This window comes from Nitrospira sp. Ecomares 2.1 (assembly GCF_965152585.1).
The window spans coordinates 172,335-633,707 of sequence record NZ_OZ224219.1; the positions used below are offsets into that span (position 1 = coordinate 172,335).

At 49.2% G+C, this 461,373-nt stretch carries 425 protein-coding genes, 9 tRNA genes and 2 pseudogenes (2 of these 436 running past the window's edge); 275 read left to right on the forward strand and 161 right to left on the reverse strand.

Annotation, left to right across the window (positions count from 1 at the left end; all coding sequences use genetic code 11):
* Window positions 1–780, forward strand: partial view of an SLC13 family permease gene (locus tag ACWHYD_RS00785; RefSeq protein ID WP_447964042.1) — the final stretch only. 1,041 nt of this gene lie to the left of the window's left edge; the window shows 780 of its 1,821 coding nt (coding positions 1,042–1,821); the start codon falls outside the window, past its left edge; the stop codon is at window positions 778–780.
* Window positions 781–813: 33 nt separating this feature from the next.
* A complete protein-coding gene (locus ACWHYD_RS00790; RefSeq protein WP_447964043.1) occupies window positions 814–1,887 on the forward strand; it encodes a potassium channel family protein in 1,074 nt (357 codons plus the stop codon).
* A 17-nt stretch (window positions 1,888–1,904) separates the two neighbouring features.
* Here the strand turns inward: ACWHYD_RS00790 and ACWHYD_RS00795 are convergent, their stop codons facing one another.
* From ACWHYD_RS00795 to ACWHYD_RS00875, 17 genes are all read right to left on the reverse strand, one after another.
* Entirely contained in the window at window positions 1,905–2,693 is a 789-nt protein-coding gene (locus ACWHYD_RS00795; RefSeq protein ID WP_447964044.1) for a sulfite exporter TauE/SafE family protein, read from the reverse strand.
* 881 nt (window positions 2,694–3,574) lie between these two features.
* A complete protein-coding gene (locus ACWHYD_RS00800) occupies window positions 3,575–5,185 on the reverse strand; it encodes a PAS domain S-box protein (RefSeq protein WP_447964045.1) in 1,611 nt (536 codons plus the stop codon).
* A 101-nt stretch (window positions 5,186–5,286) separates the two neighbouring features.
* A complete protein-coding gene (locus tag ACWHYD_RS00805) occupies window positions 5,287–6,720 on the reverse strand; it encodes a c-type cytochrome (protein WP_447964046.1) in 1,434 nt (477 codons plus the stop codon).
* Between the two features lie 284 nt (window positions 6,721–7,004).
* Entirely contained in the window at window positions 7,005–7,451 is a 447-nt protein-coding gene (locus tag ACWHYD_RS00810) for a response regulator (protein WP_447964047.1), read from the reverse strand.
* 260 nt (window positions 7,452–7,711) lie between these two features.
* The gene (locus ACWHYD_RS00815) at window positions 7,712–9,364 is read right to left on the reverse strand and encodes an FAD-dependent oxidoreductase (RefSeq protein WP_447964048.1); all 1,653 of its coding nucleotides are present in this window, start codon (window positions 9,362–9,364) and stop codon (window positions 7,712–7,714) included.
* A 24-nt stretch (window positions 9,365–9,388) separates the two neighbouring features.
* The gene (pyk, locus tag ACWHYD_RS00820; protein ID WP_447964049.1) at window positions 9,389–10,819 is read right to left on the reverse strand and encodes a pyruvate kinase; all 1,431 of its coding nucleotides are present in this window, start codon (window positions 10,817–10,819) and stop codon (window positions 9,389–9,391) included.
* A gap of 214 nt (window positions 10,820–11,033) precedes the next feature.
* Entirely contained in the window at window positions 11,034–11,699 is a 666-nt protein-coding gene (locus ACWHYD_RS00825) for a c-type cytochrome (RefSeq protein WP_447964050.1), read from the reverse strand.
* A 12-nt stretch (window positions 11,700–11,711) separates the two neighbouring features.
* Window positions 11,712–12,944: a molybdopterin-dependent oxidoreductase gene (locus tag ACWHYD_RS00830; RefSeq protein WP_447964051.1), complete on the reverse strand. Its 1,233-nt coding sequence runs from the start codon at window positions 12,942–12,944 to the stop codon at window positions 11,712–11,714.
* A gap of 297 nt (window positions 12,945–13,241) precedes the next feature.
* A complete protein-coding gene (locus tag ACWHYD_RS00835) occupies window positions 13,242–13,649 on the reverse strand; it encodes a hypothetical protein (protein ID WP_447964052.1) in 408 nt (135 codons plus the stop codon).
* Between the two features lie 332 nt (window positions 13,650–13,981).
* Window positions 13,982–14,449 carry a c-type cytochrome gene (locus ACWHYD_RS00840; protein ID WP_447964053.1) on the reverse strand — a complete coding sequence of 156 codons (468 nt, stop codon included), beginning with the start codon at window positions 14,447–14,449 and terminating at the stop codon, window positions 13,982–13,984.
* 72 nt (window positions 14,450–14,521) lie between these two features.
* Window positions 14,522–15,040: a DUF1264 domain-containing protein gene (locus ACWHYD_RS00845; protein WP_447964054.1), complete on the reverse strand. Its 519-nt coding sequence runs from the start codon at window positions 15,038–15,040 to the stop codon at window positions 14,522–14,524.
* 76 nt (window positions 15,041–15,116) lie between these two features.
* Window positions 15,117–15,341, reverse strand: a complete 225-nt coding sequence (locus ACWHYD_RS00850; RefSeq protein WP_447964055.1) for a hypothetical protein — start codon at window positions 15,339–15,341, stop codon at window positions 15,117–15,119.
* Window positions 15,338–15,925: a rhodanese-like domain-containing protein gene (locus tag ACWHYD_RS00855; protein WP_447964056.1), complete on the reverse strand. Its 588-nt coding sequence runs from the start codon at window positions 15,923–15,925 to the stop codon at window positions 15,338–15,340. Before ACWHYD_RS00855 ends, ACWHYD_RS00850 begins: the two co-directional genes overlap by 4 nt.
* Window positions 15,926–15,944: 19 nt before the next feature.
* Window positions 15,945–17,375 (reverse strand): MBL fold metallo-hydrolase, encoded by a 1,431-nt coding sequence (locus tag ACWHYD_RS00860; protein ID WP_447964057.1) that lies wholly within the window; start codon window positions 17,373–17,375, stop codon window positions 15,945–15,947.
* A 268-nt stretch (window positions 17,376–17,643) separates the two neighbouring features.
* Window positions 17,644–19,029 (reverse strand): sigma-54 interaction domain-containing protein, encoded by a 1,386-nt coding sequence (locus ACWHYD_RS00865; RefSeq protein ID WP_447964058.1) that lies wholly within the window; start codon window positions 19,027–19,029, stop codon window positions 17,644–17,646.
* A gap of 175 nt (window positions 19,030–19,204) precedes the next feature.
* Window positions 19,205–20,968: a hypothetical protein gene (locus tag ACWHYD_RS00870; RefSeq protein ID WP_447964059.1), complete on the reverse strand. Its 1,764-nt coding sequence runs from the start codon at window positions 20,966–20,968 to the stop codon at window positions 19,205–19,207.
* An 84-nt stretch (window positions 20,969–21,052) separates the two neighbouring features.
* Window positions 21,053–21,472, reverse strand: coding sequence for a cupredoxin domain-containing protein (locus tag ACWHYD_RS00875; protein ID WP_447964060.1), 420 nt, complete (start codon window positions 21,470–21,472; stop codon window positions 21,053–21,055).
* 503 nt (window positions 21,473–21,975) lie between these two features.
* Between ACWHYD_RS00875 and ACWHYD_RS00880 the strand changes: the two genes are divergently transcribed.
* Window positions 21,976–22,164, forward strand: coding sequence for a hypothetical protein (locus tag ACWHYD_RS00880; RefSeq protein WP_447964061.1), 189 nt, complete (start codon window positions 21,976–21,978; stop codon window positions 22,162–22,164).
* A gap of 390 nt (window positions 22,165–22,554) precedes the next feature.
* On the opposite strand, the gene ACWHYD_RS00885 is transcribed toward ACWHYD_RS00880, so the two are convergent.
* Window positions 22,555–22,761, reverse strand: coding sequence for a hypothetical protein (locus ACWHYD_RS00885; protein ID WP_447964062.1), 207 nt, complete (start codon window positions 22,759–22,761; stop codon window positions 22,555–22,557).
* 379 nt (window positions 22,762–23,140) lie between these two features.
* Between ACWHYD_RS00885 and ACWHYD_RS00890 the strand changes: the two genes are divergently transcribed.
* The 6 genes from ACWHYD_RS00890 to ACWHYD_RS00915 all read left to right on the forward strand — a co-directional run bounded on the left by ACWHYD_RS00890 (window position 23,141) and on the right by ACWHYD_RS00915 (window position 28,792).
* Window positions 23,141–24,610: a protein adenylyltransferase SelO gene (locus ACWHYD_RS00890; protein ID WP_447964063.1), complete on the forward strand. Its 1,470-nt coding sequence runs from the start codon at window positions 23,141–23,143 to the stop codon at window positions 24,608–24,610.
* 73 nt (window positions 24,611–24,683) lie between these two features.
* Window positions 24,684–25,472, forward strand: coding sequence for an SDR family NAD(P)-dependent oxidoreductase (locus ACWHYD_RS00895; RefSeq protein ID WP_447964064.1), 789 nt, complete (start codon window positions 24,684–24,686; stop codon window positions 25,470–25,472).
* Window positions 25,473–25,591: 119 nt separating this feature from the next.
* A complete protein-coding gene (locus ACWHYD_RS00900) occupies window positions 25,592–26,275 on the forward strand; it encodes a zinc metallopeptidase (protein ID WP_447964065.1) in 684 nt (227 codons plus the stop codon).
* Between the two features lie 318 nt (window positions 26,276–26,593).
* Window positions 26,594–27,727, forward strand: coding sequence for a Fic family protein (locus ACWHYD_RS00905; protein ID WP_447964066.1), 1,134 nt, complete (start codon window positions 26,594–26,596; stop codon window positions 27,725–27,727).
* A gap of 192 nt (window positions 27,728–27,919) precedes the next feature.
* Window positions 27,920–28,093: a zinc metallopeptidase gene (locus ACWHYD_RS00910; protein WP_447964067.1), complete on the forward strand. Its 174-nt coding sequence runs from the start codon at window positions 27,920–27,922 to the stop codon at window positions 28,091–28,093.
* A gap of 447 nt (window positions 28,094–28,540) precedes the next feature.
* Window positions 28,541–28,792, forward strand: coding sequence for a hypothetical protein (locus tag ACWHYD_RS00915; RefSeq protein WP_447964068.1), 252 nt, complete (start codon window positions 28,541–28,543; stop codon window positions 28,790–28,792).
* 752 nt (window positions 28,793–29,544) lie between these two features.
* On the opposite strand, the gene ACWHYD_RS00920 is transcribed toward ACWHYD_RS00915, so the two are convergent.
* Window positions 29,545–29,778, reverse strand: coding sequence for a FitA-like ribbon-helix-helix domain-containing protein (locus ACWHYD_RS00920; RefSeq protein WP_447964069.1), 234 nt, complete (start codon window positions 29,776–29,778; stop codon window positions 29,545–29,547).
* Between the two features lie 447 nt (window positions 29,779–30,225).
* On the opposite strand from ACWHYD_RS00920, the gene ACWHYD_RS00925 reads away from it, so the two are divergent.
* The 3 genes from ACWHYD_RS00925 to ACWHYD_RS00935 all read left to right on the forward strand — a co-directional run bounded on the left by ACWHYD_RS00925 (window position 30,226) and on the right by ACWHYD_RS00935 (window position 33,811).
* Window positions 30,226–30,498, forward strand: coding sequence for a hypothetical protein (locus ACWHYD_RS00925; protein ID WP_447964070.1), 273 nt, complete (start codon window positions 30,226–30,228; stop codon window positions 30,496–30,498).
* Window positions 30,499–31,024: 526 nt separating this feature from the next.
* A complete protein-coding gene (locus tag ACWHYD_RS00930; RefSeq protein ID WP_447964071.1) occupies window positions 31,025–32,659 on the forward strand; it encodes an ATP-binding protein in 1,635 nt (544 codons plus the stop codon).
* 600 nt (window positions 32,660–33,259) lie between these two features.
* Window positions 33,260–33,811 carry a DUF488 domain-containing protein gene (locus ACWHYD_RS00935; RefSeq protein WP_447964072.1) on the forward strand — a complete coding sequence of 184 codons (552 nt, stop codon included), beginning with the start codon at window positions 33,260–33,262 and terminating at the stop codon, window positions 33,809–33,811.
* Window positions 33,812–34,054: 243 nt separating this feature from the next.
* On the opposite strand, the gene ACWHYD_RS00940 is transcribed toward ACWHYD_RS00935, so the two are convergent.
* The 6 genes from ACWHYD_RS00940 to ACWHYD_RS00965 form a co-directional block, all read right to left on the reverse strand.
* Complete coding sequence (locus ACWHYD_RS00940; RefSeq protein WP_447964073.1) at window positions 34,055–34,339, reverse strand: DUF2442 domain-containing protein; 285 nt, start codon at window positions 34,337–34,339, stop codon at window positions 34,055–34,057.
* Window positions 34,340–34,404: 65 nt separating this feature from the next.
* Window positions 34,405–34,614: a DUF4160 domain-containing protein gene (locus tag ACWHYD_RS00945; protein WP_447964074.1), complete on the reverse strand. Its 210-nt coding sequence runs from the start codon at window positions 34,612–34,614 to the stop codon at window positions 34,405–34,407.
* 190 nt (window positions 34,615–34,804) lie between these two features.
* Window positions 34,805–35,170 (reverse strand): BON domain-containing protein, encoded by a 366-nt coding sequence (locus ACWHYD_RS00950; protein ID WP_447964075.1) that lies wholly within the window; start codon window positions 35,168–35,170, stop codon window positions 34,805–34,807.
* Window positions 35,171–35,451: 281 nt separating this feature from the next.
* Complete coding sequence (locus ACWHYD_RS00955; protein WP_447964076.1) at window positions 35,452–35,769, reverse strand: HNH endonuclease; 318 nt, start codon at window positions 35,767–35,769, stop codon at window positions 35,452–35,454.
* 226 nt (window positions 35,770–35,995) lie between these two features.
* Window positions 35,996–36,796: a dimethylarginine dimethylaminohydrolase family protein gene (locus tag ACWHYD_RS00960; RefSeq protein WP_447964077.1), complete on the reverse strand. Its 801-nt coding sequence runs from the start codon at window positions 36,794–36,796 to the stop codon at window positions 35,996–35,998.
* Window positions 36,797–36,811: 15 nt separating this feature from the next.
* Window positions 36,812–38,050 (reverse strand): ornithine cyclodeaminase, encoded by a 1,239-nt coding sequence (locus ACWHYD_RS00965; RefSeq protein ID WP_447964078.1) that lies wholly within the window; start codon window positions 38,048–38,050, stop codon window positions 36,812–36,814.
* Window positions 38,051–38,272: 222 nt separating this feature from the next.
* On the opposite strand from ACWHYD_RS00965, the gene ACWHYD_RS00970 reads away from it, so the two are divergent.
* Complete coding sequence (locus tag ACWHYD_RS00970) at window positions 38,273–38,902, forward strand: hypothetical protein (RefSeq protein ID WP_447964079.1); 630 nt, start codon at window positions 38,273–38,275, stop codon at window positions 38,900–38,902.
* 22 nt (window positions 38,903–38,924) lie between these two features.
* Here ACWHYD_RS00970 and ACWHYD_RS00975 read toward each other — a convergent pair whose 3' ends face one another.
* A complete protein-coding gene (locus ACWHYD_RS00975) occupies window positions 38,925–39,560 on the reverse strand; it encodes a HEAT repeat domain-containing protein (protein WP_447964080.1) in 636 nt (211 codons plus the stop codon).
* A 48-nt stretch (window positions 39,561–39,608) separates the two neighbouring features.
* On the opposite strand from ACWHYD_RS00975, the gene ACWHYD_RS00980 reads away from it, so the two are divergent.
* Together ACWHYD_RS00980 and ACWHYD_RS00985 are read left to right on the forward strand one after the other, a co-directional pair.
* A complete protein-coding gene (locus ACWHYD_RS00980; protein ID WP_447964081.1) occupies window positions 39,609–40,382 on the forward strand; it encodes an MBL fold metallo-hydrolase in 774 nt (257 codons plus the stop codon).
* A gap of 263 nt (window positions 40,383–40,645) precedes the next feature.
* The gene (locus ACWHYD_RS00985; RefSeq protein WP_447964082.1) at window positions 40,646–41,359 is read left to right on the forward strand and encodes a hypothetical protein; all 714 of its coding nucleotides are present in this window, start codon (window positions 40,646–40,648) and stop codon (window positions 41,357–41,359) included.
* Between the two features lie 358 nt (window positions 41,360–41,717).
* Here the strand turns inward: ACWHYD_RS00985 and ACWHYD_RS00990 are convergent, their stop codons facing one another.
* The 4 genes from ACWHYD_RS00990 to ACWHYD_RS01005 form a co-directional block, all read right to left on the reverse strand.
* Entirely contained in the window at window positions 41,718–42,590 is an 873-nt protein-coding gene (locus ACWHYD_RS00990; RefSeq protein WP_447964083.1) for a SirB1 family protein, read from the reverse strand.
* Window positions 42,591–42,677: 87 nt separating this feature from the next.
* Window positions 42,678–43,457 carry an ABC transporter permease gene (locus ACWHYD_RS00995; RefSeq protein ID WP_447964084.1) on the reverse strand — a complete coding sequence of 260 codons (780 nt, stop codon included), beginning with the start codon at window positions 43,455–43,457 and terminating at the stop codon, window positions 42,678–42,680.
* Between the two features lie 43 nt (window positions 43,458–43,500).
* Window positions 43,501–44,475 carry an ATP-binding cassette domain-containing protein gene (locus ACWHYD_RS01000; RefSeq protein ID WP_447964085.1) on the reverse strand — a complete coding sequence of 325 codons (975 nt, stop codon included), beginning with the start codon at window positions 44,473–44,475 and terminating at the stop codon, window positions 43,501–43,503.
* A gap of 6 nt (window positions 44,476–44,481) precedes the next feature.
* Entirely contained in the window at window positions 44,482–45,141 is a 660-nt protein-coding gene (locus tag ACWHYD_RS01005) for an LON peptidase substrate-binding domain-containing protein (protein ID WP_447964086.1), read from the reverse strand.
* Between the two features lie 136 nt (window positions 45,142–45,277).
* Between ACWHYD_RS01005 and ACWHYD_RS01010 the strand changes: the two genes are divergently transcribed.
* Together ACWHYD_RS01010 and ACWHYD_RS01015 are read left to right on the forward strand one after the other, a co-directional pair.
* On the forward strand, window positions 45,278–46,465 hold the full coding sequence (locus tag ACWHYD_RS01010) for a lipocalin-like domain-containing protein (RefSeq protein ID WP_447964087.1): 1,188 nt from the start codon (window positions 45,278–45,280) through the stop codon (window positions 46,463–46,465).
* A gap of 257 nt (window positions 46,466–46,722) precedes the next feature.
* Complete coding sequence (locus tag ACWHYD_RS01015) at window positions 46,723–47,751, forward strand: WD40/YVTN/BNR-like repeat-containing protein (RefSeq protein WP_447964088.1); 1,029 nt, start codon at window positions 46,723–46,725, stop codon at window positions 47,749–47,751.
* Window positions 47,752–47,808: 57 nt separating this feature from the next.
* Here ACWHYD_RS01015 and ACWHYD_RS01020 read toward each other — a convergent pair whose 3' ends face one another.
* The 3 genes from ACWHYD_RS01020 to ACWHYD_RS01030 form a co-directional block, all read right to left on the reverse strand.
* On the reverse strand, window positions 47,809–47,976 hold the full coding sequence (locus ACWHYD_RS01020) for a hypothetical protein (RefSeq protein WP_447964089.1): 168 nt from the start codon (window positions 47,974–47,976) through the stop codon (window positions 47,809–47,811).
* A 392-nt stretch (window positions 47,977–48,368) separates the two neighbouring features.
* Window positions 48,369–48,761, reverse strand: a complete 393-nt coding sequence (locus ACWHYD_RS01025) for a response regulator (protein WP_447964090.1) — start codon at window positions 48,759–48,761, stop codon at window positions 48,369–48,371.
* A gap of 292 nt (window positions 48,762–49,053) precedes the next feature.
* Window positions 49,054–49,539, reverse strand: a complete 486-nt coding sequence (locus tag ACWHYD_RS01030) for a hypothetical protein (protein WP_447964091.1) — start codon at window positions 49,537–49,539, stop codon at window positions 49,054–49,056.
* Window positions 49,540–50,061: 522 nt separating this feature from the next.
* Between ACWHYD_RS01030 and ACWHYD_RS01035 the strand changes: the two genes are divergently transcribed.
* Window positions 50,062–51,249: a hypothetical protein gene (locus ACWHYD_RS01035; protein WP_447964092.1), complete on the forward strand. Its 1,188-nt coding sequence runs from the start codon at window positions 50,062–50,064 to the stop codon at window positions 51,247–51,249.
* Here the strand turns inward: ACWHYD_RS01035 and ACWHYD_RS01040 are convergent.
* Window positions 51,246–51,932 (reverse strand): 4'-phosphopantetheinyl transferase family protein, encoded by a 687-nt coding sequence (locus tag ACWHYD_RS01040; protein WP_447964093.1) that lies wholly within the window; start codon window positions 51,930–51,932, stop codon window positions 51,246–51,248. The two genes, ACWHYD_RS01035 and ACWHYD_RS01040, sit on opposite strands and share 4 nt — an antisense overlap.
* 398 nt (window positions 51,933–52,330) lie before the next feature.
* Here ACWHYD_RS01040 and ACWHYD_RS01045 point away from each other — a divergent pair, with 398 nt between their 5' ends.
* Window positions 52,331–52,660: a rhodanese-like domain-containing protein gene (locus ACWHYD_RS01045; RefSeq protein ID WP_447964094.1), complete on the forward strand. Its 330-nt coding sequence runs from the start codon at window positions 52,331–52,333 to the stop codon at window positions 52,658–52,660.
* Between the two features lie 171 nt (window positions 52,661–52,831).
* Here the strand turns inward: ACWHYD_RS01045 and ACWHYD_RS01050 are convergent, their stop codons facing one another.
* On the reverse strand, window positions 52,832–53,689 hold the full coding sequence (locus ACWHYD_RS01050) for an oxygenase MpaB family protein (RefSeq protein WP_447964095.1): 858 nt from the start codon (window positions 53,687–53,689) through the stop codon (window positions 52,832–52,834).
* A 468-nt stretch (window positions 53,690–54,157) separates the two neighbouring features.
* Between ACWHYD_RS01050 and ACWHYD_RS01055 the strand changes: the two genes are divergently transcribed.
* Window positions 54,158–55,231, forward strand: a complete 1,074-nt coding sequence (locus tag ACWHYD_RS01055) for a gamma-glutamyl-gamma-aminobutyrate hydrolase family protein (RefSeq protein ID WP_447964096.1) — start codon at window positions 54,158–54,160, stop codon at window positions 55,229–55,231.
* 282 nt (window positions 55,232–55,513) lie between these two features.
* Here ACWHYD_RS01055 and ACWHYD_RS01060 read toward each other — a convergent pair whose 3' ends face one another.
* Window positions 55,514–57,118: an amidase gene (locus ACWHYD_RS01060; RefSeq protein ID WP_447964097.1), complete on the reverse strand. Its 1,605-nt coding sequence runs from the start codon at window positions 57,116–57,118 to the stop codon at window positions 55,514–55,516.
* A gap of 315 nt (window positions 57,119–57,433) precedes the next feature.
* On the opposite strand from ACWHYD_RS01060, the gene ACWHYD_RS01065 reads away from it, so the two are divergent.
* A complete protein-coding gene (locus tag ACWHYD_RS01065; RefSeq protein ID WP_447964098.1) occupies window positions 57,434–58,531 on the forward strand; it encodes an SMP-30/gluconolactonase/LRE family protein in 1,098 nt (365 codons plus the stop codon).
* A 27-nt stretch (window positions 58,532–58,558) separates the two neighbouring features.
* Here ACWHYD_RS01065 and ACWHYD_RS01070 read toward each other — a convergent pair whose 3' ends face one another.
* Together ACWHYD_RS01070 and ACWHYD_RS01075 are read right to left on the reverse strand one after the other, a co-directional pair.
* Complete coding sequence (locus ACWHYD_RS01070) at window positions 58,559–59,821, reverse strand: MFS transporter (protein ID WP_447964099.1); 1,263 nt, start codon at window positions 59,819–59,821, stop codon at window positions 58,559–58,561.
* Window positions 59,822–59,956: 135 nt separating this feature from the next.
* Window positions 59,957–60,784 (reverse strand): lipase family protein, encoded by an 828-nt coding sequence (locus ACWHYD_RS01075; protein WP_447964100.1) that lies wholly within the window; start codon window positions 60,782–60,784, stop codon window positions 59,957–59,959.
* Between the two features lie 71 nt (window positions 60,785–60,855).
* On the opposite strand from ACWHYD_RS01075, the gene ACWHYD_RS01080 reads away from it, so the two are divergent.
* A complete protein-coding gene (locus ACWHYD_RS01080) occupies window positions 60,856–61,095 on the forward strand; it encodes a YpsA SLOG family protein (RefSeq protein WP_447964101.1) in 240 nt (79 codons plus the stop codon).
* Window positions 61,096–61,238: 143 nt separating this feature from the next.
* Here the strand turns inward: ACWHYD_RS01080 and ACWHYD_RS01085 are convergent, their stop codons facing one another.
* On the reverse strand, window positions 61,239–62,132 hold the full coding sequence (locus tag ACWHYD_RS01085) for a universal stress protein (RefSeq protein ID WP_447964102.1): 894 nt from the start codon (window positions 62,130–62,132) through the stop codon (window positions 61,239–61,241).
* 259 nt (window positions 62,133–62,391) lie between these two features.
* Between ACWHYD_RS01085 and ACWHYD_RS01090 the strand changes: the two genes are divergently transcribed.
* The 4 genes from ACWHYD_RS01090 to ACWHYD_RS01105 all read left to right on the forward strand — a co-directional run bounded on the left by ACWHYD_RS01090 (window position 62,392) and on the right by ACWHYD_RS01105 (window position 65,919).
* Window positions 62,392–63,258 (forward strand): MliC family protein, encoded by an 867-nt coding sequence (locus ACWHYD_RS01090; protein ID WP_447964103.1) that lies wholly within the window; start codon window positions 62,392–62,394, stop codon window positions 63,256–63,258.
* Between the two features lie 365 nt (window positions 63,259–63,623).
* Entirely contained in the window at window positions 63,624–64,139 is a 516-nt protein-coding gene (locus ACWHYD_RS01095) for a HEPN family nuclease (protein WP_447964104.1), read from the forward strand.
* A 284-nt stretch (window positions 64,140–64,423) separates the two neighbouring features.
* The gene (locus ACWHYD_RS01100) at window positions 64,424–64,876 is read left to right on the forward strand and encodes a VOC family protein (RefSeq protein WP_447964105.1); all 453 of its coding nucleotides are present in this window, start codon (window positions 64,424–64,426) and stop codon (window positions 64,874–64,876) included.
* 92 nt (window positions 64,877–64,968) lie between these two features.
* The gene (locus ACWHYD_RS01105; RefSeq protein ID WP_447964106.1) at window positions 64,969–65,919 is read left to right on the forward strand and encodes an alpha/beta hydrolase; all 951 of its coding nucleotides are present in this window, start codon (window positions 64,969–64,971) and stop codon (window positions 65,917–65,919) included.
* Between the two features lie 425 nt (window positions 65,920–66,344).
* On the opposite strand, the gene ACWHYD_RS01110 is transcribed toward ACWHYD_RS01105, so the two are convergent.
* Both ACWHYD_RS01110 and ACWHYD_RS01115 read right to left on the reverse strand, forming a co-directional pair.
* A complete protein-coding gene (locus tag ACWHYD_RS01110; RefSeq protein WP_447964107.1) occupies window positions 66,345–67,118 on the reverse strand; it encodes a class I SAM-dependent methyltransferase in 774 nt (257 codons plus the stop codon).
* A gap of 529 nt (window positions 67,119–67,647) precedes the next feature.
* On the reverse strand, window positions 67,648–69,240 hold the full coding sequence (locus ACWHYD_RS01115; protein ID WP_447964108.1) for a multicopper oxidase family protein: 1,593 nt from the start codon (window positions 69,238–69,240) through the stop codon (window positions 67,648–67,650).
* A gap of 205 nt (window positions 69,241–69,445) precedes the next feature.
* Between ACWHYD_RS01115 and ACWHYD_RS01120 the strand changes: the two genes are divergently transcribed.
* Window positions 69,446–71,044 carry a phytoene desaturase family protein gene (locus ACWHYD_RS01120; protein ID WP_447964109.1) on the forward strand — a complete coding sequence of 533 codons (1,599 nt, stop codon included), beginning with the start codon at window positions 69,446–69,448 and terminating at the stop codon, window positions 71,042–71,044.
* An 11-nt stretch (window positions 71,045–71,055) separates the two neighbouring features.
* On the opposite strand, the gene ACWHYD_RS01125 is transcribed toward ACWHYD_RS01120, so the two are convergent.
* The 4 genes from ACWHYD_RS01125 to ACWHYD_RS01140 form a co-directional block, all read right to left on the reverse strand.
* Window positions 71,056–71,358, reverse strand: coding sequence for a methyltransferase (locus ACWHYD_RS01125; RefSeq protein WP_447964110.1), 303 nt, complete (start codon window positions 71,356–71,358; stop codon window positions 71,056–71,058).
* Between the two features lie 72 nt (window positions 71,359–71,430).
* Window positions 71,431–72,426: a M28 family peptidase gene (locus ACWHYD_RS01130; RefSeq protein ID WP_447964111.1), complete on the reverse strand. Its 996-nt coding sequence runs from the start codon at window positions 72,424–72,426 to the stop codon at window positions 71,431–71,433.
* Between the two features lie 201 nt (window positions 72,427–72,627).
* Window positions 72,628–73,455 carry a class I SAM-dependent methyltransferase gene (locus tag ACWHYD_RS01135; protein WP_447964112.1) on the reverse strand — a complete coding sequence of 276 codons (828 nt, stop codon included), beginning with the start codon at window positions 73,453–73,455 and terminating at the stop codon, window positions 72,628–72,630.
* 199 nt (window positions 73,456–73,654) lie between these two features.
* Window positions 73,655–74,983, reverse strand: coding sequence for an alkaline phosphatase D family protein (locus ACWHYD_RS01140; RefSeq protein ID WP_447964113.1), 1,329 nt, complete (start codon window positions 74,981–74,983; stop codon window positions 73,655–73,657).
* Between the two features lie 239 nt (window positions 74,984–75,222).
* Between ACWHYD_RS01140 and ACWHYD_RS01145 the strand changes: the two genes are divergently transcribed.
* Complete coding sequence (locus ACWHYD_RS01145; RefSeq protein ID WP_447964114.1) at window positions 75,223–75,789, forward strand: hypothetical protein; 567 nt, start codon at window positions 75,223–75,225, stop codon at window positions 75,787–75,789.
* A 41-nt stretch (window positions 75,790–75,830) separates the two neighbouring features.
* Here ACWHYD_RS01145 and ACWHYD_RS01150 read toward each other — a convergent pair whose 3' ends face one another.
* The 4 genes from ACWHYD_RS01150 to ACWHYD_RS01165 form a co-directional block, all read right to left on the reverse strand.
* Window positions 75,831–76,640: a hypothetical protein gene (locus ACWHYD_RS01150; protein ID WP_447964115.1), complete on the reverse strand. Its 810-nt coding sequence runs from the start codon at window positions 76,638–76,640 to the stop codon at window positions 75,831–75,833.
* Window positions 76,641–76,700: 60 nt separating this feature from the next.
* Window positions 76,701–77,843, reverse strand: coding sequence for a transporter (locus ACWHYD_RS01155; RefSeq protein ID WP_447964116.1), 1,143 nt, complete (start codon window positions 77,841–77,843; stop codon window positions 76,701–76,703).
* A gap of 215 nt (window positions 77,844–78,058) precedes the next feature.
* Window positions 78,059–78,358, reverse strand: a complete 300-nt coding sequence (locus ACWHYD_RS01160; RefSeq protein WP_447964117.1) for a hypothetical protein — start codon at window positions 78,356–78,358, stop codon at window positions 78,059–78,061.
* Between the two features lie 343 nt (window positions 78,359–78,701).
* Window positions 78,702–79,097, reverse strand: a complete 396-nt coding sequence (locus ACWHYD_RS01165) for a CBS domain-containing protein (protein WP_447964118.1) — start codon at window positions 79,095–79,097, stop codon at window positions 78,702–78,704.
* Between the two features lie 1,377 nt (window positions 79,098–80,474).
* Here ACWHYD_RS01165 and ACWHYD_RS01170 point away from each other — a divergent pair.
* The 14 genes from ACWHYD_RS01170 (at window position 80,475) to arsS (ending at window position 97,492) form a co-directional block, all read left to right on the forward strand.
* A complete protein-coding gene (locus tag ACWHYD_RS01170) occupies window positions 80,475–80,858 on the forward strand; it encodes an NADH-quinone oxidoreductase subunit A (RefSeq protein ID WP_447964119.1) in 384 nt (127 codons plus the stop codon).
* Complete coding sequence (locus ACWHYD_RS01175) at window positions 80,849–81,364, forward strand: NADH-quinone oxidoreductase subunit B (RefSeq protein ID WP_447964120.1); 516 nt, start codon at window positions 80,849–80,851, stop codon at window positions 81,362–81,364. Before ACWHYD_RS01170 ends, ACWHYD_RS01175 begins: the two co-directional genes overlap by 10 nt.
* 19 nt (window positions 81,365–81,383) lie before the next feature.
* Window positions 81,384–81,878, forward strand: coding sequence for an NADH-quinone oxidoreductase subunit C (locus ACWHYD_RS01180; protein ID WP_447964121.1), 495 nt, complete (start codon window positions 81,384–81,386; stop codon window positions 81,876–81,878).
* A gap of 45 nt (window positions 81,879–81,923) precedes the next feature.
* Window positions 81,924–83,171, forward strand: coding sequence for an NADH dehydrogenase (quinone) subunit D (gene nuoD, locus ACWHYD_RS01185; protein ID WP_447965801.1), 1,248 nt, complete (start codon window positions 81,924–81,926; stop codon window positions 83,169–83,171).
* Between the two features lie 61 nt (window positions 83,172–83,232).
* Window positions 83,233–85,923 carry a molybdopterin-dependent oxidoreductase gene (locus ACWHYD_RS01190; RefSeq protein ID WP_447964122.1) on the forward strand — a complete coding sequence of 897 codons (2,691 nt, stop codon included), beginning with the start codon at window positions 83,233–83,235 and terminating at the stop codon, window positions 85,921–85,923.
* A 23-nt stretch (window positions 85,924–85,946) separates the two neighbouring features.
* The gene (gene nuoI, locus ACWHYD_RS01195) at window positions 85,947–86,516 is read left to right on the forward strand and encodes an NADH-quinone oxidoreductase subunit NuoI (RefSeq protein ID WP_447964123.1); all 570 of its coding nucleotides are present in this window, start codon (window positions 85,947–85,949) and stop codon (window positions 86,514–86,516) included.
* A 7-nt stretch (window positions 86,517–86,523) separates the two neighbouring features.
* Window positions 86,524–87,066: an NADH-quinone oxidoreductase subunit J family protein gene (locus ACWHYD_RS01200; protein WP_447964124.1), complete on the forward strand. Its 543-nt coding sequence runs from the start codon at window positions 86,524–86,526 to the stop codon at window positions 87,064–87,066.
* A gap of 12 nt (window positions 87,067–87,078) precedes the next feature.
* Window positions 87,079–87,381 carry an NADH-quinone oxidoreductase subunit NuoK gene (gene nuoK / locus ACWHYD_RS01205; protein ID WP_312645914.1) on the forward strand — a complete coding sequence of 101 codons (303 nt, stop codon included), beginning with the start codon at window positions 87,079–87,081 and terminating at the stop codon, window positions 87,379–87,381.
* Window position 87,382: 1 nt separating this feature from the next.
* Complete coding sequence (gene nuoL / locus ACWHYD_RS01210; protein ID WP_447964125.1) at window positions 87,383–89,380, forward strand: NADH-quinone oxidoreductase subunit L; 1,998 nt, start codon at window positions 87,383–87,385, stop codon at window positions 89,378–89,380.
* Between the two features lie 9 nt (window positions 89,381–89,389).
* Window positions 89,390–90,943 carry a complex I subunit 4 family protein gene (locus ACWHYD_RS01215; RefSeq protein ID WP_447964126.1) on the forward strand — a complete coding sequence of 518 codons (1,554 nt, stop codon included), beginning with the start codon at window positions 89,390–89,392 and terminating at the stop codon, window positions 90,941–90,943.
* A 5-nt stretch (window positions 90,944–90,948) separates the two neighbouring features.
* Window positions 90,949–92,544: a complex I subunit 4 family protein gene (locus tag ACWHYD_RS01220; protein WP_447964127.1), complete on the forward strand. Its 1,596-nt coding sequence runs from the start codon at window positions 90,949–90,951 to the stop codon at window positions 92,542–92,544.
* Window positions 92,545–92,588: 44 nt separating this feature from the next.
* A complete protein-coding gene (locus ACWHYD_RS01225) occupies window positions 92,589–94,076 on the forward strand; it encodes an NADH-quinone oxidoreductase subunit N (protein WP_447964128.1) in 1,488 nt (495 codons plus the stop codon).
* Window positions 94,077–95,224: 1,148 nt separating this feature from the next.
* Window positions 95,225–96,430 (forward strand): methyltransferase domain-containing protein, encoded by a 1,206-nt coding sequence (locus ACWHYD_RS01230; RefSeq protein ID WP_447964129.1) that lies wholly within the window; start codon window positions 95,225–95,227, stop codon window positions 96,428–96,430.
* 51 nt (window positions 96,431–96,481) lie between these two features.
* Complete coding sequence (gene arsS / locus ACWHYD_RS01235) at window positions 96,482–97,492, forward strand: arsenosugar biosynthesis radical SAM (seleno)protein ArsS (protein ID WP_447965802.1); 1,011 nt, start codon at window positions 96,482–96,484, stop codon at window positions 97,490–97,492.
* Window positions 97,493–97,535: 43 nt separating this feature from the next.
* On the opposite strand, the gene ACWHYD_RS01240 is transcribed toward arsS, so the two are convergent.
* Window positions 97,536–97,784: a YHS domain-containing protein gene (locus tag ACWHYD_RS01240; protein WP_447964130.1), complete on the reverse strand. Its 249-nt coding sequence runs from the start codon at window positions 97,782–97,784 to the stop codon at window positions 97,536–97,538.
* A 246-nt stretch (window positions 97,785–98,030) separates the two neighbouring features.
* Here ACWHYD_RS01240 and ACWHYD_RS01245 point away from each other — a divergent pair, with 246 nt between their 5' ends.
* Together ACWHYD_RS01245 and ACWHYD_RS01250 are read left to right on the forward strand one after the other, a co-directional pair.
* Entirely contained in the window at window positions 98,031–98,753 is a 723-nt protein-coding gene (locus ACWHYD_RS01245) for a cyclase family protein (protein ID WP_447964131.1), read from the forward strand.
* Between the two features lie 85 nt (window positions 98,754–98,838).
* Complete coding sequence (locus ACWHYD_RS01250; protein WP_447964132.1) at window positions 98,839–99,114, forward strand: MoaD/ThiS family protein; 276 nt, start codon at window positions 98,839–98,841, stop codon at window positions 99,112–99,114.
* A gap of 213 nt (window positions 99,115–99,327) precedes the next feature.
* On the opposite strand, the gene ACWHYD_RS01255 is transcribed toward ACWHYD_RS01250, so the two are convergent.
* Complete coding sequence (locus ACWHYD_RS01255) at window positions 99,328–99,735, reverse strand: Hsp20/alpha crystallin family protein (protein WP_447964133.1); 408 nt, start codon at window positions 99,733–99,735, stop codon at window positions 99,328–99,330.
* Window positions 99,736–99,795: 60 nt separating this feature from the next.
* Window positions 99,796–100,257, reverse strand: coding sequence for an Hsp20/alpha crystallin family protein (locus tag ACWHYD_RS01260; protein ID WP_447964134.1), 462 nt, complete (start codon window positions 100,255–100,257; stop codon window positions 99,796–99,798).
* 610 nt (window positions 100,258–100,867) lie between these two features.
* On the opposite strand from ACWHYD_RS01260, the gene ACWHYD_RS01265 reads away from it, so the two are divergent.
* Window positions 100,868–101,317: a tetratricopeptide repeat protein gene (locus ACWHYD_RS01265; RefSeq protein ID WP_447964135.1), complete on the forward strand. Its 450-nt coding sequence runs from the start codon at window positions 100,868–100,870 to the stop codon at window positions 101,315–101,317.
* A gap of 269 nt (window positions 101,318–101,586) precedes the next feature.
* On the forward strand, window positions 101,587–102,249 hold the full coding sequence (locus ACWHYD_RS01270; protein ID WP_447964136.1) for a hypothetical protein: 663 nt from the start codon (window positions 101,587–101,589) through the stop codon (window positions 102,247–102,249).
* 183 nt (window positions 102,250–102,432) lie between these two features.
* On the opposite strand, the gene ACWHYD_RS01275 is transcribed toward ACWHYD_RS01270, so the two are convergent.
* The 3 genes from ACWHYD_RS01275 to ACWHYD_RS01285 all read right to left on the reverse strand — a co-directional run bounded on the left by ACWHYD_RS01275 (window position 102,433) and on the right by ACWHYD_RS01285 (window position 105,816).
* The gene (locus ACWHYD_RS01275; RefSeq protein ID WP_447964137.1) at window positions 102,433–103,356 is read right to left on the reverse strand and encodes a DNA ligase; all 924 of its coding nucleotides are present in this window, start codon (window positions 103,354–103,356) and stop codon (window positions 102,433–102,435) included.
* A 27-nt stretch (window positions 103,357–103,383) separates the two neighbouring features.
* Entirely contained in the window at window positions 103,384–104,223 is an 840-nt protein-coding gene (locus tag ACWHYD_RS01280; protein ID WP_447964138.1) for an aldo/keto reductase family protein, read from the reverse strand.
* Between the two features lie 651 nt (window positions 104,224–104,874).
* Window positions 104,875–105,816 (reverse strand): glutathione S-transferase family protein, encoded by a 942-nt coding sequence (locus tag ACWHYD_RS01285; protein WP_447965803.1) that lies wholly within the window; start codon window positions 105,814–105,816, stop codon window positions 104,875–104,877.
* 550 nt (window positions 105,817–106,366) lie between these two features.
* On the opposite strand from ACWHYD_RS01285, the gene ACWHYD_RS01290 reads away from it, so the two are divergent.
* Complete coding sequence (locus ACWHYD_RS01290) at window positions 106,367–107,110, forward strand: hypothetical protein (RefSeq protein ID WP_447964139.1); 744 nt, start codon at window positions 106,367–106,369, stop codon at window positions 107,108–107,110.
* Window positions 107,111–107,512: 402 nt separating this feature from the next.
* Here the strand turns inward: ACWHYD_RS01290 and ACWHYD_RS01295 are convergent, their stop codons facing one another.
* Window positions 107,513–107,734 carry a hypothetical protein gene (locus ACWHYD_RS01295; RefSeq protein ID WP_447964140.1) on the reverse strand — a complete coding sequence of 74 codons (222 nt, stop codon included), beginning with the start codon at window positions 107,732–107,734 and terminating at the stop codon, window positions 107,513–107,515.
* Between the two features lie 753 nt (window positions 107,735–108,487).
* Here ACWHYD_RS01295 and ACWHYD_RS01300 point away from each other — a divergent pair.
* Together ACWHYD_RS01300 and ACWHYD_RS01305 are read left to right on the forward strand one after the other, a co-directional pair.
* Window positions 108,488–108,889, forward strand: coding sequence for a response regulator (locus tag ACWHYD_RS01300; RefSeq protein WP_447964141.1), 402 nt, complete (start codon window positions 108,488–108,490; stop codon window positions 108,887–108,889).
* Window positions 108,890–109,141: 252 nt separating this feature from the next.
* Complete coding sequence (locus tag ACWHYD_RS01305) at window positions 109,142–109,576, forward strand: hypothetical protein (protein WP_447964142.1); 435 nt, start codon at window positions 109,142–109,144, stop codon at window positions 109,574–109,576.
* Between the two features lie 35 nt (window positions 109,577–109,611).
* Here the strand turns inward: ACWHYD_RS01305 and ACWHYD_RS01310 are convergent, their stop codons facing one another.
* From ACWHYD_RS01310 to ACWHYD_RS01320, 3 genes are all read right to left on the reverse strand, one after another.
* Window positions 109,612–110,901, reverse strand: a complete 1,290-nt coding sequence (locus ACWHYD_RS01310; RefSeq protein ID WP_447964143.1) for an ATP-grasp domain-containing protein — start codon at window positions 110,899–110,901, stop codon at window positions 109,612–109,614.
* A gap of 142 nt (window positions 110,902–111,043) precedes the next feature.
* The gene (locus ACWHYD_RS01315) at window positions 111,044–111,742 is read right to left on the reverse strand and encodes a DUF169 domain-containing protein (protein ID WP_447964144.1); all 699 of its coding nucleotides are present in this window, start codon (window positions 111,740–111,742) and stop codon (window positions 111,044–111,046) included.
* 301 nt (window positions 111,743–112,043) lie between these two features.
* Complete coding sequence (locus tag ACWHYD_RS01320) at window positions 112,044–113,561, reverse strand: CUAEP/CCAEP-tail radical SAM (seleno)protein (RefSeq protein ID WP_447964145.1); 1,518 nt, start codon at window positions 113,559–113,561, stop codon at window positions 112,044–112,046.
* 805 nt (window positions 113,562–114,366) lie between these two features.
* Here ACWHYD_RS01320 and ACWHYD_RS01325 point away from each other — a divergent pair.
* Window positions 114,367–115,398, forward strand: a complete 1,032-nt coding sequence (locus tag ACWHYD_RS01325; protein ID WP_447964146.1) for a response regulator — start codon at window positions 114,367–114,369, stop codon at window positions 115,396–115,398.
* Between the two features lie 87 nt (window positions 115,399–115,485).
* Here ACWHYD_RS01325 and ACWHYD_RS01330 read toward each other — a convergent pair whose 3' ends face one another.
* The gene (locus ACWHYD_RS01330) at window positions 115,486–116,610 is read right to left on the reverse strand and encodes a Rieske 2Fe-2S domain-containing protein (protein WP_447964147.1); all 1,125 of its coding nucleotides are present in this window, start codon (window positions 116,608–116,610) and stop codon (window positions 115,486–115,488) included.
* A gap of 363 nt (window positions 116,611–116,973) precedes the next feature.
* Between ACWHYD_RS01330 and ACWHYD_RS01335 the strand changes: the two genes are divergently transcribed.
* The 7 genes from ACWHYD_RS01335 (at window position 116,974) to ACWHYD_RS01365 (ending at window position 123,741) form a co-directional block, all read left to right on the forward strand.
* Window positions 116,974–118,947, forward strand: coding sequence for an ATP-binding protein (locus ACWHYD_RS01335; protein WP_447964148.1), 1,974 nt, complete (start codon window positions 116,974–116,976; stop codon window positions 118,945–118,947).
* A gap of 11 nt (window positions 118,948–118,958) precedes the next feature.
* On the forward strand, window positions 118,959–119,672 hold the full coding sequence (locus tag ACWHYD_RS01340) for a response regulator transcription factor (RefSeq protein ID WP_447964149.1): 714 nt from the start codon (window positions 118,959–118,961) through the stop codon (window positions 119,670–119,672).
* Window positions 119,673–120,107: 435 nt separating this feature from the next.
* Window positions 120,108–120,557: a cupredoxin domain-containing protein gene (locus tag ACWHYD_RS01345; protein ID WP_447964150.1), complete on the forward strand. Its 450-nt coding sequence runs from the start codon at window positions 120,108–120,110 to the stop codon at window positions 120,555–120,557.
* 93 nt (window positions 120,558–120,650) lie between these two features.
* Window positions 120,651–121,016: a response regulator gene (locus ACWHYD_RS01350; protein WP_447964151.1), complete on the forward strand. Its 366-nt coding sequence runs from the start codon at window positions 120,651–120,653 to the stop codon at window positions 121,014–121,016.
* Between the two features lie 43 nt (window positions 121,017–121,059).
* Window positions 121,060–121,959: a response regulator gene (locus tag ACWHYD_RS01355; RefSeq protein WP_447964152.1), complete on the forward strand. Its 900-nt coding sequence runs from the start codon at window positions 121,060–121,062 to the stop codon at window positions 121,957–121,959.
* Between the two features lie 609 nt (window positions 121,960–122,568).
* Window positions 122,569–122,886 (forward strand): tetratricopeptide repeat protein, encoded by a 318-nt coding sequence (locus ACWHYD_RS01360; protein WP_447964153.1) that lies wholly within the window; start codon window positions 122,569–122,571, stop codon window positions 122,884–122,886.
* 396 nt (window positions 122,887–123,282) lie between these two features.
* Window positions 123,283–123,741 (forward strand): hypothetical protein, encoded by a 459-nt coding sequence (locus ACWHYD_RS01365; RefSeq protein WP_447964154.1) that lies wholly within the window; start codon window positions 123,283–123,285, stop codon window positions 123,739–123,741.
* Window positions 123,742–124,091: 350 nt separating this feature from the next.
* Here the strand turns inward: ACWHYD_RS01365 and ACWHYD_RS01370 are convergent, their stop codons facing one another.
* The 3 genes from ACWHYD_RS01370 to ACWHYD_RS01380 all read right to left on the reverse strand — a co-directional run bounded on the left by ACWHYD_RS01370 (window position 124,092) and on the right by ACWHYD_RS01380 (window position 126,962).
* Window positions 124,092–124,655, reverse strand: a complete 564-nt coding sequence (locus ACWHYD_RS01370; RefSeq protein WP_447964155.1) for a hypothetical protein — start codon at window positions 124,653–124,655, stop codon at window positions 124,092–124,094.
* Window positions 124,656–124,898: 243 nt separating this feature from the next.
* Window positions 124,899–125,723 (reverse strand): hypothetical protein, encoded by an 825-nt coding sequence (locus ACWHYD_RS01375; RefSeq protein WP_447964156.1) that lies wholly within the window; start codon window positions 125,721–125,723, stop codon window positions 124,899–124,901.
* A 375-nt stretch (window positions 125,724–126,098) separates the two neighbouring features.
* The gene (locus tag ACWHYD_RS01380; protein WP_447964157.1) at window positions 126,099–126,962 is read right to left on the reverse strand and encodes a universal stress protein; all 864 of its coding nucleotides are present in this window, start codon (window positions 126,960–126,962) and stop codon (window positions 126,099–126,101) included.
* Window positions 126,963–127,293: 331 nt separating this feature from the next.
* Here ACWHYD_RS01380 and ACWHYD_RS01385 point away from each other — a divergent pair, with 331 nt between their 5' ends.
* Window positions 127,294–127,752, forward strand: coding sequence for a hypothetical protein (locus tag ACWHYD_RS01385; RefSeq protein ID WP_447964158.1), 459 nt, complete (start codon window positions 127,294–127,296; stop codon window positions 127,750–127,752).
* A 54-nt stretch (window positions 127,753–127,806) separates the two neighbouring features.
* On the opposite strand, the gene ACWHYD_RS01390 is transcribed toward ACWHYD_RS01385, so the two are convergent.
* The 7 genes from ACWHYD_RS01390 to ACWHYD_RS01420 all read right to left on the reverse strand — a co-directional run bounded on the left by ACWHYD_RS01390 (window position 127,807) and on the right by ACWHYD_RS01420 (window position 136,140).
* Window positions 127,807–128,256, reverse strand: coding sequence for a CBS domain-containing protein (locus tag ACWHYD_RS01390; RefSeq protein WP_447964159.1), 450 nt, complete (start codon window positions 128,254–128,256; stop codon window positions 127,807–127,809).
* Window positions 128,253–129,608, reverse strand: a complete 1,356-nt coding sequence (locus ACWHYD_RS01395) for an SLC13 family permease (protein WP_447965804.1) — start codon at window positions 129,606–129,608, stop codon at window positions 128,253–128,255. Before ACWHYD_RS01395 ends, ACWHYD_RS01390 begins: the two co-directional genes overlap by 4 nt.
* Window positions 129,609–129,643: 35 nt before the next feature.
* The gene (locus ACWHYD_RS01400; protein WP_447964160.1) at window positions 129,644–131,335 is read right to left on the reverse strand and encodes a SulP family inorganic anion transporter; all 1,692 of its coding nucleotides are present in this window, start codon (window positions 131,333–131,335) and stop codon (window positions 129,644–129,646) included.
* 128 nt (window positions 131,336–131,463) lie between these two features.
* Window positions 131,464–132,620 (reverse strand): IS3 family transposase gene (locus ACWHYD_RS01405; protein WP_447963071.1). Its coding sequence is split into 2 segments (ribosomal slippage): window positions 131,464–132,353 and window positions 132,353–132,620, totalling 1,158 coding nucleotides; the frame shifts between segments, so codons are not numbered across the junction.
* Window positions 132,621–132,771: 151 nt separating this feature from the next.
* On the reverse strand, window positions 132,772–133,347 hold the full coding sequence (locus ACWHYD_RS01410) for a Tll0287-like domain-containing protein (RefSeq protein ID WP_447964161.1): 576 nt from the start codon (window positions 133,345–133,347) through the stop codon (window positions 132,772–132,774).
* An 867-nt stretch (window positions 133,348–134,214) separates the two neighbouring features.
* Entirely contained in the window at window positions 134,215–135,603 is a 1,389-nt protein-coding gene (locus ACWHYD_RS01415; protein ID WP_447964162.1) for a sigma-54-dependent transcriptional regulator, read from the reverse strand.
* Window positions 135,604–135,888: 285 nt separating this feature from the next.
* Window positions 135,889–136,140 (reverse strand): hypothetical protein, encoded by a 252-nt coding sequence (locus ACWHYD_RS01420; RefSeq protein ID WP_447964163.1) that lies wholly within the window; start codon window positions 136,138–136,140, stop codon window positions 135,889–135,891.
* 282 nt (window positions 136,141–136,422) lie between these two features.
* Here ACWHYD_RS01420 and ACWHYD_RS01425 point away from each other — a divergent pair, with 282 nt between their 5' ends.
* The 6 genes from ACWHYD_RS01425 to priA all read left to right on the forward strand — a co-directional run bounded on the left by ACWHYD_RS01425 (window position 136,423) and on the right by priA (window position 145,818).
* Window positions 136,423–136,803 carry a hypothetical protein gene (locus tag ACWHYD_RS01425; RefSeq protein WP_447964164.1) on the forward strand — a complete coding sequence of 127 codons (381 nt, stop codon included), beginning with the start codon at window positions 136,423–136,425 and terminating at the stop codon, window positions 136,801–136,803.
* A gap of 24 nt (window positions 136,804–136,827) precedes the next feature.
* Window positions 136,828–137,211 carry a hypothetical protein gene (locus ACWHYD_RS01430; protein ID WP_447964165.1) on the forward strand — a complete coding sequence of 128 codons (384 nt, stop codon included), beginning with the start codon at window positions 136,828–136,830 and terminating at the stop codon, window positions 137,209–137,211.
* Window positions 137,212–137,359: 148 nt separating this feature from the next.
* Window positions 137,360–139,159 (forward strand): SulP family inorganic anion transporter, encoded by a 1,800-nt coding sequence (locus ACWHYD_RS01435; protein WP_447964166.1) that lies wholly within the window; start codon window positions 137,360–137,362, stop codon window positions 139,157–139,159.
* A 416-nt stretch (window positions 139,160–139,575) separates the two neighbouring features.
* The gene (locus tag ACWHYD_RS01440; RefSeq protein ID WP_447964167.1) at window positions 139,576–141,501 is read left to right on the forward strand and encodes an ATP-binding protein; all 1,926 of its coding nucleotides are present in this window, start codon (window positions 139,576–139,578) and stop codon (window positions 141,499–141,501) included.
* A gap of 3 nt (window positions 141,502–141,504) precedes the next feature.
* The gene (locus ACWHYD_RS01445; RefSeq protein WP_447964168.1) at window positions 141,505–142,893 is read left to right on the forward strand and encodes a sigma-54-dependent transcriptional regulator; all 1,389 of its coding nucleotides are present in this window, start codon (window positions 141,505–141,507) and stop codon (window positions 142,891–142,893) included.
* Window positions 142,894–143,496: 603 nt separating this feature from the next.
* On the forward strand, window positions 143,497–145,818 hold the full coding sequence (gene priA, locus ACWHYD_RS01450) for a replication restart helicase PriA (protein WP_447964169.1): 2,322 nt from the start codon (window positions 143,497–143,499) through the stop codon (window positions 145,816–145,818).
* A 13-nt stretch (window positions 145,819–145,831) separates the two neighbouring features.
* Here the strand turns inward: priA and ACWHYD_RS01455 are convergent, their stop codons facing one another.
* Window positions 145,832–146,278 (reverse strand): hypothetical protein, encoded by a 447-nt coding sequence (locus ACWHYD_RS01455; RefSeq protein ID WP_447964170.1) that lies wholly within the window; start codon window positions 146,276–146,278, stop codon window positions 145,832–145,834.
* A 109-nt stretch (window positions 146,279–146,387) separates the two neighbouring features.
* Window positions 146,388–147,194, reverse strand: a complete 807-nt coding sequence (locus ACWHYD_RS01460; RefSeq protein WP_447964171.1) for a right-handed parallel beta-helix repeat-containing protein — start codon at window positions 147,192–147,194, stop codon at window positions 146,388–146,390.
* A gap of 444 nt (window positions 147,195–147,638) precedes the next feature.
* On the opposite strand from ACWHYD_RS01460, the gene ACWHYD_RS01465 reads away from it, so the two are divergent.
* Window positions 147,639–149,213, forward strand: coding sequence for a di-heme oxidoredictase family protein (locus ACWHYD_RS01465; protein WP_447964172.1), 1,575 nt, complete (start codon window positions 147,639–147,641; stop codon window positions 149,211–149,213).
* A 346-nt stretch (window positions 149,214–149,559) separates the two neighbouring features.
* Here the strand turns inward: ACWHYD_RS01465 and ACWHYD_RS01470 are convergent, their stop codons facing one another.
* On the reverse strand, window positions 149,560–150,228 hold the full coding sequence (locus tag ACWHYD_RS01470; RefSeq protein WP_447964173.1) for a hypothetical protein: 669 nt from the start codon (window positions 150,226–150,228) through the stop codon (window positions 149,560–149,562).
* Between the two features lie 169 nt (window positions 150,229–150,397).
* Complete coding sequence (locus ACWHYD_RS01475; protein ID WP_447964174.1) at window positions 150,398–150,769, reverse strand: DUF2294 domain-containing protein; 372 nt, start codon at window positions 150,767–150,769, stop codon at window positions 150,398–150,400.
* A gap of 518 nt (window positions 150,770–151,287) precedes the next feature.
* Between ACWHYD_RS01475 and ACWHYD_RS01480 the strand changes: the two genes are divergently transcribed.
* From ACWHYD_RS01480 to ACWHYD_RS01530, 11 genes are all read left to right on the forward strand, one after another.
* Complete coding sequence (locus ACWHYD_RS01480) at window positions 151,288–154,314, forward strand: DUF2309 domain-containing protein (protein WP_447964175.1); 3,027 nt, start codon at window positions 151,288–151,290, stop codon at window positions 154,312–154,314.
* Between the two features lie 477 nt (window positions 154,315–154,791).
* Window positions 154,792–155,283 (forward strand): Na+/H+ antiporter subunit E, encoded by a 492-nt coding sequence (locus ACWHYD_RS01485; protein ID WP_447964176.1) that lies wholly within the window; start codon window positions 154,792–154,794, stop codon window positions 155,281–155,283.
* On the forward strand, window positions 155,283–155,549 hold the full coding sequence (locus tag ACWHYD_RS01490) for a monovalent cation/H+ antiporter complex subunit F (protein ID WP_447964177.1): 267 nt from the start codon (window positions 155,283–155,285) through the stop codon (window positions 155,547–155,549). Before ACWHYD_RS01485 ends, ACWHYD_RS01490 begins: the two co-directional genes overlap by 1 nt.
* The gene (gene mnhG, locus ACWHYD_RS01495; protein WP_447964178.1) at window positions 155,550–155,849 is read left to right on the forward strand and encodes a monovalent cation/H(+) antiporter subunit G; all 300 of its coding nucleotides are present in this window, start codon (window positions 155,550–155,552) and stop codon (window positions 155,847–155,849) included.
* A complete protein-coding gene (locus ACWHYD_RS01500; protein WP_447964179.1) occupies window positions 155,846–156,379 on the forward strand; it encodes a DUF4040 domain-containing protein in 534 nt (177 codons plus the stop codon). Before mnhG ends, ACWHYD_RS01500 begins: the two co-directional genes overlap by 4 nt.
* On the forward strand, window positions 156,376–156,825 hold the full coding sequence (locus ACWHYD_RS01505; protein WP_447964180.1) for an MnhB domain-containing protein: 450 nt from the start codon (window positions 156,376–156,378) through the stop codon (window positions 156,823–156,825). Before ACWHYD_RS01500 ends, ACWHYD_RS01505 begins: the two co-directional genes overlap by 4 nt.
* Window positions 156,815–157,195, forward strand: a complete 381-nt coding sequence (locus ACWHYD_RS01510) for a cation:proton antiporter subunit C (protein WP_447964181.1) — start codon at window positions 156,815–156,817, stop codon at window positions 157,193–157,195. Before ACWHYD_RS01505 ends, ACWHYD_RS01510 begins: the two co-directional genes overlap by 11 nt.
* On the forward strand, window positions 157,192–158,661 hold the full coding sequence (locus ACWHYD_RS01515) for a complex I subunit 5 family protein (RefSeq protein WP_447964182.1): 1,470 nt from the start codon (window positions 157,192–157,194) through the stop codon (window positions 158,659–158,661). Before ACWHYD_RS01510 ends, ACWHYD_RS01515 begins: the two co-directional genes overlap by 4 nt.
* Before the next feature lie 29 nt (window positions 158,662–158,690).
* Window positions 158,691–160,868: an NADH-quinone oxidoreductase subunit 5 family protein gene (locus ACWHYD_RS01520; RefSeq protein ID WP_447964183.1), complete on the forward strand. Its 2,178-nt coding sequence runs from the start codon at window positions 158,691–158,693 to the stop codon at window positions 160,866–160,868.
* 137 nt (window positions 160,869–161,005) lie between these two features.
* Window positions 161,006–162,514 (forward strand): complex I subunit 4 family protein, encoded by a 1,509-nt coding sequence (locus tag ACWHYD_RS01525; protein ID WP_447964184.1) that lies wholly within the window; start codon window positions 161,006–161,008, stop codon window positions 162,512–162,514.
* Window positions 162,515–162,983: 469 nt separating this feature from the next.
* Window positions 162,984–164,063, forward strand: coding sequence for an OmpA family protein (locus ACWHYD_RS01530; protein ID WP_447964185.1), 1,080 nt, complete (start codon window positions 162,984–162,986; stop codon window positions 164,061–164,063).
* Between the two features lie 151 nt (window positions 164,064–164,214).
* On the opposite strand, the gene nhaB is transcribed toward ACWHYD_RS01530, so the two are convergent.
* The 3 genes from nhaB to ACWHYD_RS01545 form a co-directional block, all read right to left on the reverse strand.
* Window positions 164,215–165,807: a sodium/proton antiporter NhaB gene (gene nhaB, locus ACWHYD_RS01535; protein WP_447964186.1), complete on the reverse strand. Its 1,593-nt coding sequence runs from the start codon at window positions 165,805–165,807 to the stop codon at window positions 164,215–164,217.
* Between the two features lie 197 nt (window positions 165,808–166,004).
* Window positions 166,005–167,714 carry a SulP family inorganic anion transporter gene (locus ACWHYD_RS01540; protein WP_447964187.1) on the reverse strand — a complete coding sequence of 570 codons (1,710 nt, stop codon included), beginning with the start codon at window positions 167,712–167,714 and terminating at the stop codon, window positions 166,005–166,007.
* A 123-nt stretch (window positions 167,715–167,837) separates the two neighbouring features.
* On the reverse strand, window positions 167,838–169,559 hold the full coding sequence (locus tag ACWHYD_RS01545) for a GAF domain-containing protein (protein WP_447964188.1): 1,722 nt from the start codon (window positions 169,557–169,559) through the stop codon (window positions 167,838–167,840).
* 295 nt (window positions 169,560–169,854) lie between these two features.
* On the opposite strand from ACWHYD_RS01545, the gene ACWHYD_RS01550 reads away from it, so the two are divergent.
* Window positions 169,855–170,226: a hypothetical protein gene (locus ACWHYD_RS01550; RefSeq protein ID WP_447964189.1), complete on the forward strand. Its 372-nt coding sequence runs from the start codon at window positions 169,855–169,857 to the stop codon at window positions 170,224–170,226.
* A gap of 80 nt (window positions 170,227–170,306) precedes the next feature.
* Here the strand turns inward: ACWHYD_RS01550 and ACWHYD_RS01555 are convergent, their stop codons facing one another.
* The 17 genes from ACWHYD_RS01555 to ACWHYD_RS01635 all read right to left on the reverse strand — a co-directional run bounded on the left by ACWHYD_RS01555 (window position 170,307) and on the right by ACWHYD_RS01635 (window position 187,746).
* Window positions 170,307–171,683 (reverse strand): HD-GYP domain-containing protein, encoded by a 1,377-nt coding sequence (locus tag ACWHYD_RS01555; protein ID WP_447964190.1) that lies wholly within the window; start codon window positions 171,681–171,683, stop codon window positions 170,307–170,309.
* Window positions 171,684–172,151: 468 nt separating this feature from the next.
* Window positions 172,152–173,570, reverse strand: a complete 1,419-nt coding sequence (locus tag ACWHYD_RS01560) for a tetratricopeptide repeat protein (protein WP_447964191.1) — start codon at window positions 173,568–173,570, stop codon at window positions 172,152–172,154.
* Window positions 173,571–173,598: 28 nt separating this feature from the next.
* A complete protein-coding gene (locus ACWHYD_RS01565) occupies window positions 173,599–174,423 on the reverse strand; it encodes an ExeA family protein (protein WP_447964192.1) in 825 nt (274 codons plus the stop codon).
* The gene (locus ACWHYD_RS01570; protein WP_447964193.1) at window positions 174,423–176,036 is read right to left on the reverse strand and encodes a type II secretion system protein GspD; all 1,614 of its coding nucleotides are present in this window, start codon (window positions 176,034–176,036) and stop codon (window positions 174,423–174,425) included. The genes ACWHYD_RS01565 and ACWHYD_RS01570 overlap by 1 nt, the downstream gene beginning before the upstream one ends.
* 28 nt (window positions 176,037–176,064) lie before the next feature.
* Complete coding sequence (locus ACWHYD_RS01575; protein WP_447964194.1) at window positions 176,065–176,580, reverse strand: hypothetical protein; 516 nt, start codon at window positions 176,578–176,580, stop codon at window positions 176,065–176,067.
* Window positions 176,547–177,134: a hypothetical protein gene (locus ACWHYD_RS01580; RefSeq protein ID WP_447964195.1), complete on the reverse strand. Its 588-nt coding sequence runs from the start codon at window positions 177,132–177,134 to the stop codon at window positions 176,547–176,549. Before ACWHYD_RS01580 ends, ACWHYD_RS01575 begins: the two co-directional genes overlap by 34 nt.
* Window positions 177,131–178,627: a hypothetical protein gene (locus tag ACWHYD_RS01585; RefSeq protein WP_447964196.1), complete on the reverse strand. Its 1,497-nt coding sequence runs from the start codon at window positions 178,625–178,627 to the stop codon at window positions 177,131–177,133. The genes ACWHYD_RS01580 and ACWHYD_RS01585 overlap by 4 nt, the downstream gene beginning before the upstream one ends.
* Window positions 178,617–179,537, reverse strand: coding sequence for a type II secretion system protein (locus ACWHYD_RS01590; RefSeq protein ID WP_447964197.1), 921 nt, complete (start codon window positions 179,535–179,537; stop codon window positions 178,617–178,619). The genes ACWHYD_RS01585 and ACWHYD_RS01590 overlap by 11 nt, the downstream gene beginning before the upstream one ends.
* A gap of 278 nt (window positions 179,538–179,815) precedes the next feature.
* Window positions 179,816–180,541 (reverse strand): hypothetical protein, encoded by a 726-nt coding sequence (locus ACWHYD_RS01595; protein WP_447964198.1) that lies wholly within the window; start codon window positions 180,539–180,541, stop codon window positions 179,816–179,818.
* A gap of 77 nt (window positions 180,542–180,618) precedes the next feature.
* Window positions 180,619–181,830: a type II secretion system F family protein gene (locus ACWHYD_RS01600; protein WP_447964199.1), complete on the reverse strand. Its 1,212-nt coding sequence runs from the start codon at window positions 181,828–181,830 to the stop codon at window positions 180,619–180,621.
* Window positions 181,823–183,514 (reverse strand): GspE/PulE family protein, encoded by a 1,692-nt coding sequence (locus ACWHYD_RS01605; protein WP_447964200.1) that lies wholly within the window; start codon window positions 183,512–183,514, stop codon window positions 181,823–181,825. The genes ACWHYD_RS01600 and ACWHYD_RS01605 overlap by 8 nt, the downstream gene beginning before the upstream one ends.
* A gap of 130 nt (window positions 183,515–183,644) precedes the next feature.
* Complete coding sequence (locus ACWHYD_RS01610; protein WP_447964201.1) at window positions 183,645–184,328, reverse strand: prepilin-type N-terminal cleavage/methylation domain-containing protein; 684 nt, start codon at window positions 184,326–184,328, stop codon at window positions 183,645–183,647.
* Window positions 184,329–184,466: 138 nt separating this feature from the next.
* Window positions 184,467–185,246: a tetratricopeptide repeat protein gene (locus tag ACWHYD_RS01615; RefSeq protein ID WP_447964202.1), complete on the reverse strand. Its 780-nt coding sequence runs from the start codon at window positions 185,244–185,246 to the stop codon at window positions 184,467–184,469.
* Window positions 185,247–185,849: 603 nt separating this feature from the next.
* Window positions 185,850–186,182 (reverse strand): glutaredoxin family protein, encoded by a 333-nt coding sequence (locus ACWHYD_RS01620; RefSeq protein WP_447964203.1) that lies wholly within the window; start codon window positions 186,180–186,182, stop codon window positions 185,850–185,852.
* A gap of 4 nt (window positions 186,183–186,186) precedes the next feature.
* On the reverse strand, window positions 186,187–186,435 hold the full coding sequence (locus ACWHYD_RS01625; RefSeq protein ID WP_447964204.1) for a BolA/IbaG family iron-sulfur metabolism protein: 249 nt from the start codon (window positions 186,433–186,435) through the stop codon (window positions 186,187–186,189).
* 296 nt (window positions 186,436–186,731) lie between these two features.
* The gene (locus ACWHYD_RS01630) at window positions 186,732–187,457 is read right to left on the reverse strand and encodes an alpha/beta hydrolase (RefSeq protein ID WP_447964205.1); all 726 of its coding nucleotides are present in this window, start codon (window positions 187,455–187,457) and stop codon (window positions 186,732–186,734) included.
* Between the two features lie 109 nt (window positions 187,458–187,566).
* The gene (locus ACWHYD_RS01635) at window positions 187,567–187,746 is read right to left on the reverse strand and encodes a hypothetical protein (RefSeq protein ID WP_342347014.1); all 180 of its coding nucleotides are present in this window, start codon (window positions 187,744–187,746) and stop codon (window positions 187,567–187,569) included.
* Window positions 187,747–187,820: 74 nt separating this feature from the next.
* Here ACWHYD_RS01635 and ACWHYD_RS01640 point away from each other — a divergent pair, with 74 nt between their 5' ends.
* The 3 genes from ACWHYD_RS01640 (at window position 187,821) to ACWHYD_RS01650 (ending at window position 190,075) form a co-directional block, all read left to right on the forward strand.
* Window positions 187,821–188,252, forward strand: coding sequence for a GNAT family N-acetyltransferase (locus tag ACWHYD_RS01640; RefSeq protein WP_447964206.1), 432 nt, complete (start codon window positions 187,821–187,823; stop codon window positions 188,250–188,252).
* Window positions 188,253–188,329: 77 nt separating this feature from the next.
* On the forward strand, window positions 188,330–189,490 hold the full coding sequence (locus ACWHYD_RS01645) for an anhydro-N-acetylmuramic acid kinase (protein ID WP_447964207.1): 1,161 nt from the start codon (window positions 188,330–188,332) through the stop codon (window positions 189,488–189,490).
* Between the two features lie 39 nt (window positions 189,491–189,529).
* A complete protein-coding gene (locus ACWHYD_RS01650; protein WP_447964208.1) occupies window positions 189,530–190,075 on the forward strand; it encodes a DUF2726 domain-containing protein in 546 nt (181 codons plus the stop codon).
* Window positions 190,076–190,132: 57 nt separating this feature from the next.
* Here the strand turns inward: ACWHYD_RS01650 and ACWHYD_RS01655 are convergent, their stop codons facing one another.
* Window positions 190,133–190,753 (reverse strand): hypothetical protein, encoded by a 621-nt coding sequence (locus ACWHYD_RS01655; protein WP_447964209.1) that lies wholly within the window; start codon window positions 190,751–190,753, stop codon window positions 190,133–190,135.
* A gap of 110 nt (window positions 190,754–190,863) precedes the next feature.
* Here ACWHYD_RS01655 and xth point away from each other — a divergent pair, with 110 nt between their 5' ends.
* Window positions 190,864–191,640 (forward strand): exodeoxyribonuclease III, encoded by a 777-nt coding sequence (gene xth, locus ACWHYD_RS01660; protein ID WP_447964210.1) that lies wholly within the window; start codon window positions 190,864–190,866, stop codon window positions 191,638–191,640.
* A 153-nt stretch (window positions 191,641–191,793) separates the two neighbouring features.
* On the opposite strand, the gene ACWHYD_RS01665 is transcribed toward xth, so the two are convergent.
* The 11 genes from ACWHYD_RS01665 to ACWHYD_RS01715 all read right to left on the reverse strand — a co-directional run bounded on the left by ACWHYD_RS01665 (window position 191,794) and on the right by ACWHYD_RS01715 (window position 201,495).
* Window positions 191,794–192,384, reverse strand: coding sequence for a pyruvoyl-dependent arginine decarboxylase (locus ACWHYD_RS01665; protein ID WP_447964211.1), 591 nt, complete (start codon window positions 192,382–192,384; stop codon window positions 191,794–191,796).
* Between the two features lie 239 nt (window positions 192,385–192,623).
* Window positions 192,624–194,057, reverse strand: a complete 1,434-nt coding sequence (locus tag ACWHYD_RS01670; RefSeq protein WP_447964212.1) for an aldehyde dehydrogenase family protein — start codon at window positions 194,055–194,057, stop codon at window positions 192,624–192,626.
* Between the two features lie 32 nt (window positions 194,058–194,089).
* Window positions 194,090–194,350, reverse strand: a complete 261-nt coding sequence (locus ACWHYD_RS01675; RefSeq protein ID WP_447964213.1) for a hypothetical protein — start codon at window positions 194,348–194,350, stop codon at window positions 194,090–194,092.
* A 172-nt stretch (window positions 194,351–194,522) separates the two neighbouring features.
* Window positions 194,523–195,173, reverse strand: a complete 651-nt coding sequence (locus tag ACWHYD_RS01680; protein ID WP_447964214.1) for a DsbA family protein — start codon at window positions 195,171–195,173, stop codon at window positions 194,523–194,525.
* A 76-nt stretch (window positions 195,174–195,249) separates the two neighbouring features.
* Window positions 195,250–196,341: a deoxyhypusine synthase family protein gene (locus tag ACWHYD_RS01685; RefSeq protein WP_447964215.1), complete on the reverse strand. Its 1,092-nt coding sequence runs from the start codon at window positions 196,339–196,341 to the stop codon at window positions 195,250–195,252.
* A gap of 118 nt (window positions 196,342–196,459) precedes the next feature.
* Window positions 196,460–196,537 (reverse strand) — tRNA-Glu (locus ACWHYD_RS01690).
* 180 nt (window positions 196,538–196,717) lie between these two features.
* Window positions 196,718–197,086 (reverse strand): cupredoxin domain-containing protein, encoded by a 369-nt coding sequence (locus tag ACWHYD_RS01695; RefSeq protein ID WP_447964216.1) that lies wholly within the window; start codon window positions 197,084–197,086, stop codon window positions 196,718–196,720.
* 92 nt (window positions 197,087–197,178) lie between these two features.
* Complete coding sequence (locus ACWHYD_RS01700) at window positions 197,179–198,735, reverse strand: DegQ family serine endoprotease (protein WP_447964217.1); 1,557 nt, start codon at window positions 198,733–198,735, stop codon at window positions 197,179–197,181.
* A gap of 158 nt (window positions 198,736–198,893) precedes the next feature.
* A complete protein-coding gene (gene rpiA, locus ACWHYD_RS01705; protein WP_447964218.1) occupies window positions 198,894–199,595 on the reverse strand; it encodes a ribose-5-phosphate isomerase RpiA in 702 nt (233 codons plus the stop codon).
* Between the two features lie 207 nt (window positions 199,596–199,802).
* Entirely contained in the window at window positions 199,803–200,864 is a 1,062-nt protein-coding gene (gene glk / locus ACWHYD_RS01710; protein WP_447964219.1) for a glucokinase, read from the reverse strand.
* 166 nt (window positions 200,865–201,030) lie between these two features.
* Window positions 201,031–201,495: an MEKHLA domain-containing protein gene (locus ACWHYD_RS01715; RefSeq protein ID WP_447964220.1), complete on the reverse strand. Its 465-nt coding sequence runs from the start codon at window positions 201,493–201,495 to the stop codon at window positions 201,031–201,033.
* A 255-nt stretch (window positions 201,496–201,750) separates the two neighbouring features.
* Between ACWHYD_RS01715 and ACWHYD_RS01720 the strand changes: the two genes are divergently transcribed.
* Complete coding sequence (locus ACWHYD_RS01720) at window positions 201,751–202,335, forward strand: hypothetical protein (protein ID WP_447964221.1); 585 nt, start codon at window positions 201,751–201,753, stop codon at window positions 202,333–202,335.
* 312 nt (window positions 202,336–202,647) lie between these two features.
* Here the strand turns inward: ACWHYD_RS01720 and ACWHYD_RS01725 are convergent, their stop codons facing one another.
* From ACWHYD_RS01725 to ACWHYD_RS01750, 6 genes are all read right to left on the reverse strand, one after another.
* Window positions 202,648–202,854: a hypothetical protein gene (locus ACWHYD_RS01725; RefSeq protein ID WP_447964222.1), complete on the reverse strand. Its 207-nt coding sequence runs from the start codon at window positions 202,852–202,854 to the stop codon at window positions 202,648–202,650.
* Window positions 202,855–202,898: 44 nt separating this feature from the next.
* Window positions 202,899–203,156 (reverse strand): hypothetical protein, encoded by a 258-nt coding sequence (locus ACWHYD_RS01730; RefSeq protein ID WP_447964223.1) that lies wholly within the window; start codon window positions 203,154–203,156, stop codon window positions 202,899–202,901.
* A 179-nt stretch (window positions 203,157–203,335) separates the two neighbouring features.
* Window positions 203,336–203,842 carry a shikimate kinase gene (locus ACWHYD_RS01735; protein ID WP_447964224.1) on the reverse strand — a complete coding sequence of 169 codons (507 nt, stop codon included), beginning with the start codon at window positions 203,840–203,842 and terminating at the stop codon, window positions 203,336–203,338.
* Window positions 203,843–204,088: 246 nt separating this feature from the next.
* Window positions 204,089–204,943 carry a shikimate dehydrogenase gene (locus ACWHYD_RS01740; RefSeq protein ID WP_447964225.1) on the reverse strand — a complete coding sequence of 285 codons (855 nt, stop codon included), beginning with the start codon at window positions 204,941–204,943 and terminating at the stop codon, window positions 204,089–204,091.
* Between the two features lie 458 nt (window positions 204,944–205,401).
* Window positions 205,402–207,762 (reverse strand): ATP-binding protein, encoded by a 2,361-nt coding sequence (locus ACWHYD_RS01745; protein ID WP_447964226.1) that lies wholly within the window; start codon window positions 207,760–207,762, stop codon window positions 205,402–205,404.
* 93 nt (window positions 207,763–207,855) lie between these two features.
* Window positions 207,856–209,232: an OmpP1/FadL family transporter gene (locus tag ACWHYD_RS01750; protein WP_447964227.1), complete on the reverse strand. Its 1,377-nt coding sequence runs from the start codon at window positions 209,230–209,232 to the stop codon at window positions 207,856–207,858.
* Window positions 209,233–209,457: 225 nt separating this feature from the next.
* On the opposite strand from ACWHYD_RS01750, the gene ACWHYD_RS01755 reads away from it, so the two are divergent.
* The 10 genes from ACWHYD_RS01755 to holA all read left to right on the forward strand — a co-directional run bounded on the left by ACWHYD_RS01755 (window position 209,458) and on the right by holA (window position 219,397).
* Window positions 209,458–209,856, forward strand: coding sequence for a VOC family protein (locus ACWHYD_RS01755; protein WP_447964228.1), 399 nt, complete (start codon window positions 209,458–209,460; stop codon window positions 209,854–209,856).
* 27 nt (window positions 209,857–209,883) lie between these two features.
* Window positions 209,884–211,626, forward strand: a complete 1,743-nt coding sequence (gene uvrC, locus ACWHYD_RS01760; protein ID WP_447964229.1) for an excinuclease ABC subunit UvrC — start codon at window positions 209,884–209,886, stop codon at window positions 211,624–211,626.
* A gap of 205 nt (window positions 211,627–211,831) precedes the next feature.
* Window positions 211,832–212,059: a type II toxin-antitoxin system MazE family antitoxin gene (gene mazE, locus ACWHYD_RS01765; RefSeq protein ID WP_447964230.1), complete on the forward strand. Its 228-nt coding sequence runs from the start codon at window positions 211,832–211,834 to the stop codon at window positions 212,057–212,059.
* Window positions 212,056–212,403: a type II toxin-antitoxin system PemK/MazF family toxin gene (locus tag ACWHYD_RS01770; RefSeq protein ID WP_447964231.1), complete on the forward strand. Its 348-nt coding sequence runs from the start codon at window positions 212,056–212,058 to the stop codon at window positions 212,401–212,403. Before mazE ends, ACWHYD_RS01770 begins: the two co-directional genes overlap by 4 nt.
* An 82-nt stretch (window positions 212,404–212,485) precedes the next feature.
* Window positions 212,486–213,217 (forward strand): hypothetical protein, encoded by a 732-nt coding sequence (locus ACWHYD_RS01775; RefSeq protein WP_447964232.1) that lies wholly within the window; start codon window positions 212,486–212,488, stop codon window positions 213,215–213,217.
* Window positions 213,218–213,219: 2 nt separating this feature from the next.
* The gene (locus ACWHYD_RS01780) at window positions 213,220–213,774 is read left to right on the forward strand and encodes a hypothetical protein (protein WP_447964233.1); all 555 of its coding nucleotides are present in this window, start codon (window positions 213,220–213,222) and stop codon (window positions 213,772–213,774) included.
* A 575-nt stretch (window positions 213,775–214,349) separates the two neighbouring features.
* On the forward strand, window positions 214,350–214,598 hold the full coding sequence (locus tag ACWHYD_RS01785) for a hypothetical protein (RefSeq protein ID WP_447964234.1): 249 nt from the start codon (window positions 214,350–214,352) through the stop codon (window positions 214,596–214,598).
* Window positions 214,599–214,907: 309 nt separating this feature from the next.
* Entirely contained in the window at window positions 214,908–217,538 is a 2,631-nt protein-coding gene (leuS, locus tag ACWHYD_RS01790; protein ID WP_447964235.1) for a leucine--tRNA ligase, read from the forward strand.
* Window positions 217,528–218,256 carry an LPS assembly lipoprotein LptE gene (lptE, locus tag ACWHYD_RS01795; RefSeq protein WP_447964236.1) on the forward strand — a complete coding sequence of 243 codons (729 nt, stop codon included), beginning with the start codon at window positions 217,528–217,530 and terminating at the stop codon, window positions 218,254–218,256. Before leuS ends, lptE begins: the two co-directional genes overlap by 11 nt.
* Before the next feature lie 49 nt (window positions 218,257–218,305).
* Complete coding sequence (gene holA, locus ACWHYD_RS01800) at window positions 218,306–219,397, forward strand: DNA polymerase III subunit delta (protein WP_447964237.1); 1,092 nt, start codon at window positions 218,306–218,308, stop codon at window positions 219,395–219,397.
* 24 nt (window positions 219,398–219,421) lie between these two features.
* Here holA and rpsT read toward each other — a convergent pair whose 3' ends face one another.
* On the reverse strand, window positions 219,422–219,694 hold the full coding sequence (gene rpsT, locus ACWHYD_RS01805; RefSeq protein ID WP_447964238.1) for a 30S ribosomal protein S20: 273 nt from the start codon (window positions 219,692–219,694) through the stop codon (window positions 219,422–219,424).
* Between the two features lie 238 nt (window positions 219,695–219,932).
* Here rpsT and ACWHYD_RS01810 point away from each other — a divergent pair.
* Window positions 219,933–220,009: transfer RNA gene (locus ACWHYD_RS01810), tRNA-His, on the forward strand.
* A 279-nt stretch (window positions 220,010–220,288) separates the two neighbouring features.
* On the opposite strand, the gene ACWHYD_RS01815 is transcribed toward ACWHYD_RS01810, so the two are convergent.
* The gene (locus ACWHYD_RS01815; protein ID WP_447964239.1) at window positions 220,289–221,854 is read right to left on the reverse strand and encodes a glucan biosynthesis protein; all 1,566 of its coding nucleotides are present in this window, start codon (window positions 221,852–221,854) and stop codon (window positions 220,289–220,291) included.
* A 757-nt stretch (window positions 221,855–222,611) separates the two neighbouring features.
* On the opposite strand from ACWHYD_RS01815, the gene ACWHYD_RS01820 reads away from it, so the two are divergent.
* Both ACWHYD_RS01820 and ACWHYD_RS01825 read left to right on the forward strand, forming a co-directional pair.
* Window positions 222,612–225,980, forward strand: coding sequence for an InlB B-repeat-containing protein (locus ACWHYD_RS01820; RefSeq protein WP_447964240.1), 3,369 nt, complete (start codon window positions 222,612–222,614; stop codon window positions 225,978–225,980).
* Window positions 225,981–227,261: 1,281 nt separating this feature from the next.
* A complete protein-coding gene (locus ACWHYD_RS01825; RefSeq protein ID WP_447964241.1) occupies window positions 227,262–228,782 on the forward strand; it encodes an FG-GAP repeat domain-containing protein in 1,521 nt (506 codons plus the stop codon).
* Window positions 228,783–229,230: 448 nt separating this feature from the next.
* On the opposite strand, the gene ACWHYD_RS01830 is transcribed toward ACWHYD_RS01825, so the two are convergent.
* The 5 genes from ACWHYD_RS01830 to ACWHYD_RS01850 form a co-directional block, all read right to left on the reverse strand.
* Entirely contained in the window at window positions 229,231–230,367 is a 1,137-nt protein-coding gene (locus ACWHYD_RS01830) for a glycosyltransferase (protein WP_447964242.1), read from the reverse strand.
* Window positions 230,368–230,373: 6 nt separating this feature from the next.
* A complete protein-coding gene (locus tag ACWHYD_RS01835; protein ID WP_447963843.1) occupies window positions 230,374–231,342 on the reverse strand; it encodes a glycosyltransferase family 2 protein in 969 nt (322 codons plus the stop codon).
* A 125-nt stretch (window positions 231,343–231,467) separates the two neighbouring features.
* Entirely contained in the window at window positions 231,468–232,613 is a 1,146-nt protein-coding gene (locus tag ACWHYD_RS01840; protein WP_447964243.1) for a glycosyltransferase family 4 protein, read from the reverse strand.
* Between the two features lie 294 nt (window positions 232,614–232,907).
* Window positions 232,908–234,413 (reverse strand): alkaline phosphatase family protein, encoded by a 1,506-nt coding sequence (locus ACWHYD_RS01845; protein ID WP_447964244.1) that lies wholly within the window; start codon window positions 234,411–234,413, stop codon window positions 232,908–232,910.
* A 629-nt stretch (window positions 234,414–235,042) separates the two neighbouring features.
* Window positions 235,043–235,624 carry an acyloxyacyl hydrolase gene (locus tag ACWHYD_RS01850; RefSeq protein WP_447964245.1) on the reverse strand — a complete coding sequence of 194 codons (582 nt, stop codon included), beginning with the start codon at window positions 235,622–235,624 and terminating at the stop codon, window positions 235,043–235,045.
* A gap of 260 nt (window positions 235,625–235,884) precedes the next feature.
* Between ACWHYD_RS01850 and ACWHYD_RS01855 the strand changes: the two genes are divergently transcribed.
* Window positions 235,885–236,076, forward strand: a complete 192-nt coding sequence (locus tag ACWHYD_RS01855) for a hypothetical protein (protein ID WP_447964246.1) — start codon at window positions 235,885–235,887, stop codon at window positions 236,074–236,076.
* Window positions 236,077–236,563: 487 nt separating this feature from the next.
* Here ACWHYD_RS01855 and ACWHYD_RS01860 read toward each other — a convergent pair whose 3' ends face one another.
* A complete protein-coding gene (locus ACWHYD_RS01860; protein ID WP_447964247.1) occupies window positions 236,564–236,731 on the reverse strand; it encodes a hypothetical protein in 168 nt (55 codons plus the stop codon).
* A 126-nt stretch (window positions 236,732–236,857) separates the two neighbouring features.
* Window positions 236,858–238,222, reverse strand: coding sequence for a sodium-dependent transporter (locus tag ACWHYD_RS01865; RefSeq protein ID WP_447964248.1), 1,365 nt, complete (start codon window positions 238,220–238,222; stop codon window positions 236,858–236,860).
* 186 nt (window positions 238,223–238,408) lie between these two features.
* Here ACWHYD_RS01865 and ACWHYD_RS01870 point away from each other — a divergent pair, with 186 nt between their 5' ends.
* Both ACWHYD_RS01870 and ACWHYD_RS01875 read left to right on the forward strand, forming a co-directional pair.
* A complete protein-coding gene (locus ACWHYD_RS01870; RefSeq protein WP_447964249.1) occupies window positions 238,409–239,899 on the forward strand; it encodes an FAD-dependent thymidylate synthase in 1,491 nt (496 codons plus the stop codon).
* A 37-nt stretch (window positions 239,900–239,936) separates the two neighbouring features.
* A complete protein-coding gene (locus ACWHYD_RS01875) occupies window positions 239,937–240,956 on the forward strand; it encodes a tetratricopeptide repeat protein (RefSeq protein ID WP_447964250.1) in 1,020 nt (339 codons plus the stop codon).
* Window positions 240,957–241,011: 55 nt separating this feature from the next.
* Here ACWHYD_RS01875 and ACWHYD_RS01880 read toward each other — a convergent pair whose 3' ends face one another.
* Window positions 241,012–241,290: a hypothetical protein gene (locus tag ACWHYD_RS01880; RefSeq protein ID WP_447964251.1), complete on the reverse strand. Its 279-nt coding sequence runs from the start codon at window positions 241,288–241,290 to the stop codon at window positions 241,012–241,014.
* Window positions 241,291–241,489: 199 nt separating this feature from the next.
* Between ACWHYD_RS01880 and serC the strand changes: the two genes are divergently transcribed.
* From serC to ACWHYD_RS02035, 31 genes are all read left to right on the forward strand, one after another.
* Complete coding sequence (gene serC / locus ACWHYD_RS01885) at window positions 241,490–242,572, forward strand: 3-phosphoserine/phosphohydroxythreonine transaminase (RefSeq protein ID WP_447964252.1); 1,083 nt, start codon at window positions 241,490–241,492, stop codon at window positions 242,570–242,572.
* A 204-nt stretch (window positions 242,573–242,776) separates the two neighbouring features.
* The gene (serA, locus tag ACWHYD_RS01890) at window positions 242,777–244,360 is read left to right on the forward strand and encodes a phosphoglycerate dehydrogenase (protein ID WP_447964253.1); all 1,584 of its coding nucleotides are present in this window, start codon (window positions 242,777–242,779) and stop codon (window positions 244,358–244,360) included.
* Between the two features lie 71 nt (window positions 244,361–244,431).
* A complete protein-coding gene (hisZ, locus tag ACWHYD_RS01895) occupies window positions 244,432–245,757 on the forward strand; it encodes an ATP phosphoribosyltransferase regulatory subunit (protein ID WP_447964254.1) in 1,326 nt (441 codons plus the stop codon).
* The gene (dnaB, locus tag ACWHYD_RS01900; RefSeq protein ID WP_447964255.1) at window positions 245,744–247,099 is read left to right on the forward strand and encodes a replicative DNA helicase; all 1,356 of its coding nucleotides are present in this window, start codon (window positions 245,744–245,746) and stop codon (window positions 247,097–247,099) included. Before hisZ ends, dnaB begins: the two co-directional genes overlap by 14 nt.
* Window positions 247,100–247,120: 21 nt before the next feature.
* Window positions 247,121–248,926, forward strand: coding sequence for a tetratricopeptide repeat protein (locus ACWHYD_RS01905; protein ID WP_447964256.1), 1,806 nt, complete (start codon window positions 247,121–247,123; stop codon window positions 248,924–248,926).
* A gap of 398 nt (window positions 248,927–249,324) precedes the next feature.
* On the forward strand, window positions 249,325–249,771 hold the full coding sequence (locus ACWHYD_RS01910) for a type IV pilin protein (RefSeq protein WP_447964257.1): 447 nt from the start codon (window positions 249,325–249,327) through the stop codon (window positions 249,769–249,771).
* Window positions 249,772–249,889: 118 nt separating this feature from the next.
* Window positions 249,890–251,191, forward strand: coding sequence for a nucleotide sugar dehydrogenase (locus ACWHYD_RS01915; protein WP_447964258.1), 1,302 nt, complete (start codon window positions 249,890–249,892; stop codon window positions 251,189–251,191).
* A 180-nt stretch (window positions 251,192–251,371) separates the two neighbouring features.
* Entirely contained in the window at window positions 251,372–253,540 is a 2,169-nt protein-coding gene (gene shc / locus ACWHYD_RS01920) for a squalene--hopene cyclase (RefSeq protein ID WP_447964259.1), read from the forward strand.
* 44 nt (window positions 253,541–253,584) lie between these two features.
* Window positions 253,585–254,412: a phosphorylase family protein gene (locus ACWHYD_RS01925; RefSeq protein WP_447964260.1), complete on the forward strand. Its 828-nt coding sequence runs from the start codon at window positions 253,585–253,587 to the stop codon at window positions 254,410–254,412.
* Between the two features lie 56 nt (window positions 254,413–254,468).
* On the forward strand, window positions 254,469–255,176 hold the full coding sequence (locus ACWHYD_RS01930) for an MlaE family ABC transporter permease (protein WP_447964261.1): 708 nt from the start codon (window positions 254,469–254,471) through the stop codon (window positions 255,174–255,176).
* A gap of 27 nt (window positions 255,177–255,203) precedes the next feature.
* Entirely contained in the window at window positions 255,204–255,950 is a 747-nt protein-coding gene (locus ACWHYD_RS01935) for an ABC transporter ATP-binding protein (RefSeq protein ID WP_447965805.1), read from the forward strand.
* A 123-nt stretch (window positions 255,951–256,073) separates the two neighbouring features.
* Complete coding sequence (gene mlaD / locus ACWHYD_RS01940) at window positions 256,074–256,517, forward strand: outer membrane lipid asymmetry maintenance protein MlaD (RefSeq protein WP_447965806.1); 444 nt, start codon at window positions 256,074–256,076, stop codon at window positions 256,515–256,517.
* Window positions 256,518–256,642: 125 nt separating this feature from the next.
* The gene (locus tag ACWHYD_RS01945) at window positions 256,643–257,242 is read left to right on the forward strand and encodes an MlaC/ttg2D family ABC transporter substrate-binding protein (RefSeq protein WP_447964262.1); all 600 of its coding nucleotides are present in this window, start codon (window positions 256,643–256,645) and stop codon (window positions 257,240–257,242) included.
* A gap of 12 nt (window positions 257,243–257,254) precedes the next feature.
* Window positions 257,255–258,463 carry a BamA/TamA family outer membrane protein gene (locus ACWHYD_RS01950; protein ID WP_447964263.1) on the forward strand — a complete coding sequence of 403 codons (1,209 nt, stop codon included), beginning with the start codon at window positions 257,255–257,257 and terminating at the stop codon, window positions 258,461–258,463.
* 34 nt (window positions 258,464–258,497) lie between these two features.
* Entirely contained in the window at window positions 258,498–259,274 is a 777-nt protein-coding gene (locus ACWHYD_RS01955) for a TRAP transporter TatT component family protein (RefSeq protein WP_447964264.1), read from the forward strand.
* A 126-nt stretch (window positions 259,275–259,400) separates the two neighbouring features.
* Window positions 259,401–261,296 carry a 1-deoxy-D-xylulose-5-phosphate synthase gene (dxs, locus tag ACWHYD_RS01960; protein WP_447964265.1) on the forward strand — a complete coding sequence of 632 codons (1,896 nt, stop codon included), beginning with the start codon at window positions 259,401–259,403 and terminating at the stop codon, window positions 261,294–261,296.
* A 9-nt stretch (window positions 261,297–261,305) separates the two neighbouring features.
* Window positions 261,306–262,502, forward strand: a complete 1,197-nt coding sequence (ispG, locus tag ACWHYD_RS01965; RefSeq protein ID WP_447964266.1) for a flavodoxin-dependent (E)-4-hydroxy-3-methylbut-2-enyl-diphosphate synthase — start codon at window positions 261,306–261,308, stop codon at window positions 262,500–262,502.
* 89 nt (window positions 262,503–262,591) lie between these two features.
* A tRNA-Cys gene (locus ACWHYD_RS01970) sits at window positions 262,592–262,667 on the forward strand.
* Window positions 262,668–262,766: 99 nt separating this feature from the next.
* Window positions 262,767–263,783 carry an adenosyl-hopene transferase HpnH gene (gene hpnH, locus ACWHYD_RS01975; RefSeq protein ID WP_447964267.1) on the forward strand — a complete coding sequence of 339 codons (1,017 nt, stop codon included), beginning with the start codon at window positions 262,767–262,769 and terminating at the stop codon, window positions 263,781–263,783.
* Between the two features lie 87 nt (window positions 263,784–263,870).
* Window positions 263,871–264,218, forward strand: coding sequence for a hypothetical protein (locus ACWHYD_RS01980; protein ID WP_447964268.1), 348 nt, complete (start codon window positions 263,871–263,873; stop codon window positions 264,216–264,218).
* Between the two features lie 601 nt (window positions 264,219–264,819).
* Window positions 264,820–265,368, forward strand: a complete 549-nt coding sequence (locus ACWHYD_RS01985; protein ID WP_447964269.1) for a c-type cytochrome — start codon at window positions 264,820–264,822, stop codon at window positions 265,366–265,368.
* A 38-nt stretch (window positions 265,369–265,406) separates the two neighbouring features.
* Window positions 265,407–267,122, forward strand: coding sequence for a cytochrome ubiquinol oxidase subunit I (locus tag ACWHYD_RS01990; protein WP_447964270.1), 1,716 nt, complete (start codon window positions 265,407–265,409; stop codon window positions 267,120–267,122).
* Window positions 267,123–267,146: 24 nt separating this feature from the next.
* Window positions 267,147–267,959 carry a c-type cytochrome gene (locus tag ACWHYD_RS01995; protein WP_447964271.1) on the forward strand — a complete coding sequence of 271 codons (813 nt, stop codon included), beginning with the start codon at window positions 267,147–267,149 and terminating at the stop codon, window positions 267,957–267,959.
* A gap of 25 nt (window positions 267,960–267,984) precedes the next feature.
* The gene (locus ACWHYD_RS02000; RefSeq protein WP_447964272.1) at window positions 267,985–268,929 is read left to right on the forward strand and encodes a Rieske 2Fe-2S domain-containing protein; all 945 of its coding nucleotides are present in this window, start codon (window positions 267,985–267,987) and stop codon (window positions 268,927–268,929) included.
* Window positions 268,930–268,957: 28 nt separating this feature from the next.
* Window positions 268,958–270,070: a cytochrome b gene (locus ACWHYD_RS02005; RefSeq protein WP_447964273.1), complete on the forward strand. Its 1,113-nt coding sequence runs from the start codon at window positions 268,958–268,960 to the stop codon at window positions 270,068–270,070.
* 79 nt (window positions 270,071–270,149) lie between these two features.
* Entirely contained in the window at window positions 270,150–270,980 is an 831-nt protein-coding gene (locus tag ACWHYD_RS02010; RefSeq protein WP_447964274.1) for a hypothetical protein, read from the forward strand.
* 66 nt (window positions 270,981–271,046) lie between these two features.
* Entirely contained in the window at window positions 271,047–272,909 is a 1,863-nt protein-coding gene (locus ACWHYD_RS02015; RefSeq protein ID WP_447964275.1) for a cytochrome ubiquinol oxidase subunit I, read from the forward strand.
* A 60-nt stretch (window positions 272,910–272,969) separates the two neighbouring features.
* Window positions 272,970–273,608: a c-type cytochrome gene (locus ACWHYD_RS02020; RefSeq protein ID WP_447964276.1), complete on the forward strand. Its 639-nt coding sequence runs from the start codon at window positions 272,970–272,972 to the stop codon at window positions 273,606–273,608.
* A 28-nt stretch (window positions 273,609–273,636) separates the two neighbouring features.
* A complete protein-coding gene (locus tag ACWHYD_RS02025; RefSeq protein ID WP_447964277.1) occupies window positions 273,637–274,362 on the forward strand; it encodes a c-type cytochrome in 726 nt (241 codons plus the stop codon).
* A gap of 44 nt (window positions 274,363–274,406) precedes the next feature.
* Window positions 274,407–275,243 (forward strand): ethylbenzene dehydrogenase-related protein, encoded by an 837-nt coding sequence (locus ACWHYD_RS02030; RefSeq protein ID WP_447964278.1) that lies wholly within the window; start codon window positions 274,407–274,409, stop codon window positions 275,241–275,243.
* Window positions 275,240–276,277: a c-type cytochrome gene (locus ACWHYD_RS02035; protein ID WP_447964279.1), complete on the forward strand. Its 1,038-nt coding sequence runs from the start codon at window positions 275,240–275,242 to the stop codon at window positions 276,275–276,277. The genes ACWHYD_RS02030 and ACWHYD_RS02035 overlap by 4 nt, the downstream gene beginning before the upstream one ends.
* A 257-nt stretch (window positions 276,278–276,534) precedes the next feature.
* Here the strand turns inward: ACWHYD_RS02035 and ubiA are convergent, their stop codons facing one another.
* Together ubiA and ACWHYD_RS02045 are read right to left on the reverse strand one after the other, a co-directional pair.
* Entirely contained in the window at window positions 276,535–277,386 is an 852-nt protein-coding gene (gene ubiA / locus ACWHYD_RS02040) for a 4-hydroxybenzoate octaprenyltransferase (protein WP_447964280.1), read from the reverse strand.
* A gap of 146 nt (window positions 277,387–277,532) precedes the next feature.
* Window positions 277,533–278,006, reverse strand: coding sequence for a DUF2914 domain-containing protein (locus ACWHYD_RS02045; RefSeq protein WP_447964281.1), 474 nt, complete (start codon window positions 278,004–278,006; stop codon window positions 277,533–277,535).
* Window positions 278,007–278,272: 266 nt separating this feature from the next.
* Here ACWHYD_RS02045 and ACWHYD_RS02050 point away from each other — a divergent pair.
* Window positions 278,273–278,347, forward strand: a tRNA-Thr gene (locus tag ACWHYD_RS02050).
* Between the two features lie 5 nt (window positions 278,348–278,352).
* Here the strand turns inward: ACWHYD_RS02050 and ACWHYD_RS02055 are convergent.
* The 5 genes from ACWHYD_RS02055 to ACWHYD_RS02075 are packed head-to-tail and all read right to left on the reverse strand — an operon-like array spanning window position 278,353 to window position 282,244.
* A complete protein-coding gene (locus ACWHYD_RS02055; RefSeq protein ID WP_447964282.1) occupies window positions 278,353–279,468 on the reverse strand; it encodes a tyrosine-type recombinase/integrase in 1,116 nt (371 codons plus the stop codon).
* Window positions 279,443–279,676, reverse strand: a complete 234-nt coding sequence (locus ACWHYD_RS02060) for a helix-turn-helix domain-containing protein (protein WP_447964283.1) — start codon at window positions 279,674–279,676, stop codon at window positions 279,443–279,445. The genes ACWHYD_RS02055 and ACWHYD_RS02060 overlap by 26 nt, the downstream gene beginning before the upstream one ends.
* 34 nt (window positions 279,677–279,710) lie before the next feature.
* Entirely contained in the window at window positions 279,711–279,923 is a 213-nt protein-coding gene (locus ACWHYD_RS02065) for a helix-turn-helix domain-containing protein (RefSeq protein WP_447964284.1), read from the reverse strand.
* Window positions 279,924–279,963: 40 nt separating this feature from the next.
* Window positions 279,964–280,209: an excisionase family DNA-binding protein gene (locus tag ACWHYD_RS02070; RefSeq protein ID WP_447964285.1), complete on the reverse strand. Its 246-nt coding sequence runs from the start codon at window positions 280,207–280,209 to the stop codon at window positions 279,964–279,966.
* 37 nt (window positions 280,210–280,246) lie between these two features.
* Window positions 280,247–282,244 carry a hypothetical protein gene (locus ACWHYD_RS02075; RefSeq protein ID WP_447964286.1) on the reverse strand — a complete coding sequence of 666 codons (1,998 nt, stop codon included), beginning with the start codon at window positions 282,242–282,244 and terminating at the stop codon, window positions 280,247–280,249.
* 305 nt (window positions 282,245–282,549) lie between these two features.
* On the opposite strand from ACWHYD_RS02075, the gene ACWHYD_RS02080 reads away from it, so the two are divergent.
* Both ACWHYD_RS02080 and ACWHYD_RS02085 read left to right on the forward strand, forming a co-directional pair.
* Complete coding sequence (locus ACWHYD_RS02080; protein ID WP_447964287.1) at window positions 282,550–283,050, forward strand: CGNR zinc finger domain-containing protein; 501 nt, start codon at window positions 282,550–282,552, stop codon at window positions 283,048–283,050.
* Window positions 283,051–283,448: 398 nt separating this feature from the next.
* On the forward strand, window positions 283,449–284,171 hold the full coding sequence (locus ACWHYD_RS02085; protein WP_447964288.1) for a hypothetical protein: 723 nt from the start codon (window positions 283,449–283,451) through the stop codon (window positions 284,169–284,171).
* Window positions 284,172–284,880: 709 nt separating this feature from the next.
* On the opposite strand, the gene ACWHYD_RS02090 is transcribed toward ACWHYD_RS02085, so the two are convergent.
* Complete coding sequence (locus tag ACWHYD_RS02090; RefSeq protein WP_447964289.1) at window positions 284,881–285,879, reverse strand: peptidoglycan-binding domain-containing protein; 999 nt, start codon at window positions 285,877–285,879, stop codon at window positions 284,881–284,883.
* Between the two features lie 2,363 nt (window positions 285,880–288,242).
* The gene (locus ACWHYD_RS02095; RefSeq protein WP_447964290.1) at window positions 288,243–291,704 is read right to left on the reverse strand and encodes an acyl-[ACP]--phospholipid O-acyltransferase; all 3,462 of its coding nucleotides are present in this window, start codon (window positions 291,702–291,704) and stop codon (window positions 288,243–288,245) included.
* 642 nt (window positions 291,705–292,346) lie between these two features.
* On the opposite strand from ACWHYD_RS02095, the gene ACWHYD_RS02100 reads away from it, so the two are divergent.
* The 15 genes from ACWHYD_RS02100 (at window position 292,347) to ACWHYD_RS02170 (ending at window position 309,624) form a co-directional block, all read left to right on the forward strand.
* On the forward strand, window positions 292,347–293,207 hold the full coding sequence (locus tag ACWHYD_RS02100) for an ATP-binding protein (protein ID WP_447964291.1): 861 nt from the start codon (window positions 292,347–292,349) through the stop codon (window positions 293,205–293,207).
* Entirely contained in the window at window positions 293,207–293,770 is a 564-nt protein-coding gene (locus ACWHYD_RS02105) for a response regulator (protein WP_447964292.1), read from the forward strand. Before ACWHYD_RS02100 ends, ACWHYD_RS02105 begins: the two co-directional genes overlap by 1 nt.
* A gap of 267 nt (window positions 293,771–294,037) precedes the next feature.
* Window positions 294,038–295,330: an ATP-binding protein gene (locus ACWHYD_RS02110; RefSeq protein ID WP_447964293.1), complete on the forward strand. Its 1,293-nt coding sequence runs from the start codon at window positions 294,038–294,040 to the stop codon at window positions 295,328–295,330.
* Window positions 295,327–296,787 carry an ATP-binding protein gene (locus ACWHYD_RS02115; RefSeq protein WP_447964294.1) on the forward strand — a complete coding sequence of 487 codons (1,461 nt, stop codon included), beginning with the start codon at window positions 295,327–295,329 and terminating at the stop codon, window positions 296,785–296,787. The genes ACWHYD_RS02110 and ACWHYD_RS02115 overlap by 4 nt, the downstream gene beginning before the upstream one ends.
* A 94-nt stretch (window positions 296,788–296,881) precedes the next feature.
* On the forward strand, window positions 296,882–298,735 hold the full coding sequence (locus tag ACWHYD_RS02120) for a PAS domain S-box protein (RefSeq protein ID WP_447964295.1): 1,854 nt from the start codon (window positions 296,882–296,884) through the stop codon (window positions 298,733–298,735).
* 214 nt (window positions 298,736–298,949) lie between these two features.
* The gene (locus ACWHYD_RS02125) at window positions 298,950–299,798 is read left to right on the forward strand and encodes an HDOD domain-containing protein (protein ID WP_447964296.1); all 849 of its coding nucleotides are present in this window, start codon (window positions 298,950–298,952) and stop codon (window positions 299,796–299,798) included.
* A 358-nt stretch (window positions 299,799–300,156) separates the two neighbouring features.
* Window positions 300,157–302,409, forward strand: a complete 2,253-nt coding sequence (locus tag ACWHYD_RS02130; protein WP_447964297.1) for a lytic transglycosylase domain-containing protein — start codon at window positions 300,157–300,159, stop codon at window positions 302,407–302,409.
* A 49-nt stretch (window positions 302,410–302,458) separates the two neighbouring features.
* Window positions 302,459–302,692 (forward strand): cell division protein ZapB, encoded by a 234-nt coding sequence (zapB, locus tag ACWHYD_RS02135; protein WP_342347991.1) that lies wholly within the window; start codon window positions 302,459–302,461, stop codon window positions 302,690–302,692.
* A 16-nt stretch (window positions 302,693–302,708) separates the two neighbouring features.
* On the forward strand, window positions 302,709–303,002 hold the full coding sequence (locus ACWHYD_RS02140) for a cell division protein ZapA (RefSeq protein ID WP_342347990.1): 294 nt from the start codon (window positions 302,709–302,711) through the stop codon (window positions 303,000–303,002).
* Between the two features lie 703 nt (window positions 303,003–303,705).
* Window positions 303,706–305,268, forward strand: coding sequence for a ribonuclease Y (rny, locus tag ACWHYD_RS02145; RefSeq protein WP_447964298.1), 1,563 nt, complete (start codon window positions 303,706–303,708; stop codon window positions 305,266–305,268).
* Between the two features lie 20 nt (window positions 305,269–305,288).
* Window positions 305,289–306,068 carry a TIGR00282 family metallophosphoesterase gene (locus ACWHYD_RS02150; RefSeq protein ID WP_447964299.1) on the forward strand — a complete coding sequence of 260 codons (780 nt, stop codon included), beginning with the start codon at window positions 305,289–305,291 and terminating at the stop codon, window positions 306,066–306,068.
* Window positions 306,069–306,078: 10 nt separating this feature from the next.
* Window positions 306,079–307,422: an exodeoxyribonuclease VII large subunit gene (gene xseA, locus ACWHYD_RS02155; protein ID WP_447964300.1), complete on the forward strand. Its 1,344-nt coding sequence runs from the start codon at window positions 306,079–306,081 to the stop codon at window positions 307,420–307,422.
* Window positions 307,423–307,533: 111 nt separating this feature from the next.
* The gene (xseB, locus tag ACWHYD_RS02160; RefSeq protein ID WP_447964301.1) at window positions 307,534–307,779 is read left to right on the forward strand and encodes an exodeoxyribonuclease VII small subunit; all 246 of its coding nucleotides are present in this window, start codon (window positions 307,534–307,536) and stop codon (window positions 307,777–307,779) included.
* Window positions 307,780–307,845: 66 nt separating this feature from the next.
* Entirely contained in the window at window positions 307,846–308,670 is an 825-nt protein-coding gene (locus ACWHYD_RS02165) for a TlyA family RNA methyltransferase (protein ID WP_447964302.1), read from the forward strand.
* 24 nt (window positions 308,671–308,694) lie between these two features.
* Window positions 308,695–309,624, forward strand: a complete 930-nt coding sequence (locus ACWHYD_RS02170; RefSeq protein WP_447964303.1) for an NAD-dependent epimerase/dehydratase family protein — start codon at window positions 308,695–308,697, stop codon at window positions 309,622–309,624.
* A gap of 50 nt (window positions 309,625–309,674) precedes the next feature.
* Here ACWHYD_RS02170 and ACWHYD_RS02175 read toward each other — a convergent pair whose 3' ends face one another.
* Window positions 309,675–309,995 carry a rhodanese-like domain-containing protein gene (locus tag ACWHYD_RS02175; protein WP_447964304.1) on the reverse strand — a complete coding sequence of 107 codons (321 nt, stop codon included), beginning with the start codon at window positions 309,993–309,995 and terminating at the stop codon, window positions 309,675–309,677.
* Window positions 309,996–310,105: 110 nt separating this feature from the next.
* Between ACWHYD_RS02175 and asnS the strand changes: the two genes are divergently transcribed.
* The 21 genes from asnS to ACWHYD_RS02280 all read left to right on the forward strand — a co-directional run bounded on the left by asnS (window position 310,106) and on the right by ACWHYD_RS02280 (window position 333,321).
* Window positions 310,106–311,407, forward strand: coding sequence for an asparagine--tRNA ligase (gene asnS, locus ACWHYD_RS02180; RefSeq protein WP_447964305.1), 1,302 nt, complete (start codon window positions 310,106–310,108; stop codon window positions 311,405–311,407).
* 192 nt (window positions 311,408–311,599) lie between these two features.
* The gene (gene rsmH, locus ACWHYD_RS02185) at window positions 311,600–312,514 is read left to right on the forward strand and encodes a 16S rRNA (cytosine(1402)-N(4))-methyltransferase RsmH (protein WP_447964306.1); all 915 of its coding nucleotides are present in this window, start codon (window positions 311,600–311,602) and stop codon (window positions 312,512–312,514) included.
* Entirely contained in the window at window positions 312,511–312,858 is a 348-nt protein-coding gene (locus tag ACWHYD_RS02190; protein ID WP_447964307.1) for a hypothetical protein, read from the forward strand. The genes rsmH and ACWHYD_RS02190 overlap by 4 nt, the downstream gene beginning before the upstream one ends.
* Window positions 312,855–314,624, forward strand: coding sequence for a peptidoglycan D,D-transpeptidase FtsI family protein (locus ACWHYD_RS02195; protein ID WP_447964308.1), 1,770 nt, complete (start codon window positions 312,855–312,857; stop codon window positions 314,622–314,624). Before ACWHYD_RS02190 ends, ACWHYD_RS02195 begins: the two co-directional genes overlap by 4 nt.
* A gap of 3 nt (window positions 314,625–314,627) precedes the next feature.
* Window positions 314,628–316,139 carry a UDP-N-acetylmuramoyl-L-alanyl-D-glutamate--2,6-diaminopimelate ligase gene (locus ACWHYD_RS02200; RefSeq protein WP_447964309.1) on the forward strand — a complete coding sequence of 504 codons (1,512 nt, stop codon included), beginning with the start codon at window positions 314,628–314,630 and terminating at the stop codon, window positions 316,137–316,139.
* Between the two features lie 15 nt (window positions 316,140–316,154).
* A complete protein-coding gene (locus ACWHYD_RS02205) occupies window positions 316,155–317,570 on the forward strand; it encodes a UDP-N-acetylmuramoyl-tripeptide--D-alanyl-D-alanine ligase (RefSeq protein ID WP_447964310.1) in 1,416 nt (471 codons plus the stop codon).
* 129 nt (window positions 317,571–317,699) lie between these two features.
* Window positions 317,700–318,776 carry a phospho-N-acetylmuramoyl-pentapeptide-transferase gene (mraY, locus tag ACWHYD_RS02210; protein WP_447964311.1) on the forward strand — a complete coding sequence of 359 codons (1,077 nt, stop codon included), beginning with the start codon at window positions 317,700–317,702 and terminating at the stop codon, window positions 318,774–318,776.
* 31 nt (window positions 318,777–318,807) lie between these two features.
* Window positions 318,808–320,214 carry a UDP-N-acetylmuramoyl-L-alanine--D-glutamate ligase gene (murD, locus tag ACWHYD_RS02215; protein ID WP_447964312.1) on the forward strand — a complete coding sequence of 469 codons (1,407 nt, stop codon included), beginning with the start codon at window positions 318,808–318,810 and terminating at the stop codon, window positions 320,212–320,214.
* Window positions 320,215–321,393: a putative lipid II flippase FtsW gene (ftsW, locus tag ACWHYD_RS02220; protein ID WP_447964313.1), complete on the forward strand. Its 1,179-nt coding sequence runs from the start codon at window positions 320,215–320,217 to the stop codon at window positions 321,391–321,393.
* 17 nt (window positions 321,394–321,410) lie between these two features.
* Window positions 321,411–322,499, forward strand: coding sequence for an undecaprenyldiphospho-muramoylpentapeptide beta-N-acetylglucosaminyltransferase (murG, locus tag ACWHYD_RS02225; RefSeq protein ID WP_447964314.1), 1,089 nt, complete (start codon window positions 321,411–321,413; stop codon window positions 322,497–322,499).
* 322 nt (window positions 322,500–322,821) lie between these two features.
* Window positions 322,822–324,201, forward strand: coding sequence for a UDP-N-acetylmuramate--L-alanine ligase (murC, locus tag ACWHYD_RS02230; RefSeq protein WP_447964315.1), 1,380 nt, complete (start codon window positions 322,822–322,824; stop codon window positions 324,199–324,201).
* A gap of 38 nt (window positions 324,202–324,239) precedes the next feature.
* Window positions 324,240–325,160 carry a UDP-N-acetylmuramate dehydrogenase gene (murB, locus tag ACWHYD_RS02235; RefSeq protein ID WP_447964316.1) on the forward strand — a complete coding sequence of 307 codons (921 nt, stop codon included), beginning with the start codon at window positions 324,240–324,242 and terminating at the stop codon, window positions 325,158–325,160.
* The gene (locus ACWHYD_RS02240; protein ID WP_447964317.1) at window positions 325,147–326,208 is read left to right on the forward strand and encodes a D-alanine--D-alanine ligase family protein; all 1,062 of its coding nucleotides are present in this window, start codon (window positions 325,147–325,149) and stop codon (window positions 326,206–326,208) included. The genes murB and ACWHYD_RS02240 overlap by 14 nt, the downstream gene beginning before the upstream one ends.
* 68 nt (window positions 326,209–326,276) lie before the next feature.
* Window positions 326,277–327,026, forward strand: coding sequence for a cell division protein FtsQ/DivIB (locus ACWHYD_RS02245; protein ID WP_447964318.1), 750 nt, complete (start codon window positions 326,277–326,279; stop codon window positions 327,024–327,026).
* Between the two features lie 3 nt (window positions 327,027–327,029).
* A complete protein-coding gene (gene ftsA, locus ACWHYD_RS02250) occupies window positions 327,030–328,283 on the forward strand; it encodes a cell division protein FtsA (RefSeq protein WP_447964319.1) in 1,254 nt (417 codons plus the stop codon).
* A gap of 112 nt (window positions 328,284–328,395) precedes the next feature.
* The gene (gene ftsZ, locus ACWHYD_RS02255) at window positions 328,396–329,601 is read left to right on the forward strand and encodes a cell division protein FtsZ (RefSeq protein ID WP_447964320.1); all 1,206 of its coding nucleotides are present in this window, start codon (window positions 328,396–328,398) and stop codon (window positions 329,599–329,601) included.
* A 4-nt stretch (window positions 329,602–329,605) separates the two neighbouring features.
* Entirely contained in the window at window positions 329,606–330,361 is a 756-nt protein-coding gene (gene pgeF, locus ACWHYD_RS02260) for a peptidoglycan editing factor PgeF (protein WP_447964321.1), read from the forward strand.
* Window positions 330,362–330,584: 223 nt separating this feature from the next.
* Window positions 330,585–331,325 carry a YggS family pyridoxal phosphate-dependent enzyme gene (locus ACWHYD_RS02265; RefSeq protein ID WP_447964322.1) on the forward strand — a complete coding sequence of 247 codons (741 nt, stop codon included), beginning with the start codon at window positions 330,585–330,587 and terminating at the stop codon, window positions 331,323–331,325.
* 29 nt (window positions 331,326–331,354) lie between these two features.
* Entirely contained in the window at window positions 331,355–331,654 is a 300-nt protein-coding gene (locus ACWHYD_RS02270; RefSeq protein ID WP_447964323.1) for a YggT family protein, read from the forward strand.
* A 23-nt stretch (window positions 331,655–331,677) separates the two neighbouring features.
* Complete coding sequence (locus ACWHYD_RS02275) at window positions 331,678–332,196, forward strand: DivIVA domain-containing protein (RefSeq protein WP_447964324.1); 519 nt, start codon at window positions 331,678–331,680, stop codon at window positions 332,194–332,196.
* 24 nt (window positions 332,197–332,220) lie between these two features.
* A complete protein-coding gene (locus ACWHYD_RS02280) occupies window positions 332,221–333,321 on the forward strand; it encodes a serine hydrolase domain-containing protein (protein ID WP_447964325.1) in 1,101 nt (366 codons plus the stop codon).
* Between the two features lie 616 nt (window positions 333,322–333,937).
* On the opposite strand, the gene ACWHYD_RS02285 is transcribed toward ACWHYD_RS02280, so the two are convergent.
* From ACWHYD_RS02285 to ACWHYD_RS02300, 4 genes are all read right to left on the reverse strand, one after another.
* The gene (locus ACWHYD_RS02285) at window positions 333,938–334,858 is read right to left on the reverse strand and encodes a restriction endonuclease (RefSeq protein WP_447964326.1); all 921 of its coding nucleotides are present in this window, start codon (window positions 334,856–334,858) and stop codon (window positions 333,938–333,940) included.
* Between the two features lie 1,037 nt (window positions 334,859–335,895).
* A complete protein-coding gene (locus ACWHYD_RS02290; RefSeq protein WP_447964327.1) occupies window positions 335,896–336,582 on the reverse strand; it encodes an HNH endonuclease in 687 nt (228 codons plus the stop codon).
* Window positions 336,583–337,336: 754 nt separating this feature from the next.
* On the reverse strand, window positions 337,337–338,032 hold the full coding sequence (locus tag ACWHYD_RS02295; RefSeq protein WP_447964328.1) for an AbiV family abortive infection protein: 696 nt from the start codon (window positions 338,030–338,032) through the stop codon (window positions 337,337–337,339).
* Window positions 338,033–338,323: 291 nt separating this feature from the next.
* On the reverse strand, window positions 338,324–338,569 hold the full coding sequence (locus tag ACWHYD_RS02300) for a hypothetical protein (RefSeq protein ID WP_447964329.1): 246 nt from the start codon (window positions 338,567–338,569) through the stop codon (window positions 338,324–338,326).
* 662 nt (window positions 338,570–339,231) lie between these two features.
* Between ACWHYD_RS02300 and ACWHYD_RS02305 the strand changes: the two genes are divergently transcribed.
* On the forward strand, window positions 339,232–340,053 hold the full coding sequence (locus ACWHYD_RS02305) for a DNA-3-methyladenine glycosylase family protein (RefSeq protein WP_447964330.1): 822 nt from the start codon (window positions 339,232–339,234) through the stop codon (window positions 340,051–340,053).
* A 219-nt stretch (window positions 340,054–340,272) separates the two neighbouring features.
* Here ACWHYD_RS02305 and ACWHYD_RS02310 read toward each other — a convergent pair whose 3' ends face one another.
* Window positions 340,273–345,336 (reverse strand): hypothetical protein, encoded by a 5,064-nt coding sequence (locus ACWHYD_RS02310; RefSeq protein ID WP_447964331.1) that lies wholly within the window; start codon window positions 345,334–345,336, stop codon window positions 340,273–340,275.
* A 13-nt stretch (window positions 345,337–345,349) separates the two neighbouring features.
* Window positions 345,350–346,417, reverse strand: a complete 1,068-nt coding sequence (locus tag ACWHYD_RS02315; protein ID WP_447964332.1) for a T3SS effector HopA1 family protein — start codon at window positions 346,415–346,417, stop codon at window positions 345,350–345,352.
* 332 nt (window positions 346,418–346,749) lie between these two features.
* Here ACWHYD_RS02315 and ACWHYD_RS02320 point away from each other — a divergent pair, with 332 nt between their 5' ends.
* The 4 genes and pseudogenes from ACWHYD_RS02320 (at window position 346,750) to ACWHYD_RS02335 (ending at window position 348,683) form a co-directional block, all read left to right on the forward strand.
* Complete coding sequence (locus ACWHYD_RS02320; protein WP_447964333.1) at window positions 346,750–346,995, forward strand: YybH family protein; 246 nt, start codon at window positions 346,750–346,752, stop codon at window positions 346,993–346,995.
* Between the two features lie 170 nt (window positions 346,996–347,165).
* Window positions 347,166–347,309: pseudogene (locus ACWHYD_RS02325) on the forward strand (steroid delta-isomerase); the annotation flags it as partial.
* Window positions 347,310–347,424: 115 nt separating this feature from the next.
* Window positions 347,425–348,003, forward strand: a complete 579-nt coding sequence (locus tag ACWHYD_RS02330; protein WP_447964334.1) for an antibiotic biosynthesis monooxygenase — start codon at window positions 347,425–347,427, stop codon at window positions 348,001–348,003.
* Window positions 348,004–348,212: 209 nt separating this feature from the next.
* On the forward strand, window positions 348,213–348,683 hold the full coding sequence (locus ACWHYD_RS02335; protein WP_447964335.1) for a carbohydrate-binding protein: 471 nt from the start codon (window positions 348,213–348,215) through the stop codon (window positions 348,681–348,683).
* Window positions 348,684–349,332: 649 nt separating this feature from the next.
* On the opposite strand, the gene ACWHYD_RS02340 is transcribed toward ACWHYD_RS02335, so the two are convergent.
* From ACWHYD_RS02340 to ACWHYD_RS02385, 10 genes are all read right to left on the reverse strand, one after another.
* Entirely contained in the window at window positions 349,333–352,467 is a 3,135-nt protein-coding gene (locus tag ACWHYD_RS02340) for an efflux RND transporter permease subunit (protein WP_447964336.1), read from the reverse strand.
* Window positions 352,464–353,681: an efflux RND transporter periplasmic adaptor subunit gene (locus tag ACWHYD_RS02345; protein WP_447964337.1), complete on the reverse strand. Its 1,218-nt coding sequence runs from the start codon at window positions 353,679–353,681 to the stop codon at window positions 352,464–352,466. Before ACWHYD_RS02345 ends, ACWHYD_RS02340 begins: the two co-directional genes overlap by 4 nt.
* Entirely contained in the window at window positions 353,678–354,991 is a 1,314-nt protein-coding gene (locus ACWHYD_RS02350) for a TolC family protein (protein ID WP_447964338.1), read from the reverse strand. The genes ACWHYD_RS02345 and ACWHYD_RS02350 overlap by 4 nt, the downstream gene beginning before the upstream one ends.
* A 608-nt stretch (window positions 354,992–355,599) precedes the next feature.
* Window positions 355,600–356,739, reverse strand: a complete 1,140-nt coding sequence (locus ACWHYD_RS02355) for a hypothetical protein (protein WP_447964339.1) — start codon at window positions 356,737–356,739, stop codon at window positions 355,600–355,602.
* 407 nt (window positions 356,740–357,146) lie between these two features.
* Window positions 357,147–358,451: a magnesium transporter gene (mgtE, locus tag ACWHYD_RS02360; protein WP_447964340.1), complete on the reverse strand. Its 1,305-nt coding sequence runs from the start codon at window positions 358,449–358,451 to the stop codon at window positions 357,147–357,149.
* A complete protein-coding gene (locus ACWHYD_RS02365) occupies window positions 358,448–359,311 on the reverse strand; it encodes a CBS domain-containing protein (RefSeq protein WP_447964341.1) in 864 nt (287 codons plus the stop codon). Before ACWHYD_RS02365 ends, mgtE begins: the two co-directional genes overlap by 4 nt.
* Window positions 359,312–359,315: 4 nt before the next feature.
* Window positions 359,316–360,149, reverse strand: coding sequence for a mechanosensitive ion channel family protein (locus ACWHYD_RS02370; protein WP_447964342.1), 834 nt, complete (start codon window positions 360,147–360,149; stop codon window positions 359,316–359,318).
* A 224-nt stretch (window positions 360,150–360,373) separates the two neighbouring features.
* On the reverse strand, window positions 360,374–360,850 hold the full coding sequence (locus ACWHYD_RS02375) for a hypothetical protein (protein WP_447964343.1): 477 nt from the start codon (window positions 360,848–360,850) through the stop codon (window positions 360,374–360,376).
* A gap of 453 nt (window positions 360,851–361,303) precedes the next feature.
* Window positions 361,304–362,185, reverse strand: coding sequence for a mechanosensitive ion channel family protein (locus ACWHYD_RS02380; protein ID WP_447964344.1), 882 nt, complete (start codon window positions 362,183–362,185; stop codon window positions 361,304–361,306).
* A gap of 576 nt (window positions 362,186–362,761) precedes the next feature.
* The gene (locus tag ACWHYD_RS02385; protein WP_447964345.1) at window positions 362,762–363,079 is read right to left on the reverse strand and encodes a hypothetical protein; all 318 of its coding nucleotides are present in this window, start codon (window positions 363,077–363,079) and stop codon (window positions 362,762–362,764) included.
* A gap of 170 nt (window positions 363,080–363,249) precedes the next feature.
* Between ACWHYD_RS02385 and ACWHYD_RS02390 the strand changes: the two genes are divergently transcribed.
* The 22 genes from ACWHYD_RS02390 (at window position 363,250) to ACWHYD_RS02495 (ending at window position 381,543) form a co-directional block, all read left to right on the forward strand.
* Window positions 363,250–363,822, forward strand: a complete 573-nt coding sequence (locus ACWHYD_RS02390) for a CDP-alcohol phosphatidyltransferase family protein (protein ID WP_447964346.1) — start codon at window positions 363,250–363,252, stop codon at window positions 363,820–363,822.
* Between the two features lie 20 nt (window positions 363,823–363,842).
* Window positions 363,843–365,660 carry a GspE/PulE family protein gene (locus tag ACWHYD_RS02395; protein WP_447964347.1) on the forward strand — a complete coding sequence of 606 codons (1,818 nt, stop codon included), beginning with the start codon at window positions 363,843–363,845 and terminating at the stop codon, window positions 365,658–365,660.
* A gap of 24 nt (window positions 365,661–365,684) precedes the next feature.
* Entirely contained in the window at window positions 365,685–366,797 is a 1,113-nt protein-coding gene (locus ACWHYD_RS02400) for a type IV pilus twitching motility protein PilT (RefSeq protein WP_447964348.1), read from the forward strand.
* 54 nt (window positions 366,798–366,851) lie between these two features.
* The gene (locus ACWHYD_RS02405) at window positions 366,852–368,084 is read left to right on the forward strand and encodes a type II secretion system F family protein (protein ID WP_447964349.1); all 1,233 of its coding nucleotides are present in this window, start codon (window positions 366,852–366,854) and stop codon (window positions 368,082–368,084) included.
* 33 nt (window positions 368,085–368,117) lie between these two features.
* Window positions 368,118–369,050 carry a 4-(cytidine 5'-diphospho)-2-C-methyl-D-erythritol kinase gene (gene ispE, locus ACWHYD_RS02410; protein WP_447964350.1) on the forward strand — a complete coding sequence of 311 codons (933 nt, stop codon included), beginning with the start codon at window positions 368,118–368,120 and terminating at the stop codon, window positions 369,048–369,050.
* Between the two features lie 111 nt (window positions 369,051–369,161).
* On the forward strand, window positions 369,162–370,103 hold the full coding sequence (locus ACWHYD_RS02415) for a ribose-phosphate diphosphokinase (protein ID WP_447964351.1): 942 nt from the start codon (window positions 369,162–369,164) through the stop codon (window positions 370,101–370,103).
* A gap of 48 nt (window positions 370,104–370,151) precedes the next feature.
* On the forward strand, window positions 370,152–370,850 hold the full coding sequence (locus tag ACWHYD_RS02420) for a 50S ribosomal protein L25 (protein WP_447964352.1): 699 nt from the start codon (window positions 370,152–370,154) through the stop codon (window positions 370,848–370,850).
* 12 nt (window positions 370,851–370,862) lie between these two features.
* Window positions 370,863–371,432: an aminoacyl-tRNA hydrolase gene (pth, locus tag ACWHYD_RS02425; protein WP_447965807.1), complete on the forward strand. Its 570-nt coding sequence runs from the start codon at window positions 370,863–370,865 to the stop codon at window positions 371,430–371,432.
* Between the two features lie 210 nt (window positions 371,433–371,642).
* Window positions 371,643–372,002: a 30S ribosomal protein S6 gene (rpsF, locus tag ACWHYD_RS02430; RefSeq protein ID WP_447964353.1), complete on the forward strand. Its 360-nt coding sequence runs from the start codon at window positions 371,643–371,645 to the stop codon at window positions 372,000–372,002.
* The gene (locus tag ACWHYD_RS02435; protein WP_447964354.1) at window positions 371,986–372,396 is read left to right on the forward strand and encodes a single-stranded DNA-binding protein; all 411 of its coding nucleotides are present in this window, start codon (window positions 371,986–371,988) and stop codon (window positions 372,394–372,396) included. Before rpsF ends, ACWHYD_RS02435 begins: the two co-directional genes overlap by 17 nt.
* The gene (rpsR, locus tag ACWHYD_RS02440) at window positions 372,396–372,647 is read left to right on the forward strand and encodes a 30S ribosomal protein S18 (protein ID WP_447965808.1); all 252 of its coding nucleotides are present in this window, start codon (window positions 372,396–372,398) and stop codon (window positions 372,645–372,647) included. The genes ACWHYD_RS02435 and rpsR overlap by 1 nt, the downstream gene beginning before the upstream one ends.
* Before the next feature lie 56 nt (window positions 372,648–372,703).
* Entirely contained in the window at window positions 372,704–373,324 is a 621-nt protein-coding gene (locus tag ACWHYD_RS02445; RefSeq protein ID WP_447964355.1) for a YceD family protein, read from the forward strand.
* A gap of 38 nt (window positions 373,325–373,362) precedes the next feature.
* The gene (gene rpmF / locus ACWHYD_RS02450; protein WP_312646209.1) at window positions 373,363–373,545 is read left to right on the forward strand and encodes a 50S ribosomal protein L32; all 183 of its coding nucleotides are present in this window, start codon (window positions 373,363–373,365) and stop codon (window positions 373,543–373,545) included.
* Between the two features lie 45 nt (window positions 373,546–373,590).
* Window positions 373,591–374,586, forward strand: coding sequence for a phosphate acyltransferase PlsX (plsX, locus tag ACWHYD_RS02455; RefSeq protein ID WP_447964356.1), 996 nt, complete (start codon window positions 373,591–373,593; stop codon window positions 374,584–374,586).
* 21 nt (window positions 374,587–374,607) lie between these two features.
* Window positions 374,608–375,582: a beta-ketoacyl-ACP synthase III gene (locus tag ACWHYD_RS02460; protein ID WP_447964357.1), complete on the forward strand. Its 975-nt coding sequence runs from the start codon at window positions 374,608–374,610 to the stop codon at window positions 375,580–375,582.
* A 122-nt stretch (window positions 375,583–375,704) separates the two neighbouring features.
* Window positions 375,705–376,520 (forward strand): SDR family oxidoreductase, encoded by an 816-nt coding sequence (locus ACWHYD_RS02465; RefSeq protein WP_447964358.1) that lies wholly within the window; start codon window positions 375,705–375,707, stop codon window positions 376,518–376,520.
* Between the two features lie 77 nt (window positions 376,521–376,597).
* Window positions 376,598–377,530 (forward strand): ACP S-malonyltransferase, encoded by a 933-nt coding sequence (gene fabD / locus ACWHYD_RS02470; RefSeq protein WP_447965809.1) that lies wholly within the window; start codon window positions 376,598–376,600, stop codon window positions 377,528–377,530.
* A 40-nt stretch (window positions 377,531–377,570) separates the two neighbouring features.
* Window positions 377,571–378,314 (forward strand): 3-oxoacyl-[acyl-carrier-protein] reductase, encoded by a 744-nt coding sequence (gene fabG / locus ACWHYD_RS02475; protein ID WP_447965810.1) that lies wholly within the window; start codon window positions 377,571–377,573, stop codon window positions 378,312–378,314.
* A gap of 59 nt (window positions 378,315–378,373) precedes the next feature.
* The gene (acpP, locus tag ACWHYD_RS02480) at window positions 378,374–378,604 is read left to right on the forward strand and encodes an acyl carrier protein (protein WP_447964359.1); all 231 of its coding nucleotides are present in this window, start codon (window positions 378,374–378,376) and stop codon (window positions 378,602–378,604) included.
* A gap of 121 nt (window positions 378,605–378,725) precedes the next feature.
* Complete coding sequence (gene fabF / locus ACWHYD_RS02485) at window positions 378,726–379,979, forward strand: beta-ketoacyl-ACP synthase II (RefSeq protein ID WP_447964360.1); 1,254 nt, start codon at window positions 378,726–378,728, stop codon at window positions 379,977–379,979.
* A 170-nt stretch (window positions 379,980–380,149) separates the two neighbouring features.
* Window positions 380,150–380,920, forward strand: coding sequence for a ribonuclease III (gene rnc, locus ACWHYD_RS02490; RefSeq protein WP_447964361.1), 771 nt, complete (start codon window positions 380,150–380,152; stop codon window positions 380,918–380,920).
* Between the two features lie 47 nt (window positions 380,921–380,967).
* A complete protein-coding gene (locus tag ACWHYD_RS02495; RefSeq protein ID WP_447965811.1) occupies window positions 380,968–381,543 on the forward strand; it encodes a peptidylprolyl isomerase in 576 nt (191 codons plus the stop codon).
* 41 nt (window positions 381,544–381,584) lie between these two features.
* Here the strand turns inward: ACWHYD_RS02495 and ACWHYD_RS02500 are convergent, their stop codons facing one another.
* Window positions 381,585–382,256, reverse strand: a complete 672-nt coding sequence (locus ACWHYD_RS02500) for a hypothetical protein (RefSeq protein ID WP_447964362.1) — start codon at window positions 382,254–382,256, stop codon at window positions 381,585–381,587.
* Window positions 382,249–383,226, reverse strand: coding sequence for a hypothetical protein (locus tag ACWHYD_RS02505; RefSeq protein WP_447964363.1), 978 nt, complete (start codon window positions 383,224–383,226; stop codon window positions 382,249–382,251). The genes ACWHYD_RS02500 and ACWHYD_RS02505 overlap by 8 nt, the downstream gene beginning before the upstream one ends.
* Window positions 383,227–383,436: 210 nt before the next feature.
* On the opposite strand from ACWHYD_RS02505, the gene folD reads away from it, so the two are divergent.
* Window positions 383,437–384,294, forward strand: a complete 858-nt coding sequence (gene folD / locus ACWHYD_RS02510; protein ID WP_447964364.1) for a bifunctional methylenetetrahydrofolate dehydrogenase/methenyltetrahydrofolate cyclohydrolase FolD — start codon at window positions 383,437–383,439, stop codon at window positions 384,292–384,294.
* A 31-nt stretch (window positions 384,295–384,325) separates the two neighbouring features.
* Window positions 384,326–385,114 carry a 3-methyl-2-oxobutanoate hydroxymethyltransferase gene (gene panB, locus ACWHYD_RS02515; RefSeq protein ID WP_447964365.1) on the forward strand — a complete coding sequence of 263 codons (789 nt, stop codon included), beginning with the start codon at window positions 384,326–384,328 and terminating at the stop codon, window positions 385,112–385,114.
* 1,063 nt (window positions 385,115–386,177) lie between these two features.
* Here panB and ACWHYD_RS02520 read toward each other — a convergent pair.
* Together ACWHYD_RS02520 and ACWHYD_RS02525 are read right to left on the reverse strand one after the other, a co-directional pair.
* Window positions 386,178–386,348, reverse strand: coding sequence for a hypothetical protein (locus tag ACWHYD_RS02520; RefSeq protein WP_447964366.1), 171 nt, complete (start codon window positions 386,346–386,348; stop codon window positions 386,178–386,180).
* Window positions 386,349–386,646: 298 nt separating this feature from the next.
* Window positions 386,647–386,871: a hypothetical protein gene (locus tag ACWHYD_RS02525; RefSeq protein WP_447964367.1), complete on the reverse strand. Its 225-nt coding sequence runs from the start codon at window positions 386,869–386,871 to the stop codon at window positions 386,647–386,649.
* 233 nt (window positions 386,872–387,104) lie between these two features.
* On the opposite strand from ACWHYD_RS02525, the gene ACWHYD_RS02530 reads away from it, so the two are divergent.
* From ACWHYD_RS02530 to ACWHYD_RS02590, 13 genes are all read left to right on the forward strand, one after another.
* The gene (locus ACWHYD_RS02530; protein WP_447964368.1) at window positions 387,105–387,818 is read left to right on the forward strand and encodes a hypothetical protein; all 714 of its coding nucleotides are present in this window, start codon (window positions 387,105–387,107) and stop codon (window positions 387,816–387,818) included.
* Window positions 387,819–388,338: 520 nt separating this feature from the next.
* A complete protein-coding gene (locus tag ACWHYD_RS02535; RefSeq protein ID WP_447964369.1) occupies window positions 388,339–389,298 on the forward strand; it encodes a class I SAM-dependent methyltransferase in 960 nt (319 codons plus the stop codon).
* 155 nt (window positions 389,299–389,453) lie between these two features.
* Complete coding sequence (gene pheA, locus ACWHYD_RS02540) at window positions 389,454–390,536, forward strand: prephenate dehydratase (RefSeq protein WP_447964370.1); 1,083 nt, start codon at window positions 389,454–389,456, stop codon at window positions 390,534–390,536.
* 136 nt (window positions 390,537–390,672) lie between these two features.
* On the forward strand, window positions 390,673–391,758 hold the full coding sequence (gene hisC, locus ACWHYD_RS02545) for a histidinol-phosphate transaminase (protein ID WP_447964371.1): 1,086 nt from the start codon (window positions 390,673–390,675) through the stop codon (window positions 391,756–391,758).
* A 21-nt stretch (window positions 391,759–391,779) separates the two neighbouring features.
* The gene (aroF, locus tag ACWHYD_RS02550) at window positions 391,780–392,793 is read left to right on the forward strand and encodes a 3-deoxy-7-phosphoheptulonate synthase (protein ID WP_447964372.1); all 1,014 of its coding nucleotides are present in this window, start codon (window positions 391,780–391,782) and stop codon (window positions 392,791–392,793) included.
* Entirely contained in the window at window positions 392,783–393,718 is a 936-nt protein-coding gene (locus ACWHYD_RS02555; RefSeq protein ID WP_447964373.1) for a prephenate dehydrogenase, read from the forward strand. The genes aroF and ACWHYD_RS02555 overlap by 11 nt, the downstream gene beginning before the upstream one ends.
* Entirely contained in the window at window positions 393,715–395,010 is a 1,296-nt protein-coding gene (gene aroA / locus ACWHYD_RS02560; protein WP_447964374.1) for a 3-phosphoshikimate 1-carboxyvinyltransferase, read from the forward strand. The genes ACWHYD_RS02555 and aroA overlap by 4 nt, the downstream gene beginning before the upstream one ends.
* Window positions 395,011–395,077: 67 nt before the next feature.
* Complete coding sequence (gene cmk, locus ACWHYD_RS02565) at window positions 395,078–395,737, forward strand: (d)CMP kinase (protein ID WP_447964375.1); 660 nt, start codon at window positions 395,078–395,080, stop codon at window positions 395,735–395,737.
* Window positions 395,734–396,399 (forward strand): lysophospholipid acyltransferase family protein, encoded by a 666-nt coding sequence (locus ACWHYD_RS02570; protein WP_447964376.1) that lies wholly within the window; start codon window positions 395,734–395,736, stop codon window positions 396,397–396,399. The genes cmk and ACWHYD_RS02570 overlap by 4 nt, the downstream gene beginning before the upstream one ends.
* Window positions 396,400–396,459: 60 nt before the next feature.
* On the forward strand, window positions 396,460–398,163 hold the full coding sequence (locus ACWHYD_RS02575) for a 30S ribosomal protein S1 (protein WP_447964377.1): 1,704 nt from the start codon (window positions 396,460–396,462) through the stop codon (window positions 398,161–398,163).
* Window positions 398,164–398,265: 102 nt separating this feature from the next.
* Window positions 398,266–399,105 (forward strand): signal peptide peptidase SppA, encoded by an 840-nt coding sequence (sppA, locus tag ACWHYD_RS02580; RefSeq protein WP_447964378.1) that lies wholly within the window; start codon window positions 398,266–398,268, stop codon window positions 399,103–399,105.
* Between the two features lie 100 nt (window positions 399,106–399,205).
* The gene (locus ACWHYD_RS02585; protein ID WP_342346599.1) at window positions 399,206–399,499 is read left to right on the forward strand and encodes an integration host factor subunit beta; all 294 of its coding nucleotides are present in this window, start codon (window positions 399,206–399,208) and stop codon (window positions 399,497–399,499) included.
* Window positions 399,500–399,502: 3 nt separating this feature from the next.
* A complete protein-coding gene (locus tag ACWHYD_RS02590) occupies window positions 399,503–400,489 on the forward strand; it encodes a hypothetical protein (RefSeq protein ID WP_447964379.1) in 987 nt (328 codons plus the stop codon).
* 63 nt (window positions 400,490–400,552) lie between these two features.
* Here ACWHYD_RS02590 and ACWHYD_RS02595 read toward each other — a convergent pair whose 3' ends face one another.
* The 3 genes from ACWHYD_RS02595 to ACWHYD_RS02605 form a co-directional block, all read right to left on the reverse strand.
* Complete coding sequence (locus ACWHYD_RS02595) at window positions 400,553–401,176, reverse strand: ribonuclease H1 domain-containing protein (protein WP_447964380.1); 624 nt, start codon at window positions 401,174–401,176, stop codon at window positions 400,553–400,555.
* Window positions 401,177–401,269: 93 nt separating this feature from the next.
* Window positions 401,270–402,451 (reverse strand): tetratricopeptide repeat protein, encoded by a 1,182-nt coding sequence (locus tag ACWHYD_RS02600; protein ID WP_447964381.1) that lies wholly within the window; start codon window positions 402,449–402,451, stop codon window positions 401,270–401,272.
* A 179-nt stretch (window positions 402,452–402,630) separates the two neighbouring features.
* Window positions 402,631–402,705, reverse strand: a tRNA-Val gene (locus ACWHYD_RS02605).
* 137 nt (window positions 402,706–402,842) lie between these two features.
* On the opposite strand from ACWHYD_RS02605, the gene ACWHYD_RS02610 reads away from it, so the two are divergent.
* Both ACWHYD_RS02610 and ACWHYD_RS02615 read left to right on the forward strand, forming a co-directional pair.
* Window positions 402,843–403,046 carry a ubiquitin-like protein Pup gene (locus ACWHYD_RS02610; protein WP_447964382.1) on the forward strand — a complete coding sequence of 68 codons (204 nt, stop codon included), beginning with the start codon at window positions 402,843–402,845 and terminating at the stop codon, window positions 403,044–403,046.
* A 331-nt stretch (window positions 403,047–403,377) separates the two neighbouring features.
* A complete protein-coding gene (locus tag ACWHYD_RS02615; RefSeq protein WP_447964383.1) occupies window positions 403,378–405,552 on the forward strand; it encodes a RelA/SpoT family protein in 2,175 nt (724 codons plus the stop codon).
* A gap of 17 nt (window positions 405,553–405,569) precedes the next feature.
* On the opposite strand, the gene ACWHYD_RS02620 is transcribed toward ACWHYD_RS02615, so the two are convergent.
* A complete protein-coding gene (locus ACWHYD_RS02620; protein ID WP_447964384.1) occupies window positions 405,570–406,115 on the reverse strand; it encodes a DUF192 domain-containing protein in 546 nt (181 codons plus the stop codon).
* Between the two features lie 312 nt (window positions 406,116–406,427).
* Here ACWHYD_RS02620 and ACWHYD_RS02625 point away from each other — a divergent pair.
* From ACWHYD_RS02625 to pilO, 57 genes and pseudogenes are all read left to right on the forward strand, one after another.
* A tRNA-Tyr gene (locus ACWHYD_RS02625) sits at window positions 406,428–406,512 on the forward strand.
* A 91-nt stretch (window positions 406,513–406,603) separates the two neighbouring features.
* A tRNA-Gly gene (locus tag ACWHYD_RS02630) sits at window positions 406,604–406,678 on the forward strand.
* Between the two features lie 69 nt (window positions 406,679–406,747).
* Window positions 406,748–406,823 (forward strand) — tRNA-Thr (locus ACWHYD_RS02635).
* Window positions 406,824–406,875: 52 nt separating this feature from the next.
* Window positions 406,876–408,081 (forward strand): elongation factor Tu, encoded by a 1,206-nt coding sequence (gene tuf, locus ACWHYD_RS02640; RefSeq protein WP_447964385.1) that lies wholly within the window; start codon window positions 406,876–406,878, stop codon window positions 408,079–408,081.
* Window positions 408,082–408,099: 18 nt separating this feature from the next.
* Entirely contained in the window at window positions 408,100–408,249 is a 150-nt protein-coding gene (gene rpmG / locus ACWHYD_RS02645) for a 50S ribosomal protein L33 (protein WP_447964386.1), read from the forward strand.
* A gap of 35 nt (window positions 408,250–408,284) precedes the next feature.
* Window positions 408,285–408,360 (forward strand) — tRNA-Trp (locus tag ACWHYD_RS02650).
* 113 nt (window positions 408,361–408,473) lie between these two features.
* On the forward strand, window positions 408,474–408,632 hold the full coding sequence (gene secE, locus ACWHYD_RS02655; RefSeq protein WP_342346657.1) for a preprotein translocase subunit SecE: 159 nt from the start codon (window positions 408,474–408,476) through the stop codon (window positions 408,630–408,632).
* A 24-nt stretch (window positions 408,633–408,656) separates the two neighbouring features.
* The gene (nusG, locus tag ACWHYD_RS02660) at window positions 408,657–409,193 is read left to right on the forward strand and encodes a transcription termination/antitermination protein NusG (protein ID WP_447964387.1); all 537 of its coding nucleotides are present in this window, start codon (window positions 408,657–408,659) and stop codon (window positions 409,191–409,193) included.
* 65 nt (window positions 409,194–409,258) lie between these two features.
* Window positions 409,259–409,684 (forward strand): 50S ribosomal protein L11, encoded by a 426-nt coding sequence (gene rplK / locus ACWHYD_RS02665; RefSeq protein WP_447964388.1) that lies wholly within the window; start codon window positions 409,259–409,261, stop codon window positions 409,682–409,684.
* Between the two features lie 36 nt (window positions 409,685–409,720).
* Window positions 409,721–410,413, forward strand: coding sequence for a 50S ribosomal protein L1 (gene rplA / locus ACWHYD_RS02670; protein WP_447964389.1), 693 nt, complete (start codon window positions 409,721–409,723; stop codon window positions 410,411–410,413).
* 30 nt (window positions 410,414–410,443) lie between these two features.
* Window positions 410,444–410,950 (forward strand): annotated as a pseudogene (gene rplJ, locus ACWHYD_RS02675) (50S ribosomal protein L10); the annotation flags it as partial.
* Window positions 410,951–411,004: 54 nt separating this feature from the next.
* A complete protein-coding gene (gene rplL, locus ACWHYD_RS02680; RefSeq protein WP_447965812.1) occupies window positions 411,005–411,379 on the forward strand; it encodes a 50S ribosomal protein L7/L12 in 375 nt (124 codons plus the stop codon).
* A 101-nt stretch (window positions 411,380–411,480) separates the two neighbouring features.
* Complete coding sequence (gene rpoB / locus ACWHYD_RS02685; RefSeq protein ID WP_447964390.1) at window positions 411,481–415,446, forward strand: DNA-directed RNA polymerase subunit beta; 3,966 nt, start codon at window positions 411,481–411,483, stop codon at window positions 415,444–415,446.
* 53 nt (window positions 415,447–415,499) lie between these two features.
* Window positions 415,500–419,654: a DNA-directed RNA polymerase subunit beta' gene (rpoC, locus tag ACWHYD_RS02690; RefSeq protein ID WP_447964391.1), complete on the forward strand. Its 4,155-nt coding sequence runs from the start codon at window positions 415,500–415,502 to the stop codon at window positions 419,652–419,654.
* A 129-nt stretch (window positions 419,655–419,783) separates the two neighbouring features.
* The gene (gene rpsL / locus ACWHYD_RS02695; protein ID WP_447964392.1) at window positions 419,784–420,155 is read left to right on the forward strand and encodes a 30S ribosomal protein S12; all 372 of its coding nucleotides are present in this window, start codon (window positions 419,784–419,786) and stop codon (window positions 420,153–420,155) included.
* Window positions 420,156–420,218: 63 nt separating this feature from the next.
* The gene (gene rpsG, locus ACWHYD_RS02700; protein ID WP_312646252.1) at window positions 420,219–420,689 is read left to right on the forward strand and encodes a 30S ribosomal protein S7; all 471 of its coding nucleotides are present in this window, start codon (window positions 420,219–420,221) and stop codon (window positions 420,687–420,689) included.
* A gap of 97 nt (window positions 420,690–420,786) precedes the next feature.
* On the forward strand, window positions 420,787–422,868 hold the full coding sequence (gene fusA / locus ACWHYD_RS02705; RefSeq protein ID WP_447964393.1) for an elongation factor G: 2,082 nt from the start codon (window positions 420,787–420,789) through the stop codon (window positions 422,866–422,868).
* A gap of 55 nt (window positions 422,869–422,923) precedes the next feature.
* Window positions 422,924–424,129: an elongation factor Tu gene (gene tuf / locus ACWHYD_RS02710; RefSeq protein ID WP_447964385.1), complete on the forward strand. Its 1,206-nt coding sequence runs from the start codon at window positions 422,924–422,926 to the stop codon at window positions 424,127–424,129.
* A gap of 35 nt (window positions 424,130–424,164) precedes the next feature.
* Window positions 424,165–424,476 (forward strand): 30S ribosomal protein S10, encoded by a 312-nt coding sequence (gene rpsJ / locus ACWHYD_RS02715; RefSeq protein WP_312646254.1) that lies wholly within the window; start codon window positions 424,165–424,167, stop codon window positions 424,474–424,476.
* 59 nt (window positions 424,477–424,535) lie between these two features.
* Window positions 424,536–425,153 (forward strand): 50S ribosomal protein L3, encoded by a 618-nt coding sequence (rplC, locus tag ACWHYD_RS02720; RefSeq protein WP_447964394.1) that lies wholly within the window; start codon window positions 424,536–424,538, stop codon window positions 425,151–425,153.
* Window positions 425,153–425,782, forward strand: a complete 630-nt coding sequence (gene rplD / locus ACWHYD_RS02725) for a 50S ribosomal protein L4 (protein ID WP_447964395.1) — start codon at window positions 425,153–425,155, stop codon at window positions 425,780–425,782. Before rplC ends, rplD begins: the two co-directional genes overlap by 1 nt.
* Window position 425,783: 1 nt before the next feature.
* Window positions 425,784–426,071: a 50S ribosomal protein L23 gene (locus tag ACWHYD_RS02730; protein WP_447964396.1), complete on the forward strand. Its 288-nt coding sequence runs from the start codon at window positions 425,784–425,786 to the stop codon at window positions 426,069–426,071.
* A 43-nt stretch (window positions 426,072–426,114) separates the two neighbouring features.
* Window positions 426,115–426,954 carry a 50S ribosomal protein L2 gene (rplB, locus tag ACWHYD_RS02735; RefSeq protein ID WP_447964397.1) on the forward strand — a complete coding sequence of 280 codons (840 nt, stop codon included), beginning with the start codon at window positions 426,115–426,117 and terminating at the stop codon, window positions 426,952–426,954.
* Between the two features lie 15 nt (window positions 426,955–426,969).
* Window positions 426,970–427,257: a 30S ribosomal protein S19 gene (gene rpsS / locus ACWHYD_RS02740; protein WP_312646260.1), complete on the forward strand. Its 288-nt coding sequence runs from the start codon at window positions 426,970–426,972 to the stop codon at window positions 427,255–427,257.
* 53 nt (window positions 427,258–427,310) lie between these two features.
* Window positions 427,311–427,649, forward strand: coding sequence for a 50S ribosomal protein L22 (gene rplV / locus ACWHYD_RS02745; protein ID WP_447964398.1), 339 nt, complete (start codon window positions 427,311–427,313; stop codon window positions 427,647–427,649).
* Window positions 427,650–427,698: 49 nt separating this feature from the next.
* A complete protein-coding gene (gene rpsC, locus ACWHYD_RS02750) occupies window positions 427,699–428,364 on the forward strand; it encodes a 30S ribosomal protein S3 (RefSeq protein WP_447964399.1) in 666 nt (221 codons plus the stop codon).
* Window positions 428,365–428,401: 37 nt separating this feature from the next.
* Window positions 428,402–428,824: a 50S ribosomal protein L16 gene (rplP, locus tag ACWHYD_RS02755; protein WP_447964400.1), complete on the forward strand. Its 423-nt coding sequence runs from the start codon at window positions 428,402–428,404 to the stop codon at window positions 428,822–428,824.
* A gap of 9 nt (window positions 428,825–428,833) precedes the next feature.
* Entirely contained in the window at window positions 428,834–429,022 is a 189-nt protein-coding gene (gene rpmC / locus ACWHYD_RS02760; protein WP_447964401.1) for a 50S ribosomal protein L29, read from the forward strand.
* A 33-nt stretch (window positions 429,023–429,055) separates the two neighbouring features.
* A complete protein-coding gene (gene rpsQ, locus ACWHYD_RS02765; protein ID WP_447964402.1) occupies window positions 429,056–429,322 on the forward strand; it encodes a 30S ribosomal protein S17 in 267 nt (88 codons plus the stop codon).
* 59 nt (window positions 429,323–429,381) lie between these two features.
* Window positions 429,382–429,750, forward strand: coding sequence for a 50S ribosomal protein L14 (rplN, locus tag ACWHYD_RS02770; RefSeq protein ID WP_312646266.1), 369 nt, complete (start codon window positions 429,382–429,384; stop codon window positions 429,748–429,750).
* Between the two features lie 10 nt (window positions 429,751–429,760).
* Window positions 429,761–430,093: a 50S ribosomal protein L24 gene (gene rplX, locus ACWHYD_RS02775; RefSeq protein WP_447964403.1), complete on the forward strand. Its 333-nt coding sequence runs from the start codon at window positions 429,761–429,763 to the stop codon at window positions 430,091–430,093.
* Window positions 430,090–430,719, forward strand: a complete 630-nt coding sequence (gene rplE / locus ACWHYD_RS02780) for a 50S ribosomal protein L5 (protein WP_447965813.1) — start codon at window positions 430,090–430,092, stop codon at window positions 430,717–430,719. The genes rplX and rplE overlap by 4 nt, the downstream gene beginning before the upstream one ends.
* 18 nt (window positions 430,720–430,737) lie before the next feature.
* Entirely contained in the window at window positions 430,738–430,923 is a 186-nt protein-coding gene (locus ACWHYD_RS02785; protein ID WP_447964404.1) for a type Z 30S ribosomal protein S14, read from the forward strand.
* 63 nt (window positions 430,924–430,986) lie between these two features.
* Window positions 430,987–431,394, forward strand: coding sequence for a 30S ribosomal protein S8 (gene rpsH, locus ACWHYD_RS02790; protein WP_447964405.1), 408 nt, complete (start codon window positions 430,987–430,989; stop codon window positions 431,392–431,394).
* 45 nt (window positions 431,395–431,439) lie between these two features.
* Window positions 431,440–431,979 carry a 50S ribosomal protein L6 gene (rplF, locus tag ACWHYD_RS02795; protein WP_447964406.1) on the forward strand — a complete coding sequence of 180 codons (540 nt, stop codon included), beginning with the start codon at window positions 431,440–431,442 and terminating at the stop codon, window positions 431,977–431,979.
* Between the two features lie 9 nt (window positions 431,980–431,988).
* Complete coding sequence (gene rplR, locus ACWHYD_RS02800; protein ID WP_447964407.1) at window positions 431,989–432,354, forward strand: 50S ribosomal protein L18; 366 nt, start codon at window positions 431,989–431,991, stop codon at window positions 432,352–432,354.
* 44 nt (window positions 432,355–432,398) lie between these two features.
* Window positions 432,399–432,893 (forward strand): 30S ribosomal protein S5, encoded by a 495-nt coding sequence (gene rpsE / locus ACWHYD_RS02805; RefSeq protein WP_447964408.1) that lies wholly within the window; start codon window positions 432,399–432,401, stop codon window positions 432,891–432,893.
* 37 nt (window positions 432,894–432,930) lie between these two features.
* A complete protein-coding gene (rpmD, locus tag ACWHYD_RS02810; RefSeq protein ID WP_447964409.1) occupies window positions 432,931–433,119 on the forward strand; it encodes a 50S ribosomal protein L30 in 189 nt (62 codons plus the stop codon).
* Window positions 433,116–433,565, forward strand: a complete 450-nt coding sequence (rplO, locus tag ACWHYD_RS02815; RefSeq protein WP_447964410.1) for a 50S ribosomal protein L15 — start codon at window positions 433,116–433,118, stop codon at window positions 433,563–433,565. The genes rpmD and rplO overlap by 4 nt, the downstream gene beginning before the upstream one ends.
* A complete protein-coding gene (gene secY, locus ACWHYD_RS02820) occupies window positions 433,558–434,871 on the forward strand; it encodes a preprotein translocase subunit SecY (protein ID WP_447964411.1) in 1,314 nt (437 codons plus the stop codon). The genes rplO and secY overlap by 8 nt, the downstream gene beginning before the upstream one ends.
* Before the next feature lie 4 nt (window positions 434,872–434,875).
* The gene (locus ACWHYD_RS02825; protein WP_447964412.1) at window positions 434,876–435,526 is read left to right on the forward strand and encodes an adenylate kinase; all 651 of its coding nucleotides are present in this window, start codon (window positions 434,876–434,878) and stop codon (window positions 435,524–435,526) included.
* A gap of 1 nt (window position 435,527) precedes the next feature.
* Entirely contained in the window at window positions 435,528–436,274 is a 747-nt protein-coding gene (map, locus tag ACWHYD_RS02830) for a type I methionyl aminopeptidase (protein ID WP_447964413.1), read from the forward strand.
* Window positions 436,275–436,304: 30 nt separating this feature from the next.
* On the forward strand, window positions 436,305–436,523 hold the full coding sequence (gene infA / locus ACWHYD_RS02835; protein ID WP_447964414.1) for a translation initiation factor IF-1: 219 nt from the start codon (window positions 436,305–436,307) through the stop codon (window positions 436,521–436,523).
* An 11-nt stretch (window positions 436,524–436,534) separates the two neighbouring features.
* Entirely contained in the window at window positions 436,535–436,648 is a 114-nt protein-coding gene (gene rpmJ, locus ACWHYD_RS02840; RefSeq protein WP_312646280.1) for a 50S ribosomal protein L36, read from the forward strand.
* 60 nt (window positions 436,649–436,708) lie between these two features.
* Window positions 436,709–437,080, forward strand: coding sequence for a 30S ribosomal protein S13 (gene rpsM, locus ACWHYD_RS02845; protein ID WP_447964415.1), 372 nt, complete (start codon window positions 436,709–436,711; stop codon window positions 437,078–437,080).
* Between the two features lie 20 nt (window positions 437,081–437,100).
* Window positions 437,101–437,484 (forward strand): 30S ribosomal protein S11, encoded by a 384-nt coding sequence (gene rpsK / locus ACWHYD_RS02850; protein ID WP_342346637.1) that lies wholly within the window; start codon window positions 437,101–437,103, stop codon window positions 437,482–437,484.
* A gap of 64 nt (window positions 437,485–437,548) precedes the next feature.
* Entirely contained in the window at window positions 437,549–438,178 is a 630-nt protein-coding gene (gene rpsD, locus ACWHYD_RS02855) for a 30S ribosomal protein S4 (RefSeq protein ID WP_447964416.1), read from the forward strand.
* An 82-nt stretch (window positions 438,179–438,260) separates the two neighbouring features.
* On the forward strand, window positions 438,261–439,247 hold the full coding sequence (locus tag ACWHYD_RS02860) for a DNA-directed RNA polymerase subunit alpha (RefSeq protein ID WP_447964417.1): 987 nt from the start codon (window positions 438,261–438,263) through the stop codon (window positions 439,245–439,247).
* A 23-nt stretch (window positions 439,248–439,270) separates the two neighbouring features.
* The gene (gene rplQ, locus ACWHYD_RS02865; RefSeq protein WP_447964418.1) at window positions 439,271–439,669 is read left to right on the forward strand and encodes a 50S ribosomal protein L17; all 399 of its coding nucleotides are present in this window, start codon (window positions 439,271–439,273) and stop codon (window positions 439,667–439,669) included.
* Window positions 439,670–439,856: 187 nt separating this feature from the next.
* A complete protein-coding gene (gene lptC, locus ACWHYD_RS02870) occupies window positions 439,857–440,435 on the forward strand; it encodes an LPS export ABC transporter periplasmic protein LptC (protein ID WP_447964419.1) in 579 nt (192 codons plus the stop codon).
* Window positions 440,436–440,443: 8 nt separating this feature from the next.
* The gene (locus ACWHYD_RS02875) at window positions 440,444–440,959 is read left to right on the forward strand and encodes an LptA/OstA family protein (RefSeq protein WP_447964420.1); all 516 of its coding nucleotides are present in this window, start codon (window positions 440,444–440,446) and stop codon (window positions 440,957–440,959) included.
* Window positions 440,960–441,164: 205 nt separating this feature from the next.
* Window positions 441,165–441,917, forward strand: coding sequence for an LPS export ABC transporter ATP-binding protein (lptB, locus tag ACWHYD_RS02880; protein WP_447964421.1), 753 nt, complete (start codon window positions 441,165–441,167; stop codon window positions 441,915–441,917).
* Between the two features lie 20 nt (window positions 441,918–441,937).
* A complete protein-coding gene (rpoN, locus tag ACWHYD_RS02885) occupies window positions 441,938–443,455 on the forward strand; it encodes an RNA polymerase factor sigma-54 (RefSeq protein WP_447964422.1) in 1,518 nt (505 codons plus the stop codon).
* 132 nt (window positions 443,456–443,587) lie between these two features.
* Complete coding sequence (rapZ, locus tag ACWHYD_RS02890) at window positions 443,588–444,505, forward strand: RNase adapter RapZ (protein WP_447964423.1); 918 nt, start codon at window positions 443,588–443,590, stop codon at window positions 444,503–444,505.
* 349 nt (window positions 444,506–444,854) lie between these two features.
* Complete coding sequence (gene pilM / locus ACWHYD_RS02895) at window positions 444,855–445,925, forward strand: type IV pilus biogenesis protein PilM (RefSeq protein ID WP_447964424.1); 1,071 nt, start codon at window positions 444,855–444,857, stop codon at window positions 445,923–445,925.
* Complete coding sequence (locus tag ACWHYD_RS02900) at window positions 445,918–446,481, forward strand: PilN domain-containing protein (protein WP_447964425.1); 564 nt, start codon at window positions 445,918–445,920, stop codon at window positions 446,479–446,481. The genes pilM and ACWHYD_RS02900 overlap by 8 nt, the downstream gene beginning before the upstream one ends.
* Window positions 446,478–447,071 (forward strand): type 4a pilus biogenesis protein PilO, encoded by a 594-nt coding sequence (pilO, locus tag ACWHYD_RS02905; RefSeq protein WP_447964426.1) that lies wholly within the window; start codon window positions 446,478–446,480, stop codon window positions 447,069–447,071. Before ACWHYD_RS02900 ends, pilO begins: the two co-directional genes overlap by 4 nt.
* Window positions 447,072–447,473: 402 nt before the next feature.
* Here pilO and ACWHYD_RS02910 read toward each other — a convergent pair whose 3' ends face one another.
* Entirely contained in the window at window positions 447,474–447,629 is a 156-nt protein-coding gene (locus tag ACWHYD_RS02910) for a hypothetical protein (protein ID WP_447964427.1), read from the reverse strand.
* A 251-nt stretch (window positions 447,630–447,880) separates the two neighbouring features.
* On the opposite strand from ACWHYD_RS02910, the gene aroC reads away from it, so the two are divergent.
* The 5 genes from aroC to glnD all read left to right on the forward strand — a co-directional run bounded on the left by aroC (window position 447,881) and on the right by glnD (window position 456,258).
* Window positions 447,881–449,041 carry a chorismate synthase gene (gene aroC / locus ACWHYD_RS02915; protein ID WP_447964428.1) on the forward strand — a complete coding sequence of 387 codons (1,161 nt, stop codon included), beginning with the start codon at window positions 447,881–447,883 and terminating at the stop codon, window positions 449,039–449,041.
* Window positions 449,042–449,120: 79 nt separating this feature from the next.
* On the forward strand, window positions 449,121–450,290 hold the full coding sequence (gene aroB / locus ACWHYD_RS02920) for a 3-dehydroquinate synthase (protein ID WP_447964429.1): 1,170 nt from the start codon (window positions 449,121–449,123) through the stop codon (window positions 450,288–450,290).
* A gap of 1 nt (window position 450,291) precedes the next feature.
* Window positions 450,292–451,545, forward strand: coding sequence for a GAF domain-containing protein (locus tag ACWHYD_RS02925; RefSeq protein ID WP_447964430.1), 1,254 nt, complete (start codon window positions 450,292–450,294; stop codon window positions 451,543–451,545).
* A gap of 174 nt (window positions 451,546–451,719) precedes the next feature.
* On the forward strand, window positions 451,720–453,510 hold the full coding sequence (locus ACWHYD_RS02930) for an NAD+ synthase (RefSeq protein WP_447964431.1): 1,791 nt from the start codon (window positions 451,720–451,722) through the stop codon (window positions 453,508–453,510).
* A 42-nt stretch (window positions 453,511–453,552) separates the two neighbouring features.
* Window positions 453,553–456,258, forward strand: coding sequence for a [protein-PII] uridylyltransferase (gene glnD, locus ACWHYD_RS02935; protein ID WP_447964432.1), 2,706 nt, complete (start codon window positions 453,553–453,555; stop codon window positions 456,256–456,258).
* Window positions 456,259–457,237: 979 nt separating this feature from the next.
* Here glnD and ACWHYD_RS02940 read toward each other — a convergent pair.
* The 4 genes from ACWHYD_RS02940 to ACWHYD_RS02955 all read right to left on the reverse strand — a co-directional run bounded on the left by ACWHYD_RS02940 (window position 457,238) and on the right by ACWHYD_RS02955 (window position 460,667).
* Window positions 457,238–458,410: a PIN domain-containing protein gene (locus tag ACWHYD_RS02940; RefSeq protein WP_447964433.1), complete on the reverse strand. Its 1,173-nt coding sequence runs from the start codon at window positions 458,408–458,410 to the stop codon at window positions 457,238–457,240.
* Window positions 458,411–458,461: 51 nt separating this feature from the next.
* Window positions 458,462–458,992 carry a hypothetical protein gene (locus ACWHYD_RS02945; RefSeq protein ID WP_447964434.1) on the reverse strand — a complete coding sequence of 177 codons (531 nt, stop codon included), beginning with the start codon at window positions 458,990–458,992 and terminating at the stop codon, window positions 458,462–458,464.
* Window positions 458,993–460,038: 1,046 nt separating this feature from the next.
* Window positions 460,039–460,518, reverse strand: a complete 480-nt coding sequence (locus tag ACWHYD_RS02950) for a hypothetical protein (protein ID WP_447964435.1) — start codon at window positions 460,516–460,518, stop codon at window positions 460,039–460,041.
* 14 nt (window positions 460,519–460,532) lie between these two features.
* Window positions 460,533–460,667, reverse strand: a complete 135-nt coding sequence (locus ACWHYD_RS02955) for a hypothetical protein (RefSeq protein ID WP_447964436.1) — start codon at window positions 460,665–460,667, stop codon at window positions 460,533–460,535.
* A gap of 543 nt (window positions 460,668–461,210) precedes the next feature.
* On the opposite strand from ACWHYD_RS02955, the gene bfr reads away from it, so the two are divergent.
* Window positions 461,211–461,373: the 5' portion of a bacterioferritin gene (gene bfr / locus ACWHYD_RS02960; protein ID WP_447964437.1), read on the forward strand. It continues 314 nt past the right edge of the window; only the first 163 of its 477 coding nucleotides appear in the window; it begins with the start codon at window positions 461,211–461,213; the stop codon falls past the right edge of the window.

Consider the following 461,373-nt stretch of genomic DNA (forward strand, 5'->3'; position numbering starts at 1 on the left):
GGGATTAACTTGTTAGGGGCCTCTCGTCAAGGTACACCTTACCGTGGGCGGCTGAGGGAATTTCGGTTTAAAGCGGGGGATGTGCTTCTGCTGCAGGGAGAAAAGGAAAGGGTTTTGGAAGTGATTGGCCAGCTCGGATGTCTCCCTTTGGCAGAACGGGGACTTCAATTAGGAAAACCGGGACAGGCGTGGCTGGCAGGCGGGCTATTCGCTCTTGCATTGGGCAGCGCCATGTCCGGATTGGCGTCACTCCCCATTGCCTTAATCTGTTCGGCCTTAGGAATGGTGCTTCTCAACATTGTTTCACCGAGGGATGTGTATCAATCCGTGGATTGGCCGGTCCTAGTATTGTTGGGGGCCATGATTCCTATTGGGCAAGCGTTGGAACGGAGTGGAGCAACGACCGTGTTAGCTCAATTCTTGGTCAATATGATGGAGGGGTTTCCCCCAATTATGCTCTTAGGCATCATCATGGTATTAACGATGACGTTATCAGATGTCATGAATAATGCCGCGACGGCGGTCGTGATGGCACCATTGAGCGTGGCGGTGGCGCAGAATCTTGGGGTGAATACCGATCCCTTTCTCATGGCAGTGGCGATTGGAGCCTCTTGTGCCTTTTTGACTCCAATTGGCCATCAAAATAATTTGTTGGTCATGGGGCCGGGGGGGTATCGATTTGGGGACTACTGGCGTATGGGGTTACCTTTGGAACTCTTAATTCTCCTGGTCTCAATCCCCCTGCTTGTCTTTATGTGGCCCTTAACGGGGCAAAGTTAACGCTTCTTTGAATAGGGACGAGAAGAAGACAACATGGCATTTTTATTCCGCACCCCTGCTTCCCGAAAAGCCTCCAGGCTCTTTTTTCGACGGGTGGTGTACATGCCCACCGACCTTGATCCCTTTCGCACGCTTCTGAGCCGGATTATATTGGTAGCCATGTTATTTTGTTTTTTGACAGGGATCCTGTGGTTGGATCGCAACGGTCTCAAGGATCAAATTGATGGAGAGATAACTTTTTCAGATGTGATCTATTTCACGATGGTCACCGTGACGACTGTCGGTTATGGGGACATTGTGCCGGTTACCACACGGGCACGCATGATTGATGCATTCGTCGTCACACCGGTCCGCATCTTTCTTTGGGTCATTTTTTTAGGGACGGCCTATCAACTGGCGTTCAGACAATTTACTGAGGTATTTCGCATGGCAAAACTCCAACGGTCTCTTGATCAGCATGTCGTCATTTGCGGATTCGGTCATACTGGCTATTCGACCGTCAAGGAACTGCTCGCCAAGGGGACGAACCCAGACCATATTTTGGTCATTGATCCAGGAGAAGAACGGGTACGCGTCGCTGGAGAATTGGGAGTCGTGGCACTCAGAGGGGATGCGACGCAGGAGGGAATCTTAAAGTATGGGGCGTTTCTCAATGAGGCCAAGGCCGTCATTATTGCCGCCGGACGAGATGATACGAATGCCCTTATCTTGTTAACCGTCAGGAATTTGAATTCACGTTGTCGGGTGGTTGTCAGTGCCAAGGAAGAAGAAAACGTCAAACTCTTTCGCCAGGGAGGGGCACAGACCATTATTTCGCCGGCGACGTATGGTGGATATATGTTAGCCGCCGCAGTGGATCAACATTTTTTGGTGGATTATTTGGAAGATTTCTTAACGGCAGGCGGGAAGGTCCGTATCGAAGAACGAACGGCCGACCAGCAGGATGTTGGAAAGTCCGCAATGGATTTGCGGCCGGATTTGCTGCTTCGGGTGTATCGGCAAGGTACGATACTTTCACACTGGGAGTTTGAAAAGAACCACACACTGGAGCTGGGGGATGTGATGCTATTGTTTAAACCGGTTTCGGAGGATGCAGCTTCTTCTTGAAGGCACTCCATCCCATTTTAAAAGAGGAGAGGTCTGGCATTGGCCACGATTAACAATATGCCGATTACACCTATGAGGATGGCCACTCCCCGTCTCAGATGATGTGCTGGAATAGATCGCGTCACTTGTGAAGCAAACATCAACCCGAGAAGACTGCCGAGTAACACCAATCCCGTTAACACAATATCCAGGTGGGCCTCCCTGAAATGGCCGATCACTCCACCAATGGAAATAAGAGCAATAATGAGAAGCGAGGTGCCAATAGCTAACCGAATAGGAAATCCCATGAGAAACATCAAAGCAGGAACAATGAGAAATCCGCCTCCGACCCCAAAAAACCCTGTCAACAGGCCAACCCCCCATCCGAGCGTGAGGGCTTTCAGCGCACAACGCCCGGAAAATTCTTTTGCGCATCCGCTCGGGACATCGTTCTGTTCCCCCTCATAATTTTTCCAAAAGGTCCACATGCTAATAAACAAAAGTAGGTTGCCAAACGAAAAAAGCACCAGGGAGTCTGGAACGAGCTGGTGGCCATGAGCGCCCACCCAAGCGCCGACCATTCCGGTCAGGCTGAATAAAAGGGCAGAGATGAAGTGAACCCGCTGCTGTCGGCTCTCATGCCATGCCCCAAAGAGAGCCGAATAGCCAACCACGATAAGTGACATGGCTGTGGCATTTTGAACAGGTATGCCAACCACATAGACCAATAAGGGAATGGCCACTAACGATCCTCCCCCTCCTGTGGCCCCTAATAACAGGCCGATCACGCCACCAGAGAGGAGTGCTAACAAATAATGAAAGTCCATGAGAACCTAAGATGCAAGAGGAAAAAGTGAAAGGGTAGGGCCTGAGATGTCAGAATCGTGGTACATACCTTTAAAAGCCAAACGGACTAAGGAAGAAATTATGAACCACAATGATATTCATCGCCTCCAGTTCCAGGAGCTTCACCACTTCATGCGCTGAGGCCAGGATGCCCAGAGGTATTCATGCAGGCCGTAAGATTTATCGAGGCGGTGCGGACAATACCCCATAGATTACTTTCAGGAAATCTCCCAGGGATGAACAAATGAAACGTTTGAAGGTGAGTAGAAGTTAATTGTATGGGGAGAAAGCGAATGAGACAAGAGTCTGCTCTGATCAGGGCAACCGGCTCTTAGATTCTTGTTTTTATGGATTGGTCGAACCATTAGGAAATTCTTTTTTCTACCGGTGGCTACAGGGGCACCAGTTATGGGTAACAGCCCGTCTATATTACAAAACGAAGTCTTGTCCGATGGGATTCCCCAGACATAAGTGGGTGGGTAATTGACGTGAGTGGGAACCAATAATTGTTTTTCCCTGGATCAACCCCGTTTTTATGTCATGTATCCAGACTAAGCAATATTTGATCAGGTTACGAATGATATATGGTGATTTATGGTTGCCTGAAAAGGATTAACAGGCTAGCGCGGACAGAAGATGTGGTTTCGGGGGTGACCATGGACCTAAAGGAAAGGAGAAAGGTATTTCTTCCAAGGATGGGCAGGTCAGGATCACTACTCAATGAGTGGTTCCGCGCAGTGGACACCATCCTCCAAAGATATTTCGATACAACCGACAGTTACCAGTTGGGGAATGTATGGTTTTGTCTAAGAGGGATTCAATTTGTGCAAGGAATGAATCTTCCTTGTATCGCATGATCATGTCATGTGTTGCCAGGCTTGGCCTGGGATGAAACGACTTGAGATACGGGAAGGACAAGACGAAAGATCGTTCCGTGGCCTTCTTCACTTTCAACCGTAATGTGGCCATGATGGAGATCAATGGCATCTTTGATAATTTTGGTTCCGAGCCCTGTTCCTTCCTTTTTGGTGCTAATGGCCTGAGCGGTAAAGAGCCGATCCCGAACTTCTGCGGGCATTCCTTTTCCGGTATCGGCTACCGTCAATTCTACGGTGTCTGGACGCGGTCCTGGAGATCCGCCGACCGTGACTGATCCTCCACGGGGCACTTCCGGGATGGCATTATTGATGAGATTGTAAAAGGCATTAAACAGTCGACGTTCATCGGCATCAATAACCGGCAGGGCATCAAGGCCATCGGTCAGAAGGGTAATGCCTTTTTCTCCAGCGTACGTGCGAAGAGTGTCGAGCACTCCATCCACGACGTCTCGTATCCGACAGGGTGTGAAATGTGGAGGACTGGTGACACCTTTCACGGCATCCGCAATTTCCCGCACACGGTCCTGAATCCGCTTGGCATTGGTGACGATCATTCTGATTAGATCCAGGCTGTTGGCATAACTGGTCTCTGCCCCTTTCGCCTTTTCCCGAATTAAGGTGGGGAACTGTTCATCCAATTCATCCTTTAATAAATCTGCACCTGACAACACAGGCATCAACATATTTTTAATATCGTGGCCGATATCCCCAAGAACTCTGGTCACTTCTGCAAGTTTGGCTTCTTCTAATAATTGGGCAGCCATCCGTTTCTTTTCGGTGATATCCTGAAACGTGACCACGGCTCCCGCCAATCCCCCTTGCTCATCCCAGATCGGGGTGCTTGTATACCGGGCAGGGAAGCTCGTCCCATCTTTTTTCCAGAACACCTCTTCCTCACCCTGGTGAACCAACCCATCCTTATAGGCTCCATAGATGGGGCATTCCTCTGCAGGATAAGGAGAGCCATCTGATTTCGTGTGGTGCCAGGTGGTGTGACTGGGTTTTCCAAATAACTCGCCCGGTTCATAGCCGAGTAAGATGTTGGCGGCAGGATTGACAAAGGTGTGATGTCCTTGGAGGTCCAACCCGAAAATGCCTTCGCCAGCGGCCTGTAAAATCATATCGTTGTGTCGACGAAATTGTTCAAGAGATTTTTCACATTGCCGGCGATAGGTAATATCTTGAAAAACCACAACGGCACCGACCAGAACCCCTTCATGGCGAATAGGGGTGCTGGAATATTCGACGGGGAAACTGGTGCCATTCTTTCGCCAGAACACTTCGTTGTCCCCTCGATGCACTTGGCCATCCTTGTAAGTCGCATAGTTGGGACATTGTTCCTGGGGGTAGGGAGTGCCATCGGCTTTGGTGTGGTGCCAGAGGGAGTGGCTGGGTTGGCCGATCAGTTCTTGGGGCTCGTAGCCCAACATTTTCGCGGCTGCCTGGTTCACAAAGGTATGCCGGCCCTCCAAATCCAGCCCGAATATGCCTTCACCGGCAGCCTGTAAGATGAGGGCGTGGTGTTGTTCAAGATGTTTCAACATTCGGGGAAGGTCGGAATTGTCCTGCTGTACATTTTCGGGTACTGGTGGCATGGCGCTCTTCCTACTCGTTAGGTTCAGGGACTGGAGAAGGTGTCTCCAGTCCCTGAAATGAAATTTCAGGTTACCCAGAAGGGTTTGAACCGAATTTCCGGTTATTTGGCCAAAGTCCGGATGTACTGGATCACTTGCCAGATTTGGTTATCTGGCATCCCGGAAAACGCCATCATGCCTGTCCCCGGCGATCCGTTTTTGATAATCCAATACAGTTGCCCGTCAGAAATATCTTTCATCGTTTCTCCACATGTAAAGTTTCGGGGATGTGGATTCAACGCTGCGCCCATTGCCCCCTGCCCGTCCCCCTTGTCGCCATGACATTGTGTGCAGGCCAAGGGTTGAGCGGTTTCGTGATACAGCTTTTCTCCCGCTGTGATGTGCTCTTGAGAGTTGGGTAACGGACTGGTCATATTGCGAAACATGCCAGGTGCCCGTTTGGTGTTGCGCGGTTGTGGACAGACTCCTGATGGTCCTCCGGATGGTGAAGCCGTGCCGGCCATTTCCGGGGCACCCTTAAACGTGGTCTTCAAATAGGCAATGACATCGGATAGGCCTTCTGTCCCGCCAATGGTCAGTCCCCAATACGGCATCAGGGGAGATTTCCCAACAGCTTTCCCCCCATAGTAAATCACGTTATACAGATAATCGAGAGGAATTTTTTCAAAGGGAATATTGGCATGCACCGCCGGTTTGAGTTCTAAGCCTGAAGCCGCCGGACCATCACCTTTGCCTTCCGCTCCGTGACATTGGGCGCAGTATTCTTGATAAATTTTTGCACCGTTTTCCATATTCGGGTGGTCGAAATCGGCACTCTTCCATGGTTCATAATAGGGGAAATCCTCATTCCCTCGGGTCGCAATAAACCCCGTGACATATCGCAGCCCGAGTGCACTGACATCCCCGACAAACTCTCCACTGTGTGGCACAAAGTCGGGGGGATCGGAGTTGAAGCGATAAATCCAATCAGCCTTCAGCCTTTTGCCGGAGTTAAAGAACGAGGCGCTTTGTGGACCGCCGGTCTTTTTCCCATCCACCATAATCTGATGACAGCCAATGCAGGAATGTTGGGTAAAGATTTCCTCTCCAAACTTCGCTTCCTGTTTGCTGAAGGTGGACATATCAATGGACCCCGGCTTTACTCTCGGATCCTGAAGGTGTGTCTCGAAATAGTCGGCAAGGCCTTCAGCTTCCGGTTCAGAGACGGTCATGTGCTGCTCAGGTTGTTGAGACTGATCCCACCGGTAGCTTTTGGCGTATAACATTGGTTCTTTTCCTGTCAGCCATTTAATCAGCCAATCCCGCTGAAACTTGCTGCCCCCCCACATGAGATCCGGAGCCTTTAAATTAAAGCGGCTCTCCCCCTCGCCCTGAAACTTATGACAGGTCGAACACGTGGTGTTGATCAGGGCTTCTGCATCTTTTCCGTCGGCGGCAAAAAGAAGACCGGGAAAAAGGAGAAAGAGAAGGACGCCCACCGTGAGTACGAGAGCATGGCCTTGAGTTCTGAAGTGGACAATCCTCGTGTGAGCCATTGGGAACACCTCCATTAATAATTGGTTAAGAAAAACAAGACATTCTCATCATGTTCGAGGTTTTTTGATTTAAAAGATCTTTTTTGAATATGCTATGGGGAAAAATTCCCCATCCCAAGCTTATCTTAAATGGGGCATTTTGACTCATAAAACCCATGTTCAGCACTTTCCTAATAGTTAGAGCAAAATCAACACCAAAATGAAAAGCTAGAAGTTTCCTCATAGGTTTTCAGAAAGAATTTTTCGTCAAAAAGAGGGAGGTAGTACCCCTCTCTTCTAACTTCTTATAGATGGTTGAGCTCCCGTTGTTCCATGGCCTTCGCAACTGCAGTCAGAAGTTTCTCCTTTTCAACCGGTTTGACCAAATAGTCAATAACCCCATTCTTCATCAAGGACGTGGCCATAGTTAAATCCGGAAATCCCGTCAGCACAATCAACGAGACACGTGGGAATTCTTTCTGAAAAAACTGAATGGCCTCAAGTCCGTTCAGTTTGGGCATTCGGATATCAGTGAGGATCACGTCCAGTAAAAGAGGGTTTTCTCCACTTTTGATTTCTTGCACGGCCTGTTGACCGTCTTCGGCTTCAATCACCTCGTAGCCGGCTTTTTCCAATGACAATTTCACAACTTTGCGTACATCCGGCTCGTCGTCAACGACCAGGATCCGGCCCAATGTGGCTTGACCACTGAACATCGCTGCAGTTCGAGATTTACTTGTCGTTTGTTCCATGAGCGCTCTCCTTTGGTGAAAATTGTTAAGGGACCTTTGGATTTCTTCTCTTCATGTCATAAACATCAGCAAACCAAATGCCAAATGACATAAATGATATAAAAATAAGGAATATCAATTGCTTATGACGTATGAAAAAATATCCAGCAACGAAAAAAGCGGTGAAGCGTTAAGCTTGATTTAACGAATTGAGTTAACGAGTTAACAGCTCAAGGTTTCGAAGATTTATGGGTTTGCTTGAATGGTAGGGGGATCCAATTTTATTGAGGGAAACTTAAAAAGCCGCCCGTGAGGTTGAAGACCTTGGTGAAGCCATGCTGAAGGAGAATGCGCGCAGCAAGGTATCCGCGTAATCCGACTCGACAATAGACGACGGTTTCCTGGGAGGGATCCAGTTGCTGAAGATGGTCTCTCAGCTCATCCACGGGAATGAGGCGGGAATGAGGGATATGCGCTTCTTGATATTCGTCCGTGGTTCGGACATCTAACAATTGGAGAGAAGGATTCGTCTTTTTTTTCTGTTGTAATTCTTCTCCCGTGAGCGTGTTGACCTCACCACGTAGCGTATTGGCGGCGACGAAACCTGCCATAATGACCGGCCCTTTGGCCGAGTTAAATTGGGGGGCATAGGCCAAATCCAATTGTTCCAAATCCTGGACATTTAAATTTCCATGTATCGCAGTGGCCAATACATCAATGCGTTTATCCACTCCCTGATCCCCCACAATTTGAGCACCTAACAATCTTCCCGTCTGTTGCTCTACGACTAATTTCATGTGAAGCGCTACTGCTCCAGGATAATATTCTGCATGATCCAGGGGGTGGGTGAGGGAGACAAAGTAATTCAAGCCGTGGGCCTTGGCTTCGTGTTCGCTTAATCCCGTTTTGGCAGCGGTGATGCCCATGCTCTCGACAATTGCCGTTCCGAGGGCACCGTGAAACCGTAAGTCTCCGCCCGCAGCATTGGCTCCGGCGACCCTCCCCTGCTTATTGGCGGGGCCGGCTAAAGGAATTCTGGCATATTTGCCAGTCACGAGATGGAGCGTTTCGACCGCGTCACCGGCTGCATAGATATCGGGGTCAGAGGTTTGCTGTCGTGTATCCACGGCAATGCCTCCTGCTGCACCAATTTCAAGTCCTGCCTCTCTGGCAAGCTTGAGTTCCGGTCTGACGCCGATCGAGAGAATGGCCAGGTCCACCGGCAGCCGGGTTCCACTTTCTAATTCGGCTTCTTTGGCGAGATCGCCGTCCTGCCGAAATCCGTTGATACCGTCACCCGCAATAATCTTCACCCCCTTTTCTTGGAGATGATGAGCCACCAGGGTGGCCATGTCCTGATCAAAAGCAGGAAGTATTTGAGGAGCTTTTTCGACAATCGTCACGGTCAATCCAAGGCCTATCAGGGCCTCAGCCGTTTCCAGTCCAATAAATCCCCCTCCAATCACCAAGGCGTGCTGAGAAGGTTGGCCAGCGAGAAAGGTTTTGATGGCATCAGAGTCAGGAACGGTTTTGACCGTAAAGATATTCCTGGCGTGAATGCCGGGTATGTCGGGCATGATGGCCCCGGCACCGGGTGCCAGAATGAGTGTGTCATAGGGGTGCGTGGTGATTGCCTGAGTCATCAGGTTTTTCACCTGTACGCATTTCGCCGTTCGGTCTATGTGAAGGACTTCGTGTAACACGTAGGCTTGCACCCTGAAACGTTTCCAAAACCGTTCCGGGGTTTGAAGGAGAAGGTCATCACGATCCTGAATAATCTCTCCGACATAGTACGGGAGGCCACAGTTGGCGAAGGAGACATAAGGTCCTTTTTCAAACATCTCAATGTTTGCGGCTTCGTTGGTCCGACGCGCCTTGGCGGCCGCGCTCGCCCCGCCTGCCACGCCGCCGATAATGATGATGTTGAGGGACATGTTTCCTATTCTCCTTGCTCGACTTTAGACGACCACATGGGCTTTGATGATATTGGTTCCAAAGGCATTTCCCAATTGTTCTCCGGTGACGATGACAATGAGCCGGCTTTCCTGAAGTAGGCCGAGCCTTTTGAGGTGATCCTGGGCGGCATGAATTCGGTCATCGGTTTTATTGATTTGAGGAAATACACTTGAAGTCATGCCCCATACTAAAGCTAATTGACGGGTGACGGTTGGGGAGGGAGTCAATGCGAAAATCTTGACCGTCGGTCGATGGCGGGCCAATAGCATGGCTGTATGGCCGGACTCGGTGAAGACCACGATAGCTTGGGCATTAATGGATTTTGCAAGAGAGACGGCAGCTTCACAGACTGCTTCCGGAGTAGAACGCACGACTCCTTTGGGCGAATGGAGGTTTTGGCTTTTGCGGAACATTTCTTTTTCTGCTTGTCGAATAATCCGATCCATGACCTGGACCGCTTCCAAAGGAAAATTTCCCATTGAAGTTTCGGCCGACAACATGACGGCATCAGTCCCGTCCAGTACGGCGTTGGCCACATCCGAGGCTTCCGCGCGAGTGGGAAAAGCATTGCGAGTCATCGATTCCAGCATTTGTGTGGCGGTGATCACGGGCTTTCCCATACGATTGGCCTGTGCGATGATCTGCTTTTGCAGAAGCGGAACTTCTTCCGGGCTCATTTCCAGGGCCAGGTCTCCCCTAGCGACCATCACCCCGTCTGACGCATCCAGGATTTCATCAAGACATGTCAGGGCTTCAGGCCTTTCAATTTTGGCAATGAGAGGAATCACCGCTGATCGATCAGCCAAAGCCCTTTGGAGTGTGAGAATATCCTGCGGACTTCGAACAAACGAGAGGGCGATATAATCGGCTTCAATGTCGATGGCTACTTGAAGATCGTCGGCGTCTTTCTGCGTAAACCCCGGAATGTCGAGGGGGAGACCAGGGAAATTGACCCCTTTATGTGAGGTGACCTTGCCTCCCACCAGGACTTTGCAGATCAGTCTATTGGGTTCTTGCTTTTCCAGGGTGAGGGCCAGGTTTCCGTCATCAATGAGGACGATTTGACCTGGCTCCATTCGATCCGAGAAATGAGAAAGATTGACCGGCAGCGTTTCCTCCGATTCGTTTTGCCTTGAGCTTTGATCCGACTTCGCAACCAGTATAATATCCCGGCCTTTCTGCAAGAGGGTTCCTTCGTCCGGGAGTTTCCCCAGGCGGATTTTTGGACCTGCCAAATCTACAAGGATGGCCAGTGGCGTCTTTTCCTCAAGAGCAAGGCATCGCAGTCGTTGGATCGTGGTTTTGTGCCATTCCGCGGTTCCATGAGACATATTGAACCTGGCGACATTGATCCCGGCATGCAGGAGTTGTTTCAAGCATTCTTGGGAGGCAGTGGCAGGGCCAATCGTGGCTACAATTTTTACATGGCGCATGGGTATGGGATCTCCAAATTGGCTAAGGTGACGCTAACAGACATTGGCGAGAGAAGCGGAAGATTTTATGGGAACAACCGTCAATATTCCCCGGAGGTTTTCGGGCCTCACGGAGCTACGAACGGGAAGCACCCGCATGAAAAGAGAAATCCAAGGAATGGATTTGGTTGCTGATGGAATGGCCTCTGAGTCAGGCTCGAAGGATTCATCGGTGTTATGGTGTTAAGGTTCGAAGAAATGATAGGAGATGATTCAGCTCTTGTGGATTCAGATCGTGTTCCCAGGCTGGCATGGCCGTACCCGGGCGTCCTTTTCGGAGCGTATCAAGGATGGTTTTGTCCGATTGCTTACCTAATAAGGTGAGGTTGGCTGCTGGAGGAACCAAGACCGGTCCGATGGGGCCGTCTCCCTTGCCACCTGGTCCATGGCAGGTGACGCAATGTCGTTCATAAAGGGATTTTCCTTTTTGGGAATCGCCAGATTGAATGGAGGATTGACCGGGTGTGTCTGTCTGGTCGTCCCGCTGAGCGGGAGGCGCAGAAGGTGAAGGCTGGAGTGAATTTTGCGTCACCAAATAGTCGACCAATTGAGCCATGTCCTCATTCGGGATTGGACAGCCAAATGATTCTTTCATTTTGTTGACGATTTCCATCCATTGCCCATGGGGATGAGGTGGTTGCATATACACATACTCTGCCGAATGGCACATCAAACAGTACCGGCTGGCGAGTTCACTCCCGGAACCGGGTTGAAACGATATCGGATCAGGAGGAAGATTAAGAATGGATACCTGCTGATCCCTGTTTTCGCCATTGGCCGGAAGCTCCCACGCTAGTCCTGAAATCCACAGAAACACTACAACGACCATGCAAACACGCATCACGGGTTGTCCTCAGCTGGCTTGAATGTTCACTGTTTCGATCACATTACGAAGATATCCGTTTGGATTCCATCGGGCACCAAATCGCTGTGATTCTCCAATCCGATTGATGGCCAATGATTGAAGTGCATACGCCTGTCCAGGTTTCGGAATAAATTTCGCTTCCCAGGGACGGAAGCTGAAATCTCCATAATCCTTTCCTAATCGCGCTGATAGCCATTGTTGTCCTCCATCCACAGAGACTAATACGCGATCAATGCCATAGCCCTGGTCAAAGGCGATGCCTTTAATGGTGCAAGATTCCCCTCCCGGAATGGTTCGACCCTCTTCCAGATTCGTGATAAAGGAGCGAACGGGCATTTTGCCAATGGGCACGGTATCGGTTAAGGCCTCTCCTGGTTTCACGCAATGACAAGGATTAGCCGGCAGGCGATAGGCTTGGGTCGTCCAAAAATTTTGATCGGCCTCATTGAGCACTTCAATATCATTCAGCATCTTCACCCAATAAGTGGCATACCATCCAGGCGCCACGAGGCGAAGGGGAAAGCCGTTCAGCATGGGGAGTGCCTCCCCGTTCATGGAGTGAGCGATCAACACCTCTTCCTGCAGGGCATCATCAAGCCTCAGCGATTTTCGTAAGTCAGGCGTGGCTTGTGCGACCGGTTGGTCCAGCCCATCGAACCTCACCTGTACTGCATCACCTTCTATTCCTGCCTTGAGAAGGAGATCACGAAGTCTGATTCCCTTCCAGTTGGCATTTCCCATCGCCCCATTTCCCCATTGTCCGCCGGGTACCCGTGGTTGAAAAAACCCGCGACTATTTCCGGCACATTGGGCGACGGCCGCAATTTCAACTTGTTCAAATTGGGTTTGTAATTCATGAAGGCTTAAGGATAGTGGGTGATTGACTCGACCGCGAATAGTCAGCCGGAAGCCGTTCATGTCAATTTTCTGAGGGATATTGGCAAGATGCCAGCGAACAAAAAACGCATCATTTGGCGTAAAGATGTCCTCATTAAAAATATGAAATGGAGTTTCCAATTGGGGAGGTCTTGTGGTCATCACCATGAGTGGCCGCTTCTGTGGAAAAGCGACCAAGGGCCGGCGACCTCGCTCGAAAGGAAGGGTGACGGTCGGGGAATCCTTGGCCCAAAGGCCTTTGGGAGTCAGTAGGCCTGTCAATCCAAGAGCCAGGCTTCCCTGCAATAATTGGCGACGGCCTATTCCCGGTTTTTTCTCATTCATAGGTCAATCTACCTTGTCATTTTCCAATAGAAACCAGAATGCCTGCCCTTCTAGAGGCCAGGCCTTTATCTGAATGTACGGATAGAATAAATACCTACCCTCTCCGCTCCTCAGAATATTCCAGAAAGCGCTATAAGGTCCGTTCCTGGTTTTCCATTTTAATAATCCCATGCCGTTGATTCTTATGCAGAATATTCATCTGAAATGGAATTGTTTTGGGGGGCTAAAGCCCTAGATGACCTATCGACGAACCGATGGATAGTTGAGGGAGAAGACCCTGCTGCCATCGCCGTTTGGCTAGCAAGTTTGCCCGTTAAAGACACAAGGCTTATAACGGCTCACATCAAAATCGGTTTCCTCTTGATAGACCTGTTCGTTTCCGTTGACACCATCGACAAACGGGTCATTCCACATCGTATGGTTCCACCAATAAAAAACGGGAAATTCTAACGTGTAGTACACCGGATTTCCGTAGGTGCTTCGGACATGTCGTTCGACCGTTCGTCCCGTAATGTAATCGGCTTTCCCATTCCCTTTTAAGGAATACAGGGACAGCAGCATGAGGGCTTCCTGATCGTAGATTTCATCGATGCGCGTACTTTCGTCGGGTTCTATGGGCAAGGCTAAGGTCGTTGAGGGGGAGGGAGATTCGACTGAGGTGAACGCTAACCAGGTTGCAAGAACAACTAGAGGCATAACCGTCATAAGCCAAGTCCTCCTTCCTAGATGTGGTTCGGAATATGGCCTCAGGAAAAGGCCATGCTCGCGTACGGAACAAATTAGGGTTGAACAACCGCAAGGCCATGCGGATCCGCTGTTTCACTTCCCTCCGCGATATTGGTGAGAGGGGTAATATCTATCAACTCACCGGCTTATCCGGCATGTAACACTTTGATCATCGCCACTCCAGGCGTGGCCTCTTATCGCATATTGACATTCTTAAGATGTCCGGTCAACGGATTCGGAACCTAAATGGCCACAAACGCCTCGTGGTGAGCGATAGAAAACTTACTGAGGTCGATGGCCGTATCATTGTTTTATTCTTTTCTCGATTCTACCCCATTGCCAAATGATCTCACATACAATATCACATACCAAGCCTCTTCTTCAGTCAACACCAGGGGGATGAAGGAGGCCATAGCAGTCCCCTGGCTGCCGTTTTGCAATATCCAAAAGAGTTCCCCATCGGTGCGAGCTGCCTGCCAGGTTTTATCCGTAAAATTCCGGGGAAGTTTTCCTCTTAATCCAGGTATATCTCCCAGGCCTTTTCCGTCTGGTCCATGACAGGTGACACAAAAGGCTTTGCCGTGAAAAATGTGTTTGCCCTTCTCAATATTCTCAGGAGTGGAGGGAAATGGATTTTCCCACGATCGCGCTTCGGCTATCTGATCCTGAGGTACCCGAGGCTTTAACACTTCAAGATCAGCCGCCTCACTTGGAAAAGCCCAGAGAATTTGAAAAATGAAAAACCCCACCAGGAGCCTTCCCAATTTCCGACGTATCACAAGCGCTCCTTAAAATAATGAGTTTGTAAAAATACAGGGAGAGCAACAGACCGCTCTCCCTGTGAGGTTAGATTATTCTGTTCGGAAGACGTGACCAAGCGAGGTTGGTATCGAGACGGCCCCATCTGGAACCACCTGATGCTTGCCCCAGAGGTGGAAGATGACTCCATCAGTTTTCCCAGCCGCTTCTGCCAGTGCTTTGACTTTGGCAGGGTCTTCAACATCGAGAATTTGCACGCGACCGGTATCGATTTCGACTTGATGATCATGAAAGGCCCGATTCCACTGAATCAGGGGGACATTTTTGCGTGCGAGGTCTTTGGCAATAAAATATTCAATGGCCACCAGTTTGGCATTAGGATCGGTGGACTCATATAACTGACATTGCAACAGTTCATCCGAAATGCCCTTACAGTAATGATGGTACGGTCCTCCCACTGTCCCATCCGCCATCATATGCGGGGCCTGGATGTGAATATCATAGCCATCTGTCGGGCTTTTTCCCTCACTCATGGCTGGAGTGGTCATCCACCCCATGGCCAAAAGGCTAAAACCCCCCAACATCAAAACGGAACGAATTAAATGGTGCATAGCAACCTCCTTGTGATTAAGGTGTGACAGACCTGACTGAATTCCAGGTTAGGGCCTGGGCAAAACTATAGACGTCCTATCGTGTAATAGCTAATGGGGTTCTATTGTTTGTCCAACTTGTGGATTTTGAATGTTGCATGATCCCTTTCGCTTTTTGTGTCGTCCGGTTTTGGAGAATCATGGGATCAAACGATTCGCCGCAATTAACGCATCGCCATATGGGCAACACATATACAGCTTCTTCCGGGTTATAGACTTGATCACTCATCAATAATCCTTCACATCGTGGACAATTCATCATGAATCTCCTTTCTTGCCTATATTTTTCGAGGAATTTCCAATTCGGTTCATGGGTAGCTTGGCTAACAGCATACCCATTAAACACGAATCGGTTAATCCCGCGTGCAGGAGCCCGGCTCCAACCAAGGCGGGGATGAAAAAGAATCCACTGTGAACCGTGAAGCCAAAGGCTACCCCTGCCAGAATCACCCCACCTGCAATGGCTCGAACCTGTCCTTCAAGTGAAATTCGTTGTTGTCCCCGGACAACAGGCTTGCCCTGATTAACCCAGGCGGTAATGCCTCCTTGCAGAATTTCACAATTCGTCAGACCATGGTTGGTCAAATATTCGTAGGCAATCTTCACACGGTTCTGTGTTCGGCACAGTAACCTGATGGGGTGTTCACGAGAGAGAGTCTGTAGTTCCTCTACATAGGTATGGAGGTCTGGCAGAGGAATATTTCGAGAACCTGAAATGTGCATACCTTCAAATTCTTGCGGAGTCCTGACATCAATATAAATAGGGTCGTTCAACGAAAGAGGCGATACCTGATTTTTGTGATCCATTCCCGATTTTGGTTTTTGATCTAAGAGCATCATATTCATCTTGTATTGTCCTTTACGGCTATTTCGCGCATGCGGCGGTATTTTCGTGTTGAACTTTGTGGCGTGGATGCCCCCATGTGGTGAGCCAGGCGTCATGCCCGCCGATAAGATCCATCGCCTGGGTTCGTCCGGCTTGTTCCAAAATCCCTATGGCGGTGGATGATCGATAACCACTGGCACAGTGGACCACTACAGGGGTATCCGCAGAGATGTCCTGAAGATGTTCGGCCAGGTGAGGTAAGGGGATATTGATGCTTCGATCAATATGCCCTGCCTGCCACTCTTTTTCCGATCTGACGTCGACAACCATTGGTGGTTGGGAGGTGGGCAATAGTTCTGCAAGTCCCTGAGCAGAGATGCGTTGGACTTTTTGGATAATATCGGGGTTTACCTCAAGGGATTGCATTCCACCCTTCAGATAGCCCAGGACCCGGTCAAACCCAATGCGGCCTAATCGTTGAATCGCCTCCTTTTCATGTCCAGGCTCGGCAATGATGACGATGGAGCGTTTGGGGTCCAGGACCGTCCCGGCCCATGTCGCAAATTTTCCTCCTAATCCAATATTGAGACTCCCCTTCAGGTGGCCTCCGGCATATTCAACGGCATTTCGGACATCAAGGACTTGAGTCCCACTTTTCTGGTGATCCAACACCGTTTGAAGAGAAAGTGGCGTAAGGCTGTTCCGTACCACATCATCCAGAACGGGGTGCTGTTCCCTATTCAGCTTGGCATCATATCCAAAGTACGAAGGGGCTTCAGGTTGGTCGGCCGTGACCAATTCCACAAATTTTTCTTTTGTCATAGGTTGAAGCGCATAGTTTTCCCAACGTTGTCTGCCCAATGTGGACACCGTGTCACTGCTTAAATTTTTCCCGCACATAGATCCCGCTCCGTGTGCCGGATAGACCAGCGTTTCATCCGGAAGGCGCATGAGAGTATTTCGGAGCGAATCGAATAATTGGCCCCCTAATTCTTCGGCAGTCACGCCAATGGAGGCCATAAGATCCGGCCTACCGACATCGCCAATAAACAGGGTATCTCCTGTCAGCACACAGTGTGGATGATCGGCGCTCCTGCTCAGGTCGTAGACGGCAAGTGAAATACTTTCAGGGGTATGTCCTGGGGTTTCCAGCACCTGAATGCGCACCGATCCAAACTCAAGCACCTCTTTGTCCCGAAAATTTCGAATGGGGAAGTCGGTTTTGGCTTTGGCGCCAAGACAGATCTCAGCACCCGTTTGTCGTTGCAGTTCAAGGTGCCCGGCTAGAAAGTCCGCATGAAAGTGAGTAAGAAACACATACCGAATCTTCCAATCGTGACGTCGGGCCTCCTGAAGATATTGCTCGACGTCCCTTTGAGGATCTACGACCACAGCGGTTGAGGTTTTGTGATCGCCAATCATGTAAGACGCATGAGCTAAACAACTCAAATAAAATTGTTTCACAATCATGATTGATACCCTCCCCTCCTTCTTGAAAAGGAGCATTGGTCGAAAGCGACTGAGCTCGTTTCGAAATATTCTTTTAAGGTTCTGTCCATGCAACATAGTTAAGCATGGATTGTGCCAGATTGTTTTTCTGTAGCCGTATTTGAAAATTTCAAACAAAAACAATGGATAATGGAAAGACTACGACAGGTCAAATCCGAGTGATGGTCTTAAAATTAATATGGACTGAACAGAATGTGTTAACTGTTAAGTTAACATGTTAACGGATGGGTTATGCGTGTGGAGGGGACTGAAGCTGTTTGATTTTCTTCCAAAGGGTGACCCGGCTCACTCCCAGTAGCTTGGCGGCCTCCGTTTTATTGCCCTTGGTCTGTTGGAGGGCTCCAGCAATGCGAGCTTCCTCATCGGGTGGAAGGGAAGGCTCTACTTGGGAAGAGAGAGGTTTGAGACTTTTAGATCGTGGGGGACGTTGGACTTCGGAAGGAAGATCCCACAGGGTGAGGCAATCACCATTGACGGTGACGAAGGCATGTTCGATCGCATTTTTTAATTCGCGGACATTGCCGGGCCAGTTATAGTCAATTAATCGTTGAAGAGCATCCTGGGCTATATCTCCTATTTCGCGACGAAACGTCTTAGAACTGGCCGACATGAAATGGTGAACCAGTAGAGGAATATCTTCTCGTCTGGCTCGCAAAGGCGGGAGGGTAATCTCGAACACATGAATCCGATAATAAAAATCTTCCCGAACCGTGCCTTCCGCCATAAGGACTTTCAAGTCTCTATTGGTGGCCGTAATGAGTCGAACATCGACCTGCATGCCCCGATCATCTCCAACCCGGCGAATCTCGTTTTCCTGCAGGACTCTGAGTAATTTCAACTGCAGGAGAGGGCTGGTATCTCCGATTTCATCTAAGAATAATGTGCCACCGCCGGCGGCTTGAAAGACGCCGATTTTATCGCGTATGGCCCCGGTAAATGCCCCCTTCACATGCCCGAAAAGTTCGCTTTCAAGCAAGGTTTCAGGAATGGCTGAGCAATTAATGGCGAAGAACGGTTTATCTTTTCGATCACTCAGGGTGTGAATGGCTCGGGCCGCCAGTTCTTTTCCGGTCCCGGATTCCCCGGTGAGCAGCACCGTGACATCGCTTTGTGCGGCCAGGCGGAGGCGGCGAAACACTTCTTGCATTGCAGGGCTTTTGCCGATGAGCTGTTGAAAGGACTCACGGGATTTCGCCTGTTCCTCAAGCACGGCAATTTTTTGATTATTTAAAATAAATGAAGTGAGGTCGGTAAAGGTCCCCACAGCACCTCCGACCTGACCTTGTTCATCTCGGATGATCGAGACATTGCCGAAGAGGTAGAGTTCTCGTCCGTCTTTCCCCAGAACTTTGCATTCCTGATTACAGATGCCCCAAGGATACGGGGTCGGGTTCTCCAGGAATTCCGTTAGGACGCGAAAGCCCTTACAATTTTGACCTTCTAATATATGACAGGATTTCCCCAGGATATCCTGACTGGAATATCCCGTAATCCGAGCAGCCCCGGTGCTCCAGGCGACAATGTGACCCTTGGCATCGACGGTGAACAGGCCATCGGCCATGACGTCGAGCATGTTATTCAAGATAGCGGGATTTTTTCGGAAATCTAGCTCCATGGGAAGTGATTTAAAGAAGAGGTTCCCGGGAGAGAGGGACCGTGTTGAAAAGAAGAGGGAAGGTGAACCAATAAGGCTGGAGAACGTTCATTGAGGCAATGCGATTCTCCAGCCTATTGTGGTCGTCAGTTTGTCCGGGACACCGCATGTGAAAATTTCATGAGGCCGCTCTCACCTATTTTGCAGGATCTAGTTGTGCGGCCAGCAATGATTTGAAGGCGGGATCATTCTCGACTAGCCCCTTCAGCGTATCATTGTGCAACATATACGCCCAGCTTTGAGGGCTTGAGCCGGGAGTTTTTTCAAACCAGTCACGGGCTTGTTGTAGTAGACCCAACATCGCCTGATTGTCACGAGGTACGTGAAACGCCAGGCTATAGGCCATCGCATAGACTGCCGTAAATTTGTTGAGCGGATCTTCCGTGAGTTCGAACGCTTTTTGAGCTGCCTCATAGCCTTTCTGAATGTCTGGATCGTCAAAGTGCCGGTTCCAGGCCACTTTCCCAATCCGGGCCCACGCCAATTCCAAGAGCACCTGGGCGCGAAGTTCGTCCTGGTCGGCTGGGATTTCACTCAGTAATTCCTGTGGAGCGGACAGGGCCGCCATTTGGTCGTTCGTCCATCGGTAGGTAGAGGACAGGCGAATGCGGTTGTTGAAATCACCGGGCTCCAGGGAGGCTAAGGCCTCCATCACGGGAATCATTCGATAGAGAAAATCGGCAGGCATCGGCTCAGCCTTCCCGCCCATTTCCATTCCCAGGGACATATCAAACCGGTCGGTTTGGGATTGCACTGTCCAATAGAGTTCGTTAAACCGTTGGGCCAGTCGCTCGTCACCCAATTGAAGGCCGTTCAAACGACTTCCATAATCGAGAAACCCTTTGTACAGTTGATCTGAAAAAACTTCGAGGGTAGGGATGTGAGTTGGACCAATCATCAAAATCCGGTTCAACCTCATGATGGATTCGAGTCTGGTGAGGGCTGCCTGTGCCTGCTGAATCCCTTTTTGTATGGTCTCCATGCTTTCCGGGAGGCCAAACCATTCTGCTGAGCGAGGCATAAATCCACCTGGATCCACCACAAATGGAATGGTTGTGCCATGCGGGCCATCAAGAATCAAATCCAGCACGGCACGGTCCGTGGGAAATCCCAATCGCTTAAGATCTGAAAGCACGACCCATTTCACGTTGACGGATTTCACCACCCGCTGAGCCTTTTTATAAGGCACTGCCCAATCCTCGGCTCCCGGGGCATTGGCAATGGGTGCCGTCAAGGCATTCGGGTAGGACACTCTTGTGGTCAGAAAGGCGGTGGGTGTGGCGAGGACTCCGGTTTCATCCGGCGAAGGAAACGAGGCATGGGGCAAGGCACCCGATTCCACGGTCTCAATGACAAATGGCGTAGTTGGTTCCTGAACTGCAATGGCCTGCATGACAAAAAACGACGGAGCCAATTGTTGGTGGAGAGTCTCCGCAATATAGAATCGTTCGAAGTCTGAAAAATCAACTAATTTCCCCAGTCCAGGCCACACATTATCCAATGCCCGGTCGTGTTGTTGAATGACTCGTTGGTGGGCCTCCTGCCGACGCTGTTCACACCATTCATAGATAGGGTTTGACGGGTCTGGAAAGTTCCCGTCTGAGAACAACTGCTGTTGGGCCATCTGATGTAAGCACACAAAATCCCGTTGGCCTGCTGCGACTCGATCGCCGTTTCCTACCGCATTGGCAAATTCCCGAACGGTGGTGAGCAGGGCCTCGTCATCGACGGATGTTGGTTCGGCCGCCCACACAGGAGTGAAGGCTAACAGCGAGGAACAGCACAGGAGGCCTGCCCATTTGAGCCTAGACCACATCCGGCGAACAGGGGACCCGGGGCGATGATCTGCCGCAGGTTGCAGGGTATCTGTCATAATTGGTTGAAGGCGAACAATATTCATGGAACCAAACTCCTCCTCACAAACATGCTTGGTTAATGATTTTGTGTACGAGTAGAAAGGGGAATGTCCCTCATGCCCAGGTGGCTAATCTACCATACTCTCGTTCTTGTGTACCACGATGGTACCCCGCATCACATGGCCCGGTAAATCGCAAAAATATGGGAACGTACCGGGATGAGATGGGATAAAGACAATGTCTGTTTGGCCTCGGGTGGGAAGCAAAACGCGGCTGAGTCCTTCTTTGGAAAACTGTGGGGCACCACTTCCGCTGACATTCAAGTGGATATCTGTCAGTAGGCCGACCGGCAGAAATGCATGCAGTTCCGTATCCGAATTTTTGAGGACCAGCCGGGTTTTTTGCCCCACGGTGAGTGAAAGGCTGTTGGGGTTGAATTCCCGAGATTTAATATTGATAGTCACAACTGTTTCTTCGGTATCATCGGCAGGAGCGAGACCGACCGGCGTGGCTCCCCTCACTAGGGCCAAGTCTAGGGGTGCAAACACCGTGAGACTCAGCATCAGAAGACAGGTCTGAAAAAATCTGAACGAGGGCAGGGGGAACATCATAATGAAGGCATTATACCGGCTAGGGGGCTGTTGAAAAAAGCCGCCAGCGGCGTTCTCGCCATTTTTCCGCACTCACGTACTCGAAGTACGCTCTGCGCGAAAAAATGCCTGCGGCCTTCCGTCTGACATGACTCAGGGCAGGCCTGAAGGAACCCTTCGAAAGGCTCAGCGCAGGTTTTTTGGGACCGCCCCGAGGTCTTACATAGGCACCGTGCCTGTGGGTTAATAGGCCCTTGGAAATTATTATTATTTACCACTCAGGTTAGCGATTCCGGCGCGAAACGAGCAGAATGAATGGTTAGGCAATCCCTGGGAAAAATTTGGTACAGCCGTAAGTGGAAATATGTATAAAAGGAATAAAATTCGGAAGGTGAGAGAAAATATCAAGATCCTGCGGGAACTACCGAAAAAATGAGAATACATCTGGAGAACGATCCACTGTGCATCTCATTGAGTTTTTTATCGGTTCCGACCCCCTTTCGATAGGCATAGCGCTCGTGTTGGTCCTGAGCGTGTTGGCGTATGGATGGTATGAGGTCCGTCGAACCGCCCGCCTCCCTCATATCGGGACGGTCCTGATCAAAAATCGATTAAAGACGACCAGCAAATTCCCAACTCCTCGCCGATAAGCAACTTTCCCCGGTTTTCTCGATCCCCGTCCGCAAGACGGCACTCCGACAAAGCGCAGCTGTTGAGATTCCCATGTGCTGGCTGTTGAAAAAAAGGCGCCAGCGGCGTTCTCGCCATGTTTCCGTGCTCACGTACTGGAAGTACGCTCTGCGCGCAAAAATGACCGCGGCTTTGCTGGAGGAACCCTTCGAAGGCTCAGGGCATGCTTTTTGAACCGCCTCCGAGGGCTCTGATATGCAACGTGCCTGTGGGTCAATAGGCCCTTGGAAAATATTATTATTCAACACTCCCATATTGGCAGCCGTGAGGCATATCTGTTCCCCGGCTGGAGAACACACTCCTGGCATCCTGCCCACCCGGGTCTCAGCATCAGGAAGAGTGAACGCTGGTTAGAAGGAGGCTGATGAGGAGGAGAGAGTGGCGGTTGAAAGAGGGCGATGAGCAAGGTTTCGCGTGAAAGCCTGACGCAGGAGGAGCCCATGGTCGTGGCAGATCCCGTGGGATTCCGGCTCATTCATCTCCCCGGACTCTCCCGGGTTCCTTCCAAGTATTCCAGTTTTGCCTTCCTGTCGACACCATGCACAGATCAGAATCATGCCATCTCCTTTTCTTTTTCGTGGGTCTAACAAAAAATTTGCGCACCCAATAATCATAAGCTTCTCAGCTTTGAGACTTCTGCACTCTGACAAAAGCAATAATTGAACCTAAAAAGGCATTAGCTTTAATGTATTGTATATATTGATGTTTTTCGATTTCCACTGAAATCAAAAAAATGGTTGTTGAGAATATAACACACACAGTTGAATCGAAAGAGATACGGAGTTGAGCCACACGTTTGGAGCTCACACCGATGTGGCATTTCATGCCGAGTGGTCTATAGGTTTTCGCGGTCAGCGGTGAATTTTCAAATGGCTCAAATGGATAAAAGGATGTTTGTGGTTGCTCGACCTCGCCTAGGTCACGGATAATGAAGTTATGGCTAAATTAGAACATCTCAATTTTCAGAACACCTATGCGGGCCTGCCTGACGTGTTTCATGAGCGGGTCAAGCCAACGCCTTTTCCAAATCCTTACCTTGTGAGCGTGAATCCGGCAGCAGCCGAATTACTCGAAATTGATCCCACGGAATGGACCCGTCCGGAGTTTGCAGAATACTTCTGCGGGGCCAAGCTGTTGCCTGGGAGCGATCCCATTGCCATGTTGTATTCGGGGCATCAATTCGGACATTACGTGCCGCAGCTCGGCGACGGGCGGGCCATCATGCTGGGCGAGGTGCGCAATCAAAAAGGGGAGCGGTGGGAGTTGCAATTAAAGGGCGCAGGGCTGACGCGATTCTCACGTGATGGCGATGGTCGTGCAGTGATGCGTTCGACTATTCGGGAATATCTCTGTGGCGAAGCCATGCATGGGTTAGGGATTCCCACAACTCGCAGTTTATGTATTGTGGCCGGGGAAGAAGTGGTTTGGCGGGAAACACCAGAACCGGGGGCGATGCTGCTCCGGATGGCGCCGACCCATGTGCGGTTTGGCAGTTTTGAGGTGTTTTACTATCGCCGTCAATTCGAATATCTGAAAACGCTGGCAGACTATGTCATCGAATATCATTATCCGCATTTGGAAGAAGCAGAGAATCCCTATGCCAGGCTGGTGCATGAAGTCGCGGTTCGCACCGGACATCTCGTGGCTCAATGGCAAGCCGTGGGGTGGGCCCATGGTGTCCTGAATACCGATAACATGTCCATACTCGGGTTGACGATGGATTACGGCCCCTTCGGGTTCATGGAAGGCTTTGATCCAACGTTTATCTGCAATCATTCAGACCATCATGGGCGGTATTCATTCCAGAACCAACCCGACATCGGCTATTGGAATATTCGGGCGCTGGCGCGGGCCTTGTCACCGTTCGTGGAAGAAGCCGACGTCAATGCCACTCCGGCAGTCTATGAAAAGGCGATGACGGGAAAATATGCCGAACTGATGCGGGCTAAACTCGGTCTGGTCGAATCGCATGCGGGAGACGACAAACTCGTGACCGATCTGTTGAACCTCATGGATTCGAGCCGGGCGGATTACACGACCCTGTTCCGTACCTTGGGTACCGTTCGCCAGGAGAGTCCCACGGTACCCTCCGAACTACGGGACCAGTTCCTCCACCGAGAACCCTTTGATGATTGGACCGCACGGTATCGGGAACGGCTTCGAGCTGAAAAAAGCGACGATGAGAAACGCCAAGTCAGAATGGATCAGCTGAACCCCAAGTACATCCTCCGAAACCATCTCGCGCAAAGGGCCATTACCCAAGCCGTTCAGCAGAAGGACTATTCGGAAATAGACCGGTTGTTGAAACTCCTGAGTGATCCCTTTACCGAACAACCCGGCATGGAAGTCTATGCCCTGCCTCCGCCTCCCGGCGAACCATCGATTATCGTCTCGTGCTCTTCGTAAACAATTTAGCGAAAAACAGTAGAAAACCTGATCGGGGAGTTCCACTCGTCCGTCATGGGAAGGGAGTGTCATCATGAATCTGAATCTAAATGGGAAAACGGCGTTGGTGACGGCGTCCTCAGGGGGCATAGGGCTGGAAATCGCGCGTGCTCTCGCCGCTGAGGGCGCTAAAGTGATAATCAACGGTCGTACGCAGGCCAGCGTGGAGCAAGCGATGGCGGAGATCCAGGCCGATCTTCCCCATGTAGAGATGATCCCTCTTGTGGCTGACAATGGAACTGCTGCCGGGTGCAACCACACCATCTCCCAAGTGCCCGAGGTTGATATTCTGGTCAACAATCTTGGCATCTACGAGGCCGTCGGATTTTTTGAGGAAACGGATCAGGCGTGGCAGGAGATGTTCGAAATCAATATCATGAGCGGCGTGCGTCTCGCCCGTCATTACCTCCAGAGCATGCTCGGGCGTGGTCACGGACGGATCGTATTCATTTCAAGCGAATCAGGCGTCTCCCCGGCTCCCGAAATGGCGCATTACAGCGCAACCAAAACCATGCAGTTAGGCATTGCCCGTTCACTGGCCGAACTCACCAAAGGGACGGAGGTGACGGTCAATTCAGTGCTCCCCGGCCCCACACGCACGGAAAGTGTTGAGAAGTTCATCCGGGACATCTTTCCCGACCTTCCGCCAGCGGAAGCCGGGCGCCGTTTTATGTCAGAAAACCGCCCGACCTCCCTGATCGGTCGTCTGATTGACCCCAAAGAAATCGGAGAGATCGTGGCGTTCGTCTGCAGTTCCCGCGCCTCAGTGATTAATGGATCGTGCATCCGGGCCGAAGGCGGTCTCGTGCGGACGGTCTTTTGATGGAACAGGCCAATAAGCAAAAAGACCTCTCCGGAAAATCCTTGAATGTAATCAGGAAATCAACAGAAGGAGCAATCCCTTGCTTGGTAAGGAGCGGCCTGAGGAGATAGAGTAATTCCATGCGCATGATTCTTCTTTTTCTCCTGCTCATGATTGTCGTGTTGGGACCCCAACTGTGGGTGTGGTGGGTCTTCCGCCAATATCGTAAACACCGTGAGGATCTTGGGGGAACGGGCGGGGAATTAGCCCGTCATTTGCTCAATCGGTTTGGTCTGCAAAAGGTGCGTGTGGAACCCACGCCGATGGGGGACCATTACAATCCCGAAACCAAAGTCGTCGGTTTGAACCCGAAACATTACAATGGCAGATCCCTCACCGCGGCAGTCATCGCGGCGCATGAAGTGGGGCATGCTCTGCAAGATCATGAAGGTTATTCACTTTTGAAAGATCGAACCCATCTGATCAAATTTGCGCAGAAAGCCGAAAAGGCCGGGTCCTACTTGATGCTGGGCATTCCTGTCCTGGCTGGAGTGACCCGGATTCCTGCCGTGGGCCTTGCTGTCTTAGTCGTGGCGATCGGAACCATGAGCGTCTCCGCCATGGTGCACCTCATCACCTTACCCGTGGAATGGAATGCCAGCTTTCGCCGAGCTCTGCCGATCCTCAGAGAAGGCGGGTACCTGGCACCTCCGGATTTGCATGGCGCCAAACGTATCCTCACCGCTGCCGCCCTCACCTATGTCGCTTCCTCGCTCTTCAGCCTGGTGAACATGTGGCGGTGGATTCGCCTCGTCAGGCGATAATCCTGTTAGAGACCTCCTGCTGCATCGGTATATGATCATCAAAAAGGATGATGTCGACCATATCACGCAAACACAAACACCCAATCCAAGAAATGCCATGGCAGGAAAACATCGAATCAGGTATCTTTTGGAATTAACCTATCCGTTTCACCAGTGCGTTGAATCTGTATTTACAATTAGAATTAACTATATTTCTCTTGCAAGTATATTAAAAGGAGTACGGTTCAATTATCGGTTGTCATTGTCTCCCCGAGATTTGGAATCCAAAAGTCCAATTTAGAAGATGCATGGCTCTTTCCTGGAAATTAAACATTGTTTATGAATATCAAACAATATAAAGCCGGGCGATATGTACAACAGTACCAGTATAAGAGCTTTTTGCCCTCCACAATTAATCACGATTGGATATGGGAAGACCCTAAGATCAATACTCTTCTTGAAAAAGCTACCAAGGCTCTAGGAGAACTGAATGCATTTTCTTTAATTGTTCCCGATGTGGATTTATTTATCCATATGCACATATTTAAAGAGGCCAGCACCTCAAGCCGAATTGAGGGTACTCAAACACACATTGATGAAGCCTTGCGTTCAAAAGAACAAATTGAGCCCGAGCGGCGTGATGATTGGCAAGAAGTTCAGAACTATGTCCAAGCCATGAAAAAGGCTATTGAAGCCCTTGAAACCCTTCCTTTATCTAATCGATTGCTTTGCGACACCCACCGGATTCTCCTTCAGGGAGTGCGGGGTGAGCAGAAGCTTCCCGGGGAGTTTCGCCTGAGTCAAAATTGGATTGGGGGAACGAGTATTGTAGATGCTGCCTTTATCCCACCAAGTCATGAAGAAATTCCAAATCTCATGAGTGATTTGGAAAAATTTTGGCACAATGAAACGATCGAAGTCCCCCATTTGGTTCGTATAGCTATTAGTCATTATCAATTTGAAACCATTCATCCATTTTTAGATGGGAATGGGCGCATTGGAAGGCTTCTTATTACCCTATATCTGGTCGGTCAAGGTTTGTTGGCAAAGCCTTCGCTGTACCTGTCGAGCTATATTGAGAAACGAAAGATTGCGTATTACGAAGGGTTAACGACGGTGAGAGCCACGCATGATATCGGACATTGGATCCGGTTTTTCCTGCTAGCTGTTTTGGAAACTGCCAATCAGGGTGTTGCGACCTTCCGAAAGATATTAGATTTGCGGAGCAGTGTAGAACCGGAAATTCTTCGATTGGGGAAAAAGGCTGTGCGAGCAAAAGACTTGTTAAACTTCTTGTACAAAAAACCCGTGGTGAGTCCCAATGAAGTGGCCCAGACCCTCTCGGTTACTCACCAAACTGCCAATCGGCTTATCAATGATTTTGTGGAATTGGAGATTCTTCAAGAGAGAACCGGGTTCCAGCGAAATCGAGTCTTTCAATTTGATCGCTATCTTCGATTGTTTCTGGATTAATCTCCTTTGGCAATACTTTCCCCGTCTGACTGTAAATTTACATATGAAAATCAGTATGTAAAGTAAATCGTTTTTGTTTACATATGAAAAACCATATGATGAATTCGGCAATGGCGCGGTTGAGTTATTGTAATTAGGTGTTTTTGTGTAATTTTAGAGAAATGACGTCATACCTTGCATGCCTTCCGTTGAATGGAATGCCAACTTTCGTCGGGCGCTGCCGATCCTCCGAGAGAGGGATATCTGGCCCCTCCCGATTTGCACGCCGCGAATTACATCCTACCAGCCGCCGCCCTCACCTATGTCGCCTCCTCCCTTTTCAGCCTGGTGAACATGAGGCGATGGATTCAATTGGTCCGGTATTAATTGAAAGCTCCTACCCCACACATCGTAATATGTAACCTTGAATTGACCTTCTGAGTCATCCTACATTGCCGTCCAATTCATCTGAGCACTTTGGAACCCCTGACCATCAATCTTTCAGTACCTGTCATGATTTAGACATTTTCAGATGTTTTGATACATCCTGCTACACCAAGATACATCCCTTTTGATGGGTGCTCAGGCCTTTCTTTCCCTCAAGCTTCCTGTTTTTTTCAATAAATCAACCAGTTGGTAGCATGAAAGTGGGGCAGTCCGAGGCGAGTGAGGAAATGGCATTAAGGTTGCTCTTTTAGAACCCAAAAGCTGGAAGGGAACGACTCAAAAACAAGGAGAAAGCCATTATGGACTTGACCCAATTGACCCTCGGAACTCTGACAGCTTGTTGAGGAGCCCTCGCCTTTCATTGTTAAGAACAAAAGGAGGACGGTCATGGAACAACCCAATCGACCTTTAACTTATGATGAAAAAAAAGCTGCAGACGCCGCCTTCAAGGGATTTCCATGTGACCCTAAGTGGTCCGAAGCGGCGCGAAACGTCTATGAAGGCCTTTCTTTGGCAATGGCGAACCAACGGAATGAAACCTTCCAAGAAGTTCGTCTTTTGGAGGTGGCGACTATTGCAAAGCAGGCAGTGCCCGAGTCCAATCAGATGTCAGGAATGATTTGCAGAGAGCAACCGTAACCTTCACGTTGCCGGTGGAATGGAATGCCCGTTTCCACTAAGCATTGCCGATTATGGCGGAAGGGAATAGTTGGCGCCGACGGAAATGGAGGGCGCCAGACGGACTTTTAAAGCCGCCTAGTTCCTATGTCGCCTCCTCACTCTTCAGGTTGGGGAATATGTGGCGGTGGATTCGGTTAGTCCGGCGAGATAATCCTTCTGCCCTGCAAAGCAACATTTCTTCTTTGGAAACTGGGTTGAGAAGGGTGAGAAAAATAAGATTTTTACCCTGGATACGTCGCGCACCTGGTAAAAGGTTTGGGTAGGTGCAATGCGCCGTTCCCTCCCCGCTATCTCATTTGAATAAGATCCTCGATCCAAAAGGTTCCAGAGCTATAAGGCCCATTGGAAAGTGCCTGGAAAAACATACGATCGGCGGTGATCACTGTGCCCTCAATCGTCTCGACCAGTGACAAATAGAGACAATCGTACAAACTTTGCTCAGTCGCAAGGGCCAGTGCATACCCCGCGGGAAAGAGTCGTTCATTGGGATGGTATTGGAGCAGGAGCTGTCTGAATTTTTTGAGTATGACATTGCCTTTGTCCCTCGTGAGTTCTTCTCGTCAGATCTTTTAGGGAAGAGCACTCCCCAACTTCAACTGGATAAAAGCCGATACGTGAAGTCTGTAACCGGCTGACATCCAGCGCGACATCCGAATAAATTTTAGTATCTAACCGCTTGATCGCCAAACTCGCATCAATCACACAGCCCTTCACCGATTTCTATCTTCCCTTATCAGCTCTGCGCTATCGCTGAACGTCCGGCGGTACTTCTTTAACCGCTTGTGGAACTGTTCGATCCGTTCCCATGCTCCCTCATAATCGAGCACCGCTTCTTCCAAAATCGTTCTGACCTCCGATTCAAGGGAGCGACCATGTTCCTGTGCCCGCTTCTTGAGCCGATCCACGACTTTCTCATCAAGTTGTCGAACCAGAACCTGTGCCATAACCTTCTCCAATTTTTTCCAAAAGTGCTATCATACTGAGCACTTCACTTGACATCCATCTACACACTTATTCATTTAACACATCGGTCGGAAGGGGATACTGGGATCTTGGTATCGTTGAGGGAAAATAAAATCCAATGAGAAGAAAAACAACATCTTGCTCTTGGTGTGAGGGCATTACCGACGAGCGGAATAAGATTTGTCGGTTTCTTGAAGCTATGGTGTTGAATTCCCATCGTCCGGAGATAATAGATTTCCAGAAAAAAATTTCCCTGGAATCGTCCGGAACCCTCGTGAGACTTACATTTTCTGGCTAAAGAAATAGATCGCAAAACTCTAATGAATGGGACTGCCCAACCTTGATCTTGATTGACTCTCTCTTAAATTTAAATTATTTTCATCCCATTATCGGTTAATGATAATATAGATAATTTTTAGGAGGGTGCTATGGATGACTCTTCCGTAGTGGAAAGAGGGCGCAATCTGATTAAAGATCTCAAGTCCCATGTTATCGATACTTTTTCCAAAGATCCTAGAGGGCGTCTGCAGGGTGAAGGGCTGGGCAATTCGGAAATTGAGAAACTAGCTGGTCTAGAAATCCCTTTGGACCGACCACCTTCCAAGAAGCAAGAACATTGGCTAACTTGGACGATTGTTCAGCGACTTGTAGCCGATGGTTTTGTTGAACCAGTCTTTACAAAAAAACAAAATATAGACTAACCGGCATGTCCGACCACCACACTTAAAAAATAGCTACATCTTTTCCCTTTCCCATATCCGACAGAGCCCTTGCAACTCACAAATCTCTGGAAAGGCCTATCTCCTTTTCGCATCAACACGAAGAAGAAATTTCAGGAAAATTTTCTATGCATCAACTTGAGCTCGATGTTCTTTGTCCGAATTTATGAAGGGCACCTCACCTTTTCCATCCGCACCTTCTGCAGCTGATCCCCCTTACACATGTTATTTCATTGGAAAGGCTACCAGGCATGGTTGATCCATGTGGCCTAACAGCAATATGGGACTCTGCTCAGGATATCATTTTGTTGGGCTATGAGGGGGATGTGACTTTGTTTGAAACAAGTCGAACATGAACATATTTCATAACAATTCTTGAACTCGTCCCTGGCCACGCTTTTAGTACTTACAGCTCGTGATGTGTCGCTATAGGCGCGTCTAGTCGAATCGGCTATACTTGCCACGTCGAAAAGATCAGTAATCAAATGTAATGTAGGCTAAGTCAGGAATGACACCCGAACAACTACAACATCTAATGGATAGCTGCGAAAATGAGCACTTGGAATTCAAGGAGGCAAAATCTTCTTATGAATTTGAGGATTTAGTGAATTACTCTGTGGCGCTGGCCAATGAAGGGGGCGGCAGAATGGTGCTCGGCGTAACCAATAAGCGACCTCGGAAGGTAGTTGGGAGTCAGGCTTTCCAAGATCTTGAACGAACGAAACATAGTTTAATGGAACGCCTCCGTCTTCGTATCGATGCCGAGACTCTTAATCCTCCTGAAGGACGAGTTGTTGTGTTTCAGGTGCCACCACGACCTATCGGTATGCCGATTCAATACAGGGGGGCCTATTGGATGCGAAGTGGGGAAAGCCTCGTCCCCATGACGCCTGACCAACTCAAGCGCATCTTCGAAGAATCCGGGCCAGACTTCTCGGCTGAAATTGCAAAGAATGCTACTTTAGAGGATCTCGATCCTGAGGCAATAGCCCGATTTCGTGAAATGTGGAAAAGGAAATCAGATAATAGTGCTTTGGAGAGTGTGACTGATGTTCAGCTTTTAATTGATACAGAATTATTAGTAGATGGTGCTGTTACATATGGCGCACTCATTCTCTTTGGCTCCGGGAAAGCTCTTGGCCGTCACCTTGCACAATCGGAAGTTGTTTTCGAATATCGATCAAGCGAAGCATCCGTATCATTTCAACAGAGGAAGGAACTCAGAGAAGGGTTCTTCCTGATCGACGATGAACTATGGAAAACAATCAATCTTCGCAATGAGGTTCAGCATTATCAAGAAGGGCTGTTTGTTTGGGATATACAGACTTTTAATGAAAAGGTTGTTAGGGAAGCCATTCTCAATGCCGTTTGTCATCGTGACTATCGTCTTAATGGATCGGTATTTGTTCGTCAGTTTCCAAAGAAGATCGAAATTGTCAGTCCCGGAGGGTTTCCTCCTGGAATCACGCCAGATAATATTTTATTCAGGCAGTCTCCACGTAATCGGCGTATTGCTGAAGTGTTTGCACGATGCGGATTGGTCGAACGATCTGGTCAAGGGGTAGACCGGATGTTTGAAGAGTGCATCAAGGAAAGCAAACCTCGCCCGGATTTTACTGCAACTGATGACTTTCAGGTAAGCCTCACTCTGAAAGGCGAAGTGCAAAACCCTCGCTTTTTGAGGTTCCTCCAGCAAGTGACTCAAGAGGGTTTGGGTTCATTTACGACACAAGACTTCCTGGTGTTGGACTCTGTCCAAAGGGAGGAGCCAGTTCCGCACGCTCTCAAAGATCGTCTTGGGTTCCTCAAGGACCGTGGCATCATCGAAATGACGGGGTCTGGACGTGGAGCCAAACCCATTCTCTCAAGGCGCTTTTATTCTTTTCTTGGCAAGAAGGGTGTCTATACGCGTAAGCGGGGGCTGGACCGTGAGACGAATAAGGCACTCCTTCTCCAGCACATTGAAAATTATAGGCAAGAAGGAAGTCAACTGCAGGATCTGCTGCAAGTGCTTCATCAATTGACTCGTGATCAAGTTCAAAAGCTCCTTGGACAGTTGAAGAAAGAGGGGCGAATTCACTTAAAAGGATGGGGCAGTGCCGCGCGATGGTATCCAAAGGTTTCCCCTATCGTTAAATCTTGAAGTTGCGCCAAATCCCAAGAGTTAAGCAGCAATCGGCGCAATACCTCGGTTAAAGTAGCCGGTTTTCTTAAGGATTCTAGGATATTTCATTTGAAGATCCGGCGCCATTTCGGCGCCATTTCGGCGCCATTCAGTATATGGTAGTTCCCTGACAGAGGGATCTGCGCTGATCATCTTAAGCTTTCTATCTTTTGATACATTATTGTTTTGGAGTAGAAATGGTTACGTTCAAAAATGGCTGGATTTCTCTGGCGATCTAGGTGATTACACGCAGGGTTGTTTTCAAGGAACTTTCGACAAAATGGGAGACTAGTCGCTGCAATCGGAAGAGAATTAGGCTGAGGAGGCATTCATCACTGCAAATGTTCAAAGTCTTGAATGACTCGAATCTCTCATCTCGGACGGATTCCCTTTAGCTTGCCGCTCGCTGAGTATTGCACAGGAGGGATGAAATATATGTGTGACTGGTTTGTTTGTCCTCTTATGATAACCAGATTTTTAAAACTTAGGAAGAAGTGCTGATGGATATTTTTTAAGATGCTAAACAACTTGTCCTGTTCGTCCAACAAATCCGCTGAAACTTACCCTCCTGAGCCATCCATGTCCCCGGAGTTGTGGACCATCGGTCATTCGACACGGCCTATCGAGGAATTCGTCGGGCTTCTTGAATCCCATGGCATTCAATTACTGGTCGACGTCAGAACGATTCCGTTTTCACGGCGCAATCCGCAGTTTCACCAAGAGGCTCTAGCTCAGAGTCTCCTGGAAGCAGGGATTCAATATCGGCACATGCCGGCGTTGGGAGGCCGGAGGAAAAGTCGGCCGGATTCTGTGAATGTGGGATGGAGAAATCAAGGCTTCCGGGGTTACGCGGATTATATGCAAACTCAAGATTTTTGGAATGCGGTGGAAGATCTCGTGGCTATTGGCCAAAGTCTACGAGTGGCCATCATGTGTGCCGAAGCGGTGCCATGGCGCTGCCACCGGTCCCTGATTGCAGATGCGTTGGTCATTCGAGGATGGACGGTGCACGACATCATCTCGGCAAGTTCTCTCAAAATCCACACACTCACACCGTTTGCCAAACCTGACGCAGGTCGCCTCACCTACCCGTCAGAAAAACCCTCTGACTCCACCCTACCTCTTTTTTAACAAGAGGCTGATAAGACGAGTCTGGATTTTAATGATTTGAAGAATGGAGCCGTTAAGGAAGAGTAGCGTCTGGTAATCTTTAGTATGGAAATTTAAAGCGCTTGCAACAACCCGCGGTGATTGTGTCAGACTCGACCTTCGTGCGAATTGGCGGATTTGAACAACGGGAAGTGCCCATCCATTTGCATTGCGGGCCAACACCGACCCGTTGGATCGGCAGTTCTGTAGGGAGGGTTGTGAGGTTTAGCGCTGGGCAACCAATTCTTTGGGAGGATGCGCGGCATGCTCAGGAGGTGAGCCGCCCCAGATCACTGTGTCCGGGCACAGATCGGCTCCATTCGGCCAGACAACTGTGCCATTTTCAACTCTGACTTGTTTAAAGAGTTTTTCATCAGCCTTGAGCGGTTCAAAGATGGGCCCCATCAGAAGGTTTGAGATGTCCCGCTCAATGACAGAATCGTCAGTAAGTGTGAGTCGTAATTTCCATCTTTCGAGTGGGGTCGCCTGTCGAATTCTCAGAAGTGCCATAAGGTCTGCCTGTTCTAATCCAGGGGAGCAATAGGTCTCGGCAACTGCCCAGCCTTTGCAAGCTGTCAATCCTGTCTCAACTCTTCACGGTGGAGGGCTGCCCATTCCAAGGTCAAAGCCAATGCGCGTCGGGGAAGTTCACCATGATAGATTGCCAAAGTCTTTACTTCGATTAACGCTTCAAACTCCCCATAGCTAACATGAAAATGCGCTGGCTCATGATTATTGAAAAAGATCCGAACCACGATACCGAAAAATCGACTGATCTCTAGCACGTTCCGGCTTTATCACAATCATCCGTTTCTATGAAGAAAGGTAATCTAGATTGAGGAGTTCCCTTTAAATATGGTTTGCCGGCCTCCGCCAACGTCTATAGGAATAATCGATATGCTTCTGGATTTTTAGACCTGGTGGCTGCCCCATCCCCGGAAGTGATGCCGGGGATGGGCCCAGACCAAAAGCTTCTTAACTTCTTGGGTTTCTTTGGGAAAGCGCTTTCGGTTTTAGCGCTAATTTATTGACGACCTTCTGCACTCCCTCCGTCTTTTTGGCGATTTCCACCGCTCTATCGATCTGATTTTGTGTTTCAACGAATCCACTCAACATGACAGTGCTTCTGTACGTATCAACTTCAATTTCAAACGCATCTACGAGATCATCGGCAATCAAGGACGACTTCACCGATGAGGTAAGCACCGCGTCATCGACCGTGGTTCCCACGGTCCTCCCATGCGGATCATTGGCACAGGCTGACAAAGCAAACGCACAAACCACACTTAACACGACTAAGATGGCTTTAGATTTCAGTTTGTTTGTGAAGGTGTTAGACATAACAATTCTCCCTTTTTTTGAAATTAATTTTGTTGGACACAGTTTTGGACACAGCCCTGATGCCATTCAATAGACTGAGTCAGTATGATTCAAAGAGGGGAGAAGCAGAATTGATAAAAACCCTTGATTTTTGACTTGAAGTACCTGGGTTCTTGGGGGATCGTCAGGGCAAAAAAAATTATTGTTAGGAGGCCTGAGAAAAGCTTTGGAATGCAAATAGGAAGTGAGTACTAACAGGTCGAGGGGATTTTAAAAGGACGTAATTTTATAAATCGGGTTGTTTAATCTCCTTCTGCTTTTATCTGATCCAGGAGAGTTTCAACGGGAGTGGTGAGACTTTTGCTGCGGTTGCAGACCTGACAGGCCGGGACGACATTGCCTCTATTACTTTTTCCTTTCCTGGCCAAGGGCACCACATGGTCCATGGTCAGGTTTTCCGCTCCCACCTGCTGATGACAAAAGTGGCACTCCCCTTTTTGGATCTGGGCTTTCCACCATGGGGTTTTCCGTAATTTTTTCCCGCTTTCGCGCTCAATCCGTATATGCCTTCGGATCGCGTCATCGTCACCTAGTGAGTAGAATTGTTCTGGTTGGGTCATAAGGGAAGGGAGCCTCTGTTCATATTAATTGATTCGGACTGGTGATCACGGAAATCAGGTGCCGGGTCAACCTGGTTTGGAAGATTGTAGCGCTTGGGTCGGCGCTTTTTAAAGACAAGGAGGTTTTTAGGCCTGGGCACAGATCCTTCGCGGGGCCTCAGGATCACAATGTAGGAGAGGTCTACTGCAGTTTGCAGGATTGATGTGGGAATTGAAGGTTGTGTGATTAATCCAGCGCGAGGGTCAGGCATTTGGCGGAGCCACCGGCCTTGAGGAATTCATCCAGTTCCACAGGATGGGTGATATAGCCCCGTTTGTGTAACCATGCCATCGTTTCCGGACATCCGGTCGGCAGAACGACATGGCGGTCGATACAGACCGCATTGCAGGCAAATCGCTCGCCTTCCTGGGATGGGACTGCAAATCGTTTGTCCGGTTCTATACGAGAAGCCAGCACAGTTTGGGCGTACGTATCGAAACAGGGGGGATAGTAGAGAAGCTCTCCTCCGCTGAGGGGACAAAAGCAGGTATCCAGATGATAAAACCGTTGGTCCACCAATTCCACAGGCATGATTTCTTTCTGGAAAATTTCCGACAACTGGACATAGGCGCTGATATCACTCCGTTGCCGGTAGCCGCCGATCCAGAAATCCGGAAATCCCAATAAGTCCCCGGCCCCTTCAAAGTTTATGTCGGGGTCAAGGTTGATGACTTCATAGCCCTTTTTGGTGAACCAATCAATGAAATGCCGCTCCTCACCCTGCCGTTCCGGGTGGCGGAATTGGCTGGGAACAGCCTTGCCCCCATGGAGGACACCCGCATTGGCGGTAAACACCAAATCAGGTAGTTTTGGTATCGGTTCCATAAATTCGAGTTTGACTCCAACCTCGTTCTCCAGTACCTGGGTCAGCGTTTTCCATTGGGTTCTGGCGCGATCTCCATTGGATTGATTCGACACTCTCATCCATGGATTAATCTCATATTCGATACCAAAATAATCCGGGGGGCACATCAATAAACGGCTCATGGTATGGGTACCCTGCTATCCTTTCCAGCCGAGTTCACGGGCCAATTCCCATAAAAAAGAAGAAGAATCCATCACCAGTCCGACGGCTTGGAAGCTTCCACGGTCACTCAGTTTTGTGGGAACGGCAGGATTGATATCGACACAGACGGTTGGTGATGACGCCGGTAGCAAATTTCCAGTCGCCACGGCATGCAGGGTGGAGGCCACCAACAGGGCCAACCCCACGCCGGGAATGGCAGCGCGCATGGCCTCTTGGGCTTTGATGGAATCGGTGATGACGTCAGGCAAAGGGCCATCGTCCCGAATCGTCCCGGCCAGCACCATCTGGACCCCCTGTCGTATGCAGGCGGCCATGATTCCATCTTTGATTAATCCGCTTTCGATGGCTTTTCGGATGCTTCCCAGGGCCCGCACACGATTGATGGTGCGAAGGTGGTGCTCATGTCCGTGAGGCATGGAACGGCCAATACCCAGATTGTATCCTAAGGACGTTCCATATAGGCTGGCTTCCATGTCGTGAGCGGCCAGGGCGTTTCCGCAAAACAGAACATGGATGTATCCCGCTTCGATGATCCATGCCAGGGCTTCCCGGCCTCCCGCATGGATGATGGCCGGACCACCCGCAAACAACACCTTACCGGACCCTTTTCCCTCTTTTCGTTGTTGTTGAATGGCCTTCATCCGTTTGGCCACGTCGGCGATGATATGGTGGTGAGGACGTTCGGAAGAAACCTGGGCGTCCATGAATCCGAACACATCCCGTTCTTTTGGTCGTTCCAGCGGGAATACCCGAACTCCTTTTCTCCCCGTGACGACCAGGTCGCCTTTTTTCACCGAGCCCATGGGAAGCATCTGTGCGGAAAGTGGAGAGGGCTTGAGTCTAATCGCCACATCCATTTCGGGTTGCGGGACATCGATCCAGCTTCCTTGCCACCGTATTTGAGTGGCTAGATGAGATGTCGCGTAAAAATCCTCCGGTAAAATCCCATCAGCCGGTGCTGGCTCGACCGTGCAGTCCTCTTCGGTTTCAACCACTGCCCCATGCGGCTGAATGGTTTTCAGGATTTCCTGTAATAACTCCATGGTGGGAGCTTCAATCAGGATGGTGGCATGGGATGTGTCCTCCCGCCGGGTTCCCACCGTCACTTCCGAGAGGGTAAAGGTTCCCCCCAACATGACAATCGCATCCAGGACCTTTGCTAAGATCAATGAATCAATGATATGCCCTTGGATGGTGATGGGTTGAACGATCATTTTTTTATTTTACCATGAAATTCTGCAAAGGCGTGAAGTGAAAATCGATTGGGGTTTATTAGCCTCGCATGATGTTGAAAAGGTGTTTGGATAGTGTTCGCTCAAGACGACATGGCAATGTCTATCTGCCCAACATAAAGGAAATCGCAGAAGTATCATTCTCATGCGTTTCCTTACAGTGCTATACTATGACCATCTATCATTTGCCAGGGGGAACCAAGTTTGAATCATCATCTTTGTACTGTTCTTCTCATTGCTGGACTCGCGGGGGGCTATGGAGAGCAGATCCTTCAGACTACGGCCTGGGCTTCTTCCGGCACGGATGTCTTTCAATCTTTCACTCAACACATCGGCGCACAAATCGGAAAAGATAAACAGGAATTTGCCATCGCTGATTCCTGTACGGTCTATTTTTATCAACATTTGAAAAAGAAACCACGCCCAGAAGTTGAGCGCATTCATTTCTCCCCCATCTCCTCAAAAACAGGGCTTGATTATGATTGTGGGAAGCTCTTTCCCGAGGGACTGGAGCAGGCCCGGCAGGCCTTTGGGAACATGCAACAGCGGCTCTCCCTCAGCCTCACCTTTTATCAAATGGCTTTAGTGGGAGACGGGGATGATAATCAGGAATATAGTGCGCAGGAAATTCAGGATGTGCTGGCAGCCTTCGGGCTACCGTACCTGGATGGACTTCCTCATGGAGGGTATGTCATAGCCCTGACGGGTCTGTTCGATACCATTCGCCAGGACCTTCAATTCAAAATCCTGATGGAGGGGATGCAGGAGTTGATGAACAAGGGGTATCGCTTTACCAAAGCTGATCAGGCGGCATTGAATCGGAAGCTGAATTGATGGTCATGGAGGGGGAAGCGTTCTATCGTATTCGTTCTAACGCTTCTTGGGAGCGGCTGCGGACAGTCTGGTCCCAGTCTTCTTTCATCTTTTCTTCCAATTTCGCCTTCGCGTCTTGAGCCCGCATGCGACCCAGAGCTAATGCGGCGCAGGCTCGCACATGGGCATGGTCATCTTCCAACGCCCGGATCAATAAAGGGATCGAGGGTTGATGTTTCAAGATTCCCAGGTAACTGGCTGACATTCCCCGTATGCGATGTTGTTTGTCACCTATAGCCGTCTTCAACGTCCAAATAAAGAGTTCCGCCATCGGTTCGGAAACGGTTTCCAATCCTTCTACTTCAAATTGGTTCACTTCAATAAGGGTAAAGGCGAGATCTCGTCGTTTTTGGGCTGAGGGTTCTTTTTGAAAGCGTTGGAGGAGCCGATCGCGAAGCTGAAGGCGCTCTTTGCGAGCCTGCCATTTTTTTGTGCCAACCCATATGCTTACTCCCAATACGAGAAGGCCTCCGAGTATCGGGAGGATCTCCTCGGTGATGTAATCCTGAGTGTCGAAAGTCAGATGATGCCATGTCCAAATGCCTGCTACGATGAGCCCCAGAACTAACAGGCCGAAAAACAGGTTGATGGAACGGGTTGCTTCGGGTTGGGTTGCCATACGGGGGGTAGTCATCAGGGAGTGTTTATTTACCGGCAAGGTCGAACAATGAAGGTCACCATACTAGGTTCAGGAACGAATATTCATCCTACCCGCGCTGCCGCCGGGTATGTAGTCGAGACGGACCGGCCTATTCTACTGGATTTTGGTCCGAGAACGCTCTCAAATTTATTACAAACCGGCATAGATCGCCATACGATCCAATACTTACTCTTTACCCATTACCATTCGGACCATTTTTCTGATTTTATTCCATTTTTCTTTGATGCGGTGTGCCATTCAAAGTTTGCGGCCGTTCGACCGGACCTCACCATTTATGGTCCACCTGGAACGAAACGACTCTTTCGGACGATTTTCCGGACATTCCCTAATTTTTCAGATCCACCTTTTCAGGTGATCCTCAAAGAGGTCAAGGATCGGTCGTTTTTGATTGGCCATACGCAGATCACGCCCTTGCCCATGACCCATTCTGAGCAACAGACCTGTCTCGGCTATCGTCTTGAATATCAGGGCCGGTCAGCGGCCTTTTCGGGAGATGCGATGGTTTCACCGAATCTAGTGAGGCTCTGTCAGGATACTGATCTGGCAGTCTTGGACTGCTCTTTTTCTTCTCATCAGCCAGGTGGATCACATATGCATGCCGAAGAATGTGGAAAAATAGCAGAACAGGCCAATGCTAAAAAACTTGTGCTTTCGCATTTTTATGAGGCAGCCGACCGGTCGAATGTCGTGGCCCAAGCCCGCCGATTTTTCTCAGGCCCCATCATTAAAGGAAAAGACCTCCTGACCTTCCAGATAGCAAAGGCCTCCAAGGTGGCCTAGACTTGAGGGCGATCCTATAACCCTCGCCTGCAGGTCGGCCAAACGGGCTGAGGCTCAAAGCAAAAAGCGGACCTTGTCCGATCCGCGAGTTGGTCCGCCCCTCCGTGGCTTGCGTCAGCACGATTCCATGTGCCGACCTGGGCGAAAATGGTTTTGGGTCCTTTTGCTCCACAACAAAGGTTGCGCCTTTCGGGAGGCGCTAGTGAAAACTCGGCTGCCGCTCCGCCCCCCCCCTTCCAAGTGCCATGGGCAAACCCCAACACATGAAGGAGAAGAAAAATGTCAGGCGGAGAAAACTACCAAAAACAGACCGCAATTTTAAACTGATGCTAAGAGCGACATTTCTCCTGTACCAGATTGAGGGTTTTTGCGGCACTTCCTCATGCAAGGAAAAATTTTTCTGGAAAATCAAATTGATTCCTTCTAGGTATTTTGGCACAGGTCTTGAGTATTTCAAGTTGTGCAATGTTTCAATAACCGAATTAATCTTTTACAAAGGAGTCTTTATGATTCACATTTCTAAAAGCCTAACTTCCATTTTGGGCACAATGTTTTTAGTAATGTTTGGATCCACGCTGGCTGTTGCAGGCTCCACGATTAATGTCACGATTAAGGACAACGGCTACCATGTTTTAGGTAGCTCCTCCGGGACCCGGGCTCCCGGTTTTTCGATGGCGGCTGGTGAGGAAAACGTGATCATTTTAAAAAACGAAAACCATACTAATCATTCCTTTGTCTCGAAAGCATTTAAGGCAATGGATGTAGTGGTCACTGGAGAAGCGGAGGGGGTAAAAGATGGAGATGCCACCGGGTGGATAGTGGAGCCAGGCAAGAGCATCCAGCTCAAATTTATCCCTCCGGTGGGGAAAGATTTTTCAGGCAGCTGGGATGTTTTCTATTGCACCATTCACGGGAAAGACAAAATGATGGGTGAAATAGTCGTTGCCGATACCAGAGGAGGAGCTGGCGCTTTTTGATCTTCAATCAGGATGTTGAAACCAATCGGGTCGCTGGAATAATAAATTTCAGCGACCCTTTTTTATTTACACCAATGTATTGCAAATGGGGGGTACCCAGTAGCAAGTTCTGACAAGTGAGCACACCACTCCTCTCTCGTTTGTTCTTTTGCTAAAGCCGTCTGCTTTTCTCTGCCGTGCGGGCTCCGATTCGGGTCTGGGTCTTCATGGATGAGGCGCGCCGAAATCCGGCCCTTCCAAGTGCCAAGGGCAAATTCCACAATGGATGAGAGGCTCAATATCAGGCGGAGGAAAAATCTCAACAAAGGATTAGAACCCGTTAGTGAGGTAAAGGACTAACGGATATGACCTGTCGTGGCTAGAGGGAAGGATCCTCATCTGTGGAAGATTCGTCCAGAACTTGAAGCAGAGTTTGTATCCGCCCCGTCATGGGATTCCGTTCTTCCCGCTCATAAATACTCAACAGATTCCGGAGCATGCGGGCAAGAATCAGACGCGTCGAACTCTTTTCTAAAAACTCAGGAGTATAGTCCAAACCGGATGCCGTAATAAATTGCTCACAGTCCTGTTCCCGTAAGAATGCCCCACCGTTAAAACAATCCACAAATTGCGGGATAGGCTCTCCTTCAATCTTCACCAGGAAATGTCCCGGCATACCGACTCCGGAGAGGGGCAAATTTAAACGATTTCCCACAAACACATAGATGGCCGAGAGTGAAATTGGGATCCCTTGCCGGGATTCGATGACCCGATGCAGATAGCTATTATCGGGATCATGGTAATGGATGCGGTTGCCGGAAAATCCCTTGTCTTTAAAGAGGAACGCGCTGAGGAGTCTGGCCACTTTCCCTGGAGGAGCCTCTTCGGAATGCCATTTTTTTCGAAATTCTTCCGTGAGGAGATCTAGGCACTCCTGATAGTGGGGGATATCGACATCCGGATAGGCGATCTTGGCGATAAGGAATGCTCCCTGCTCCCAATCAATCTGCCGGGAGCAATGGGCAACGAACGTGCTGAATTCCTCTTTGAGTTGCTCAAAACGAATTTCATCTTTCACAAAAGCAACACGGGATTCCAATGCCGTATCATCTGCGCGGGCTTTTTCCAGAAACGGTAAGGCCGAGGGACCGATTCGGACGAATTCCTGTTGAATCGTTTTGGCGACCTGTTCGTTGGGATCGGACAGCAAACGAAGCAGGGCTTGAATTTTTGTCTCTGAAGGTGAGTGCAAGAAGTTTTGTCCCGGGTAGATACGACAACGCCTCCCCAAAGAGGAAGAAACGTCTTATTGAGGAGTTGATAATTTGGGGAAAGGCCGTTAGCCGACGGAGCGCTTGAACGCGCGGGCTCCCCCATAGAGACACAGCCCGTCGAAGACGGCGAGAACGACCAGTGCGATGGCCACATGAGGGAGCGCTTCGCTCCAGCCGGTAAGAATCAATGGCCGTATGGCATCAATGACCCAGGTCATCGGATTAAAGAAAGCCAGTGATTTCATCCAACCCGGCATCGCCGCTAATGGGACGAGTGCGGAGCTGAGAAAGATCATCGGGAGCGAGAGGAAGCCAAGCACCGAGAAGAAATCTCCGTGACTTTTCACGGAAAACGCCATGGCCATGGAAATGGCGGTGAGCCCGACACCAAATAGCATGCCGATGACTAAAATGAGGGCGATTCCTAAAATCCCGGTTTCCGCACTCACGCCAAACAAAAAGGCCACTCCCAGAATAACCAGTATTTGCATGGCGGTGATGGCCATCACAAAGAGAAACCGACTGAGGATGACGGACGATCGTCGGATGGGAGTTGCCATCAATCGCTCCAGAAACCCGTTTTCTTTATCAAACAGGAGGTCTACACCCCCTGCCAGCCCGTTATTGAGGACGGTCATCACGACGACGCCGGCTGCAAGGAAACTCATGTAATTCGGGGCTTGGACGACCTGTACGTCGGCAGCACGTTGAAAAAGGTTGCCGAAAAAGATGAGCCAAAACAGCATGGGCTGAATTAGGGTAAACAGCATACTGAATTTTTCCCGGCTCAAACGCTTGACCCATCGATTGGTCAGGGCAAGCACCTCTTGAATTTGCTCATTCATGGAGAAACCTTTCCAGAACAGTGAGAATCTATAGGATATGATTTTAGGTCGTGGGTTCAGGGGGTTGGTCTGTGAGGGACCGGCCTGTGTGAGCCACAAACACATCGTCTAGTCGCGGCCGATGATATTCGATTCCGTCGAGGCGACATCCTACTCGATTGGTCGTCTCGAGGATAGCAGGCAATGCCTTCTCGGGAGCATCGACACGGATATCAAGACCCTGTGGAGTAGGACGGATCGCACGCACGAAGGGTAAAGCTTTCAGTGCGGTTGAGAGGGTTTCAACGACCTGAGGCGCAGGATCTCCAAGAGTGAGCCAGACACCATCTCCACCCAGGCTGGCCTTGAGATCCTTTGGAGAGCCAATGGCGCGAATTTCTCCCCGATCAATGATGGCGATTCGATCACAAAGCTGATCGGCTTCATCCAGGTAATTGGTGGTCATGACAATGGTCATGCCCTGCTCGCGCAATTGCCGGAGGTATTGCCAAATATTGAGGCGGCTCTGAACGTCAAGCCCAAGCGTGGGTTCGTCCAGAAAAAGTACTTTGGGATTCGGCAACAAGCCGCAGGCGATATCTAATTTTCGTTTCATCCCGCCGGAATAGCCTTTAGCCACGCGATCGGCATGTTCCTCCAGATCGACCAGCTTCAAAAGCGATGCAATCCGGGTGAGGGCTTCATTCTTTGGGAGATGATAGAGATCCGCGAGCAACAGCAGATGTTCCCGTCCGGTAAGAAAGCGGTCGATGGCCCGTTCCTGAGGCACGTAGCCGATCAGCCGTCGAATGGTATCGGCTTCTTTGACGACATCATGTCCGAAGATCGTTGCGGTTCCGGATGTTGGGCTCAGGGTCGTAATTAAAATTCGAAGCGTGGTGCTTTTCCCTGCCCCGTTGGGTCCCAGGAGGCCAAAAATTTCCCCTTGCGTGACGGACAGGGAGAGATCCTTCACCGCGGTCACGGTGTCGTAGGTTTTCCCCAGCCCTTTAACCTCAATGGCAACGGCATCAGACATGGTGTGTTATCCTTGTGCCGTTCGAAGATCGGCAAGTTTAAAGCGGATCAGGTCAATCAGGCGGCGAGCTTGCTGGACGAGATGGCCGGATTCAAGTAAAAATTGTTTTTCCACGGGTGACAGATCAAGACCGGCTGAAAGGTTATGAACAAGAATGGAATCCGTGAGTTTGCCAGAAGCGATCACCTGACACAACTCATGAGCTTTTTTCCAGGTGAGATATTCTTGGGTGACCTGCTCCAGATTGATGCGGGTCTCAATGTCCAGGGAGGCCGCGCCCCTTTGGGCATAGGGAATAATTTGTGCTTGTCGGTAGGGCGTCGAGACCTCTTGTTCCTCAAAGGTGCATCGCTGAAGACCTTGCAAGACAATGTTAAACCGGCCGTCAGGGAGTTTGTGTGAGCTGATAATTCGCCCCACACATCCGATAGGGTAAATCGGGGGACTTTCCTCATACTCGTCTTCCCAGCCCTCTTTGAGCAGGGCCATCCCGATGCAATCCCCCTGAGCGGATGCCTGTCGAACCATTTCACGGTATCGGGGTTCAAAGATGTGTAATGGCAAATAGGTTTCAGGGAAAAAAACCGTGGTGGGTAGTGGGAAAATCGGCACGATGTCCGGTATCGGAAAGGTGTCGGATTCGGCCGATGGGAAATCTGAAGACATGCGGTACGATAGCGGAGAATTTTCGAGAAAGTCAACGTAAAATAGTGGCTCCACGTGTTTCAATAAAATGAGAAAATCCTTGCGGGGAAAGGGATTTGTACGCAATGAAAGGTCGTGGTATAACCGGAAGCATGAAGTGGACGAAGGCCTTCACCCACGCGATGGTTATACAGGTCAGGAGGTGAGAGCGAGATCCTGGTGGTTCGAGATTTCGTTCCTGATCATATTCCCGCTACTGGGGATTTCGTCGGTTTTTGCAGAGACCTCCAACGTTGGACTTCACGAATTTGCTCCTGCCCGCCCTGGATACGCTTATGTATTCCCGCGGGATCATGGCAGTCATAAGCAGTTTCAGACAGAGTGGTGGTATTTTACCGGACATCTGTCGAGCACGAATGGTCGACGGTTTGGTTACGAACTGACATTTTTTCGTCGCGGAATCGACTCACCTGATGCCTGGAGCAATCCTTCTGCATGGGCCATGCGACATTTGTACTTTGCCCATTTCGCCTTGACCGACGAAGCGAACGAGCAATTCGGGTTTTCCGAAAAGCTCAGTCGTGCCGGAATCAAGAAGGCCGGAGCCGAAGCGGATCGGTTGAATGTGTGGATCGATCGGTGGTCGGTGAAGACGGTGGCCCCCGATCATCGACAATTTCATCTTCAGGCGAAGGCCGAGGATTTTTCCATTGATTTGACGCTCGAATCAAGTAAACCTCCCGTTACTCATGGCACAGATGGCGTAAGCCGGAAAGGCCAGCATCCAGAAGATACCTCCCATTATTATTCATTGACCCGTCTCCAGACGGCAGGATCGGTGGTGGTACAGGGGACACCGCTGGCAGTCAACGGCGTGAGTTGGATGGACCACGAGTTTGGATCTGCTGACCTTTCGGAAGGTCTCGTTGGATGGGATTGGTTCAGCCTGCAACTTGAGAATGACTATGACATTATGGCCTATGGGCTTCGCCGTGCGGATGGAACGTTTGATCCTGCCTCCAGTGGAACGCTGGTGAGACCAAATGGATCGTCGACATCCCTTTCCCTTGAAGAGATTAAGGTAAGCGTACATGGCTATTGGACGAGTCCGCTCAGTGGGGCGCGGTATCCCAATCAATGGACGTTGTCCATTCCTTCTGAAAAGGTCGAGTTGAACATTTCCCCCAGAATGGCCAATCAAGAACTCGTAACCAGGCGTAGTACCGATGTGACGTATTGGGAAGGAGCTGTGGATGTCACTGGGCTTTGGAAGGGAGAGGAAATTCATGGCCAGGGCTATGTTGAACTGACCGGATATGCCGAACCATACCGCCCTGGACAATAAGGGGGCTGTTGAAAAAAGCCGCCAGCGGCGTTCTCGTCATTTTTCCGTGCTCACGTACTGGAAATACGCTCTGCGCGCAAAAATGACTGCGGCCTTGCTGGACGAACCCTTCGAAAGGCTCAGGGTATGCTTTTTTGAACCGCCCCGATGCCTCGTGCACCGTGCTTGTGGGTCAATATGCTCTTGGAAATTATTATTATTGAACACTCCCATAAGGTGTGAGCTCTTGCCATTTAATAATGAAGGATGGTTCTAAGATGTTCCGCGCTCATTGGATTTTCGTTGTTTTTTTGATGTTCGGACTGGCGGCCTGTGGGCAACGAAGCGATACCATTGTGTCCATTGCCTTACATCCCACGAAACCCAACATTGTGTATGTTGCGACGGATGAAGCGGTCTATAAATCTTCGGATACGGGAGCCACATGGACCAGATTTGCCGGCGAACTAGCCCGGACGCGAGTGCTTTGTCTTGCCCTTGATCCCCAGTTGTCCGCCACCGTGTTTGCCGGAACGATGGGCGATGGAACCTATAAAAGCCCCGATGGGGGAAGAACGTGGCATCCCTATAACTCCGGGATTCAGAAAGGCACGATCTCGGCTATTGTCAATCAGATTGTATTTAATCCTCTGGGAACGGAGATGGTATATGCGGGAACGACCGTTGGGGTGTTTCGAAGTTTGGATGGCGGTCGACATTGGACCGAACGGATGCAGGGAATGACGGAGGTGAGTTTTGTGGTGACCCTGGCCATCGATCCTCAGCGTCCAAACGTCTTGTATGCGGGGACTACCGGAGGCGTCTATCGCACCATCAATGCCACGGAAAGTTGGGAGAAATCATCAAGGGGAATGGTGGCTTCAGATGCCAAAATGGCCTCAATGGCGTTGGGAGTCAATGGAATCGTGGTTGACCCAACGAATAGTGACGTGGTGTATGCAGGGACCACGGACGGGTTATATAAATCAACGGACCAGGCCGAGCATTGGACAAAAATCGGAGGAAGTATTCAACACGCCTATATTAGTGCCATCCAACTGGATCCCACCAACCCTTCCATTCTGTATATGGCGACGAGTGATCGGGTTCAAAAAAGTGAGGACGGAGGAGAGACCTGGCAACCGAAAATTAAGGGATTGGAGGCAGCCAGTATTCGTAGTCTTCAGATGAGCCCCATGGATCCACGCATTCTGTACGTTGGCACCAATGGAGGAGGGCTGTACCGAAGCATGGATGCCGGAGAGTCCTGGATCCGATTACCTCTGGTTCCTGCCTCAAGTGAGTAGTCGCCAGGATTAGATGCTTTTTCCTCTACCGTGCTCGGATGCGTATTCGAGGGCGTCTTATCGCTCTCTCCAGGATTCAGGAAGTAGAAACGAGAGGTCCATCATGACTTTGGCTCCATAGGTTGGGCCGAAGTGTGAGGTTGGTGCTCCATCCTTCGTATTGGACCAGTGGCGAGTCCAACTGGCGGTAATCAGATCTAATCCGATGGTTTCACGGGATGCCATTGAACCGCTCCCCTTCCCCATTAAATTCAGTAAAGCGAAATATGGAGAATCCGGTAGCAAAGACCGGTTCCTGATCGGGGAAGTTCAGCGCTCCCTAATGCATACCTGGTGCGGAAATTTCGGCCCTGGCCGGTTGTGGAGATATCCACCAACTCAAACAGGTGATCAGGATGATGAACAAAGTCAAAGATGAATGAAATCGGCAAGCCATAGTCAAGGAGATGAGGCGTTCAATATCAGCGAGGGGTAGTTGGATGATTTCCAGAACAACGGCAATGTCTTGGAGCATCTGCCCTATAGTGGGGGATTACCCTATGACAGGCTTACTCTTGAGATGTCCGGACTTTACGAGATATACCCAATATGGGATGAATCAGTGAGGAGGGAGGAAATCAGAAATCGAGAGCCTCGTTTACTTTTTCGACAAGCTCACGGAAATTACAGGGCTTGTCAATAATCGCATAGGCGCCAAGTCCCATGGCTTTGTGCTTGTGTATTTCGTCAATGACTCCGCTGAGTAGGATTACCCGAGGGGTTCTGCCGTTCAAGGTCCGGTTGACTCGTTCCAACAGAGTCAGTCCACTCATAATAGGCATGTGATAGTCAGCAAGGACGAGATCTACATGGTTTTCTTCCAACCATGCGAGTGCAGCCGCGCCATTTTCCGACTCAGCGCATTCAATTCCCGAGGATTCTAATGCCCCCCGCACAGTTCTGCGGACAGCAGGTTCATCATCCACAATCAGCACATGTTTTTTGAGAGAGGGAGACCGTTTGTTCACCACGATGTGTTCCTCTGAAACACCATAAGAACATTCAACTTTTTCTCGGGACAAGTCGGCCGTTTGTTTTGGGAAAGTTTATTCTATTTTTGCATACGTAATGTGACTTGGGGAATACCCTCACCATATATCTTGTGTAGATTTTTATCAACTACACAATGATTAAATATTCGGCAAAATGATGAAGGTGTAGTGAATGATGCTGGATCACAAATAATCAATAACTTACGCACAGGATTGTCCACAATTTTGGTGGATGGGATAAGTTGAAATAATTGGCTAAAAAGCGGGAGAGTTACACTTGGGTTTTTTGAAGGCAGGATCCGGACAAGTGCGATTTGACTGATTCATAAATTTTACTTCCTGGCAGAAGTTCAATCCCAGGTATCCCGGACGCAATCGCCTGCTGGACAGCTAAACGGGCGACTCTCATGCGAGGGATTGTCTGAGAGGGGAGCGCTTCTTGAAGAGCGATGAAAGTCACAGGAGGAATCTTGACAGAAAAGAGATCCCCGTCAGGTGAGGAAAAGATAAAGCATTCGATGTTTGAAGACCCGACACGATAGGTCAATTTAAATGTGATGTTGTGGGGCTGGAGGGAGTCATCATCAGAGGGAAATTGCTGAAAGGTGTTTTCGACAATATCCGGGGATACGCCAGAGGGAATACCAGGGATCCACTCGGGAATGGTTGAAAGGCCACGGTGGCAATAGCCCGTGGGGGTTTTCGCCACTCGCCAGGTGACGCCTTCGATGAAAAATGACAAAATTCGTAAAGCCATTACAATTTTAGGAAGTGAGAGTAGATCGTTCCTCCAAGCCTTACGGCCGAATCAGTCAATCCACTAGCATACTAGGGAAGCGGGGGCTCAAGCAATTCCAGCCACTTTAGATACGATGGAAAGATAAAGTGAGAAATGGGTTGGCCTTGTTTTATTTGACCTGTTTTGTAAGATTAAGGAGAAAAAGTCAGGGGATTTACTCCGTGAAGGCACCATTTGTGGTATTTTAAGAGCTCCGGTTCTCTGTAGCTTGCTTCGGCGTTACCGTATGAGAACTGTAATTGATTGATCCCCTGAATACCCTGCTGCTTGAGGGATCTTCTAATTTTACATAAGATCTTCATTTGTAAATTTTCCCCCACCATATGGAAGGTATCTCCAATTTCTTGCCTTATTCTAATGTGACTATTTGGCAAGTAAACCTGGTCCGGACCTTTTTTGAGCGGGGTTCAGGAAAAAATTCTTATCTGGTCTACACATGCGTATTTTTACAAAAGAATTGATAACGAAGGGAACATTGCTATGTCGGGTTTAGGTTGTCGTCACTATAGAAACCTGATCGGTCTGCTTGGAGTTTTTGGACTGGTATTGGGATGTGTTAGTGGTCCCGGCGGGAATGAAGCCTATAAAAAAGAAGGGTTTCAGGTTACTCAACCAACCCCGGGAACCAGGGTGGTGGTGAGGGGAAATCATGTTGCGGCCGTCAACCAGGCTTTGGATTGGTTGAATGATCATCAATTATTGGTGGTCAATCGGCAAGTTGTGCAGGAGGAGATCGTTCCTGAACTTGCTGCTCGAAATGGGACGGAAGAACATGCTCAGGCTCTAGGGGGAGCTCGTAAGGTTGGGGCGACCATGGTGGTCTTTGTGCAAGTAGACGAAACTCCGTTGAAATCCACAATTGAGCCTGTAAGTGATGGATCTCAACCTATGAACCAGGTCCTCGTTGATATTCTTGGGATGAAAACCGGAGCCGGCGAGGTGGCTTTTGAAGGCAAGGCCTGGAATTCCGACCCACTGGTGGTATCTGATCAAGTAATACAAGATTTGACCATCCTTGCCCTTGAACAGGCTTGGCAGAAATCAGCGGTCCAGCCTTCCTCGCAACAAGAGGTGAAATCAGAGGATACGACCGAGCCTCCGGCACTTCAGGTAGCGCCGGTATCGGCTGACTCTTCCAGTTCACCCACCACAACTCAGTCGGCGAAGGTATATTCAGAGCCGCCTGGATCAGCCACTGTGGCCCAGTCAGAGCCGGTGGAATCAAGCGCGACTTCTCCCGAGCAGACTCCGGTCATTGCAGACCCGGTTTCTGAGGAAAGGTCTCCCGAGTCTGTTGAGACACCGGCATCGGCTGAGCCATCTTCCGATACACCTATGACAACTCAGCCAGAACCGGCAGATTTGGAGCCGTCTGCTGAGCCAGCTGTGGATCAGCCGGAGGATGCCGAAAATTCAGGGAACTCAGACGATTCGTCCTTGGGACTTCAAGTCGCGAGTGGAGCCTTGTCGATTTTATATACGCCCGTCAAAGTAGTCTATGCCGGCGTGGGTGGGATATTTGGAGGGTTTGTTTATCTGGTGACCGCAGGGAATGAACAGGCGGCTCAATCAGTTTGGGACGCTAGTCTTAAAGGGGATTATTGGCTTACCCCGGACCATTTACAAGGGAACGAACCTGTTCGCTTCAAGGGAGAAACGACGCGTTAATCCTTCCAATCCCAAAACAATACTTCAACCGAAGGGCATGCCACGGCTAGCGCTCCGATGTGGGCCTGGCCTGCATTGATGCGAAAGAGTGAAGAGTCGTTCCTCCGATCCGGTTTATGTGTTGACAGCACAGTAGCTTTCCATCCGTCCTGGTCGAGTGCAATCTCACATTGAGCCATTCCACCCGATAATCCAATTCCCTGCATTTTGAGATACGCTTCCTTGCAGGTCCAATAGGTCAAAAACTCTTGGGTCCGCTTGTCAGGTGGAAGGGTGGCAAGGTACGCCGCCTCCCGTGGAGAAAAATACCTTGTGGCAATATCCTGATCGCTGACATTCCGATTGACCTCTTCCACATCAATCCCCACAGCATGTTTAACCGTGAAGGCCAGCAATGCCATTCCACTCGTATGAGAGACATTGAATTGTAATGACGGATGGGATGGTTCAGTCAGAGAGGGTTTCCCTTGTAAGTTGTTCCCAAGTCCGAGAGTACCAGGGAGAATTCCCACATAGTCACCGATCAAATTTCGAAGTATACCTCTGGTTGAAATAAATTGGTATTGGTGGTGAGGAAGCCGATACCGTTCTGCCCGTGCCCGTTCTTCCTCAGATAGGTCGGCACGGTAAAGAGCAGCCTGCCTGGGTGACATATCCAGATGAACCCGCCACACATGGACCACGCCTGGGGACAGGCTCCTAAAAATGTCAGGAGAGGAGGGGCAAGCCCAGTGGGTGGAAGGCAGCATTGATTTCAGAGGGATTGTATCGGAAGGGCGGCTTGGCTGAAACCCTTTGAGCCTTCTATAAAGAGTCGATGACCGGTGTGTTCCACGTTCCTATTTTTCATCAACTTTCCTATACTGCCGACTTCTGCAAGAATATGAGGGTAGGAACCAGGTATCCTTGCAGAGTTCTCGAGAGGGCAACCACCGACCACACCTGAAAGGCTTTCCCAGATGACAGCTCGGATCATATGTTTTATTTAAAATCCCGGGGTGCCACAACTACATTACATTGGTTCTTCGGTTTCGTCGTGTTTACTCTTCTTGTCTCATGTTCGGAGAAAGGCCTGTCTGATATGACCCCCGAGCAACTGTTAGCCTCAATCGAAATAGGCAGGGCGCCAGTGATCGTGGATGTCCGCTCGCAAAGTGAATACGATGCCGGGCATGTGCCCGGCGCTGTGCATCTGCCTTTTTACGCCATGTGGAGCCGTCATAAGGAGGCGAATGCCACACCGAAGGACCCGATTGTCGTATATTGCGAGCATGGCCCGAGAGCGTGGATAGGCAAATTCGCTCTCCGGACGATGGGGTATAAAAATATTGTGTATCTGGACGGGCACATGTCAGGCTGGAAACAGCGAGGCCTCCCCATGGAAAACCGCGCCGATAAATCGAATAAGTAAGTACTAAGCCGCCGCCTCCACCTTATACTTAACCCTCTCGCAGGACTCTATGTTCATGATTGAATCTCCAATTTGTGGATAAATAGGTCTATGAGAAGAACTGCTATTTTTTCGCCTTTGCGTGGTCCTGTTTTACGTGGATAAGAGATAGCCAGCCTACCTTCCCTACCCTCATTTTCCTTTTGTTTCCTCTGGGGGACCTAGTTTCTCGATCACATAGCCGTGAGGATGTGAGGGATGGCTTATCTCCGTCCGGAGCCGGGGATACCGTCGAGGGGGAAGCCACCGCAACGCACTGGCTCGAAGCTTCAGAAGTGAGGGTACCGCCCATCGCATAAATGGAGACGGTTGAGGAAAGCCAAACGCCTTAAGTAGGGGCGGCTCCAAAAGGGAATAGATAGCGGACTGGACAGAAGGTGCCAACACGTTTGGAAACCATCCTGAAAACATATTCACGGTCGCCATGCCTGTACGGTAATTTGATGGCGCGTACTGAAAGTGGTGGCGTTCATACTCTACATTGAAACGCTCAAAGGTCTGGTAATCCTCTGGAATTTCCTGGATGTGCATGCGTTGTCCGACGGCTTGCCAGAAGTAAAACAGGCCGAGACGTTCCTGCTCGCACATGATTCGCCAGCCGAACCGACTGTTCCACCGAATGGGTTCGAAGAGAAACGTGGACAGAACATAGAGAAAGTCTTCGTTGTTTATCGAGAATCGTCCGTGTAGCTTGTTTATGCGTTGGATGGCCCGCAGGCCTCGCTCGCTGCTGTATCCCCATTCCAATAATTCGCTGATCAGAATGTCGGTGTCGTCATAGCGTTTTTGAGTTCGTTGCCGGAATTCTCCTGTCCGATCCAGCAGCCTGGAAATACTCGGAACACAAAAGGTGCGAAACAAGGCCAATTCCAGAGCGCGGGTCGTGTCGAAGGAAAAATCGTAACAGGTGGACAAAAAGACAATACGTTCATGATCCTTTTGTGGATCGAGCGTTTGGATTTCCTTGAGTATGCGGTCTCGCGCCATCATCACAATCTCTCACTTTTCTTACATCCGGTCATATCCCACCATAAACTTCTTAACGGATCAATATAAGAAGTGTGACTTGGAAAGGGTTTTCAGGACTCTCATTAGGACTCGTTTTTGGATAATGCCATATTAGGGAGGACTCTCCCTCGGCGAAAGCTCGGGGAACTGCTGGCGAGGGCTTTGCTTGTGATTCGAAAATTTTTCATTTTTGGTTAGAATAACTGCGGGGCTGTTCCTCTTTTTAAACCGTGGGAAACCAGGGCAATCTCTAAAGCAAATTGGCACAGCAGGAGGATCCGTCATGCATTCCGGTCATAGTCATTACCGGAACTTTATGGTTGTGATGGCAGATCGAAATACGACCCTGTCCCGGGTTCGTTGAACCATACCGTTTGAGAGACGGGAAAACTGCACAGTCCATTGTATATATTAAGGTAGCCTAAAAATTTTTAACGAGGAGATCATCATATGTCAGCACATCGCAACATCATGGTTCTTCTGGCCGCGCTTCTGTTTGTCATGGCCTTGTCCGGTGCTGTTGCCCGTGCAGAGGTCGACTTCCATTCCCACGATGAACAGAATCTTCGCCCCGTGATCGGCGTCTTCAGCCAAGAGACTGAGACGATCACCGGATCGAGCACAATCGACCCCGCAGTGAAAGCGGAGCTCTCGCGGTATCGGTATATGATTCCCGCCAGTTACGTGAAATGGGTTGGACAGGCAGGTGGGCGGGTGCTGCCTATTCTCCTGAATCAGCCAGAGAGGTACTACGATGAAATCTTCGAAAAGACGAACGGGATTCTTTTCCCTGGTGGGAATCAGGGGATCGATCCGTCGGACATTTATACGGAGGAGGGGGAAATCCTTTGGAACTTAGCCAAGCAGGCGAATGATCGTGGCGATTACTACCCGATATGGGGGACATGTCTGGGGTTCGAAGAGCTTTCGGTGTTGGAGACGGGCAACGGCAATGTGATCAACCTCAATGTGGTGGCGACGAATCTGGCCCTGTCCCTGCGGTTCACTCGTGATGCGAGACAGAGCAGGCTCTTTACGTCGTTTCCCCCAAAGCTCCTAAGGGCGATTCGAACCCAGAGGCTGACCTTCAACTCCCACGACCACGGGCTGCTGGTCAGCGAATACCGGTCGAACCCATCGCTGTATTCGTTTTTTGACATGCTGTCGTTTAATGAAGCGCCTGCGGGTCAGGTGTTTGTGAGCACCATGGAGGCACGAGATTATCCATTCTACGGCACGCAGTGGCATCCGGAGAAGAATAATTTCGAATGGAGCCAGAACGCTGACTATTCAAACATCCCCCATTCGCCGAACGCCATACTGGTTTCCGAAGCCACGGCCCGGTTTTTCCTTAGTGAAGCGAGAAAGTCAGGGCACATCTTTCCCGAAGCCCGACGCGACGAACTGATCTACTCCGCCCCGATCATCTACACGGGTAAGGGCGACTGGATCTACGAGCAGGTCTACGTCTTTTGTCCAACGGACGCGAGGTCTTGTTCACTGAGTAAAAAATTAGCAGAGTGATCGAGGGCACCGTGCGAGTGGATTGTGGCAACTGAAGGATTTGTTGTAGATACCATCACGATTATTCAGTAAGTAATTTGGTGCTGTCTCAAAGGGGAAGGCTTCGATGAATCGTGGTGCTGGTCCATAGCACCGTTGGTTGTTCGGTTACATTTGACGCAACATCAGCTTCTCACAATATTTTTGCTCTGCGTGTCACGCGATCAGAGGGGAGCACAAAATCAGATTTTTTTGTGTCTCTCGACTGATCCTTTTTTTAGACCCTCCCATCATTTTAGACAGTCACCGGGCCAAATCTTGTGCAAGAAACTGGGGTGGTTTGCGATATTTGGTGGCCTCTTCAAACGCATAGGCTATTTTAATCAGGGTTGGTTCGCTGTAGGCCCCCCCGATAAAGGAAATGCCGACCGGAACCCCGAAGATATATCCGGCGGGAACAGAGATATGCGGATAACCGGCCACAGCCGGAGCCGAGGGAGTCCACTCTTGGCTCTTCCAAGGTGGAACGAGATGATCGCCTAGAATGAGGTCAATCGGCATAACCGGCCCGTAGGTGGGAGCCACGATCGCGTCCAGCCCATATTTCTTTAAGGTGGCATCAATCCCTTCTGTGGCGGCAAGCCGACGGTTTCGATCCAAGGCATCCAAATAGGCTTTTTCTGTTAACGGACCTGCCTTGTCAGCCATCTCAAAAATTTCGTGTTCAAAGTACGGCATCTCAAGGCTTCGGTGGTTCTCATTGAAGGCCATAAGATCCTTGATCGTTTGAGGCCCGGTAGAGGAACGTGTGCGGAGATATTTTTCAAGAGAGGCCTTAAATTCATAGAGCAACACGGTCAATTCGGAGTTACCAAATTGTCCTGCCGTTTCCACATTAGCGGGATCGATAATAAGAGCCCCCTGTTGTTTCATGACCTCGATGGACCTGTTGATGAGCGCGTCAACTTTTTCGTGATACCCAAAATAATTTCTGGCAATCCCGATACGTGCTCCATGTAATCCCTTGGGGTCCAAAAATTGGGTATAGTTCGAATAGGATTCTCCACGAGACTCTTCAGTACGGGGGTCACGGGGATCTATCCCTGTCAACGCGCCGAGTACGATGGCTGCATCAGCCACCGTTCGAGTCAGGGGACCTGCCGTATCCTGGGTCGGTGCAGCAGGAATCATGCCGGCGCGGCTCACAAGACCCACCGTAGGCTTGATACCCACGATGGAATTGGCTGATGCCGGACAGACAATCGACCCATCCACTTCGGCCCCGATGGCCACAGCTACTAAGTTTGCGGCCACGGCTGCCCCGGATCCCGAGCTGGACCCGCAAGGATTCCGTGTCAAGATATAGGGATTCTTGGTTTGACCTCCCCGGGCGCTCCATCCGCTGCTGGCGCGAGTGGACCGCATGTAACCCCACTCCGACATATTGGCTTTGCCGATAATCACGGCTCCGGCTTTCCGGAGTTGTTTGGCCACAAAAGAATCCCTGGGCACAGGAATGCCTTCCAACGCATAGGAACCGCCCGTGGTACTCAGTTTGTCCGCCGTATCAATACTATCCTTCAACAGAACAGGAATTCCGTGTAATGGACCACGAATCTGTTCGTCACGACGTTCTTGATCCAGTTGATCCGCGATGGCCAACGCATCAGGATTGATTTCCAGATATGATCGAATTGCCGGACCCCTTTTGTCGATTTCTTCTACCCGTTTCAAATACATTTCGACAATTGATCGCGACGTGTACGTTCCCATCCGCATCCCTTCTTGCAGGTCGGTGATGGTCGCCTCTTCCAGTTCGAAGGCCCATGCATTCGACGAAATGAAAAGGATGCAAATCAAGCCTAAGGTGTTAACTAGGAGACGGTACGGTACTTGACCAATTTTCATCCGGGTTACCTCTCTCATGGCGTTTGTTTGTGACCCCTCATTTTCAAATTGTTAGGCAGCCGGTCCGACGATAACTATATAGAACAAAAAAGCCAAGCCATCCGTGGGATCCATACCTACTCGAAACCCTCTCCATAATGTCGAATCTCCCGAAATTATTCCGGTAGAATAGTTACAACGGCAAGGTGAAATTTTGACTCTTCTCCCTTTTTCCCTCTTACTTTTCTCTTGATTTTGGTCGATCAATCGGCGTGGGTTTATTCAGGTGATCACAGACTCACCCAAATAGCCTGGGACAGCTTTAAGAAAGGACGAATGATGTACCCTCACACGATCTCTCGTTTCATATTGGTTGTGTTAGTCATGAGTGTTTGTAGTGTTGAGGAAGTTCAATCATCCTCTCTATGCCAATCTCCTGGTTTTCCACGATGGACATTCGACCAATCGCATATTTTTCCTCAAGATAGACCGTTAGCCCGACCTGAAGACGGGAAAGCCTTACCTGATGGTCGCCTGGTCGTGGCGGATGAAAGATTTGGCCTCTACCTTATTGAGCCAAACAATTCCCATCGCCCTTTTGGTCGATTCATCGAGGTGGGATACGTTCATACTCCCCCGGATCCTGCCGGAGGGGTCCAAGCTGTGTTTCTGGAGCATGACACCCGTCACCTGCTTGTAGGGGATATTTATTCAGGAAAAATTTACAGAGTAGATACTCAAACCGAAGAGACGCGGCTTATTTATGATCATCCATATGGGGTCAACAGTGTGTATCGAGACCGCAACGGGACGATCTGGTTCACTCAGTCGACCAACAATATAGAAGCCCGTGGGAAAGAAGATCTCTGGGCCAGCGTAAACCTACCTGTCCCTACGGGAGCTGTTTTTAAATTGCAGGGGTCGGGGGAGGATTTTGCTGAGAAAGCCGAAGAAGTTGCCAACAATCTTTACTTCGCGAACGGAATCACGTTCGACAAGACAGAGAAGTATATGTACGTGTCGGAATCGATGATGGATCGCGTGCTTCGCTTCCGTGTTGATGTTGAGAGCGGCTCGGTCTCGGAGAGCGAGGTCTACCAGAACGTGTATGTACCGGACAATCTAGCCGTCGACAGTGACAACAATCTATGGATCGCTTCATTTGTAGGGAATAAAGTCATGGTAGTCGATAATACTTGTCGCGCGGTGCACACGGTCTTTCAGGCGACGTCGACAAGCCACTCTGACTTTTTGAAGGAATGGACCAAGCGTAGTCATCTTGGTCAGCCTCGTAATGAAGTGTTGACCCCGGAGGCTTTCAACCCATTACCGAATTTTCTCACGGGGCTGTTCTTTTCTCCTAATTTCGACACCGTCTACTTTACAGGCCTGGGCAACGCCATCCTTACATATGCCATGTCGACAGGCCGATAACGGAGAAAGTCGTGGGCCACGCTCAAATCAGTCAAGTTCGATGAACGCCGTTTCGCGAATAAGGAAGATTGATGTCAGCAAGGTGACCGCTCCACCCATGGCGATCCAATACGCCGGCATGATCGGATTGCCTGAAGCTGAAATCAGCCAGGCGGCCATCAGCGGCGTAGTGCCGCCAAACACGCCGATCGAAAGGTTATACGCAAACGCGAGGCCGGTGCATCGGACGGGAGCCGGAATCAATTCCACATTGGCGGCAACAATCCCTCCGGCTAACATTCCGATGATCAACGCGAACCCCAATTCCCCAAGGAGAATAGTTATCGGATGAGTCGTGTGGATCAAGTGGAAAAGCGGAATGGCCCCGAAGGTCAACAGCGTACCGGCAGCGATCAATACAGGCTTACGCCCGATTCTGTCCGATAGCCAGGCGCCCATCGGAAGGAACAATAACAACAGGGCCATGCTTAACGTGTTCAGATTAAAGGCCACGCCCTCAGGCAAATGATCGATTTCCTTGATGTAGGTGACGGCATAGACAAAAGCCGCGTAAAAAGAAATGCCATACCCAACATTAAGGAGTGCGACCTTCATGACTGATGAGCGGTGTTTCCCAAAGGAATCGAGGACCGGGCTTGTCGTTTCACCGACAGGCCTTTCAGTGTGGATATTACGCCGGACAAAATATCCAGTGCCGGCTACCAGCGCACCCAGGATAAATGGAAGACGCCAACCCCAACTGACTACTTGTGCCTCATCAAGCCCATTCGTCAGGAGTGCCCCGACACCGGAGCCTAAGAGGATCCCAGCTCCTGCCCCCCAGACACCCCAAATGGCACTGAAGGCTCTTCGATTGTGCGGAGAATTTTCTACCAAAAAGACCAAGGAACTCGTGTACTCCCCGCCCACCGATAATCCCTGAATCATTCGAAAAGCGACCAGCAAAACAGGGGCCGCCAATCCGATTTCCGCGTGAGTAGGTAAAAGACCAATCAACACTGTGGGAACAGCCATGGTGATGACTGAAAGCGTCAGCGCGCGGGTGCGTCCGATGGAATCACCGATCCGGCCAAATAACAAACCTCCCAAGGGCCGAACCAAAAAGCCTGCGGCGAACGCACCGAAGGCCGTGATCAATGAAACGGCTGGATTATCGGACGGAAAAAATTGGCGTCCAATGATGGCGGCAAAATAGCCGTACACGGCAAAGTCATACCACTCCATCACGTTGCCGATGAGCCCGGCTAGGATAATGCGTTGCCGGGACGAAGTTAGCGCTTCACTCTCCAATGAATTGAAATCCCTTCACTCCCACGCGAACCTCGCAGGAGGCTATTCATTCACTCTAAACCGTTTTGTATGAGCAACCATGTCGACTTTCTGGTTTTGGTGTTGATGCAAGGGCTCTACCCTTCCATGACTGGTTTATACCGTGCCTTGAGGTTGTTGGGAATTTTTTAACGCGTAATTGTAACTGGTGTGATGAGCATGGTTACCGGGGACATCCCCGTATTGCGCGGTGAAGGTCACAGGGTAGCCCACATGTTCATACAGGACCTTTTCCGTAATACCAAGGTATACCGACGGGGGCACTTCCGGCACCAGATCGCAACTATTCACAATCCGATAAATGTGAGCATGACCGGTATTAAGAAAGGTGGCCAACTTTGGATCGCAAGCACGGGGACCCGCTAAATTGTATTGGAAGACGTTTGGAGTATGTTGCGTCAACGCGTTGGCCATTAAGTCCGGTGTAGATACCATGGCCAAGGCTGCACCCAGGCTGTGGCCGGTGATGTACAACGTGCGAATGCCTTGCAGCGCATTGAGTTGCGATAAGAGGGGGAGACGAAGGGATTTATACAGGTCAAAGAATCCTTCATGCACGAGACCAACATTGGAAATATGTGGCAGCTCATAAGGAACTTGTTTGACTTCCGCATCCTTGTACCAATCCTCCAGGGTTTCCGTCCCGCGGAAAATGGCATAAGCCTTGTCGTCCCGCTGGGCTACCAAGGCAAAGGGTTCCAAATCCCAAAACACAAGTACCTCGGAATTGCCCCAGATCGGTTCGCCGAAGCGATACGGCGAGTTATGAGGAAGTTGCCAACGTAAATCATTTGGCGTGTGGGGTTTACCCTGCTGTACCCATTGGTAGTACATACCATAGGCCATATCCACCAGATCGGAACATTCCACCGCCTCGGCTAAATCGAATGGGGCCGGTGGGAAATACATGGGTTTGCTCGACATGACTGCTCCTACCATCCATCACCACTCAGACTGGCGGCATCGGACGCTTAGGAAGAAAAGGGGCGAGACCTATGGAGGTTTGGCTCGGGGCCGGTCGAAAACCTGTAACCGAGATGACCTCCCCAGAGTATTTTTCCAGGACTCAAGCCAATGTGATTGATCCAGATGCCACCATCATCTTTACCTATGGGCTGTCGGCGGGTGGTTCGTTGAAGATCGCCATGGAGGTCCACCATCCGGAAAAGCCCTATCATCACGTGGATCTGAAGAAGACGACTCGCAAGCAAACGGTTGACGAAATTGTGCGGTAGCTGACAGGAGATGAGGAATTGAGTGACCATGATGCGAATAAACCGACACCACCAAAAAGTGGGGTATGCTGACAATACCAACAGGGCTGTTAGGCGCAGCTCGTTACGCGGTATTTAAAGAATCAACTGAAAATAAGTTTGGGCTAAGTGTCTCCATCCGTTTCGGTCTCCAGTAAAGAGGCCATCCATCCTCCAGCCGGAATCGTCAAGACCGGGCAGGATGCTTTTCTAAGAACTTGTTCCGTCTGACTGCCCCGCAACGCATCCAAGAATCCGCGACGCCCTGCCGTTGTCATGATTAAGAGATCTGCTTTATGGTCCTTGACGGTCTTCAGAATAATCTTTGAAATGTCGCCGTCTTCTGTGACCTTGGTCCAACTCCACCCTGGTACTGACGGAAATCGTACGGTCGGCATTTGGCCGTTCTCGCCGACGTGGAGGACGGTGAACCGACCGGACGGGCAATTGAGTTGTTGCACAAGACGGGCGGCTGCCTGGATCGCAGGTTGGGGGTTAGGATCAGCTGCCACCGGGATTACAATATGCTTCAATGAGACGGCACCATCTTGCTTAGACACAAAACCCATGATTCCCTTCGGTATCAAGAGGGTCATCAAGCGTGATTTCCTCGTAATCGGCTTGGCCACCGACCTGCTCATCCAGAAAACCCGGTTGTTGTCCTGTTGAGTCGCTAGAACAAGGAGATCGGTTGGGTGATGTTCTAACCACTCCACGACGGATTTAACGGGATCCTTATGTTGGATCGTTAACTTTCTAACATTTATCCCCAATTCCGGTACTGCTGACCGTGGGCTATTCCTCGGTAACAGTTCCCATCGTTCAAGTATATTTCTGACTCCAGGAAACTCTGTCCAATTCGCCTCCATATCGTCGGCGACGTGCAAAATCGAAAGCTTTGCTTTGGCAGTTAAGGCTGCTTTAAGAGCATGGGCGAAAGCCGTATGACTGCCTGGGCTAAAATCGGAACAATGAACCACAGATCGGAGAAGCGGTTGTCGTAAACGATGGTTGGGCATGAAACTTCTTTCACGATAGACCTGCAACACTTCGGTCCACGATCATAAGCGGCACAATTGTTCCTCAAATGATCGTTGAAGAATAATAACGGTTCAACGTGTATTGTCAAATTGACGACATGAGGGCACAATGAAGCAACTTTTCAAAGTCGTTGAGGCACACCTTATGCCTACACGATGTCCTGCCAAACTTCGAACGCCAGAGTACGTAACAGACGATGGTTGACCGCTAGTATGAGATGGCGACAGGACAATTTTCATGAGCAAGTGGGTAGCAATCGTCCTCTTCATTGTGGCAGCGATCGCCCAGTCCATTGGCGGTCTGGCGTCGGGTAAGGCGGCAAAGACGCTTTGTTCCGACTCATGGTATCGATTCATCGAGGAGAACGTTCCGACGAGCGACGGCCAAGGGCATGGCCCGGACATCGGTTCAGACGAATGGAAGTCGGTGATCGAGTTCAAGCTTGGTATTCGGGACAAGCCGGATGTTCCGAGTCGTGACACCGAAGCCTGGTGCCGACACATCGATCAAATGGTTCTGGAGAACCGCACGTCATCGAAAAGTGTTGGGAATCCCGGCGGAGCTGCCAAGGCGCAAGGCCCCTCGTTCGCTTGTATCAATGTTATTGGCGGTAGCATCGAGGCGATGATTTGCAAGGATGAGGAATTATCTGCGCTCGATCGCAAGCTGTCCGATGTCTACGCTTCTGCATCGAAAAAAGCGAGCAACGAGCATCCTTCTGTCCTCAAGACAGAGCAACGCGGGTGGATCAAAGGGCGCGACGACTGTTGGAAAAGCGGAGACACACGCGGATGTGTCCGGGATGAGTACACACGCCGCATCGCCGAACTGCAGGCCAGGTATCGGCTGGTACCCCACAGTGGGCCGATCAGTTTCCTGTGCGGGGACACCTCCGCCAATGAGGTCGTCGCCATGTTTTTCCAGACCCAGCCTCCAACGTTGATTGCCGAACGCGGGGATAGCGTCTCGCTGATGTTCTTACAGCCGAGCGGCAGTGGGACTAAGTACCACGGTCGCAACGAGACCTTTTGGGAACATCAAGGGGAAGCGTTAATTACCTGGGGTTTCGGTGCGCCGTCGATGCATTGCAAAAAGACATCGTAATGCAAGCCCATACAGCTTAAACACCGACACGGGATATCTCAAACTGCCCACAGCGTTGTTTTTGGTCGGTAAATAGCAGGAGCAGACTGTCTCCGCGCCAGCTACATGGTCAACGGCGGCATCAACACCGACCCCATTTCCTGATATGACCAACCATTTTTTCTTCTCGTCACTCTCCCTCCCTTAATCGTCGGTTTTTAAAAACGGTTTGACTATGCATTTCGAAAATGTCAGGACATCCTACTTAATTGCCTGTTGTTTGATTTGGTCGATCGAGATTTCTTGCTCTTATAATCCCAAATTACTAAACTCCTACCGTTGATTGAAGAAATATATAAATCAATGTTAGCCCCCACTAAACAGTCATGGGAGAAGCGGAAGAAATACTCGATACTACAACGATTGGGCGTAACGATGCGATTCGTTTCGCGTCGCTCACTCTGGCGAACCTAGAATTCCTCGAGCAAGCCTGGCGCGCCGACCACAGTCGCAGCGACGGGTCCGGGATTCATCTTGTTACTCAGACCGTGAATTCTCTTCTCGGGCTCGTGGTGTTCACTTGTGAAAAGAAATACGTCCGGTGCACGTTGAGCGAACGGCTCGTCGATTTGGCCGAAAAGGGTTGGCCGTCATGGACTTTCACATTGGGTGGCGCCCCAAATCACACACTCGGCGAACTTATTTATCACCTCCGGAACGGCGCAGCTCATGCCAGACTAGCCTTCTCATCTGACAGCTCCCTTCCCGCTGACGTTCGGATTACGGTCGAGGATGCCTTGTCCAAGACAAGCCCGGTTTATTGGCGGGCATCGATCACCGCGGCCGATCTCTTGAAGTTCTGTCATCTTTACGGAAAGCATGTTGACGAAGTCATCGGCTAGTAGTGCGCGGGCTAACACGGAAATGGAGTGGACGGGCGGTGGCTCTAGGACGTGCGCGGCTCATTTGGAATGTCCAGCCAGCCGCAGGTGGCAACAGGGACATGAAACATAGCTGGATGGGTAGCTGACAGTCCGCAATCTCACTGCAGCTCAACCCCAACGTTCGGCTGCCATGGTACAGGAGCACTTGGCAGATGCTGAGGGCAGAGGGAGGTTCTCTCTAGTGCTTGATGACCGTTTGGGGAAGATGGGCTGAGTGACGACCAGTGACAGGAGGAGGAGCCATGATCAAACACTTCGACCACGTCACCATTGTGGTCAGAAATGTCGAGAAGGCCAAGCAGTTTTTCGGCCTGTTGGGGTTCAAGGAAGACAAGTCCGTCGTGATCGCAGGCCCGCAGTTCTCGAACTATATGGGAGTGGACGGTATCGAGGCTGAACACATCACGCTCGTGCTCCCCAATGTCTCACCACGAACGGAGGTGCAACTACTCAACTATCGTTCCCCGGATCCTCTCCCGGACCCGGCTATTCGCAATCTCACCAAACTGGGATTCAACCACGTCTGTTTTGCCGTGGACGATCTGGAGGCCGAGGTGGCAAAACTTCAAGCCCACGGCGTTCAACTCCGGAACGAGGTCATGGACTTCCATGACCGCAAGCTGGTCTTTCTTTCCGGACCGGAGGGCATCACTGTGGAACTGGCGGAATGGAATCAAAGCCGAAGGAAACGCTGAACCAGCCGCTGCAGCCGACGGTCGGCCGCCATGAGGGTCGCTGCGGCTGAGCTTGATCCATATGCGGTCTCGACTTTTCGGAAGGAATTGACATGAAGCGTGTATATGACCCAACGATTGAAAAGGTGGCACAGGCGTTCCCCCGCGTCGATGTCACAGACGTCCTGGGCGCGCGAAAGGTCGTAGCCGAATTCTGTGAGGCATTGCAGAAGTCAACGGGACGCCCCAGGCACGACCAAATTGAAGAAGTCGAAAAGACGATTCCAGGTCCCAAGGGTGCACCACCCCTGCCGATCCGCCTCTACGTTCCTAAGGATCGCACCGAGGCGGGACCGGCCTTCGTCAACTTCCATGGAGGGGCGTTCATTATGGGCGATTTGGAGAGTGAACATCCGCGTTGCCTCGCGATGACGGCCGATGGAGGAGCCGTCTCAGTAGGCGTTGATTACCGACTCGCTCCAGAGCATCCCTTCCCTGCAGGGGTGGAAGACTGCTATGCCGCTTTGAGATGGGTCGCCGCCAACGCAGAGGAACTCCAGGTTGATCCCAACCGTATCGCAATCGGAGGCGGTAGTGCAGGAGGTAATCTGTCTGCGGCTGTTGCGCTAATGGCCCGAGATCGCGGCGGGCCGAAAATTGCTTATCAGATGCTATTCTACCCGGTGGTTGACGACCGTTCTGAGACAGACTCCATGAAGCCCGGAACCGACCTGTACATCTGGGATTATTGGAACAATCTCCGCATGTGGGACCACTATATCGGGCGTGACCGCGATGAGGTGTCTCCGTATGCGGCACCGGCGCGGGCGGATAACCTCTCCGGCCTGCCGCCCGCTTACGTAATGACCTGTGAGCATGACCCTCTGCGTGACGAAGGCATCCTCTACGCGATGAGGTTGATGGCAGCCGGCGTCCCGGTGGAACTCCACCACTACCCGGGCACGGTCCACGGCTTTGACTTTCTGGCGCAGTCCGATATTTCCACGCTCGCCATAAGGGAAGGTGTCGAAGCGTTCAAGCGCGCCATGGGTAGGGCCTCATAACGTAGATAACTACAATAGGAACGCCGTGCCCAGGATCGTCGCCACAGTCCAGGTCGAAGATTTGCCGAAATGGGAGGAGAGTTTTAGAACGCATGAAGGGTTGTTCCGCCGACAAACGATCAATGGCCGGCACGATACAATTTTTTGTGCTGGACCAACGGTTCAAGTTCTAAGGTACTTGAACGGCATCGGGGGATCCATTGAAAAACCCCAAAACGGATACTTGATCCCGGTTTATTCGATGTTACTTTGGATCAACAGTAGACATACGAGACCGAATCATATGGATATGCCTCCTAACCACAGGTCGGAGTAGACGCCCTACATCGTGCGTTTTAGGCGTTCCTTGCGTTGGAAAGCTGTGAACTGTTACTCAAACTCGACATTGGAGGGAATCGAAAGGCAAGGAACAGGGTGAAGCTCCTTTATGTCTTAATTCCGTCGATCATAATAGCTGGCGGATACCTGAGGATATCCTCCCAATAGTTTCCCTCTTCACCCGCTTGTGGATCAGGGGCAATGGTCAGGTTATGGAACGTGACGTCGCGAAACCCCGCGTCGTAAAGCGCCGACTCATGAGCCCCCATCGGCATATAATAGTTCTCGATCTCAATCGTTGAGTCGTCTAAGTAAATTGTCCAGACGAGCGGGGCACCTTCATACGCTGATTCAGGCAACCGGGCCTGGAAACCATATTTTCGGTAGTCCGGCGGGTTGGCCTGCATTGAGTACAAATCCGGATTGACGATTAAGGTCACGAATCGTCCGCCGGATTTGATGCACCGCGCCAGCCCGCCACACATCATACTCAGTTCCTCATGATTGTACGCATAGACGAGTAAGCAAGTGGAAGTTGAGATATCAAACTTTTGTGCCGAGGTTGGCGCTCGTGCGTCCTCTACACGATATTCAATGCCGAGCGGTTCATAGGCCTCCTGCCGGCGAGCCAGCTCGATCATTTCTTCAGAAATGTCGACGCCGACCACCTCAGACGCACCGGCCTTGCGGAGCTCTCGTGTCAGCCATCCTTCCCCGCAAGCCACATCGACCACCGATTTATCGGCAAGATCCCCGATCAAGTTCATCATTGAATACAGCACGCTCCTGGTCCACCACGGTTGCTCTTTCGCTTTCTTGTATTGATTGGCAATCTGATTGTAGTCCGTCGTCATATGCGCCTCCGTCGTTGATGTCTGCACGAACCCTCTTCGTCGCGCCAGTGATCCGACTTTCCCCCTTTTACCGCATTGGTTTCCGCCATGCCAATTCTCTCGTCTCTTCTTCGATGTGTCATGGCAACACTCCAAGCTGTTGCGTCTGAAAGGAATAATAATCCGTCACCCATTTCAGGTAAAAAGGTATATCCTTGAGCTGTATGGGTGCACGCTGGATAAGGTGGGGTTCATAAGGAACGTGCATAACCCTTTTTCGGGTACTGGTTGAGCGCGTCCACAATCGATGAGAGCGGGAAGAGGGTCAACCTGCTGGCAGTCATCCGGGTCACACGGGTTTTTCACCGACCGGGTCTGGATTAAGTTCCAAAATTTGTTCCGTCACCTGTGCTTTACCTGTTGTTCAGTTCATAGGCTTTTTTCCCTTATGAAATAGGGTGGTTCATTCCCATCGTTTTGGTTTGCGCAATGAATGTGGTGGAGGAATGTCTGCGCCGTCCTGAAAAAAATTGGTGATATTGTTTTCTTTTTAGACAAAGAGAAATGCCTCTGCCATTCATGAGGACAAAATTTCGATTAATTGCATCATGCCTCGATCCTCATGGACCAGATTGTGGCAATGCAAGACATACTTGCCGGTAAACACCTCGTACCGGGTTCGCATGGTCACCGTCACAGGGGGATTGCTTCTGATAAGGATGGTGTCGCGCCAGACCGGGTCCACTGGTTTCCCGTTGATTTTGATCACTTGGAATGGATTGACGTGAATGTGAAACGGATGGCTGCCGTTCTTCGAGGATAACGTCCACTCCTGGACCCCATTGAGTGTCATTGTCCGATCCACACGAGTATGGTCGAACTCTTGCCCGTCAATCATGAACTGACCGTTGGCGATGTCAAATACCAATTCCGGCTGCTTAGGCGGGTCAGTGAGTTCTTGGTCTGTAATCGGGCGAAATGGAGCCAAAGGCCGAAGCTCGCGGTTGCTGGGGAGACTCATATTGATTCGTGGGCCCATTACCTGAATATTCGCCAAGAGTTGCTCGGATTCTGGATTTCCGTCCAGCCCGACTTCTTCCATCTTTTTTTTTAATCTGTATATGCCTTTGGGCCCCGCTTTGATCAACACGTCGGCGCGATTGCCGGGGGCCAGAAAAACCTCCTTACTCGTATCGATCTTTCCTAGGGTAATCCCATCAATGGCAATGACATAGAGATCTTGAGGAACGCCTTCTTCATTCACAAGTTCGATTGTGAGCAATTCATCGATGCCGGCATGGATCAAGCGCCAACGTTGAACCTCACCCGGCTGAAGGGTTAGCACCGGTTCCAATAATCCATTGATTGTGGTTGGCAACTGGTTTTCGGGCTTGTCGAACGGAATCCTGAGCTGCTGAAAAAGAAACACTTGATCGCGAGCCACCTTGATTTCCGGCACTTGATCAATATCGCCTTCAATAATCAACGCGCCGGCCATGCCTTCTCGCAATTGAGATGCTGTCGATCCATGCCGGTGCGCGTGATACCAGAAGGTTCCGGCATGATGATGGTCAGGAATATCAAACTGGAATTGAAGATCGTTTCCGGGAGGAATTTCGAGCAGGACATTGTCACTATTGCCCGTCGGTGAGATATGAAGCCCATGCGTGTGTAAATTGGTGGTGTTCGGGCAATTCTCGGTGTTGGGTGGGCCACATTCTCCTTGTTCCTGAGGGAGTTGGTTGAACAAGTAGACTTTCATGCGATCTCCGGCTTTGATTCGAAAAGTCGGACCAGTGAGCCCACCATCATAGGATCGATTCGGTGGGAGAGGTTCTCCGTTGAGTGTGTTGTTGGCAAAGGCCACACGCAATTGGGTATTAAGGAGCCCGTGCTTCGATCGACGCACTTCCGGCTGTGTAAAGTGTGCAATGCCTGACGAATTTGCGGTGAGCCCTGCTTCATCTATCACAGGGGTTGAAGTGGCTAGCCCCATGCCGTTCGATCCTGCAGCGGACAGTCTCTGAGGCCCTTCAGCACATGCAGCAAGACCGGATGCCAGAAGTCCACCACCCACACCGACTGCTGCCCGTAACAACTGACGTCGAGTTAAGGGAGATTCCTCTGAGGAGATTTTTTCGTGTGATAATGCCCTATGGTCCTCGGTCATTGCGTTCCTCCTTTTCAATAGGTGATCAGGATTTCACATACATGATATCTAGAAAAAAACGGAACAGCGGTACTTCTTCTATGGTCCATTGACGACTTCGAGGCGAGTCTGGTGGATCCGCGGGGCATCGCTTTGTATACTATCGCCTTGTGGATTTTCAATAAAGAGATATTGGCAAATATCTGAGAGTTTGTGGAGAAAAATTATGCCAGCCAAATATGACGCGATTGTGATTGGAAGTGGTCATAACGGACTGACATGCGCCTGCTATCTTGCGAAAGCCGGACTCAAGGTTCTTGTGCTGGAACAGTATCATTCAATCGGTGGCATGACCAACACGGAAGAGCTCATCCTACCCGGTTTTCAGTCAGACACACATGCGTTCTGCGTTCAGGTTGGAAGCTTTTCCCCGGCGCTCCATGAGCTGCAGTTAGCCCGATACGGTTTCGAGCTGATCTATTCCGATCCTTGCTTTTCCCACGTCTTCCCGAACGGTCGCTCGATCTCTGTCCGCCGGAATGTCGATGAGACGTGTCAGAGTATCGCTCAATTTTCAAAAATGGACTCTGCCACGTGGCGTGCGCTATTCGAACGATTTCTCACGGTGAAGGACCAGATTGCCGCCTCATTCAATACTCCACCACCTTCTTTTGCGGATCAAGCATCCACATTGCAGAATTTACCGGGTGGCCTGGACGAATACCGCTTTCAACTGCAAACCTTCCGGTCATGGTGTAACGAGATGTTCGAGGTGGATGAAACAAAGGCTCTATTCGGGTCCTGGGATTTGCATGTGGGGACTTCTCCGGATGATGTGGGCGGCGCGAGTATGGCATGGCTCTTCACGATGGTGATTCAGCACTTTGGAAACAACGTGGTGAAAGGGGGTATGCGTAATTTACCCCTGGCACTTGCTGGTTTCCTGGAAGCACACGGGGGAGAAATAAAAACGGAAGCCCGAGTCAATGACATCATCGTGGAGAATGGGAAGGCGATTGCCGTACGGCTTGCTGGAGGGGAAGAGGTGGAGGTTGGCACACTGGTCGCTTCAAATGTTGATCCTCAACAACTCGTTCTCCACCTGCTCGGCGAAGACCGGGTAGGGACGAACCTTGCCAAGAAGATGCGGCAGTATGAGTTGGGGGAATCGGTTATGGTCGTCTACCTTGCGCTTGATAGCCCTGTCGAGTACAAAGCGGGACCGCTGGCCGGGCAATCTGTCTATGTCCATCCCACCCCGGCGTCCCTGGATTACTTTTCTCGTCTTTTCCATGAAGTTCGTGGTGGTCGTTTACCAGCAGAGCCATTTTGTCTTGTGTGTAACGACTCTGCCGGAGACTCCACGCGCGTGCCTTCCGGCAGGGGTTTAATGAAACTCGTCGTGCAACCTGTTCCATATGCCCTGAAGGACGATGCCACCGGCAAGATTAGGGGGAGAACTTGGAACGAAGCTAAAGAACCCTTTGCGGATTATGTCATCGATAGGTTAACGAGGGATTATATCCCCGATCTTCGAAACAAAATTTTGAAAAGAGTTGTCCATAGTCCCAAGGATCTCGAGGAGTTGATGCCGAGTGCCCCTCAAGGGACGATTACGCATGGCGCCTTCGTGCCCTATCAGATGGGCTCCATGCGTCCGATACCTGAGTTGGGACATTATCGGTCTCCGGTTCGCAACGTTTATTTGTGCGGGTCCGGCAGCCATCCGGGGGCGGGCGTGACCATGGCGCCGGGACGAAATGCCGCACAAATTATCTACCAGGATCTCAATCTCGATTTTGCAAAAACCCTCGCCACGCATTAATTCCTAGACTCTCATCCGTTCTCGGGCTTTCTACCGAGCAAGAGGCCATTGGCTCCGGGAGAACGAATTGGAATACGGCGCACGTCTGTGAATCCCACTTCCTTCAACCAGGCCGTGTACTCACTCCAGGTATAGTTCCTGCTTTTCGTATTGATTAACATGCACAGTGACATCATGGCAGCCGCGAGTGGCCCTGTCTTATCGTCGTCCATCATCAGTTCGCTGACAATGATAGAACCACCTGGCTCAAGAGCGTCTAAATATTTCCGCAGAGCAAGTCGAACAGTGATAAGGAATTTTGTGTAGTGGTACAATTTGAAAAGGAGACTGACGTAAGGGTGAAACGAGAGGATAAATGAGAGGTCAGTTTCTCCCCATACCTTTTGTCATGGTTGGTTGGCCATATCCCTGATGACATGTTGCAGTCCCGTGACCACACGTGCGAGGTGGCCGAAGTGAATGTGATCAGGGGTATCGTTCGAGGTGTGGTAATTCGGATCTCGAAATAGAGCGGTATCCGTGACCATAAGGGCAGGGAATCCTTCCTGCCAGAATGCCCAATGATCCGACCAGCCCACTCCGGGCAACAATTCAGGTAACGCGGCCCCTTCTGAGGGAAATTGGGTGTGCTGCCGAAAGAATCCTACCGCCTTCTGCACCCAATCCCTGTTCCCAATGTTACTCACAAAACCGATGAAATTTCCCTTTGATGGGTAAATGAGACTGAGCGGTGGTGGGTATCTTTGGCTGTTCGGTGCCTCAGAATAGTAGCCAATTGTTTCAAGGCTGAGCATGAGGATAATGCGTTCATTCTTCTGGCGACTGCGTTGGGCATATACGCGGCTCCCCATACTTGTGGTTTGAAAGAAGGGGGGTTCCTCGTTGGAGAAGGCTACAAACCTGAGGGTGCGAGAAACAGGGGATTGGGCGAACTGCCGGGCCAGGACCAACATTGCTGCGATTCCGGTCCCGTTATCATTCGCGCCGGGACTCCCCTTGACCGAATCATAATGCGCGCCAATGACCAGGATGTCTTCACGTCGATCCGTGCCGGGTACTTCCGCTTCGATGTTTTCACAGATGTTTCCGGAAACGTCGAATTTTTGGTCGAGGACATCATATCCGGCTGCTTTGAATTCATCGCGAATATATTCGGCTGCAAGCAGGAGTTTGTCGTAGTGAAAGAGATTGCGTTCTCCTATTTGAATGCTCAGCATGTGGACATGGGTGTGGAGTTTTTGCTCCAGGTCACGTGTTTCGTCGGTCGCTAATGGCAAGGCTCCTTGATAACTACTCCCCGGCATCCAAATCATTCCGTACCATCCTCCTGCACACACAACGAACAACGTTCCCGCCATGACGACCCACCGTGAGGTGTTCATCTTTCTTCTCCGACCTTTCAGAATCAGGGTCGATCCATTCCTGCACGTGAATTCGCCCACAGAGGTGCGGTGTTATTTGGCATTCTTCAGTAGGATAGGCTTATGTGATGAAATAGCAATGGGATCGCCATTAGGCACAGATGCTTCGCTTTCGGCTGGGGATGACATATTGGAAATAATCCATCGTTATTTAAGATTCCATTACTTTTCGGGCAACCAACCAGCCATGACACAGCGTTGTGCGAAGAGCGGCACGAAGCTTTGTGTGTCGAGGGAAATCGTATACATGAATTGGTCTGCCAATGTTTGATCGGCGAAGCATTCATAGACATCATCCAAAAATCCCCCACGGAGCAACGGGTGATACAGAAACTCTTGGCCTGGACCGGTCTGCACTTCCAGGGGATATTCGGTCACGTCAATGTTGATCAACCCGCAGGTTTCCAGCCATGTTCTGGCATCCAACGCAGAAGGCCGTTCGGCGAGATAGTCCGCAAATTTCTCTCGCTCTTTTGTGAGCCCTTGTTGGGTCATTTCCCGGTCCACGCGTTTCCATAAAGAATCAAAGGTTCCAAGGGAGGGGAAGGTGAGAACCAATTGCCCTCCAGGCTTGAGAAAACGAGCCAATTGCTGAAGGGCTTCCAGGCGGTGAGGCCGAAAAAACATGAATGACAGGTTGCCCGTGATGCGATCAAATTGGCCGAGTTCGGGTGGCAACGTTCGGACATCCCCATGCCCAAATTTCAGCCAGGGGAAATACGGTCCCTGAACGGCGCGGGCGCGAATGAGTTGGGCGTGATTGGCATCAATTCCGACGACTCGGCCACCTGGTCCAACATGATGAGCGAGATAAAAAGCAGGAATCCCATCCCCACAGGCCACATCCAGTATTGTGGCGCCTTCAAAGAGGTCCAAATGGGTCAAGAGGCTTTCGGCAAACGGTCTCGACCAGGGGTCTTTTTTCGGCAGTTCACAGAGCCATGCCGGCGGGGTCTTCAGCGAGGACGAATGAGAAGGATTAGGCATCATGAGTTATCAGAGTTAAACACCTCGGAAACCCTAACATGTTGGGGACGGTCTGGACGAGTGTGCCTGCCTACCAACACATTCTTAATGGTCTGTTGTGCGGAACAGATTTTTTTAACGGCCGCAATGGCACCTTTCCATATTCCCATTTAGAAGGGCAGAGATTTAAAGTCAGTCCAACAGCTTTTAAGGATTTCCTCATTTACCGGGAGGTCAACGAATGGTCCCGATCATCCTCAATGATGACTTCGTGAAGCAATGTTCTGTTCGCATCGAACCACTCTATGTGGACCGACGGATTGAATTGATCGGATTGAACCGTAATTTTTCCGAAATTGGGTGAAGTGTTATTCAAGTACTCAAATCTTGGGTCCTCACTAGAAACATCCAGGTGCATCGGGGCAGCCAGTGGGCCGAAAATATATTCCTTGAGATTAATTATCCCAGGCATCGGACTTACCGCAGCATAATGCACATCTCCGGCAAGAAATAGCAGGCCCGTGATGCCATTTTTTCTTAAAAATTCCAGAATCTCATCACGCTCTTCGGGATATTCTCCCCATTTATCGACGCGGGGATCTGAAAACGGTACTGAAGAGATAATAAACTTAAATTTGGCGGAAGAAGCCGCGAGCTGTGCAAACAGCCATTGTTTTTGATCTTCTCCCAACATGGAATTGGTTGCCGGATTTCGATATTGGCGGGTGTCCAAGAGAAAGAGTTCCACGGCCTTTCCCCAGCGAAAATTTCGATAGAGGCGCGTTGAGTCTTGCCTCTGTCGAAGAATTGGCCAATAATCAAAAAAGGCCTGGCGACCAATAGGTAGGAGGAGATGCGTTGAGGTGAAGTCATTGTCCACCTCGTGATCGTCCCACATCACATAGACACCCGTTTCGGCGAAAAGCCGTTTGGCAAATCCATCCCGGTTTTCTCGATACTTATTCCAATAGGCTGATAATTCCCTCGCGGGCGGATCTTTATCTGCGTAAATGGTGTCGCCCAAAAACACAAAAAAATCGGGATTCACCTGACGCACGCTTTCCAGTATCGAAAACGGCTGAAAACTATGTCGCGTATCGCCGCTAATGACAAAAGTAACCGTTGTGGAATCCTCTGCGAGGGGTGCCGTAAGGAATTGGCATGGCTGACTGGGATTTTTCCCTTGCATCAGGCTCCGATACCAATACCGGGTTTTTGGTTTCAGAGCTCCGAGGGGAATCTGTGCGGTGAAATCGGTTTCCGGAGTCGTTGAGACCATCTCGGTTTCTTGAAAGGAAGACCACTGTGGGTCGGTGGAATATTGAATTGTCAGGGTTTGAGCGTCGGAGGTTTTGATCCAGACGATGGCTTCATCTGGTGTCACATCTCCCACGGCGCAATTGAATTCGATGCTCTCTTGCTCTGCACTATCCGGAAATTCTACGGAGGCACACCCTCCCAGCGCTCCGCAAAGCCCGAAGAGCAATGCCCATTCTTTTCTGTCAGTCGGGGCAAGTCCCCAACGCCTTAGCCAGTGGGATTTCTGCTTCATTGTTATGGTGAATCCTTTTAAATTTTTCCAGCCGGTGGGAATCCCCAGTGAGTCATAGAGATAGGAGTCGGAAGGGGATGAAGCCGATTTCGAATAATTTCCTGAAACCTTTTAGCGCGCGACAAGCACTCCAGATAAAATGAAAGAGTGAAGGTCTCTCGTCAAAATTTGCGCCTTTGCGCTTGCAACGAATACAATTTTGCTAGTCTCCCTGAAAGACGAAGAAAAGAGCAACATCCATGACGCCGTCTCCCTTTCTCTATATTGCCTTGCTTGGGGCATTCTATCTCACTTTCCAGGAGGAGGCTGTCTTCGCTCATCAAGCTGATCACCAACCTTCTTACCGGGTTCAGCCTGTGGCGATGAATGCCACGCCGTTTTCTTCCATTCAACCACGGACAAAGCTTCCGATTGAGCCGGATGAATTCGACCCTCGGGAAATCAATGCCTACTATGATTGGCGCAACGATATGTTTTTCAGGGAATTCGACCTGACCGGTTCCGGGTCCGTGAATTTCATGACGGCACGTCGGACCTATAAGGTCTGGCTTGACGAGTTTGGCACTCCGGTTGTCCTGACGGTTGGCGACCCGGTATTTTTTTGGATTGATTTAAACGGAAACGGGAAGTTTGAGCAGGAGTTGGGTGAAATGTTCAAAGATTCCTATGAGGATGGGGTTACCGGGAACGAAGAGCCCTATGATAATAGCGATCTTCAAGAGCCTGCCGGTCCTGGCCCCCAATGGAATCCTCCACCACAGGGAGGCTTTAAGCAACCGCCCTGTGACCCCCGGTTCGGGTGTTGAAGGCTATCAGATCCCGTGACCATCCAGGCTTCAGGTCCCTTTCATTTATCCGCGAACTGAAATACCACCTGCAAATTTGCTTGGGCGTCTATGGTGACCACCTGGCGCTGTTCACCCAACACCGGATGCCGGACCAATAAGGTGTACGTTCCCGGAGGAATTTCCTTAATTGTGAACCGACCCTCCTGATCGGAAATGGCGAAATACGGATTGTCCACTACATACAGCCAATTCTGCATGAAGTCATGGCGATTACAAATGATCCGCACCACGACACCGTCTTCCATTTTGTCTGGGGGAAATACCCGTTCGATTGCATCATGGGGCTGAAGGTCCTGATTATGGACCGTACGCAGAATTTTTCCCTTGGTATCCTTGGATACAAAGGAGTGCAGGACATGCTTGACCGAATCCTGGTTTTGAAATCGCACGGCTTCATTGGCTGTGATAACACCCGTGAAGGGACCAAAATTACATCCTTTGGTTTTGACTTGAAGCCCGAGGGACTCCCCTCCCAGGTATCGAAATGCACCCTCGCCCGGTAAATTCCCCGTGAAGGTTTTTGGGGAGAAAGATTTTCCCGTATTGACGCCCTCCAGCACGACCACAGCACCAGTCAAGAATCCATCTCGAGATTCAACTTTCATGAGGCTTCGTTCCTGGCCACAAACCTCAGGATTTTTTTCTACCTTAAAGTGTAAAGGCTCTGGCGGGGAGCCTAGGAAAGAAACCCTTCCATGGATGGATCCACCAGCCTGGACATTCCCCACTTCATACGCATGGGACGCACCGAGCCCCATGACCAGGGATAGACTAGCCAGTAATATCCACAACACATTGTTGTTCTTCATGGTCCATCTCCTTTTTCCTAGGCTCTCCAGAATCTGAGCCATCCCTATCCAATCTTTTTCCTACATGACCATTTGCCATCCAACCCAAAAAGACCAGGCTTGCCTCAATTGCGGACCGTCGAGATATTGATAAATTGGCGCGCCAGCTTCAACATTCAAATGATTCTCGAGGCCCATAAACTCCGGAAACAGAATATTCACACCTCCCATAAGGTCCAACCGCTGTCCCCCTTGTCGATCAGGATCCGCAGTTGGGACAAGAGGGATTTGTGCCGGTCCGACTGTGGTTTGGAGTTGGCCGTCTTCTCTCTTGATGTTGTACCATTGTTGCCAGTTCAATCGCGCAGACGTGCTGATCCAATCAGCCCAACGGTAGGCCCCCCAGGTGTTCACCTTATATCGATTGCCCTCCTTATAACCCTGATTATTGTGTCCAATACGAACGGTTCCAAGTGCCTGAAATCCCCACGAAACATCGTTCCGGACCCCCGTATAGGTCAGCCCGGGTAACAGATCGACGGTTCCGGAACCCAAGCGCATCGGATAGGGCAGCAATGAGTTATTCCCTAACGGTGTGTTATCCGTTGGAGTGATATCTCCGGTCGGCAGAGATATACCGGTATTCAAATGAAACCGATGGGAACCGATACTGGGCGTTTCAAAGGCATATAATCGCCAAAGGGCCGCCAACTTGGTATCCCCGAATCCACTGGAGTTGGTCGAAAAATTTGCCCCGGCTCTGTTTTGATGCTCCATATCTTTCATGAGATACGGAAGCATGGCCATCAGGGTAACCGTATCATTCAAGCCATACATCGCACTGAACATGTGCATCTGTGTCGTCATGTTTTTGGGAGTCACCGCAAAATCTTTTAACACGTCATTGTTGGACAGGTTGTCGGTACCATTCCGCATCTTGTCCATATACATGTACATATACCGGTAGGTGAACATGAATTCACCCTTGTTATGGGTATGGTCCTGCATCACTCCGACCGGAGCGTGGGAATCGGGTCTTTCGGCCTGATAAAAATTCCCGATGACGACCCGTTCCCCTTTTTCTTCGGCCTTCTTCCCTAAGGATTCTTCTACGCCCCCCATGAAACCATCCAATAAGGCGGCTTCAGTAGGTGCAAGGGCACAGAGCATTCCAAAAATTCCAACGATGAGTCCATTAAATAGATATCGAATATTCCCAGTCATATTTTTTGCCGATCCTTTTTGGATTAAAATTTTCAATTAATCCAGTCACAATAAATAAATGATGTTGAAATATTTTTAAATTAATCGGTATCGGGTAACGGGTTTTTCCAAAGAGCAAATTTCCGCTCGCAAACAATTCTCGCGAACGCATACAAAAATAAAAAACGCGTAACACCGAATGTGTTTGAAACCCAAGATATGCGTAATGATAAAAACTACAGGCAGGGAGGAGGAGCTCGGGAAGCTGGAATAATAACGAGAATGACTTGAGGGGCGATAGGACGCCAATCTTCGATTCGAAGAAGAGACTTAACCGGCCCATCCACCAGCACCCGGTTGGTCTCTAGTGTTTGCCCTGCAGCACAAAACCAGGTACACAGAAATGTGGAATGAGTCCCTTGATGGTGTTGGGAATGGTGTTGACTGTGTTCAACTGCCTGAGCGGTGAGGACGGCACTCAGGACCATTAAACAAAAAACCAGACAGGCAACAAATAGGGGTGAAATGCGCTTCATTTTGAGAGTGCATAAAGTTTTAAGGCCTTTAATTTCACTAACAGATATGGAGCCCTCACTTCAACCCTATGAGGATGGGGCATTTTTCTACAATGGCCGTATTAACAAGGCTTTAGAAGGCCTAAGGGAGGGTTTGAGGCGTTGGAATTGTATCGAACGATCCAGCCATTGCCGATTTGCGAGTCCTGCACCCAAAGGGATACTTTTTCAAGATACGGTTGGGTAACGACTCAAAGAGCATGAAAAGCTCGTGGGCAACCTCACTAAAATAACCTCGATTGCCCGCGAGGCTCTCACTTTATCGGAGTATGAAAAGGAATTTTCTGAAAATTTATCCGCTGAATTAATCCACCCCGATTCTGGGTTCAGAGACACTTCCAAAATAGACCAGAAGATCCCGTGCAGAAATTAATCCAACAATTTCCGGTCCATCACATACAACGAGATGGCGAACGCCTAAGTCACCCATCAAATCCAACGCATCGTGCGAAGTTTGGGCCAACTGAATAATAGGGAGAGGGGAGGTCATGAGACTCTCTACTTTGGTCGCATCCAGGTTTTTCTTGAGGCCAACGGCCTTATGGACAATAGCTGTATCAGTAATGATTCCAACTGGAATTCCTTTCCGTTCAACCAGCAAGCTCCCGATTCCTTCTGTCTGCATTTTTTCCGCCGCGTGAGTGATTGAAGAACCTTCAGGGATTGTTTTCAATTTCTTCTGCATAATTTGGACAATCATGTATTGTTCCCTTCTAAATGAAGTTTGTGATATTTTTGATTATACCAGTTTTCCCCATACCGTCACCGTACTTTATTCTTTCCAATCAAATGCCTATCAAGGAGGCAGGACGGGTCAACCTTGCAACGAAATTCAATTTCCAGACCCCAAAAAGCCTCGGAAGCGCTCAAGGTAAGACAAACCTCTTTCGATGATAATGGGCGAAATTTTTGGAAAAGCGTTTTTTAATTCGAAGCGGCTTCTTTAGCAATGACTCCATGCCCGGTATTTTACTCCACAATAACCCTCTTTTGAATCCCCCAAGACCCATGGTCTTGTAAATGCAGCTTTTGAGAGTCTCCAGATGTTACCCTATTTCTATGCATTCCGAACTCTCACAAAAAGCCCAAAGTGATCCAGAAGGGGAATCCAGGCCTTCACCCAAAAAAAGGATCCAAACCCAAATTCACCGACGTCAGAAAGCGAAGGCAGTTTCTCCATTGGAAGACGAGTGGAATGACCAATCTGATAACCCTCCTAATCTTCGAACTCCTTCGTCGGAGATGAAAAAATAGTAGTTATTCCGGTGTTTGTTGGATGATCGCCAGGGGGGCTGGCTTCCTTGACCATGATGTATGTGCGTAGTTCGAATTCAAGTCAGGCGTGGGATGAAAACCCGCCCCTAAATTTATATCTTTGGGTCTGTACCTCCACCGCTTCAAATTGTCCATTGTCCCCTGATTCTATCCGTGGCTTTTTCCACTAATTGGGCATTGGTCGGTCATAAAAACATTGCTCCTCCCACATTCCAGTTTCTGCGCCCAGCATACTAAACAGGATGAAATTTCTCCTCCTAGATTTCTTGTGATGATTGGAGAAGGAGTTTCGTTAAGAATGGGAATTTATAGCAAAAAAGATGAAATAGGCATATAATAACCAATAGGCATTTTTCTTAAGCAAAGTAACTTATGTTTGTAGCCATGGCTAATATAACCCAAAATTAAACTTAAGAAAGAAGGCCACGATAGTCTTACCTTTTTCTGAATTTAACAGAGGATAGATTGTGAATAAATGTATTGAACCCTGACTGAAGCAATAGAGGCCCAACGCCATTCTCGCTATAGTGGGAAGGAATTTGTCTCTTTTCACTTCGGTTCATCAGCATAGTAATGCTAATAAAACATTTTCAGAGCCATTCCCCGAATTTTTTTATGGCCTAAATTGGGATGAAATCTTATGAAAAGTTTCCATTCAATCTCGACTTTGAGTCCAGTTGGTCTAAATGGTCCATCAGTCCGTGGGTCTTTCGTTCCATTGATTCACAAAAAAATAGGGTGTTACGATGCCGGCCTCGGTAGAAGGCTTTGAATTGTAAACTATTTTTAGGGGAGTCCCCAGATGTCTGGCTCAGACCTTCTCCTTGAGTATCTGACTAAATACCTTCCTATCCTTATCTTCGTCGGCCTTGCTATGGGGTTTGGCGTGGTCACTCTTGTTCTTTCCCATCTGGTTCAACCTAAATATCCCGAACCGGAAAAACTTTCGACTTACGAATGTGGATCTGAACCATTTTCAGATTCACGAATGCCATTTCCGATTCGGTATTATGTTATTGCAATGCTGTTTGTGATTTTTGATATCGAGGTGATCTTCCTTTATCCTTGGGCCATTACGTTCAATCAGTTGGGCGTGATCGGTTTTATCGAAATGATGATATTCATTGGATTATTTGTCGTTGCGTATGTGTACGCTTGGCGCAAAGGGGCCTTGGAATGGGATTAATTCAAATTGGAAAGCCGCCAAAGGACGGGGAATTGGGAGTCATGACCCTTTCCCTGGAAAAAGTGGTGAACTGGGCGCGGAAAGGTTCTCTCTGGCCTATGACGTTCGGCCTCGCCTGCTGCGCCATTGAGATGATTGCGGCGGTTTCATCCCGTTATGATATTGACCGGTATGGTGCAGGAGTGTTCCGCGCCTCTCCCCGTCAATCTGATTTGATGATTGTGGCCGGAACCGTCTGTCGCAGGATGGCGCCGGTTATTCGCAAAATTTATGACCAGATGCCTGAGCCAAAATACGTGATATCTATGGGATCATGTGCCACATCCGGCAATATCTATGATAGTTATAGCGTGGTTCAAGGAGTCGACCGGTTCGTTCCCGTTGATATTTATGTGCCTGGTTGTCCTCCAACCCCGGAAGCATTGTTTGATGGGATTTTGAAATTGCAGGATCGAATCATGCAGAAACGGGTGTTCACCAAACAACCCGAACAGGTCAAAGTCTAAGGAAACCCACGAAACATTCATGCATCCGATCGCAGAAAAAATCCAAAGCCGATTTCCTGAAGGGTTTGTGGGGGCCAATGAATGGCGGGGAGACCTGACGGTTACCGTGAGGCGGGAAGCTTTGCATGATGTCTGTTCATATATTCGAAAAGATCCTGACCTGGACTACGATTACATGGTACATGTTAGTTCAGTGGATTGGCCTGATGACGAAGAACGATTTGAAGTGGTCTATGAAGTGTACTCAATCCGGAAACGCCACCGTATCCGAATCAAAACCCGGGTTCCCGAACACGACTGTCTGGTTGATTCCATGACGGATCTTTGGATGGGAGCGGATTTCATGGAACGGGAAGTGTTTGACATGATGGGCATCCGGTTTAATCATCATCCTGACCTTCGCCGCATTTTGATGCCTGATGATTACACAGAAGGATATCCGCTTCGAAAAGATTTCCCCGTTCAGGGGAAAGGTTGGCGTGATACCTTTGATTTTTTAAACGACCCGACATAGTTACCTGGTCCCTTGTCGGGAAAAGACCAAAAGGTTTAGGTAGATATCATGAAGCTGGAAGATCAACGTACGACCGTCTACAAAGTCGATCCGAATAACCCGGAAACGGAGTCTTTGCCGACGCTTCGGACGGAAGAACTGCTATTAAACATGGGGCCACAACACCCGAGTACACACGGGGTATTAAAGGTCATTTTAGAGCTTGAGGGTGAGCGGATTGTGAAATCTACCCCGGTATTAGGCTTTCTTCATCGAGGAGTCGAAAAACTGGCTGAAGATGGGACATATCACCAGTTTATCCCTCATACGGATCGGCTGGATTATGTCTGCGCGATGTATAACAATTTCGCCTACTGTCGGGCAGTGGAAAAACTCATGGATATTACTGTTCCCGACCGGGCGGAGTATCTCCGGACTCTCGTGGCTGAGGTGCAGCGTATTATCGGCCATCTGTTCTGGTTGGGCACTCAGGCGCTGGATATCGGGGCGATGACCGTGTTCTTTTATACGTTTCGTGACCGGGAGATTCTGTTGGATTGGTTTGACGAATTATGTGGTGCCAGATTGACTACCAGCTGGTATCGGATTGGTGGCGTCGAACGGGACTTCACCCCTTCGTTGATAGACAAAGTCCAAAAGTTCCTGGACTACTTTCCTCCCAAGATTGAAGAATATGTAGTGTTTTTGGAAAAAAACCGCATCTGGTTAGCCCGGACACGCGGTGTGGCGGTAATCTCCGCAGAAGATGCCCTGAGTTTTGGATTGAGCGGTCCGACCTTGCGAGGATCCGGGGTTGATTATGATCTGCGGAAATATGAACCCTATAGTGCCTATCCTAAATGTGAATTTAGCGTTCCTGTGGGAAAAAATGGAGACACCTATGATCGGTACTGGATTCGGATTGAGGAAATGCGTGAAAGCGTCAAAATTGTTCAACAATGTTTGAATCAAATGGAACCGGGCCCGATCATGGCGGATGTGCCGAGTGTGACCTTGCCTCCTAAGGATAGGGTGTTCACGAATCTTGAGTCCATGATCCAGCAATTCAAGCTTTTTTCGCAGGGATTTGATGCGCCGGCCGGGGAAATCTATTGCGGAACGGAAGCCCATAAAGGCGAACTGGGATTTTATATCGTGAGTACGGGTGGGGGTCGGCCTTACCGTCTGAAAATTCGTGCTCCCTCCTTTATTCATATGGGCGCCTTCGATTATATGGCCAAAGGCTATATGATTGCCGATGCGGTCACGATTTTTGGCACGTACGATATTGTCATGGGGGAGTGTGATCGGTAGTGTTGTCTGCTGTACCATTCTTTGAAGCTATGTTGTTGGTTTTTTCTAGAAAAGGACATCAATGGGATTAAAGCCTGTCACCACGCCTGACGTCGAGGCGGCGACGATTGAACTCACCTTGGATGGCGAAGTCGTCCAGGCCAAGGAAGGAGTCTCCCTCTATGACGTCATTTCCAGCACGGGTAAAATTGTGCCCGCGATGTGTTACCACTATACTTTCGACCCTTTCGGATCCTGTGGAATGTGCCTTGTTCTTCAGGAGGGAAAGAAAGCACCTGTCCGGTCATGCACTGCGAAGGCCGCGGCCGGGATGGTCATCCAGACCGAAGGAGAAGATCTGTTTCTCGCCAGGAAAAAAGCGGTGGAGAAACATCTTTCCGTCCATCCGCTGGATTGTCCGGTGTGCGATGCCGATGGTCATTGCGAACTGCAGGACATGGCCTTTCAACATGGCGTAACCAACTTAGCCAACGCGAAGCAAAAAAATATTCCGGAAGATACACGCAGCCTGGTTCTTGATTTTAACATGAACCGCTGCATCGCCTGTGGAGAATGCATCAATATTTGCAAGGACGTACTACGAATTGATGCTTTGCAATTTATGAAAAAGGGCGGTTTTACTCAGGTGGTGGCGAAGGGTGATCAAGCCTTGGACTGTGAATTCTGCGGTGATTGCCTGGCGGTGTGTCCAGTTGGGGCCATCACCAATAAATTCTCAAAATATGCCTATAAACCCTGGCAGCTCAAAAAAACGACCACGACGTGCAATTATTGCGGCGACGGTTGCCAAATTTATGTGGAAACCAAAGATACGGAAGTTGTTCGGGTGACTTCCCCTCTTTCCTGGAAGAACAAATGGGGAGATCGGACAGATACGATAAATGGGCACGACGGAATCTGTGTGCGTGGCCGCTTTGGGTTTCAATTCATCGATAGTGCCACTCGCCTCAAAACCCCGTTGGTTCGTACCGAATCCGGATTGCAGCCATCCCCCTGGCTTGATGCCTTGGATATGGCCTCAGGGCGCTTAGCCCATGTCAAAGCGCAATATGGGGCGCAGGCAATTGCCGGGCTCATTACAGCCCGGTGTACCAACGAAGATCTGTATGTATTTCAAAAATTTATGCGATCGGTTATTGGCACGAATCATTTGGACAGCAGTGCCAGATATGGGCATCTGAATTTTGTCAGGGCCATAAAACATGCTTTGGGCCTTCATCGTATGATGAATACCTCGGAAGAGATTAATAAAGCGAAGGCAGTCCTCATCATTGGAGCCAACATTACAGAGACCAATCCGGTCGCGAGTTTGCGGGTGAAGTCGGCTATGGGGCTGTATAAGGCTCAAACTATTGTTGTGGATTCAATGCAAACCAATATCGCGAAACTGGCCTCTCACCCTATGATGGTGAAGCCAGGGACCGAGGGTCTGTTTATTCAAGGTCTAGTGAAGTCGGTCATGGATCAGGATTTGATCGACGAAGAAGCCACGTCGGCATTTCCCGAAGCCTTGAATTCACTAAGACAGGCTGTTGGTGTGCTCTCCCTTGAGGATGTTGCCAACCAGACCGGTGTGAATCCTGACCAAATCCATGAGGCTGCTCGAATTTTTGCAGAGGCGCCCCGGTCGATCATCATTTGCGGGGAGGGCATTCTCCGACATGCCGGAGGCTATCAACATATGTTGAATCTTATCGATCTGGCCTGGGTAACAGGAAAGCTCGGTCGAAAGGGATGCGGCATAAACACCTATACCGAGGAAGCCAATGAACAAGGAGCGGTTGATATGGGCGTCGCACCGGAGTTTCTGCCCGGTCCGGTTTCCTTCACTGATTCTCAAGCCCGGGAGACATTTGCTCGTATCTGGGGCAACAATCTTCCGGATGTTGACCGTGGAGCCAATCTCACGGAAATCCTTGACCGCTGTCAAAATGGTGAAATTAAGGCGCTCTATCTGGTTGGCGAAAATCCATTGGAGACCCTTCCCGCCTCCTATGATGTTACAAGTGCATTAGCGAAGTTGGAAGTTCTCATTTGCCAGGACCCCTTCATGACGGAAATCGCCAAAATGGCCCATGTCGTTTTTCCTGCTTCAACATTTGCGGAAAAAGACGGCACAGTGACCAATCAGGAGGGAAAGGTCCAATTTCTCCGTCCGGCTCTAGATTCTCTTGGCGAAAGTACTTTGGATTGGCACATTATGGTCGGAATGGCCAACGGGTTGGGCTCGCCCATGGAATACGAAACGACCCAGGATATTCAAAATGAAATCCGAAAAGTCCTACCGGGTTATTATAATCTGGGGAAGGTTGCCCACGAAGCTCCAGACCTTTCGGGATATTTCTTGAAGGCTTTTCCAGAGGAGGTTGCCTCGCGGTATTCCGTAGTGAGGAAGAGTCCCACTCAACGGACTTTTGCCTTACGCATGATTCAATTAATTTATCATTCGGGAAAACTTTCCACCCGGGCATCCGGCCTCATGGAAATTTCACCAAATTCGTCACGTCTTCGAATGAGCGCCCAGGACTTCAATGATCTTGGTCTGAGTGCTCATGATCGGGTGCGGATCACTTCAGAGCAGGGCGAAGTGGAGATGGGAGTGGAGGTGGATATGTCTATGATGTCAGGGACTTGTGCGGTTCCCGAACATTTCAATGATCCACCGGTGAAAGACCTGATGTCGCATCAGGTCGATCCTGTCACAGGGGTTCCCTATTTCAAGTTGACCTATGTTTCTATTGAAAAGGCCTGATCAGAAAGACCAGTCACCAGACAATGAGTAGTTCTAGCGAGACAAAAAAGTTTTTCGACGCCGTGCTGTTCAAAGAAATCTGGACTGCCATGAAGGTGACGTTTAAGCATATGCTGCATCGCCCTATCACCTTTCAATATCCACGTGAGAAACGAACGATTCCTGACGCCCATCGTGGGGCACTTTGCCTGCTACGCTATGAAGATGCGACAGAACGCTGTGTGGGTTGCGATTTGTGTGAAGCGGCTTGTCCTTCACGCTGCATTAAGGTTATCAGCGAAGAAGACAAAACTCTCCCCCTTCAACGGTATGCCTCCGAATTTTACATCGACATTACGAAGTGCGTGTTTTGTGGATACTGTGTCGAAGCCTGTCCGGTAAATGCCCTGGCGATGACGAAGGTCTATGAATTTTCGACTCATGATAAGAGGACCCTCCTCTTTGACAAGGCGCGGCTCTACCAAATTGGAGAGCGTCATATAGATGATGCCAAAAAGTACCTCTATGCTCATAACCAAGAGAAGGAAGGGGAGGAAGGCCGCGCCTACCGCTACCATTTCCCTGTTTCAATAAAAAGCACCCAGGAACCGTAGTTTCATCATGATGTGGCTTCTTTTTGGATATTTTGCCACGGTAAGTGTCGTGGCAGGGGTTTTGACTGTGGCCTTGCGAAATGCCGTGCATTGCGCTATGGCCTTGCTGACGCTCCTGCTCCATGTGGCGGGTCTGTTTGTCCTATTGAATGCGGAATTCCTTTTTGCGGTGCAAATCATCGTGTATGCCGGAGCGATTCTTATTTTGTATCTTTTCGTGTTGATGTTGATGAATTTAAAAACGGAGGACCAGCATCTTCATAAAAAATATGCCCTCCTGTTGTTTGCCGGAATGGCAATTTTTGGAGAACTTCTGATTCTTCTGGTGCAATCTCCCTATGGAGGTGTGATTGGAACGGCGACGCCTGACCTCATCCTGCAAACGGGGCCCAGCCATGCCATTGGAATCACGATGTTTAGTGATTATTTGTTGCTTTTTGAAGTGATTGGGATTTTCCTGTTAGGGGCCGTGATTGGCGCAATCGTCCTTGCTAAAACACCGGCGAAGACTGACCCCCAAGAAGAACCCGTCATTTCTTCCATGCCCTAAAGCCCGGTAACGATGATTCCCCTTTCTGCCTATGTGGCACTCAGCGCAATTTTGTTTATGACCGGACTCGTCGGCGTCCTGATCCGGAGGAATTTCATTGTCGTCCTGATGTCCGTGGAGATTATGTTGAACGCTGCCAATATCAATTTGGTGGCTTTTTCTCATTACCTTCATTCCATGTCAGGGCAAATGGCCGCACTCTTTATCATTGCCGTGGCCGCAGCGGAAGCCGCGGTAGGATTAGCGATTATCATTGTGGTGTTTCGTGGAAAAATGGCTACGAACGTCGATCAAATTAATATTTTGAAGTGGTAACGTGTTCGATCTGCTCGTTCTCCTGATTCCTCTTTTTCCTTTGCTGGCCGTATTGGCCAATGGGCTTTTGGGCTCTCGCTATTCCTCCGATCTGGCGGGGCGGCTGGCTTTTGGGTCTGTAGGCCTGTCGTTTCTGTGTGTACTCGGCGTCTTTGTTTCGTTTCTCGGAGATTCAACACCGCGCGAAGTCATCGCCTACTCCTGGATTTTCGGAGGCGATCTCTCCGTAAATCTTGCCTTTCTCATCGATCCGCTGACCGTCATTATGCTGTTAGTGGTGACCGGAGTCGGATTCCTCATCCATGTCTATTCTGTGGGCTATATGCATGGGGAAGAAGGCTTTACCCGCTTTTTCACCTATATGAACCTCTTCATGGTTTCCATGCTCTTGCTCGTCATGGGAAATAATTATGTGGTGTTGTTCATCGGGTGGGAGGGCGTGGGCCTCTGCTCCTACCTGTTGATCGGGTATTACTATGAAAAAGTCTCAGCGGGGAAGGCAGCGACCAAAGCCTTTGTCGTGAACCGGATTGGGGACGCCGGGTTTTTACTGGCAATATTTTTGATCTTTACCCATTTCGGCACACTCGATTACACGGCGGTTATGGCCCAGGCAGCCACTCTTTCAACTGAAATGGCCACCGCAATCTCATTCTGTTTGTTGGTCGGCGCGATTGGCAAATCGGCGCAATTACCGTTGTACACATGGTTGCCGGATGCGATGGAAGGCCCAACTCCGGTGAGTGCGCTTATCCATGCAGCCACCATGGTCACAGCGGGCGTCTATATGGTGGTGAGAAACCATGCGATATTTGACATGGCGCCGATGGCTTTGGCCGCCGTGGGCATTGTTGGAGGCGTCACGGCATTGTTTGCGGCCACTATTGGATTGGTGCAAAACGATATTAAACGGGTGTTGGCCTATTCAACCGTCAGCCAGTTGGGCTATATGTTCCTGGCCTGTGGGGTGGGTGCCTATACTGCCGCGATTTTTCACCTGATGACCCATGCGTTTTTTAAGGCACTTTTATTCTTGTCGGCCGGTTCGGTGATTCATGCGTTGGGTGGGGAGCAAGACATCCGGAAAATGGGTGGACTGCATGACAAGATCCCGACGACCTATCGGGTGTTTCTGATCGGAACTCTCGCCATTGCGGGAATTCCTCCTCTTGCGGGGTTTTGGAGTAAAGATGAAATTATGGCCCATGCCTTTGTCCATGGCTATTATCACTTGTATCTTCTGGCGGCCGTTGGAGCGTTCTTGACCAGTTTTTATATGTTTAGGCTCACCTACCTCACATTCTATGGGTCCTCCCGGGTGGACCCACATGTGGCCCATCATATTCATGAATCCCCATCCATTATGACCGTTCCGCTCATGGTTTTGGCTGGCTTGGCTCTTTTGGGAGGCTTTCTTGGGGTACCGCCCGAACATGGCTGGTTCCATGGTTTTTTGCATGATGTGGCGACTCCGCTTGGTGCTGAGGCTCATGAGGTGGGATGGGGCATGCTGTTGGGCTTGATGAGTGTCGCCATTGCTATCGCATTGGGCGGTTGGGGTTTAGCTCATTACATGTATAGCATTCGTCCACAGATGGCCAACGAATGGGCCGGAAAATTTCCGCGAGCCTACACCACTATTTTGAATAAATATTACGTCGATGAGATCTATGACTTCCTGATTGTGGAACCCTGTAAAAAGTTGGGGTTGCTATGGGACTGGCTTGATCGCCAGGTTCTCGACCGGTTTGTTGTCGGTATTGGCAAAGGAACCGACCTTAGCGCAGCAGCCATTACCTGGACAGAAAAGCATGTGATCTACGCCGGTTTGAATGTGGTGGGATATTCCAATCACCTTCTCTCGTGGTCGTGGCGAAAAATGCAAAGCGGTATGGTCCATCATTATGCGGCCATTATTGTCATTGGGCTGGCGCTGCTGATTCATCTTGTCCTGGTATGGTTTGTGGGATCTTCTGCCGCCGACATGTCCATCCGGTAACTGAACATCATGCAAGAAGAATTACAATTTGGTTTCCCCATTCTGACCTTTCTAACCTTTTTCCCACTCGTGGGAGCATTGGTGATCTGGGCGCTGAAAGACCAGGATTTGATCCGCAAAGCTACGCTCGGTATTGCCAGCCTGGAAATGGTTGTTGCGTCGTTGATGTTATGGCGATTCATTCCTGAGACGGCAGCCATGCAGTTTGCCGAACGACATGAATGGATTCCCTTCCTAGGTATTAGCTACCACATGGCTGTCGACGGGATCAGCGTCCTATTCGTAGGCCTGACCGCCTTCCTTATCCTGCTTCTGGTCCTTTACGCCTGGGATACGGTTAAGACGCGTCCAAAAGCGTTTTACATGTGCCTGCTGGGAATGGAAGCCACGGTGATGGGGATTTTCGTCTCCATTGATTTGATCCTCTTTTTTGTGTTTTGGGAACTCATGCTTATTCCCAGTTATTTCTTGATTAAACTCTGGGGCCCTGGAGAACAGCGCCACTATGCGGCGCTGAAGTACGTGCTCTATACCCTTTTAGGGAGCGTGTTCATGCTCGTCGGGTTTTGTCTGATGAGTTTGAACTATTTCGAAGCAAAACAGTTGTATAGTTTTGATTTACTTGACTTGCTGGCGGTTCAGATTCCTCTTAGTCAGCAACTGCTGATTTTTTGGTTGGTATTTATGGGGCTGGCCTTTAAGGCTCCGATCTTTCCTTTTCATTCCTGGTTACCCGATGCCCTGGTGCAAGGGCCGATCCCCATGTCGGTCATGCTGGCCGGGATCAAACTTGGCACATACGGCTTTCTCCGTTTTTCCTTCCCTCTACTCCCCGATGCCTCTCAGCACAGCACAGTGGTGGCTATCCTCATGACTATGGGGTTGGCGGCCATTGTCTATGGAGCCATTGTCGCCATCATCCAGCCTGACTTCCGACGCCTGCTGGTGTTTAGCAGCATCAGCCATTTGGGCTTTGTGGTCGTTGGCATGTTTGCCCTGAATTTCCAAGGAATACAAGGCAGCCTGATAACCATGATTAATTTGGGATTTAGTACGGCGGGATTATTCTTCCTGGCCGGCTTTATCTATGAACGTCTGGGTCATAATGACGTACGACGATACAGTGGGTTGGCGAAAAAGATGCCGCTTCTCGCCACCTTTATGCTCATCATTGGGATGGCCTCAATTGGGTTGCCGGGAACCAACGGGTTTATAGGGGAATTCTTGATTTTATTGGGAGTCTTTCAAGCCTGGTGGCTCTATGGAGCCATTGCGGTCACCGGGATCATTTTTGCTGCAGCATACTTTTTGTGGTTTTATGAGCGGTCTATCTTTGGACCACTGAAAGACAGCGTGCCGGCAGCCATTAAAGATTTAAATAGCCGTGAATGGGCGATTGGGGTGGCATTGTCGGTTATGATTTTTTGGATCGGAATTTATCCTTCCCCGTTCCTGCGGATGGTCAATGGATCGGTGCAGGAAGTGGTTGATCGGTTGCATCCTGGAATGGCGACGGCTCATCATCGTGATGCTCTTTTATCCGCTGAGTTTACCGGGAACTAAATATTATGGGTGAATATTCCTTACTCATCATACTCTTTGCGCCTTTTTTCGGCGCCATTGCATTGATGTTCGTTCCTCGGCAGGAAGCCATCCTGGTGCGAATGACGGCGGCGATTTCTGCGGGTATTTCCCTTCTGGCCTCATTCTATATCTTTTTAGCCTACGACACGACGAAGGGTGGATTTCAATTTGTTCAACGGTATGTCTGGTCTGAAGAATTAGGAATTGCCTTTTACCTCGGGGTGGATGGAATCGGCGGCCCACTGGTCTTTGCCTCCGCAATCTTGTTGTTTGCGGGCATCTTTGTTTCGTGGCACATCAAGGACCGGACCAAAGAGTTCTACATGTTCCTCCTGATCCTTGCGGCCGCGACCATTGGGGTTTTCATGTCGTTGGACCTCTTTTTCCTCTATTTCTTCTATGAAATGTCGGTGTTGCCCATGTATTTATTACTGGGCCTGTGGGGAAGTCATACCAAGGGGTATCTCGCCATGACCAATCCCGAAGAGCGAAAGCTTCGGGATTCCATAGGATTTATTTTCAACTTTGGATCCAACAGCAAAGAATACGCAGCCATGAAACTGGTCCTGTTCCTGTCTGCGGGGGCGGTGATGGCCTTGATGGGGATCCTGCTCATTTACCATCTTTCCGGTCTCCACACCTTTGACATTGTGGTGTTGCGTGAACAGGCTCATTTTTCTGACAACGTCGCCACGCTAATTTGGTTTCTGATCTTTTTTGGATTTGCCTCTATCGCCCCGATATGGCCCTTGCATTCCTGGTCCCCCGTCGGGCATGCCGCTGCACCGGCAGCAACCAGCATGCTGCATGCTGGTGTGTTAATGAAACTCGGGCATTTTTCGATTATTCGTGTGGCCTTTGAAATCTTGCCCGATGCGACGCGCGAGTGGATGTGGGTGGCGGCTGTCCTTTGTGTTTTTTCCATCGTCTATGGGGGACTGGTGTCTTATTTCGCCAAAGACACCAAATACGTCATTGGTTATTCCAGCTCCAGCCATATGGGTTATATATTTCTGGGCATGGCCGCATTGAGTTACATCAGTCTATCCGGAGCCGTTATTTATATGTTTGCCCATGCCCTGGCCACCAGCATGTTGTTTGCCATGGCTGGCTGGGTGTACGACCAAACCCATTCACGAGACATTCCCTCTTTGGGCGGTCTCGTTGAGAAGATGCCGTTTATTGCCGGAGCCTTTATTGTCGGCTGTATGGCCTCCATCGGCATGCCGGGCACGATAAATTTCATTGCTGAAATTATGATTATTGTGGGGAGTTGGGATAAATATCCTTTCCAGGTTCTCGTGGCTGTGCTCGGCATCGTTCTGACCCTTGCGTATATGTTCAAAATGATGCGAGGGCTGTTTTACGGAAAATTAGATCCTGAATATGCCCATGCCAGTGATGCCAGACATTGGGTGGATCGCATGCCCTTGCTTCTTTTAATAGTCTGTAGCATTACCCTTGGGATTTTCCCCGGGCATTTTTATGAAGTGGTACGGTCAACGGTTGAACCCATGGTAGACCGCATTAATCATGTGGCCCCACTCATAACCCAAAGCACCAAAGGCTTTTTGCCCTAAGCACTATACCATTGAACCTTCTGATGACTTTCTAAATACTTGCAATGACCTTTCAACTTGACCTTTCCGTCGCTGATCTGCTCCTGCTTCTGCCTGAGATCTTTCTCACGTTGTGGTTGAGCCTCCTTCTTGCCATGGATTTTTCGCTGAAACGCTTGACCCACCAACAATTGGCCTATCTGAGTATTGCGGGGATGGCGGTCACCGGTTTGATCCTTTTGGGATTTGATCAAGCCGGAACCACAGGCGCCTTGTTTAAAAACATGTTCGTGCTGGATCAGATGGCCATTGTCTTTAAGCTCATTATTGTGGGCGCCACGGTCCTTGTTCTATTTATGTCGATGGATTCTGTGCAGGACTTCAAGTTTTTCCGAGGCGAGTATTATGTCATGGTCGTCATGTCGGCCCTCGGCATGATGTTCATGGTTTCGTCCAATGATCTTCTCTCCGTCTTTGTCACCCTGGAATTTTCAACTTTTGGATTTTATGTGCTGGTCGCCTATCTCAGAGATGACCAACGCTCATCGGAAGCCGGACTCAAGTTTTTCATTTTAGGGATATTTGCGGCGGGATTATTGGCCTATGGCATCAGTTTGGTCTATGGCGAAACCGGGACCTTGATTTTCTCTGAAATGACCAGCACTCCTGGAAGTTATGGGTTAGCGATTGGCTACATTTTGATTTTTGCCGCTCTGGGATTCAAAATCGGCGCAGTCCCTTTTCATGCCTGGATTCCTGACACCTATCAAGGTGCGCCGACTCCTGTCACGGCCTTTCTCTCCATTGCGCCGAAGGCTGCAGCATTGGCTATCCTTATCCGGATGTTTTATGTGTCTTTGGCTTCATTCAAGCCGATGTGGGCGTTGTTATTTGTTGTCGCATCCATTTTCTCGATGACCTACGGCAATATCGTGGCCATTGCCCAAAAGAATATTAAGCGACTGTTGGCCTATTCCGGCATTGCCCAAATCGGAAATATCATGATCGGATTAGCCGCAGGGACGAAACAAGGCAGCGATGCGATCATGTTTTTTCTCCTGACATATCTTTTTGCGAATTTGGGAGCATTTGCGGTCATCATTGCCGTCAGTCAGGTCATGAAAAGCGACGAAATAGAAGATTACAATGGTCTGAATCGACGCTCCCCATTCTTGGCTGCGGCCATGTTGCTCTTCCTGTTATCGCTGGCTGGAGTTCCTCCGCTTGCCGGGTTTATCGGTAAAATCTATTTATTTATTGCGGCAATGAAGGAAGAGCTGTATACGCTCCTGGTTGTGGGACTGATCAATATCGTCATCTCCATGTACTACTATCTGATTGTCGTTAAAAAAATGTACATCAACGAACCCACTGATCCTTCGCCAATTCATGCGTCCATGCCGATCAAAGTTGCGGTGTACGTCGGTATTGCCGGAACTGTGCTGTTGGGTGTGTACCCCGGCCCGTTTATTGACTGGGTCGTCGGTGCCTCCCTCATGTTCTCCAATATTGCAGGCCCCACCGCGGCCGCCTCTCTTCTTCCCGGCGGATAATCGCTAGCGTGTTGTTTTCGCCTTCCTCCTTCCCTGATTGACGAGCGCAATCACTTTTCCAATATTTCCCCATGACCTCCTTGAGAGGAAATAATGTGAGTCGGGGGTGAGGATATTGATGAAGTATTGCGAAAATGGAAATCCGGTGGAGTTACATTCGCCAGGAAAGGATGGTTTCCAGGGGATTGAGTCCATTGAGTTGCCAAATGGCCCCGAACACAACGGATAAGGTCACAATCACCAGGAGGATTAGACCTATGAGGATCGAATTTCTTTTGCTACGCGGAAAACGGGGGGGAGCGACTTTCTGTGAACCCGATGGGTCTTGCCACAATGCAGAGGGTCTTCGGGGTCCTAGAAGTGCTGTGGTTTTTCGGAGAGGTTCCACTTGACGTTCTCGTGGGTCTTTTGGGGCTACCGGTTTCCTTGGTGTGAATGAGGGTGTCTTAGCTTGTGACTTGTCATCTGTCTTTACCGATGTGGGAACTTTTCTGGTATGGATATAGGATGCTCGGCAGTGCGGACAGACCAGTGTTTCCTGGATTGATTCCCCATTGTCCTCCTGGTGCACCTGTCCTCCCGTTAGTGCCACCCGGCAATATGGGCAAGCGGGGGCGTCCGGCGAGACCAAACCGTGACATTGTGGACAGGTATGTAGGCCGGCTGCACGCTCCTCCTCCAATGCGTGTTTCCCAGGAGAAGGGAAAGCGCATTGAGGACATGCCCGAGCTTCGGTCGAGACCTCTTTGTGACATTCAGGGCAGGGAACAAGGGCCATGGAGTGAATTTCCGTTCTCGCTATATCACACGTTTTTCGAACATACTTCGTAAAGACACAGTCAATCCCTAGAAACTTTGCCTAATTTTATGAGTAAATGCAGGGGAGTCCTTCTCCTCCTTGAACCAATTCAGAGATAAAGTGGTGGGTCCAACTTTCAGCTATTCTCTCTTATCTGATTTGGTCTTCTCAAGGGAGGGGGATTTTTTTTAAATCCGGTCTCCTCATCTCATTCTGTGTTCTCTTTCCTGGCTAAAATGTGTAACATTTATCGGCATGTCAGGACAGGATAATCAGAGTGTGAGCTCTTGTCCCAGGATGAGAGGATGCAAGGAACGAACAGGATTACTCAAATTTTCATGAGGGTACTATGGCCAATGAAACAGAAGAGCAAAATCATTCTATCACGCAGACTGTCAGTCAACGCTATGCCAAAGCGGTGACCAACGGTGAGCAGCTGTGTTGCCCGACCGGGTATAATCATGAGGATTTGGGCCAATTTATTCCGGAACCGGTCTTGAAGGTGTCCTATGGCTGCGGAACGCCGGTTGGCCTTTCCACTGTTCAACAGGGAGAAGTTGTTTTGGACATTGGTTCGGGGGGGGGGATCGACTGCTTTGAAGCGTCCCGGAAAGTCGGGGCCCAAGGCCGTGTCATTGGAATTGATATGACCGATGAAATGTTGGCGTTGGCCCGTACGCATGCCCCAATGGTTGCCAAAAATCTGGGTTATCCGGAGCCGAATGTGGATTTTCGAAAGGGCTTTGCCGACGCCATGCCGGTGGATGACGATCAGGTGGATCTCATTGTCTCGAATTGTGTCATTAATCTCGCTCCGGATAAGGGGAAGGTCTTTCAGGAAATGTATCGCGTGCTTCGACCTGGTGGGCGGTTCACCATTTCCGATATTGTTGCCGACCAACCCATTCCGAATTACTTAATCTATGACAAGGCCAAATGGGGCGATTGTTTGTCCGGCGCCCTCACCATCAAAGACTATTGGGGCGGGCTTTGGGACGCCGGCTTCAAAGGAGTTCATCTGGTTAATCACATTCCATGGAGAGTGATTGACGGGATCCAGTTCCTCTCTGTGACGCTTACCGGATATAAACTGGCTTCGGCATCGACAACGCCCTTTTCAACCTTTGCGACCCTCACCGGACCGTTCTCTCAAGTGGTCGATGACCTGGGTTCAACATTTACCCGAGGCCATCCTCAGCAAATCAACGAACGGACGGCTGCATTATTGGCGTTAGCTCCCTATCAAGACCTGTTCATTATTGACGAGAAACCGGTGGCTCTGGCGGTTCAAGATCCCCGCATGCGGGCCGTCTATCCCGACGAAGCGCCTTGTGTCTGGGAGGGACAGTTTGCCGTATTGACCGGACCGTTCCTAGCGGTCTGTGACGACGACCACCATACGTATCAATGTGGTGAGCCGATAGAAATTTGTTCGAAAACATACAAGGTCCTCCAGACCGATTCTTATCAACCCTATTTTGCAACTATCAATCGATCCAGGGATGGGGTGCATTCCGAACCTGTCATTTGCGGAACTTCGGAGGGGTGTTGTTAAGAACGGTGTGAAGTCGCCATTTGTGTGTAAGGAATTAAGACCATCATGACGATGAAAACTTCAGCTCTCCCCATGGTCGCCCCGGTTCAACCTTCATGGATAGCTCCGTCGTTCGAGCAAGCGTTGGCCCTCCATCATTCGCTTCCCCTCAAGGCCCAAGTAATTTCCACGCTTCAGGTCAATGTCGGGAAGGTCTGTAACCAAACCTGCCACCACTGCCATGTTGATGCCGGCCCTCAACGGACGGAAAGCATGAGCCGAACCACCATAGATCAAATCTTGGACGTGCTCGATCGAACTCCTCAGATCAGGACGGTCGATATCACCGGTGGGGCGCCTGAGATGAATCCACACTTTGAGTATCTGGTTGAGCAATGCCGAGCTCGAGACTGCAGGGTGATCGACCGCTGTAATTTGACCGTGTTTTATGTCAAGGGGAAAACACATCTTCCCCGATTTCTTGCAGACCATCGTGTTGACATCGTCGCCTCCCTCCCTTGTTATGAAGCAGACAATGTTGATCAGCAACGTGGAAAAGGCGTGTTTGATCGGAGTATAACCGCACTGCAAACTCTCAATGGCTTAGGGTATGGAGCAGACGGTTCGGGTCTCATGCTTGATTTGGTTTATAATCCCTTGGGACCTGTCCTTCCCCCGCCTCAAGTCGAACTTGAGCAAGATTTCAAAGATGAATTGGGGCAGCAATTTGGGATTCAGTTTAACCGGCTCTATACCATTACCAATATGCCGATCAGTCGTTTCTGGGATGAATTACACGATGCCGGACAACTGGAACATTACTACACGCTCTTGTTGAATAATTTTAATCCATTGGCGGTCGAGGGGCTGATGTGTCGGTCTCTGCTGAGTGTCGGGTGGGACGGGCGCCTCTATGACTGTGATTTCAATCAAATGTTGGATTTGCCGATCCAGCCGGATTCCCAGGCCTGGATAGGCCGGTTTAATCTGTCGGAATGGGAACATCGTTCAATTGTGGTCGGGCCCCATTGTCTTGGGTGCACCGCCGGATCCGGATCATCCTGTGGGGGAGCCTTGACCTAGATTCCGGCCTGGCACCCCCACATGGATTTTTCAAATACCTTTTTTACGTGACATCTTCCGGCTTGAAATGCCTGGCGCAATCCTGGCTACAGAAATAATAATTTTTCCCTTTTCGCTCCTGCACAATGGCCGTACCGGCAGCCACGTACACTTTACAGACGGGATCTTGAATCATCACGTCTTTGCCTGGGGTGGCGGGGTCTAGTTTGGGCTGGCTCCATTCACGTGCCGCCCGGCGAATCATAAAGAAGAGAACAGCTAATAAAATCAGAATGATTATAATTTTATACATAGTGTGATCAGCCTTTTGAGATGGATAGCATTTTGTACCATGTTTCCAGGTTTGATTCCACATAGTCCGTTAGCGGATTTTTGGACTAAGTGTGTTGATTCGCATGGCATTCTTCCATTGCTGTGCCCTTTCTCAACTTGTTAGGATTTTCTTGGTGTTGCTGTCCACTTTATTTGGGGCCAATAGGTTTCGCAGTCCATGCTGATTCGAGCCATACTCATAATTCTCGCAACGGGTGGTTGCACCATGAACCCTCCCTTTACGGGCACAATCCTTGATCTGACCTATCCCTTTAATGAGCAGACCGTGTACTGGCCTACGAATGAGCCATTTCATTGGAAGAAAACAAGTTGGGGGCCTACCCAACAAGGCTATTGGTATGCATCTGCGGTGTACTCAGCCTCTGAACATGGAGGGACGCATATGGATGCGCCGATCCATTTTTCGGAATCAGGCTGGAGCCTGGATGAAATTCCCGTCGGCCAGTTAACAGGTGAAGCTGTGCTGCTGGATATTCGAGCGCAAGTGGATTCAAACCCGGATTATACTCTACAGGTTGACGATATCGCCCAATGGGAAATTTCCTACGGACCAATCCCTCCAAAAGCCATTGTGTTACTCTTTACGGGATTTGGACAATATTGGCCGGACAAAGTCCGATATCTTGGCAGCTCCACCCCGGAAGATCCCACCACACTCCATTTCCCAGGGTTCTCTGCAGGCGCGGTAACCTTTCTGCTGACGAAACGGGAAATATTAGGAATTGGCATAGATACAGCCAGCATAGATGCCGGGCAGTCACGAGACTTTCCGGTTCATCAAATTCTTGGTCGAGCGAATCTTTATGCGTTGGAGAATGTGGCGCAACTCGGACGGTTACCACCTCGAGGCGCTCGCGTGACGGCCCTCCCGATGAAGATTCAAGGCGGTTCAGGAGGACCGGTTCGAATTATCGCAACCGTGCCGTAGGGGCTGTGTATTTCAGGTCCTGAACGAAAGATGTTCTCGATCTCTCAAATACACAGGCATTATTGATGATGAACAAAAGGAAACTATGGTTACAATTACATTAATGGGTGATTTGCAAACCGTTGATGGAGAGCGAGCCCTTGGATGCGAGATTGCTGACTCCATCTCCGTAAAGCAACTGATTAGGAAACAAGGGAAACCCCTTCGGGAAATCTTTCAGTTGTTAAAAGAAAAAAAAGTCATGGTGACCGTGAATAAACGAATTGCCAGTGAAGAAACTAAAGTCTACGATGGAGATGCCGTCTATATTGTCGCTCACGATGGAATGGGACAAAGCGGACTCACGCTCTCGCATTACTAATTCTAGATGACCATGTTGATGGGCTTGGGCAAACCGAAGTCTCCAGTGGTTCCCCCATGGGCTTCAGTCTTCTGGCAGGGACTTCTGACCTTAGGCGGACCTCCTGTCAGCGTGTCAAAGGGCTCAAAATCGTCCATCCCCGGTGAGCGATCACGTACGCAAAAAAAGGGAGCCGCCTTATTCGAACGGCTCCCCTCAAATGTTGGAATCTGATTACTCTTCAGTGATTTGAATCTTGCGAGGTTTGGCAGGCCCCACCTTTGGCAGAGTTACTCGCAATACTCCATTATTCAGTTTGGCTTCAATATGTTCCTGATCAATCACTTCAGAAAGAGTAAATTGGCGGAAATATTTCCCGGTCTCGTACTCGCGTAAAACATGTTCCTCTTTCTCAGGAACAGAAACTGACGGCACCCCGCTTAATGAAAGCACATCGTTACGCAGATCAATTGAGACATTTTCGGATGGTACTCCGGGCATATCCGCCACAATTGTCAGGGCCTGATCGTCTTCAAATATGTCAACATTGGGTGAAAATACCCGACCAGGGATTGTTTGTTCCGCATCCGATTTGACTTCCCGTTTATCCCGCACTTGTATATCTTGCGTCTGTGTTGTCATGTGTTCATCCTCCTTTGAATTGGATGGGGTCTTCCCCATCCCTCACTTCCATTTCAATCTTTATCCAGTAATGGCGATTTTTTTCGGTTTAGCCTTTTCAGATTTAGGCAAGACCACCATTAAAATACCGTGTTGATATTTTGCTTGCACTCGCTCACTGTCCACATCTGTGGGTAAAGTTAACTGTCGTCGGATTTTCCCGGCTTCCCGTTCTCGACGATGATATCGCACATTAGATTGCTCATCCGGAATTGCCCGCTCACCTGTGACGGTAAGATTTCGACCTGTCACCGACACCTCCAGTTGATCCAGCGTCATGCCTGGAACTTCCGAGCGAACATAAACATTTTCGCTATCCTGTGACACATTCATAAGCGGATAGACACCTGCTGGAGAATCCCAACCATTCACCCTGGATAGTCCATTGAACAAGTGCCCGAGATCTCTCCGTAGCCGGTCCAGCTCTGAGACTCCGCCCGAAAATCCATTGATCGGCCAATTTTCCAATCTTCGAATGACCATAGCTTACCCCTCCTCTTTGAACTTCTCGTACTCCATTCTTCCAAATGTTGTTAATTCGTCGGGATACCTTCGAAGGTCAAACATGCATCGATGTTACTTATAAAATAATTTCAAAATTCCGGGAGTCAAGTAGGACGATAATTTTCTGGGGAAATGCGTAAAAGGAGTGGGAGATTGTTCGGTACACAAGATTGAGCTAGGAACAAGAATGAAAGCGGAAAAAATGAGAAACACACAGGGCGCCCAATCGGCGTAATTGACCTGAAGAAAGCCATGACCGCAACCCTCTCGCTTCAACCGTCCTGCCTTTTAGTGAATCCGAAGAGAAATAACAAAACTATGTAATGGCGTGACTGTTTGTCTGAAAAAGAAAAGACTTGTCCTGATCGTAGGGGGAATTATTCGCCGACATAGGGAGAATGTTTTTGGAAAACGTCTTTGCGTAAACCGAATTTGTGTTGGTGCATGGGCGTTCGGGCCATGACGACCATGCGGGTGAACAATATGGCCGCTATTGACATTGTTCAATCCAAATCGTGAATGTATTCCTTTCTCAGGAGTGTTTCGCGGTCTGCGGGAGGGCCGCTCACCATTTCATAAGGAGGATACGATGAATCAGCGGTCTTTCGGTCTCGGATTACTGTTCCTCATGATGTTGGTTTGGAGTGGATGCGATTCCGGCGAATACGGAAAAGAAACGAAACCGGAACCCAAAGCGGAAAGTACAACCATGTCGCCGGCCGAAGCTCCGAGCATGGCGGAAACTCCACAGGTTGAAGGCGCTCTGATGGCAATGGCCGGTGTCGCCGGTGCAGCAGAAAATGAGGAAGGGGTCAACCATTTTCAGCAGGGGCATTGGGACGTGGCCCAAGAACATTTTTCGAAGGCCATAGCCGCGAATGCTGACCTTCCGGAAGCTCATTACAATCTTGCGCTCGCATTGGATAAGTTGGGGAACCACGGTGATGCCACGAACCATTTTAAAAAGGCATTGAAACTGGCTCCGGCTGATCCGTTGATTGCCGGATCTCAAATTCTTCAGGCTCATGTGGGCGGGTGAAATCCTCACGGCTAGAGAGGTCCAGCAAGACATGGGAGTTGTCATAGTTTACGGACATCCCTGTTGCTCCCGTATTGAAGTCCGACGTTGTGCTGAGGCCCGGTAGAATGTTTTCCACCGGTGGGAAGAATACCATGTCTTAACTGTTCCTAGCTTTTCTTAAAACCGGAATTGCGCCGTGAATGGTTGTCCTACTTCCACGCCACCTCCTAGGACAGGTTTCAAGTCACCTCAAAATCCCTGAGGGAAATTTGCGAGGCTCTCTTCCCATGGATGCGCTGTATTATCCCTTTCACCTTTGTCATGAAAAGACTCTCCATCAGCTTTTGGAGAACTATTCCCATGTCCATTTTCTGGATTTTATGGCCTTGCAATTAACCCCGTTCATGGGAGCAACAGGGTTTCCGGACCTGATGGGGGATTATTATCCGGATCTTTTAGAGAGCGGTAGAATCATCCAAGGGCATAATGTCAGTGGGCCGCTGAATGGGGCGATGGTTGCGGCGGTCAATCAAGATCTCGCCGATCCTCTTTGGCGATCGATTTTTCATGAGGCTTTGAAGGATGATCGACGGTTTCAGCGAGGGTTGGTGGCATTTTCCCAGGATAGCCAAGGTCGAAGTTCCGTCCCGACTGACTCTGCACTCTTGGTCGCATTTCAACAGCCAGAAAGGGAGTTCGTGCCTTACACCGTTGAAACCCTTCAAGCCATGAGCCGAAGACGGTTGCCTGAACAGGAGAGCCTGGCGTTTGAGTATGGGTTTGGGTTGATTAAAACGGCTGCCGCAGTGATCTACAGTATTCGGCGATGCCAACAATTGGGCTCGGTCGCCGTCACCGATTCACCTGGGCATCATCAGCTCCTGACAAGAGCATGTCAGCGGGATAGCGTGGAGTTAAGCAAATTCTGTGTAAAGCGGGAAGGGTACTGAGGGGGACTGTTGAAAAAGTCCACCAGCGGCGTTCTCATTGCTCGAAGGGCTCAACGTACTTCCCGGTACGCCTCCCTCTCCTCCCTGCTTGCGGCCTTGATGGACGGCCATTTTGAACAGCCCATGAATCTATGAAGAGCCAAGCCATGAATATCGAAAACCCTAAGGTGCAAAACACTTTGGCTACCGGGGTTCCTCGTCGCGGATCCGTAGAAAAACCGGAAAGCGAGGGATGCCGTTTTCGGTCAATCCCTGGTGACGAAAGGTGACCCGGCTCTGTAACGGTGGCGGGCGACGCCGCTGCTCATGACTGAGCCCGCTTCCGATAAAGAAGATGCCCCCATCATCGGTGCGTACTTTGAGTGAACCAATCTGACCGGCAAACTGCCCCTTGCCTGGCCGATATCCAATGACTGTCGCTTCCGCATCAGTGAATAATTTCAACTTCAGCAAATCCTGACTACGGCCACTGGCGTACAACGCAGTTTCCCGGTGAAGCATCAACCCCTCACCACCTTCATCGGTCACCGTGTGCAACCATTTCAACAAGTCTTCTTCGCTCCCAATCCGCTGTTGTTCAATGATTCCCAAATAGGGAGCGCTGCCTTCGATCTTGAGGCGATTCATCTCGAGCACACGTTGGGCAAATGTTCCGCCATGTGCCGGAAGATCAAAGACCATCAAGCGCACATTTCGCCATCCATCATGGGGTTGTTGTGTCCGGACAATGGACGATACTTCTTCATATCGGCTTCGCCCTATCCATAACTCTCCATCCAAGGACACGGCTGGAAACCCTTTGGTAAACCATGCCGGTGCCGCAAACACATTGCCGCCTCGCGAAATCAAATGTGTTCCATCCCAACGAGCGCGGACGCCGTCGAGTTTTTCGCTGACCCGGTATTGGCTGAGAGTAAGACCCTGCCGATAGATGTCAGCCAACATCAGTTCGGGTATCGTGCCGGCTTGTGTGACAGAGAGGGGAAGGAAAATGATCAGGAGGATGGCCGGCAACAGGCAGTTCTGTAGCTTGCGGACTGCCTCCGATATGCCCAAGCGATCATGCGCATGTTCGGTGGGGATGATCCAGAAACAGGGTTGCCTCATTCCTCCTCTCGGGGAAGGGTGATTTGTTTATTCGCCGATCGTGTCAATCAGTTCGATCTCTTCAGGCAATAATGAGAACGATTCGGCCTGAAGATCCTCTTCCATATGTTGTTGGCTGGTCGTTCCCGTCAATGGGAGCATCCCAATTTGCAGGGCAAAGCAAAAAATCACTTGCGCGGGATTCGTCCCCAATCGTTTAGCGATGGTCCGAATATCGGGGTCGGCCATCACCCCTCTGTTGGCCGTCAGGAGCGAAAAGCCCTGGTAAATGATGCCATGGGTTTGGCAAATCCCCCTCACTTCTCTATCCCAACCATGGGAGGCATAACACCGGTTCTGCACGACCATGGGTTTGATCCTTGCCTCTTCACACAGTTGGGTGAGTTGTCCGGCCGTGACATTGCTGATACCAATCATTTTGGTCTTCCCGGATTGATAGAGGTCCTCCATGGCCGCCCACACCTCACGGTCAGAATCTCCCAACCCAAATCGTGAGTACGGACCATGCAAAACATACGAGTTCACATAGTCGGTATGGAGGTGGGTGAGCGAGCTGGCAAATGATTGCTGCACCTGAGTGGTGAGATCGGCCGAGGCATCATAGGGAGTGCGATGGTCCTGTCCGTTCACCGGGGTAAATTTCGTTTGCAAAAACAGGGTTTCCCGCTTAACTCCCAGCTTGTCGAGTGCCAGCAGAGCTTCACCCACCAGGTCTTCCCGGTAATGAATGAGCTGGTTGGCCGTGTCGATGGCTGTGAACCCCGACCCCACCGCCAATTGCACCAGATGGGTTGTGGCGCCTTCTTTCCACGCCGTGCCATACATCAATGAGGGAAGTGGGACATTATTATAGGCTGTTAAAGTCATAAAGATTCCTCCAGATTGAATTCAGAATTTATGGTTCTTGCCTTACAGCTTGACGACCTGTATCGGAAATCCATCTTGGGGTTTCCTTAAAAACAAGCGCTGGTGGGGAAAACCTCGCACATGTGTCCCCAACTCTCGTGTCAATCTGCTTTTCAGTGTTGCCGGGTTTCGCCCCGGCAGGCGAGGCCCTTTTGTTTCGGCAAAAGGCCCCAAAACCAGTGACGCCCCGTCTGCCCTCATGGGAAGGCCCGGACGCCAACCTGAGAAGGGCGGACCAACTCGCTCCGCTCATACAAGGCCCGCCAGCGGATGAGAGCGTCCCGCCCTTGAGCCAGACGGCAGGCGTCGGATCGTGGGAAACGAACCTTTCAGAGAACGCTTGAACGAGCGAGCCACCATATATTTTGTATGATCCGATTTAATCACGTATTCGCTTTGGATTCACCTTGTTCAGTGGCCATAAGTGCCACTTAAAATTTTGGGCACTATTCTAGCTACTTCGCTTGTATTTTTCAGGTATTCAGGCAGTATTTGGGGAGAAATGAAAGGGGCGGTGGAATTTGCCTCCGTTGGTGTTGGGGTATTGGCCTGCCTGGGCACCAAATATTCCGGGAGACGCACTATCACTTACCACGGTTACCGGCCGGCTTTCTACAGATGTTCCCGGCCATGGGGAGAGCGAAGATCCTGGTCGGGGCCGAGGGGAACGATACCCGTGGGGTTAATGTCATCGTGAGTGATGTAGTAATGTCGTTTGATGTGATCCATATTGACGGTCTCCGCCACGTCGTCGTATTGATAGAGATCTTTGAGGTAGCCAAATAAATTTGGATAATCAATGATGCGCCGGATATTACATTTGAAATGTCCGTGGTACACCGCGTCGAACCGGATGAGCGTCACGAACAACCGCCAGTCTGTCTCCACCGGGACCTTCCAAAAAAGATATCGTTGCATGGCTAACCGCAATTCCAATGCATCCAGCATCTCAAATAGACGCCGGACTGCATGTTCGTAGGCCGGTTGAGACGTCGCAAATCCGGCGCGATAGACCCCGTCATTGACCTGTTCATAAATATCGTCATTCAGTTGGTCGATCTCCTGCCGGAGGTCAACCGGATACAGGTCTAATTTGCTGGCGGTAAACTGATTGAAGGCCGTATTCAACATCCGCATGATGTCGTCATCGGAATTACTCACGATACGTTTGGTTTCACGATCCCACAATGCGGGCACTGTCACGCGTCCGCGATAGGCCGGATCATTCGTACGATAAGCCTCACTCAGAAACTGAAACCCGTTGACGGGGTCAGTCGAATGACCCGGCCCGTCTCGAAATGCCCAACCTCGGTCATCCCGAATCGGATCAACAACCGTCATGCCAATCACGTCTTCCAGCCGTTTCAGCTTTCGCACAATAATCGTGCGATGAGCCCAGGGACAGGCCAGCGACACATAGAGATGATATCGTCCGCTCGCGGCGGGGTGTCTCGAACTGCCGTCCGTCGTCACCCATTCCCGAAACGCATCACCCTGACGCAAAAAGGCGCCCTCGCTGGATTGTTCGTCTGGAAATTGTGGTTGTTTGCTCATCATATTCTCATTTCTTTCGACATGATTATTGAAAAGTCTAACCGACCGGGTTGTTCTATTCTTGAAAGCTCTATCGGAAGGAATAACATCCGGTGGTCTAAAAATATCCTGCACTCTATCATGGATGAGAATGTCGTTCATCTGGCTTTGGTCTGCCTTCCCTCCAGATATTCTTTCGCTGCTGTTGGGATATGGGATTAACCTGGATTTTCCAACGGAACTCATCTATTTCTAAATCTGAGAGACTTTCTCCATTAGATCTGAAAAATTGAGTGGCTTGGCTAAGATCGCAATCACGTCTGTGTCTCGATTCTCCTGTTAAATGGGATAATATGCCTGTTCGGAAGAAAGAATATTGGGCAAATCACCCTACGGCTCCTGGTCAGCGTTTAAAGGATCAGCCTCCTTTGGGGGTCCTTTTCAGCATTCTATTTCAGCCATTAAGCTTATTGTTGGATACAATTGATAACTTGCCACTATTGGACTTTTTAAGAATCTATGTAGCAGTATTCCTGGCAGGTTTGGGGACATATGTAGATTGAGGTCGTATATGGCCGGATTTGAAAAATACAGGAATATGTTAACTTGTCAGATCAATCAATTTCTCGATGAAGAAGGGTTGATAAATAATCCTGAATACCAGAAGGCTTTCAAAAACCATTGTTTTGGATTGAATGGTCAAAAATATTTTCCTACAAAACAGACTTCATCCGAGAAATTCCTTTCAAAAATGGTTTATGGGTTTCGCGAAATATCGGATTCTTACTACTTCCTTAAAGATATAGAAACTTATATTGGAAGATTTCCATACCGAAACACTAAGATTTCTCAAACTAGGTATTTGGCCTATCATTTTGAAAACTATTTAAATGAAATATATCTTCTCAAAGAACGGCTGGCTTGCTATTTTACTGTCATTGGAAGGCTATATAAAAAAGACAGTCGACATGGATTAATATTGAAAAAAACAAGCTCTCTTTCTAACTTCGTCGATGATTCCCTTAAAGGAATTATTAAGACAAGAGGCACACATGTACACCAAACAAGGTTTACTGACGAAGACTTGGATAGACTGAAGACTCAAGAATTTTTAACAGAACATAGTGGGAAAAAATTGAAAAGTTTAGGGAATCTTTTCAAAGAACATTATGGAATTACAAGGAGAAAATATAAGCAAATAATTAAAGCTAACAACGGACAAGTAAAAAAAATGCTCGATATATGCTTCGATACTCTTTTTGAAATTATTGCTAATAATGAAGGGCAAATCAAACATCCTAAAATGGACACTTAAGTTTACTCATATGAGGATAATTAAAGGAGTCAGAAGCCTTTTTGTGACATTCCGAATTAGGCAGATGCCACAGCGTATGAGATTGTTTATAGTCGATCGTGCGTCGCCAAGTTGGCCTTATGTATTTCGTTGATCTTGGTTGTCTCCTTTTAAGTTTGGAGTATTCAGGCTCCCATTTTTTTCCTCATACTTCCATTTCAGCCCACTTCCCAGCACGAAATCGGTATGAGAAGCGCCGTTAAACAGTCCCGCCGAGGTTAAGGTGACACAGACCATGATGAAGGCCCATGGATTTTCAGATCCGAGGATGCCCCTGCCATTGATTCCCAGAAGACCGGTCACAAAGGTAATTGAAGGCTGCACTGTGAGGCAATGGTTTCAGAAAATGCTGAGGTCGGTGTGTCAGCGTAATTGATAGGTGAATTCCGGCCATGTGGCCTCACCGTGTATGGCTCCTGATTCGGTTACCCCGATTTCCATACGGGACTGAAACGGTGTGGTGCCGGAAATTCCGCTGAACCGGCAGGTCCCCCACATCCAGGTGAATTCTCCGTTGCAAGTCTCCGCCAGGCTCTTGCAGGCCCACCGGGAATGTATGACTGCGTGTGTGTCGGGGATCGTCATCGTGCACGTTCCAAAGGAATCACGGGCTTTGGTTTGGGTCGATATTCATCGACACCTGGCAACAGATCTGTGCCTGATTGAAGAGCCCTTGCGATGCTCGCAAAGGAGCCCGCTCTTCAAGAATGCCGTTTACCTCTCCATGAAAAAATTTTCCGGTAGTTTTCCATTTCAAACATGTTGCCTTTGCCGGACCAGTGAGCAATCACATCCCTTTCGACAATCGTCGCGCTCCAACCCGCCTCAGCGGAACTGAGCCACAAGAGCAGACTGACGCCACCAAATTTTAAGAATAGCATGCTTAATTCCAATCCTATTTTCAGCCTAAAACCGGCAGACAGTTTTTGTAGTCCAGAGATCCTTCAATTGGAGCTGAAACAGACTATGATGAGAGTGCACGGTTAAGAGACACTAAAATGTAAGACATATATTTTTCTTAGGCACACCAGGATATTTTGGCCCCTCAAATTGACTAGATCTACGAGGCTGCCCTTGAGGTCTTTTAGAAGAAAGAGATGGCATTGAACATGATTTTGAAAAACCCAGGGTTTTATAGAGTACCACTTTCTGAAATTTACCCTTATTAGTACGTTAACAAGTGCCGGGTTTAATTTCGAAACTCTTTGGAAAGCGAGGCTACTCATGGAGCAATTTTCCTTTTGTCCCACACTGGCAGCCCCTCGGATTAAATCGGAAATCGCATCTTCGAGGAAGTCTAAATCTCAATGGAATACAAAAGAAAATTGTCAATGTTTAATGATTGTGGGGAATGATTCTGCGGCAACGGAAATGTTGAAAGAGGCGCTGGGTGAATGGGGATACGAAATCGTTACGGCAAGGAATGGATGGGAAGCTTTGGTTCTGGCGGGTCGGCGTCCGGTGGATGGAATGCTTGTAGATATGAACATGCCCATTATGGATGGGAGGACCATGCTTAGTGAATTACGCTGGTTGGGGTATCGGATGCCAGTGCTAATGATGTTAGGTGAGTCGGACGAACGAATCCAATCTCAATTGTTGATGGAAGGCGCCCAGGGCTTCATTTTAAAGCCACCTCATCTCCAATCTCTCCAGCAAACTTGTAGACAGGTATTTTTAAAGTATGCAGTTGAGGAATATGCCGCCTCTTATATCCCCGCTGGTACTAACAAGAAATGAAATAGGCTGGTTGGGGGGCTTATTCGTTTAAATCTTCCTTGCCCGGTGCCCACCATATCTGAGTTTGCCCTTCCCCATTCGTACCTTGCCAAGTAGCTCCGGTTTATTCCTTTAATTCAATTTTTCGCATCGCAGGCAGCCTATCTGCAGTCACCAATTGGCCTTCGTCTTGCCCTGTTTCAGAATTGTCTGGTAGGTTCAAGACTGGTGTTTTGCCATCAGGCTTAAACCCTTGCAGGAAGGAATACGACTATGGGAGAAGTTGATACGTCGCCAGCAGTTGCCGCCAAGGTCATGGAGGATCTCACGGCGTTAGATGTGGATCCGGACAAATGTCAGCGTCTCTATAAGGCCGCGCTTATTCAGTCGAGTACGGGCGTGACCTATCGGATGTTGTCCAGGATCCTTGAGACCGGAAAGGTGGATATCGTCCACTATGCCTGTGACTTGGATGCAGAAGGTAAGCCGACCACGAAGTGGAAAATCAGGCGTATTCTTGAGCAAGCCCCCGAACGGTTCGACAAGGAGGTTGAGGCCATCAAGAAGTCCATGGCCGACGAGAGTGAGACCGTGAAGGGCGCATGGGTGCACGATATGACCGGGCTCCCTGACGTGCCGGCACAAGGGAAGAGCCTGGATGAATGGTCGCGGAGCATGACCTCAGAGGTGAAGAAGAAGCCAACCTAGAGAACGCTAGGTTGGCGGATCCTGGTTGGTTGCATTCAAAATCTCATGGCTTTTGAGTGAGGTGATGAAGGTGATCTGTCGGTTGTCGGTGGTGAGGCGCTTATGACGACCGTCAATCGTTGGTGGGCCTTACGAAGCGAACGCTCCACATCCTCCGGTGTCTTGCCACGTGCTAAAAGGAAGCCCAAGTAGCGTGTGCCTTCCGGAAGGGGAATGAGTAATTCTCCTGGCTCTGCCGTTATCGTCAGTTCGATAATTCCTGGTACCGCCCTGGCTTCAGCCTGCCCTCTCACTTCATGCAGCATCCCGCTATACGGAATTGGAAGCATCATCACGCCTGCCGCCTGCTGTTGCCGGAGAAGAGGAGGAATCGGCATCCGGAGTGCATGACGAAGGATCAGTTCTTCGAGCGATATCCCTGCCGAAAAGTCCAGCGTTCTGGAACATCGCCCGCCAATGGCTCGTGCCGCCATCTCAATGACCCATACCCCGTTTTCATTCAAGCGGAACTCCCCATGCACCGGCCCTTCCCATAGTCCGAGTGCCTTTGCCGTTCGATCTGCGCAGTCCACAACTTGTTGTTGTCGATCGGAGGAGAGACGGGAAGGTGTGATATAGAGTGTCTCTTCAAAATAGGGTCCATCGAGCGGATCAGGCTTATCGAACATCGCCAGGGGCTGGAAGACTCCCTTTGTGAGCAAACCTTCCAACGCCACTTCGATTCCCGGCACAAAATCTTCCACGAGGATCCAACGGGCCTGCTCGTCCACTGCTGCCAGATTCAAATTGGTCAGGAGGGTGCCCACCCGACGGAATGCATTCTCAAAATCCTGTTCGTCATTGGCACGAATTACCCCACAACTGGCCGAAAGAATGAGAGGTTTTACGACGCAGGGATAGACCACTTCCTTTGCGAAAACTCCTGAATCACCGTCGAGGGGGAATACCTTATGGGAAGGAACAGGAATGCCCTGTCGGGACAATAATTCCCGCATCTGCCGTTTGTTTCTGGCGGCGGTGACGGACGCGACAGAGTTATGGGGTAATCCGACTGCTTCCGCGATGGCAGCAGCGGTGACAGCGGTGACGTCGTCGACTCCAATCACTGCATCGATCGGGTGATGTTGGACGAATTCAATCACGGTCCTGGCGGCTGCCTGTGGATGGCGAACATCGAGTAGCAACACGTTCTCCGACGCGACCAGAAGGCTTTCCGGAGCCCGCTCTGTCCCAATGGTTACAGATACCTGCACCCGCCGGGCGGCTTCGAGAAACGCCTCTGCTCGATAAGTGGTGGTCGGCAAGAGCAGGAGGAGTCTTGGCATCGTGACTTCTTAAAAGGAGGGTGCAAAGTTTCGCGAGCTTCGTGCTTGCATCGTCAAATCCTCAACATATCAGGAGAGAGGGTAGGATTAAGCGGTTCTAAGGTTTTGCCACTTCCTGTTGGTGGGCAGTTTGAGGGTCTCTTTACAAGCGTGATCGATGAAATGCTTCCAACTGACGATTGGCCTCGGTGATGACTGCCAACTTACTCACGACGTCGGGCACCCTGGCACCGGGAATGGCGTAATAGCCCTCGTCATCCCCGAGTCCGGTATAGACGCGGTTTCCAATACAACCAAAACTGGTTGCCGCATGTCCCGATTGCAGTGATTCCGGCAGCACGGCGCAGGTCGGCCTTCCCATGGTCGCACTTCCGCCGGGTACACCCGCTGCCTGTGTCGCTTCTGCCAGAAGCATCAGCTGCTTGACGGTCCCTCGAACCAGCACCACGTCCGGAGTGAACGTGGCCTGGGTGAGTGGCGCATAAACGGCCACGTGAAAGGTCTCCTCTCGATGCGGGATCATCGGAATTTCTTTCATCGTCAGGTACTGCATGTCTACCATCGTCTTGACCAGACCATTCAGCTCCGTTGCGACCTGGGGTGGCAGCTCCACACCGTGGGTATGGGCTCCGACCGGACAACCAAAGTGATCGGATCCTTCCGTATAGAAGGTCCGGCCCTCAGCCGCGAGCTTCCAATAGCCGCATCCTGCGGGTGCAGGAGTGGTGACCCGTGGAATGCCCGCAGGTGCCGTGTCCCGAAATGCGATGGCCACTGCCGGGACCTTCAATCCTAAAAGTTCCTGAATCTTCGTGCCTTGTGTTTTGAGTTCAGCTTCCACGTCTCATCCCCTTCTCAACTCTATATGTGACTCTACCCAGCCATTGTTGCAGGATGCTGAAAAATCCGCCAGCGTCGATCCCTGCCTCCGCTGGAACAGCTTCGCGCAGGCAGGTCGCTTCGTTCAGACCCTCAACGTAGAGGGTCTGCCTCGGGCCTTCATTTGCTGCGGCTTTCCTTTCGAGGGCCTCAGGACAGGACTTGACGGCTATTTTGATTATCCTGCGGGAGCATTTTTCTATTGTGCCACATTCGCGGACTACCGAGGTTTCAGCGAGCCCACATCGTTTTCTCACAGGCTGCTAGATTTCCCCATGCCCCTTTGTCAGTAACGGTTTAAATTGCTGGGTCGTCGGCTCAGCGCAGCAGAACCATGATTCCGTTAACCGGGGCGGCTTCGGACGATCAGGCCTGCTCACCCGTGTCCGAGTTGAGGTCTCAACGGGCCACCCGGCTAGCTTATCAGCATTCGCTCGAATACGATCAAAGGTGACCATCGCATCTTCCTCTTCCTTGGCACTCGCTTCCACGATTGCACTTACCGCCTGATGTAGTTGATCCATCCGGTCATCCGAATGCGTCCATGGATACTGAAAGCTGGCCTGATCCAGTGGACCGAGAAACCTCTGAATGTCAGACTTGGCGAGAAGAGCCGAGCCGGGAGGCACCAAGAGACGAATGCTCAACTGCACCGGGTCGGTCGCGTCGATAAGATCGTGGTCTTCCACCATGTCCAACATATGGAGGTAATCGTCCAGGCTGGTCCAGGGCGTGAAAGCCACGAGCGACGGGCGAAGCGTGATGCCGGCTTCGCGCAGAATGGCGAGCGCTGTGATGATATCAGCTCCTGTATGCCCCTTATGCAATTGTTCCAAAACATGGTCACTGAACGACTCCACAGCGGAGATGATGAACAGGCACCCCTGTGCTTCAAAATCCGGCATCAGAGCACGGTGCTTCAAGAGGTGTTCGATCTTCGCGGTGAAATCAAAGGTCAGTTGCGGAAACTCCTCATGCATCCTACGAACAATGCTGAGGGAATGCCCCGGTCCGTTTAAAAAATCAGGATCGCCGAAAGTGATATGCGTGGCGCCTGCATGTACTTGATGCCGAATGTCCTCGAGGACGACGGCCTCCGGGACAAGGAAGAATCGCCCTTCATAGACCGGCACGATGGGGCAATGAAGACAGAGATGGAGGCATCCACGACTGGTCTCGACGTATCCGACTAATCGTTCTGTCCCGTTCTCTTCGAGCTGGGCATATTGGTCCAACATCGGGAGTCCTGTCCGACTTGGGATTGGTTGGGATGTCGTTGAAGTGGTTGAGTAGGGTCGCTTCAAATAGGGAGCAACGACCCGATTCGGAGAGCTCACTCCCTCGAGATGGTTAATCGTCTGATCTCGATCGAGTGCCTCAATGAGTGATCGGAGCGGGATCTCATATTCTCCGCCCACCACAGTATCGGCCAACTCCTGGAGTAAATATTCCGCATTAATCGAGGCGTACAGGCCATAGAAACAGATGTGGCAGTCTGGATTTTTTTCGCGAATCAGCTCGGCTACGCGCACCCCAAGCCTGAGGGCGGTGTGCATGGGTACGGAAATACCGACAAATTTGGCGAGCCTGAGAGCCGGTTCATCAATGGTTTCAATGGCGATGTCCAGGCCAACCGGCGAAAATCCGACTTGCTCCAGAAATCCCATCGGCTGGGCGATGCCAAGAGGTTGGTGACCCAATTCATAACATGAGACAAACATGATCGCGCCCGGGGGCCTGAGCAACAATCGTTCTTTTGTAGGTTCGGTAACGGGTTCCATGTTCCATTGCTGCCTTCCGTGGTGAGATGTCACTGGTAGCACACGCCTGGGAGTTGGCGCAAATGAGGTCTCTGTGGGCACTGGGGATAAAATCTAAAGGCCAAAACCGTGCCTTGGCTCGGTCATGTCCTGAGGCCAAACTTGTTGAGTGTTGTGATCGAACAAAAAGGTGTGGAGACTTTCTCTGCCAGTCCAGAGCAACAAAGGGGCCGCGTCCTCTATTGGGAGCCGCGGTTTTCGTTTTTGGAATGGAGGTGGACTCGGCATAAAGGATTCTCTAACTGCCAACCTTAAGGGTTTGGTGTTGTTCCCTCAGATACCAACAACGCAAGTAGTGGGTGATCGTTTGTTCTGGAGATTCTCACTAACGGATTTGCTAGCTATAAACAGGATGGAGTTATGAATTGGTTTTATAACTTTCTACTTGGTTCCCACCGGCTATAAATCAATTATTCAGCAAATTCTTGTTCTGGGTTGATGTTTGCAGGAGTTTTTTTAGTCCATCGGATAGTTCCAATCTTCAGATTGTATGATTTTCCCTAACGTTTGTGAGTATTTCATAGTTCCAACCTCCATGGAGGACAGTGGGTAGGGATAACGTCTCTCATTTATCTTATGAAATCTAAGGGGTTTTTCCGCTAAGTCTCATCCCAATTAATTGGTCTGCATTTTGCTTTTAATTAAATTAGGTTTGTCGTTTTTTCATATAGTTCTTTTTAGTTAGTCCGATCATTTGTATCGGTTCTTTCCACCCCCTTCACCCATGGTTTCCTGGTTGAAACCGGTTTGAAAGAGAGGCCATCTTATGAACCACCAGCCTTCGTCCCCCCTATTGGCAAAAGACTTAATGGATTCCGAAGCCTTACCACTATGCCGTGGGAAATTCGAAAACGATTTGGCGCTGCAATTCCTCTCCGGTCAATATTGCGGATGGCCGGTCGTTGATTCCGAACAAAAAATTCTTGGGATCGTGTCAGATGCCCGTCTGTTCGAGGCGGTTTCACGGTTGTATTCACTTGATGATCTTAAAGTCGAAGACACGATGACCCCACCTATATATGTGCATGAGGATGAATCTCTTGATAAGGTCCTGGATGTGATGACGCACCAACACGTTCAGAGAATGCCTGTCGTGCGCAACCATAATCTTGTCGGAGTCATCTCCCGGGCAAGGGTGTTGCAGCATTGTCTTTCGTCACCCTCGGCTTCTTCCCGATCAGTTCCTAGGTGTGCGTGGTGTGAACGGGAGCAGGATTCCTCTGCCGCGATGGTTAGCACCAAAGAGGGACGGAATTTGGCTTGGTTTTTATCTATAGACCAACTCAAATTTTCTGAGATCGATCTCGCGCATACCTATTGCCCTACTTGTGTCAAAACTCTTCGGGCAGTCAACACCACATCCGGGAATCTGTCCTCCGATAAGAGGGAGATTCGGGAAATCCGGCCATGCTTGTTGGTGGTTGATGATGATCCAACAGTGACCGGACTATTAACCCATGCGCTTCAGGAATGGGGATATGAGGTGCTTGTTGCGAGAAATGGATGGGAGGGGCTGGCCGTTGTGAGCCGCCAAACGGTGGATGGAATTTTATTAGATATGGATATGCCCATTATGGATGGGAGAACCATGCTGGATGAATTACGATGGTTGGGCCATCAGGTGCCAGTGTTAATGATGTCTGGGGCAACGGACGAACGAGCTCTCCGGCAATTGTTACATGAAGGCGCTCAAGGGTTTTTTGTGAAACCGTTTCATCTGAAATCTCTCAAGGAAGCCTGTCGGAAGATCCTTCAAAAGAATGAGTCCCAGGCATCCTCTCCTTCCCATGTGGCCTGATCCAGGTCTGGATACCTAAGGCACCAATTAAAGATGCAATCCGGCTGCCGTGGTAGAAACCATTTTCAGCAGGAATGAGAGAGCTCCTCATAAGGCAATGCCTTCGCGACCCAACAAGCTTCTTAAGCTCTGAATCACAGGGAAAACCTCCTGGTTCCAGTCAGCGCCCTGGCGATCAAAGGCTTTCTGTTCTTCCTCAACAATCCAACGATCTTGTGCAAAAATTCCATCGGTAAACCACACAATAAACGGCCACAAGAGGTGGATGAGGCCTGGAATTGAAGGTTTCCTGATCATCATCAACCCATAGGTGTGATTGATTCGTTGCGCAGGATCAATGGGAACATACACATTCCAGAGATTTAATGCCGGGTAAGTACTCCCGGCTGTCCAAAACTTGAGCGTTTGGTAGGGGTAGTTTGTACAGATGGTCATCAGATCATGTTTTGGGCCATCTGCTGATGGCTTGGTACTCCCCAGAATGAGTTTTTCTCCAAGTGGTTGTTTGCCTTTTATTCGAGAGAAGGTGTAGTCGACTTCCACCGCATGCGGCCCCTCTCGTAGTTCCAGGAAGACCGTTCGAATCCCGCCCATCAGTCGACGGTGCAAAAACTGATGGTTCATATCCATAAGGTTCTCATGCATGAATGAGTAATGGCAGCCCACCTGACGGTCAAGGTATCGCGTTTTATATTGCGGATCGGCTGCTAAAGACACCTTTGGGAATTCAACTTCCTCCACTCTGCCCACCGAGCCCGGAAATACAAACACCAGGCCATAGGCTTCCCGACAGGGATAACTTCTGACTCCTGACGGTCGTGCTTGGTTTTTTTCTAAATATGGTACACCCACGCATCGCCCCGTCTGATCAAAAGTCCAGGAATGATATCCACACTGGACATGTTCTCCATGCACCACTCCGCAATGGAGCGGTACTTGTCGATGGGCGCATCGGTCTTCGAGTGCATAGACCATTCCGGTTACGGTTCTCACCAGCACAATCGGATAACCGGCAAAGGACACTCCAAGCATTTTTCCCTTTTTCAGGTCTCTGGAGCGGGCGAGGGGATACCAATTGTCCGGGTGAAGACCGGTTTTCCTTAAATCGGATGTGAGAGGCGATTGCCCAGACCGGGACGCAGAACATTCCAGGATAATGGGAGCGCCGTTTTCCTTCTGTCTGTCTATGGGTGTTTGCGATTGTTCAATCATGAAATTCTCCAAAAATGAAGACAACCGTGATAGGAAACGCCTGGGGGTCTTTAGCGATATAGAGAAATAACTGGAAGTGTATGAGGTTTGGGTCAGGCATTAAGCGAGCTGAGGAAAAAGGGGATAGGGACTCGAATAATTCCTTACTGGGGCAGAGTATAAATCGTGTGATCAAAAATATCGAGTCGGAGCGAATCTTTTTCGAAAGCCTCCCGGGTCACCGGCAATTGCCATTCCCACCCGCCATGTGTTTGGGGAAAGATTGAATCGTTTAAGATATGATGAGAAAATCAGGAAATTCAGTTGAAATTCATTTATGGTATGGATTGAACTGCCGGAGTCGCCATCAAAGGATGAAGTGTCGTGAAACCACAAGAACGTTCATGGTTAGGAACAGGATCAATCGGACGAGCATTAATGGTTCTCACCACGGTCTTTATTTTAGCCTTGTTCGGCATCCTGCTCTATACGATCACCACAATTCAGAATCAAAGACTCGACAGTGTGACGGTGGATCTGGCTGGACGACAGCGGATGTTGTCTCAACGACTCATGAATGAAATTTTATTGACGTCCCAAGGAATTCCTGCTGATTACCGGTTCACCCAACAGATGTTGACCCAAACGCTGGATGCGTTACTTGTCGGTGGACAAGCCGTAATAAACCCGAAAAATGGCGAAAAGGTGGCCCTCACTTCCCCCCCATCCCAGGAAATATTACAGGCATTAGGGGAGCAACAAACACTCTTGGCGGAATTCATGCATCGGGCCGATACCTTTTTGAAAACGCACTCCGATCATCCCCGATATTCTTTTGAATTAGACGGGCTTCTGGCTGTCAATGTCCGGTTGATTGAGGCAGCCAACAAGGCCGTAAAGTTATACAGCAGAAATTCCCAAGAAAAGATCTCGACCATGATCGTTTGGGAATCTCTTATCGGTATCTTGGTGATCCCATTTGGAATTCTCATGACGAGACAGGTCAAACTGGCTAATCAGGAGCTTGAACATGAAATTCAGGAACGCTCCAGGATAGAAACGGCTCTGCGTTATCGAATCGAAATTGAAAACCTCGTGACGAATCTTTCAACTCAATTTATCAGTCTTGAAACACAAGATTTGGATGCGGGGATTAATCGAGCCCTGGAAGCCATTGGCACTTTCGGAGGTGTGGATCGAAGTTATGTGTTTGTCATTGTGGACGACGGAAAGACGATGAACAATACCCATGAATGGTGCCAGACGGGTATCGAGCCTCAAATCACAAGACTTCAGGGGCTTCAAATGCATGATTTACCCTGGTTTGCTTACCGTCTGACCTCCGGCCCGTTTTTTCAAATATCAAGTGTGGCAAATCTTCCGCTTGAGGCGAGTGCCGAAAAAGAGGTGTTTGAAAGGCAGCAAATTCAATCCCTGGTGATTGTGCCCATGGTTTTACGGGGGAAATTGTTCGGGTTTCTTGGGCTTGATTCAGTGAGGCATGAAAAAACCTGGTCGGAAGAGGACATCAGGCTCCTCCAAATGGCAGGAGAAATATTTGTGAATGGGTTTGAACGACAAGAGGTAGAAGAAAATTTAAGGAAAAGTGAAGCCGCCAAAGTTGAAGCCTTTCGTCAAAGCGATGCCCTGAAAACAGCTCTGCTGTCCTTGGTTTCGCACGAGCTACGAACTCCCCTTACTGCCATCAAGGCTTCCATTGCTGGATTGATTGAGCTTTCCAGGCAGGACGCGTCCAAGATGCAGCAGGAATTTCTCCAGGGCATCAATCAGGAAATCGATTTTTTAAATGGATTGGTTGAAAATCTTCTGGACATGTCAAAGGTTGAAGCGGGAACGCTGGTTCCCCATCGTGAATGGCATTTATTGGAAGATTTGGTCGAAGGTGCAATCAGGCGAGTGGAAATGTCATTGGAAAGCCGATCTCTTGAAGTGAACCTTGGGGAAAAAATCTCTCCTATTTTTGTGGATGGGATAGAAATTCAGCAAGTCCTGATCAACCTGTTAGATAATGCCACTAAATATTCTCCTGCAGGATCCTTGGTCAGCATTGTTGGGCGAATGATGCCGAACCAGGTGGAGGTACGGGTCTCCAGCGAAGGAGAAGGAATCCCTCAGGAAGAATTAGTCAGTATTTTCGATCGATTTTACCGACTAAAGGGTCCGCGGACACGACTCATTCGTGGTACAGGTTTGGGATTGGCGATCTGTAAAGGTATGATCGAAGCACATGGTGGTCGCATTTGGGCCGAATCTCAGAATCGAGTCGTGACGATTTGCTTTACGGTGCCGACTCCTGAGGCACCCACGATGACCATTTTTGACCGAGAAGAGGAGTAAGCGCCCTACCTATGGCTCCTGGATCCCGAATTTTAGCTGTTGACGATGAGCGGCAAATACGTCGTTCCTTGCAGATCAATCTTGAGGCAAAGGGATATGAGGTCTTGACGGCTGAAACCGGAGAAGAGGCCCTCCAAATTATGAGCCACCGCCTTCCGGACCTGGCTCTGGTTGATTTGCTGCTTCCCGGAATGGATGGAATCGAATTAACCCGGCATTTGTGTGAAACCTATCAAATCCCGATCATTATTCTTTCCGCGATTGGGGAAGAAGCGAAAAAAATTGAAGCTCTTGAAGTAGGTGCCGATGACTATGTGACCAAACCGTTTAGTATGGAAGAGCTGACGGCGAGAATCCGGTCAGTCCTGCGACGTTCTTCCTCAATTTCTGGTAACGATCCTGTGTTCACATTTGGGAATTTACAGATCAACTTTGAAAGTCGTAATGTCTGCATTCGAAACGCGCCCGTCAAGTTAACCCCGACGGAATATGATCTGTTGAAGTTCCTCATTCAGAATTCCGGAAAAGTTTTGACGCATGGAACCATTCTCCGGGCGATTTGGGGGGCTGGATATAGTGAACAGGCCCAATATTTACGTGTCTTCATTGGAAACTTAAGAAAAAAATTGGAAAAAAACACGGCCCGTCCTCAGTATATTCTCACGGATCCCGGAGTCGGCTATCGATTTGCCACCGAATTTGTGGAAGATCAGAAACCCGTCTGACTTTCCGTTTTCATGTGCGGTGTTCCTTATCCGACATGGTCCCTTGCTATTCCATCTCCTTTAACAGCCATCCCTTCTTTTCGTTCCTCTTGTAATTCTCCACCTTTTTCCACGTCGTCTTTTTTGACTTTCCTTTGTACCAGTTCCCTTCAAGGGAGCGGGTTTGCAGACCTTGAATTGCTCGTGCTGATGGGGATCATGGCAGTTTGACTCTCTCCGGTCATGGTTTTTGCAATTTTCGTCAAGCGTCATTAGAAGGAATCCTAATTCTCCCAACGACCGGATGGTCTCTCCAGGTGTCTGAAAGAGAGGCCATGAAATCTTTATAAAATCTTTATTGGAACGGAATGCAAATCAAATAGATTCTTTATGGTTTTGGAAATTACCATTTAAATGAAGGCTTTCGAGGAGATTGAGAAATCGCGAGGTGAACAGATGAAAATTTTGAACGGAACCACCTTCGCTACGACACTAATTATGGTTGGATGCCCTCTTCTATTGTTTTCGACCTTGAATTCCGTTTGGGCTTCCACGCAGCCTCCAGAGGTGAAGGTCTCAATGGATTATTGGGCGCCGTATTATAGCCCCGCTTTGGCCATTGTCCCTGATGGAGCTTCGATTCACGTCGTGAATCCTACTTCCTCTCCTCACAGTTTGACGCACGACGGTTGTCGAGGAACTGGGTCCTGCGCATTCGATACCGGTGCCATTCAACCCGGGCAGGAATTCACCATTCATTCACTTCCGCCCGGTCGGTATTCCTATTATTGCGTACTCCATCCCATTATGAAGGGGGAAATTATCGTCATTCCTGATCACACGGTTATTAATCAAGGTGCGACTGACGATTATCGGACGGCCACTCACGCCAAGAAAACTCAGTAAGGGATTGGTGGTGGTCAATCATTCCATACTCACCCGTTTATTCGGGCCGCGGGACGCCAATGAATGAATGATTTCTCAAGCTGTTCATTACCGATGAAAAGCCAAAAATGCGTTCTTATTGTCGACGATGATGCGGACGTCCGTTTATTTCTTAGGGATCGCTTGAATGCCATGGGTTTTGAGGTTCTCACTGCGGCTAATGGGAAGGAAGGGGTTGAGACTCTTCGCCATCACTCCGTAGATGGCGTCTTGCTCGATTTATATATGCCCGTCATGGGAGGCATTCTTATGCTGGAACAGTTAGCACAGTTTTCAGTTTTTCCGCCGGTGATCGTGATGTCGAGCACCACACACCGATCGGAACTGCAGTTCGCTATTATTAAGGGAGCGATGGACTTTCTCATCAAACCGATAGCTCCTGAGGAATTAACGGATAAATGCATGCGACTCTTTTACTAGTCCTGTAAAGCCAAGAAGGAATCTTATCCTCGGAAAGGAAACGATGAAGAAAGGTAAATTAAACATTGCTCCGGGACTTCCCACTGCTGATATATCACGGATCCAAGAAAGTTTTGGGATGTTAGCCGCTCACGCCGAGCAGATGGTTTCTCGATTTTATTACGTGTTGTTTGATAAATTTCCCGAATTTCAGACCTTTTTCCCTCAGAGTCAGTTATCGCAACAACATGCGGCATTTCTAAGGGGATTGCACACTCTCGTTTTGGGCATAGAAAACCCTCAGGAATTACGTTCTACGCTCGTTCAGTTAGGGGAACGCCATCAAAGATATGGAATTAAAAACAAACATTACCCTCCTGTTGTTTATGCCCTGATGCATGTGCTGACGGAATTCGGGGGGGATGGCATAGATGGAAGAACATATGACGCTTGGGAAAATTTCCTTCACCTGATGAGAGCTATTATGCTTGAAAGCTACTCTCGGGAGAGGGTGACTCCGGAAGATCAGAAAGAGAAGTCCCTCACCACTGTAGCTGGAGGTCACACAAAGCGAATCTTGCTCATTGATGATGACCACCAACTTTTGGAACTTTATCAATCATATTTGGAGCTTGAAGGGTATTTATGCAGTCGGGTTTCGGAAGTGGCTTGGGCATTTACCCATATTCAAATGAGTCAGTATGACCTCGTCCTGACGGATTTCCAAATGCCGGTGATGAACGGGATCCAGTTACGGAGAAATCTTGAATATGTGGGGAATGGGTGCTGTCCGCCATTTGTCTTGGTAACAGGGAGTCTCAATCAGGAGATTCGAAGACAAGCGTTGGACTCCGGATTCGAGGCGGTGCTTAAAAAACCACATGACCTTAGTGAATTGGGTTCTCTCATAGGAAAAGTCTTAAAGAAATCTAACGGGTATCAAGGAAATGGACAGAATCTGTGAAGCGGGATGTAGGAAAATGCGGAAGTGGTGTTTGTTGAAATTAACCAGCTAAATAAGCTGTCTGGACGGAAATTTTTTTAGAGGGATTTGTTCTCCATGTTCCCCTGTCATATCGGATTTCGTGGTGCCGTGATTACTCGTTTTTCTATGTGCAGTCCATTACACTCATCCGTCCATAGTGGTATCGTCTTTGCCGAATAGAAATGCAGATGCAAAAACAGTTCTGGCAGGTATCCTGACAAGGCCCTTCCATGACCCCTACCCGGTGCATATTGTCCTAATATTCTTAACGCAGATTCCTTTATCCTGGAAGAAAGCTGCATCTCTCTAATGGTTCAGCCTATGAGTTAAGGGACAGGTCAAGGGGTGTGGAACCTGAGAAAGTTTTTGACAATTCAGTGCGAGTGGAATGGGCGTTTAATATTTTTTTCATATCAAGTTATTGTATTAGGGATCCTGGGATGAGATTCCTGTGCCTGCTTCTTTTATTCTGGTCTTTTTGAAAGCAGGTGTTGATGTGCATCGAATGTGGTCCCGAGTCTGGTTGATACCTAAAGGGGGATGGTAAGATTCTCGGCTTAATCAAAATTTTGTGGAGGGTGTCAACGCATGGACATTGATACATTTCGGCAGATGGTGGCCAAAAAACCAGATGGGTTTCTAGGACGATATGGACTTGGAGACAAGCTCCTCAAGGAAGGCGAACATCTTGCAGAGGCTGTGGAGCACCTGAGTGTTGCTGTCAAATTGGATCCTATCCACGTCGCCTCCCATTTGGCCTTAGGTCGCGCATTAGCTGGCCTGAAGCGGAATGACGAAGCCAAGACTGTGCTGACGGCGGGTATCGATGCGGCTTTGTCAGGCCGTTCAAGCGGGGGAGGGGATCTCGTCCCGGAGATGCGTGCCCTGATTCAGACATTGGGATAAGTGTCGTCCCTTATCAGTACTCTCGGGATTGGCTGTCATCATTTTTCGCATAATGTGTTGTGCAATGGGTTGGGTTAATTTCTTCGCCGAGGGTGAAATCGGATGCTGATGTTCATGGCCATGTTTTTCCCTGACATAGATCTAAGTCTACTCAATGGTCTTGTCCCGGTGATGGAGGGTCTCTCGGCCACCCCGGAGAGACTCCGAGCGCCCGGGTGTAGCTGAGTCATCAGATTCCAGGGGTCTCCCGAAAAGACACGGATTTTCATGTGATTGACGATGGGTTCGCCCCAGGAATCTAATAAGAGAAATAAGACCCATGAATCGATCCATGTTGCCTTGACTGAAGAGTATAGAAAAACGATCTTCCTAACAATTTAACTTGGGAGGTTGCTCATGTTGGTTAGGATTTCCTGCATATTTGGACCACTTTTTATTTTTGCCATTGGCCTGATCGGGTCGGTGAGTTTCTGGGGGCAGGGAGCATCGGCTCAAGCAGTGGAAGCGCCAGTTGATTTTGTGATTCCGGAATCGATTAAGGGGTTTGATGAGGAAAAGGTCAAAAAAGATCCCATCTGTGATTCCAGCGTCCGTCCTCAAATGGATCATGTGAAACCGGACGAAATGAAACCCGGTGATACCGTTGTGGTGGAAGGCAAGAGTTTCGGGAAGAAAAAAGAATGCCTTTTCGGTGTGACTTTCGGGGCAGAACCGGCGAAGGCATTTACGTTAGTGGATGATGAACACATACAAGTGGTCGTGCCGGAAGGGTTACGATCGGGAGTTACATTTCTAAATATCGAGACGGGTGGTGGAACGGCACGAAAGGGGGTTCTGGTTCGCTCCAAAGATTAACTGCATTCCGTAATCGACGGAAATAACTCTTTTACATTTCAACCCATTCCGGGTTTTTCAGTCTTGAGTTATTTAAGGACTGTTCTCAATTTTCGCTTCCAGTAAAAAGCTTGTGTCTATCCGCATCTTCGCTCATCTGCAATAGGGTTGACTGGATCCAATCGGTTTCGACTGGCCTTTGAGCCTATTTAACCGCTAACCTATACCGGTTCAGCACGTGCTTGCTCCTCCCACTTGAGCGAATCCGTAATGGATCTTGCAGGGGAGACCGAAGGGTTTTCCCCGGAACGCTGCGCGGGCAGTTCCTTTTGTCCCGTCCCCATATTCAATTCTTAAAAAGATAAGAATATTTATTGCACAAATTGCTCGCGTTTAAAATTCGCCAAGGCTTGGCTCTCACATTCCGGGCATATGCCATGTGTAAAGGTCAAATTGGAGTGAGCGGTAAGGTACGTTTCCAGTTGATGCCAGGTGTCCCTCTGATCACGAATTTTTTTGCATTCCGCGCAGATCGGTAAAAGGTTTTCCAGTAATTGGATTCGCGCGAGAGCTTCCTCTTTTCGGCCGATGAGCGCATTGCGATGATACAACAGGATCGCAATGATCCATATCGCAAAAAGGGCTAATCCCCGATTCGTTAAAACTTTCCAAAATGGGACAACCAGAGGTTCGGGTGAGTAGAAAATCCCGACAATGGTTAGTAGAGAACAGACAAGGACTATTATGGGCATGGCCCATGCGGGTTGCAGGAACGACGCGATCAAAACGGCTAAGATATAGGGGATGGCGCAAGCAACTCCTAATGGTGTGTGAAGGTCTACATAAAATGTCCCGACAATTAAGAGAGGGGAAATAGCCCAAGCCATCGGTTGTTGATTCTGGAGGCTGCGGTTTCCTTCCTTCCCGTTCTGCAAGGATTTTCTCCAAGTGGGGGAACGTGAGAATCGAAAAGCCTTTCTGAGATCCGGCATTGAGCCGCCAGCAAATATCGCGGCATTATAAATGAGTGAAGGACGTTATGATAGTTTCCATCCGAGGGCGAGTATTAGCAGAAACTTTGGAGATTTTGTCGTAAGGGCAACAAGAGATGGGGAATCGTGCGATCGAGTCCCAAGGGAGTTCCCTGTGCCAAGCAATTACTAACCAGCGAATTCCAATTACCCATGATGCCAGATGGTTAGCACGGGGTCTGCTATGCGCGGGCGGAGATGAGCTTCGTGAAGGTAGTGGGCGTTACAAACGAGACCGACTCCTTCCGCAATGCCTCGCGCGACCTCTGCTTCAGCGGCACTGTGATTGACCATAATGAAGGTACCGCCAATCACGAGATTATTGGCCACTTGGGCGAATACAGCGGCTGGATGGAATAGGCTGAGCGGTAATCGCCAGGCCAGTAAGGGCTTCGGAGTGACGAACGGATACCAGGCCGTAATGATTTCGGCTTGGCTGGTGAACCGGCGATAGTCGGCGATCACATACTCGGTCTGCGGCAAATCTTGAATATGCCCGCGGGCGTAATCGATGCGGCTTCGCCCGTTACAATACAGACGATGGCCATCTACCTCCACGCCTGCGAGGCGGTTCGGGTGAAAGAAGGTGTGTAGAGCCGCAGCATATGCGAAATTGGCACTTCCGAGATCACAGACCCGTTGGTTGGTGGGAACCCGCCACCCAAGAGCATGTTTGGCACGATCCAATATGTCCAGATATGAATAATTCAGAAGAGCAGTTTCAGGAGGAAAGGAATTCTCGAAGCGCGAACGATATGACCTCGCCAGTTCATCAGTTCTTTGTTGTTGGGTCTGGGTAAGATTGGTCAGTGGCCCCTTGGAGCTTTCGCGGAATGGTCCCCATGACCATCGCATGGCTTGTGAGGCTTCATACCAGAATCGGTGATAGCCCGATCGTAGGCGGTCGGCCAGGGATATGCCGTTCGAGCGTTGGCCATTAATCCAACCGTTGGCTTGTGCAGTAGTTTTCACTTCTGAGGTACCTGTTGAAGATGAACTGATGTCTTGATCGCTCTTTTATGTTTTTCGGTAGGGGGGAGAGTGGTCTTAAATGGTCATGCGAGAATTGTCAGCATGGATCGTTTGGCGTCTCGCACAATGGTAGTTTTTCTTTTGTAGGACAAAGGGACCATGGGACCTGACTTATGGAAGCAAGACCATTGAATCTGAGAAGTTCAGCAGTGTGGTTCTACCAAATCTTATGACAGGAGTGCGGGATTGTATTGGAAGGATGTCAAGTTGCTTATTGAAAAGCAACCGGGATTTCTCGATTTCGTGTATGTCTATTCCACCTACCATCCAGGAGTCGAAACCAAAGAACTCTTAGTCCGATGGCAGCATATCTTGTTATCGAATGACGAGAACGGATCGCGTGGCCTGGTGGAGTACGGTATGTGACACGGTGCCCAACACAAACCGTGTAATGGTCGAAGGATGGTGCATTCCCATCGCCAGGAGATCCGGTTCCGTGATTGATGCCTGTTCCAATATCGTATTCGCCGGGGCTCCTAACCCTACATATCCCTTAACTGAATCGTAAGAGTTCTTGAGTTGACTGACAGCTTGGTCGAGGAAATCTTCCGTGCTCTTCAGGGCCTGTTCAATTTTTTCCTCCGGTGCAGAGACGCCGCCTCGAAAGAGGGAACGAGGAATAGGTACTACCGACAAGAGGGTAATCTCTGTCTGTGGTTGAAAGGGGTGTTTCGTTAAAAACTGTCCAACCTTCTGAACATCATCGGGGCTTTGGATGGCAATCAGAATTTTCTTGATTTCCGTTAATGGCCCGTTGATGATCAGGACTGGACATGCTGCATGGGTCAGAACCCGTTGCGAGACACTTCCCAGAAAAAGTTCCTCGACCTGTCCTCTTCCCCGGGCGCCCATGAGAATAAGATCAGGATGTTCCTCTTGGGACACGGACAAAATATGCTCGGCCGGCGAACCTTCTTCCAATCGGATTTCCACATGTTTCACCTTGTCTGAGAGGAGAGCGTTTGTATGTGTTAAAGCCTGTTCGCCGTCTTTGCGGAGTGCCTCTTCTGCAACTTTTGAGAGGTCATAGGCAATTTCAGGCCCGAGCATTGAAAAGGTTAATCGGGGGAGATCAATGACGTGTAAAATGGTCAGTGTGCTAACTGAGGCCAAACTCATGACTGCCTTTGCGGCGTGAAAGGATTGTTCCGATCCATCAGTGGCTAGGAGTACTCGCATGTGTTAATTCTCCTCTTGTAATTTTTATGCTGATCTTGCATGGTCCTGTCTTCTCACACAGTCTGTGTATGGGGCGTGTGTGTTCTTGGGGATGAGCCTTTTTCTCTGGGTGACTCCAGGCGCATCTGTGAACGGTACCATTTCGAGAAGACCCCATGCTTTTATTTACCAAATTTCGTGGCACTCTCGATTCCAACAATGAGATCTGTGGAAGGCGTGGTAATGACCATGGAACCTTTATGTTTTCCCCTGGACCTTACTCGTATAGTATATTGAAAGAGCAAGGACCTATTGAGGTATCAGATCTAAGTCAAATGAATGGGATTCTAACATGAAGGCAAAAGGAAAAGGGCGATGGGGGGTATGGTATACAGTGATCTGCTTAGCGATTGCCATCTGTGTGGCGGGTGGGGGGAACGCGGTTTCCCAGGAGCCTGCTTCCTCCACACCCCGCCAGGTGGTGGAGCAGTGGGTTGAAGTATTCCCGGGGAGCATTGAACTGGCTGCGGAGCTGACTACAACGGCATTCCGGGAAGGTTTGTCAAAAGAAGAATGGATTGCCACCCGAGGCCCCTACCTTCGGAACTTACAGTTAAAATATGTGCGCACCAATATAGCCCACGAAAAGATGGTCGGAGATGAAGCCCATGTAATCGTTCATGCTCACATTGTCACGGTGATGGGGGATCAGCCGCAGGATGAGTTGTACGTCCTGCTGAAGAATCCTGAGGGCAGGTGGGTGATCGATCAAGTGGAGGTGTATACGGAAACGTTTAATTCGAGTCCCTGAAACGGAAGGAGTTAGAACCAAATCGAATGATGCAGGTATGTCCCGCCTTGTTTTCTACCCTGCGATTTCTTTTATGAGATCCCAGGCAGAAATAATTCCTACCAGTTGACGATCTCCTTCCACCACGGGCAGTAAATAGACCGTTTTCGGAGTTTTCATGATCAAAGCCGCGCAGGCCAGTACGGAATCATCCGGCCGGGCACATGGAGGATGGGGGTTCATCACCTGAGTGACGGGGTTTGGTTTAAGTTCTCCGAGGCGTTCATGGAATCGTACAAGGTTCGGAGCAAAACGAACATCGGGAAGATCCCCTTGGGAAATGTAGGGAGGCATGGCCAATTCAAGAATCTGCCAGAAATTCAATGTTCCCAGTAACATCTTTTTCTCATCCATGACCGGAAAGTCCTGGAGGCGCAGATCCGCCATTTGGCGAAGGGCTTCCCCGATCGTCAATTGTGGAGGGATGGTATGTGGCTGGCGGATCATGATGTCCCTGGCGTTCATAAATACCTCATCCAAATGTAGAGGGTACTGATCAGCACTTGTAGGATCATGAGCGGAAAAGCGATTTTCAAGAAGGGTAAAAATCGAAATGGTACGCCATTTCGTTCCGCAATCCCCGCTACAATCAAATTCGCCGAGGCCCCTACCAGCGTCCCATTGCCTCCTAAACAAGCGCCCAACGCTAATGCCCACCAGAGGGTCTCGGCCTGTTCAAGCGGAATCCCAGCTTGCTGAAAGACCGGGAGCATGCTTTTGACCATGGGGATCATCGTGGCGACAAAGGGAATATTATCCACAATAGCGGAAAGTATTGCCGAAACCCAAAGAATGGCCAATGCCGTCACGGTGAAATTTCCAGCGGTCATACTCAACGTCCAATCTGCCACGGATTGTAAAAGGCCGGTATGTTCCACGCCGGTGACGATAATGAATAGGCCACAGAAAAAGAAAATGGTAATCCATTCCACTTGCCCGAATAATGCATGGACTTTATGCCCTGCCTGTTCGTTGTCTAAGGAAAATGTGACGAGTAACAGGAGCAGGGCGGCGCCACCCAGTGCAATAGTGGCGGGTTCCATGCCTATCGAATGGGCTGAGGTAAATCCGAGAATGACCAGGCTAAAGACCAGGAGACATCGTTTCATGAGGCTAACATCACGAATGGCTTCATATTCGTTAAAGGCCATAATGCGGGCCCGGGCTTCTGGTGATGCGAACATGGTTTTTCCAAACATAAACCAAAGAGGGATGAGTGTGGCACTAAAGGCCACAATGGCGACGGGAGCCAGGTGAATCACAAAATCATTAAATGTTAAATTGGTAGCGGAGCCGATCATAATATTGGGCGGATCACCAATCAGCGTAGCGGTGCCACCTGTATTTGAGGCATTAATTTCTGCGAAGAGCAGAGGATACGGATTGATTTTCAGCTCGTCAGCAATGAGCAAAGTCACTGGAGCGACCAACAGCACCGTCGTGACATTATCTAAAAATGCCGAGAGCACTGCGGTGACCATTGAGAGCATAACCAGGATGCCCCACGGACTACCCTTGGCGGCCTTCGCGGCTTTGATCGCAAGAAACTGAAAGATGCCGCATTCTTTGGTAATCCCAACCAGGATCATCATGCCGGTTAAGAGGCCGATGGTATTGAAATCGATGCCTTGAATCGCTTGATCCTGCGTAAGGACTCCTGTCCCAATGACGACAGCGGCTCCAAGAAGCGCCACGATGGCTCGGTTAAACCGCTCAGAGATTATGACGGCATAGGTCAGGATTAGTATGGCTGTAGCCAGCCAAAGTGGGGATAATCCAAAGATTGTATGATTGGAGATTTCGTCCACGCTCCTGATGTCTCACCTTTTTGTTATCAGAAAATCAGGCCTGTTCAGGGAGTCGCAGGAAGATGCTGGTTTGGTGTCGAGGGTCCTGATGTGTCCTTTGAGAGGGTTCCTTCCGCCAAGGACGCTTTTTGCAAGGCCTCCAACCGGCTGGCAAAGCGGTGGCCAGGCCGTATTTGCACCAAGACCCCCAAGCCATCCAACGCCTTGGTCACGTGAGGCTGCATGCCCACGAAAAAGAGATGTTGGTGGTGCGCCTTGACGATATTCAACATATCTTCCACGGCCAAGGCTGCTGTGCCGTCAATGGCAGGGACCTTGGACAAATCCAACACCACACTGGTGAAGGTATTAAACCCCTTGAAGGTTTCCAAGCGGCGGACCATGGTTTTGGCCGATCCAAAGCTCATGGGGCCATCGACATGAATCAAGAGAATTTTCCCGTTGGCTTGTTCCAGGATCCTGGCTTCTTCCGGTAAAAGAGGGGTGCTGGGAGTGGGATTGGTCACGATGTGGAGATTCGCCAGTTCCAAATCCGCCATGCGTTTGACAAAGAATAGGCTGGCAAAGACCATTCCCACAGCCACGGCCGTGATGAGATCCACGAGCACGGTGGTCAGCAACACCACGGTCATGATGACCACATCGATGCGGGGGGCTTTCAGGATATGTCGCAGGAAGCGCCAGTCAATAATATCGATGCCAACTTTGAAAAGGATGCCGCCGAGAACCGCTAGGGGAATTTTCTCTGCCAACGGGCCAAGTCCCAATAGAATCGCCAATAAAATAACCGCGTGAAGCGCGCCGGAAATCGGTGTCCGGCCTCCGGATCGGATATTGGCCACCGACCGCATGGTGGCTCCCGCTCCTGGGATTCCTCCAAATACCCCTGCGACCATATTCCCAATGCCCTGGCCAATAAGCTCGCGATCCGGGTCATGTTGAGTCCGGGTCATGTTATCGCAAACCAGGCTGGTTAGCAGACTGTCGATCGCTCCCAATAATGCCAGGGTGATGGCTGATTCCAATACGATTTGCAAGGTGTCCCATGTGAGTGTTGGAAGGAGGGGAGTGGGAAATCCCTGGGGGACTTCTCCGATGATAGGGGCATCAGGAAGGAAAACATAAGCGAGCGGGGAAACCACGAGGAGGGCCAATAACGAAGGAGGCACTAGTTTTGCCATCCGAGTGGGAGTGAAATATACAATGGCCAGGACGAGGGCGCTTGTCATGGCAGCATCCCACACCGGGTTTCCAAAAAATCCCGGGATAGCCTTGAGCGTCGCGACGACACCCTCAGGGTTTGCCGCATGGCCTACCATGGGACCCAATTGCAAAATGAGAATAATGCAGCCGATGCCGCTCATGAACCCGGAAACGACCGGATACGGGACCAGCGCGATATACTGCCCCACCTTGGAAAGTCCCAACAGGACTTGAAAGCCTCCGCCAAGAATCACCGCCATCAAGGCCAAACCAGGATTGCCCATGAAGAGTGTGACAATTCCTGCCATCACCACGGTCATAGGGCCCGTGGGACCGGAAACTTGAGCGGGGGTGCCTCCGAAGAACGCAGCAAAAAATCCGACGAATATGGCCCCGTATATACCGGCAATGGCTCCTAATCCCGAGGCGACGCCAAAAGCGAGTGCCAACGGTAGAGCTACGACAGCGGCTACCATTCCTCCGTAAATATCACCACGGAGGTTATTGAAATGTAACCCGTGAACAAGCCCCATAGGGCATATCCTTGAGGAGTAATAAATGATGAAGGCTGGCTGGGAGGAGATTTCACTCTATCTCAAGGTTCTTCGTCAAGGGGCGTAAGCAAGGGGTTTGATCTTCCCCTAGTTTCGTGGACACCTAGTTAAGCCGCGAGAGCCATTTCTTCAAACTCAGCTGGCGTCCGATAGCCAAGAACAGAATGGCGTCGCTGCCGGTTGTAAAAGACTTCGATATAGTTAAAAATCTCCGCTCTGGCCTCCTGACGTGTGTGATACTGTCGAGCATGAATGAGTTCCACCTTCAGTGTGTGGAAGAAACTTTCCGCGACCGCGTTATCCCAACAATTCCCCTTCCGACTCATACTGCACTGAATCCTCGAGGCTGTTAAGACAGCCTGAAACGCATTGCTGGCATACTGCACGCCCTGATCAGAATGGTGGCTGAGGCCAGGCCCCGGCTTCCCATTCTTAAGCGCCATCGTGAGCGCGTCAATCACTAATTGTTGAGTCATCCACCGATCCATGGCCCAGCCGACCACTTTCCGATGGTAGAGATCGAGCGTGATCGCCAGATACAACCATCCTTCGCGAGTGGGGATATACGTGATGTCGGACACCCACCAGCAGTTGGGCGTGGCCACCGCAAACTGCCGTGCCAATACGTTTTCCGCGACCGGATGGGTATGACAAGAATTTGTCGTGGCCTTGAACTTCCGTTTGTGCCGGGAGACAATCCCGTGCGTGCGCATCAACTGGGCAACCCGGTGTTTTCCGCAGGCCTGACCAGTGGCTTGCAAATCCGCATGAATACGGGGACTGCCGTAGGTCTGCCGACTGCGTTGATGGATGGCTTTGATCTCCACCAGTAAACGGCGGTTCGCTCGGCTTCGTGGGCTTTCAGCACGTTGCAGCCATGCATAGAACCCGCTTCTGCCCACTCCCAGTACTTGACACATCAGGCCGACTGGAAAGACTTCTCGATAATTTCGGATAAACGCATATCTCATAGCGAATCCTTCGAGAAGATGGCTGCTGCTTTTTTTAAGATATCTCGTTCCATCTGTAATCGTGCATTCTCGCGCCGCAGCCGCCGGAGTTCCTCGGCTTCCGGGCTGCCTGGTCCATGGCCGGGAAACGCGCCCTCCGGGCTTTCGACTAACTCCTGTTTCCACCGGCCTAACACGGTATCCCGGATGCCCAGATCCCGAGCCACTTGAGCCAGGCTCCTTCCACCCTCCGTCAGAAGCCGAACGGCTTCAACTTTGAACTCTTTGGTAAAACTCCTCCGTGATCGTCCCATCGACACCTCCTTCAGAACATTATCCATACTTATGGACGTGTCCACAAAACCGGGGGAAGATCAGTTTTCCTAGAAAAGACAAGGGGGAAATAAGGAGGATTGGGGGAAAGGCTGATGCCGGAATGGGCTCTAAACTTTGGTACAGGAAAGGTTAGTCAAGGGAAATTAGAATTTCCAATCCCCCCATGACATCATTTAATTTAAAGTCCCGTTTGGGACTTTCCTGGTGGGCATTATGGCAGTTGACGCAGGCTCGGCTTACGGCTCGATCAGGAAAAATAACTTGATAATAAGACTGGTTGTCCACCTGGATTTCTTGCTCGGTCACTTCTCCATATTTAACAACTTGTTCCAGGGCTTTACGCTCCCGGTCATTGTGAGGTGAATTCTCCGGATTCAAAGGCCAAAGACCCATCAACCGGTAACGAAACGGTTTCCCGGGGGCCTGTAATCCACGAGAGGCCTCCTTGAAAAATTGTGCGGGCAACGGCAATGTCCGTTCCTCTCGCCAATTTTCTGTTGCTGTGACAATCAGCATGTCTTCCATCCGTTCCACGATATGTTGGGTATAAAAGGTCCGGTCTGCTTGAAGGACGGCATGTAAATAGTCTGCGACCACACGGATAGGAATGCCATCCCGTGGTGTAATTTTTCCCCCGATGCCCACACCAATTCCCAAGGAAATGAGAATGGAGAAAAGGAGTATGAAAAAGAACTGACGAGTCATAAGTCTATTATTACCTTGTTGGTCTACAATCCTCTCTGTCCTGCCCATTCTTCGCTTGAGGGTGAATTATGCAAAACTATAACAGGAGATCTACAAGACCTCATACTTTTACATACATGAAATTGTAGCTATGGCAATCGGATGAGGGGCAACGGCGTAGGAAGGCAATCAACCGTGGAGAATTAAAAAAATCGGAAGGGGTTCGGACTTAATCCAAACCCAGCCGATTTATTAATTGGATAACAATGATGGTGAAAATTACTATGAGAGGGACATGTTCCATGTTAGAACCTCGAGAGTACCGCCCAAGTGATGAGTAAAATTAGAGTAAAGCCTTCCATTCTGTTCATTCTCCTGATATTTCTGGATATTGTTTGAATAAATATGCAAGGTAAATGCCAATAGATGTTATCTTGATTGTTATTGAAAAATTCAAAAATATCATTGACTTATATGTTTTAAGATGTAGTTCGTCTATTACTATCATTGGAAGTGAGCGAATTTATTAAGTAAGCGCTGTGCGTTATCGCTCGATTTTTGAAGTTAGTAGAGTCTAGAGTCAAATGAGTGAGAGGTACTAAACACACGTTGGTTATCTCATGGGAGTTGGTCGAGCAGGGTTTGGCGGATTAGAGGAAACGCATCATTCGTGAATGAAAAAGCACAAAAGTGGGAGGATTAAGTAGCGATTCAGAAAGTTACTCAAAAAGTGGGTTACACAATCGGGGGAGGGAGGACCATGCCTGTCAAAGGCTTGAGCCCTGAGTTTAAGCCTAGGGAGTTAATGGAGGAATTTTTTCCCCGTATCTAGAGAAGAATGTGTCGAAAGGGAAAGGCGAATGAATGAGGAGATCCCCGGCTCATGCCTTAGGACCTTTTTGGCGTATGAGAAAAATTTTTTCGTAATTGGATGTAATCGTCCAGTGTCTGTTTAGAAATCTGAAGATAGCGAGCCGCCCGTTCTCTGTCCTGCTTGGTGAATCGCAGGACTTCATCAATCACCATGACTTGTATGTCTTGTAGGTCGTGTTGGCCAATCTCAAAAAGCACCCGACCAATATTTGGGGAGAGTCCGTCTCCCCCGCCAGGATGTTGAGAGTAAAAGTCCAGAGAAGTAAGAACTGGTCCTTGGGAGCACAATACCGCCCTGCGAATCATGGCCTCCAATTCTCGGATGTTCCCAGGGAATGGGTAAGTATCCAATAGCGGGGGGATGGAAGAATCAATGTCGAGTTTGGGACGGCCGATTTCTTCACCATAGACCTGAATGGTTTTGATCACCAAGGGGACGATGTCTTCTTTGCGTTCACGAAGGGGAGGAATAAAGAGTTGCCGTTTTTGGAGAAGAGACAGTAATTCTGGATGAAATATGTCCTTGTAGCCTGTCTGATCCTGTGGGGTCGCACTGGTCACCACAAGTCGATTGTTGATGGGGAGACGGTCAAACCCTCCCATTCGACAAAATGAACGGGTACGAATGGCCTCGGCCAATGATCCTTGAACTGGAATGGATAAATGTTCTATCTCATCAACAAATAGTGTTCCTCCATCGGAATGTTCAAGTGCTCCGGGCATGCTTTGGCTTGCACCACTGAATGCTCCGCGTTCATATCCAAATATTTGTGGCTCAAGGAGGGATCCACTCCGTTCATTGCAACTGACCGTGACAAACGGGCCGAGGTGTTTGCGGCTATTATAATGAAGAATGCGTGCCAAGAATTCCTTTCCCGTCCCTACCTCCCCTTGAAGGAACACTAAGGGGGCGTCCTGAGCGTCGAGAATTTTGAGTTGTTCAATGACCTTGGTCATGGCTGGACTCCTGGCGATTACATGTTCCCAGGAATATTGCCGTTGTTTCTCGGAAGCAGAGAACTCAATTCGACGCCTTAACTCCAGGAAGGTAATGGCTCGATGTAAGGCTGGCTCAACCGTTGAGAAATCAATCGATTTAATTAAGAAATCATACGCTCCGAGCCGCATTGCCTCTACCGCATCCTCGACGCTCCCATAAGCTGTCAACATGAAAATCAGGGTTTTAGGAATTGTTTGTCGAATCTGTCGTAAGGTTTCGAGTCCATCCATTTCTGGCATTTTAAGATCCAGGAACAGCAAATCAGGAATTTCATGTTCCAATGCCTCAATGAGCGAGGCTCCTGAATGGAAGCTTCTCACGAGGTGCCCTTTTTTCACTAACCGACGACTTAATGCAGAACATACATTTTGATCATCGTCGGTCACAAAAATTGTTGCACGCATAGCAGTCCTTGTTTAGGAGATCAATTTAGAAGTTGTACCGCCATTTTATTGTACTTTCCCATCTTTGGTCATTGATATCAACCGCAGAGGAGTTCTGGAAGAAGTGATTTTTTTAGGTATGGGGTCTTTTGTAATAATTGGAAAGAGAGCCCCAGCCATCGTCCTGAATTCAAGGGCATTGGATAACTATCAGGACTGACTTTCAGAAGATCTCGACCTCAATGAACCATGAATGGGGTTGAGGCAATGTGTTTGGATGTCGTATATCCTCTTTCGTAGCCGCACTCACCACGGCTCCCAGCCATAGCGCAGAGGTTCAACCATTTCAATGTAGTTGTACGTTTCGGCCAGGTAGATGCCGATCGCCAACCCGAGAATAGCAATAAACAGCCATGCTTTCGTTAAGGCGTTCATTGGCGTGTCCTCCGAAAGGCTATTTACGCAAAGTCTATACCCATAGGGTACCTCTGGAATTTTGGTGTTCAACTGTTGAGTCCCACTAATGGTATCCGTTGGTTCCACACAATTATCAGTCATGTCGGTATCAATAATGTTTGCGCCTTATTGCTGAACACAATCAGCCAGCGTGCGATGATGCACAGGGGATTATGTGTGAAATGGCACCAGTTTTCAAATTTTGGTCACTATGCATGAAGGCAGAAGCTAGGGGAAATTTGATAGGCACGTAAGGCAAATTGTGAAAATGAAAATTATTATGACCGGCTTCTGTCTTGTATGGATATTCGATGAAAAATAGTAGAGTGGTATGTTTAGGCCTCCATTTCTTGCTTGGAGGCCTGTTAGAGGAAAATCTTGCACATGGGACTGAAAATGGATCGCTTGAAAACTGTTTTGCAACAGCTCAATAGGCTTTCTGCTTTGAGGTCGGAATGGCTGGATTTGAGTGTTGAACATCGAACGCGTTATGAAACGTTTAATCAAAGTTTTACGAAAGGCACAGCAGAAAGTGATCAGATGGTTGCGCAGCGGACGAGAATTTTGTTGGGAATTGAGGATATTTGGAACCCTATCCGATTCACACTGAACTCGCAGCTTTTCGGGCTCCTGTGGCTGTTCGTGGGCAGGATCACATTCCCAATTTTGTCGATCATCTGGATATTTTTCAACTCCATCTTGATCTGGTGTACCAGGATTTTTTGTGAACAGGAAGCTCAAGCAGCCTTGAAGTCGGCCGTTTAGTCATGGATTCTGGAGAAGGGTCTCGTGGCTGGGCACCGTTTTGGGAGCTTCACTCCATCATTTGATGGTGTGCAATTGACCCTTGGTGGGGATGAAAGCTCTGGTTGGGGACTTCGGGCTTTTGTCACGCAATCGGTTCAACGTCATACGGTTAGACCGGATTGGACTAGCCCCATTAACTACTTTTCCGGTGCGGCGATCTCAAGCCCCCATGTCCCGTGGGCTAATGGTGAGTTATATTTGAATGAGTTCCATTATCCTTCCAAAGGGAAAGAGGCCTCTTTCTCCTGGTCCTGCCGGAACAAGATTGAATTTCGCACAGGGCACACCGTACGAAATCGCACAGAGGAGCTTGCCGGGAAAAGGGTTGCTAAGTCGGCCAGGAAAAACCTTGGCAAAATAATTTGAAATGTAAAGGAAAGTCAGAAAGTTTTCTTTGGGACGGACCTTTTTGTTTAATGGCATGTAAGTTGCCGATGATGCTTGTGGGGTAATGGAAAAGCATGTCATTGTGATTTTTGGATAGTCAATGAGGGACTAGGCGGAGGCAAGAGGAATGGACCACGTGACTGCGGGTATTCGTGAATATTTCAAAGATTTTAATTTCAAAGAAAACTTCAAAGGGATTACCAGCAATGTGAGAGGGGATGTGTTGGCGGGGATCACGGTGGCGATGGTGGTGTTGCCCATGGCCCTGGCATTCGGTGTGGCTTCCGGGCTCGGGGCGATTGCTGGCATGTGGTCGGCAGTGGCGGCTGGTCTTATTGCGGGTCCATTAAGTGGGTCAGCATGGTCTGTAGGTGGGCCGACGGGGCCGCTGACGATCCAAATCCTTTCCATGACTCAAACCAATAAGTTGGCTGATGGGAGTCCAGATTTGGTTTTCGTTTTCACGACCGTTGCATTAGCGGGGTTTCTTTTAATTGTGATGGGCTTGTTGAAGCTCGGGCAGTTTATCAAGTTTACCCCCTATTCAGTCATTTCGGGATTTATGACGGGTTTAGGTGTGTTGTACATGTTACTTCAGCTTAACCCCTTTTTGGGACTTCCCGGCGTCAAAAGTATCACGTCCGCCATTACGGAATTACCATCCAGTTTGGCCCATGCATCGCCTGTGGCGATGGGAGTCGGGGTGTTGACCTTACTCATCGTGGTTTATTGGCCAAAAATTTCTCCCGTGACCTGGTTGCCTGGTCCATTGATTGGATTATTGGCAGGTACGGTCACAACCGTCGTGTTCGGGTTGGACATCCCGAAAATAGGAGATATCCCCACCGGCTTACCTGAACTGTATATTCCTGATCTCACGCTACTGGAAAAAGCTTTTGTCCCGGCTGCGGCTTTGGCTGGATTATGTGTATTCGATAGTCTCCTGACCTGTCTCATCGTAGATAATATGACTGGCACTCATCACAACAGTGACCGGGAGTTGGTTGCTCAGGGATCAGCCAATCTCTTCTCAGGTTTGGTTGGAGGATTAGGTGGAGCCACGAATACCATGCCTTGTGTCGTGAATATCCAGAGCGGGGCACGAACCAGGTTGTCCTCTGTCACAATGGGACTTGTCCTGCTTTCCTTTATTCTCGGTTTGGGTTCTCTGGCTGCCTCCATCCCTCTTTCCGCTTTGGCGGGGATCCTCCTCAAAGCCGGCTATGACATTCTGGATATGCGAGTGCTCCCTGTCGTCAGAAGATTGCCCACGTCTGATTTGATGGTGTTTGGACTCGTGGTCTTAATGACCGTATTTTGGAATCTGCTGTCCGCCATGGCAATGGGACTCGCAGTGGCCTTTTTCCGTTTCGTGAAGGATCAGTCCGATCGCTATAAGGCGGATCTCAGCCAACGCGATGAGGATGTAAAACAGGAAGAAGAAGACCTCATTTTTTCCTTCGCCAGGGACTATGCCAGGAAGATCAGTCAGAATGGGGTCAATATAGGCGAGCTTAGCGGTCGTTTTGAACATATCGTTCGTGATCGGCTTATCATCGTACGTCCCCACGGTCCCTTATTTTTCGGTGCGATTGATTGGCTGAATGAGACGGTGGAACATCTTGACGGCAAAGATGTGCTCATTATTCGTTGCAAATGGTTGGATGAATTGGATTTATCCGGTGCCTATGCATTAGGAGATTTAATTGAAGCGGCCAACTGTCGCGGGGTGGCGGTATTGACCGCTGGCATGTCCCCTCGAACCCGACAGGTTCTTGCCGATTTAAATGAGCTTTCCAGGTTGAAAGACGATTATATTTGCACACATTTCAATGAGGCCTTGGATATCGCAATGCAGATCGTGGAAAAGAAGGCAGTTGACGCTGGGCCACAGGCCCACAAAGAACCAGTACTGGCATTCAGTTAGAAAACGGTTATGTTCTCTCCCCAACAAACCGGGCGAGATTTGTAAATATGACATTCCGCTTCCTTCGTGTATTTGAACAAAGTTTTCTCGACCATGCTGCGAAGTGGTATAAGGGGATTTTTTTGAAAGTGTCTCATCGGGTTCATCGTACGGCTTTTCCCGCCATTTATTTTCGTTTGTGATCACAGACTGTTCCAATCCGACCATGCCATTTTTATTCGTTAGTTGGAGTCCGCCGATTTGTCAACTTGTTCAGAAACTAGACTCTGCATACGGGAATTATCCTGAGCTGGACAGATCTCATAATGAGATTAGACAGGCTATTGGGGTATAGTGGATTGGGCTCGATGAGGTAGGACAGGTCTGTTAGGGGAGAAGGCTTGAAGGGACCGCAAGACGGGTTTTGAGGATTACCAATGTCTCTCAATAAATTATTTTTAAATCTTCCGATTGCCAAGAAACTCCTTTTAGTCTCGGGTGTCCCGGTTTTGGCCGTCTTAATTTTGAGCCTGGTGACCTATAGGAGTGTGCAGACTTTTTCGCTGGATGAAGACCGCCTCAATGATGTGTATCATGTGCAAAGCGCGTCATCTGAATATATGCGATTGGTTGTGGATCTCGAAACCGGATTTCGCGGTTTTATTCTGACCCAACAAACTCCGTTTTTACAGCCCTATCTGGCAGCCAGACAACGGGTGATGTTACTGGGGAATTCCTTGAGACAAATGGTGGAGCCGATTGAGGACCAACGACAGTTAATAGAATCTGTTCAAAAAATGATCGGCCAATTAATGAACGACAAAGATCGGATTATTGAACGGGTCAAAGCGGGGCACCCGGAGGAGGCCATGAACTATGTGGAGAGCGAGAAAGGTCGTACGCTCATGCTCGCGATTCGTGAAGAGATGGCTCGCTTTGATCGGCGGGAAGTCATGCAACTGCAAAAGGCACTTGGGAGTAGCGCCGCAGACCGGGCCGCCCTGATGGGAGTGGTCGTGTGGGGAGGGTCGTTGGCGTTGATTTTATTGTTGGTCCCTCTTCATCTCATTGCGCGTTCTATTACCGGTCCTTTAACCACGTTGGTCAAGGCCGTGGAAAATGTTTCAGGTGGGACCATCCCGAGTATTCCAGTTTTCCAAAGAGACGATGAAATTGGTGAATTGACGAAAGTCATGCAGACAATGGGCACTCAAATCCGAAATCATATCCGCCGTATCGAACAGTCGGAACAGGAACTCCGAACGCTGAACCATGATTTAACCTCTTCGGAGGCCAAATATCGAGGAATAGTGGATTATGCGCCTATCGGGATATTCACGGCAAAAGAAGTCCACCTGATTTTTAGCAACCGGCAGAATTGGATTCTAGCCGGCAGGAGTTCCGATGAGGTGTTGGATCCCGAACACATGTGGGAGGCCATTCATCCGGATGATCGGGAGGGTGTGCGCGAGACGTTTCAAGATGCCTGTCATCAGGGGGAGCCTTTTGAACGGGTCTTTCGCTTTCTGCATCCGGATGGAACTGTTCGAAAGGTCTTATGTCGGGCGGTACCGATTCAGGACGAAGGTGGTCAGACGATGGTATACCAAGGGTTTAACGTGGATATCACGGCTTTAGAGCATATGCGTGCAAAGCTGAACCGATCTGAACGATTGGCGACGTTGGGCCAAATGGCTGCAGGTATTGCCCATGAGATTCGGAATCCGCTTGTGGGTATTGGGTCAACCACGACGTTGCTGATGGATGATTTTCCTGAGGGTGATTCACGGCATGATGATCTTGTGACGATTCTCAAGGAAACCCGTCGATTGGACCGCATTGTAAATCAAATCGTTGACTTTGCGCGGCCAAGAGATTTGCTTCCCGTGACCTTTCAACTGAAAGATCTGGTTCTGGAATCTTTGCAGGTGCTCAATGAACCAATAAAACAAAAGAACATTCAGGTCGAATTTCATCCGTCAGCCAATTTGGACACCATCCAGGCTGATCGAGATCAACTCAAGCAAGTGTTGCTCAATGTGATTCAAAATGCCGTTGAGGCAATGTCGGATGGGGGAAGTCTTTGTCTTTCCATTGAAGAGGAAAGCATCGAACGGAAACCTGGGCTTCGTCTTAAAGTTAAAGATAATGGAACGGGAATCAGTCCAGGCGCCCTTCCTCGAATTTTCGAGCCATTTTTCACAATTGGCAAAAATCGCGGTACCGGACTGGGATTGCCTATTTGTCGGAATATCATCGAAGCCCATGGAGGCGAAATTCATGCAGAAAGTCAGTCAGGACTGGGGACCACTATGACATGGTGGCTTCCTTGCGTTTGCCAACCCCAACTCCCAACGGTGTAACCAATGCGCGCCAATATTTTTGTCACGGATGATGATGATGTAGTTCGCCAAGCCATCAGCCGACGGCTCGCGAAGCGACATCATCAAGTTCGGAGTTTTGCGTCGGGAGAAGCCTTATTGGAAGCTCTTGACCATGATATCCCTGATCTGATTTTGTTGGACTTGAAAATGGCCGGATTAAGCGGGCTGGAGACTCTCAAGAATATTCGTGCCAAATCTCAGCAAGCCTTGGTCATTCTCCTTACAGCCTATGGCACGGTTGAAGAGGCAGTGGAAGCCATTAAACTCGGGGCCTATGATTTTCTGATTAAAAGCGTCGATCTCTCCAGCGTGGAGCCCGTGATCGATCGAGCATTGGACTATCTGAGTCTCCGTCGCCGTATCGACTTTGAAACGCAGGATAGGCCAGGTCGATATGCCTTAAACGGTTTGATTTCCAATAGCCCCAGTATGAAAGAATTGGTTGGACAAATTCAGGAAATGGCCAAAAATCTGAAAACGACCGTGCTCCTCTTTGGAGAAACCGGAACAGGTAAAGAATTTGTCGCACGAGTGCTCCACCATAATGGTCCTCGGGACAAAGGTCCGTTTGTGGGAGTGAACTGTACAGCCATTCCTCAGGAATTATTTGAAAGTGAGTTGTTTGGCTATGAACGCGGGGCTTTCACGGGGGCAAACCAGCGCAAACTCGGCCTCTGTGAGCAGGCCGAAGGCGGGACTCTCTTTTTAGATGAGATTGGAGACCTCAATCCCTCAATGCAAGCCAAATTGCTTCGAGTTTTACAGGAACGTTCGTTTAAGCGGTTGGGGGGGCAAGAAGATATTGATGTGGATTTTCGTCTGATTGCGGCCACCAATCGGGATTTGCGCAAAGATGTGACGCAAGGCAGATTTCGGGAGGACTTGTTTTTTCGGCTGAATGTGGTGTCAATGACTCTCCCACCATTACGGAACCGAACAGAGGATATTATCCCGCTGGCTCTAGCGACGTTAATTCGACAAAGCAGCGAACTTGGTAAAGAGGTCACGGCGATTGAGCCAGAGGCTCAACGGCTGTTGGAACGCTATCCGTATCCGGGAAATATTCGTGAACTCGAAAATATTATGGAGCGTGCGACTATTTTTTGTCGTGGGAAAAGCTTGACGGAAGGCGATCTGCCTCGTGAAGTTCATGAAGAGGCACGTTCCTCAGTCAATGCGGTCGCTCGAGGGGATCAGCAGGTTGTTCGCATGGAAATGATTCTTGGGGAACAAACCCTTGCGGCCATTGAAAGTGATTTAATTGAGGAAGTCATGCGATTGTCTGATTATAATAAAAGTCTCGCTGCCAAATATCTTGGCATTACCCGCTTTGCTTTGGACCGCCGCCTCAAAAAAATTCCCGAGTCTTGATCCCCCCTGTTGTTACCTGAGGTAGCCCTTCCATGATGATGGTCGAGTGTTTGTCTTCCAAGAACGTGTAGCTGTCCTGAAGTGTTTCTTCAGGACAATTGGATACCATCTTTATTCACAGAGAAAAGGGGCCATCCCTAAGATGATTTTTTTCGATTTTTTAGAAGAACAACGATGCCAATGATTCCAATCAACAGAGCCAATCCTCCCATCTTGCTATTCTCCTTTTCTGATTCCGTTGCTTCTCTGTTTTTTTGCTCGCTATCTGTGTCTTGTCGGGCAAAGAACTGTGTCCCGACCAATTCTTAACTAACTTGTTCCTATCCTTCCTGTTTTTATGGGAATCGTTAAGGTGTCTTTTTAAGCAAGTATGCTGGATGCCATGAGCGATGGAATCCGGCAGCCATATTTATTGCTAAGGAACATGCGTCACAGTATTCAGATGATGAGCGCGCAAGGCGGTTGAAAAAACTTTGGAGACCAAGTGTATCCTTGCTCGTGGTCCATATGTTGTTTATTAGTCTGAAGGCTTGAGGTTGAAAAGCGTTGTGGCTAAAGCAAACCGCTGGTAGAATTGGGTGCTCATGAAAATCGCCATCACTCATGCTTGCTGACGTGGTCCTGCCGGGCAGGCGTTTCCAGGTCTTCACTTATCAAGTCCCCCCCCATCTGCTTTCCCTGCTTCATGTGGGAAGCTCCGTGGTCGTGCCTTTAGGCTCTGCTGTCGTTTCTGGAGTGGTGGTCACCATCTTTGAGGCCAAAAGCTCTTCTTCCCTCCAATCTCAATTCCGTCATAAACCCCTTCGCGACATTCTTTCGTTGGAGGGCGATGTCGGGAGCAGTCCTTTGGAACACAACCTTATTCGGTTGGTTGAAAAAATTTCAGATTATTATCTGGCTCCTTTTTCCGCATGTTTGCGGCTGATTGTTCCCCCACATTCGATACAAGTGATGAGGCGTTTAATCCTAACCGACGATGGTCGTCAGGCTTTGTTGGACAGGTCGTTGCCATCTGATGTCCAGTTGGTCCTTCGAAAGTTAGAGCGGGCTCCCAGGGGATTACTCCGATCCTCTCTTATACGAACAATGAACAATGTTCCAGCTTTTCTGACTCGTGCGAAAAAGAATGGATGGATTACTGAACAGACGATCATGTCCTCGGGGTCCAAGGGGCCAAGTCCGGTCCGGGGAATCAGTGCCGGAAGAAAGCCGGTGCCTTCTATTATCCGAGGGTTATTTGATTCTCCTGAAGAAGAAGCTAGGGAACTGCCGGAATCTGCCCGACGAATGGAGTCCAGTTCCTTTCACGACATCCGGATATGGAAGGATCTGGTGTCTGCCGTGCAGTCCGGTAGTTTTCAGGAGGTGCCTGTTGTGGGATCGGAATCCGTCCGACAGGATCTGTTATTGAAATTGATTCAGACCATTATAGATCAGGGCCGTCGAGTGCTCATTCTCGCTCCCGAAGTGCAGGAAGTCGAAATCCTTGGGGAACAGGTTCGATTCCGGGGGAGGATTCAGGTTGAGATTTATCATGGCCATCTTTCGACAATGGTTCGTGCTGCTCGATGGGAACGGATTCGACAGGGTGATGTACAGGTCGTGGTGGGGACTCGATCTGCGCTATTCCTGCCTATTCCAAATTTGGGGCTCATTTGGGTCAATCAAGAGGAGAGTTCGTCCTTTAAGGATGAGCATCTTCCGTATTTTCATGCTCGGGACGTTGCGCGAATGCGAGGCGATTGTGAGCAGGCGCTCGTGGTCTATAGTTCGACGCGGCCTTCTTTGGAACTATATGGACGTTTCCCCGAGCAGGTCGGTGAGGCACTGGAAGGCCCATCACAGCAGATTCCTCAGGTGGAAATGGTCGATTTACGCACTTTACCTTATGAGACCATTCTATCTCCGGTTTTACTTTCCAGGATGACTCAGACCTTGAAGGAGGGCGAGCAACTTATTTTACTTCTCAATCGCAAGGGGTTTTCCGGTGCCCTGGTGTGCCGAGATTGTGGGAAGACTCCGATCTGTCCCACTTGCGGAGTTCCAATGAAACTCTATCAGCGTCCTTCACGTTTGGTGTGTACCTACTGTGATGGAATCGGACCAACTCCTGAAATCTGTCCCACTTGCCATGGCAGGGTGTTTCGATTTTCTGGCACGGGAACCCAGCGATTGGAGGATGAGGTGACTCGTCTTTTTCCGGATGTTTCTGTCGCCCGATTCGATCGGGAGAATGTGAAAACTCCCGAAGTGGCCGATGCGATCCTGCGCCAATTCCGGCAACGAAAGATTGGAGTATTGATTGGGACGGAATTTTTGGCTCATCAGTCAAATCCACCCATCGCTCCGGTGATTGGGTTCCCTCAAGCCGATCTTGGGCTCCATATTCCTGACTTTCGATCAGCCGAACGAACGTTTCAGATGCTGTCGAGGGCTTTCACCTTGGCCCGGAATGGGCAGGAGCCAGGGGAAGTGATTCTACAAACCAGAATCCCGGATCATCATGTACATACTGCTATTGGGCACCATCGTCCCAGAATGTTTTATGACCACGAACTGCAGTTGCGTAACCTACTAGGATATCCCCCGGCTACCCATGTGATCTTGGTGGTTGTAACTGGGGAACAGAAGCCACGCGTTCAAAGGGTTGTGGATTTTCTGCATCAACGATTGAAAGCTTTTGAAGCGAGAAGAGTTCCTTGTGCAGAGGGGAAGGGGATCATCGGAGCATCAATGATTTTGGGGCCGATGGTATCTAAGAAACCCGGGCGGATTAAAAAAAATCGCGTACTTTTTTTGATCAAAACGGATGATTTATCGGAAGCACAGCGAGGCCTTCGAGCCATACAGCTGGAGTATGAAGCGGAATTTCACAAAGATCCTGTGATCGTTGAATTCAATGTTGACCCCATGGACATCCAGTAGCAACGGGTTGGTCTCATACGCGTGATGATTGCCTCCTTGACTGTTTCTTCTGGTTTTTTGTTTTGGGAACGGTGTTTGAAGGGGCGGGCGGGGAGTTTTTATCTCGAGTGCGTTTGAAAATACCATAGGCGAAGGTCATCCAGAACACGCCGGAAAACAGGCCAAACAACACGGCGGTAAAAATTCGTTCCAATTCTTCTAATGGAGGTTCCGGTCCCAGCTTTTGAAGGTCGGCCATCTGCATGATGGGCCATGCCAGACTTTCTACTCCTAAGAGGAGCGTGGAGGTCGCCCAGATTAATCCAATAGACGGACATTTCCAGACCAACAGGATAGCCAGCCCGATGGCCAGAGCAATTCCGATGGGTATCGGTAAAGCCCCCACTAATAACCAGAGTCCCACCGTAACCGTGAGGCTACCCAAAACAGCGTTCAGTTGATGCCACAAATGATCATTCATCTCGAATCGTCCTAGAAATTCCTGTCAACGTTGCCCACCTTACCATAGACTTTCGTTGCCCAGCATCTTGTATTGTCCTGGTGGATGATCATGCATGCGGCGATTGGATCTAGCGACCAATATCATTCAACGGTTCAGTGGTGAGGGAATAGGCCCCGCGAGGGTTATTTTCCAGGTGGTTGGATTGGTGGAGCTCTCCAGGTGTTGGCGTGGTTTCACAGTCCGGAGTAAGCACGATTCCCCAATGCGCATTGTCTGCACAGGTATTGTCGAGGATAAGCGCTTTGGCGAGGTGAAAGAGGAGAATGCCACTGAGCATATTTCCGCGACAGATGTTTTTAATTATATCGGGTCGAGTGCCCTCGTCCCGTGCGGCTATTCCAAAATGATGATTTCCAAAACACGCATTTTCGCGCAAATAAGGCTGAGCTCCGGCAAAAGAAAAAATACCGGACTCCCGATTATGAGAAACCTCGTTGGCGAGCAAGGTCGGGCGGCAATCCGGTCCATAAATCACGACTCCGGATAACAGTCCTTCCGTGGCCCTGCAGTGAGATATCGTGCATACCGAATCTAAAATATTCAGTGCGGAATGTTGGTCGCTGCCCACATACCGAAACGTTATGCCGGTAATGTTTCCTCCAGAGACTCGCTGAAGGTAGCAAGGGCCGCTTCGTCGATTGAATATCGTGACCAGGTCCCGGCCGGCGCCGACAAGATGGATGGTTCGCTCAGTCATTACCAACCGATCTTCATATACCCCCGGTCGAATGAATATTTGATCATCTTCTTGGGCTTGAGCGAGAGCTTCGCTGGGTAAAGTGAAGCTACCTGGGCGCTTCGCGTCCACAATTAACGTTTTTCCCCCGAATGGATTGGGCGGTGGTTCGTGAAAGGATGATGGTTCGGCGGACAAGGCTTTCTCCTCTTTCAAAAGAATTCTGGCAAATGGCGACCCTGGTATCTACGGGACCAAAAATGTATCGACTGTTCATCAAGTATGCGAATGGAAACCGAAGGGTGAACCATACGGAATTTCGAAGAATGACATTTCACAATCTTAAATCCAATCCAATTCACCGACGTAAAGTTCTGTAATGTTGGTATTTTATGTCCTGGTATTGAATTTGCTTCCGATCTTTTCCGTTGTACAAAAAATAAACAGTAAAGTCTTTTTTGTCTAAATTTATTTTTTAAGGGGTGAAAATTTTTTTCCACATGTTAGGGAGCAGTCCGCTGACGCCCTGATTAACTTTAATTGTGTCTGTCAGAGAAGTCCGCCTCCCCCTCCCCCGCATTAATTTCAACAGTTTCCCCCAGGAAAGAGAGTTTCGTTATGTCAAAGAATGGGAGAAGTGGTATGTCTCTGTTCTTTTTGTTCCTAGTGCTGGGCACACTGTCGTTTGTAAAAGGTTTATCTGGAGCGCAGGCACAGGAAACCGACATCTTTCAACATCCTAATTCTGAACAGGCAGGGATTAAGAAATCTTTGGAGCAGCAAATTGGGGCTGGCCGGGGAGATATCAACACTCCTGATTCCTCGCTATATATTATTAACAGGGATCCGTTCCGCTCGATTCGTCGTGGTCGAAATCTTTTTCAACGCAAATTCACCATATCCCAAGGGATGGGCCCACGCAATGGGGACGGGTTTGGAGATATAAGCGCCGATGCCTCGCTGGGCGCAGGTTTAGCGGATAGTTGTGCAGCCTGCCACGGACGTCCACGTAGCTCGGCAGGATTTGGTGGGGACGTGTTTACCCGTCCGGATAGTCGGGATGCCCCGCATTTATTCGGGTTAGGGCTTATCGAAATGCTTGCAGATGAAATTACCCAAGATCTTCGGAAAATCCGGGATCAGGCCATTGCCAGAGCCAAGGGTGGACGAGGCGTGGAGGTGTCGTTGAAGAGTAAAGGCATTTCCTATGGAAAAATCAGAGTCAATCCTGACGGTTCGGTCGATCCCTCACACCTGGAAGGTGTCGATCCGGATTTGCGGGTACGGCCATTTTTTCATCACGGTGGCACCATTTCCATCAGGGAATTTGTGGTGGGGGCATTGAATGGGGAAATGGGTATGGAGGCTTTTGATCCCGATCTGGCGAAGGCTGCTGACGGTGAGGAAGTGGTCACACCATCGGGAATGGTGTTAAACGGAAAGACCGATACCATCGAAACGCCTCCGGCTTTCAGTGAAAGTGATGATTCGGATCGAGATGGGGTTGCCAATGAAGTGCCCGTGAGCCTGGTGGACCATCTTGAGTTCTATTTATTGAATTATTTTAAGCCCGCCATTGGGCGTGAGACGAAAGATAGCCAGAGGGGGCAGAGGCTCTTTAAAGACATTCAATGCACCAGCTGTCATATCCAAAATTTAGTCATTGAGAAAGATCGTCGTGTGGCTGATGTGGAAACCACTTATGACCGTCGACGAGGGATTTTCAATGATCTTTTCGCCGTGGCCACTCCTTTGTTCCAAGAAGTCCAGGGTTCGGGTTCTCCTTCGGTGAAAAAACCCAAAGGTCAGCGCTTTGTCGTCAAAAATATCTATGCGGATTTCAAACGCCATGATTTAGGCTCAACCTATTGGGAGCGCAATTTTGATGGTTCTTTGACTAAGGAGTTTATGACCGAACCACTATGGGGAGTAGGTACAACTGCTCCTTACGGTCATGACGGGCGGAGTATCGATCTATGGTCGGTCATTATGCGGCATGGAGGAGAGGCGAAAGATGCACGGGATCGCTTTGCCCGATTATCGGAGGAGCAGCAAGGGCAGATTATCGATTTTCTACAGACTCTGGTTTTGTTTCCACCGGACGATACCGCTTCCAATTTAAATCCTGGCGATTCTCAAGCCCAGAATTTTCCGCAATATGGACATGGTAATATAGCCCTGCCCGCGTTATTCAACAATCCTAGCGATGTGGAATAAATGAAGTTTTCTTTATTCTTATCTGCCTAATGGAATCAAGCCCGTGATCCGTAAGGTCACGGGCTTGAACCCTCTCTCGCAATTGGGGATGTTTCCCATTGTCTTTCTCTTTTTTGTGCGATCCAACATCAAGCGGGAAAAGAAAACCATCTGGATTTCAACCAGGTGGCTTCTCACGCCTCCCTTGTCTCTCGCCGCATCTCTCGTTGCTGTGCGTTCTAGCCCTATCCTGATGGACTATTTTTAGAATTATCGGGTGGCGAAAATCACGTCACGTATCGATTTGAAATTAAAAGAAGACATTTCTTGTCTTCAAGAATGTTCAGAGACCTGGGAGGAAAACGGGTTAATTATTCTCAAATGCTTGGCGGGTTGCGAAGACCTCGCCTGGATGAATCAGGAGCAAGCAATCGCCATCAACCGGATCCTTATGAAAGAGTGCGAAGGTGAGGCAGAGCTGAGGGGTCGGTTCAGGAGAAAACTGTAACAAGATGGGAACATCCACCAGGGGAGTTGGTGTTTTCAGGATGGCCAACCGGAGGCGGACAGCCACCAGCGTATCGCGTAGGCGTGTTTGAATAAGTTCTTTAGGATAATCTGGAGAAGGTGTAATGTATTTGTCCCAGAGCGGATTGGTCATGCCCACACAGAAATCCAGCCCTACGCTTTGTGCAATAGTCGTAACATCTCTGAGTATCCCAGATTCAATGGCTTCTTTGCGGGATCCAATCGGGAGTGATTCAAATTCTGAAGGGATATCTCCTGAGCCCAGGGAAAGAGCTAACTGGGATGATTCAGAGAGGTTTGAAGGTAAAAGGTTAGATCTATCCTGGGAGTCGGTGTCGTCTTTTTCTAAAGGAGCAAGATCGCTCAAAGGTGTCTTCCCTAATGCTTGAAGAAGACCTTCATAGACGGCTTTGGCGGAATCCGTCCATGAATCATTCATCGGCAGTCCCCGAAAGGCCGCCTCGGAGGCTTTTTTCTCATCATGGGTTAACATGCGTTCTGGATTCATACCTTCAAAGATAAGCTAAATTCCTGAGAAGTCAAGAGTAAAACATTTCTGTCTCCAAATAAGCCAGGAATGGAAACGCAGAAAGAGTCGTGAATTCAGTCAAGAAAGCGGTCCAATTAGCCCAGCCATTTACAGATAGCAAGGTGGTTGATCTCTCAATCGATGGTTTTCAGCGAAAGGTTGCCTCCAAATCCCGATCTAAAGTAAGGACGATGATGCGTTCTTCGATTCGGGTATCGATATCTGTAAATAAAGCAGTCGTTTCCGCTCCGGTGATTTCCAACATTTCCCGACACAGTTGCTCTCTTCCTTGGGAAATGAGATTTTGGCGCATCTGCTTGACCATTCCAATGCCTTCTTCACTCTTGGCCAGCTGGCGTTCAGCTGGCGTAAGAACGCCCTTGAGCCGAATGAGAATGGTGTCACGGAGTATAGAAGCTCGAACATCGGTGGGGCCGCGGCCCATGAATTCCTGCTCAAATTTAATAATGGCATTTCGAATTGCCGATTCCATTTCCCCTCGTGTGACAGTGTGTTTCATGCGGTCATGCTTTCTGGCAAGAGCGATCTTCCCCTTCAAAATCGGGTGTTTGCGCATTCCCGAAGAAAATCACGGAAACTTGAGGAACAACCTGTCCCCCTGATATAAGCGTAAAACTGATGTGAGGTCAAGAAGAGGAAGGGCTTCTTCTCGAATGTTCAAGCAGAGTGGTCTCTGTGCTGTTTTTGAATTTGACCGTAGAACGGGTTTGTCGGATCGCCTGCATCATTCACCATGTGATAGTGAAAAGCGTTAGAATAAGCCAATCGGGTGAACTCCTGAAGACAGTAAAAGGGGGCGTCCTTCGGTTGGCTTTTTTATTGTCAATTGAGTTAATCGAGTACTGCACAATTGACTGACATCTCTCATGAGTTGGGTGTATGGTCCTGTCAGGTTTTCCCCTCTGCCAATTCACCCTGATTCCCGTTATCTTATCCGGTGAGAGCACAAATGGTTTCTCTATGACTTGATTTGAGGATGGTAGGCATCCGTGCTCTAAAAAAAGTGGAAATGGGGCAATGAACAAGGTTGAGCAAGATCCTTTATCCGTGAAGAGTTGGAAATGGCTTCGAGACATCGTTGATGAGGCGTGTCAGCCCATCGGTCCATATTGGCCGATGAAATCATTTGCCTATTATAATCCCATTCGAGACCTTGAGCATTTACCATTTGCCCGTGCGATCGAGGCCGCAAATCAGTTGTTGGGTGCCAAGGGGTTTCTGCCTGTTGGAGAGTATCGCCAACTTTTTCATCAAGGTCGAATCACTCTTTCGGCCATTGACCAGGCTCTTCGGCGCGTAGGACCTCCCCTGCCGTCTCGAACCACTGTGCAGGTTGGTGACCGTAGCATTCATGTCCAAGATGTCTGGCGCATTCATGCTATATACGGGATTGAAATTTTACCTGCTGTGCTGCTGACGTGGACACTGGAACTAGAAGGTCTGAACACACGATTTCGATCTGATCTTCCGGAGAATTCTCGAACATCCATTATTAACCGAACTATTCGAGAGTGCGAGAAGTGCCGACATGATCCGGAATCGGCCTATCTGCACAACCTCTGGAAAAGTTCGTTGGCGGCCTGCCAATTGTTCGACCCTGTGTCGGGTGAGGGTTCTTTCCATGCATCGGACCTTGGTCGGAGCTCCCATCTATCAGGAAAAGAGGCCCATTCTGTCACAGTTGACTTACCTAAAGACCGAACGCTGAGTGATTGGCTGGACAGTGAGACGGGGAGCGCGCTGGTTGAGACCATTAATACGCACATGATCAAATGGATTGCGGCATTTGTAGACGAAGGTGTTGCGGGATGGAGTATGCCTTCAAGAGATAAGGGGTTTTTTGCTGCATGGCGAGAATTGGCCGAAGGGGACCTCTCAGGCAAATTTCTCGGGATTCCCGATCTTCGACAAAAGTTTCGCGAATTATCCGACGTACCGGAAGAGATGTTGTGCAAACATCTGCAGAATCTCAATATCCCGAAGGAACGTTGGCAAGAGTATCTCTGCCGTCATCTGGCTCAATTGCCAGGTTGGGCAGGGTTTATTCGCTGGCGTGGAGACCATCCTGGGTATCCCGCCCAGCAACATTACCCCATTGATCCTCTGCAATATCTGGCCGTCCGGCTCTTTTATGAATCGGGAATGGTGGAGGGCCTTTGCCAACGGGAATGGGGCATCAAGGGGACGTTACCTGGACTCCTTGCCTATTGGAACAAACAGGGTACGCATGAACAGGCGTTGAGTCTCTCTTCTTCTCACGCCACTGTTGCTAATGATCAGGCGGTGTGCCATCAAGCTTGGCGTCTTTTTCACCTGGCTCAGTTTTTGGAACTGACCCCAATTGAGGTACACGAATTGTCTTATAGCGACACGTCAACCTTATTGGAATGGTTGGATCTCTTTCCCCAATCTTCACATGGACCGGTATGGCTTGAAGCGTATGAGGACGTCTATCGTGAGTCATTGCTGAGGAACATCAGCGGACATCAGGCTGTGGCTCCCGTTAGCAATCAACGGCCTCGGGCGCAAGGGATTTTTTGTATTGATGCCCGCTCAGAATCGTTTCGTCGTCATCTTGAAGCTCAGGGACCGTATGAAACATTTGGGTATGCGGGATTTTTTGGGGTGCCCATGAGTCATGTGGCATTTGATAGCCACGACCACTTAGCATTGTGTCCAATTCTGTTGACACCGAAAGCGGAAGTGATCGAAGTTCCCCGAATGGGGCAGCATGAAAGGGTGAAGAGCTATCTTTCCGGAACCAGATGGCATCAATTCAGTCATCACCTCTTTCACGATCTGAAACACAATCCATTTGCCTCCTTTATGCTGATTGATGTGTTAGGAATCTTTTTTAGTGTTGGATTGGTCGGAAAAACACTCTTTCGAACCTCCTTCGATGCCATCAAACAGTGGTTGCACCAGTGGTTGGGGAGCACCGTTGTCACGCACATTCCTGTTGAGCCTTCAGGTGATGACGAACATAAAAATCCCCCTGTGGGAGAACTGGCACAAGGTTTTACCACATTGGAGCAAGCGGCCTTTGTGGAGGGTGGATTGCGTGTGATCGGGCTCACGAAAAATTTTGGACGGTTTGTGATGGTTTGCGGTCATGGAAGCCAATCCGATAATAATCCCTATTACGCGGCCCTGGACTGTGGGGCATGTGGGGGCAGTCATGGTGACCCGAATGCTCGTGCCTTTTCGGCCATGGCCAATAATCCAGAGGTCCGACAGATTCTGAACGATCATGGGCTGGTTATTCCGGAGGACACCTGGTTTCTTCCCGCCAAACATAACACCACCACAGATCAAGTGATGTTGTATGACCTTGTCGATGTTCCTGCTATCCATTTAGAGGAATTAGGACTGTTGGTGAGAGACTTGGAGCAGGCTGGCACACATCAGGCATTGGAACGATGTGGACGAATTCCCGGCGCTCCGACAGCCGTGTCTCCCAATGAAGCGTTTAAACATGTCAGGCAACGGAGCATGGATTGGGCGAATTCTCGTCCTGAATGGGGATTGTCAGGGAACGCTGCCTTTTTGATTGGAAGGCGGGCCCTTACCAAGGGGCTGGATTTGGAAGGGAGAGTTTTTTTGCATTCCTACGATCCCGGATCCGATCTTGATGGAAGCCTTCTTGAAAAAATCATGACCGCACCCCTCATCGTGGGTGAATTGATTAGCTTAACGTATTACTTTTCCGGGGTGGATCCTTGGGCCTATGGGAGTGGAAGCAAGGTCATTCACAATATGGTTGGCGGAGTTGGGGTGATGTTGGGGAGTCAAAGTGATCTGCAAAAAGGCCTTCCCCTTCAATCAGTAAATGATGGGGCGCGGCATTATCATGAACCCATGCGCTTGCTCGCCATCATTGAGGCACCGCCGGATCGAATCCGGTCCATCATTCAGAAGCATACATTGCTTCAACATGTCTTCCATAACCAATGGATGAATGTCATAGCGTTTGATCCAGATTCCAAAGGATTTTCACGATATCTCTCGGATTCAACCTGGGAACCCGTCACGACTACTATATGATTTTGCAATGGGAAGGGAATTCATTTTTACTTTTGCCCTGTTTGGAATGGCTGAGCAATCACGCATCATCTCTGATGCGAGATGTTTGTTTCGTAGGAATTTCGGATCCACCTACAGGATCCAGTTGTCCTAAGTAGGCTGGGTAAAAGACTTCAATCGAACCTTTCCCTTGATTCGCAGTTGTGGATGGAAGAGGGTGCCTGGTATAAGGTCAGAGGCTTGTGGGTTGTTGAAAAGGATGAGGCTCCTCTTTGTATTTGGCGCAGACCAAGTAGGGAGAGTGGGAGCATCCCGTTTTCCGGAATGTCAGTTGCATCATGGTCGTAGGGTTCCCAGCATTTTGTTTGTTACGATAGGCTGGAGACAGTACATGCCAACCAGGTTTTTTGAATACCTCATTCGAAAAACATATGGTTGGCTTTTTTTTTACCGAATCGGATTCATTGAGTTCAGATTTTGGTCTGAGAATACCGCAGGATGAAGTCTTCTTATCCGAAACAATTTATCGCTAACACCTTGGCCCTTTTTAGTGTCTGGCTTGTGTTATCGGGCAAGTACGACAATTTTCACCTCGTACTTGGATTCATGGCATCTTGTGGAGTGGCGTGGTTAAACACGGGATTCCCTCATTCTCCCTTCCATAATTTTCCATGGGCTCGTGTCGTCCTGTATAGCCCCTGGCTCTTTCTTCGTATTGTTGAGAGTAGTCTGCACTTGACGAAACTCATTCTCAATCCCTCATTACCCATTAATCCCAGACTCATTACCTATCAGTCTCATTTAAAGCATAGGGGTGCCATTGTCTTGCTTGGAAATTCTGTGACCTTGACGCCTGGCACCATTACCGTTGAAGCCAACGGCAATACGCTTCTGGTGCATGCGATAGATGAGACAGCAGCAAAGGACCTCACGACAGGTCGGATGGAGCGTAAACTCGCCTGGGTCTTTCAGGAAGATACGAATCACTGATGCGTGATTTTTTTCTGTTTTTATTAATCACGTTGTCTTTTCTGATTCTCGTGTATCTATACCGGGTGATTCAGGGTCCCACCGTGTTTGATCGGGTATTAGGGTTAGCGGGAATTTCGACCAAAGCCATCATTCTGGGTGTTGTGATGGGAACAGTCTATGACCGTGTAGAGATGTTCGTGGATATCTCCACGGGGTATGCACTTCTCAATTTAGTTGGAGCATTTGCTATTGCCAAATTTCTTGAGCAACGAGGGACACCCTAAATGGTCGTTCTTGCCATCGGGTTAATTCTAGTAGGGGTATTTTTTTTAGTTGTAGCTGCAATTGGCACGCTACGCCTTCCCGACGTGTTTACGCGATCCCATGCGGTCTCCCTGACTGATTCCCTTGGTGCCATTTGCGTCCTCGCGGGCCTTGCTTTGTACCAGGGATTCGGGATCAATATGCTGAAGATCCTTGTCGTCCTGGTCTTGCTCATCCTGTTAAATCCCGTCATTGCTCATGCCACCATTCGAGCGGCCAATCGGGCAGGCCTCAAACCTCAGACGAAGGAAGACCCATGATATATTCAGTGAATATTGCTTTGCTGTTACTCCTGGTCCTGACGGCCGCCAGCGCAACATTTTTGGTCAAGGAATTGATGAGTTCAGTGTTTATTCTCGGGTCGTATAGTTTTTTCCTATCTCTGGTTTGGGCTTGGCTGGGTGCGGTGGATGTGGCATTTGTGGAAGCGGTTATTGGAGCTGGGTTGGGCACCGTGTTGTTCCTCATCACCCTGTTTGATACCGCTCCAAAAGATAGCCGCCTTCGTCGTCCCCCTCCTCCTCTGGCAGGAGTGCTGGGGTTGCCCTTGTTGGGCCTGTTGTTGTTACTCGCGGCTAATGATCTTCCTCAGTTTGGCGACCCGACCTCACCGCCCAACGTGCATATTTCTCCTGTGTACTTACAGAATAGCTATGCGGACACGCTCACGCCGAATGTGGTCACCTCGGTGCTGATGGACTATCGGGCATTTGATACGTTGATTGAGACCGTGGTGATTTTTACGGCTGGCATTGCCTGTGCGTTGTTATTAAGGGAGCCAGGCTCATGAAACAGATCCATGACAGCATCATTGTTCAGAGCATGAGTCGATTGCTCATTCCTCTGGCACAGTTATTTGCCTTTTATGTCTTGTTCTTCGGCCAGTACGGCCCGGGAGGAGGATTTGTAGCTGGCGTCATTTGGACGACCAGTATGATCCTGGCCTTTTTGGTGTTTGGGCTGAAGTCCCCTCAGGGGCGTCTGGTAGAAAAGGTGTTGCATGGCGATGGGATCGGATTGATTATTTTTGTGGGAGTGGGTGGTTTATGTCTCATCGGAGGTGGGGAATTTCTCAACTATGCCAATTTGGAAATTCCGGGTTTGGATGCTCCGGCACGTCGGTACATGGGGATTCTATTAGCACAAATCGGGGTGGCCGTGGACGTGGCGGTGACCGGAATCTCTATTGTTCTCAGCTTGGCCTATCACGATACTGAGCAGGAGTATGATGTTTGAGTTGATTGGGGGGTGGCTCCAGCGCCCCAACTATATTGCCTTTGTTCTTCTGTTTCTGTGGGGCATCTATATTATGGTGACCCGGTACAATCTGGTGAAAAAACTCATCGGGATGTATCTCATGCAAACAAGTGTGATTTTTTTTCTCGTCACGACAAGTGCCAAGCGAGACGCTACGGTGCCTATTTTGCTCTCCACTACGGAGATTATTCAGCCGGAAGTCTATGCCAATCCTCTCCCTCATGTTCTGACATTAACGGCGATTGTCGTGGGCGTTGCCACCCTGGGAGTATCTTTGGCCCTGGCCGATGCCATTTATAAAAAATACGGCAGCCTGGACGAAGAAGAAATTCTCAAAAGGATGGAATGACGCGACACCTTCCCGTAATCCTTTTCCTCTTACCTCTCGGTTTGGCCATTTGTCTACCATTAATCGGTGTCAGGCGTCGGGAGTGGTGCCGGCCATTAGCGATTGGTGTGCTGGCTGCCATGGTCCCGGTCTCATTCGCCAGTCTGGCAGGAGTTCTTCAAAACGGGACCATTCATTATGACTTTGGGGGATGGGCGGCCCCGGTTGGGATTGAGTGGGTGGCGGACGGATTGGCCAGCATCATGACTGTGGCTTTAAGTCTCGTCGGGTTGGTATGTATCACCTTCCTCAGCTCGGTATTATTTCCCTATCTCGGCAGCCGGATTGTCCCTTTTTATACCCTGGTCCTGTTATTGATCGCCAGTCTGATCGGCATGGTGTTTGCCGGAGATCTGTTCAATCTTTTCGTTTTTTTAGAAGTATCCGCCTTGTGTGCCTATGCCTTGGTTGGATTGGCTGGTGGGAAAGCTCTTGTCGCAGGATTCCGGTATTTAATTCTAGGCACGTTCGGAGCTTCCCTGTATCTCCTGGGGGTAGGGTACTTATATGCTGAAACGGGGACGCTCAATATGGCGGATCTGGCGCAGCGGGTGCCACCCTTGGTGGGCTCTAAGGCCATCGCTGTCGGAGTGTTATTTATGTTTATCGGTCTGGGGATCAAGATGGCGTTGGTACCGCTCCACGGGTGGTTGCCGGATGCCTACACATATGCTCCGGACCGCGTATCACCCATGCTGGCTTCGCTAGTGACCAAGGTCGCCCTCTATGGATGGATCCGTATCATGTTTTGGGTGCTCGGAGCTCATGCGGTAGTCTACCGGATTCCCGTTCTGTTTTTAGTGGGAGTGTTGGGCGCTCTTGCTGCTTTGGTTGGCGCATTCCTGGCTTTGTCCCAGACAGAAATTAAACGCATGTTTGCCTATGGAGGGCTTTCGCATATCGGATTGATTCTGGTGGGTATTAGTCTTGGGAATCAAACCGGTTTTGTCGGAGGAGTGTTTTATCTCTTGAATGATGCTGTGATGCAGGCGGGTTTGTTTTTCTGGGCAGGGGCGATTATTCACCTGTATGGGGTTCGCACAATTGAGGATCTTGGGCGATTGCAAGGAGGAGCGGGATGGATGTCGGTTGCTCTGGTGGTCATAGCCCTGTCGATGATCGGAATTCCTCCAACAGGGGGATTTTTTGGAAAATGGTATATTATTCTTGGCGCCGTGGAAGCGCAGAACTACCTAGCCATTGTCGCGGTGCTGATTGCGACTCTGTTAACTCTTGCCTACTTCGCTAAATTGTTTGAACGGCTGTTTCGGGACCGGTCCGCCCAGCAGCCTCTTCCCATACGTGAGATTCCGTTGGCGGTGCGAATTGGTCTCGGCGCAACCTCAGTAGGGGTCATTGTGTTGGGAGTGATGAGCGATCACATTGTCAGCTTTCTCCTCAAGAATGCGCTTCCGCCTGGGCTTTAGGAGAATTGGGCATATGGTGTATTTCTGATATGGAATTCCTCATCCTTATTCCCCTCCTTCCTCTGATGGCCGTTCTGATTCTCGTGCTGGGGAAACCCTGGCTAGGCGAGCAAGGTCATAAAATCGGGATCCCGGCGATGGCCCTCTCCTTCGCTTGTTCCATCATCGCGTTTGCTCAAGTGGCAACCGACGGGGCCTTTTCCATCCCTCTCTATCGCCTGATCCATTCTGGCGACCTGGTTGTTGATTTGGGGTTGTATGTCGACCAACTCACCGTGTTGCTTCTGCTCTTGGTGACCGGTGTGAGCAGCGTGGTGCATGTGTACGCGTCCCGCTATATGATCGGCGATCCCCGGTATAACCGATTCTTTGCTGTCATCGCGTTGTTTACGTTTTCGATGATCATGCTGGTCATGAGCAATAACCTGCTCATGATGTTTGTGTTCTGGGAAATCATGGGTATCTGTTCCTATTTGTTGATTTCTCATTGGGGTGAGCGGCAGCCATCTGCTCAGGCGGCAACCAAGGCCTTTCTCGTGAATTCGGTTGCGGATGTGGGGTTTGGTTTCGGGGTCATTCTGACCTATTCCACTTTTGGAACATTGGATATCCAGACGATTTTAGCGGAAGCCCCATCCATACAGGGAAACACCATCAACCTGTTCGGCTGGATCGGGTTGGACTTCCCGATTCATATCATCACGCTCATTACACTCTTTTTATTCTTGGGTGCCATGGGAAAATCCGCACAAATGCCATTTCACGTCTGGCTACCCTTTGCCATGGAAGCGCCTACGCCAGTTTCGGCTTTGATTCACGCCGCGACCATGGTGAATGCGGGGCCCTTCTTGTTGGTTCGCATGAGTCCCCTCGTGATACTTTCGCCTGATGCCATGACTGTCATTGCGGTAATTGGGGGCCTCACGGCCATTTTTGCGACTCTGGTCTCCCTGACTCAGGTGGACATTAAACGCATGCTGGCGTTTTCCACGATTGGTCAAATCGGTTTTATGATCATGACCTGTGGAGTCGGGGCTTTTGTGTTATCTATTTTCCATATGCTGGCCCATGGCTGTTTGAAGGGATTTTTATTTTTATCGACGGGAAATGCGCTTCGTGTGGTTGGTTCTCATGGACATGAACCAACTTCATTTTCCCCACATGTGTCCTCGAACCATTCCTTGTGGCCAATCGTATCAGGGGCATTGGTGTTAGCCTGTTTCCCCCCCTTCCTTATTTTTTTCGGACCATATGAGCAATTGTGGATGATTCAATCGGGGTCCTCAGGCCAATGGACCTTTTGGATACTGGGGCTTTTGACGGTATTTTTTTCCGCCATGTATGTCATGCGCGGTGCTCTGTTGTTGTTTAATCAACCTCTATCCACCGCACGTGAAGATGGAATGGGAAGCCAGGCCATGAAGCCTCGTTTCTTTTCCCCCATTCATCTTCTGGGAATCTTGGCGATCATTGGAATTGTCGGGAGCCTATTACTGATCTTATGGAGTTGGTTTGCCGAATTTCTATCCCCGGTCGTGGGACATCGGATGCCGTATATACCAGAAAAATCTTCGAGTGGGCCTGGCTTGCAAGGTATTCTAGCTTTTGCCGTTGCTGTATGCGGTATCGTGGTTGGGTTCTTTTCCATGACAAAATTTTCCGGATCCTGGTTTCAACAATCAGAAATGGGCAAGCGCTGGTATGTCCATTTCCTGAATAAATTGTATTTTGACGAAATGTATGAAGCCTTTGTTGTGGCGCCCACTATCTGGTTTGCCCGATGGCTATGGCGGGTTGTCGACCGGAAAGTGTTTGACGCCCTGATCATGGGAATCGCGAATGTGTCGGTGTTGGCGGCGAAGTGGATGTGGCGGGTGGTGGACCTTCGCGGAATTGACGGGCTGGTGGTGGGTTTAGGTCGAAACAGCGTAGGAATTGCCGGGTGGCTTTGGCGGGTGGTGGATCTTCGAGGTGTCGATCGGGTCGTGGTAGGTATCGGTCAACGTAGCCTTGGTATCGCCGACTGGCTATGGAAAAGTATCGAGATCAAAGTTCTCGACAAGAATGTAAATCGTGCCGGGAATCAAGCAGAGACTACTGGGAATTTGATGCGGGAATTGGAACCCCGCACATTACAGCACCACTTACTGGTCATGATTTTCTGGCTCATTTTAGGCATTGGGCTATTATTTTGGCTTGTTGTGTGATTCAACAGGGGGTTTTTCAGCAATGTGGGGAAGACGCGTTCGGCATGAACAAACAAGGACTCTGGGTTTAAAAAAAGCGATAGGACGTCTTTCATGTTTTGGTGGTGTCATGATCGGCATTTCATGAAGGGGAGACTATGAACACAATCTTTATTGAACATCTTTTGAGTGTCATGATTGCCGTCCCGTTTGTGGGCATTGCGATTATCGCCTGTATTCAGAATCAGGAATGGATTCGGCGCGTGGCTCTCGGGTGTACCATGGGGGATGGTGCTCTCTCATTGGTGCTATTAAAAGAGTTCGATTTTTCCATTCAAGGCATGCAATTCGTGGAGCGGATGGCATGGATGCCGACCTTTAATATTCAATATGCTGTCGGTGTGGATGGGATTAGTCTTCTCCTGGTTTTACTCACGACTTTGCTCTGCCCGTTTTGCGTGCTCTGTTCCTGGCAATCGATCACTACCCGTGTACGCTCCTTTATGGCGATGATTCTGTTGGTCGAAGGGGCCATGATCGTCGTCTTTACCGCTCTGGATCTGTTTTTGTTCTTCATGTTGTGGGAAGTCACCATGATTCCCATGTATTTCATGATCATTCTATGGGGTGGCCCCCAGCGCATAGCCGCCGGCATCAAATTCGTCTTGTACAGTTTGTCGGGAAGCCTGATTTTACTCTTGGCGATACTCGGGTTGTATGTGGAAGGAGGGCGGACATTCGATATTTTAGCGTTGGCGGAGAAGACCTATTCCCCCGACGCCCAGTTTTGGATATTTTTGGCGTTCTTCCTGGCCTTTGCCATTAAATTACCCATGCTGCCTTTTCACACATGGCTACCGGATGCCCATTCCGAAGCTCCCACCGCCGGAAGCGTCCTGCTGGCTGGGGTGCTCTTGAAAATGGGTGGATATGGCTTTTTACGATTTTGTCTCCCTATGTTTCCTGAAGCCTCAGTGACCTTTGCCCCGTTTATCCTGTGGTTATCCGTGGCGGCTATTGTGTATGGGGGGTATATGGCCTTGGCCCAATCGGACCTGAAAAAGCTGGTGGCGTATTCGTCCATTTCGCATATGGGATTCGTGACATTGGGAATTTTCGTGTTCAATAACCATGGTATTCAAGGAGCCATCTTGCAGATGGTGAACCATGGAATAACCACAGGAGCCCTCTTTTTGGCTGTCGGTCAATTGTATGATCGGACCCATAGCCGTTCGATTCAGGATTACGGAGGATTGCAAAAATCGATGCCTAGATTTGTGGCACTTTTTTGCCTGTTTTCAGTGGCATCTTTCGGACTGCCTGGCACATGTAATTTTATTGGTGAATTTTTGGTCTTGGTCGGAACGTCTTTTGAAAGCTATGTCATGGTGTTGTTGTCCATGGGGGGCATTGTCCTCGCGGCGGCGTATATGCTCTGGATGCTCCAGCGGGTGGTGTTGGGACAACCAAAAAATTCCACCATCGCACAACTACCGGATCTCAGTATGCGTGAGCTGGCCACGGTGATCCCTCTTGCGGTATTAATCTTGGGGATCGGTTTGTACCCGTCACCACTTATGGAAATGATGGATTCGAGCGTCACGCACTTGGCTCAGCATATGGCACAGTATCAGGTGGGGATGATCCATGAGGTGGCCATTCGGTAAAAGACTTAACTGGCAGCAGGCGCGACAGAGATTATTCCTCCGAAAAGCCCCTGTTGGTAGATTTCTCGGTTGGTGACCCCGAGGGATGACCATCAGACTTCTTTTATCCCCGAATCCCTTCTTGCCAATATTTTTCCCCTTCATCTTTCCTCCTAAATCCCCTGGGAATTGACGCAGACTCAGTTGTGGACCTTGATGTTGACAGGCCATTCTGACGTTTTTGCCAAAATTTCACAGTGTTCTTGCCGTTTTCTCAAGTGGCCTGTCAAAAATGCCGAGAATAATCTTCTCTGCTCTCTTGGGGGGTGGAGGCACCTTCCAGTCACTAGAGGAAGGATGAGTGTCGTACCCAGAAAAGTAGATCGAATCAATTTAGACCAATGCGTACCAATCAGTCTTGAATCCTCAGGTTTCATTGATTGCAGAGAAATTGAGGTGAGGAGGGGCGGTAAACGTGGAGGAGCAGATCATGAAACTGATCAATGTTTTACTTGTGGCAGTGGCGTGTACGGGTGTGGTCGGGTGTGTGAGTCAGCAATCACATGAACGTGCTCTTCAAGAATACGAAAAGAGCCAAGAGTCCACCGCCGTGGAACTTGAACGGTTGCAGCAGGCTGTTGAAGAGAAGCAAACTGAAGTCATGCAGCTTCAAGAAACCAAGATGGCCCTCGAGCATACCGTTGAGGTGCAAGATCAAATAAAAGAAGAACAACTAGCCGCGGTTCAACAAGAAGTCGAAGCGCTGTATACCCAAATCCGGAAACTCGGAAACACGGAAGGAGTCGGTTCTCTCCCGGATCATCTTTTCGGGGGAGAGCCGGTGGATTTCCAAGATTTGAGGGCAGCACTTTCAAGGATCAGGTCGGGTTTGGATGGGCAAATTGGCCAGGTGTCTCACCTTCGTGAAGAGAATAGTCTGTTGGAGAAGGAGCTTTCGGCTTTGGAAGCTAGGCTCAAGGAAGTGGAACGGTTAAAACATGAGTTGGAATTGGTCAAAAAAGCTCGAGAGGCTCAGGAAGCGCAACTGGCGAAGGTCAAGTATGAAGTGCTCACAGTAGGAGAAGAGATCGATCGCATTACCAAAGCGCTTGAGGACAAATTTGGCAAAAGTCTTGTGGTGACTCAACACCATGATCGGTTGGTGTTGACCATGCTGGGTCAAGTCCTCTTTGAATCCGGTGAGGCGGATTTGACTCCTCTGGGGCTTACAATCATGAAACAGGTGGGCCAGGTGTTAGCGACCTTGCCAGGGAAAAACATCCAAGTTGAAGGCCACACGGACAACCACCGCATTTATGGACAGCTGCAAAAACAATATCCCACGAATTGGGAACTTTCAACCGCCCGGGCTACCACGGTATTGCGGTATCTGATTGAGCAAACCGGCATGGATCCCAACCAATTCTCAGCGACGGGCTATGCGGATAGGCGACCGGTGATGACCAATGAGACCGAGGAGGGGAGAGCGCAAAATCGTCGTGTGGAAATTGTTCTGTACCCGGAACGGGTCGTTCAGGGTAATGAAACTGTTGCAACGCTGGCCCGGTAATACAAGCCGGGAACCACAATAGTCGATATGGCTTCAGAAGTGGTGCTTCTGAGCCTTCACATCCCTTTTCTCCTCCCTGCGGAGTCGTTGGTCAGCCTTGCAGCAGAGATGGAGCTTCTTCTCCCCTGCCACTATCGGATCTTTCCAACAATTAATGCACTGCCGGTTCTGTGGGATTGCCGGAGCTACTCGGGCTATGATGTTGGAGGAGTCCGGTGTCGTAGAGATATGCTGTCGCCGGATCTAATAAAAAATACACGGCAAACAGACCGACGCTCGCCATGGTCAACGTATAGGGAAGCGCCATCCAGACCATTTTCCCATATGATAAACGGATAACCGGAGCGAGTGAAGAGGTTAATAAAAATAAAAATGCGGCCTGTCCGTTTGGCGTCGCCACACTGGGAATATTCGTGCCGGTATTGATGGCAACGGCCAAAAGGTCAAATTGGTCACGGGTAATGGTGCCCGCCTGGTAGGCGCGGAGCACTTCCTGGACATAAACCGTCGCAACAAAGACATTGTCGCTGATGGCCGAAAGAATGCCATTGGCCAGATAAAACATGCCGATTTGATGCGATCCCTCCAAGCTTAATCCATAGCCGATAATGCCCGAAAACAGGTTCTGGTCCTGGATCACGGCCACAATGGCGAAAAAAACCACGAGGAGCGCCGTGAAGGGAAGCGCTTCCTTGAACGCTTCTCCAAGTTGATGCTCATCGATAATCCCGTTAAAGGCGGTAATGAACACGATCACCGTGAGACCGATGATTCCGACCTCTGCCAGATGAAAGGCTAAGGCAAAAATCAACCAAATGCCCGCAATCGCTTGAATAATAAGCTTCGCCGTGTCCGCGGAATCTCGTCGTTTCTGTTGCTCGGTTTCGAATTCCACCAAAATGAGGCGAACGGGATCCGGGAGTTGAAAGCCATAATCAAACCATCGTAATTTTTCCACCATGATGCAGGTAAACAATCCCGTGGCCAGGACCGGGAGCGTCACGGGGGCCATGCGCAAAAAGAACTCCAGAAATTCCCAGCCCGCTTTGTCCGCGATTAATAAATTTTGGGGTTCCCCTACAAGAGTACAGACTCCACCTAATGCGGTACCAACTGCTCCGTGCATTAATAAATTGCGAAGGAAGCCTCGGAAATTGTCTAAATTTTCCCTGTGAAGAGAGTCGATCTCATGATCGCTTGTGGAATCATGAGAGGTCTGCGACGATTTGCCGGAGGCCACCCGGTGGTAAATGTTATAGAACCCCAACGCGACGGCAATGATGACTGCTGTGACCGTCAAGGCATCGAGGAATGCCGAAAGAAAGGCACCCATGATGGAAAACAAGAGTCCCAACAAAACTTTTGAGCGGACGCCCAATAAAATTTTGGTAAACAGAAACAGGAGTAAATCTTTCATGAAGTAGATCCCGGCCACCATGAAAATCAATAGCAGGATCACTTGAAAATTATTGAGTGCTTCATGATAGACCGTTGCCGGAGTGGTCATCCCCAATAAGACAGCTTCAAGTGCGAGCAAGCCACCGGGTTGTAGCGGATAACTTTTGAGAGCCAGGGCTAAGGTAAAGATAAATTCCAGTATGAGCACCCACCCGGTGTAAAAGGAACCAATGCTCATCAATAAGATGGGATTGAGAATTAAAAATCCCAGGATAGTCAACTTGTACCAGGTTGGAGTGTGGTTCAAGAAATTCTGTATGAGCGCCTGAGGAACTGTCGTTTTCATTTCAGTTAGGTGACCTTTCGGACCGGTGGTCCCGGATGGAGTCTGACTCATTAATCCAATATCACTATGGTCAATTCGTTGGGTAGTGATCTCTTTCGTATCCAGGCCTTTAATAGGGCGGATGGAGTGAGGAGTTCAGCATATACAATGAAGGCTTTTTCAGAAACAGGGAAGGCGACATTGTTAAAAAACCTACCTTAGGAGGGTTCCGGATTTTTAGACAGAACTTCCGTGGGAGGGGTATCGAACGGATGGGTGGATCCGCCGATATGAGCTGCGTGGCGTAATGCATCCAACCGAAGAGGGTATCGATGCTCGGGTGGGACCTGATCCAGCACCCCGAGTCCTTTGAGGACTCGAGCCACTCCTGGACGCATACCCACGAAAAAAACATGCTGCTGATGAGTTTTCACCATCAGGAGCATATCTTCGATGGCTAATGCAGCGGTTCCGTCAATAGACGGCACCGATGTGAGATCAAGAACCACGCTGGAAAAAGAATTGAACCCTTTCACAGATTCTAACCGACGAACCATGTCCTTTGCCGATCCGAAACTCATCGGCCCATTCACATGAATCATGATAATGCGCTCGCAGTTTCGATCGAGGATGCGTTGCTCCTCTTTTAACAGTGGTGTTTCGTTCGAGGCACCAGTGATCACACTGAGATTTTCAAGTTCCAGGTCGGCCATGCGCTTCACGAACATTACACTGGCCAAGACCACGCCAATTCCCACAGCGGTGATGAGGTCTACTAAAACAGTAACCAACAAGACCACGATCATCACCAGAACTTCGGTTCGTGGAGCTTGCACCATATGTTTCAGAAATCGCCAATCGATAATATCGAATCCGACTTTGATAAGCAGGCCGGCGAGGACTGCAAGTGGAATTTTTTCGGCCAGAGGACCCAAGCCAAGCAACGTACCTAGGAGGACGACCGCCATAAACATGCCAGAGATAGGCGTACGGCCTCCAGTGCGAATGTTCGCCACAGATCTCATGGTGGCGCCGGCTCCAGGAAGGCCTCCGAAAAATCCCGCAGCCATATTCCCAATGCCTTGGCCGATCAATTCCCGATTGGAGTCATGTTGGGTCCGCGTCATGTTGTCACAGACGAGAGAAGTCAGCAGGCTATCAATTGTTCCCAATAATGCCAGGACAAGGGCTTCCTCAACCATGAGTAAGAGTGTACTGGTATGCATGGTTGGCCAAATTAGCGTGGGAAATCCTGAAGGAATGTCTCCGATTACCGGAAGGGTCGGGAAGAACATCTCACCGACAGTCGTTCCAACGATGAGAGCCAGCAACACCGGAGGAAGACGTTTGCCGATAGAGGCAGGAGTGAGATACACAATGGCTAGTGTGAGAGAACCCACCAACATGGCGGGAAGAGAAAAAGATGCGAGGTACTCGGGCATCGCCATGAGGTTGGCCACGACTTTGGACTTCGCTTCCAGTCCGAGAAAGGGTGCAACCTGAAGAATGAGAATAATTCCTCCGATGCCGCTCATGAATCCTGAAATAACAGGATAAGGGACCAAGGTGATATAACGACCAAACCCCATCAATCCAAATAAGACTTGAAATCCACCTCCGAGAATGACGGCCGTAAATGCCACTGCCGGTTCATCGGCAAAGTTCAAGATGATGCCGGCCATTACCACGGTCATCGGACCGGTCGGTCCTGAGGCCTGTGCAGGCGTCCCGCCGAAGAGCGCTGCGAAAAACCCCACAAAGATAGCCCCATAGAGGCCGGCTATGGCACCGAGTCCGGATGTCACTCCAAAGGCCAGGGCTAGGGGTAGAGCCACGACCGCTGCCACTAATCCACCATACAGGTCTCCCCGTATGTTATTGAAATGAAGGCCGTGAACCCAGGAAAGTATTGGAAAGGTAGCTGCCATTTTTTAGGAGGGAGGCCGTAGGGTTCGATGATGGGTCACAAATGCTACCAGGAAAAGAAATGTTACGTGTATGTCGTTGGGTATCAAGGAATCAGGCCGAAAAGTGATTCTTGTGAACCTCGATTATCCATTGAGACCTGGCTTGGTGGTCCGTTGGATGAATTGGCCAATTTGAAGACCAATGGATGCAAACATGGCCAACAGTTCTTTGTCGGGTTTTTGGATATCCCGGTGAAAAAATTCGATGACTCCAAGAATTTCGTTTCCCGATTTAATGGGAAAGGCGAATCCGGAATGGAGACCTTCATGTGCGGCAGCGTCAGCGCGCGGAAAATTCGGGTCGGACACTACATCTGTGACCCAGGATGGTTCGCCGCCTTTCCAAACCCGGCCGGGTAATCCCACCCCTCGTGCAAGCGTGATTGCATGGGATGCCTGCCGAAAGGCTTCCAGATTTAAGTGAGGGGAATGCCAGACATTGAGGCAACGTAAGACCTGTTGTGAGGAATCGAGTATCCAAATAGCTCCGAGATCCCATCCTAAATTTTCACCAATGGCTTCCAGAATAAGGGAAGCAGCCTGAGTCATTCCAGCCGATTCGGCGAGAACATTGGTTAAGCCGTGATGGGTGGCCAGTCGACGTTCTTTATGCTCCCGTTCGATACCCTGGCCAATTTGAAATCCGATATTCGCAAGTCTTTGAAGCAACATATCATCTGCTTCCTCAGGGAATGGCGAGAAAAATTCGAGAACCGCTCTCGTATTCCCAGCTAGGCAAATGGGAATGGCGAATCCGGCGTGAAGTCCCACTGCCAGCGCTGCCTGGTTTCTAGGGTCTTTGGGATAGTCGGCAAGGTCCTTGATCCACAGGGGGCTTCGATTGTCCCACACCTGCCCAGCCAATCCTACAGCTGGCGTGAGCGCCCAACCGGAGTTTGATGATGACATCGCTTGGGCTTGAGGAGAGTCCTGTGGCCAAATGACGGCGGCTCCCAGAGCCTGCCGTTGATAGTCCATTCGCCAGAGGATGCCCACCCTCCAATCCAGCGTGTGGCAAATGGCTTTGAGAATTTGAGGATATGTCTCTGAAATGCTGGACGCGGTCGTCAAGATGTCTGCGATGGCATCGTGCAAGGCCAAGCGTCGCTCCGCACGCTTACGGTCAGTGATATCAATGCCAAATCCAATGAGGCCAGGTTGGTCGCCTTCCAATTTGCACAGACAATTTAAAAACCACCAGGGCTTCCCCTGCAAAATGCCATTGCTCTCATAAAATACCGAATTGGCAAGAGTTCCTTCCTTGATTTCGCTTTTTATCCGATCAGGTGGTTCTAATGGAATTCGTCCAATGGCGGTAAGTTCCTTTAATCCGAAACGAGTCAGGCCGCGACCGAAGGAATCATGCATGACCCCTTCCTGATCGATTCGAAATGCCACGGCCGGCATATTTGATAAAATGCCTGTTAGCATGGAACTTTGATCGCGAGTTGCCGCATCAGCCTCTCTTACCTGCATGGCTAATAGAGCGGTGGACCAAATGGCAAATAAGGCTATGGAGCGATTGATCATGCCAATCCAAGGTTCTGTCCCGGCTGGGGATAAACCGTAACCCACGATTGTTAAGACCGTACACAAGCCGGCAAGACGCAAAGAGTCATTTTTTTCTGGTGACCGAAGGCCAATTAATACCACGGCAACATAGGGGACACCTTCCGCAATTCCAGTAGGAAGGAAAAAGTCCACGACGAAAACTACACTGGCCACCATGAGGGCAAGCGATAAGATTTGTCCCCGATTATTTTGAGGACGTTCCCCCGAGCTTTGAAGAGTCAGCGGACTTGGCATAGAGTAATGGTAGTATTCATGAAAATACGGAAAATTAGAGAAATTATCCCCAGCATTCAGTCTCAATACCTCGACCCTACGATACGAAAAGGACGCCACAGAGTGCAAGAGGAATCAGCGGGAATTGATTGCCCGGGCCGTCCGTGGGGAGAGCATCCTATTGATTGGAGGCATTCTCTGATCTGCAGAGGATCTGTTCGGGAATAGGCAAAGTCTAGAAGTGGATCCCAAGGCTCGACGGCTTTTTTCCTCTTATGCGAAGAGGACAAACTGAGGTAGGATAATTTTTACGCGTATGAGTTCCACATCTCCTCAGGTCCATATCTATCACGTTGCCGGGTTGGATGACCGTGATCGCGGGTTTAGTCGACAAATCCAGGTTCTTCCCCGTGAAGGAGGATTTCAGGCCAGACTCCGCTATGAATCGCTTCAGATAGATGTCGACCCCGTGCCTACCGAAGACCAGGTCCTGCTAGGTCTCATTCACCTGTTGCATGATAGAGGCTATCGGCAATTACGAACCCAACGTATCTTTATTGGTGAACAGTATCTTGGGAATCAGGAGATGTGGGTGGAATATCCCGATCCCGAAGCTCCTCCTGAAACGAGGAACACCTGGGTGGCCTGGCTTCGCCGAATCCTTGGTCGTTCTTCTTCACCATCGTAGGGCTCCTTGAATCACATAATATCGCAAGATCAGGTTTTGTGAGTGAGGACGGGATCGCGAGACATACCTTGGAGTGATTATCAGGATCCGGCCAGAGAGTTCAGGGCTCCGACTCGGGATTCTGCGGGAGAAGCTGAGGGAAAGTAGCTGATAATTCGACGAGGATTGAGGCATTCCCTAATTCTGGGAGAAAGGTCAACCGGTCGAATGGCACTGACAATAGAGAGGGATTCATCCTCTTCGGACAGATTCAGAATAATCGGTTCATTTGAAGAGTTTGATTCATCATAGACGAGGATGACGGGCCTTAGCCGATTCGCGAGATTCACGCTGGTGACAATCCCAATCTTCTGATTACTCAAGTTGACCAGTGAGCCTGGAGGGTAGACACCCAGTTGGCTGATTAATGAGACGACCGCGTCTTGCCATAGTGTGTGTCGACATTTCACGTATAAATAGGAGAGGGCCTCTGAGGGAACGAGGGATTTGGTTGGATCCGGGTGATGACATAGTTCATCGTATTCATCCACCACCATGACAATTTTGGCGAACATGCTGATTTGCGGGTCTTTTTTCCCTGCTGGGAATCCAGACCCATTGAGGCGTTCATGGTGCCGGCAAATCACGTCAATTGCTTCATAGGGGAAATTAGGCAATTTCTCGACCATCTCTACCCCGAATTTCGGATGAGTACTCAAAAAGTTTTTCCGTTCGAAAGCAGACATCGACCCTTTTCGTAATAATTGCTCTGCAGAAAACCTGAGTTCGCCTATATCATGAAACAGAGCCCCAAGCGCCAGTTTTTCAGCGTCTTCACGCGAAAATCCTAAGTCCTGCCCGACCATGAGAGACAATGAACACACGTTGAGGGCATGAAGAAAAAATTCCTCGTTCGGTTCGTTGGAACCGATCAGATTCAGTAGCGCTCTTGAGTTGTCAGCTATATCAAGAATCTCATAAAGCTCCCCCACAATTTTCTCTGCTGTCCGGAGTCCGCGAGGTCGGCCGGAGATCACGTCCTGCATGACCTGTTTGGCTTCTTGCACCACCTCCTGGAATTGTCCACCAACTGCTTGCAAATGTTCCTGGTAAACTTGGAAAGCTTCATGTTGTGCAATCTTCCGTTGAATAGGATTTTCAGGAACCGCATCTTCTTCTGAGGAATTGGTAGTGAGGTCGGCCTCAGATTCGTCCGAGGATTCTTCCCCCGGTTTCCTTATGTTGTTGACCTGAACCCGGTCTGGTTTTTCCGTGCAATTGGAATGAGCCATTTCCGGGTCTGAGCGGTCCGGATCGAAATACAATTTGACATTTGTGAGTTCACGAATGGTTTCAAGATCTTTCGTCAATTCGATTTTAAATGAATTGGTTGGGAATGGATGACTGAACCAGGATCCCTCGATCTTGATGTACAATCCCAGTCGAAGAGCGGTTGTATGAAGTGGAACGAAGGCCATGGTAGCTCCTTATTTCAGTCATTTGTCATGACTGGGCTGGTCTCACAGTTGATCCCCGGTTTTGTCCGTGGGCATGAGAAATCGCATGTGCGGGTTATTTGCGCCGTTGTAGGCCGTTTCCCTATTGAAATTGTGGCCACTGATATTTGTCGGAAGGAATGAGCCAGGAATTAAGGGGAAGTTCGGAAAATGTGTGGGAAATAGAGGAAAGGGGAGTGCAATCGAAGATGTTGGGTGAGTCAGTATGGGTGTCCCCTCTATGAGGCGGTAGTGCCGATCAATCACTCTGGGCTGCTAGAGAATTTTGAGCGATGCCCTGATTGCTTTATTCCTGTTCCCGACCACGTTACAACGGAATCCCATTCGCTCCGGTATAAAAACCTCAAAATGTAAAGAAAGTCTGGAAAAAACTCATTGCCAGTCCCGTGGATGAAAACGTCATCACGCGCTTCACAATGATGAGGGGTATTATCGTTCTCCCCGAAGACTTAAAGGTTTGTCCGGGGTGGAGATCTGCGTTTTGGTCATGGACGTTAAGCTGGCAAATAATTTTTTTCTGATAGGAAAGAACTCCGGCTGGCCTTCTGTTAATTGTAAGAATCTACCAAAATATTTATTCGCTAACCGATTATTCCCCATTCGCTCATAGACATAGCCCATGTTCAAATGGATATGGGGCAAATCCGGTTGGAGTGCTTCGGCTTGCCGAAGTTCATGTACCGCAAGTTGGAAACTTCCCTGTTGTTGTGCCACCAGAGCTCGTTGAATCCATAATTGTGGGACTTTGTCGTTTCGTGCGAGGCCGCTCAGAAAATACTGATCGGCCTGATCGAGCTGACCTGTTCCCAAATACGCCGTTCCCATCCAAAACCATGGTTCCCAAGTGACGGGGGGATCATGGAAGAGTGGGGAGAGTATCGCCTGTGCCTCTTCGTATTTCCCGGTTTGAATGAGTTCTTGGACGTGATGAAGCCTATTGGCTGGAGATCGCTGAGCCGGGTCTGTGACCTGACCATTCTCCTGAGTCCCCTCATTTTTCAGAGGAAGGGCTATCGTATTACTAGGGATAGAAGGCTCGTCGTTAACAGGAGCTGTGGTGTTTGCAAACTCACCTAGGATGATTTTTTCTTCTTCTAAATCGACTTCCAACGGAATGGCAATATCTGTCTCATTGACGGATGTGGATTCGGCCAGGTCCGAATCTGATTGTTCTGTCTGGGCAACGATTGGGATAGGAGAGCTGGTCCCGGTTTTCTTCGGATCAGTGCTCTGGTGTTTCGGTGATGGGTCTGGTGTTTGTGGTGGCATCGAAAGGGACGTGGGCACGGTTTTCTGCTGTGGGTCATTGAATGTGGGGGTGACTACTGGTGTTTCAGGTGTGGAGGAGGCCGGAATTTCTCCTACGGGTGGTGTGAGGAGAGCATGTTTGACATTCAATGGAGAGGGCAGTTGCGATGAAATACTCTCTTGAGATGTGGGCGATTCCCCATCCGGTTCCTGGGTAGCTGATATTGGAAGGCTCTCAACTGGGTCAGCAGTTGGTATCTGCGAGGTTTCAAAAGAAACTGAATCAGCAGGCGGAGTCTCCGCTAGTGGAGAGAAGTTCGAAAGAGCCACATGCTGACTGGGAAAAGGGGAGGCCTCCGTTGGCATACCAAAGTCCAAATGCAAGCCGATCCAGTAGGCACCCAGACCTAGACTGCTCAATCCGATTGCCATGCCGATCCCGATCAACCAAAACTTTAATGGAGAGGGCCGGCGGTGCCAACCCGGCTCTCTTCTCACTCTAGCTGGAAGGACAAGGGTGGCGGCCTGTTGGGTCGTCTCAGTCCCTTCCCTTTTGGTCTGGGTCTGAAGTCGCTGGAGGGTGTCTGCAATGATACTCATGGTCCGTTGGTTTTCCGTGATCCTCTCACTAAGGGAGAAATTCCTTGGTTGCGCGCCAGATCATCATGGGAGTCACCGTATGTCGGCCTTGAGCATAAGCGGCTAACAGGGCACGGTCGCACAGTTGATTGATGCGGCGTGGGACTCCACGACTCCAAGCATAAATGAGCCAGAGAACTCCCACACCAAGATGAAATCGGTGTCCGGAATCGGCGATGTGCAGTCGGTGTCGGATGTACGCACGAGTCTCCTGCCAGGTAAATGACTCCAGGCGATAGCGTACGCTAATGCGCTGCCGCAATGGTCGAAAGGCCCGAGTCGCCAACTTTTGTTCCAGCTCCGGTTGTCCAACCAGCAGGAGACACATCAATTTATCTTTTTCGGTATCCAGATTGGAGAGAAGCCGAAGTCCTTCCAGGACTTTTCCACTGAGCCGGTGCGCTTCGTCCACCAACACGACGACCCGTTCTCCTTCCACGGCCAAACGGAGCAACAGCTTAGGCAGTTCCCGTTGTAAGGCCCCAAGGGACTGATCCTCAGGCAGTGTTCCGGTCAAATCTTCATAAATGGATACAAGTAAATCAGAATAGGACTGATCCGGATTCATGAGGTATGCAAACCGGACCCCGGTCGGCGGATGGCGAAGCAGGTGCCGGCACAACAGGGTTTTGCCGAGACCAACTTCTCCAGTCAGCATGGTGACTCCACCACTGGCGATACCAAATCTGAGGTGGTCCAGCGCTTCCAGATGGTGGCTGCCGGGGAAAAAGTAATCGGTATCCGGTGTCAGGCGAAATGGGGGTTCAGAAAACCCCAATTCCTGATAGCACAAGCTGAGATCTAACGTCGTCATTATGAGGCTCGAATAATTTTAGGGGAGAGAAAGATGACCAGCTCACTTTTCTTTTTAGCTGTGTACGTTCCCTTAAATAAGCGACCAAGATAGGGAATGTCACCTAAGAGAGGAACCTTGCGCTCGGTTTCTGAGCTTTCTTCTTGGATGAGTCCACCGATGATGACCATTTCTCCATCTTTCAATCGAACCAAACCGGAGGATTGCTTGACATCCAAAACCGGAGCAGTGGCTCCTCCGCCATCCCCCCTTTTAGCACCTGGCGATTCCCTAATTTCACGGAGTCGGGAAAGAATAGGAGTCACATCCAGCATAATCCATCCATCTTCGGAGATTTGGGGTGTAACGGAAAGGACCAAGCCTACCGTCACGGATCGCACCTGCTCAGTGACAATATTGCCACTCCCGGCAGTTCCTTGAGCAACGGTTGAGGAAAAAAAAGGTTCATCGGTGGCGACTTTAATTAAGGCCGGTTGGTTATTCATGGTGACCACGCGAGGTTGAGAGATCACACGAATGTCGCCCTGTTCTTGCAGGGCTTCGAGAACACCATCAAAACTCCCATCCTCGAAGGAAATAGTGGTCGTGGCAGCTTTCGCCATGAATCCTCCGAAGGGCGCGGTAATTATATTTGCGAGAGCAATGGCCCCATTTGTGCCATCAAAATTAATCCTGCTCCAATCAATGCCCAGACTGTACTGATCATCCAGGGCGACTTCATAAATCCGCACCTCGATCTCTACCTGTCGGTATAGGGCCTGGTGAACGCTTTTAAGGAAATCGTCAATTTCATCGACCCGTTTATACCGATCGGATATCTGAATAGTGCCTGAAAGACGATTGACCACGAGTCGTCCTTCTTCGGACATTAGAGTTTTAATTTGCATTTCCAATTCTTCCCAGAATTTTATTTCGTCCTCCTGGTTCACCGTGATTTGTCCGGTGTCTTGTGATGCGCCGCCTCCGCTCCCCCCGCTAGAACCGGAGCTGAGCTGCGCGCGGTTTTGTCCTGTTCCACTCCGAACGAGACGGATGTAATCGACGTTCAATGTTTTCGTTTTGAATTGCCTGACCTGGATCAGGTTCTGGTGGTGTTCCCAGTAATAGCCATGGGCTTCCAAAATGGCTGACATCGCCTGTTCCAAAGGCAGATGATGAAAATCCACCGTAATGGTGCCGGTGATGTCTGGCCCGGTCACAATATTTAAATGGTTGCTCCGAGCAAACAACGCCAACGCGTCGATGACAGGAAGATCTTGTGCGCGAAACGAATACAAGGGGCCCAAAGAAGGGGCAGGTGGGGGTGTCGGAGGCTTGGGGAGATCGCTGGTGAGCAACATACGATCCTCCAGGGAAAATGTGGCCCGAAGGTTGTTCACGGATGATGCCGCCAAATCTGAACTCAGGGAAAGGCTCTGTGAAGTCTGTGTGGTGTTGGCATCTGAGATTGACCGGTCTGCATCTGGATTGGCGATGGTGCATCCCCACAGGCTGAGCATGCCCAAAAGAGCCAGACTTTGAAAAACTCGTACGCCATAGGTGATGGATGCTCCGTTGGACGGTCGATTGGAAATAATGATCGTCTGAGGATTCACTATGGTGTTGTGTCGCATGTCGTCTTTCATAGAGTGATGAGGAAAATTATGACGTGGCTTTTTGGGGAAAGGTTAACCATTGGTTTTTGCCACGATGTTTGAGCCACACGCCTTTGGGCAGAATGGACAGGACTTGATACCCGTTAATCATTTCTCCTTCATACACCACGGTCCGGTTGATCACCGCACTCCGTTGTTCACCTTCGACGGCAATGGCTTTAAGAGTGAACGTATTCGTCACCTGCTTCTCCTCTGTTTGGTCCGCTCCCATCGAAGCTGGGGCCGATTGCACCTGAGAGGCCGCAACGATGGGGGCAAAAGGATCACGACTGGAGTATTCGATCCATTGACCAGCTTCATCGTCATGGGGTTGCCCCGTAGGGGTAAGGGGAGGGAGTGTCGGGGCAGAAAGCAGTCGATTCAGTCCCACGGAGAGGATGCCCGGTGCATCGGATGCCGTGTCCACGATATTGGTATAGACCGCGAATCCTGCAAGAAGGCACAGACCAATCGCGACAAACGGATTTTTTAAAGCTCGACGGAATCGTTGGTTTTCATCCATACCGACAATCCAATGGTTAAATGAGTGGCTTGTTGACCATCACCCATGACCGTCACATTCTGAATGTCGACTCTTGGTCCGGATCGTGTCAGGGCTTTTAGGAACTGAAGATAGGAATGATACGCATGGGGGGTTCCCTGCGAGTTGACTTGAATTTCCAACGGAACCAATGTCACTCCCTGGATTGGAGTGGTGGTTCGGTCTGTGCTCAGAATCCGATATTGCATGAGGAGATTCCGCTGTTTGCCGTCGAATTGAAGCGTTTGCGCCCATTGCGCCAAATGGGTGAAGTTGTGGAGTAAGCGTTGCTCAGCCAGTTGAAGATGGGTGTCAAGCGCATCTGGACGAGCCTGAAGGTATTGAGAGCGAAGCTCCGACACCTGTTGTTCAAGGCCGATCGTATCTTGAGTTAACGATTGACGCTTTTGAATGGTGAAAAGTTTATCCAGACTCACCCAGCCCACAATGGATAACGTTCCAAACAGGAGCACCACGAGTGCCGTGTTTTTGAGCTGTTGGGGCTTGGGCCACTCAAAGCGGGGAAGCCACTTCATGATATGGTTCCCTTCAAAGTGAATCGATAGAGTGGGCGTTCATTGGTTGGAGTGGCGGTTTGTGTCATGAGTTGATCTCGCCAATCCTTATGAAGGGACACATGAAATGGTCCATCCGCCAGCTGTTGCACGAATTGATCCACCACAAGCAATGTGGCAGCAAGATTGGTAGAAGTGCTGCCGTCCAACTCCACGTTCCATCCGTCCGGGGTTCGCTCCACAAAGGCTTTGCGCAAAATGACCTGGGTGGGAATAATGGATCCCAAATAGCTGAGAAACGGGCCTTCTAATTCCGGCGTGGTTGTTTCGCTGACGGAATGAGCCCATTGCCGTTTCGTGTCTAACGACATGAGACGACTTTCCCATTGCGCGTAATCCTGCTGGAGGGCGGTGACCTGGTCGGTCATGGTCTGCATCGCTGTGCGATGTCTGGCTAAATACCCTTCGATGACGCTGGTTGTCCCGACTCCAAAAAGAATAAAAACCGCAAGCATGGAGACGAAAGCCTTGGTGAGGGTCTTTCGTAGCGGGGCTTGGAGAACCTGCGTGGGCGTGAAATTGCTGGACAGATTGACCGGAAGCATCGCGCCGACCCACAGCCAGTAATTCCAGTCGGGTTTAATGGGGAATGGCACAAGGGGAGTGCTCAAATGTGGCTGAATTTCACCAGCCGTCAATCGTTCTTCATCGTCCCAAAACCAGATGCAGGGAAATTTTAAATTGGTTTGTTGTGTGATAAACATTATCGTTCGATTGGCCTCGGTTCCGACCCGCTCCCCAAGTGGAACCCAGTCTTGGGCCGGGAACAGATGTCGAGTCCAGATCAGGGTTCCATCATCATTTCCTGCGACGATCATGATTTTGCCTTCGATCATGGTTATCAGCATCGAACCTTTTCCCGGTTCGACGGGCAAGGCGCTGAGTTGACTCTCAGAAAGAGTGGAAAGAGGAGCCAACTGACGAAGAGACAAATTCAACTCTTGGCAGATGTGCACGATCTTGTCGATATAGTCCTGTGGCCATATATCAAGGTGAATATGTAATTTCCCTCGCGCTTCCAGGCCAACCCGATATCGCCAAGCCGCCGGTCCTTCCCAAGGTTTTTCCTGTTGGACCTTTCGTTCTAGAAAGGGAAGGAGGTCGGTGGGGAGCATCGGAGGGATTTGAATGGTCCGCGTGGCAAGCCGCGGATGGTCCACGAGCATGGCGAGGTGCGTACCTGGAAATTGGGTGTGATGGATCGCTTCTTCCAATGCGTCGCGAAGAGTGTGTAGGGACACGAGCCGTCCCGGTTGTTCCCAACTCTGTCCAATCGTGTTTTTCACGATCGATAAGGCTTTCAATCGCCCATTGGAAAGGCTAACGCTTAAAATCGTCTGTTTTTTCCTCTGCAGAGTCTTTCGGAGGTTTGGTGGGATCTCCAGAATGGGTGTCTGAACCTCTGAATACGATGTGGGATGTTGAAGAGTGTCGAGCATGGTCTTAGGGGCCATAACACCCGCTACTATTGAGTCGCCATTGGGATCCTGCCGGGCAGTCGGGGTCGAATTGAAATCCGGCTTCGGCGGTCAGGGTGAATTGCGTTTTTTGACCAGTAAATGAATTCGTTTCATCCAAACTGATTGGGGTTCCAGTGAGATGATAGCGAATATGCGGCACAAGCGTGCCGACACCTGCTACGGTTTGGCTCCCATCGATTGCGTAGCTGCCTCCGGCGCCATTGGCAGAAAGACTGAGGAGATGAAACAAATGGCTAACGTGTCCACGGTGAATTTTAAGATCGGGCGTACCGGTTTCATCGGTGCTCCACCAGGTTTCAAAATGTGCATCGGTCGTAATGGAGGGGTTCACATTTTGTGCGAGATGGGTGATGACCATAAACCGCGCATCCGCCAAAGCCGTCGTTGGGAGACCGGTGGAGTTGGTGAATCCACTGATGTTGGGTTGCACGAAATAATAGCGGAGGAATCCATTGGGATTCGTCGTCAGTTGCCCTAAAGCCATTGCGACATAATCCGGACTCAGCGCTGTAAGGGTTGTTGGAAAGGAATGGGTTTGCCGCACGTAGAGTTCAACTCCTTGGGCAATGGTCGTTAAGTGTCCATCCTCCGAATCCCGCCTCACGGACGCCAGTTGATTGATCACATTTGGTGCGATGAAGCTGGCAAGAATGGCGATAATGGCCATGACGCCAATCATTTCCACAAGCGTAAATCCGCTTGTGGCTAGGCATCGTGAGGTGCGAATGAATGCGGACAGACTCCGGCCAATAATTTTAACTGCATTCCGGTTATTGCATTGACTGGACCGGAGCGTTGTGCCGGGACGCCAGTCTGTTTCGAAGGAGATTGAGTCCGTATGGAGTCCTATGGCCTGCGTAAAAAAGTGATCGCGTCTTTTCATGAATCCGATCCTGTCTTGCTCCTTCTTAGAGAGGCTCCTGCCTGGGGGGGCGTGTGAGTATTCTTCCCTCCAACGGGCATATCCAGCCTGGTAGTCCACCAACTATTCTTTCGGTGTTTGAAAAGCCAATCTTAATTTTCTTAAACTTTTCAAATGGTCATGGTGGGTTTGCCTGGATCACAGGAGGCAGGAGGATCGGGCGGAAGTCAGGTTATGGAGATGGGAAATGCCGTCATTTTTTCCCGGTCATGGGGCGGGGGTCCCGACGATGTTTCGACTTAACAGGGCGGTGACAGAGGATTCCATCGTTTGGTGAAGACGCACAAGGGGTGGAACCAATAGCTGGTATTGGTGGTGAGAGCGAACTGCACGTCAGGGGGGGGGGTGTAGCTATCGTCCTCGTCCATACCGATTTCGGTGCCTATAAGGTGAAATCTGCTATGCGTGGGAAGAAGGTCGCCGTTGGAATGCGTTGGTTGGTGGTCAATAGAAAAACTTCCCCCATTGCCTTTGGGAATCAGGCTCACGGTATAAAAAAGATGGCTAATCGTCCCACGATGAATAGTGAGGGCGGGAGTTATGCTGTCATTCGTGTTCCACCAGGTTTCAAAAGAGACGGGGGTCGTGATGGATGGGGCGGCATCTTGTGAGAGATTGGAAAGGAGAAGAAAACGGGCATTGATGATTTCCGCGCCAGTCAGTCCAGTCGAGTTCTGAAATCCGGCTATCGAGGGGTGCACCGAATAATAGCGTGGGAACCCCCGTGCATTTCGCGTCAGTTGGGCTAGAGGCAATGGCACATAGTCAGGGGAAAGGGCGAGTAACGAAGGGGGGAACGTGTGGTGCTGTCGAAGATAGGCGATCACACCGGTTGCGATCATCTGAAGGTCACGGGTCTCACGGTCTTCACTATTCTGATCCCAGACCCTGACCATAGAGGGCGATACAACAGCCAGCCCTATAGATATCATGGCCAACAAGCCGATGAGGATAATGAGGGTCATTCCGGCTTCCGGGTCAGAGGGAACCTGGTGGTGAGTTGAGGACCGTGCAGAGACGCCAGGAGAGTTCATGAGGCTTGTCAATGAATTCCACCCATTAAACTCATCATGGGCAAAAAGAGGGCTAGCGCGACGATTCCCACGATTCCGATTAATCCCAGGGTGATCACGGGCTCGAGAATGCCAAAGACTTTTTTGATTCGGCGCGGAATTTCCCGATTATAATAATTAGCCACGTTCATCAGTGTGTTGGGTAATGTCCCGGTGGCTTCCCCGACCGAAATCATTTGAATCACCATTGGCGGAAAGATCGGATGACGGTTTAAGGATTCATTGATGGTGGAGCCTTCGGACACAGCGCGTTGCGTGTCCTGTAGCGCCCGTTCCATCACGGAATTGCCAACGAGGCTCTGGCACAGTTGCAGGCTTTGCAGGACAGGGATTCCGGCTCGATACAAGACCGAAAAGTTTTGAACAAACTTCGATATCGTGAGCATCCGGATGAGTTCGCCCAGTACGGGGAGTTGTAAGATCATGCGGTCGCGCCAGTGAGCAAATTCTGGGAGGTATTTTTGACCCAGGACCCACACCATTGGGCCGAGCAGGAGGAATGAACTCCAGAGCCACCAACTCCCGACGAAGAGTTCGCTGAGGGTGATGATGATAAGGGTGATAGTAGGAAGGGGCACATGCAGACCTTCCAGGATAGGGACAAATCGCGGAATGACGAAGGTAAAGAGCAAGACCACTAATCCGATCACGGCTATGATGACGATGCTCGGATAAATGGTGGCCTGACGCACATCTCCACGAATTTGATCAAGCCAATCCAGATATCGTTCTAATTCTTTGAAGGTATCGGTCAAGGTGCCACTGTCTTCTCCGGCATGCACCAGATTGGTGATTTGCGGAGGAAAAATCCTGGGGTGTTGCTTCATGGCATCATGCAAGGTATTCCCGGCTTCGACTTGTTGGAAAATGGCTTGTAAGGTTGCGCGTAAATGAAGATTGGGTGTCTCGATCGACAAACTTTTTAACGCCTGGGTTAGGGGAATGCCTGCCTCGAGGAGTGTAAACATGTGTGTGGAAAATTCCATGAGATCGCGGGGTTTGACTCTCCCTCTTTTTTGAGTGGTTCGTGCGAGGGATTTCGGTTTGGATTCGAATGTCCGCACCAGCCAGAGCCCCATGTCCTGGAGCTGGCGTTCCAGGTGGAAAAGATCCGGCGCTGTCATCTCTCCCTCAACCGGCTTCCCATGGTCGTCGATGGCGCGGTATTGAAAATTAACCACCGGTGACCCTCAACACTTCCTCAATGGTGGTAATTCCTTGAAGGGCTTTCAGAAGTCCGTCATCAAACATGGTTGGCATCTGATCTCTCCGGATGATGGCCCGAATCCCTGCCATATCCGGTCCGTGCACGATAGGCGCATGGAGTTCCTCTGAAATCGGGATAATTTCGTAAATACCTGCTCGGCCTTTATACCCTGTCTGGCTACATGCGTGGCATCCTCTTCCTGTCCAAAGGCTAGGGAGTGGACCTTCCGGTAATTCTACTCGAAGATCCGCAAGGATGGCGGAGGCATCTGTCCGTTCAACCTTGCATTCCGGACAAATACACCGAACGAGGCGTTGTCCAATAATGGCCGTCAGGGCGGAGGCGAGGAGGAAGGCTTCCACACCCATGTCGATTAAACGAGGAATGGCTCCCAGTGCATCGTTGGTGTGAAGAGTGGAAAAAACCAAATGTCCGGTTAAGGCCGCACGCATGGCCAGATCGGCCGTTTCCTGGTCACGAATTTCACCAACAAGTATGACGTCGGGATCTTGCCGAAGGAGTGCACGAAGCCCGGCCGCAAAGGTCATCCCGATGTCCGGATTGACCTGCGTTTGGCGAATCAGAGGCATCTGATATTCGATCGGATCTTCCAACGTAAACACACTTTTTTCTTTCGCATCGACATGGCGGAGCGCCGTATACAATGTCGTGGTCTTTCCACTCCCTGTGGGACCGGTCACGAGGATAATGCCATGGGGACGTTGGATCAGTGCTTGGACGCGCGATTGGTCGTTGGGTGTAAATCCTAACGCCAGGAATTCTAGCTTTAATGCCCCTTTATCCAGAATTCGGAGGACAATGCTTTCTCCAAAATTTGTTGGAAGGGTCGACACGCGAAGGTCAATCCGGCGGGTGCCTAAGGTAAAGGGGATACGGCCGTCCTGAGGAGTTCGCTTTTCCGTCAGATCGAGATTGGCCATAAGTTTAAACCGGGCGGTAATAGGCGCTTGAAGGGGTTTCGGAATGAGAATTTCTTGTGTGAGTATGCCGTCAATGCGCATCCGAACCCGTAAATAGTACTCATCCGGCTCGACATGGATGTCGGTCACCCGGGATTGAATGGCGGCGGTAATGAGTTGATTGCACAAGCGAATCATTGGGGCCACCCGGCTTCCATCTTCTCCAAGATCGGAGATGCCTTTAGCCATTAATTCATCAAGCAGTTGCTTGATGGACTCCCGGTGCGCATAGTGCCGCTCGATCGCTTCGATCAGTTCCTGGGCAGGGGCGGTGTGAGTATGTACATTGAGCCCGATGCGACTTTCGATGCTATCCACCGCGACAATATTCAACGGATCTGCCATGGCCAGGTTCAACACATTCCCCTGTTTGCTAAGAGGGAGGACTTGAAACTGGGTGGCGATATCGTAGGGGATGAGATTGATAATTTCCGGTGGGATGAAAATAGTGGAGAGGTCGACTACGCCGGTTTGGGTGCCCTCGGCCAGATAATGGGCCAGGATTTTTTCGGTAATGAATCCCAGGCCAATGAGCGTTTGGCCTAACATCACGCCTTTTCTCTTAGTCTCTCGGACCGCCAGGTCCAATTGCTCTTGAGTGATCCAGCCGTCTTGAAGGAGAGACGTTCCGAGGAGAGGCCGTGCGGCTGTGGTAGGTGTGATTGGTGTGGTTGGCATAGACCAGGCTGTCAGGAGAAATTTATGGGCGCAAGGAAATGGGTGTTGTCCTGTGAGGGATACCTTGGAGGGAGGAGCACAGTCATCGTTGTAATTTCCTCACTCTTTCCTCATTGAGGGAGGACACGACTTATTGGTGCGTCAGGTAAATATACAGGCGATCATTGGCCGCCGCATACTTCACGCGTCCGCGGAGTTGGCGTTCGGCCAAGCTTGATCCTATACCCGCATCAATGATGCCATCGATTTCATTGAATTCAGTATCAGACACTCCATCGACCCTGAGATAGGCGACTCGGGCTCCGGTAGGGAGATCGCTGTTTCCGTCATCGCCCTTCAAGTCCCATCCCACATTTGTTGCGGTGGTCGCTGTTCCGAGTGCGATTGCCGCTTGTGCTGGAATGTACATGGTTGTTCCTAATCCCGGAGGCGTATTCGTATTAAATTTTTCCAGATAGGGTCCTCGGAATCGGCTCCATTGATTGGTGCCGGTATTCAATGGGTCCGAGGCGTCGAGCGTTAACCGGGCGGCAAGGGAAGTGACAGTGGCACTGTTTCCTCCGGTCTCTTGTGCTGGAGTTCCAGCCGCATTGAGAGGCCAGATGGTTCCGATGTCTCCATAATATTTGGCGACGGCGGTCTCGTACGTTCTTACTGCGGCAGCCAGGGAACTTGCCTTAGACGACGCAATCAGGGTGAAAATCTTTGGCAATAACAGGGCAATCAGTATGGCAATGATGGCCAAGACCCCGATCATTTCCACCAAGGTAAACCCCTGGGAATGATGAAGTGGCCGAAAAATTTTTCTTGGCATCTGTCAGTTCTCCTTTACGAAGGGTGCTTCATTTGGCCGTGTTTCAGGTGAAATAGGGAAAATGGTATGGATGACACGTCCATAAAAAATCCATCGGCATATGATATGGCCTTCTTAAGGCCAGGCGTTCCCCGGAAATTAGGATTGCGGTCGTGAGCGGGATTGCAGGTCTAGAAGTGCGATGGAGGCAAATGGATCACCGAGTTGGGATGCTTGATGGAAAAGCCGGTGGGCGGCCTTGGGATCGGAAGGTCCGATCTGGCCATCCGCATAGAGGTATCCCAGATGAACGAGTGCGGAAGAGAGTTGAGGGTTGATGGCAAGAGCGTGGTGTATGGCGTCTTTGGCATCTTCAATAAAGCCCAGACTTTTAAGTGCGATGCCCATTCCGATATAGGCATCGGCTGATTTGGGATGGGTTTTGAGGGATTCTCGATACGCAGTTATCGCGTCTTCCGGCCGACCATTAAGCAATGACCGCCATCCCGAATTTGAAAGGTCTTGTGTGGCATTGTTGTGAAATAGGACTGTTGTGTGAATGGGTTTCTTTGTGGGAGTGAAATGGGATTGTTGAGATCCCACAGCTTTGAGTTCGATGGCTGACGGGTGAAGGGGATTGGTTGGAAGAGCGGAATGCTCAATTCGTGATGAGGTGATGTTTTCGAGATCCGCCTGAGCGTGGGGGGGAATATAGTTGTTAATCTTTTCTAGTTGCCGGATGAAAGGTTGAGGGTCAGATTCATCTCCATGACTCAAGTCTTGGGAGCCCGGTAGGGTCAAATGGTTTCCCAAGGCAGAAGACCAGGTCAACATTCCCAGACCAATGATCATACTGAAAATAAAGGTGACTGAGGATGCTTTTGGCGCTCTTGATGTTCCTTTGGCTTTTGCCCTTGGTTTTGAGATGGGTTGTCTCATGGTTGCTCATTGCCTCAGTGGTTCCAGATTGAACATATCGGACAATAGGCAACATGCTTAAGGAATTAGGCGTGAAGTGTTGAACCAATTCAAAAAAACACAGATCAAAAGGTTCGCAACGGCCAACAAGAGAACATATGTGCCTGAGAGTTGATGGAGAGCTTAGAGATGAATGAACCCATGCGATGGTTCAACCTCTGCGTCAGGCAGAAGTAACAATGGGTCTGTTGAAAAAAGCCGCCAGCGGCGTTCTCGTCATTTTGCCGTGCTCACGTACTGGAGGTATGCTCTGCGCGCAAAAATGACTGCGGCCTTGCTGGACGAACCCTTCGAAAGGCTCAGGGCATGCTTTTTTGAACCGCCCCCGAAACCTCTAATATGCAACATGCCATTGGAAATTATTATTCGACACTCCCTCAATGTCCTAAGGCATCAATGCACTGAAGAGTCTGGGCTATGTATGTGAAGGTGCGTGATCGACAATGGGAAAAGTCTAGGCTTGGTGGCAGAGTGTGCCGACGCAGGTAAGGTCTAAAACAAGTAACAAGACCCACCCTTTATTGAGGTGGGCCTTGCAGGACCGAAGGCCTTTTGGCTCAATGCCTATTTGGCTTGATCGGGAAAGGCGGCCTTTAACAGTGGCTGCAATTCCCCTTTTTCTTCCATCGGACCCAAGACATCCGTATCACCATAAAACTGGCCATTGATGAAGACTTTTGGCAAAGTCGGCCAGTTGGTCATTTTTGAAAGGGCCTCCCGTTTTTCAGGGTTTGGCAAGGCGTTGATCAATTCATAGGGGTAGCCGAATTTGTTAAAAAATTCCATGGTCTCCACCGTAAATCCGCATTGAGGGGCAGTCTTCGTGCCTTTCCCGTAAATGAGAATTTTGTGTTGGGCGATTTCTTTGTTGATTTCGTCTTCAATGGGTGTACTCATTGGCTTATCCTCCTTGGGCTTCATTGCGGGTTTTGGCCTGAATTTCTAGGGCATGAATGCGTCCGTCTTTCATGGGCGCGTCGAGGGCTTGATAGATCATTCGATGACGGTCTAATAAATTCTTTCCTTCAAAGGCATTGGAAATGACTTTGACCGTAAAATGGTCCATGGTACCTGTTCGATCGAGAACCGAGACTTCGGCATCGCCTAAGGCTTGCTGAAGTTGAGTGCTGAGATCCTCAAATGTCATCATAGAAAATTTTGATCCTGGTGAAAAATGATGGAATATTCTGTCCCCACTATACCGGAGAAAGAATTTTCTACGCAATGTGGTTCTGGGGCCTTCCCAGAATAAATGGTTCCTTGTGGGGTTCCGATGTTTTGACTTGTTTATTCTGGGCGACGAGTGTTCCTGGTCCGAGTTGGGGTAAGGCGTGAAACGTCAGGGAGAAAAATGGCGGAAGCAAGAGGATAGATGAGAAGAGAAGCGGGAGGAGGGAACCCTGGTTTTGCCTCCTGTCCTAACTGTTTACCGAATTTATTTTTTTATTAATGCGGATAAGGATAGAGACTTGCTTGCAGAAAGGCTTCGAGGCCCTTCAACACTTGAATGGGAATTTCATGACCCCCACGGAACTCTACCCAACTGACAGGTAATCCGGCTGTTTGGATATGTTCACGAAGTTGCTCTGCCATGGAAAACGATAAAATGGGGTCGTCAGTGCCATGGCTTTGAAATACCCGAAGACCTTGGCGAGTGGGCAGGCGGGTAAGCCATTCTTGCTTGGCAATGAGTGTACCGGATAGCAGTGCCAAGCCTGCCAAAGGTAAATCGGTATGAAGGGCCAGGTCAGTCGCCAGCATGGCCCCTTGGGAAAACCCTCCAAGGATCAGTGATCGAGTCGGTACCGACAAGGTTTCTAGGGCGAGAGAGAGGACGTCCTGCATTTGTGTGCGGGCCGGGGGCAGGCCACGAGGAATTTCTAGTGACAACGCATCCCACTGCCCTTGGGCTCTGGCCTGTGTGAGGCGTTCCATGTCCAGCATCCACCAGGCTCGAGCGTTCCCAAAGCCCATGCCCAGTTCGAGTGGAGCAGCAGGAAAAAGGAAGCGGACTTCATCCGGGACATTGAGATAGCGCCATAATGCGACTAAATCATCCCCTGGCGCACCGAATCCATGCAAGAGAACTACAAGTGGTCCGTCGCCGCTTCCTTGGCGATCCACTCCACCTGTAATACATACATCTAAACCGGCTAAATGTTCGTGTCGCATACAGTCAGAAGTCTAGTGGAATAGACGAGAGAAGGAGGAAATTTTTGATTGGTTTTGTAGTATTGGTAAATCCGTGAATGCGATACTGGAAGGCGAATTATTTAAAATCCTAATGGCCCATTTTCGGGGCGCCGGCATTGGCGCCTTCTGTGATGAGCGGAATCCGCAAGACCTGGTGGCAGTGATTGCAGACGACTTTCAAGGTATTCTCGTCGGCATATTGGATCTCTTCTTCTTTTTTCCAAAATAGCTTACTGCATTTTGGGCATTTTCTGACTAACATCGACATCGGCACGACTCCGGTTTTTGTCAGTTAATTCTAGTAGACTTAGTGTAATACATCTTGCCACAATCTGCCAACGCATGATCAATTTTTTGGATTCCAACGATATTCAGGCGCAAGAGCTTTTGGCATTGTTCTGCCAAACGGATTGGGCTTGTGCTCGTTCATTGGATGATACTCAACGGATGCTGGCACATACGGATGTGGCCATTTCCGCCTGGGATGGTCCCAGGCTCGTCGGATTTGGGAGGGTGTTGACGGATTTCATCTATCGCGCCTCGATTTGGGATGTGATCGTGGATCGTGCCTATCAGGATCGGGATATCGGTAAAGGCATTATCCAACGAATATTAAGGCATCCCAAGCTGGAACGGGTGGAGTTGTTTTGGCTTTGCACCAGGCGCTATCAGGGGTTTTACGCCTCTTTGGGATTTTCTGATAAAGAGCAGACTGGTATGGTCTGGGACCGGGGCAAGCATATCGTTCCTCCCACGGAACCATTCAATAGGTAGAGATGAGGTCTGGAGAAATTGGAACCTGTCCATGGTTATGCTATTGCGGCATCCAGATCAGGAAAACGAGGTGACCAGTGATAGTTGTGGGATTAATGTCAGGGACGTCGGCGGATGGGGTCGACGCGGCGGTCGTGGATATTCGGGGAAGCGGACATCGTCTCAAGAGTTCACTACTCAAACATGTTGGCCGTTCTTATTCTCCCAGGCTTCGTCAACTCATTTTACAAGCGTGTGAGCATGGGACCGTAGGGCAAATCTGTCACCTCAATGTGGTCCTGGGCGAAGTGTTTGCCAAAACCGCATTGTTGGCCATAAAACATTCCGGCATTTCTCCTCAACGAGTGGCGTTGATTGGTTCGCATGGCCAAACGATTCATCATCGGCCGGCCGCAATTTATGAGCCTGGTATCGGGCAGATCCGTTCGACCCTGCAAATTGGAGATCCCAATGTGATTGCGGAACGTACCGGAGTCCCGACTGTATCGGATTTTCGAGCTAGAGATCTGGCTGTGGGGGGGGAGGGGGCTCCATTGGCGCCTTATGTCCATGCTCTTCTTTTTGCTCAGAAACGTGCGACACGAATGGTGGTCAATCTCGGAGGGATTGCCAATGTGACCGTACTATCCGGCGGGGGAAACTTGGCGGCGGTTCGAGCGTTTGATACAGGCCCCTGCAATATGTTGTTGGATGGATTGGTGGCTATGGAGACACAGGGGCAAGCCAGATTTGACCGGGGAGGTCGTCTTGCCCTGAAGGGTCAGGTGGATAAGGGTCTGCTTCGATGGCTGCTTGCGCATCCCTATGTGTCTCGATGTCCTCCAAAATCCACCGGGCGTGAGATGTTTGGGGAAGGCTATATCCAGCGAGTGTGGGCTCAGGCGCAGCGTCGCCATTTGGCCTTTTCCGACCTTTTAGCGACGAGCTGTCGGTTTATTGCTCAGGTAATTCACGATTCGCAAAAATGGACGAAGGAGATCCCTGATGAGTTGGTGTTTGGCGGTGGTGGAGTGCGGAATACTCGACTCTGGTCAGAACTGTCCGGTGTGTTCGATCCAATTCCCGTGAGGTGTATGGACGAATGTGGGGTCTCCAGCCAAGCCTTTGAAGCGCAGGCCTTTGCGGTGCTGGCGTATCAAACCATTCATGGTGTCTGTGCCAATCTTCCTAAGGTCACAGGGGCTCGCCATCCGGTTATTTTGGGGACCGTCACTCCCGGTATTCACGGACTTCCTTAGAGTGCTTCCCATTGTTAAGGGATTGTTCCCGCTGGCGAAATGACTGACGAATTGATGTCTCAAAACAGCTTTTCACTGATTCTCCTGGCCGGCTTCATACTCGGAGCCGTGTTTTTGTTGCGATGGATCTGGCGCCGTCCCCTTCCAGCGGGGGCTCTTCCACCGTTGACTCCTGAATCTGCTGAGAGCGTGGTGACTGCTCGACCCCTCATGTCGCCGGGAGAAGCGACCTTGTACAATCTGATTACCCTAGCGGCACGTGACCATATGTTGATTTTGGCTAAAATCCCCCTCCTCAGTGTCCTGTCTGTTGTCGATAAAGATGAAGAAGCTCGAAAAGCGGTTATGCGAACGATTCAGTCTGTTCGCTGCGATGTCGTTCTTGCCCATCCTGGTTCTCTTAAAGTCATGACGGTGGTTAACTTGGAGAAGGAGGTTCCTTCTGCGGTCGGACGCGAGGACCGGGATCGATTTGTGGAGACCCTGTTGAAGGCAGCGGGAATTCAATCGATTACTCTTCAGGTCACACAGTCCTATTCCGTGGATCAACTGACCGAATTGCTTGGCCTTGCTGAAGAAGAATAAAGATAGGACAGGAAGTCATGTTGTGGGAACGACCAATGAGGGAAATGGCGTCTGAGATTATGTTCTTATGACCGGTAGGATGGCCTGGAAGGCTTTCAACCCTTCATCGACGATGGTGCCGGTTTCCACTGCCGAATCATCGATTGGAAGAAACCGCGCAATTTTAAAGAACGTGCGATGGTCGAGTGTTGCGGCGATTTCAGATCGTCGACTGCGTGTGATGGGAAGAGTGAGGCCTGGTCCGTATTTCCACTCCCAGAGAGACGGGCTGAGACAGAGGCAGAGATCTTGGTCTGCTACCTCTAAGTATCGATTAAACAGGTTGCGTCGATATTGTTTGATCAGCGGGCCTTCAATCATGAGGGCGAAGACGATGTGGTGCCCCCACCAGATCAAGGATCGGAAGGCAAACTTGTTCTCACGTGTATACAATCTGGGGAAATCCACATATTGATAGGGGAAATCTTCAAGATGCTCGCCTTTGACAAATTGCCTGGCTTGAGAATCGAATCCTTCTGGAGCGAGAAGGGGCTGGAACGCGATTTCAGCCTCAAGGCGTTCCTGGAGCTCCTCCAGGATCTGTTTGATTTTAAGGGAAACCTTGGCTTTCTTACGGAAAAAATCGCGATCGGCCAAGAGGGTTAATTCATCAGGAGTGAAGGAATGACTAGTGGTCATAAATACATATACCTCACATACTTAAGGATGGGTTGTGGAAGAGAATCGGCCTTTGTCTTTTTTGAGGAATGTCTGCGGCGTGAATGGTGAATGGGGGAGAATCGGGACTAATGAAAATTGCGACCTACAATGTCAATTCTATACGAAAACGGATCGGTATTCTTCACAAGTGGTTATGGCAACACAATCCGGATGTCATGTGTCTTCAAGAGACCAAAGTGCAAGATCATGAATTTCCCCTGCAAGCGTTTGCCGATTTACCCTATCACATCAATTTTTGTGGTGAGAAATCCTACAATGGGGTCGCCATTTTTACCCGCACACCACCGGAACTGGTGTCATTCGGTTTAGATGACGGGGAGCCACAAGAAGATCCCGCACGCCTGGCTCGGGTGGTGATCAACGGCATCACTATTATTAATACTTACATTCCGCAGGGCTTTTTGATTGATTCCCCGAAATATGCCTATAAATTAGAGTGGTTTCAGAGATTGAGAAGGTATTTTTCGCGTGTGGGCTCAACAGGTCAACCTGTGATTTGGTGTGGAGATATGAATGTCGCTCCTGAGCCGATTGACGTGCATAGCCCCGAAAAACATCTTAAGCATGTGTGTTTCCATGAAGATGTGCGTCGGGCATATCAGGAGACGGTGTCCTGGGGATTCGTTGATGTGTTTCGACATCATTTTCCGCATCAACAGCAATTTACGTTTTGGGATTATCGACGACCAGAAGCTCTGGAGGCGAACCGTGGATGGCGAATCGACCATATTCTGGTCACTCCTCCACTCCTTTCCCATTCCCATACGGTGAAGGTGGATGTTCAGCCTCGACGGGAGGAGTCACCATCTGACCATACGGTTTTATGGGCGGAATTTTCACTGTAAGGAAAAAGGTCGGTTCTTGTTCAGAACCGACCCTTGGTAAATAAGGCCTAAGCCTATTGCGTGGAAATGATGTTCGGATTGGATCTTGTTTTGTGGCTAAAGATCTAAGGGCAGAAGTAAGCATTCACCCGAATGGTTACCCTATCAACGAACCTATTTCGATTTTTTGTGTCGAGGCTTTGGATCTTCAGTAATGTTTTCAAGAGGAATGAAGACCGCACAGGCAACCACCGTAGTCCAGAGGTTCGGTTTTCCGATGGCGGATTGGGTAATGTTCTGAGTTCGAACAATATCCTTTCCCATTTTAAACACCTGCTCACGTTCCTTCCAGGCGACATTTGGATCGAATTTGATGCCAAGAGTGGTTGCGAGCATTTGGGCTGCGAGGTCCTCTGTATATTCTCCAGCCTCTTCGTCCGTTTCCCCATAGCCATGATGTTCCGACAAGTAGCCATAATTGACTTTCCTGCCAGAGGGAATGGCTAGCCCGATTGAGGCCGAAATCAAGCGATTCCGCTCATCCGTGTCCGATCTGGCCATGACGCAAAAGGTAATTTCGCCTGGATTGAGTAACTGTTCACCGCGTTTTCTCGGGATGATTTTACAATCTGGAGGAAAAATGGATGAGACGGTCACCAGGTTGCAATACGCAATTCCTGCGCTCCGGAGGGCTTCTTCGAAAGAGGTCAGTTTTTCCTTGTGGACGCCCACACCTCTGGTAAGAAACATTTGCGTTGGGACCATCTCTACTCCTTCATTAATCAGTTAGTGGTGGAATGGGTTAGGCAGTACATGCCTGTTTGATCGTCGAATCTGATTCCCAACCTCGCTTTCCAATTTGTGTATGAAAATGCGAAATCCTGGACGATTCGGACGGCCACGGGAAAGAACAACCTTGTCACCTAGCCGGATATTTTTACCAAGAGTGATTGGCAAGGTGCAAGATCGTGAGGACTCAACGTTCAAGAAAAAACAAGAAGGCCTCAAGAAGATCTTTTGATCACCAACAATTTAGGCTCGGTCAGTTCCTGAATAGCATATCGAACACCTTCTCGCCCTAATCCTGACTGTTTGATTCCTCCATAGGGCATGTGATCGGCTCGAAAAGTCGGAATTTCATTCACCAGAAGCGCACCGACTTCTAATCGTGAGTATGCCTGATACATCGCATCGATGTTGCTGGTGAATATTCCCGTTTGGAGGCCGAAATCAGAATCATTGTGAAGGGCAAATGCTTCTTCGAGGTTTGCATAGGGCGTGACGGTGACCACTGGACCGAAAATTTCTTCGCAACAGACCTTCATGTTGTTGCTGACGTGAGTCAGAACTGCAGGTTCAATGAATGAATCCTTCCGCGTTCCGCCGGTCATGACTCTTGCCCCTTGCGAAACGGCTTCTTGGATCCATGCCTCCACTCGGCGTGCGGCTTGTTCGCTAATGAGGGGACCGACGACAATGTTCTCGAGCGAGGGATCGCCCATCGGCAATAATCGAACGCGGTCGACAAAGGCCTTAAGAAAGTCGTCGTACCGCGATTCATGAACGAAAATTCGTTGCACAGAAATGCAGGTTTGTCCGGCATATCCGTACCCTCCCGCCACGCAACGGTCTATGGCTACATCGAGATTGGCGTCCGGTTCTATGATCACCCCGGCATTGCCTCCGAGTTCCAGTAGAACCCGTTTGTATCCGGCTTTTCCTTTCAGCATCCATCCAATCGTCATAGAGCCGGTAAAACTCAAGGCTTGAAAGTTGGGATGGATCACCATCTGTTCTGCCAGGGTATTGGAACAGGGGATGATCGTCAGCATTTCCGGAGGCAGTTCCGTCGTCAAAAAAACTTCTCCCAACATGAGCGAAGTTAATGGGGTTTGCGGGGCTGGTTTCAATACCATCGCGTTCCCCGCCGCTAGGCAAGGGGCCACTTTGTGGGCTACCAGATTGAGAGGGAAATTAAATGGGGTAATGCCAAGAACCGTTCCGATCGGGAAGCGTGTGACAGATCCTGAGTATGCCTCCCCTCCTGGGGTGAGATCCATCGGCAGGATTTCTCCCGGGATGCGAGTACTTTCCTCTGCGGCCAGGCGAAAAGTCTGAATGGCTCGGTCGACTTCACGCCGTGCGTCGGAAATTGGCTTGCCAGCCTCCTGACAAATTGTGGACGCAAATTCTTCCCGTCTAGTGGATAGGCCGGTCGCGATGTGCAGGAGCGCCTTTGCTCTGGCATGTGCCGGTATTCTGGCACATTCGGATGAGACCTGTTTGGCGGAGTTGGTGACCTGGTGTATATGCTCAGGCTCAGCCTGGCAGACCATGGCTAACACCTCATTGGAGTAGGGATTACGTACCGGCTCCGCAGATGGGGTCTTGACCCATTGGCCGCCTATAAGGATTGGCTTTGCCGTGGCCACAGTCATGAGTAGGTGAGAACCTCGTGAAATAGAGGTGATTAGATTGATGAAGGTGGCTGGTCAGAACCGGGATCAGACGAGGAAGGCAAATGTTCGGCTTTCTGAATGAGATTTTCCGTTCCCCATTCCTTGATCGCGTCTAAACTAAACGGTTCGAATGCGGCAATGGCTCCGCAACTCGGACACCCGTCGACCGGCATCTTGGCTTTGAATACTTCATCAAAACAGGTTAAGCACACAAATAAGTCCGGTTCACCTTGTGCGCATTCAACAGGCCAGAAAGATTGGGATTCAGTCATGACATCAAACCCGTCCTCTGAGTTAAAACATGAATGTCAAAATTACCTGTGCAAATGTACACCTAATCACGCTGTCAGATCAATGAGGAATTGCGTGGAGAGCGAATGAATGAAGGATTTATGTCTCTTCGATGTGAGTAGAGGACGGTACCGGTAAAAAAATCGAGGAGGTTCAGGCTCCATGAAGCGTGAGCAACTTATCAATTTCTTCCTTGAATGTCTCATAGGGAAAGGCCCCTGGAATTAAAATGAGATGAGGATCTTCCGGAAGGGTTGTGGGAAAGAGGACGAATGCCGGCGTGCCACGAATTCCTAAGGATCCGGCATCCTGTAAATCCTTCTCAATATCTTTCAAATAGCGATGGGAAGCCAGGCATTCAGAAAATTGCTCGACGTGGAGGTTGAGGTCCTTGGCATATTGCTTGAGATTATCCGGAGCCAACTGGCCATCACTGTTAAAAAGACGATCATGCATTGGCCAATAGGCATTCTGCTCTCCTGCGCATCGGGCCGCATCGGCTGCCCGGAGTGGGCTTCCCATGCCTCGAGGGAAGTCCCGATAGACAAACCGCACTTTTCCGGTCTCAATATACTCTGAAAGCAATTTGGGAAAGGTCTCATGAAAAAACTTTTCGCAAAACCCACAAGTAAAATCCGAGTATTCCAGCAGGGTGATCGGAGCCTTAGGATCCCCTCGCACCACATCATCATCCTGGATCAAAAAATCCGTAGTTTTCCCATGAGTCATGGGACTGATGAGCAGGGTGCCGAGAAGGATCGCGAAGGCTATGGTGGATTTGAGGGACTTGCCAATATTCATCATCACTCCCTTACCAATGTTGTTGCATTCCTGACGGACCATGTCGAGATAAGAAGTTGGTCGTCTGCCAGGTGTTGAATTACCTGCGACGGGCACTTTCCAGAAGTCCCATCATCAGAAGTGGCCAGACCACTGTGGCATCACTCAAAACCTCAGCAAACATCCCGCCCTCTTTTCTTGGCACAAATTTTCCCCATGATACACCCTCCTCATACGTGCATCCGCTGAGGCCACCCCAGTAGTCGGGCTCCGGGCAAATGCGAACACCATACTGGTATCGCGGAGGGGTTAATTGTGTACCCATCCGGAGATTGAGAATCTCGATGTAGGGGGGCGTTTGTTGCGCCCAATTCCGGGGAACGCCGCCACCAATGGTGAAAATCCCTAGCCGTTTGGCAGACAGCAGCTTTTCCGTATAACTATTGAGGTCCAAGAATGGATTAAACGCCGGACGAGATTGCTGTAAAAGCTGCCAGGTTTCCTGATCGGAGAGATCGGGTGGAGGTTGGGCTTGAGATTGTCGTTTTTCCCTCATCGCCCAAATGGAGACATCCAGCCCCATTTCAGAATCGGTAAATGCAGGGATATAGACCGGGACACCCTGCTCATAGGCACTTTTTAAAATACCTGGGCCTTCGTAATCGTCGTGGAGGGTTTTCCCGATTTCTCGAGTCAGGATTTCCGAGGAGATGGGGGTTTCCGGAGTCATCCGCTTTAAGGTTTGACTGACGACCCGTTCGACGTGGTTGAGATTTGTTTCCATCTCCAGCGTGTCGTAGACCCGGTTATAACCTTTTTCATAGAGCTCGGTATCCGTCATGGATGGGTGATACTTGTAGTGCGTTTTACCTACGGCTTCGCTCAGGCCATGAGCAATCAATGCCCCTGTGGATACAACGGCCTGCACCATGTTTCGGTCGATCATGCTGCAGATAATCTTTCCCATTTTTGCAATGGTCATGGCCCCGGACAAGGTCAAGATCACAGTACAATCAGGATCCTCGACCATTTTTTTTAAAATCTCAAAGGCATCGCCAAGACGGCGCCCGCCAAAGGCCGTTTTTTTCATGGCCGCCAGAAGATCGGAAAAAGATTCAATTGTTTCCGGGTCCAGCGCCTCCAGGGCTTCCAGCCCGTCGCTTTCGCCATCGTGAAAAGTTCTCGGCGTCATCACAGATCCTTACGGCATAGATTAAAGAAAAAACCAGACGGGAGTACGAGGAGTCTGATTCTAACGGGTGCGAATGCGAACAACCAGGAAGGGGGCGAACGTCCGTTCCTATGGTAATTGGTGATCCCAACGGGATTTGAACCCGTGTCTGCACCTTGAGAGGGTGCCGTCCTAGACCAGCCTAGACGATGGGACCAGTCTGAGTCTGTTCGTTAATTGATATTTGTTTTTTCTGCCCTTACCAGGGATGCCCGAAATGTACCATTAGGGACTTATTGCATGCAATGAAAAAAGGGCGGATGCATGGGCCAAGAATGTAAATCACCAGTGTTGACTAGGGAGAACACGGTTGCAAGAACAAAAAATGTCCATTAAATCAGATATCAGAGGAGGGGGAGGCCGTTGTTTGAACGGTTAATAGGCCCCGCATGAAAGGATGGAGTCCACAATGGTAAGGATAGCGGCCGGGGGCTAACCGGGTTAAGACATACTGATGGTCGGGACGAATGACTCCTGAGTCAAATGAGCATCGTGAACGGGATTGACAGTCGTCTGCGACAATGGAATGCGCTTCACCTGTGTTATTTTTCCACGTGAGGGAGGTATCCAAGCGGATCATCAGGTGGTTGGGAGAAAAAAATGGCGGTGCTGATTGAATGGCAATCTGTGGAGAAGAGGCCCACAACATTGGTTGCGTGGAAACGGGGAATAGCAGAAGGACCAGGAAGCAGAGCAGTTGACTCATTTGAAGGAATGTTCTGAATGAACACAGTGTTGTCATGATTGTTCGGCCATCAAGTGGTCAGGTCTGGCGAAGGTGAGGCTCCGGCCCTTTCGCTATGGTTTGATGGTCAGGAAAATGGCCCCTTTTCCGCGCTGCAAGAGCACTAAGACGGAGGTTCCAGTTTCCAATCGCTTCACAAGCTGTTCGAAATCCCTCACGGACCCAATGGGAGAGCGATTCAGTTCCAATATCACATCACCCGGTTGAACGCCGGCCCGTTCAGCCGGAGAGTTCGGGGCAATTTGGGTCACGACTACACCCTGACCATCTCGTGTTTGTCCGGGCTGGACGGGTTCTACAGAAAGCCCTGAAAGGGCGTGGTTACCTGAGACCGAACTAGGAGACTCTCCTGTCAATCCTGCAGTATCTTTAGGCATTTCAGTGATGGAAACCGAGAGATTGACAATTTTTCCGTTTCGCCACACTTCAAGGGGAATGGAGCTCTCCGGTGTCGTTTCGGCTACAAGTGTGCGCAAATGGTTCGGATCTTTCACGGTGACATCATTGTAGGTGCGGATGATATCGCCACGTTTCAATCCGGCTTGTCCTGCAGGGCTTTCGCTAAACACATCACCCACCAAGGCGCCCTGGGTATCAGGCACATCAAATTGGGTGGCGAGGTCTTGGGATAATTCCTGAATCGACACGCCCAGCCACCCACGAATGACTTTCCCATGCCCGATCAGGCTTTGCATCACACTTTTTACCATTTGGCTGGGGATGGCAAAGCCAATGCCCATGTAGCCGCCTGTTCTGGAAAAAATGGCGGTATTTATACCAATGAGTTGGCCCTGCAGATTGACGAGAGCACCTCCGGAATTGCCTGGATTAATGGCGGCATCGGTTTGAATGAAATTTTCATAGTCGACAATGCCGACATTGGCCCGGCCCACGGCGCTAATAATTCCCATCGTAACGGTTTGATTCAACCCAAAGGGGTTGCCGACCGCCAGGACCAATTCTCCAACTTCCAGTGCCACAGAGTTTCCCCAAGGTAAGGTAGATAATCCGGTGGCTTCAATCTTGATCACCGCTAAATCGGTTTTGGGATCCGTGCCAATCAGTGTCGCCGGAAGTTTCCGTTTATCTCCTAAAAGGACCATTAAGTCATCGGCCTGTTCCACGACGTGATTATTGGTGATGATGTATCCGTCATCGCTGACAATCACTCCGGAGCCTAAGCCTTGCTCCTGCCGTTCGCGTGGTTGTTTAAACCGCCGCTCAAATTCCTCTCCAAAAAACCTCCGGAAAAATGGATCTTCAAGCAGGGGATTCGTGCCTTGAGATTGGACGGTGCGTTTGGTCGCGGAGATATTCACGACCGAGGCCATAGCCTCTTTGGCGATTTTAACAAAGGTTTCGTTGGAAGCTAGAAGAGGGGTGGAGGCTTTAACCACGGGAGACGAATCAGCTGCATGGACGACCGCAACAGGCGCATCGGTTCCACTTGGGGCTGCGGTTATGGATGGGGGAGGCTCAGCAGGGGTGGAGGATGGAGCCTGGGAGCATTGAATCTGGGTGACTCCAAGGAAGCCCACCGCAATCGCGACCACCCAAATATGGTACCTGTTTCTCCCAGGGGATGTTTTCCCCGGATATTGTCCACTCATGCAGAATACCTTTTCCTTATGTTGGTGAGGAGAGTCATCAAACGCAAATTTTTCGTGAGCCTTGTCCTTGCTCAGAATTGTATCAAGTTTGCATGCAAGGGTGCTGGCATTTAACGGCCACCAACATTCCGTTTATTTTACCAAAAAAGCCCCCTGACTCAAGATGCGCGATGGAGCATTGGACCACTATTCGTGCCTGTAATCACCAAGGATGTCATCATCAGGAAGAGCCCGCATTCAACTACCCCCGGAATTTGCCTGATGGATGAATCGAGTGCGGAGGGGTCGGTAATTTCAGGAATATGGAGATCCGCTATATAATTGCCATTGTCTGTGAGAAAAGGCTGGCCGTCTTTGTAACGCAAAGGTGAAGGCCATCCCAGATTCTCAAGATGCCGTTGAGTTGTTCGCCAGCCGAAGGGCACAATTTCAACTGGTAAGGGAAAAGGAAGTCCAAGATGGGGCACCTGTTTAGCCTGATCCACAATAACAATGAATTGCCGAGCAGCGTTCGCCACAATTTTTTCCCGCATTAACGCCCCTCCTCCTCCTTTTATCAGATTCAGTTGAGGGTCGACCTGATCGGCGCCATCCACCGCCACATCAATGTCCCAGGGTTCTTCATCGTTCAGTAAAGGAATACCCAATTGTTTGGCATAGACCGCTGTGGCTTCTGAGGTTGGCACGCCACGGACTCGTAATCCTTGTTGGACCCGCTGGCCTAAGGCCGCCAAAAAATGATGGACCGTGGAACCGGTGCCGAGTCCCAAGATCTGCTCATCATGTATAAATTCCAGGGCTTTCAGTGCGGCTTGGGCTTTTTGTTGATCGGGTGTGAATGGTGTCGATGAAGATGACATAGAGGGTCTCACTCACGAGAATTATTCAATGGCAAACGACCGAATACGATTGGTTATCGAAATTAGCAGACATTCTTTCTCAAAGCCTGGTGCTTGGCGAATCTTATGAGGCAAAACGGCAGAGACGAGAGTGAAAAAAACAGATGAAGAGAGGAGGGAGGTTGTGAGTCCTGACGAATGCCCAGGAGAGGTTTTGAATCCATGCTATTAGCCAGCCATGCGGGCAGCGAGGGAGGCCGCTCCGAGCAACGCGGTATGTGGATTCAAAATCACCCGAACGGGTACCTTGGCCAGTAATCGTTTGTACCGGCCTTTTGCCAAAAAGGCTTTCATAAACGTGTCTTCTCGTAACGCGGATATGATTTTTGGGGCAATGCCCCCGCCAAGATAGACGCCGCCCATTGCCAGGGTTTTGAGTGCCATATTGCCGGCTTCGGCCCCGTAAATAGAGACGAAGAGCTGGAGGGCTTCTTTACAAATATCCGGTTTACCCGTCAATCCGGCTTCCGTAATCAATGCTGCGGGATCGCCGGTGGGAAGCTTTTCGGCAAACCAGGTGGGCTCGTTTTTCTTGGTGTCCCGGAAAAATTGATAAATGCTATGGAGCCCGGGCCCGGAAAGAACCCGTTCGTAACTCACATGTAAATAGCTGGTGCGCAGATATCGCAGCAGATCGATTTCCAAATCGTTATTGGGTGCGAAATCCGAATGTCCCCCCTCAGACGGACAGATGTGATAATCCTTCCCTGTCCACAGCAACAGCGATTCTCCCAGACCTGTTCCAGCGGCCAATAACACCTTTGTGCCGTCAGGTGGGGGAGAAGGAGCGTTGGGGTTGAGATCCTCAAGTTCATCCGGTCGAAGAAGCTGGAGTCCGTAGCCGGTGGCTTCCAAATCATTTAACAAACGGACATGTGGAATATTCAGGAACTCCGCGAGTTTGTCGCCTTCAATGATCCACGGAATATTTGTGGTTTTGCAGGTATTATTCAAGACCGGTCCCGGCACCCCAAAACAAGCGGCGGTAAGGGGTCCCAGTGGAGAAGGAGTAGTGGGTTCAGACGAAAGGGCATCGCTGTCGTCCGGGATTTCCTCCGATTCGGTGTCGGTAGAAGTCGGTTCTTCCAGAAATTCGGTCAACACTTCTTCGAAAGACTCGTAATCAGCGGTCCAAACCGTATCTTCCCGAATAGGGTCGACCCGTTCCTTATCCCAGTCAAACAGGGCCAGGTTGATTTTTGTCCCACCAACATCAGCTGCTAAAATCATGACTTGTTTCCCGTAAATATTACTTAAAGCATCAATTATCAGTCTTGCGGCACCATAGCCCAGGTAAAATACTCAGGGCAAGCCAGAGTCTGGATAGCCTCTCCTGGCAGAGCGGTATGCCAAGGAAAAGGTCAGAAAATGAGGTGAGAAGGAGACGTTCGCCTACCTATAGGAACGTCCAGGTTGAAAAGGTGGCCGCCTGTCCGAGCGGGGTTCCATCGGGTTTGCGAATGTTCCAAACCGTGGCGCGTTCCACTAAAAACCGTTTTCCGGATCGGGAGATCCGGACTCCACGATAATCGGCAATGAACCCCTTGGTTTTGGCCTGATGCAGCATGTGGGCACGTTCTTCACGATTCACAGGCTCGGCCGTGTGCCGGGAGGGCGTATGGGTCAGTTGGTCCCAATCCATTTCCCACAAGGTTAACGCGGTCCGGTTTCCATAATTGAGGATAGGGTCATCCTCCAATCCGTGAGAGACGACCACAAATGTGGAGTTAAACAAGCCTTCCGCCTGTTCCAGTGAGTTCCCCTGACGGGGAATCAGTTCCTTGTTTAGCCAATAGGCATAACTGTCTAACAGATATTGGGTCCATTCGACGGTTCGAGGCTGATGCCAGATGTCTTCCATTAACATTTCCTAGTCATTAGTATGTTACATGAGGTGATTCCATGCCAAAATCAGGGCTTCTGCCGCTATTACCTTCCGCTTTTTTCGTGTTTCTTTTTCTAGCCTATGAACTACCCTAAAAAAATGAATTTGGTCCTAATGCCTGGTCTGGATGGAACCGGAATTCTTTTTCAACCACTAGTCGAACAATTAAAGGATATCTTCCATGTTACGGTTATTGCCTATCCAAAAGATCGGTTCTCTTCCTTGCAGGAAATGGCGGAAATAGTAAAAGACCAGTTGAGCGCTCCTGAAGACACGATTGTATTAGCGGAATCTTTTTCAGGATTAGTGGCACTCACCCTTTTGGAGCAATATGCTATTCCTCTTCGTGGAATTATTTTTTGCGCAACCTTTGCTGAATCTCCCCGCCCTTTTTTACTCAAATGGCTAACAATGCTATCTGGAGGCTTGTCGTTGCTTTCTTGGATGCCTGGAATTTTTTACCGTGTGCTTTGTCTGGGATTTTCTGCTAACTCTTTTCAAGTGGAAAATCTGCAGGGGGTTTTAGCCAAAGTGCCTTCTCATGTTCTTGTGCATCGGTTACGGTTAATAACTAGGTGTTCCTTCTCTCAATGTTCAAACGTTTGGTCAACGCCCTGTGGGTATCTTCAGGCAACCCAAGATAAATTTGTGCCCGACCAAAGTGCTGTTTGGTTTGCTCATCACTTCCAATCATTTAATTTGAAGAAAGTTGATGGCCCTCATTTTCTTCTACAAATGAAAGCCCAAGAATGCGCGAAGTATATCTTAGAATTCAATCGGTATTTTCAGGTTGCCAAAGGCAGCATTCAAAATTGATTTGAAAAAGGGAAATCAAAAACTAAGTGGGAACTCAATATTCTCTAAAATTTGCTTGGCGATTTATTAGGGGGGTCATTATCGGTGCATTCGGTGTCAGGTCTTGGAATCATGTATCTTTCAAGTGGAGATCATCTGAGCTGGTCCGGCCGTGGTGGATTTCATGTCTGTTTCCCTGAGCAAGGATGATTTTATCCAAAAAAAGAACCGGCGCCTTCTTGATGGATTTTAGTGCCAGGTTTCGCCCCGGCGAACGAGGTCCTTTTGTTTCGGCAAAAGGACCCAAAACCATGGTGGCCGTGGCGTGGCCCTTCAGGGGCCCTGCGCCGTGTAGCCCACTCCGGCGGCGCGCAAACTCGCTGCGCTCAAACAATGCGCGCCTTCTTCCGCAGTCGGCAACACGGCTTGGCCTTGCCACAAGGCCACGGGATTCCAATGATGCTCTGATATTTTGGCACGATTCTCGGCATCACAGAAACCGCTCGTGCTGCTTTGGAACGTGGTATGTAAAAAAACCACTTCGCCTTTCCCTTTTTGCTTTATTCGACGCCTGCTGACAGGCTCTAGGGACAGACGCTCTGAGCATTCAGCAGACCTTGTTTGAGCGCAGCGAGTTGGTCTGCTCCCCTAAGGTTCGCGTCTGTCCCGTCCAATGAAGCCTGTCTGGGCGTCACTGGTTTTGGCCACTTTTGCCGAAACAAAAGTGGCTCGGCTGCCGGGACGAAACTCGGCATTACCAACTGAGTCGCATTTGTCGAGCTTTTGGTCAAAATCGTCCACGACTTTATTCCGCCCTTCTCTACTGTTTGGCGTTGCCTCATCACCCTCCTCCCCTCCCCCAATGGGGCGAGGATTGAAAGAGAACCTGGTCTGTGGCGTGGCGAAGCCGTACAGCCGACACCGGAGAAATGGCGGACAAGTATGTAAGCTCAGCGCAGTTTCTTACGCTCTTTTTTTAGTACTGACCGATCCCTGCTGTCCAGTCCCCTGAGTGAACGTTCTAGATCGAAATGTGGGAAAGAATGGCATCAGCAATGTGTTCCGGAGAAATTTGGTCGGTTTGAATCACATGGTCGGCGGCGGCTTGGTAATGCGGTGTGCGAATTTCAAGAATTTCTTCTATTTCTTCCACGAAGGACTTAGTTCCTGACAGCGAGGGCCGCTGCGTATCGCCGGATATCCGGCTGGCAATCGTTGAAACTTCGGCAGTCAACCAGAAAATCTTTCCATTCTCTTTCAGCATTCTGACGTTTTCTTCCTTCAGGATGAGTCCCCCGCCCGTGTCGATGACCAGATTTTCCTGACCGGTAAGCTTTTGACATACTCCCGTTTCAAGATTGCGGAAATGATCCCACCCGAATTGCTCGATAAGCTGTGGAATGGATTGCTTCGCCTCCTTGACGATTTCCTCATCAGTGGAGGTGACCGTTCGTCCGAGACGTTGTCCCAAAATTGTTGCCACAGTGCTTTTTCCCGTTCCTCTGTACCCTATTAAGACAATATTCATACATCTCCTGTTTTGAAGTGTTGGTTGAAAAGATGTTCGGACAGGTTGGACCGTAACGGGAGAGTAATTTCTCTTTAAAGCTGTTGGGAATAGCGGAGAGAACGCCAGGGAACTTTTTGTTCCGGCCTTCGGGCAGGGGACATCTTTGCGAGAATGTCGCCACGGCCATTCTTTCTCCTATTGAAATCTCCCTGGAAAAGTCTCTCGTTGACGCTGGGAACCATATCCAAACTCGATATTCTTTATTCAAGTGAAGTGGGAGGTGAGCACGTTACGCATTATCTCGGTCGGTGCGGATTTGCCAGTCCAAAGTTCAAACTGCCCGACAGCCTGATAGAGAAACATGTTGATCCCTTGGATGGTGCGGCATCCGGCGGCCTGCGCCTCTTGTAATAAACGCGTATTGAGCGGGTTGTAGACAATATCCATCACCGTCAGATCACGGTGTAACAGATGCTTGGGGACACAGCTTTCATCAATCTTTGGGTGCATGCCAATGGGGGTGCAATGAATGAGTAGTTGGGCTTGCCCCAAGGCGGAATGCAAGGTTTCGGGTGTTAGGGAGGCGTCATGCAAGTGGATGGGAGTTTTGGCTTTGAGGTCTCTCGCCAAGGTTGTCCGTTCCTGATCATCAACACCAAGGAGGGTGAGATGTTCAATTTTGCCTTCCACGCAGAGACTGAAGGCAATGGCGCGAGCGGCTCCACCGGATCCTAGAATGACGACCCGCTGTCCGGTGCGTTCCACTCCACCTTGCTTTAAGGCTTGGAGGGCGCCGGATGCGTCAGTGTTGGAGCCCACTAACAGGCCTCGGTCTTTGATGATGGTATTCACCGAGCCGATGTGTTTAGCGGTGGTTTCGACGGTATCCAACAAAGGTAGAATGGTGACCTTATGCGGAATGGTCACGCTGAGTCCCCGGATATTGCCTAATGCCGAGATGCCTAGAACGGCTCGTTCAAGATCCTGGACGGGAAAGGCCAAATAGACAAAATTTAATCCCAATTCACGAAAGGCCGCATTATGAATAGCGGGAGAAAGGGAGTGATCGACAGGATTGCCTATCAGGCCGCAGAGTTGGGTTTGTGCATTAATGTCCATAACAGGTGCTCTCGAAATAGATGAGAAATAGTGATCGAGAGTTATCACATAACCTGGCTGGAAACTCAACTTGTGTAAATGCGAACGTTGTCTGGGAGGTCGAGATGAATGAGGAAGTGAAATTAGGGTTGAGAGAAGGGAGCGTGTAATCCGGGGAGTAGATTCGACTCCCCGGATCTACACAGTGTGATGTCCGGGGGCGTTATCGTGACGCCTTTTTTTTTGCCGGAGATTTTTTCATTCGCACGGCGGCTTTTTTTGCCGGTTTCTTTTTTGCAACTTTTTTCATGGTTCCACCTCCCTTCCAATAATGTCGTAAGCAATACTATCCACGTTTATCGGTAGGACGATAAAAATCCTGAGGGATTGGAAGGACTTTTTTGCTGACCGGTGCCCGGTCGATTAGAAGATAGAGGTTTGAGGGAATGGTCTAGAGGTATGCAGTTTTGAGCGCATTCTTATATTGAAGGTTTATGGAGGGTTTGAGTGGAAGGTGGGAGTGGTGAAGGACAGACGGCTGGAAGACGAAGGTGAAACGCGGAGCCCTCTCCAGGCCGACTTTCCACAGAGATCGTCCCACCATGCAGTTCCACCAATTGTTTCACGATTGAGAGTCCCAACCCCAGGCCCTGTGTGCCGATTTCCGGTATCCGGTGAGCCTGGAAAAATGGTTGAAAGAGGCTGGCTTGAGCTTCCTGAGGAATCCCCGGGCCGGTATCGGAGATGGTAAGGAAGATGTGATCCGGAGGAGCGGGAGAGGCTCTTACCAGGATGCGCCCATCTGGTGGCGAAAATTTATGGGCGTTGTGGACGAGATTGGTGACGATTTGGTGGAGGCGGTCCTGATCGCCCCAGGCGGTCAAATTGTTTTCTGTGAGTTCGACCGTCAGGTGTTGAGCCTTGGTCTGGGTGAGCGGGAGTAATTCCTGCGTCACGTCCTCAAGGAGTTCGGACAGTGACACCGATGCATGCGCTAACCGGACGGTTCCTGCCTCAATACGAGACAAGTCGAGGAGGTCGGCAATCATACGGGTAAGTCGATTGGCGTTCGCACTGATTCTGGTGAGGTAGAGGTGTTGGCGTTCGGCTAGAGGGCCCACCATTCCATGAAGCAGATTTTCCGTGAATCCTTTAATCGAGGTTAAGGGTGTGCGCAATTCATGAGAGCAATGCGAGAGGAATTGGGATTTCATCCGGTCAAGTTCCTTGAGCCGGTGGTTGGCGGATTCCAAGTCTGTGTTGGCCTGTTGTAATGCCAGTGTTCGCTCCTGCACTTTGCTTTCTAACCCGATATTCAAGGCTTCAATTTCGTCATAGGCCAACGCCGTATCAAGGGCAATCGCCATTTCGTGCGCGACCGTGGATAATAAGTTTTGTTCGGTGATGGGTATGGCTTTCCGGTGGGTACTACCGATGATCAGCACACCAAGTGGTTGATTCTGACTAATCAGGGGAACCGAGAATCCGCTTTTCGTCCCGGCTTGCGCCAATATCTGTCGAGTGATGGGATGGCACTGACTCAGAATATCCGTGATGTCTTCAATGACGATGGGTTCTTTCGTGTGGAGGGTTCTGTGAAGGAGATCCTGTGGTGCTGAGGGAATGTGGGTGTTGTGAGTCAAGGTATTCCACTGTGCCGACATGCCTTCTGATTGAATCTTGTGAAAGAGTTGATGTGGTGCGTCCCATACGGCCGCCCAGGCATGCTCAAAGGAGAGGGAGCCTACAATGGCTTTAAGTCCTGATCCAATAATGGTTTCCCGGTCCAGGGTTGAGCCGATGTGGAGGGTGAGTTGATGCAGCATGGTTAATTCATCGACTCGTCGTCGGATCTCGATCAAGGTATGCTCTTGTGCGAGATAGGCCTCCCGTAATTCTTCGTGCCGTTGTTCAGCCGACTCCAATTGTTCTTGAATGATTTTCCCGCGCTCTTGAAGCTCTAGTCGGTCATCCCATAGCCGTTTTGCCAAGGGAAGGGTGAGCAAGGGGAGCAGGGAGAGTCCGGCACTGATCCACCAGGACTGCTCGGGAGCAAACACCCTCAAGAGCGCGACCGTGGCAAGCCCCAATGCGAGGCCTCCCACAATCCATCCCCGCATGGTCCGGCGCTCGGGGTCCCAGGTAAAGGCCCATTCGCAATAGGGGGCACCCTCGGCGATACAGCTCCGATCCTGGATGGTGGCAGCCCGTTTTCCAAACATGCGGGCCGGGACTTCTGCAACAGTTGCCTTTGTGGTGTGGCATATTCGTTCAGCACAGCCCTGCAGATACGGTCCGAACTGTTTGATCGTGGATTCGGACAATTGTAGCCGCATCACGGCATGGCCATTGGTGACCGATACGACCTCCGGCTTGAGCGAACCTTTGGTGAATTTTTCCACAAAGTGGGGGAAGAGGCGGTAGATCTGGGCTATGCCAAAGGGTCGCCCGAGGATTTGAATAATAGGTGAGAGAAATTTTTCCCGTCCCAGATTAAAGTGGAAATTCTCCTCATGCGAGAGCTGAACAGAAAATTCGGCCAAAAACATGGCAAACTCATAGGAATAGCTGTTCCAGTGGTTCTTGAGGAAATCGACGGTCACATGATAGGTCCGGTCGGGAATTCGCTCGTTCAGCAAGGCGACAAGAGTACCCAACGCCGCCTCTGCCGCCTCGGGTCCCTGACGTTGCTTTATAGCCTCTTCAAGATATTCAAGATTGGCGCGAATAGCGATCCCGCTCACATCCTGAATGGTTGCGCCCTGAGTATCCTTCCCGAATGGACGAAACTCCATGAGTGGACGTTCCAGAATGCGATGGGATTTTGGCAAGAGCGGCATAAGCATCCCTTATAAAGGAGGTAAACCGGTAGAGGGACTGTAATGGAATCGGAGAAAATGGTGAAGGGGGGACAAAAATTCAGAGAAGAGGCATTAGAAATTCATTCGCAGGGACACGGCTCCGACGTGGAGGGTGGTATCCCATTTACCGTTTAAGAGAGGTTGTTGGTTATTTTGAACGTTTCGTTCATCATACAGTAACGCTTGATAGGCTAAATCCACCCCGATGGCTTTCGCCCCAAAAATGTCACAGGGGAGTATCCCCAAAAATTTCCCTGGACCATGGCAGAGAAATCCCATCCCGGCTGAAAAGGCATTGAAGTCGGAATCTGGAACCGCAGGCTCGAATGTCCGGTCGGGAATAGGACTTTCCGATCTGACGTATCCCGTTCGAAAGGCCACATCCCAATGGGGGAGCGCAGAGGGGGAGAGGGCTTTGAATTCCGTTCCCACCATAAGGACCCAGGCATCTCCATAGTCGCGGGGATTTTGGATGGCAGCTCCATTAGAGAGTTGCAGATTGAGGTCTTTGAACCCTGACCAATCCGCATAGTCGAGATCGACTTCGACCTTCCACTCATGTTGCGCGTTCCGAATAGGCCATGCGGCGATGGCCCACGTGTAAATATCGGGGAGCTCAATGTTTGTGGCGGCACCGGCGAGTCGGGTTCCTCCGGCTAAAAAATCTCCTTTGAGGTCCAAATTGGGTCCGTTGCGATAGACAAATGCGAGATTGACGAGTGGATGACCGTCCTGATTACGAAAAGGTGTCCAAAGAACACTGGCGTTAAATCCCAAGGCGGTGTCGGACCCGTTCGCTTCCAGGCCTGTTCCGGCGGGTATACCAAACGCATTGCCTGGTGCCGCATTTTGTTGGAGTTCTGCCTGACCTTCTCCAATAAAGCTGGCAAATGTATAAATATCCAGCCCGCCTCCAACAGCGATATAGTCGTTGACCTTGTAGGCCAGAGTGGGCTTGATATCGATAAGGGGAAGGGACGCACTCGTGAGTATGGGAGAAATCAGGCTATCATCGGGATATTCGACTTTCAGGGCATACGGGGTGGTCACCCCGATTCCTACGGTCCAATTCTGGAGATTATCGAAGCCTAATGCAGGGAGGTTCGCGGTGAGAAACAAGGTGCTGGGTGGGGGATTGGCGATGGTCCCACCAACTCCACCCTTCACGTTTGGTCCCAGGTCGCTTTTAAATCGAACCGTACCTCCGATCAAGAGGGTCCCCGCATAAAATTGGATGCCTTTCAATTGGGTCATGCCCGCTGGGTTATAGTGAAGGGCAGACGCATCATCGGCTTGGGCAGTGAAGGCAGCCCCCTGGCCCGTAGCGGAAGCGCTATGATCGAGGATACGAAATCCTTCAGCATGTATGGTTTGGGGAATGGTGAAAGTATTGAGGAGCCCAAGGAAGAGGCAAAAAACCACAAGCCGGCAATAGATCAATGTCGTCACGTCTCCTCCTTGAGAACGGAAACCGATCAGAAATTCCGGGAAGTCTATGAAAAACAAGAGAAGATAGCAATCTTGATCAGGGATGAGCAACGAGTAAAATAGCGAAAAGTGTTGCCTCCTGACCGGTAATCATGGATTTCCTCTCTATTTTGAGAAGATGTTCGATGCATGCAGGGGGTTTTTGTTCACGAAGTCGGGTGGATAAATGTTGAAAAGGAGAATGGCATGCGGGTAAAAAAACTGTTGCATACGCGAATGCGGGTGAGTGACATGGAGCAGACGCTGGGCTTTTATCGAGACGTCCTAGGACTGGAAGTTGTGGAGCAGAAGGTGTCGCCACGGGGATCGCATCTGGCATTTTTGGCTGTCCCCAATAGCGAGGAACTGATTGAGTTGTGCAGTTTTCCGAGTAGCGGGGCTGTTAAGGTTCAGGAGGATCTTGTGCATTTGGCCTTTGAGGTAGAGGATTTGGAACAGACGATTCAGGAACTCCAAGTTAAAGGGGTACCGATCACGGATGGCCCCACTCGATCCTCATCCGGCAGCCGGTTTATTTTTATCGATGCGCCGGATGGCTATGAAATTGAGTTGATAGAACGACCAGCGGGAGTTGCCATCGTCTGACCATCAGGGGGCAAGGTAAGATAAGTAATGATAAATGCAGACACACGTACTCCTCAGATCCTCTCTGACCAACCAGGTCGCTTGAGCGGAATATTAAATAATCTTCCCAAGCAACCAGGGGTCTATCTCTTTAAGGATCGTCGGGGCGACATTATCTATATTGGAAAAGCCGCCGTGTTATCCGACCGGGTGCGATCGTATTTTCAGCATGGGGCCGATCTGACACCTAAAAGCCGGGTGTTGTATTCGCAGATCGCGGATTTGGAAACCATCATCACTCACTCGGAATTCGAAGCCCTTCTGTTAGAAAGCAATCTGATCAAGCGTCATCGTCCCCGGTTCAATGTGGTCCTTCGGGATGATAAACAATATCCCTATCTCCGGTTGCCGATTCAGGACGATTTCCCGAGGCTGTCAATCGTCCGTCGGGTCAAACAGGACAAGGCGTTATATTTCGGCCCGTATGTTCCTACAGGGGCCATGCGTGACACTCTGAAAGTGATTCGCAAGGTGTTCCCCCTGGCCACCTGCAAAATCGACATAAATGGGACCGCTGAGCGGGCCTGCCTGGAATTTGAAATCAAGCGATGCATGGCCCCCTGCACGGGAAATCAGACGAAGGAGGACTATCATCAGATTGTGAAGCAGGTACGTTGGTTTTTAGAGGGACGGGACACCGAATTGCTTGAGTCATTGCGGTCAGGCATGCAGGAAGCGGCAGAGCGGGAAGAGTATGAAGAAGCCGCGCGTCTACGTGATCAGATAGGGAACATTGAACGGATGTTGGCCAAACAACGGGTGGCGCAAATTACCGCACGGGAGCAGGATATCATGGGATTGGCTAGACTTGGTGGAGCAGCGGATGTGCAGATACTGTTTGTGCGAGGCGGCTTGTTAATCGGCCGTCGGGATTTCTTCTGGTCCGACGCTCACGGCGTCACTGATGAAGAACTGGTACGGTCGACGCTTGAACAGTTTTATGCCAAATCCGTCCTTCCCCCCAAAGAAATTTTACTTCCCGTGGGCTTTGATGATCTATCGCTAATCCAGCGCTGGTTGTCCGAGAAAAAAGAGAAAACCGTTCGCGTCCTGGTTCCGGAACGGGGAGCGAAATATGATTTGCTCCAGCTCGCACAGGAAAATGCCGCAGTGGCTCTCAAGGAACATCTTCGGGTGCAAACCGAATCCAGTGAGGCGGTGGAAGAGCTTCAGACGATCCTGGGGGTACCTCAGATTCCAACTCGCATTGAATGTTTTGATATTTCCAATACCATGGGAACCCATTCAGTTGCCTCCATGGTGGTCTGGGAACAAGGAAGAATGAAGAAGTCAGACTACCGGCGATTTCGCATTAAAACGGTAGAAGGCGCCAACGACTTCGCCAGTATGCATGAAGTGGTGAAACGCCGATACGGCGGATCGTTGGCTACCAAGCCAGGAAAAACGTTGCCGGAGCCCAACCTGGTCGTGATTGATGGTGGAGCCGGACAATTGGCCGCGGCCATGGAAGCCATGGCGGAAGTTGGGCTTTCACATGTCTCCATCTGCGGCCTCGCCAAAGCGAAGGGTGAAAAAGACGAACGGATTTTTTTGCCAGGTCACAAGACTCCCATCATCCTGCCCCTCAAATCCCCCGCCACGCGGCTGGTCCAAACCATACGAGATGAAGCGCATAGGTTTGCGATCACCTTTCACCGCAAATTGCGTGGCGACGCGATGATTCCCATCACACCCCTCCGTTCGACCAAATCTTCAAAAGTCGTATCCTAACGACGGTCGTTGCGATCATTTTTGTTGGGGTTGGTCGATAATCCCAAAAACGACAATCCTGATCTCACCAAAATTCCACGACATGCCACCATTTCTCCACAACATTTGGGAAATCATTTAACGGGAAGAGAAAAACCAGGTGAAAGAACATACTTTTATCATACGAAAGAGTATGATATTATCGTATGATAAAGGAGTATGATATATGACCAATCGTGCCACATTTACCTTAGAAGATGATGCGCTGGCCTATTTAAAACAAGTTGGTGGCGAGAATAAGAGCGCCTTTGTGAATCATTTGTTATTAGAGGATAAGAAGCGGTCGCTCAAAAAAGCCATCCTCCAAGCCAATCAGGAAGAGGCTGAAGATACCGCCTATCAGGAAGAGTTGTCCGAATGGGATGATACACTTGCTGATGGGTTGGAGACATGAACGAGTCAGCGTATCGCCAATTAGAAATCCGGTGGGTTGACCTTGATCCCACCCGAGGGGCCGAAACCAAGAAAAAACGACCCTGTTTAATCCTTCAAGGCGATGTGGTGAACCAAGGTTCCCGAACGGTGATTGTTGCACCGATACTACCTGGCCATAAGGACTGGCCGTTTGTCGTCAATCTCAAACCCACGAAAATCAATGGTCTGGATCAAGACCGTCACGTCAATTTAAAACAACTTCGAGTGGTCGATGTCTCACGGATAAGCAATAAACAAGGCACACTAGAAAAACGCTATCTGGACCCGATCAAAGCCGCGCTTGGTATTGTGTTCGACCTCTAGCAACCATCCATAATGTGCCATAAGTAATCTTATCACTCAATGAAAAATAGCAAAATTACATTTTCGAATTTGGACACACAAAGTGGATAAAGAACGAATAATCAATGCTCTTGCAATAGAGTTTCCTCATTCAATTAAAGAGCAGAAAGGGGGCACGTCATCAACTCCAGATTGGTCAGGGCAGGATTTCGATCGCCTGCGTCCGCTCATACATGAATTGGCAGCAATACTTAAAGAACAAGAAGAATTTTCTAGATATACCAATCTTATGATTACCCAAGGGTCTCGATTTATGCCGGATAGTGCCGCGTCTTTTTTATGTCAGAGGGCCAGTAAGGTAGGAAGAGAAATAGCCGTTGATAATTTGGCGAAAGTATTATCAACAAAAGAAGCTGATTTACTATGTATACTGGTCCTTAGAGGAATACGTTGTGAGCAGGAGGTGCAATTAAGAAAAGACGTAAGGCTTTTACCTATTCCCTTTTTACCCCCATCGAGACAACGAGATTCTTCCCTTGCACCATCAGGTCAACATGATTATGCACGACGGGAAGAAATTTCTGCTTTTAATCCAAGCGCAATAATAATGCAGGAAGCTATAGAGAGAGCTGCCCTAGTTGTGCTTGTTCGTGTTCAGCATTTTTGTACGATATTGGAAACGCTGAAATCCAAAATCGTAATGCAAATGTTATTATTGATACTTATAAAACCATGGATGAAATACGGCTCTGTCTTACATCTACAGGGCTTGGCTATCCACTTGCGGATTTACATTGGCAGCAATATTCAGATGATGTGCTGGAAGATGCCGTAGGGATGAAATCAAGATCGTATTGTGTATTAGAGCTTTTACCTCTTAATCAATGCGTTTCCGGAACGATTACCGAGGAAATTGCCAGGCCACTTGTTGAGGGATATTTCAAACTGCCTGATAATTTTAGAGGAAGGATGAAGACAGCTCTTAAGCACTTAAACCAAGCTATGTGTCATTCAATTGTTGGAGACAAGGCACTTGATCTATCCGTCGCACTTGAATGTTTGTTGCTAGGGACAGAAAAGGGAAATAATACTTTTAAGGTAGCTTTGCGCGCGGCTTTGACAGCTTATCCCAAATTAGAACAACGAGCGGCTTGCAGGAGTATTATTCAATCTATGTATGGGATTAGGAGTAAGCTGGTTCACAATGGAGAGGGCAGTAGCAATAATGAGACCGTGAAAGTGAAAGGGCAAGACCCAATGCCCGCACAAGAAGTTGTGAAGAAAGCAACCGATCTCACCGTATTGATAATACAAAATCTTATGAAAAATGAGGAAGAACCCGACTGGTTGAATCTAGAAATGTCAGGCAAACCGTTGCTGCCCGCTGAGTAGGTAAGCGATCTGCTTGTTGCTTCCAATAAATTTCGCTTATCAATCCCCTTTTCTGTTTATTAATTCCTATGAAATCCATTATTACTCAACCTCGTAGGTTTTATTGATCCTCCCCCACGATCCGGCCACATGTTGAGGAAGATCAAGGTGATCTAAACGCTGTCATTCGCAAAGGCTCTCCTTGCGGTCGTCCACGAATTTTTTTTCCTTTCCCATCCTTTTCAAACGTTTCTGGAGCAGTAATTTTATATTGAATGTTGCCAGCCGTGGTTATGGATGTCCCACTGGCTTTGAAAGCTGTGAGGATGTATTTCTTCGAAAAAATGCACGGTCGGATTACCAGCAGTTTTTATGGGAAAATCGTATGAAGCGAGGTGGTTTCCACTTCATGAAAAAATTGGGGGATGGCTGGGATGATGGGAAGAGGTGAATGTGAATTTTTTCTGGAGATTGTATTCTCCTTTTGTCCGTTTTTCGACCAACCCAAGGCTTCTTACTCCGGAGTGAGAGATTTAAGGTCTTCGAGGGCTCCACCGAAGGATACACACATCACGTATGAAGAGGAGGTGTGACGGATGCAATGCCCTCGATGTCAGGGAACCATGATAGTTGATCACTTTGTAGATATGGCTACGAGTGGCGAGATATGGATGCCTGGTTGGCGGTGTCTGATGTGTGGAGAAATCGTTGATCCGCTCATTGAGCATCATCGTCAACTGCAGCGTGAACATCAGGAAGTGGTTGGTGCCATTTCCGGATCAACCGCTCGCCCTCCCTCACCTGTTTTCGTGAAGTCGCGCAAGGCGAATAAGCGGTCCTTCTAACCTTTCTGTTTTTCCCCTTTTCCCTGTGCATTTATTCGCGATCCTGTGGTCTGCATGGCCTCCTTGCGAGTTGCTTGTCGGGTGGGTTTCTCTATGCTAGATTCCTCAGGATGCTGCGGAAAAATCAGCGTTTCCCAACGTCAAATCTAGAGGCAATGATCCTCTCAGTTTCCAAATTTCTTTATCCAATTTGACGAGGAAATATTTTTACCCATTCCGACATTCCTTAACAAATGTGACGAGGAAGCAGGGATGTATTTGTGGCGCATCATCGAGGCGGCCAACGAATCTTTTTTATAAGGCATAAGCATGGCACATACCTACGATCATCAGACCGTTGAAGCAAAGTGGCAGGCATATTGGGATCACTCCGGGACTTTTCAAGTTCAGGAAGATTCGGATAAGCCCAAATATTATTGCTTGGAAATGTTTCCTTATCCCTCTGGTCGCATTCATATGGGCCATGTGCGTGTGTATGCCATCGGGGATGTCGTGGCCCGCTATAAGACAATGCGGGGATATAACGTGTTGCACCCAATGGGGTGGGATGCATTCGGGTTGCCGGCCGAAAATGCCGCGATTGAGAAAGGGGTGCACCCCAACGTCTGGACTCAAGAGAATGTGGCCTATATGAAAAGGCAACTCCAACGGATGGGTCTGTCCTATGATTGGGATCGGGAGGTGAACACCTCCCAGCCCGAGTATTACCGCTGGAATCAATGGATCTTTGTGAAAATGGTTGAGCGTGGATTGGCGTATCGGAAACGCTCGGCAGTGAATTGGTGTCTTTCTTGTGAAACGGTCTTGGCGAATGAGCAGGTCCTGGAGAAAGAAGGAAAAGACGGGGGCGTGTGCTGGCGATGCGAGTCGGTCGTCATTCAAAAAGAATTGGAGCAGTGGTTTTTCCGGATTACGTCCTATGCTCAGGAATTATTGGATGGCTGTGAGCGGTTAGCGACCTGGCCTACTCGTGTGCTGGCCATGCAGCGGCATTGGATTGGGCGGAGCGAAGGGGTGGAGCTGGATTTTCCCTTAGCGGAGACCGTAGCCGGGCTACAGGCGATCCGGGTGTTTACCACGAGACCGGATACCATTTATGGCGCCACCTTCATGAGCCTGGCCCCGGAATCGCCCCTGGTCGAACAATTGATAACCGGGAGACCTGAGGCCGCAGGAGTGCGAGAGTTTGTGACTCGTGTGTCTCGGGTGGATAAAGCGACCCGTACGGCTGCTGATCGGGAGAAAGAAGGGGTGTTTACCGGCGCCTACGCCATCAATCCGTTTACCAAGGAACGCATTCCGATTTGGGTGGCGAATTTTGTGTTGTATGAATATGGCACGGGGGCGATTATGGCTGTTCCCGCGCATGACCAGCGAGATTTTGAATTCGCACAAACCTATCACATCCCGATTCGGCTGGTAATCCAAGACCCGGAAGGCAAGTTGGCCTCTGAAACCCTGGAGGCCGCCTATGTAGAACAGGATGACGCAGGCCTTTTGGTGAATTCAGGGAATTTTTCCAGCTTGTCCGTGTCGCAAGCCAAACAGGCCATCGGCGAATATGTGGAAACACAGGGATGGGGGAAACGAACCATCAATTTTCGGTTAAGAGATTGGGGGATCTCCAGACAACGCTATTGGGGCACGCCCATTCCGATGCTGTATTGTGATCGGTGTGGCATTGTTCCGGTCCCTGAAGGCGACTTGCCGGTGCTGTTGCCTGACGATGTGCCGTTCACGGGGAAGGGTGGGTCTCCACTTAAGGAATCTCCTTCGTTTGCACAAGCCACGTGTCCCACATGTGGCGGTCCGGCACGCCGTGAAACCGATACCATGGATACCTTTGTGGATTCGTCATGGTATTTCCTTCGCTATTGCTCGCCTAAAGACACCACACAAGCGGTGAATCCCCAGGCCGCACAACATTGGATGGCGGTGGACCAATATGTCGGTGGAATCGAGCATGCCGTGTTGCATCTGTTGTATGCACGCTTCTTTACCAAGGTATTACGTGACCTGGGTCTCACGACGGCTGATGAACCCTTCACCCATTTGCTCACGCAAGGCATGGTGACCAAGGACACCTATTGGTGTGAAGAGCATCGATGGCTGCTTCCCACTGAAATCAAAAAAAATGGTGAACAGCGCGTCTGTATTCATTGTGAGCAGGCCATTGTGACAGGCCGCACTGAGAAAATGTCCAAGTCTAAAAAGAATATTGCCTCCCCTGAGGACTTGTGTGACCGATATGGGGCGGACACGGCCAGAATGTTTTCGTTATTTGCCGCACCACCGGAAAAGGATTTGGAATGGAGCGATACGGGAGTGGAAGGATGCTACCGTTTTCTCAACCGGGTCTGGCGGCTGGTGCAGGATCTCCTTCCGGTCATGAATGGGACGGCTTCAAATCAGGGATCCGGCGAGTCCGTGCTTCTCCCTCAACTACAGCGGGCCACGCATCAGACGATAAAGAAGGTGACGGAGGATCTTGAGCGGGGTTTTCAGTTTAATACGGCCATTGCGGCTCTGATGGAATTTGTGAATGAGTTGTATAAGTTCTGGAAAGAACATCCGGGGGAGACGTTAACCCCTGCCGAACGAGCCGAGTGGCGAACAACGATGGAAACCTTGGTGATGTTGCTTGCACCCTTTGCTCCACATGTGACGGAGGAGTTGTGGGAAATCCTGGGGAAGCGGCCAGGGATGAGCCGGCAGGCCTGGCCCAAATTTGATCCCGTTCTAGTGGCCAGCGCCGAATGGACGATTCCTTTACAGGTGAATGGAAAACTCCGGAGTAAGATCGTGGTTCCAGCCGGATCGACAAAGGAGCAAATCATTACAGGGGCTCAGGCGGATCCCAAATTGGTGGAATGGTTGCAGGGCAAGGTCGCCCGCAAAATTATTTACGTGGAACAGAAGCTGGTGAATTTTGTCATTTAACGCCCTCCCACGAGGTAGGCTTCTTAAGCGGGTGAGATGGCTGCTGAGCGGATGGGGTGTCGTTCTCCTGTGTCTGAGTGCCGGATGTGGGTACCAATTCACGGTTGAGGGGCCGGGTCCGGTGGTCGGGGATAGTGCCGACCATGTTTCGCAAGGACCGCCGGTCCGTTTGGTCTTTCCTGTTCTAAAAAATAACAGCTTTGAACCAAACCTGGAATTCAAATACACCAGGTACCTTCGTCAGGCGTTTCAATCGGTCGGAAGCGCCGAATTTGTCGATGATGCCTCCGCCGATTTTATTATGGAAGGCGCGATCCTATCGGTCTCGCTTCCTTCGTTGGCCTTTACCCGCACGCAGACACAAGAAAGCCGAGTGATGGTGAGGGTGGTGGTGAGGGTGAAGGATCGGAAAACGGGAAGAGTCCGATGGTCTCAAGCCGGAACCAGTACGGCAGAGTTCTTTGTGGGGGCCAAATCAACCTCAGATTCCGAGACTGGATTGCAATTTAACCGGGTCTTGCAGGACCGGGCCGTTGAACAAGCGGGGATACAGGTGGCTGCCGACTTAGCCGATCAATTTTTGGGGGCCAGGGATCAGGGGGTTTTTGACAGGAATAGAAATGACGCTGTCCCGGATCCGGAATCCAGTGAGGACGAATCCCTCGATATCTCAGCGCCTCAGGGAGACTTTTTGCCCCCAGGTTCCCAGATGCCTTGATTAACGGAATGGTTTGGCAGGTTTCTCTCCTGCTTTGGGCGCATTCACCATGAAAGTTCATGAACTTCAAAGTCAGATCAACCGGCAAGGGTTATCCCCTCTGTATTTGGTGATTGGGGAAGAGCCCTATTTTCGCGATCAGGCCTTGAGCATTCTTCGTGCGGCAGGTCAGGAAACGGATGTTTCAAAGTTATCGGACCATTCAACGACCAATGATTCCTCCCAGATGTTTCATGTCGATGTCGTCTATGGTGATGAAACCGACGCGTCGGAAATATTAGCCATTTCTGAAGAAACCTCGTTTTTTTCTCTGAGGCGACTGCTCATCATTAAATGGGCAGACAAGCTGTCTGCCCGGGATGGTGAAGCCCTCATGCCCTATTTTCAGGCTCCCAATGAAACGACCACGCTGGTCATCACTGCGGCGAAATTGGATGGGCGAACGAAGTGGGTGCAAGACCTGAAAAAACGGGCGACGGTGGTGGAATGCTCTCCGGTATTTGAGGGGCAGCGAGCAGGGTGGGTCACGCAGCGAGCCCGAGAGTTAGGCTTGCAGTTGGAGGACAGTGCTTTGGAGATATTGAAGGATCAGATTGCCGAAGGGTTGTATGGGACGGCTGGTGAATTAGAGAAATTGGTGGCGTTTATGCCGGAAGGACATCGTGTCAGCGCCACGGATGTGGAAACGGTTAGGGGAAAACCGCCTGGTATTTCGGTCTTTGACTGGTCTGAAGCCGTCGCCCGAGGGGATCAGGGGCGAGCCCTGGATATCGTGGCAAAAAATTTGGAAACGGGCGAAGCACCCTTACGTATGTTAGGTGCCTTTTTGTGGCAGATGCGGAAGATTTGGAAAACGCACGCGTTGATGCAGGAAGGGCATGATGCGGGACAGGCCGCACGCCAGGCAGGAGTTCCCCCATTTCGTGCTCGTGAATTTGTCCAACAGGTGCAGCGGTGGAACGAGCCACTCCTCCGCAGGGCATGGGAACTATTCGCTCAAGCTGATTCGGCTCTCAAAGGAGGGCAGGCATCACGTCCGAAGCTTATTTTGGATGATCTGGTCATCCAACTGTGCCAGGCCACAAAAGCAGGTCAAGGCAACAAGGTCTTAGCTGGTCGCACGAAACCTCACAAGGTGTGAGATTCCGTGACCATTTTAACCGAATTATTTGGTCGAGAGAGTGTTGACGCGGGAGGCGAGGCGGGAAACCCAACGAGAGGCGGTGTTCCGATGAAGCGTGCCTTTGGTGACCGCTTTATGCAGCTCAGAGGTGGCTTCCCGCAAAGAAGCCTTGGCCTCGTCGCCCTTGTTATCTTTGACTGCCCCATTCACCTTCTTGATAAAGGTCCTTACCCGTCGCAGGATAGACCGGTTACGTTCCTGGCGCTTCAGAGTTTGACGAGCTGCTTTGATTGCTGAATGATGTCGATTAGCCATATTTTCCTCCAGAGAAAAAAACCGAATCGATTTTTTATCACAATTGCATGAAAGTGGTCAAATGAACGCGTCGTAAACTGTTGTGGTGTTCAAAAAACCTTATGACCCTTGAGAGATGAGTTTATCTTGAAAAATTAGGTCAAATATCGTTGGTGGGCGCGAGTGGTATTTGGCTTGCGACCCTTACGGCCCTCTGATAAGATTGCCCTCTTCTTCTGCGTGAAAATTCCATGTGATGGTGGGTGTAGCTCAGTTGGTTAGAGCGCCGGATTGTGGATCCGGAGGTCGCGGGTTCAATTCCCGTCACTCACCCCATTTATTTTCATAATCCACGTAAGCCCGTTTGTAGGTATGTTGTTGATGCCGCAAACTCCCATCGTGTTTTCTGCATTATCTCCGCCGGGTATTTTTTTCGAATAGACTAATATGACGGAATGATACGTTCTATTCCGCTAGTGCTGCTTCGCTTCCTTACTCCCAGACAACTTTGATGTACACATGAGTTGCTTTGGAGGCGAGTCATCATTTGGCCTGCCTCATTTTTGTTGGAATCAGATCTAGGGCACGATGACTTTTTGAGAAGAACCAAGTCCGCTAGTCATAGGTAAAGGGCAGGTATTGGTAGAGCCAGGTTTCGGTCAGGGTTCGATCCCCAAGCTTCAGGAAGAGGCGGAGATTGACCGGCTCCTTGCCTTCGACATAGAGATCGAAAGCTGCCCGCCAATTCCTGGTGCCGACCACTTGCAGGGCGTATTCGTTGTCGATTCGACCCTTGGACGTGCTGATGACCGGTTTAACTTTGTCCAGCTTGGCGATCTCATTGAGTGGCCCACCCTCGAAGTCAATCACGAATTTCCGGCCGCCTTTCGGGCGTGGCTGACCGGGAACGCCGGCATTGCCCAGTCGGGTGTGAATGACCCGGGCGACCGTATCGGACGGATAGGGTTCGGTCGCGACCCAATGAAGTCGATAGGTGTAATGCCACTCGGAGCCGGCCTTAACCGGTTCTTTCGGCAGCCAATAGATGACGATATTGTCATGGATTTCGTCGTCGGTTGGAATTTCGATCAATTGGATTGCGCCTTCGCCCCACTCACCTGCCGGCTCGATCCAGACGCTTGGCCTCCGGTCATAGAATACTCCGTCATCTTCATAGTGGTAGAAGGCGCGATCCCTCTGCAGCAAGCCAAAACCCCTGGGGTTGGTATCGGCGAAGCTATTGGTCATGACCGATGACGGGTTGTTGAGGGGACGCCAGATACGCTCGCCTGCCCCGGTCCACATTGTCAGACCGTCGTTATCATGGATTTCTGGCCGCCAGTCCCTGATCTGATGGCGATTATTTTCGGCATACCAGAACATGCTGGTCAGCGGTGCGATCCCCAGGCGTTTGATGTCCTGGCGCGGGTAGAGATTGGCGTCGATATCCATGAGGATCTGCTGGTTTTTGATGCAGACCATGCGGAACGCACCGGTGACGCTCGGGCCGTCGAGCAGGGCATAGACCACAAATTCCTTGCTGTCCGGGGTGCCCGGCTCCAACCAGAATTCGGTGAATCGGGGAAATTCCTCCGGGGTGGGCAGGGCCGGATCGATTGCCACGCCTCGCGCCGAGAGGCCGTATTGATTGAGTTCTCCGGAACTGCGGAAATAAGAAGCACCGAGAAACGCCATCCAATCGGTGGTTGCTCCTGGTCCATCCTGGAGGCGAAAGCCGGAGAAGCCAAGATCATCCGGAAAGACCTTGCCGAGACTGGTTCCGCCAAAGGTGTAGTACTCGGAACGGTAAAGAATTTCTCGGGACCGGCCATCATCAAGAGCATGAATCTTTACGGGCACTTTGAAATAGCGGCCAAGATGGAAGAACTGAGCCGGAAAATTCACGCTGCCGTCTTCGCCCAGCCCTCGCTCGCGTTTGAATACGATCTCCTGAAAGGCGTCGTAGTCGATTGATTCCAAGACCGCGTCATGACGGACCACAGGCTCCTCATAGGGCAACGTGGCCATTGCCTTGGCGCGTTGCTTCAGCTCATCAAATGAGAAAGGTTTGGCGGTATCGAACTGGATTCCGGAGGTCCCGGCTCCACTTCGCGCCTTGGGGAGGGCAGTCAAGGCACCGAGAGCGCCCATTACAACGAGAAATTGTCGGCGATTCAACATATTGGGACCACCTGCGAGGTGAAAGAAACCTGTGAAGACAGCATAGGATTTTGCCCTAACCCTTGTGGCGCATTGTCAGCCAATGCCAAAACACGGGGACTCATGAAAGAATTACCATCCACAGCCATATTTTGGTTTCCGTAGAGGGCTTCCGATTCTGGCCCTCGGCTCGACGTTTGGTGATAAGAATAGTAAATGGATTTGGGGAGGGTCAGATAAATACCAAAGAAGTCACCGGAGGGTCAATCAGCGCGGCCCCGGATCGGAGGGGAATACGCTTAAAACTCATATGTGTGTGTGAATTTTTGATAATTTTGAGGGGGATTGAAACACACTACCCTGGATTGTCAGACGAAGAAATTATCGGAATGGTGTTTTGGAGATGATCATGAATAGTTCGATCAATGGAGTGTTTTCTCAAAGCGAATTTTTTTGTTCCATTAATATGTAGAATGATGTAGACTACGATATCTTTCTTCATAATTAAGCTGAGTTATCGTGGACCAGGATAGTGTCATGCCCCCAACGTCCTTTCCTGACATGCCTACCTGCCTGCTCCAGGCAATTTCCAAACTCTTTCCATATATTCATCAGGATCATGGCTTCCCTGATCCGAATCACGACGCCTTGAAAATTAATTGAAAACCCATATACGGTGGACAGAAATGCCTTTTTGTTAACCAGACAGCCTGAAGAGATGTAGAAGCCATAAGCGGTTTAGAGAATATTGATGAAACGAAATGAGAAAGGACGCACAATGCGGAAAGCTCACGGGAAGGTATTGCCTTTAGGGGCTCTCGTTTTTGTCCTGGTAATGCTAGGGGGAGTGTTTCCGTCCATGGCTCAAGCCACTGTCCTCACAATCAACTTTGCAGGATCAGGCACTGGAAGGGTAGAAGCCAATTCTCCGGGGACTGATACGTTGAACATTTTTGCGAGTAACACGCTAGACTATGATCAAAATTCCTCTGTCACGCTTACCGCCGCTCCGACCGGGATCGGGGCATCACAGTCAGTCTTCAGCGGTTGGGCAGGTTGTACAAACACATCCGGAAATGAGTGCACCGTGCTTATGGATGGTGCTAGATCGGTAACCGTGACCTTTAATCTCGTCCCGGTCAGTCCACCGGTCACCCCTCCCGTTAATCTTTCTCTCAATTTTGCGGGAACGGGAACGGGACAGGTTGCTGGAAGTGGTGCGGGGACAGCGCCGTTCACTATATTTAATAGCCAAACAATATCCTATGACGTAGTGCAACCACCTTCTTCGGTTACCCTGACGGCTACTCCGACCGGTTTAGGGGCATCCCAGTCAACCTTTGCTGGTTGGAGCGGGGGCGGCTGTTCGGGCACGGGCACTTGTACGGTGAGTATGTCGGCCGCACGGACGGTGACGGCCACGTTTACTCTCGTGCAACGGACGCTGACGGTCACGAAGAGCGGGACGGGCAGTGGGACGGTCACCAGTAATCCTGCGGGCATCTCCTGCGGGAACGACTGTACCGAGGACTATGCCAATGGGACGTCAGTGACGCTGGCTGCGGTGGCGACTGCAGGCTCGACCTTTGCGGGATGGAGCGGGGGCGGCTGTTCGGGTACGGGCACCTGTATCGTGCCCATGTCGGCGGCGCGGGCGGTGACGGCCACATTTACGACCGTGCAACGGACGCTGACGGTCACGAAGGGTGGGACGGGCAGTGGGTCGGTCACCAGCACCCCTGGGGGCATCTCCTGCGGGAATGACTGTACCGAGGGCTATGCCAATGGGACCTCGGTGACGCTGATGGCGGTGGCGACTGCAGACTCGACATTTGCGGGTTGGAATGGGAGCGGGTGTACGGGCACGGGCACGTGTATCGTGAGTATGACGGCCGCGCGGGCGGTGACGGCCACATTTACGGTCGTGCAACAGACCCTGGCGGTGACGAAGTCCGGGGCGGGCAGTGGGACGGTCAGCAGTAATCCCGGGGGCATCTCCTGCGGGAATGACTGTACCGAGGGCTATGCCAATGGGACCTCGGTGACGCTGACGGCCGTGGCGAACGCAGGCTCGACGTTTGGGGGTTGGAGTGGCAGCGGGTGTACGGGCACGGGCACGTGTACCGTGAGTATGACGGCCGCGCGGGCGGTGGTCGCTACATTTGCGACCGTGCAAGAGACCCTAATGGTTACGAAGGGCGGGACGGGCAGTGGGACGGTCACCAGTAATCCCGCGGGCATCTCTTGCGGGAACGATTGTACCCAGGGCTATGCCAATGGGACGTCGGTGACGCTGACGGCCGTGGCGAACGCAGGCTCGACGTTTGCGGGCTGGAGCGGGAGCGGGTGTGATGGCACGGGCACGGGCACGTGTACCGTGAGTATGACGGCGGCGCGAACGGTGACGGCCACGTTTACTCAGAATCCCGGGAATAAACCGCCGTCGGTAAATGCGGGGCCCTCAGTTACGATTGTGCTACCGAATTCTGCGTCGCTGACTGGCACGGTGACCGATGATGGTCTGCCGGCCACGCCAGGGACGGTGACAACCACGTGGAGCAAAGTGAGCGGGCCGGGGACGGTGACCTTTGCTAATGCGTCAGCTCTGAGTACGACAGCCAGTTTCAGCGAAGCGGGCACATACGTCTTGCGGTTGACCGCGACGGACGGTGAGTTCGGACCAAGTTCAGATCTGACCATTACTGCGAATAATGCCCTGCAATTGACGGTCACGAAAGCCGGGACGGGCAGTGGGACAGTCAGTAGTACCCCTGGGGGCATCTCCTGCGGGAACGATTGTACCCAGGGCTATGCCAATGGGACGTCGGTGACGCTGACGGCGGTGGCGACTGCAGGCTCGACCTTTGGGGGTTGGAGTGGGAGCGGGTGTACGGGCACGGGCACGTGTACCGTGAGTATGACGGCGGCGCGAACGGTGACGGCGACGTTTACTCAGAATCCGGGGAATCAACCGCCGTCGGTAAATGCGGGGCCCTCAATTACGATTGCGTTACCGAATACGGCCACGCTGAACGGCACGGTGACGGATGATGGTCTGCCGGCCACGCCGGGGACGGTGACGAGCACGTGGAGCAAAGTGAGCGGGCCGGGGACGGTGACCTTTGCTAATGCGTCGGATCTAAGTACGACAGCCAGTTTCAGCGAAGCGGGCACATACGTCTTGCGGTTGACCGCGACGGACGGTCAGTTCGAACAAAATTCCGAGCTGACCATTACTGCGAATAATGCCGGTGCAAGAAGATTATCCAACGATTTGAACGCTGACGGAACGGCAGATCTGCTTTGGCGAAATAGTCTCAATGGCCTTGTGGTGGGCTGGCTCATGAAGGATGCTGCGGTGACCACGACCGGTGTGTTGGGTGGAGTCCCATCGAATTGGCAGATTATGGGGATGGGCGATGTGAATGCGGATGGCCAGGCCGACGTGGTTTGGCGAAACACGAGCACCGGTGTTGTGGCGGTGTGGTTCATGGATGGGTTAACCCACACCTCGACTAGTTTCCCTGGGAGTGCGTCCCTCAATTATGCGATCAAAGGAATCGGTGATGTGGATGGCAATGGAACCGCAGACCTTATCTGGCACAATAAGGTCAACGGTTCATTGGCTATCTGGCTTATGAATGGGTCGACTATTGCCCGTTCGGGCTTCCCTGGGAGTGCGCCTGTACAATGGGAAATCGTCGGTGTCGGTGATGTGGATGCCGATGAAAAAGACGATGTCGTTTGGCGAAATACGACGACCGGGGCGGTGGCGGTGTGGTTTATGGACGGCTTGACCCACACGTCGACTGGATTTCCAGGGAGTGCGCCTCTCAATTATGTCATCAAGGAAATCGGTGATGTGGATGGCAATGGTACTGCCGATATCGTCTGGCACCATAAACTCAATGGTTCGGTGGCCATCTGGATTATGAACGGGCCCACAGTGGCCTTTGTCGGATTTCCTGGTGGCGTGCCCCTGAACTGGCAGATCACCGGTATGGGTGATGTGAATGCGGACGGGCAGGATGACGTTATTTGGCAGAATCGGGCGAGTGGCGCAGTGGCGCTGTGGCTCATGAACGGGAAAGATGTCATGGATACTAAATTCCCGCGCGGCACTTCCACTGACTGGGAAATACAATAGGATGATCTGATGTGACATTGTTTGATGCTGAAGGCCAAACCGTCGTCGCAAAAATGAGAGTGATAGTTTCATTGTAGGTCCGCCGGGGACAGTTGTTTTAGTAAACTCAGAGCAAGGCGGGCTGGCAGTCCGGCAGTTTCAACAAAAGGCGATCCCTCAGGTATAGGCGGTAGGACAATATTTTGCCTCTTGATAAAAGCCTCACATCTTCTGGTGTGAGGCTTTTGTTATGAAAAAGCCTTTCCTCACATTTCATGTGGAAATATTGTGTGCAATAGAAGGCAATGAAGCATGTGAAATGTGGGGTCATGCCGTAAATAAATGAGTGTTGGATGGAGGCTCAGTTGCTCCATCTTATTATTGAGAATAGGGCAAGAGGTCTGCCCTTGGTCATGAGGAGGTTCTCGCACTACTCTTCAATGTTAAGTCTATTTCTATTGTCGATTTTGTCTTTCGAGATGCATCCGTTTTTTTATTGTTTTGTTGCGTTTCCTCTTCTGCGTGAATGGTTTGTCCTTTCTCTTCCTGACAATTTATAAAAATGTTTTCGTCCGGGTTATGTACCCTCCTTCGAGATAAAACTATTCCGGGTAGGATGACGCCATACCTCTTTTAGCTCAAGCCTAATTTCTCTTCTCCCGCTCGAAGAAACAAACAGCGGTGTTGATCCCTCCTTTTTTTAACCAGGAATTTCCATAACATTCGGTTGAGGTTTTGTAGAAGAGAGGCCTGAGCTTCGAGAACGATTGGCTCTTGTTGGTGATTCTTGAATGGGGCTGTTGAAAAAAGCCGCCAGCGGCGTTCTCGCCATTTTCCCGTGCTCACGCACTGGAAGTACGCTCTGCGCGCAAAAATGCCTGCGGCCTTGCTGTACGAACCCTTCGAAAGGCTCAGGGCATGCTTTTTTGAACCGCCCCGACCCTCTGTTATGCCACGTGCCTGTGGGTCAATGTGCCCATGGATATTATTATTCAACACTCCCTGAATTTGATCACCGCATAGGAAATGGCCTTTGGAAAATAATAGGGGAATGCCTCTATTGGTGTTCTATGCGAGGGAGAAATTCCAACGTTTTTAAGGAGTCTTGAGAGAATACAGAAATGGCGAGGGAGGGAATATCTGGAATGTGCCACCTGAGTTTTAAGAATGGAGTTGTCTATCCGATAAGGGTAGTCAGCGTTGCTCATGTAATCACTTATGTCAAATCAACCGATGTCCAAGCACAAAATAACCTTCGTAACTGGTCTGACCAGGACCCTCAGGGCTCTCATCCTGGTAGGAATGGTTTGCATATTTCTTCCGTCACAAGGTCTCGCTTATAAAATCGAGATTGGTGTATCAGGGCCGATTGGGGGGGATTCAGTTGCCGAGGAAAATGGACGTACTGAAATCCAATTAGACACGGGTCCGGTGATCGGACCGGATGGTGAAGCCGGCTCTGCGTTTGCCACAGCCAATTTAGCGACTGGAACCCTCGCACTTAAAGTGACCTCGACGACTCCCGATGCCAGCTCGCAATCGGGAATGGGACTGGCCTCCATTCATATTGATGATCATTTAACATTTAAGCTGGATCCCACCGTCTCGGTTGCGAATATTAAGTTTTCCATGAGCGTCGATGGGTTTCCCTCTTGTCAGGATTTGTCGTCCAATTGCTTTACCAATGCGATCATTCGTCTGGGAGATGTGAGTGATCAGGCCCTCGGCCTTCCTTTACCGGAGCCAAAGGTGTTGGAGGTGAGGGTCAAAGTTGTTGATGGGCAGGAGCTACCCATTGAGGCATTTTTGTCGGCCAGGGTGGAGATGAATAATCTCATTGATGTCAGCGATCCAAGTGCGACGATCAGATTGATTCTGCCAAAGGGGGTCAGCTTTACCTCAGAATCTGGGGTGTTTCTCGGTCTTCAGGCTCCTTCGGAGGAACCCTCTCCCCGTGCCCCTGTGAATTCCGATCTCAATGGAGATGGCAAGGCGGATATCGTCTGGCGCAATGTGAGAACAGGTGAGGTGGCGGTGTGGTTGATGAATGGCGGTCTGATTGGTTCGTCCGGATTCCTGGGTGGGGTTTCATCCGATTGGCAGATCGTTGGAGTGGGTGATGTGGATAATGACGGCATGTCTGATATTGTCTGGCGCAATTCACTCAATGGTGCGGTGGCTGTCTGGTTTTTGAACGGGTTGACGATTACGTCGGCCAGTTTCCCTGGGAGCGCTTCTTTGGATTGGGTCATTAAGGGAGTGGGCGATATGGACGGCAATGGCAGTGCCGATCTCATCTGGCACAATACGCAAAACGGAGCGGTTGCGGTCTGGCTCATGGACGGGACCTCAATTAGCCGATTCCGTTCCTTGCCCGGCGTGCCATTAGCGTGGCAGATCGTCGGGATAGGTGATATGAATGCGGATGGTCTTGCGGACATCATTTGGCGCCATACCGGCGGGGTATCCGCCGTGTGGGTGATGGATGAGTCGACGATTGCCTCAGTGGGCTTCCTCGGAGGGACCGCACCGGAATGGGAGAAAGCGGGTTTTGGTGATTTGAACGGCGATGGGACGACTGATATGGTCTGGCGTCATACCCGTACCGGGAAGGTGGGGATCTGGTTGATGAACGGAGGGGCGATTGAAATGTCGGGCTTCTTGGCAGGTATGCCTTCGGGGTGGCGTATTGCGCAGGTGGGTGACGCAGACGGCGATGGAAAGTCCGATGTGATCTGGCATAATCGCAGCACGGGACAAGTGGCTGTCTGGCTCATGGATGGACTGACCGTGTCCTCGACAGAGTTCCCCGGCAGCATTTAGACCGAATGGGGCGTTTACGCTACGCGTAGTCCTCCTTCACAACCGATCTTATTCAACCCAATCCCCTTGAGCTCGAATCACCAGGATCTGTCTATACAGTTCTTTGTCTCGCTCTTCTGCAAGTTCCCACTCACCTCATTGTCCTTTTCAACAAAAATAATTGTGAAAGAGGAAAATCTCGCAAGCTTTTCCTAATCGGCTGTCCCTTAAACAAATCAATTTTTTAAAAAGGGCTATTGCTCAAGGTTCTTCGTACTTGTGGTGGATCATATTCCAAGTTTTTATTGCTTCCCTAGTGAACATGGGGGTAATCGGTTTTTTGTATGGAGTGTGAGAAAGAGGACAGGTGATAGATCCCAACAAATCAGGTTGGATCTGTGAGGGTCGTGCCATGGGAAAAACGGGTTTTGCCCATACGATTTGTCATGTGTCCATAGTCGAATCAGAATCATAGTTTTGCGGACTGATCTTGGTTACTCAGCCCATCAACGACCACCTCTAGTATGAAGTTATTCAACTTCTCCCTATACTGGTCGACAGCGAATTGTTGGCTTAGTGCCTCTGATGGGACTTGAGTGGCAAGTCGTTCAGCTTCGGACGAATTCAAGAAGGTCACCCATTCCTCAGCACTATCGATGGTCACCAGCCCCGATCCGGATGAGCATGTGAGGCCACGTACAGCCTGGTTGGTCGCAAGAACGGGCATTCGATTGTACAGACTCTCCGCAAGTTTGATGTTTACACCGGCTCCTTCGCGTATGGGGCAGATCATGATATCCACCTGTTCCCATACCTCTCGAAGATCTTTGACAAAGCCATGGGAGATCACGCTGTCACAAGTGGGTATCTGGTCACTCTGTCGCCCAAAGACGTGAACGGTGATTGGGCGGCGTACCTTGGGAAGGATATTCTCCATCACCCACTTCCAACTTTGGCGATTGGGCCACCATGCGAAATCGGCAAGGAATCCAAGCCGCAGAGGGCCGTTGAGTTGCGGCTGACGAATCACGGGAGGATTAGTAAATAAGGGCGGAATATGAAGCGTTCGCAACCCTGGGACCTGGTCGCAACTCCAAGCCATTTCAGTTGACGAAAGAAATATCACCCCTCGCGAACGACGGAACCCCTCGATCTCATACTGACGTTGTTTGCTAATTTCCCGTTTGAGGACATGTGAAAGGAAGGGGTAATTGGCCAGTTTCTGAGTCAGCACCTGGTGCTCCAGATTATGTGCGATGAGCACGGTCGGCATTTCTGGCGGGAGTTCGGTGATCGCCCACAACATGTCCCCGCCGTTGATCACGGCGGCATCGAAGGGCTGAGAGCGGGCGATGGCGCGGATTCGCCGCGTCAACTCCGGCTGCCGGGTAAACAACGGCAAGGCGGGCAGGGGGGAGAGGCAGGACCGGGCCAACGCCACGAGCTGGCGTGACCGATACCAGGGGCCTGGAGGCGGGTGCCGGGGGGCCACCACCTGGACGGCGTGCCTCGTTTCCAGGGCCGCCAGCAAGCCGCGCGTGTACGTCCCGGCTCCCCCCGGGTGTGTCGTAGGGTCCACCAGCGACGCCATCAAGAGCTTGGCCATAAGCAGTCAGCGATATTTTGTGTGGTCGACGCGCTGGTGCCGGAAGGCCAGCCGCATGCCGGTGATTTCGAGAAAATGAACCCACAGGGTCAGTCCCAGGGCGACGGGATAGTCCGTCAGCCGCAGCCCGTATTGATGGCCCACCCGGAGACACGTCCCCACGCTCTCCACCACCCGCCCTATGTAAAACAACGGAATGGACGCCGGCCCGAGCCGGAGCAGCCAGCTGAATCGCAACCCGGGATCAATCTGCCGGATTCGGATCGTGGCCCAGCCGATATGGCACCGAATATCCCGCTCCATGGTCCAGCCCTCGAAGTCGTGGATCACGGTCATGGTGGGCTGAAAGAGAAAACGGCCGCCGTCCCGCCTCATGGCCGCCGATTGGAGCTGCGCGGCGTAGGGGCCTTCTCCCTCCGGCAGGGGAAACCGTGCGTACACCTCCCGGCGAAACCCGGAGTTGTTATTGGAAATGAAGCGGGTCGGGCCTTCTTTGCCGGGATCGAGAAAGCCGCGGGAGAGGACCGAAAGACAGCGCTCGCTGGTGGTTTTGCCCTCATACCTGGTGCGGCCGCTCACCGCCACGTAGTCGGGATGGGCCCGGAACGTGGTGATCAGGGCCTGCAGCCAGCCGGCCACGGGAATGCAGTCAACATCCAAGAGCGCGATGATGTCCCCCTGCGCCGCCTGTGCGCCCGCATTCTTTTGTTCGTAGGTCGCATTATGAGGCACGCCGATCACCCGTAACCCCGGTAACAGGGCGAGCACCTCCGCCGGCAGGCTTCGGGCCCGCTCTTGTGTCTCGACGAGCAGAAATTCCACGGGGGCATCCACCTCCTGGGCGGCGAGGGCGTGCAGACAACTGCGCAGATCCGCCAGTTCGGCGTGGCGCTCGGTGTCATGGTCCGCCACAATCAGCACGCTTACCACCGGCCTGGCAGTGGGGCCGGGCTCCGGCTGCTCCTTCTCACGCATGGGGCTTCCTCCAGTTGCTGTGTTTGCGCGCGCCTGTTTTTACAGGCGGCGCCGGTCTTGACTCTACCCGCCACTCACTCGACGGGAATGGAATTATTCCTGACGGGAGGCCGTTTGGCAATGTGTCACGAAGACGTGTGGGTTAACCGGCAATACAGTTCCGCATGGTGTCGGGCGCTGTCCTCTTTCGTGTAGCGCGGGAGCACGGTGGCGCGAGCCGCCCGCAGTTTGGCCAAGGCCGGGGCCGGGTTCGCGATGATCGCGAGGGCCGCGTCGGCCAACGCGGCAGGATCGGAGGGGGCGACCAAGGTCCCGTATTTTCCGTGTTCCAGAATTTCAGGAAAGGCCCCGCTCCGGCTTCCCACTAACGGAACCCCGGCGGCAATCGACTCCAATACTACCTTCCCGAAGGCTTCGTTGTAGGACGGGATCAGCAACAGGTCCATATGGGTCATGATCTCGCAAATCTGCGGTTGGTGCCCCATGAACTCGACATATGCCGAGAGGCCGAGGGCTACCACTTGCTCCCGGAGGGCTTGTGCCAAGCTGCCGGTCCCGACGATCTGGAGGCGAGCCCCGGGGATGGCCTCGACGATGGTCCGCATGGCCGCGATCGCCACCCGATGGCCTTTTTCGTATTCGAGCCGACCGACAAGACCGAGGACTGGCCGCACGGGATCGGTGAGCGCGCGGATGGCCGGTAAATCGGCACGGCCTGACAGAAAGCGTGGGAGATCGAAAAAGCTGTGGATGATTTCGGCACGGTCCCTTTCGTCGGGATGTAACTGGTTCTGTCGCACATGCTCGGCCACACAGACGTAGGCGGTGGTGCTCGTGGCCAACCAGCTCTGCATGGCACGCATCACCGGCCTTAGGAACCAGGGAGGCGGTGGTTCATCAAAATTAATCGTTGCGATGACGATTGGCACGCGCGCCAGTTTGGCCGCCAGACGGGCCCACACATTACAAAATGGTGATTGGGTCTGCACGATGTCCGGTTTGATGCGGCGGAAGGTCTGATAAAAGGCCTTGAGAACCTTGAGCATGCCGATCGGGTTAGTAAGCCGCGGGATACCCAGCCTCAGCTCATGCACGGGGCACCCCGTTGCCTGGACCGCAGCGCCAATTCTGGAGGTAGTGGGCATCAAGGTGACGATTTCAAAGCTAAAGCGCTCGCGGTCAAGTTCCTCGGCCAGGCCCAACGGGGCATGTTCCCCGCCAGCATCGCGGTAAAAGCCAAGATAGGCATACAAGACCGTTATTCGTTTCATGGGTCCCGCGCAGGATCCTCTCCTCAGCTTGCTGAGAAATGTGCCACGGTGCTGAGACAGCACATTTGAATGAGGCCTTTTCGCTTGTTAGGGAGCGGTATGCTAGAGGAATTGTCCCGGATGGGGCCGCTCAATCTTCCAACTAGAATAGCATGAAGTGAGTCGAAAGCCACGTGAGATTCTAAGATATTGTTGATGTTCGACTTTTGTTCGGACATTCTTTTTCAAGATACTACCCATTAAAGTTTGTCGAATATGACGGGTGATTTGATTGGATATCGGGCCAGATAGTCTTTAGTCATATGCGAGAAGGGACCGGCCGGGAAGGTCCTCGTAGGGAATACCCGCTGCTGCACAGACCGTTGCGCTCAGATCGACCAGATTTGGGGTCCGGTTATTGATCGGGCGATAAGTTCCCGATCGTGGGACGATAATCGCGCCCCCGCCGGGTATGTGGTTTCCTGATCGCCCTGATCCCGCACCTCCGCGCAACACCGTGCCGTATTTCGGTGAAATCACGCCGCGCAGGTTTGTCGATGATTGGTTACTCCATCGGATAACCAGGTCAGGAAGTCTGTCCATTTTGTGCCCTGGAGGTAAATGGTCTCCTGGGCGTTCAATGTCCGCGATGCACTCTTTCCCATCGATGTCGCAAAAGGTTCGCAGGCCTTCGGTAATCTCGTCGCGGAGCACGGTTGCTTCGGATTCGGTGACGATCCCATTTCGCTCCCGCCCGCGGATGTTGAGTCGAACCAATCCAGGGCCGTCTGAAGGGAGCGTGAAGGCCCGTACCGTCTTCCAGTCTTTCCCGATTGTCCCCAGTCGAGCTGTAAGCTGGAGAGACAATGAATCCGGTAAGGCATCTGCGACTTTAGAGCGGAGCGAGGTGGGCACTATCGCCCGTAGTCTCGTCAGGATGTCATTTCCTGATGACGTGTGGACGATGGGGCGCGGGTTCAGAATCCGTTCCAGCATCTCGGGAAGAAGATCGGCCCGACAGGTCTCCGGACCCATTCCCTTTGCCCAGAAAACGAGAATATCTGCGTTGTCAGGCAGTATTCGTGTTATTCGACCAAGTGCTGCGTCGGCTGCGAGATAGACCTCAATCAAGGAATCCTCCAGCAGACTTGCTCCGGCCGTGGACTGCCCGATGGCGTCGACGGACGCTGGATCCCGAAGCTGGTGACCCGCAAGATGGACAGCAGCCATGCCTACCCAGAGAACATCGGCTTTCTTCTCCTCCAGCAATCGTTCAACCGCGCTCGCGAGACGGCCGGGCGCCTGTATGAGGATCTTCCGGAGGTGAAGCAAATGGCGTTGTGACGGCTGACCAAAGGTCTCCTCACCTCTTGGTGTCTTGCCAAGGTGTTTCAAGAGTTCCCCGTTTGCGCCGGAAGGACGCGACCATTTGGCCAAATGGACCCGCGATCGAAACTGGCATCCGCTCACGACGATACCGTTCGTCAGCTCTTGCAAGGGATGCTCAGGTGGATCGATGGCAACGACTCGTTTGCCTGCCCGGTCCAGTCGTCGGAATAGGGTGTCATCCGGTATCAGCTCGTGGGATAACCGTAGCTTTTGTTCGGGAGCGGACCAGGTAAATAAGGAGTAAACCCCGTGCTCGGACAGATGCTGACCTGTGTAAAGAGTGGCGTAGACGGCTCCATCAAGAAAGGGGGGGGCGAGTTCGACAACCTCCCCCTTTTGTTGAAGAGACGCGAAGTTCGGCAGTCGATTGTCACGGATCAACTGCTCCATGAGGGGACGCGATGGAGCTTCCAAAGAGATGATTGCGATCATGGGGTGATTCTTATGCGAGATTTGGTCAGTCGCATGTGCCCAGAGATCAAGAGCACCTTGGCATCTGCGTTCCGGAACAATACTTGAAGAGATATATCTTCCGAGCCCCGAGCCCAAAAAAATTTTGTTTGCAGGGAACTCCTTTTGTGTTCCTCTATTCCTGCCGAATCCCTAAAGAATTTAAATGAAACTGTGCATTTTTTACAAACAATGAAAAAACTTCATTCCATTGTTCCTCCCTCTGCAGAGACTTAAGGAATGCCCGGTATTATGCTTTCGAAACCCTGCGAAATCAATTGTGGCTCAGGATATCCGACTGGTGCCGACGAAGATCACTCTCTTAATCAGACCTTTCGCATAACGAATTCCTGTTGAATGTCTATGCCCAATGTTCAGTCACGCATCCAAAAGTTATTCTGTCCGAAGCGTTGGGGGCATCGCCTGATATACTAAATCGACCTGAAGCCGATCTTTTCAGGGCATTGCCAGACTGGAGATAATCCATTAGGGATCTACCTGAATCAATTTGTGGATGACCAAAAGATTGGAAAACACAGAAACGTTCGTTCTCAAGCAAAGCGTGGTTGTGAAATTTTCGCCAGACATTTTATGAACTGCATCACCATACCTTACGGCGTAAAAAAGGAAACCCCGACATTAAACAGACATCCGTTCAACCCAATATTCCGTTCGCCGATCCCTGCGTTCGAAATATGATGGAACCGAATGCCGAAGGTCATCGCCATGTTCTCCGTCACAAAATACGACACGCCCGGACCCGTTTGGAGGACGAAATTAAATTGCGTGCTTTGTTCGGGAATCCGGGGTCCCAAATCCGTCCACAACATGCCTGCTCCGGCATCCCAAAATGGCATCCAACGTCCAAAGTTGAGGAAATTGTATTTCACCACTAACGAGCCTCCGAACGCCGAGGCGCTAAAAGGTTCATAATAGTGAGCAGCCAACGGTTCAATTAACAGTTCGACATTACCCGATGTCCAACCTGAGCCAATCTCATCCGTCAAAACCTTACCCAATTGAGGCAGAAAGTAGACGCCACTGCGATTAGCCGACGGCTCGTTGCCAAAGGCATTATTCCCTTGCCAAAACCCGGTGAGAAATCCGAATTCGAGGGTGCCCTTGGTCACACGACTTCTCGCATCAAAATCTGACCCCCAAGTTGGTCCCACCATAAGGAGAATGCATATCATACCCATCACACCTATAAAGAAGAGTTCCTTTTTTAAGCCCTTAAACATGAATTTCCTTTCGGTTTCACGGGATGTATGCAAAAGAATATGGTTATGGTTTACAAATTGGACATCAATTGTGGGCAAATTTCGTTCATTGCTCATGCCGGTGTTCGTGAAACTCCAGCAATGAGCAGGAATTTCTCATAATTGGAACCAACAATTCAATGAACTTTTTAATCTAACGGGTTACAATCTTTAGACTATTGAGGTCAAAAAAAATGGAATCTTCTTCCCTACATTTGAATTACCCTTCCAAGAAAGTTGGGGAGGACTCCTTCAAGCGACTGTCCCTGGCCGTTCGCGAGTTAGATAAACTTATCAACCGGGCGAATCAATTGGCTCATCTCTCAGAGCAAGGCATACCCTGGGATCAATCAACCCAGCCTGACCAGACTCACCCCTCTCCCTGACGCTGGCCGATTTAATAACAGGGGTTTTCTCAACTTTACGAAATCTTGTTCTTTCCTCTACCCAATAGAATTTCATTTTCTGCGCGCAACTAAGCAGTGAGGGTTTATCATAAATTAAATTTATAAAACTCAAACGGCTTCCAGCGAAATCTTCTGAATGATCGCCCGGACACATAGTGAGTAGCGTTCCAGGTCGATTGGGGTTGGTGGGTGGTCTCGAGGCATTTGGGGGCAGGGAATATTCACGTACAAGGCTGTTGGATTACCGTAGGTATAAGCTCGGCATGTGGAGTGCCGGTGTGCCCGGCCGCTGGAAGAGTGGCTCGACTCGGTTCCACTTCAAGTAGATGGCCGTTTTTCCTGAACTGAGTTCGGTCTTAGGCTTGCTGGAATGAATTCATCTGAATAATCAGTCAAGCAGTAAGGAGGGGACCTAAAAGTTCAATGTCGTCCTGAAATTGAACTTTTCGGGTGTCCTAAGTACGGGCTACCTGTGGTGTGCGTGAAGTGTTTTGGCATCAGAGGAAAGCGATACCGTGTCCTGGGTTGAAGAAGATGAGGACGGATTCCCCTGGGGTATCGTGGCTGCTTGAATAAGGGGAAGCGCAGCTTGGTTGAGGAAGTTGGCGGCAGCTAATGCAGAAATTTCACTCATGAGGGAGTCTCCTTTCGCTCAGGAGTCTTGTCGGATTGGTCTCAGGAATTCTTGAAATATATTCTCCCAAAATCAGGATGTCTGTTTGAGACTGCGGAAAATTAGGCAAACTTGTCGGTCTTCAGGCTATAGAATGCCGATCGCATTGAGGAGGACAATAAACACCGCAACCGGGGCGATGTAACGTACGAGGGCCTGCCAGGCCAGGTAGAGGGTAGGATTATGAATATTAAGTTCAGATTTAGTGCTTTCGGCCTTCATGAGCCACCCGGCAAAGAGGGCAATGAGAATTCCACCCAGGGGAAGCATGAGATTGGATGTCACAAAATCTAACAGGTCAAAGAAGGTTCCTCCGAATAATTTGATTTCTGCCCACCAATTGAATGACCAGACTGTTCCGAGGCCAATCAGCCAGGTGGCAAACCCTGAATACAGGGAAGCCTTGATTCGTGATAATCCAAACGTTTCGATGAGCCAAGTGACCAGTGGTTCGATTAAAGAAATCGACGACGTCCAGGCGGCAACAAGCAGGAGAATGAAAAAGAGCGAACCGAAGGCGAGGCCGCCGGGCATGTTGCCAAACGCGACGGGCAGTGTTTGGAAAATGAGACCTGGGCCGGAGCCGGGTTCCAAATTGTTCGCAAACACGATTGGAAAAATGGCCATGCCGGCTAACAAGGCGACGAAGGTATCGGCGAGGCCAATGATTATGGAGGTGGAGGCAATTGAAGTATCCTTGGGGACATACGAGCCGTAAATCATGATGGTGCCCATACCGAGACTGAGGCTAAAGAAGGCTTGTCCCATCGCCGTCAGCATGCTAGCGCCGGTCAATTTGCTGAAGTCCGGGGTGAAAAGAAATTCCAGACCCTTGCCAAAATACCCGGTGGTCATGCTGTAGGCGACCATGAGTAGCAATAGAATGAAAAGCGTTGGCATGAGAAATTGAATCGCTCGTTCCAAACCGCCTTTGACACCACCCGCCACGACGCCCATGGTCAAAACCATAAAAATTGTATGCCAGATGAAGAGCGTGGTTCCGCTCCCCACAAAACTGCTGAAGGTGTCCGCAGCAAATTGGCCGCTGGCGCCGCTAAACGTTCCTCCTGCGGATTTGAAGATGTATGCCAGGGTCCACCCGCCGATGACACTGTAATAGGAAAGGATCAGCATGCCTGCCAGAGTGCCGGACCATCCAACTATCTGCCACCATTGAGTGGTGTTGGTTTCTTTAGCCAAAACCTGCATGGTACGAATGGGTGTGGAGCGCCCTCTCCGCCCCAACAAAATTTCGGCCATCATCAAGGGAATCCCCAGGGCTGCCACGCAGAGGATATAAACGAGAACAAACGCACTCCCTCCATTTTGTCCTGTGAGGTAGGGGAATTTCCAAATATTGCCCAAGCCTACAGCTGCACCCGTAGCCGCGAGGATAAAGGTCCATCGTGAGGACCATTGGCCATGTACCGATTGTCGATCGGAGATATTCATTGAAGCTAGAATTATTCCCTGAAGATTCAGGTGAGTGTAGTGTAGGTGCCAGGCACTTTCAAGGTTTTTGGAGTATGCCTGGCGTAGAGATAATGTCTGACTTGAGATGTCGCTCCTGTCTGACTATAGTGTCCCCTTCTTCTGTTTCGAGTGTGTCTTTCGTGAGGAGTTGGAAGGGTTGAGTTGATGAGTGACGAACAACGAAATCGAAAAGTGATTGCTTTGGCGCCGATGCCACCGGAAAAATCTGCTTATGCTTTGGCTCGATATAGCCGTTCGCCCGATTCTATTGAGGAGAGTCTGCGATGGGTCCATTCTCATTCTTCCGAAAAGTTTTGGGAGCAGTTTTATTTTGCGTATGGGCATGGCTCGATTGCCGATTTGGGTCACGCGACGGTGTGTTTCGAGCAGATTTCCGAGCTGGCGGCGATTCGTCTTGAGGATGAACCGCTGTGGGATGGACAGGCCAAGTCCAGCCGCTATCAAAACTTTGCCGCAGCCGGGTGTTACGTGCCCAACGAGATTGCCAATAGCGAAATTGAGGGCGAATATCGCGGCATCCTTGGGAGTCTCTATAACATTTATCGTTTGTTGAAAGATCCGATCCAAACTCATCTGGGTAAGCGGTATCCCAGGCCGGAGACGATGAAGCCGGCAGACTATGCCCGGACCATCGGTGCCAGGACTTATGATGTCATTCGCTATCTGCTTCCACTGGCGGCCATGACGAATGTGGGGCAGGTGGTAAGTATTCGTACGCTGGAAAAGCAAATCACGCGTTTGCTATCTGCTCAATTGCCGGAGTTGAAGGGAATTGGTGAAGATCTGAAGGAGGCGTGCGCCAAATCACCCTCAACGGTGTGGGCCGAGTTGCATCAGGAAGAGACCAAAGGGCTAGAGCCCTTGGCGCCGACATTAGCCCGGTATGCGGAGGCCAACGAGTATCAGGGGTCGGTTTACAGGGACGTGTTTCGCCAGGTGAAAGGGCGGCTTAAAGCAGCAGGCTATGATGATCCGAAATCCTGGAAAGGCAAGGATCAGCCGGTTGATTTGCTGGAGCCGCATGCCCCGTTGGATGAATTAGTGACGACGCTGGTGTACCGAGTGAGTCATGCCCCTTATCGGGTACTCCTTGAATGGGTACAGCAGTGGTCAGAGAAAGAGAAGCAGGAAGTGGTCGATGCGGCGCTTCGTGGTCGTGGTCCTCATGACGACTTAATTAAGGAATTTCGATCCGGGTATGCATTTGTCTTTGATGTTCTGATGGATATTGGGGGGTGGCGGGATATGCACCGGCACCGACGTTGTCAGCAGATTCAGCAGAATTTTACGACGATTCATGGGTATGAGGTGCCGTCGGTTTTGGCGGAGGCTGGAGTGGAGAGAGAGTATCGGCAGGCTATGGATGCCGTGCAATCGGATATTGAGCAATTGCGCGTCAGCAATCAGGAAGCGGCACTCTATGCCATTCCATTTGGGTTTCGTGTTCGGTGTTTGTTTAAGATGGATTTTGCGGAAGTTGAATATATTGCCAAATTACGGTCCGGGGTAAAGGGCCATTGGTCGTATCGAACCGTGGCTTGGCTCATGAAGCAAAAGATGCTTGAGCGACATCCGTATTTGGGGACTCTCATTGAGGCTACTTCCCCTGATATTGAAGATTCGCTGACGCGATAGTGTCTCGGCAGTATTGAACTCGACAAAGGATGTGGGCATGAGTGTGGATTATGAGCGTGTGATCAATGACTCCATTTGCCAAGGTGAATGGGATGTCGTCTATGAAGAGGCACGACGGTGGTCGGAGCAAGCTGAGTGCGGGCCCTTGCCGTTTTTTGCGTTGAATGTCGTCTGCATGTTGCGAGGGGATTTTGCCGAAGCGTGGCAGGTCTATCCTCGGGCTTTTGGAGAAGAGACCGATGTGCAAATACTTAAAGAGTGGATTGCGCGCTTACTGAGGGATCGATCCGATAATCCAAATTTCTTGTTATTTGAAGGCGTGTTTCATACCCAGTGCGGCCGACTGGAAGACGCGGTGGTCAGGTATGAACAAGTCGGAGCTTTGGCTCCACATTCTCCTTATCCATACTTTTTCCTGGCGCAGATTTATCAGGTCAAAGACCGCATCGACCAAGCTGTCAAAGCTTATCGCGAAGCGATAAAGCGAGACCCTTCCTATGTGGCAGCTCGCCTAAAGCTTGGAGTGGCCTATCAGGACCAGGGGCAGTTGGAAATGGCTATTCCCCAATACCGGGAAGTTTTGAAACTCCGTCCTGATGAACCATTTGGGCATACCAATCTTGCATGTGCTCTAGCCGAACAAGGAAAGTTGGAGTTGGCAATTGAAGAATATAAAAAAGCATTGAAGATTATTCCCAATGATGCTGAGGTTCATTTCGCCTTGGGAGGTTTGTATGAAAACAGGGGACGATTGGATTTAGCCAAACGACAGTATGAAGAAGCTCTTCGGCTGGAACCGAATTTTGCTCCAGCTGCGACGGCGATCGGCTGGTTTTTATATGATAAGGGGCAAGACAATTTTGCGATGGATTATTTCAGCCGCGCGCTCAAAGCGAATCCTAATGATGCGCAAGCCACTTTTGGCGTTGGCCGGATCTATGATGAAAAAAACAAGCCGGAACTGGCGGTGCAGCATTATCAACGGGCACTCTCTTTAGAGAAGGATCCAGACCGGAAAATGCGCATTCTCAATTTTATGGATAAACTGCTTGGATAGGGCAGATTACCGCAATAGCTAATCGGTAGAGGACATTCTGGTTGGTAGGGAGAGTTTACTCTTGCCTAAAGAACTGTTGAATGGCCGACATTTGAGGGATGAGATCTCCTGTGCTCTGTACTTCCTTTCGTATCTGTTCTTGTAAGTAGGAAGAGTACCCCACCTTGTTGACGAAAATTGGAAAAAATTGGTCAGGCGTGAGCGCGATATGCGTTCGTAATTCCTCAACAATGTCATCACTGATGGGGATCAAAGTACTGCCAATATGGAGAATAACTCTATAGTAATTCCCATCCCCACGTTGTTCCAATCTCAACCCTGTTTGTGTCCCCAAGTTATTCTCCCACCTTCTTCATCTCTATGAAAGCGCTCTCTATTCGCGGGTCATTGTAGGGTATCCAAAATTGGAATAACAAGGTTCCGTACTCTTCTTGACTGGTCTGGGACCCTGTGCTAGCGTACCCCCTTTTTCACGCTGGTGAGGCCAGTGGTTTTTCCTGGGGCCAGTTTAAGTATGGAGGATGAGTCCGATAATGTCGCGGTTATATAATTTTAGTGCGGGGCCGGCGATCCTGCCGGAAGAGGTGCTGAAACAGGCTCAGGCGGAATTGCCGGATTGGCACGGTTCCGGTGCATCAATCATGGAAATGAGCCACCGTGGGAAAGAGTTTGTCTCGGTGGCCGCAGAAGCCGAGCAAGATGTCCGTGATTTATTAGGAGTACCCGCTAATTACAAAGTGCTCTTTTTGCAAGGCGGGGCATCAACTCAATTTGCAACTATTCCCATGAATATCTTACGTGGGAAAAGTAAGGCTGATTACATTCTGACTGGTGCGTGGGGCAAAAAAGCCGTAAGTGATGCTAAAAAATATTGTGCAGTAAATGTTGCGGCATCTTCCGAAGGCGATAATTTTACCAGTATTCCGCCGTTTGAACGTTGGGCATTAAGTCAGGATGCTGCCTATGTGCATTACACGCCAAATGAAACGATCGGTGGGGTGGAATTCCACTGGGTGCCAGATACCGGCGCGGTACCGTTAGTTGCCGATTTTTCATCAACTATTTTATCGCGTGCCATTGATGTCAGTCGGTTTGGAATCATCTATGCTGGCGCACAAAAAAATATCGGCCCCGCTGGTTTAACCTTAGTGATTGTGCGGGACGATCTCATCGGAGATGTGTTGCCGATTACTCCAAGCGTGTACGATTATGCCAAGCAAGCCGAAGCGGATTCTATGTTGAATACACCTCCAACCTATGCGGTGTATATTGCCGGTTTGGTATTTAAGTGGTTAAAAAAGCAAGGTGGCCTCTCGGCGATGGGTGCCATCAATCAGCGGAAGGCCGGTAAACTTTATGCGGCAATTGATGGGTCAAAATTTTACCGCAATCCGGTAGAAAAATCTTCTCGTTCCTGGATGAACGTCCCATTCATTTTGGCCAATCCTGATTTAGATAAAGCGTTTATTACAGAGGCGAAAGAGGCAGGATTAACCACACTCGAAGGTCATCGCTCGGTTGGTGGAATGCGCGCCAGTATTTATAACGCGATGCCTGAAGCCGGAGTTGATGCGTTAATTGATTTTATGGCCGATTTTGAGAAACGCAAAGCCTAACGTCTCTCCGGAATCCCGGTTACGAATGACTTCCCAGTATGATGCCGATATGTATTGTGAATACACTATCAGTGTTCGTGGGGTTGAATGAAAAGTAGGTGAGTCTCTCTGGGTGTATGTGAATGAGATGCCCCATTAACGGGCAAGACTCCTTGATGTTGCTTTGTGCGAATTTAAGTGGGGCCTCCCCTATTTGGAGATACTATGAATATTTTAGTGAGTGACAGCCTTTCCCCTAAAGGAGTTGAAGTCTTAGAGCGGGCCGGATTTTCTGTGGATGTGAAAACCAAGCTCACGAAAGAGGAATTACTTCAAGAAATACCAAAATATGAAGGTTTAGTTGTTCGGTCTGCAACCAAAGTCACTAAAGACGTGATCGAAGCAGGAACTCGTCTTCGTATTGTGGGACGTGCTGGAACCGGTTTGGATAATGTCGACAGTGAAGCGGCAACCCGGCGTGGCATTGTGGTCATGAATACCCCGGGCGGCAATACAATTACCACTGCGGAACACACGATGTCGATGATTGCTTCGATGAGTCGAAAAATTCCGCAGGCGACCATGTCCATGAAGGCAGGTAAATGGGAAAAAGCACGGTTTATGGGAGCGGAACTCTATAATAAGACCTTGGGATTGGTAGGATTAGGCCAGATTGGGTCGTACGTTGCAAAATTGGCTCAGGGATGGTCCATGAATGTGATTGGCTATGATCCTTACTTGGCCGTTGATCGAGCAAAGCAGATGGGAATTGAAGTGGTGGAATTAAATGAATTGTTTCATCGTTCTGATGTGATATCGGTTCATACGCCTTTGACCAATGAAACGAGAGGGCTCATCAACACCGAGACAATAGGGAAGATGAAAGATGGCGTCATGATCGTGAATTGTGCCAGAGGCGGAATCATTAATGAACAGGATTTATGTGATGCGCTGAAATCTCAAAAAGTTGCAGCGGCGGCTTTTGATGTGTTTGAAACTGAGCCAGTGGATCCCAAGCATCCCCTTATGTCTCTTGATAACTTTACCTGCACCCCTCATATCGGCGCTTCTACTGAAGAAGCTCAAGAGAATGTGGCGATTGGTATTGCTGAACAATTCGTTGATTATTTCAAGCGAGGCATTGCCAGAGGGGCTGTGAATGTTCCTTCTGTGGCACCAGAAGTACTTCCCCAACTGCAACCTTATTTGGTTTTGGCCGAGCGTATGGGGCGATTTCAGGCCCAATTATTAGATGGAGGGATTAAATCCGTCACCATTGAGTATTTTGGTGAAGTGGCTCAACTTACCGTGGCACCCGTGACCGTCGCGGTGTTAAAGGGTCTGCTCTCTCCTATTTTGGAAGATGTCATCAATTACGTGAATGCTCCTATCGTGGCAAAAGAACGTGGTATTGAAGTTAAGGAAGTGAAGAGTAGTGATGCCGGAGACTTTTCCAGTCTAATTCGGATCAAGGTCGAAGCTGGTCCTCGTACGTATTCCCTTGGTGGAACGCTCTTTCATCGTCAAGAGCCACGTTTTGTCGAAATAAACCAATTTCAGGTGGAAGTAGTCTCGGAAGGCCAAATGATTTTGATCGATAACGTGGATCGCCCTGGGGTGATTGGCATGGTTGGTCAGATTTTAGGGCAGCATGATGTCAATATTGCCAGGATGCAATGCGCGAGGGTCGAGCGTGGTGCATCGGCATTGCTAATTATTGGTCTGGATGCCCCACTCGCTTCCGCCGTGTTGGATCTTCTCAAGAAAGAGAAAGATATTCTGTCCGTTCGCATGGTTGATCTCAGCTAGCTAGACGGTTTCTTTCTGCAGACTATCTTGGCCAAACATTTCGAGTTGGCGGGTTCTCTTCCATACGCCTCATGAAACCACTCCGTTCGCTTATCCCCATTGGCACAGCCACCTTACTTCCTCATACAGCGCAAAGCATTCGGAGGTTGGAGGATCAATTATTAGCCCAATGTTCGACCTGGGGCTATCAGGAAATCATTCTTCCTACCTTTGAGTATCTTGATGTCCTAGCCGTGGGCTTGGCTCCTGAAATCTTAGAGAAATGCTATAAATTTGCTGATTGGGCATCAGGAAGAATTCTGGTCTTGCGACCTGATGCCACGGCTCAGATTGCCAGGATGGTGGCCATGGGCCTTGGAGGAGAAACTCTTCCCTTACGGTTTTCCTATCGGACCACAGTTTTTCGGTATGAACCCGAACATCGGGGGCGAGACCGCGAAGTATTTCAGGTCGGATTTGAAATGCTTGGCAATGATACTTCTCAAAGTGATGCCGAGGTTGTGACATTACTGGCTGGGCTTCTGGAAGGGATTGGATTGCCAGAATGGAAGATTTCTCTTGGTCATGTCGGGTTTTTTAAAGCCCTATTGGCCCAATCAGGTCTGTCTCAGAATGGGCGAAAGCAGGCAGAAATCGCGGCAGCCCATAAAGACCTCCCTCAGTTGGAAAAGATATTAGAGACTGAACGGTTATCCCGTTCTAAGGTAAAGGACATCTTGCAGGTGCCGGAACGGTACGGCCGTGATGAAGTGTTGGAATGGGGAATGCGAATTGCGGGGAAGGATTCGCAATTGCTTAAACCCCTACAACGTCTGACGCAGGTCTATCGGCAATTGATAGCGAATGGAGTGCAAGATCACATTCTTTTGGATCTTGGTGAGTTTCGTGGTTTTGACTATTACGATGGTGTGGTCTTTGATGTTTTCACCTCCACGTTCGGCAGTGAAATCGGTGGAGGAGGGCGATACAATCATTTGGTTGGGCGGTTTGGCCGAGACCTTTCCGCTATTGGATTGGGGTTGGATTTGGACCGCGTGTTTTCCGCCTTGGAGCGCGGAGGAAAAGTGGGCGGCAACGGGTTGCAGCCTGTGAGAATTTTTACTTCTCCTCATCAAGCTGAGGCATCTTATGCTCTTGCCCAACGATTACGGGGGGCTGGGATTTGTGTGATTGAAGAAATGATAGAGGGTTCTCCAAAGTCTGCTTTGAGGTGGGTCATCACGGTGGCTCGGCGTCGAGGGTTGCCGTGTGCATTGATTTTTGAAGAAAGGACCTCCACCCCGCAATCGGTGCTTTTATTAGAATTCGCCTCCTTTTCTCAAAAACCCCGGCAAACCCGGATGCCAGTTCAAGAACTTCCTCAACGGTTACAAACATTCAGCCATGACAATATCTGAAGCACCAGAGGTTCGGGTTCCTCCTCAAAATCTAGAAGCGGAACAATCCGTTCTTGGAGCGATACTTCTTGATAATGCTGCGCTCAATCGAGCGATGGAAATCTTGTCGGAGGAGGATTTTTATCGAACGGGGAACCGTGTGGTGTATCGCGGCATGGTGGCATTGTCCGAACGAAATCAACCTGTTGATCAAATCACCCTGACAGACTATTTACGAGGAACCGGCGAACTCGACCAGATAGGGGGTGCTTCGTATATTGCCGAAATTGTGCAAGTGGTTCCCAGTGCCGCCAATATTCGGTATCACAGTAATATTGTTCGCGATAAATCCTTGCTTCGTGGCCTCGTACGAACCGCCACCGACGTGGTCATGCGGGGCTATGAAGGGACGACGGAGACGAATGAACTTCTGGAGTTTGCTGAACGGGAAATTTTCCGGTTGGCTCAGGGACATTTAGGAGGCACGTTTGCGCCCGTTAGTAGTATCATTAAAGACAGTGTTGAGATTGTGGATCGGTTGTATAGCCGAAAAGAGCGGATCACCGGTGTGCCGACTGGGTTTACAGACCTGGATAATTTGCTGGCCGGGCTTCAACCATCCGATTTAATTATTGTGGCGGGTAGGCCGAGTATGGGGAAGACCAGTTTAGCCTTAGGGATGGTCGAACATGCCTCACTTCACTCCAATGCTGTGGTCGGCATTTTTAGTTTGGAAATGTCTCGAGCACAACTGGTTTTGCGCATGCTGAGTTCTCAGGCTCGTCTCGATTCTCATGCTCTTCGTACCGGACAGTTGACCAAACATGATTGGGTGGCCTTGACTGAGGCGGCCGGACGACTTGAGCAGGCTAAAGTCTTTATTGATGATTCTGGAAATTTGACCGTTCAGCAAATGCGTGGAAAAGCGCGGCGGCTTAAGGCTGAACATGGATTGAGCCTGTTGATCGTTGATTATTTGCAACTGATGGAAGGGAGAGGAAATGCCGAATCCCGACAGCAGGAAATTTCGGATATCTCCCGGGCCTTAAAAGGACTGGCGAAAGAATTAAATATTCCGGTTATTGCCCTATCCCAGTTGAGTCGGGCAGTAGAAAACCGGACGGACAAAAGGCCCATGCTTGCCGACCTACGTGAATCGGGAGCAATTGAACAAGATGCGGATGTGGTGATGTTTATTTATCGAGATGAAGTTTACAATCCTGATTCCGACGATAAGGGCATTGCGGAAATCCTGGTGAGAAAACATCGGAATGGGCCCATTGGAGAAGTGGATCTGCAATTTCATGACCGGTATGCCAAATTTAATGACTTAACGAGAGTGCGTGAGGCTGGTATAGTATAACGAGTTGTTGAGGTAGGGTTTATGAAATCTACAAGAGTGCTAGCTATGAAGGTTCGTGCTGGGCAGACATTTCCAATGTGGTTGGGTCGTCTGAGGTCTCTCTTGTGGGGAATTCCGCTGTTGGTGGTATCTTGCGGGACAGCTCCCTCTCCCACGCTGAATGGACAAGAAGTGTCCATGGTAAGTCGAGAAACTTCTCACCCCCAGGCCTACTATCACTTCCTTCGTGGTTCCCTTGCCGAGTTGAATAATGATGCCACTACGGCAGTAGAGGAATATCAGGCCGGTTTGGCTTTTGACACAGATTCGAACTTCTTGAAATTTCGTCTTGCCAAACTGCATTTCTCCATGTCGCATCTGACGGAAGCCTTGGGTTTAGCGAGACAAATTCCTGTGTCGGAGGTTTCTCAGGCGGCGATGTTTTTCGATTTGGCAAAAATCTTTGCTGGTGGAGGGGATACTGAACGGGCCTTGGAGGTTCTCACTGAAGGGGAACGACACTTTCCACAGGATGAACGGATATATATTTCTCATGGCACCCTTCTGTTAAATATGAAAGAGCTTCAAAAGGCTGAAGAGGTTTTCCATGAATTATTAGTTCATGTGCCTGGCTCAGCGGAAGCGCATTATTTTTTGGGCGTGATTGCTCTCGAGGCTAAAACGAAGCAGGAAGCCAAGGCCCATTTTCAGGAAGCCATTGCTCTTCATGCCACCTTTGAACGGGCGTATCTGAAGTTAGTGGCAATTTCTGAAGAAGAAAAGGACCCTCAGGAGGGTATTGCACTTTTAGAGCGCTATTTGATTGAAGTGAATCCGCATCATCGGGAATTCCGGTTGCGGGTAATCCGTTTATATATTGGCCAGCAAAAAACGGACAAAGCATTGAACCATTTGGACTATTTTCTCCAAGAAAATCCAGATGATTTGCATGCGCAAATTCTTAAGGCTCAAATCTATGGTGAATTAGGCAATTTTCCTGCTGCAATCGAGGAGTTAAATGCCATCTTGCGGGTGAGACCAAACGAATTGCGAGTTCGTGATTTCCTGGGATTGTTATATGAGGAAATGAAGGACTATGACCGCGCGATTCAAGCGTATCGAACTAATGTTCAAATGGATTCCACATTTTTCGATAGTATTCTGCATTTAGGCTTTGTGTCCTATCGGTTAAAACGCAACCAAGAGGCGCTTTCATATTTGGATCAGGCCGTTAATCTCAATCCTAAAAGGCCAGAACCGTATTTATTATTGGGGTTGACCCATTTTCAGATGGAAGATTATCACAAGGCCAGGGCCAGATTGGAGGAGGGCATTCACCAGGACCCCTCAAATGCCGAGCTCCATTTTAATTTAGGCACAGCCTATGACAAATTAGACCTTTTCGATAAAGTGGTTCGTGAAATGGAGCAGACTCTTGAGTTGGATCCGGAACATGCGGATGCCTTGAATTATTTGGGTTATAGCTATGCCGATCGTGGCATCAATGGGGAGCAGGCTTTGGCTCTTACGCAACGTGCTGTCGCGTTAAAACCCCATAACGGGTATTACGTGGATAGTCTAGCTTGGGCGCTTTACAAACTTGGACGCATTGAAGAAGCGCTGGAAACGATTCAGCGTGCGGTCTCTTTAGTGTCCGATGATCCAGTGATTTATGAACATATGGGGGATATTTTCCTAAGACAAGATGAACGAGATAAGGCACGAGAGGCATGGCTTCATTCACTGCAACTCGATTCAACCAATAAACCGCTGGGGAAGCGGTTTCGTGACGCCGGTTTTGGGGAACCGATTCCTACCCTTTCCCACAAGTCTACCTTGACCCCCTAACTTCTCACCATCCTAAAATTTGACGTGGGTCAATCAATAATTAAGAGGGGGCTTCAGGTTATTTTAAAGGTCGCTACGTGGCGGTTTTGATGAATTTTGTTTTAAGTCATTATTCGCGTCATGGTCTGATTCTTAAAGTTTTGGTTCTTTCTGGCGAATAAATAGTCACGCCTTTTCTTTATTGGCCTTGCGTGACGATTGATACTTCCAGCCTTTGTGTCGCTGATATAGCCATTTTTATGAAATTAGTAGTGTTTGGCGTATATTCTTTGCCGTCTTTAAGGTCGTGTTGATAATCATCAAAGCCCTGGCTACTTGGAAAATCCAGGTGTACCATCATCCGAGGGTAAGATAAATAACAATCTATTGGAGAATAGTCCTCCATGGAGGTTTCCAGGATGCTAACTCAACTCAATGACCAAAGAGGATTCAGTTTGACTGAGCTGATGATTGTGGTGGCAATTATTGGGATTTTGGCGACCATAGCCATCCCAAATTTTTTGCGTTACCAAGCCAAGGCCAAGCAAACAGAGGCAAAAAGCAATTTGGTGGCAATCCATACCGCCGAAATTGCATATTTCGCTGAGAATAATGGGTATATAGATGATTTTAATGCGATTGGATTTGCCATGAGTGGGTCTTCGCAACGATATTTTTATAAAATTGGCAATGCCAATCTTGGGACATTACCTCCTGGTTGTACCGACCCGAATTTAGATTCTGTAAGTGCATTGGGATTTACTGCGGTTGCAATTGGAAATATTGATGGGGATGCAACCTGCGACGTGTGGACCATTAATGAGGGAAAGGTCATCACGAATGTGACAAATGATGTGTCTTCCTAGTTTTTTTGTGTCATGGCGCGATGCATTTAACAGTAACCAATACAAGGAAAGTTGATTTCCTAAAACTTTAACTGAATCGTTTTAAGAAACATGCCTCAAGAGGAGGGCAAAAGTGGATATGCTCGATAAAATTAAAAATCGGTCAGCCAAGGTTGGAGTGATTGGACTAGGATATGTAGGGCTTCCCTTAGCCGTACTTCAGGCCAAGGCCGGGTACCAGGTGTTTGGGGTGGATGAAGTAGCAGCCAAGGTAGAAATGGTGAACCAGGGGCGGAATTATATATTGGATGTGGTGGACTCTGATTTGCGAGAAGTCGTTGAGCAAAAAAAATTAGCGGCGACAACCGATTTCTCTGTGTTACGGCAGTGTGATGTAATCCTTATTTGTGTGCCGACTCCTCTGACCAAAAATAAAGAACCGGATATTTCCGCCATTGTGAAAGTTCTTGGGCATCTTGCCGATAATTCACATCCAAATATGCTCGTTGTCTTAGAAAGTACAACATATCCAGGGACAACCGAGGAGGTTATTTTGCCCGCCTTAACCGCAACGGGCTTAACGGTTGGAAAGGATCTGTTTGTCGCATTTTCTCCAGAAAGAGTTGACCCTGGGAATCCTGAGTTTAAAACTCATAACACATTTAAATTGGTGGGTGGTGTTACAGAGGCATGCGGGGAAGTTGCCAAAACCTTTTATGAGCAATCCATCGTGAAAATCTTTCTTCTCAGCTCCCCACGGGTAGCGGAAATGTCTAAGGTATTTGAAAATGTTTTTCGCTCAGTGAATATTGCTTTAGTGAATGAGCTCACTCTGCTGTGTGACCGAATGAACATTAATGTATATGAAGTGATTGATGCTGCGGCCACGAAGAACTTCGGTTTCATGCCTTTTTATCCTGGCCCTGGAGTGGGAGGACATTGCATTCCGCTTGATCCATATTATTTAGCGTGGAAGTCAAAAGAGTATGATGTCCATACCAGGTTCATTGAACTGGCTGGGGAAATCAACGAAAATATGCCGTATTTTGTTATGAATAAACTGCAGCGGGTTTTAAATCAACGAGGGAAATGCCTAAAAGGTTCAACCATCCTAATTTTGGGAGTAACCTATAAAGCCGACATTGAAGACCCACGTGAATCGCCTGCCACAAAAGTCATGGAGTTGCTGCAACAGCAAGGTGCGGATTTGCAATATTCTGACCCATATACCCCTTCCCTCATTATTCAAGGACACGAATATAAATCTCAACAGATAAATGCTGAATTGTTGAAGGGCAGTTCCTGTGCGCTGGTTTTGACCGCGCATTCTGCCTTTGATTACCAGTTAATTGTTGATCACGCTCCGGTGGTATTTGACACGCGGAATGGAACTCGTCAGGTGAAGCATCACCGTGATCGTATTGTTCTGCTTTCAACCTAGGGAGGGTCTTAAATCAGAGCCTATTGACGGGTGAATAGCCATCGGGTTGACAGTCTAGTCTCGTTTCGTTATAAAGCCCTGTTTAAGCAGGGCTTTTTGCGTCCTGTGAAAATCACATTGGTTGTTAACATTCCCCCAAAATCGCATTATAGAATATTGCATCTCTGAAAGAACGTCTGAATGAAGTTGCTCAAGCAATTCTTGGTACGGTTATCGGGTAATATTTTTGAAACCCTGACCCCAAAGTTAATACCCTATCGGGGAAAGCAGAAACCACCGCCCCTTAAGCTGGTTTCTCATAACCTGCATCCTGACGTTTCTCACGACCCTACTCTCCAACGTACGGCCAATCTTGGGCATATGAGTGCTCTGGAGTCAGCTCTTCAAAAAGGGGAGGACTGGTTATTGGGCATGCAAGATCCTGAACGAGGATTTTGGGTTCAGGAATTGGAGGCGGATACGACCCTGACATCTGAATATGTAATGCTTCGACGGTTTTTGGATATGGTGGATCCTGAAAGAGAGCGGAAAGCTACTCGGTATTTACTTCATACCCAGCTTGAGGATGGCGGGTGGCCGATTTTTTCCGGAGGGCCTTCAGAAATCAGTGCATCGGTAAAAGCGTATTTTGCGCTCAAACTGGCTGGGGTTTCTTCTGATGAGCCTGTGATGCAACGTGCGAGGGATTTAATCCTTGGAAAAGGTGGTGTTGTTCAGGCCAATGTCTTCACCAAAATTACCTTAGCATTATTCGAACAATATGATTGGCGGGGGATACCGTGTATGCCTCCTGAAATATTCTTAGCCCCGAGATGGTTTTATTTTAATTTATATGCGGTTTCGTATTGGTCTCGTGTAGTCATTATCCCACTTTTAATTGTTTTTGCCCATCGGCCCGTTTGCGCAATCTCCAAGGAACAAGGAATTGATGAACTTTTTCTTCAGCCTCGTCAGGAGGTGGATTATGCTAATGTGCCACCGCTGCATCGAGATTCCACCATCCTAAGTTGGCGGAATTTCTTTGTTTGGGTCGATGGGCTGCTTCGTTTATATGAGGCCTACCCGATAAAGGCCCTTAGGAAAAAGGCGTTGAAAAGCGCACAGGCGTGGGTAATTGAACATATGGACGGAGAAGGTGGGTTAGGGGCCATTTATCCCGCTATGGCCTATTCAATTTATGCACTTCGAGCTTTGGGATATTCTACGGATCATCCGTTAGTTCAGAAGGCATTGAGGGAAATTGAAGACCTTGAAGTCTACTCGAACTGGGGTAATACCCCAACCCCTACTATGTTGCATTTACAGCCTTGTCATTCTCCAGTGTGGGATACTGCGTTAATTATTAATACCCTGATCGAACGGGGCCTTGCGCTGGACCATTCGTCATTGCGACGGGCAGATGCCTGGTTGCGATCCCGTCAATGTCAAAAAGTGGGAGATTGGGCTGTGTCAGCACCGGAAGCTCGATCTGGTGGATGGGCGTTCCAATTTGAAAACGAATGGTATCCCGATGTTGATGATACCGCAGCTGTGATAACGGGGCTGGCCAAGATCCACCCTGTCGAGTTGTCCGGTTCTGATGAGGCCATTCAACGAGGATTTCGTTGGGCTTTGGCGTTACAGAGTTCTGATGGTGGATGGGGGGCATATGATAAGGATAACAATAAATTAATTTTCAATAAGATTCCTTTTGCGGATCATCAGGCCCTCTTGGATCCTAGTACAGCCGATTTAACCGGTCGATGTTTGGAAATGTTGGGAACGTTGGGTTATGACCAGTCTCACCCGGCTGTGAACCCTGCAATTGAGTTCTTACGCAAGGAACAAGAGCCAAACGGAAGTTGGTATGGTCGATGGGGGGTCAATTATATTTATGGGACTTGGTGTGTCCTTTCAGGTCTTCGTGCAATAGGCATCGATATGACGGTGCCCTGGATCCAGCAGGCCGTGATTTGGCTGGAGTCCGCTCAGAACCCTGACGGGGGTTGGGGGGAAACCTGTGATTCCTATGCTGACCCGCAGAAGGCGGGTCGAGGGGAAAGTGGGGCATCTCAAACAGCCTGGGCTCTTATGGCACTTCTTCAGGCCGGAGAATCGGACTCCATTAGTGTTGTCCGGGGAGTTAATTGGCTCATTCGCCATCAACGTGAAAATGGTGTTTGGGAGGAACCGTTTCATACAGGTACCGGGTTCCCCAGAGTTTTTTATTTACGGTATCATGGTTATTTTAAGTATTTCCCCATATGGGCCCTGAGTATGTACCGGAATGTAAAAGTAACCGGGGAGGCAAGGGCCGACCATTTACGAAAGGCCGCACAAGTGGCCAGACACATCAGCAAGCTTGTCTAATTTCCGTCCTGACTGCTCGTTTTTGGCATATCTCCCTTTGGAAAATGATATGGCAGGAGCCTTTTCTGACCAGAATCGTCATATTGACAGCAACCCGAGTAGAGTTTAACGCAATTGGCCGAGTTCTTCCCAAAGGGAGCTCTGTTAAATGCGTGGGCCATGCTGGATTAGAGAGTCGGGCTGAGTCGACCCATGTATTGGTGATTCAGACAGGAATGGGTCCCGACAAGGCCCGATCTATTGCCCAGAAAATTTTAGAGAGCGAAGTCTGCGATGTCGTTATTTCTACAGGTTTTGCCGGGGCTCTTAATTCCTCACCAATCGGATCGCTGGTGATTGGTCAGGAGGTTCTTCTATTGGGACAATCTGGAGATTTGATGTCTGATTTTGTTCTACCACCAATCAAGTGCCATCCTGATTGGGTCAATGCGTCCTTAGGCATCCAATTGATGGATGGGTATCCTCTTCAAAGTGGCCGCTTTGTGACAACGGATCAAGTGCTTACACAGGCTTCACAAAAAGGTATTCTTGGGAAACGGTCTGGAGCCGTGGCTGTCGATATGGAGAGTGGAGCGATTGGGCAAGTGGCGAAGCATCATGGTCTTCCTTTTCTGATTGTTCGTTCGATCTCTGATGGTATTAACGAGGATTTGCCGGTAGACTTCAATATCTTTCTCAAACCATTTGGATGGGTTAAAGGAGTAGCACTGGTCCTATCCACTCCTCGGTGTTGGAAGGGATTATTTCGTTTGTATAAGAATTCCAATCAGGCGGGTATCCAGCTTTCTAGTTTTTTTGAAAAATTTTTTGCCATTATTTTCACGCCAACGTTCTCTATGGCCATCAATAAATCTCGCTCGGAAATTTCATGATATTGTTGCAACACATTGGGAAACGGACTCTTTTCTTGATAGAGGAAATGGGTGCCATGTTTGTGTTCTTGATCCGGACGTTTGGATGGTTATTCCGACCGCCAGTGAGGATCGTTCAAATTGTCAAACAAATGTATGTTGTGGGGTTCAAATCGTCCTTTGTTGTGATCCTGACGGCGTTATTTACCGGGATGGTATTAGCTCTTCAAGGCTATTATTCCCTGAGAAAGTTTGGGTCTGAAGGTTTGTTAGGGTCTGCTGTGGCAATAAGCATGATCCGTGAACTGGGCCCTGTATTGGCTGCATTGATGGTGACGGCTCGTGCGGGATCCGCCATGACTGCAGAAATTGGGATTATGCGTATTACCGAGCAGATTGATGCATTGGAGACCATGGCGATCAATTCCTTGCAATATTTGATTACTCCGAAAATTGTCGCGGCTCTTATTTCCGTACCCTTATTGGTTGCTATATTTGACGTTGTGGGAATTTGGGGAGGGTATCTGGTTGGAGTCAAGTTGCTTGGAGTCAGCGGGAGCTCATACTGGAGTTCAATCGAATCAGCGGTGGAATGGAAAGATGTCTATGGGGGAATATTAAAGTCGATCAGCTTTGGCCTGATTATTAGCTGGATCTGCTGTTATAAAGGTTATTATACGAGAATGAGTTCCGAGGGACTGGGAAAAGCTACCACTGAATCTGTGGTGTTAGCCTCGGTTCTCATTTTGGTGTGGGATTATTTTTTAACGTCTGTACTTATGTAACGTTACCATTCTATGAGTCTACCGATTATCGTTAAGCTGGCCGAAGTAGAAAAAGCATTTGGCGAGCAGTCTGTGCTTAAAGGGGTCACACTGGACATTCCTAAGGGTAAAATTACCACGATCATCGGTCCAAGCGGTGAGGGGAAAAGTGTGATGCTCAAACACATCATTGGATTGGTTCGTCCTGATCGAGGCAAGATCATCGTTGATGGAACAGACCTTACACGAATTAATGATCGGGAATTAAATGACATACGCAAAAAATTTGCTATGTTGTTCCAATCGGCCGCCTTATTTGATTCCATGAATGTATTTGATAACGTCGCGTTTCCCCTGCGGGAAAAACGAAGGGCTGCTGAACAGGATATATGTCGATTGGTTCAAGAAATGCTGGAAAGGGTGGAGTTGGGAAACATGGGTCATAAATTTCCAGCAGAATTGAGCGGAGGGATGAAGAAGCGTGCAGGTCTGGCGAGAGCTCTGGTGATGAGGCCTGAGATTATTTTATTTGATGAACCGACGACGGGCCTGGATCCACTGATGGCCCATGCAATCCACAAGCTCATTTTAGCTATGCAAAAAACATTTGGGTTCACGGGGATTATGGTGAGTCACCAAATTCCAGAGATCTTTCCTATTTCAGATTGGGTTGCTATGTTAAAGAATGGAAAGATCATTGCTATGAGCCCATCGGATGAATTCCAGCAGACTGCCGATCCCGTCGTTCGTGAGTTTATTTCAGTCAATAATGGTATTCATCTTGCTCCTGCCTGAATCGTTAATCTGGATAGTCGTTTAAGGAGTCATATCAAAATTTATGTCACGCTGAAATATGAGAATTATTCTTCCTGGCCCTTGCCTTAATGAAATATCACTTAACCTAACTGAATTATTATGATGGAACGTGGAAAACTTGAATTAATTGTCGGCATATTTGTGTTGGTGGGGGTCATCTGTCTTGGGTATTTGGCCATTAAACTTGGAAAACTTGAATTGGTTGGTGGTGATTATTACGAACTCCAGGCCGAATTCTCTTCTACATCCGGGTTAAAAAACGGAGCTTCTGTAGAAATTGCGGGAGTGGAAGTGGGCCGGGTAAAGAATATCGGTCTGAAACAAGATCGGGCTCAAGTGGTCCTTGCGATCCAGGACGGGATCACCGTGTTTGACGATGCGATTGCTTCAATAAAAACTCGGGGGATTATCGGAGAGAAATTCATGGAATTATCACCCGGGGGTGCTGGAGAACGCCTGGAAACTGGTGGGACCATTATAGATACTGAATCTGGAATTGATTTGGAGCAGGTGATTAGTCAATTTATCCACGGCAATGTTGAATGATTATTCGTTCAGTGAAATAGAGGTGGGGGAATATGCAAAGGGAATTGGTTCGGAGGCCTGAATCAACCATGAAGATGGGAGCAAATGCATCTCGAAGGTGTCAGTGTAGCAATTCTTTAAGAAATGTGGCGATTATTTTTTTTGGTTGGGTGGTAGTTTCTCTTGCATGCTTAACTGTTGCATGGGGAGGAGGAACTCCAACCGGAGCGGTCAAGGAGACCGTTGATCAGGTATTTGTGGTGCTGAGAGATCAAGCGTTGAAGGATCCTGGGAAAGAGATGGAGCGCCGGGCGAAGCTTGAAGAAATCATTGGGCGGCGATTTGACTATGCCGAAATGGCCAAGCGCACCCTGGCTGCTCAGTGGAAGGGATTAAGTCCAGAGCAGCAACAAGAATTTGTAACTTTATTTCAGCAGTTTTTGGCAAATTCCTACGTTGGTAATGTAGACGGGTATTCGGGGGAAGAGGTGGAATACCTAAAAGAACGCGAAAAGGGAGGATTTGCTGAAGTCCAGACCAAAGTGGTGTCTCCAAAAGTGCAGATACCCTTGGATTATCGTCTGTTGCAAAAAAATGGGGAGTGGCGGGTATATGACGTGGTAATTGATGGAGTGAGCTTGATGAAAAATTACCGCGGACAATTTTCTCGCATTATTAACTCCTCATCGTTTGAGGCCCTCCTCGAGAAACTTCGTTCAAAAGCCGACCTGGGGACTTCGTCCTAAGGAGTCGGCTTTGTGATATCGCTTCGTTTCTGGGGCCTGGCGTTATTTCGCCTGGCTGTGGGCGGCGCTATCCTTCCCTCATCAAACGCACTCGCCGAGAATTCGTTTTTTGTGGTCCCTGCGGTTTCTTCTTCAAAAAATGATGGGCAGGACTTCGGGCTGATTACGCCGATATTAAATTCAGATGCGGAAGGGAACCTCCGTTCTCTCGTTGCCCCAATGTTCATCCACAATTCCTTTTTAGGGGTTCGGGGAACCTTGAACTATTTTCATTATTGGTCTGGCGGGAGGCAAATGGAGGCGGTCGGTTCGTATACCGAGGAAATTGAACGAAAGCTGAAATTTCGCTTCCAGGACCCTGGGTTTATCGAAGGGTTGTTCTTCGTGGATATTGGTGCACAATTTTTTAAAAATGCGACCAAGCGGTTTTATGGCTTAGGGCAAATCACTCCTCAAGATAATGAAACAAACTATACCGGCCGTGAAATTCAAGTCCATTGGAACTTTGGAATTCATTTGAATGATGTGACGCGGTTGGCGGTTAACCAAAGGTTTCGAGATGTAGAAATTCAACCGGGAGGCGTTGATAGCGAATCATATGCTAAGGATCGGTTCCCAGGAGATCCGGGAATGAAAGGCGCGACGATTTTGGCTCACCGTCTTGTATTTCAGTATGATTCCAGGGATAACCTTAATACCCCCACAGCAGGGACTCGATTCGAAGCATTTGGAGAATTGGCCCAGAACTTTGATGCTGGAAAAAATGACGATATGTTGTACTTTCTGTCAGGGTTTGATATCAGACACCTGATTCCGAGTCCCTCTAAGCGATATATTTTTGTGGCAAGGGCGATGGTGCAATTAAGTTTTGGGAGCGATATTCCCTTTTACGAGCAAAGTTCTTTGGGTGGAGAAGATAACCTCAGGGGCTTTGGGAGGGATAGATTTATAGACAAGCATATGGTGGCGTTTAATGTTGAGGAGCGTATTCATCTATTTGGAATGAAAATGTTTAACGTCGGTATCGAATGTGAATTAGCGCCATTTGTTGATATGGGGCGGACCTATCCAAATTTCGAATTTCGCCAGTTCCATGACTGGGAGGTTACGCCGGGAGTGGGATTCCGAGCCATCGTTCGTCCCAATGTCATGGCCCGCGTCGATTGGGGGTATAGTAAGGAGGGTGGAGCCGTGTTTGCGGGGCTCAATTATCCTTTCTGATGATAATGGTTAATTCGCTATGCAGGGAAAATATGTGCTGACAATATCTGAAAATATGAATCAATATATGCGTCTAAGTTTATTCTCGCTAATGACGGGACTCCTCTTTCTCCCTTCTGGGACATTGTGGGGTGAGGAGGTAACCGATCAGCAATATCCCGAGAGCCTTGAAAAGGAGCTGGGGACCTTGATGAGGGAAGGAGCTGCAAATTCAACCGACCTGACTCGCTTGCTTCGGTTGGCCGGCTTGTATCTGGATCTGGGATATGGGGTGTACATTGATCGGGAGCAGAAGTTAGCAGCGTTCCAGGAGGGAGCCAGGGTTGCCCAAAAAGCCCTTGATCTTCGTGAGTCTTCTGCGGAGGCCCATTTTTTGTATGCTGCCAATCTTGGGAGTGCTGCGGAGTTGGAGGGTTTGGTCTCGGCGGCATTGACAATTCAGAAGTTGAAGAAACATGTGCATCGAGTGTTGGAACTTGATCCGGAAAATGTTCAGGCTCACCATATGTTAGGGCGAATGTATGAGGAATTGCCTTGGGTCTTAGGAGGCGATCAGGAGTTAGCTGGGGATCACTTGAAAATGGCGGTTTCTCTCGATAGCCTTTATGCACCGGCGGGGCTGGATCTTGCGAAGTGGTACCTGAAGCACGAGCAAACATTGGAGGCGGTGAGGGAGCTAACGCGGGTTGTTAACACGCCCCCTCTTAAAAAGAGGTGGATATGGGAACGGATTCATCGACCGGAAGCACAAGACTTACTGCAGCAGATTCTTAGTCAGGGGAATGTTGATCGTTCCAATGATCATTCCTAAAGTCAGGTATCTAAATGCTTGACAGGGTATAGCAGCTATGGGAAGATTTTGTTTATTCTTATCGGAATTGGGGTATTTTTAGTTTTTCCCTTACAACAGGCTATGTTTATCAAGAAAGGATGAGCAATGTCCTTGCTAAAGAGGATTGAAAGTCCAGCAGATTTAAAGAAACTTTCCCGTGAGCAATTCCCTGAACTCTGTCAGGAAATTCGGGAACTCATTATAGAAGTGATTTCCCATGTTGGTGGGCATTTAGCCTCCAATTTAGGCGTGGTTGAGTTGACCGTGGCTTTGCAATATTTATTGAATACTCCTGACGATAAAATCGTCTGGGATACCGGCAATCAGGCTTATACACATAAATTATTAACGGGTCGGCGTGAACAATTTCATACGGTCCGACAGTTCGGTGGAATAAGCGGATTTTGTAAAAGAGAAGAAAGTATTTATGACACGTTTAATGCCGGACATGCCGGGACCGGGGTGTCCGCTGCGGTGGGCTTTGTTGAGGCTCGTGAGCAATTAGGAAAGTCCAATAAGGTGGTTTGCGTCGTAGGGGACGGTGCCCTCACTGCCGGAATGACCTTGGAAGGGCTTCAGCATGCCGGAGATATGGGCCGAGACTGTGTCGTGATCCTGAATGATAATCAAATGTCGATTTCCAAAAATGTCGGAGCCATATCCGCCTACCTAAATCGGACCTTTACCGGGGAGTTCTATACCAGGCTTCGGGAAGAAACCTCTCAACTCCTGGAAACTATTCCGCAAATTGGGGAACCCGTGAAGCGAATGGCGATCCGGGCTGAAGAGCTGGCCAAAGGCTTCCTGCTGCCAGGCTTGCTTTTTGAAGAGTTAGGATTTCGATATGTGGGTCCCATTGATGGACATAATTTTGAGCATTTATTGCCGACCCTGGAGAATGTTCTAAAATTAAAAGGGCCAACTCTCCTGCATGTGATTACAAAAAAAGGATTAGGTTTTCAGCCGGCCATGAAGAATCCTGTTTGGTTTCATGCCTGCTCACCCTTTGATTCCAAAACTGGGCAACCGGTGAAAAAGCCCGGTCACCCCTCGTATAGTTCCATTGCAGCCAAAACACTGATTCGTCAAGCCAAAAAAGATAATCGAGTGGTGGTCATTACGGCTGCCATGTGCGAGGGAACGGGCATGGCTGAGTTTGAAAAGGAGTTTCCTTCCAGGTTAATTGATGTAGGGATTGCTGAACAACATGCTGTGACGTATGCGGCTGGTCTCGCCGCTGATAATATGCGGCCGGTTATTTGTATGTACTCTACATTTCTGCAACGGGCATATGATCAGGTTGTGCATGATGTGGCAACCCAAAATCTTCCGGTGACCTTTTGTATTGATCGGGGAGGTTTGGTGGCGGAAGACGGAACAACGCATCATGGGGCTTTTGATTTTGCGTTTCTGCGGCATGTTCCCAATATGGTGATTATGGCACCAAAAGATGAAAATGAACTTCAGCATATGGTCCAAACAGGACTGGTGCATGATGGGCCAGTGGCGGTTAGATATCCTCGCGGCAGTAGCCTGGGGGTGCCATTAGATTCTGAACCCACTCCTCTTTCAATTGGACAGGGTGAATTATTGTCTGATGGGCATGATGTGGCGATTATCGCCATTGGAGTGATGGTTTCGGAGGCTATGAAAGCAGCGGAGCGTTTAGAAGAAGAGGGTGTGTCGGTGTCTGTCATAAATGCACGGTTTGTGAAGCCTCTGGATAAAAATCTTATTCGGGATGTTGCCAAAAAAGTGAAGTGTTTAATTACGATTGAAGAAGGTTGCCGGATGGGGGGTTTTGGATCGGCTGTATTAGAGTTTTTATCAGAGGAAGAATGTTGGAGTATGCCGACCAAGGTGCTCGGGTTGCCAGATTGGTATATTGAACAGGGTCCTCAGGATTTGCTCCGGGAAAAGTATGGCCTCACGGCGGATGGTATTTATGATCAGGCCAAGGCGTTGCATGACCGGGTTTCCCTTCAAGCCGCAATACGTTAGATTATTTTCGTGTATATTTCTCGAAGAAAAACAAAGCAAATCCAGGTTGGATCGGTCAAAATTGGTGGCAATGCCCCCATATCGGTTCAGTCTATGACGATTCCTCATCCGAGGGATGTTGCTGGGACGGTAGAGCAAATTCAACAGCTAGAGAAAGCTGGGTGTGAATTAATCAGGGTGGCCGTGCCTGATATGGAGGCGGCTGATGCGCTTCCAAAAATAAAATCACAAACGACCTTACCCTTGATCGCGGATATTCATTTCGACCATCGTCTGGCATTAAAAGCCGCTAAAGTCGTGGATTGCGTCAGAATTAATCCAGGGAATATTGGGCCGTGGTGGAAAACCGAAGAGGTGATTCAGGCCGTCAATGACTATGGTATTCCACTCAGAATTGGAGTGAATGGGGGCTCGTTAGAGAAGCATCTTCTTGAGAAATACGGCTATCCCACAGCTGAAGCTCTTGCTGAATCGGCGCTGAATGCAGTCCATGCGTTGGAGGATGTTGGATTTACCAATATGAAGGTGTCCCTGAAGGCCTCTGACGTGCACATGGCAATGGACGCCTATTGGTTGTTTGCCCAACAGTCCAATTACCCTCTGCATATCGGCATTACTGAAGCAGGAACTGCAATGACTGGCGCTGTGAAGTCTGCTATAGGGTTAGGTTGGCTGCTTTCTCAGGGTATTGGCGATACCCTCCGTGTTTCGTTAGCAGCCGATCCTGTGGAGGAAGTCAAGGTGGGTTTTGAAATCTTGAAATCGCTGGAGCTTCGTCACCGAGGAGTCAATGTGATTGCTTGTCCGACATGTGGGCGAGTTGAAATTGATGTAGTGAAAATGGCGAACGAATTAGAGCATCGACTGGGGCATATTACCACCCCAATCACCGTGTCTGTCTTAGGTTGTGTGGTGAATGGAATCGGCGAAGGGAAAGAAGCTGATATTGGAATAGCCGGAGGACAAGGCGTAGGGATTCTCTTTAAAAAAGGGAAATTGTATAAACGTGTGCCATCTGAAGAGCTTCTTCACACTTTAATTGAAGAGGTGGAATTGATGGCCAAGGAGCAAGGTGGTCAAGAGCCGAGCATCAATATTCCTGAGACACCTGATGTCCTTTCCGGTAATCCCTCCTCTATGGAAGATCTTTCCTTAAAATCAATACGGTCTGTTTCAAGAGAACTTCCCGTGTTGCCTCGTCAGTAATGGTTCCAGCCCTTCAAAGACTAAAGAAAGAGAAAGCCAGATCTTCTCTTGTACAAGAGAAAATAGACTTCTTATAATGATCCCGTCATGGCGCCGTACCCAAGTGGCTAAGGGAGCAGTCTGCAAAACTGCGATTCAGCGGTTCGAACCCGCTCGGCGCCTCCATTTATTCGGGTTTTATCAGACGTAGGTGTTAGGTTTTTGCGGGGAAAAAGAAGTAGACGCTCTTGAAATTTGTCAATTACCTCCAGGAGTAAAATAACAATGTCGGTACCTGTGTCCCAAATGTACACCGTAGCTCATTATGCTCTCTCACAGCACTTGCGGGGTGTGAAGCGATACCCTCTTGTGATGATGTTGGAACCGCTCTTTCGGTGTAATCTGGAATGTGCAGGATGTGGGAAAATACAATACCCGGACCATATTTTGAATCGACGCCTGACGCCTGAGCAATGTTTGGCTGCGGCTGATGAATGTGGTGCGCCAATTGTGAGTATTCCTGGGGGAGAGCCCCTCATTCATCCTGAAATGCCCGCTATTGCCGAAGGGCTTGTGAGGCGGAAAAAGTATGTTTATCTCTGTACAAATGCCATTCTGCTTGAAAGAAAATTACAGGACTACACTCCCTCCAAATACCTTACCTTCAGCATCCATATGGATGGCCTCAAGGAAGAACATGACCATGCCGTTTGTCGAGATGGCGTCTATGACGTGGCTGTGAAAGCCATTAAAGCCGCTTTGGCTAAAGGTTTTCGCGTAACGACCAATACGACATTATTTAATGATGCGGCGCCTGCTCGTGTGAGAAGATTTTTTGATGAGATGATGGAGTTGGGTGTGGAAGGCATGATGATCTCTCCTGGGTATAGTTATGAAAAGGCGCCGGATCAGCATAGTTTTTTAAGCCGTGAACGAACGCATTCGTTATTTGCGCAATTGCTGGCTCAACGAAAACGCAGTTGGCAGTTCAATCAATCTCCCTTATTCCTTGAATTTCTGATGGGGAAGCGAGAGTATGAATGCACCCCTTGGGGGAATCCCACGTACAATATTTTTGGGTGGCAGCGCCCCTGTTATTTATTGCAGGATGGGTACGTATCCACTTTTCGAGAATTAATGGAAGAAACGGAGTGGGAGCGTTATGGATCGGGACGACATGAACAATGCCGCGATTGCATGGTGCATTGTGGATATGAAGCTTCGGCTGTGAAAGATACCTTCAGTTCATGGGGTGGGTTTTTCGGCACCGTCAGGGCAACCCTGTTTCCCAATGCTGTGTGATCTCCTATTTTTTGTTTTTTCTTTCCCTTCCTCAATTCCGATCATCTGGTAATAGTCTCGACGCCTTGCGGGAAGTAAAGGGCCATTATGGATTCAGATATGTCCTCAATTGGTTCTCCTCAATCCTGGGAAGGTCGGTGTCTGCAACCTTCGAATGAGAAAGAATTGCACGAAGCCATGAATCTCGTGTTTGATTATAGGGGCGATGTGACGATTCAACTCAAAAATGGGGAGCAGGTTGTGGGATTTGTATTTGATCGTCAGGAGGAGGCTCCTCAGCCGTATATACAGCTATTCCTGCCAGGGGATCAGCATCCGCGGATGGTTTTATACCAAGATGTGGCTGGAATCGAATTTTCAGGTCAAGATACGGCGTTTGGTCGATCGTGGGAGGACTGGGCGCAAAAGTGGAAGAAGTCTGAGTCCAGCTCTTAACAATACTATTCCCGCAAGCATTGTTTTCCCTTCATCGTTCTGAATCATCCAGATAATTCAAAACAGCTTTTGCATTTAATCCGATTCTAGGTGGGATGGGAAATTTTTTTCTCTCGACTCATTCACTGGTCTGTTTATTCTCCAAAAATACAGGCATGGAAAGGGTAAAGAGCCCGCAAGAACGTAGGAAATAATTGACGGTTGGCTTCTGACTGTGATAGAAGTCCTGAACTTTTTTGGGCCCAAGAGACCTATGTAGCCCAAGGGATTTTGAATAGGAAAAAACAATTGTTCCGGTCAGTCTGTTTATGGGCTTCAGAGGTAGACCATCATTCTTGGATTGAGGTCAGAATTTGTGGAAACGAGATGGAATGGCCTTGAGACGGTCGTTGTTTCCGTGAGGGAAGCTCTGGCAGATATTTTGGAGAACGGGGAGTCAGGATTGATGTTTTATAGAAGGTTGTCCTTCACTAAAAAGATAGGGATCGGAAGAAGTAATTTTTAGAAGGAGTGATTCTGGTCTTTAAGTCTAGAGGGGCAAAGTTTAGGTGAGGTAATGTGGAATTTGGCAAACCAAGATTCAGGTAAACGAGGGGGAACAATGAACGAGTTTCAATTTGTAAAAAGTCTTTTAGTTAGTGGTTTGGCTGTCATGGGCCTGTCGATGTCAGCATGTGGTGGTGGTGGTGAAGGTCCGCCGCAACCTCCTCCTCCTGCTCCTCCGGAATATGCAGATAAACATATGCCGTCGGGTTATTGGAATAATCCGGAGATCCTTGCAGAAGGGGAGGCGATTTTTACCGGTCAGCAGAATATTGATGTGAATTGCGCGAGTTGCCATGGTAAAGATGGAAAGCCTGTGAAGGCTGGTGCTCGCGATTTCCGGCGAACTGAGCAAATGGAGCTATATTCGGATGCGGTATGGTTTTGGCGAGTGTCTGAGGGGGTATCTGGTACAAAGATGAAAGCTTGGAAGAGCAAACTTTCAGAGGATGCCATTTGGAAGGTAATTGCGTATGAAGCCAGTTTTGGGCTCAAGGGCAAGGAATATGATGTTGCGAAAGGTCAATGGGTTCCTTCAGGAGGAGCTGGTGCCGCTCCTGCTGCCGCACCACCTGCGGATGGAGAGCCTGAAAAAGCGGCAGAGTAATCCAGGAATTGAATGAAAAAGAAGGAGGGCGGGGACCCTTGAAAACACTGAATCGCAGTCTATTGATATTTCTAGCGTTGGGCCTAAGTGGAGTGGCTACTGCCTTTGGGCAGGTTCCGGATGCTCCACTTGTAGATTTTCCCTATTCGGGGAATCGAACGGCCGTATGGGTTGTCGCCCAACTTCATATATTATTTGCGGCGTTTATTCTAGGCGCTCCGATATTTGCGGTTGTAGCTGAATGGCTTGGGTATAAGAATAACGATCCGAAGTATGACCGTCTGGCCAAGGAAGTCATTAAGGTTACAGTCATCCTGTATAGTATGACAGCCTTAACTGGAGGTTTGTTCATATTTGTCCTCCTGGGGACGTATCCTGACTTTTCGACATGGTTGATCAAGCATTTTTTCCTTGTCTTTGCGGTCATCTACCCTCTGCTGTTTATCCTTGAAACAATAATTTTGTATACCTATTTTTATTCATGGGATTCCATGAAGGGAGCGAAAAAAGGACGACATATCGCTCTTGGCATCCTATTGAATATAGTGGGAACGGTGACACTCTTTGTCATTGACGGACCGACCGCATTTATGAATACGCCGGCTAAAGCTGTGGAAGGCGTGTCATTGGTTGAGTTTATCCAGACCGCCAGCTTGTGGGACAAGATGGCTAACTTTAGCTGGATGCCCCTCAACCTCCATCGACTGGTAGGCAATGTGACGTTTGGTGGGTTTATTGCCGGACTTATTGCGGCTTATATGTTTATGGGATCAAAAACAGAAGAGGAGCGCGCATATTACGACTGGATGGGTTTTGTGGGAAACATGATCGGCGTTGGGGCGCTGTTGCTCCTTCCATTCATGGGTTACCTCCTGGCCTACGAGTTGTGTGATTACGACGCTTCCATTTGTCCATACATGATGGCTGACCAATTGTCGATGTTTTTTGAGATGCAGGGGGCAATGATCGGCCTGATCTTTCTGGCCAGTAATTATTACATTTGGTTAAGTCTTAAGCGAATACAGGGTGTAGAGCAGGTACGGATATCTGGATTCGTTGCAGTGGTGGTGGTGTTTATGCCGGCCATCATGGGATTTACCTGGAAAATGTTCCCTCCTCCTGAGTGGCAGTCTTTGATTGTCCTAGGAATTCTGGTCATTTTGCCTGTTGTGCTTGGGAAAGTTCCCGGTCTTAAGAATTTTACGGTGTCGGCATTCACCATGATTAAGGTTGGTTTTTTAATGATTGTGGTGGCAGATGCGATTTGGATGACACCTCATGGTTTTGTTCCGACCCAAGGCCTGGCCACTGAGGAATTGGAATTGCCGTCATGGGCGAGTGAGTTAGCGCTTATGCCAGCGAAAAATGCTGCAGCCTTTACACTCGTGTTCCTGACTGTGGTCAATTATCTGTTGTATAACCGGGCAATTAAGCGAGGAACAATCATCTGGGGAAAAATTGATTTCGCTTCACAGTTTGTCCTCATATTCCTCGCCTTTAGTGTGATTTGGACAATGGGCCTCATGGGCACGGTACGTTCATTGACGCGAAAGTATTACCATGTTTATAACCTCGTTCCTGATTTTACTCCTGAAGCGTTTACGCCGACCCTGGCATACTCGGCATGGTGGATAACAGGGGTGACTATTGTGTTTTACGCTGTTGTGAGTTTTGCCATTCTTGTCACGCTAAAAGCTGGAAGCTCGAAACCGGCCACATCATTGGCATCCTCGGTCCCGGCTGAAGCTAAATGAGAAGCTTGAAAAAAGAGGAAACAAATGGCTAACCAAAGTTTTGCCAAGAGTGTCATGAAAAAGACCACCTTGGGGGTCATTATTGGAGTGTTGTTGGTAGTTGGGGCCAAGTTTACCCATTTCCCACCAGTCTTTCAGGTCATGTTTTTTCTTTATGCAATGCTAGGGGCGTTGGTATTTATTCTTTTAGATGCTCCGGCAATGAAACGGTTGGAAGGAGTGAAGGCTGTTGGGGCTTTAGTGGTGTTTTACCTCCTGCTTTCTGGACTTTATATTGCCGGGGCGTCGATTCTGCCTCAGTTTGACCCTGAAGATGAAAAGGGGAAAATTGAAAAAGTCTTGAAACTTCGTCGCGCCCAAACGGAACAAGGCAAAGCGGATGAGTTGATTGCCAGGGCAAAGGAATTGGATGAACGGGCTAAAGCTATTTCCAAGCAACTGAGTTCTCTTGGAGCTGATACCAAAGTTGAGGTGGTGTCTACGCCAGGTCCGGCAGGTGGTGGAGCGGCCTCAGGCGACCTTGTGGCTCTTGGGAAAGATCAATGGGAACTTCAAGAGTGCTATAACTGCCATAAGCTGTATGGCCAGGGTGGGAAAAAGCGTGGGCCAGAGATGGATAATATCGGTAACCTCATGACCCCTGAACAGTTGAAGGAAAAAATTATAGATCCAAAAAGTTGGAAAGCAGAAGGATTCGATAAGGATTACGATAAAGGGAAAATGCCTGATAAGTATAAAGATCTGATGTTCCCCCAGGAAATTGATGCGCTTGTTGCCTTTCTTGCTTCGTTAAAAGACGAATCAGTTAAAACTCCGAAGCCAATAAAAATGAATTAATCAACATCTGAGGTTTTTCCTGGCTATGCAACCAAAATTGACAGCAAAAGCATTGTGTGCGAACAAGGAAGTCGGGAAGATTTCTAAGGTTATTGTTGATCCACTTTCCCACGAAATTAGTCATATTATCGTTCAGGAATTGAATGGCCACGGGGCGCAACGCCAGATTCCTATCGGCCAGGTTCAAGAGGTGGTGAGTGAGGAGGAAATTGTTCTTCGTTGTTCATCCGAAGAATTCGGTCAATTTCCAGTACTGGAGCGAGATCAGTACGTCACAATTAAGGAAGTGGAAATTGCGCATTTGGAGGATCATTTACATGTTGAACCTGGAGAAATCTTGGTTCCTTTGCCCCGTTTAGAGCAAGGGGTACCAAGGCGCACGTTTTTTACCAATATGACACATGCGATTGGAGCTTTAATTGCCTTGCCATTAGTGTTTCCTGTGTTGAAGTATCTCATGAAGCCAATGTTCAAACCCTACGATAATGCCTGGTTTTCGGTTGGCAATGTCAAAAAGGTGAATAAAGAGAATATTGGATTCCAATTCAAATTTACCCGTGGGTTTAAAGAAGCATTTATGCCGGAGCAACAGATTGAAAAAAATATTTGGGTAGTCAAGGCAACTCCGGCAGTTCAAAAAGCCGTATACCAGGGGAATGATATGAAGTTTTACGATAATAAAGGGGATGTTATTTGGGTAAACAAATCCAATTCTCCCTATATCGGCTACTCCGGGAAATGCCCTCATCTTGGTTGTGGGTATAAATGGAGAAAGACGAAAAACTTTCCGGACGGGGTGTTTTTATGCCCCTGCCATTTGAGTATTTATGATGAGGCTGGAAAAGTTATCGATGGCCCGGCACCGAGGCCGCTCGACGTTCTCCCTCTGCAAGTTGATGCGGGTGGAGAAGTGAAAATAATCGATGTGGAGTATAAAGCCGGGGTAAATAACCAAATTCGGCTTCTATAAAAGCCTAGGATGGAATGGTGAAAGGCGCATGAAGGAAGACAGTCAAATCGCAAGTCCACAAAATGCTTTTGAAAAGGTTGTGGAATTTGTTGATGAGCGAGTAGGCCTGAAAACAATTCAGGCCAAAATGCTGAATGAGCCAATTCCCGGTGGTTCTCGCTGGGCTTACGCTTTTGGCTCGGTGTTGTTATTTATCTTTATTCTTCAGGTCGTCACTGGGATCCTGCTGATGTTCTACTATGTCCCCAGTACGGATCATGCTTATGCGAGTACTCAGTACATCATTCACGAGGTGGACTACGGATGGTTTCTGTTGAGCTACCATTTTTGGGGATCCTCTGCAATGGTGGTTATGGTTTTCGCGCATATGTCTCAAGTATTTTTATGGGGTGCCTACAAAAAGCCGCGAGAACTGGTCTGGCTCGTCGGTTTGGCGTTATTTGGCATTGTGATGGGTTTTGGTTTTACAGGTTATCTTCTTCCGTGGGATCAACGCGCCTACTGGGCAACGGTGGTAGGTGTAGAAATTATGGATAAAACTCCACTTGTTGGTGATTTTATAGCTCGATTTCTTAAGGGTGGTCCTACGCCTGGGCAAATGACCTTGAGCCGGTTCTTTGTCATACATGTCATGGTCTTGCCTGCTGCGTTAGCGGGGCTGGCTGGCCTTCATATTTTCCTGTTTAGAAAGGCCGGGCCCGCAGGTCCGTTCAGAGGAACTCCTGAAGAGATTAAAGCAAAAACAGATTATTTCTTTCCTCGTCAAATCTGGAAAGATATTGTAGCTATGGCCACGGTGTTCTTAATCATTTGTTCTCTGGCCTTCATTGAACCAGTGGTGCTGCTGGAAAAGGCGACTCCTGATCCTGGAGATTACCATCCTGAGCCTGAGTGGTATTTCTTGTTCTTGTTTCAGTTGCTGCGTTTGAAAATTTTTGGCGGGGAGTTTGGTCAGTTCCTTGGAGCTATGGCCATACCAGGTGCCTTTATGGCGTTTTTAGCAGCGTTGCCTTTTTTGGATACCAATTCAGAGCGCAATATTTTTAAGCGCCCCATCGCTCTGGTTGGGTGGACTGTGATCATGGTCTTTATTTTGGTGTTTACGGTGTCCGCAATTATAAACCGACACTTTTTAGACTAATTTCTGGGAACATATGTCAAATACGAAGTTAGGACTTCTTGTTTTTTGGCCTACATTCTGGACCGGATTTCCAATAAAGATGGTTGTCGCCTTGTTGTTGCTGGCGGCACACATCCACCCTTGGGAGGGGAGCGGGCTTTTTTTATTGCTACTTGTTTCCATCCCGGTTGATATTTGGGCGCTTGGTCTGTGCGCGAGAACCGTTTTTATTGACCGGCTGAAGGTCGATCCGAGGCCTGGTATTGGCCTTCAACTTTGGATTCGATGGGCGGTCTTCAGTGCTTTGGCATTGCCGATCCTTCTTTTCGTGGTGTCCACGGTAGCGGAAACTGCTCAGTCAGTGGTTTCCAGTATTGTGGAATCTATTAAAGAGAATATTTTTGTCATTCCGGTTGCCGAGCAGATAAGTCTGGAGCTTGTTATGTGGGGGAGTGTGGCGTCGGTCGCGCTCATTCTCTGTCTTTTCGGGTGGCTGTTTGGACTAGGGTGGCTTGCTCAGCCATTTGTAAAGGATGCGAAGCCAGTGGTCGGTTCCGCAGTGGACCAGGCTAATTTTTGGGATAGTTTACGTATACCAGCGGATCAGCCCCTGCTCTTAACAGCATTTACCGGGTTAGGGGTGGTGTTGGTGTTTCTTTTCTGGGTTCTTCTGCCCCCAACAACCCCTCATCCCCATGAAGAATATGTCTATACGTTTGAAAAAAAGGAAAAGGAAATAGTTGAACCAAAAAAGATACTAATGGAAGCGGAGCAAGTTCTAGCCAATGCAGAGCTTGCCGTCTTAAAGCTTCAGGAAGAGAATCCATTGGATTCAGAATCAGCTGTAAAATCTAAGGACCTTCCAAAAGAAAGCAAACAGATTAATAAGATAGATACACAGGTTCCGGTTAAGGGAGAGGGAAAACCTTAGACTAAGTTTTGGAATTTCTGGAGTGTAGCCTTGAACAAAATAATGAACGATCGAAGGGGGGCCAGAATGAATACGGCCGGCCAATTAGGACATACAACCGTTTCGCAAGGAATGAATAGAATGCCTGGAATGCTTAAATTGGCAAGTTTTTTGGCCCTTCTCTTTCTTCCGGCTTTGGGTATGGCGGCTGGAGGTGCTGAGATTCAGGCAATGTCGGTGGAATATCGGGATGTTCCAGGAATCGGTAGCCGTAATCTGATATGGATTGTGGCCCAACAGCATTTGTTGCTGGCTGGTTTCGTTTTGGGTGTCCCAATTTTTGCCTGGATTTGTGAACTTGTTGGTTGGAAAACGAAAGAAGCTCGGTACGACAAGCTCGCCAAAGAATTTACAAAGCTTTTGACGTCAGCCTATGCCACCACGGCCCTTTTTGGAGGGATCCTTTTGTTCCTCCTGATCGGACTTTATCCAAAGTTGATGGCTTACCTGACCGATATGTTTTTTCCTTCTTTCTTAGTATATTGCCTGCTCTTCTTACTAGAAACCGCCACCCTCTATATGTATTGGTACGGGTGGGATTACATGCAGGGAAATAAAAAGACATTCCATCTTTTTTTAGGATTCCTCCTGAATCTTTTTGCTCTTGGAATCATGGCGGTTCCCAATTCATGGGCAACCTTTCAAGCGAGTCCTGTCGTGCTAGGGGAAGGAGATGCCTGGTCGAGAGCTTGGATGGCTATGCAAAATCCTACATGGATGCCGGTCAATATTCATCGCCTCATCGCCAATGTAGTGTTAGGTGGATTTATCGTGGGAGCTTATGCAGGCATCAGGTATCTTTTGGCGGTTTCCCGTGAAGAGCGTGAGCATTACGACTGGATGGGTTATGTCGGTAATTTTATTGGGGTGTTCGGTATGTTGCCCCTTCCCTTTGCCGGCTATTGGCTTATGCGTGAGGTGTACCAATACAACCAACAAATGGGGATTACCCTTATGGGTGGTTTCTTGGCATGGCTGTTTATTCTTCAAGCCATGCTGATTGGGGTGCTGTTCCTGGGGGCGAACTATTATTTTTGGATGGGAATTACCTATAGAATACCGGGGTCTGAAAACCAATACAAAAAACCGGTAATGGCGATGTTAATCGTCTTATTATTGTGTCTCGGAATATGGATGACTCCGCATTCTTTGGTCGCCAGTTTGGCTGAAGCCCAAAAGATGGGTGGGACTCACCATCCCTTGCTTGGTGTTTTCGGTGTGATGTCTGCCAAAATGACGGTATCGAATATCATGATCCTCGTCACGTTTATGAGTTTTATTATGTATTGGCGCGCGGGAAAACAGGAAACGGCAGGTTGGGCAAAAGCAGCTAAAGCCATTATGGGAGGATTGCTTGTCATTGCAGGAATCGCCGTTGTGGTTCTTGGGGTATGGGGGTATTTCGTCCCTGCCATCATTCGTATTAATTACTTTTCGGTCGCACAGGTATTAATTGTCCTGTTCATTATGATTACGTTCACTCCGCTAACCGCCATTTTAATGAAAAGTGCCAAAACTACAACCGAAATGGTGTGGGGTAAAATGCCTATTCGGGCAGGGTATAGTTTAGTTTTAAATGCGGTCATGGTGATTTTACTTATGTCATTAATGGGGTATGCCAGGTCATCATCCCGAGTACATTGGCACATTTATGGTGTTATGAGAGATACCTCGGAATATGCCTATTCCCCAGCATTAGGGTATGCAGCGGCATTTATGTCTCTTAACACTTTTGTGTTTTGTCTAATCGTCGCGTTTATCTTTTGGGTGGCAACACTAGGTGATAAAGCCAAGGCTCAGCCGCCAAGGGGATCTACCGTGGATATTCCTGGCCATTCGGCTCCAGCTATGGCTGGTGGTGCACCAAGGGCCGTGGAAAAGCTTGAATAGGAATGGAATAAGAGAAAGACTAAAGGGCCATATTTCTTTGGAAAGCATGGGTGAGGAAACATGAGTGAAGTCGCGCTATTACAAATAATAGGCATGTGTGTCATTGGGGTAGGAATTCTTATCCTGCTTTTTATTAAGGGAATGTTCCTTCGGGTTTTAGGTTTTGTCGCGATGGTGTTGGGAGTCTTTAGTTTAATTGCCTTGAGCGTTCCGCAAATGGCCTCCTTGCCTCCTGCTGTAGAAACCTTCGATCTTGCCAGCGTTAAAAGCCCGGATGATTTGGCTTCAATTGGGCAGAAAATATTTTTTAGTAAAGGACAATGTGCCTTGTGCCATTCAATCGGGCCAAGTGAGTCTGCCCGGTGCCCAGATTTAAATGGTATTGGAGCAAAACTGTCTCCGGAATTTATCTATGAAAGTTTAACTCAGCCTCAAGCCTATATTTATTTGGACTTCAGGCATGATGGTGTTCCAAAAGAATATCCGGCACAGATGCCCCATATCGACAAGGATCCTATCGGATTAAGTAAGCAGGAAATTTATTCGGTCATTGCTTTCCTCCAAAAAATGAGTGGTGAACCAATCAGTATCAAAGTTGAGGACATTATGGAAACCGAGCAAAAATCGGATGATTCGTTAAAGGTCGCTTCGGTCTCTTCACCACTGAAATCGCAAATGGAAAATTCGGCGGATCGCTAAAGGGAATAGCCAGGTTGAGGAGAACATCATGAAAGGCCCTATTACTAGTGGAGCAATCGTTCTTGCTGGTGTGTTTATATTTTTAAAGTTTTTACTTCCGTTATTTACGGCACCACTTCCAGCAAGTTTAATTTACCTGTATTTGGCCTTAGCCCTGAGCGGCATTATGATTTATGGGACCATGAGTGGCCCATCCTTGGAGGCGATGATGGGCCCGGTCTTCCGTTTTTTATCTGGTCAAGGCCAATCAGGAATAGGCCATATGGCAAGATTGGCAGTGTTGGTAATGTTCCCGCTTCTGGTGGGGTGGCAGACGTACTCCAGTTTGGCTCCGAGCGACCTGCCGCCTGCGGAAAATAGAACCATTCATCCTGCACCTCCTGGGGAGTTTGTTGGTTTGTCAAATCCTTATCCAAAAACTCCCGAAAACATTATGATGGGTAAAGGCCTGTATGCAGCCTACTGCTCACCTTGCCACGGAGCTAATTTTGATGGAAAGGGCACAGCAGCTCCTGGGTTTAATCCTCCTCCAGCTGATTTTACTGATCCTGGGACCATTGCCCAGTTACAAGAGGCCTATTTGTTCTGGAGGATTAAAAAAGGTGGAGTGGGATTACCTGTGGAAGGAATGCCTTGGAAGTCAGCTATGCCAAGATGGGAAGAGGAATTGCCGGAAGAATTTATATGGAAAATTATAATGGGTGAATATGACGGAGCCCATCAATCCCCACGGACGTGGGAAGAAGAAGAGTAAGCATAACCCAATCATGTTGTGGATAAATGAGTGGAGAATATGACATGTCGAACGGACTAAGAAGCCTAGGTGCCATATCCATTATTGGGCTGTTCGGAGTCCTGGGGTTTACGGAAACATTTGCTAGCGAACCGCCGGCTTCCGATGAACTCGGGAGTGTTTCGGTTCGAATGTATCAATTAGAAGGCAGCTTACCAACCGCTGACCCTAATTCTTCACAATGGGATTCAGTGCCTGGTTCTGAATTTAATCTGGCGCCACAGGTGCATTGGCCTCCCAGAATTCAGGAAGTAACCGTTAAATCAGTCAAGGCTAAAGGGGTTCATAATGGGCAAGAACTGGCTATTTTAGTGGAATACGATGATCCCACAGAAGATCCGGGGGACGCCGCTGCACTTGAATTTATGGTTGGAGACAAGCCAGCCCATTTTGCCCATGGTCAGGAAATGCTGCAGGTTGAAGGTGGACCGGTAAACATTTGGTTTTGGAAAAAGGAAAGTGGCCAAGCTGTTGATATGAGTGCGAAGGGGTTTAAGACCTTGGAAACTCAACCTCACCAGGATGTTCAGGCAACAGGGGTTTGGCAAAATGGGACATGGAAAGTGGTCTTTACCCGATTGTTAAAAACTGAGGACGAGCAGGATGTTCAAATAGAACCTGGCGAATGGAGAAATGTGGCCTTTGCTTTTTGGGATGGGGCCATTGTGGATGGTCTTGTAAAGGAAAAAGGTGGACAGAAAGCCGTTTCTACTTGGTGGTATATTCGGGCTGAACCGAGTGCAGATAATTCCATTTTTGGTTGGGTTATATTGGGCTTAGCCCTCGCAGCGGCCTTCGAACTGGTGATTGTAAGGAAACTGAGAAAGGGGCAATCAGTATGAAACTGATAGCGGGAGGCGGTCGTGATATAACAGTCATCGGTTTGGCCGTTGTCGGATTTACCTTCACGCTATTCTCTGGATGCGCAATTTTTGAGGATGAAAAAACCTCTAAGGGCCGAAAGCTCTATAACCATTATTGTAGTCATTGTCATGGGGAAACCGGACAACAAGGGGAAGGCTTTAATTGGGAGCGCATGTCGGACCCCAGACCTAAAAATCTCGCATCCAATGCCGAAATGTCCACCTTTAGTGATGAAGAGATTTTCCACACTATTTATCGGGACATGAAAGATACGACCGATCCCAAAGTATTAGATGACGAGGACTACTTTGCCGTCCCTACCATGCCGACATTTAAGTACACCTTATCGGAGGAAGAAATCTGGTCTATTGTGGGTTATGTTCGGACCCTTCATGGTATGTCGTTGAGCTATGATTTTGAAGCCAGGAAAAAAGAATTAGATGAGGCATTCCAGGCGGCACAGCAAGAGATGGAAACGGCAAAAGCGTCTTTTGAGGCCGCAACCGAGAAAGCGGAGGCCGCTCAAGCTGCTTATGAAGAAACGCTGACAGATGAGCAGCTTGAGAATTACGAACCGGAAGAAGTCACGATTCCGGAAGAGGAAGCGTTCCTGGCAGCGAATGAGAAATATGAAAACGCTAAAGCCTCTGTTGATAACTTTTTAAAGCGTCCTAAAAAGGCTCAGGTCTCTCGACCGGATCTCTCCCTACCTGAAGAGGAACGTGCCGTCCAAGCTAATCTGGGAAAAGAGTTATATAATGACAAATACGGATGTCAGGGATGTCATAGCCTCAATGATGAAGGTGGGCTGGTTGGTCCTGCATTAGATCGAGCAGGATTTCGCCTCAATCCTACATGGGTCTATCGGTGGATTCTGTATCCTCAAGCCATGAAAAAACATACCAGGATGCCAAATTTAGGGATTTCAGACCAAGATGCCAAGGCAATCACGTATTATTTAGGGACACTCCAGGCCCCAAAACCAGAAAATCCAGTTCCCCTCTCAGAATAAAAACAAAACGGTCCTTCTTTCCACGAGACGCGTGCCTTTAGGCTTGCATTAGCCAAAAAAGGTGTTCACCTACCATTTATCCATGCTAAGGACCTGGTTTGAATCTGGTGGTTCTAAGGAATTGTGGGAATGCTTTTGATAAACAGGCTAGGATTAAAAATAAAAAAAGCCTATGAGTGGCTGGAATTCTCCTGAGTGATTGGCCGATTAAAATAAAACTAATCGGTTTGTTTGTAGTCCTTACTTATTTTGTATATTTATGGATGCCCCATCCATATTCCTCCTAAAATAAGAACCCCAATCCAGACATGTTGTTTGAATAAAAAGAAGGCTTTTTCCCCTGAAATATTTGAGCGGAGAAGAAGAACTTGATAGCCTAATAAACCAGCTACTCCCATTAAGGTCATAGAATATTCAATGCCAAGATGATTGATGTTGGCGACCAGAGACAGACATGCCAGCATGATCAACCCCGCAATGCCCACCCCAAGCCAGGTGTAGGATCCAAAGAGAATGGCGGTGGATTTGACTCCAATCCTTTGGTCATCATCCCTGTCCTGTATGGCGTAAATCGTATCGTAGGCCATGGCCCAACACACCGTTGCTGCGAAAAGGATCCAAGCCGACAGGTCCAATTCGTTTCGAACAGCGGCCCACGCCATGATGCCACCCCACCCAAATGCTAATCCCAAAACAAGTTGGGGGATATGGATGAAACGCTTGCAGAAAGGATAAATCCCAGCAAGCAGCAATGCCACAGGACTCAGCAAAAGTGTTAGAGGATTCAAGAGCCATAACAAAATGGCGGCTAACCCAAGCAAAACTGCCAGAAGTGCTAAGCCTTGGGAAGGCGTTAATTGGCCAGAAGCAAGGGGACGATGCCGTGTTCGTTGAACTTCCCGATCAAATGACCGGTCAGCCAGGTCATTCATAATCACCCCTGCACTTCGCATGAGAAATGATCCAAAAATGAACACCAAAAGGAGCTTAAGACCGGGCCAACCCTCGGAAGCAAGAAACAGAGACCAAAGGGTGGGGAAGAGTAAAAGCAGAGTCCCTGTTTGATTGAACAACCGGATGAGATTCGCAAATGCAAGGAAAGGAGGCATGGACGCTATGTAGAGCTGCCTAAAACAATAAGGGACACGGATGGTAAGACAGGACCATTGGAAAAGACGCCATTATCGGAACACATAAACTATGAGTTTTGAGTCATGCGAATGTGAATATTATTGCTCAGGAAGCCCCCCCAATGTTACTTCACCATAAATCGTGCGATACAGAGGATTCGATCCGGTTCATTCGAAGGAGCAACCACGATCATCCATTCCCCGGTGTGTAAATCCGGACGTAGTGATTTCATGCTCCACATGCGATAGCCTGGAGAAGGTTGAATGGGGATGTTCACTTCTGAAATTTTGGTCCAAGTTCCATCGGTTTTGTGATGCCAGCTGTGACGAATTTTTCCTTTTGTGGTTGCTTCGATTTTTGTCCAAAATATCACTTGCGAAGTTTGTGATGTTTGGATCATTGGAATTGCCGCTTGCCCATTTTTATCTTTTTCGCAATAGGCTGGAGGACGGAATATTCCCTGTGGGTTCCTCTTGTCCACTTCTTTAGATAAAACAACGGTCTTAACAAGAAAGTCAGCCTGGGCTAACAGAGGTGTTCCTGCTAGGCCGATCAAAAGCCCGATTCCCCTCAATATGTGTTTCACTCGATCAACCACCTTCAGTCCTCATTTGGATCGTGAGACAACGCCAACCTAAGAAACTAAAATATACCTGCGGTCTTGTCAATGGAGAAGGTGAAGGGAGGGCATAAGTGCGGAACCTACTTATTCCTCAGCAAATTCCCTCCACTTTTTGATAAGACCCACGACCTTTTGAAGTTGACGTTACTAAGCGACGAAAGGTATAAACGACCACAAGGTAACCTACCAAACTCGTTCTCCAGTAAAGGCGGTCCTTCGCTGTTTGATTCCTTCCAATGTGAGCCGGCGTAGCTCAGTGGTAGAGCAGCTGATTCGTAATCAGCAGGTCGGTGGTTCAATCCCACTCGCCGGCTCCATATAATCAAGCACTTACAACTTTGGCAGGAAGCACTTCAGAGGCAGGTGTTAATAGGGTGTTAGAAAGGTAGAAATTCAGCTTCTGAGTAGCTTGGGTTAAATCAGCTTGTGACACTGAATTATATCTTCGGTGCATCTTCTCTGACTTATGCCCCACGATCTTCATGGCCGTTAACGTATCCACTCCTGCCCGTCTTAGATTAGTTGCGGCACAATGTCTCAGGTCATGAAACCGAAAATCTTTAATTCCCGCTCGTCTACAGGCTCCAATAAAGGAGCTTTTTATTTCTTGCACTGAATGCCCTTCATATAAAAACACAAAGGGACAGTGTAATTGCCGTACTTTTTTGAGTGTTCTTAGTGCTTCACTGATGAGTGGAGTCATGGGAACAACTCGGCTTTCCTTGGCTTTAGTATCTTTCCCTCGAAGTTTAATAAAACCTCCATTCAGGTCCACTCGGTCCCATGTGAGATTGAGAATTTCTCCCTGCCTCATGCCAAGATGAAAGGCCACTAAGAGAATAGGCTTCAAATGGTCAGCAGCCGCCTTGTAAAGATTATCCCACTCTTCCGGCGTCAGAATTCTATCCCTTTCGTTATCAGGAGTGGGCAAAGGCACCTTTTTTGCGGCATTGTGTGAAATGTATCCTCTTCGTTCTGCCAAACTCAGACAATGCTTCAAAATGGCATGGTCATAGTTCACCGTGGATAAAGAAGAAAGCTTTCCTTTCGGATGTTTGCGTTGTGATCGAAAAGCTTCCACATCAGTAGCGGTAATCTCATCTAGAGGTTTTTTCCCCAGGAAAGGAATCCATTGATTCTGAATAGACAGAATCCTGTCCCGATAACTTCGTAAACTTTTCACCTCTTCCAGAGACAGATAACTTTCCCCCCACTCAGCAAAACCCATTCGTTTTATCTTCTCACTACCAATCTTTCCCAACATGAGATCAGTTTGGATTTTGGCCTCATGTTTTTTCGCTACATCTTTCCTTGTTGCTCCAACTTTCCACCGTTTCAGTTTAGCCCCTGGTGTTCCCCGCGCTAATTGCAACACCTTCCCATCATCAATGACAGGGAATTCTACATACCAACTATCCTTTCTTTTTGTGAGTCCCATGAGACTTCCCTCCTTTGGTTTTAGGTTGTTCCCCGATTAACTCCGATACAGAAACATTAAGAGCATCTGCTAAACGCTTGAGGGTGGATAGGCGAGGATCCAACTTGCCTGACTCCATTTTGACAATCGAGACATAATGAACCCCCGCCATTTCCCCCAGCTTCCGTACAGATAGCCCTCGTTGTTCCCGTAATGTCTTAAGATTCATGCTGTTTGTATGGTAGCTTATTAGCTATCACACTTCAAGCCATTTTTGCAGGCATCGGCAATACTGTTTGCTCATGTAACCATTGATTCAGTAGTCCCACATCAAACCGAAGTAACCGTCCTACTTTGACATGGGGAATCCGTCTTTGACTGACCATTGTGTACAGGGTCTTTATGGATAAGCCCGTGTAAATAGATGCCTCTTTAATGCTCATTAACTCAAATCTCGCCACTTGTTCTCTCTTCACGTGTCTTCACTCCTTGTCAATTCTACGACTAAATACATTCTCAGTTTTTTCTTGGGGGCATTGGCATGGTGACTTGTTCTCTCATCCACAGGTCCAAAAGCTCCCGACTGAACAGAATTAAACGTCCCATTTTCACATAAGGAATACTTCCCAAACTCACCAATGTAGATAGAGCAGTCTCAGATAACCCCATGTATTTTGCTGCCTCTTTTGCCTGGATTAAATCAATTATCTTTACTTGCCTCTCTTCCATTCTTCTCTCAACCTTTCTGTTCGCATGTGGCATTCCTCAACTTCTTTCCCTATCACAATAAGCTTTCCCTTCACATGCCAGAAATATAGGTGCTGCCCCGTGATGGTTGGTACAATTGGTGGACTTGGTGCACTTTCTGAATAGAGGGATCAAGTGGGATACAGAGAACCTCTCGACGTTGCCCTTCAATCATTTTGCGTATGGTCAAGCGTCCTTCTTCAACCTGTGTCACTCCTTGTTCCTTTAACCGCTTGCGAAGGGTTTGAGAGGAAATTGGTAAAGCCTCACCCATATCCCTCGCAATTCGTTGATAAACCGTATAGGCCACATCAGGTTGGAGATAGATGTTTTTTTCATCGACCCATCCTATTCTTGTACCCTGCGGTTCATAATGTGAAGGAAAATTAGGAGTATCTTGTGAGAGTTTTCTCCATCCTGCGGACTCTGGATTGTTAGGCATAAGATTAGAAAACGATCCGAGGTGGCCCATTCCTGCCGCTACAGCCGCACTTAACAATTCAAAGAACCGGAACACGGGGTTTTGTCCACCCTGATGTCCTGTTTGTTGCTCACCAATAGACTGCAAAGCTTCCCATGATTGCGCTTGAAGCTCTTGCACTTTCTGAATATCAATGGCTTTCATGTCTTGAGCGAACTCCAAGAAATATTCTAATCCCACCATTAAGTGTGCTATGGCATCCGGGGTCCGTTTATGCTGGTGATCTTTGAATAACCGTCCCCGTGTTTCACTCACTTTCTGAGATAGGGTCTTTTTCAGCCTGTCATAGTGTCTGGCAACCCATTGGAGATAGCCTGCCATTGCTTGGGCATATACACCCTTTCCGGCCTGATCCTGACATGAAGTTAAATGATCAAGGTTCACCATGCCGGGACTCATTTCGAGAATAATCAGTCTGGCTTGCAAGGATTGCCCTCTAGGAATATCTTCCCCAGTGGCGAGAATAAGACCACGGGGAGGTTTTGGAGGACGGAGAGAACCATCGCTCCGCATGCGTTGCCGTCCGGCGTGATTCCCTTGCCCTCTAAACACTCGATCCGCTTGGGCATGCAAGCGTTGTTGATCTGTGAGGCTTCCTAGTGGACAAAAATCATCAATAGTAAACAGCAAATCCTTTGCGGTGAAACATAATCCTTCAAGGGCATTCGCTGTACTACTCCAGCTTCCAGGAAGATTGGACGCATCCATGTCTTTCCCAAAATGTTGTTGTGCCAAAGCGGATAGGGTGCTTTTCATTGTGCCGGTGTGCCCACTAACGTATAGCGAAAACGGGACATCCCCCAGGACACTTCGCCAGATCCCTGCATAGATGGGAACGGTGATGTCTTTTGGAGCTACTTCGATGAAACCGAGGCTGGCTTTGACGGCTGCCTGAAGCTCTGGACCTTGTAAGGGTTCGGGCAGAATTGCCTTGGCCAATGCTCCCCCAATATTGACTCCTATATGAGAAACTGTGCCACCCGTACCAATTGCCCCACCGGCATGCAGATAGACCATGGTCCCATCTGACATTTTCCGCCAGCCCGTATGGGTGTAGATAGTTTTAGAGTCAATGGCCGTTGAAAGGGATTGCATGGCCACTCGTGTTTGGTCCCTCCCTCCATAACCCGCGTAAACGATAGCTTTTGGTCCCAAATGTTGGGTCGGCCAATTCATAGAATGAAATTCAGACGCTGGAATGGTAAATCGACTGGTAGCACCTTCAACCGTGGCTTCTAATTCCAAAGAGCGCTGGCGTTCTACGCCATCATCTTCCACCACATCTCCCACAATCTGAGCGGGAAAGTTGGTCAAAGAAACGGTCACCTTTCCATGCCGAGTCTGTTTATGCCAGATTATTCCCCTATCCGTGAGTTCATAAGGACAGGGAACCTTTGGAGAGTCGGGTACAGTGGGGTCACTCTCTTCATGTGCTCCACTTGTTCTCTCTTCCTCCTTCTGGTCTTGTAGGGAATCCTCTTCTGGAGCGCTACTCGAAATATGGACTACCTCTTGGCATTCTTCTTCTACTGAGTTAAAGCTTGCAATTTCTGGTTCTTGATTAAGCATTACTTCATAATCCCTCCGAAAGTGTGAATAATAAGTTCAGTCATTGGTTCTAGTGCGGGCGGATCTCGATTGGATTCCGAACGTCATCTCCTTTCCTTTTCTGGTTTAATCTTCTCTGAATTTCCCGCACTCTCGTTTTCCTCCTATATACATACGGTGGCGTTACCGGTATTACCTTTAATTTAAGAAGATAAAAACCATTTAAAAACAGTATGTTGAAGAAACAATGTAATGCTTATAAAATTATTACCATTACATGGAGACACTGAGCACTTAAAAAATAGCTCAGAGAACGAGGGGGGTAATTGTCGGAGAAAGAAAAAGAAAAGGTCGAAGCTCTACAGGACCTACTAAACTTGCCAGACGAAGACCCCATTTCGGAATGGGATAATCCGATGAAGGTGGAATTGAGGAGAAAAGTGAGAATGGTACTAAACACAGGTCTTAGGACATATAGCCCGATCGAAGATAAGGAATTAGAAAAGCTTCAGAAGCAGATGGGAGAAGAAAGGAAAAAACTCCTGGCGTCAGAGCCAGCGTTCTCCATTCCTGGTTGGAAGTTTCAATTAAAGCGGGATGGTAGCCTCCACAAAGACGACGATTCCACCGCCTCTATATCTACCCGCGTATTTCAATCTCTATTGAATGAGTATACGAGAATCCAATTATGTCAGAGGAAGGAATGTAATACGCTCTTTATACGAATCAAACGGCAGAGGTATTGTTCAGAAAGGTGCGGAAATTTTGTCAGGGTTAACCGGCATAGGCGCAAAAAGAAAGGGAGTGAAAAAGCCGATGGTTCATAAAAATGACATGATAGAAAACGGCAAGAATGGAGGTCATATTGCTGACTATTGAACATTCATTGTAAACATTTGTTGCAAGAATGAATCTTTAAGCTGCTGTTTTTATTGAACATTTTTTGTAAGCATTATTGACCCCCAAGGTAGAGCAAAAAAGAGGTTATCTTTGAGGTAGCCGAGCTATTTAATACCACTTGTTCCCCCCATTTTGTCTTTCCCCAGCTTCCCACAAGTACCTCCCTGCATGATTCAGAAATTCAGGCTCATTCTATAAAAAAGAGAGGAAAATGCTATCTGTTTTTGGGTACACGTGGTACTTTTTCCCAGATTAATTTTTAATTGATGATAGTGCTATTTTAGGACCGAAATTGACCTAGTGTTCAGAAAAGGATCGCCTCAAAATGAATTCCAGTGAACAAGAAAGTGGAGACGATTCTATTTGGATGTCTCCCGAGGAGAGTCAGGCGTTGCTTAATGAATACCAGGAATTTTTAGACAATTATGAACAGCAGTTGAGATCACAACTAGGCCCCAAAAAGGGTGAGAAAAGTCTCCAAAGGCTTTGTGACGATTTTTATAAAGAGAATAATGCCTGGTCTGAAAAACTTCTATTGTGTGATCCTGAAACTTTCGAGGTCTTTATGAGTTCAAGAGAGGCCAAAGAAAAGGAGGAATCGTGGAAAACATTAAGTCCTGAAGTAAAGGAGGCAATTATTGAAATTGAAAGATCTACAGAAAGGATTAAGAGACATTCTGAAGAAGAAGCTTGGAAAGAGGACCTAAAGGAAAATAGCCATAGGCAAATTGAATTATTGGAAAAGTTGGAGAAGTATTTTACCCTAAACTACTGGGACCAGCCCCTTAGCCGGAAAGAGTTTTATTCTTTTCATCTCAACCGTGAGATAAGTTGGGTGACAGGATTTATTTTTATTTCTTTTGTGGCTGCGTGTTTTTTCGGGTGGGATGTTGCTTCTGCAATTTTTACCGGAAATCATATTACATTAGAGCGTGATATTGGCATAACTGCTGTTTGCATCTTCAGTTTGATCCATTTTTATCAGGTATTCAATAGACTTCGTTCCGAACAAAAGAAGATGAGTAAAAGATTGATTGTGTTTCCATGAAAATAAAGCCAGCGGAAATAAAACTTAAGACCATGCCCGTTACCATGGATGTTCGTTATAGCTTTGTTCGTCAGTTCCTTGAGTCTTCGGCAATCTTTGTCCGCCAGGCTCGTGAGATAGAATCTGATTTCACCGCAACTACTATAGATGAGCCAACTCGGTGTCGCCACAGAGGGCTTGTCTGTTCGACTATCATGCAGTGCGTAGCAGCCATGGAAACAGAAATTGATGAAACCTGTGTGCATGGACCAAATAGTCATTTGGGAGGCAGTCATATAAACCGTCAAGCACAACAATTCCTGGCACCTCTCGCAGAGGTAATTGATTCCCAGAATACCCTATCGCGGTTCAGTATCATTCTCCATTTACTAAAGAAACCAACTTTCGACAAAGGAAGACCACCCTTTCAGAGCGCTGCTCTTGTCGTTCGACTTCGAAATGAGCTTATCCATTACAAATCTCGTTGGGGTACTGAGATGGAGAGTTCCAAATTATACCGAGCACTTATTAACCTAAGGCACACTCCTCCACCATTTACCGATTCCACTATGAAGTTTTTTCCTCATCGCTGTCTTAGTGCAGATTGTGCCGCCTGGGCACTTGATTCTGTTGTAACGTTTTTAGAAGCTTTCTATTCCGCACTAGGAGTTGAAAGTAGATTTAAGGATCACCGAGACTGTCTTATTCCTTGAGGATAAAAGCTGTCAGCCTATTTCTCCCCGAGATCATTACAGAATTTTCCAAATAAAAGATCGCATCGAATAATTTTCTGCACCTTTTCGGAATACTTCTTATCTAATTCTCGCCGGACCTCAAATCCACTAACCAATTTCATTGGTAGATCCTCTGTCATAATTCCCTCGCAGGGACCTTCATTGGTTTTCGTAGATCGCTGTTTAAATACCGCTTTTTGCAAGCGATGAACACGTAAAGTATAACGAGTACAAAAAGAAGTATCATTGGGTTTTGAAACTATTTCATATTCGTCCCAACGCTCCACCTCAAATAATATGGTGTCTACAGACAAAAGATCCTTAACTATGCTAGCTACGGATTCAATGCAGTGATTCCATCTCCTGAAGCAGGAGATCTTACTTGTTTGTTCTGGGATACCTTGATCTATGCCGTCAATTACAAAAGATCCTTGAGCGTAAACGTATTCCTTCCAAGAGTCCAAATGAATGAGAAAACTACTCAAGTATAGAGGCTTTCGCCCAATAATTTCGGCATCTTTCCCAATTGTATCCCCCGTTAATTTATCAAGCTTTCCCGTTACCCTGAGACCATTGTGTTTTTGATAGTCACTGAGTATCTCTTTAAATTCCTCATTATACTTCCCATCATAAGGACGAGAGATAGGGTAACCCAAACGGTCTAGAATAGCCTGTTGAGAAAGAATGATTCCTTTAAAGACTTTTGGGTCAGATTTTTGAAACTTTTCAAACCAGATCTCCCATTCTTCCTCACCTGGATCTTTTGAATTAATCCATCTAATTTCATTTTGATTAAGTTCTGGAAGAGCTTTTTCGTCTTGACTCCTAGCGGAATTTTGAGGACTGCCTTCAAACTTACTTGGTTCCCCCTCCTGTGACTCAAAGGGAAAGCCCACTGAAGGAATAAAGACCAAGTAGATATACCAAGCAAATACCATTAATTTGTTAGACTCTCTAGCAATCATTGTTCGGGGCAACTGAATAATTAAAACCATTAGAATAAGAATATTGGATCTATCCTTTTTTGAATTTAGGCAAAATAGTACTTAAGGTACGGCTACTTTACACCTCTCCCTTTAAAAAGCAACCAAGTTAATCAAAAGGAGGGGAACAGACACCCGACGAGCACCCCACTGCATCAGGGTTTACAGGTGGCCTGTGCTCACACCGTTAGGGAAGTGGCCCAAAGGTATGCCCCACCCCTTAGCAAAGAGAACAGGTGTTATTACGGTGTTAAGAAGAGGGAGAAAACTTAAGGATCAGGAGGGAAGGGAGGGAAAAGCAGAGTAGGGGAAACGCTAGTGTTCATGGGAGAAGGAGAAGGGGATTGCCGATTCTTCAAGGACTTCGGCAACCCCCTTTGTGTTGATTCGTAATCAGCAGGTCGGTGGTTCAATCCCACTCGCCGGCTCCAGTCAATATCCAATCGGACAAGTTTTTAAAGTAATAGCCCGGAAGGATTCCGGTTATTTTCTTTCACAGCGAATGTTGGAAATTTGATCTGAAAAAATGGAGCTTGTGTGGCATCGGTATGTGTATTTGGGTTCAGGGAAGCTACCTTGATAGTTCTTACGTAGTGGACCTGAACCGCCAGGTCCTTTTACTTTTCTGTCTTGAGGCCACACAAATGACTGGGCCGAAATGTTCATTCTCCCCTGGGAGATTCAAATCTTGGTACTTTCCATTGGGTGTTTCTTGATCAACAATCCCTCTGCGGAATTTTGAATGTAATTAGGTCGTTTTCCCTTCCTGCTAATTTCATTTTGTTGCGAATCTCAATTGGTCGCCATTTCCCTCACCTTCCTCTCAAATTCACCCCCTTGTCAGAGAAAACATTCGGGTCCCTTATCCAATTGGGATGTGGTGGGTCTTGTCAGGATGCTTAACGGGTTTGCCGCCATACAACTATAACCAACCTGCTCTCAAATCACATGATCTTGCCCTACTGTCCAAGGGCGCCTAGAGACATCTGTCAACGGTTTTAACATCGGAATTTTGTTGATCAAGATTGTGGTGGTGTTCCAACCCTTCAATGACCCCCTGTTCTTTTAGATTTTATGCAAATCGGGGATGTTGATTAAATTCCGAAGAGAGGCACATGGTTTGCTTAAACGAACGGAAGACAGGGACACTTATTATTTGAGGGACATTATGAAAATCTGTGAAAAATGTCAGGGTGCAATGGTGGTCGAGCGCGCTGTGGATTTGGAGGTCGGATTAAGTCTTTTGTATTTTGCTTGCTTAAATTGTGGGAAACGGATTCAGGCGGAAAAAGAACCGAGACCTCTAGTCCATTAATCCTTGATTAAGGCAACCATGAATGGGGAGGAGTTATGCAAGAACAGAGTCGACCATTGACTTATGATGAACGAAAGGCGGCCGAAGCAGCTTTTCGAGGGGCGCCGTTCGATCCACAATTGTCCGAATCAGCCAGAAAGGTTTATCTCGGGATTTCCTCCGCAATGGCGAACAAACGGAATGAGGCGTTTCAGGAATATGATCTTTCGCAAAGGCCGGTTTCAGGAAAAAGAGCGTCAAATGAATCGCAGGGTCGATCGAGAGCAAAATCTTCTTTATGGTAATCTGGGCTCACTTTTCTGAGGACGACCCGAGGATCGGGTCGTCCTCAGTTAGCACCTTCCATTATGCTTGACCGCCCGGTATTCCTCATTCCAAGTATTTTTTTTTGGTTACGGGATCGCCCCGGCGAGGAGTTTTGTCGGAGAGAGTATATCTGGGTTGTGAAGTTAACTATGCCAAAGAATGTTCGGGTGTCTTCGAAGTCTTGAGTCAATTCTTTCCGCCAATTTTGGTGCTGAGGTATGATGATCAAAATACCATCACCATATTCCCGCCATTGATGAAGTGGTCAATTAACAAAATTTTTAACTGCAACACCACAAATTCCTTTTCACCGGATCAATTTCATTACACACCTCTCCCTTTGACATACAGAGATGGCCCCCAATTTTTGGACAGCTCCCTAAGTGAAATCTTATGCATTATATTTTCGTTCAATGAATGGGGCAGAAGATGACAGGAGGCTCTCGAGAGAATCTTTTCCCCTGGCTGAGTGAACGGAGCGCTTGGTCCTTGGGTTCGATGGCTGACTAAAGTAGCGGAAAAGCATTAACCCCAAATACCTAAAAATTCCATTTTAGGTTTACGCATAGCTCTTTTAGGTTAGGGAAAAGGCCTTCCAATGGTGTCTGGTTTGGAAGGTTATGTCGCAACAAATTTTATGCCTATTTGAGCTAGCAGTACGGGCTCATCTTGATCAATCCTATTTTTGGTTTTGGGTGTCTCTATGGCGGGATGAAGATGAGGTGAATAGGGACCTCAGGCCCTTCAGTGCTCGTTATTGAGGAAGTTGTGCTTTTATTTTTGCCAATGCCAATTGTTTTAGGGTGCGCAAGTCCAACTTACCTGTTCCCAATACAGGGAGACGATCCACTTTGATGAAATTGCTCCGTTTGGGGATGAAAAGATTAGGCAACCCATGAGTGGTGACCTTTTCCAAAATTTCCGGGATGGCCGATTCATCGAGGGTATGTAAGACCACCAGTTGCTCCCCTTTCCGTTCATCAGGCACGGCGGTGACAGCCAAAGTCATAGTCTCGGTATTTGCTGCTTCCATTAGGGCACTCTCAACTCGTCCATGAGGAATCATCTCACCACCGATTTTGGAAAATCGGGAGAGGCGATCGGTAATGGTAATAAACCCATCCTCATCCAGGGCGGCAATATCTCCGGTAATGTACCATCCCTGTCGTATCACTTTTGCGGTCAAATCTTCACGTCCTAAATACCCACTCATGACGTTTGGTCCCTTGACTAACAGCATGCCTGGAGTCCCGACCGGCAATGGTTGCTCGGTGTCAGGATCCACAATTCTGACAGACACGCCTGGAAGTGGTTGTCCGACCGTTCCCCGCCGAGAGGCGGATTGGAAAAATCCAGAAGCCCGAAAATCCGGACAATTGACGGCAATCACCGGAGCACATTCTGTGACTCCATATCCTTCAATGGGACGAATGCCAAATCGTTCTTCGAATGCGATCAGTAGCCGGTCGGGTAATTTTTCTGCGCCTGTGAGCACGATCCGAAGGGAACCAAATTGTTCAGGGGTGCAGCGGCGCAGGTACAGTTGCAGGAAAGTCGGGGTCGTTAACAGGATGGTGACTCGATGCTTGTGGATCAGATTCCCAATGGGACCGGCATCCATTGGAGAAGGATGATAGATTACGCCCGCTCCATGAATAACCGGAAACCACAGCGTGGTCAGATAGCCGAAAGAATGAAAGAACGGCAAAATCCCCAAAATCCGGTCGTTGTGATCCAGGTGAAGGACTTGGGCAATTCCTTCCACGTTTGAGTCAAGGTTGAAATGACTCAGCGGGACGCCTTTGGGCTCTCCAGTACTTCCACTACTAAAAATAATCGTGGCGATATCATCAATGGATGGATGCATGGTCGCCCCACAAAAACGCTCCACCTTCCGGATTGGAGCGAAGAGCCCAAATAACATAGCGGTAATTCGAGCCTGCCCATCAATCGTGTTTCGAATCTCCTCGATCCAGATAGGCGTGAGGTTCATCGGCAATTCGAGATTGGCCTTTTCTAAGAAAACGCGACTGGTGAGAACAGTCACTAGGCCTGCTTGGTTTGATGAAGATTCCATCCCTTGCACCCCAACCGTATAATTCAAGTTGACGGTGGTTCTTCCAGAAAGCGTTGCCGCCATATTGGCGAGCGCGCCACCTACACTTGGAGGTAGGAGAATTCCCACCGTTTGTTGCCCTTCCCAGTGAGATCTGAGGGCTCTTGCCAAAGCGATAGCGCCTGTCAGTGCCTCGAAGCAGGAGAGTCGAGGTCTGGTTGCATCTCCAAATACGACGCGAAACGGGTGTTTGCGCATGGACCAGACAAAGCTGTGATGGAGAGGGCGTCGTGTGAGTTTTCGTAAATGCCATGCCGTTTCTCCTAATTCCTGGACAGCCTGCCGTACCTCTTCAGCGGATGTGGTGGAGGGGAGGGGGGCGCCGACAGAGAGCGTAATTGGATAGGGGAATCGGGTTGGCCATTTTGCTAAAAAACGTCCGCCGATGAAGCTAAAGATACTCCCCCAGACCCGGTCAAGGTTAATGGGAATAATGGGCACATCCCGGCCTTTGACAATACGAGTGAATCCCGAACGAAAGGGTAAAAGGTTGCCTGTGCGGGTAATTTGTCCTTCTGGAAAAATGCAAACCAGTTCTCCTTGATCAAGACTCTGTCCCGCTTGTCGTATCGCGTGTAAGATTTCTCTAGGGGATCCGTTCGAAGAAATTGGAATGACCCCCATGATTTTGGCAAAGGGTTGGAACACGCGATGGTCATAATAATTTTGGTCGACGAGAAAGCGAATGGGGCGATCGGTGGTGGAGAGTAGGAGTAGTCCATCGATGAAGGAGACATGGTTGGGTACCAGCAGTGCCCCACCTTCCTGCGGGATATGATCCCGTCCTGTGATGGTAAGTCGATAGATGGTGTGAGTAAACAAGACTAACAACAACCGAATAAACATTTCCGGGAGGACCCGAAGTGCCCAAATGGTTAGAGCTGCGCTTCCCAGACCGGATATGAGAAAAATATTGCTGGCGCTGAGTCCGATCTTTGAGAAGAAACCTGATCCCAGAGACCCCAACAGGACTCCTCCAAAGACCAGGGTATTGGCAAAGGCAATCACGGCGCCTCGTCGGTCGGCTGGGGATCGCCATTGAATCAGAGCATTGAGCGGGACCACCACAAATCCGCTGGCGAGGCCTAGACATCCCATGGCGATGAGGGTTCCTCCTAACTGGGGCTCCCCAAACCCTAAGGCGAAAAGACTGGCGGTGATCCCAGTGCCTCCCAAGGGAAGGTAACCTAATTCGACTTTGGCCGCTGAGAGTTTTCCAACCAATAGGGACCCAATTCCGACTCCGATTCCGAAGGCTGCCAGGGGAAGGCCTGAAAGGGAATCTGACAGGTGAAGGACGACTTTGGCGTAGATCAACACATCCTGGCCAACTAAACTGGCCAAAGTCCAAAATGCAATGGCCCCCATGATGCCCAATTTCAAGACTCGATCGAATCGAAGAGCTTCAATGGCGGCCTTCCACGTTTCTCGAACTCCCCCATCAAGTCGAGCACGTGGAACTGTGGGAATAAATAATGACGCCCATAATCCTATTCCTGAGCACATCATGAGGACTAATCCTGTCAACCATGGGGTTTGACCGGAAAGGTCAAGCATGAGACCTGCCAAGGCGGTTCCTGCAATGATGGCGATGAAGGTCCACATCTCGATTTGACCGTTTCCCCAGGACAAGCGATGGTGAGGCAAGAGTTCAGGAATAATTCCATATTTGGAAGGACTGAAAAGTGCACTTTGTGCACCCATTGCTGCCAGCACCAGGAGGGGAAGAATTCCACCCAGAGGATTCCAAAAGAGAGCTGCGGTTCCGGCTCCCATCAATAAGACTTCCACGGCCTTCATGACGACGATGACGGTTCTCTTGCTAAACCGATCGGAAAAGACTCCGGCAAAGGCGGAGACCACCATCAGGGGAAGGGTAAAGATGACAAAGGCTTGCGTGGTTGTCGCCTGTGTGGCGGCTTCGAGCTCAGGGCCAGAAGCACCTCCTGCCGAGGCGGCCACTTGCTTGATAGCCAGGAGGGCGACAATGAGTTTCCAGGCATTATCGTTGAAGGCTCCAAAAAATTGGGCGACGAGCAGTCCGCGGAGAGCCGAGGATTGAGTTGCGGGTGGGGGGGAGGCTGAGTAGGCTTCAGTCACCGGGATCACGAGGTATGAGTATTGGGTTTTTCTTCTTTTTCTCTTGGGGTCCAGGAGATATTAAACAAATACGGCGCATAACGAAATCACAATTTTTTGTTTTGTTGGGTTATCTTGGAGAAGCCATACTTACCCGTCAATCGTTTTTATCCATATTTTTGATTTTTGGTACGGAATTAGCGACGTTATGGATTGATCCATGTATGTCGGGACGAGGCGGATTATCAAAACAAAGAAATCACACTAGTATCTGTTTGTATCTTCAATCCATACCTTCCAAGAAGTCCTCCATCAGTTTAAGCTGATTCGGAATTCCGCTACCCTCCTGGGAGTGCTTTAAATGGGAACGATGCCACATTTTCTTCGTCTGCCACGGTTAGCCTTTTCCCTTTGACAACTTTGACAATCCGGTTGTTCCCATGGTGCAGGAGCATGCCTGTTCTGTTCCCAAAACTCTTAAGGTTCTTTCCCATATAGCCGATTTATTTCCGTATGCCACGCCAGGGATTTGGTGGAGATGTTTTGGTGAGTTCTTTACCGTTGGAATAACCCAGCCTCCGGCAAAGAATTTAGAACCACGCGATATCACAAAATAAGTTGCAACGCCACCTCGGTAGAGGGATTTCGACGGATATTTTCGCGATGACGACTCGTACGGAAACATCAGGATTTTCGGAAGGCCACATGGAAGCAGTGGGGGAATCCATCTTCCATCGAATGCGAAACGTCCTGAATAGCATCCATGTGTCTGCCGGACTTATTCACCATCGGCTTCGGGAATCTCATGTGGCTGATGTTGGGCGGGTTGCGGATATGCTCGAGGCCCATAGTCATGATTACGGGTGGTATCTCACTCAGGATCCCAAAGGGAAAAAGATTCCGAATTTCTTGGGGCAATTGAATGAGGAATTGTCACAGAACCATCTCGATACCCTGACCGAATTGACCACGCTCAATTATCACCTGGAGCAATTGGAATATTATTTGACGGTTGGCCAAACGCCCCATCGCGTGGGGGGATTTAAAGATACCATTCAGTTTGCAGCGATTATGGATGAGGCTTTGGCATCCCATCAGTGTGAATTGGATCGGATGGGGGTCCAAGTGTGTCGGGAGTACCAAAGGGTTGGCGAAGGTATTCTAGAAGTATCCAAGCTTCTCCGCATTCTGGTGAATTTAATCCGGAATGCGATCAATGGGATGAGGGAGATAACTAGTTGGACTCATCGCCTCACTCTTTATGTCTTTCCCTGTCCGGACCGAGAAGGGTTTGTTCGTTTGCAGGTTGCTGATACTGGAAGGGGAATTCCTTTAGAAGGTCTGACTCGGGTGTTTTCTCCACAGGCTTCTGGGGAGCAAACAGACCTGTTACCGAATCTTCATGCTAGTGCTCTAGCGGCCAAAGAGCTTACTGGGTCACTGCGGGTGTGGAGTGATGGTCTGATGCAGGGGGCAATATTTACTCTTGATTTGCCAGTTATTCACATGGAGGGAGAACGGTAATGGAGAAGGAACAAGCCAACCGGCGTATTTTGGTGATTGATGATAATGTGGCGATCCACGAAGATTTTCGAAAAATTCTTGAGCGATCATTAGACACCTCGCTGCTGCAAGAAGTTCGGGCGGAATTGTTTGATGATGTGGAAGAACAAAAAATTGTTGAAAAGTTTGACGTCGATACTGCGGACCAAGGGCAAATGGGGCACCGGATGGTGCAAGATGCGATGAAGGCTGAACGGCCGTATGCGGTTGCCTTTGTGGATATGCGTATGCCCCCAGGTTGGGATGGAGTAGAGACGGTGGAGCATCTGTGGCAAGAAGATCCTGATTTGCAGGTCGTGATCTGTACGGCTTTTTCGGACCATGCGTGGGAAGATGTCATCCAACGATTGAATAAAAATGGCCAACTCCTCATCTTGCGAAAGCCGTTTGATAATATTGAAGTGTGGCAGTTGGCCAATTCCCTTACCAAGCGTTGGGCGGAATCGTGTCAAGCAAAGTCACAGTTAGAACTATTGGCCAAATGGGCAGAAGAACGAGCAGAAGAAACCATAAAATCCTTTTGACGCCAGGGAATCTAGGTTCGGCCGTTTGGGACCTTTCCATTTAAAAGGGTATTTCTGGAGAAGATAGGGGACTCCCGTTACTGGGTGCGCAATTTGTCGTCATGCCAGGGAATCCTCAACTCAGGGGATTCTGTGAATGAGATGCCAGCGGTGTTCAAGACGAAACTTCATTTATCCACCGTGTGATGCTGTTTTGCCATTTCATGAGTTGTTTATCGTTCAAAATTGATTTTCTCTCCTTACCTTCTTCATGGAATGGTTCATGTCATGTCGGAATCTAATGGGCAGGTGATTCCGAAATTTCCGCTGCTCCGTGTGGTGATGGTGGGAATTCAGGAAAGTGACCTTTCCCCATCCTTTCATCGCGTGTTGGCTTCTCAGGGCCCCATACTTCAAGTCACTTGGCTTGATTATGCCTCAATGCACCCTTCCTGTTTTGATTCCCACAACCCATTTGATCTCATTCTCGTTGACTGTCGGGTAAACCGGAGGGGGAGGGATATTGCTTGCGATATCAAAAAAATCTGGGGCAATGCGTTCATTTTGGGATTGATTGATGGAGAGAGTTCCGCTGTTGAGCTGGAAGACGACTCGGCTATCGATTGGCTGGTTAATGAAAAAATGGAGGGTATCGCGATGCCCTGGGCCATTCGAGAGGGGTTGGTTCGACGTCGGGGTTTGATCGAACGTGAGCATTTGCGCAGGCAGGTTGAAGGTGCCTCATATGGTAATGAGATGGCTGATGTTGCCTCAACCGTATTGCACAATGTGGGCAATGTGCTCAATAGCATTAATGTGGCCGTGCATGTGGTTCATGAGTTAATGAATCAGTCTTCGATAATTCTGGTTCATCGAATCGCGGAACTGTTAAAGAATCATGAGGAGAATTGGGAAATCTATCTGACTCAGGATCCAAAAGGGAAACGGATTCCTCCGGCGATTATGAAATTGGGGAGCCACCTCATAGCAGAGCAACAGACCGTGCTAAAAGAATTGGAAGGCCTGGTTCGCAATATTGATCATGTCAAAGAAATTATCATTTCACATCAGTCGATGGCGAAGTCTCGGGGTATCATCGAGGCTCTCTCTGTTGTGGAACTTCTGAATCAAGCCGTGGAGTTAAGTTTTCACGCTGGAGATGCGAAATGGATCAGGATCAAACGAGACTATCAGTCTGTGCCGCCTGTCGTGACCGATCGGCATCAGTTGCTTCAAATTCTGGTGAATCTGCTGCGAAATGCTAAACAGGCGATGCAATTACAGGTCGGAGTTGATCATCTGCTCACCATACGAGTAGAAGGTCGCACGGATGATGGGTTGTCGGTTGTCATCGCAATTCAAGATACCGGCATTGGAATTGCGCCTGAACATTTGGCCAGAATGTTTACTCGCGGTTTTACGACCAAGCATGATGGCAATGGGATTGGTCTGCATAGTTCGATGGTTACGATTCATCGTATGGGTGGGATGTTAAAGGCCCATAGTGATGGGATTGGCACCGGCGCGACCTTGACACTAATTCTTCCGGTTGAGGCAGGGGCAGGGGCAGGACAGGCATGAATCCCGTCTGTACTCTAAATCGACGGATCTTAGTGATAGATGATAGCCCGGACATTTTGCAGGATTTCCGGAAGATTTTGTGTTCCGCAATTAGCCTCATTTCCAATGCGTGGCTTGAAAGCAGCCAGGATTTCTTTGACGGGCCCTTCCTGCATCATGGCGAAGAACCCTTCGATCTCCATTGTGTGAACAATGGGGAGTCAGGGCGTGATGTGGTCGCGCAGGCTAAGGAACGGGGTTCGCCCTTTGCGGTGGTGTTCCTGGATGTGCAATTGCCCAATGGTTGGGACGGGATTGAAACGGTTGAGCGAATTTGGGATGAGGATTCTGACGTACAGGTGGTGTTGTGTACGGCCTATCCCGATTTTGGTTGGTCGGCCGTATTGCCTCGATTAGGACATCGGGACCAGTTATTAATTCTACGAAAGCCCTTTGATCCGATTGAGGTATGGCAATTGTCTACGGCTTTGACGATGAAATGGCATTGTGCCCAGCAGGCCCGGTTGCGGGTTCAGGAACTTGAACAGACCGTCATGACTCGCACGGGCCTTCTTGAAGAGACCAACCGTTGTTTGGAGCAGGATTTGCTCAGGCGGCAAGAGGTAGAAGTGGAGTTAGCTCAAGTGGTTTGTGATGTCCAAGAAAGAAATCTCGAACTTTCTGCTATGCGGGACCAAGCATTGAATGAAATCCATGAACGGGAACGAATCGAACGGATTTTACGTCACCAAACCGAAGAATTGGCCCGGTCGAATCGGGACTTGGAGCAATTTGCATCGCTTGCAGCTCATGATTTACAGGAGCCCCTTCATTCAATCCAGGTATTTCTTGATCTCTTACAGGTGAAATATGGGTCAGCCCTCACCAGCCAAGGTCTGGGATATGTTGACCGAGTCAAAAACGCGGCGGATCGCATGCAACAGCTAATTCAGAGCCTGTTAGTGTATTCCAGGATCGATTTGCCGCACACCTCAGGGGAGCCGCTTGTCTTGCGAGAAATGGTCGACGAAATCCTGTCGGATCTCGGCGCGCGGATCGAGGAAATGCAGGCGGTCGTGCAGATTGGGGAATTACCTACTATTTATGGAAATGCGTTTCAAGTCCGACAATTGTTACAAAACCTGCTCGGCAACGCCTTGAAATTTCATCGGCCGGGGGTTCCACCGGTCATTCGTATCACCGGGACGATTATTCAAAATCGACGTCACACCGGTTTAGGCCAACCTGGATGGCTTTGCCAAATTGAAATTCATGACCAGGGCATAGGTATTCCATCAGAACAGTTCGGGAAAATTTTTGGGATCTTCAAAAGGCTGCATCGGAAAGATGAATTCGAAGGGACAGGGATTGGTTTGGCCGTATGTCAACGTATTGTCGAGAAGTGTGGTGGTGCCATTTCCGTTCGTTCCAAGTTGGGAGAAGGGTCTACCTTTATAGTTACGCTGCCAATTCAGTAATGGGGAGAACTGATGGCCGGTTTAAAAGCATTCGATTTTGGTTCATAGGGAATACGACCTTTTCAAATATATAATTAGTGAAGCTCAATATTTTATGGTTCAGATTCCTGCGCATCGTCGTGTATTAGTGGTCGGGGCTCATCCCGAAACCCAAATCATGTTGCGCGATGTGTTGTCTGCGCCCGCTGTGGGTGACATGTCAGTAGGGAATTCCTTAAATGGCAAAAATTTGGCAACCTCTGGTATTCAGCCGTTTTTAACTCAGACCCAGTTCGCTCTTGTCAGCGTGGAAATGGGCCTCCATGTTTTGTCGAAGTTCGCGGAAGCTCAAGTTACTGGCAATCCTTTTGTTCTTGTCCTTATTGATGGGCGTTCAGAGGATTGGGAGGTCGTTCGAGACCTGGTGGAGTCGCTTTGGGAATATGATCAGACTTTACGGTGTATCTTCTGTCTTCCCCCTGATCGGGCATCCTGGCCCCATCGTCTGGTTGTGAGCCGTCCAGAGCAATGGGCGGTACTTCGGAGCCCTTTTCTTGAAGAAGAAGTCTTTCAACTAGCCAGTTGTTTGAGTCTGCCGTACCCGGTATCCGGTGAAACTGTGCTCAATGGGGCAACCTATTCAGGGGAAAATGGCTGTCATTCCAAATCTCCTTCGGATCTCCATGTCCATAATGGTGAAGCGGCGACGGGAGCATTGGAATCCGCTCGTGGTGAATTGGCTGCTTCCAGATATTATGTTGATAATATCCTCCGCTCCATGGCGGATTCTCTGCTAGTCATTAACGCAGATATGACTATTGGGGCGGTGAATCCTTCCTTGCTAAATCTTTTAGGCTATCAGGAGGATGAACTCATCGGGGAGTCGCCCGGTTTGATTTTTGGCGAAGAATTTTCCCAAGGTGCGATCATCGAAAACCTCTTACTTCAAGGATCGGTGAGTGGCGTGGAATCCAGTTTCCTGACTCATGAGGGTCAGAAAATCACCATTTCAGTCTCTGGTTCGATGATGCAGGACCTGCAGGGACAATTTCAGGGGTTGGTGTGTGTTGCCCAGGATATTACCGAACGAAAGCGAATGGAAGAAGAGAAGCTGCAGTTGAATGAGCGGTTAATGGAAACGTCAAGGCAGTTGGGAATGGCCGAAGTAGCGACGGGTGTCCTGCATAACGTGGGCAATGTGTTAAATAGCATTAATGTATCTATCGGAGTCATCACGGATCTTTTGAAAAATTCGATGGTCGAGGATGTGGGTCGAATTTCACAGTTATTGGACAAGCATCATGAAGATCTAGGAACCTACTTATCGCAGAATCCCAAGGGGAAACAAGTCCCCGGTTATCTGGAGAAATTATCGGGGCAATTGAAGGAGGAAAAGCGAGTGGCTCTATTGGAATTAGATCGATTGCGGGAGTATGCCGGGCATGCTCAGCAATGTGTTGCGACCCAACAGGATCTGGCCAAGCCAAGCGGGATGACGGAACCGGTATGTGTGGCTGAGGTGGTAGCCGAGGCCCTGGCAGTTAACCAAGAGATGTTGGAGGAAACCAAAATTACGGTCATTCAGGAGTTTCAGGAAGTGCCACAGCTCATCGTGGATAAGCATCAACTCCTTCAAATTTTGGTGGATGTCATTCGCAATGCCTGTCAGGCCATGGAGTCGGTTGCCCGGAGAGACTTAGTTGTTCGTGTCAAGCTCGTCATTGGTCCTCCGGATTCTATTTGCCTGGAAGTTCAGGATACCGGCAGCGGGATTCCTCCCGACGACCTTACGAAAGTTTTTGGGCAAGGGTATAGCACCAAATATGGAGGACGGGGCTTGAGTCTGCATCATGGAGCGTTGATGGCAAAAAATATGTGTGGCGCACTTCGCGCCCACAGTGAGGGCCTAGGACAAGGCGCCACGTTTTTTCTAGACCTGCCTGGGAATTTTCATTTTCCCGATTTGTAATTTCTCCCTCCAGCCAATTCAATCATTCTTTCTGCGCGCCTCTTTATGAGTGTTGCGTTGTACTGTTGTTTCTTTCTATTGATTAGCATTTTTCATGTCCTGTCTCACGGGTTTGCACCTCAAGAGTCTGTTTGGTGTAGCCGAGAAAAATTGAAGGAGTAAGAGGACGCTTTCCAGCTTCGATAATCCTTCTGTGTTTCTTGGAGTATCGCATGTGACTGAATATTGGCCTCGAACAGAGGATGACTCTTGGGATGGCGATGGAGAAAGGACCCACGAGAGCTGGGGGGCTTTGTCTTATGGTGGGGAGTCACTGGCGCCTTGGTCAGGATCTTTTTCACCCAGATTGTTGATTAGAGGGCATACAAGTTTTGATGAGCTTCAAGCCCAAAAGTTATCTCATTTTGACCGTGAGGTGAAAGTGCATGTGGAGGCTGTTTCGGGTGATGCAGGAATGATCCCGATTGATCTGGAGCGCGCTTTAGGATTTGGGGTCGAAGTGTTTCTCCTATCCGAGGGATGCGCAGTAGAGTCTTCGCGTATTGTAAGTTTGTGGAGGCATAGCCTCAGAACGGGATACCTTGCTGCGTTGATTGCCTTGAATCAGGGGTCGAATCAACGCATGGTGTGGCAATCGTTTGTGGGAGGGGTGCTTCATGATATTGGCATGCTCGTGTTTTTGACCCAGCAGCCGGAGGTGTTCACGACCGTCGTAGAGATAGCCCAATGCCGAGGAGGGAACTTGGCCGTGCTGGAAAGACAGGTCTTGGGGTACACACACGGGGAAAGTGGAGTCACTTTTCTGGCGCGATGGGGTATAGAGGATATGTTACTTACGATTGTGGCGTTCCATGATGATCCATCGAAGGTTCCCCATTCGACCTTTGGTCCTTTGACAGCCGTATATGCCGCAAATTTTGTTGAGGGGGGAGGGATCGCTCAGGATGGGGATGGAGTCATTGGGAAAGATGGAGAAGAGTATTTAACCCGGTTAGGTCTGTGGGATGATCTACCGATTTGGCAAAGCTGGATGCCAAATATTCAGCAGATGGCGATTCATTAAATACGAGTGGCACTCAATTCATTATTCAACGGTCTGCATGTTCACTAATTGGCCTCCCTTGTTTTTATTCAGATGCTTCTCCTTACTTTCTTTAGCATTTGTCTAGATATTTTTCCTCATTTGTGTCTTTAGCCTGGTCTGAAATTCCTGAATTCTTTGGGTTCCCATTGTCAGGAAGAGGGTGTAGGATTTGTCTGAAGAGTGCGTCTCTGAATTATAGAAATGCGGGGGGAATGAGGACAGGTCCTTGGACGACTCGTATATTGTCACGCTCTTGATTGGAATTTTCTGGCACTCTGGTGATTGTATGCATAACGAATACTGGGTAAGCTGGTAGATAATGATGTTGAGGAGGGGCATGAGGATTCTGTCTGGACACTTAATTGGCGGAGTAATCGTTGGGGCATGCATCCTGTTCCTCCCTCAGACCGTCGTCTCCTTGGACCCTCCTTCGGCTCCCTGTCAAAATTCTGAAGGATGTGTTACGAAATTTCTTGAACATCTAGAATCATTTGGAGCTGATTCTGAAGCCGGATGGGATCATGCAAAGTCTTTCAATCAGATTGTTACATCTAATGATAATTCCGCTTTGGTCAAACGTGTCGGGTTCCGTTATGGATATTGGCTCAAGGAATCCTCCCCTCTTGAAGCTATTCCCCTGTTGAAATCCGCTCTCCATGATTTCCCTATTCTGGGCGATTATCTTACCTTTTGGATGGGACAGGCATATGCTTATGCTGGTTTAGGGAGGGAGGCGGCAGAGGCGTTTCAACAGTTTAATGAGCATTATGCCGATTCTTTGCTTCGCGCTGAAGCACTCTATGCGGGTGGGGATGTTTTGGCAAAATTGGGGGATTGTGACGCAGCCCTCTCGATGTGGTCCCAGGCTCTCAGCATAAAATCTGACCATCCCAAATCCGCAGAAGCCTTCTTCCAAATGGGTTTATGTTCTGCTCAAATAGGACAACGGGAAAAGGCGATTGAGATTTTCCGTGAAATATGGTGGAAATTCCCACTCGCCCCTGAGCGGCTGAAGGCTGAATCGTGGCTACGCCGGGAAGTGGGTTCTTTGTTTTTGCCCTCACCGGAAGAGCGATACAAGCGTAGCATGGCATTGTATAACGGGGGAGCTTTGGAGGAAGCCGTTCAGGAATTTCAAACCATTACGACTCTGTCTTCTCCTATTCCTCAGTTTTTTCAGGTCCAATACACCTTGGCCATGGCCTTGGTTCGTTTGAAACGGTATGACCAGGCAGAAGCGATACTGACCTCGCTATCCCGTTCCTCCTCCTCCAGAACAGATGATGCATGGGTATGGTTGGGAAGAGTGTATTTGCGTCAGGGGAAAGGGGCAGAATTGGAGGCTCTTGTCGAAACCTCCGCAATGGGTAGGGTAACCGGTGATCAGCAATCGCTGCTCTTCACCTTTTACGGTATTTGGTTGGAAGATCATGCTCGCTGGCTCGAGGCCGGGAAGGCCTATAGGCGGGCAGGCGCTGTGGCTCGCACGTTACCGCAGCGGTTGGATGCGCTTTGGCGAGTGGGGTGGATTCACTATCAACAGAAACAATTTATTGATGCTATTGAGATATTTCAGGAGATTACCCAGGCAGTCGGAACTCCTCAAACCGAATCTTCTCTCCATGCCGCCTCTCAGGCTTCCTATTGGTTGGCCCGTGCCCAGGAACATCTTGGACAGATGGAGGCCGCGCGAGAACGTCTAAAAAAATTAAGCCAGGACTATCCATTTACCTACTATGGGCAATTGGCAGATATTCGACTCGGTCCCTCAGAATTCTCGACGAAACAATGGGCGGTGTTGGCATCGACTGACGTGATGCCCGTGGATACTCCAACTCTCCTTCAGCAGGATATCCACTATCAAAAAATTCAAGAATTACGAACTCTTCGCCTGCATAAGGAGGCAGTCAATGAGCTTGAGGTCGTTTCTGCCCGCTTCGGAGCCGACCCCAAAGCTTTTTCTCAATTGATTTCATTGGCTAGTGAAGTTGGGGCCTACGATGTCGGGATTCGATTATCTATTCGTCATTTTGGGTCGACGTTGCGGAAAGGACAGCTCCATGCCTCTTCTGCTGCCTGGTTGGGGGCTTTTCCCATGGGTTACCAAAGGGTTATTCAATCGTTCGCCCCAAAGCAAGTGGATCCGTTTTTAGTCGCGGGGCTAATTCGCGAAGAAAGCCTATATAGTGCCCGTGTCGTTTCCCCGGTTGGCGCGATTGGCTTGATGCAACTCATGCCAGAGACAGCCAAAAGGGTTGGTCGTCAGTTGGGATTACCGGCCTCCGATTCTGATCGGAAGGGCCTGGTTGAACCAAACAGCAACATTCAATTGGGGACGTATTACTTGGGGCAGTTGCTGAATGAATTTCAAGGCAATATCATTTATTCGGTGGCTGCCTATAATGCTGGCCCCCAGGCGGTTAAACGGTGGATTGGGCAAAATGGTCATCGAGATCCGGATGAATTTATCGAGCTGATTGGATATCGAGAAACCCGTGGATATGTGAAGCGCGTACTTGGAAGCTATCGAATTTATCGAACTCTGTTTGGGGATGTCTGCCGGGGTGTTTCTCTTGACAGGTTTTGTTGAACGAATTATAGTCCGCCTCGTTTGCCCTAGCTAATAAGGAGGCGTGCACGTGAGCGTAGATAAATTAGAAACGTTGGAGGTTCGAGTTAAGAAATTACTTGATTTGGTTATTGAGCTACGGCAGGATAAATCCCACCTGGAACAGGAATTGGAATCCACTCGAGAGCGGCTGGCCAAACACGAAGAAATGTCTGAAGGATGGGAAGAGGAGCGGACCACGATCCGGTCTAGAATTGAAAAAGTACTTGGCGAGCTTGAATTTTTGGACCGTTCGAACGATTAACCTATGGGATTAGGGAATGACGAGGACCATTGAAGTTGAAATCTTTGGTCATCGAATCTCTCTTCAAGGAGAGGGAGATGAGGCGTACTTTCATGAGTTAGCGGGGTATGTGGATGCGCAAATGCGAAACCTTGCTCAAAAAACCCGAACAAGCACTCCCACTAAGCTAGCTATTTTGGCCGCCATTAACATTACGGACCAGCTCTTTCGGCAAGAGAGGCACCGACAGTTTGGAGAAGCTGAAATTGAACGACGGACTCAAGTTTTATTGGAAACGATAGAAAAGCACCTCGAGACTAACCCGAATTAACCATTTTCCTCTTCGTATCCTCTCTTCCTGCCATAGTTAGGTATTACCTTTGAAATCAATTGGTTGAATTGCATTGTTCTGCTCGTTGCCGAATCCTTGTCGGTCTATTCCCATCATTCAACTGCCTTTTTATTGAAATACCTCATCGTCTTCTGATATTTTACTCCTCATAAGTTATTGAATTGCAAAGAAAGAAAGGAATATCCCTCTTGTAGGGGGAATTAAACTGGAGGCCCACTATGACAAGAATTTTTATAGTCATTGTGGGTTTTTTGTATGATGGGATTGTACGAAGTAGGAATTTTTTATTTGAGGGCAGGTTAAAATCTTGGAAATCGTTTTTGAAGAGGCAAATTGCTCATTTCTATTCGAATGGCTCGCCTTGTGATCTAAAAATTTTAAATTTTTGGCCTGTGTGGTGTCCATGTCCTTCCAATTCAATTAGTAGCTGTGAAGGCTGGATTCATTGGGTGAGTCCATTGCGTGGTGCTATTGGGCCTTTTGGCTTAGAGTATTGCCCTGTCTCTCCTCCTTCTCGTTCCCTGCAAATCCGGGCCTTCTGTCCAATCAGATAGGCTTTTCTCCAGTTTTCGTTTTCCTTCCTTTTCTGGTTTTCCCCTGTGGTTTGGTGGGATTATTTCCGACTGACTGGGGGAAAATAAATCTTATCTGATGATATGAAGAAACGAATAGGAGCTAACCTATGGACACGGTAATTCCCATACTTGCACTGGTGATCGGGGTTTTAGTTGGATTTGTGTTATCGAAGGTGTATCAGCAGCAGAGGGACTTGAAGCGTCGGTCAGCTGCTGAAGAGCAAGTTCAACAGCTCACCCAAAACGCTCAACGAGAGGCTGAAAATCTAGTTAAGGAAGCAAAACTCGAAGCAAAAGATCTATTGTTTCAAGCCAAGGCTGAACTCGAAGCGAAAGAAAAGGAAAAGAGGAATGAGATTCAGGTCGCTGATCGAAAAATCATCCAGCGGGAAGAGGCCCTTGAGCGTAAGGTCAGCCAATTTGAAAAACGTGATGAGGAAATGCGACGAAAAGAGCGTTCTCTTAAGGAAAAGGAGGAAGTTCTGGACAATAAAGCCGTGGCATGCGACCAAGCCATTAAAGAGCACCGGCTTGCCCTAGAGCAGGTGGCAGGAATTACCGCCGAAGAAGCCAAGCGTCATTTATTGGGTGAAATTGAAAGTGAAGCACGTATGGATTCGGCGTTGTTAACAAAAAGAATTTTGGATGAGGCCAAAGAAACCGCTGAACGAGAAGCTAGAGAGATTGTGACCCGGTCGATACAGCGAATCACAAGAGATTACGTCAATGAGGCCACGATTTCAGTGGTTCCCCTCGCGAATGATAGCATGAAGGGAAGGATCATCGGTCGTGAGGGAAGAAATATTCGGGCTTTGGAGGCGGCAACTGGCGTCGATCTTATTATTGATGAAACCCCGGAGGCGGTGATCGTGTCCGGATTCGATCCCCTTCGGAGAGAAGTAGCAAAAATTGCGTTGGAACGTCTCATGCAAGATGGGCGTATTCACCCGACTCGGATTGAGGAAGTCGTAGAAAAAGTCAAAGGTGATTTAGACAAGTTAATGAGAGATGATGCTGAAAAAGTCATCTTTGAGGTCGGCCTTTCAGATTTCCACCCTGAAATTGTCAAATTATTAGGTCGTCTTAAATATCGAACCAGTTACGGGCAAAATAACTTATATCATGCCAGGGAAGCCTCATATATCTGTGGGATTATGGCTTCAGAGCTGGGTTTAGATGTGAAGTTAGCTAAGCGTGGCGCCCTCTTGCATGATATTGGAAAAGTAGTTAGCCATGAAGAGGAAGGTACACACGCGATGCTCGGTGCGGAATTGGCGAAGAAGTATGGAGAGTCAGAGCTCATTGTGAATGCCATTGCTGCCCATCATGAGCAAGTGGAGCCACTCTGCCCAGAATCGGTCTTGGTTGCTGCTGCGGAAGCCCTTTCGGCCGCCCGTCCTGGTGCCAGACGCGAAACGCTCGAGGCCTATGTCAAGCGATTGGAAAAGCTGGAATCCTTAGCCACCGGGTTTACAGGAGTTGATAAGGCCTATGCGATTCAGGCTGGACGAGAAATTCGGGTGATTATCCGTCAGGGGGAATTAAATGACAGTGAAAGTTTTGCCCTATCTCGAGATTTGGCCAAAAAGATTGAACAAGAACTGACGTATCCTGGCCAGATCAAAGTGACAGTTATTCGAGAAAATCGCTTTATTGAATTTGCCAAATAGCTCTGTGAGTAAAGGAGAACATGAACATACTGTTTATCGGAGATATCATGGGAGAGCCAGGCCGTCGGGTGATCCTAAAGCATCTATCAAGGGTTATTCAGGAGCATCACATTGATCTGGTTATTGGAAATGGTGAGAATGCGGCAGGTGGATTTGGTATCACACAGGAGGTTGCCGAAGATCTGTTTGATTTGGGTCTTTCAGTCATTACATTAGGCAATCATGCCTGGGATAAACGTGAAGCGTTAGAGTATTTGCAAAAAGAGCAGCGGGTGATCCGTCCCGCAAATTATCCCGATGGGGTTCCAGGAAAAGGTACGTGTATTGTAGAGACCGTTCATGGCGAGCGCCTAGGGATTTTACAGCTCATGGGGCGAGTGTTTATGCCCATGGTGGACTGCCCTTTTCGGGTTGCGGAACGCGAACTGGCTCAATTAACCACACAGACTAACTGTATTCTTGTGGATATGCATGCTGAAACCACATCAGAAAAAATGGCGATGGGGTATTTTTTAGATGGCAAGGTATCTGCGGTCCTTGGAACGCATACACATGTTCAAACTGCGGATGAACAAATCTTACCTCAGGGAACAGGGTATCTAACCGATGTCGGGATGACCGGACCTGTTCAATCCGTCATCGGAATGAAGCCAAACTTGGTCATTCAGAAATTTCTGACTCAACTCCCGAGAAGATTCGAAGTGGCGACAGGGCCTTCTGTCTTGAGTGCGGCGGTGTTAAATCTTAATCACTCAACTGGAAAAACCACTCACATCACGCGTCTTCGTGTGTTTGAGTAACCTAATCTTCGTGTCAGGGCTTTTCCCTTCAGTACTTACTGTCTCGACTCTCACCCGACAGATTCGTTCAACGTTCGAGAAAAATTTCCCACCACTCTGGGTGGAAGGGGAAATTTCTAATCTTCGATGCCCTTCTTCGGGACACCGGTATTTTACCCTGAAAGACCAATCAAGTCAGATCAGAGCTGTGCTCTTTCGCAGTCAGGTCGAACGCCTGAAATTTGCGCTTCAAGATGGTTTGGAGGTCTTTGTGTTTGGCCGCCTTTCGGTGTATGAGCCGCGAGGAGACTATCAATTACTCTTGGAAGCGGTTGAGCCTAAGGGCATTGGTGCGCTGCAATTAGCTTTTGTTCAACTGAAAGCAAAGTTGGAAGCCGAAGGGTTTTTTGAGACTATAGGGAAAAAGGTCCTTCCTCTTTATCCGCAACGAATTGGGCTGGTGACCTCACCTTCCGGTGCGGCAATTCATGATTTGTTGACCATCATTCACCGACGTTGGCCTCTGGCTCAAATTTTGATAGCTCCTGTTTCTGTGCAAGGGGATGAAGCTGCCGGACAAATCGCTAAGGCTATTGGAACGCTCAACCAAATTGGCGAATTGGATGTGTTGATTGTCGGGCGTGGTGGGGGGTCGTTAGAGGATCTCTGGCCTTTTAACGAAGAAATTGTGGTGAGAGCTATTGCCTCTTCCAGAATTCCGGTGGTTTCCGCTGTTGGCCATGAATCCGATGTGACGCTTGCGGATTTAGCCGCTGATTATCGGGCTCCCACTCCTTCTGCCGCGGCAGAATTGGTGGTTCCGGATTGTTCAACGGTTAGACGTTATCTGGGGCATCAACGGGTAGGGGTGGAACGGTCTATGAGGAGTTTCTGTGTGGCGTGGAGAGGGCAAATTCAGGAACTCACCGGACGATTGCCTGAGCCTAGACTCGTGCTTGGACAATTCGTACAACAGGTGGATGAGTTAGAGCGGCAACTTTATGTAAAAATGGAGTCTTGGTGCCGGAGTCTCCATGTGCGGTTGCTGAAGCATCAGTCCACGATTTGGGAGAGAAATCCCCTGATTGACATTCGTCGGCAGCAACTGGCATTGATTGACCGTGGCATTCGCCTTGCTCGAGGAATGTCAGGGTGTATTCTTCTTAAACGCCACCAATCAGAATTGTGGATGTCTCAGCTAAATCAATTAAGTCCCCTTGCGGTCTTAGCGCGGGGATATAGCATTGTTCATAATCAGCAAAGTGGAAAAGTCGTGAAACAATCAACTGAAGTTTCTGTGGGAGAGTCAGTACGCACCAGACTTCATGAAGGTGAATTAATTTGTCTCGTAGAGCGTATCCATCCTTCAACTTAAGGAATTCCCTTTTGCTTCAGGTTCCAGCCTGGCTATAATACCTGTTTAGATAAATAGATGATGGTCTTCATAGTATAGAACCGAATCACCGACCCTCTACGGACAATTTTCATGGCTGTACTGAAATTTGAAAAAGCATTGTCCCGCTTGGAAACAATTGTGGCCGAGCTGGAACGCGGGGAGCTTTCCTTGGATGAGTCCTTGAGGATTTTTGAGGAGGGAGTCAAGCTCTCAAAAACCTGTCTGAAAATGCTGGATGATGCAGAGCGCAAAGTGGAGATCCTTGTCCAAGACAAGGATGGAAGAAAGCGTATACAGGCTTTTTCAGTTGAGGATTCCAATTTGCCGGAATCCTAGGTTTCTTTCACTACCATCTCTCTCAATCAGTAGGCTTCACATTGTCTGCTTCGTGGACATGAACATATGAAGGCTGTTCAGCCATCAGCCCCTTCTCGGAAATCCTCAAAAGAACGACTGGACTCCCTTGTCCTGAATCATGAGTTGGTCTCAAGCAGGGAACAGGCCTGTCGCCTTATTCTTGCCGGTCGGGTGAAAGTCGATGGGGTATTGATTGATAAGCCAGGGAAACTGGTTGCGACAACTGTTTCGGTGGAAGTGACGAAGCCGGAATATGCCTATGCCAGCCGGGCAGGTGAAAAGCTGGCACCAGCTTTAGACGCATTTTGTATATCTTGTTTAGATTTTGTGGTTATGGATGTGGGTGCCTCCACCGGAGGATTCACCGATTGTGTGCTTCAACGTGGCGCCAATCGAGTCTATGCCATTGACGTGGGGTATGGACAATTGGATTGGAGGCTGAGAACGGATCATCGGGTTGTGGTCATGGACCGTTGCAATATCCGCCATCTTTGCCCCAAAGATATTCCTGAGCCGGTTGATTTGGCGGTCATCGATGTTTCGTTTATTTCCCTTCGCTTGGTCTTGCCAGTGATTTTGCCTGTTCTGCGTGACCAGGCGTATCTTGTCGCATTGGTTAAGCCGCAGTTTGAAGTCGGGAAAGGACAAGTCGGAAAAGGAGGCATTGTCCGTGATGAACGATTGCGTGAGCAGGTGAGGGACGGTTTTGTGGATTATGCCCGTAGCCTGTGTCTTGATGTCATTGGTGTCATGGATTCCACGCTGTTGGGAAAAAAAGGAAACAAAGAAATGCTGGTGGGAATGAAAAAAAACGGGAAGATGAGTGCTGAAGGAAGCAAGCCAATTGCTTGCGGTAGTCCCCTACCCTAATTATGTAAAAGGAGAATTCTGGGCATGTCTACAAAAATTCTGGTGACCGGTGGAGCTGGATTCATTGGATCACATCTGGTTGACCGGTTAATTCAGGAAGGCAATGAGGTCATTGTTGTTGATAATCTCTCCACAGGGAAAAGAAAGAATGTCAATAAAAAAGCCCAATTTTACAAAATGGATATCCAGAGTAAACGGATTGAACGGGTATTCCGAAATGAGCGTCCCCTTATTGTGGTCCATCTGGCTGCGCAAATGAGTGTTCGCCATTCCACGGAGGATCCAAGCTTTGATGCGCAAGTGAATATTTTAGGGACCATCAATGTTTTAGAGCATGCCGTGAAGCAGGGTGTGCGAAAGGTGACGTTTGCGTCCTCGGGAGGAGTGGTCTATGGGGAACAGGAAGTGTTCCCGGCCGCAGAGTCGCACCGGACGGAACCTCTTTCTCCTTATGGAATTAGTAAACTGGCTGGTGAAAAGTATTTGGCCTATTACACCAATGCTACCGGACTCCGGTATGTGGCGCTTCGTTTTGCGAATGTCTATGGACCCAGGCAAGACTCTGAAGGGGAGGCAGGAGTCGTAGCGATTTTCTCAAAACAGATGCTGGATGGTGGTCAACCGATTGTCAATGGAACTGGGAAACAAACAAGAGATTTCGTCTATGTGGATGATGTGGTGGAAGCGATCCTGGTGACCTTAGGAGAAGATGTGCAGGGAATATTTAATGTGGGAACCGGGCAGGAGACGACGATCAACGAATGCTATGGAATTATTAAAAACTTAACGAAGTGCCAATGCAAAGATTTGTACGGAGCGGCAAAGAAAGGCGAGCAATTCCGAAGTGTGTTGGATGTGACCAAACTCCGAGAGGTATTTGGTTGGGATCCTCAGGTTACATTGGAGGAAGGGCTTACCCGGACAGTCGATTATTTCCGTGGAACAGAAAAGTAATTAATTAGGTGCAGGTAGTAGGAGGATGATTGCTCCTGGTCAATCATCTGTTAATACCTGGGAACGGATTGATCGATCTCAATGGACCAGGCTTCAATTCCCCCAATCAGGTTTTTGACATTCGAGAATCCCTGTTGCAAAAGAAACCCTACGGCATCGGCGCTCCGCATTCCTTTATGACAGTACGCGACAATTTCAGCACTCGGGTCCAATTGTTTCAGGGAATGAGGAACCTGGCCCAAGGGAATCAGAACGGATCCCTCTATTTTTGCAATGGAGTACTCATGAGGTTCGCGTACATCCAATAAAAAAATCTGATCGCCTTTATCCATGCGCGCTTTTAAGTCGCGGACGGTGATGGTGTAACTCATATTGAAAGCCTCCTTACGTTTCTTAAGTAACTCCTTGTAGTCGAATCATCATAGCGGCTGAATTTTCGGGGTGTCAATTCCTTCTTCCTGCGAGTGAGAGGAGCAGAATAATGTCAGAATTGCCGGTCGTGTCGATTGAACACATTGCAAAGTTTGAAGGACAGGATATTACCATCAAGGGATGGATCCGCAACCGCCGTTCAAGTGGAAAGTTAAGTTTTTTGACGCTGCGGGATGGCACTGGAGATCTTCAGGCCATCCTAAGCAAGGCAGAAGTAGGAGAAGATCAATTTATCTTGAGCGGACAATTAACCCAGGAGTCTTCCGTCGTACTTACCGGGAAGCCACGGAAGGATGTCCGTGCCCCGGGTGGATTCGAGCTGGATGTGTCGAAAATTCAGGTTATTCAAATTGCCGAACCCTTTCCAATCCAACCGAAGGAGCATGGCACCGGATTTCTGATGGAGTATCGGCATCTGTGGCTGCGTTCACGACGTCAACATGCCATTTTACGAGTTCGCCATGAAATCATTCGGACCTGTCGAAATTTTTTTGATGATCGAGGTTTTACCTTAATTGATACGCCGATTTTCACCCCAAACGCCTGTGAGGGCACCACGACCTTATTCCAAACTCAATATTTTGACCAGGTAGCTTACCTGGCGCAAAGCGGGCAATTATATGGAGAAGCGGCGGCGGCGGCTTTTGGAAAAATATACTGTTTCGGCCCAACCTTTCGAGCTGAAAAATCAAAAACCCGACGACACCTGATGGAGTTTTGGATGGTGGAGCCGGAAATGGCATATGCCGACCTACCGGATGCCATGCAACTGGCGGAGGAACTGGTTTCCACAGTCATTCAGCGGGTGGTCGATACTCGCCGACCTGAATTGGAAATCCTAGAGCGGGATATTCCTAAATTAGAAGCCATGGTCAGGCCCTTTCCACGAATAACCTATGAGGAGGCCCTGACGCGTCTTCAGCAGAAGGGGGTCGCCATTCAATTTGGTGACGATTTCGGAGCGGATGACGAAACATCTTTGGCTCAAGAATTTGATCGTCCGGTGATTGTTCACCGTTATCCGGCTGCCGCTAAAGCCTTTTATATGGCTAAAGATCCAGAGAGGCCGGATTTGGCGTTATGTATGGATATGCTCGCCCCTGAGGGATATGGAGAAATTATTGGAGGGGGACAACGAATTCATGATTTGGATGAATTGCTGCAGCAGATTCAAGCTCACGACCTTCCTCAAGAAGCCTTTAAGTGGTATATAGATCTGCGGCGATATGGGACGGTTCCTCATGCTGGTTTTGGAATGGGAATTGAACGGGTCGTTGCCTGGATTTGTGGGTTAGACCATGTTCGAGAAACGATTCCTTTCCCCAGGATGCTCTATACGTTGTATCCTTAGAATGTCCATTGGGAATGACCTTGAGGTTCCCAAATATTTTTGGCACGGCTCCTGAATTTCTTTTTCCCTAGCTCCTGCCTTTTCACAACATTTTTTGAATGCTTGACATCATTGGCAAGGGTTGTATACTTCCAGGTGTGGGAGGAAGTGGGGTGATTTCCACATATATTGTAAAAATGAAACAAATCATGAATGAATGATGTTCATATACCGGTACTCGTCGAGGAAATCAGTTTTTGGCTTAATCCGCTTCCTGGTGGGGTCTATGTAGATTGTACAGTGGGATTGGGTGGAACGTCGCTGAAATTACTGGAAAAGTCTGGGAAAAATGCTCATATTATTGGTTTGGATCGTGATTATCAAGCCGTTGCTATTGCGAAAAAGACATTAAGTGAATATGAATCATCAGTAAATATAGAACATGGGAATTTCTCCCACATCAAAGATGTTGTTCAGAAGTCCGGCTATGAAAAAGTTGACGGGGTTGTGTTCGATTTAGGGGTGTCTTCTATGCAGTTGGACCAACCAGAGCGGGGCTTTAGTTTTTCCCAAAGTGGGCCATTGGATATGCGAATGGATCAAACTCAGAAGGTGACCGCAGCTGATTTGGTAAATCACCTCCCGGAAAAAGAGTTAGCGGATGTCATTTTTACGTATGGTGAAGAACGGTATTCACGTCGAATCGCCCGTGCAATTGTGCAGGCCAGAAACGTCAGTCTTATTCAAACCACCCAGGCCCTGGTAGCTGTCCTTGAGGGCGCGCTGCCCTATGCTTACAAAAAGGGGCGCTTACATTTTGCCACTAGAACCTTTCAGGCTCTTCGAATACGCGTGAATCGGGAATTGGATTTGATTGAGCCGGCCCTACGAGATGCTGTCGATCTGTTGAAGGAAGGCGGAAGGGTGTGTGTCGTGGCGTTTCACTCGTTGGAAGATCGTATTGTGAAACAAACGTTTCGTTCTATGGCAAAGAGAGAGCATCCAAGCGTTGCATTGCTAGTCAAGAAACCTGTGATTCCAAGTGTACTGGAAATTCAACAAAATCCTCGTGCCAGAAGCGCTAAGTTACGTGTGGCCGAGCGCCTTCCGGAAGGAGTAACCCTATGAGGAAAACTGTGTTCCTTGGCGTCATGATTCTTTTGGGGGTGTGGTGTCTCCTGTATGTTGGGGTCAAGATAGACATGTGGCGCCTCGGGTATGCCATTGAAGAGCTGGAATCTCAGCGTGCAGAATTCAAAAAACAGCAGGAAGGCTTGCAGGTTCGGCTGTCACAGTTAACGGATCCCCAACGAGTCGCTCAACGGGCGCAAAGTCAATTGGGACTCACCGTAGCTCAGGAGGGGCAGATTGTGATGGTCTCCCTGGATACATTACCCCCGTCTGAATCTGGTGAAAATTTTCCTGTTCGTTTAGTCCGTGAATTTTCCGATACCATCGTGAGCCTTCCGTGAAAAATCCTTCACCGGACATTCATCCCGTCTGTCGAATCCGAAGTGGCATTGTGTGTTTGGGGCTCCTTTGCGGGTTTGCGCTTATTGGTTGTCGACTTTTTTACCTACAGGTCCTTCAAGCGGATGTTGGGGCTCATCAGGCACAACAGCAACACGAAAAGACCGTGGTGGTTCAACCAGATCGAGGGGTAATTGTTGACAGCCAAGGACATCCATTGGCTCTCAATGTGGAAGTGGCATCCTTATATGTGAGGCCACCGTCCTTGAATGATCCACAACGAGTTGCCCGGTCATTAGCGCCGATCTTGCAGATGCCGGCCAAGGAATTACGTGACCTGTTCACACGAAATCAGCCTTACGTTTGGGTTAAACGCAATATTCCGGAATCCGTCGTCAAGGAATTAGAGGCCTTGAATATATCAGGATTGGGGTTGACCAAAGAACCGCATCGTTTTTATCCGAAGGGAGAATTGGTCTCTCATCTCGTGGGGTTTGCCGGAATTGATAGCCAGGGCTTGGAAGGGGTGGAACTTCAATATGAATCCTATCTACGGGGTGAAAAAAACCTGGTGAAATACCAAAGGGACGCGTTGGGCAGAAAGCTTGCTTCACCCCCAAGTCATGATTCCATCCCCTTGTCGACTGGGTACCATCTCACTTTGACTATTGATGAGGTTGTTCAATTTATTGCGGAGGCGGAGCTGGCGCAAGCCTTAAAGCAAAGCGGTGCGAAGTCTGGAAGCATTGTGATTATGGATCCCTTAACCGGGGCGATTCTGGCGTGGGCACTTCATCCCACCTTTGACCCTAATCACCTAGGGCAGTTTTCCACGCAGGATTGGCGCAATCGAGTGGTGACGGATTCCTATGAGCCGGGGTCAACGTTAAAGATTGTGGTGGCAGCGGCGGCGCTTGAAGAGGGGGTGATGTCCCCAGACACGTTAATCTATGGTGGTGATGGAAAGATGTCGGTGGCGGGGACGATTGTCCATGATCCGGCAAAAACCAGTTGGATGACGTTTTCCGAGGCGTTGGCGCAATCGAGTAATGTGGGTGCGATCAAAGTCGCAATGGAACTCGGGCAAGGCAGGGTATTTCGGTATTTGAAAGCATTTGGATTTGGAGAAAAAACGGAAATTGATCTCCCGGGAGAATCCTCAGGGATTCTCCGAGAGCCCAACAAATGGAGTGGTCGAAGCCTCTCTTCAATTGCCATGGGGCAAGAAATCGCCGTCACCCCGATACAAATGGTCACGGCCATGTCGGTAGTGGCTAATGGTGGTTGGCTGATGACGCCGTACGTTGTCTCCTCGATCCTGGACTCCCACGGACAGGCCGTGCTGACAAAAGATCCGCAACCCAAACGGCGACCCATCTCGCTTGAAACAACCACTACGTTAACTCGAATTCTCGAAGCCGCCGTAGAGGTAGGAACCGGCAAACGGGCCAGGCTTGCCGGTTATCGAGCTGCGGGCAAGACCGGGACCGCTCAAAAAATTGACCCGAAAACCGGGTCCTACTCTTCTTCGCAAGTGATTGCCTCATTTGTCGGATTTGCACCAGTCGAGCGGCCACGCCTTGCCATGTTAGTCGTCATTGATGAACCGACGATCGGGAACTGGGGGGGAGAAATTGCCGCTCCGGTCTTTCGAAAGGTCGCAGAGCGAGTCTTGCCCCATTTAGGAGTGTTGCCCGGTGGATCCGCAGTTATTCGGACAGCGGCGGCCAATTCGCCCATTTCTTCACCGCAGCCTATTGTGCAGTAACCTGTGACGCTACGAGAGCTTCTTGCCTCATTGGATATGGTGCTAAGTGAAGGAGATCTTCAGCCTGAGGTTCTGTCCATTACCGAAGACTCCCGGCAAGTAAAGCCTGGTTCGGTATTTGTGGCAATCAAAGGGGAGCACTATGATGGGCATCAGTTTGTGAGACAGGCTCAACAACAAGGGGCTGTTGGTGTGGTGGTGGAAGAGGACTTTGAGAGGCATGCCCCACTGGTAGGAGGCGCGACAGCTCTCATTAAAGTGAAAAACTCTCGAAAGGCGTTGGGTTTGTTGGCGGCAAAATTGTCCGGTCTGCCTTCTGCCCATCTGCACATGGTGGGAGTCACGGGGACGAATGGCAAAACGACGGTGACGTATTTAGCCAAATCCCTGCTGGAAGCTCAAGGACATCGTGTGGGGCTGTTGGGAACGGTAGGCTATGTGTTCGGGACCGAACATCGTGCGGCGTCACATACCACCCCTGCTTCTGTCGAGCTACAGGACATGTTAAAGGCCATGGTGAATGCCGGGTCGGATGCCGCGGTCATGGAAGTTTCTTCCCATGCGTTGGCTTTAGATCGGATAGCCGGTTGTGAATTCGACATAGTCGTGTTTACCAATCTGACGCAAGACCATTTAGATTTTCATCACACATTGGATGACTATTTTCAGGCCAAACTCCGCTTATTTACAGAATGCGTCGATAGCGGACAGAAGACCCGCCCCAAACGAGCCCTTGTCAATGCGGATGATGAACGGGGGCCACTAATTCTCCAACATTGTTCGATTCCAACTTGGACCTATGGGCTCCATGCCCACGCAGACATCAGAGCGGAAGCCATCCGTCTCTCCATGGGAGGAACGGACTTTCAGGTGAACAGTCCCCATGGCCTGTTGACGATCAAGAGCCAATTGGTGGGCGAGCATAATGTGTCTAATATGTTGGCGGCCATCGGGATTGCACTGGAAATGGGCATGACGGTTCCGATGATTGAACAAGCCGTGCAGTCAGTGGCGAATGTTCCTGGACGATTTGAACGGATCAATGAAGGCCAACCATTTACGGTCGTCGTGGATTACGCCCATACCGAAGATGCCCTGTATCGGTTGCTTCGAGCGGCAAAGGCTATTACAGAAGGACGAATCATTACCGTGTTTGGCTGTGGGGGCGATCGGGATGCCGGGAAAAGACCCAAGATGGGGCAGGTTGCGGCACGACACAGCGATGTGGTGATCGTTACGTCCGATAATCCACGAACGGAAAATCCTCACACAATCCTGACTCAAATCGAACAGGGGATTAAAGCTCTGCGTCCGGAAGAACGGTGTTCGTATCAGATCATCGCCGATCGAGCCGAAGCCATTCATGCCGCAGTGTCAGAAGCCAAGGGAGGAGATCTGTTGTTGATAGCAGGGAAGGGGCATGAAGACTACCAAATTCTTGGCACTCAGAAAATTCATTTTGATGATCGTGAAGAAGCCAGGAAGGCGATCCAACGACAGATGAGTTCCAGGTAGCTCAGACCACCCGATATGGCAGCTTTTGAGATAGACGAAGTGCTCGATGCGACTGAGGGAAAGCTGATCCTCCAGGGAGCCCAGAAACGAAAAATGCTTCGAGTGCAAACTGATTCGCGGGAGATTAAATCCGGCGATCTGTTTCTGGCCTTGAAAGGGGAGAAATTCGATGGCCATGATTTTGTGAAAACGGCCTGCAAACTTGGAGCCCGAGGAGTGATTGTTGAAGAGGCGCGGGCCGGAGAGATGTTGACGCAGGTGCGTCGGGCTGGCTTGGGTCCCGTCATGGTGGTGGAGGTAAAAAATACTCTGCGAGCCTATCAGGGCTTAGCCAGATATCATCGGTTGCGCTTTTCAATCCCTGTGGTGGCCATTACCGGCAGCAATGGAAAAACCACGACGAAGGAAATGGTGTATCAAGTCCTGGCGACCCGCTGGCGCGTTCATAAAACGCAGGAGAATTTTAATAATGCCATCGGCGTACCCAGGACCCTCCTGGGCCTTCACGCCGGACATCAGGCTGCGGTGATTGAAATGGGGGTGGATCAAGTGGGACAGACCACCCAATTGTGTGACATGACCAGACCGACCGCAGGGGTGATCACCAATGTCGGTCCCGACCATTTGGAATTCTATGGCACGATGGCCAGGTCGGCGATATCGAAGGCTGAATTATTGGATTGGCTTCCTCAAAGTGATGGTGGGGCAATCCTGAATGCGGACGACCGATATTTTGAAAAGTTTTCCCGGAAGGCAAAATGCCCTGTGATCTCATTTGGGTTCTCGGCCCAGGCGGATGTTCGTGCGGCCGACTCGGAATGGAACGGCCGGCGAACGGCATTTCGCCTGTTCTTACCTCATCGTAAATTGGCCAAGCGGGCGAGTGTCCGAATCATGGGCCCGCACAATATTGCGAATGCTCTGGCTGGCGCGGCAGTAGGCTGTGCCATGGGGTTGTCGGGCGATGACATTGTTTCTGGATTACATAAATTTCGCCCAGCTCCGATGCGGTCGGAAATTCGCCGGTGGGGTGGAGTGCTGTATCTCTACGACTGTTATAACGCCAACCCGGCTTCAGTCAAAGTGGCCTTGGAGTCGCTGGTTGGTCTGAATTCCACTCGTAGGACCATAGCCGTATTGGGGGACATGCTTGAGTTGGGTCCTAAAGAAGCTCAGTTTCATCAGGAAATTGGACGCGAGGCGGCAAAACTCCATGTGACCCATTTAATTGCCTGTGGGGCGTTTGGACACAACATGTCCGAAGGTGTTCAAAACGTGCACGGACCCACTCAGGTGTCCGTGGTCAGGGATGCCATGGAAGCCGGAGCCTTGCTGAAAACAATGGTGAAGCGTGGCGATGCCGTGCTCATTAAGGCCTCTCGTGGCGCAAAAATGGAACGGGTGCTCGACGCCGTCCGTCCTGGGTCATAGCCTGCCTGGATCGGGCCGGATGCCATGGCCAAAGGGGTCTCCGATAGTGAAATGTCTACTGAAATGATACATGAGCAACGATATCCGGGCGGAGCCTTCTTTCCCTCTCCCCGAAGAAAGTAAATCCTAATGCTGTATTTATGGCTGTATCCCCTTCATACCGAATTTGCCATCTTCAATGTGTTTCGCTATCTCAGTTTCCGCATTATTTATGCGGCGGTGACCGCCTTCCTGATTGTGTTTTTCCTTGCTCCTCCCATGATCAAAAAATTGCAAACATTGAAACTGGGGCAAAAAATCCGGACTGATGGCCCGCAATCCCATCTTGGAAAATCCGGAACCCCGACGATGGGAGGCCTGCTCATCATCTTTTCGGTGTTGCTCTCAACCGTGTTATGGGCGGATATCACCAATTTCTATGTCTGGTTGGTTCTCTTGTCGCTGGTGGGTTTCGGGCTGATCGGATTTGTGGATGATTACATTAAAATATTACGGGGCCAATCCAAGGGATTAACGGCCACACAAAAAATTGTTGGGCAGGTAGGAGTGGCGTTGGGCATTGGGATGTTTTTTTATCTCTCTCCTGGCTATTCCACGGAACTCAGTGTGCCGTTCTTTAAATCCTTCACTCCGGATTTAGGAGTGCTCTATATCCCCTTTGCCATTCTGGTCATTGTGGGGTGTTCAAATGCGGTGAACCTCACTGACGGGTTGGATGGGCTGGCCGTCGGACCGGTCATTATTTCTTCCATGGCCTATACCGTGGTGGCCTGGGCCGTTGGAAATAAATTGGTTTCAGGATATCTCCTTGTCCCTCATATCGAAGGAGCGGGGGAACTCGCCATTCTGACGGCCTCTATTGTCGGAGCGGGATTGGGTTTTCTCTGGTTTAACACCTATCCGGCATCCGTCTTCATGGGCGATGTGGGATCCTTACCCCTTGGTGCCGCCTTGGGGACGGTGGCAGTGGTGTGCAAGCATGAATTGTTATTGATCCTGGTTGGCGGAGTCTTTGTGATGGAGGCGGTGTCGGTGATTTTTCAGGTGGCATCGTTTAAGTCCAGGGGGAAGCGAATTTTCCTTATGGCGCCGTTGCACCATCATTTTGAATTGAAGGGATGGGAAGAACCCAAAGTGGTTGTGCGTTTGTGGATCATTGCGATCATTTTGGGCCTCTTAAGCATTAGCACATTGAAACTACGCTAATCAGAGGATTGTTGTGGAGCCCTGTGGAGCCATGGAAGCCGTGAAAGTCCCTCCCGTGTTTCCCATTGTGAATTGGCCAAATAAGCGTGTCACGGTGTTTGGTCTCGGACGAAGCGGCAGGGCGGCTGCCGATCTCCTTCTGGACGTTGGCGCAAGGGTGACGATTGTCGAAGAACACACAATTCAGGATTTTGAGTCCACATCGGCCGCATATGGCCTTCGAGGTGCTCAGGTGTTTCGGGGGGATGAAGTCGCCGACGGGTTGAGGGATCTCGAACTCCTGGTCGTCAGTCCAGGAGTCCCCAAGGACCATCGTCTTCTCAATGAGATTGGCCAACGGGGCATCCCCATTATTGGGGAAATGGAATTAGCTGGATGGTTTCTTCGTGCTCCCATCATTGCCGTGACCGGGACCAATGGGAAAAGTACCACGGTACGTCTGATTGGATCGATCCTTCAACAAAGCGGGAAGCGGGCATTTGTGGGCGGAAATCTTGGTATTCCGTTATGCGAGGCGGTGCCCAAGCGCACGAACCCGTCTTCTACGCCCGACTATGAGTACATTGTTGCAGAAGTTTCAAGCTTCCAATTAGAAACTATTCAGCGGTTTCGGCCCTGGATTGCCGCATTGTTAAATGTGACGCCCGATCATCTGGATCGACATCCCACTCAGGAAGACTATCAGGCTGCAAAAGAGCGTATTTTTGAAAACCAGACGATTCAGGATTGGGCGCTGATTAATGCGGACGATCCTGTGGTGAGAACCATGGCCTTGTCGGCACGGTCAGGCATTTGTGAATTCAGTCTCACCAAAAAAGTGGAACAGGGTGTCTATCTCGAAGGAGGCGATATTAAGGCCAGGATGCATGGAGAGGATTTGTTGTTGGCTTCACGCGACGCCCTTCCGATGCGGGGGGACCATAATGTCGCGAATGCCATGGCGGCAATGGGGATCGGACTTCTCTGTGGATGTTCAGCAGAGGATATGGTCCGTGCCCTTCAGACTACCCCGACCTTTGAGCATGCCTTGGAGGTGGTTCGGGAGTGGCAGGGGATCACATTCGTCAATGATTCGAAAGGCACCAATGTGGACGCCACCCTCAAAGCCTTACAGAGCTTTCAGGAACCTTTAATTCTGATTCTTGGTGGAAAAGACAAAGGCGGTGATTTTTCGCAGTTGGTTGACAGAATGACACGGCAGGTTAAGGGAGTGGTGATTATGGGAGAAGCCACTCAAAAAATCCTCAAAGCGTTTGATCAGATCGGACCGCCGGTAGCCCTTGCAACCAGCCTGACGGATGCGGTGTCCCAGGCCGTGGCCTTCGCGTCCAGGGGGGATGTGGTGTTGTTTTCCCCGGCGTGCGCCAGTTTCGATATGTTTCGGAATTATCATCATCGAGGACTTGAATTTAAGCGGGTTGTCGGAGAACTTCAATAAATGGGCATCCCAGCCATCTTGCGGCGTAAAAACTCTCATGTGGATTCCCGGGCATGGGCGGATCTGTTCCCGAGAAATCTGGGTGTCGGCTCCAAGCGGATCGATCCTCTGATTGTGGGAATAACCCTGGCTTTGTCCCTTGGGGGGTTGGTCATGGTGTTTAGTGCCAGTGGAGTCATGGCGGAAAATAAATTTACCAATGCCACCTATTATCTCCAACGACAGATCGTATGGATGGTGCTGGGATTTAGCGTTCTGCTGATCGGGTCCCTGATCGACTATCGCCAGTGGAAGCAATGGATTCCCATGGTTGTCGGAGGATGTGTCGTAGGTTTACTGCTGGTTCTGGCTGTGGGCCCTCAAATAAATGGTGCTCGACGATGGCTTGCACTTGGATTTTTTTCCATTCAACCCACGGAAATGGCCAAGCTGGCTGTTGTGCTGTATCTCGCGGCATTTCTCTCCAATCCTCAACGGCGAGTCACTGATTGGCAACGAGGGTTTCTTCCTCCGGTGGCGATGGTAGGCATGATATGTGGGCTCATTGTCGTCGAGCCGGATTTGGGGAGTACCGTCGTCATCGGTCTGGTATTCGTCGGCATGATGTATCTGGCCGGCGCGCGAATCAGTCACCTGGGGTATTTAGGGGTGCCGATGATTGTGGGTGTGGGCTCTCTCATCTGGATGAGTCCTGAACGATGGGAACGGATGACGACATTTTTAAATCCTTTTGCGGACCGCCAAGGTGCAGGCTACCAACTGGTCCAGTCCATCCTGGCGTTGGAAAATGGGGGATTATTTGGTGTCGGTCTTGGGCAGGGCAAACAAAAATTGATGTTTCTTCCCGAGGGCCATACCGATTTCGTGTTGGCCCTGGTGGGAGAAGAGTTGGGGCTCGTTGGAACCTGCGGCCTTCTGGCTTTGTTTGCCATATTGGTGTGTAAAGGCTTTCGGGTCGCGGCTCTGGCACCAGATTTATTTGGGCGATACCTCGCCTTGGGGATCACCATGCTACTGGGTATTCAGGCTCTGATCAATGCGGGTGTCGTGAGTGGGCTGTTGCCGACCAAAGGTCTCACGCTTCCCCTGGTCAGTTATGGGGGGTCGTCGCTTCTGGTTACGATGTTAGCTCTTGGAATTTTGCTGAGTGTGGCCCGACAGGGACGAGCAGGTCCTTAAGTGAAGAGAATAGTGTAATGCGGGTTGTCATTGCTGCGGGTGGAACGGGAGGTCATATGTTTCCGGCTATCGCGTATGCGAAAGAATTTCAACAGCATGATCCCGGGGGAAGCATTGTGTTTGTCGGAACGGGAAAGTCTTTAGAGGGAGAAATTCTGGGGAAAGAAGGGTTCGGGTTTGAACCGATCACGGTAGAAGGTTTTGTGGGGCGAGGGGTCGTTGGCAGGTTGCGTTCTCTCATTCTGCTCCCGAATTCGTTGTGGCGTGCGGTCAGGATTCTCCGAGGTCACCATGCCGATCTGGTTATTGGGACGGGTGGGTATTTCAGTCCTCCCGTCGTCGTGGCGGCCTGGTTGCTGAACATTCCCAGGGTCTTGCTGGAACCGAATGCCATGCCGGGATTGGCCAATCGCGTATTGGGTCCTTTGGCCGACAGAATTTTTCTGGCTTTTGACAGCGCGAAGCCTTTTTTCTCGTCATCAAAGGTCAAGGTCATTGGTACACCTATTCGAAAGGCTTTTGCATTGGAACGTCCTCCTGTTCCTCCGCAGAAGATCTCACACCTGTTGATTTTTGGCGGGAGCCAAGGGGCGCGGGCGATTAATTCTGCCATGCTGAATGCTGTGGAATGTTCATCCAGGCTGCGGGAGCAGGTGACGATCACCCATCAGACCGGCGCGGACGATTTCGAACGGGTCAAGGCCGGCTATGCACAATTGGGCGTTCAGGTGGATGTCCGCCCTTTTCTCTTTGATATGCCTCAGGAACTTGCCAAAGCGGATCTCATCGTCTGTCGTGCGGGGGCTAGCACATTGGCTGAGTTATCAGCATGTGGAAAAGTCGGAATCCTGATTCCCTTTCCCCAGGCGACACACAATCATCAGGAAATGAATGCCAGGTCCATGGAAGCGGCCGGAGCGGCTCGAGTGCTGCTGCAATCCGACCTCACCGGGCAGCGGCTGGCGGAAGAAATTGAACAATGGATCTCGGATATTCCCCGGTTACAGGAAATGGCTGGACGAAGTTGGGCACTCAGGAAAATCCATGCTACAGAGCAGATGGTGGGTGAATGCCTCTCGCTGGTGGGGCGTCCGGTCGCGTCGTAATACCACAGACATGATGAGGAAATATGTCCACAAGGATGAATACGTAACAGGGTCAAAGTAGAAAGCATTGCGTGAGTATCTTCAATCTTTAATGGGGAGGGACTCTTACAGGGAATGAAGAGCATGTCCTGCGAGGTCAATGTCTGGAATGCCCAGGGTCGTCATGTCATGAGAAAGGCCTATGGTAGCGTTGCGAGTCCGGTAGGCCGAATCGGTATTGAGACCATACGTCCAGACCTACAGACCATGTGTTCACCGCGGTGGATACATCAAGTGACCGTCTCCGGTTATCCTCTCTTCAACTCTGGAAGTCTAAAACATTATGTTTCGAAAAATTCAGCACATTCATTTAGTTGGTATCGGGGGAAGTGGAATGAGTGGCATCGCAGAGGTTCTCCTCACCTTAGGGTATAAGGTGACCGGCTCCGATGTGGGGGTGTCCGACACGATACGCCGGTTAGAGGAATTAGGGGGGACGGTGTTTATCGGGCATAAGGAATCGAATGTGGAAGGAGCGCAAGTGGTGGTGGTGTCCTCGGCCATTGCCGGGTCCAACCCGGAAATTCGTGCGGCCCGGGCCAAGGTGATTCCCGTCATTCCACGAGCGGAAATGCTGGCAGAACTGATGCGATTGAAGTTCGGGATTGCCATTGCCGGGGCTCATGGAAAAACCACCACGACGTCGATGGTCGCCTCGATTCTGGCCCAAGCCGGCCTCGACCCCACATTCGTGATTGGAGGAAAAGTGAATGCCATGGGTACCCATGCGCGATTGGGCAGGAGTGATCTGCTGATTGCGGAAGCTGATGAGAGTGACGGATCGTTTTTGCGGTTATCACCCTCCATCGTGGTCGTCACGAATATCGACCGGGAACACCTCGATCATTACGGGAACATGGAAGGTCTTCAAGAGGCGTTTTTAGAATTCATCAATAAGATTCCTTTTTACGGGGTGGCGATTGTTTGTGCCGATGATCCCTGGATTCGCAAGCTCCTGCCTCGGGTGGTGAAGCGATATCACACGTATGGCATGAGTGATTTTTCGGGTGCGCTGACTTCTGATTTGTATGCGACGGAAATTGAAACCAAATCCATGGGTGTGGAATTCCGGGCGCATTACCGGGACCAAAAACTTGGCCCCTTCCGCATTCGCATTCCGGGTGTGCATAACGTGTCGAATGCATTAGCGGCCATTGGGGTGGCCTTGGAATTGGATGTGCCGGCGGATTTGATCCGGGCAGGGTTGGCGGCCTTTGCAGGGGTTGAACGACGGTTCCAGATTCGTGGAGAAAAAAACGGCATTGTGGTGGTGGACGATTATGGACACCATCCTACGGAAATCCGTGCCACCTTGGCGGCTGCGCGGGCCGCCTGGCAGCGCCCGTTGATCGTCGTGTTTCAGCCCCATCGATTTACCAGAACCAGGGATCTTGCGGACGAGTTTTCCAAGGCGTTCGAACAGGCGGATCGCGTGTATGTCATGGATATCTATCCGGCCGGTGAGACGCCGATTCCCGGAATCAACGGGCAGATGATGGCCGATACCATTCGCGCCTCTGGGCACCCTTCCGTCCAATGGCTCAATCGTGACTCGGGATTGATCTCCAAATTGCGTGAGGAGCTCCGTGATGGCGATGTGCTGTTAACTCTGGGGGCGGGAGATGTTTGGAAAGTCGGAACCGAAGTGTTGGAATCGTTGTAAGCGAGTGTGGTGAGTCATGAATATCGAAGGACGGAGAGGTGAAGACCGGCCGACCAAAATGGACAGCGAAACGGCTTCAACGAGCCGTGCAGCATGTGCAGGGAGAAGTCTGCTGGAACGAACCGTTGGCGCCACTTCTGTCGTTGCAAGTGGGAGGTCCTGCGGATGTGCTGGTCTTTCCCTCGGATGTGGAAGATGTCATTCGCGTGGTCCTAGGGGCTCGAACGGAAGGAATTCCCTTGGTGGTGTTAGGCGGAACAAATGTTGTTGTTCGTGATAAAGGGATTAGAGGCATTGTGATGCAATTGAAACAATTAACCGGGTTGCAGGAGGAAGACGGCCACGTGGTGTATGCCCAGGCGGGTGTGCGGTTGCCCCGGTTGATGCAATTTGCGGTGGGGCATCATTTGTCCGGAATGGAGTGGGCGGCGGGGATTCCCGGAACCGTGGGTGGAGGTGTGGTGATGAATGCCGGAACACGGTTGGGGGAAATGCAGGAGGTCTTGAAAGGCGTCGATTTGGTGAATCTGCGTGGGCATCGCGTACGGATCGAGGCGTCCAACATTTCATTTGCCTATCGGAAGGCGACCCTCCCCAAAGGTATCGTTGTAGGGGCGTGGGTCCAGTTGGCTCTCTCGGTGAAAGAGCAGGTTGAAGCGAAAACCAAAACCTATCTGCAGTACAGGCGGGAGACACAACCGTTAACTCTTCCCAATGCCGGGTCGGTCTTTAAAAACCCGCCTGGAGATTCTGCCGGACGGTTAGTCGAAGCGGCAGGATTAAAGGGCGTGCGGGTTGGTGATGCCGAAGTGTCGACCAAACATGCCAATTTTATTGTGAATAGAGGAACGGCCACCGCTGACCAGGTACTGGCATTGATTCGAAAAGTTCGACAAACCGTGGCGAGGAAATTTGGGGTGCGTCTTCAGCTTGAATGGAAAATTATTGGAGAATCGTAGAGATGCCAGGCTTGATGGTGGTGAAGAAGCGATTCAGTCAGAGTGGAAGGCTTATCACAAGGTGAAAAAACAGGGAATGATGACACAGAAATCTTTGCGAATCGGTGTACTGATGGGTGGATCATCAGCTGAAAGAGAGATTTCGCTCAAGACCGGGCGTTCGATCTGTGATGCGTTGACCCGTCGTGGATATACGGTGATCCCTATTGAAGTCGATGCCTCATTGCCGCATCAGATCCGGGCTAAGAAAATTTCGGTCGCCTTTCTGGCCTTACATGGACCGGGAGGTGAGGATGGCACGGTTCAAGGGATGTTGGAGGTGATGAAGATGCCGTACACCGGATCGGGGGTGAGTGCCAGTGCCGTCTGCATGGACAAGGGATTGACGCGGGTGGTCCTTCAAGCGGCCAAGGTCCCCGTCCCGCCAGGTATGACCTTATCCGGAAAAATGATCCCGGTTCGTCCACCTGCCACATTAGGTTTGCCTATTGTGGTGAAGCCTTGCGCAGAGGGATCGACGTTTGGTGTCTCAATCGTGCGCAAGCCCTCTCAATGGAAACAGGCCTTGCAGAAAGCCTATCAATTTGGAGAGCAGGCGGTGGTGGAGAAATATATTCCCGGCCGGGAAGTGGCGGTGGGCGTCTTTGGCAACGAGGTGTTACCCGGCGTGGAAATCATTGTGCCCGGAGGGTTTTACGATTTTACGGCAAAATATGGAAAAGCTCCAACCCGTTATGTGTGTCCGGCTTCTCTTTCTTCAAAACTGGAAGCTGCTCTTCGTGATTACAGTCTTCGTGCCTATCAGGCGTTAGGGTGTCGAGGTGCTGCTCGAATTGATTTTCGCATTCATACCAACGGACGTCCGTATATCCTCGAGTTAAACACCATCCCCGGCATGACCGAACGGAGTTTGCTCCCCATGGCAGCAGCACAGATCGGGTGGGACTATGATGATCTGGTTGAACGGATATTGCGTGACGCCCTCTTTCCGAAAAAGATGGAGGCGTCTGTCAGGAAAGCCAAGACGACAAGGAAATCTGCGTCATGATAGGAAGAGAATCTTTGAACGCGAAACGGCCTCGAAAAAACCGGCCCCTCAAAAAAATAGGAGGACCGGTGAAAGCGAAAACTTCATCGACCGCCTTGAAGGTCCGGCGTGTCGTGATCGGAGGTGTCCTGGCCTGTCTTATCGTGGTGGTGCTGGTGGGAGGACGACAGGTGATCCGATGGGCCGATGAGTGGACGGAAATCCAACAGATTACTGTTGTGGGTTTGGATCGAGTCACGCGTGATGAAATTCTGACGAGGCTGGATTTGCCGCCACAAACCAGTTTGTTTTCTGTGGATCCGGAACTGCTCGCGACCCGGTTGGATTCCCATCCCTGGATTGGGTCGGTCGCCTTTGAGCGGGTGTTTCCCCATTCCCTGGTAGTCCAGGTGACTGAGCGTCAGCCCGCCGCGGTATTTGGGTCACCAACCGAACCCTATTTTCTGGATGCAGAAGGGTATCTGTTGCCGAAAGGGAAGGCGGTGGCGGGGACGACATTGCCCATTGTTGATGGGGTGACCTCGAAATTTATGACCCAACATGAAGATGAGGGCCATCGACGCGCCAAGCAGGGCATTCACATTGCGGAATTGCTGTCTCAGCAGTTTTCGGGAAGACCACGGATAGATGTGTCTCAGCCTCATACGACGGTCGTGGATCTTCCCAATGTCCGGTTTCAATTCGGTCGTGAGGTAGAGGACCAGTGGCAGCGATTTTTGGTGTTGTATCCCACCGTGAAGGATAAAATTGAAGGTCGGTCGCAAGAAGTGGATTTGCGATTTGCTCAGAAAGTCATTTTTCGCAAGAGGACACTATAGGACATGACCAAAAAAGAACACATCGTCGTGGGACTGGACATCGGAACCACAAAAATTTGTGCAGTGGTGGGGGAAATCCAGGATGATCGCTCCATTCATGTGATCGGGGTGGGCTCCCATCGCTCGAACGGGTTGAGAAAAGGCATGGTCGTCAACATGGAAAGTACCGTGGAATCCATCAAGCGAGCCGTGGAGGAAGCAGAATTGATGTCGGCGGTCCAAATCAATTCCGTGTATACGGGGATTGCAGGAAGCCATATCGGGAGTGAAAGTGCGCAAGGCGTGGTGGCTCTGAAAAAACGGGAAGTGACCAAGGCGGATGTCCGGCGCGCCGTTGATACCGCTCGAGCCTGCGCCGTTCCGGCTCCGGACCGCCAAATTCTTCATGTGCTTCCGCGGGAATTTATTGTGGATGATCAGGAGGGGATTCGCGATCCATTAGGCATTGCAGGATCGCGCTTGGAAGTCGATGTGCATATTGTGACGGGAGCGGTGACCTCAGCGCAAAATCTTATCCGGTGTGTCAGCCGGGCGGGATTGGATGTCGTCGATATTGTGTTGCAACCGTTAGCCTCCAGTGCTGCTGTGCTGACAGCTGAAGAGAAGGACCTGGGAGTCGTGATGGTGGATATCGGAGGCGGAACCACCGATATCGCGATCTTCGTCGAGGGCTGTATCAGGCATTCGGCGGTCCTCCCCATCGGGGGGAGCCATCTCACCGGGGATCTGGCGATGGGCTTAAAAACCGCGCCGGAGGAAGCCGAAAAAATTAAATTGAAATATGGGGTGGCCAGCAGTCTTTTTGTGAATGAGGACGAAGGCATCGAAGTGCCGAGTGTCGGAGGACGGCCGCCGCGGGTTATGCCTCGAGCGTTAGTGGCTCAAATCCTTTCTCCACGGGTGGAAGAAATGTTCGAACTCGTGCTTCGCGAAATCCGTCGTGCCGGGTATGAAGGCATGTTGGTGGCAGGAGGAGTATTGACGGGCGGGACCTCCCTGCTTCCGGGCATGGCCGAGGTGGCGGAACATGTGCTCAACCTTTCGGTGCGGTTAGGTCGGCCAATTGGAGTGGAAGGTCTGCGGGAAATTGTGAGTAACCCGAGCTACTCCACCGCTGTGGGGCTCATTGTCCATTCGGTCAGTCACGAAAATGAGTTTGAACTCGTGGGACCAGGGGCCGGCAAAGGCAAAAAATCCGGACGTTGGGCCGGTGGGGTGGTCGGTAAAATGAAGGGATGGATCATGAACTTTTTTTAATTCATGACAAGAAAGGGGGATCATGTATCCGTGCCTACTTCGTGAGTCAATTTGACCCATTAATCAAATGTCCCCACGGGTTATCAGGGGAGTGGTAGAAAGGAGGAGTCGTATGTTTTCACTGTCTGAGGAGGAGGAGTCTGGCATTAACATCAAAGTTGTGGGTGTCGGAGGAGCCGGATGCAACGCGGTCAACACCATGATTGAAGCCGGCTTAAGCCGGGTAGAATTTGTCGTGGCCAATACCGATCTGCAGGCCCTGGGCCGCTCGCTTGCATCGTATAAAATCCAATTGGGGCCGGAGCGGACGCGGGGTTTGGGGGCAGGTGCCAAGCCTGAGGTTGGAAAAGAGTCGGCATTGGAAAGTGAACACCAAATCCGTGAGGCCCTGGAAGGCGCGGATATGGTATTTGTCACGGCAGGCATGGGAGGTGGCACGGGCACGGGCGGTGCTCCTGTTGCCGCAAAAATTGCCAAAGAGTTGGGAATTCTCACGGTGGGGGTCGTGACCAAACCCTTTCAATATGAAGGAAACCGGCGGACAAGTTTTGCCGAAGAAGGAATCCGTGAATTAAAAAAACACGTGGATTCTCTCTTGATCATCCCCAACCAGAAACTTCTTGGAATGGTTGATAAAAATACTCCGCTTGTGGAAGCGTTCAAAATTGCCGACGATGTGCTGCGTCAGGCCATTCAGGGGATATCGGATGTCATTACCACTCCGGGTTTGGTCAATGTGGATTTTGCCGATGTACGAACTGTCATGGGCTATTCGGGCCGAGCGGTGATGGGGATGGGAACGGGTCGGGGTCCGACGCGAGCCGGCGATGCGGCCAGACAAGCCATTGCCAGTCCCTTACTGGAAGATGGAAGCGTGGAAGGGGCTCGAGGGTTGTTGTTGAATATTACGGGCGGGCCCAATCTCACGTTGCATGAAGTGAACGAAGCGTCCAACATTGCCCGGGAAGCGGCGGATCCTCAGGCCAATATCATTGTTGGCCAGGTCATTAATCCCGACCTGGGGGATGAATTGACTGTGACGGTCATTGCCACCGGATTCGAACAAGCCGAGTCGGTCCTGCGGTTTCCGAGTGCACATCAACCGACTCTCGTGGTAGAGCCTGTTAAAAAACCCGCATTGGTAGCGGTGCCTACTGAAAATGGGGGGAGCAACGGTTCAAACGGATCTGAGGATCTTGACCGCCCCACCTACCTGCGACGACAGACGGCTGCCAGGCCGATTCCGGAAAAGAACGGCCTGTTGGTGGATGATGATTGGGACGTGCCGACGTTTTTACGGAGGAAGGCCGACAACTAATCTCATGAGCGCCGAGAAACGTCCCCTGCCAGTGGGGACCGGAGTATCCGATGACGGATTCACGAGTCATGTGATCCCCGTCCGGCATTTCTTCGGGACCAGGAGTACACCGGCAGGGTTACATACCCATATCCAACTCGGGCACCTTGTGAGTGGGCCGAAGGAATTTCCCGCTATTGTCTCGCTCAAGCAAATCCATAGTACCCGGGTGGTCGTCATCCGACCCCATAGGGGACTGGGGGCATTGGAGCAGACCGAAGGGGACGCGTTAGTCACCAATCAACCTGAGACCCTGGTAGTCGTGCGCACGGCGGATTGTGTCCCTGTGCTGCTGGTTGAGAAGGCCAGGGGCGTCGTTGCGGCCATTCATGCCGGATGGCGTGGCGCAGTGGCCGGCATCGTGGCAGAAACCATTCGGGCTTGTGTGGATGAATTCGGGGCAAAGCCGGAGCACATGCATCTGGCGATCGGTCCCTCTATCGGACCGTGTTGTTACGAAGTCGATGAACAGGTCATTAACCCGTTGCGAAGCCGGTATCCCGCATGGCCCGGGGTGCTTCAAGAAACTCACGAAGGCAAAGGGGTCTTAGACCTCAAGCAACTGATCTATCACCAGATCCGAGCCGGTGGCGTTCCTGACTCTCAGATTGGACGGGTAGACCATTGCACCCATTGTCGGGACGATCTCTTTTATTCCTACAGGCGGGAGGGGCAGGTGAATGGGACCATGTGTAGTGGAATTATGTTGCCTGCCGCATAAGGATTGATCCCGTTTGGGGGAGGAGTGAGACTTCCTATGGTGAGGGGAAGCATCGCTGACCCATCCTGGGCGCTTCGCTCCATCTTGGCCTCCATATCTGGCGGAGTGCAGTAAGGAGAAAACGTCTTCTTCTTAGTCCAGGTAGGGGTTTTATTCTTGTCCGTGACTCAAGCGGCAATCCCGTTTACAATAGAAGTCATATGAAAAGTCACCGGTATTCTCGTTGAAGGATGACCACGTTTCTCACTCCATTACCCATACGATTCAGATGATCAAGGAGAATATCCGGCAGGCCGCCCTTCGTGTCGGGCGAGATCCTTCCGGAGTTCGGCTGGTGGCGGCGACCAAAACCGTTCCCGCGGTCAATTTAGACGAAGCGTATAGGGCTGGCGTACGAATATTTGGAGAAAACCGGCTCCAGGAGGCTCAGGAAAAACGGGAGGTTCTGGGGCCACGGGAAGAATTAGTCTGGCACTTCATTGGTCGGATGCAACGTCGGAAACTCAAAGACCTTGTCGGGAATTTTTCGTTGCTGCATTCTGTGGAAAGTCTGGAACAGGCCGAGAGAATTAATGGCGTGGCTGAAAAGCTCGGGATTCAACAAGCCGTGTTACTGGAAGTGAATGCAGGTGAGGAAGCCAGCAAGGGAGGATTTACCTCACAGGAGGTGGAAGCAAGGATGGAGGACTTAGACCGGCTCCCTCACGTCGAGATTCAGGGACTCATGACGCTTCCGCCCTGGCAGGAAAATCCTGAAGACGTTCGCCCTTATTTTATACAAGTCAGTCGGTTACGAGATCGATTGGCTCGACAGACATGGAGTCGTGTACGGATGACCGAATTGTCCATGGGCATGTCTCATGACTACGAGATTGCGATAGAAGAAGGGGCAACCATGGTTCGGATCGGGACGGCTATTTTTGGAAGTCGAGGGAAAGCGGTTAGTCCCGGCACAGCGGGATGATTCGACTGGTATAGCGGTAAAGGAGAAACATGTTTATTGCAGGAAATATTCTACAGGCGATTGCGACCATCCTGGATACGATTTTATGGATCTTTATGTGGGTCATCATTATTCGAGCCTTGATTTCCTGGGTGAATCCTGATCCCTGGAACCCCATTGTCCAGTTTTTAGAAAGAGTGACGGAGCCGGTCCTTTCTCAAATTCGGCGGCGAGTCGGCATGCTGGGAATGGGATTTGATTTATCTCCGATCATTGCTATCCTTATTATTATGTTTTTCCAAATTGCCGTGGTAGCATCTTTAAAGGATCTTGCCTTCAGAATGCACTAGCCGGTGAGGGGAAAGGAGTCGTGATGAAAATTACACCCTTGGACATCCAGCATAAAGTCTTTGATACCCAATGGCGAGGCTATCACAAGACACAGGTGGACCAATTTCTAGAAGAAATCGCCGAGTCGGTTGAGGAACTCACCAAGGACAACCTGGTGCTCAAGGAGAAATTATCCGGGAAGGATGATGAAGTGGGACAACTCAAACGAGCGGAAACCACCCTGACCAGTACGCTTATTTCCACCCAATCCTTTGTCGATCAACTTAAGCATGGGGCCCAACGGGATGCGGATCTTTTGGTGAAAGAGGCGGAGTTGAAAGCCGAAGAAATTCTGGCGCAAAGTCGGGCCGAACTCGCCGAAATGCGTCGAATGATTTCGACACTCAAACAGCAGCGGGCGCTTGTGTTGGATCGCTTGCGGTTGACCTTGAGCTCCTTCCATCGTTTAGTAGAAATTGAAGAGCGACCGGAGGCCTCGTTTGAAGGAGAAGGCGAGCCGGAAATGAGTGCAGAGCGGGCCTCCCATCGGGAAGCAGGCTAGACGTTTCGATCTCATCATTACATTGTGGATCAGACCGATCCTATCGTGCGTATCCTCCTTGAAGGAATTCACGCGCAGGTGTTTCCGGGTGCGGTCCTGTTCGTTCGTCACCAGGGCTATCTTCGGGTACATCATGCTGTTGGTCTCACCTCCGGTCTTCCTGATGCTCATCCCGTCCAACTTCAGACCATCTACGACCTCGCTTCTCTCACAAAACCTCTAGCAACCGCGTCGGCCATTCTGCTCCTGGTGCAAGATGGACTGCTGGATCTATCAACGTCCATCGACACGTGGCTCCTGGAAACCAGGAACTTTCCATTAGGCCGGGTGCGTCTCAAGGATGTGCTCTCCCATCAAAGCGGTCTCCCGGCATGGCGTCCGTTTTACCAGGCCTTTCCTCCTGCTCTTCCCTCAGATGGCCCATCCCGTCATAAACGAGCCAGGGCATTTCTGGAGGTAATCCTCAAGGAACCGATAGAAGCTGTGGCACACTCCAAAAGCGTCTACAGTGATTTGGGTTATATGGTGCTCGGGTTTATCGTGGAACGGATCACGAATCAATCATTGGCTGATTTTTGTCGGAGTCGGATTTTTGTTCCCTTGCATGCGAGCCCTCTCGGTTATCGAGGGCCGACCGCGGCGGCAACCTTGGACTCATCAATTGCTGGGTGCGCACCCACTGAACAGGATTCATGGCGTGGGCGTCTTCTGCAGGGTGAGGTGCATGATGAAAATGCGTTCGCGCTTGGGGGCATTGCCGGACACGCGGGACTTTTTGGAACAGCCGAAGCAGTAGGGCAGATCACCCACGTCTGGCTGGAAGGGTACAAAGGCAACCCCGGGTTATTCGATCCTCACCTGGTCAAACAGTTTGTGACAGCCCAACCTGGAACCAGTTGGGCCTTAGGCTGGGATACGCCCTCTCAACCCTCTTCCTCCGGCCAGTGGTTTTCCCCGGAATCATTTGGCCATCTGGGGTTTACGGGCACGAGTATCTGGATCGACCCCATTCGTGACTTGGAAGTTATTTTTCTTTCCAATCGTGTTCATCCCACCCGAAACAATCAAGCCATCAAAGCCTTTCGTCCCAAACTTCATGATGCGATTATTCAGGGATTGGGGTAATACTTGCCGGGTTTCGGCCCGGCAGCCGAGCCACTTTTGTTTCGGCAAAAGTAGCCAAAACCAGTGACGCCCTGCCTGGCTGGATCGGATAGGGCGATCGCGAGCTTTCGGAGGGCGGGCCAACTCGCAGGGCTCAAACAAGGCCCGCCAGGGGATGAGAGCGGTCGCCCTGGGCCAGTCAGAAGGCGTCGTTGAAAAGGTGGTGGAGGGTTGCAGGGATTGGGGTGTACTCCATGAATGGTTGTATCGTCCCTCCAAATATATTCCGACGTGTTCGAGCACAATATTCTACTCACTGGAATAATTGGCATATTTGGGCATTGCCGGGTTTCGGCCCGGCAGCCGAGCCACTTTTGTTTCGGCAAAAGTAGCCAAAACCAATGACGCCCAGTTCGGCCTCATCAGATTAAGCGGACGCGAGAAATAGGAGGGCGGACCAACTCGCTCCGCTCAAACAAGGTCCGCCAATGTTTGAAGAGCGTCCGCCCATAGGGTCGAACAGCAGGCGTCAGTGAAAAGGAAGTAAGGTAATCATGCTGACAATGATGCTTTGGAAGTTTTTTTGAATGGCTAGACCTGAATTAAGCCTCGTCCGAATATATGCGATGGTTTGGCATTATTCATTGTCAAAATAGTCGGAATCCAGTTTTTTGACCTCGTACTGTCCGACTGTTGAAACCCCGACATTATGTTCGGCCATCAGCTTGGAAAGATGCTCCCCATCAATCAGAATGATTTTTGAATCGATAACCGAGGCATATTCTTTTGCTTCTTTTGTAAAAGATGATGTGGTAATGAATACACCTTTTCGGGCACGTTGTCCCTGTAACGCCCCAGCAAATTTTTGAATTTCAGGACGACCAACCACACCTTCCCACCGTTTGGCTTGAATGTATATGACATCCAGCCCCAGACGGTCTTCGTTGATAATGCCATCTATGCCACCATCGCCGCTCTTGCCGAGAGCTCTACCCGCATCTTGTCGGTTGCCGCCATATCCCATTTTTACGAGTAGATCCACTACCACACGCTCAAAGAATGACGGAGACGCTTCTTTAACAGAGCTCAGTATTTCAGACTCAAGAGCTGAACTGAGTTTATTGTATGCAGATGCCAGGGCGTCTTCTGGGGTGAGGGTTGATTCCTGTTCAAATGAGTGCACTATTTCTGATTCATTTTCGCTTTTTTCCTTTTTCCGGTTTCTAAATTCGATAAATTCGGGATATTTCTCAAGGGTAGATGCATTTATTCTTGGTGGATTGGTTGCAAGTAAATCCGTGCCTTTTGGTGTGATGGTAAAAAATCCGCGTTTAGGAGATGCGAGCAAGCCAGCCTGTTTCAGGTAAGAGCGTGCCCAGCCTACTCGATTATTAAAAACGGCCTGACTCCCACTGGGAAGAAGTTCGTTTCTTTCTCCTGTTGTAAGGTGAAATTCATCAGCTAGCTCTTCGACCGCCTGGCTGAATTTGTGTTCCTTGCCATCCGATGCCAGCTTTAAAACCGGAAGCATGAGTGTTTGGTAATCTGGAATTGCCATGAATCTTAGCTTTCCTTTTTTAATATAACGTCGGTATTAAGCCGATCCGCAAATCGGTTTCGGCTTCCACAGATTCCTCTCAGCTAGGTTTCCTTAGGCAGTCTTTGAGGCCGAAGAACATATTTTCATTTGATAGAGGGATATTAAAGATTCAATCGCACTGTTCATGGAACAGCGGACAGCGAGTACCCGCCTATTCCGAAGGACATTAACTCCAACTAATTCCCTGGGATAGCTGTGTGGATAATTTTAGTCAACTGAAGGTCTAAGTCAAATGATTGGCCTTTACGAGGGTTGCCGGGTTTCGGCCCGGCAGCCGAGCTACTTTTGTTTCGGCAAAAGTAGCCAAAACCAATGACACCCAGCCTGGCCACATCAGATAGGGCGAACGCAAGAATTTGGAGGGCGGGCTAACTCGCTCTGCTCAAACAAAGCCCCCCAGGGGAGGAGAGCGTCCGCCCTTGGCCAGTCAGCAGGCGCCAGGGAAAAGGAGGATTGGAGTATTCGAACGACTTCGATCGTTTGGTGCCAACGAGGGTGCTCATGCCGACAGTAATGCTTTGGAAAATATCCTACAACTAAATGATGTGACCATTAAGGAAATTTCAGGAAATTCTTAGATACAGTTCGGTTTGCGCCTTTAGGAGATTCAAATGCGTCATCCAGTTCCGAAGTTGTCCAACTGGGCACGCTGAATTATAGGACGACCTTCGTTTGGTCCTGCGTCCCTGTGGCTCGACCTCCCATTATATTCTATCTTTCAACTAAGTCACTTATATTCTCCACCACCCCTATGGGGAGAGGATTTTGGTGAGTGGGAAAGGCCTATTTGAAAATTAAAACACTATAAGAAGGGTGAGAAACACTTGATGTCCTCTTTATTTGATCCCGAAATGGTGATGGGATTCCCAGTCTTACCGATTGGGCCGAATCGTTTGGTGATGAGAGTCTTCTCATGCAGAGGATAAATAGTTTAGCCGAGAGTCCAACGCCCTGATTCAGCGGCGACGCGTAGCGCGGTCCTCTGTAACCGGTTGTTAGCCACTTGTCGTCTTCAGTATTGCCTGTAGTTCCTCAATACTGAGCAGTTGCTCTTGACGATGAAGCATCGCATGGCAATTAGGACATACGGGTCGAAGATCATTGAAGGGGTCCAGCTCGTATTCGCCGTCGGTGAGTGAAAGGGGCTTTAGATGGTGCACATGGATAAAGTTCTCACCAAGGACACCATACCTTGCCCCAAAGTTGAAGCCGCATACGGCACAATTGCATCCATGCTTCTTCAGGCAAGCCTTTCGAGCACGAGGATCACGTTCATAGGCATTCACTCTGACTTGTCTTCTGGCGCCTTCGACGTATTGGTGCCCCGGTTCCAACTCATCGGGGAATAGGCGTTCACGAGTAGCGCGACGAGCGGCGCTTGCTTTTCCATACTCGCCCAGCCGCTCAGTCGCGACCGCGAGCTCTGCGTCGGTGAAGAGAGTGCGAAACTTGGGTTGGAGTATGATCGCTTCGAGGGTGAGATCAGGTCGGCCTGCTTCGAGGAGCGCGTCGAGTCCCGCGCGTTGACCAGCATTGCGTGGAGCCATCATCCGCTTCGCCGTCGATAGTCCGCCGTTTCGCCTGACGGCCTGAAGAAACCGCCGTCCCCAGTAGCCGACCTCTTTCCCGGCGCGTTGGTAGCCATTGATGAGTGCCGTAGTCAGTTCGTCTTCGAGATTCATGGTTTATGCTTCTCGGATGACTAAGAATGATCATGCGGATCCGAACAAGATGCGAAGCTTCGATTTCCTGTCGTTAAAACATGCCATCAGTTTCCCCGAAGCATGCGCGATAATCCGAGCATTTTCTGGCATTTGCTGTTCATGCATCCAGTTATTACGGCATTTCTTTGCTCATCGTTCAACAACGCATCTCTTGGTGGGTTTAAAGCGGGTCTCGTGGATGGCGAATACACGCTTATCCCGAAGAACGCCAATTCACTTGAAAATGTTCCAGATTAGCTGTGCAGATAATTTTAGACAACTGAAAAACTAAGTCAAATGAGTGACATACACCAGTATTGCCGGGTTTCGGCCCGGCAGCCGAGCTACTTTTGTTTCGGCAAAAGTAGCCAAAACCAATGACGCCCAGCCTGGCCACTGGGGAGGGCGAACGCGAGAATTTGGAGGGCGGGCTAACTCGCTCTGCTCAAACAAGGCCCGCCAGGGGATGAGAGCGTTCGCCCTGGGCCAGTCAGCAGGCCTCAGCAGGTAAAGCACAGGCGATGCAAATGCGTGACCCAGGGCCAAATTTGCTTGACCAGCCACTCGCTGATCGTTCAGATAAGCGTCAAATGGTATTGGGTATTTGTGGCTTGATCTCTTGCTTTAGCAAGAACCAATTTACAATCCGGTTATGTGATCAGATTTTTTGTCGATTTATCATCGTCAATGCCTAACGGGGCCGGAGCGCGGAGGCGTCCGCACAATTGGCTTGTCAGGCATCGCTTTGACCTTCTTCCAAATCGGCAAGTAGTGTGTCCCACCAGCCTTCTCTTATAAATCCTTTACTAAGAAGTTCTTGATGTATCTCTGGCAATACGTCCGATAGAGTTCTTCCGCTAATGCTTGCCTCTGCTGTGACCCTTTGCCAGATTTCGAGTTCTTCCGGTGATCTGTCTCGCGGTGCAAACACAATAGCTCTCGCTTCGCATAGGCGCTCCCAAGCAATTTGGCGCCAATCTACATTTCGGGGCAGGTGGCAAATGACCTGAGCTCCGCTTTCATGGCAGTCTGAATACACAGCACGTTGCTTTTGTGATTCTAGCTGGTCGGGCGTCGGCCCTTGGTTGGCGACTTGCTGTTGTATTGCTTTTCCCAAGTTTGGAAATTCGACTCGGATTCGAGATTGAATTGCCAAATTAAGGGGCTCAGTCTTGGGTCGGTGATTCCTATATTTTCGCCACAGTTTTGCCAAATCTGGAGGTTGGGCAAGAAGGATAGCCTGTAGGAGTGGCAGTTTCCCGGCTTCTTCGATTGCAAGTATAGAAAGTGGAATGCTATGTCCGAATCGTTTCAATTCGAAGAGGATTTCTGCTGACTCTAACAAGTCGATGGAATTTAACCTGGCAGCCTGCATCGCGGCTGCTGCTTGTGCCGCATCTAGTGGGCCGTTGTAGCGAGTCGGTTCCATCTAGCTCCTACGTTGCGATGCCTAACAATGTTTAGATGGATCGGCATTAGAGCCGGATTTTCTATTTTTTGTCCGTATAACATGTCTTCGGTTTTTCCAGACATGCAGGATAATCCCTGAAACTTCAGTCAGTTGCTGTCCCTTTGTTCATTTATCACGGCATATATATATGGGGATCTGCATAATGGCAGATTTGATCGAGCGGCGCGATTAGCGACAATCTTTGCCGCACCGATCAAGTTAAAAACCAACTCGTGCTTCAGCCCAACGACATGTTCGATTGCGCCCCATCTATGATTTTATTTTTCCGTACCAATACTCTCCGCCCGGGGTATATACCTCGAGCTTGTCACCTGCTTTTACTTTCCCGTAAAAGTATTCGTTGTTTCGATCGTAAAATTCGAACTTTCCATCAGGCTTCAGTTTTCCGTAGTAGTAGTCATTGTTTCTGTCATACAACTCGATATTTCCATCGTCTTTGATCTTGCCATAATAGTAATTGTTCTGTGGATCATAGAGCTCAAATTTTCTCTCCATAGTGTTTCCTTTCAATCTCAGAAGCAGCGACTGAAGACCACCTAATTGGAGGTACTTGAATCCTCTCCAGTGGAGGAGGAATACCAGGACGCCAGACCACAGGCGAATGCTCTGGAATGGTCGTGTAGAGAATTTTAGCCAACTGAAGAACGAAGTCAAACTTTTTGACTTATTTTACTCATCCTTTTGCCCAAGCTTTTTGGCCATGAGGAATTTGAGAATATTTAATTTGAGATATCTACGTTCTTTCATGAGAGAGCCTGAAATGTTGTCTTCTGTGATCGACGCCTTCCGGCTGGCCCAAGGGAGGGATGCTCTCATTCACTGGCGGGCTTGTTTGAGCAGAGCGAGTTAGCCCGCCCTCTTATGTCTGGCGTCCCTCCGCTTTCATGAGGCCAGACGGGGCGTCAATGGTTTTGTCTACTTTTCCCGAAAGAAAAGTAGATCGGCTGCCGGGCCGAAACCCGGCACCACAAAACATCATGTTGATACGAGAGTGGGGGAATCGGCCATCAATCATTTCATTCCCGATTCCTTCGACGAGGGAGCCAAGGATTATGTATGATCCCCAAAAAATTCTTTTCGATTATTCCAGCGCGTGTGATAAAGGAGTTTGAGGTATCGCAGGATCTGAGGGACGGCTTCAAAGGGTATAGAAATACGTGCTGCAGTTGGATCAGACCGTCGGAGAACCAAGGGGACAATCACCGGCAATCCGAGTCATGCTGTTTAGCTCAAACCTTATCCAGACAACTATTGTGAAACCAGGTTCGTTGATGCAAACGCCATTGCCTACCAGGACAGTTCGGCGGCTGACGTTGGCTTCGCTGAGTAGGGGGGCATGGGAGTTGGCGGAGGTGGATCCTGATCTGGGGGCTGTCCTCGGTCGGTTGGGCGAGCCTCCGATGTGGGGACGACAACCGGGATTCCCAGCTCTCATTCAGATTATCCTCGAGCAGCAGGTGTCACTGGCGGCGGCGCGCACGATGTACCGGCGCCTGACCCGCCATCTGGGTGCGATGACTCCGGAAGCGGTCTATGCCATCCAGATCAACGGGCTGAGGGATTTCGGACTGACGAGACAGAAAGCCGGCTATTGTTATGGTCTGGCCGTGCGGATTCTTGATGGAAGTCTTGATCTTACCGCTGTTGCCCGTAGTCGCGATGATCGGGGACGTCAGCTTTTATTGACGGTTCCAGGGCTTGGGCCATGGAGCGTGGATATCTATTACCTTATGGCGCTCCGACGTCCCGATGTCTGGCCTCAAGGGGATTTGGCGCTGGCGATGGCGCTCCGTGAAGTGAAACACCTGACGGCTCTCCCGACGAGAGATGAGCAGCAGCTTCTGGCCAGCGACTGGGCTCCGTGGCGCTCGGTTGCCGCGCGAATCTTGTGGGCGCATTACCTCGCCGCCCGAGGTCAGTACCTGCCTCGGGGTAACACCGCGATGCCAGGTCAATCCTCGCTGCACTCGCGAGGCTGATCGTTCAGGTTAGGTATCCCAGGAACATCTTTATTTCGTAGGCACATGAACAGCCCTCTATTGTCGAGGAGATCAACGCCTTCCTTTCCGCATTAGGGTTTGAGGTCTTCTTTGACGGTCTCGTTTTTCTCTTAGATAAACTTTTTCTGGCCGGGTTCCGTGGTGTCAGTTATTCCATATATAAGGTTCCTGACATCTTTGGAGACCTCATACCTTGTGTTACAAGGAGGTCCCTAAATCCTTCAGGAGCATTTTCAGGAGGTCCGATGCCCCTGCGGCGGGATTCGTAAAGCTGAAGGAGGCAGGATAGGTCTTGGACTTATTGCCCCTTGTCACTTGGATCAGGACTTTCACACCTGAAGAGGGAAGAACCGAGAGAGTGGTGCCCACAGAAATTCCCGTGACCATGGGGACATTTTCCGCGCCCTCCTCCAGAGATGTGGCGATGTCATTGAGTGCTGCATCCACGCTGTTTTTGGCATATTGGAGTATCTTCCCGTTCACGGTCAGGCCTATATTTTTTTCAGGCAGTCGGGCAATCCATTGGGGAACGTGCTTTTTAATGTCATTCAGTTGATTGACTGTCCCGGTCGCCAATATGGTGATGGTTTTAATCTTGAATCCATATCGAGATACCGTGTGAGTCTTGTTCTTTAATGCCCAATTGACGAGGGCCGTGACATCGGCGGCTAGGGTTGCTTTGGTGCTCTTGCTAAACCGCTTGCTAAACGCGCTCAGGGTTTTCAGGTAAGGCGCGACTTCTTTTGTAGCCTCCGCACGAATGTACACAGTTTTCGAAAAGGGCCATTTTCCATAGGTTTTTTTCTGCGGTAATTTCTTGATCCTCGCGTTGATCGTCTTGATCACCTGGTTGCATATCGCTACGAGCATGGCTTTTACGCCATTGAGACTTAATTCATGCCCCTTTAAGGCATCCAGGGCTGTCGTGGTTAATTGTCTTGCATTGTTCAGGGCATCCCGGGCTTCATGGCTTACTTTTTGTATTTCCCCACGCAAGGCCGTGCGCAATTCTTGCGGGATCGTTAAGTCGATAGTTGCAGTCAACGGTCCACCGGTGGCAGGCAAAATGGCCGTGAGTTTCTGGATCGTAACCCCATGAAGCGCTGCCCCTTTGATTTGAGTGGTCGTCAGGGTGAGTCCATTCTTCGAAAAGGCTATCAATCCTCCTGCGGTGAATGGTCCGTTACCTCCATAGTCCCACGTGATATCTCCCCCAATAGACATCGCGGTTTTCGATATTGTCCATGTTCCGGCGACCGAACACTTCGGGGTAACGTTAAACGTGAGTTGGGTGAAGAAGCCCTTCTTGTCGACTACCGTCAGCAGGTCGACGCCGGTCATGAGGCGGTTCTTCCACCAAATACCTGTACTGCCCTTGATACTGAGTAGAGTCGAGGTGACCGTGATCGCACCCGCAATCTTCATCGTAAAGGCATTGCCAAGTGTTCCGGTAAACTGGACGCCTGTGCCAAACCCCTTGCCGGACACTTTTGAGTCGATGGCCGCTAATCCAAAAGCACTCTGTAACGTGATGATGTTGTGAATCTCAAAGGTGCCGACTAATAGAATAATAAGTCCGTCACTGTTCGGGGGACCTTTGGTGGGTTTGGGTAAGAGGGCGGTTATTTGCTTGTCGGGCCCCGTTCCCATGGCACGAATTCTCTGCCCGAACATCTGCCCAGGCTTCGTCCGTACTTTGCCTGGTAAGATTGCATTTTTGAATTCTCGTGGAGTGGTCACAGCGAACCCGACCTCAATACTGAACGGACCAAAAACGACTCCCTCCTCACCGACGCGTGCCTCCACAGGTAGCGCGTTGACGAAATCTTGAGGGCTTCCTGTTTTGAACCCGTTGAGCAGGTTGGCCAACGATTTCCATACACTCCACGTTGGCAGTCCGGTCTTGGTGCCAAAAACCGCCCCTCCGAGATACGGAGGGAGCTGAAGGTAATTGGGTCCGATCGTGAACGGCAGTTTGAATCCTTTTGGCGCAGCGTCTGGATCTAACTTGTATGTCGGTGTGGTAAAGAAGGGAAGCAGTTGGGAAAATAGACCAATCAGGGCAAACAACCCGCCATCGGGTTGAGGGAAGGACCAACGGCTTTCGGCCTTGAGCATTTCCCAGCCGAAATATGAAATGGCGAGTTCCTTATAGAAAAGCGGAACAGGCACCGGAGAACCTGCAGGGAGCACGGCGAGTAACTGATCAATAGTGTAGGAATATTGAAAGGCTTTGCAACTTGTTTTGCCATCAATTAAATAACCGGTGGTCAGACAACCTGCGAGCGCCAACAGGTCAAAGCGGTCGAACTTGCCTTCCAATTGAAGCAGGAACAGTGAGCCACTCAGGATTTGGCCGAATGACAGCGAGGTTAATTGAATCCCCAGCAATTCAGGTAGGCCAAAGGGTGGACCGGCAAAGGGCAGTAACAATTTAAGAGGTTGAGGATTCGGATTGGCCTGTGTGCGGGTGGTCACGTCCAGCTTCATTCCACCGGTCCCGCTGACTTCAATCGCAAAGCTGAGGTCTTGGGGCATGACGAATGCAAGATACTCATTGAGTTGGCCTGGGGTTCGTTCGAGAATCGCATCACCAAGAGAGACGAGTTCATTGAGCGCGTCGATTACCACTGGCGGAATGCGAAGGGACGGAGATTTCTCCTGGAGTTTGGCAAGCCAGGGATCAAAGGTGAGCCGGTTATTCTTCACCAACGCAATATCGTCTAACGGAATGGCCTTGGGTATGAGTTCGGCCATAGGGCCCAGGCCTGCTTGTGTGAGAGCTTCTTTCAGTGGAGTCAACGGCAACTGCAAAGGTTTTTCAATGTGGAATTCTCCGGCTGCCGTCCACCCGAGCCCGTTGTAGCGAAACGTCGGCAGAGTACAGCTAAGCTCGCCGAACAAACCATTCGGCCCCAACGTGATGTGATACAGGCCTTGCTCATCCGGCTGCATGACATTGATCGGAGACCCTTGAAGTTGAGCGCTGATCCCTTTCTCCGAAAGGCTCAATTGCAGACCCGTCGCGGTGGAAAGAGGATTCTTCTGATTCCGCTTGGCGGTTTTGAAAAATTTCAACCAGGGGAGACCATTCGTCCCGACGCCAAAGACACGGTTGATCTCATCTGACACAGCCACGTCTATCGTCGCCTGCAGGGCAAGTTTAGGCTCTGTTGTCGATCCGTGGCCGAAGCGAATCTTCCAATCACGGACATCCAGCCAGAACACGCCGAGCGACACAATATTTCCGTTGATCTTAAGCGTGGGGAGTGCTGTGGGAGGCAACGGATTGTCCCACAGACGCGTCGTAGAAAATGCGACCTCCCCTCTGCCTGCGGTCAAAGTCCACTTGCGAGGCTTTTGTGGCACAAGGCTGAGCGTCGTCCCGGGAATCTTCGCGGTCAGGAACGATGGCAGGCCCGTGAATTGGGTCGTGGCATCAGCCATGATCTGCCATCCGTCTTGGGTATGATTGATGGCTAATTCATCGAACGTGAAAACGGCTTGAGGCTTGATTGTCGAAATTCCGGTTGGAATCGGCAGCTTGAGCGTATTGCCTTTTGGGCCCTTTGCATAAAAGGTAAAACCGACTTGTGTGGGGCTTGCCACGAACTCCACCGAGCCGGCGAAGTTGGCAGAGAAGCCATCAATGCTGAGAGTGAGTTTCCCCTTCCCCTCAACACGACAGGTCGCTTCGGCCTGTTTCTTGTCAGTGCCAGTCGTGCTTCTGTCCACCTGAAGACTCAAGCCGGTAATCGTCAGCTGGCCGATGCCAAGCGGGATCGTCCAGGTTTCAGGAGACTGTCCACTGAATGAGAAAGCTCCAGTGCTGGGACTCACTGAGGCCTGCAGATCGGAAAATTCTATGTCGATGGGCAAATCGGCTGGCAGGCTCACCGCCTTAAGAAATTGGCGTATAATTGAGGACAAACTTAACGACACGATAGAACCTGTGAATGAGAAGTTTGTTGCCAGTAGCTCAGACCGTACGTCGAAAATCAGCGTCCCCAAAATGGCTTGTCCCCAGAAGGCTGCAGAGACCGGGGCGTTATTCCGCTGCCTTTCTACGCGGAGCGCCATCTTCTTTATCGTTAATGTTTGGTCTCCGAGGGGAATTATCCACTGCCCGGTCAGCCCTGTTCGTAACGAGAGAAACCCGGTCTTCATCTGTGTGGACAAGACGGCGTTGGTCAGCCCCAGTGTGGAAAGGGTTTGGGGTAAGACCGCCTTTGGCAGAAAGGGCGCAAGCATCTTTGAGAGTGTGATGTCAGGGAGTCTTGTTGTGAATCCCCATCCGTCTGTCCGCGAATAGCTGGCTTCAAGAGCGATTGGCTGCCCGGCGACTTCCGTTCTGCCATTGAGAACGACAGTTGATTCGTCGGGAGACTGCGTGTCCAGTTCAAGCTGAAAGCCCAATTCCCGGAGTGTCACCGAGGCCGCACCAAGGGTGATGGGCCATTTTCCGGTCAAGTCTGCGACTAGCTCTATCTGTCGAGTACCTGCATCGGCCCGAATAAAACATTTTGAGATCACAAGATTCGTGGGGAGTGCGAGGGACACAGAAGGCAGGAAAATTTGGAGCACTTTCGCAAGGGGAAGCGTTTCGCCATCCCGTAAACCGCCAAACACGGTCAAAGAAGGAGGGCGGACAAAGGTTGTGAAGTGTGCCCCTGCTATGGTGCTCACCGCATGGATGGAAATGCCCGCCTGCCGATGCTGAGGGTCAGAGGGCGAAAAAACTTCGAATTCGAGCACGATGTTGTCCAGGCTCACCTGAGAGGGCCAAATAGACCAACTGGCAGTTGTGCCGACAGTCATTCTCATGGAGGAACGAGCCACCTCCTCAGACCCACTCGTAAGAATGGTCGTGTTTAAAGAAAGGCCGGGTGGGCGTTGAAGGGGTGTTGGGAGTTCGCTCACCATTCTCTTTCCCAGTACATCGGTCAAGGCATCGAGCCCTTTGAGGAGGGGAACGGTGGTCGGTGGAATGGCAGAAAGCTGCACGGTGAGGCCTTGGCTTTCCTGTGTAAATACGACCTCGATCCTGGCATTGGTGAACTTGTAGAAGGAGCCCCTGCCTTTAACGATTAATTGTGTGAGAGATGGGAGGAGTTCAACGCCTTGAAGGTTCAGGGATCGATCGCTTAACAAGAGCCCGAGCAGGGAGTCGACAGCCGTACAACCAGTCGTTTGCGCATTGAAAACAAGCTCAGTGCCCTTTAGGGCATTTCGAATAGACTGTTCGATTGCGGAAAGACTCATCTGTCTGAAACCTTCATGTCGGATAAGGATCTGATTTGGGAGTTTCCAGTACTTTCTCATTGAGGTGAGGTGTGTTTGGATTAATGCCATACTCCCAAAATCGTTGTTTGACGGCCTTTGAAAAGTTTTCAATTGAGTCAAATTTTGAATGTTCCTGAAAGATTTGAGCGATCAGATACGAACGGTAGGATCCGAAGGAACTGGCATCCATCACCCGAGATTTATTATCTCCGTGATTAACTGCCGGAGTATTCTTATCGATAAACCCTAGTTCAGGTGGCTCGGCTCCCTGGGCGACGCCTTTGCCTTTGATCAGACCCTGGGTCATCGGTGGAATTTTTGGGCCGATCAGTTTCATCAGTCCCGGCTCAAACCCCTCAATAATTTTCTTGACGTCTGTGATTGCAGATTCTTCATATAAATAGATAATGATGGTGTCATTTCGTCCAAGCATGGCCGGACCGGCAACTTTAGCTTCGTCAATGTTCATGTTTGGTTTTTTTGAATTCCCTTGGTCAAACACCACGGATGTAAATATTTTTTCAAAAACCGCAAGCGCGGCCTCGGTTTTCCATTCCAGGGTATTAATATAAATACGTTGAGTCACCTGCTTGTCTTCATCATCTTCATTTCGTGCCCACAGATGATAAAAGTCTTCCATCAAGTCATCGCGTAAATTTGGTGAAAATGTCCTAGGGTCCTTTGAAAGGTATACATCATGTAAGTATTTCATGAAAGGACCAATCTTCAACTTTTCGCGTGGGTCGTCAGTTGCTTGAATCAAGACCCGGTCAAAAAAATAGTCAGAAGCCCACTGCGATAATCCACAGAGTTTTTTAAAAAAACCTTTGAGCTGTGTATCTTTTTCCTCATCAGTTATGTGAGGCGTCTCTTTCTGTGTCCCTTCGTAGAGCCCATAAATGAATTCCTGTTGGCCTATTCCCGAACCGTCATATGCGGAAAAAATTTCAGATCGTTTGTCGTAGATAGTGTGTAAGAAATTATCCAGGCTGCAGGCAGAGCAAACCAAATCGCTGTTCTCAGCTCCGTTACATCCGTTATGCTTATAGGGACAGGGCATGTGAAATCTCGTCCTTGTCTGCTCTTTGCGGATCAGAGTTAAAAAATGCATTGATGGATTGGATGACGCCCAAGCTGCCTCAAGAGGGTATCTTAATTTACCTATTCAATCAAAATTTTCTGATAACTTTTACTCCACTCAGGACACCTGAGCCATTGACCGGTTCAGGCTATCGTGGCAAATTATTTCGCCTGGATTCGTTATTGTGCATGTGTGGGGTTGAGAATATTTCATTGTTGGATTTGGGTATGCGGATTCATTGGAGGCGGACGTTTGATGACAAGGTTGCACCTGCTCCACATACACAAGTCATCTCATGTTGTGAAACGCATATGACACCAAGTGCAATTGTTCGAGCATGGGTAGAGGCATTCAATCGGGCCGATGCCGAGGCACTCGCCGGCTTTTACACTGAAGACGCGGTGAATCATCAGGTGGCGAATGACCAGGTTGTGGGTCGGGCGGCTATTCACAAGATGTTCGAGGAGGAATTTGCAAAGGCGGAGATGTGCTGCATCGTTGAACGCATTTTTGAAATCGATGACTGGGCCATTCTTGGGAGTGTTGGATATTACTAGTTTCCATGGGCATATTGACCCACAGGCATGTTCCATATCAAAGGCCTCGGGGCGGTTCAAAAAAGTTTGTCCAGCAAGGCCGCAGCCATTTTTGCGCGCAGAGCGTACTTCCAGTACGTGAGCACGGAAAAATGGCGAGAACGCCGCTGGCGGCTTTTTTCAACAGACCCCTTCTTGAGTGGCGGGATCCCCTTGGGTTGCGAGGGTGCGGCTTTTTTCAGGTGGTCGATGATAAGATTGTCTTCCAACGCGGGTATTGGGACAAGCTGTCATTTCTGCGTCTACATGGTTTGCCCATTCCTGACAAGCTATGAATATCAGAATCCTGCCCTTTCGCATATAGTTGCATGGAACGTCTTGCCGTGCATTATGCCCAGGATACCGATGTTATGCGTGCATAATTTCTTAATAATATGAGGTGTCGACATTGTGAATCATGAACATCCCTCTTCGAGCACGTTGGGACGGGGCGCCACCGCTGTGATTACGCATCGTGTGCGGGACGGTCAACAAGAGGGCTATGACGCCTGGTTGAACGAAATCGGTCCGCTTTGCAGAAGCTACCGAGGCCACCTGGATTTTCAGATTATCCGTCCGATTCCCGGACTCACCGCAACCTATACGGTCATCATCCGGTTTGATACCAGGGAACACCTCCAGGGATGGATGAGTTCACAGGATCGCAAACGACTCATCGACCAGGTGCGACCCCTCCTTGTTCAAGATGATGATTTTTTTATCCGCAGTGGTTTGGATTTTTGGTTCACGCCCGAGGGCGCGAGGGCGAAGGTACCTGTCCGTTGGAAACAATTTCTCGTAACATGGTCCGCCATCTTTCCGTTGGTGCTCGTCATTCCCCTGGTTGTTGCATTGGGTCTGCGGCAACTGGGAGTACCTCAGAATCATTATCTGGACTTGCTGCTTAGCACCGGTTCGGTGGTATGGGTCATGGTCTATCTCGTGATGCCGCACTACACCAAACTGATCCAACGCTGGTTGTTTACCTGAATTCGAGAAGCACTCGCCTCGAAAATTGCTCTAAACCGTAGGCACGAGGCTGCGTTCAACTTGACGTTGTGAAGAACACGATGGGTGACTTGGTATGCCACAGAAACATTTGCTGCTGGTGGACCAGATCGGTAGACTTATAAGGAACCCAATCATCCAGAGAGAGACAGTTGGATATTTTTCCAGCTTGAAATCAGGAGGCACACTGAATGCGCAAAAGAGTTATCGGTCAGGTTCAGGAGGGAAGCGAACCGCCAGGGGATTGGCTGAATGTGGAGGAGCTTGCGGAGGTGGAAATCACCTCGGAGGACGCTGCTTTTCCAATTGAGGCAGCGTTGGTGCCCGGTGGTACTTCGGGGTGGCGTGCCGCAGGGCCGGGCAAGCAGACGATCCGGCTTCTCTTTGCCGCTCCGCAACCGCTCCGAAGGATCTGGCTTAACTTTCTGGAAACCCGCATAGGGCGGACGCAAGAGTATGTGTTGCGGTGGTCGCCTGATGGCGGGCAGTCGTTCCGGGAAATCGTGCGCCAGCAGTGGAACTTCAGTCCTGATGGTGCAACCCGCCAGACGGAAGACCATCACGTTGACCTTCCGACGGTCACGGTGCTTGAGTTGAGCGTCATCCCGGACATCAGTGGGGGCCCTGCGCTTGCGTCGTTGTCGCAGTTGCGGTTGGGCTAACTCTTGGCTCAATCGATTGTCAAAGCCTGATTGGCGGCAACGAGAAACTGCGGGAACTCCCGGCTTTTCTGTCAATGAAATCCGGCGAATTTATTGGTAACTCTCCAGGAATCAGAACTGGTTACGGATGCGGTGATAAACCATCCCACCTGATTTTGGCCTAATCCATCTGAGAAATCTCCCGGACCGGTATAAATCAGATTGAGTTCTACCATGCACCCATTGGTTGGATGATGTCTATTCAAAACTACAATTCATTTCATGCCGCATGAGATCTCCAGCGTCATCATCTTCAATGGAAACGTAAAATATCTTTTGATGGTTAAAACTTAATCGCCAGTTCCCATGAATTTTTTTCAGAGAACCTCCTCAGAAACAGAGGGACCCAAGTTTTTCTGAAAGGGACTGTTGAATATTATAAAAATTTCGCCGATTCATCAGCTTAGGAGTCAACGAGGCTCACCAGAGAAAAATAGTGGAGTGTTCAAAAAGGCCCGTCCAGCAAGGCCGCAACCGCTTGGACGAGCGGAGGGTACGGAGGAGTACGTGAGCACGGCCTAGGGGACAGAACGCCGCTGGCGGCCTTTTTCAACATTCCCTGAAAATTGGAGAGATCGGGTATGAGTTGGGAAGCAGGCCGTGGGAAGGGTTAAGAATGCTCCCTTCTATGAGGAGCTTCCTCGTCGAGGAATTCCTGTTCTTCGAAATCGGCCTGAGGTCGGGACCGTTTCTTAGAGTACTGACTGGTCAATTGGTACAAGATGGGAACAACGAATAGAATGAGAAAGGTGGCGGTTAGCATGCCGCCCACGACCACACGTGCCAAGGGCTTTTGGGCTTCGGAACCGATACCGCTTGCAAGCGCGGCGGGAACTAACCCCAGCGCGGCTCCCAGGGTAGCCATTAACACCGGTCGCATCTGTAACTCGGCTCCTGAAAGTATCGCCTCCTTGAGGGGGATGCCGTTTTGTTCCAACTCCCGGATACTGGAGACGATTAAGACGCCGCCCAGAATGGCGATCCCCAATGTGGAAATGAATCCTACGGCAGCGGAAATGCTAAAGGGCGTATGAGTCAGGACCAGAGAGAGGACTCCTCCGATCATGGCAAAGGGAACGGTGGCGAGCACGATGAAGGCGTACCGGAATGAGCCAAATGTAAGGTACAGCAAAAAGAGAATCAGGATCATGGTGAGGGGCACAACAATCATCAGACGTTGTTGTTCCTTGACCAATTGATCATATTGCCCCGCCCATTCGAGATGATACCCTTCCGGGAGTGTGATCCGGTCTTCGAGGTGTCGTTGGGCTTCTCGAATCGTGCTTACCAGATCCCGGTCCCGAATGCTGAACATAATAGGAATATATCGCTCGTGATTTTCCCGATAAATCATAAAGGCGCCGGTTTGTCGAACAATCGTGGATAATTGTTTGAGTGGAATGCCGACTCCTTCAGGCGAACTGACCTGGATCTGACCAATGGTGGTTTCGTCCTGTCGATATTGGGGAAGAAATCGAACCACTAAATCAAATCGTCGGTCCCCTTCAATCACTTGCGTGACGGCTTCCCCACCGATGGCAGCCTGAACTACGGCATTCACATCGCCGACTTGTATGCCGTACCGGGCGCAGGCTTGCCGGTCAACTTGAATCAGGAGGTTGGGTTGTCCCATGGTCCGGTTGATGCTGAGTTCCTTCACTCCGCGGATGCTTTTAAGTTCCCCCTCTACTTTTTCCGCAAGAGATTGAAGTTCTGAGAGGTTGTGACCGTACAGCTTGATTGAGTTTTCGCTCTTCACGCCCGACATGGCTTCTTCCACGCTGTCTTGGATGAGTTGGGAGAAGTTAACCTTGAGGCCGGGGATCGTCTCAAGACGGCCCTCAATTTCTTCGATCAGGCCTTCCTTGGTCAGGCCGGGGCGCCATTCATCCCGGGGTTTGAGATTGACGTAATATTCCACATTGAAAAAACTTTCGGGGTCTGTGCCATCATCCGGGCGTCCGAGTTGTGAGACTGCGGTAGCGACTTCTGGGGATTCCATAAACATGTTTCGCATACGGCTGGCCAAGGCGGCGGCATCTTCAAACCGGATATCGATCGGCATGCGAATCCGCACCCAGAGGTTCCCTTCCTCTAACGCCGGCATGAATTCTCCACCCATGAAGTTGAGTGCTAAAACGGTGACCAGCAAGAGCATACCCACCGCACCTAGTACCGGCTTTTGATGATGAAGTCCCCAACGAAGAGCGGTCAGGTAGCTCTGTCTGAGCATCGAAACCAGCTTGGGTTCCTTTTCGCGCATGGGTCCATTGAGCAGGAATGAACACATGGCCGGGGCGAGGGTACAGGCCAGCAGCAGCGAACCAGCCAGGGCCAGGCCATAGGTAATGGACATGGGCGCAAAAATTTTCCCAGGGACCCCTGTCATGGTGAAAAGGGGAATGAACGCCACCACGATAATCACCGTGGAGAATAAGATCGGTCGTCCCACATGACGGGCGGCCCTGGCAATGAGTTGAGGAGGGGTGACGCCGGGTTTGGCATGGTGGCACATGTAATAGAAAATACTTTCGACCATGACCAGGGGAGCATCGACGATAATCCCGAAATCAATCGCACCCAGAGAAATGAGATTCGCGGATTGTCCCATGATGGCCATGGCCGAAAAGGTGAACAGCAGAGCAAGGGGAATCGTACAGGCGACGATCAGGGCGGTCCGGAAATGTCCCAGGAAAAAGAGGAGAACGAGGAGCACCAATACCATCCCGTTGATTAATATGTGCACCACGGTCTCAATGACGGTGTTAATCATGACGGTCCGGTCATAAATGGTTTTGATTTGAACGCCGGGGGGAAGTTTCTTTTGGTTTAATTCCTGGACCTTTTGATTGAGGCGTTCCAGGGTAGGGAGCGCCTGGGTGTCCCGTTGTAAAAGGATCACCCCTTCCAGAGTGTCCTCCACCTCGTTAATGCCGACTTGTCCTAAACGGATCGCGGTGCCAATGGATACTTTCCCAAGATTTTCAATGAAGATGGGAGTGCCGTCCTTGACTGCCACGACGACTTTGGCCACATCATCCAGACTGTCGATAAATCCTACTCCCCTGACATTGTAACTTTGGGGTCCCAAGGCCAAATAACTCCCACCAACATTGGCATTGCTATTGGCGAGGGCGGCTTTGATCTGAGCAAGAGTGACCCCATAGGTGAGAAGGGCTCCGGGATCCAGGTCCACGTGATATTCTTTTGTGGTGCCGCCAAACGCCGTTACATCAATGATGCCGGGCACCTGTTTGAATGCACGCCGTACCTGCCAATCCTGGATCGTTTTGAGGTCGGTGAGAGAATAGCCGTCTCCTACTAATTCATATCGATAAATTTCTGCGATGGCCCACCAGGGTGAGAGTTCGGGTTTGACGCCTTCGGGCAGATCAACGGAATGGAGCCGATTCAGCACTTCTTGGCGCAAGTCATACCAATTGGTGCCAAATTCAAAATAGACCTTGAGTTCACTTAATCCAAACAGAGACAAGGAACGCACATTGGTAAGGCCGGGAATGCCCTGGAGAGCCGTTTCAATGGGGATGGTGATGATTCGCTCCATTTCCTCGGCTGACCATCCCGATTTTTGAGAAATGACTTCGACAAAGGGTGGCGAGGGATCCGGGTAGGCGACCACGTCAAGGATATGAAAGGCATAGAGTCCTCCGAAGAGGAGGAAGATCCCGAATGTGCAGACCAGAGCACGTTGGACGAGTGACAGCTCGACAAGTCTGCCGATCATGATGTCGGAGGAGAAGGGGTGGCAAGGTGTTCCGAGGACAATCCCTCGTCCTCGACATTCATATCCTGGCCTTTGAGAAGTACGGCCCCTTTGACCACGATCCTTTCGCCTGCTTCAAGGCCGTGGAGGACGGACATGTGGCCTGAGGAGGGGAATCCGGCTTTAATTGGACGCTTCAGATAATGATTGTTTCTATCCGCGACATAGACATACATCTCCCCGTCAATTTCCAGCACGGCTTCTTGAGGAATAAGTGGATAGGGGAGACTCTCGCTCAGTTTGACATTCAAACGAGCAAACATCCCGGGTTTCAGTTTGCGATCGCTATTGTTGACGACTGCTCGTATTTTAATGGTCCTGGTTGTCTGATCCACGACATCCCCGATGGCCGAAATGGTGGCGGGAAATGCCGTCTCCGGATATGCTTCGACGGTCACGGTCGCATGTTGTTTGATTTTGACAAGTCCCAGGTCTCGTTCGTAGACGTCCGCGATGACTTGTACGGTGTTTAAATCCGCTACGGTAAACAGGACTTGATTGGGGTCCCCGCTGACCGATTGCCCCGGGGTTACGGCCCGGTCCACGATGGTGCCGGAAAGGGGGCTTCGGATTTGATAGATGGACGTAATCGTCTGGTCGGCTATGGGTTTATCGAGTTCTTCTTTGGAAACCTGAAGGGCCAGGAGTTTCTCCCGGGCTCTCCGGAATTCCGCCTTGGCTTTGACGTAATCGTTTTCGGCTTGCTTTAAATCTTTTTGAGGGAGCGCTTTGATCTCATACAGGTCTTTGGCCAACCCGTAGGATCGTTGTGCGTAGGATAAATCAGAATGTTCTTTGATGAATTCCGAATACGCGGAGGCAATTTCCGGACTTTCAATGGCGACCAGGAGTTCTCCTGCTTTCACAAAAGCCCCTAATTGTCCATGGATTTTTTGTACCCGACCGATCAAGGCTGAAGAGACCTTTGAATATCGATCCTCTCCATAGGAGACTTTTCCTGCTAAGGACAACACGGGGTGGGAAGGGCCAACGGTCACTAAGGCTGTGACGATTTGGGTCTCAGGTGTTGAGGGTGCGTGAATGGCCTTGCCCATTTTTGTAAAGTTTGGGTCCGTAGTCGCGGAGGTTTCTGATGGGCTTTCCTGGCTGCAGGCGATCCCACTGAGGGTCAGGATGAACAGAACACACCGGAATACACGAGGTACGGTAGTCATGAAATGTCCTGGCCGGCAGCCCGTTCCAAGAGAAACAAGTTTCGTTGATATTCAAACAGGGCTTCCAAATAGTTTTGAAGAATGGTCTGTGAGGTGCGGGCGGCATCGAGCAAATCTATGAGCGTCACGCCACCCTTTTGATAGGCTTTTTCGAGAATGGAGAAGGTGGTTTTGGCATCGTCCAGTACTCCCGCCTGGTAGGCCTCCACCAGGCGTTGAGATTGGGTTAAATTCCGGTAATTCACCTCAATCTCATTTTGTACTTCCAGGGTCGTCTTGTGAAGATCGACTTGCGCGACTTGAATGGCGATTTCGGCCTGAGCAATGCCTCCCTGATTGCGGTCAAAGACCGGGAGGGGCACTTCCAGATTGAGGCTATACAATTGTTGGTTGCTCCCACCTTGTGGTCCCTGCATGGTGAACGCGCCTCCGACAATGGGATCGGGAATCCTCAGTGATTTGGCCAATTTTAAATTGGCCTGTTGCTGGGAAAGGACGAACCGTCTGGCTTGAAGGTCCGGACGTTTGTTCAACGCCTCCGTCCGAAGTTTTTCCATATCAGGTGTGACCCGTTTATAAATAAGGTCGGAGGTTAACACCAGATCCGTTGTGGGCGGGAAGGCCAGGAGTAGTCGGAGGTCGGCGAGTGCGGTTTGGACTTCCTGCGTATATTTGATGACCTGTGCTCCGAAATCTACTGCCTGGAGGCGCAGACGAATGAGATCTACTTCCGCAATGAAGCCTTTTTTAAAACGTAATTCCCCAATTGTTAAGATACGATGAAACCGCTCCTGATTATCTTTCGCGAGATCAAGACGCCGGGATGCCAATTGAACCTGGTAATACGTGTCTTTCAGGGTGAGCGTCAGTTGACGAATTGCATCCGTGAATGTTGCCTCGGACGCCTGGATGCCATAGCCCGCGCTTTCCATCCGATAGCCCCGTTTCCCGGCAAGTAAAAACATCTGTTCCAGCTGTGGAGTAATATAGCGAGTGCCTGAAAAGGTTTGCTTACTGGTAAATGCGGCTCCTCCATAAAGTAAAAAAGTCGGGTTGGGAAAAAGTTTCGCTGTGATGGCGTTTCCCTTGGCATTGTCAATGCCGTACTTGGTCATCAAGAGATCAAGATTTTTTTCCAAGAACAAGGATAAGGAATCGTCCAAGCTCAAGGTCACCGTGGTGGGAACTGTGCCTGGTGTCTGCTTTGAAGCTTTGATTAAATCCGGTTGCGCCCATGCAGTTTCGAATAGGCACCCCCCCATGACCACCGTAAGAAACAGGCAGTTGATGAAACGGATGAGGAATGTCATGTTGGTGGCTGGAAATGATAATCCGTTGACGAGTGGATCACCATGAAGGGGAGGAGAGTGGAGAACAAAAGCTACCCAATGGCAACCTTTCCTTCCGCATTTTGATTCCTGGGAATCGGTGGTGGGAGAAGAGATCCCAGGAAAAAAAGGAGCTTACCATATCGCCCTGGAACCACTGAGAGCAAGATGATAATTCTACCGATGTCGGAAAATTTTGCCGAAGATACGCCTAACATTTCCCCATCCCCGTACCTTCCTTTGGAATAAGAATAACTCCCTGTAAAAAAGACCTTTACGGGGTCTTCAAATTTAACTTTGCAAGAGGTATTCCATAAATTAGTTTCAGTGGCAAAGAGTGCGCTTACGAAAACCTCTATAGTAAACAACAGGTTTAAGCCGATTACAGTTGAAATGAAGGGGTTCAGGTTGGAGTAGGAAGGGACTCACGGGAAAGGCTGTTCCGGAAAGGGACAAGCTGTCATCTCCCTGGTTAGTGGAGTCAAGCGTGACGATGAGTGGTTAACTCATCCTCACACTTCTTGGGATACCTTGTAACTGGGAAAAGGTTCACTCCCGCAAGTGGAATGGATCGTTTGTGCGAATAATTTTCATTTAGCAATGGTGATGCTGGGGACATTCCCTCGTGGGGCATCGGTGACGGTCATTTGAAACAATTGATACAGAAGGCGGAACGATTCCTGATTCCATGATCGCTTTTCCTCATCAACGATGGAATAATAATGGCCCTCATGGGTGACGGAAAGTTTGGCATTGGGGCGTTCAATAGTGGATTCGATAATGTCCAAGACCCGGACCGGATTTTCTGAGACGATTCCTGTTCCTGGATCCGGATCCACATGATATTCAGGCTCATTCGCGATGGATCGACCCAGAAAATTGAGAATACCGTGAAAACTCCGGAGCCGAAAGGCCCCTTGTATCGGGTATTCGCCTCCCGGGTTGTCGGGTCGGATATCGACCAGGATATCGTTCGGCGGCCAACGATCCGCCTTGGCCTGCAGAGCCAACCGCTCTCTATTGGAAATGGTGGTGGGGTCGTAGTTCGTAATCACGGTATGCCCGATCGACCGTTTTTGAATGGTAAAGATCTGCTTATCCGCATCCACAATGACGCGATAGTTATTTTCCAGAGTTTGGAAGTCTCCGGCGGAAAAGGAGGATAACGGCAGGGTCCATTCCCGGTCATATACCAAGGGTTCTATATAGAGCTGATTGTTGTCCTGTAAACGGGAAAGATGAAGGACGATCTGTCGAAATTTGGGATATCCGATCTGATCCGCAGGTCGATTATAGTAGGCGGTTTCCTGATTGTTTGTGGTCGTACGGATTTCCCCTGCCATAAGCCGGAGGAGTAAATCAATGTCGACCCCTTGTCTTAGCAGGAGGGTCAATTTTCCTTCCCGGAGAGGAGTCAGGAGGCGTTGGGTAAAATCTTCTCCTTCAATGGGACTAATGGTAAACGTGGGGTTTTCAGCGATGCTGCCCCCAAAGATGGGCGCCAATGCAAATCCGCCATCTAATCCACCTAGTGGCGGGGTAGCCCCAGCGTGAAATTGATAATTAAAGGTGGCGGCAATGCTGGAAATGGCTGTGAAATGCACCGGTTGATGATGATGGGATCTGGCAATATTGAGGAGCAATTGTTCGACCAGGGATCTGGTTACCGAATGGTCATACGCAATGACCACATGTTCCAGAGCTTTCGGAGAAAAGCAGCCAGATAGCATGAAAGGCAGACTCCAGACTATGAGGAAGGCCAAAAAAGAGCTTCGCGTTTGTTCTTTTTTCACGGTGTCCTGTTCTTTAAAACACGTGGGGGTTTTTCTCTGTATGTTGGTCCTTACGACAAATCGAAGGATCTTTCCTGTCGGTGTTGTGCTTGGAAATGATGTTTGGATGAGAAATTTCTTTGCCCGTCCCTGAGCGTTGCATCACTAAGGTGTAACCAGAATTCCTGTAATGCGAGAGTATCAAAGCCGCGGTTTCTGTCAAGGGAAGAAGGCGTGACGAGCATGATTTCACGTGACCTAGACAGCCATTCCTTTAAGGGAGGTGTCTTCATCCCGGATAGTTGTTTTCCGGAGATCCTGCTTTCAAACCATGACCTTAGTTCTCATAATTCCCTGAGCATCAGTTAACCCAAAAGGCTGGAAAAAAGCGTGGCCAGTCCCAAAAAACTAAAAAATCCTGCCACATCGGTTACGGTGGTTAAGATGATTGATGAGGATTGAGCCGGATCTTGTTTCAGGGATCGAAGAATGATGGGAATGATTGCCCCGGAAAACCCCGCCATGACCATGGAGATGATCATAGAGACACCGATGACCATGGTTAATCCCCAGGAATGGCTCCAGAAAAATACGGCGGTACAGGTCGTTGCGGCCACAGCCACACCATTGGCCAAAGCGACATAAGATTCTTTTAAGGTTACGCGGAGCCATTGGGAAGGACGGATATCCCGTAACGCTAACCCACGCATGACCACCGCGAGCGCTTGAGCTCCCGTATTTCCTGATTGCCCGGCCACGACGGGGAGCAAGACGGCCAGGGCCGTAAATTGCGCAATCGTATCCTCGAATAACCCCACAACAAACGCCGCTAGAAATGCTGTGAGCAGATTAATTTGTAGCCAGGGAAGACGTTTCCGGATGGCGAATCCCGGCGGCGACAGGGCTCGTTCGTCCTTGCTGGCCCCCACCATGGTTTGCATGCTAATGGTGGCCTCTTCCTTTTCAACCTGAATGATATCTTGACTGCTAATGACCCCGAGCAGGCGGCCGTCCAAATCGGTGACCGGAATAGTCAGCACTTTCCATTCGTTACAAACCTCCACAACCTGTTCCTGATTTTCCAGGGGATGAATGGTGGGTATTTCTCGCTTCATCAAGACGGCCAGATTTTTCTTTGGAGAGGCTAAAAATAGATTTCTGAGGGATAGAACGCCCACGAGGACCTGGCTGCGATCAATAATGTAGATTTCATTGAGATGCTGGGTGTCATGGGTGCGAACCTGTCGGATGGCTTCCTCGACGGTCAGGTCTTCCGGGAGGGCAAAGAATTTGACATCCATGAGCATGCCGACCGAATCCTCCGAATACTCCATGAATGGTCCAATGTCGGCGGAGACATGCTGGGGTAAGGCATCCAAAATGGCTAGACGAACCTCATCAGGCATTCGCTGGAGGAGAGAAGCGGCCAAGGCGGGTTGGAGGTGAGGAAACGCACTCAGGAGTATCGGTTGTGGAATGATTTCGAGCAGGTCAGCGGCCAATGAGGGTGACATGACCGAGAGAATCTTTGCGATCAAGGGGGGGGGTAGATCGGCAAGTATGGGGATCACCTCCTGGGGATCATAGGACTCAAACACATGGGCGGCTTCATCCGGGAATTTGGCAATAAAAGCCTGATGCATCTGTTCAGTCGTTGCAGGTGTCGTCATGGTGTGTCCTGTTCTTTCTGGGGAGAATTTGGCGGTGTGGATGTGCTCAGGGCGTCTCCCAAGGCGGTCATTAGTCCGATTCCGGACAGGGAATAGGCTTCCCATAACTGGAGGAGCGCGTCGGAGAGAAAAGCCGGTTGATACTCAGCAGATCGTGACAGGAGAAATTTTCTCAATGTTCGATGTCGCAGAGCGCCAATAAAGGTATGGTCTTGATCGATGACCGGAAGGCTGTCGTATTGAGCCCATGCGGGGTGGGCGACAATATCGAGGGCATTGGCCGAGGCCGGAATTGTTTTCACGTTCTGCTGCATGATGGAAGATACTGTGGTCGCAGGTTCGGCTCCAAGCAGCTCTTTCATGAGGATGACTCCCCGTAATTTTGTTTGATGATCGATGATGTATAGATAGTAGATGGCTTGGCCGACAGTTTGAGTCGTCCGCTGTAAGGCCTTCGCCACGGTGATGTCTGGGGGAAACGTCAGAACATGCGGGTCGGCGAGGCTGCCGGCGGTATAATCGGGTAAATTGATTGATCGACGAAGATGTGCCCCGATGGCCGGGTCAACCTGATCTAACAGAGCGGCTTGCGTAGATGAGTCATACTGTCGAAGCACTGCCCGTGCCGAATGGGCGGATAATCGTCCGAGTATGCCCGCGCTGGTTGCTGGTGGGTACTGTTTGAGAATTTCGGCTGTTGGGCCGGGAAGACAATACTCCAGGAAATCGGCGATATGTTGAGGCTCCATGGTGTGCAGTATTTCTCCCGCTGACTGAGCCGGAAGTTCCTCCACGTATCGTGCCGCCTCTGATGGATGTTCCCGGATAAAGGTTTGCCGAAGCTGTTGGGCCAAATTCATCGGGTTACTCCTCTTTTGGAGAAAGAATGCTGGTGACCTCGGTAAATTGTGCGGCAGGAATCACGACCCGTCCTTTCGCCGTATCCAGGACAACGACCATGGGGGTTATGGCTGTGACGGTGCCCGTGTAGGGTCCGACCTGAATAATTTCTCCTAATCGGACAATGGGTTGAATGTAATGGGCGGCAATCAGATTTTTCACAGCTGAACGAGAACCGATTCCAAAAGATAATGCGGCCCCGGCAATGAGTCCGGCTATGAGAATGACGATGATTTGGTTTAGCAGTGACGTGTCAATCCCCAACTCATTAATAGCCGTCACCAGAACAAGCAGGGTGGCGGCGATATAAACCGTTTGCGCGATAATGGTGCCTTGCCGGATACCAGAAGAATCGCATGCGACAGAGATGAGATCACGCACAAAGTTTGTGGCCAGAAGGCCCAGCACAAGAATTAGGGTAGCCATGCCAATTTTGGGCAGATAGTGGACCAGTCCTGTTAAAGTTTCGGACAAGAGGGCTAGACTTAAGGCTTCGGTGGCGGAAATCAGAAAGAGGAGAAAGACCAGCCAAAATCCCAGAAGACCGACAATTTGGGAAATTGTTTTTTGGCTGCCGATTTTTTTGAGCATCGATAGAACACCGGTGCCGCTCAGTAGGCGATCGACGCCGATCATATGCAGCACGCGGCTCGTTCCTGCTTCAACGATTTTTCCCAATAAGATTCCCAGCCCTAACAACATCAAGGCTCCCAGACTTTTGGGGAGATAGGCCATAAACAGCTTGAAACTGTACTCAAATGATTCCTGAAGGGTTGCGGTCCAAAGGGTGATATCCACGGGATTGACCTCCTTAGAAATAAATAAACAGAAACAGGGTCTACATTTCGACAAAGAGCCAGGCGGGGAGGGAGACTAAATTCCTTATTGCCCCTGCTGGATCGATGAATTTCACGGTGTGTTCAATCATCATGAGAGGGAGGGTCCTCTCTGGGGTGGCATTCGGCGTTGTGAGCTTGCCTATTATTTCGTGTGGGTTCTTTTTTTTTCTCTGCCCTCAACAATTAATTGAGGGGGAGGTGAGAAGGTTCCGGGTTCTCAGGTGTCTCTCCCGATGCGGGTGGTGCGTTCAACGGAGAGTCCCCGAGAGGTTCGGGTTCGGTGGAGGACTGTATGGGTTGGGCCGGTTCAGGGACCGGTCGTGTGAGTTTGTTGACTTTTATAACTGGTGGGTCATTCACAAAGGGTTCATATTGCTTGACGTCCAACGTGACCGAGTCCTGTTCCTCCACAAGTAAATCAATCTCCGGAACCTGTTTTTGAAAGGTGGCCAGGATGGTGCCGTTTTGCGTGGTGACCGTCATTAACAATCGGTCCTGCTGGCGTTCCTTATGCGTGACCGTCCCGGTCAGGGGATGAACTGTTTCCTGAAGAAACTGGGGTAGGTAGGGTTGAGCGTATCGGGAGACAAGAACCGGTGCCCCTAAACCCAATCCTATTCCTAAGACAAACACCGCCATGTAGACCATCAAGGATTTCATAAATATATTCTCCTGAGTTGCAAAAGAATTTGTGAGCTCTACCTAATTCAGGCCAAAAATCAGGTGAAGAGCGTTGGACCTCGCCAAAAATGAAAGACTCGCAGCCACACAGGGTGCCTCCGGTTCTGTCGCATGGACCTTTCCTGGCCTGTTGACGTGTAATGGCCGTTTTTCAATTTTTGGGGAAATCGCGGCTGGCGCCTGGATCGTTATCTGTTAAGTGTTCGTGGGGCAACATAGAAAGAATGATTGCAACACTGTATGGTGCGAGGTGATCCGGTTGTAAGGTCGTCTTTTTGGGAGACATAAGTCGTCTGTTTGTTCATTCTAGCAATGCTATGAGAGCTTCTCAAACACCGTGTGGGCAAGATGAAGACAGCATGCAAGAGGAATTATATTCAGATATATCTTAACGCTTTCGAAAACCTTCCTATCCGATTGACGATTGGGGCATTATGTCCCGGTCGATACGATGGGCAAGGGTATGGGGGTTCGGAGGTGAAGGTCCCTTTGAGGGAAAGGAATTTCCACACCATTCTTCCGAAATTTCTTGACGATGGCGCAATTTATATCGGATTGAACCTGCCTCCTGCCTTGGGGATCTTCCACCCAGGCTGTTAATCGCATGTTCCAGGCGGAATCTCCGAAACCCATAAGCCAGGCCTTTGGCTCCGGGTGCGGTAACACCATAGGGTTTTCTTTTGCTGCTTCCAAAAGTGACATGATCACCTTGTCTAAATCTGAATTGTAAGAGACTCCCACCTCAATCTCCAAACGGGTTTTCGGGTCACCGTGCGACCAATTGATAACCGTGGAAGAGATAAATTCGGAGTTGGGAACGACGATCGCCACGTTGTTCAGAGAACGAATAGTGGTGGATCGAATGTTGATTTCTGCTACATCTCCCTCAGTGTTTCCCACGGTGATGCGGTCTCCAATTTGGATATGTTGTTCGAATAGCAACATGAGTCCCGCGATGAAATTGGACGTCAGGTTTTGCAGGCCGAATCCGATTCCGACGGAGAGAAATCCAAAAATGACGACCAGACCGCTCAGGTCGACGCCGATGACTTGAAAGGCAATCACGATTCCGATAAGGAGCAGGAAATATTGAATAATCCGGGTTAAGGTGTATTGTGTCGCCTTGGGCATCTTCGAGCGTTTGAGTAATTGGTTGCTAAGAAAACGTCGTATCAGGGTGTTGATGATCATAAAACCACCCATGATGAACACAAAAAATGCCAGAGACGAGAGGGTAATCGGGGTCTGGTTGACGGTGAATAAGGGATAGGTGAAAAAGTGATCCAATGCGTTCAGGACCGTTGAAAGATCCATAGTTATGCTCCTTTGAGGTGGTATGGATATACCGCCAGGTTGTTATTGAAGAAACTCTTTTAGAGGGGGCATGGCCGTGTTGGGTTAGATGAATAAACCAGAAAAATGTCATAAAAGATAGAGGTGAAAAAACGGAAGGAAGAGCTTGAGACAGATGAAGTATGCCACTTGAGATGAAAGGCTTGTGAGAGGACAAGGAAGTGTAGCTTAATATTAAGGCCTCATGAGACCAAAGAAATGCCAGATAGAACAGAGTCTGAAGTGGTCAAAATAAGTGAGACACTTGTTTAGGGGAAACTTCAACCCGAACAGGGTGAGATGTGAGACGGACACAACAAATTTTTTATGAAAAGAGATAGATAGTTGGTGAGAGCATGACCAGAGAACATCAGGCACGGAGTCGAGAAGTGCCACTCAGACACATGTGCCCAAAATTTTACAATGTTTTTACGGTTAAGCTGTTCAGGGAGTGAGTGTGGTAATCAAAGGAAGGACCAGGCGGCTGTGTGTCATTAAAAAAAACTAGGCGGAATAGAAGGGACATCATTGATGATGGCTTAGATGCGAGTACCCAGATTAGGCGTCGATGTAATCAACCCAGGTTTCTTTTTCCGCCAGGTATGCCTGGCCTTTGAAATTGAGGCGGGTGCGCATGGCGGAAAATCCCAATTCACGAAGTTGATCTGTAATGTCCTTCAGTGTTTCCTGCACGGTTCGATAGACTTGTGACTGGAGATTCAGCGCTTCGTACATGACTGTTCCCGAGTATCCGCGTTCCACCCGTTTAATTGGGATCATTCGGTTGAAATATCGGTCACTAGGGTCCATGCCCTCCAATTGATGCTTTTCGACGACGGCATTTTTGACTCGAAAGGATAAGGGAAGCGATGTCATGTGCTCTAGCTCCGGCTTAACGATAGGGTATAGGTGTTTTTCTTTCTATAGAAACGGATTATAGGCTGCCTCGATGGGGGTCGCAAGCGTGGTTGACTTCCCTCAGAATCCCAACGTACCCTTCCCTACGTTTGGGAAAAATTCGTTTGCGAGAAAGGGGTTGTGGCGAAATGCTCCGCGAGTCATCGGGTGCCGACATTCCAATCAACCTTCCCAACAGTCTCACCGTCCTTCGGATTCTCCTTGTTCCTGTCTTTGTTGGGTTTTTGCTCTACGAATACTATGATTATGCCCTGGTGACATTGTTAGTCGCGGCATTGACCGATGGGCTGGATGGGGCAATAGCCCGTATCACCGATCAGCGCACTCGCCTCGGCGAGTATCTCGATCCTCTGGCTGACAAATTACTCCTCATGTCGGCCATTGTGACCTTATCTGTGCTCCACTTCATCCCTGTCTGGGCAGTAATTCTTGTGGTGAGTCGCGACGCCATTCTCCTCACGGGGACCATATTGGCTAATTTAACCGAAATCGACATCGATATTACTCCCACCTGGTTGGGAAAGGGTACCACCTTTGCACAAATTTGCTATGTCATCATGGTGATTCTCTTTGCGACCGGGCGTGTTCCTTCCGAAAGCATCATTCCTTTTCTTTCCGTAATGGTCATCCTGACAACCGGTTCTGGAGTGCATTATCTATTTCGCGGTATTCAACGGCTCAATTCTTCAGGCAAGGGATAAGAGTACACGGGAGGATACAGGTGAATCGAGAGCGTGTCGGCCTACAGCTGGTGGATGCGAAAGTGATCTCTTCCGATGATCTGTCTCAGGCGCTTGATATCCAGCAGGGAGAAGGAGGGCGCCTCGGGAGCATTCTGGTTCGGATGGGGGTTCTGTCTGAATCCACTTTATTAGAGTTTCTCAGCCAGCACTATGGAGTTGCCACTGTAGAATTGTCTACGTGCTCGATTGATGGAAGTCTTCGCGGGTTGGTTCCTTATGACGTTGTCTGCCGGCACCTCGTTTTACCGGTGCGGAAAACCACTTCACGTCTGAGTCTGGCTATGGCCGACCCTACGAATGCCTCTTTGCTCGATGATTTGCGATTTCGGACAGGGCTGCACATCATTCCCATGGTAGCTACCGAGTCGGATTTACGGACAGCGATCTCCCATATGTATTCCCAGGCTCCAGATGGATCTTTCTCAACCACGGAACCTCTGCAAAAAGATGAACAGGGTAATTTGACAAACCGCGGAGATAGCGACCGGATGTCACCCAATTCGATGGGGAAGCCTGCCGGCCCTGTCTGTGCCTCTCCGAACGGGTTGAATGGTGAAGAAAGATCGAGCCTTCTTCAGGGCAATGCAGAGATGTCTCGTGTGAAGCGTCATATCAAAATTGATAAAGATTCTTCAGCTGTGGAGGTTGTAAATGGTCTTGTTCAGCAGGCCATTGGAATGGAGGCGAGTGATATTCATATTGAGCCGATGGAGACCATGATCCGGGTTCGTTTTCGATTGGATGGCGTCTTGTGCCCGATTCAAAATCTGCCTAAAGATCTTCATCAGGCATTACTTGCCAGAGTGAAAATTCTTTCCGATCTGGATATTGCGGAGCGTCGGTTACCCCAAGATGGACGGATGAAGGTGGAGGGCTTTCCCCACGTCGATATTCGAGTAGCAATTCTTCCGTGTTTGTTTGGGGAAAAAGCGGTTCTGCGTCTTCTGAATCAGTCAGGGCTTGCATTGCATTTGACCAATATCGGGCTCAATCAGCCTGATTTGGATCGGGTCACGACGGCCCTGGAAAATCCCTATGGGATGATCCTGGTGACAGGGCCTACGGGGAGCGGAAAGACGACAACCCTTTATAGCGCGTTACAATTTCTGAACACTCCCCAGATGAATATTGTCACTGTCGAAGATCCTGTGGAATACCAAATCCAGGGCATCAATCAGATGCAAATTCATGAAGAGATTGGATTGAATTTTGCCGCCGGATTGCGTGCTTTTCTGCGGCAGGATCCTGACGTCATGATGGTGGGCGAAATTCGTGATCGGGAAACCGCGCAAATCGCGATTCAGGCTTCTCTGACTGGCCATCGAGTTCTTTCGACCCTGCATACCATGAATGCCCCAGGGGCGATTGCCCGCCTCATCGATATGAGCATTGAGCCGTTTTTGGTGTCTTCCGCCGTTTCGCTCATTGTGGGTCAACGATTAGTACGGAAAATTTGTGATCATTGTCGGGAGCCGGATACGGTATCCCAATTTCAGCTGCGGGAACTGGGGATTGATGAGAATGAGTTTGGTGCGGTTCAAGCAATGAAAGGGCGTGGGTGTGCGTCCTGCCACCTGACTGGATTTAAAGGACGTATGGCCTTATTTGAGACCTTGCCTATTTTTGAAGGGCTCCATGAAAAAATTTTGGCCCGAGTATCGACGAATGACTTGATAACCTGTGCGATAAGCGAAGGATTTCGCACACTTAGACAGGCGGGGATGGCGGCTGTTCAAGGTGGCTTGACCACTGTCGGCGAAGTATTTTCTGAAACGAGGTCTGATGCTTTTGTGTAAGTACCCCAGTAGACCGGTCGACTAATGGAATTGACTGTACTTCTAGATGAATTATGCCGGCAGGGTGGATCCGATTTGCACCTGGTCTCCGGTAGTGTGCCCCGACTTCGAGTGGACGGGCATTTACGTCCTATGGAGTTTCCAGTATTGGTTAGCCAGGACATTTCCCGGTTAACAGCGAGTCTGTTAACGGAAGCACAACATCATCAGGTTATGGAGGCCGGAGAGTGGGATGGAGCATACAGCGTTCCCGCTATTGGTCGGTTTCGGGTCCATGTCTATACCCAGCGGGGATCCTTGGCCCTGGCCATTCGGGCAGTATCCGTTGAGATTCCGACGTTTGTAGCATTAGGCCTTCCGCCTATTGTTGAGGAGCTGATGAGGAAGCCCCAAGGGCTGATTTTGGTAACCGGGCCGACGGGAAGCGGAAAAAGTACGACATTGGCCTCAATGCTAGATCATATTAATGAGGAACGGCGTGCTCATATTATTTCGTTGGAAGATCCCATTGAGATTCTCCATGCACACAAAAAGAGCCTGGTGTCTCAAATGGAAGTCGGATCCGATGTCCGCGATTTCCAATCCGCCTTGAAAGGCATCTTACGGCAGGATCCCGATGTGGTGTTTTTGGGAGAATTGCGAGATCTAGAGACCATTCAGGCGGCCCTTACAATGGCCGAAACCGGTCATCTGACGGTGGCCACATTGCACACGAATTCTGCAATTCACACACTGACACGATTGGTCTCGGTGTTTCCCCCACACCAGCAACAAGAAATTCGCATTCAGTTATCGATGGTTCTGGAAGGTATTCTGTCTCAGAGGCTCCTGTCTCGCTCCGAAGGAAAGGGCCGAGTCCTGGCTTTGGAAATTCTGATTTCCTCCCCGGCCATTCGGAACCTGATTCGGGAAGACAAGATTCATCAAATGTATTCCATGATGCAAACGGGGCAAGCCCAATATGGCATGCAGACCATGAATCAAGCTCTAGCCGACTTAGCTGGCCAGGGAGTGATATCCTCTGAGCTGGCTATGGGACTCACAACACTTCCCGATGAGTTATCAAAGTTATTAGAACGCACGGGCCGGGATCGGTCTGGGGGGATGTCGTTGGCCAGGTTGCGCAATCGGATGTAGATGTCAATGATTGCTTTTTGGATCTTCTTCAGAGAAAGCGAGCATTAATTCGAAATGCCGAGATTTGAATATCGTGCGAAAAACTTGAAAGGACAGGCAGTTCATGGGGAAGTGTTGGCTGGCACTTCCAGTGAGGCCTTACAACTTCTTCGTAGGCAGGCCGTCTTGGTGACCAGTCTCCAGGAAAAAGTCGAAAAGGTATTCAATCTCAGTTGCCTGGTGACCGGCTGGAACCGTCAGGGGACTTGGCGAGCCGTGAGAAGTAAAGAATTGGTGGTTTTTACCCATCAATTGGCAACCTTGATTCGAGCGGGAGTGCCTCTTTTGGAATGCCTGGATATTCTTTCCACAGAAGCTGAAAGCCCGACCTTGCAACAGGTTGTCAAGCATATTCGAGAGGATGTGGAGGGGGGAACCTTGTTGGCTCATGCTTTAAAGCGCCATCCAACCGTCTTCCATGAATTTTACCGGAGTATGGTTGAAGTGGGGGAGACGACGGGTCGTTTGGATGAAAGTTTGACTCAACTTGCCGTGTATCTTGGTAAGCAGGCTCAGTTACGGGCGAAAATTTTTTCTGGCTTAGCCTATCCGGCTTTGCTCGTAACTGTCGCGATGATTGTCCTGGTCTTTTTGCTGATTTGGGTTGTCCCTCTTTTTTCTGGCTTATTCCAAGATATGGGTGAATCCCTTCCCTGGTTGACGCAAGTGGTGATTGACGTGGCTGAAGGGGTTAGAGATTACTTTTTTCTGTTGACGATTTTCGTGGGAAGTTTAGTAATGGGTATCCGGTGGATGCTGAAAAATCCGAAAAGTCGGCAGGCCTTTGATGGGTGGGTCTTACGGGTCCCTCTTCTGGGATCCGTGATCCAAAAGGCGGCAACGGTGCGCTTTTCCAGGACCTTAGGGTTTTTAGTCCGTCGTGGGGTCCCGTTGTTGTCTGCCTTGGGTGTGGCAGGAACGGTGACCGGCAATAAGGTATTTGAGCAAAGTATCAAGCTGGCGACTACAGCAGTTCAAGATGGAATGCCCATTTCCGAGGCCTTGAGGGCACGCCAGGTTTTCCCGCCCATGGTTCCCCAAATGCTCAAAGTGGGGGAATCAACCGGTTCAATTGATGTTATGCTGGAAAAAATTGCGGATTTCTTTGAGCAAGAGGTCGATCGAACGGTAGCCACTTTAACGTCGGTGTTGGAGCCGTTTATTATCTTGGTCGTGGGCTGTGGGATTGCTCTTGTCGTGGTGGCCATGTATCTTCCCATTTTTTCCATCGGATCAGTTATTGGATAAATTTGAAGGTATTTCGTCGTGAGTGGGAGTGCTATGTCAGTTACTGAGATCGTCGTGAGGGCGCCGGCAAAAGTAAATCTATTGATTCGGGTATTGGATCAATTGCCCAATGGGTATCATAATTTGTGGTCTCTCATGCATACGGTTGATGTCTATGATCTCCTCCGAATCAGACTTAACTCTAATCGGGAGGGCCTTGCCTTGACGTGTGGAGATGCCCCGTTGCCCTTGGATAAGGGAAATCTGGTTTATCGGGCGGCTGAATTGGTCCTTCAGCGGGCTGAAAAGACTGTAGGGGTTGATATTGAGCTAACCAAAGTCATTCCCTTGTCGGCTGGTCTTGGAGGTGGGAGTAGTGATGCCGCCGCCACTTTGTATGGCCTTGCTCACTTGCTGGGGTTAAATTGGACTTTATCTGACTTGTGTGAGGCGGGTGCAACACTCGGAAGTGATATTCCCTTTTTTTTTAGAGCACCTTGTGCAGTAGTTCGTGGGTGGGGCCAGGATGTGGTGGCCTGTTCCATCCAAGGTGAACGGTGGGTGGTTCTTGTCAATCCCGGCTTTCCTATTCAGACAAAATGGGCATATAAACAGTTGGCCTCTCAACGGGATGCTGTTCGTCCTTTAGATGACTCTACAAAGAAGATAGATCGTGAGTTGAGCCTCTCCTGGGAGGAAGTGATCGGGACGATGGAGAATGATTTTGAGGCGCCGTTGTTCCCGTTTTATCCCATTTTGGGATTTATTAAAGATACTTTGCTTTCCTTTGGGGCTCAAGCCGCACTATTATCAGGTAGTGGAGCCACCGTGTTTGGGATTTTCCGCACTCATGAGGAAGCCCGGCAGGCTTCCACTAGGTTGCGCCGTGATACTAGTTGGCGGATCTTTGATATACCGATGGGTTCGACGGATTTACCCCATGACGCAATCCATGTTGGCTCCTCTTCCCAGGCTTCCAAAATGTAAATTCTGTGATTTGAGTTGACAAGCCGCTGATTGTAGAATTACCTTTGCTCTGCTTTTTTCCAGAATATCTGCTACGGTTCAGGTTCACCTAGGCAAGTTGAGACTACCACCATGCTCCGAGATTTAAAATTGATCACGGGTAACTCCAACCTTGCGTTGGCCAGAGAAATTTCCCAGTATATTGGGCAGGATTTGAGTCAGGCGACGGTTACGACTTTTAGTGATGGGGAAATTAGGGTTAGAATTGATGAGAATGTGCGGGGAGGGGATGTCTTTCTCATTCAATCCTGCTGCCACCCGGTGAATACCTCGATCATGGAGTTGCTGCTTCTGATCGATGCGGTCAAACGATCATCCGCATCCAGGATTACAGCGGTCATTCCTTATTACGGATATGGGAGACAAGACCGAAAAGATCAACCCCGAGTGCCCATTAGTGCCAAATTAATTGCGGATTTGATTACGGCCGCCGGCGCAAATCGCATTTTGACTATGGACCTTCATGCCGGACCTATTCAGGGATTCTTCAATATTCCTGTTGATCACCTTTATGCAATGCCTGTGATGTTGGACTACATTAAAAAGCAAAATGTTTCCGATTTGGTGATCGTTTCCCCTGATGCTGGAGGAGTCGAGCGGGCGAGAGCATTTGCCAAACGACTGAATTCCTCCCTCGCGATTATTGATAAGCGGCGAGAATTGCCGAATCAGGCTGAAGTGATGAACATTATTGGTGATGTGCAGGATAAACACGCGTTATTGTTTGATGACATGATTGATACGGCCGGAACCATTGTTCAAACGGCTCAAACTTGTATGGATAATGGAGCTCTGTCGGCTTGGGCTGGGAGTACTCATGCAGTCCTGTCTGGTCCCGCTCTGGAGCGGTTGCAATCGTCTTGCCTTCGGGAGGTTATGGTGACGAACACCATTCCTTTGAATGGAAAGGATCAGCAATGTCCAAAGTTGAAGACCCTCTCGGTTGCGCCTTTGTTGGGTGAGGCGATTTTGAGGATTCATCGTGAAGAATCGGTGACGTCCTTGTTTGTGTAATTAGCTAAGGAATTGTTCTTTTACTCCATTTTAGAAGAGGTCAAGACGATGAAATATGAACTTGAAGTAGAAAAACGGGATCAGGCTGGAAAAGGCGTGGCGAGGCAATTGCGGCGACAAGGGAAAATTCCCGGAGTCCTTTATGGAGGGGGAAAGTCTGAATTTGTGGCCATGGACCATAAGACAGCCAGAAGTCTGGTGATTTCTCAGGTTGGCCATACTGGGTTGCTGACTGTTCGGATTTCCGGGGCACAAGAACGGATAGCGGTACTCCAAGACCACCAAATTGACCCTATTACCGGGGCAATTCTACACGTGGATCTCCTTGAAGTTTCGATGAAAAAGGTCATTCGCGTCAAAGTTCCGGTGACGGTTATCGGAGAAGTCCCTCTTGGTGTGAAAGAGGGGGGTATATTGCATCAGGTGTTGCGCGAATTACATATTGAGTGTTTGCCGGATCAAATTCCAGATCATATTGAAATTGATGCCTCCGGATTCGGGATCGGTGATGGTGTGTATGTCAAAGAAGTTGCAGTTCCCGCAGGTATCAAGATTTTGGATGACGAGGATCTCATGGTTGCCCATGTAGCCACGAAGATGTCTGAGGCGAAATTAGAGTCCCTTCTGGCCCGTGAGGCGGCTGAGGGAGGGGCTCCTGTTGCCACTGCAGAAAAAGCCGCGGGTGAAGGTGCGGCCGCTGGGGCTGTGGCGGCGTCAGATAGTAAGTCGAAAGAAGGCAAGAAGTAACCCTTGCATCTGGTGGTGGGACTTGGGAATCCCGGAGAGTCGTACAAACTCACGCGACACAACATTGGCTGGATGGTTCTTGAACAGGCGGCGGATCGGTGGAATGTGGCTTTGGCCAAACAGGAGCATGGGTTTTTAGGAAAAGGTGAGGTTAAGGGCCATCCGGTTTTGCTTCTTCTTCCCATGGCGTGGATGAATCAAACTGGGGTGGTGATTCGGTCAGTCATTCAGGATTTGTCTCAGGAATCGCCTAATCTTATTGTTGTACATGATGATCTGGACTTATCTCTGGGAGCGATCAAGATCAAAACCCGAGGGGGCGCAGGTGGCCATAATGGTCTGCGGTCGGTTTTATCGTGCGTGGGGACAGAAGAATTTTCCAGGGTCAAGGTTGGAATAGGGCGTCCTCAGAATAATGACAGCCTTGCGAATTTTGTACTCTCACCGTTTTTATCAGAAGAGTGGGAAAAAATTACCTCAATTCTTCCGAAGGCCATTGATTCGTTGGAATGCCTGATTTGTGAGGGGCCAGACATTGCCATGAATCGATTTCATGTGCGATCTTCTGAGGAGGGTCTGTAAGTATTCGTGGATTGGTCAGTTTTCCTGGCAACAGCCCTACTTTACTTGATAATTTGTATCAAGTTTTTAGTATGTGATTGTTCGGATTCTTTTCCAGATAAGAGTTTGACACTCCAATTTACCCTATGGTAGCTTGAGTCCCCTTTTGTGGTACAACACGATTATTCTGCCTGAAAACTAGAAAAATACTGTCAGAGGGAAAGGTTATGTATGAAACTGTATGAATCACTGTGTATTCTTCGTCCCGTTCAAGCAGAAACAGAAAATGAGCGAGTGATTGAAAAAATGAAGGAAGTCCTAGGTCAGGCTGGGGCCACTATTTTAAATTTCGATAATAGCGGGAAGAAAAAATTGGCCTACGATATTCAACACGAACGGAAGGGGACCTATATCACGGTTCAATTCGAAGGCCCTCCTACCGTTGTATTTGAGTTGGAGCGCTTTCAGCGTATGGAAGATCAGGTAATGAAGTTTATGACCGTACGGCTGAACCCAAGTGATTTGGTTGCCGTCGCTGAAACGGAAGCTGAAGCAAGTGGAGAGGATGCTGGAGATGGTGGGATTCAATAAAGTCATTTTGATTGGAAATCTGACCAGAGATCCTGAGCTTCGGTATACACCCAGCGGCACTCCTGTGGTTAATTTCCCGTTAGCGGTGAATCGCCGATACCGTCAGGGCGATGAACCAAAAGAAGAGGTCTGTTATGTTGATATTGTCGTGTTCGGGCGACAGGCCGAACATTGTGGGCAGTACCTCAATAAAGGTGACGGGGCCATCGTTGATGGTCGTCTACAACAACGGCGATGGGAAACGGACGACGGGCAGAAGCGAAGCAAACATGAAGTGGTAGCTCAAACAGTAACGTTCTTGCCGAAAAAGTCATCCTCCGGTAGCTCTGGGTCAGGAGTTTCTGAGGAGTCTCCCTATGATTCGGAAGAGTATTATCCTGACCCAATGCCCTAATTTTTAGCCGAGGAGAGGTTTCTGTGGAAAAAGGACGATTGTTTCAGCGGAAAAGAGTGTGCCGCTTTTGCTTCGATAAAACACCATTGGATTACAAGGATGCAAATCTATTGAGGAATTTCCTCACGGAACGCGGACGCATTATTCCTCGTCGGACATCTGGAAATTGCTTGCGGCATCAAAGGAAATTAACCCAAGCGATTAAGCGTGCCAGGCATGTTGCTATCCTTTCATTTGCAGAAGAACACTGAGGTCAACAGTTTTCTTTGATATGGGGCAGTAGAGGGTAGAGTGACGGGGTTGTGAAATGTCGATAATTTTCAATCTACTGGATGTGCCCCCGGCTGGGCTTCAAATTCATCATGAGGTAGAGCCATCGGCCTTATTGTTATCCAGTTATGAGGGAAGCCCAATTGGTAGCTTAAGCTGTCATGGAGAGTTATTTTTGACTGGGGAGCTATCAGCATATTTTCAAGGTAAAATTAGTGGAAGGATGACCAGGGAATGTGTTCGTTGCCTCGATCAATTTGAAGAAGATCTGTCATTGTCGTGCGAGGTTGAATTTAAAAAAGCGGTGAAAGCGGTAAAAGTGATCGTGCCGCACAGGGATAAAGGCAAAGGAGTGAAGGGGGGCGATAAACCCGTCGAGGAAGATGCCAACGAGGAGGATGTTTACCCTATTTCAGGAAATGAAATCGACCTCCTTCCAGCTATTCGAGAGCAAGTCATTCTTGCTAGCCCTCTCCAGTCCTTGTGCAATAAAAATTGTCTCGGGTTGTGCCAGGTATGTGGGAATAATTTAAATGATGGCATTTGTGGGTGTTGTACCCCGGTTACAGACTCAGACCCGGTGCCAAATTTCCAGCAAACAATATCAAAAAAAAATCCATCCAAGCGCTCTCCCGCTTCTGTTCGAAGGGGATCGTGAAGGCATCAGTCACCTCTTAATTAAAAAGTTGGACTATTATGGCAAATCCCAAACACAAAATTTCTAAAGCCCGACGGGATAAACGGCGATCCCATCTCAAGCTCACCCCGCCTAATTTGTCTACGTGCCCTCAATGTCATGAGCCCAAGCCATCTCATACGACATGCTTGAATTGTGGGACCTATAAAGGGATCGCCATTATTTCGGTTGAAGAGGGATAAACGGCATTTTTCTTCTCGAGCCAGTCATCTTTTAGCACCAAACCCATGAAAATAGCCGTGGACGCGATGGGGGGGGATCATGGATTATCTCCCAATGTCGAAGGAGCCATACAGGCTACAAGGGAATCCTCTCTCTCGATTATCTTGGTCGGAGACGAACCGTCTCTCCAATCTCATCTGGACAAACTCGGCGGTACCAAAGCCGGCATTGAGATTTTTCATGCCCCACAAGTCGTGGATATGCATGAGTCTCCAGCGTTGATTGCCAGAAAAAAGCGAGATTCTTCCATATGGAAAGCCACAGAATTAGTTAAAAATAAACAGGCCGATGCGTTGGTGTCTGCAGGAAATACCGGTGCCACCATGGTGTCAGCGTTTTTTCTTTTGGGATTGATTCAAGGGGTTGAACGCCCCGCAATCGCCGCGACATTGCCGACTCGCCAGGGCAAGGCAATCATGTTGGATGTCGGTGCCACTGTTGATTGTACCGCCAAACAACTCTTCCAGTTTGGAATCATGGGGCATGAATATGGGAGGCATCTCCTAGGAAATGATCGTCCACGGGTAGGGCTATTAAGTATTGGAGAAGAAGATACAAAAGGGAATGAAGTTACAAAAGAAACCTTTAAATTGTTGAAGGATAGCCCCATTAATTTCATTGGAAATGTTGAAGGGCGGGATGTCTATAGTGGGAATGCCGATGTCATTGTGACGGATGGATTTATTGGCAATGTAGCCTTGAAAATTTCTGAAGGGTTGGCGGATGCGATAAAAAAAATGCTGATGAAAGAAATTGCCCAGTCAGCTCTTGGTCGGCTTTCCTATCTGTTTGTGGCCGGACCCCTTCTGCGGTTACGGCGAAAAACCGATTATGCCGAATTTGGCGGAGCTCCTCTTTTGGGGGTTGAAGGTATCAGTATGATCTGTCATGGTCGTTCCTCATCAAAGGCGATTAAAAATGCGATTCTTCGAGCCCAGTCTTTGGCGGAAGGTGGTTTGATTGAGGAAATCCGAGGCGATATTGCACATGGGTGCAGGTGAAATAAAATAGGTGTCTCAAGGATGAAGAGCGTGATTCTAGGGACAGGGGCGTATGTTCCCAAACGAGTCTTAACCAATGCGGATTTAGAGCGCATGGTTGACACTTCGGATACCTGGATTACCGAACGAACAGGGATCAGGGAGCGCCGAGTGGTTGAGCCAGGGCAGGCCTGTTCCGATTTGGCTGTTGAGGCGGCCCAGCGTGCGTTAATGGCCGCTGATGTGGCGGCATCGGAAATCGACCTGATCCTTTTAGCCACTTGCACAGGGGATTCCCCCCTTCCTTCCACAGCCTGTCTTATCCAGCATCGGTTAGGAGCCCATCGGGCAGCGGCTTGCGATATTTCTGCCGCCTGTTGCGGGTTTATTTATGCGTTGGCTATTGCAGATGCCTATGTGAAAAGTGGGATGCGGCACGTATTGGTCATTGGTTCCGAAGTCATGTCAGCGATAACCGATTGGACCGATCGTAATACGTGCGTCTTATTTGGTGATGGGGCTGGGGCGGTGGTGGTCGGTCAAGGCACCGAAGGTTCGGGGATCCTTTCCACGCATTTGCATGCCAATGGCGGACTTTCGGATATGATTCAGGTGCCTGGAGGCGGATCGCGGGAACCGGCATCCAAAGAGGTTCTTGAAGAAAAGCGGTGTTTTATAAAAATGAAGGGTAATGAAACCTTTAAAATTGCTGTCAAATCAATGGAAGAGGCCACCAAAGAGGCATTAGAGGCCAATAAATTGGAAATAGGCGATATCGATCTCTTCATTCCTCATCAGGCTAATATGCGGATTTTGAATGCCGTGGGCCAACGATTGGGGTTGGCTCGAGAAAAGTTGATGATAAATTTAGATCGATTTGGTAATACCTCTGCAGCATCCATTCCGTTGGCGCTCGATCAAGCTGTCCAGGAGGGGAGAATTCATAAAGGGAGTGTGGTGCTCTTGGCAGCATTTGGTGCAGGTCTGACTTGGGCGTCAACTGTAATTCGTTGGTAATGTGATTGTCGGCAGGTATCTCTTTCCTTAATGAGATTAGTGGTAAAAAAGCAGGGGAAGAATCTGAGGCTTCCAACAAGAGCAAACCAAAAGATTTGAAAGGTTATAACGAGAGGGGAATTATGTCTGGAACGACCTCATGGGGTGAAAATGATTGGGCGCTGATTCTGGGAGCTTCTAGCGGTTTCGGAGAGGCGGCCGCATTGGAGTTGGCCAATTTAGGGTTGAATATCTGTGGGGTGCATCTTGATCGAAAATCAACACAGCCGAATGCGGAGCGTATTGCTTCCCAGATTCGTTCAATCGGGCGAGAGGTTCTATTTTTTAACGTCAATGCAGCGGATCCTGAAAAGCGTGCCGACATTTTGAAAGCGCTGAAGCAACGTGCGGAAGAATCGGGGAAGCCGATTTGTGTGCGGGTGTTGTTACATTCGTTAGCTTTTGGAACACTGAAGCCGTATATTGCTGAATCCCATGCGGAAGCCATTAATAAAGCGCAGATGGATATGACGTTGGATGTCATGGCCAACAGTCTGGTGTATTGGACCCAGGATTTAGTGGCACAAAAATTTTTGGGATCAGGGAGTCGAATCTTCTCCATGACCAGTGCCGGAGGGGCACGAGTCTGGCGAACGTATGGAGCGGTTTCCGCTGCAAAGTCCGCCCTGGAGTCACACACCAGACAATTGGCTCTGGAGCTCGCTCCTCTGGGTATCACCGTCAACTCGCTGATGGCCGGTGTCACGGATACTCCGGCTTTGCGTAAAATACCCGGTTCTGATGAAATGCTGACATTAGCCAAACGAAAAAACCCTTCAAGTCGACTGACCACGACCCAGGATGTCGCCGATGCGCTAGGATTGTTAAGTCATCCGAAAGCTCATTGGATCACTGGAAATGTGATTTGTGTGGATGGTGGAGAGTTTATTGTTGATTAGTTCCAGGAAGTGAGGGGAGCCACGTAGGGGACTGCTCATGAGTCATGGAATTTTTTAGAGAGTGAGCGAAAAGGATGATGCCAGTTTTTGGTTTTTTGTTTCCTGGACAAGGCTCGCAGTCAATTGGCATGGGCAAGCCTCTTTTTGATAGTAGCCCTTCGGTTCAGGCCCTCTACAAGGAAGCCGCCGATATCTTGGGATATGATGTCGGTGGATTGTGTTTTGAGGGACCGTCGGAGCAACTCAATCAAACTGAATATACGCAGCCGGCATTGCTGGTGACGAGTCTCGCCGCGTTTCAACTGGTCCGTGAAGGTCCCCTTTTTCCCGCTGCAGTTGCCGGTCATAGCTTGGGCGAATATACCGCATTAGTGGCGGCAGGCGCGCTGGAATTTCGAGAAGCGGTTAATTTGGTGCAGAAGCGCGGACGTTATATGGCGGAAGCTGTGGCTCCTGGAAGCGGGTTAGTTGCCGCGATCTTAGGCCTGTCAGAAAAGGACGTCCGAAGCGTCTGTCAAGAAGCAGGATCTGTGGGTGTTGTGGCTCCGGCCAATTTCAATTCTCCAGGCCAAACGGTTATTGCCGGAGAAAAAGCGGCAGTGGAACATGCTGCAGAATTGGCTAAAGCACGTGGAGCGAAGCGGGTGATGCCACTTCCGGTCAGCGTTCCGGTTCATACCCCATTGATGCAGGTGGCTGCTGACAGATTGAAAAAAGATATTGATTCTTTAAAGTGGTCTGATTTAAATGTACCGTTGGTGAATAATGTGGAAGCCAAAGCCCTGGTATCAGCGGGGGAGGTCCGTGAGTCCCTTGTTCGACAATTACCTTCCCCCGTACGGTGGCAGGAAACCATTCAGGCCATGGCCTTGATGGGCATCACGCATTTCGTGGAAATCGGTCCAGGGAAAGTCTTGACTGGATTAGTAAAGCGCATTGTTCCAGAGGCTACCACGTGGAATGTAATGGATCAGGAATCCTACGCTCACGTTCTGTCGCACTGTTCGTAAAGACAAACTGGGCCAAATTTTCAAGAAGGATTTGAGAATGTTGTTGACGGAAAAAATTGCTGTGGTAACGGGTGGTGCCCAGGGAATCGGGCAGGCGATTGCGACAACATTGGCCAGAGAAGGGGCTGATGTCGTGGTTGCCGATCTTGATGCTGAACGTTGTCAAGAAACCGTGGATCTTGTCCAACAATCCGGTCGTAAAGCGTTGGCGGTTTCGGTCAATGTTGGCGAATGGGAGCAGGCTAAGGGAATGATGGATCGCGTCCTCAAAGAATGGGGGCGAGTGGATATCCTGGTGAATAACGCAGGCATTACGCGAGATGGTTTGTTAATGCGGATGAAAGAAGAGGATTGGCATGCTGTCCTGCAGGTCAATTTGACCGGCACATTTTTCTGTGCAAAGGCCGTTCTGCCTTCCATGAGCAAGCAACGAAGTGGTCGAATAGTCAATATTGCTTCCATTGTCGGAGCGATAGGGAACATGGGCCAGGCCAACTATGCAGCGTCCAAAGCGGGAGTGATTGGTCTCACCAAAACAATTGCCCGGGAGTATGCCAGTCGGAATATTACCGTCAATGCCGTGGCACCGGGCTTTATTGATACCGCTATGACCCAACATCTTTCGCCAGAAATTAAAGAGGGGTTACTGAATCAAATTCCATTAAAGCGGTTAGGGCAACCTTCGGATGTTGCCGATGCGGTGTGCTTTCTGAGTTCAGAGAAGGCCGGGTATATTAGCGGTCATGTGTTACATGTGAATGGCGGGATGCATATGGCGTCCTAAGCCAATGCGCAACAGGATGTGTCTCATTCGATAAACTTTGCAATGAGGAGGAGCCAACAATGGCAGTTGAAGAGCGTGTTAAAAAAATTATTGTGGAACAATTAGGTGTGGAAGAAGATGATGTGGTCCCTGAGGCCAAGTTTGTGGAAGATCTTGGAGCCGATTCCCTGGATACGGTGGAATTGGTGATGGCTTTAGAGGAAGAGTTTGAAATCGAAATTCCGGATGAAGATGCAGAAAAAATTCAAACGGTCTCGGCAGCCATTGAATTTATTAAGGAAAAAGTCTGAGAAGGACATTGATCGCTGTGCGAAATTGCGGTTCACCCATGGTTGATTGTGGGGGGCGAGGGGGTAAAATCTTAGATTCAGTTTCCGGGTTTTCCAACGATGATGTGTACGGAGATCCTCAATGAGTGAATGGACGCCACGACGAGTGGTTGTGACAGGATTGGGATTGGTCACCCCGTTGGATATTGGTGTATCCAATACATGGGAGAAACTATGTAAAGGCCAATCCGGGATCGGGCCGATTACCCGATTTGATGCAAGCCAGTATTCCGTGCAGATTGCGGGGGAGGTCAAGAACTTTGATCCCTCGACGTTCATTGAGAAAAAAGAAATTAAAAAGATGGATACCTTTATCCATTTTGCCATTGCAGCCAGTCAGGAGGCAGTGGATGATGCCAAGCTTGTCGTAAATCCGGATGAGGCGGATCGTGTGGGGGTCTATATTGGAGCAGGCATTGGGGGTCTTCCGGCCATTGAGCATTATCATAAGGTGTTGCTGGAGCGCGGTCCGGACCGGGTTTCGCCATTTTTTATCCCGATGGTCATTATTAATTTGGCCTCAGGGCAGGTAGCGATTCGTTTTGGTGCCAAGGGTCCGAATGCCTGTACGGTCACGGCCTGCGCCACAGGGAATCATTGTATCGGAGATGGATTTCGACTGATTCAGCGGGGAGAGGCCGATGTCATGCTGGTTGGAGGAGCGGAATCAACCATTTGCCCGACAGCGGTCGCTGGGTTTGCCGCGGCAAAGGCGTTGTCCAGGAGAAATGAAGAACCGAAACGGGCTAGTCGGCCTTTTGATAAAGACCGTGACGGATTTGTCATTGGCGAAGGTGCCGGTGTCTTAATCTTAGAGGAATTGGAGCACGCCAAATCTCGTGGTGCGCGTATCTATGCCGAAGTGATCGGCTATGCCATGAATAGCGATGCCTTTCATATAACCGCTCCACCAGACGATGGTGCGGGTGCGGTGACTTGTATGGAGCGTGCGATTCAGGATGCGGGGATCGCGAAAGAATCTGTGGGATATATTAATGCCCATGCCACATCCACCTTTGCCGATCGGATTGAAACGCAGGTCATCAAAAAAGTCTTTGGGGATCTGGCCTATTCCATTCCTGTAGGTTCTACCAAGTCCATGACCGGCCACCTATTGGGAGCTGCCGGAGGAATTGAAGCGGTTTTTTCTATCATGGCCATGCACCAGGGCGTCATTCCTCCAACCATCAATTTGGAGACGCCAGACCCCGAATGTGACTTGGATTATATTCCGACTCATGCCAGATCCTGTACTGTCGATGTCGCCATTTCTAATGCATTTGGATTTGGTGGTGTCAATGCCTGTTTGGTCTTCCGGCGTTGGAAAGGCGAATAGGCAGCATTGCCCCTTTCTGATTGGATAGTTTCGAGAGATGTGCCTCTCCAGAATTTCAGTATCTATTGCCCCAACCTCGCCCCAAAAAATATGATATACTGCACTGTTTTGGTCAAAAATAAGAGAAAAACGATCATGCCTGTCAACATTAGCATTTCTTTGTAGGTCTCGTGGCTGCTCTTGCATTTGAAGACCTTCAAGAATCCTTGGAGTATGTCTTTAAGCAGCAGGCTTTGCTGTGTGAGGCTCTCACCCACCGTTCATACTCTCAAACTCAACCCCAGGCGGTGAGCCCCCACAATGAACGATTAGAATTTTTAGGGGATGCGGTGCTGGGATTGATTGTGAGTGAAAGTCTTGCCGCGATGTTCCCAAGTGGCACAGAAGGCGAACTCTCCAAGATTAAAGCGAGATTGATTAGCCGATCTACTCTCTCGAAAGCGGCGAGTCGTCTCCGGTTGGGACAGTGGTTACGATTGGGTCGGGGGGAGGAAGCCTCAAAGGGTCGAGAAAAAATATCGCTATTAGCCAATGTCCTTGAAGCGATCATTGGGGCGGTGTATCTTGATGGAGGGTTGGAGCCTGCAAGAGCATTTATTCAAAAAGTTTTGACCACGGAATTTTCTTCCTTAGAGAACAGTCCTGTGTCATCAGCAGGGTGGGATGGGAAAAGCCGTCTGCAAGAATGGACGCATAAACAATTTGGGGTAAGTCCGCAGTATCGACTTGTTCAGGAATCAGGTCCTGACCATCAGAAGGTCTTTGCTGTCACGGTTGAAATTCAAGGAAAAATTATGGGACAGGGAGAAGGACGGACAAAAAAAGAAGCCGAACAATGTGCGGCAGCGAAAGCGCTCGCCCAGTCTGAGATTCATGTTTCAGGCGAGCTTGGTCATCCAATCAAGAAATTCAACAGATTAGCCATGGAGGAGGAATTATGAGGGTTGTGTTGCAGCCACGGACTTTAGCGAGTGCTCTACGTCAGCTCATGATGGTGATCGGACTGTCTACCATTGTCACCGCAGGTGGTTCTCTTGTCCCAACCGGGGCGGCTGCGGAAGAACCGTCGAATGCTGATACCAAGGCACCTCACGTATTGATTAAAACGAAATTTGGTGAAATGGAAGCCGTGTTATTTCCCGACTTAGCACCCAAGCATGTGGAAAGCTTTCTCAAATTAGTCAAGTCAGGGTTTTATAACGGAACCATTTTCCATCGGATCATTCCTGGATTTATGGTTCAAGGGGGGGATCCTTTGACCAAAGATCCAGCCAACCGCAGCCGGTTTGGAACCGGTGGACCGGGCTATACGGTTCCAGCAGAATTTAACCGGGTTGCTCACGAAAAGGGTATTCTCTCCGCGGCGCGCACGGCAGACCCCAATAGTGCGGGATCCCAGTTTTTCCTCATGGTGGATAAGGCCCCCCATCTGGATGGCCAGTACACCGTGTTTGGTGAAGTGGTAAAAGGCCTTGAAGTGCTTGATACAATTGTGGGCCAGCCCCGCGACTTGAAGGATAATCCACTAGAGCGGATTGAAATGACGATAGATGTGATGCCGTAACTCGGCAGAGGAAAGCCGGGAATGTTGATGAAACGTGCCGATCAGCTGACGGGTTCTGTCGAAGGGGGGTCTGGTGCGTAATCAAATCCACTGGGAATAATGATGCGCCCTCCCGCCCCGGTTTGGCGGGCGAGTTGTTCTGCTACATCGGGATGGCGTTCCCGGATATAGCCGAGTAATCCATGTAAAAATCGATGGGACCGAAGCCCTGATCCGGAAAATTCCTGGATGAAGATATGAGCCTGGTCTAAGACGTTGGTGACCAAATGAGATTCTAAGGGTTGGCGTTCGCCGAAGACCTTAAATTCCTTTCGTAATTCTTCACCGAAAGCGGGTATTCCCGAATCTGGTATCTGGATCAGGCTGAAACTTCGCCTGAGGCTTTGGAGGCCTTCCAATACCTCGGCGTCCTGTGCGTCACGCCGGTCCTGGAAAAAGCGATAAGCCAAGGCCTCAAAGACATAAAATATTTCAGTCGCCCGTTCACCCCCGAGATCCAATAATTGTCGGTAGAACCCCCGACGTTCGAGTTCAAACCGGTTCCCCACTCGTTTTTTCTGGTAGTCATCATTGCTCTCGAGAAAGACGCAGGAAGTCGGGCAACTGATATTCGTGATGCGGTTGGTGCCGCAACATTGGCTGCAAATCATTCCTCCAAGGGCGGGACACGTCCGTTTCCCTTTACGTTGATGACAATAGAGGCACTTACTCATTTGCCGCATCTTTCTTAAGCCAGCCCAGTCCATAATCAGACCAAGATCGGGGTTTTTTGTTGGGGTTATCGTTAGAGGGACGCTCAAGACCATTAATTTCGGCGCCGTTTACATACAGGTAGGGGACCATGATCACATGATTGACACGGTCGACCCCGATCCCCGAAGGGGACAACAAAAACTCGGCAATCACCTCTTTTTTGTGATTGGCCAGGATTCGCCAGACTTTCCCTACCGTGAGGTCAGACACATACATGGTGCCGTATTTATCGAAATCAATACCGTCTAAATTATAGAACCCACCAGTAAAAAAAGTATTGGCGAACAGCTCCTGAATCGTCCCGTGTTCATCAATCTCAAAGATCTTCCCATCCTCCCATCCAACCCCCACCACATGCCCATTCCTGGGATGAATGGTGAGGCCACGTGGGTGTGACAGGCTCTCATCCTGGGCAAAGACCGTCACGGTATGATCGTGGGCGGCTTCATCAATGTGATAGATGGTATTGGAGTCGGAATCAGAGACATATAGCCCGCCTAGAGGATCCGCAGCCAGCCCGGCAAGTGATTGACTGTGGAATTGTGCGAAGGAAATAGTGTGAAGCGTTTCTCCGGTGTTTTTGTCAAATCCTCGGACCGCATCCAGGTCAGCCACATAAAGAGTTGCGCCCACCAGAGCCATTCCTTTGGGTGAGTTCAGGATGACCGACTTTTGCCCACCTTGGATGAAATGGAGATCAATCATCTTTCCCTCAGGGGTCACTTTACTGATAAAACCTTTATTTTCGCGTGTCCCGGGGTCTCCGTTGGCATTGGCGATGAAATAGACCTGCCCTCCATCGGCAATCATGCTTTGCGGGAACGCTAAATTCGCCACCTCCTCGGCATAAACAGCAGTCCAGCAACCCAGCACCAAAATACTGGTGAGGATCGCATTCCTGAAAGAAACAGCAAGGCAATATGGGTTCATGGAAATAACCGAACTTTCGCTGAGACGATGAGGACGATCAGAGCGACAAGGGATGTGGTTAGAGGAAAACCTGAAGGGGCATGGTAAGTGAGGTTTTTGTAGGGTGTCAAGGAATGGTGAGGCAGCCATTTCGTTGACGAAGATTTTCCCTGCCTGATATCGTAAATCACCGCTCATAGCGGTTTGACCATTTTATTTGAAGGAGTCAACGTGCCAGCACAGATCATTGATGGCAAAGCATTAGCCCAGGCGATTCGAGAGGGCATTGCTGAAGACGTTCGCCTTTTCGAAAAAGATACCGGAATCAAGCCCGGATTAGCCGCAGTATTGGTAGGAGATGATCCGGCATCGGCCGTCTATGTGCGGAACAAGAGAATTGCCTGTGAAAAGGCCGGACTTTATCCTCAAGAACATCTTTTGCCGGCATCGACCCCCCAAGAATCATTATTGAAGCTGGTTCATCAGCTCAATGCCGATCCCCAGATCCATGGCATTCTGGTCCAGCTTCCCCTGCCTTCGGGCATGGACAGTCAAGCGATTTTGCACGCCGTCTCTCCAGAGAAGGATGTGGATGGATTTCATCCGGTCAATGTCGGGCGTTTAGTGACCGGCGACCCGGGGTTTATCCCCTGTACCCCAAAAGGGGTCATTCAGATGATCGATTCGACCGGACAGGATATTGCCGGGAAACGTGTTGTGGTTATTGGCCGGAGTAATATTGTGGGAAAACCGGTGGCTATGTTGCTCTTGCACCGACATGCCACTGTCACCATCTGTCATTCCCGGACCAAAGATCTCCCCGGGGTGGTTCGGGAAGCGGACATCGTGATTGCGGCCATCGGGAAACCGCTTTTCGTCACCCCAGACATGGTGAAAGAGGGGGCGATCGTCATTGATGTGGGGATCAATCGATTAGCCGATGGAAAATTAGTCGGGGATGTGGATTTTGGTCGGGTGAAGGAGCGAGCCGGATGGATTACACCCGTTCCCGGTGGCGTTGGCCCGATGACGATCGCTATGCTGCTTCAGAACACGGTGGAATCCGCGAAGCGGGTTGCTGGCAAATAACCCTCACTGCATACAAAAGAAATCGGCACACATGACGATTCCCGAATTTGTCCAACAGAAGAAACAGGGTAAAAAGCTCACGGTCGTCACGGCCTACGATGCGCTGTTTACCCGGGTTGTGGAGCAAGCCGGGCTTGACGTCATTCTGGTTGGAGATTCCCTTGGCATGGTCGTGCAAGGCAAGCCCAACACCTTATCAGTGACCATGGAAGACATGCTCTATCACACGCGGCTGGTGGCTCAGGCTGCCCAACGGGCGCTGGTGATTGGGGACATGCCGTTTATGTCCTACCAGGCCAGCGTGGAAGATGCCGTGCGGAATGCGGGGCGTTTTCTGCAAGCGGGGGCGGCTGCTGTGAAACTTGAGGGTGGTGCGCCAGTGGTCGATCGGGTGGAGGCCATGACCCGGTTTGGTATTCCCGTCATGGGTCACCTGGGCATGACCCCACAGTCGGTCAATCAATCTGGCGGATATTCGGTTAAGGGCAAGGCGCAGGAAGAAGCGGAAACGATTGTGAGCGATGCCAAGGCCCTGGAGGCTGCTGGTGCATTTGCGGTGGTGTTGGAATGCATGCCAACCGCGCTGGCGCAACGTATTACCGAAGCCCTCTCGATTCCGACCATTGGCATTGGTGCCGGGCAGGGATGTGATGGACAGGTGCTGGTGCTCTACGACCTGTTGGGCCTCTTCGACGACTTCGTCCCGAAATTTGTCAAACCCTATGCCCATCTGAAGGCGGACGCCCTACAGGCGCTCCGGCGCTATAAAGAAGAAGTTGAATGCGGAAAATTCCCCACCGACGCTGAAAGTTATCATTAATAAATTAATTTTTCACCCCCCTTCTCTTCAAGGTTTTCTGGGGGAACAAATTTATCTATTCCCTACCCTTAATGCTTCCAGAACAACCGCTCTCCATAAGCCTGGCAAGATAGGCTTCGGTTCCGAATGATCCTCATCGCCCGCCATCAATCTTATTTTTCATTTTTCACCCCAAACTCCCCATCTAGAATTCCCCAATTCACCAAACCCAAGAGACATGGTCAAAAAGAGAAGCCAAAGAACACAAGCAACTTGACTTAGCTCGCCAGTTCACCAAAAATCTCCCCACGACCATTCTAAAGCGTTCGATTGGCGCTTGGAGTCCTGCGGGATCGGCAAGCGTTCGCAGTCGTATAGATGGACAAACCATTCATCAGGTTGTGGGATGCTGATCCGAATAATATGCCCTAGGACATGCCCGTATGAACAGCCATTGACTGAAACCGTAGAGATTGCCGCTTATTTTCAGAAGAGTCGATGAGAGGTTAAATGGACAGGAAATCACAGATTCGCACCGTACGTGGATGAACTTAATTATTGTTAGCCTGAAAGGTTCTGAAGCGCACTGTTTGGAGGCTACTGCTTGAATTACATCATGATGCCAAATTCGAAAGTGGAAGAGGACGCATGCCATCAATTCCTAGTCTGCCTCGCAGAGGCCACAGCAGAAATTCCAGACCAATAGATGCTGCTTCCGGTTCCTGGCCAAGCGAACCCGATCTACCGAGAACGCGTGTACTGCTATGAGCTGTATCATCAATTGAGAGTAGTTACCGGTGATACCTTTGGGTATTCGCTTGGAGGACAAGTTGACAAGGCAGTGCACCCGATTCTAAGTAAAGCTGATTTGGGCAAAACCAAGCCGGATTTACTAGTACACAAGTCTGGCGGAATGGACGACAACTTGATCGTTATGGAAGTGAAACCCGTGAATACAAAGCCAAGGGATATCAGAAATGACTTACAAAAATGACATCCTTTGTCCGTGAAGGTCGATACTATCTGGCTGTTTACCTGGTCTATGGCGACAATAATAAGGAGTGAGAGAAATTTAGAAAGAAGCTTATGCGACAGGTGCAAAAGCCAGAAGGAGATCAAATTGCCCTTCAGGATATTTGCCTTTATTGGCATCAGACTTCAGGGGACCGTGCCATAAAAACACCCCGGTGTCCAAGCGAAAAACCGTGATCTGCGGACGCGTATCGCTGGTGATATGCCACAAAGCATCTCGCATGGCGGAGACATCTCGTTCCGGCTTTTTAACAGGACGGCTGCTTAAATGCTTGGCAAAATATGCTCTCCGGCGCTCACAGATAACGAGATAGAAGCTATCGTTGTTTTCTCTGGCGAATTACCTTATAGAAAACGAGCTTAATGGAATTTTCAACTGATGCCTAAGTCTGGACGCATCTGTGCACTTGCAAAGGGACAAACATTATAAAAAGGATAGCCATCCTGGCATGGTAACAATCCTGTGTTCGAATCACATTCAGGAGGTCGACAAACTCTGCGGGGGGGATTTGAAGTTTCTATTATTCAATTGTGCCGCGTTTTTGGGTAAGTGTGTGAGCAAAAGATGTGAAAACTTTATGACCCCTAAGGCCTTTTTGATTGTTTTGTTCTGAAATTTGCCAAACCCTATCTGCAAATATATTAAATGTGCCGCTGTTTCCCAACGAAATTTTTGGGGTAAAGCTCTTTTGAGGCCAAGCTCTTGCCTGTTCAAGTCCGTGGAAATTTTCTGGCATTGTGGTCATTGAGTACTATGTAATGCTTGTTTGTCGTGGGGCAGGTGATTTTTGAACAAAGCGATGAGAGCTATGGATGATTAAGAAATCAGAATTAGCAAGGCAGGTTATGTCTAGCTTTTCTTTAGAGGAAAGCACTGGATAGCTATGCTTGTCGGTTTTCTCCGCCCTTCGGACTCGGGTGCTCATGAACTCAAAGGATAGGCGAAAGGTCAATCATTTCAACTAAGGAGATTGTGCGTATGCCTGGAATGTTCAAGTCCCCCAATAAAGCCGAGGATAATATTCTTTCTGATTTGGGCCCGCTATATCATAATTATTCGTTCTTTGGGGTAAATAATGTTCAGTTGCCAGGTATCTACGAATTAAATCAACAAGCAAAAGCACCGATTATCATCGCCTATATTGCTTATGCTATTGCTAAATCTAAAAAACATGCCTTAGACCGCGTATCTTTATCAGAGCTGTTTTGTGCGGATGGTTTTTACGCTATGGTTGCCTCCAGGCTGGGCTGTAATAGAAGCATTGGCATCGATAACGATAGGGATAAGCATTTTGAACATGCTAATGTGATAGCCGAACGACTGAATCTTCATGGCGTAGAATTTGAGAAAGAAGAGATCACGCCAAATTCAAAATTCATTTCAACAGATGTCGTGGTAAATGTGGGAGGTCTTTATCATGTCGATGCCCCCGATAAAATATTGGACCTATCATACGGGATGGCAAATAAATACCTAATAGTTCAGAGTGTTGTTTCTTTAAAAACAGAGAGTGAAGATTATTTTGAAGCTCCGGCCCCAGGTTGGACATGGGGAAACAGATATAGTCGAAAATCGTTTGATAAAATGATCAAGAAAATCTGCCCAAAAATCATCGACCAGCATTTCAATGAGCTTGAAGGCAATAATAGACTTGAAGACAGAGGAAGTGTGTATTATTTGATTGAAAAATAGGTTTATGTAATGAAAGCATCTAAATTGGTCACAACGTTTAGATGAGAGCCACGCCACGTGTTGCCGCACTTGAGTCGTAAGGGTTCTTAGTGCATATCTCAACTTTGAAGGGAAACTTCAATCCATCCTACCAAGGGCTCTTATCAAGGGTTTGGCAACGAAGAGCTTCAATCCACTGCTTAAATCAAATTCAGAAGGTCGAGAGCTCCGTGTCGAGATCACAGATCAGGACTAAATAATTCTCCAGGGCTTGAGGATTGGTCTTGGTTTTCAACGATTGGTTCGGCCTATTCAATGACTGGAATCTCTGAATTTGTTAACCCCTATGCCCATTCTAAATGCGGATGCCTTGCAGGCTCTCCGGCGGTATAAAGAAGAAGTTAAATCCCTTGAGGGTATATTTCCCGCTGCCTGCGGCGTAATAAACTATTCGTCTGAGCGAGTACATTCATAATGCCCCGTCCGCTGGCGGCGGGGATCATTTTTTGCGGGGAATTTTCAACGGACGGTAAATGTGTTCATGAAAAATATGTTGAAGGAATATGCCCTGAAAGTGCTGAAGAGTCTTCCAGCCAGGTTCTCACTGTCTGTGAGTTGGAATTCGACCGAGGGCTATATGTTGGGGTATGCCAAGGAGATTTTGCGTACATTGGAAAATGACCAAGGCGTAACGACTCGCCAGGATGCCATCACGGGCCTTCGACAACTCAGTCTGGAGGAATTCGGACTGGTGTTGCTGTCCATGCCCGACCCTGAGTACCCCAAGCTTTCACGACTTCTTCCTGCCATGGCGAGTAATGAGGTGCAGCGAAACTGGACGGGGAACCATGGAGTCGAATTGCTCAAGCAAACAACAGCGTTCGTGCGTGCCTTGAGTTACAACTACACACGAGTGACCGGGCGGTCTCTGGATGATGCCACTATCTTGGATTTTGGATGTGGGTATGGCCGTATCGCGCAATTGCTCTATTACTTCACCGCCGAGGAAAAAGTCTTCGGGGTCGATCCCTGGGAACAGTCCATTGAACTTTGCCGGGAGTCGGGTCTCAGTACAAACTTCATGGTATCCGACTACCTCCCTGTGTCCTTGCCGGTCGGGACGGTGAAGTTTAATCTCATTTATGCCTTCTCCGTGTTCACCCACCTGTCTCAAAGGGCGATGAGCGCGTCGTTGAACACCTTGCGGAAGTACATTGCGGATGATGGCATGTTAGCCATTACTATTCGCCCTGTCGAAAACTGGGAGCATGACCCTCACACATCATCCGCGCAGAAAGCGGCCCTAGCCGTTCGACATCGGGAGGAGGGCTTTGCTTTCAACCCCCACAACCGGGCACCGATTGATGGTGACGTGACCTATGGGGATTCCTCGTTGACTCTGGAGTGGATTACCTCGACTTTTCCAGAGTGGACGATCAAAGCGACTGATCGGTGTTTGAGCGATCGTCTTCAGCGGTATGTCTTTCTGGTGCCGCGCTGATCGGGGAAGCTCCTGCGTTTGTGGCTGGAAAATGTGGCTCTGGGTATATAGGAAAGCCGCAAGTTGAAAGGGGAAAACGCTTGCTTGCCACAGCATGGTATTCCTTGTATGCTCCTGCCTAAATTGCAGATTTTCCAGGATAAAGGATGAGTCTCATGGAGCTTCCAGAAGATATGCAACAATGCCGGCAAGAGATCGACCGGCTTGATGACGACATTCTTAATATATTGAATGAGCGATCTCAATATGTCATTAAAATCGGGCATCTGAAAAAACAACAGGATTCGTCTGCCCATCTTCACACGCCCGGTCGGGAAGCGGCGATCGTGGAACGGTTGATGCGCAAAAACCCAGGACCGTTTCCCAGTGAAGCCCTTCGTCATCTTTACCGGGAGATTATGTCGGCGTCTCTCTCTCTGGAGGGAACCCAAACGGTCGCCTATTTGGGGCCTCCTGCCACGTTTACACATCTGGCTGCCATGCGAAAGTTTGGAGGATCGGCCGACTATGTATCGGTCAATAGCATCAAAGATGTGTTTGATGAAGTGGAACGCGGACGTATGCGGTTTGGCGTGGTTCCCATAGAAAACTCGACGGAAGGGGTGGTCAATCATACGTTAGATTTGTTCGTAGACTCACCTCTGTTGATTTATGGTGAAGTGATGCTGGAAGTGTCCCATCACTTTCTTTCTAAGGCGGAAAAAATAGATGAGATCAAGACGGTCTATTCTCATCCGCATGCCATTGCCCAATGTCGAAACTGGCTCGAAACCAACTTGCCTTCGGTGAATTTTGCGGAAGAGCCCAGTACGGCTCGGGCCGCTGAGCGGGCGGTGAATGATCCAACTGCAGGGGCCATTGCCTCCGAATTGGCAGCTCAGTTGTATGGATTGAACATTCTGCGATCACGAATTGAAGATAATATTAATAATTTCACCAGGTTCCTCATTTTATCCCAAAAGGGAGCTGAGCCAACCGGCCGGGATAAAACGTCGATCATTGTCTCGGCCAAAGACCGGGTTGGAGCCCTGTATGATCTGATCCGCCCGTTTTCATCCCACGGCATTAGTATGACCAAAATTGAATCACGGCCGACCAGACGAAAAGTCTGGGAATATCTGTTTTATATGGATTTGGAAGGTCATCAGGACGATGATCGCCTCAAGAAGGCCCTGGAGGAAGTCCGGTCACGTTGTTTGATGATGAAGGTTCTGGGGTCTTATTCTTCGCATCAGTAAGGTTTGATGCTAGCTGTTTGTCCTTGAGGAATGGAGATCGGGGAAGGGGCTTCCGCAAACGTTCGTCCCAGGCCCAGGTAGACGTGAAATTTTCTGGATTTTTCCTTCATGTTCACAAGAGAAAGAATGTAAGCCCATGCCATTGCATGTCCATCCCACAATTGCCTCGTTAACACCGTATTCTCCAGGGAAACCCTTGGATGAATTGGAGCGGGAACTGGGAATTACCCAGGCAATTAAACTGGCATCTAATGAAAATCCTTGGGGTCCTTCCCCGAACGCGCTGCAGGTCCTGGCGGAGGCAGCAGCCTCGCTTCACCGGTATCCGGATGGCGGGGCTCACTACCTTCGGCAGGCATTGGGCGAGCGGTTGAAATTTCCCGAGGATCAGGTTCTGGTGGGCAATGGGTCAGATGAAATCATCAGTCTTTTAGTCCGCGCATTTCTCTCACCGGGTGATGAAGCGGTAATGGCCGATCTGACCTTTGTGATGTACAAGCTTTCTGTGTTGGGAGGGCATGGTGTGCCGGTAGAGGTGCCTTTGAAAAATTGGGCCCACGATGTGGCGGCCATGGTTGACGCGGTCACTGATCGCACACGGCTCTTTTTTCTCTGCAATCCGAACAACCCAACGGGTACCATGCTGACGGCAAGGGAAATTGACGGATTTCTCTCCCGGCTTCCTGATCATGTGGTCGTCGTATTTGATGAGGCGTACTATGAGTACGTACGACATCCCGATTTTCCGGACAGCTTGCAGTATGTTCGTGAAGGGCGGCCGGTTGTGGTACTACGGACGTTTTCGAAAATTTATGGATTGGCAGGATTGCGCGTGGGATATGGGTTGACGACCAAAGAAATTGCAGGATATGTGAATCGGGTTCGCCCCCCGTTCAACGTGAATAGCTTGGCTCAAGAAGCCGCACGAGCAGCTCTTTCGGATGACGACCATGTGGCGAAAAGCCGGGCCATGAATGAAGCCGAAATGACGTTTCTGGAAGAAGGACTAACCACCATGGGCTTAGAGCCCGTTCCCAGTCAAGCCAACTTTTTGTATTTCAATGCAGGGATTGACGGAAAACTTGCGTATGAGGCGTTGCTTCGAGAGGGCGTGATCGTTCGGCATATTCGTGGGCCAATGCTCCGGGTGACCATTGGCCAACCGTCCGAAAACCGTCGTTTCCTTGACTCTCTGACTCGAGTCCTCTCCACAGTGTTGTAGTGCAAGGATTCTGATTCATTTATGGTTATTGTCTTAAAACCTGAAGCCACTGATCAGGATATTGATCACTTGATCGATCGTCTTCGTTCGTTGGGGATGACCACTCAAATCACGAAGGGGAAAGAACGGACCATAGTGGCAGTGCTCGGCGATGACCGGGTGTTACAAGGACAACCATTGAGCGTGTTTTCCGGTGTGGAAAGCGTGACTCCCATTCTGGCTCCTTGGAAGTTAGTGAGCCGTGAATTTCAAAAACAGGATTCTGTCATTGACGTGGCCGGCGTGAAAGTTGGGGGAAGCCAGATCGTGGTTATGGCTGGTCCCTGTGCGGTGGAGAAATTAGAAATTACGGTTGGTATCGCTCAAGAAGTCGCGAAGGCAGGCGCCCGCATTTTACGGGGCGGAGCGTATAAGCCTCGCACGTCGCCTTATTCCTTTCAGGGTTTGGGACAGGAAGGATTGGATTTTTTGGCTGCAGCCAGGCAACAAACGGGTCTTCCTGTTGTGAGTGAAATATTGGATGCACGTGACCTCGGACATTTTTTAGAAAAAGCGGATGTGATCCAAATTGGCGCCCGGAATATGCAGAATTTTGAACTCTTAAAAGAGGTTGGCGCCTATGACAAACCCGTCTTATTGAAGCGTGGGCTGTCGGCCACGATTAAAGAGTTACTCTTATCCGCGGAGTATATTATGTCCCGTGGCAATCGGAATGTCATGCTGTGTGAAAGAGGGATTCGCACCTTTGAGACTCAGTATCGCAATACGCTTGATCTGAGTGCGATACCCACTTTAAAGGAAATGACTCACCTGCCGGTCATTGTGGATCCGAGTCACGCAACGGGCAATTGGAAACTTGTGGCACCTATGGCAAAAGCGGCGATTGCGGCTGGTGCTGACGGCTTGTTGATTGAAGTGCATTCCAATCCGGAATGTGCCTTGTGCGACGGAGAGGAATCGCTGAAGCCCAGCCGGTTTACCGAACTCATGAATGATTTACAAAAGGTGGCGCAGGCTGTCGGTCGTGAACTTTGATTCTCCTCTTGTGAATCCGACACTTTTGCCTTCCATCATGTCGACTGTCCATTCAGAACCCCTCTTTCAACACGTGACCATTATCGGGATAGGCCTGCTCGGCGGCTCTCTCGGCCTTGCCCTGAAGAAACAGGGCTTAGCCAAGACGGTTGTGGGGATCGGTCGTCGACAAGAAAATCTTGAATTAGCCGTTCAAATGGGTGCCATTGACCAATTTTTTCTGGAGCCTCATGATGCAGTGAGCCACTCGGATTTAATTGTCCTGGCCACTCCTGTCGAGACCTATCTCCCACAAATTGACCTGTGGGGAAAAGATCTGGCTCCGTCCGCAATCGTGAGTGATGTGGGGAGCGTGAAGGGTCAACTGGTCTCAAAAGTTGAAGCCCGGTTGCTTCCTTCGACGTTTTTTGTCGGCGCCCATCCGATTGCCGGAAAGGAAAAATCCGGAGTGGCTCACGCCGACTCGCATTTATTTCAAGACGCTCGATGTATTCTGACTCCGACTTCCCATACGAATGCCCAGGCTCTGGAAAGAGTTCGGCATCTTTGGGAGACTGTTGGATCCGTGGTGTCGTCTATGGATCCCATGGACCATGATTGGGTTTTCGGTGCGGTGAGTCATTTGCCTCATATCGCAGCCTTTTCTCTTATGCACACCTTGGAAGCGTTGCAGGGACGAACGTCACAGGCTGGGGACTTGCTGAATTTTTCTGGCGGAGGGTTGCGCGATACCACCAGGATTGCCGCCAGTTCGCCTGAAATGTGGCGGGATATTTGTGTCGCCAATCATGAGAATTTGGTGGAGATGGTGGATCAGTATATTCAACAGTTACAAGGTTTTCGGGAAAAGTTGAGTAAACGGGATGCAGATGGATTGTACGATGCGATTGCCAGGGCAAAAGCCTCGCGAGAGCGGTTGATATGAATCAGTTCACAATTCTTCCAACTACAAAACCTCTTCGTGGCAGAGTGTCGGTGCCAGGGGACAAATCCATCACGCATCGTGCCCTCATTTTTGGAGCTTTGGCGCAGGGCCAGACACGTATTACAGGCTACTCTAAAGGAGAGGATTGCCTGAATACCCTTAGTGCGATACGTGCTTTAGGCGCTGATGTGCAGGAAACCCCCGAGGCAGTTGAGGTGACCGGCAAAGGGCTCTGGGGGCTGCAGGAACCGTCGAATGTGTTGGATTGTGGAAATTCCGGGACGGGTTTGCGCTTACTAGCTGGCGTCTTAGCCGGGCAAAATTTCTTTTCCGTTCTCACGGGTGATGCCTCTTTGAGAAGTCGTCCGATGGGCCGGGTGGTCACACCTCTTCGTCAAATGGGGGCTGTTATCTCGGGAAGACATGGTGGTGAGTTGGCTCCTTTGGCTATTCAAGGGAACGGACTCAAGGCGATTCTCTACGAATCTCCTGTCGCCAGTGCGCAAATAAAATCGTGCGTCCTGTTGGCCGGGCTCTTTGCCGAAGGGACGACCATTGTGAAGGAGCCTAGACGATCCCGAGATCACACGGAGCGTCTTCTGGACTATTTGGGAGTCTCCCTCCAGGTTGATGGGTGCACCGTGCAGCTTCAAGGTCGACCCTCTTTTGATGGAAAACCGATTGCGGTTCCCGGAGATATCTCGGCTGCGGCGTTTTTCATGGTTGCCGCATCGATCGTTCCCGATTCGGATATCTTACTCACTGATATAGGGTTGAATCCCGAACGAACTGGTATTCTGGATATTCTCCTCGAGATGGGGGCTGATATCACTATTGTCAATCAACGTGAAATATCGGGGGAACCGGTAGGTGATATCCGTGTGAGGTCTGCTCCGCTGAGGGGAATGATCGTTGGGCCTGAACTCATTCCCAAAACGATTGATGAATTGCCTATATTGTGCGTGGCTGCCGCTTTGGCCCATGGCCAGACACGCATTACCGGAGCACAAGAACTTCGGGTGAAGGAGACCGATCGTATTCGAGCTATGGCGACCGAATTATCGCGTCTCCACGTTGAGGTGGAGGAACAGCCGGATGGTTTAATCATCAATGGAGGTTCCCCTCTCAAGGGTGCGATTTGTCAGAGCTATGGCGATCATCGGGTGGTGATGTCATTGGCCATTTGCGGATTAGTGGCAGAGTCTCCGGTTACCATTGAGGATGTGGCTTGCGTTGAAACCTCCTTCCCGGGCTTTAAAGATAAGCTGTTGGATTTATTGACAAATTCTTAGCGACCATTATAATGCTCCAGAAATTAGTTGGTAAGAGGAGAATAGGGCCGTTCAACGTCATCGGTTAATGATCACTATTGACGGTCCAGCGGGAGTCGGGAAAAGCACTGTGGCCAAGTGTTTGGCTACACGTCTCGGATATGTTTACCTGGATACGGGTGCTTTATATCGGGCCATTGCCTGGAAAGTTCAGGAAGACCAAATAGACCCGAACAATACTGCTCACATCCAAGGACTTCTTGCACGGACAGATCTGCGACTGATGCTGAGTGGGAGTGGCCTTTCCGTTTGGGTTGATGGGCAGGCCATTAATCAGGAGGCCATCAGAACTCCAGCCATTAGCCAATTGGCTTCTTGCGTTGCGGCAATTCGATCAGTCAGGGACTGGTTACTCCCGATTCAGCGAAAAATTGGTGGTGAAGTTGGCGTTATCGCTGAAGGAAGGGATATGGGGACACGGGTGTTCCCAAGTGCTGATGTGAAGTTTTTTCTTGATGCGGAATTGGAGGTTCGAGCAAACCGGCGCCAACAAGAATTGGGTCAAAAAGGGAAAGCCGTTGATCTGGAGACGGTGCGAGACGCCATGGCCGTCCGAGATGATCGTGACCGGACCAGAACGGTTGATCCGTTACGGCCGGCGCCTGAGGCGATCATGATCGACACCTCTCGACAATCTGTTGAAGAAGTTGTTGGACGTATGATGCAAATCATTGTGGATCGTTTGTGAGTGGAGCGGCTTACGGGCTGTTATGGATCCTGTTTAATGGGTTGGCTCGACTCCTGTTTCGATTTAGGACAGAGGGTTTCCAACACTTTCCCAGGACAGGCGGAATCATCGTTGCGGCTAACCATGCCAGCTACCTTGATATTCCCCTGTTAGGGTGCGCGATTCCGCGGCGCGTTTTTTTTTTAGGGAGAGCGAGCTTATTCCCCAATCGCTACATGAATTGGGCCTTGCAAAAGCTTGGCTGGATCCCACTGAAAACCCACAAACTGGACAGGAAGGCCTTTGGACAGGCACTCTCTCACTTGCAGGCAGGCGAACCCGTAGTTATTTTCCCTGAGGGAACAAGGACCGAGGACGGGTCCTTGCAAATCGGAAAGCCTGGACTAGGCTATTTAGTGGCTGAATCAAATTGCCAGGTGATTCCTGTTTATATTTCTGGTACCTTTACAGTTCTTCCCATCCGGGCAAGATGGCCACGGTTGTTTCCGTTAAGGGTCAGCTTTGGGAAACCATTGAAATTTTGTAAAAAAGATGATGGGGAGAGTGCCAAATCATTTTATGAAGACGTATCGGTAACTGTGATGGATCATATTGCTCAATTGGGTGGCGTTCCCTCTCCGACCCGGCAGGCGTATGAGACAGATTTAAGAAGTAAATTGTGAGACTAATCATGGCAATAACCATTTAACCCGCCAAACTCTGCTGGAGGTATCAAAAGTCGGATGAATACTCTTACTCAACAACCTGAAAAAATGGATCGCGAAACCCTTGCCGCATTATACGATGAAACGTTTAAAAATATTGAAGAAGGTACGATAACCGAAGGCAGGGTCATTGATATCCAGCGAGATCGAGTGGTGGTGGATATTGGCTATAAGTCTGAAGGCATGATCCCTGCCGACCAATTCTCTCCGGAAGAGTTGGAACAGTTGGCGGTCAATGACCCGGTTCAAGTGTATATCGAGCAATGCGAAGATGCGGATGGTAATTTGCTCCTCTCCAAAGAAAAAGCTGACAAAATGAAGGTTTGGGAGGATTTGGAAGTTGCCCACAAAGATGAAAAGCAAGTGCAGGGGAAAGTCATTTCGCGTATTAAGGGCGGCATGATCGTTGATATTGGGGTGAAGGCCTTTTTGCCAGGATCGCAAATTGACTTGACACCAGTCAGAGACCTGGATGGTCTGGTTGGGAAAACGTATAACTTTAAAATTATTAAGATTAATCATCGTCGGGGAAATGTGGTGGTCTCCCGACGGGCTCTTCTAGAAGAAACCCGTGACAAACGAAGACAATCGACTTTGTCTACGTTGTCTGAAGGGCAGTTGATTGAAGGGACCGTGAAGAACATAACGGATTATGGGGCTTTCTTGGATTTGGGTGGCATCGATGGTCTGCTGCATATCACCGATATTTCCTGGGGCCGTGTGGGGCATCCCTCAGACATGTTCTCCATTGGAGATCGTGTTGAAGTCTTAGTATTGAAATACGACCGGGAAACGGGTCGTATCTCCCTGGGTGTTAAGCAGAAATCTCCAGACCCCTGGACTAAAGTTGAAGAAAAGTATCCGTCAAGAAGTCGCGTGAATGGTAGGGTTGTGAGCCTGACCGATTATGGGGCATTCGTCGAGTTGGAGCCAGGGGTTGAAGGTTTGGTCCATGTGTCGGAAATGTCTTGGACTCATGAAGTTCGCCATCCCTCAAAGGTGGTCTCCGTGGGCGATACAATTGAGGCTCAAGTGCTTCATGTTGACCAACATAGCCGGAAAATTTCTCTTGGAATGAAGCAAACGGCTCCTAACCCTTGGGATATCATTGAGGACAAGTACCCGGAAGGTACAGAGATTGAGGGTAAAGTAAAAAGCGTGACCGACTTTGGTGCCTTTGTAGGTTTGGACGAGGGTGTCGATGGCCTGATCCATATTTCTGATATGTCGTGGACGAAGCATATCAAACATCCTTCGGAACTGTTCAAGAAGGGACAATCGGTTAAAGCCATTATTTTGAAAATTGATAAAGAAAAAGAGCGGTTATCCTTGGGGTATAAGCAGCTGATCTCGGACCCATGGGTCTCTGATATTCCTCAGCAATATCATGTTGGGGAAGTCACTTCCGGCAAAGTTTCAAAAATCGCTGACTTTGGTGTATTCGTGGAATTAGATGGCGGGGTAGAAGGGTTAATTCATATCAGTGAGATCGGGCCGGATGTGCAGGAGCGACTCGAGGAAAAGTTTGCTGTTGGTCAGGATGTCTCCGCAAAAATCGTCAAGGTTGACTGTGATGATCGGAAAATTGCGTTAAGTCTTTGGGAGCATTTGAAGGATCTGGAGCAAAGTGAGGTTGAAGAGTTTAATAGCTCTCAAGGTAGTGTGGACCAGAGCTTTGGGCGCGTTGTCCAAAAGAAAGATCAAGGGGATGAGGGCGAATAGGCATCATGGGCAGAATGATTGGATGAATATGGGGCTTCTTCAGGATGGCCAATCCCGAATACTATGAGTAATGGGTATCCACGATGGAAACGAGTTCTGTGGATGATTCTCGGAGGCCTTGTCCTGTTTAGTATTGGGAAAAGCCTAATTCCTGAGTTATTGTTAGCAGGTAAGGATGGTGTGGCCATTGTTCGGGTTGAGGGTCCCATTCTTGATTCGTTTCAGACTGTCGAGGAATTGAAGAAATTTGCTGACGATCCTTTGGTCAAAGCGATCGTGGTGAGAATTGATAGTCCTGGTGGGGGCGTGGCGCCTTCCCAAGAAATTTACAATGCCGTCAAGAGAGTAAGAAAAGAAAAGAATAAAACGGTGATCGCCTCCATGGGCACGGTGGCGGCTTCCGGAGGCTATTACATTGCGGTGGCCACCGATCGCATTCTGGCTAACCCTGGGACTTTAACGGGAAGCATTGGCGTCATTATGCAATTGGCGAATTTCCACGAGTTGCTTGAAAAAATCGGCGTCAAAAATTTTGTAGTCAAAAGTGGGAAATATAAAGATATTGGCTCTCCTTTTCGGCCCATGAATGATGAAGATCGCAAGGTATTGGAGTTGGTGATGAATGATGTCCATCGTCAATTTATTGATGCTGTGGCCGAGGGGCGGTCTCTGGATGTGGCGGAAGTTGAGCAGTTAGCCGATGGGCGAGTCTTTACGGGTCAACAGGCTAAGTCCATCTTATTAGTTGATGATATTGGCGATCTGCACGATGCCATTAAGTTAGCTGGCGAATTAGGCGGGATTGAGGGGGAGCCACGGGTTGTGGAGGTGAGCAAGCCGTTTTCATTCAGGGATTTACTTGAAAACACATTCCTTGGAAGCGTTCGCACCTTTGCCACGACTCATTTTTCCACCCCTTTGATGTACCTTTGGGTTTCCTGATCCGGACAAGCAAGATGAATCAAGTACATCAATTGAGGAGTTATACTTATTCGCAAGAATCAAGTGTTGATAAGCGAGTCTCTCTGAGAAGGAGGATCGGATGACAAAAGCGGATCTCATCGAAAAGTTGGCGGAAAAGGCTCCCCAATTGAGTCGAAGACAGGCCGAGTTAGTGGTCAATACCATTTTTGATTCTATCCGTGATTCCTTAAAGCGTGGAGAAAAAACAGAAATTCGCGGGTTTGGAAGTTTTCGTCTCAGGCACCGCCAGACCAAAGAAGGGCGTAACCCCAAAACCGGGGAATCGGTGTCTGTCCCAGAAAAGCGCATGCCATTTTTTAAAGCCGGCAAAGAGATCAAAGAATTATTAAACCCTGAATTACCTTCTGTTTAAAACATGTCTACTGCCGAGCCATCTGAAACTGAGCAAGAAATTCCCTGGACTGAAGAGGCTTCCTCCAGACTGGAACGCGCGCCTTTGTTCCTGAGAGGCATGGTGCGCCGTCTGGCAGAAAAAAAGGCCAAAGAATTAGGGTATGTAGAAATTACGGCGGAAATTCTAGACCAATTTAAGCAGCAAATGATGGGTTCGATGGGGGGCGGGGCAGGCATGACTCAGGCTGTCGAAGATATGGCTCAAGGCAAACTCCCCTGGACCGCAGAGGCGCGGAAGCGACTTGAGGCGGTACCAGAGTTCATGCGAAGCATGATTGGCAGGATTGCTGAAGATGTGGCCAAAGAACGTGGCCATATGGAAGTGAATGTGGAATTATTTGAAAAGGTTGAGGCCTTAGGTGATTTTCCGCTCGAGAAGAGCGTGCCTATGGAATGGACCGATGAAGCTTTGGCTTTGTTGAATAAACGCATTGAGGATTCACCTCCGATTGCCATGGAATTTGTGACGGATATGTTAAAGCGGGACGCTGAGGATTTAGCCCGTGAGCAAGGGATCGTGAAGATTGATACCGAGACTTTGATTCGTCTTTGGGAGGCTCCGCCCACTCAGGTGGCATGGACGGATGAGGCCTGGAAGCGTCTTCATACCTCACCTGATTTTGTCCGGAGCGGTATTCGAAAAGCTGCGGAACGCCGTGCGAGAAAACTCGGGTTAAATACTATCGATTCTGAACACCTCACCACCTTTAGAAATGAAGCGATGATGAAAGCCGTCAAGCGGATTCGAAGTTTTGGCTATCAGGAACTGACCTTTGATGCGTTTGGTGATGCCATGCAAAAAGTTAAACGACTAAAGGGGAATGAGCAGGCGGAACATCGTTTGGATGAGATCAGGGATTATATGAAGAAAAAGCCCGATGTAGGTTTATTGGGTGATGAACTGATGACCCGCTTCCGGAAATTTTTAAAAGGAGAAGGGAAGCTGTAACTGGTTTTGTTCCTTCCTGTTTTAGTTGTGACGCTTGGAAATCATCCGGAAATTGCCCTCTTCTTACTTCCCCTGAGCCCCTTCTTTCGCAAGTTGATCGACAAGATCATTTTCTGGATTCCCGGAGTGAGCCTTCACTTTGACCCAATGAATAGAGATGCCTGATTCGATGACCGTCCGAGCGTAGGCTTCGGTAAACGGCAGTTTGGTGCGCCAGGCTCCGGTTACCCAACTTTCCAATCCTTGGTAATCAAAGTAGATCGTCATTTCTGTAATCCCTTGGGATTGACACCATTTGACAGCTTTGAGGATGGCAAGAATTTCACCAGCGACATTTCGGTGGTTCATGGCAGATCGCGGAATGTCGTTCCCCTTGTCCCGATAAATTTCTACACCATTTTTTTTGGCCAGTAACCCCCATCCCAGTCGAAGAGAGCCATCTTTTTGTGGGAAGCAGGATCCATCTACCCAAACTTCTATCGTCGAAGGCGATGTTGTTTCTGCTGCAACTGGCTTGTTCTTGATTGGTTCACTGCTTAAACGAAAAGAAAGAAATGCTTCAGCTTCTGCTCGGGTGGGGAAAGCTTTATATTCGGCTCCTGGAAAATGATGTACTTGGGCACGGCAGGCATCCCAACTCTCAAAAATTCCTTTTGTGCGTCCGCGGCGAACGGCATAGAATTTCATGAAGGCTTAGCGTGTGGGGCATTCACAACGTAGATCTTTTTGCTACGAATACTGTTGACCGGGTATTTCTCATAACGATTGTTTCTTAATTTTCTACTGTCTGACTCCGCCTTGTAGTGCTTTTATTCTATTTTTCGCCAAGTCAACTTTTGTCGCTTCCTCTGGATTGTTCCCCGCCAGTATCAAGAAAGTTTCATATTCTTGAATGGCGCGTTTGGGGTTATGGGATTCGTAAGCCTCAGCCAAATTGAATCGGGCCTGAGCATAGTTTGGCTGCAAGGCCAAAGCCTTTTCATAGGTTTCGATAGCCTTGGGTAATTTTCCAAGTTCCGTCAGGACTGAGCCGTAACTATTTAGGATGACTGCTGAGTATGGCTGGATGGTCAGGGCCTGCTCTAATGTAGTTGTGGCTTCTGTAAGTCTACCCATGCTTCGTAAGGCCAACCCAAGACGATGGTGGGCTTCCGCCAACTGTTTCGGATCAGATAATCCATATTGAATAGCTTTTTGATAAGCGTCCAAGGCTATTTCTGGCTGCTTGTTGCCGCACGACGCAAATAGGGCGATCTCCCCTCTGGCAAATTGCTGAAGTCCTAAAAATTCCTTTTCCGATTCTGATTGTCCACTTGGGTTTGGGGGTTCTTTCTCCGAGGAATCCGGATCTTTAATATAGGAGAGAAATTTTGAATGACTGCCATCTAAAAGCGTTTCATAGGGATCAAGAACGAAAACTGCCATGACCAGTTGGTCCTGTTTCCCATTGGTGTGTCGCATGAAATATTGATGGGTGGTCGTGGCTTCTCCCGTCCGGTGTAGAGTGCCAGAATCGGGTGTTTGCTCTTTTAAGAGTTGGGAAGAATGAAAAAAGAATTCACGAGCCGGGGGTAATTGCGCCAGAGTATGACGGAGTGTCGGATAATCTTCTAAGGAAAGGCCAAGCGGGAATACGGTGATGACCCCCACAAGGGTCTGGTCTTCATTGAACATGAACCATTGTGCTTGTTTGTTGGGTGATGCAGTTTCACGAAAGATTTCCTTGCCTCCGCCCCATGGAGATCCCTGCATCCCTGGTTGCAGCCAAGTCCTTTGAGCCTCTGCTTTGGTTTGGCACAAAGTGGCCTTTCCTAAGAGATTGAGGTCGCTTTCCGAAGGCGGAAGGTTCGAGGGAGGTGGGGTGCTGGCGCAATGTGGGAGTAAGCAAAAAAGCGCAATCGCTTTGAAGGAAATTGCCGGCTTTTTGCGGAGTCGATTGTGATGGTTGATCGATTTTACCATTATCACCGTCTCTTGGGGGTGGATGGTCGATTGGTTGAAGGGAAGGGTGACTTGGGTGCTAGAGTCCGAATTTAATTGTGAGTGACAAATGCAGAATAAAGAAGGTCTCCATCCTACTTGCGATGGCGCGACTCACAACTATGCCGAAAAGGAATTGATTCAGAAAAGTTGCAATACCATGGTGGGCGATACTGGGATCGAACCAGTGGCCTCTTCCGTGTGAAGGAAGCGCTCTTCCACTGAGCTAATCGCCCGCGGGAGGCAATTTATCACAATGCTAGGAAGGGAGCAACGAATTCCGAGGGGGCGGCATTGCTTTTCTTGACGGTTGGAGAAAGTGTGGAGTAGGCTGAAGAGAGGAGTTTCATAGACTTGACCAAGGAGGTGCACCATGGACAAGCAAGAGCGGAAAAATGAATCTCGAAAACCGAGCTCTCCAAAAGAATCAGAGGATGTTCGAGCAGATCCGAGTGTTGCGGAAACCGGCCAGCGCTTAAAAGAAGAAATGGATGAGCTGGTTGATGAAATTGATAAAGTGTTAGAAGAGAATGCAGCTGAATTTGTCAAAAACTATGTACAAAAAGGTGGGGAATAGATGCGTAAGATTCGTTGACTTCTAAAATCATTACCTGCCCTCTTCTACTCGCCAGACATTCTAGAGCCATTGCTGTTCCCTGTTTCTTTTATCGTCATTTCCAGGTGAGGCTCTCAGGCCTCTCAACTACTCGCATATTATTATTGCTGGTTCGGTGCGATGAATCCGCTCTTGGATGATGTATCTCTTAAGGGAGGGCAATTGCACCTCTTTCTTTTATTCCGCCGAGGGCGGATCGCCGCATCTGGAATGAAAAAACAGCATTTTTCTCTCTTTTTTGTTATGCTTCATTGACAATGCCGTGAGACACTTTGATGAAGGACTGAAAAAAATGGGCGCGACGCACTTGACGGATATTGAACAGCTTATGGATCAGGTAAAAGCCTATTATCCTGAGGCTGATACCAACTTTATCAGACGAGCTTATGACTATTCTGCGAAAGCGCATGATGGTCAGACTCGACAAACCGGTGAACCCTATGTTCAGCATCCGTTAGCAGTCGCTGGGATTTTAACTTTTCTAAAATTGGACGTTCCCGCGATTGTTGCTGGGCTATTACATGACACTCTCGAAGATACCGTAGCGACCAGAGCCGAGTTAGAAAAAGAATTTGGAAGTGACGTGGCTCGTTTAGTCGAGGGTGTGACAAAAATCGGGCAAATTCCTTTTAAAACTGATGAAGAGAAGCAAGCGGAAAATTTCCGTAAAATGGTTCTCTCTATGGCCGATGATATTCGAGTGGTGTTTATCAAATTAGCGGACCGACTGCATAATATGCAGACCCTTGAAGCCTTATCGGACGAGAAACGAAAAAAAATTGCGCAAGAAACCATGGAAATTTATGCGCCTTTAGCCAATCGACTTGGTATGAGTTGGATTAAACAGCAGCTAGAGGATCTGTGTTTCCAGTATTTGGAACCGGATGCCTGGTCTCATTTGAAGTTACGTTTGGCCAAAAAAGATGAGGAGCGACAGGAATATATTCAATCCCTGATTCACCTGGCTCAGCAGGCACTCTTGAGCGTCGGACTGCCGGGACAGATTGATGGGCGACCCAAGCATCTCTTCAGCATTTATCAGAAAATGGAGCGCCGGTCGGTATCTTTTGATGAAATTTTTGATTTGACGGCGGTTCGCATTGTGACGGATACCAAAATGAATTGTTACGCCATATTGGGCTTGCTGCATTCCATTTGGCCTCCCGTCCCTGGTCGCTTTAAAGACTACGTCGCGACTCCACGTTCAAACTTGTATCAATCGTTGCATACGACGGTGGTAGGCCCACAAGGTGAGTATGTGGAATTCCAAATTCGGACGGCGGATATGCATCGAATTAATGAATACGGTGTAGCAGCCCATTGGCTGTATAAGGAACCAGGGAAAGTTGGAGGACGGGACGAACAGGTGTTCAGTTGGCTTAGACAGTTTGTGGAATGGCATAAGGACCTTGCCGATAACCGTCAGTTTATGGATTCGGTTAAGTTGGATTTATTCCATGACGTGGTGTTTGTGTTTACACCAACAGGGGAAGTGCGGGAGATTCCTGTCGGGGCCACCCCTTTAGACTTTGCGTATGCGATTCATACGGAAATCGGAGATCATTGTGTCGGGGCAAAAATTAATGGGAAATTAGTTCCCCTTCGTTATCAGTTAAGCAGTGGGGATATGGTAGAAATTCTGACTTCCCCGTCGCAGGTGCCTCATCGCGGGTGGCTGAAATTTGTCCGAACTTCACGGGCTAAAACCAAAATCAAGCATTGGTTTAAGGTTGAAGAGCAAAAGCGGGCACTGGAACTTGGTCGACGTTTGTTGGAACAAGAATTTCGGCGACACAATCTTCCCGTCGCGCAATCGTTAAAATCGGAACGCCTCTCGTCAATGGCTAAGGCAAAGGGCAGTGAAACGGTGGACGAATTAATTCGGCAGGTTGGATTTGGCCGGTTGTCCCCGGATCAAATTGTCAGTCATTTTTACGAAGGGGCTGAACAAGGGCCTTCGCCTTCCACGAAAGGTGTCCCTCTCTTCCCTCAGCAAAAAATGCCAGGTCTCCTTCGGGAGGGAACTGTAAAGTTTGGGGGAACCAAAGACGTCTTGATGCAACTTTCCAAGTGTTGTAAGCCTGTTCCCGGTGAGCCGATTCGTGGATACATTACTCGTGGGAGGGGATTGACTATTCATGCGATCGATTGTCCGAACTTTCAGTCATTAGAATGGGATCACAATCGATTGGTGGAGGTTGAGTGGGATTCGGAGCTTGATGGCACCCATTCAGTCGAAGTGTCAGTTTTAACCCTGGATCGAACGGGAGTATTGGCTAAGGTTTCCGCTGGAATTTCTCAGTGTCAAGCCAACATTACCAGGGCAGAGATTTCTACCAGGGAGGATAGAAAAGCCGTGTTAGATTTTGTCATTGAAGTTAAAAATACTGCACACCTTGAACTTATACTACAGGAGATCCAACGGGTTGACGGCATTCTTTCTGCCAAGCGGGTGAGAGGGTGGTAAGTGAATGGTAGGCGCAGTTAGGAGGGATTGAGGTTCTGGGAAGGCAGGGAAATTGTGAGTCGGCTTCCTGGTTGGAGTTGGAACTTTTCTGCTGTTCCGGCATTGAGTTCAAGGACCTGCCAGGACTGTTTGTACGAATAGTGGCGTGGGCAGTGGTCATCTACCCTCGTGCAAATTGGGACGTTTGCTTCAATGTGAATAATGGTTCCCTTCTGGTCCAGCCATAAAATATCCAGCGGGATTTTTGTGTTCTTCATCCAAAAGGTCCAATACCCCAATTCTGGGAAAATAAATAACATGCCATGATATTCATCCATGGCGGTCCGATACATCAGTCCTTGAGCTCTTTTATCCAGCGTGTCTGCCACCTCGGCAAAAATAATTTCTCCATTGGGTGTCGCGATGTGAGCAAGGCCCTTTGCCTGTCGATCATTTATTTCCCCAAAAGCGTTTAAGTAAGATCCAATGATTAGCCCCATGCATAAGCAAGAAGGAATGACGACGATCCAAGTTAGAAATTTCAGCCGCTTTCTCTGCTGGCTTGGTAGGTGAGGGCGTTTCATGAGGAAATCCATTATTTCATGAATGTGGCTTGGGGAGAAAGGATTTGTCAAATAAGGCATTTTCCTGTCTGAAAAAATGCAGGACAAGGGTCTTGACCAGACCATATTTGGAAATTATAATGATTCGTTTACAAGAAGAGTGAATTTGTTCCGCTCCTGTTTTTAGAACAAAACGCGAATGTTTTTGTTGTTGATCTGTACATGCAGGGGCTAATTTCTGCCTTGTTTGTCTTCACTTCAAAAAGATCTTCATCAAATTCCATGATGTAATTCCAAAGCGGGTTAAGTAGAAGACGGTCCTACTCATTCGAAGGGCAGGTACCCAAGCGGTCAACGGGGGCAGACTGTAAATCTGCTGCCATCGGCTTCCAAGGTTCGAACCCTTGCCTGCCCACCATGACCGAATGAAAAGGACGGGATCTAATGGTTACCTGGAAAATTTTTGTAGAAAGTGATGTTTTTGCAATATATAGGTATTAAACCAAGCTGCGGGCGTAGCTCAGTGGTAGAGTTCCAGCCTTCCAAGCTGGCTGTCGCGGGTTCAAATCCCGTCGCCCGCTCCATTGTTACTGGGTGGGCTTAGATTTGTGTGCTTTTTTGAGGCGAAGATCTTTTCGAGTGAGTGGTGTAGAGCCCATGTAGCTCAGTTGGTAGAGCACGTCCTTGGTAAGGACGAGGTCACGCGTTCGATCCGCGTCGTGGGCTCCAGCAACGATAAAATTTTAAATTATTGCGTATAGCATTAAGGAAGAGGTAGGGCATGGCGAAGGCGAAGTTTGAGCGGAAGAAGCCGCATGTCAATGTGGGAACGATCGGGCATGTCGACCATGGCAAGACGACATTGACCTCGGCCTTGACGAAGGTGATGGGCGATACGGGGAAGGCCAAATTTATTCCCTATGATGAGGTGGCCAAGGCGAGTGAGAGCCAGGGGCGACGGGATCCGACCAAAATTCTGACCATTGCCATCTCCCATGTGGAATATGAAACGGATAATCGGCATTATGCGCACGTCGACTGCCCGGGGCATGCGGATTATGTGAAGAATATGATTACGGGGGCGGCGCAGATGGACGGCGCGATTTTGGTGGTGAGTGCCGCTGATGGGCCGATGCCGCAAACGCGGGAGCATATTTTGTTGGCGCGGCAGGTCGGGGTGCCCTTTATTGTGGTCTTTTTGAATAAAGCGGACAAGGTTGAAGATAAAGAGTTGTTGGAGTTGGTGGAATTGGAAGTGCGGGAGTTGCTCACGAAGTATGGCTTCCCGGGCGATGATGTGCCGGTGGTCATTGGGTCCGCGATCAAGGCGATTGAGGGGGATCAGAGTGAAGTGGGGGTCCCGTCGATTATGCGCTTATTGGAGGCCGTCGATAGCTATATCCCGACCCCGCAGCGGGCCATTGACAAGCCGTTTCTCATGCCGATTGAAGATGTCTTTACGATTAGCGGTCGGGGGACGGTGGTGACGGGCCGGGTGGAGCGCGGGGTGGTCAAGGTGGGGGATGAAATTGAGATTGTGGGGCTGAGGCCGACGCAGACGACGATTGTCACGGGCGTGGAAATGTTCCGGAAGGTGTTGGATGAGGGGCAGGCGGGTGACAATATTGGGGCGCTGTTGCGGGGTACGAAGAAAGAGGATGTGGAGCGGGGTATGGTGTTAGCCAAGCCGAAGAGTATTACGCCGCATACGAAATTCAAAGCGGAAGTGTATATTTTGACGAAGGATGAGGGCGGGCGGCATACGCCGTTTTTTAATGGGTATCGTCCGCAGTTTTACTTCCGGACGACGGATGTCACGGGGGTGGTGCAATTAAACCCGGGGGTGGAGATGGTGATGCCGGGGGATAATGTGTCGTTTGAGGGGGAATTGATCTCCCCGATTGCCATGGAGCAAGGGGTGCGATTTGCAGTGCGAGAAGGGGGCCGAACGGTGGGAGCCGGGGTGGTCACGGAAATCGTCGCGTAAGAACATAGGGGTGTATCGATGAGAGTCATTATTTCTCTAGCGTGCGGAGATTGCAAACGTCGAAATTATTCGACAATGAAAAATAAGAAAAACGATCCAGATCGGTTGGAAGTTAAAAAATATTGCCGTTTTTGTCGAAAGCATAGCCATCACAAAGAGGTGAAGTGATTGCTGGTATGGGTCTTAGGTTGCGTGCAGGTTGGAGGGGCATGGTGTCAACGGCTAGCACGTCGGTCTCCAAAACCGAAAGTCCGGGTTCGAATCCCTGTGCCCCTGCCATAATTGTCCGTGGATTTAATGTGCCTAATAAGAGACGTTTATTGTCGGGGTTTCGAAAAAGACTGAGGGGGTAGGTCGTGTTTAAGAAGGTATGGTTTTCCATTACAGAATTTATGTCTGACGTGCGTGGTGAACTTAAAAAAATTTCTTATCCTACTAAGTCTGAAACGATTGGATCGACCACGGTGGTTCTGTTGTTTTGCGTTATTATGTCTCTTTACCTCTCTGTGGTGGATTCATTTCTCGTTTGGTTAATTAGCCGGGTTATTTAGTTTAGCATCTAAAGAAGGGAATTCATGTCGAGTCATTGGTATGTCATTCACACCTATGCGGGATATGAGGGGCGAGTTCGAGCTGGAATAGTCGAGCGGGCGAATCAATTGGGTATGGCGGATTCGGTGGCGCAAGTCCTTGTTCCTACGGAGGATGTAGTGGAATTTAAAGAAGGAAAACGCCGGGCCTCCAAACGAAAATTCTTTCCCGGGTATGTTCTCCTTGAAGCGAACGGTCCGCTTGGGGATGAGGTTGTGGCTATGATTAAAGAGACCCCCAAGGTGACCGGTTTTATTGGAGGGGGAGCCAGGCCAATCCCGCTTGATCCAGAGGAGGTGTCCACGCTTTTAAAGCAGTTGGAGTCTGGCGTGACGGCTCCGAGGGAATTGGCGAATTTTTCAAAAGGGGACAATGTCAGAATTGTGGATGGCCCATTCTTGGGATTCAATGGATTAGTGGATGAGGTTGATCAGGATCATGGTCGGGTAAAGGCGCTAGTCAGTATTTTTGGTCGATCAACCCCGGTGGAGTTGGCGTTTGCTCAAGTTGAGCGGGTTTAGAAACAAGGGGAGTTTTCCTTTTTACTTTTAAGTATTACGCAAGTCGATGCAAGGTAGGTGAAGGCATGGCCAAAGAAGTAACTAGTCAAATTAAATTGCAGATTCCGGCTGGAAAAGCCAATCCTGCTCCTCCTGTTGGGCCTTCTTTGGGGCAACATGGAGTAAACATTATGGAGTTTTGTAAACAGTTTAATGCTAGGACTCAGAAGCAGGAGGGAAGCATTATCCCTGTGGTCATTTCTGTTTATAAGGATAGAAGTTTTAGCTTCGTGACCAAGACTCCTCCGGCATCAGATTTACTGAAGAAGGCTGCCGGTATCATAAAGGGTTCAGGGATTCCGCATAAAAATAAAGTTGGGACAATCACTATGGCACAGCTAGAGGACATTGCTAAGTTGAAAGTAGAAGATTTAAATGCCGGTGATATTCCAGCTGCGATGAATGTGATTGCAGGAACTGCGAGAAGTATGGGCATTACGGTTGAGGGGTAAATAATATTGTGAGGCTTTTAACAGAGGGTATGCGCCGTGGGAAAGAAATTTGAATCGGCTTTAGGGAAGGTAACAAAGGCCCTGTATTCGTTGGAGGAGGCGAGTGACCTGGTTAAGCAGGCTGCTTTTGCCAAATTTGATGAAACAGTAGAGCTGTCACTTTGCCTTGGGGTAGATCCCAAGCGCGCGGATCAGATGGTTCGCGGGACCACGGTCCTTCCTCACGGAACGGGGAAAAAGGTCCGAATTTTAGTGATTGCAAAGGGAGAAAAAGAGCAGGAGGCCAGGGAAGCGGGGGCCGATTTTGTGGGGAGTGATGACCTTTTGCAGAAAATTCAAGATGGATGGCTTGATTTTGACTCCATGATTGCGACCCCGGACATGATGGGTGCTGTTGGAAGAATGGGGAAAGTTTTGGGCCCACGAGGGTTAATGCCAAATCCCAAAACTGGAACGGTGACCTTTGAAGTTGGGAAAGCCATTCAGGAGATCAGGAGGGGGCGTGTTGAGTATAAGGTGGATAAGGCCGGCAACATTCATGTTCCTGTTGGAAAAGTGTCTTTTCAGGGTCAACAAATTAGAGAAAATGCTCAGTCGGTTTTTGATTCCATCATGAAGGCTAAGCCCTCTTCCAGTAAAGGTAAGTATGTGAAAAGTGCGACATTATCCAGCACGATGGGACCAGGAATCCATCTTGACGGAGTCGCGATTGCAAAGCAGGTCAGTTGAAACTTTAATCTCAGCAGGTGAGTTCGAGGTATGAAAAAAACTGATAAAAATGAAGCTGTGGCAGTCATGCATGAACAATTCGCCCGAGCGCGGATTGCCATTGTAACGGAATGCGCAGGTATGCCCGTGAATAAAATTAATGATTTGCGAAAACAACTTCGGCAGGCGAAGTCAAACTTTCAGGTGGTAAAGAATACGCTTGCCGTAAGGGCTATTGGGGGAACAGGACTTCTGCCGTTACAACCCTTCTTTAGAGGGCAATCGGCATTGGTTATTGGATATGATGATCCGGTTTTGCCCGCAAAAGTTATACGTGACTTTATTAAAAGCGAAAAATGTGAGGAGAAATTGCTCCTCAAGGCAGCGATTTTAGACGGAGTCGAGTTGGATCCGGCTCGTATCTCGGCTGTGGCAGATTTGCCGTCAAAAACAGAATTGTTGTCGATGTTGTTGTCGGCCTTCCAAGGGCCAATTCGAGGTTTTGTCGGGGTATTAGGTCAAATTGTAAGAAGTATTGTTGCGGTATTAGCCGCAATACAAGAAAACAAAACTCAGAAAGGAGAAGGGGAGATGAGCGCAACGGAGACTAAGATGTCAAAAGAAGATTTCATTAAGGTTATAGAGGGCATGAGTGTCCTTGAATTGTCGGATCTTGTTAAGGGTCTGGAGGATCGGTTCGGTGTGACGGCAGCGGCGCCAGTTGGTGTGATGGCTGCTGCAGTTGGCGCAGCGGCTCCAGCCGCCGAAGAGCAGACGGAGTTTACAGTAGTCCTAGGTTCTGCTCCAGCGGATAAAAAGATTCAAGTCATCAAGGTGGTGCGAGAGATTACTGGGTTGGGCTTGAAGGAAGCTAAGGACCTCGTCGAAGCGGCCCCGAAGGCGGTGAAGGAGGGCGTGTCTAAAGAGGAGTCTGAGAATATTAAGAAAAAGCTTCAAGATGTTGGTGCAACTGTAGAAGTAAAGTAGTGGTAGTGTTTTCCTCATTTTGAGGACTCGGTGTGGAGACTTAGGAAGTTTCGAGGGCCAGCAGGAAGCTGAAGTGGCCGTTAATCCTTAAGGAGACAGGAATGGGACAACCAGCCTTTGAGGGCAGTGTTCAGCGACATAGCTTTTCAAAAATTCGCTCACATATTGAAATTCCGGATTTGGTTGAAGTGCAGCGCCGATCCTATGAGGAATTTTTGCAAGCGGAAACATTGCCGGATCGTCGTGAGGACAAGGGATTGCATGCAGCGTTTAAAAGTGTGTTTCCCATTATGGATTATAACAATTCGGCCATTTTAGAATTTTCCAGCTATTCTTTGGGAACTCCAAAGTATGACACGAGGGAATGTATTGAGCAGGGAATGACCTTTGCCGCACCCTTAAAGCTTCGTGTGCGCCTGGTTGTTTTCGATCAACAAGATAAAAGTGTGAAAAACAGGGTGTTGGATGTGAGGGAGCAGGAAGTCTATGTCGGGGAGCTTCCTTTGATGACTGATCGCGGCACATTTATGGTGAATGGCACGGAGAGGGTGGCAGTTAGTCAATTGCATCGATCTCCAGGTCCTTCATTCGGCCATGATAAGGGCCGGACGCATTCAAGTGGCAAAGTCTTGTTTTCTGGTCGGATTATCCCTTATCGGGGATCGTGGCTTGATTTTGAATATGATGCCAAAGATATTTTGTATGTACGAATTGACCGCCGCAGGAAAATGCCGGCGACAATTTTATTAAAGGGTTTTGGTTTTAGCACGGATGATCTTCTTAAGATGTATTATCCGGTAGAGGAGGTGCGCGTCGATAATGGTGCCTTGCTCCGCAAGCTTGATCCCGACATTCATGCAGGATTGAGATCTTCTTCGGACCTCTTCGAGAAGGGGTCAGGGGAACTATTAGTCAAAGAAGGTGCCAAGCTCAATAAGACGCTCATGGGGCGTATCCGATCGGCTGGAATAAAAGAAATTCCTATAAAGCAAGAAGATTTGGTTGGTCGAGCCGTCTTAACCGAACTGGTGGATCCTGGCACTCAGGAGGTAATTTTAGAAAAAAATCAACGACTCACGGCACCCGTGTTGGAGCGAATTCTGGAAAGCGGAGTTGAAGGATTTAAAGTTATTTACCTGGATAGCCCTACCACCAGTCCTGTCATTCTGGATACCTTGGAGGCCGAGCGGACCAATTCAAAGGAAGAAGCCTGGGTTGAAATTTATAAACGCCTTCGGCCTGGGGAGATGCCATCCATTGAGTCGGCAAAGTTATTGTTTGAAAATCTTTTTCTGAATCCCAAGCGTTATGACCTTTCCCCTGTTGGTCGTTTGAAAATGAACAAACGATTTAACCTTGATTTGTCAATGGAGCAAAGGACGCTATCCGCCCAAGATATTGTCGAGGTGGTGAGATGTTTAGTGGATCTGAAGGCCGGAAAGGGTGCAGTTGATGATATTGACCATCTAGGAAATCGGCGTGTTCGTTCGGTTGGTGAGTTGTTGGAAAATCAAATCCGTATTGGTCTGGCAAGAATGGAGCGAAGCATTAAAGAGCGAATGAATCTGTTGGACATGGAAACCGTGCTGCCTCATGACCTGATCAATGCCAAGCCTATAGTCGGTGCCATTAAGGAATTTTTTGCCGGGAGTCAGTTGTCGCAGTTTATGGACCAAACTAACCCGTTGGCAGAGATCACTCATAAACGAAGACTGTCTGCTTTGGGGCCTGGTGGTTTGACAAGGGAGCGAGCAGGTTTTGAGGTGCGGGACGTTCATCCGTCTCATTATAGTCGTATTTGTCCTATTGAAACTCCAGAAGGACCGAATATTGGGTTAATTACGTCATTAGCTACGTACGCTCGGATTAATGAGTTTGGATTTATTGAAGCTCCATTTCGGAAAGTTAAAAAAGGTCGGGTAACCGATGACGTTGAATTCCTGTCGCCATTGGATGGGGATCAGGTTGTTATCGCTCAAGCCAATTCAGTGATGGATAAGGATGGGACGCTCACGTCTGAAACGATTACGGCCAGAGAAGCAGGGGAATTTGTGACCACGACCCCCGATAAGGTGGACTATCTCGATGTTTCTCCTAAGCAGGTGGTCAGTGTGGCGACTGCGTTAATTCCATTCCTTGAGCATGATGACGCCAACCGGGCGCTTATGGGTTCGAATATGCAACGCCAGGCAGTCCCCACAATTAAGAGTGAAGCACCTTTGGTCGGAACGGGCATGGAAGCTGTCGTAGCAAGAGATTCTGGATATTTAGCTATTGCTCAACGAGATGGGATTGTAGAGTCGGTAGATGCGAGAAGAATTGTTGTAAGAACCGGACTCAAGGAAAAGGATGACAAGAAAAAAGGTTCCCGAATTCTGGATACCTATGATTTGATTAAATTTCAACGGACGAACCAAAATACGTGTATCACCCAAACCCCCATTGTTCGAATCGGGCAGCCGGTCAAGCAAGGTCAAGTGCTAGCGGATGGTCCAGCGATGGATCGCGGAGAATTGGCGTTGGGAAAAAATGTGCTCGTCGCCTTTATGCCATGGGGTGGCTACAACTATGAGGATGCTATTCTTTTAAGTGAAAAAATGGTTAAAGAGGATGTGTTTACTTCTATCCATATCGAAGAGTTCGAAGTAGAGGCACGTGATACGAAGTTAGGAAAAGAAGAAATTACTCGGGATATTCCTAATTTAGGGGAAGAGGCCCTTCGAAATTTGGATGAAAGTGGAATCGTGCGAATAGGTGCAGAAGTCAAGCCTGGCGATATTCTTGTTGGGAAAGTCACTCCCAAAGGGGAGACGCAGTTGACCCCGGAGGAAAAATTGTTGCGTGCGATTTTCGGGGAAAAGGCCGGGGACGTGAAGGATACTTCGCTTCAGGTACCACCAGGCATTGAAGGTATTGTTGTGGACGTCAAGATTTTCTCGCGAAAAGGCGTAGATAAAGATGAACGGTCTCGGACAATCGAGACGGACGATCGCGTCAAAGTTGAGCGGGACTATCAGGAAGAATTGCGAATTATCGAAGAAGAGCGAAATCGTAAGATTCGAAAGCTTTTGCTTGGGCAATTTGTCGGTAGGGATTTAATGGATCCTGATAGTGGAGAAGTGATTCTAAAGAAAAAGGGGCGAATTACGGCTGAAGTCCTTCGTAAATTGTCTGATGATGATGCGCGTAGGGTGATACTGGCTGACGCGGAAGAACAGAAAAAACTTGATGAAATTGAGCGGGAAGCCAAAGACCAAATAGAAATCTTGCAGACGCAATACGATGAAAAGGTTGGTCGTCTTCGACGTGGCGATGAATTGCCTCCCGGAGTCATTAAGCTTGTAAAGGTGTATTTAGCGATCAAGAGAAAAATTGCCGTTGGCGATAAAATGGCCGGTCGCCATGGAAATAAGGGCGTCGTTTCCAGAATTATGGCGGAAGAAGATATGCCGTATCTCCCGGATGGAACCCCTGTTCAAATTGTCCTGAATCCGCTTGGTGTTCCTTCACGAATGAATGTAGGACAAATTCTTGAGACCCATTTGGGATGGGCGGCCAAGGCTTTAGGGATTCAGGTTGAGACCCCTGTTTTCGATGGGGCATCGGAAAGGGAGATTAAGGAGTTACTGAAAAAAGCAGAGCTCCCGGAATCAGGCCAGTCGGTTGTTTATGATGGCCGGACAGGAGAGCCATTTAAAAGTCCTGTCACGGTAGGATACATGTATATGTTGAAACTCCACCATTTGGTGGACGATAAGATTCACGCTCGCTCAATAGGGCCGTATTCTTTGGTTACCCAGCAACCGCTTGGAGGAAAGGCTCAATTTGGTGGTCAACGCTTAGGAGAAATGGAGGTCTGGGCTCTTCAGGCGTATGGGGCCGCTTCCACCTTGCAGGAATTTTTGACGGTAAAATCGGATGACGTACCTGGACGGTCACGAATGTATGAAGCGATCGTGAAGGGAGAAAACTTCCTTGAGCCTGGTCTTCCGGAGTCCTTTAATGTGTTAGTAAAGGAGTTGCAGAGTTTGGGGTTGGATGTGGAGCTGATCAAATCTGCTGATTAGACGGGTAGTCTGATTCTGCAATCCCATCATTCAACATAATCGGAGGAACGAACTTGGACAGTATCTATTCGCTTTTTGAAAAACCTCGTGATGCAGTTTCGTTTGATGCCATGCGGATTCGTATCGCCTCGCCTGAGAAAATTCGCTCGTGGTCCTACGGTGAGGTAAAAAAGCCTGAGACAATCAACTATCGGTCCTTTAAGCCTGAGCGGGATGGGTTGTTTTGCGCAAAAATATTTGGACCAACAAAAGATTGGGAATGTAATTGCGGTAAATACAAGCGAATGAAGCATCGCGGTATTGTATGTGATAAATGCGGCGTGGAAGTCATTCAGTCAAAAGTTCGACGTGAGAGGATGGGCCATATCGAATTGGCTGCTCCTGTAGCCCATATTTGGTTTCTCAAGGGTGTGCCAAGCCGAATTGGGATCCTTTTGGATATGAGTTTAAAGCAGCTGGAAAAGATTCTGTATTTTGAGGCCTACGTGGTCTTGGATCCTGGTAATACGAATTTGAAAGAACGGGAGCTCCTGACTGAGGAAAGATATCGGGAATGTGTTGAGGAGTATGGGGCCAATTCATTTAAAGTGGGTATTGGGGCTGAAGCTATTCGTGAATTATTGCGCAAAGTAGATATAAATGCTTTGTGGGATGAGCGCCATGTCAAGATTAAAAGTACGACATCCGCGGCTGTAGGAAAAAAACTGACGAAACGTTTGAAGGTCATTGAGGCATTTCATAAGTCTGGAAATAATCCGGAATGGATGATTATGGATGCCATTCCTGTGTTGCCGCCTGAGCTTCGCCCTCTGGTGCCCTTAGATGGTGGCCGGTTCGCAACGTCGGATCTTAATGACCTCTACCGACGAGTGATAAACCGCAATAACCGTCTTAAGCGATTGGTGGAATTGAAGGCCCCTGGTGTCATTATCCGCAATGAGATGCGTATGCTTCAGGAGGCGGTCGACGCGTTGTTTGATAACGGCCGTCGGGGTCGGGTTATTCGTGGTGCCAATAAGCGTCCTTTGAAATCCTTGAGCGATATGCTTAAAGGAAAACAGGGTCGATTTAGGCAGAATCTCCTGGGGAAACGGGTGGATTACTCTGGACGCTCGGTGATTGTGGTTGGTCCTGAATTGCGGCTTAACCAATGCGGATTGCCTAAAAAGATGGCTCTAGAATTATTTAAGCCGTTTATTTTTCATAAATTGGAAGAACGTGGTGCGGCGACCACAATCAAAAGTGCCAAGCGATTGGTTGAGAAGGAGCGTCCAGAAGTCTGGGATGTTCTTGATGAGGTAATTCGGGAGCATCCGGTCATGTTGAATCGTGCTCCAACGCTTCATCGACTAGGGATTCAAGCCTTTGACCCTATTTTGGTTGAAGGTAAGGCTATTCGTCTTCATCCGTTAGTCTGTGCGGCCTTTAATGCAGACTTTGACGGGGATCAAATGGCTGTCCACGTTCCGCTTTCGGTGGAAGCCCAAATTGAAAGTCGGGTATTAATGATGGCTGCCAATAATGTCCTTTCACCTGCAAATGGCCGACCCTTGTCCATTCCATCCCAGGACATGGTGTTAGGGTGCTATTGGCTGACGAAGGATCGTGATGGTGCCCGTGGCGAAGGGAAAATTTTTTCGTCCGCAGAAGAAGTCCGGATTGCCTATGATTCGCAGGAAGTAGAAGAGCAGGCGAGAGTGAAAGTGCGAATCGATGGAGATATGATCGATACCACGGTTGGGCGAGTTATTCTTTCGGAAGTGCTGCCAACCAGTATGCCATTTTCACATGTGAATCAGCTTATGACAAAAAAAGAGCTGACGAAATTGGTTGATCGTGTTTATCGCAAAACCGGCTTACATGAAGTGGTCGTCATGCTTGATAAATTGAAGGATTTAGGATTCTCTTATGCCACAAAAGCTGGGGTTTCTATTTGTATAGACAATATGCATATTCCTTCTCGAAAAAAGGAATTGATCGAGCGGGCAAAGGGAGATGTTTATCAAGTTCATGAGCAATACAGTGAAGGCTTGATTACAAATGGGGAGCGCTACAATAAGGTTATCGATATATGGGCGCATGTTGGGGAAGAAGTCGCAATTGAAATGATGAAGGAAATTAAAGAGGGAGGCGGGCGAGGTGCAGCAGAAGGCCTTAATCCTATTTATATGATGGCGGATTCAGGCGCCAGGGGAAGTTCGCAGCAAATTCGCCAATTGGGCGGAATGCGCGGTCTTATGGCCAAGCCTTCAGGGGAAATTATTGAAACCCCTATTACCGCTAATTTCCGAGAGGGTCTCACTGTTCTGCAGTATTTTATTTCGACTCATGGGGCACGCAAAGGGTTGGCCGATACGGCACTCAAGACGGCAAATTCCGGATACCTCACTAGGCGCCTTGTCGACGCGGCTCAGGATGTGATTATCAGTGAGCCTGATTGTTTTACAACGGACGGAATCATTGTTTCGGCCTTGGTAGAGGGAGGAGAAGTGATTCAATCCCTGGATGAACGCATCCTTGGTCGGTTGACCGCTGAGGATCTGCTCGACCCTGTCACGCAGGAAGTCATTGTTAAGGCTCATGAAGAGTTAGAGGAAGAGCTTTGTAAGACCATTGTTGAAGCAGGAATTGATCACGTAAAAATTCGGTCGGTTCTCACGTGCCAATCCAGATGGGGGGTATGTGCTAAATGTTACGGTAGGGATTTGGCGCGCGGTCGGCTTGTAGAAATGGGTGAGCCTGTTGGGGTTATCGCCGCTCAATCCATCGGAGAACCAGGTACTCAGTTGACGATGCGGACCTTCCATATTGGAGGCACGGCCAGTAAGGTTGTGGAGCAAACTGTTCTAGCATCGAAGCATGACGGCACGATCAAATTTTTAAGCTTTGACGCAAAGAAAAATGCGGATTTTTACAATCCCAGCATGGCGGTGAAAACCCGACAAGGAGATTGGGTCGTCATGGTAAGAAATGGCAAGGTTGCGGTAATTGATGAAACTGGCCGTGAGCGTGAAAAATATCCTGTTGTGTATGGGGGTAAGATAAAGGTCCCTGATGGAGGAAAAGTCGAAATTGGGCAGAAGTTTGTGGAGTGGGATCCATATTCACTCACAATTCTGACTGAAGTGGGGGGAAGAGTGGCTTTCGGTGATATTGCCGAAGGAGTCACCATGAAAGAAGAAGTGGATGAGGTCACGGGTTTATCCCGTCGTGTGGTCATCGAGCAAGCGGGGACCAATTTGCGTCCACGCTTATCTGTTAAGGACGAATCAGGGAAGACCGCAAAACTTTCTTCCGGATCGCCTGCCCGATACCTCCTGCCGGTGGGAGCTCATATTTTTGTGGAAAAAGGCTCGTCTGTATTTCCAGGTGATGTGTTGGCAAAAATTCCAAGAGAAACCACTAAGACAAAAGATATTACCGGAGGGTTGCCCCGAGTTGCCGAATTGTTTGAAGCAAGAAAGCCCAAGGAGCATGCCGTAGTCACGGAAATTGATGGAGAGGTGTCTTTTGGTGGTTTTGTGAAAGGCCTGCGGAAGGTTGTTGTGGATAATAAGATTGGTGATGTAAAAGAATACTTTATTCCACGTGGTCGACACGTCAATGTCCATGAAGGGGATTGGGTAAGAGCTGGGGAGCCTTTAATGGATGGATCTGCTAATCCGCATGATATTCTAAGCGTCTTGGGACCAAGAGAATTGCAAAAGTATTTGGTTGATGAAGTGCAGGAGGTTTATCGCCTACAGGGAGTGGTGATTAATGATAAGCACATTGAGGTCATCACCCGGCAAATGCTGAAAAAAGTGAGGATTGAAGATGCTGGCGATAGTTCCTTCTTGCCTGGCACTCAGGTCAATAAATCTGTTTTTGATGATGAGAATGAGAGGGTCCTTTCTGAGGGTGGACAGCCGGCATTAGGTAAGCCTGTCTTGTTGGGAATCACGAAAGCCTCTCTGAGTACTGACAGCTTTATTTCTGGTGCCTCTTTCCAGGAAACAACAAGGGTTCTGACGGAGGCAGCTATTAATGGACGTACAGATGATTTGCGTGGGTTGAAGGAGAATGTGATAGTGGGCAGGTTGATTCCGGCTGGAACGGGATGGGGGGCGTACCGCGAAACTTTTGTCCCCAAGCGAACGGAAGAGGTGGCGCTGTCATCAGAGGATCAACAAGGTTTAAATAAAGTTCATTCGTTAAGTGATAAATGAATTTAATTGTTTATTTTATGAGTAAAAATGATCTTGACATAATGAAAATGAATCTATAAGATCATCAGGTTCGCCTCAATGATTTTTGCAAGTTAAATTTCTCAAAATTAAGATGTAATTGGAATTAAAATGCCAACAGTAAACCAATTGATAAGAGTCGGCCGTAAGGCAATTAAAATAAAAAGTAAGAGTTCGGCTTTAAATCAATGCCCTCAGAGAAGGGGTGTGTGCCTTCGTGTATATACTACCACGCCTAAGAAGCCAAATTCGGCATTAAGAAAGGTGGCGAGGGTTCGGTTAACGACTGGGCTTGAGGTGACGGCATATATACCTGGTATGGGGCATAATCTTCAGGAGCATTCTATCGTTTTGGTCAGGGGTGGTAGGGTGAAGGACCTTCCTGGTGTCAGATATCACATGATCCGTGGGGCGTTGGATGCCGTCGGGGTTGCTAATCGGAAGCAGGGGCGATCAAAGTATGGAGCAAAGCGTCCCAAGTAGTAGGCTTCGCGCTTTCACCTTCGCTTATTCAATTTAAAACTCGCTAATTTTTTAGGGGAAAAAATGCCACGTAGGCCACTCGTTCTTCGTCAAAAGGTAGTGCAGGATGCCAGGTATAAAGACCAGGTTGTTGGGAGGTTTTTAAATATTCTCCTTCAGGACGGAAAGAAGAGTACGGCTGAAAGGGTTTGTTATGGTGCCTTTGATATTGTCAGGGATAAGACGGGAGATGAGCCTCTTAAGGTATTCCATGCTGCCCTTGGGAATGTCAAGCCGATGGTTGAGGTGAAGTCGAGGCGGGTTGGTGGGGCATCTTATCAGGTGCCGGTTGAAATCCGTCCTGTGCGGCAGGTGGCGTTGGCTTTGAGGTGGATTAAGCAAAGTGCTCTGGCGAGAAGCGGCAAGAGTATGAGGGAAAAATTAGCGGCAGAGCTCATGGATGCTGCGAATAATAATGGTTCGGCGGTAAAGAAGCGGGATGAGACGCACCGGATGGCTGAGGCGAATAGAGCGTTTGCCCATTACCGGTGGTAGGTTTCATTCTTTGGTGTTTTCTTGGGTAGATGGTTTAATTCTCTGTTTAATCTTAATTGAATGAGCCCTTGGCGGCATTTTTTTGTGTGAGGGATTTGTGTCTGCAGATTTTATTTTAAGTCGAACTCGGAATATTGGGATTATGGCCCATATTGATGCCGGGAAGACTACGACAACGGAGCGGGTCCTCTATTACACCGGGGTTTCTCATAAAATTGGTGAGGTCCATGAGGGTGCGGCAACGATGGATTGGATGGAGCAGGAGCGGGAGAGGGGGATTACGATTACCTCTGCTGCTACCACCTGTTTCTGGAAAGAAAGTCGGATTAACATTATTGATACCCCTGGTCATGTGGATTTCACGATTGAGGTGGAGCGGTCGCTTCGAGTGCTCGATGGGGCTATAGCTGTTTTTGATTCGGTTCAGGGTGTGGAGCCGCAATCCGAGACCGTGTGGCGGCAGGCAGATAAGTATCGCGTCCCACGAATTGTGTTTATGAATAAGATGGATCGAGTGGGGGCTGATTTTTTTGCAAGCGTAAAGTCTTTGGTTGACCGGCTTGGGGCCAAGCCTGTTCCTGTGCAATTGCCTTTGGGAAGTGAGGATGGATTGCGGGGGGTAATTGACCTTCTGGTTATGAAGGCGTTGGTTTTTGATGATGAGACTCTTGGGGCTGCCTATTCCGTTCAAGAAATTCCTGATGAATTTATGGGGGTGGCGAAAGAGTACCGCGAGAAATTATTGGATGCCGTTGTAGAGTTTGATGAAGTGGTGATGGAGCGGTATTTGGCTGGAGAGGTGCTTGGGGTAGATGAAGTTAAGCGGGTGATCCGGGCTGGGACGATAGGGTTGAAAATTAATCCGGTTTTTTGTGGGTCGGCATTTAAAAATAAAGGTGTTCAGCCGTTACTCGATGGTGTGGTGGATTATCTTCCTTCGCCGGTTGATCTTCCTCCGGTGGTGGGGATTGATCCTCATACTGAAGGGGAAATCACTCGGAAACCTCAAGATAGTGAGCCATTTGCTGCGTTGGCATTTAAGATAATGTCTGATCCTTTTTCCGGTCAATTGACGTATTTCAGGGTATATTCAGGGAAATTAACCGCTGGATCTTATGTTTACAACGTCGCAAAGGGGAAAAAAGAACGAGTAGGGCGATTGTTGAAAATGCATGCTAATAAGCGAGAGGAGATTGAGGAAGTCTCTGCTGGTGATATTGCTGCAGCTGTGGGACTCAAGGATACTCGAACGGGTGATACGCTTTGTGATGAGAAGCATCAGATATTGCTGGAAGTTATAAAATTTCCTGAGCCGGTTATTTCATTAGCGGTTGAGCCAAAAACCAAGCAAGATATGGATAAATTGGGCTATTCCTTGGAAAAGCTTGCTCAGGAAGATCCTTCTTTTCAAGTTAAATCTGATGATGAGACGGGCCAAACAATCATTTCTGGAATGGGCGAATTGCATCTTGAGATCATTGTGGATCGGCTCCTTCGGGAATTTAAGGTGCAGGCGAATGTAGGAAAGCCTCAGGTAGCTTATCGCGAAACTATTAAGGGAAGAGCTGAGGCTGAGGGGAAATATGTAAAGCAGACCGGTGGTCGTGGTCAGTATGGCCATGTGTGGTTGAGGGTTGAGCCCGCTGAGTCTGGCGTAGGGTTGGAGTTCGTCAATAAAATTGTTGGAGGTACGGTTCCAAGGGAATATATCGCTCCGGTTGAAAAAGGGGTTCGTGAGCGTATGGAGAGTGGAATTCTTGCTGGGTACCCCCTTCGTGACCTTAAGGTGACTTTATTTGACGGGTCTTTTCATGAGGTGGATTCGAGTGAGATGGCTTTTAAGATTGCGGGGTCAATGGCGTTGGTGAGTGCTTGCCAGAAGGCCGATTTGGTTTTATTGGAACCGGTCATGAAGGTTGAGGTGCTTGTTCCTCAAGATTTTATGGGGGATGTGATAGGTGATTTAAATAGTCGGCGGGGAAAAATTCATGGGATGCGGGCAAGAGGGACCTCTCAAATTGTCGATGCTGAGGTTCCTTTGAGTGAGATGTTTGGTTATTCCACAGATTTACGTTCAAAGACTCAGGGGCGTGCGACGTATAGTATGGAATTTGAGTCTTATGAAGTGGTGCCAAAGCTCATGGCTCAACAAATCATAAAAAAGAATCAAGGGGAGTAGTATCCTCGTAAATTTTCTAACTCGGTACGGTAAGGATTTCAAGAGGAGGTAGGGCATGGCGAAGGCGAAGTTTGAGCGGAAGAAGCCGCATGTCAATGTGGGAACGATCGGGCATGTCGACCATGGCAAGACGACATTGACCTCGGCCTTGACGAAGGTGATGGGCGATACGGGGAAGGCCAAATTTATTCCCTATGATGAGGTGGCCAAGGCGAGTGAGAGCCAGGGGCGACGGGATCCGACCAAAATTCTGACCATTGCCATCTCCCATGTGGAATATGAAACGGATAATCGGCATTATGCGCACGTCGACTGCCCGGGGCATGCGGATTATGTGAAGAATATGATTACGGGGGCGGCGCAGATGGACGGCGCGATTTTGGTGGTGAGTGCCGCTGATGGGCCGATGCCGCAAACGCGGGAGCATATTTTGTTGGCGCGGCAGGTCGGGGTGCCCTTTATTGTGGTCTTTTTGAATAAAGCGGACAAGGTTGAAGATAAAGAGTTGTTGGAGTTGGTGGAATTGGAAGTGCGGGAGTTGCTCACGAAGTATGGCTTCCCGGGCGATGATGTGCCGGTGGTCATTGGGTCCGCGATCAAGGCGATTGAGGGGGATCAGAGTGAAGTGGGGGTCCCGTCGATTATGCGCTTATTGGAGGCCGTCGATAGCTATATCCCGACCCCGCAGCGGGCCATTGACAAGCCGTTTCTCATGCCGATTGAAGATGTCTTTACGATTAGCGGTCGGGGGACGGTGGTGACGGGCCGGGTGGAGCGCGGGGTGGTCAAGGTGGGGGATGAAATTGAGATTGTGGGGCTGAGGCCGACGCAGACGACGATTGTCACGGGCGTGGAAATGTTCCGGAAGGTGTTGGATGAGGGGCAGGCGGGTGACAATATTGGGGCGCTGTTGCGGGGTACGAAGAAAGAGGATGTGGAGCGGGGTATGGTGTTAGCCAAGCCGAAGAGTATTACGCCGCATACGAAATTCAAAGCGGAAGTGTATATTTTGACGAAGGATGAGGGCGGGCGGCATACGCCGTTTTTTAATGGGTATCGTCCGCAGTTTTACTTCCGGACGACGGATGTCACGGGGGTGGTGCAATTAAACCCGGGGGTGGAGATGGTGATGCCGGGGGATAATGTGTCGTTTGAGGGGGAATTGATCTCCCCGATTGCCATGGAGCAAGGGGTACGATTTGCAGTGCGAGAAGGGGGCCGAACGGTGGGAGCCGGGGTGGTCACGGAAATCGTCGCGTAAGAACATACTGGTGTTAGTGGAAAGGGTAGGTTTTTGTGGATCGAGACCGCAGAATACGAATACGCTTAAAAGGTTTTGACTATAGGGTGTTGGATCAATCTCTTCGTGAGATTGTTGATACTGTTCGTCGGAGCGGAGCCCGCATTGCCGGACCGGTGCCTCTCCCTACGAGGATTGAGAAGTGGACGGTTCAGAGATCGACTCACGTTGATAAAAAGTCACGTGAGCAGTTTGAAATCCGAACTCATAAGCGGTTGCTGGACATTATGGAACCAACGCCTGAGACTATGGACGCTTTGATGAAGCTGAATCTGGCGGCCGGAGTAGATGTGGAAATTAAGCTTTAGTTTTTGTGGTCAAGGCTTTCCTTAGTTACGGTAAACTTAATCTAGGTAATTATTGAATTATGGTTAAAGGGTTGATAGGAAAAAAATTAGGAATGATTCAAGTGTTCGATGAGGAGCGGCGCCTTATCCCTGTGACGGTTATTGAAGCGGGTCCATGCGGAATTGTTCAGCTCAAAAAAAAGAGTACAGATGGCTATGAAGCCGTCCAAATAGGATTCGATGAGGTCCCGGAGCGGAAGCAATCAAAGGCCCAGTTGGGGCACCTGAAAAAAGCAGGAAATAAGGTTTGGCGTCATTTAAGGGAATTTGACTCTGCCGGGGATGCGGAGGTTGGCTCCATGGTTGACGTAAATTTATTTACCGAAGGTGAGCCAATTAATGTCCAGGGGATTTCTAAGGGAAAGGGTTTTCAGGGAGTTATTAAAAGGCATAATTATGCTGGTGGTCCCGCGTCCCATGGTTCAATGTTCCATCGAGCCCCTGGGTCTATCGGATCAAGCTCCTTTCCTTCAAGGGTGTTAAAGAATAAAAAGCTACCTGGTCATATGGGTAATAAGCAGATAACGGTTAGAGGTTTGAAGGTTTTCGGAATAAAGTCAGAAGAAAATATCCTGTTAATTACCGGGTCTGTCCCTGGTCCGGTCGGAGGGGTAGTCATTGTAAGGAAGGTTGGCTAATGCAGTCTATTGATGCTTTTCCCGTAATAGGCCAAGACGCTCGGCCTGTAGATAAAGTTGACTTAACTGATGGGGTTTTCAGTTCCACTGTCAATCCTTCGCTGGTTCATCGGGCTGTGGTGATGCAGCAATCAAGTAAAAGGCAGGGTACGGCTTCTACAATCGGGCGTGGCGAAGTAAGGGGTGGTGGTAAAAAACCTTGGAAGCAGAAACATACGGGGAGAGCAAGGTCTGGATCAAGTCGTTCTCCCATTTGGAGGGGTGGTGGGACCGTTTTTGGGCCGCAACCACGATCATATGCTTCCACGCTGCCAAAAAAAATGTATAGGGCGGCCCTGAAGGGGGCTCTTGCATCCAAGGTTGGAGATGGATTGATAGTTTTGGATGATCTGGCACTGCCAGAAATGAAAACACGTGAATTGGTTAAATTGTTATTAAATATTGGGGCAAGTGGAAAAGTCCTTTTAGTTATCCATGATGGTTTGGCCGATTTTTTTCGTCTTGGGAAAAATGTAAAAAATTTAAAGATCCTTCATGGCAAAGACCTTAATGTGTATGACGTGCTTTGGTGTGAGAAAATGGTAGTAACCAGAGTAGAGCTAGAACGAATCCAGGAAATTTGGGTGTAACGTGAATCCACATGATGTTTTGATACGTCCATTGTTAACAGAAAAAATCACGGCAATACGCGAAATAAAAAACGCTATTGCATTCTCCGTGCATCGTCAGGCAACGCGAATTGATGTTCGTAGAGCCGTGGAGAAGGTTTTTAGCGTAAAGGTCGCTTCTGTGAATATGATGAATGTTAAGGGCAAAAAGAAGCGACAAGGTCGTTTTACCGGTAAAAGATCGGATTGGAGAAAGGCCTTCATCACATTAAAAGAAGGTGAAAAAATAGAACTGTATGAAAGCGCCTAGTATGGTTTCTTTGTTTCATTTAATGAATGGTGAGAATTAGGTTATGCCAATAAAAGAATATAATCCAACATCACCTGGGCGAAGAGGAATGTCGGCAGTTACGGGTGAGGGGTTGTCGCGTAAAAGGCCTCTGAAATCCTTGACCACCTCTAATTCTAAGTCTGGTGGAAGGAATAACGCTGGGAGGATTACATCCCGATTTAAGGGTGGTGGACATAAGCGGCTTTTTCGGAAAATTGATTTCAAGCGTGACAAGTTTAAGGTTGTCGGTAAGGTTGCCGGTTTGGAGTATGACCCAAATCGTTCCGCTCGAATTGCACTGCTGTATTATGCAGATGGAGAGAAGCGCTATATTTTGGCTCCTTTTGGTTTAAAGGTGGGTGATTCAGTCCAGTCCGGTAGTGGAGTTGACGTGAGGGTTGGGAATGCGATGCCACTTATGGAAATGCCGCTTGGTATAGTGGTTCATAATGTTGAATTGAAGCCAGGGAAGGGTGCCCAGTTGGCTAGAAGTGCTGGGGCTTCTGCTCAGGTAATGGGCCGTGATGAAGGGTACGTCCAGATTAGATTAACGTCTGGTGAAATGAGAAAGATACTCGGAACATGTATGGCAACTATTGGCCAGGTGGGAAATACGGACCATAACAACGTAACTATTGGCAAAGCCGGCAGGTCACGATGGTTGGGACGTAAGCCTCATCAGCGTGGGGTAGTGATGAATCCGGTTGACCATCCGCATGGCGGTGGGGAGGGTAAGTCTGGTCAAGGTAATCCTCATCCCGTTTCACCGTGGGGGCAGCCTACCAAGGGTTTTAAGACTCGGAAGCCGCGAAATCAAAGCTCGCGTTTTATCATTGCAGGTAGAAAGAAAAAGTCCCGTTAATATAAGGGGGAATCGATGCCAAGGTCAGTTCATAAAGGTCCATTTGTCGATGACCATATTGCTAAAAAAGTAGAAAAGGCCAGGGAAGGGAGAGAGTCCAAGGTAATAAAAACTTGGTCTCGCCGTTCGACAATTATTCCGGATATGATCGGTTTGACTTTTGCGGTCCATAATGGGAAAAAATTTATTCCGGTTTTTATTACCGACAATATGGTTGGCCATAAATTGGGTGAATTCGCTCCAACAAGATTTTTTAAAGGACATGGGCATGCCAGGAGTGAGAAGGCAGTTGCGCTAAAGTAGGGAAATTAACCGAATCCGAAGTCATGAAATACTTGAGAAGGTAGAATAAAGATATGACTGAAGCTAAAGCAATTCTTCGACATGTAAGACTGGCTCCACGTAAAGCAAGGTTAATGGTTGATTTGGTGAGGGGAAGGAATGCGGCGGAAGCATTGGCCATATTGAAATATACGCCAAGGTCAGCTGCCAGGGTGGTTGAACAATTGCTCTTTTCTGCAGTTTCCAACGCTGGGCAGAAAGATTTAGGTGACCCGGAAAATCTTAAAATTTCGAGGGCTTATGTGGATGGTGCTCAAATTTACAAACGGTTTCGCCCGCGATCAATGGGAAGGGCTAACCCTATTCATAAGCGAACAAGTCATATAACGATCGTTGTATGTCCAGCTAATTGATAAAGTGCCTTTATATTCAAAACTTGGGAGTTAGGGGGAGACGGAATACATGGGTCAAAAGACGCACCCGTATGGATTCAGATTAGGTTATACCCGTACATGGCATTCGCGATGGTATGCAAAAAAGGACTATGCGAAGCTTCTTCACCAAGATTTGTCTATAAGGGACGTGGTTAAAAAGCGATTGTATCATGCCGGCATATCAAGTGTAGAGATTGAACGGTCAGGTAACCAGCTGAAATTAATTATTCATACTGCCCGTCCTGGAATTATCATAGGGAGGAAGGGCGCTGAAGTTGATAAATTGAAGGCCACGCTTGAAAAAGAATATGGCAATGAAGTTTTCGTAAACGTGAAGGAAATTAAAAAGCCGGAATTGGATGCGCAGTTGGTTGCGGAAAATATTGCTACCCAATTGGAAAAGCGTGTCTCTTTTCGGCGTGCATTGAAGCGTAGTGTTGCATCTTCCCTTCGACTTGGGGCTTTGGGAATTAAAGTGTACTGTGCTGGACGCCTGGGTGGACATGAGATTGCCAGAACGGAATGGTATCGGGAGGGTCGAGTACCCCTTCATACTCTTAGGGCCGACGTGGAATATGGATTTGCAGAAGCAAAAACCGCAATGGGTCAAATAGGAGTTAAGGCTTGGATTTATAAAGGGGATGCTCAGATTCCTTCTTTGGAAAAATCCGAGCCTTCCTTGGGTTTTTTATAAAAGATTAAAAGATTTAAGTGATTGGAGTAATTGAAAGATGTTAGCTCCGAAAAGGGTAAAATTCAGAAAGGTTCAAAAAGGCCGAATGCGTGGGAAGGCCTACCGTGGGGGGGAAATCGCCTACGGGGTGTTTGGCCTTAAAGCCATGGAGCCCGGAAGAATTACTGCCAGGCAAATCGAAGCAGCTCGTATTGCTATGACCAGACATGTAAAAAGGGGTGGAAGGATTTGGACCAGAATATTCCCTGATAAACCCATTACGAAGAAACCTGCTGAAGTTCGAATGGGAAAAGGAAAGGGGAACCCTGAGTATTGGGTTGCACCTATAAAGTCTGGAAGAATTTTGTTTGAAATGGATGATGTTTCCCAAATCGTTGCGGAAGAGGCTTTGCGTTTAGCAGGACATAAGTTACCTGTGGCAACAAAGTTTGTTATTCGTGGCGAAATACCGGTTTTGTAGGTATTGGATATGGAAATGGACGAAATAAAAAATTTAGAAAAAATTGAATTGCTTGAAAAAGTAAATAAATTGAAACAAGAATTGTTTCATTTTAGGAGTCAATTGGCATTGGGGCGAATGGAAAACCCCATGAGAATACGTGAGACAAGAAAAAATATCGCCAGGGTTCAAACGGTTCTTCGCCAAAAAGCTACCTAGTCAACCACGATTTTGAAGGAAAGTTGCTCCACTATGACACAGACCAGGGCTATGCCTCGATCGCTTACGGGAAAAGTTGTCAGTAATAAAATGCAAAAGACCGTAGTGGTTGAAGTTGTTCGCATTGAGCGCCATTCTTTGTATGGGAAAGTTATGAGAAAAAAAACCAAGATAAAAGCTCATGACGAAATAAACCAATGCCTAATAGGTGATCAGGTTAATATTGTTTATGCGCGCCCTTTAAGCAAGAGCAAGCACTGGCGTGTTGCAGAGGTCTTAACTAAGCGAGTGACCACCTAGGATTACAGAAGAAGGTGTCTTATATTTTCCCTTGAGTTTGTAAGAAATAGAGTTAATAAATGATACAAAATTATACCTATCTTGATGTTGCTGATAATTCAGGCGCGAAAAATGTCATGTGCTTTCATGTATTGGGTGGTACAAAGCGTCGGTATGGATCTTTGGGTGACATTATTGTTGTGGCAGTGAAAGAGGCAATTCCAAAGGCATCCGTTAAAAAGGGTGACGTGATGAAGGCTGTGATTGTGCGAACAAAAAAAGGCCGACGTCGAGAGGATGGTTCACACATTAAATTTGACCGGAATGCTTGTGTCTTAGTAAACGCTCAGGGAGACCCGGTTGGAACTCGTATCTTTGGACCGGTTGCAAGAGAGTTAAGAAAGAAGAAATATATGAAAATCATATCTCTGGCCCCAGAAGTCATTTAGGTAGGTTATTATGTCTGAAAAATTTCGAATAAAAAAAGGCGATATGGTTATGGTTATCGCTGGCAAGGAGCGTGGGAAGACGGGTAAGGTCCTCCAGGTCCAAACAAAAGATGCCAGAGTCACAGTTGAAAAGCTCAACATATTAAAACGTCATACAAAGCCCAACGCAAAAAACAAACAGGGTGGAATTCTTGAAAGGGAAGGTTTTATAGCCATTTCAAATGTCATGGCTTTCTGTGAATCCGCTAAGAAACCTTCTAGGATTAAAATGAAAACTTTTGATGATGGACGAAAAGTGCGTGTTTACCAAAAAGATTCAAACGAAGTTTTGGAAAAAAGCTGATGAAATCAAAATCGGTTACGAAACAAACAGCTAAAACAAAAGAAAAAGCCGTAGGTTCTTCTGCTATTAAACCGACGGATTATGTTCCTAGGATTAAGGCGATGTACCAAGAAAAAGTCATTCCGGCTATGATGAAGGAATTTGGCTATCAAAATCCCATGCAGGTCCCTCGGGTTGAGCGGATTGTCTTAAATATTGGAATGGGAGAAGCCGTTCAAAATGTAAAGTTGTTAGAAAGTGCTGCTGCAGAACTTGAGCAAATTTCAGGACAAAAGCCTGTCCTGACTCGTTCAAAGAAGGCCATAGCTGGATTTAAATTGCGTGAAGGAATTCCGATCGGAACCAAGGTTACATTAAGGGGCGCAAGAATGCATGAGTTCTTGGACCGATTGGTATCCGTGGCTTTGCCGAGAATTCGGGATTTCCGTGGGATCTCACCAAAAGCTTTCGACGGACGAGGGAACTATACTCTGGGTTTAAAAGAACAGCTGGCATTTCCTGAAATTAAATATGACGATGTTGCATCAATACATGGTATGGATATTACGTTTGTTACCACCGCTCAACGGAATGATGAAGCCAAATCTTTATTGACCCACTTGGGAATGCCTTTTAGAAAACCCTAGAGAGGGAAAGGAGCGTACGTGTCAAGGTTAGCATTAAAGAATAAGGCTAAGCGAAAGCCAAAGTTCACGGTTCGCCACTATAATCGCTGCGCTCTTTGCGGCAGAGTGAGAGGTTTTTTGCGACGTTTCCTTATGTGTCGAATTTGTTTTCGTTTCCTTAGTTTGAAGGGTGATATCCCTGGTGTCACTAAATCTAGTTGGTAGACTTCTTGTGGTAAACGGATTTTTTGGGTATTTGGCTAATCATTCAATACGAGGTTTTTTAGCATGTCGATGACTGATCCTCTCGCAGATTTATTCGTGCGAATTCAAAATGCGGGACGCCGTGGACACGATTTGGTTAAAATCCCATCTTCTCGTGTTAAAAAAGATATACTACGAATTTTCAAGGAAGAAGGATTTATTCGTGACTACAAGGCAGCTACGGGTGCCAATGGCCACCCGGTTATTGAAGTATCGCTTCGATATGCCCCTGGTAGACAAAAGAAGTCCTTCATAACTGGGATAAAAAGAATAAGTAAGCCTGGATGTAGAGTTTATGCTGGGAAAGAAGATCTGCCACGGGTAATGCGTGGATTGGGTTTGGCAATCTTGACCACTGACCGTGGGTTATTAACGGATGAGCAATGCCGGAGTTCCCAGGTTGGCGGTGAAATTCTGTGCCATATTTGGTAATTTTTGGATACTTATTTACTTGGTTTTTTAATTAATAGGTAAATCATGTCGAGGATTGGAAGAAAGCCGATATCAATTCCAAAGGGCGTGGAAGTGCGCGTCCTTGATGGAAACGTTTTGGTGAAGGGACCGCTCGGTGAGTTGCAATGGAACCTAAACCCAGGAATACAAATCAGTATCGAAAATGAGGAAGTTTCCTTAACCCGGAATAGCGATTCGGCAAAACTCAAGGCCTTGCATGGACTAACAAGGGCTGAACTCGCAAATCAGGTAAAGGGGGTGAAGGAGGGTTTTCAGGAAAACCTAGAAGTGATGGGGGTTGGATACCGCGCCCAAATTCAAGGAAAAGAATTGAGCTTTTCCGTAGGATATGCTCATCCCGTATCAATGGGATTGCCAAAAGGGGTAGAGGCGTCTGTTGACAAACAAACTTCGATTTCTCTTAAGGGTATTGATAAACGAATGGTTAGCTTGGTTGCAGCTCAAATCAGAGGTATGAAGGTTCCTGATGTGTACAAGCAAAAAGGTATAAAGTATGTTGGTGAAATACTTCGTAAAAAAGCTGGCAAAGCCGGTAAAAAGTAGGTTGAATTTGTGAATATACTTGAAAAACAAAAAAGATTAAGTAAACGAAGTAGGCGCGTCCGTTTGCGCATCGTGGGCTTGTCTTCCCGTCCACGATTAAGTGTATTTAGAAGTAATTCTCATATCTATGCCCAGATCATTGATGATTCGGCTGGGCGCACTTTGGTTTCTGCGTCATCCTGCGACCCTGGTTTAAAAGACAAGATAAAATCTGGTGGGAATATTGAAGCGGCGAAAATGGTTGGGCAAGCAATCGCTGAACGGGCAAAAGCCATACCAATTGAACTAGTCGTCTTTGATAGAGGTGGAAGATTGTATCATGGTCGGGTAAAGGCTTTGGCAGATGCCGCGCGTTCCGGAGGACTGAAATTCTAATCAGAACCAGCCTTAAATTTTGCTAAAGGGAAGGATTCACTTCTGTGAGGGTTAATGTTGAAGAGCTCAATTTAAAAGATAAGCCGGTTGTAATTAACCGAGTGGCAAAGGTAGTGAAAGGTGGAAAACGCTTTTCATTTTCGGCCTTGGTGGTTGTGGGTGATGGTGATGGTTGGGTGGGTGTGGGAAAAGGTAAAGCGACTGAAGTTCCATCTGCTATAGCTAAAGCCGTGGCTCATGCAAAAAAAAATCTTATCAGAATACCCCTTAAATCGAATACCATACCCCATGAGGTTCATGGATATTTTGGTGGGGAACACATTGTCTTAAAACCTGCCAAGCAGGGTACTGGGATCATTGCAGGAGGAGCAGTTCGCTCTTTGTTGGAAGTGGCTGGTGCTCAGAATATCGTTGCGAAAACCCTAGGTCGTGGGAATCCTTTTAACGCAGTGAGAGCAACCATTCAAGGGTTGAGTCAACTCCGTGATCCACATGAAGTTAGAGAGTTGCGTCGAACCGCTGTCGGGATGGAAGATTAATAGATATCGAAATGACCAGTCAGGAAACCAGGAAATCATGGTGACACCAACCAATCTCTCAATTACATTAAAGCGAAGCACAATAGGCCATCCAGATAAGATGCGTGTGGTTTTATTGGGGCTTGGACTTAGGAAAATTGGACAGACGGTTAGTCGTCCGGATACAGCCCAAGTACGGGGTTTAATTTATAAAGTCAGGCATCTTATTGAGGTTGCAGGTTCATGAAGCTACACGATTTACATCCGTCTCCAGGATCAAGAACCAAGAGGAAACGCCTTGGGCGTGGGCCTGGTTCAGGTTTGGGAAAGACATCTGGAAAAGGGCATAAGGGGTTGTTGGCCCGTTCAGGTCGGGCTAATCAAGCTGGTTTTGAGGGAGGGCAAATGCCGCTCGCCCGAAGATTACCCAAACGTGGGTTTACAAACATTTTCCGGATTCAATATTCCGTAATAAATCTTAAAGATTTGGTTGCTCAGGAAAAAACTACGAACTTTAACCCAACCGTATTTAATGAAATTGGGTTAACTAAAGGCCGAAACCAACAAATTAAAATACTTGGATCTGGTGAAGTCGACCGTCCTATAGTTGTTGAAGCACATAAATTTAGTGATTCTGCCAAACAAAAAATTGAGAATGCCGGGGGGCAAGCAAAGGTGATTGGCCGTGCTTGAGCGGCTTGTCACGAGCATTCAAAATATTTTCAAAATTCCGGAGTTGCGTAGCCGGGTAATTTTCACCTTGTCTATGCTTGCAGTATATCGAATCGGGGCTCATGTCCCCACACCCGGAATTAATAATGAAGAACTTTTTAAGTTTCTTACTGAACGAGGCGGAGCCCTCATGGGGTTCCTTGATATTTTTTCTGGAGGCGCATTATCGAGATTGACGATTTTCGCCTTGGGCATAATGCCCTATATTAGCGCCTCAATTATTTTACAGCTCCTTACGGTCGTTGTTCCGCATCTTTCGAAATTAGCAAAAGAAGGAGAACGAGGAAGAAAGACGATCATTCAGTATACCAGGTATGGGACGATCCTTATTGCCCTAATTCAAGGATTTGGTATTGCTCTTGGCCTTGAAGGCATGAATGATGGGGCATTTGTTCTTGACCCTGGTTGGCCGTTTCGATTGATGACAGTGATTACGTTGGTAGCCGGAACGGCCTTTCTTATGTGGTTAGGAGAACAGATTACCGAACGCGGGGTGGGAAACGGAATTTCCCTTATAATTTTTTCAGGTATCGTTGCTAGTCTTCCAAGTGCGGTGGTTCAAACATTTGATCTATATCAGGTTGGTCAAATCAGCCTCCTCTTACTGCTAATCCTTGGGGTCGTGATGTTGGCAGTAATGGGGGCTATAGTGTTTCTGGAAAGCGGACGAAGAAAAATTGCGGTTCAATATGCCAAGCGAATAGTCGGGAGACGGGTTTATGGTGGGCAAAACACTCATATACCTTTGAAAATAAATACGGCTGGTGTGATCCCGCCAATTTTTGCTTCATCAATAATCGCATTTCCAGCCACGATAGCAAGTTTCATACAGGTGCCGTGGGTTCAAAGTATCGGTGCGCAATTAGCCCCGGGTTCTTTGTTGTATACGATGCTATACGTTGGGATGATTATCTTTTTCTGTTTTTTCTATACCGCTGTGGTTCTTAACCCTGTTGATATGGCAGACAACATGAAAAAATATGGGGGATTTATCCCTGGGGTAAGACCTGGACAAAAAACTGCGGACTTTATTTATAAGGTACTGACAAGGATTACTTTTGCTGGAGCAATTTATTTAGCAATTGTATGCGTTATTCCGGAACTTTTGATTTACAGACTAAATATGCCATTTTACTTTGGGGGTACCTCACTTTTGATTGTCATTGGAGTGGGTTTGGATACCGCCCAACAAATTGAAAATCATATGCTCATGCGGAATTATGAGGGCTTTCTTGGAAAAGGTTCCTTGAAGGGAAGAAGTGGTTAATGGAATGAGGGTGATATTTCTTGGTCCTCCAGGAGTTGGAAAAGGTACCCAAGCCGAATTTATTGCAAAAAAATTCGGGATTCAAAAACTTTCGACCGGAGATTTGCTTAGGGAAAGCGTTGATCGTGGTACAACGCTTGGAAAAGAAGCTAAGCTTTTCATGGAACGTGGGGAATTAGTTCCCGATAATGTAGTAATTGGTTTGGTTGAAGAAAAATTGGCATCTTCAGAGTGCCGTGAAGGTTTTCTGTTAGATGGATTTCCTCGAACGGTAGCCCAAGCAGATAAATTGTCAACGTTTTTGGGAGGGAATGGAGAGGCCATTGATCGTGTTGTATATTTTTCTCTTCCAGAATCTGACATAATCGAACGAATAAGTGGAAGAAGGAGTTGCCCAAAATGTAAGGTAGTATATCACCTCAAGTCCATACCACCAAAAAAAAATGGGGTATGCAATGAATGTGAAGTGCCACTTATCCAACGAACTGATGATAAACCGGAAACTATTCAATCCAGATTGGTTGTATATCAAAAGCAAACAGAGCCCTTAATCCAATATTATAAGGACCGGGGAATTCTTTCAGAATTGGATGGGTCAGGGGTAGTTTCTACGGTTCAGGATAGATTGGTAGCTCTCCTTACCCAGTCAAGATAGAATGATCATCATAAAAACGGCTGAGGAAATTGAACTCATTGCTCGTGCCGGGAAAATTGTAACTCATTGTCATCAATTGCTGGTAAATGCAGTGAGACCAGGTATAACTACCTTGGAATTAGATAGGCTTACAGAGGAATGTATTCTTGAAATGGGTGGAATTCCAGCTTTTAAAGGGTATAGAAATTTCCCCAATAGTCTTTGTGCATCTATTAACGAAGAAGTCGTTCATGGAATACCCTCAAGGCGTGAATTGAAAGAGGGAGATATCATCGGATTGGATGTGGGGGCCATTGTTGAGGGGTTTTATGGAGATGGAGCTGTGACAGTTTCGGTTGGGGCCGTTCCTGAAAAAATTCAATTATTGATTGAAGTCACTCGAGAAGCCCTACTTAAAGGACTCGAAAAGGCTGTTGTGGGTAATCGTCTTTCAGATATTTCTTTTGCCATTCAAACACATGTAGAAAATCATGGGTATTCGGTTGTGCGTGATTTTGTGGGCCATGGTATTGGGCGCCAGTTGCACGAAGAGCCTCAGGTTCCAAATTATGGAAGGCCAGGACAGGGACCGCGTTTAAAGCCTGGTATGGCTCTTGCCATAGAGCCAATGGTTAATCTGGGAGGATCGGCGGTCAAAGTCTTGAAAGATGGATGGACGGCAGTCACTTGCGATAATTCACTTTCTGCCCACTTTGAACACACAATCACAATTGAAGCGAATGGTGCGCCTCGCATTTTAACAGGTTAGTCCTAGGTTGGAGGTCAGGTAAATTTCCTCATGGGAAAAGAAGATATTATCGAGGTTCAAGGGGCAGTAACAGAAACTTTGCCGAATGCGATGTTTCGGGTTCAGTTAGAAAATGGACATAGGATATTAGCTCATATTTCTGGAAAGATGCGGATGCATTTTATTAGAATTTTGCCAGGAGATAAGGTGACAGTGGAATTATCTCCATATGACCTGACTCGTGGACGGATTACCTATCGGTTTAAATAGAGGTTGTTATCGTGAAAGTTAAATCATCAGTAAAACCAATTTGTGTTAAATGTAAGGTCATTCGCCGCAAAGGGGTTGTAAGAGTTCTATGCACAAACCCCAAACACAAGCAGCGACAGGGGTAAGGTTCGTCAATGTTTTTGGTGGATAGATTAAGCCAATCCCTAGAGAGAGGAAAGTAAGAAATGGCTCGTATCGCAGGCGTAGAATTGCCGGTAGGAAAACGGATCGATGTTGGATTAACCTATATTTTCGGAATTGGTCCTGCCAGTTCACGGGATATATTGCAAAAGACGGGTGTTTCTCCTGAAACGAGGGTGAAGGACCTAGAAGAAGATGAAGTGGTCCGTTTGAGGGAGACAATTGACAAGGATTACGACGTAGAGGGTGACCTTAGGAAAGAAATCACGATGAGTATTAAACGTTTGATGGATATCGGAACTTATCGTGGGTTACGACATCGGAAAGGTCTGCCGGTGAGAGGTCAGAGGACAAAAACAAATTCACGAACGAGAAAAGGGCGACGTGGGGCTATTGGGGGAAAAGTTAGGAAATGAGCTGCTGAAAGGGATCTTTCATGAGTGTTAAAAAGGGAAAAAAGAAGGATAGAAAAGTTTTACAAGTCGGTATCGTGCATATCATGGCCTCATTTAATAATACCATCGTGACGATAACGGATATGACCGGTGGGGCTGTAACTTGGGCCAGTGCCGGTAGTCAAGGATTTAAGGGGTCGAGAAAGAGCACCCCATTTGCCGCTACGCGGGCAGGTGAAGTGGCGGCAAAAAAAGCAATGGAATTTGGCCTTCGACAAGTGGATGTCTATGTAAATGGCCCTGGGTCTGGACGAGAAGCCGCAGTGAGAGCCCTTCAATCCGCTGGTTTGCGAGTCAATCTTATTCGTGATGTAACGCCGATTCCCCATAATGGGTGTCGGCCTCCTAAGCGAAGGCGAGTGTAATTTATCAGAGAGGTTTTTGTAGATTATCGGTTTTTCGTGAACTGGAGATAGGGGGAGAAAGTCCATGGCCAAATATACTGGTCCTGTATGTCGGTTATGTCGGCGTGAGGGAGTGAAGTTGTTTTTAAAAGGCACTAGGTGTATGACTGAAAAATGCGCAATTGAGCGTCGAAGTTATCCTCCTGGACAGCATGGGCAGTCACGGCGAGGCCGTGCGACGGAATATGGCACTCAGCTAAGGGAAAAACAAAAGCTTCGGCGTGTATATGGTATGCAGGAACGACAATTCCTGAATACCTACCATCGAGCCGTCAGACGTAAGGGGATCACCGGCGAGCATTTGTTGAGCCTGCTAGAGCGAAGACTTGATAATGTTGTGTATCGCCTGGGATTTGCCTCATCACGTGGCCAAGCCAGACAGTTGGTGAATCACGGTCATGTGATGTTAAATGGCCGAAAAGTCACTATTGCTTCGGTAACCGTGAACGTCGGGGATATTATCGAAATCAGGGAGAAGAGCCGTCAGCTTGTTCCGGTCCAAGCCGCCCTGGAAATTACCAGTGGTCGGGGAGTTCCGAATTGGTTAGAGATGGAGCGGAATTTATTAAAGGGTACCGTCCAAGCCATTCCCACTAAACAGGACATTGATGTTCTGGTCAATGAACAGATTGTAGTGGAGCTGTATTCACGGTAAATTTTCCTGCCGGAGATAGAGCGGATGTTTCGAATGGATCACATATATGGCCTTGGGACCAAGAAAGGGAGACGCGATCCTTATGATAAATAGCATGAAGGATTTCCAAATACCCACGAAGTTGGAATTGGAAAAGGACACTGCTTCACCTACTTATGGCAAGTTTACGGCCGAACCATTTGAGCGAGGTTTTGGAACCACCATGGGGAATTCCCTTAGGCGGGTCTTGCTTTCTTCGCTTCCTGGAGCAGCTGTCACCTCCGTAAAGATTGAAGGAGTATATCATGAGTTTTCGACCATTCCCGGTGTGACCGAGGATGTTACGATTATCATTTTGAATATTAAGGCGTTACGGTTGCGTTTGCATTCTGACAAGGCTAAGGCGATACGCCTGAAAAAGAAGGGGCCTGGGGAAGTGTTAGCCGCAGATTTATCTGTAGACCCGGACGTGGTAGTTTTGAACCCAGATTTTCATATTGCTACTTTGGATAAAGATGGGATGTTGGATATTGAACTCATTGTGAAACCTGGACGTGGGTATGTTCCTGCTGAACGGAATAAAGAAGAAGGGTTGCCAATAGGGGTCATCCCGGTAGACTCTGTTTTTTCTCCCATTAAACGGGTTAATTTCAGTGTGGAAAGTGCTCGGGTTGGTCGGATCACAGATTATGATAAACTCATTCTGGAAGTGTGGACGGACGGAAGCATAACTCCGCAGGAAGCTGTCACCTCAGCGGCAGGAATTCTTCGCAATCATCTTGATATTTGCCTGCCATCTGAAGAAAGGGGAGAGCCAGCTCAAGAAGAGGGTGGAGATGAGAGCAAGATGTTGATTAACCAACATCTATTTCGAAGTGTAAATGAATTAGAACTGTCGGTCCGCGCTGCAAATTGCCTGAAAAATGCTAACATTAAATCAATAGGTGATTTGGTTCATAAAAGCGAAAATGAAATGTTGAAGACTAAAAACTTTGGGAAAAAATCATTGAATGAAATTAAAGAGGTCTTAGCAGAAATGGGGTTGACCTTAGGAACCAAAGTGAGTGAAGTGACAGAATCCCAAACCTGAACTTTTTTCAAAGGACGTGTATTGTGCGTCATAGAAAACGCGGTAGACAATTAGGGCGAAACAGTAAACATCGGTTGGCTTTATTTAGAAATTTGGTCACATCTCTCATGGAACATGAGCGAATTGAAACCACGGAGGCTAAAGCGAAAGAACTTCGTGGGATCACCGATAGACTGATTACTCTTGGGAAGCAAGGAACTCTTCAAGCCAGAAGAGGGGCTTTGCGTGTGTTACGAACCAAACAAACGGTTCAAAAGCTTTTTGATGACGTTGCCAAGCGTTTTCCTGAGAGGAACGGTGGCTATACAAGGATTATTAAAACTCGTCAACGCCCAGGGGACGCAGCAAAACTGGTAGCTATTGAATTGGTTGAAAAAACGAATGAATCCGATAAGGAGATAGTTTCCTCAACCCCCAGTTAGAAATGTATAGAGCGTAGTCTTTTAAATCTATCATTCTCACTGCTCCTATTCCTCCAGCATAGTTTCTTCTCTCCTCCTTCAATATGTCACAGGGTTAAGGTCTTTTATTTACTTGACCTGGACCCTGTGCTATTCTTTTTTATGGGTTTTTTACCCTAAGGGTGGTCGTTCGACCGAGCAGGGATAAATGCAATTTTATGGTACGAGAGCGGTTTTAACTCTGCTAGTTTTAGGTATGACAATATTTATCGGAAGTCGTGTGATAAATCACATGCAAACACGAAGCCAAGACACAACTTTGGTAACATTAGAGGAACAGCAAGGAGCTGACGCGTGGATTCAGGGATTTAATTACCGTCAAACTCGATCCGGCTCAACAAAATGGGTTGTAAATGCTGATCAAGCTAAGGTCTTTGATAAAGAGCATGTAGCCAAGTTGGAAACGGTTCAAGTCCACCTTTTTGATGGAGAGTTTCAAAAGGAACAATTAAAAATTACCTCTGAAAAAGGCGTAATGAATACATCAAGCAATGACTTTGAGTTAATAAGCAAAAATGAAAAAACTGTTATGACTTTTGAGTCTGGTTATCAAGTGTTTTCAGATAAATTGACCTGGAACGAAGAAGCACGGCAGATACACACTCCGGATCAAGTGCTTATCAAAGGGGATGGCTTAACCATTACCGGAACAGGATTAGAAGGAGACGTGGATAAGCGTGAGTTTCATTTGCTCAAAAATGTTCGTGCTGAGTTGGTGTCGCCATAAGAGTTTCATTGCCGATCTCATTCGGTTGGTTGATATTTGCGATTATACTGGTCCACGTTCCCATTGTGGCAATGGGAGAAGAGCCAAAAGCCTCTACGGTCATTACTTCGAAGACGATGACGGCCAGTAGCGAAAAAAATGTCGCCATCTTTCAAGGGGCAGTCAAAATGGTTCAAGGCGAACTGGTGGTGCATTCCGATGTGATGATCGTGTATTTCAAAGAAAAAGCACCTTCAAATCCCTCTCCTGCAACAGATTCAGGAGCCAAATCAGAATCTGGAAATGAAATTAATTATATTGAGGCGAAAGGGAATGTGAGAATTGAAAAAGGGGAAAGTCGAGCTACCAGTCAACATGCCTTGTATTACAAATCGGAAGAAAAGGTTATCTTGACCGGTTCTCCCGTAGCCTGGCAGACCGGAACAAGAATTAGCGGTCCCAAAATGACCATGTTTTTAAAAGAAAACCGGAGTATGGTAGAAGGTGGAACCCGGGTAATAATTGATGGATCGGAGCAAAATTAGAATTTGCAGGCTTGTAATCCGACTGCCATGATTCTTGGTGTATTCATCGTGCTCCCATAAAACTGGATTTTTGATTGTGATTGACAAGGGCCGATCAACCCAATCATGGTTTGATCGTAGATTCTGTGACTTGAGTTTGAGGAATCTGCTCGGTTCAACGTTTTCTTGGAAATTGAGATCCGCATGATTGAATCAAGGAATGCAAATGCATGAAGCACGTGGGAAATCTCTTCATAGAATTTCTGCCAAGGATTTAAAGAAGAGCTATAAAGGTCGACAAGTCGTTAGGGGCGTCAGTTTGGAATTGTTGGGAGGAGAAGTTGTTGGGCTTCTCGGTCCTAATGGTGCTGGCAAGACGACGATTTTTGATATGGTGGTGGGGCTTTGTCAACCTGACCAAGGGAAAATATTTCTCAACAACGATGAGATTACTTTCCTGCCCATGTACAAGCGGGCAAGGCGGGGAATTGGATATTTGCCACAAGAAGCTTCAATTTTTCGAAGACTCTCGGTTGAAGATAATGTATTGGCGGTCTTGGAGACGTTAAATCTCCCTGCGTCTGGCCGGAAAGCGAGATTAGATGAATTGTTAGAGGAGTTGGATCTGACTCGGCTTCGTAGACATGGTTCCTATACTCTCTCAGGTGGAGAGCGTCGACGTTTGGAGATTACGCGCGCATTAGCCACAAACCCAAAATTCTTACTCCTGGATGAGCCTTTTGCCGGAATTGATCCAATTGCGGTGGGGGATATTCAAGATATATTAACCAGTTTAAAAAGGAAAAATATCGGCATCTTGATTACAGACCACAATGTCCAAGATACGCTTTCCATTACCGATCGAGCCTATATAATAAGCGAAGGAACGATTTTAGAAAGTGGTCCACCTGATGTCATTGTGAATAGTCCAAAAGCCAGGGCTGTCTACCTGGGCGAACGCTTCAGAATGATGCAATAAAGAGGAAGTGGGTTTCTGCAATGGATCTTCGGTTAGACCTTCGGTTATCTCAAAAGTTGGTGATGACTCCCCAACTGCAACAAGCAATTAAGTTGTTGCAACTCTCACGTTTAGAACTTCAGCAAACTTTGGCTCAACACTTAGTAGAAAATCCCCTCTTAGAAGATTTGGCCCTGGAAGCCCAGGATGAAGAACCTTCAGTGGGAGAAGAGTCTGTGGGACAGGTGAAAGAGCCTGACACCGAAAGTGAGCCTTCAGGTGAGGTCGCGGAGGTTCAACCAACCATCAAAGAAGGCGAGCCGTTGTCCTCCGAAGAGTGGGACAATATTTTGGGAAATGATTGGCGGCCTGCCCAGCGGGAAGAGGCCTACTCGGGAGATGAAGAGTTCCCTTCATATGAACAAACTCTCACCAAACCGACTTCTCTTGAGGAGCATCTGGATTGGCAACTTCGTCTCTCATCTCTTGCAGGGGATGACCGAGATATTGGCAGAATGATCATTGGGAATTTGGATGAAGACGGGTATATGCGCGTGCCTATTGCCGAATTAGCTGAAGACGCCAAATGCTCTGTTGAACATGTTGAGGGGGTGCTCCGTCAGATTCAGCAGTTTGATCCTCCAGGCGTTGCGGCTCGGGATTTGGCAGAATGCTTATTGATCCAACTGGATCATCTACAACATGATGAGACTGAACTAACCTCTCATTTGCAAGCAGCGGTGCCCATGCATGTGGTGGCTGCTATCCTGAAAGATCATTTAGTCGATCTTCAGAAAAAACGGTATCAGTCTGTAGCCAAAACATTGAGCGTGACTCTGGATGAAGTCTATGAAGCTGTTCGGGTGATAGAGAGTCTGGAACCGAAGCCAGGTCGCCCCTATTTTTCGGATAGTAACTCAATTATTATTCCAGATGTCTACGTCGTGAAGTATGAAGGGGAGTGGGTCGTGCTGTTAAATGATGATGGCCTCCCTCGATTGAGAATCAGTCCGTATTATCGGCGCCTCCTTTCCCACTCCGGCGAAGATGCTGGGAATACGAAAAACTATCTTGAAGAAAAATTGAAGGGCGCACAATGGATTATTCGGAGTATTGATCAGAGGAACAAAACGATTGTGAAAGTCGTCAAAAGCCTGGTGAAGTTTCAAGAAGCTTTTTTGGAAAAGGGGATTCAGTATCTTCGGCCATTAGTCTTGAAGCAGGTGGCCGAAGATGTGGGTATGCATGAGTCAACAATTAGCCGGGTGACGACCAATAAGTATTTGCATTGCCCCCAGGGAATTCTTGAACTGAAATTCTTTTTTAATGCAGGGATTCAGCGGGCTGACAACCGTGGAGAGGATATGTCCTCTGTTACTGTTCGTGAGATGATTCGGGAGATGGTGGCACAAGAAGATGCAGCCAATCCGTTGAAAGATCAGGAGATCGTCTCCAGGCTCCGTCATAAAAATATTTTGATTGCCCGTCGAACTGTAGCGAAATATCGGGCTGAATTACATATTTCTTCTGCTAGCCAACGAAAAAGAATTCCCACATAATTCTTAACAGCGGACTTCAGGCCCCAGACACAATAGTGAGTGTTGCAGAAAGCTGATCTCATTGAGTCTCAGGTTTCCGTTAGTCTGGTTGAAATGAGCCGGTCCATGCACGATGATTGTGGAAGCGAAACGATGCCGAGTGAGTCACCTCAAGCTTCTCTGAAAAACGATCCGTTGCCACTTCAACTGATGATGGTGACGGGGACGTCGGGATCTGGCAAAACCCAAGCCTTGAAGTGCTTAGAGGATTTGGGCTTTTTCTGTGTGGATAATCTTCCACCGGCCTTATTTCAAAAATTCACTGAATTGTGTATTCAACCTGACAAAGATGTGAGGAAGGTTGCCCTGGGGATTGATATTCGTGAACGGGCTTTTTTTGAGGATCTATTGAGCAATCTCGAAGCTTTACAAAGTGATGGCTGTCACGTTGAATTGCTTTTTTTAGAGGCACATGATGATATTTTAGTCAGGCGTTTTTCTGAATCTCGGCGTCCGCATCCATTACTCCCCCATCGACCGATTATTGAGGGCATTCAATTAGAGCGTGAACGGTTACAAAGTCTTCGGGCTAGAGCCCATCGCGTGCTGGATACGTCGGAGTTTTCCGTTCACGATCTCAAAGCCTGGATCATTAAACATTATCGAGAGAGGGGTGAAGGGCAAGTCCTGAAACTTAGTCTCATGAGTTTTGGCTATAAATTCGGAGTGCCCTTCGATGTGGATATGGTGTTTGATGTCCGTTTTCTTCGCAATCCTCATTTCGTGCCTGACCTTCAGCCTTTAACAGGGGAGCATGGCGATATTCAACGTTTTGTCCTAGACACGAGGGAGGCGAAAGTCTTTCTTGACCATTTAAAAGAATTGTTTGCTTTTTTGTTGCCAATGTTCGAAAGGGAACAACGAAGTTATGTTACCGTTGCTTTCGGGTGTACGGGTGGGAGACATCGATCGGTGGCGATGGTCCTGCGTATGAAAGAGATTTTGAATATTTTGGGCTATGACGTCACGATTCACCATCGAGAAATATCAAAAGAGGCGAATCCAGGCTAATTTCCCTTCGCCCTTGAGTAGCCTTTTCCTCAGAATTAGTTCCCACATTCCAGAAATTTCTGCTTTTAAAGCCCATTCTTTTTGTCATTGTCGCCGTCCTTTCTTTAAGCGACGGTTTTTGACCTCTCATTCAGCAAGCCTGGCATAATAGAGCCATTCCGAAGGGAAGGGAAGGGGAAGGGGATTGGTAAACCAGGCAAACGAGGAGGATTGTCTCCAAGTGTTGGGACCAACCGAATCTAGGTAAAAACACGACATCATATTTGGGAATGGCATTTACAGAGATAATCCAGATACAACCTCAATTGAGGTAAAGGGACATTTGGCCATTATTGTTGAACTAAATAAGATGAATGCAATTTGGAAAGGCATAGCAGAAAGGGTCAGTGGATATTCGTGGAAAAGCCAGAATGTTACAGGCGTGGATGTGGGGTCTCGATTGTTGAAGGCAGTGACCCTAAAACCGAGATATGGCAGTCCTTTCTTACAGGGTGTTGTGATTGAAGCCCTTACCTCTAGATCTAATCTCGATCCCCAATCGGATTTTGAGCAGGACCGACATCTCGTCCAAATTCTCCGAAAACAGTTATCCCCTTCTCCTCGTACTGTGGGCCTTACGGTTTCGAGTTCTCACGTGTTGTTGAAAAGACTGACGTTTCCCAATATGTCGGAAAATGATCTTCGAGAACACCTGGCTTTGGAGCTTGACCGGTATATTCCTCTTGATGTTCAAGGTGCCGTGTGGGACGTGTATCGGCACAACGTCACAGGACCCTTGGACAATGGAAAGGATCAAGCTCTTCTGGTTGTGGCAAAAAAAGAATTTATTGAGGAACGAATGCGACAATTTCAACAGCAAGGGATGAGTGTCGGTTTTGTCGATGTGGATGCTTTCTCACTCGTGAATATGGTTGTCTATAACTATGGCCAAGAAGGAACGTGGCTGATTGTTCATCTTGGACCAACCGGCATTCTTTCGGTGGTCATGGAAGAAGGTCATCCTATACATATTCACCAAGTATCCTACGAGGCCGATTGGTATGGAGACCTGCTTGACGAGATGCAATCGGCTTCTGAAACTTCTGGTAATGGCTATAAGATAGGAGCCTCGGAATCTTTACTTCTCGAGCAATTTTTTAAGGAGACCATCGAGCAGGTTATTCAAACTGCCAAGGATGTTTCGGAAATAACTGACGGGGGAGTCGTGAGGGGCGTATTCCTGTCAGGGGGGTATTCGGTCCTGGAAGGACTCCAATCAAGACTCGCTGATTCATTGGCTGTGTCCGTAATTCTGGTCAATCCCTTCAAAAAGATCGTGGTCCCTCAGGACATTCAACAGGATTGTCGATTTCAGAAAGCCTTGCCTTTATTTGGTGTTGCCGTTGGAGCGGCATTGCGTTGGCTCGACCCTCATGATTGAAATTAATTTAGCACGCCAAATTCAGCGTCAAGTGAGTCCTCATAAGTCTTCCTGGCTGATTTGTATGTTGTTAGGTCTGGTGGTTTTCATGGGTTTTGGGGGGGCGAGTTGGTGGTGGACGAAATCTTTGCAAGAACAGGTTGATGCCTTGCTTCAAGAAAAATCAGTCAAAATGCAGGCTTTAGTTCGGATAAAGGAAAGACTTCAAAATGTGGAAAGTCGTAAGGAGCAAAAAGCGCTTCTTATGACTTCCGTTGGGCGGCTCAGTGACCAGGAGAAAGAAAAGGCTTGGCCGGTAGCTTTGCTGGATGGGGTTAGTCGAAATGTCGGAGACCTTGATATCTGGTTGGAGCGGGTACAACTGGAATCACGGATGGTGGAATTACACGGACAATCGTTAGCACTGGAGGATATTGTGGAATTTATGGAGGCGTTAGAGAATGATCGGATCATCATGAGTTTGCCTGTAGTGGAAATTTTTGAGCGCCCAGAAGGAGAATCAGTGGCCTTTTCCTTTCTGATTCGTTTTGTATGGGATCATCAGGTAACCACATGATGGCGCAGTGGAAGGCACTATCGATCTGGCATCGATTCGGTTTTCTGGTGGGGGTGATGCTTGTCTGTCTGTTGGGTAACCACCTCTTTGTGTGGCAGCAAATGAGTCACTCGCTTGAGGAATTACAACAAGAAGTCGCTCACCTAGATCAGGAACGCCACGGGCTCCTCCAGAAAACAGACTCCTTGAAAGCCATCGAAAGAGAAATCAACGTCTTACGTGAAATTTTGTCCGCTCGAATTCAACAACTTCCTGAACATATTGAATCAAAAGTTTTTCGAAGGGATATCATGGAAATTGCGAAGCGAAAGGGTGTGACGGTTCGGGGGTGGAAGCCCGAAGGTCTTTGGACGGAACTTCAGGGTGCTGAAGCTTCGATTCGGATTGCCGTGAAAGTGGAAGGGGAATTCGAGGGAACAGTTCAATTTTTGGATGACTTGCGTCAGCTTGCATGGGTCGAAAGTATTTCTTCCATTGTCATGGCCGGAAGGTCAGAAAACGAAAATTCATCTACCCTTATCACGAATCTGGTGATGCACGGGTTAACCCCCTTAGGTATTGAACATGTTCAGCAATTGCTTAAAACATGATCGAGCCAATCAACTCCTGGCGGGAATGCGAGGGCACGGTGTCATGTTCATGTGGGGTACGGTCTCAAGGATGGCGGTATACTGGAGATGGTGCGCGAGCTACTCTGTCTGTGTTTGGGGTGTGTTGATTTTTGTTGGGTTAATGGGAGAGGCTGCCGGGAAAGGAGACTCCCCATTGCCTTCTCATCCAAGCAGGTTAGCAAAAACCAGGGTAGATCAGGATAATGCCAGACACGCTGTCGTGAATCGTCGAGACCCTTTCAAACGCATACCGAAGCCCCTGCCAACGCCCAAGGTTTCGACCCAATCAGATACAGAACCGAAAGATGCTCCCCTCGCAGATAATCCAGTCTGGAGACTTCTTGGTGTGATGCATGGCCAGGATGGCCACCAGGCGGTCATTCAGATATCTCCAACTGAGCGAGTTTTGGTACGACCGGGGGTTGAACTTGCTCGATCAGGATGGACGATTAAGACCATCAGTGAGAAGGAGGTGCTACTGGAGTACGTCTCTTCAGCCTCCTCGGTGAGGGGGGCTTCCCCGACAAGAACCTTCATTCTTTCCTTCCCCACCATTCAAAAATCACCATGAATATTTTTGTTGAGAAAGCCTGAAAAAACCTTCATAATCCATACTCTTGAAGTCTAGGGGATGATTCGTCAACCCATTTGCGCTCATCGAAAGGGGTTATTAGGCGTTCAACAATACCCGTCGACTAAGTTCGCAGCTCCATACTTGATACGTTTGGGAATGGATAAGAGGAGACATGCCACCGGCATGAGTGTGTAATCCTGAAAAAAGGAATGAAATGTTGAGATATTTAAATGCGGGGGAATCCCATGGGAAAGGTCTCATGGCGGTGGTGGAGGGAGTTCCGTCAGGTTTGCCGGTCGTGGCCGATGAAATTAATGCAGATTTGATCCGTCGGCAAGGCGGATATGGTCGTGGTGGCCGGATGCGCATTGAAAAAGACCGGATTGAATTTATTTGTGGGGTTCGAAAAGGGAAAACTTTGGGAAATCCCTTAGGGCTGTTGATCTGGAATAAAGACTGGGAAAACTGGAAAGACATCATGGCGTCAGAACCTGGTCCCCCCTCCACCGAACGCGTGGTGACTCGTCCACGACCGGGCCACGCAGATTTGGTTGGAGCCATCAAGTATGGGCATCGGGATATCCGCAATGTGCTGGAAAAAGCCAGTGCCAGAGAAACAGCCATCAGAGTGGCTATTGGTGGGGTGGCGAAGGCGTTGCTCGCCCAGTTTGATATGCGGGTGGTCAGTTATACGATGGATATTGGAGGCGTTGCGGCCCCCAGACCGAATGACCCGTTGATGGCATATGAACATGCAGAACAATCTGACGTACGATGCCATGATCCGGAGACGGCAAAAAAAATGATTGAACAGATTCGGGCAGCCAAACATAAAGGGGACTCCTTGGGTGGAATTTTTGAAGTCGTGGTGACGAACGTTCCGATTGGGCTAGGGACTTATGCTCAATGGGATCGGCGACTGAGTGCTCGCTTGGCATTTGCTGCGATGAGTATTCAAGCTATGAAGGGGGTCGAAATTGGAATGGGTTTTGAGTCGGCCCGCCGTTTTGGCTCTGAAGTGCACGACGATATCTACTTTGATACAGCCACAGGACAATTTATCAGAAAGTCGAACAATGCTGGTGGGTTGGAAGGCGGTATTACTAATGGGCAACCGATTGTTCTGCGGGTGGCCATGAAACCCATCGCGACCCTTTACACTCCCAAAGACAGTGTGGATATTGAAACTAAAGAATCGTTTGAGGCCACCGTGGAGCGTTCGGATATTTGTACTGTACCGGCTGCCGGTGTTGTCGGAGAAGGGGTGATTGCATATGAAATGGCCAATGCCTTAATTGAAAAATTTGGTGGAGATACGTTGGATGAAATGAAAAAAAATTTTGAGGCTTATCAAGAGTATGTCCGAACGTTTTAAGTGCTTTGGCCTGAGCTCCTATCGTGGCAGATTTTTTTTGTTGCTTGTAATGAGACCGTTTTCTGGTGATTTCCGCTAGATGAATATCTCTGAACTCTCGAGACACGTTCCGGTTTCTTTAGGAGACCGGAGCTACCACGTTCTTATCCAACCGCAAATTCTGCCTCAGATTGGCCGTGTGCTTCAGGATGTTGGATTATCCGGTCAAGTTGCCATTGTGACCAATTCAATCGTCAATGAGCTCTACGGTAGAGTCGTTTTCCGGTCCTTGAAGCGGTGCGGGTTTTCTCCATTTTTTGTTGTGATTCCCGATGGAGAAAAAGCTAAATCTATGTATTGGCTGTCAAAAATACTGGATGAACTGGTCAGGCAACGACTTGAGCGCCAGGAAGTGGTGTTGGCGTTAGGTGGGGGGGTCGTGGGAGATGTGGCTGGATTTGCGGCCTCTGTCTATCTGCGCGGTGTTCCCTTCGTCCAAGTCCCGACGACATTGGTGGCTCAGGTAGATTCGAGCGTGGGGGGAAAAACAGGGGTTAACCATCCAATAGGAAAAAATTTGGTCGGCGCATTTTATCAGCCACGTGTCGTTGTCGTTGATCCGCAGGCGTTGCAATCTCTTCCGAAACGTGAATGGGTCGCAGGTTTAGCGGAGGTGATTAAGTATGGCATGATTGCCGATCCGAAATTTTTTGAATATTTAGAGCAAAACATAGATGGCTTACGAGAACAAGCAGAGGATGTGATCCCTACCGTCATTCGGCGGTGTTGTGAAATTAAAGCCGAAGTTGTGGGCGGAGATGAACGGGAATCGGGGCGCCGCCGAATTTTGAATTATGGCCATACCGTAGGCCATGCACTGGAAACTTGGGGACGCTATAAAACATGGATTCATGGAGAGGCTGTGGGAATCGGCATGGTGCAGGAAGCCGCAATGGCGCAATTTTTAGGGATGTGTACTAATGAGCTTGTTGAGCGGCAACGTGATTTGATTCAGGATGTCGGGTTGCCCATTGCTATGCCCTCAATGACATTCATGGATCTCTGGGGGGCCATGCAACATGACAAAAAGGTGGTAAAGGGCCAAATCAATTGCGTGGTACCCACCTCAATTGGGAATGTCCAAGTTGTGCCCCTTGTTCGGCAACGTATTCGTCAATGGTTCACTGCCAGTCAGTCCTCCCGCGTGAAACGATTGAAGTCCGTTCCAGAGACATTGAGTCGTCCACGTCTATCCAGGAAACAAAAATAACATGGCTCAGGTCCGTCCTTCGACCATAGAAGACCTGAAGCACCTCGTTCGGGAACGGAGCCGTGAAGTGCAGATTCTTCACCGAATCAGCGAATCCATTAGTGGTTCTTTGGAGCTGGAAACAGTATTAAAGCAAATAGTGGAGGTGGTTGTTGAAGTGACGAAGGGGGATGCCTGTCTGTTGTATTTGATCTCTGAAACAACAGACGAACTTATTCTGCGTGCATCAAAAAATCCTCATCCCCGGCTCATCGGGCGGATATCTATTGGTCTGGGTGAAGGGATTACCGGATGGGTGGCACGAGAAAAAGTTCCAGTGGTGATTTCCCGCAATGCAAGTGATGACGCCAGATTTAAGTTTTTTCATCGTCTGCCGGAAGATCGTTTTCAGGCGTTTGTGTCAGTTCCCATCACAAGTAAGGGGAGAATGATCGGAGTCATCAATGTTCAGCATAAGCGGCCGAAACGGTATGCCGAAGAAACGCTAGCCCTCTTACTGACCATTGCTAATCAAGTCGGCGGAGCCATTGCCAATGCCAGATTGTATGATGATATGCGGCAAAAAGCGCGCCGGCTTGAAACTCTTTCCCAAGTGTCGGAAACTGTGGCGTCTAATCGACTGATAGAGGATGTGCTGCAATTAATTGTGACTATGACCGCTCAGCTGATGAATTCAAAGATCTGCTCGATCATGCTGGTCGACCAGGCTTCTGGGGAACTTCGCATTGCTGCCACTCAAAGTCTGAGCGATGCGTACCGGCGGAAGCCACCTTTGAAGGTTGGGCAGAGCATGAGTGGTCGGGCTGTGCAGGATCACCATCCGGTGTATGTCTCGGATGTAAAGGCGGAAGAGGGATATTTTTATCGGGATTTGGCGAAACAGGAAGGATTGCATTCTTTATTGTCCATCCCCATGCTCATGAAAGAAAATCCGATTGGGGTGATAAATGTATACACTTCCAGTTACCATGCGTTTTCAGATGAAGAAGTGATCACGCTTCAAGCCATTGCGAATCAATCCGCCGTCGCCATAGAGCACACTCGGCTTATGGAAAAATCGTTTGAGATGCAGGAGGCCCTGGAAGTGCGAAAATTGGTAGAGCGTGCTAAGGGATTTTTAATGGCGTCTAGGGGATTGTCAGAACCTGAAGCGTTTCGTCTTATGCAACGACAAAGCATGAATCTTCGAAAATCCATGAGAGAAATTGCAGATGCGATTATCCTCGCGGAGGAACTTCAACGGGCGACTCAGTAGGCATCCCTAGGACGATTCATCATGGACATAGGAATTTGAGGAAAGGTTTTTTGAACGGACTCTTCATCACTTGTATAATACGCTGAAGGGCGACAACGACGTCTTCCTGTATATGTTAGCTCAAAGGACAATGGCGTCCTCGGTTCCGCTGGGACAGAGGACGTTTTTTTTATCATGATGCTTCGATTAGCAATGGTGCAGATGAATGCGGTCGTTGGGGATCTAGAGGGGAACACGCGCACCATTTGCGGATGGATTCGCGAGGCCAAAAAAGCCAAAGCGGATGTGGTGGTCTTTCCGGAATTGGCGGTGTGTGGATATCCTCCAGAAGATCTTCTCCTCATGCCCCAGTTTCTATTTAATATAAGTCGGATGCGGGACCGTATTGCCAAGGTCACGAAGGGGATTATGGCCGTAGTGGGAAGCGTAATCGAATCTGATCGTCCTGCTCAACATTCCATCCTGGGCTCCGGGCTTGATCGAAGGAAGCCCTTAAATGCGGCGTGGGTTTTGGTCGATGGACAGGTGAAAAGATCATATGCCAAATCAAAGTTGCCCAATTATGGAGTGTTTGATGAAGAACGGTATTTTCAACCGGGACGAACCAGTCCGGTCTACTGCCTGGGCCCGTTACGTATCGGAATCAATATTTGTGAGGATATATGGTTTGCCAATGGTCCGGCCAGCCAGCAGGCAGCGTATGGCGGTGCTCAGCTTATCCTAAACATCAATGCTTCTCCTTATCACATTGGGAAAACCCAAAGTCGTGAACACATGTTGGCGGTTCGGGCTAAGGCTAACAATGTAATGGTTAGTTATACCAATATGGTTGGAGGCCAGGATGAATTGGTCTTTGATGGGAATAGTCTCGTCATGGATTCCACCGGTCGAATACTTGCGCGGGCAAAAGCCTTTAAAGAAGATTTCTTGCTTACCGACCTCAATATTCCGTCAATACGAAAGGGGAAATTCAAAAGGTCTGGAAAAGAACCTGAATTCGATGCCGATGAGGTTCGGATTCCGATGATCCGCATGGGATGGACACCAACGTGGCCGAAGTCTGGAGTTCCAAGTGTCATAAGGCTCACACCGGTAATCGGAGAGATGGAAGAAATCTACCGGGCACTCGTGCTGGGAGTGCAAGATTATGTGAGGAAGAATGCCTTCTCCAGGGTTCTTGTCGGTATCAGCGGAGGGATTGATTCGGCTTTGACCGCATTGATTGCCCGAGATGCTTTAGGCGCGTCCAATGTCATGGGTGTCATGATGCCATCCCCCTATACTTCTAAGGAAAGTCGTGAGGATGCTCGCCGGCTAGGGAAAAAATTAGGAATCGATATGCGGAGTCTTTCAATATCAGGCGTATTCAAGACTTTTCTTCGGGTGTTGGGCAAATCCTTTCACGGCTGTCAGGCTGATACGACAGAAGAAAATCTCCAAGCCCGCATCCGAGGAACCCTGCTGATGGCTCTTTCCAATAAGTTCGGATACTTAGTGCTGACGACGGGGAATAAAAGCGAAATGAGTGTGGGGTATGCCACACTGTATGGGGATATGGCTGGAGGGTTTGCCGTTATCAAAGACATTCCCAAAACAAAAGTGTATCAGCTTTCTCGATGGCGAAGCGAGTATAGGGGCTCTTGTTTTGATCGAGTGATTATTCCAGAAAGAATTCAGGTGCGCGCCCCTTCCGCTGAGTTGAGGCCTGATCAGACAGATCAGGATGCCCTCCCTCCCTATCCGATGTTAGATGCCATTCTTCAGGCCTATGTTGAGGACAATGAGTCAATGAATAGGATTGTGAAGATGGGCTATGATTCTCATGTTGTCCGAATGGTCATGGGGATGGTAGATCGCAGCGAGTACAAGCGTCGACAAGCGCCAGTGGGCATTAAAATTACTTCGAGAGCGTTAGGAAAAGATCGGCGGATGCCGATTACGAACCGATATGTTTCGGGAGATTAACCTGAATGCCTGGCATGATCAGCTTTAGTGGAGTTACCTTCTGTGAGTGAAGACCTTCCTTTGACCCCTCCCGGTTTAACGGAACACAAGGACTCCTATCTGGGGCTTCACCTTCTCCAGGAACAGCGGGAGGTTCTTCGGCAAAGATTAATCGAAGGGGCGATGGGCAGTGAAATCACCCAGGCTTTTTCAGATTTTATGGATGCTTTACTGATCGCGCGGTTTCGTGAGGTCATTCAGCAAGGCAATGCCGGTGTACGCGCTGGCTGGCAGCAGTGTTGTTTAGTGGCCATGGGGGGGTATGGGCGGCGGGAGTTAGCTCCATATTCCGACATCGATGTCATGATTCTCACTCAGGGCAATCAAGGAGAAGTCGCTGAGGCGCTTTCAACCGGAGTTTTTCACCGGCTTTGGGATCTTGGGTTTCAAGTTGGGCATAGTGTGCGGTCCCTCGCAGAATGCCTGACGATCGCAGAGGCCGACCTCGCTGCCTGTACCTCACTGATGGAAGCACGATTTCTTATTGGCAGTGCTTCAGTGTTTCAGGAATTTCAACGAAAATTCGCACGTCGGATCATCAAGAAGCGAGCGCAACGGTTTGTTCTCGATAAAATCCAAGAGCGGGAGAGAGAATATGCCAAATTTGGTGAGACGGTATTTATGCTCGAGCCGAATATTAAAAAAAGTAAGGGGGGGCTACGTGATCTGCATTTGTTGCAATGGATTGGCCAGGCTCGATATGGGGCGGGGACGATTCAAGAACTCTCGAATCGGGGAATAATTGCTATTCAGGATTATCAGGTTCTGCAGGATGCACAGGAATTTCTATGGCGAGTTCGGTGTTTTTTACATTTTGAAGCGGGACGGGCTCAAGATATTCTCACGTTCGACGATCAGGTTCGGCTCTCTGCAATTTGGGGATTTGTGGATCATCCTCATTTGCTGGCCGTTGAGCAATTTATGCAAGTGTATTTCCGTCATACGACCGGATTATTTGACCGTGGGCGGCGGTTTTTTGATCAAGCCAAAAAGGGAACTTGGCTTGACCGGGTCCGGCGATGGTGCCCTTCCCCCTTAATCGAAGGACATTTCCGTATTCTAGAAAATCGGTTGACAATTCAGACCGATAAATTACTTGAGGTGATGGAAAGCCCTATGTTGCTTCTTAAGTTATTTATGGTCTCTCATCGTCAGGCTGTCCCCATCGATTCGTGCATTCTCAATGAATTGTCCCAGCACATGGGAACCCTACCCAATGAACAGTTTCATATCAAATCGGTGAGTGTGCTTTTTCGACACATTTTGTCAACCCCTGGTCGGATAGCTCAAACTCTTGAGGCCATGCATCAGGCCGGTCTACTGGAAAAACTCGTGCCGGCTTTCTCCCGAGTACGTGGCCTCATGCAGTTCAATCAATATCATAAATACACGGTTGATGAGCACAGTCTGCTTGCAGTGAGGGAAGCGGAGCGCCTCCAGAATCATCAAGGAATAATAGGGGAAGTCTACCGGAACATCCCTGATAAAGACATTTTGCATTTGGCACTGCTGCTTCATGATTTAGGCAAAGGGCGTCCGGGGGATCATAGTGAAGTCGGTCAGGAGATTGCCCACCTAACGGCTGATCGGTTGGATTTATCTGAGAAGGAACGACAGGCTCTGGCATTCCTGGTTCGCCACCATTTGCAGATGTCTCATACGGCTTTTCGTCGAGACCTGAACGATCCGAAAACGATTGTCACATTCGCTCGAATTGTGAAAACCGTCGGGATCCTTCAGAAGCTCTTCATTCTGACGATTGCAGATATATCAGCGGTGGGACCTGAGGTGATGACGAAATGGAAGGAGTCCCTGTTAGGTGAACTGTATTCCCTGACCTACGCAGAGCTCGCAGGGGACACAGGTCCATCTAATTCCGGTGATGGGGGTATGAATTTTTCGCCAGAAGCTCGAAATGAACTTATCGGAATTTTAAAGAATTATCGAGGCGAAGGACGTTATCCTGAATTCGACTGGACGGAACGGGTGAATGCCACACTTCAACAACTTCCCGGTCGGTATGTTCAATCGACACCGGTTGGCCAGATGGCTGCGTATCTTTTAGCCATTCAATCTCTGTCTGTAAAGTCGACCCAAGTGGAGGCAAGATTCAATCAAACGTTAGGCGTATCGGAGTATGTGCTGATCACGCGGGAACAGACCAAGCCGGGAATTTTCATGCAAGTGGCGGGAGTATTGGCCACCATGGGATTGCAGGTATTGGAAGCGCAAATTATGACACTCAAGGATGGCACGGTGTGGGATGTGTTTTCGGTCTACGATTCTGATTATGAAGGGCCGCCATCTGTCGGTCGCCTAGAGGAGGTGGCGAAGGAGATTCAACAGGTCGTGGAGGGAAGGCAATCAGTGCATCAATTGGTTGAACGACGACGGCGCATGGCCTTTGGCCGTCCCTTTCCAACTGGCCGGCATCCCACGGAAGTCCATATTGATCAGGGGGTATCCGATGCTTATACGGTGATTGACATCTTTGCCGATGACAAGCAAGGGCTACTCTTTGTGATCGCTAAAACCCTGGTTCAATTGGATCTCTCAATTCATATGGCGAGAATCGGGACTAGGTTAGATCAGGTGGCTGATGTCTTTTATGTAACCAACTCCCATGGAGAAAAAATTCTTTCCGTTGAAAACTGTGAGCAAATTCAACATACTCTTCATGCCGCTGTTGATCAATTTCTGGATGAATAATGTAGATGGTTCTTGCGTATCATGCACCATCTACCGGCACGGTGAGTGATGGAAGAGGGCATTTGGTATAGACTCCGGCTTTTCAGCTAGAAACCTATTTTTGGCCATTAACCATTGCTGCATCTTCAGAAAATTTAAATTCACGGGAGAGGGTTTCGGAAATTCCCTTATTGTCAGGGTTGGATATTAATGCTTGGCGGCACTGCTTGACATCCTCCTCACATTTATCTAGTCGGGCATCAGATTTAGGCTAATATTGAGGTGTTCATCCAATGTTAAGGAAGGGAAATCCGGTAAACATTCTCCCATGCCGGTAGAAGGGTGTTAAGGAAACCACTTTTTGTGATTAGCGGAACAAATAGGTCTAATTGGGCATAGAGAAGCCGTCTCATCCAACAGGTCAGGGGCGTCAGAGAACGTAGCTTTAGTCCAAACCGGTTCTACCCTCCCCATAGCGGTGGGCGCTATGGGCAAATAACGGGAGTGGGCGTGTTTAGTTATTGTCCCCCTTCTATGATTACAGGGTTCTGCCGTGACTTAATGATGTGGTGAAATTACGGTATAGGATAAAGCATTTTTGTCCTAGATAGCATTAAAGTGTCTGGTGAACGAGGTGGGCATGCCGATGGCTTTTGATTTTTTTGGATTCCTTCATGGCGGCTAGTGCCTGGGATGTGATTGCAGATCCGCAATTCGTACAACACCAAAAGGCTCCGGTTGGTGCAAGTGTACTGTTCTGACATTGTGGGCAGCGTTGAAATGGCATGGTTGGTTCCTTTCTTAAGGCTAATTTTGTCAAAAAGCAGCATCAAAGTAAGTAGGGGACCCAGGAGTGCGAATGGGTCCCCTACTAGCTTGGAGAGGGGAAGAGTCCTCTCCGGGGGAGGCGGGCAGTTCGATGAGCGGAGATATCCGGATAAATGAATGTTGAGGACGTTTAACGACACCATGTTTGGGTGATTTGGTCATTTGTCCATCCTCATCCCTGGTCTTCCACGAGGCTACGAGAGTATTCCTGAGCGGCCTCTGAGCGATTGGGGAGCGGTTGAAGATTGAAAAGCATTGAAGAGGTGTTGGTTTGGGGAGTTGAGAAAATCATCCTTCCCGTGCTGGTTTGCATGAATCGGGTAACCACCACCTCAATGGCTTGACCGACCAGAGTGGCACCGTGGTCAACGACGACCATCGTGCCATCATCTAGATGTGCAATCCCCTGCCCTTGCCCTTGCCCTTCCTTGTGAATGAAAACCCGAATCGTTTCCCCAGGCAATACCAAAGGCCGTAATTGATAGGTTAATTCGTTCACATTGAGGGAAGATACACCTTGAAGTAATGCGACTTTTGCCAGGTTCCAATCGTTGGTCACGATCTTAGCTTCGCGATTTTTGGCTATGGCGATGAGTTGATGGTCAACTGCGGATATTTCGGGTTCCCAGTCCTCAATTATCACCACCTCCATGTTTGGCAACTGTTGGAGTTGAGATAAGATATCCAAGCCACGCTTCCCCTTAATTCGTTTAGAGGGGTGAGCGGAGTCGGCTAATGTTTGGAGTTCATGAAGAATACTTTTGGGAACCAGGAAAGGACCTTCCAAAAACCCTGTGGTGCAGAGAGGAAGTATTCTGCCATCGATAATGGCGCTAGAATCCAGCAATTTTTGAACGGTGTTCGATGGGGTAAGTGAAGTGTGGGGAGAAGATATTTTTGGTTGTTCAGCGATAGGGGCCGGCACCAGTGTGTTGGAGATGTGAATACCGACAATCAACCCGATGTAGGGACAGAGAAGAAACAGAGGGAGTCCGATCCACGGGGTGAGGGAAGACATCTGGAGGAGACCTGATCCCATTCCCATGATCGATAAAAAACCGATTCCTGCCAGGGCGACAATAAGTCCTATGCTACCACCAATCAAGGTGGAGCGGCGGCATGACATGAGTTGTCGTTCTATCAATAGGCCTATGCAGCCGATTGCCAAGCCGGTGGCTCCCAACAGCACGATGTCTGGAAGGGCATCGGTCCATTGAGAAGGAGCATGTCCTAGGCCGGCATGCATTCCTACCATGAGACACAAAATGAGAAACAGCCATTGGTGAACGGAAAGAAAGGGCGTTTTTGAAACAACGGGTACTGTGGAGGCTGGTGCAATCATCATAGAGTATATCCTTCAAAGGTTACTGCTAATTCGATAAATGAGGGAGGAGATTCATCCCGTTGGAGCCTCAAGTGGTAAGCAATGCGCCGGGGAATGGTCGAAGGTGAGCCTGGACTTGAGAACAGGTTGAGCAGATCTCTGGCAGAAATCACTTTCTGCAACCTCAAGCACTGTGGTAATCCCTCGGAGGTTCAGATCATGGAATAGACGAAATTGTAGGTAGCAACGATGGTCAAAAAATAATGTTTCGCATCGATGGGGTGGTAAAGAGTTGGTGAGGTGCAGGGAACGTTCCAAGCGCCTGAGAGGATCAGTCAATAACGGAAGACCAAAGTCCCGAGGAGGACGACACCAAGAATTCCCAAGTAAGGCTTTGTCAGATATTAAGGCCGCGAGCACGGCCCCACTTGCATGAAACCGGTCGGCTTGTTGTTCTAACAACCAGGCATCGGTTTCAGTAAAGGCGGGCAAGCAGCACAACACAAATTGGGATCCCTGAAATGCTGTTAAGGGAAGATACTGCAATCCTCCCTTTAACAGACAGGGGGTTTTCCACATTGGAGCACGTGTTCCGATCTTCATGTTATTTCCTCCTTGGTATCCAGTAAAAAATATGCCGGGTTTGAGAAATTGATCCATGAATATGTTGTGTCTGAGCACTTACGGGCATCCTGGGTAGAGTCAGGTGGTCACTCTTATTTATATGAATTTGAGATCCATTATCAATATCAAATTATGGTACATAAAACCACCAAGGATTGTCAATTTCAAGGATACTCATTTGGAAATGAATCATTTAATGTGGAAAACAGGCTGGTGAAAACAAGTGATCAGTGGGAAAAGACGGCTGCCGGGAGGTTACATCTTATTTATTTGAATTGAATGAAAGAATAATTGGATGAATATAAGGAATGGTGCCACTGGATGGACGCTGCTCTCTGGGTTGATTTTTAAATGGGATGTCCCCCGGCAGTCAGGTTTTTCAATCAAGTTGTAGTAGCTGCGTTCTGCTTCTCGTCAGTCATTCCGGTCTCCCCGTGTTTTTCATCTCGTTTTTTGATCAATTTAGAGGAGGGCAAAGGTTTGTCGGTCTTTTTCCTATTCCTCCAATTCCACGATTTGGAGATTCAAAAAGCTGATTTCCTTGAGAGAGCTTTTCCTGTATTTCCTGAAATGGGATATGGTGCTGTGGCCTCCTATGTGTGGGTTTAATTATCCTGGCGGTTTGCAAGTATCTGATCATCCACGTAATCCCCCCAATTAATGCACCGTTATGGGATGACCGCGTTGCCTGGAATGGCTGATTCACTCATTCCTCTCTACCCACATTCGCGTCCATTAAACATTCACTCCATCTTGAAAATTGTGTGAAACTGAAGTTGAAAATGAGCATTTATTAAATGCTCACCAAATGGTTTTATGAAAGAATCTGGCGTAAGGTATTGAGGAAGGGGCGGTAGAACGCCGCAGGGTTCTTCCTGCCTTATGGTTTACTCGTGGGCTGGTGCGGAAGTTATTTTGTTTGGTTAGTTCGTTCGGTAAAGAAGGACATTGATGTATGTGAAGAAAGAGAGCGAACTTTTTGCAACGTCACGACGACCCAGGGCAATCCTCGGAAAAGAAATGGGTCATGGCTTTTGATGTTGCCTGGGGACGGCAATGGGGCATGTTACATTGTCAGGTTGGTGGGCTGTCTGGTTGAGGTGTTGGAATTCTTTCACGTCAGTGGGCCTCACATTTTGAGCCATCCACCTACCTGTTTGTTTGGGATCATCCCCAACCAACACGGGAGTCTGCTGGGCAAAGTAGACGTACCGATCCTGGGCATACTCCACCATGAAGACCCATTGGTCATCCATACAGGCTTGATGTTCAATTTCTTTGATCGCTTGGGCCGACCATCCGGACCACGTAATGGGGTGTAAAGTGAAATGGTCCGGGATGCCATCTCCCGTGCCGTCATAGGCCATGGAAATCAGGCCATTGGGCAGGGGCTCCCAGGCTATGGGATGATCCGGAGTTCCTGATTGAACACTGTGAACGATTTGGGCCTGGCCACCCAAATAGATCAGAATACTCACACCGACCTGCAGCCAACGTTTTCCCATTCTTCAATCCTTTCCTAATGGCCTATGGCCATCATGAATTCTGGCCATGCCCACAGACCAATGATACTGAGAAAAACGAGTCCTAGTGATATCAACAAGCTGATGAACACGGGTTTTTCGCCTTCCACGATAAAAGAATGCCCGTTCATGTGAGATCCTCCTGGAAATGGTTTTCTTGCTACAGGGTGAGAGGGAGGCGATGGGTTTTATTCAAATGAAACTCACTCTCAATATCATTATTGTAACTCTTTTCTCGCTCCTATTACCATGACCAATGTTTAGAAAATGCATGTTTAAGAAAGGCATTTCCTTAACCGCGTGCTCAGTCATCTTCGTGAAAATAGATGTATCGATGGAAGGTACTTAGCCAGATTAATTTACTTAAGAGAAAGGGAACTCAGGCCAACATCAATTTCTGATGTTCCGTAAGGGAAAATTTGGTCAAAGGAAATAAGAATCTTATGAAGGCGGGCTGGGTTTAAGGGCATGGACTGAGGTTGAGTTTTTGTTTCATCGAAGTTGATTTTGAATCTCATTAATAGGTATTTATTCCTAGATATTTATATTGACGTTGGTGGAAGAACCGACGGATAATGTCTCACTCTGGCGGCTATCACATGGAGTGGCAGTGAGCCCTTTGAGGCCCCGCTTTTTTAATTCATTTCTATTTAATCACCAAAGGGAGGTGTGTAATGAAAGCCAAAAAGGGGGTTGTGGAATTTTTGAATCAAATTTTAACCGAGGAATTGACGGTTATTAACCAATATTTTCTCCATGCCAAAATGTGTGATAACTGGGGATATAACCGGTTGGAGCATAAAGTGAAAGAACGGAGTTTTAGCGAGATGAAAGACG

What these genes read in the sequence shown, in the direction of transcription:
- ACWHYD_RS00900 (WP_447964065.1), top strand. Translation starts at nt 25,592, where the DNA reads ATGCGCATGATTCTTCTTTTTCTCCTGCTCATGATTGTCGTGTTGGGA.
- ACWHYD_RS01215 (WP_447964126.1), top strand. Translation starts at nt 89,390, where the DNA reads ATGCAAGAAGAATTACAATTTGGTTTCCCCATTCTGACCTTTCTAACC.
- ACWHYD_RS01035 (WP_447964092.1), top strand. Translation starts at nt 50,062, where the DNA reads ATGTCGGGTTTAGGTTGTCGTCACTATAGAAACCTGATCGGTCTGCTT.
- ACWHYD_RS00810 (WP_447964047.1), bottom strand. Translation starts at nt 7,451, where the DNA reads ATGGAACAAACGACAAGTAAATCTCGAACTGCAGCGATGTTCAGTGGT.
- pheA (WP_447964370.1), top strand. Translation starts at nt 389,454, where the DNA reads ATGGAGCTTCCAGAAGATATGCAACAATGCCGGCAAGAGATCGACCGG.
- nusG (WP_447964387.1), top strand. Translation starts at nt 408,657, where the DNA reads ATGTCGAGTCATTGGTATGTCATTCACACCTATGCGGGATATGAGGGG.
- ACWHYD_RS02930 (WP_447964431.1), top strand. Translation starts at nt 451,720, where the DNA reads ATGATGCTTCGATTAGCAATGGTGCAGATGAATGCGGTCGTTGGGGAT.
- rplN (WP_312646266.1), top strand. Translation starts at nt 429,382, where the DNA reads ATGATACAAAATTATACCTATCTTGATGTTGCTGATAATTCAGGCGCG.
- tuf (WP_447964385.1), top strand. Translation starts at nt 422,924, where the DNA reads ATGGCGAAGGCGAAGTTTGAGCGGAAGAAGCCGCATGTCAATGTGGGA.
- ACWHYD_RS02415 (WP_447964351.1), top strand. Translation starts at nt 369,162, where the DNA reads ATGCTCCGAGATTTAAAATTGATCACGGGTAACTCCAACCTTGCGTTG.
- ACWHYD_RS02060 (WP_447964283.1), bottom strand. Translation starts at nt 279,676, where the DNA reads ATGAATCTTAAGACATTACGGGAACAACGAGGGCTATCTGTACGGAAG.
- ACWHYD_RS01365 (WP_447964154.1), top strand. Translation starts at nt 123,283, where the DNA reads ATGTTGGTTAGGATTTCCTGCATATTTGGACCACTTTTTATTTTTGCC.
- ACWHYD_RS00950 (WP_447964075.1), bottom strand. Translation starts at nt 35,170, where the DNA reads ATGTCTAACACCTTCACAAACAAACTGAAATCTAAAGCCATCTTAGTC.
- ACWHYD_RS02590 (WP_447964379.1), top strand. Translation starts at nt 399,503, where the DNA reads ATGTCTACTGCCGAGCCATCTGAAACTGAGCAAGAAATTCCCTGGACT.
- ACWHYD_RS02535 (WP_447964369.1), top strand. Translation starts at nt 388,339, where the DNA reads ATGAAAAATATGTTGAAGGAATATGCCCTGAAAGTGCTGAAGAGTCTT.
- rplD (WP_447964395.1), top strand. Translation starts at nt 425,153, where the DNA reads ATGCAGTCTATTGATGCTTTTCCCGTAATAGGCCAAGACGCTCGGCCT.
- fabD (WP_447965809.1), top strand. Translation starts at nt 376,598, where the DNA reads ATGCCAGTTTTTGGTTTTTTGTTTCCTGGACAAGGCTCGCAGTCAATT.
- priA (WP_447964169.1), top strand. Translation starts at nt 143,497, where the DNA reads ATGCTTGCTGACGTGGTCCTGCCGGGCAGGCGTTTCCAGGTCTTCACT.
- ACWHYD_RS00960 (WP_447964077.1), bottom strand. Translation starts at nt 36,796, where the DNA reads ATGAGCCGTTTATTGATGTGCCCCCCGGATTATTTTGGTATCGAATAT.
- ACWHYD_RS01630 (WP_447964205.1), bottom strand. Translation starts at nt 187,457, where the DNA reads ATGCGACACGAACATTTAGCCGGTTTAGATGTATGTATTACAGGTGGA.
- plsX (WP_447964356.1), top strand. Translation starts at nt 373,591, where the DNA reads ATGAAAATAGCCGTGGACGCGATGGGGGGGGATCATGGATTATCTCCC.
- ACWHYD_RS00845 (WP_447964054.1), bottom strand. Translation starts at nt 15,040, where the DNA reads ATGCACCATTTAATTCGTTCCGTTTTGATGTTGGGGGGTTTTAGCCTT.
- ACWHYD_RS01675 (WP_447964213.1), bottom strand. Translation starts at nt 194,350, where the DNA reads ATGACTGAATCCCAATCTTTCTGGCCTGTTGAATGCGCACAAGGTGAA.
- ACWHYD_RS02420 (WP_447964352.1), top strand. Translation starts at nt 370,152, where the DNA reads ATGAAATATGAACTTGAAGTAGAAAAACGGGATCAGGCTGGAAAAGGC.
- ACWHYD_RS02505 (WP_447964363.1), bottom strand. Translation starts at nt 383,226, where the DNA reads ATGAACCCATATTGCCTTGCTGTTTCTTTCAGGAATGCGATCCTCACC.
- serC (WP_447964252.1), top strand. Translation starts at nt 241,490, where the DNA reads ATGTCGCGGTTATATAATTTTAGTGCGGGGCCGGCGATCCTGCCGGAA.
- ACWHYD_RS02300 (WP_447964329.1), bottom strand. Translation starts at nt 338,569, where the DNA reads ATGGAGAGAAAATTTGAGCTCTATGATCCACAGAACAATTACTATTAT.
- ACWHYD_RS01560 (WP_447964191.1), bottom strand. Translation starts at nt 173,570, where the DNA reads ATGAGTATCATTGCAGACACCCTCCAGCGACTTCAGACCCAGACCAAA.
- serA (WP_447964253.1), top strand. Translation starts at nt 242,777, where the DNA reads ATGAATATTTTAGTGAGTGACAGCCTTTCCCCTAAAGGAGTTGAAGTC.
- ACWHYD_RS02100 (WP_447964291.1), top strand. Translation starts at nt 292,347, where the DNA reads ATGACGACTCGTACGGAAACATCAGGATTTTCGGAAGGCCACATGGAA.
- rpsC (WP_447964399.1), top strand. Translation starts at nt 427,699, where the DNA reads ATGGGTCAAAAGACGCACCCGTATGGATTCAGATTAGGTTATACCCGT.
- ACWHYD_RS01220 (WP_447964127.1), top strand. Translation starts at nt 90,949, where the DNA reads ATGGGTGAATATTCCTTACTCATCATACTCTTTGCGCCTTTTTTCGGC.
- ACWHYD_RS00965 (WP_447964078.1), bottom strand. Translation starts at nt 38,050, where the DNA reads ATGATCGTTCAACCCATCACCATCCAAGGGCATATCATTGATTCATTG.
- ACWHYD_RS00940 (WP_447964073.1), bottom strand. Translation starts at nt 34,339, where the DNA reads ATGGCACTTCTGAGAATTCGACAGGCGACCCCACTCGAAAGATGGAAA.
- rpsS (WP_312646260.1), top strand. Translation starts at nt 426,970, where the DNA reads ATGCCAAGGTCAGTTCATAAAGGTCCATTTGTCGATGACCATATTGCT.
- ACWHYD_RS00905 (WP_447964066.1), top strand. Translation starts at nt 26,594, where the DNA reads ATGAATATCAAACAATATAAAGCCGGGCGATATGTACAACAGTACCAG.
- ACWHYD_RS02435 (WP_447964354.1), top strand. Translation starts at nt 371,986, where the DNA reads ATGGTGGGATTCAATAAAGTCATTTTGATTGGAAATCTGACCAGAGAT.
- ACWHYD_RS00985 (WP_447964082.1), top strand. Translation starts at nt 40,646, where the DNA reads ATGAAGGAGAAGAAAAATGTCAGGCGGAGAAAACTACCAAAAACAGAC.
- ACWHYD_RS00890 (WP_447964063.1), top strand. Translation starts at nt 23,141, where the DNA reads ATGGCTAAATTAGAACATCTCAATTTTCAGAACACCTATGCGGGCCTG.
- rpsT (WP_447964238.1), bottom strand. Translation starts at nt 219,694, where the DNA reads ATGGCTAATCGACATCATTCAGCAATCAAAGCAGCTCGTCAAACTCTG.
- ACWHYD_RS02405 (WP_447964349.1), top strand. Translation starts at nt 366,852, where the DNA reads ATGCCGAGATTTGAATATCGTGCGAAAAACTTGAAAGGACAGGCAGTT.
- map (WP_447964413.1), top strand. Translation starts at nt 435,528, where the DNA reads ATGATCATCATAAAAACGGCTGAGGAAATTGAACTCATTGCTCGTGCC.
- ACWHYD_RS01285 (WP_447965803.1), bottom strand. Translation starts at nt 105,816, where the DNA reads ATGAGCAAACAACCACAATTTCCAGACGAACAATCCAGCGAGGGCGCC.
- ACWHYD_RS01055 (WP_447964096.1), top strand. Translation starts at nt 54,158, where the DNA reads ATGTCAGCACATCGCAACATCATGGTTCTTCTGGCCGCGCTTCTGTTT.
- ACWHYD_RS02575 (WP_447964377.1), top strand. Translation starts at nt 396,460, where the DNA reads ATGAATACTCTTACTCAACAACCTGAAAAAATGGATCGCGAAACCCTT.
- ACWHYD_RS02075 (WP_447964286.1), bottom strand. Translation starts at nt 282,244, where the DNA reads ATGCTTAATCAAGAACCAGAAATTGCAAGCTTTAACTCAGTAGAAGAA.
- ACWHYD_RS01815 (WP_447964239.1), bottom strand. Translation starts at nt 221,854, where the DNA reads ATGTTGAATCGCCGACAATTTCTCGTTGTAATGGGCGCTCTCGGTGCC.
- rpoN (WP_447964422.1), top strand. Translation starts at nt 441,938, where the DNA reads ATGGATCTTCGGTTAGACCTTCGGTTATCTCAAAAGTTGGTGATGACT.
- ACWHYD_RS02175 (WP_447964304.1), bottom strand. Translation starts at nt 309,995, where the DNA reads ATGAGTTACACCATCACCGTCCGCGACTTAAAAGCGCGCATGGATAAA.
- ACWHYD_RS01275 (WP_447964137.1), bottom strand. Translation starts at nt 103,356, where the DNA reads ATGAGGCAACCCTGTTTCTGGATCATCCCCACCGAACATGCGCATGAT.
- ACWHYD_RS00805 (WP_447964046.1), bottom strand. Translation starts at nt 6,720, where the DNA reads ATGGCTCACACGAGGATTGTCCACTTCAGAACTCAAGGCCATGCTCTC.
- ACWHYD_RS01065 (WP_447964098.1), top strand. Translation starts at nt 57,434, where the DNA reads ATGATGTACCCTCACACGATCTCTCGTTTCATATTGGTTGTGTTAGTC.
- ACWHYD_RS02350 (WP_447964338.1), bottom strand. Translation starts at nt 354,991, where the DNA reads ATGACATTCCTCATCCGTTTCATCAACTGCCTGTTTCTTACGGTGGTC.
- ACWHYD_RS01695 (WP_447964216.1), bottom strand. Translation starts at nt 197,086, where the DNA reads ATGAGTCAACTGCTCTGCTTCCTGGTCCTTCTGCTATTCCCCGTTTCC.
- ACWHYD_RS01540 (WP_447964187.1), bottom strand. Translation starts at nt 167,714, where the DNA reads ATGGCAGCTACCTTTCCAATACTTTCCTGGGTTCACGGCCTTCATTTC.
- ACWHYD_RS02055 (WP_447964282.1), bottom strand. Translation starts at nt 279,468, where the DNA reads ATGGGACTCACAAAAAGAAAGGATAGTTGGTATGTAGAATTCCCTGTC.
- ACWHYD_RS02345 (WP_447964337.1), bottom strand. Translation starts at nt 353,681, where the DNA reads ATGACTACCGTACCTCGTGTATTCCGGTGTGTTCTGTTCATCCTGACC.
- ACWHYD_RS01530 (WP_447964185.1), top strand. Translation starts at nt 162,984, where the DNA reads ATGAAACTGATCAATGTTTTACTTGTGGCAGTGGCGTGTACGGGTGTG.
- ACWHYD_RS01995 (WP_447964271.1), top strand. Translation starts at nt 267,147, where the DNA reads ATGGCTAACCAAAGTTTTGCCAAGAGTGTCATGAAAAAGACCACCTTG.
- ACWHYD_RS01980 (WP_447964268.1), top strand. Translation starts at nt 263,871, where the DNA reads ATGGATTCAGATATGTCCTCAATTGGTTCTCCTCAATCCTGGGAAGGT.
- ACWHYD_RS01720 (WP_447964221.1), top strand. Translation starts at nt 201,751, where the DNA reads ATGGCGGAAATAGTAAAAGACCAGTTGAGCGCTCCTGAAGACACGATT.
- ACWHYD_RS02495 (WP_447965811.1), top strand. Translation starts at nt 380,968, where the DNA reads ATGATGGTGATCGGACTGTCTACCATTGTCACCGCAGGTGGTTCTCTT.
- ACWHYD_RS01625 (WP_447964204.1), bottom strand. Translation starts at nt 186,435, where the DNA reads ATGATGACATTTGAGGATCTCAGCACTCAACTTCAGCAAGCCTTAGGC.
- ACWHYD_RS01470 (WP_447964173.1), bottom strand. Translation starts at nt 150,228, where the DNA reads ATGAATCCAGAACGCATGTTAACCCATGATGAGAAAAAAGCCTCCGAG.
- ACWHYD_RS00815 (WP_447964048.1), bottom strand. Translation starts at nt 9,364, where the DNA reads ATGTCCCTCAACATCATCATTATCGGCGGCGTGGCAGGCGGGGCGAGC.
- ACWHYD_RS02030 (WP_447964278.1), top strand. Translation starts at nt 274,407, where the DNA reads ATGTCGAACGGACTAAGAAGCCTAGGTGCCATATCCATTATTGGGCTG.
- ACWHYD_RS01165 (WP_447964118.1), bottom strand. Translation starts at nt 79,097, where the DNA reads ATGATTGTCCAAATTATGCAGAAGAAATTGAAAACAATCCCTGAAGGT.
- ACWHYD_RS02290 (WP_447964327.1), bottom strand. Translation starts at nt 336,582, where the DNA reads ATGAATCTCGAAGACGAACTGACTACGGCACTCATCAATGGCTACCAA.
- ACWHYD_RS01595 (WP_447964198.1), bottom strand. Translation starts at nt 180,541, where the DNA reads ATGACCCTCATTATCCTCATCGGCTTGTTGGCCATGATATCTATAGGG.
- ACWHYD_RS02010 (WP_447964274.1), top strand. Translation starts at nt 270,150, where the DNA reads ATGGTTGTCGCCTTGTTGTTGCTGGCGGCACACATCCACCCTTGGGAG.
- acpP (WP_447964359.1), top strand. Translation starts at nt 378,374, where the DNA reads ATGGCAGTTGAAGAGCGTGTTAAAAAAATTATTGTGGAACAATTAGGT.
- ACWHYD_RS02600 (WP_447964381.1), bottom strand. Translation starts at nt 402,451, where the DNA reads ATGGTAAAATCGATCAACCATCACAATCGACTCCGCAAAAAGCCGGCA.
- ACWHYD_RS01770 (WP_447964231.1), top strand. Translation starts at nt 212,056, where the DNA reads ATGAACGAGTCAGCGTATCGCCAATTAGAAATCCGGTGGGTTGACCTT.
- ACWHYD_RS01620 (WP_447964203.1), bottom strand. Translation starts at nt 186,182, where the DNA reads ATGAGTACACCCATTGAAGACGAAATCAACAAAGAAATCGCCCAACAC.
- ACWHYD_RS01740 (WP_447964225.1), bottom strand. Translation starts at nt 204,943, where the DNA reads ATGGACATTAATGCACAAACCCAACTCTGCGGCCTGATAGGCAATCCT.
- ACWHYD_RS01180 (WP_447964121.1), top strand. Translation starts at nt 81,384, where the DNA reads ATGCATCCGATCGCAGAAAAAATCCAAAGCCGATTTCCTGAAGGGTTT.
- ACWHYD_RS02105 (WP_447964292.1), top strand. Translation starts at nt 293,207, where the DNA reads ATGGAGAAGGAACAAGCCAACCGGCGTATTTTGGTGATTGATGATAAT.
- ACWHYD_RS01840 (WP_447964243.1), bottom strand. Translation starts at nt 232,613, where the DNA reads ATGAAACGAATAACGGTCTTGTATGCCTATCTTGGCTTTTACCGCGAT.
- ACWHYD_RS01905 (WP_447964256.1), top strand. Translation starts at nt 247,121, where the DNA reads ATGAAATCTACAAGAGTGCTAGCTATGAAGGTTCGTGCTGGGCAGACA.
- ACWHYD_RS02500 (WP_447964362.1), bottom strand. Translation starts at nt 382,256, where the DNA reads ATGAGTAAGTGCCTCTATTGTCATCAACGTAAAGGGAAACGGACGTGT.
- ACWHYD_RS02170 (WP_447964303.1), top strand. Translation starts at nt 308,695, where the DNA reads ATGTCTACAAAAATTCTGGTGACCGGTGGAGCTGGATTCATTGGATCA.
- ACWHYD_RS00850 (WP_447964055.1), bottom strand. Translation starts at nt 15,341, where the DNA reads ATGATGAATTGTCCACGATGTGAAGGATTATTGATGAGTGATCAAGTC.
- ACWHYD_RS00935 (WP_447964072.1), top strand. Translation starts at nt 33,260, where the DNA reads ATGTCCCCGGAGTTGTGGACCATCGGTCATTCGACACGGCCTATCGAG.
- holA (WP_447964237.1), top strand. Translation starts at nt 218,306, where the DNA reads ATGAAAGTTCATGAACTTCAAAGTCAGATCAACCGGCAAGGGTTATCC.
- ACWHYD_RS01835 (WP_447963843.1), bottom strand. Translation starts at nt 231,342, where the DNA reads ATGCGTGAGAAGGAGCAGCCGGAGCCCGGCCCCACTGCCAGGCCGGTG.
- rpmF (WP_312646209.1), top strand. Translation starts at nt 373,363, where the DNA reads ATGGCAAATCCCAAACACAAAATTTCTAAAGCCCGACGGGATAAACGG.
- ACWHYD_RS02090 (WP_447964289.1), bottom strand. Translation starts at nt 285,879, where the DNA reads ATGGTTTTAATTATTCAGTTGCCCCGAACAATGATTGCTAGAGAGTCT.
- ACWHYD_RS02320 (WP_447964333.1), top strand. Translation starts at nt 346,750, where the DNA reads ATGACACCAAGTGCAATTGTTCGAGCATGGGTAGAGGCATTCAATCGG.
- ACWHYD_RS01360 (WP_447964153.1), top strand. Translation starts at nt 122,569, where the DNA reads ATGGACATTGATACATTTCGGCAGATGGTGGCCAAAAAACCAGATGGG.
- ACWHYD_RS00795 (WP_447964044.1), bottom strand. Translation starts at nt 2,693, where the DNA reads ATGGACTTTCATTATTTGTTAGCACTCCTCTCTGGTGGCGTGATCGGC.
- ACWHYD_RS01175 (WP_447964120.1), top strand. Translation starts at nt 80,849, where the DNA reads ATGGGATTAATTCAAATTGGAAAGCCGCCAAAGGACGGGGAATTGGGA.
- ACWHYD_RS01860 (WP_447964247.1), bottom strand. Translation starts at nt 236,731, where the DNA reads ATGAGTGAAATTTCTGCATTAGCTGCCGCCAACTTCCTCAACCAAGCT.
- ACWHYD_RS02385 (WP_447964345.1), bottom strand. Translation starts at nt 363,079, where the DNA reads ATGACATCGCTTCCCTTATCCTTTCGAGTCAAAAATGCCGTCGTCGAA.
- ACWHYD_RS01305 (WP_447964142.1), top strand. Translation starts at nt 109,142, where the DNA reads ATGGGAGAAGTTGATACGTCGCCAGCAGTTGCCGCCAAGGTCATGGAG.
- ACWHYD_RS01140 (WP_447964113.1), bottom strand. Translation starts at nt 74,983, where the DNA reads ATGAAGCAGAAATCCCACTGGCTAAGGCGTTGGGGACTTGCCCCGACT.
- ACWHYD_RS02445 (WP_447964355.1), top strand. Translation starts at nt 372,704, where the DNA reads ATGTCGATAATTTTCAATCTACTGGATGTGCCCCCGGCTGGGCTTCAA.
- lptB (WP_447964421.1), top strand. Translation starts at nt 441,165, where the DNA reads ATGCATGAAGCACGTGGGAAATCTCTTCATAGAATTTCTGCCAAGGAT.
- ACWHYD_RS01650 (WP_447964208.1), top strand. Translation starts at nt 189,530, where the DNA reads ATGACTGACGAATTGATGTCTCAAAACAGCTTTTCACTGATTCTCCTG.
- ACWHYD_RS00855 (WP_447964056.1), bottom strand. Translation starts at nt 15,925, where the DNA reads ATGAATATGATGCTCTTAGATCAAAAACCAAAATCGGGAATGGATCAC.
- ACWHYD_RS01855 (WP_447964246.1), top strand. Translation starts at nt 235,885, where the DNA reads ATGGAATCTTCTTCCCTACATTTGAATTACCCTTCCAAGAAAGTTGGG.
- mraY (WP_447964311.1), top strand. Translation starts at nt 317,700, where the DNA reads ATGCTGTATTTATGGCTGTATCCCCTTCATACCGAATTTGCCATCTTC.
- ACWHYD_RS02525 (WP_447964367.1), bottom strand. Translation starts at nt 386,871, where the DNA reads ATGACCACAATGCCAGAAAATTTCCACGGACTTGAACAGGCAAGAGCT.
- nhaB (WP_447964186.1), bottom strand. Translation starts at nt 165,807, where the DNA reads ATGAAAACGACAGTTCCTCAGGCGCTCATACAGAATTTCTTGAACCAC.
- ACWHYD_RS01565 (WP_447964192.1), bottom strand. Translation starts at nt 174,423, where the DNA reads ATGACGACGTTAGATCTCAGCTTGTGCTATCAGGAATTGGGGTTTTCT.
- lptC (WP_447964419.1), top strand. Translation starts at nt 439,857, where the DNA reads ATGCAATTTTATGGTACGAGAGCGGTTTTAACTCTGCTAGTTTTAGGT.
- dxs (WP_447964265.1), top strand. Translation starts at nt 259,401, where the DNA reads ATGTCCTTGCTAAAGAGGATTGAAAGTCCAGCAGATTTAAAGAAACTT.
- ACWHYD_RS00910 (WP_447964067.1), top strand. Translation starts at nt 27,920, where the DNA reads ATGGAATGCCAACTTTCGTCGGGCGCTGCCGATCCTCCGAGAGAGGGA.
- ACWHYD_RS01745 (WP_447964226.1), bottom strand. Translation starts at nt 207,762, where the DNA reads ATGCCGCTCTTGCCAAAATCCCATCGCATTCTGGAACGTCCACTCATG.
- ACWHYD_RS01755 (WP_447964228.1), top strand. Translation starts at nt 209,458, where the DNA reads ATGCGGGTAAAAAAACTGTTGCATACGCGAATGCGGGTGAGTGACATG.
- ACWHYD_RS00955 (WP_447964076.1), bottom strand. Translation starts at nt 35,769, where the DNA reads ATGACCCAACCAGAACAATTCTACTCACTAGGTGACGATGACGCGATC.
- aroB (WP_447964429.1), top strand. Translation starts at nt 449,121, where the DNA reads ATGAATATCTCTGAACTCTCGAGACACGTTCCGGTTTCTTTAGGAGAC.
- rapZ (WP_447964423.1), top strand. Translation starts at nt 443,588, where the DNA reads ATGCCGAGTGAGTCACCTCAAGCTTCTCTGAAAAACGATCCGTTGCCA.
- ACWHYD_RS01005 (WP_447964086.1), bottom strand. Translation starts at nt 45,141, where the DNA reads ATGTCTTCAGATTTCCCATCGGCCGAATCCGACACCTTTCCGATACCG.
- hisC (WP_447964371.1), top strand. Translation starts at nt 390,673, where the DNA reads ATGCCATTGCATGTCCATCCCACAATTGCCTCGTTAACACCGTATTCT.
- ACWHYD_RS01260 (WP_447964134.1), bottom strand. Translation starts at nt 100,257, where the DNA reads ATGGTCATTCGAAGATTGGAAAATTGGCCGATCAATGGATTTTCGGGC.
- ACWHYD_RS01440 (WP_447964167.1), top strand. Translation starts at nt 139,576, where the DNA reads ATGTCTCTCAATAAATTATTTTTAAATCTTCCGATTGCCAAGAAACTC.
- arsS (WP_447965802.1), top strand. Translation starts at nt 96,482, where the DNA reads ATGAAAACTTCAGCTCTCCCCATGGTCGCCCCGGTTCAACCTTCATGG.
- ACWHYD_RS01585 (WP_447964196.1), bottom strand. Translation starts at nt 178,627, where the DNA reads ATGGCCCCTAAGACCATGCTCGACACTCTTCAACATCCCACATCGTAT.
- ACWHYD_RS01050 (WP_447964095.1), bottom strand. Translation starts at nt 53,689, where the DNA reads ATGATGGCGCGAGACCGCATACTCAAGGAAATCCAAACGCTCGATCCA.
- ACWHYD_RS01510 (WP_447964181.1), top strand. Translation starts at nt 156,815, where the DNA reads ATGATGTTTGAGTTGATTGGGGGGTGGCTCCAGCGCCCCAACTATATT.
- ACWHYD_RS02900 (WP_447964425.1), top strand. Translation starts at nt 445,918, where the DNA reads ATGATTGAAATTAATTTAGCACGCCAAATTCAGCGTCAAGTGAGTCCT.
- dnaB (WP_447964255.1), top strand. Translation starts at nt 245,744, where the DNA reads ATGACAATATCTGAAGCACCAGAGGTTCGGGTTCCTCCTCAAAATCTA.
- ACWHYD_RS01445 (WP_447964168.1), top strand. Translation starts at nt 141,505, where the DNA reads ATGCGCGCCAATATTTTTGTCACGGATGATGATGATGTAGTTCGCCAA.
- ACWHYD_RS01505 (WP_447964180.1), top strand. Translation starts at nt 156,376, where the DNA reads ATGAAACAGATCCATGACAGCATCATTGTTCAGAGCATGAGTCGATTG.
- ACWHYD_RS02825 (WP_447964412.1), top strand. Translation starts at nt 434,876, where the DNA reads ATGAGGGTGATATTTCTTGGTCCTCCAGGAGTTGGAAAAGGTACCCAA.
- asnS (WP_447964305.1), top strand. Translation starts at nt 310,106, where the DNA reads ATGTCAGAATTGCCGGTCGTGTCGATTGAACACATTGCAAAGTTTGAA.
- ACWHYD_RS01615 (WP_447964202.1), bottom strand. Translation starts at nt 185,246, where the DNA reads ATGAGACAACCCATCTCAAAACCAAGGGCAAAAGCCAAAGGAACATCA.
- ACWHYD_RS01455 (WP_447964170.1), bottom strand. Translation starts at nt 146,278, where the DNA reads ATGAATGATCATTTGTGGCATCAACTGAACGCTGTTTTGGGTAGCCTC.
- mazE (WP_447964230.1), top strand. Translation starts at nt 211,832, where the DNA reads ATGACCAATCGTGCCACATTTACCTTAGAAGATGATGCGCTGGCCTAT.
- ACWHYD_RS01410 (WP_447964161.1), bottom strand. Translation starts at nt 133,347, where the DNA reads ATGACTCGTCAGTTCTTTTTCATACTCCTTTTCTCCATTCTCATTTCC.
- ACWHYD_RS01350 (WP_447964151.1), top strand. Translation starts at nt 120,651, where the DNA reads ATGAAAAGCCAAAAATGCGTTCTTATTGTCGACGATGATGCGGACGTC.
- ACWHYD_RS01190 (WP_447964122.1), top strand. Translation starts at nt 83,233, where the DNA reads ATGGGATTAAAGCCTGTCACCACGCCTGACGTCGAGGCGGCGACGATT.
- ACWHYD_RS01490 (WP_447964177.1), top strand. Translation starts at nt 155,283, where the DNA reads ATGCGTGATTTTTTTCTGTTTTTATTAATCACGTTGTCTTTTCTGATT.
- ACWHYD_RS02190 (WP_447964307.1), top strand. Translation starts at nt 312,511, where the DNA reads ATGAGGAAAACTGTGTTCCTTGGCGTCATGATTCTTTTGGGGGTGTGG.
- ACWHYD_RS02085 (WP_447964288.1), top strand. Translation starts at nt 283,449, where the DNA reads ATGAATTCCAGTGAACAAGAAAGTGGAGACGATTCTATTTGGATGTCT.
- ACWHYD_RS02140 (WP_342347990.1), top strand. Translation starts at nt 302,709, where the DNA reads ATGACGAGGACCATTGAAGTTGAAATCTTTGGTCATCGAATCTCTCTT.
- ACWHYD_RS01520 (WP_447964183.1), top strand. Translation starts at nt 158,691, where the DNA reads ATGGAATTCCTCATCCTTATTCCCCTCCTTCCTCTGATGGCCGTTCTG.
- ACWHYD_RS01320 (WP_447964145.1), bottom strand. Translation starts at nt 113,561, where the DNA reads ATGGAACCCGTTACCGAACCTACAAAAGAACGATTGTTGCTCAGGCCC.
- ACWHYD_RS01715 (WP_447964220.1), bottom strand. Translation starts at nt 201,495, where the DNA reads ATGGAAGACATCTGGCATCAGCCTCGAACCGTCGAATGGACCCAATAT.
- ACWHYD_RS02355 (WP_447964339.1), bottom strand. Translation starts at nt 356,739, where the DNA reads ATGCTATCTGGCTGCTTTTCTCCGAAAGCTCTGGAACATGTGGTCATT.
- ACWHYD_RS01250 (WP_447964132.1), top strand. Translation starts at nt 98,839, where the DNA reads ATGGTTACAATTACATTAATGGGTGATTTGCAAACCGTTGATGGAGAG.
- xth (WP_447964210.1), top strand. Translation starts at nt 190,864, where the DNA reads ATGAAAATTGCGACCTACAATGTCAATTCTATACGAAAACGGATCGGT.
- ACWHYD_RS01045 (WP_447964094.1), top strand. Translation starts at nt 52,331, where the DNA reads ATGACCCCCGAGCAACTGTTAGCCTCAATCGAAATAGGCAGGGCGCCA.
- ACWHYD_RS02275 (WP_447964324.1), top strand. Translation starts at nt 331,678, where the DNA reads ATGAAAATTACACCCTTGGACATCCAGCATAAAGTCTTTGATACCCAA.
- ACWHYD_RS01550 (WP_447964189.1), top strand. Translation starts at nt 169,855, where the DNA reads ATGAGTTCCACATCTCCTCAGGTCCATATCTATCACGTTGCCGGGTTG.
- ACWHYD_RS01500 (WP_447964179.1), top strand. Translation starts at nt 155,846, where the DNA reads ATGATATATTCAGTGAATATTGCTTTGCTGTTACTCCTGGTCCTGACG.
- ACWHYD_RS01200 (WP_447964124.1), top strand. Translation starts at nt 86,524, where the DNA reads ATGATGTGGCTTCTTTTTGGATATTTTGCCACGGTAAGTGTCGTGGCA.
- ACWHYD_RS01485 (WP_447964176.1), top strand. Translation starts at nt 154,792, where the DNA reads ATGAAGTCTTCTTATCCGAAACAATTTATCGCTAACACCTTGGCCCTT.
- leuS (WP_447964235.1), top strand. Translation starts at nt 214,908, where the DNA reads ATGGCACATACCTACGATCATCAGACCGTTGAAGCAAAGTGGCAGGCA.
- ACWHYD_RS01870 (WP_447964249.1), top strand. Translation starts at nt 238,409, where the DNA reads ATGAGTGACGAACAACGAAATCGAAAAGTGATTGCTTTGGCGCCGATG.
- ACWHYD_RS01670 (WP_447964212.1), bottom strand. Translation starts at nt 194,057, where the DNA reads ATGACTGTGGCCACGGCAAAGCCAATCCTTATAGGCGGCCAATGGGTC.
- rpiA (WP_447964218.1), bottom strand. Translation starts at nt 199,595, where the DNA reads ATGTCATCTTCATCGACACCATTCACACCCGATCAACAAAAAGCCCAA.
- ACWHYD_RS01105 (WP_447964106.1), top strand. Translation starts at nt 64,969, where the DNA reads ATGAAGCGTGTATATGACCCAACGATTGAAAAGGTGGCACAGGCGTTC.
- ACWHYD_RS01930 (WP_447964261.1), top strand. Translation starts at nt 254,469, where the DNA reads ATGTTTGTGTTCTTGATCCGGACGTTTGGATGGTTATTCCGACCGCCA.
- ACWHYD_RS00830 (WP_447964051.1), bottom strand. Translation starts at nt 12,944, where the DNA reads ATGAATGAGAAAAAACCGGGAATAGGCCGTCGCCAATTATTGCAGGGA.
- ACWHYD_RS02015 (WP_447964275.1), top strand. Translation starts at nt 271,047, where the DNA reads ATGAATACGGCCGGCCAATTAGGACATACAACCGTTTCGCAAGGAATG.
- ACWHYD_RS01480 (WP_447964175.1), top strand. Translation starts at nt 151,288, where the DNA reads ATGAACAAGGTTGAGCAAGATCCTTTATCCGTGAAGAGTTGGAAATGG.
- ACWHYD_RS01085 (WP_447964102.1), bottom strand. Translation starts at nt 62,132, where the DNA reads ATGCCCAACCATCGTTTACGACAACCGCTTCTCCGATCTGTGGTTCAT.
- ACWHYD_RS01380 (WP_447964157.1), bottom strand. Translation starts at nt 126,962, where the DNA reads ATGCGAGTACTCCTAGCCACTGATGGATCGGAACAATCCTTTCACGCC.
- ACWHYD_RS01330 (WP_447964147.1), bottom strand. Translation starts at nt 116,610, where the DNA reads ATGATTGAACAATCGCAAACACCCATAGACAGACAGAAGGAAAACGGC.
- murG (WP_447964314.1), top strand. Translation starts at nt 321,411, where the DNA reads ATGCGGGTTGTCATTGCTGCGGGTGGAACGGGAGGTCATATGTTTCCG.
- ACWHYD_RS02020 (WP_447964276.1), top strand. Translation starts at nt 272,970, where the DNA reads ATGAGTGAAGTCGCGCTATTACAAATAATAGGCATGTGTGTCATTGGG.
- xseB (WP_447964301.1), top strand. Translation starts at nt 307,534, where the DNA reads ATGGCTGTACTGAAATTTGAAAAAGCATTGTCCCGCTTGGAAACAATT.
- ACWHYD_RS02955 (WP_447964436.1), bottom strand. Translation starts at nt 460,667, where the DNA reads ATGAACGGGCATTCTTTTATCGTGGAAGGCGAAAAACCCGTGTTCATC.
- murD (WP_447964312.1), top strand. Translation starts at nt 318,808, where the DNA reads ATGGAAGCCGTGAAAGTCCCTCCCGTGTTTCCCATTGTGAATTGGCCA.
- aroA (WP_447964374.1), top strand. Translation starts at nt 393,715, where the DNA reads ATGAATCAGTTCACAATTCTTCCAACTACAAAACCTCTTCGTGGCAGA.
- ACWHYD_RS01735 (WP_447964224.1), bottom strand. Translation starts at nt 203,842, where the DNA reads ATGAATATTGTCTTAATAGGGTACAGAGGAACGGGAAAAAGCACTGTG.
- ACWHYD_RS00925 (WP_447964070.1), top strand. Translation starts at nt 30,226, where the DNA reads ATGGATGACTCTTCCGTAGTGGAAAGAGGGCGCAATCTGATTAAAGAT.
- rpsD (WP_447964416.1), top strand. Translation starts at nt 437,549, where the DNA reads ATGGCCAAATATACTGGTCCTGTATGTCGGTTATGTCGGCGTGAGGGA.
- ACWHYD_RS01130 (WP_447964111.1), bottom strand. Translation starts at nt 72,426, where the DNA reads ATGAACACCTCACGGTGGGTCGTCATGGCGGGAACGTTGTTCGTTGTG.
- ACWHYD_RS01290 (WP_447964139.1), top strand. Translation starts at nt 106,367, where the DNA reads ATGGCCGGATTTGAAAAATACAGGAATATGTTAACTTGTCAGATCAAT.
- ACWHYD_RS01355 (WP_447964152.1), top strand. Translation starts at nt 121,060, where the DNA reads ATGAAGAAAGGTAAATTAAACATTGCTCCGGGACTTCCCACTGCTGAT.
- ACWHYD_RS01525 (WP_447964184.1), top strand. Translation starts at nt 161,006, where the DNA reads ATGAACACAATCTTTATTGAACATCTTTTGAGTGTCATGATTGCCGTC.
- rny (WP_447964298.1), top strand. Translation starts at nt 303,706, where the DNA reads ATGGACACGGTAATTCCCATACTTGCACTGGTGATCGGGGTTTTAGTT.
- ACWHYD_RS01610 (WP_447964201.1), bottom strand. Translation starts at nt 184,328, where the DNA reads ATGCCAAGAAAAATTTTTCGGCCACTTCATCATTCCCAGGGGTTTACC.
- nuoI (WP_447964123.1), top strand. Translation starts at nt 85,947, where the DNA reads ATGAGTAGTTCTAGCGAGACAAAAAAGTTTTTCGACGCCGTGCTGTTC.
- ACWHYD_RS01985 (WP_447964269.1), top strand. Translation starts at nt 264,820, where the DNA reads ATGAACGAGTTTCAATTTGTAAAAAGTCTTTTAGTTAGTGGTTTGGCT.
- ACWHYD_RS01545 (WP_447964188.1), bottom strand. Translation starts at nt 169,559, where the DNA reads ATGCCAAGTCCGCTGACTCTTCAAAGCTCGGGGGAACGTCCTCAAAAT.
- ACWHYD_RS01665 (WP_447964211.1), bottom strand. Translation starts at nt 192,384, where the DNA reads ATGGTCCCAACGCAAATGTTTCTTACCAGAGGTGTGGGCGTCCACAAG.
- glk (WP_447964219.1), bottom strand. Translation starts at nt 200,864, where the DNA reads ATGATTTTAGCAGCTGATGTTGGTGGGACAAAAATCAACCTGGCCCTG.
- ACWHYD_RS01515 (WP_447964182.1), top strand. Translation starts at nt 157,192, where the DNA reads ATGACGCGACACCTTCCCGTAATCCTTTTCCTCTTACCTCTCGGTTTG.
- pilO (WP_447964426.1), top strand. Translation starts at nt 446,478, where the DNA reads ATGATGGCGCAGTGGAAGGCACTATCGATCTGGCATCGATTCGGTTTT.
- panB (WP_447964365.1), top strand. Translation starts at nt 384,326, where the DNA reads ATGACGATTCCCGAATTTGTCCAACAGAAGAAACAGGGTAAAAAGCTC.
- ACWHYD_RS01425 (WP_447964164.1), top strand. Translation starts at nt 136,423, where the DNA reads ATGGGACTGAAAATGGATCGCTTGAAAACTGTTTTGCAACAGCTCAAT.
- hisZ (WP_447964254.1), top strand. Translation starts at nt 244,432, where the DNA reads ATGAAACCACTCCGTTCGCTTATCCCCATTGGCACAGCCACCTTACTT.
- ACWHYD_RS01420 (WP_447964163.1), bottom strand. Translation starts at nt 136,140, where the DNA reads ATGACTGATAATTGTGTGGAACCAACGGATACCATTAGTGGGACTCAA.
- ACWHYD_RS00825 (WP_447964050.1), bottom strand. Translation starts at nt 11,699, where the DNA reads ATGCGTGTTTGCATGGTCGTTGTAGTGTTTCTGTGGATTTCAGGACTA.
- ACWHYD_RS01730 (WP_447964223.1), bottom strand. Translation starts at nt 203,156, where the DNA reads ATGAGGCAACGCCAAACAGTAGAGAAGGGCGGAATAAAGTCGTGGACG.
- ACWHYD_RS01030 (WP_447964091.1), bottom strand. Translation starts at nt 49,539, where the DNA reads ATGGCTTTACGAATTTTGTCATTTTTCATCGAAGGCGTCACCTGGCGA.
- shc (WP_447964259.1), top strand. Translation starts at nt 251,372, where the DNA reads ATGAAGTTGCTCAAGCAATTCTTGGTACGGTTATCGGGTAATATTTTT.
- ACWHYD_RS02465 (WP_447964358.1), top strand. Translation starts at nt 375,705, where the DNA reads ATGTCTGGAACGACCTCATGGGGTGAAAATGATTGGGCGCTGATTCTG.
- ACWHYD_RS01345 (WP_447964150.1), top strand. Translation starts at nt 120,108, where the DNA reads ATGAAAATTTTGAACGGAACCACCTTCGCTACGACACTAATTATGGTT.
- rpmG (WP_447964386.1), top strand. Translation starts at nt 408,100, where the DNA reads ATGAGAGTCATTATTTCTCTAGCGTGCGGAGATTGCAAACGTCGAAAT.
- murC (WP_447964315.1), top strand. Translation starts at nt 322,822, where the DNA reads ATGTTTCGAAAAATTCAGCACATTCATTTAGTTGGTATCGGGGGAAGT.
- rplX (WP_447964403.1), top strand. Translation starts at nt 429,761, where the DNA reads ATGTCTGAAAAATTTCGAATAAAAAAAGGCGATATGGTTATGGTTATC.
- rplC (WP_447964394.1), top strand. Translation starts at nt 424,536, where the DNA reads ATGGTTAAAGGGTTGATAGGAAAAAAATTAGGAATGATTCAAGTGTTC.
- ACWHYD_RS02315 (WP_447964332.1), bottom strand. Translation starts at nt 346,417, where the DNA reads ATGCCCTGTCCCTATAAGCATAACGGATGTAACGGAGCTGAGAACAGC.
- rplV (WP_447964398.1), top strand. Translation starts at nt 427,311, where the DNA reads ATGACTGAAGCTAAAGCAATTCTTCGACATGTAAGACTGGCTCCACGT.
- ispE (WP_447964350.1), top strand. Translation starts at nt 368,118, where the DNA reads ATGTCAGTTACTGAGATCGTCGTGAGGGCGCCGGCAAAAGTAAATCTA.
- ACWHYD_RS01640 (WP_447964206.1), top strand. Translation starts at nt 187,821, where the DNA reads ATGATCAATTTTTTGGATTCCAACGATATTCAGGCGCAAGAGCTTTTG.
- ACWHYD_RS01680 (WP_447964214.1), bottom strand. Translation starts at nt 195,173, where the DNA reads ATGATGAATATTGGCAAGTCCCTCAAATCCACCATAGCCTTCGCGATC.
- rpsK (WP_342346637.1), top strand. Translation starts at nt 437,101, where the DNA reads ATGAGTGTTAAAAAGGGAAAAAAGAAGGATAGAAAAGTTTTACAAGTC.
- ACWHYD_RS02585 (WP_342346599.1), top strand. Translation starts at nt 399,206, where the DNA reads ATGACAAAAGCGGATCTCATCGAAAAGTTGGCGGAAAAGGCTCCCCAA.
- ACWHYD_RS01400 (WP_447964160.1), bottom strand. Translation starts at nt 131,335, where the DNA reads ATGGGGCTTGTTCACGGGTTACATTTCAATAACCTCCGTGGTGATATT.
- ACWHYD_RS01605 (WP_447964200.1), bottom strand. Translation starts at nt 183,514, where the DNA reads ATGCCAACCACACCAATCACACCTACCACAGCCGCACGGCCTCTCCTC.
- ACWHYD_RS00790 (WP_447964043.1), top strand. Translation starts at nt 814, where the DNA reads ATGGCATTTTTATTCCGCACCCCTGCTTCCCGAAAAGCCTCCAGGCTC.
- ACWHYD_RS01575 (WP_447964194.1), bottom strand. Translation starts at nt 176,580, where the DNA reads ATGGATGAAAACCAACGATTCCGTCGAGCTTTAAAAAATCCGTTTGTC.
- ACWHYD_RS01700 (WP_447964217.1), bottom strand. Translation starts at nt 198,735, where the DNA reads ATGAGTGGACAATATCCGGGGAAAACATCCCCTGGGAGAAACAGGTAC.
- ACWHYD_RS00930 (WP_447964071.1), top strand. Translation starts at nt 31,025, where the DNA reads ATGACACCCGAACAACTACAACATCTAATGGATAGCTGCGAAAATGAG.
- pilM (WP_447964424.1), top strand. Translation starts at nt 444,855, where the DNA reads ATGAATGCAATTTGGAAAGGCATAGCAGAAAGGGTCAGTGGATATTCG.
- ACWHYD_RS01075 (WP_447964100.1), bottom strand. Translation starts at nt 60,784, where the DNA reads ATGTCGAGCAAACCCATGTATTTCCCACCGGCCCCATTCGATTTAGCC.
- ACWHYD_RS02025 (WP_447964277.1), top strand. Translation starts at nt 273,637, where the DNA reads ATGAAAGGCCCTATTACTAGTGGAGCAATCGTTCTTGCTGGTGTGTTT.
- ACWHYD_RS02035 (WP_447964279.1), top strand. Translation starts at nt 275,240, where the DNA reads ATGAAACTGATAGCGGGAGGCGGTCGTGATATAACAGTCATCGGTTTG.
- ACWHYD_RS02130 (WP_447964297.1), top strand. Translation starts at nt 300,157, where the DNA reads ATGAGGATTCTGTCTGGACACTTAATTGGCGGAGTAATCGTTGGGGCA.
- ACWHYD_RS01310 (WP_447964143.1), bottom strand. Translation starts at nt 110,901, where the DNA reads ATGCCAAGACTCCTCCTGCTCTTGCCGACCACCACTTATCGAGCAGAG.
- ACWHYD_RS00920 (WP_447964069.1), bottom strand. Translation starts at nt 29,778, where the DNA reads ATGGCACAGGTTCTGGTTCGACAACTTGATGAGAAAGTCGTGGATCGG.
- ACWHYD_RS01020 (WP_447964089.1), bottom strand. Translation starts at nt 47,976, where the DNA reads ATGGCATCCCGTGAAACCATCGGATTAGATCTGATTACCGCCAGTTGG.
- ACWHYD_RS00800 (WP_447964045.1), bottom strand. Translation starts at nt 5,185, where the DNA reads ATGCCACCAGTACCCGAAAATGTACAGCAGGACAATTCCGACCTTCCC.
- rpsQ (WP_447964402.1), top strand. Translation starts at nt 429,056, where the DNA reads ATGACACAGACCAGGGCTATGCCTCGATCGCTTACGGGAAAAGTTGTC.
- ACWHYD_RS01925 (WP_447964260.1), top strand. Translation starts at nt 253,585, where the DNA reads ATGATATGGCAGGAGCCTTTTCTGACCAGAATCGTCATATTGACAGCA.
- rplP (WP_447964400.1), top strand. Translation starts at nt 428,402, where the DNA reads ATGTTAGCTCCGAAAAGGGTAAAATTCAGAAAGGTTCAAAAAGGCCGA.
- rpsF (WP_447964353.1), top strand. Translation starts at nt 371,643, where the DNA reads ATGAAACTGTATGAATCACTGTGTATTCTTCGTCCCGTTCAAGCAGAA.
- nuoK (WP_312645914.1), top strand. Translation starts at nt 87,079, where the DNA reads ATGATTCCCCTTTCTGCCTATGTGGCACTCAGCGCAATTTTGTTTATG.
- ACWHYD_RS02595 (WP_447964380.1), bottom strand. Translation starts at nt 401,176, where the DNA reads ATGAAATTCTATGCCGTTCGCCGCGGACGCACAAAAGGAATTTTTGAG.
- ACWHYD_RS01825 (WP_447964241.1), top strand. Translation starts at nt 227,262, where the DNA reads ATGGTTTGCATATTTCTTCCGTCACAAGGTCTCGCTTATAAAATCGAG.
- ACWHYD_RS00975 (WP_447964080.1), bottom strand. Translation starts at nt 39,560, where the DNA reads ATGGCAACCCAACCCGAAGCAACCCGTTCCATCAACCTGTTTTTCGGC.
- ACWHYD_RS01280 (WP_447964138.1), bottom strand. Translation starts at nt 104,223, where the DNA reads ATGACTTTAACAGCCTATAATAATGTCCCACTTCCCTCATTGATGTAT.
- ACWHYD_RS00915 (WP_447964068.1), top strand. Translation starts at nt 28,541, where the DNA reads ATGGAACAACCCAATCGACCTTTAACTTATGATGAAAAAAAAGCTGCA.
- ACWHYD_RS01465 (WP_447964172.1), top strand. Translation starts at nt 147,639, where the DNA reads ATGTCTCTGTTCTTTTTGTTCCTAGTGCTGGGCACACTGTCGTTTGTA.
- ACWHYD_RS02005 (WP_447964273.1), top strand. Translation starts at nt 268,958, where the DNA reads ATGAAGGAAGACAGTCAAATCGCAAGTCCACAAAATGCTTTTGAAAAG.
- ACWHYD_RS02165 (WP_447964302.1), top strand. Translation starts at nt 307,846, where the DNA reads ATGAAGGCTGTTCAGCCATCAGCCCCTTCTCGGAAATCCTCAAAAGAA.
- ACWHYD_RS01120 (WP_447964109.1), top strand. Translation starts at nt 69,446, where the DNA reads ATGCCAGCCAAATATGACGCGATTGTGATTGGAAGTGGTCATAACGGA.
- ACWHYD_RS00835 (WP_447964052.1), bottom strand. Translation starts at nt 13,649, where the DNA reads ATGACGGTTATGCCTCTAGTTGTTCTTGCAACCTGGTTAGCGTTCACC.
- ACWHYD_RS01820 (WP_447964240.1), top strand. Translation starts at nt 222,612, where the DNA reads ATGCGGAAAGCTCACGGGAAGGTATTGCCTTTAGGGGCTCTCGTTTTT.
- ACWHYD_RS02620 (WP_447964384.1), bottom strand. Translation starts at nt 406,115, where the DNA reads ATGAAACGCCCTCACCTACCAAGCCAGCAGAGAAAGCGGCTGAAATTT.
- ACWHYD_RS01160 (WP_447964117.1), bottom strand. Translation starts at nt 78,358, where the DNA reads ATGAAGCGCATTTCACCCCTATTTGTTGCCTGTCTGGTTTTTTGTTTA.
- ACWHYD_RS01000 (WP_447964085.1), bottom strand. Translation starts at nt 44,475, where the DNA reads ATGTCTGATGCCGTTGCCATTGAGGTTAAAGGGCTGGGGAAAACCTAC.
- ACWHYD_RS02340 (WP_447964336.1), bottom strand. Translation starts at nt 352,467, where the DNA reads ATGATCGGCAGACTTGTCGAGCTGTCACTCGTCCAACGTGCTCTGGTC.
- ACWHYD_RS02530 (WP_447964368.1), top strand. Translation starts at nt 387,105, where the DNA reads ATGCCTGGAATGTTCAAGTCCCCCAATAAAGCCGAGGATAATATTCTT.
- ACWHYD_RS01475 (WP_447964174.1), bottom strand. Translation starts at nt 150,769, where the DNA reads ATGAAACACACTGTCACACGAGGGGAAATGGAATCGGCAATTCGAAAT.
- ACWHYD_RS02390 (WP_447964346.1), top strand. Translation starts at nt 363,250, where the DNA reads ATGCTCCGCGAGTCATCGGGTGCCGACATTCCAATCAACCTTCCCAAC.
- ACWHYD_RS01015 (WP_447964088.1), top strand. Translation starts at nt 46,723, where the DNA reads ATGTTCCGCGCTCATTGGATTTTCGTTGTTTTTTTGATGTTCGGACTG.
- ACWHYD_RS01915 (WP_447964258.1), top strand. Translation starts at nt 249,890, where the DNA reads ATGCTCGATAAAATTAAAAATCGGTCAGCCAAGGTTGGAGTGATTGGA.
- tuf (WP_447964385.1), top strand. Translation starts at nt 406,876, where the DNA reads ATGGCGAAGGCGAAGTTTGAGCGGAAGAAGCCGCATGTCAATGTGGGA.
- ACWHYD_RS01095 (WP_447964104.1), top strand. Translation starts at nt 63,624, where the DNA reads ATGGGAGAAGCGGAAGAAATACTCGATACTACAACGATTGGGCGTAAC.
- ACWHYD_RS01325 (WP_447964146.1), top strand. Translation starts at nt 114,367, where the DNA reads ATGAACCACCAGCCTTCGTCCCCCCTATTGGCAAAAGACTTAATGGAT.
- secE (WP_342346657.1), top strand. Translation starts at nt 408,474, where the DNA reads ATGTCTGACGTGCGTGGTGAACTTAAAAAAATTTCTTATCCTACTAAG.
- ACWHYD_RS02295 (WP_447964328.1), bottom strand. Translation starts at nt 338,032, where the DNA reads ATGGAACCGACTCGCTACAACGGCCCACTAGATGCGGCACAAGCAGCA.
- ACWHYD_RS02615 (WP_447964383.1), top strand. Translation starts at nt 403,378, where the DNA reads ATGGGCGCGACGCACTTGACGGATATTGAACAGCTTATGGATCAGGTA.
- rpoB (WP_447964390.1), top strand. Translation starts at nt 411,481, where the DNA reads ATGGGACAACCAGCCTTTGAGGGCAGTGTTCAGCGACATAGCTTTTCA.
- ACWHYD_RS02945 (WP_447964434.1), bottom strand. Translation starts at nt 458,992, where the DNA reads ATGAAGATCGGAACACGTGCTCCAATGTGGAAAACCCCCTGTCTGTTA.
- ACWHYD_RS01265 (WP_447964135.1), top strand. Translation starts at nt 100,868, where the DNA reads ATGAATCAGCGGTCTTTCGGTCTCGGATTACTGTTCCTCATGATGTTG.
- ACWHYD_RS02610 (WP_447964382.1), top strand. Translation starts at nt 402,843, where the DNA reads ATGGACAAGCAAGAGCGGAAAAATGAATCTCGAAAACCGAGCTCTCCA.
- ubiA (WP_447964280.1), bottom strand. Translation starts at nt 277,386, where the DNA reads ATGCCTCCTTTCCTTGCATTTGCGAATCTCATCCGGTTGTTCAATCAA.
- ACWHYD_RS01635 (WP_342347014.1), bottom strand. Translation starts at nt 187,746, where the DNA reads ATGTCGATGTTAGTCAGAAAATGCCCAAAATGCAGTAAGCTATTTTGG.
- ACWHYD_RS01655 (WP_447964209.1), bottom strand. Translation starts at nt 190,753, where the DNA reads ATGACCACTAGTCATTCCTTCACTCCTGATGAATTAACCCTCTTGGCC.
- ACWHYD_RS02940 (WP_447964433.1), bottom strand. Translation starts at nt 458,410, where the DNA reads ATGATGATTGCACCAGCCTCCACAGTACCCGTTGTTTCAAAAACGCCC.
- ACWHYD_RS01910 (WP_447964257.1), top strand. Translation starts at nt 249,325, where the DNA reads ATGCTAACTCAACTCAATGACCAAAGAGGATTCAGTTTGACTGAGCTG.
- ACWHYD_RS02950 (WP_447964435.1), bottom strand. Translation starts at nt 460,518, where the DNA reads ATGGGAAAACGTTGGCTGCAGGTCGGTGTGAGTATTCTGATCTATTTG.
- ACWHYD_RS01850 (WP_447964245.1), bottom strand. Translation starts at nt 235,624, where the DNA reads ATGATATGCATTCTCCTTATGGTGGGACCAACTTGGGGGTCAGATTTT.
- ACWHYD_RS00980 (WP_447964081.1), top strand. Translation starts at nt 39,609, where the DNA reads ATGAAGGTCACCATACTAGGTTCAGGAACGAATATTCATCCTACCCGC.
- rplO (WP_447964410.1), top strand. Translation starts at nt 433,116, where the DNA reads ATGAAGCTACACGATTTACATCCGTCTCCAGGATCAAGAACCAAGAGG.
- ACWHYD_RS02375 (WP_447964343.1), bottom strand. Translation starts at nt 360,850, where the DNA reads ATGAAATCCTTGATGGTCTACATGGCGGTGTTTGTCTTAGGAATAGGA.
- ACWHYD_RS02335 (WP_447964335.1), top strand. Translation starts at nt 348,213, where the DNA reads ATGCGCAAAAGAGTTATCGGTCAGGTTCAGGAGGGAAGCGAACCGCCA.
- ACWHYD_RS02380 (WP_447964344.1), bottom strand. Translation starts at nt 362,185, where the DNA reads ATGGATCTTTCAACGGTCCTGAACGCATTGGATCACTTTTTCACCTAT.
- ACWHYD_RS01875 (WP_447964250.1), top strand. Translation starts at nt 239,937, where the DNA reads ATGAGTGTGGATTATGAGCGTGTGATCAATGACTCCATTTGCCAAGGT.
- rpmD (WP_447964409.1), top strand. Translation starts at nt 432,931, where the DNA reads ATGGTGACACCAACCAATCTCTCAATTACATTAAAGCGAAGCACAATA.
- rplL (WP_447965812.1), top strand. Translation starts at nt 411,005, where the DNA reads ATGTCAAAAGAAGATTTCATTAAGGTTATAGAGGGCATGAGTGTCCTT.
- ACWHYD_RS01150 (WP_447964115.1), bottom strand. Translation starts at nt 76,640, where the DNA reads ATGAAGAACAACAATGTGTTGTGGATATTACTGGCTAGTCTATCCCTG.
- ACWHYD_RS01555 (WP_447964190.1), bottom strand. Translation starts at nt 171,683, where the DNA reads ATGGCCTTCGTTCCACTTCATACAACCGCTCTTCGACTGGGATTGTAC.
- fabF (WP_447964360.1), top strand. Translation starts at nt 378,726, where the DNA reads ATGAGTGAATGGACGCCACGACGAGTGGTTGTGACAGGATTGGGATTG.
- pgeF (WP_447964321.1), top strand. Translation starts at nt 329,606, where the DNA reads ATGAGCGCCGAGAAACGTCCCCTGCCAGTGGGGACCGGAGTATCCGAT.
- ACWHYD_RS02860 (WP_447964417.1), top strand. Translation starts at nt 438,261, where the DNA reads ATGATAAATAGCATGAAGGATTTCCAAATACCCACGAAGTTGGAATTG.
- ACWHYD_RS01245 (WP_447964131.1), top strand. Translation starts at nt 98,031, where the DNA reads ATGAACCCTCCCTTTACGGGCACAATCCTTGATCTGACCTATCCCTTT.
- mnhG (WP_447964178.1), top strand. Translation starts at nt 155,550, where the DNA reads ATGGTCGTTCTTGCCATCGGGTTAATTCTAGTAGGGGTATTTTTTTTA.
- ACWHYD_RS00895 (WP_447964064.1), top strand. Translation starts at nt 24,684, where the DNA reads ATGAATCTGAATCTAAATGGGAAAACGGCGTTGGTGACGGCGTCCTCA.
- ACWHYD_RS02000 (WP_447964272.1), top strand. Translation starts at nt 267,985, where the DNA reads ATGCAACCAAAATTGACAGCAAAAGCATTGTGTGCGAACAAGGAAGTC.
- ACWHYD_RS00860 (WP_447964057.1), bottom strand. Translation starts at nt 17,375, where the DNA reads ATGATTGTGAAACAATTTTATTTGAGTTGTTTAGCTCATGCGTCTTAC.
- rplK (WP_447964388.1), top strand. Translation starts at nt 409,259, where the DNA reads ATGGCCAAAGAAGTAACTAGTCAAATTAAATTGCAGATTCCGGCTGGA.
- ACWHYD_RS01785 (WP_447964234.1), top strand. Translation starts at nt 214,350, where the DNA reads ATGCAATGCCCTCGATGTCAGGGAACCATGATAGTTGATCACTTTGTA.
- ACWHYD_RS01390 (WP_447964159.1), bottom strand. Translation starts at nt 128,256, where the DNA reads ATGAACGCCAGGGACATCATGATCCGCCAGCCACATACCATCCCTCCA.
- ACWHYD_RS01080 (WP_447964101.1), top strand. Translation starts at nt 60,856, where the DNA reads ATGGAGGTTTGGCTCGGGGCCGGTCGAAAACCTGTAACCGAGATGACC.
- ACWHYD_RS01865 (WP_447964248.1), bottom strand. Translation starts at nt 238,222, where the DNA reads ATGAATATCTCCGATCGACAATCGGTACATGGCCAATGGTCCTCACGA.
- mlaD (WP_447965806.1), top strand. Translation starts at nt 256,074, where the DNA reads ATGGAACGTGGAAAACTTGAATTAATTGTCGGCATATTTGTGTTGGTG.
- rpsM (WP_447964415.1), top strand. Translation starts at nt 436,709, where the DNA reads ATGGCTCGTATCGCAGGCGTAGAATTGCCGGTAGGAAAACGGATCGAT.
- ACWHYD_RS01170 (WP_447964119.1), top strand. Translation starts at nt 80,475, where the DNA reads ATGTCTGGCTCAGACCTTCTCCTTGAGTATCTGACTAAATACCTTCCT.
- ACWHYD_RS02520 (WP_447964366.1), bottom strand. Translation starts at nt 386,348, where the DNA reads ATGCGAGATGCTTTGTGGCATATCACCAGCGATACGCGTCCGCAGATC.
- ACWHYD_RS01155 (WP_447964116.1), bottom strand. Translation starts at nt 77,843, where the DNA reads ATGACTGGGAATATTCGATATCTATTTAATGGACTCATCGTTGGAATT.
- ACWHYD_RS02115 (WP_447964294.1), top strand. Translation starts at nt 295,327, where the DNA reads ATGAATCCCGTCTGTACTCTAAATCGACGGATCTTAGTGATAGATGAT.
- ACWHYD_RS00995 (WP_447964084.1), bottom strand. Translation starts at nt 43,457, where the DNA reads ATGAATGAGCAAATTCAAGAGGTGCTTGCCCTGACCAATCGATGGGTC.
- ACWHYD_RS02205 (WP_447964310.1), top strand. Translation starts at nt 316,155, where the DNA reads ATGGCAGCTTTTGAGATAGACGAAGTGCTCGATGCGACTGAGGGAAAG.
- ACWHYD_RS01685 (WP_447964215.1), bottom strand. Translation starts at nt 196,341, where the DNA reads ATGACGCCGAGAACTTTTCACGATGGCGAAAGCGACGGGCTGGAAGCC.
- aroC (WP_447964428.1), top strand. Translation starts at nt 447,881, where the DNA reads ATGTTGAGATATTTAAATGCGGGGGAATCCCATGGGAAAGGTCTCATG.
- ACWHYD_RS02270 (WP_447964323.1), top strand. Translation starts at nt 331,355, where the DNA reads ATGTTTATTGCAGGAAATATTCTACAGGCGATTGCGACCATCCTGGAT.
- ACWHYD_RS01225 (WP_447964128.1), top strand. Translation starts at nt 92,589, where the DNA reads ATGACCTTTCAACTTGACCTTTCCGTCGCTGATCTGCTCCTGCTTCTG.
- ACWHYD_RS01270 (WP_447964136.1), top strand. Translation starts at nt 101,587, where the DNA reads ATGGATGCGCTGTATTATCCCTTTCACCTTTGTCATGAAAAGACTCTC.
- ftsW (WP_447964313.1), top strand. Translation starts at nt 320,215, where the DNA reads ATGGGCATCCCAGCCATCTTGCGGCGTAAAAACTCTCATGTGGATTCC.
- ACWHYD_RS02285 (WP_447964326.1), bottom strand. Translation starts at nt 334,858, where the DNA reads ATGGCAATTCCAGATTACCAAACACTCATGCTTCCGGTTTTAAAGCTG.
- ACWHYD_RS00870 (WP_447964059.1), bottom strand. Translation starts at nt 20,968, where the DNA reads ATGAATATTGTTCGCCTTCAACCAATTATGACAGATACCCTGCAACCT.
- rsmH (WP_447964306.1), top strand. Translation starts at nt 311,600, where the DNA reads ATGAATGATGTTCATATACCGGTACTCGTCGAGGAAATCAGTTTTTGG.
- ACWHYD_RS01240 (WP_447964130.1), bottom strand. Translation starts at nt 97,784, where the DNA reads ATGTATAAAATTATAATCATTCTGATTTTATTAGCTGTTCTCTTCTTT.
- ACWHYD_RS02365 (WP_447964341.1), bottom strand. Translation starts at nt 359,311, where the DNA reads ATGAATTTGGCCCAACAGCTTCGGCAAACCTTTATCCGGGAACATCCA.
- rpsG (WP_312646252.1), top strand. Translation starts at nt 420,219, where the DNA reads ATGCCACGTAGGCCACTCGTTCTTCGTCAAAAGGTAGTGCAGGATGCC.
- uvrC (WP_447964229.1), top strand. Translation starts at nt 209,884, where the DNA reads ATGATAAATGCAGACACACGTACTCCTCAGATCCTCTCTGACCAACCA.
- ftsZ (WP_447964320.1), top strand. Translation starts at nt 328,396, where the DNA reads ATGTTTTCACTGTCTGAGGAGGAGGAGTCTGGCATTAACATCAAAGTT.
- ACWHYD_RS01060 (WP_447964097.1), bottom strand. Translation starts at nt 57,118, where the DNA reads ATGAAAATTGGTCAAGTACCGTACCGTCTCCTAGTTAACACCTTAGGC.
- cmk (WP_447964375.1), top strand. Translation starts at nt 395,078, where the DNA reads ATGATCACTATTGACGGTCCAGCGGGAGTCGGGAAAAGCACTGTGGCC.
- ACWHYD_RS02925 (WP_447964430.1), top strand. Translation starts at nt 450,292, where the DNA reads ATGGCTCAGGTCCGTCCTTCGACCATAGAAGACCTGAAGCACCTCGTT.
- ACWHYD_RS02310 (WP_447964331.1), bottom strand. Translation starts at nt 345,336, where the DNA reads ATGAGTCTTTCCGCAATCGAACAGTCTATTCGAAATGCCCTAAAGGGC.
- infA (WP_447964414.1), top strand. Translation starts at nt 436,305, where the DNA reads ATGGGAAAAGAAGATATTATCGAGGTTCAAGGGGCAGTAACAGAAACT.
- sppA (WP_447964378.1), top strand. Translation starts at nt 398,266, where the DNA reads ATGATTCTCGGAGGCCTTGTCCTGTTTAGTATTGGGAAAAGCCTAATT.
- ACWHYD_RS01385 (WP_447964158.1), top strand. Translation starts at nt 127,294, where the DNA reads ATGAAGGCAAAAGGAAAAGGGCGATGGGGGGTATGGTATACAGTGATC.
- ACWHYD_RS02120 (WP_447964295.1), top strand. Translation starts at nt 296,882, where the DNA reads ATGGTTCAGATTCCTGCGCATCGTCGTGTATTAGTGGTCGGGGCTCAT.
- ACWHYD_RS01230 (WP_447964129.1), top strand. Translation starts at nt 95,225, where the DNA reads ATGGCCAATGAAACAGAAGAGCAAAATCATTCTATCACGCAGACTGTC.
- ACWHYD_RS02110 (WP_447964293.1), top strand. Translation starts at nt 294,038, where the DNA reads ATGTCGGAATCTAATGGGCAGGTGATTCCGAAATTTCCGCTGCTCCGT.
- rpmC (WP_447964401.1), top strand. Translation starts at nt 428,834, where the DNA reads ATGGAAATGGACGAAATAAAAAATTTAGAAAAAATTGAATTGCTTGAA.
- ACWHYD_RS02460 (WP_447964357.1), top strand. Translation starts at nt 374,608, where the DNA reads ATGAAGAGCGTGATTCTAGGGACAGGGGCGTATGTTCCCAAACGAGTC.
- ACWHYD_RS01780 (WP_447964233.1), top strand. Translation starts at nt 213,220, where the DNA reads ATGAAATCAAGATCGTATTGTGTATTAGAGCTTTTACCTCTTAATCAA.
- ACWHYD_RS01590 (WP_447964197.1), bottom strand. Translation starts at nt 179,537, where the DNA reads ATGAAAAGACGCGATCACTTTTTTACGCAGGCCATAGGACTCCATACG.
- rplF (WP_447964406.1), top strand. Translation starts at nt 431,440, where the DNA reads ATGTCGAGGATTGGAAGAAAGCCGATATCAATTCCAAAGGGCGTGGAA.
- ACWHYD_RS01300 (WP_447964141.1), top strand. Translation starts at nt 108,488, where the DNA reads ATGATTGTGGGGAATGATTCTGCGGCAACGGAAATGTTGAAAGAGGCG.
- ftsA (WP_447964319.1), top strand. Translation starts at nt 327,030, where the DNA reads ATGACCAAAAAAGAACACATCGTCGTGGGACTGGACATCGGAACCACA.
- ACWHYD_RS02070 (WP_447964285.1), bottom strand. Translation starts at nt 280,209, where the DNA reads ATGCCACATGCGAACAGAAAGGTTGAGAGAAGAATGGAAGAGAGGCAA.
- rplB (WP_447964397.1), top strand. Translation starts at nt 426,115, where the DNA reads ATGCCAATAAAAGAATATAATCCAACATCACCTGGGCGAAGAGGAATG.
- ACWHYD_RS02910 (WP_447964427.1), bottom strand. Translation starts at nt 447,629, where the DNA reads ATGAAGGTTCTTGTCGGGGAAGCCCCCCTCACCGAGGAGGCTGAAGAG.
- ACWHYD_RS01415 (WP_447964162.1), bottom strand. Translation starts at nt 135,603, where the DNA reads ATGCGTGCAACAATTTTTGTGACCGACGATGATCAAAATGTATGTTCT.
- ACWHYD_RS01115 (WP_447964108.1), bottom strand. Translation starts at nt 69,240, where the DNA reads ATGACCGAGGACCATAGGGCATTATCACACGAAAAAATCTCCTCAGAG.
- ACWHYD_RS01435 (WP_447964166.1), top strand. Translation starts at nt 137,360, where the DNA reads ATGGACCACGTGACTGCGGGTATTCGTGAATATTTCAAAGATTTTAAT.
- ACWHYD_RS01845 (WP_447964244.1), bottom strand. Translation starts at nt 234,413, where the DNA reads ATGATCGCAATCATCTCTTTGGAAGCTCCATCGCGTCCCCTCATGGAG.
- pyk (WP_447964049.1), bottom strand. Translation starts at nt 10,819, where the DNA reads ATGCGCCATGTAAAAATTGTAGCCACGATTGGCCCTGCCACTGCCTCC.
- ACWHYD_RS02400 (WP_447964348.1), top strand. Translation starts at nt 365,685, where the DNA reads ATGGAATTGACTGTACTTCTAGATGAATTATGCCGGCAGGGTGGATCC.
- ACWHYD_RS01100 (WP_447964105.1), top strand. Translation starts at nt 64,424, where the DNA reads ATGATCAAACACTTCGACCACGTCACCATTGTGGTCAGAAATGTCGAG.
- ACWHYD_RS01145 (WP_447964114.1), top strand. Translation starts at nt 75,223, where the DNA reads ATGACGCCGTCTCCCTTTCTCTATATTGCCTTGCTTGGGGCATTCTAT.
- ACWHYD_RS01255 (WP_447964133.1), bottom strand. Translation starts at nt 99,735, where the DNA reads ATGACAACACAGACGCAAGATATACAAGTGCGGGATAAACGGGAAGTC.
- ACWHYD_RS01135 (WP_447964112.1), bottom strand. Translation starts at nt 73,455, where the DNA reads ATGATGCCTAATCCTTCTCATTCGTCCTCGCTGAAGACCCCGCCGGCA.
- rpsH (WP_447964405.1), top strand. Translation starts at nt 430,987, where the DNA reads ATGTCGATGACTGATCCTCTCGCAGATTTATTCGTGCGAATTCAAAAT.
- ACWHYD_RS01830 (WP_447964242.1), bottom strand. Translation starts at nt 230,367, where the DNA reads ATGGCCAAGCTCTTGATGGCGTCGCTGGTGGACCCTACGACACACCCG.
- ACWHYD_RS01580 (WP_447964195.1), bottom strand. Translation starts at nt 177,134, where the DNA reads ATGAAGTGGCTTCCCCGCTTTGAGTGGCCCAAGCCCCAACAGCTCAAA.
- rpsL (WP_447964392.1), top strand. Translation starts at nt 419,784, where the DNA reads ATGCCAACAGTAAACCAATTGATAAGAGTCGGCCGTAAGGCAATTAAA.
- ACWHYD_RS00865 (WP_447964058.1), bottom strand. Translation starts at nt 19,029, where the DNA reads ATGGAGCTAGATTTCCGAAAAAATCCCGCTATCTTGAATAACATGCTC.
- ACWHYD_RS01295 (WP_447964140.1), bottom strand. Translation starts at nt 107,734, where the DNA reads ATGACGATCCCCGACACACACGCAGTCATACATTCCCGGTGGGCCTGC.
- hpnH (WP_447964267.1), top strand. Translation starts at nt 262,767, where the DNA reads ATGTCGGTACCTGTGTCCCAAATGTACACCGTAGCTCATTATGCTCTC.
- ACWHYD_RS01340 (WP_447964149.1), top strand. Translation starts at nt 118,959, where the DNA reads ATGGCTCCTGGATCCCGAATTTTAGCTGTTGACGATGAGCGGCAAATA.
- ACWHYD_RS00885 (WP_447964062.1), bottom strand. Translation starts at nt 22,761, where the DNA reads ATGATTCTGATCTGTGCATGGTGTCGACAGGAAGGCAAAACTGGAATA.
- ACWHYD_RS01090 (WP_447964103.1), top strand. Translation starts at nt 62,392, where the DNA reads ATGAGCAAGTGGGTAGCAATCGTCCTCTTCATTGTGGCAGCGATCGCC.
- mgtE (WP_447964340.1), bottom strand. Translation starts at nt 358,451, where the DNA reads ATGACGACACCTGCAACGACTGAACAGATGCATCAGGCTTTTATTGCC.
- aroF (WP_447964372.1), top strand. Translation starts at nt 391,780, where the DNA reads ATGGTTATTGTCTTAAAACCTGAAGCCACTGATCAGGATATTGATCAC.
- ACWHYD_RS02150 (WP_447964299.1), top strand. Translation starts at nt 305,289, where the DNA reads ATGAACATACTGTTTATCGGAGATATCATGGGAGAGCCAGGCCGTCGG.
- ACWHYD_RS01570 (WP_447964193.1), bottom strand. Translation starts at nt 176,036, where the DNA reads ATGCGACACAACACCATAGTGAATCCTCAGACGATCATTATTTCCAAT.